Origin of the sequence: Nonomuraea sp. NPDC052265 (assembly GCF_044547985.1) — a bacterium.
Classification (GTDB): Bacteria; Actinomycetota; Actinomycetes; order Streptosporangiales; family Streptosporangiaceae; genus Nonomuraea.
In genome coordinates, this window is record NZ_JBIUBJ010000004.1 from 162908 (window position 1) to 610575 (window position 447668).

The following is a 447668-nucleotide window of genomic DNA, read 5'->3' on the forward strand; positions in this document are numbered from 1 at the left end:
CCTTCCTGGACGATGCGCGCGGCGGAGGCGCGGGCGATGAGCGGGGCGCGGTCGCTGGCCGGGTCGAGGTCGAGGTCGACGACGAGCCCGGCGGCGGCCATGCGTTCGGCGGACTCGCGGACCACGTCGGCGGGGTTGGCCAGCAGGTCGGGGCCGCGGTCGGGGTCGCGCAGCAGGTCGAGCAGGTCGCGCAGGTCCTGCAGCACCTGGTGGCCGGTCTCGCGGATGTCGGACAGCGCGTCGGCGACCGGCCCGTCGGGCGCGGTGTAGCGGGCGGCGCCGGCGCGCAGCACCATGGCGCCGACGTGGTGGGCCACGATGTCGTGCACGTCGCGGGCGATGCGCTCGCGCTCGGCGAGCTGGTCGGCGCGCACCTGGGCGACCGCGAGCCGGGCCGACTCCTCGGCGCGCAGGCGTTCGGCGGCGGCGGCGTCCTGCCGCATGCCGAGGTAGCGGCCGATCGCGATGGGCGTGGCCACCAGCATCATCAGCACGCCGACGCGGAACGGGGTGATCTCGGTGCCGTCGCCGACGACGGCGATGGCGGCCAGCAGGCAGCCGGTGAGGTACGCGGCCGCCGTCCAGGCCCAGGAGGCGACGCGCATGGAGAACACGCCGATGGCGATGAGCGTGAGGATCAGGCAGGTGTTGACGACGTCGTTGAGATAGGTGTCGGCGGCGACCAGCAGCACGCCCTGCAGCAGGAGGACCAGGCCGGGCAGGCGCCTGGCGACGCCCAGCGACAACCCGCCGACCACGGCGAGCAGGCCGATCACCCACGCGGGCAAGGCGCCGCTGTGCCAGGAGGTCCAGGTGCTGAGCACGGTGATCGCCACGCCGCCGGCGGCCAGCAGCGCGTCGGGCGTGACGTCGCGCTCCTCCAGCCGCTCGGCCGAGCTGCGCAGGTAGGCGCCGAGCACGGTGGGGAAGACGGGCAGCAGCACCGAGTACATCCAGGTGTTGCCGGTCATCGCGATGCCGGGGTCGGCGATGTTGACCGCGGTGGCCATGACGGTCGCGCCCACGCCGAGCAGGGCGGGCTTCCAGGGGACGCGGAAGCCGACCACGCCGAGCGCGACGCAGATGAGGATCTGCGCGGTGTTGGAGGTGTAGGAGCCGAGCTGGTCGCTGAGGACGAGGAAGGCGGCCAGGTAGAGGGTGACGGGCAGCGGCCATCGGCGTACGAGTCCCATGGGCAGGCCCACCAGGAAGGCCATGGGGATGTTCATCGCCGCCGGCAGGTACGCGGTGTCGCCCGCGTGGGCCGTCGTCAACAGATCCAGGCCCACGCCCGACACCGCGAGCAGGACATCGAGCGGCACACCACGCCAACGCATGGCCTCACGCTATCCACCCTCGACCGATACCTGATCCTCCGCACGGAGGACCCCGTCTCCTCCTAGTGGCCGCAGGTTCGTCCAGAGGAGGGAGCGCAGAGGGTGATCTTCCCGATACGTTCGGGGCCATGTCCAACGACACCGCAATGTTCCTCGGCCAGTTCCTGCGCGCCCCCGCCGTGATCGGCGCCGTCGCCCCGAGTTCACGCCGCCTGGCCGCGGCCGTCTGCGCGCCGGTGCCGGAACGTGGCGAGCCGACCGTGGTGGAGCTCGGGCCGGGCACCGGCCCGTTCACGGCGGAGATCCAGCAGCGCCTCGGCGGGCGCGGCCACCACCTGGCCGTCGAGGTGAACGGGCGGCTCGCGGCGCTGCTCGCCGAGCGGTTCCCCGGCGTGGACGTGGCCCACGCCGACGCGGCGCGCCTGGGCGAACTGCTGAGCGGGCGCGGGCTGAGCCACGCCGACGTCGTGGTGAGCGGCCTGCCGTGGGCGGCCTTCCCCACGGGGTTGCAGCACGAGCTGCTAGACGCGGTGACGTCGGTGATGAGCCCCGGCGCGGCCTTCACCACCTTCTCCTACATCCACGCCATCCCGCTCAGCTCGGCCCGGCGGTTCCGGGCGCTGCTGGCCGAGCGGTTCGAGGAGGTCGTGCCCGGACGTACGGTGTGGCGCAACACCCCTCCGGCCTTCGTGTTCCACGCCCGCAGACCTCGACCCTGAACAGAACGAACTTCTACGATGGCGTGATGGATTTCACCCTTCCCGAGAGCGCCCAGGCCGTCCAGCGCGGTGTCGCCGAGATCTGCGCCCGCTACGACCTCGACTACTGGCAGCGGTGCGAGAGCGACAAGCGCTGGCCGGAGGAGGTCTGGGCCGACCTGGCCAAGGGCGGCTGGCTGGGCCTGGCCGTACCGGAGGAGTACGGCGGGGGCGGGCAGGGGCTGCTGGAGCTGGCGGTGGCCACCGAGACGCTGGCGAGCTCGGGCGCGGCGGGCGGCTCGGCCTTCACGTACGTGCTGACCCCCGGTTTCGGCGCGCTCACCCTGGCCCGGCACGGCACCGCCGAGCAGCGGGCCGAGCTGCTGCCCCGGCTGGCCACGGGCGAGATCGAGACGTGCTTCGCCCTGACCGAGCCGGACGCCGGCTCCAACTCCCTGGCGATCACCACCTCGGCCCGCCGCGACGGCGGCGACTACGTGCTCAACGGCCAGAAGATCTGGATCACCGGCGTGCAGCGGGCCACCTGGATGCTGCTGGTGACCAGGACGGTCCCGGCGTCGGAGGCCAGGCCGCGCGCCCACGGGCTGACCGTGTTCCTGGTGAACGTGCCCGAGGCGGTCGCCGCCGGGCAGCTCTCCTATCGGCCGATCCCCAAGATGGGCGCCAACACCACGCCGTCCAACATGGTGTTCGTCGACGACCTGCGGGTGCCCGCCACGAGCGTGGTCGGCGAGGTGGACGGCGGCGCGGCCGTGCTGTGGGACATCCTCAACCCCGAGCGGGTGCTGCTGGCCGCCTCCGCGCTCGGCGGTGCCGAGGTGGCGCTGCGGGTGGCGGTCGGCTACGCCAAGGAGCGCGAGGTGTTCGGCCGCCCGATCGGCGCCAACCAGGCCATCGCGTTCCCGCTGGCGCAGGTCAAGGCCAAGATCGAGCTGGCGCGGCTGATGCTGTACAAGGCGGCCTGGTCCTTCGACCGGCGGCTGCCGTGCGGCACCGAGGCCAACATCGCCAAGCTGACCGCCTCCCAGGCCGCGTGGGAGGCGGCCGACGCCGCGTTCCAGACGCACGGCGGCATGGCGTACTCGCTGGAGTACCCGGTGGCCAGGCTGCTGGCCGACGCCCGTATCGGAAGGGTGGCACCCGTGACCGAGGAGCTTCTGCTCAACTACCTCGCGACACAGGTGCTCGGGTTGCCCCGGAGTTTCTGACGGCCCTCAGGCCCTGCCCGTCGCCTTGCGGATCACGTCACGGGCCCTGTCCATGATCGCGGCGGGCGGGCCCGTCAGCAGGTTCTTCGGCGCGGTCTCGACGCCGGCGTGCGGATGCGTGGGCGCGATCGCCTCGGCGGCCTTGACCCCGATCGCCATCGCGTGCAGCTCCTTCTCGCCGGCGGCCTGCCTCAGCGCGGGGAACTCCTCGCGTTCCTCGGCCTCGGCGTGCTCGACGACGGCCTTGCGCAGCGTGGCCAGGTTGGCCGCGAACTGCGGGTCGTCGACGCCCGCCCGCTCCATCAGGGTGAGCATGTCCTTGGCCGCGTTCTCCTCGGCCAGTCGCTCGTCCACCAGGTCGTCGCCGCCGTCGACATGGCGGCGCGCGTACGGGTGGACGATCTCCTCCTCTGCTGTCTCGTGGACGGCCAGCAGGCGCACCAGCCTCTGGAAAGCCGCTGCTTTGTCCTCGGGGCCAGCGTTCTCGACCTCCGTGAACTGGCTCTTGATCTGCTCGTGCTGGCGCACCAGCAGGTCGACCACATCGTCGTCCGTCATGAGGGTGCGCCTACCCGAGGCTCGGACAAGCACACGCGCCCGGCTCAGCCGAACGACGGCGGCCGCTTCTCGCGCACCGCGCGCACGCCCTCGACCACGTCGGGGCCGGTGAAGCCGAGGAACTCCATCGCCAGCGAGGCGTCGAAGGACGGGCCCGCCAGGCGCAGCCAGTTGTTGAGCGAGTACTTGGTCAGCCGGATCGCCTCCTGGGAGCCCTGGGCGAGCCGGACCGCGATCTCCATCGCCTTGTCGTGCACCTGGTCGTCGTCGACGCACAGGCTGACCAGGCCCATGCGCTCGGCCTGCTCGCCGGTGACGGGCTCGCACAGCAGCAGGTGGTACTTGGCCTTGGCCATGCCGCACAGCAGCGGCCAGATGATCGCGGCGTGGTCGCCGGCGGCGACGCCGAGCCGGGTGTGGCCGTCGATGATGCGGGCGGTGCGGCCAGCGACCGAGACGTCGGCCAGCAGCGCCACCGCGAGCCCGGCGCCCACCGCCGGGCCCTGGACGGCCGAGACGATCGGTTTGGAGCAGTTGAGCACGTTGTAGACGATGTCGCGGGCCTCGGCGAACACGCGCATCCGGGTGGCGTGGTCGCGGGTCATCTCCTCGATCATCGACAGGTCGCCGCCGGCCGAGAACGCGGTGCCCTCGCCCCGGACGACGATCGCCCTGACGGAGTCGTCGCGGTCGGCCTCGCGCCAGATCTCGCTCAGCTCGCGGTGGCCGGTCATGTCGACGGCGTTGAGCCGGCCGGGCTCGCTGATCGTGACGCGCAGCACGCCCTCGGCCGGGGTGTCGAGCTTGAGCTTGTCGAAGGTCACAGGTGCTCCCGCAGCCGGTCGGCGATGTACTGCCTGGCCTCGATCGCCTGGTCGAACAGGCCGGGCAGGCCGAAGAAACCGTGGACGGCGCCGTCGAACCTGCGGGCCTCCACCGGCACGCCCGCGTCGGCCAGGCGGCGGGCGTAGTGTTCGCCCTCGTCCCTGAGCACGTCGCACTCGGCGGTCAGGACGGTGGCGGGCGGCAGGCCGGTCAGGTCGGCGATGCGCAGCGGGCTCAGCAGCGGGTCGGCCGGGTCGGCGCCGGAGGCGTACCGCTCGGCGAACCAGGCCATCTCGGCGGCGTCGAGCCCGAAGCCCTTGGCGTAGGCGTGGTAGCTGGGGGTGTCCATGGCGGTGTCGAGCACCGGGTAGACCAGCGCCTGGTGGGCCAGCCGGATGCCGGTCCCGGCGGCCCGCCAGGCGGCGACGGCGGCCAGGTTGCCGCCCGCGCTGTCGCCGACGACGGCCACGCTGCCGTTGCTCTGGTAGAAGGCGGGTCTGGCGAAGACGTCGCGCACGACGGTCCAGGCGTCGTCGGCGGCGGCCGGGAAGGGGTGCTCGGGGGCCAGCCGGTAGTCGGCCGAGACGACCACGGCGCCGGTGCGCAGGGCCAGGTCGCGGCCGAGGGCGTCGTTGCGCTTGACGCTGCCGAAGACCCAGCCGCCGCCGTGGAAGTAGACCACGACGGGCAGCAGGCCGTCGCCGGGGTCGGCGCGGTAGATGCGGATCGGCACGTCGCCGGCGAGCTCGTCGCGGACGAACGGGAGGGTGGTCAGCGGGCCCCGCTGGGCCGCGAAGCCGTCGTGCGCGCGCATCTCCTGGATGGTGGCCAGGTCGAGCGTGGCCAGGTCGGCGTTGAGATCCGACGGGTAGAGGGCGACGTAGTCCCGCGCCTGGGGGTGCAGCGGCATGAGCGCAGCCTAGCGGGCCGCCTCGACGAACGCATCGAAGAGCCGATTGTCCCAGCGGCGGCAGCACCACCGGCGCGCCGCCGGCCCGCTCGATCGCCTTGGCGTAGGAGGGCGGTGACAGCACGGCCTCGCGCACCCGGTCGCCCCAGCGGGCGGCCTCCAGGTAGGCGGTGATGCCGATCAGCGGTCGGGGCATGCGGATCTCCGGGGGCGGGGTCGGGGCAGGCGGGAGGCCGTCCCGGCGTGCGCGGCGTCGGTGGCGGCCCGCAGGCGCAGCCGGGTCTCGCGGAGCCGGGGCCGGCAGGTGTTCCCGAGGTGGTGGCCGAGCGCGGCGCCGAGCCACCGGCAGGCGTCCGTGGTCGCGGCCGACACGAAGGTGCGCGCGCCTTCCCAGGCCACCCGCCCGGGGTGGAGGACTGCCCTGGCGGGATGCTGCGCCTCGGCCGTCCGGCGGGAAACACCGGAAACAAAAAGACGAAAATCTCTTTTATTCGTTTTCTTCACCGGAAAATGCCAAATCGCAATTCGGGTGAATCGGTTGCGACGCATCAGAGGTGGTGTAAGGCTCATTTTCGAGCGCGAGGGATGTGCCGGGGCACGCCGCGCGTTCACGACCCGGAGCCGTCAGGAGGTGGACGACACGGCCGGAATCGAATGTCCGGCCCAGTGGGGTGGGGTTGAGTGCATGTCGTTGAATCCGCGACTGGTGAAGGAGAGCTTCTCACTCGTCGAGCCCGTGGCCGACAAGGCGACCGCGTACTTCTACGGACGGCTGTTCGCCGCGAGCCCGCACCTGCGAGGGATGTTCCCGCCCGCGATGGACGTCCAGCGCGACCGGCTGTTCGGCGCGCTGACCCGGATCGTGTGGAGCCTGGACAGCCCGGACGGCCTGGCCGTTTATCTCGGGCAGCTCGGCAGGGACCACCGCAAGTACGGCGTGCTCACCGAGCACTACACGGCCGTCGGCAACGCCCTGCTGGCCACGATCCGGCGCTTCGCCGCAGAGGTGTGGAACGACGAGATCGAGGCGGCGTGGGTGTCGGCGTACACGGCGGCGGCCGACCTGATGATCGAGTCGGCCGGCTCCGAGGCGGGGGTCTCGCCGGCCTGGTGGCCGGCCGAGGTCGTCGACCACGAGCTGCGCCGTCCCGACATCGCGGTGGTCACGCTGCGGCCCGCGCGGCCGCTGCCGTACACGGCGGGCCAGTACGTCACCGTGCAGACCGCGCGGTGGCCGCGGGTGTGGCGCACGTTCTCGATCGCCAACGCGCCGCGCGAGGACAACACGGTCAGGCTGCACGTGCGCTCGGTGCCGGGCGGCTGGGTGTCCACGGCGCTGACCCGGCGCACCAGGATCGGCGACACGGTCATGCTCGGGCCGCCGATGGGCACGATGACGCCGCGCGAGGACGGCGCCCGCGACCTGCTGTGCGTGGCCGGCGGCACCGGCCTGGCCCCGCTGAAGGCGATCGTCGAGCACGTCATCGCCTCGGGCCGCCGGCAGCGGATCCACCTGCTGCACGGCGCGCACACCGCGGCCGAGCTGTACGACCTGCCCGACCTGCTGGCGATGCAGGCGTCCTTCCCGTGGCTGCGGGTGCTGCCGGTGGTCTCCGGCGACCCCTCCTACGACGGGATGCGCGGCCACCTGCCCGAGGTGACCGGGCGCTTCCACTCCTGGTCCGAGCACGAGGTGTACGTCTGCGGCCCGACCGGCATGGTGGACGGCACCGTGCGCCGCCTCCAGGCCGACGGCGTGCCGCTGTCGCGCATCCACCGCGACGTCGTCGCCGGTGAACGCTAGGACGTCGTCCCCGGTGGTCGTCAGGAGGCCGCCGGGGCGCGGCGGAAGGCGGCGGCGGTCTCCTCGTCGGCCGGCCAGAACGTCTCGATGGCCAGCTCCGAGACCGTCACGTCCATGGGCGTGCCGAAGGTGGCGATGGTGGTGAACATGGACAGCACGCGGTCGCCGTCCGCGATGCGCAGCGGCAGCAGGATGTCGCCGGGGCCGGGGACGTGGGCCACGTTGAGGTTGACGCCGGGGTAGGTGTAGGCGGCCAGCTCGTCGTGCAGCTCGGCCAGGCGGCCTTCGGCCGACACCTCGGCCTGCCTGCGCAGCTGGTGCAGCAGGTAGGCGCGGACCTCGGCCAGGTTCAGCAGCCGGCCGCCCATCGCGTCGGGGTGCAGCGACAGCCGCATCACGTTGACCGGCTCGGCCAGCAGCTCGGCGGGCACGCCCGCCATGAACATGGCGGCCGCGGAGTTGGCCGCCACCAGGTTCCACGCCGCGTCCACGACCAGCGCCGGGTACGGCTCGTGCCCGGCCAGGATCTTGTCCAGCGCCTGCCGTACGACGGCCATCTCCGGGGCGCCCACCTCGCGCTCGGGGAAGACCGGCGCGAACCCGGCCGCGATCAACAGCCTGTTGCGGTGGCGCAGCGGCACGTCCAGCTCCTCGGCCAGTCTCATCACCATCTCGCGGCTCGGCCGGGCGCGCCCGGTCTCCAGGAAGCTGACGTGCCGGGAGGAGACGTCCGCCTCGATGGCCAGGTCGAGCTGGCTCACCCGCCGCCGCTGCCGCCACGAACGCAACAAATCACCAAACGTCTCATCTTGTACCGCTAGTGCTCCCATGTCGGAAAACCTACCGGGCGCAGGGAAGCATCACGATTACCTCCCGGGTAATGTCCGTCCCGTTCCGGCCGTCCGCCGGTGGCCGTCCGGCCGGCGTGCGGCAAATCTCCCAGTCCTCGGCACCGCCGCCGCCCGCGTGGCACGATGGCGGGAAGCGAACATGGGAGCGATGCTATGACTGACGCAGTCCTCGCGATCGGCACCCGCAAGGGCCTGTTCCTCGCCCGCTCGGCGGGCGGCGGCCCGTTCGAGATCGAGCCGATCCGGTTCTCCACGGTGGCGGTGCCCTCGGTGGCCGTCGACACCCGGGGCGCCGAACCCCGGCTGCTGGCCGGCATCGAGTACGGCCATTTCGGTCCGTCCGTGATGTACTCCGATGATCTCGGCGCGTCCTGGGGCGAGGCGCCTCAGCCGCCCATCGCCTTCCCCGACAAGACCGACACGACGCTGGCCCGGGTGTGGCAGCTCACGCCCTCGCCGTCGGAGCCCGGCGTGGTGTGGGCCGGCGTCGAGCCGGCCGCGCTGTTCCGCTCGGAGGACCACGGCGTCACCTACCGCCTGGTCGAGGGCCTGTGGGACCATCCGCACCGGCCGCGGTGGCAACCGGGCGGCGGCGGGCTGTGCCTGCACACGATCGTCCCCCACGCCACCGACCCCGAGGTCATGGGCATCGCGGTCTCGGCGGCCGGCTTCTACCGCACCCGCGACGGCGGCATGTCGTGGGAGGCGGCCAACCAGGGCATCCGCGCGCCGTTCCTGCCGGAGGGGCAGCAGTACCCCGAGTTCGGGCAGTGCGTGCACAAGGTCTGCGTCGACCCCGCCCGGCCCGACCGGCTCTACCTGCAGCACCACTTCGGCGTCTACCGCAGCGACGACTTCGGCGGGAGCTGGCACGACATCGGCTCCGCCCTGCCCTCCGACTTCGGCTTCCCCATCGTGGTCCACCCCACCCGCCCCGACACGATCTTCGTGCTGCCGCTGACGGCCGACGTCGACCGCACCCCGGTCGGCCACCGCTACCGGGTCTGCCGCAGCCAGGACGCCGGCGCGACCTGGCAGGAGCTGGGCGAGGGCCTGCCCGAGGGCCCGGTCCACGCCACCGTGCTGCGCGACGCGATGACCGCCTCCCCCGCCGGGCTGTTCTTCGGCACCCGCGACGGCGAGGTCTACTGCTCGCGCGACGACGGCGAGAGCTGGTCGCAGGTCGCCCGCCACCTGCCCGACGTGCTGAGCGTGCGCGCGGCGGTGCTCTGACCGATGGCCAGATCACTCACCAAGCCCGTGACGATGGTCGTGTTCGTGCTGCCCAGCTCGCTGCGGCGGTGGGTGAGCGGGCGCACCGAGGTCAAGGTGTTCGCGGTCGGCGCCGACCGCGACTCACCGCCCACGCTCGGCTCGGCGCTCGACATGCTGCGGCGCACCCATCCGCTGCTGGAGGAGCGGCTGCGCGACGACTACGGCCGCATCCGCCGGCACATCAGCATGATCGTGTGCGGGGAGAACACCCGCGGGCTCGGCGGCCTGGACTGCGCCCTGCCGCCGGGCGCCGAGGTCTACGTGCTGCCCGCCCTCGCCTGACGCCTCAGACCTTGCGCCAGCCCGGCACCCAGGCCCCGTCCTCGACGACGTAGTCGCCGAACAGGGCGGGGGCCTCCTTGCGCATCAGCTCGCCGATGCGCTGGAACAGCAGGCGGATCTCCTCCTCCGCGCCGACGGCGGTGCGGGCCTCGATCGTGTGCCGCAGCGTGCGCACGTTGGCCGTCCAGACCAGGCCGGTGGCCAGCCCCTCGGGCGCGAACCTGCGCATGAACGAGGTGCGGTGCTTCTTCTCCGAGAACGGCACGCCCTCCTCGTCGAGCCCGAAGTGCCCGGCCATCCAGAGCTGGAACTGCTCCAGCTGCTCCAGCACGGCCGTGGCCCGCTTCATCAGCTCGGTGTCCTGCTGGGCCCACTCGGGGAACCAGAACGGCAGCTCGTCGAGCCGGACGAAGCGCAGCGACTCCTGGGAGATGGCCACGCCGGGCCGGTGGCGCACCAGCTCGTGCGTCAGGACACGGCTGACGTTGTGCAGGACGAAGCTGAAGCTGATGTGTTCCAGGACCGAGCCGTGCGCGCTGGCCAGGATGTTGCGCAGGTAGTCGTCCTGGTTCTCCCTGATGCGCACCACGTTGGGGTTGAGGCCGGGCTCGAAGGACCGGTAGCAGAGCCGGCCGGCGAACTCGGCCAGGTTCTGGGCGTCGAGGTCGCCGCGGTCGAGCCGCTCCAGCCAGCTCTCGCCGCCGACCTCGCCCAGGTAACGGGCGAGCTCGTCGTAGTCAAGCTCGGGACGGGCGACGATGAAGACCTCGGGTTCGACACTGCGCATATGGGAGCCCCCCGCTCGGGTTCTGTGGTTCGTGACGGGCTCAAGCAAACCAGCTCGCGGGGCTGCGCGCGACTCGGCGCCCGCCGTCCCCCTCCGGAGGCACGGCGGGCGCCGAGGGGACGCCCGTGGCAGGTCAGCAGCGGTGTGCGGGCCTGTCGCGCGTCACGAGGTCGGTGTCGCCGGCGGTCCCGTCCACCCACAGGACGCGTCCCCCCGCGCCGGCGGCGAACAGCGACTGCTCTCCCCGGTTGCAGGAGTAGCGCTCCAGGGCTCCGCCGGTGACCGCGACCTGGTAGATCTTGGGCAGGTTCACGTTCTCCAGCGTGGTCCCGTCCGGCTGCACGCCGACGGTCACCCGCGACTCGCTCGCGTCGAGCCAGTTGGGGTGCGGCGCCTGCGGCCCGTCCGCCACGACCGGCGTGCTGCCGGTGCCGTCCAGGGCGGCGCGCATGATGCCCATGCGACCGTCGCGGTCGGCGTCGTAGAGCCAGACGACGTGCTTGGCGGTCACCGCCGGGTAGATCGACATCGACGGGATCGCGCCTGCCGGCGGCACCTCGGGCACCACGACCTCCTTGCCGGTCGACAGGTCGTGCACGACGGGCGTGCTGTGCGTGCCGCCGGTGCCGAAGCTCACCCGGACGTAGACGAGCCTGCCGCCGCTCACGGACGGCATGTACCCGGCCACGCCCGCGGCCGCGGTCAGGTTGACCGGGGCGGCGTTCCCGCGCTTGAGCCACAGCTCGGTCTCGCCGGTCGCCGGGTCCTCGCCGGACCAGGCCACGGCGTCACCGGAGACGACGACGGCGTAGACGTAGCCGGTGCTCTCGTGCAGGACGGTGGAGGGGGCCGAGGCGTCCAGCGGGCGGCTGCGGATCTGCATGACGCCCGTCTCGGGGTCGAGGGAGACCCAGACCGCGCGGCGGCCGTCGGTGGCGGGCGTCCAGTCCCAGCGGCCGTCGTCGGACACGGTGGTGGCGGGGCCGCCGCCGAGGCGTCCGGTCCGGATGGCGGTGGGGCCGCTCGCGTCGGGGGTGTTGTCGGTGACGGCGTACCGGTCGCCGGCCAGGGCGGGCGGGTCGATGGCGTCGGTGAGCCCGTCCAGGACGACGCGGCTGTCGGTGCGGATCAGCCGCTCCCAGCCGGGCCTGATGCCGTGCCGCTCGAAGGCCAGCGCGATCGCGAGCCGGTCACGCGGCGGCAGCCCGGCGGCGCGGGCGGCCGACTCGACGGCGCGGCGGCCGTCGGCGAAGTCGTCGAGCGGGGTCATGTACTCCGTCAGCGCCTTGTAGACGACCTTGTCGAAGCCCGCGCCGAGCTTCTCCCTGGCGTCCCACAGGGCGCCGGAGAAGATCGTGGAGTTGAGGTGCACGCCGCCGCCGTCGGCGGCGACGGTGACGCCCAGGTAGTCCTTGGCGGCGTTCCTGTCGTCGTCGAGGTCGCGGGTGGCGCACTGGACGGGCGGGAGGCTCTTGCACAGGTCCTCGCCGAGCAGGCTGGCGTCCGGGTCGCTCATGGGGATGCCGAGCGCGCTGGTCTGGATGGCGTTGCCGAAGTAGTCGGCCAGTCCCTCGTTCATCGCGCCCGACTGGCCCTGGTAGACCAGGTCGGCGCTGTGGGTGATGACGCCGTGGGTCATCTCGTGGCCGACGACGTCGAGGCTGGCGGCGAAGGAGTGCAGGTCGGCGCCGCCGCCGCCGTAGACCATCTTGGTGCCGTCCCAGAAGGCGTTCTCGAACGGGCCGCCGAAGTAGGTGACGTTGACCACCGAGTACATGGTGCCGCCCTTGCCGTCGAGCCCGTCGCGGCCGAGCGACTTGTAGAACTCGTAGACCTTGCCCGCCCCCCACTGGGCGTCCACGGCGCCGCTCTCGGTGTGCTCGGGGCCGAAGGCGGGCGTGGGCGACTTGGCGAGCTCGGTGCCCGCCGGCACGCCGGGGTCGAGGAAGTCCTGGACGTCGGCGCCGGCGGCGTCGTAGGTGAGGATCTCGCCGGTGCTGCCGTTCCACATCGGGCGGGCGCGGTCGCGCAGCTCGTACGCGCCGTCGGCCCGCTGGTAGGCGTTGAGCGGGACGGTCCTGCCGTGCGCGGTCTGCCCGCCGCCGGTCGCCGGGCCTTCCATGCGCAGCCGGTCCAGGGCGAACAGCGGCTGCCCGGAGTGGGCGTCCACGTACGCGTCCAGCAGGAGGGGCCGCTTCCTGACCGCGTCGGCGCCGCTGAGCGTGACGTGCCAGGCCAGCACGCCCTTGCCGCGCGGGACGACGAGCAGCTCGCCGGGCGTGGCCTTGACCGTGCCGCGGACCTGGTCGTCGCGGATGAGCCGGGCGCGGGCCAGCCGGGCGGCCAGCGCGGGGGTGACCGTGGGCGTGGGGTTCACGTCGAGCTCGGTGAGGAAGCGTCCGCCGGCGCCGGTCACCTCGCGGCGGGCGCCGTCCTTGCGGAAGCGCACCAGGTACTGGGCGCCGAGGACGGGCAGGTTCCGGTACCGCTGGGCGAACCGGACGGTCTCGTCCTGGCCGTTCACGACCGTGCGCAGCGGCACCAGGTCGGCGGGGTCGAGGTGGTAGCGCGGGTCGGCCAGGTGGGCCTTGGCCGCGGCGACGGGGTCCGCGGCGGCGGCGGGCTCGGCCAGCCCGCTCACCTCGGCGGGCGCCCGGGTACCGGCCCGGGACTCCACCTGCGGTTGCGGCGGGTCGTCGGCCGCCGCGACACCGGGGACGGCCAGCGCGAGCGACAGAGCCGCGGCCGTGAGAACGAAGGGACGCCAGGACACGACACCTCCAGGTGTGGCGTAGGGGGTCTGGCGTCCACGATCATCACAGCAATATTGACAAACCGACAAATCACAATTTGATTACCGGAAATGCAAATTTCCGATTAGTGAAGGAAATATCGCGAATTAAATGGCTTTTCGGGCAGGCGGTGGCGGGCCCGCCCGTCCGTCCGTGCCGCGCGAGGTCAGAGCCGGTACACCCGGCGGGCGTTGCCCGAGCCGATCATGTGGGCGACCCTGGCCGCGTCGGCCGGGCTCCACTCCCCCGCCTCCAGCCTGGACAGCAGCGCCGCGCCCAGCGCCTGCCGGTAGTACAGGGCGCCGAGGTAGCCGGTCTCGGCCACGCCGTGGCAGCCGGAGCTGAACACCTGCTTGTGGAACGGCGCCAGCTCCAGCAGCTCGTCCATGACGCGGGCCGCGGCGGCGGCCGTGGGCGGCAGGGCCGGGCCGACGTCGACGTAGACGTGCGGGTAGACGCCCGCCAGGTAGGCGGCGGCGCGGTGGTAGGGGTAGCAGTGGAGCAGGATGACCGGCACGCCGAGGGGTTGCAGCGCGTCCATGAGGGCGCTGAGCCTGGCCGGGTCCGTAGCGTCCAGGCCGGGGCCGCGCCCGCCGAACCCGGCCTGGAACTGCACCGGCAGCCCCCGCTCGCGGGCCACGTCGATCGCGCTCCACAGCAGGTGGCGCAGCAGCACCGGGTCGGTCAGCGTCCGCTTGGGGTCCGACAGGCGGCGGTTGGCGGCGGCGATGACCGAGCCGGTGCTCGGCCTGGCCGGGTCGAAGTCGAGCCCGCACCGCCCGGCGATGACCGTCTTGAGCCCGACCGCCCTGGCGGCCCTGGCCGACAGCTCGTCGGCCAGGCCGTCGAGGTAGTCCACGGCGATCTGCGCCGACTCGGCGACGTCCTGCTCGATCTGCTCGATCCGGACGATCTCGTCGGCGGCGGCGCCGCCGTGGCGGCCCATCTCGGCCGCCGACAGCAGGTCGATGTCCTCGTCGCCGGTGTCCACCAGGAACGCCACCACCCCCGCCCCGGCCAGCAGGCGCCGGTTGACCTCCCCGGCGCCCAGCTCGGCCCGCCGGGCGAGGTAGACGGCCGGGGGCGCGTGCGGTTCGAGGTCGAGCAGCGGCGCGCACCAGCGGCGCAGGCCCATGCCGAACGGCGAGTCGAAATGCGTGGTGCCGGGCGGGGCCGGGGCGCCGCCGGCGTTGATGAGGGGCTCGAACCGGGCCCGGGTCAGGTCGTCCCGGCGCACCCCGTGGCAGTGGTGGTCGACGAGCGGGGCGAGCAGCGCGTCACGCACCGTGTCGGGCAGGGCTACGGGGAGCATGCGGAGACTCTAGGGGAGCCCCGCACGCGCCCGTGGACGTTTTAACCTACGACAGGAACACCCTGCCCGTTCCCAGACGAACCGGCCGGGTCAGCGCTGGGTGAGGCGCAGCACGTTCGCGATGATCTTCGCGCCCGCGCCGCCCTCCTGGGTGAGGATCGACTCCGGGTGGAACTGCACGGCGAAGCGCCGCCGCTCGACGTCCTCGATGGCCATGACGTTGCCGTCGGGCGTGAGCGCGGTCGGGGTGAAGCCGACCACGCCGGGCCGCTTGGCGTGCAGCGAGTGGTAGCGGGCCGCGGTGAACTCGTCGGGCAGCCCGTCCAGCAGCGCGCTGTCGCCGAGGCGGGTGACCTGGCCGCGCTTGCCGTGCTCGGGGTAGTCGAGCAGCTCCAGCGCGCCGCCGGCGTGCTCGACCATGGCCTGCAGCCCCAGGCACACGCCGAAGACGGGCAGGTCGCGGGCGTAGATCTCGTCGATGAGCGCCGCCATGCCGAAGTCGGACGGCCAGCCGGGGCCGGGCGAGAGCACGACCAGGTCGGGCGCGACGTCGTCGATGGTCCGGGCCGGGAAGCCGTGGCGCAGCGTCACCACGTCGGCCCCCTCCTGGCGGAAGTAGTCGGCCAGCGTGTTGACGAAGGAGTCCTCGTGGTCGACGAGCAGCACCTTCATGCCCGCGCCCGGCTGCTCCCTGACCACGGCGGGCGGGACGGCGTCGGGCTGGTTGACCGTGGCCAGGGCGCCGAGCAGGGCGCTGGCCTTGAGCTCGGTCTCGCGCTCCTCGGCCTCAGGGTCGGAGTCGAACAGCAGGGTCGCCCCGGCCCTGACGGTGGCCACGCCGTTCTTGATCTGGGCGGTGCGCAGGGTCAGGCCGGTGTTCATGGAGCCGTCGAAGCCGATGAAGCCGATCGCGCCGCCGTACCAGCGGCGGGTGGTGGCCTCGTGGTCCTCGATGAACTGCATGGCCCACGACTTGGGGGCGCCGGTGACGGTGACGGCCCACATGTGGGTGAGGAAGGCGTCGAGGGCGTCGAACTCGGGGCGCAGGCGGCCCTCGATGTGGTCGACGGTGTGGATCAGGCGGGAGTAGAGCTCGATCTGGCGGCGGCCGATGACCTTGACCGTGCCGGGGACGCAGATGCGCGACTTGTCGTTGCGGTCGACGTCGGTGCACATGGTCAGCTCCGACTCCTCCTTGACGCTGCTCAGGAGGGTGCGGATGGCCTCGGCGTCCTCGACCGGGTTGCTGCCGCGGGCGATCGTGCCGGAGATGGGACAGGTCTCGACGCGGTCGCCGTTGACCCGGACGTACATCTCGGGCGAGGCGCCCACCAGGTGCTCGCCGTCGCCGAGGCTGATGATGAACTCGTACGGCGCCGGGTTGCTGTGGCGCAGGCCGCGGTAGAAGGCCGACGGGTCGGTGCAGACGGCGTGGAAGACCTGGCCGGGCACGACCTCGAACAGGTCGCCGCGCTTGAACCGCTCCTTGGCGGCGGCCACGACCTGGGCGTACTCGCCCCGCTCGGGGTCCTTCGGCAGCTCGCCGGGGATGACCTGCGGGACGGAGGAGCCGGTGCGCTCCAGGCCGCGGGTGGTGGCGCCGTCGACGGTGAACTCGTAGCGGTATTCGACGCTGGTCTCGCGCTGGCGGTCGATGACGATGATCCGGTCGGGCAGGTGGAGCACCAGGTCGCGCTGGTCGTCGGGGCGGGCCAGTTCCTGCCGGATGGGCTCGAACTGGAAGGCCAGGTCGTAGCCGAAGGAGCCGTACAGGCCGAGGTGGGGGTCGTCGCCGGCGAAGGCGGCGACGACCTCGCGGATCGCGGTGAAGACGGTGGGCCGGCGGCTGCGCATCTCCTCCGGCAGCAGGTCCTCGGACTCCGGGACGTGCACCTCGACGCGGTCGGGCGTCGGCTCGCTGACCGGCTTGCCCGCGGCGAGCAGGCAGGAGGCCACGGCGGGCAGCACGACCCTGCCGCGCTCGTTGAGCGCGGTCGCCGAGATGACCCGCCCCTTGGCGACCAGTTCCAGGCAGGGGTCGACGTAGCCGAAGGCCCATCGGCTGTAGCGGCCCGGGTAGTCCATGCCCGACGAGAAGGCGCCGCCGCGCCGCTCGCCGAGTGCGGTCACGATCTCTTCCAGCGCCTCCTCGGAGACATCGCGTGCCTCACGCTCGACGCCGACGCCCCCGGCGGTGGTATATCCGCTGCTCTCCACTTGCTGCCCCTTACCACGTCACATCATGAGGCCCCGGGGGCGGACACGAGAAAGGCCGCCGTCCGGGGCGGCCGTCCTTTGAGAGGAATGCGAAAACGCGCCGCCTAGGAGCGGCGCCACCACTGGATCCGAGGGCGATTTCGCATGCCCCCAGGTTAACCGCCGGACCAAGATCGCGCAACGCGACATCCCGCTCCGACGGTGACAAACAGTGGGAGAAGGATCTAGCCTCAGCGTTCATGGAGCGGCCCTGGGCGTGGCGTTCGGTGACGGTGACCGCGGTTCTGACCGCCGGGGCGGCGCTCGCGCTGAGCCCCTGGTACGGCTACCACCGCGACGAGCTCTACTTCCGCATCCTGGCCGGCCATCCGGCCTGGGGGTACGTCGACCAGCCGCCGCTGACGCCGATGCTGGCCAAGGCCGCGCTCGGGCTGTTCGGCGACACGGTGACGGCTCTGCGGGTGTTCCCCGCGCTGGCCGCGGCGGTCGTGGTCGTGCTGGTGGCGCTGGTGGCGCGGGAGCTGGGCGGCGACCGGCTCGCCCAGACGATGGCCGCCGTGGGCGCGGCGACCGGGGCGTACACGCTGATCGCGGCGCACACGCTGCTGACGGTCAGCTTCGACCTGCCGCTGTGGACGGCGGCGATCCTGTTCGCGCTCAGGGCGCTGCTGCGCGAGCAGCCGCGCTGGTGGCTCGCGGCGGGCGCGGTGATCGGGCTGGCCACCTACAACAAGCACCTCATCGTGCTGCTGGTGCTGGGCCTGGCGGCGGGCCTGCTGATCGCCGGGCCGCGGCGGGCGCTGCGGAGCCCGTGGTTGTGGGCCGGGGCGCTGGTGGCCGCGGTGCTGGCCGCGCCGAACCTGCTCTACCAGGCCACGCACGGCTGGCCGCAGCTCACGATGGCCGCCGCGCTCAGCGCGGACAAGGGCGCCGAGATGCGGGTGATGTTCGTGCCGATGCAGCTCACGCTGTTCGGGCCGGTGGTGTCGGTGATCGCGGCGCTGGGGTTCGTCCGGCTGTGGCGCGACCGGCGGGTGCGGGCGCTGGCGGTGGCCTATCCGGTGACGGCGGTGCTGACGCTGGTCAGCGGCGGCCGGTTCGACTACACCGCGGGGCTGATCGTGGCGCTGTTCGCGGCCGGGTGCGTGAGCGTGTCGCGGGCGCGGGCCGGGCGGGTGCGCGCGGCGTGGGCGTTCCTCGCGGTCAACGCGCTGACCTCGGCGGTGCTCGCGCTGCCGCTCGTGCCGGTCGGCGCGCTGGCCGGCACGCCGGTGCCGGCGATCAACGAGGTGGCCCGCGAGTCGGTCGGCTGGCCGCGCTTCACCGCCGCCGTCGGCGGCGTGCTGGGGGCGCTGCCGCCGGACGAGCGGGCCCGCGCGGTGGTCGTGACGGGCAACTACGGCGAGTACGGCGCCCTCGACCGGGCGGGCCTGACCCGCGTGTACTCCGGCCAGAACCAGCTCTGGGAGTACGGCCCGCCGCCGGACGACGCCACCGTGGCGATCCTGGTGAACGCGGGCGGCCGGGCCCGCGCGCTGTTCGGCTCCTGCGAGGAGAGGGCCCGCGTGGACAACGGCGTGGACGTCGACAACGAGGAGCAGGGCATGCCGGTGTGGCTCTGCCGCGACCCCCGGCAGCCGTGGTCCATCACCTGGCCGATGTGGCGACACTTCAGCTGACCACATTACATTTCGGGATTTATCCGAGCTTGTTAGGATAAGCGCCCTTGCTTTCCCGACAGGATCTCTTCACCCTTCTCGACAGAGGCGGAAAGATCACCTCTTCCTCACCGTCGTGAACGTCGTGAAGGAGAGCACGTGCGCAACACCCTCACCTGGCGTGCGATCCTGACCGGGATCGTCACCGCCGCCGCCCTGGTCGTCCCCCAGGCCCCGGCGCACGCGGCGCCCGATCCCGGCAAGATCTCCCAGGCCGTCCGGGCCGACCTGGACCAGGACGGCAAGGCCACCTTCTGGGTCCGGATGAAGGGCAGCGCCGACCTGGGCGCCGCCCGCCGGACCGCCACCAAGCGGGCCAAGGCCGAGCTGGTCTACGAGGCCAAGACCGAGCGGGCCAGGACCTCGCAGGCCGGGCTGGTCAAGCTGCTGGACTCCCAGAAGGCCGACTACACCTCGTACTGGATCGTCGACGCCGTACGGGTGACCGCGGACGCCAAGCTGGCCGCGGCGATCAGCGAACTGCCCGAGGTGGACCGGATCGACCCGGTCACCGTCGTCGCGCTGCCCAAGCCCGCGGCCGGCCGGGCCGAGGCCAAGGCCGGCGCGGTCGAGTGGAACATCGACCGGATCGGCGCCCCGCGCGTGTGGAGCGAGCTGGGCGACCGGGGCGAGGGCATCGTGGTCGCCTCGATCGACTCCGGCGTCCAGTACGACCACCCGGACCTGGCCGCGAGCTACCGGGGCAGGAACCCCGACGGCTCCTACACCCACGACTACAACTGGTTCGACCCGGCGCGCATCTGCCCGTCGGCGGCGCCGTGCGACAACAACGGCCACGGCACGCACGTCATGGGCACGATGGCGGGCGCGAACGGCATCGGCGTGGCGCCCGGCGTGCGCTGGATCGCCGCCAAGGGCTGCGAGGTCAACACCTGCACGGACGCCTCGCTGCTGGCCGCGGGCCAGTGGGTGCTGGCCCCGACCGACCTGGCCGGCGGCAACCCGCGTCCCGACCTCGCGCCGGACATCGTCAACAACTCCTGGGGCGGCAACGGGTTCGACCCCTGGTACGTCGAGACCGTCCAGGCATGGGTGGCCGCCGGCATCTTCCCCGCCTTCGCCAACGGCAACGAGGGCCCGGCCTGCCGGACCAGCGGCTCGCCCGGCCAGTACCCGATCAGCTACAGCGCGGGCGGCTTCGACGTCAACAACGCGCTGTACGGCAGGTCGAGCAAGGGCGAGGGCCAGGACGGCGAGATCAAGCCGAACATCGCGGCCCCGGCCGTGAACGTGCGCTCCTCGGTCCCGGGCGGCGGCTACGACTCCTACACCGGCACCTCGATGGCCTCGCCGCACGTGGCGGCCACGGTGGCGCTGATCTGGTCGGCCGCGCCCCGGCTGCAGGGCGACGTGGCCGCGACCCGGCCGCTGCTGGACCGCACGGCGATCGACGTGGCCGACACGAGCTGCGGCGGCACCGCGGCCGACAACAACGTCTGGGGCGAGGGCCGGCTGGACGCCTACGCCGCCGTCCAGGCCGCTCCGGAGGAGGGGCTGGGCGAGCTGCGCGGCACGGTCACGGCGGCCGGCGAGCCGGTGGCGGGCGTGACGGTCAAGGTGAGCGGGCCGCTCGCGCGCACGGTCGTCACCGGCCAGGACGGCACGTACACGATCCCGCGCCTGCTGCCCGGCGAGTACGCGCTGACGGCCGAGAAGTTCGGCTACGACCGCGGGAGCGCCACGGCGGCGGTGACCGCCGAACAGGTCACGACCGGCGACGTGACGCTCACCCGGCAGCCGGCCGGCACACTGTCGGGCACGGTCACCACGGCCGGCGTCCCCGAGCCCGGCGCGGCCGTGGCCGCCACGGGCACGCCGGTGAGCGCGGTCACCGACGCCTCCGGCCGGTACACGATGACGCTGCCGCGCGGGACGTACACGCTGACGGTCACGCCGGTCTCGCGCTGCTCCAGCGGGGCGAGCGCGCAGGTGGCCGTGGACGGTGACGTGGTCAGGGACGTCGAGCTGCCGCTGCGCGGCGACGGCTTCGGCTACACCTGCCTGGCGGCGGCGCAGCCGTACGTGGCCGGGACCGAGAAGCTGGCGCTGACCGGCGACGACGAGGCCGTGCAGGTGACGCTGCCGTTCGCGATCCCGTTCTACGGCACCGGGCAGGCCAGGGCGTGGATCAGCACGAACGGGTTCGTCACCTTCGCCGCCGACCGGGTCGCCACGGGCAGCAACAGCCGCCTGCCGGGCACGGGCACGCCGAACCACGCGGTCTACCCGTACTGGGACGACCTGAAGGTGGACGCCGAGGCGGGCGTCTACACCGGCGTGGTGGGCACGGCCCCGCACCGCCAGTACGTCGTGGAGTGGCGCAACGTCACCTTCTACAGCGAGGCCGGCGAGCGGGTGTCGTTCGCGGCGCTGCTGGGCGAGGACGGGTCGGTCTCCTTCCGCTACAAGGACATCGAGAGCGAGCGCGACCAGGGCTCCAGCGCCACGGTCGGCATCGAGAACGCCGCCGGCACCGACGCGCTGCTGTACTCCTACGAGGAGGCCGCGCTGGCCACCGGCCGGGGCGTGACCTTCACCGCGAGCCGGCACGGCCTGGTGACCGGCGTGGTCACCGACGCCAACGACGGCGAGCCGCTGGCCGGGGCGTCGGTGAAGCTGGGCGACGCGGCGTCGTTCACGACCGGCGCGGACGGGTCGTTCTTCGGGCAGGTCCCGGCGGGCGACTACGACGTGGTGGTGGCCAAGGAGAACTACGGGACCTTCACCAAGCCCGTCACGGTCGCGCCGGGCACGCTGACCAGGATCGACACCGCCCTGGTCACCGGACGGGTGAGCGCGTCGGCCGCCGAGGTGACCGCGGTCATGCCGGCCGGGGCGACCCGGACGCGGACGCTGGAGCTGACGAACCTGGGCTCGCCCACCGCCTACACGGTCACCGGTGACGTGGACTGGGCGTCGGTCACGCCGCAGGCGGGCGAGCTGGCCAAGGGCCAGAAGGCGACGCTGAAGGTGACGGTCTCCAGCGCCGGGGTGACGCCGGGCGGGACGCGTACCGGCAAGCTGGTCGTCAAGTCCGCCAGCGGGCGGCAGCCGGCCATCGAGATCAAGGTGACCGTGGTGGTGCCCAAGCTCCAGGTGGCCGTCGACGCCGGCGGCTCGAAGGCGCTGACCGACGCCGACGGCGACACCTGGACGCCCGACCGCCGCTACACCCAGGGCGGGTACGGCTACGTGGCGACCTCGACCAAGACGGCGAGCACGTCCAGGACCATCGCGGGCACCGCCGACCAGGCGCTGTTCAGGACGGCCAGGGAGGGCATGCTGGAGTACCGGTTCGACGGCGTGCCCGCCGGGACGTACACGGTGGAGCTGGACTTCGCCGAGGTGAAGAGCACGCAGATGGGCAAGCGGGTCTTCGACGTGCTCGTCGAGGGGCAGCTCGCGATCCCGGCGCTGGACCTGGCGCTGGAGGCGGGCACGTACACGGCGGTGGCCAGGCAGTACACGGTGAAGGTGACCGACGGTCAGCTCAACGTGCGCTTCGCCGCCCGGCAGGGGGCCACGCTGGTCAGCGGTGTGCGCGTCTCCGAGCGCCCGGACAAGGCGCTGCCATGATCGCCCGGGGTCCCGCCGTCCCTGGTGCGGCGGGGCCCCGGGGCTCGCTCTCCGGCAGCGACGCCGGGCGCCGGGCGCCGCGGGTCAGCGGTCGGCGGTCGGCGGTCGTCAGCGGGGCGAGGTCGGGGCCGAGCTCGACCGCCTTCGGCACCTGCTCCGGCACGACCTGCCGGATGGTTTGCCAAGGAGCATCGCCTTACGCGACGTAACCCCCGGTTACCACCCATCCGGGCACATCTGTTACTGGTTAGGACATGAGACGCGTGCGGCTCCGGCGGGACATCCCCGTCCCGATGCCCGACGGTGTGACGCTGCTGGCCGACCACTACGCCCCGGCTCACGGCCGGCCGGCCCCGGCGGTGCTGATCCGCTCGCCCTACGGCCGGCGCGGCCTGTTCGGCTGGATGTACGGCCGCGGCTTCGCCAGGAACGGCTTCCACGTGCTGATCCAGAGCTGCCGGGGCGGCTTCGGCTCCGGCGGCAGCCTCGACCCGCTCGGCGACGAGCACGACGACGGCCTGGCCACGATCGCCTGGCTGCGCAAGCAGCCCTGGTACGGCGGCTCGTTCGCCATGTTCGGCCCCTCCTACCTCGGCTACGCCCAGTGGGCCGTCGCCGCCGAGGCCGGGCCCGAGCTCAAGGCCATGGCCACGCAGATCACCGCCTCCCAGTTCAGGGACGCCGCGTACGTGGGCGGCGCGTTCGCGCTGGAGTCGACGCTGAGCTGGACCACGCTGACCGACACCATGACCCGCCGCTTCGTCGGCGGGGCCGCGATGCTGACCGCCCCCAGGGTGACCCGCCGGGCCGTGTTGTCGGGGCGGCCGGTGGCCGAGCTGGACGTGGCCTCGGCGGGCCGGCCCCTGCGGTTCTTCCGCGACCTGCTGGCCCACCACGCCGATCCGGCCGTGCCGTACTGGCACAAGCGGGACTTCTCCCCCAAGGTCGGCCAGGTCGCGGCGGCGGTCACCATGCTCGGCGGCTGGTACGACGTCTTCCTGCCCTGGCAGCTCAAGGACTACGCGGCGATGCGGGCGGCGGGGCGGCGGCCGTACCTGACGATCGGGCCCTGGTACCACGTCGACTCCCGGCACGGGCGGCCCTCGAAGACCGAGGCGCTGGCCTGGTTCCGCGCGCACCTGATGAACGATCCGTCCGGCCTGCGGACGGACCCGGTGCGGCTCTTCGTCACCGGGGCCGGCGAGTGGCGCGACTACCCCGACTGGCCGGTGCCGGGCATGCGGGAGCAGCGCTGGCACCTGCGGTCCGGCGCCGGGCTGGCCACACGGGAGCCGGAGGAGGCCGAGCCCGACCGCTTCCGCTACCATCCCGCCCACCCGACGCCGGCGATCGGCGGGCCCGTGCTGCTGGCCGACTCCAGGCCGCGCGACCAGCGGCGCCTGGAGGCCCGGCGCGACGTGCTGGTCTACAGCTCCGCGGCCCTGGAGTCGGACGTGGAGATGATCGGCCCGGTGCACGCCGACCTCTACGTCCGCTCCAGCACGCCGCACGTGGACGTGGTCGTCCGGGTGTGCGACGTGCACCCCGACGGGCGCTCGCTCAACCTGTGCGAGGGGGTCAGGCGGCTGGGCCCGCGCACCGACGGCGACGGCGACGGGGTGCGCCGCGTACGGGTGGAGCTGTGGCCGATCGGGCACCGGTTCCGCCGCGACCACCGGATCCGGGTGCACGTGGCGGCCGGCGCGTACCCGACGATCGCCCGCAACCCGGGCACCGGCGAGCCGGTGGGCGGGGCGGACGGCCCGATGGTGCCCGCCGACGTCGAGGTGTTCCACTCCCCCGCCCGTCCCTCGGCCGTGGTGCTGCCGCTGTGCGCGCCGCGCGGCTGATGTCGCTGGTCCTGCTGTTGCAGGCCAGGGGCGGGATGACGGCGGCCGAGCTGGCCAAGGAGCTGGAGGTCTCCGAGCGCACGGTGCACCGCGACGTGCTGGCGCTGTCGGAGGCGGGCGTGCCGGTCTACGCCGACCGGGGGCGCGGCGGCGGCTACCGGCTGCTGGACGGCTACCGCACCCGGCTGACCGGGCTGGACCGGGCCGAGGCCGAGGCGCTGTTCCTGTCGGGGGTGCCCGCGGCGCTGCGCGAGATGGGGCTGGAGGAGGTGGCCGCGACGGCCCGGATCAAGGCCGCCGCGGCGCTGTCCCCCTCGCTGCGCGACGCGCCCGCCACGGCCGCGCAGCGTTTCCACCTGGACGCGCCCGGCTGGTACGCCGGCGACGTGCCGCCGCCCCCTGCCCTGGCGCCGCTGGCCAGGGCGGTGTGGAACGACCTGCCGGTCACGGTGGTCTACAAGGAGCGCACGCGGGAGCTGGAGCCGTACGGGCTGGTGCTGAAGGCGGGCGCCTGGTACCTGGTGGCCCGCCTGGGCGAGCGGTTCCTGATCTTCCGGGTGGACCGGATGGGGGACGTCCGGGTGCGCGAGCCGCGCTTCGAGCGGGACGCGGACTTCGACCTGGCCGCGTTCTGGGCCGGGCAGGCGGCCGAGTTCAGCCGTTCCCTGCTCAGGGACGTGATCACGTTGCGGCTCACCGCGGCGGGCCGGCGCATCCTGCGGTACGTCGCCGACCCCGCGGCCCTGGACGACGCGCTGGCCTCGCTCCAGCCCGACGGGACCGTGCGGCTGGCCGTGGAGTCGGTGGAGGTGGCCTACACGCAGGTGCTGCGGTTCGGCCCGGAGGCCGAGGTGCTGGCGCCCGCCGAGCTGCGCGACCTGGTCGCCGACGCCGCCGCCCGCACGGCCGCGCTCTACGGACGCTGAGCCAGGGGCGCCGGGCTACAGCGCCGCCGGACCACGGACCCGGGCTGCGGGCGCCGGCCGGGTCAGCGGTAGTCCTCCCAGGTGCCCTCGCCGCCCTTCTCGTGGACCTCGGCGAGGTAGCGCCACACCTGGGGCCGGCTGCCGTCCACGTCGGTGATCCCGTACGCCTCGGCCAGCTCGCCGCTGGTGACCGACGATCCCGACCACCGCCGCCTGTCGGGGTCCCGGGCGAGGGCGGCCACGCCGCGGCCGGCGTAGGCGGGGGTCTCGGAGACCATCCACGCGCCGTCCGCCTTCGCCTCGCGCCAGTTCTCCTCGGTGACGCCGAAGCCCTCCAGCATCGCCTCCGAGCGCAGGAAGCCCGGGGTGACGGCCACCGCCGTCCCGCCGTACGGGCGCAGCTCGCAGGACCAGGCGAAGGCCAGCCGGTTGACCGACAGCTTGGCCAGGTCGTAGTAGACGTTCTCGCGGTAGCGGGTCCGGTTGAACTCCCAGGTGCCGTCGGTGACCTCCACGACCAGGCCGCCCTCGTTCCTGATCAGCAGCGGCAGCAGGTGGTGTGCGCTGATGAGGTGGGTGTCGACGGCCAGCCTGAGCAGGCGCAGCCCGTCGTCCAGGTCCTGCTTCCAGACGGGGGTCTCCCACGTCCACAGGTGGTCGCCGCCCCACACGTCGTTGACCAGCACGTCCAGCCGGCCCTGCTCGCGCTCGACGCGGGCGGCCAGCTCCGCCACCTGCGCCGGGTCCAGGAAGTCGGCGGGGACCGCGATGCCCGTCCCGCCCGCCGCGCTCACCAGCTCCGCGGTCTCCTCGATCGTCTCCGGACGGTTCATCTCCGACCGGCGCTCGCGCGTGCTCCGTCCGGCGCAGTAGACCGTCGCCCCGGCCGCCCCCAGGGCGACCGCCATTCCTCGTCCCGTTCCGCGGGTCGCGCCCGCCACCACAACAATCACACCGACGATCGTGACCCGAATACCCGCCATCTCCTGTCATGTTTTACGCGAGAACGCTGTGATAAGTAGTTGATTACCATGAACAGCGAATTCGAGCTCCGCGGGGTCAACCACATCGCCCTGGTCTGCTCGGACATGAAGCAGACCGTCGACTTCTACTCCGGCGTGCTGGGCATGCCGCTGATCAAGACGATCGAGCTGCCCCTGGGCTGGGGCCAGCACTTCTTCTTCGACTGCGGCGGCGGCGACGCGCTGGCCTTCTTCTGGTTCCCCGACGCGCCCGAGGGCGTGCCGGGGGTCTCGGCGCCGAAGAACCTGCCCGACCGGGGCGAGCTGCTGTCGGCGGTCGGCTCGATGAACCACATCGCCTTCGACGTGCCGCCCGAGCGCATCGAGGAGTACCGCGACCGGCTGGTGGCCAAGGGCATCGACGTGGGCGTGCTGCTCAACCACGACGACAGCGAGTTCGGCGTGGCGGCCGAGATGCACGAGGGCGTGTTCGTCCGGTCCATCTACTTCAAGGACCCCGACGGGATCCTGGTGGAGTTCGCCGCCTGGACGCGGCCCGTCGGGCGGCCGGGCGACGTCCGGCACGAGCCCAAGACGGCCGCCGACAGGACCCTCTGATGCCGCGCCTGCGCCGGGTGCCGCCCGAGGAGGTGACCGACCCGGTCGTCCGGTTCTTCCACGACCGGCTGCTGTCCCCCGACGGCACGGGGACCGCGACCGGCTCGCCGGGCGACTGGTGGACGGTCTTCGCCCTCGACCCCAAGATCTTCCGCCACTGCGTCAAGGGCTTCCAGATCTACCGGGAGTCACAGCTGGACCCGGTGCTGCGCGAGCTGGGGCAGACCAGGGCGGGCTGGGCGCGGCAGAGCCGGTTCGTCTACTCCCAGCACTGCAAGCAGCTCAGGGCGCTCGGGGTGCCCGAGGAGAAGGTACGGGCGGTCGCCTCCTGGCAGGTCAGCGACCGGTTCGGCGAGCTGGAGCGGGCGGTGCTGGCCTACACCGACGGCCTGGTGCTCGACGGCGGCCGGGTGCACGACGAGGTGTTCGCCGTGCTGCGCGCCCACCTGCCCGACGAGCAGATCCTGGAGCTGACCTACATCGTCTGCCTGTACGAGATGCACGCCACCATGGCACGGGCGCTGCGGCTGGAGTTCGACGACCGCCCCGACCCGATCACCGAGGTGCCCGCCCCCGAGGGGTACGGGACGCGCGACATCGCCGACGAGGTGACCGTTCGTCGCGAGTAGCCGACCATTCGCCGATCGCCCGGTTCCGCGCGGCGCGGAGGCGACTTAACGTGCCGGTGGCGAGGGGTGGCTTTGGTCTCACATGTTGAGAATTCATCTCGACATTTAGGCCAAACCGTAATGTTCCGGACATTGGGTTTAATACCGCCGGAAAGCTAGCCTCCCTCCATTGACGACATTGTCAGGAGCCGGTCAACACGCCGCTCCTGATCCCCCAATCGGAGGGTCGATGACTACCGGGGAATCCGGGCAGCCGCCGCGTACCGACCGCAGCCCGTGGAACTGGCTGCTGGTCGTGCCGATCGTGCTCCCGCTGCTGACGTTCCTGTTCAACTCCGACGAGCCGCGCCTGCTCGGCTTCCCGCTGTTCTACTGGCTGCAGCTCGCCTTCATCGTGGTCGGCGTCGGCTGCACCACCATCGTCTACAGGATGACCAAATGAGCGGGCACGTGACCGAGCTGGTCGTCTTCTCGCTGCTGTTCATCCTGGTCAGCGGCATGGGCTTCGTGGCGGCCCGCTGGCGGCGGCCCACCGACCTGGCCAGCCTCAACGAGTGGGGCCTCGGCGGCCGCAGCTTCGGCTCCTGGGTCACCTGGTTCCTGGTCGGCGGCGACCTCTACACCGCCTACACGTTCGTGGCCGTGCCCGCGCTGGTGTTCAGCTCCGGCGCGCTCGGCTTCTACGCGCTGCCCTACACCGTGGTGGTCTACCCGCTGGTGTTCCTGGTGCTGGCGCGGATGTGGTCGGTCTCGCACGTGCACGGGTTCGTCACGCCCGCCGACTTCGTCCGGGCGCGCTTCGGGTCGCCGACGCTGGCGCTGCTGATCGCCATCACCGGGCTGGTGGCCACGATGCCGTACATCGCGCTGCAGCTCGTCGGCATCGAGGCGGTGCTGAAGTCGATGGGCATCACCGGGCACCTGCCGATCATCATCGCGTTCGCGATCCTGGCGGCCTACACCTACCAGTCGGGCCTGCGCGCCCCGGCGCTGATCGCCTTCGTCAAGGACGCGCTGATCTACATCGTGATCCTGGCCGCGGTCATCTACATCCCGGCCAAGCTGGGCGGCTGGGGCAACATCTTCGACATGGCCCAGGCCAAGTTCGACAAGACCCCCGCCCCGGGCGACGGCATCCTGCTCAACGGCGCCAACCAGCTCCAGTACATCACGCTGGCCTTCGGCTCGGCCCTGGCGCTGTTCCTCTACCCGCACAGCCTCACCGGCGTGCTGGCCTCAAAGAACCGCAACGTCATCAAGCGCAACATGTCGGCGCTGCCGGCCTACAGCTTCGTGCTCGGCCTGATCGCGCTGCTGGGCTTCATGGCCATCGCGGCCGGCACCAAGCCGGTCGACGGCGACCCGAACACGGTCGTGCCGAACCTGTTCGACCAGCTCTTCCCCGACTGGTTCGCCGGCGTGGCCTTCGCGGCCATCGGCATCGGCGCGCTGGTTCCCGCGGCGATCATGTCGATCGCGGCGGCGAACCTGTTCACCCGCAACATCTACCGCGAGTACATCAACAAGCAGGCCACCGACGCCCAGGAGGCCAAGGTCTCCAAGGTCGTCTCGCTCGTGGTCAAGGTGGGCGCGGTGCTGTGCATCCTGCTGCTGGACCCGCAGTTCTCGATCGACCTGCAGCTCATCGGCGGCGTGATCATCCTGCAGACGCTGCCGTCGGTGGCGCTCGGCCTGTACACGCGCTGGTTCCACAAGGGCGGCCTGATGGCGGGCTGGGCCCTGGGCCTGGCGGCGGGCATGTGGATGCTCTACCTCATCCCCAACCCGGCCAAGGGCAAGGAGCACTTCGGCGGCTCGGCCTTCAGCCTGGCGAACCTGGGCCTGGACACCAAGATGACGATCTACGCGGGCTTCCTCGCGCTCATCGTCAACCTGGTCGTGGCCGCGCTCGCCACGCTGATCTTCCGGGCGGCCAAGGTGGCCGACGGCGCGGACGCGACGCAGCGCGGCGACTACTTCGCCGACGAGGGCGACCCGGACGTCAAGGACCTGGACCTGGCCGGTTCGCACTGACGCTCACGGCCGCTGGAGGTAGCCGGGATCGGCCACCTCCAGCTTGGCCCGTACGGCCTGGACCAGGGCGGCGGTGAGCGCGTCGTCGCCGTCGAAGCGGCCCGCGCGGACGGCGGCGGCCAGCTCGGCGTCGTCGGCGACGCCCAGGGCCGCCAGCCGCGCGGCGTGCTCGGCGGCCTGGTCCGGACCCAGCCCGATCTCCCGCTCCACCATGGCCAGCACGTTGATCGCCACCCGCGTGTGGAAGCGCACCCGCCCCTCGACCTCGGGCAGCACGTCGTCCCGCAGGAACGCGCGCACGGCCGCGACGAGCTGCGCGGCGGTGGGCACGTCATGGGGCTGCGCCATCGGCGGCACTCCCGTCACTTCTCGCTCCCGAGCCGTACGCCCGCGCACGGCCTGTCGTGAGCCCAGGCATAGGATCACCGCCCTTCCCTGTCAAGCCCCCGGCGCTCGGATGACCTTTCTCCACCCCCGGGACGACAGACCTCCGCCCGCGATCGGCGTGTCTCTACCGGACCGCCGACACCCCGCTGGCGGGCCCGCACGCGACGATGGCACGCTTCCCGAGCGGCCCGGCCCTCCGGGGTCACGCGGACGGCCCGGACGGCTGGGAAAGTCGCCCGGCGCAGCTCCCAGGCCCCCGGACCCCCGGGCCGCTCAGCCGCAGTCAACCCGAGGGAGCGCAGCATGAACGACGACGTACGCGTCAAGGCCTGCCGCATCAACGACCACGTGGAGCTGATCCACGGCTCCTCCCCCGACGTGGTCCTGGAGATCCCGCGCCGCGACTGGCAGCACTTCCTGGAGGCGGTCCGCTCGGGCGCGTTCGAGCTGGAGGTCCTGCCCCGCAAGGCCGAGGAGAACGCGGCCTGACCCCGTCCCCTCCCAGGGCCCGGCGGCGGCCGCCGCCGGGCCCTTTCCCGTCCCGCGGCGGGTCTGCGCGGACCGGACGGCCGAAGGCGGCACGATGGGGAGCCGGTTCTGTCGGTGGGCACGCGTACGGTCGTCCCAACCGGACGGTGGGTGATATGTCGGTGACCAAGGAGCAGGCCGCGGTGCTCGCCCTGACCAGGGCCACCGCCGGGCCGTGGCATCACACCGCGCGGGTCGTGGAGGCCAGGGGCAGCGCGCTGCGGCCGGCCGACGGCGACTTCGCCGGGCTGGGCGGGCACGACCGGGCGCACGCGGCGGAGGTGGTCGCGCGGCTGCGGCCGGGCGACCTCGACCGGGCCGAGGCGGTCATCGCGTCCTGTCCGGCCGCGTTGGTGACCGTGCTCGACGACGACTATCCGGGCAACCTGGCCTACGTCCACAACCTCCAGCCGTTCCTGTGGGTGCGCCGACGCGCCGACCGTTGACCGCGCAACGGATTTCGGTTGAGATCACCCCATGAGCTTCGCCGTACCCGAGCATGTCCGGCCGATCCGCGACGCCGTGCGAGCGTTCATGACCGAACGCGTCGAACCGGCCGAGGAGGTGCTGCACGAGGGCGGCCCGCGGGCCGCCGCCACCCTGGCCGGGCTGCGGGACGAGGCCAGGAAGGAGGGCCTGTGGGCCCTCGGCCACCCGCGCGAGCTGGGCGGCGGCGGGCTGCCGTTCCTCGACTACGTCTACGTCAACGAGGTCCAGGGCCGCAGCGAGTACGGGCAGCTCGCCCTCGGCACGTTCACGCTCCAGGACTCGCTCATGCTGCACGAGCACGCCTCCCCCGAGCAGCGCGAACGCTACCTGGAGCCGCTGGTGCGCGGCGACATATCGCCCAGCTTCGCGATGACCGAGCCGCAGGTCGCCAGCAGCGACCCCACCCAGATCACCACCTCCGCCGTGCTCGACGGCGACACATGGGTGATCAACGGGCACAAGTGGTTCACCACGGGCGCGTCGGTGGCGGCGTACACGACCGTGATGTGCCGGACCGAGCCGGACGCGCCGGCCCACCGGGCCTTCTCCATGATCCTCGTGCCGACGGACACGCCCGGCTACACGATCGTGCGCGAGACCCCGGTGCTCGGGCTCGGCGGCGCCCACTGCGAGGTGCGCTACGAGGACGTGCGGGTGCCCGCCGCGAACCTGCTGGGCGAGCGCGGGCGCGGCTTCGTCATCGCCCAGCGGCGCCTCGGGCCCGGCCGGATCTTCCACTGCATGCGCTGGCTCGGGCAGGCGCAGCGGGCCTTCGACCTGATGTGCCGCCGGCTGCACGCGCGCACCGCCTTCGGCGAGCCGCTGGCGGCCAAGCAGCTCATGCGGCAGCACGTGTTCGACTCCTACACCGAGATCCAGGCCGCCCGCCTGCTCACGCTCCAGGCCGCCGAGGCCGTGGACGCCGGCTCGCAGGCCCGCGTCGAGATCGGCGCGATCAAGGTGGTGGGGGCGCGCATGCTGCACAACGTCATCGACCGGGCCGTCCAGGTGTACGGCGCGGCCGGGCTGACCCCCGACACCCCGCTGGAGCGCATGTACCGGCACGCCCGCGCCGCGCGCGTCTACGACGGCCCCGACGAGGTGCACATCGACGCCGTCGGCCGCCGCCTGCTGGGCGAGTACGCCGCGGGCGGCAACTGGGAGTTCGGCCTGCGATGAACCGCGTCGAGACGATCGCCCGCCAGGTGTACGGCCCCGGCGCGGCCGTCCCGTACGCGGTCAGGCTGCCCGGCGGGGCCTCCAGGGAGACCTGGGCGCTGGACGTGGTCGCCACCGGCGGCGACCGGCACGAGCTGGTGCTCCGGCTCGACGGGCCGGGGGCCGTCCTGGAGGCGGGCGCCGGTCTGGCCGCCGAGGCGCGGCTGATGCGGGCGGCGGCCGAGGCCGGGGTGCCCGTGCCGCACGTCGTGGCCGCCGCCGACGCACCCACCGACCCACCCGCCGGGCCCTACGTCCTGATGACGCGGATCCCCGGTGAGACGATCCCGCGCAGGATCCTGCGCGACGAGGCGTACCGGGAGGCCAGGCCCAGGCTGGCCGCACAGTGCGGGCGGGCGCTGGCGGCGGTCCACCGCATGCCGCTGTCGTGCCTGCCCGACACCGAGCCCGCCGACCCGCTGCGCCGCTGGCGCGACGTGCTGGACCTGACCGGCGAGCCGCACCCGGTGTTCGAGCTGGCCCTGCGCAGGCTCGAAGCCGACCGGCCGCCCGCAGCCCCGGCGAGCGTCGTGCACGGCGACTTCCGCAACGGCAACCTGATCGTCGGCCCGGAGGGCATCAGGGCCGTGCTCGACTGGGAGCTGGCCCACGCCGGCGACCCGCTGGAGGACCTGGGCTGGCTGTGCGTCAAGGCGTGGCGGTTCGGCTCGCCGCTGCCCGTGGGCGGGTTCGGCGGCTACGCCGAGCTGGCCGCCGCCTACGAGGAGGCCGGCGGGCGGCGCGTCGACCTGGACGTGCTGCGCTGGTGGGAGACGTTCGGGGTGCTGAAGTGGGGGATCATCTGCGTCATGCAGACCATGCGGCACCTGCGCGGCGGCGCGTCCTCGGTGGAGCTGGCCGCCCTCGGCCGCCGCGTCTGCCAGACCGAGTGGGACCTGCTCGGCCTGCTGACCTGACCGCGACGCTCAGCCGCCCCGGCGTCCGGGGGCCACAGCCGCCGCGATCACGTCGACCAGCCCCTCCACCACCTGCGAGCGGTCGACCTCGGGATGCTCCAGCCACCAGTCGCCCGTCGTCTGCACCATGCCGACGAACGCGTGGCCGAGCACCTGCGCCCGCACCGGGTCGGGCACCACCCGCTCGGCGGCCAGCACCCCGCCCAGCTCCTCGCCCAGGCCGCGCACGAGCGAGGTCATGTGGGAGCGGATGCGGGTGTCCTCGGCGCCGGCCCGGTGGAACAGGAAGCGGTAGAGGTCGAGGTTGGCCGAGATCAGGTCGAGGTAGACGCCGATGGCGGCCCGGGCGCGGACCCGCAGGTCGGTGCCGGGCCCGGCGAACTGGGGGCGGAGCTGGGCGATCACCGTGCGCACGTGGCGGTCGGCCAGCGCCTGGTAGAGGCCGCTCTTGTCGCCGAAGTGGCGGTAGAGGATGGGCTTGGTGACGCCGGCCTCGGCGGCGATGGCCGCCATCGACACCTCGGGGCCCTCGGCCAGGATGGCCCGGTCGGCGGCGTCGAGCAGCGCCCTGCGCCGGTCGGGGTCCCGTCTGCTCATCTGCTCAGGATAGATCGCAGGCGACGGGGCAGCAGCGCCGAGAAGATCAGTAACGCGCCGGTGCAGGCGTACAGGCCGGTCGCCCCGGCGAGGGTGCCGGGCGGCTCGGCCCACGGCGGCTCCCACAGCCCGGGGAGCACGCCCGCCAGGCCGATCGCGGCCCGCAGGTCGAGGGCGAACAGCACGCCCGCCACGGCCAGCGGCAGCCCGCAGGCCAGCGCCGCCGCGGGCCAGGCGGCCAGCACGGCGACGATCAGCGCCGCCGCCGCCAGGAAACCCAGCCCGGCGGGGGCCGGGGCGAAGGCCGCCTGGCCGGTCCGCAGGGCTCTGGCGCCCGCCTCGGTCAGGTAGTAGACGGGGGGAACGGCGGCCAGGCCCACGCCGACGCCGATCAGAACTCGTACCTCACCGGTCACAGAGCCCATCGTCCCCCGCTCACGCACGGCTCACGCGGCGGTTAGGTTTTTCGTCATGAGAAACAGCGGTACAGGCCCAGGCGCCATCACCCCCGACGGATCCCCTGTCGACTTCTACACCCTCCTCCAGCCCGGCCGGGACGCCGACCTCGTGATCCAGGAGACCCCGCCCGGCGGGTCCGTCCTGGAACTCGGGGCCGGCGTCGGTCGGGTCACCCACGCCCTCGTCGAGGCCGGATTACAGGTCGTGGCCGTGGACGAGTCCACCGAGATGCTCGCGCACGTGCACGGGGCCGAGACCGTGCACGCGCGGCTCCAGGAGCTGCGGCTCGACCGCCGCTTCGACACCGTCACGCTGGCCTCCCAGCTCGTCAACGTCGTCGACGGGGAGGTCAGGCGCGCCTTCCTGGCCGCGTGCGCGCGGCACGTCAAGCCGGGCGGGGCGGTGCTCGTCCAGTGGATGACGGCCGAGCGGCACGACTCCTGGCGGCCCGGGTCCGGCAGGATCGACGGCGACGTCACGATCACCCTGGCGGAGGTCGAGGAGATCTCCCCCGGCGTGTTCGCGGCGACCATGCGCTACGAGCACGGCGACCGGGTCTGGACGCAGTCGTTCACCTCGCGGCGGTTGACGGACGACGACCTGGCCGCCGACCTCGCCGCCGAGGGGTTGCGGCTGGAGCGGTTCCTCACCGAGGACCGCATGTGGTTCCTGGCCCGGCCCTTTACAACGTAGATTTCAGTGCAAATACTGGGAAATACTGGAACTGTTGATACCCTCGCGCCATGAGTGACCGGCTGGACGAGCTGGAGCGGCGGATCGACGGGCTCCGGGCCGGCGTGCGCAAGGCCATGCGCGTCAAGGACGGCGCCACGGCCCGCGTCCTGCGCGCCGAGCTGCGCGCCGCCGAGCGCGCCTGGGACGCCCTAGTGAGCGGCGAGCAGCCGCGCGCCACGGCGGAAGGGCCCCGGCTGGTCACGGTGCGCGAGCAGGTGCACCAGGCGCTCGCGCTGCTCGGGGCCGCCGCGCAGCCGCGCCTGGTGGTGGCGGTCAGCGGCGCGTTCTTCGCCGGCACCATCCGCAGCGCCCAGCTCACCAGCCTGCGCCGCGACGAGGAGCGCTCGTTCCGCTCCACGCCGCACGGCCGGCCGTACTACCTGTGCGCGGCGCTGACCGACCGCCTCTCCCCCGCCCGCGGCCTGCTGACGCTCAGCACCTGGCCGCTGGAGCGGCGCGTCGTCGGCCCGCTCAGCCCCCGCGTCGACTTCCTGACCTGCGCCATCGCCGTGGCCTCGCACGCCTGCGAGGACGAGCGGGCCGCGCGCTTACTGGCGCGCATGGCCAGGAACGTCCCCGGCGCCACGACCGCCGACCTCGGCCCGCCCGACCCCCGGCGGATCGCCGAGGCGGCCGGGGCCGAGCTGGCCGTGCACGCGGAACGCGACACGCGCGACCGTGCCGAGCTGGCACGACGCGCCACATCCCAGCTCGGTGACGTGGCCAGGCTGTTCGGCGCCGCTACGCTGGGCACGATCAAGGAGGAGACAGCGACGTGAGCGGCTTGAGACGCGAGGACGGCCCGGCCCACCGGCTCGACGCGCTGCGCGGCACGACGCCGCCCAAGCCGCACGACGCCAGAGCGATCGCGGCCCTGGCCGCCAACCCCGGCTGCACCCGCCGGGCCCTCATGGACGGCGCGGGCGTCGACAAGGACGCCGCCGCCCGCCACCTGGGCTTCCCCGCGCCGTTCGGCCAGTCGCCGTTCGCGATCACCCGCGGGAACGCGTTCGAGGCGCTGGTCAAGGCCGACGGCTGCGCCGAGCTGCTGCGCCTGCTGCGCGAGGTGCTCGGCCTGCCGGTCGCCGAGGTGGCCTACCACGACGTGGAGAACGTCGGCGCCCACCTGCGCCACACCCACACCCGCGCCCTGTTCGACCGGGCGGCCCGCGGCGACCAGGACGCCGGCACGCTGTTCGACCACCCGCTGCTCAGCCTGGAGATCGCCGGCCACACCGCCTTCCTCGAACCCGACGTGGTGGCCTTCCAGCTCGGCGGCCGCTTCCACGTGGTGGAGATCAAGTCGTTCGCGGTGGTCGACGGGCAGGCCGAGCCGGCCGCGGTGGCCGCCGCCGCCCGCCAGGCCGCGGTCTACGTGCTGGCGCTGCGCACGATGCTGGAGGAGCTGGGGCACGACCCGCGCACCGTCTCCCACGACGTGGTGCTGGTGTGCCCGGAGAACTTCGCCAACCGGCCCGTGGCGACCCTGGTCGACGTGCGCAGGCAGCTCGCCGTGCTGCGCCGCCAGCTCACCCGGATGACCGGCCTCGACCGGCTGCTCGCGGCGCTGCCCGACGACCTCACCTTCGACCTGCGGCCCGGCGAGGACGGCCGGCCCACCCGCCCGGTCGCCGAGCTGGCCGACGCGCTGCACCGGGCCACCGCCCGCTACGCGCCCGACTGCCTGTCCACGTGCGACCTGTGCTTCTTCTGCCGCGACGAGGCCCGCCAGGAGGGCGCCTCCGACCTGCTCGGCCGCCAGGTGCGCGACGAGCTGGGCGGGGTCGCCTCCGTGGCCGAGGCGCTGGGCCTGGCCGACGGCCTGCGCGACCCGGCCGACGGCCAGGAGGAGATCGCCGGTTTGCTCCGCAACGCCGAACGCCTGCGCAGGGAGTGCCTCAGTTGAGCCTGCTCACCTCGCTCGCCCGGTTGCGCGCCCTGCGGGAGGGCATCGCCCAGCCCGTCGCCACGGTCCGCCACTGCCACGTGGGCGCGCGGCCGATGGTGTTCGTCCCGCTCAAGCTGTCGGGCGAGGCCGCCGCGCCGCTGGCCGCCATGCTCGGCACCGACCGCGACCGGCCGCGCCTGCTCGTCGTCACCCAGCCGCGCAACCGCGACCTGCGCTTCGCCTGGGCCGCCGAGCTGGCCGGGGTGCTGCTGCCGTACGTCGAGGGGTTCGCCTGCGACACCGAGACGGTGGAGCGCAAGAACGCCGACCCCTACGAGCGGGCTCTCGACGCGCCGCAGCTCGTCGTGCCGAACCGGGCGGGCGTCGCCTTCGCCAGGCTGCTCGGCCGCTCCACGCGCTTCCGCAGGCCCGACGGGCCCTACCCGGTGCCGGCGGAGGTGCCGCTGCTGGGGCGGTGGCTGACGTACTTCGGTGAGCGGGCCGCCTTCCCTGGCTCGTCGCTGACGCTCGCCGCGACCGAGGAGCTGGGCCGCCACTGGGCCAGCGGGCAGAGCGCGCTGGAGGACGCCAACCTGGCCGCGCTGCTGTCCTGGATCACCCAGGGGCCCTGCGACGACGCCGAGGACCCGCTGATCTGGCCGCCCGCCGGGCCCGCGACCGATCCCGGCTTCGACGCCGAGGTGCTCGCGCCGGCCATCGAGAGCGAGTCGCCCGAACGGGTCGCCGAGGCGCTGCGCACCCAGCTCGAACCCACCTGGCGGCTGATGTGGCAGGCGATCGACCTGCTGGCCGGGCTGGAGCCGGGCGCGAGCGTGACCCAGCGCTGGGAGCAGGACCGCGGCTCCTTCAGCGCCATGGCCGCCCACATCGCCGAGGGCGCGCCGCCGCAGGCCAGGCGCGACGGCGCGGTGGCCGCCGCGGCCAAGCTGGCCCGCATGGAACGTGCCCAGGCCGCCTACGACGTGCAGCGCGCCTACGACGACCCGCTGGTGATGGCCGAGTACCGGCTGACCGGCGAGGCGTTCGCCGGCGAGGTGGTCGAGACCGTCCCCGACAACGTCGAGGGCGAGGGCCGCTCGCGCAAGCTGCGTCCCCTGGTGGTGCTCAAGACCGACGACCCGGTGCGCCTGCCGCCCGGCGCCTCGCTCGGCACCCCGGAGCGCCGCGGCCAGGGCGCCGAGCTGGTGGAGGCCCGCGACGGCCTGGTCACCCTGAAGATCACCAAGGGCATGGGCCGGGGGAAGACGCCCGTCCCCGGCGCCGTGCCGGAGGTCGGCGAGCGGGTCTGCTACACCTCGCTGACCGACGACTTCCAGGGCTCGCCGGCGCTGCCCGAGGCCGAGGCCACGCCGTGGACGCACGGCGGGCCGCCGAAGGAGTACTTCCCCGACGACGAGGACGCCCAGGAGGAATGGTCGTGAGCGAGAGCCCGGAGCAGGTGATCGCGAACGTCCTGGCCGACCTGCCCAGGAACCGCGGCGTCGTGGTCGACTCCCCGCCGGGCGCGGGTAAGTCCACCCTGGTCGTACGCGCCGCCGCGCACATCGCCGCCACCGGCGAGCCGCTGATGATCGTCGCCCAGACCAACGAGCAGGTCGACGACCTGGTGGCCCGCATCTCCGACAAGCACCCGCACCTGAAGGTCGGGCGGCTGTCGGCCGGCGGGTACGTGCCCCACCCGCGCATGCTGGAGCTGCCCGGCGTCACGATCGGCACCAGGATCCAGGACCTCGGCGACCCCGACATCGTCATCGCCACGGCCGACAAGTGGGCGTGGATCTCCGGCCGGGTGTGGCCGTGGGCGATCGTGGACGAGGCGTACCAGATGCGCTCGGACAAGCTGCTGCGCATCGCCGGGCTGTTCGAACGGGCGCTGTTCGTGGGCGACCCGGGGCAGCTCGACCCCTTCTCGATCGTCGACGGCGACCGCTGGTCGGGGCTGTCGTGGGATCCGCTGCAGAGCGCGGTGGCGGTGCTGCTGCGGCACAACCCGGACCTGCCGGTCCACCGGCTGCCGGTGTCCTGGCGGTTGCCGGCCTCGGCCGCGCCGGTGGTGTCGAAGGCGTTCTACCCGTTCACCGGGTTCCGGTCGGGCACCTCGGAGGGCGACCGGCGGCTGGAGCTGACCGCCGGCGGCATGGGCACCGTGCACGACCGCGCGCTGGAGGAGGCCGCCCGGTCGGGCTGGGCGCTGCTGGAGCTGCCCAACCGGCACACCGTGCGCACCGACGGCGAGGCCGTGCAGGCCGTGGCGCTGCTGGCGGCGCGGCTGCTCCAGCGCGGGGCCGTGGCCACGTCCGAGCAGGGCGAGCGGCCGGTGACCGCCGACCGGATCGCGGTCGGCGCGGCCCACCGCGACCAGGTCGCGGCCATCAGGAACGCCGGGCTGCCGCCGGAGATCACCGTGGACACCGCCAACCGCCTCCAGGGCCGCGAGTACGACGTGACGTTCGTGCTGCACCCGCTGTCGGGCCGCCGCGACGCCACGGCCTTCCACCTGGAGTCGGGGCGGCTGTGCGTGCTGGCCTCGCGTCACCGGCACGCCTGCGTGATGGTGGCGCGGGCGGGCATCGCCGAGCTGCTGGACGCCCACCCGTCGGCCGAGCCGGTGCAGCTCGGGGTGCCGGTGAAGTTCCCCGACGGCTGGGAGGCCAACCAGTCGGTGCTGGAGCACCTGGCCCGCCACCGGGTCTAGCCCCGCGGCGGGACGGGTCAGAGGCGGCGCCGCCAGACGTCGATGGCCAGCACCCGGCGCATGCCCGCCGACTCGTACAGGCCCAGCGCTGGGGTGGTGTTGTTGCTGTCCACGTGCAGGATCGTGCCCTTGCGGCCTCTGGCGGCGTCGGCGGCGAAGGCGCGACGGAGCAGGAAGCGGCCCAGGCCCCGGCCGCGGAAGCCCGGGTGCACGGCGAGCGTGGCGACGTAGCCGCAGTTCTCGTCGGAGACGAACTGGTTGCTGCCGATCAGCACGCCGGCGGGCTCACCGTCGATCCTGGCCAGGGTGAGCTGGCTCCAGTCGGTGACGCTCTGGGCCTGGCGGCGCTCGTACCAGTGGTCGTAGTCGACCGGGACGAAGCCGAAGTGCTCGGCGAAGCCGAGCTGGTGCACCTGGTGCGCGGCGCGGCGCGTCTCCTCGTCCTCGCCCGTGTGCAGGGTGAGGCCGGGCGGCGGGGCGGGCGGCTCGACCGGGGCGGCGCGGTCGACGTGGTCGGCGTGGTCGGCGCGCATGCGGTGGAAGCTGGTGCCGGGCTCGAAGCCCTGCTCCTTGGCGTAGGACTGCTTGTCCTGGTCGTCGCGGTAGATGCCGATGTCGATGGTGACGCCGTCGTGGCCGCGCTCGCCGGCCAGCTCGCGGGCGCGGGCGGTGACCGTACGCCACAACTCCTCACGCAGGCCCGCCAGGCCGGAGCGGGTGATGACCTCGATGTTGACCAGGTCGCTGTCGCCCACCCGGCACGCCCAGGCCCACCCGGTCAGGCGGCCGGTCTCGTCGCGGGCCAGCCAGCCGTCCCTGTCGAGGTCGAAGCCCGGCTCGACCAGCTCGTCGGCGACGTCGTCGAGCGTCATGTCGGGCGACCCGATGACCTCGGTGTCGTAGGCCGCGACCAGCTCGTGGATGGCCGCGGCGTCGTCCACCCGGGGGCGGCTGAAGGTGTGCATGGGGAGGATTGTGCACACTACGCCCACCCCCGCGCCTCCTATTTTCCGCACGGTGGCTAAGCTGGGCGGGTGGTCGACAGAAAGCCGCTGCACATCGAGGTCGCCACCTCCGACGCGACGACCGTCACGCTCGCGCTCAGCGGCGACCTCGATTACGAGTCCGTCGGCCGGCTGGCCGACCTCCCCATCCCCGCGGGCCCCACCACGATCGACGTCGACCTGTCCCGGCTGACCTTCGTCGACTCCTCCGGCCTGGCCGGGCTCGTCCGCCTCCAGTTGCGGGCCGCGGACGCCGGCGCCACCGTACGGGTGGTGGCGCTGACGCCCTATCTGCGCAGCCTGTTCCTGCTGACGGCGATCGACCGGCTGTTCACCCTGCCGCCGGACTGACCGCCTCCTGCTGGGCCGCCTGCGCGGGAGCGCCCCCGCGCAGCGGGATCTCCTTGATGAAGGAACCGGCCATGCCGCACAGCGCGGAGCCGATCATGAAGATGACGACCGAGATGATGAAGATGGTCTTGCGGCCGTACAGGTCGCCGATCTTGCCCCAGATCGGGGTCGAGACGGTCGTGCCCAGGACGTAGGCGGTCACCACCCACGACAGATGGGTCAGGCCGCCTGACTCCCCCACGATGCGCGGCATGGCCAGGACCATGGCCGGCATAAGGACCGGCAGGACGACCATGACCTCGCAGCGCCGTCCGACTGCCTCCGCCACTGCACAGCCATTTTTGCGATCTTGCTTACTTGCCGACCGGCAAGTCTAGAATAAGCTAGATACTTACTTGCCGACCGTCAAGTCGAAACAGGTGCGAAGTGCGGGAAGACACGCGGGCGCGGATCCAGGAGATCGCGCTGAGGCTCTTCACGGAGCAGGGTTACGAGGCGACCTCGCTGCGCGAGATCGCGGAAGAGCTGGGCGTGACCAAGGCCGCGCTGTACTACCACTTCAAGACCAAGGAGGACATCATCGGCAGCCTGGTCGACCTCCGGGTGGCCGAGCTGCAGGAGCTGCTCGACTGGGCCAGGAGCATGCCCAAGACCCCCGAGACCCGCCATGAGCTGCTGGCGCGCTACGCCGAACGCCTCCGCCAGCCCCGCTACCTGGCCGTCGCCCGCTTCATGGAGAGCAACCAGACGGCGATGCGCAACCATCCCAAGCTCGCCAAGATGCGCGACACGATGATGGAGCTCACCGCCGAGATGAACGACGCCGGCGCCACGCCCACCGAGCGCATCAGCCGGTCGCTGGCGCTGTTCGCGCTGCACGCGGGCAAGTGGCTGACCCTGGCCGGCGAGGGGCTGACCGACGAGGAGATCGACAAGGCGTGCATGGAGGTGGCGCTGCGGCTGCTGGAGCAGTAGCCGCCCTCGCGGGCTGCTGACACCGGGAAGGACGATTGGCGCCCGGGATCCGGGGCAGAAGGCTCGCACGCATCCAGACGGGAGGAGACGCAGTGGAGGCGACGATAGCGCTCCGACTGCCCAGGGATGCGGCGAGCGTCCCGCTGATCAGGAAGATGCTGGACGGCACGCTGCGGTCGCTCGGCGTCGAGGCCCAGGTACGCGACGACATCGAGCTGATGCTGACCGAGGCGTGCGCCAACGTGGTCAAGCACGCGGCTCCCAGTGACGACTACACCGTCAGCGCCTGCGTGCGCGACGACATGTGCGTCATCAAGGTCGTCGACACCGGGGGCGGTTTCGACCCGCACAAGGTGCTCGAACCCGGCCCCGGGGCCGAGCACGGCAGAGGGCTGCAGATCATGCGCGCGCTCGCCGACGACATCCGGTTCACCAACGTCCGCGAGAACGGAGCGATGGTCTGCCTGGAGAAGAGGCTGCGCTTCGCCCCCGGGGCGGCGGGGCAGCATCTCATCGCCAGGTGACCCGCACGACGAAGGGGCCGGGGCCGCCGCTCTCGGCGGCGGCCCCGCCCCCTTCGTCACTGCGCGTCGCCGGGAACGGCGGTCATCGTGAGGTGAGGCCGGAGGCCCCGCGAACGCGGGCACCGCGGCCGGGACGGCTCACGTCGGGACGCCGGTCGCCGCCGGCCACGGGGGCGAGCCGGATACGGCGGCTCACCAGGGGCGTGCCGCCGCTCAGCCTCGCCCGAAGCCGCGCGGGCATCTCGGGGGCGCTGAACTTCAGCGGCAACCGTGCCCCGCGGCCGGTCAGCCGCCGCCACAACGTGTGCCAGTCCACCATCGTTCCGGCCAGCGCCGCCAGCGCCAGCATCGCGACCACCGCGATGACCAGGACGGCCAGGACGATGAGGACGAAGACGATCACCAGGGAGCCGATCGTACCGAGGACTGTCAACATTGGGCAAAAAGTGCCCGCTCACCAGCGAACTATGCCAATTCTTTGGGATATATCGGCCTTACTCCGCAATTCCGGTGGACTGGTCCAGCCGTCCCGGCAGGACGTCGAGCCGGCGCAGTATCACGCCCTCGCGCAGCGCCCACGGGCACACCTCCAGCCGGTCCACCTCGAACAGGTCCATGGCCGCGTCGGCCACCAGCGCCCCGGCGGCCAGCTGCGCCGCCCGGCCCTCGGACACCCCGGACAACGCGGCCCGCTCGGCGGACGTCATGCCGGTCAGCCGGGCCGCCCAGCCGGCCATGTCCGCGCGTGAGAGCGCGCGTGAGACGTACGGGCCCTCGCTGGTGGGCGCCGCCCCGGAGATCCTGGCGAGCTGCTTGAAGGTCTTGGAGGTGGCCACGGCGCGGTCGGGCTCGCCGTACCTGGCGACGTCGCCGACCGTGCGGGCGATCTCCGTACGGACGTGCCTGCGCAGCCTGCGCACCTCCTCGGCCGACGGCGGGTCGCCGAGGAACCAGTCGCGCGTCAGGCGCCCGGCGCCCAGCGGCAGCGACACGGCGACGTCGGGCTCCTCGTCCACCCCCGCGGCGATCTCCAGCGAGCCGCCGCCGATGTCGAAGGCCAGCAGCCGCCCGGACGACCAGCCGAACCACCGGCGCACCGCGAGGAACGTCAGCCGGGCCTCGTCACGCCCGGACAGCACCGCGATGTGCACGCCGCAGCGCTTGTCTATCTCGGCCAGCACCTGCTCGCCGTTGGCCGAGTCGCGCACGGCCGAGGTGGCGAAGGCCAGCAGGTCCTCCACCCCCTTGTCCTCGGCCAGGCGCACGGCCTCCGCCACGAACGCGCCGAGCCGCTCGATGCCTTCGGGCGCGAGCCTGTTGTCCGTCCCCAGGTACTGCGTGAGGCGCAGCTCCTCCTTGTGGGAGTAGGCGGGCATGGGCCGCGCGCCCCGATGGGCGTCGACGACGAGTAAATGGACGGTGTTCGAGCCGATGTCCAGCACGCCTAGTCGCATGGGAAAACGCTACCGGTCTGCGGCTTTTCGGGCGAAGCCGGCTCTAACCCGGCCGAGCGGCGCGGAGCCGGCCGGCCACGCGGCCCCGACCCGGGACGGCCGCGTAATCGTACGCATGTGCAGGGGACTACCCTTCCCATGGTGACATGACACGTTTGGGGGGTCCGTGAGCGCGTGCTGTGGTCCGAGCAGAGGGGCCGCCGCCCTGCCGCACCAGGTCGAGGTGATCACGCGGCGGACGGCGCCGCGCGGCATGGTGCGGATCCCCGGCGGCGCCTTCCTCATGGGCGGGGACGACCCCGACGGCCGCCCGGAGGACGGCGAGGGCCCGGTGCGCGAGGTACGCCTCGACCCGTTCATGATCGACCCGGCCTGTGTGACGAACGCCCAGTTCGCCACCTTCGTCAAGGAGACCGGGTACGTCACCGAGGCCGAGCGCATCGGCTGGTCGTTCGTGTTCGCGCAGTTCGCCACGGCCGGGGTGATGGACGCGAGCGTGCCGCAGGCCCCCTGGTGGGCGGGCGTGCAGGGCGCGACGTGGCGCTCCCCCGAGGGCCCCGGATCGACGGTCGGCGACCGGCAGAACCACCCGGTCGTGCACGTGTCGTGGAACGACGCCAACGCCTACGCCGCCTGGGCGGGCAAGCGCCTGCCCACCGAGGCCGAGTGGGAGATGGCCGCCCGCGGCGGGCTCGAACGCGCCCGCTACCCCTGGGGCGACGAGCTGACCCCCAAGGGACGGCAGCGGTGCAACATCTGGCAGGGCCACTTCCCGACCGCGCCGAGCAAGGGCACGATGCCGGTCAAGTCGTTCCAGCCCAACGGCTACGGGCTCTACAACGTCTCGGGCAACGTCTGGGAGTGGACGGCCGACTGGTGGGGCACGGCGTGGGAGCCGTACGCCGACAACCCGGCCGGTCCCGCGGACGGGACGGCCAAGGTGATCCGCGGCGGGTCGTACATGTGCCACGATTCCTACTGCAACCGCTACCGGGTGGCCGCGCGCACGTCGAACACGCCCGACAGCTCGACCGGGCACACGGGCTTCCGCTGCGCGGCCATAGTCTGATCGCATGTCACGAACCCTGCGACTGTTGATCACCGGCGGCGGCACCGGCGGTCACACCTATCCGGCCCTGACGACCCTGTCGGCCGTCCAGCGACGTCAGGTGCCGCACGACGTGCTGTGGGTGGGCACCGAGAACGGCCTGGAGGCCCGGATCACGGCCGAGCACGGCATCCCGTTCAAGGCGATCACCACGGGCAAGCTGCGCCGCCGGCCGAACATCAAGGAACTGGGCACCAACATCGCCGACGTGTTCCGCATCCCCGTCGGGGTGTTCCAGGCGGTGGGGCACGCCGCCCGCTACCTGCCCGACGTGGTGCTGTCCACCGGCGGGTACGTGGCGGTGCCGATCGGCGTGGCCGCCAAGCTGATCCGCCGTCCGCTGGTCATGCACGAGCAGACCACCGTGGTGGGCCTGGCCAACCGCATCCTGGCCAGGCTGGCGACGCGGATCGCGCTGTCGCACGAGTCCTCGCTGGAACACCTGCCCCCCTCGGCGCGGGCCAAGGCCGTGGTCACGGGCAACCCGGTGCGGCCGGAGCTGCTGCAGGGCAACCGGGCGGCGGCCTACGACCTGTTCGGGCTGACGTTCGAGGTGCCGCTGATCTACGTGACCGGCGGGGCGCAGGGCAGCAAGCAGATCAACACGCTGATCGCCGAGATCCTGCCGCGGCTGCTGCCGCACGCGCAGGTCGTCCACCAGTGCGGGCCGGCCTGGATCGACCAGATGCGGGCGGTCGAGGTGCCGCCCGGCCTGGCCGACCGTTACCATCCGGTGCCGTACGTGGGGGCCGAGCTGCCCGACCTGTTCGCCGCGGCCGACGTGGTGATCTCGCGCAGCGGCGCGGGCACGGTGTCGGAGCTGACCGCGATCGGCAAGCCGTCGCTGCTGATCCCGCTGATCCCGACCGGCGGCGACGAGCAGCGCAAGAACGCCGGCTACCTGGTCTCGGCGGGGGCCGCGCGGGCGCTGCTGGAGCCGCGTCCGACGGCGGAGGACCTGCTGGCCGAGCTGATGCCGATGCTGGCCGATCCGGGGCTGCGCGCGGCGATGGGACAGGCGGCGGGCAGGCTGGGGCGCCTCGACGCCGCCGACGCCCTGTGCGACCTGCTCCTGGAGGCCGCCCACGGCGGTCAGGGCTTCGGGGGTCACGACGCGGGCGGCCCCGGCTTCAGTGGGCAGGGCTTCGGGGTTCAGGGGTCCGGGGGGCCCGGCTCCAGGTAGCGGAAGGCCTCGTGGGCGGAGCTGACGCTCCGCCTCAGCGCCTGGTCCAGGCGGTCGGCGTCCTCGCTCAGCCGGGCCAGCTCGTCCGTCGCACCGTCGTCGGCGCCGGTCTCGGCGACGAGTTCCTCGTACTCGTGCAGCCGCGCGCGCAGCTCGGCGATCTGCTGCCGGGCCCGGTAGGCGCGTTCGGCCTCGGCCACGTTGGCGGCGTACCGCTCCAGCGCCTCCACCCGGCCCAGGACGGCCCGCTCGCTGCCGTCCAGCGCCCTGGTGAGAGGCTCGGCCACGGCCTCCACCTCGGGCGTGCTCTCCCCGGACAGGGTCTGCCGGTGCCGGGCACGCAGCCCGGACAGCTTGGCCAGCAGGCGGGCGATCTCCCACTCCTGGGCGGGCAGCATGACCGCGTTGCGCACGTCGTCCAGCAGCCCTTCGGCGTTGACCCGCGACTGCGACACCGAGGCGACCGCCCGCTGGGCCCGGCGCAGCAGCTTGCGCGAGGGCTCGTCGAGGTCGTCGACGAGCACGTACCGGCCCTCGTGCCGGACCGCCTGGGCGTGGACCCGCCGCTCGTGCTCGGCCTCCTCGCCCTCCGGCGTCTCGGTGCGGACGAACGTCACGATCATCAGCGGGACGGCGAGGAGCAGAAGTAACAGCGGCCCCAGGGAGCGGCCGAGCCCGCCGGCGCCCAGGAGCAGGCCGAGGCAGACGGTCGCCCCGCAGACCGCGCCGAGCCGCCAGTACGGCCCGGTGGCCACGCCCGGGCCTGAACGGTCCGGGACCCACCCCCTGCGCGTCCTGAGGAGCAGCCGCCGGTTGTCCCTGAGCAGGCGCGCGTCGGCCGGCGGCAGGCCGGGGTCGACGATCACGTCCGCCATGATGTCGGATCGGATGGGGATTCACCTCCTGCGCCGAACCGGCCCCGGATCCCGCGCGGGGTGCGGCGCGAGGCCCCGGGAGCGGTCCGTCGTGGCGGGACGGTCCGGCGCTCAAGCCACATCCGGGCCCGTTCCTGGTCATATGTGGCGTATTGTCCGATGTCAGCTCTCCAGGTACCGGAACGCCTCGTGCGCCGACCGCACGCTGCGCCGAAGCACCTGCTCCAGGTGGTCGGCGTCCTCGGCGAGCCGGTCGATCTCCGGGACGGCCAGCGCGTCGGCGCCGGTCTCGGCCAGCAGTTCCTCGTAGCGCGGCAGGCGGGCGCGCAGCTCCTCGATCTGGCCGCGGGCATGGTAGGCGCGTTCGGCCTCGGCGACGTGCCCGGCGTAACGTTCCAGGGCCTCGACACGGGCGATCATGGCGGCCTCGCTGGTGGCCAGGGCTCTGTCCAGGGGCTCGATCACCGCGGCCACCTCGGGGGCGATGCCCCTGGACACCAGGGCCTCGTGCTCGGCGCGTAAGGCCGACAGCTTGGCCAGCAGGCGGGCGATCTCCCACTCCTGGGCGGGCAGCATGAGCGCGTTGCGGGCGCCGTCGAGCAGGCCCTCGGCGTTGACGTGCGAGCGCAGCACCGAGCCGATGGCCCGCTGCGCCCTGGCCAGCACGTCCGCGGCGTCCCGGTCGAAGTCCTCGGGCAGCAGGTAGCGGCCCCGGTACGGGCGGACCCGCTCGTACACGTCGCGGTCGCGCGACAGGTCCTGCTCGGGCAGCTCGCTCATCGAGGCGATCTTGACCAGGACGACGAAGACGAACGCCCCCAGCAACGTGAACCCGGCGGCCGGATGAGACCAGGCCAGCAGCACGGTCATGAGCGCGACCACCGCGGGCGTGGCGGCCAGCAGCGCGACGCTGGAGACGCTCTTGAACCGGTCCGGCCGCGCCTCGGCCGGGGGCACCCAGCCCGACCGCATCCTGGACAGCAGCGGAGCGTTGGCCCGCAACAACCCCGCGACCTCCGGGGGCACCCCCGGATCGACGACCACACCCACGCTCTGTCCCGGCACCTTGGCGCCCCCAACGCTCGCGATGCAGTGGATATTACGTATTTTTTCGCAAAGATGTCAGCCTCCGAAAGGCCACCCCGGGAAACCACCAGCTCCGGCCCCCCGCCACGGCCAGCGCGGCGGACACGCAGGCGAAGGGGATGGCGGGCAGGACGTAGCGGTGGTCGAAGTCGAGGGCGGCCACCGGGGCGACGAGCAGGAACGCCCCCATCGCCCACGGCAGCAGGGCGGCGCGGCGGCGTCCGGCCGAGCCCAGGCCGCCGATCAGGAGCAGTACGCCGAAGGCCGTGCCGTGCAGGAACCACGGGTAGGGGTAGGCGGCCAGGATCGAGGCGTACGGCTCGGTGGAGGTCATGCCGCGGATGGCGGGGTCGTACTCGGAGCGGACCTTCGCGATGAGGGCGTGCTGTTCGGGCAGCGTCCACGAGCCGCGGGGGAAGGTCGTGGACGGGCTCATCCGCCGCGGGTGGGCGACCGGCCGCCAGGTGAAGGCCAGGGAGGTGTCGCGGGCCACCTCCCGCAGGTAGTCCAGCGGCTGGGCGGCGATGGCGCGCAGGGCGAAGGACCTGGCCAGGTCGTTGTATGCGAACCGGTCGCCGGGGAGCCGGTTGAGCGAGGCGCCGGGCGCCCAGACGTACTCGGAGGCGGCGTCGGCGACGGTGCCGTTCGGGCAGAGGGGGGCCTCGGCGGGCGGGGGTTGGATGACCGAGCAGTCGGCGAAGGTCATGGTGCGGGCCCACAGGGCGACGCCGTCGGAGCCGCTGAGGGCGAAGCGGCCGTGGTGCTGGGCGTACCAGCCGGCATAGGCCGCCAGCGGGAGGGCGCCGGCCAGCAGCAGCGCGGCCACCCGCCGCCAGGGCGCGCGGCGCAGCACCAGCCAGCCGGCGGCCAGGGCCAGCAGCGGCACGGCGGCGGTCCTGGTCAGCCCGGCGAGCGCGAGCAGCAACCCCGCCACCGCCGCGGCCCATGCCGACGGCACCCCGGGCCAGAGGCCCCGCGGCGGGCCGGAGGGGGCGTGGCGCCACATCAGGACGACCAGCGCGGCGGTGATCAGGAAGATGACCTGGAGGTCCGACAGCACGGCGTGCTCCAGCCGGACGAAGGCCGGGTCGAACAGCACCGGCACGGTCGCCAGGGCGGCCCCCCAGCCCGGCAGCGAACGGCGGCGCAGCAGCGCGTAGATCATCACGCCGACCCCGAGCCCCATCGCGTGCTGCACCCCGGCGACCAGCTCCACGCTGTGGAAGGGCCGCAGGGCCCACAGGAACCACGAGTACCCGGCGGGGTGGAAGGCCGCCTGGGGCCGCAGGTGCACGGCGGTGTCCAGGTACGTGAAGGAGTCGTACCAGTAGAGCTGCGCCGTGTCGTACCCGAGCATGACCAGCACGCGCAGTGCGGCGGCGAGCGCCAGCACGCAGGCGAACAGCCCGTGGCCGCGCGGGCGGCGCGCGGCGGGCGCGAGCGGACGCGTCCCGGCCAGGGTGGCTGCCATAACCTTCTCCCCCGTAGCCGACCGGGCCGGTCCCGGTCGTAGGGGAGGCAGTCCAGCGGGACGCCGATAACCTGGGCGTCACCGGAACTGGTTACGCCCGCGTTATGCGGTCTGGTCCAGACTTGCGGCATTCATGATCTTTCTTGGGGGCTACAGGTGCGGGTTTTGATCGCCGAGGACGAGCGCATGCTCGCCGACTCGATCGCCGAGGGGTTACGGGGCGAGGCGCTCGCCGTCGACGTCGCCTACGACGGGGAGGCGGCGCTGGAACGGCTCGGCGTGCACGACTACGACGTGCTGATCCTCGACAGGGACCTGCCGGGAGTGCACGGCGACGAGGTGTGCCGGACGGTGGTGGAGCAGGATCGGCTGGTCAGGGTGCTCATGCTGACCGCGTCGGGGGACGTGCGGTCGCGGGTGGCGGGGCTGTCGCTGGGGGCCGACGACTACCTGACGAAGCCGTTCGCGTTCGAGGAGCTGGTGGCGCGGGTGCACGCGCTCGGGCGGCGCGCCCGCCGGGCCGACCCGCCGATGCTGGAGCGGGCGGGCGTGCGGCTGGACTGGGCGCACCGGCAGGTGTTCCGCGACGGCGTGTACGTCCCGCTGGCCCGCAAGGAGTTCGGCGTGCTGGCCGAGCTGCTGCGCGCCCAGGGCGCGGTGGTCTCGGCCGAGGACCTGCTGGAGAAGGTCTGGGACGAGCACATCGACCCGTTCACCAACACCGTGCGGACCACGATGATGAAGCTGCGCAAGAAGCTCGGCGAGCCCCAGGTGATCGAGACCGTCCCGGGATCGGGGTACCGCGTCCCATGACCGTACGCATGCGTTTCGCCCTGGCCTGCGCCGGGGTGTTCTTCTTCCTGGGCGCCCTGACGGTGACCGGGGTGTACTTCGTCGTCCGGTCGGAGCTGGAGTACCGGGCCGACCTGATCACCCCCGACTACATCCAGAACTACTACCGCTACGAGCGGCCGTACGAGGTCGCCCGCCGCAACGCGATGCGGGTGCGCTCGGCCTACCAGCGCGAGACGCTGGCCGGGGTGCGCACCCTGGGCGGGCTCATCGTGCTGGCCGCCACGGCCGCGGCGTTCGGGGCCGGCTGGCGGGCGGCGGGCTGGGTGCTGCGGCCGGTCAAGACGGTGACCGAGACCGCCCGCCGGGTCGCCCAGAGCCACGACCTGACCGAGCGCATCGGCTACGAGGGCCCGCGCGACGAGGTCAAGGAGCTGACCGAGATCTACGACACCATGCTGGGCCGGCTGGCGCGCTCGTTCGACGGACAGCGCCGGTTCGTCGCCAACGCCTCCCACGAGCTGCGCACCCCGCTGACGATCAACCGCACGCTGGTGGACGTGGCGGTGCGCCGTCCCGACGCCACCGACGACGTCAAGCGGCTCGGCGAGTCGCTGCTGCTGGTCAACACCCGGCACGAACGCCTCATCGACGGCCTGCTGGCCCTGGCCGAGGGCGAGCAGTCGGTGCTGGACCGGCGGCCCTTCGACCTGACCGACGTCGCCGAGCACGTGCTCGACCAGGCCGGCGAGGAGGCCGGCGAGCGGGAGGTGACGATCCACCGGCTGCTGGACTCGGCGCCGACGACGGGCGAGGCGGTGCTGGTCGAGCGGCTGGTGCAGAACCTGGTGGAGAACGCGATCCGGCACAACCACCCCAAGGGCGAGGTGTGGGTGACGACGCGGCGGCGGGCCGAGCAGGTCGAGCTGGTGGTGGCCAACACGGGGCTGCACGTCCCGCCGTACGAGATCGAGACGATCTTCCAGCCGTTCCGGCGGCTGCACGGCGACCGGCTGCGCTCGGAGCGGGGCAGCGGGCTCGGCCTGTCGATCGTCCGGGTCATCGCCGAGGCCCATCACGGCACGGTCACCGCCAGGCCGCGCGACGAGGGCGGCCTGACGATCACCGTGGAGCTGCCGGTGGATCAGTCGGCGCCCTGACGGATCTGCCAGAGCTCCTCCTCCGGCACGCCCGCCTTGACCAGTTGCTCCCAGGTGGCGACCCGCTCGGTCGGGTCGGCCAGCACCAGGCCCAGCAGCGGGCGCAGCTCGGCGTGGTCGGCGCCGTCCTCGCGCCACAGCGCGCCCAGCGCCCGGTGCACCGCCGGGGACCGCACGGCCGCGGTCTCCAGCAGCTCCCGCAGGACGGCCACCCGGTCGCGGAAGCGCAGGGCGCGCCCCTCCCCCACGGCGAGCATCAGCAGGTCGAGCAGCCTGCGGTGGCGGGGCGCGTGGCCGGTGGCGGCGGCGACGATCACGTCGCCCATGGCGGTGCCCTCGGTGCCGCCGAGAATCACCTCCTCCCGGCCCTGCCCGGCGACGCGGTGCGCCGACAGGGCGTTGACCAGGCCCGTCCAGCCCTCGTGCCCGAGCTGGCCCTTCCACAGGTGGCTGAAGGAGGCCCAGCGGCCCAGTGGGTCGGGGCCGCCCAGGATGTGGGAGACGGGGACGGGCTCCTGCGAGGCGGCCACGATGAGCAGCGCCAGGTTGGCCGAGTAGGCGGCCAGGCGGCGGGTGACGGGATGGCGTACGGGCTCGAAGCCGGTGAAGCAGCGGCGGCGGTGCTCGTGCAGGGACCGGCGCAGCAGCCCGGCCAGGTGGGCCACGCACCGGGCGCGTACGGCCGGCGGCACCTCGTCCAGCAGCTCCAGGATGAACCCGACCGTCGGCCCGCGCTCGGCCAGGCAGGAGAACGACGTGACCGCGTACAGCAGGTCGTCGTCCACGCTCTGGGCCAGGGCCGGCGGCTCGTCCCCGGCCAGGTGGCGGCGCCGGTCGAGGTCGCGCAGCGCGTACACGGTCAGCCAGGCCGTCAGGAACTCGCCGAAGGTGGAGTGGAGGAAGGAGTGGCCGTCCCGGCGGATGAAGAAGAAGCGATCGGTGGCCCGGCGGGCCCAGTCGACGGGCGGGCGCGGCTCGTCGGGCTCGTCGGGCTCGTCCTCGCCGCCTTCGCACAGGGCGGGCAGGTCGCGGCCCAGGTCCTCCTCGGTGATGACCTGGCGACCGCGGGCGAGCATGGACAGGGCGACCGTGCCGAGCAGGACGAGCTCGCTGTCGATCAGCACCCGTTGCGGGGTGGCGGTCTCGCGTTCGGTGAAGTCGCGCAGCAGCACCTCGTACAGGCGGGCGCGGCCGATCGGGCGGTGCTCGCGCTGCAGGGCGTTGCCGCCGGCGTCGTAGAGGGCGAGCAGCAGCAGGAGCAGCGGCTGCCTGGCCATCTCGCCCTGGGCCAGCGCGGTCGCCGCGGGCAGGGGTTTCAGGTCGCGCCGGGCCAGCAGGGCGCGGTTGGCCTGGTCCCAGATGTCCAGCCACTGGCGCACCTGGTCGTCCTCGAACGGCTGGAGCTGCAGCGCCAGCAGCCCGTCGGGGAACCTGATGCGGTCGGCCACCACGGTCCGGCTGGTCACGATCACCACGACGGGCCGCCCGAGCGCGGCCTCACGGCGCTGGAACTCCTGGACGTGCCCGAGGTAGTCGTAGCGGTTGACGCCGCCCTGCAGCAGCTCGTCGAAGCCGTCGAGCAGGATCATCGGCAGCGCGCCGTCGCCCGCGGCGACCAGGTCGGCGTAGGCGACCTCGTCCTCCAGCACGGCGGCGACGGCCTGCTCGATCTGCTCGGTGACCGGCGCGCGCGGCGAGACGCGCGGCAGCTCGACCCTGATCGGCAGGAACTCCGACCTGGCCAGGCGGGCGCCCAGCACCTCGGTCAGCTTGGACTTGCCCGAGCCCGGCTCGCCGAGGACCAGCAGGGGCGCCTGGGTGGCGCGCAGCGAGGTGAGGTGGCCGACGAGGAACGCCTCGGCGTCGGGCAGCAGGCGCTGGTCCCGCCACCAGCCCACGGAGGAGGGGTCGGACTCGCGGGTCAGCTCGGCGACCCGGCAGCGCGGGCTGAGATAACCCTCGCCGAGCAGCGGGAGCGAGACGTCCTCGGGGAGCTTGCCCGCGGCCAGCAGGGGCCGGTCGAGCGCGTTCGCGGCCATCCTGGCCCGGTGAATCATGGGACGGTCGCCGACCCGCGGCGGGGCCAGCTCGGCCAGCAGCCAGGCCACCCGCGACAGGCCGGTGCCCGGCGGCTGGCGGTCGGTGACCAGGCTGCGCACGCCGAACTCGTGGCTGTCCAGGGACAGCGAGCGGAAGTCCTCGTCGTAGATGCGCAGGGCGTGCGCGGGCGGCCCCTCGGCCAGCATGCGAGGTAACAGGAGCTGGTCGTCGACGGGCAGCTCGTCCCACACGCTGAGGCCGCCGACGAACCCGGCCATCGCCTCCGACATGCGCAGGTGGGCCCGCTCGACGGCCTGACGGGTCTCGGCCAAGGGCACGTGCGGTTCGGGGGTGGGCAGGCGTTCCATGAGGAGACCGGCCACCAGGCGGGCGAAACGCTCGGGGGTGGGCACGCCGTGGGAGATCTTGTCGGCCCGGTCGAGCTGCTCCAGGGTGAAGGGCAGCTTGGCCTCCCCGAGCGCCTCGAACCAGGCCGAGACGACGATCACGGCGTGCGCGGCGGCCAGGCGCTGGGTGCGGGTGTAACGGTCCACGCCGCCCTTCAGCTCGGGCATCCTGCGGATGACCTCCTCGCCGTAGCGCACGACGTCGGAACGCAGGTCGGCCAGGCCCATGGTGAGCAGCCCGCCCCCGGCCAGCGCCCATCCCGTACGGGCGGCGGCCGCGGCGAAGCCGACCACCTTGACGAGCCTGCCCTCCTTGCAGCCGAGCACCCGCAGGGCGTCGGCGTAACTCGGGGTCTCGATCATCAGCCTTCTCTCCGGGACGGGATGTCCCATCATGCGCCGGGCCGCGCCCCCGCGCCGCCCTGATGCACGCTCCGCTATGGGCCTTTCACGGCGTCGGCGATCTCCGGCAGCACGCCGGGGTCCTCGATGGTGGACGGCGTGGCGTACGGCCGCCCGTCGGCGATGTCGCGCATCGTGGCGCGCAGGATCTTGCCCGAGCGCGTCTTGGGCAGCCGGGCGACCACCACGGCCCGGCGGAAGGCGGCGACCGGCCCGACGTGCTCGCGCACCAGGGCGGTCAGCTCGCGCTCGACGTCGGCCGGGTCGCGGTCGGAGCCGGACTTGAGCACCACGAACCCGACCGGGAGCTGGCCCTTGAGCGCGTCGGCCACCCCGATCACGGCGCACTCGGCGACGTCGGGATGAGCGGCGATCACCTCTTCCATCGCGCCGGTGGACAGGCGGTGGCCGGCCACGTTGATCACGTCGTCGATGCGGCCCATGACGAAGAGGTAGCCGTCGGCGTCGATGTGGCCGCCGTCACCGGTCAGGTAGTGGCCGGGGTAGCGGGACAGGTAGGAGGCCGTGAAGCGCTCCTCGTCGCGGTAGAGGGTGGGCAGGCAGCCGGGCGGCAGCGGCAGCCGGACGGTGACCGCGCCGTCCACGCCGGGCGGGCACTCGCGGCCCTCGGGGTCGAGGACGCGCACGTCGTAGCCGGGGACGGGTTTCGTCGGCGAGCCCGGCTTGATCGGCAGGGTCTCGATGCCGACGCAGTTGGCCGCGACGGGCCAGCCGGTCTCGGTCTGCCACCAGTGGTCGATGACGGGGACGCCGAGCAGGTCGCTCGCCCAGTGGTAGGTGTCGGGGTCGAGTCGCTCGCCGGCGAGGAAGAGGTACCGCAGCCCGGACAGGTCCCACTTGTTGGCGAAGTTCCCGGTGGGGTCCTCCTTCTTGATGGCCCTGATCGCGGTGGGCGCGGTGAACAGCGTGCGCACGCCGTGCTGGGCGGTCACCCGCCAGAACGCGCCGGGGTCGGGCGTGCCGACCGGCTTGCCCTCGTACAGGACGGTCGTGCAGCCGGTCAGCAGCGGCGCGTACACGATGTAGGAGTGGCCGACGACCCAGCCGACGTCGGAGGCCGCCCAGAAGACCTCGCCGGGGGCGGCGCCGTAGACGTTGGTCATGCTCCAGCGCAGGGCGACCGCGTGGCCGCCGTTGTCGCGCACCACGCCCTTGGGCAGGCCGGTGGTGCCGGAGGTGTAGAGCACGTAGAGCGGGTCGGTGGCGGCCACGCTGACGCACCCGGCGGGCTCGGCGGCGCGTACGGACGCGTGCCAGTCGAGGTCGCGGCCCGGCGTGAGCTCGGCCGGGCACTGCGGGCGCTGCAGGATCACGCAGTGGGCGGGCCGGTGGGCCGCCTGGTCGAGGGCGGCGTCGAGCAGCGGCTTGTAGGCCACGATCCGGGCCGGCTCGATGCCGCAGGAGGCCGAGAGCACCACCTTGGGCTCGGCGTGCTCGACGCGCAGGGCCAGCTCCCTGGCCGCGAAGCCGCCGAACACCACCGAGTGCACCGCGCCGAGCCGCGCGCAGGCCAGCATCGCGACGACCGCCTCGGGCACCATCGGCATGTAGATCACGACGGTGTCGCCGGCCGTCACGCCGAGCGCCTTCAGCATGCCGGCCGTCCGCGCCACCTCGTCGAGCAGCTCGGCGTACGTGATCGAGCGGACCGTGCCGGTGACCGGGCTGTCGTGGATCAGCGCCGCCTGCCCGCCGCGTCCGGCCGCGACGTGCCGGTCGACCGCGTTGTGGCAGGTGTTGAGCCGTCCGTCGGGGAACCATCGGCTCCCGTCGGTGACCACGGCGGGCGCGACGTCCCAGTCGATGTCGCGTGCCGCCTCGGCCCAGAACTCCTCCGGGCGCCGGATGCTGCGCCGGTAAGCCTCGTCATAGCCGCCCACTTTTCGATCAGACCAGCCGTCGGCCCCCGAACGCAAGCCCCGTGGGAGGGTGTCCGGATGAATGACGATCTCATCCTGTCCGTCGTGACGGGCTCTCGGGCGTACGGGCTGGAGACCGAGGAGTCCGACACCGACCGGCGCGGCGTGTTCGTGGCCCCCACCGCGGACTTCTGGCGGCTGTCCAAGCCGCCCACCCACCGTGACGGGCCGCTGCCCGAGCAGTTCTCGTGGGAGGTGGAGCGCTTCTGCGGGCTGGCGCTGGAGGCCAACCCGACGGTGCTGGAGTGCCTGTGGTCGCCGATCGTGGAGGTCGAGACCCCGGCCGGGCGGCGGCTGCGCGAGCTGCGCGAGGCGTTCGTGTCGGGGCGGGCGCGGCAGACGTTCGCCGGGTACGCCGGTGACCAGTTCCGGCGTCTCGACCCGGGCGCGCCCAAGTGGAAGCAGGCCATGCACATGCTGCGGCTGCTGCTCAGCGGCCTGCACCTGGTCCGGCACGGCGAGCCGCTGGTGGAGGTCGGCCCGCACCGGGAGCGGCTGCTGGCGGTCAGGAGCGGCCGGGTGCCGTGGGCCGAGGTGGACGCCTGGCGGGCCGCGCTGGCGGCGGAGCTGGCCGCCACCCCCTGCGTCCTGCCGGAGCGGCCGGACCGCGAACGCGTGGAGGACTTCCTGGTGGGCGTGCGGAAGGAGCACCTGTGAACGCGCTGCCGTCCTGGCTGCCGGAGATCCCCGGCGAGCAGCCGTACCCGGTGGCGTTCGCCACGGTGAGCGGCGCCCACCTGTACGGCTTCCCGTCCGTGGACTCCGACGTGGACCTGCGCGGCGTGCACGTGCTGCCGGCCGAGGAGGTGGTCGGGCTGCGCGCCGGCCCGCAGACGCTCGACCGGACGTGGACGCGCGACGGCGTCGAGGTGGACCTGGTCACGCACGACCTGGCCAACCTTCCGGGTGCTGGCGACGGGCACCCACCTGATGCGCAGCGGGGAGCTGGAGGCCGACCTGACGCGGCTGCTGCCCTACGGGCCGCCGTACCTGCCGGAGCTGGTGGCGGCCAAGCGGGAGGCCGAGCACGGCGCGGCGCCGCGGGTGGCGGGCGTGGCCGACGACGTGGCGCGGATGACGGCCGCGCTGGAGGCGGCGCGCGAGGGCTCGGCGCTGCCCGAGCGGGCCGCCGCGGCCGACGCCCTGCACGACCTGGTCGTCCGGACGCGCCTGGCGGCCCGCCCCTGACGAGGTACGTCGTCAGGGACGGGCCGGAGGGTCAGGCGGCTCCTGGATCGGCCGACAGGACCAGCCGGATCGAGACGTTCTCGTACCCCGCGCGTTCGAACGCCCGCGCCATCGGGACGTTGCCCGCGTCGGTGTCGGCCATGATCCCCGGCACGCCGCGCTCGGCGTGGAAGCGGGTGATCTCGCCGAGCAGCTCGTCGACGAAGCCGCGGCCCCGGTGCGCGGGCACCACGCCGAGGTAGCCGACCACGGGCCCGGCGTCGTTGGCGGAGGGCAGGGCGACGCCGACCAGGTCGCCGCTCTCGTCGTAGGCCAGGCGCCACCAGGACCGCTCGCCCCGCATCGAGCGGTTGTCGCGCACGTCCTCGCGGGCCTGCTCCACCGGGTCCATGGTCATCAGGGCCTGGCGGGTGTGGAAGTCGAGGGTGCCCTCGGCGACCTGGCGGAAGGCCTCCACGAACACCTCGTCGTCGTCATCGCCGCGGAAGACCAGCCGGCCGGACGGCTCGGGCACGGGCGAGCCGGACGTCCAGGCGTAGCGCAGGCGTTCCAGCTCCTCGGTCAGCCCGGCGTGGCCGGCGGCCTCCCAGCGCCAGGCGACGGCCGCGGAGGTCTTCGGGTTCTCGCGCCAGCCGTTGGAGACGAAGACGTGGTACGCCGGCGCCTGGCCGAACGCGGCGTGCGCGTGACGCAGCAGCTCGGCGGCCAGGCTCACACGGTCCTCGACCGAGGGATGGACGTAGACGCAGTCGAGGGCAAGGGGCCGGTCGTCGCCTGCGAAGCCCCACCAGACGGCGCGGGCCAGGATCTCGCCGTTCTCCTCGGCGAGCCAGATGCGGTCGTACCGGTAGTTGCGGCTCTCCAGGAAGGAGAGCAGTCGTTCGGGATGGGCCCAGCTGATGGATTCGTCGACGACGCAGCTGAGCAGGCGGTCGAGGTCAGCCTCGGCCGCAGGGCGGAAATGCACGGTTCCTCCGAGAAATAGAAAGCGCCCTTACTTTGCCAAACATCTCAGCGCCTCCTTTCTCCCGACATTTCGCAGCACTCTAGCCCATGTCGTCCTTCGGCCGCCTCCCCTTTTCCGGACGCGATCTTCCCCTCGTGGCCGGAGGACGACGTGAGTACGCTGGACCGCGTCCAGTTTCCGGCGTTTTCCGATCCGGCGGGACGATTCCGATCCAGCGGACGATGAGGACAGGATGGGCTCCGTGAGGTCCTACGACGACGACACGCTGCCGCTGCAACCGCCGATCCGGCTTCCGGACGCCGCCACCCTGGCCTCCGCGGTCCGCGCCGCGCCGCTCTCGCACGAACTGAAGGCGCTGCTCGACAGGGACGACGAGCGCCGGGGCGGGCACGAGGACGGGCACGAGGACGGCGTCGGCGACGACGCCCGGGTGCTGGAGGCGTGGGCGCGGCTGTGCCGGGCGCGGCTGGCCGCCGACCAGCGGCTGCTGCTGGAGCTCATCCGCATGTTCCTGTCCAGGGAGCCGGTCGCCGGCCGGGTGCCCCGGACGCTGACCGATCTGGGGCTGGTGCGGCAGGCGGAGCCGTACACGCTGAGCTGGCTCGGGTTGTGGGTGGCGCGGCTGATCATCGCCGAGACCGCCGGGCAGGAGATCCCCGTCATGGGGACGCTCGCCGGCGCCGACGCCGCCACGCTGCTGCACGGCCTGCGCTCCTACCCCGAGGCCGAGCGGAGCGAGGAGCTGGCGGGCTGGCTGGACGGCCGCGACCGCGAGCGGGCCGCCGCCGAGATCGCCGGGGCGCTGGCCGGCGTGAGCCCGCTGAGCAGGGCGGTCGGCGTGGAGCTGCTGTCGTCGGGCCTCGGCGAGGAGGGCCGCCGGGCGCTGGGCGGGCTGCTGGAGGAGCCGCGGCTGGGCGCGGTGGTCGCGGCCAGGACGGGCCGTGAGGAACGCCGGCCCTCGCCCGACGAGATCGCCTGGGTGCTGGTGGACATGGCGGCGGCGCTGCTGGAGTTCGGCGGCGGCGAGGCGGGCGAGGTGATCGAGTCGATCGCCATGGGGATGGACGCGGAGGAGCAGGCGGGCACGATCGCGATCCTGGCCTTCGGCGACCACCCGTGGACGGGCCGGGTGCTGCGGGTCATCATCGACCACCACCCGGACGAACGCGTCACGGCGGCCGCCCGCAAGGCCCTTCGCCGCCTGCACGGCCTCGCCGACGCCCGCGGCTGACGGGACGCGGGCCCGCGGAGGGGACGGCCGGGGCCGGTAGAGTCGGCTCGATGACGAAGCATACGATCTCGCCGCAGAGCGGCATCCTGGGTGACGGCTTCGGCTGCGACTGCGGCGCGGTGCTGGCCGGCCGGATGACGGCCGAGCTGCACGCCGCCGAGAACGGCCGGTGCTCGGCCTGTCTCGGCTCGGCGGTGGAGCAGGTGGCCCCCGACCTGACGCGGGGCTGCACGGTGTGCGCGGCGACCGGGGGCCGTAAGGAGCAGATCACCTGGCAGCTCGCCCGCACCGAGGCCGAGGAGCTGATCACGATGACCGTGGTGCGCGGCATCGTGGCGGGGCTCGACGGGCCGTTCCACCTGTCGGAGATCGCCGACACGGTGCGGGCCGGGTTCGGGCTGCCCGCCGGGCGGCTGCCGGTGGGGCCGCGGGTGCGCGACCTGCTGCTGCAGCTCCAGGCCGCGGGCGAGATCGCCATGTTGTCGGCCCCCGACGAGCTGGTGGGCACCGACCAGGTGCTCTACCGCGACCCCCAGTGGCAGCGCACCCGCACCCTCGGCCTCTGACCTGACGCCCCCGCCCGTCGGGTGAGGGGCGGGCCGTTCGGCGGGTCAGGGACGGCAGAGGATCTCGCCGTGCAGGACCGAGAGCCAGGCGTCGTCGGCGGCGGCCCACTCCAGCCAGCCGTCGGCCATGCGCCGCAGGTCCGACTCGGTGGCCGCGCCCGTGGCGAGCGCCTGCCGGGCCATGGCCGACCGCCGGACGCGATCGGCCCACATGCCGCCCCACCACGCGCGGTCGTCGGGGGTGGCGAAGCACCAGGTGGAGGAGGTGGCGGTGACGTCCTGGAAGCCGGCGGCGCGGGCCCAGGACAGCAGGCGCCGTCCGGCGTCCGGCTCGCCGCCGTTCTCGCGGGCGAGCCGCTGGTAGAGGGCCATCCAGTCGTCCAGGGCGGGCAGGCGCGGGTACCAGGCGAAGGCCGCGTAGTCGCTGTCCCTGACCGCGACGTACCCTCCCGGCTTGGTCACCCGGCGCATCTCGCGCAGCGCCCGCACCGGGTCGCCCACGTGCTGGAGCACCTGGTGGGCGTGGACCACGCAGAAGGTGTCGTCGGGGAAGTCGAGGGCGTGCGCGTCGGCGACGGCGAAGTCCACGTTGTCCAGCCCTCGCGCGGCGATCTCGGCCCTGGCCAGCGCCAGCGCCTCCTCGGTCACCTCCGACGCGGTCACGTGGGCCACCCGCGCGGCCAGGTCCGCGGTGATCGTGCCGGGGCCGCTGCCCACGTCGAGGACCTTCATCACGGGCTTGAGGTGCGGCAGCAGGTACGCGGCCGAGTTCTCCGCGGTGCGCCACCGGTGCGAGCGCAGGACGGACTCGTGATGCCCATGGGTGTAGACGGCGTCCATCGAAAGACTCCTTCACGACGATGTGTACTCCGCACCCTAGCGGGCGTCTCATTTTTTGAGAGGATATGTCTTGCCACATGAGACGGAATCGATCGTCCGGCGCCGCTCATAGACTGGTCACGGCAAAGTGCGGTCAAAAGGAAGGCGTGGTCGTGGGAGAGGTCCAGCCGATCGTGCACGTGGGCGATCCGGTGCTGCATCATCCGTGCGAGCCGGTCACCCGGTTCGACGGCGAGCTGGCGGCGCTGGTCGACGACATGTTCGCGAGCATGTACGCGGCCGAGGGCGTGGGCCTGGCCGCCAACCAGATCGGCGTGCCGCTGCGCGTGTTCGTCTACGACTGCCCCGACGCCGAGGGCGTCCAGCACAAGGGCGTCGTGGTCAACCCCACCCTGGAGCTGCCCGGCCTCGGCGAGCGCCGCCTCGACCCCGACGAGGAGGGCTGCCTGTCGGTCCCCGGCCAGTTCGCCCCGCTCCCCCGCCCCGACCACGCCGCCGTCCACGGCTTCGACGCCGAGGGGAGGCCCGTCACGGTCGAGGGCACCGGCCTGCTGGCCCGCTGCCTCCAGCACGAGACCGACCACCTCGACGGCTACCTGTACATCGACCGCCTGCCGGCCAAACGCCGCAAGCAGGTGCTGGCAGGCTACGAGCAGACCAAGGCCGCTAAAGAGGATATTTCTCCGCTATAGTGGAGATATGCAAGGTGAAGGCGTCCTGTCCAGCGGCCTGTCCCTGGCCGAGCTGGGCGGGCGCATCCGCGCCGAGCGGCGCGGGCGCGGGCTGTCCGTCGAGCGCCTGGCCGAGCTGAGCGGCATCAGCCGGAGCATGGTCTCCGACGTCGAGCGCGGCGCCAAGTCGCCGACCGTGCTGGTGCTCGACCGCCTGGCCACGGCCCTCGGCACGTCGATCTCCCGGCTCCTCGACGAACCGGCGCACGAGGCCGTGCGCGTGCTGCGGCACGACCGGCAGCGGGTGCTGCGCGACCCGTCGGGCTGGGAGCGGCGGGTGTTGTCGCCGGTGCTGGCCGACGTGGAGTTCGAGTTCATGCGGACCACGATCGGCCCCGGCGTGGACGCGGGCGAGTTCGCGCCGCACGCCCGGGGCTCGCGCGAGTACCTGGCCGTCGAGCGCGGCACGCTGCGCCTGACGATCGACGACCGCCCGTACGAGCTGGAGGCCGGCGACTCGGCCTCCTACCCCGGCGACCACAGGCACGCCTACGCCAACGACGGGACCGCCGACTGTGTCTTCTACCTGGCCATGGAGCTGGGCGGCGGCCACCACGAGACCTGGTACCACGAGACCCGGAGGGAATCCCCGCATGGATGAGCTGCGCCGCGCCGGCGTCAGGGCGGCCGAGATCGCGGCCGGCCACCTGGAGGGCGTCCCGGCCGGGCCGGTCTGGCGTCCGGTGCCCGCCGCCGAGCGCGCCTGGCTGGCCGAGCTGCCGCTGCCCGCCGCCGGGCGCCCCCTGGACGCGCTGCTCGACGACGTGCGCGCCCACGTGCTGCCGTACCCGATGGGCAACGGGCACCCGCGCTTCTTCGGCTGGGTCAACTCGCCGCCTTCCCCCGCGGGCGTGGTGGTCGAGCCGCTGGCCGCCGCGCTCAACCCGAGCTGCGCGGGCGGCGACCACGCGGGCCCCCTGCTGGAGCGTACGGTGGTGCGCTGGCTGGCCGAGCTGGTCGGCTTCCCCCATCCGCCCGGCGGCGGCCTGCTGACCAGCGGCGCGTCGATGGCCACGATCGTCTGCCTGGCCACGGCCCGGCAGCGGACCGCGCTCGCCGACGGCTGGGACGCCCGCGAGGAGGGCCTGTACGGCCGCCCGCCCATGGTCCTGTACGTCACCGAGGAGGGGCACAGCTGCCTGCACAAGGCGGCCCAGCTCCTCGGCCTCGGCGCCCGCAACGTCCGCAAAGTGCCGGTGGACGCCTCCTTCCGCATGGACGTCGCCGCGCTGCGCACGATGATCGCCGACGACCTGGCGGCAGGGCTGCGGCCGTTCTGCGTTGCGGGCAGCGCGGGCACCGTCAACTCCGGCGCGGTCGACCCGCTCGACGCCATCGCCGACGTGGCCGCCGAGCACGGGCTCTGGTTCCACGTGGACGGCGCCTACGGCGCGCTCGGCGTGCTCGACGCGCGTTCTGCGCCCGCCTACGCGGGGCTGGACCGGGCCGACTCGCTGGCCCTCGACCCGCACAAGTGGCTCGGCGTGCCGGTCGGCTGCGGCTGCGCGCTGCTGCGCGACCCGGCCGCCGCGCGGGCCGCCTTCAGCCTGGTGCCGTCGTACCTGGTCGACGACAGCGCCGACGACCTGGGCTGGTTCGCCGAGTACGGGCCCGAGCAGACCCGGCCGTTCCGGGCGCTGAAGACCTGGGCGACGATGTCGTACCTGGGCAGGGAGGGGGTCACGCGCCTGGTCGAGCACACCAGCGGGCTGGCGCGCACGCTCGCCGCCATGGTCGGGCAGGCTCCGGACTTCGAGCTGCTCGCGCCGGTCGCCACCTCCATCACGGCCTTCCGCCACACGCCCGCGACAGACGCACCCGGCGGACCCGGCGGGCTCGACGCGCTCAACCGGGCCCTGCCGGGCGCGGTCCAGGCACGCGGCAACGCCTTCCTCACCGGCACCCGCCTCGGCGGCCGGGACGCGCTGCGGGCCTGCTTCCTGCACCCGGACACCACCGAGGACGACCTCGCGATCCTGCTGGAGGAGATCCGCCTGGCGGCGAAGACGCTCTGAGGCCCGGTAAAGGTGTCCTCCACGGACGTACCGGACACGCATGGGATCCGACAAAGCCCTGTGAGTGATTCACCGGCCCGGGTAGGCAGCCGGGACGTGAGCAATCAGGAGGACCCATGGCAGAAACCGTGGCAGACGTGATGACTTCCCACCCGGCGACGGTCGAGTGCGACCAGCCGGTGTCGGCCGCCGCGGCGCTCATGCGCGACAACGACGCGGGAGCGGTGATCGTCAACGAGAACGGGCGCATGAAGGGCATCGTCACCGACCGGGACATCACGATCCGCGTGGTGGCCGACGAGCGGGGGCCGGACACTCCGGTCAGGGAGGCGTGCAGCCCGTGGGTCGAGGCGGTCGGGCCCGACACGAGCATCGACCAGGCCGTGCAGATCATGCGCTCGCACGCCGTACGCCGCCTCCCGGTCGTCGAGGACGGGCGTCCCGTCGGCATCGTGAGCCTGGGCGACCTGGCGGTGGAGCGGGACCCGGACTCCGCGCTCGCCGACATCTCGGCCGCGGAGGGCAACCGCTAACGTGGCCGTGTGGTCACAGTCGAGGACGTCCGGCGCTTCGCGCACACCCTCCCGCGCTCGTCCGAGCACCTGATCCGGGACCGGGTCAAGTTCCGCGTGGGAAAGATCGTCTACGTGGCGTTCTCGCGGGACGAGACGCTGATGGGCTTCGGGTTCCCCAAGGAGGAACGCGAGGCCCTGGTGGCGGCCGAGCCCGGCACGTTCCTGATGCCCGGCGAGTCCGACCTGCGCTTCAACTGGGTGGTCGCCCGCATGGACGCCCTCGACGCGGCGGAGATGCGGGAGCTGGTGCTGGAGGCGTGGCGCATGTGCGTGCCCAAGAAGGTCCGCCTGGAACAGCAACTCCAGACCGGTCCCTGAGCGCCGGCTACGACACCGAGCGGTAGAGCGCGGCGGTCAGGTCGGTGACGCGCTTGACCGAACCGCTCCACCCGCTGCCCGCCGGGTGGGCGGTGAGCACCGCCATGACCAGGCGGTCGCCGGTGCCGGCCAGGCCCGTCGTGTGCAGCACGGGCCGCCCGTAGTCGGGCACGCCCGAGCCGGTTGCGCGCCGCGCGATCCACGAGACGGGCGCGGCCAGGGCCTTGGGGTCGCACTTGCCGGGCGGCGTCGTGCCGAACCCCGACCAGCCCTGCTTGACCGCCCACGGCCGCGGCACCGCGCGCGGGATGCCGAAGGTCTGGTCGAAGCCGTCGCTGCCGCACGGCGTGGAGGCGCGCAGGTGGCCGAGGACGAGGTCGCGCACCCGGGCGTCGGCGGTGTCGAGCAGGTAGCGGTAGGTCCTGACGACGTCGTACGCGCTGAGCGAGGTGTAGCCCCAGAAGCCGGGCTTGGCGGCGGGCGGCGGGGTGGTGTCGGACAGGCCGAGCCTGCGCGCCGTCCGGACGATGATCTGTCCCTTGCCGCCGCGGTCCCAGAACGCCGAGGCCGCGTCGTCGTCGCTGGAGCGCAGCATGATCTGCAGCAGCCGGGCGTCGGCCGCCGGCACGCTCTTGCGCCGTTCCAGGTAGTCGATCGCGATGAGGATCTTGACGACCGACGCCGAGCGGAACTTGCGGTGGGCGTTCCGGAGGGCGACGATCTTGCCCGCCTTCCTGTCGAACACCACCCAGGCCGCCGTGGTGCCCGCGGGCACGCGGATCGGCCGGGCGACGGCGGCGTGGGCGGGCGTGGCCAGGGCGACGACGGGGACGACCGCCGCCGCGGCGGCCAGGGGCTTCATTCGCACCCGCCTATAACTACCAGATTGCGCCGTCCACCTCTTGACCGTCCTACGAAAGCGGGTATAAACACAGAGGAAACCAAACAGAAACGGCGGTGAACCAACATCATGTACGCCGAGGAGCGGCAGCAGGAGATCCTCCGCAGGGCGCGGGCCGCGGGCCGCGTCGACGTGGTGACGCTGGCCGCCGAGCTCGACGTGACCACCGAGACGATCCGCCGCGACCTGACCGCGCTGGAGCGGGCGGGCGTGCTGCGCCGGGTGCACGGCGGCGCGATCCCCGTGGAACGGCTGGGCTTCGAGCCCGCGCTCGCCGCCCGCGACGAGGTGATGACCGCGGAGAAGGAGCGCATCGCCAAGGCGGCCCTGGCCGAGCTGCCGGAGGACGGCTCGGTCATCATCGACGCCGGCACCACCACGGGCCGCCTGGTCCAGGCGCTGCCCGCTGACCGCGAGCTCACCGTGATCGTGAACTCGCCGCCGCTGGCCACCGTCCTGGCCTCGCGGTCCAATCTGCAGGTGATCGTGCTGGGCGGCCGGCTGCGCGGCAAGACGCTGGCCACGGTCGACGACTGGGCGCTGCGCCCGCTGGCGCACCTCAACGTCGACGTCGCCTTCATGGGCACCAACGGCTGCTCGCCCGACCGGGGCCTGACCACGCCCGACCCGGCCGAGGCGGCGATCAAGCGGGCCATGGTCCGGGCCGCGCAGCGCAGCGTGCTGCTGGCCGACCACACCAAGTTCGGCAACACCTACCTGGCCACGTTCGCCGAGCTGGGCGAGATCGACGTGGTGATCACCGACGCCGGGCTCGACCCCGCCCTGGCCGCCGACGTCGCCGCCGCCGGGCCGGAGGTGATCCGCGCGTGATCCTCACGCTGACGCTCAACCCGAGCCTCGACCGCACGATCGAGATCGCCGCCCTGGCCAGGGGCGCGGTGATCCGCGCCGCGCGGGCCCGGCTCGATCCGGGCGGCAAGGGCGTCAACGTCTCCCGGGCGCTGCTGGCCAACGGCGTCGCCGCCCGCGCCGTGGTGCCCTTCGCCGGGGACGAGGGCGCGCAGCTCGTCCGCCTGCTGGCCGCCGAGGGTCTGGACATGGTCACCGTCCCCGTGGCGGGCACGACCCGGTCCAACGTCACGCTCGCCGAGCCCGACGGCACGGTCACCAAGATCAACGAGCCGGGCCCGGCGCTGTCGGCGGCCGAGCTGGACACGATCGCCGAGACCGTGCTGGCCGCGGCGCACGAGGCGGACTGGGTGGTGGCCTCGGGCAGCCTGCCGCCCGGGGTGCCCGCCGACGTCTACGCCCGGCTGTGCCGCCGCTTCGCCGCCGCGGGGCTCCACGTCGCCGTGGACACCAGCGGCCCGGCCCTGGCCCGCGCGCTCGGGGCCGGTCCGGCCCTGGTCAAGCCCAACCTCGACGAGCTGGCCGCGGTGACCGGCGTGCCGCTCGTCCGGGTCGGCGACGTGGTCGAGGCGGCGGCCGAGCTGCGCGCCGCGGGCGCCCGTACGGTGCTGGCCAGCCTCGGCGCCGACGGCGCCGTCCTGGTCGAGGACGGCGGCGTCTGGTACGGCGAGGCCGCGGTCACCGGGCCGCGCAGCTCCGTCGGCGCCGGAGACGCCATGCTGGCCGGGTTCCTGGCCGCGGGCGGGCACGGCGTCCCCGCCCTGGCCGAGGCGCTGGCCTGGGGCGCGGCGGCGGTACGGCTGCCCGGCAGCAGGATGCCCGGCCCCGCCGACATCGACCGCGCCGGGGTGCGGACGGGTATCCCCGACCCGGCCCGGCCCCTCACCCTCCCGCACGCGCCGCCCGTCCCGGAGCCGGTCGCCCCCGCATCGCACGGCTGATCCACTGCTCATCCCCCCGAAGGAGCACGTCCATGGCCGACAGCTACACCCCTCCGGTCCACGGCACCGGAGTCAAGGCCACCATCCAGCGCTTAGGCGGCCACCTGGCCGGGATGATCATGCCGAACATCGGCGCGTTCATCGCCTGGGGCCTGATCACCGCGCTGTTCATCCCCACCGGCTGGCTGCCGAACAAGGAACTGGCCGCGCTGGTCGATCCGGTCATCAAGTCCCTGCTGCCGATCCTCATCGCCTACACCGGCGGCCGTATGGTCCACGGGCAGCGCGGCGCGGTCGTCGGCGCGGTGGCGGCGATGGGCGTGGTCGTGGGCTCGGACATCCCGATGTTCCTCGGCGCGATGATCGTCGGCCCGCTCGCCGCCGTAATCCTGCAATATGTGGACAAGTTCACCGAGCAGCGGACCAGGGCCGGGTTCGAGATGCTCGTGGACAACTTCACCGCCGGCATCGTGGGCGCCGCGATGGCCGTGGCCGGGGTGCTGGGCATCGGGCCGGTCGTCCGCGTCGTCACCGACGCGGCGGGCGGCGCGGTCGAGTGGCTGATCACCAACAACCTGCTGCCGGTGGCCTCGGTGCTGATCGAGCCGGCCAAGGTGCTGTTCCTGAACAACGCGGTCAACCACGGCGTGCTGGGGCCGCTGGGGGTGGCCGAGGCGGTGCGGCAGGGCAAGTCGATCCTGTTCATGCTGGAGTCGAACCCGGGGCCTGGGCTCGGGCTGCTGGTGGCGTACCTGCTGTTCGGGCCGCGTCCGCTGCGGCCGAGCACGCCCGCCGCGATGATCATCCACTTCTTCGGCGGCATCCACGAGATCTACTTCCCGTACGTGCTGATGAAGCCGCGGCTCATCCTGGCCGTCATCGCGGGCGGGGCGGCCGGCGTGTTCACCTTCATGATCACCGGCGCGGGCCTGGTCGCCACGCCCTCGCCGGGCAGCATCTTCGCCTACCTCGCGGTGACGCCGCGCGGCGGCTGGCTCGGCTCGCTCGCCGGGATCGCGGTGGCCACGGCCGTGTCGTTCGCCGTCGCCGCCGTGCTGCTGGGCTTCGGCCGGGGCGAGAAGGACGAGGAGCCGGACGCCCCGGGCCCGCAGGACGCCGTCGCGGACCCGGCGACCCCTGAGCCCGCGAGCACCGAGCCTGTCAGGACCGAACCTGTCAGGACCGAACCCGTCAGCAAGGAGGCGTGAGCCGTGGCCGGCATCGACAGCAAGGACATCCACAAGATCGTCGTGGCCTGCGACGCGGGCATGGGCAGCAGCGTCATGCTCGCCTCCCAGCTCCGCAAGCAGCTCAAGGAGAGCGGCGTCACCGTCGAGCACACCCCGGTGAACTCCATCCCCGGCGACGCCGACGTCGTCGTGTGCCACTCCGGGCTGGCCGCCAGGGCCAGGGCCGCCGCGCCGGGCAAGGCGCTGGTGTCCTTCCAGGTCTTCCTCGGCGACCCGGCGGTGACCAGGCTGGTGAACACCATCAGGAACGGCGGCACCGTCGATGCGTGAGGGCCTGCTCGACCCGCGGGCGATCCTGCTGCACGAGAGCGCGGCCTCGCGGGAGGAGGCCGTCCGCAGGTGCGGGCGGGTGCTGGTGGACGTGGGGGCGGTCGCGGCGCCGTACGTCGAGGCGATGCTCGAACGCGAGCGCACGATCTCCACCTACGTCGGCGAGGAGGTGGCCATCCCGCACGGCACGGCCGCCTCCAAGCAGGACGTCGCGCGCGACGCGATCTGCGTCGTGCGCTTCCCCGGCGGGATCGACTGGGACGGCGAGCGGGTCACGCTGTGCGTGGGCATCGCCGCCGCCGGAGACGGGCACGTGCCGCTGCTGGCGGCGCTGGCCGAGATCCTGCTCGACCCCGACCGGGCACGGGCGTTGCGCGAGGCGGCGGAGCCGGCCCAGGTGCTGAAGGAGCTCACGTGAAGGTGGCCAGGTTCCACGCCCCGGGCGACATCAGGATCGAGGACGCGCCGGAGCCGGAGGCCGGGCCGGGCGAGCTGAAGATCCGGGTGCGCAACTGCTCGACCTGCGGCACCGACGCCAAGATCTTCCGGTACGGCCACCACCACATCAGGCCGCCGCGCGTGATGGGCCACGAGATCGCCGGCGAGGTCGTGGGCACCGGGGCGCGGGTGCAGGTGATCGCCGCCATCCCGTGCGGGACGTGCGCGGAGTGCCGCCGGGGCCGCCTGACCGTCTGCGCGGACCAGGAGTCGATGGGCTACCACTACGACGGCGGTTTCGCCGAGTACCTGGTCGTCCCGGCCAAGGTGCCGGCCGTGAAGGGGGTCAACACGATTCCCGACGGTGTCGGGTTCGCCGAGGCGTCGGTGGCCGAGCCGCTGGCCTGCGTGCTCAACGGCCAGTCGCTGGCCGGGGTGGGCGCGGGCGACGACGTGGTGGTGATGGGCGCGGGCCCGATCGGCTGCCTGCACGTACGGCTGGCGCGGGCGCGCGGCGCGTCGCGGGTCTTCCTCGTGGACGTCAACGCCGAGCGGCTGGCGATGGCGGCCGACCTGGTGCGTCCCGACGCAGTGATCGACTCCGACGCCGTCGGGCAGGTGCTCAAGCTGACCGGCGGCCGCGGCGCCGACGTCGTGATCACGGCGGCGGCCTCCGGCGCGGCCCAGGAGCAGGCGGTCCGGATGGCCGCCCGGCAGGGGCGCGTGAGCTTCTTCGGCGGGCTGCCGAAGGACGACCCGGTCATCGCGCTCGACTCCAACCTGGTCCACTACCGGGAGCTGACCATCGTGGGCGCGAACGGCTCCAGCCCCGCGCACAACGCCGAGGCCCTGCGCCTGGTGGCCGAGGGCGCCGTCGTGGTGTCCGACCTGATCACGCACCGGCTGCCGCTGCCCCGGGTGCTCGACGGGATCGACCTCGTCAGCACGGGCAAGGCCATCAAGGTGACGATAGAACCCTGAGGAGGTTCGGGATGGCGAGTCGAACAGTGGCCGTGGCCTCCGCCAGCGGCCTGCACGCGCGTCCGGCGAAGGTGTTCGTGCGGGAGGCGGCCCGGCTCGGGGTGCCGGTGCGGGTGCGGCTCGGGGAGAAGTCGGTGCCGGCCGGCAGCATGCTGGGGGTGCTGTCACTGGGCGCGGTACGCGGCACGGTGGTGACGCTGGAGGCCGACGGCGCGGGGGCCGAGGAGGCGCTGGACACGCTGGCCGCCCTCCTGGCGCGCGACCTCGACGCTCCTGACGTCCCCGGCGCGACGGGCGTGACCGGCGCGACCGGAGGCCCTGAGGCCGGTGCGGCCGCGGCGGAGGCCGGTGGGGCGCTCGATGCCTGAGGCGACGCTGAAGGGGCTGGGGGTCAGCCGGGGCCGGGCCGCCGGGCCCGTGGTGCGGATGGCGGCCCCGCCCGTGCTGCCCGCCCCCCGCCGGGTGACCGACCCGGGCGCCGAGACGGCCGCCGCCGCCGAGGCCCTGGACGCCCTCGCCGCCGACCTCGGACGCCGCGCCGCCCACGCCACCGCCGAAGGGGCCGAGATCCTGGAGGCGCTGGCCATGATGGCCGCCGACCCGGTGCTGCGCGAGCAGGCCGAGGCGCACGTGCGCGACGACGGCCTGGACGCCGCCCACGCCCTGGACGCCGCCTTCACCGCGCACCGGGAGGCCCTGGCCGCGCTGGGCGGCTACCTCGCCGAACGGGCCGCCGACCTCGACGACCTCAGGTCCCGCGCGGTGGCCGCCGCCCTGGGCGTGCCCATGCCGGGCGTCCCCGACCCCGGGCACCCGTTCGTGCTGGTGGCCGAGGATTTGTCCCCCGCCGACACCGCCGGACTGGGCCCGCGGGTGCTGGCGCTGGTCACCGAGCGCGGCGGGCCCACCAGCCACACCGCGATCCTGGCCCGCGGCCGCGGCCTGCCCGCCGTCGTGGCCTGCGCGGGCGTCCTGGACGTCCCCGACGGGACGGTGATCGGCGTGGACGGCTTCACCGGCGAGGTCACGGTCGGCCTCACCGGCGAGGAGTCCGACCGGGTGCAGGAGTCCGACCGGCGCGAGCGGGCCAGGCTGGCGGCGAGCACCGGCCCCGGCAGGACCGCCGACGGCCACCCGGTGAGGCTGCTGCACAACATCGGCTCGGCCGCGGACCTGCGTCCGGGCGCGGAGGGCGTGGGCCTGTTCCGCACCGAGTTCCTGTTCCTCGACCGCAGGCAACCGCCCTCCCACGAGGAACAGGTGGCCGCCTACGCGGAGGTGTTCGCCGGGGCGGGGCCGGTGACCGTCCGCACCCTCGACGCCGGCACCGACAAGCCGCTGCCCTTCCTCGGCCTGCCGCCCGAGCCCAACCCGGCGCTGGGCGTGCGCGGCCTGCGCGTCGACCGCGTGCTGCCCGGCGTCCTGGACGCCCAGCTCGACGCCATCGCCGAGGCCGCCCGCGCCACGGGCGCCGACGTGCGGGTGATGGCCCCGATGGTGACCACCGTGCGCGAGGCGGCCGACTTCGCCCGCCGCGTCCGCGAGCGCGGCCTGGCCCGCGCGGGCGTGATGGTCGAGGTGCCCGCCGCCGCCCTCCAGGCCGACGAGCTGCTGGCCGAGGTGGACTTCCTCAGCGTCGGCACCAACGACCTGGCCCAGTACACCTTCGCCGCCGACCGGCAGCATCCCGGCCTGTCCGACCTGCTCGACCCGGCCCAGCCCGCCCTGCTGCGGCTGGTCGGCATGTGCGCCGAGGCCGGGCTGCGGGCGGGCAAGCCGGTCGGGGTGTGCGGCGAGGCCGCCGGGGATCCGGCGGTCGCGCCGCTGCTGGTGGGGCTCGGGGTGTCGAGCCTGTCGATGGCCCCGGTGTGCGTGCCCGTCGTCCGCGAGGCGCTGGCGGCCCTCACCCTGGAGGAGTGCCGCGAACGCGCCCGCGTGCTCAGCCGACCGGCTCCGGGTTGTGGGCCCTGAGCCGGAGCTCGTCGCCCTCGACGTCCACGGTGACCTTGCCGCCCTCGCCCACCTCGCCGGTCAGCAGCATCGTGGACAGGCGGTTGTCCAGTTCCCGCTGCACGGTGCGGCGCAGCGGGCGGGCGCCGAACTCGGGCTGGTAGCCGCGCCGGACCAGCCAGTCCTTGGCCTCGTCGCTGACCTCCAGGGTGACGTCCTGGCCGCGCAGCCGCCCGCGGGTGCGCTCCAGCAGCAGGTCCACGATCTGGCGAAGCTGCTCGCGTTCCAGCCGCTTGAAGACGATCACCTCGTCGATGCGGTTGAGCAGCTCGGGGCGCAGGGAGTGGCGCAGCAGGTCCATGAGCTGGTCCTGGAGCCGCGGGGAGTCGCCTTCGGCGTCCAGGATGAGCTGGGCGCCGATGTTGCTGGTCATGATGACGATGGTGTTGGTGAAGTCGACCGTGCGGCCCTGGCCGTCGGTCAGGCGGCCGTCGTCGAGCATCTGGAGCAGGATGTTCATGACGTCGGGGTGGGCCTTCTCGATCTCGTCGAGCAGGATGACGCCGTGCGGGCGGCGGCGTACGGCCTCGGTGAGCTGACCGGCCTCCTCGTAGCCGACGTACCCGGGGGGCGCGCCGATCAGGCGCGAGACGGTGTGCCGCTCCTGGAACTCGCTCATGTCGATGCGCACCATGTGGTCCTCGCCGCCGAACAGCGCGGCGGCCAGGGCCCTGGCCAGCTCGGTCTTGCCGACGCCGGTCGGGCCGAGGAACAGGAAGCTGCCGATGGGCCGGTTCGGGTCCGACAGGCCCGCCCTGGCCCTGCGGACCGCCTCGGCGATGGCGACGACGGCCTCGTCCTGGCCGATCACCCGCTCGTGCAGGTGCTCCTCCAGCCGCATCAGGCGCTCGCGCTCCTGCTCGGTGAGCTGGGTGACGGGGATGCCGGTACGCCGGGAGACGACCTCGGCGATGTCCTCCACCATGACCTGCGGGACGGCGTCGTGGCCCCGCCGGGCGCGGTCCAGCTCGGGGCGGAGCTTGTCGATCTGGACCGTGAGCTCCTTGGCCCGGTCGAAGTCGTCGGAGGTGACCGCCTGGTCCTTGTCGCGGCGCAGCGCGTCGAGGCGTTCCTCCAGCTCGCGCACGTCGCTGCCGGGGGTGCGCGAGCGCAGCCGGACCCGGGCCGAGGCCTGGTCCATCAGGTCGATGGCCTTGTCGGGCAGGAAGCGGTCGGAGATGTAGCGGGCCGAGAGGTTGGCGGCGGCGTCCAGGGCCTCGTCGGTGATGCGCACCTGGTGGTGGGCCTCGTACGCGTCGCGCAGCCCGGCCAGGATCTCGACCGTCTGCTCGACGGTGGGCTCGCTGACCAGGATGGGCTGGAAGCGGCGTTCGAGGGCGGCGTCCTTCTCGATGTTCTTGCGGTACTCGTCGATGGTGGTGGCGGCGATGACGTGCAGCTCGCCGCGGGCCAGGGCGGGCTTGAGGATGTTGGCCGCGTCCATGCCGCCCTCGGCCGAGCCGGCGCCGACCAGGGTGTGCACCTCGTCGATGAAGACGATGGTCTCGTCGGCGTGCGCGCGCACCTCGTCGATGACCTTCTTGATGCGCTCCTCGAACTCGCCCCGGTACTTCGACCCGGCGACCATGCCGGTCAGGTCGAGCGCGACGACGCGGCGGTCCTTGAGCGTGTCGGGCACGCTGCCGTTGACGATGCGCTGGGCGATGCCCTCGACGATGGCGGTCTTGCCGACGCCGGGCTCGCCGATCAGGCACGGGTTGTTCTTGGTGCGGCGCGAGAGCACCTCGATGGCCTGCTCGATCTCGTCCTCGCGGCCGACGACCGGGTCGATCCTGCCCTGCCTGGCCTCCTCGGTCAGGTCGCGGCCGTACTCGTCGAGCGCGGGGGTGTCGGTGGGCTGCCGCCCGTCGCCGTGCTGCTGGCGGGTCGCGCCGGACATGATGGCCTGCTGCAGCTCGTTGGCCGAGACGCCCTGCTCCTGGAGCAGGCGGGCGGCGCCGGAGTCGGGGTTGGCGGCCACGGCGAGCAGCAGGTGCTCGGGGCCGATGTAGGACGACTGGAGGGCGCGCGAGATGCGCTGGGCGTCCAGGATGGCGCGTTTGGCCGCCGGGGTGAGCGTGGTCGGCGGCTCGGCGGCCGTGCCGGGCCCGGTCAGGGCGTCGATGCGGTCGCGCAGCCGGCCGAGGTCGATGCCCGCCGACTGCATCAGCGGGCGGGTGGCGTCGGACTCGGTCAGCGCGTCGAGGAGGTCGAGGACGTCCATGTCCGGCGCGCCGCGCTGCCCGGCCACCTCCAGCGCCCGGCTGAGCACCTCCCTGGCCGAGGCGCTGAGCAGCTTGCCCACGTCGACCCGCTGCACGCTGGGACGCGACGGCGGCCAGCCTTCCATCCCGCCGAACACCCGCCCGGTGAGCTCCTCGAACCCCCTGAACGGATCTCCCCCGAAGAACGACCTGAACGGCATGTCGGACATTTGATCTCCCCCTAGTGCATCAGGGGGACATCTAGCCGAAGAAGCCGCAAGTCATAGCCAGCAATCGGCAAAGGGGACGCATTACTCAGTGGCGATTCACTCAGTGGCGATGAGATCGATGACGGGGGTGTCGCCCGAGACGAGCTCCAGCGTGCGATGGGCGGTGCCCGGGTTCTCCAGCAGCGCGAGGACGACGGCGGCCACGTCGTCGCGGGGCACCGAGCCGGGCGGCACCTCGGGGGCCAGCCGGACCAGGCCCGTGCCGGGCTCGTCGGTCAGGCGGCCGGGGCGCAGGATCGTCCAGGCCAGGCCGTCGCGGGCGCGCAGGTCGTCCTCGGCGGCGGTCTTGGCCTCGATGTAGGCGGCCCAGACGTCGTCGCTGCCCGGCGCGGGCGGACGGCCGGCGCCCATGGAGGAGATCTGGATGAAGCGCCGCACGCCCGCGCGCTCGGCGGCGTCGGCCATCAGGACGGACGCGGCGCGGTCGACGGTGTCCTTGCGGGCCGCGCCGCTGCCGGGGCCCGCGCCGGCCGCGAAGATCACGGCGTCGCCGCCGCGCAGGATCTCCGTCACCTCGTCGGCCGTGGCCTTCTCCAGGTCGCACAGCACGGCCTCGGCCCCCGTGGCCGCGACGTCGGCCACGTGCGCGGGGTTGCGCACCAGGCCGACCGCGCCGGACCCGAGCCGTTCGGCCAGCCTCGACGCGATCTTCCCGTGCCCACCCGCGATGATGATCCGCATGCCTCCCATGGTGTCATGGACGTCATGACCGACTTCCCGCAGGCCCCTACGCCCGCGTTCCTGTTCGACCTGGACGGCACCCTGATCGACAGCGTCTACCAGCACGTCATCGCCTGGCGGCAGGCGCTGTCCGGGATGGGGATCGACCTGTCGGTGTGGCGCATCCACCGGCGCATCGGGATGAGCGGCGGCCTGTTCGTCAGCGCGCTGCTGCGCGAGACCGGGCTGAAGCTGACCCAGGAGCAGATCGACGAGCTGCAGGTCACCCACGCCGAGGCGTACGAGCAGCAGGTGGAGTCGGTCCGGCCGCTGCCGGGGGCCGCCGAGCTGCTCGGCGAGCTGAGCGCGCGCGGCGTCCCGTGGGCCATCGCGACCAGCGGCTACGCCCGAACCGCGCGGCTCGCGCTGGGCATGCTCGGCCTGCCGGAGGACACCCCGATGGTCACCCGCGACCTGGTGCGGCGGGCCAAGCCGGACCCGGATCTGTTCCTGGCCGGTGCGGCGCTCGTCCAGGTGGACCCGCTGCATGCGATGGTGGTGGGCGACAGCGTCTGGGACCTGCTCGCCGCCCGCCGGGCGGGCGCGCTCGGCATCGGGCTGCTGTCCGGTGGATATGGCCGGGACGAGCTCGAACGCGCCGGAGCCTTCCGCGTGTACGCCGATCCGGCGGACATGCTCGACCGGCTGGACGAGCTCGGCGTGCGCTCCCCCTCCTGAGCGAAGGGGGAATATCTCGCCGAACCTCCCAGCTTGATCGTGCGTATCCCCCACAGAGGAGCATTGACATGGACTTGGCAGACATCGGCGTCACCGGCCTGGCCACCATGGGGCGCAACCTGGCCAGGAACCTGGCCCGGCACGGATACGCCGTCGCCGTGCACAACCGCACGACGGCCCGTACCCAGCAGTTGGTCAGGGAGTTCGGCGGGGAGGGCACGTTCGTGCCGGCCGAGGAGCTGGCCGCGTTCGTGGCGTCGTTGAAGCGGCCCCGGCGGGCGATCATCATGGTGAAGGCCGGTCCCGGCACCGACGCGGTGATCGACCAGCTCGCCGAGCTGATGGAGCCGGGCGACATGATCGTCGACGGCGGCAACGCGCATTTCCAGGACACCCGGCGGCGTGAGGCGGCGCTGCGCGAGCGCGGCATCCACTTCGTCGGCACCGGCATCTCCGGCGGCGAGGAGGGCGCGCTGCTCGGCCCGAGCATCATGCCGGGCGGCTCGAAGGAGTCGTGGGAGGCGCTGGGCCCGATCCTTCAGGACATCTCGGCCAAGGTGGACGGGGTGCCGTGTGCGGTGCACGTCGGCCCCGACGGCGCCGGGCACTTCGTGAAGATGGTCCACAACGGCATCGAGTACTCGGACATGCAGCTCATCGCCGAGTCCTACGACCTGCTGCGCCAGGCCCTGGGGGCGACGCCGGCCGAGCTGGCCGAGGTGTTCAGGGAGTGGAACCGGGGCGACCTGGACTCGTACCTGATCGAGATCACCGCCGAGGTGCTGGAGCAGGTGGACGCGGCCACGGGCAGGCCGTTCGTGGACGTCGTGGTGGACCAGGCCGAGCAGAAGGGCACCGGCCGCTGGACCGTGCAGAGCGCGCTCGACCTGGGCGTCCCGGTGACCGGCATCGCCGAGGCGGTCTTCGCCCGCGCGCTGTCGGGCCACCCGGAGCAGCGCGCCGCCGCCGCGTCCCTGGAGGGCCCGGAGCTGTCCGGCGTCGGCGGGCGCGAGCTGATCGAGGACGTCCGCCAGGCCCTGTACGCCTCCAAGATCGTCGCCTACGCGCAGGGCTTCGACCAGATCGCCGCCGCCTCCAAGGAGTACGGCTGGGACGTCGACCCGGGCGCCATGGCCACCATCTGGCGCGGCGGCTGCATCATCAGGGCCAAGTTCCTCGACCGCATCCGCGCCGCCTACGACGCCGACCGGCGGCTCCCGACGCTGCTGGCCGACCCCACCTTCGCCGCCGCGCTGAACGCCGCGCAGGACGCGTGGCGGCGCGTGGTCACCACGGCCGTGCGGATCGGCGTGCCGACGCCGGGCTTCTCCTCCGCGCTGGCCTACTACGACGGGTTGCGCCGCGACCGCCTGCCGGCCGCGCTGGTGCAGGGGCTGCGCGACTACTTCGGCGCGCACACCTACCACCGGGTAGACCGGGAGGGCGCCTTCCACACCGACTGGTCGGGCGACCGCACCGAGCGCCCCGCCTGACCCTCCCGCTCGCCGCGAGGTCAGCGGCCGGTCAGGGCCACCGGGTTGGCGACCGCCGTGACCAGGCAGAACCCGATCGGGCCGGCCGTGTCGTGCAGGGTGACCTGGCCGGTCGCGACGCCGCCCGCGCTGAGGTGGCCGGTGGCCTCGACGCCGATCAGCTCGCCCTCGGGCAGTCGGGCCAGCGTCAGCGTGTAGTCGGCGTTGATGAAGCTGACGCCCGCCGAGCCGACGTTGGCCAGCGGGCTGGCGAAGTCGGCGGCCAGGGCGGCGCGGGTGAGCGGCGTCAGCGGCTCGTCGTCCACCAGCGGGTGCGTCTCCCGCAGCCACACCCGGTCGCGACCGCCCTGGCCCCAGTCGGTCAGCCGCCACAGGTCGAACGGCGGCTTCCAGCCCTGCCCCTCGGCCGGGGCGCCGGCGGGCGGCGGCTCGTCCCAGGCGGGCGTGTGCGGCAACCTGCCGCCGGGCTGCTCGCCCTGCCGGAGCAGCACGGCCGAGGCCCGGCCGATCACGCCCTGCTCGGTGGAGAGCACGGCGTCGGCGACCCGGATCCGCCGCCCGTCCCTGACCAGGGTGGTCTCCACCGTGACCGGCAGCATGGGGCTGTTGCGGAACAGGTCGACGGTCAGCCGGGCGAAGTGCAGGCCGGGCTCGGCGTGCCGCTCCTCCAGGGCGCCGGCGGCCAGGCCGCCGAGCAGGCGGCCGTGGAGCATGTCGGGGGACCAGGGGCTGCGCGCGTGCGGGGCGGGCACGAACTCGCCCTCCTTGCGCGTGAAGAACGCTGACGTCGCCATCACCGAATCATATTCTAGAAGAGAGCAGCCGCCGTCCCAGCGCGCGCAGGCGTTCCTTGAGCTCGGCCGGTTCGAGCACCTCGAAGTCGACGTCGAGGAAGGCCACGGCCACAGCCATCAGGTGCAGGTCGTCGCCGCGCATGGTGAGCACGCAGGTGGCCTCGTCCACGGGCTCGACCTGGCCGCTGACGCGGCCGGCCAGGCGGGCGGCGGGCGCGTGGAGCAGGAAGCGGGCCTCGACGGGCCACATCTGGTGGCCGAGCCGGTGGCGCACCCAGGCGGCGACGTCGGCCTCCGGCGGCTCGCGCGGGGGGAAACGCGGGCCGTTCGGCGTGCGCACCTCGATCCTGTCGGCCCGGTACGTGCGCCAGTCCTGGCGGTCGACGTCCCAGCCGACCAGGTACCAGCGGTTGCCCTTGCTGACCAGGCTGTTCGGCTCGGTCCTGCGCAGCTTGGTGGCGCCCTGGTGGTCGGTGTAGTCGAAGCGCAGCTGCTCGCGGTCGCGGCAGGCGGCGGTGATGCGGATCAGCAGCTCCGGATCGACCGTCGGGCCCTGCCCGCCGATCCGCACGGTGTGCGTCTGCAGGGCGTTCACGCGCTGCCGCAGGCGGGCGGGCAGCACCTGTTCGAGCTTGGCCAGGGCGCGCAGCGAGGTCTCCTCGATGCCGGTCACCGTGCCTCCGGCGGCCGTGCGCAGGCCGACCGCGACGGCCACCGCCTCCTCGTCGTCGAGCAGCAGCGGCGGCAGCTCCGCGCCCGGACCGAGCCGGTAGCCGCCGGCCACCCCCGGCGTGGAGCCCACCGGGTAGCCGAGGCTGCGCAGCCGGTCGATGTCGCGGCGCAGCGTGCGCGGGGCCACGCCGAGCCGTTGCGACAACTCCGCGCCGGCCCACTCGCGCCGGGTCTGCAGGAGGGAGAGCAGGCGCAGCAGCCGCGCCGAGGTGTCGAGCACGCTGTCCATTGTGGCCCGATCCTGGCCGCAATCCTGCCTAGCGTGGGGGGCATGAACCGATTCGTCATCGACATTCCGCAGTCCGCGCTCGACGACCTGCGGGCGCGGCTGGACCGTACGCGCTGGCCGGACGCCCTGGACGGGGTCGGCTGGTCGTACGGCGTGCCGCCCGAGGCCGTGCGCGAGCTGGCCGCGTACTGGCTGGACGGCTACGACTGGCGGGCGCACGAGGCGCGGCTCAACGAGCTGCCGCAGCACACGACCGAGATCGACGGCCAGCGCGTGCACTTCGCCCACGTACGCTCGCCGCGCCCGGACGCGCTGCCGCTGCTGCTGACGCACGGCTGGCCCAGCACGTTCGCCGATTTCTCCCGCGTGGCCGAGCCGCTCAGCCGGGACTTCCACCTCGTCATCCCGTCCGTGCCCGGGTTCGCCTTCTCCGGCCCCACCACCGAGACCGGCTGGGGCGCCCGCCGTGTCGCCGCCGCCTGGATCGAGCTCATGGACCGCCTCGGCTACGACCGGTACGGCCTTCAGGGTGGCGACTTCGGCTCGCTCGTCTCGCCCGCCCTGGCGCGGATGGCCCCCGACCGGGTGGTGGGCGTGCACCTGAACGCGCTCACGGCCTTCGTCTCCGACGACCTGTCCGGCCTGACCGAGGCCGAGACCGAGCGCGCGCGGCGGATCGAGCGCTGGCACCGCGAGTTCTCCGGCTACGCCGCCGTCCAGGGCACCAGGCCGCAGACCCTCGCCTACGCCCTGGCCGACTCGCCCGCCGGCCAGCTCGCCTGGCACCTGGACGCGTTCGCGGGCTGGGGCCAGGACGTCGGCGGGGTCGCCCCCGACGACATCCTGACCGACGTCACCATCACCTGGCTGACCGGCACCGCCGGCTCCTCCGCACGCCTGTACCGCGAGAGCGGCGGCGACTGGGCGCCACCCGCCGAGCCCGGCAAGACCCCGACGGCCGTGGCCGTGTTCCCGGGCGACAGCACCGTCCGCCGCTACGCCGAGCGCTCCCACAACGTGGTGCGCTGGTCGGAGCCGGCGCGCGGCGGTCACTACGCCGCCCTCCAGGCCCCCGACCTGCTGGCCGAGGACGTCAGGGCGTTCTTCGCCGGGCTCTAGCCGGGCATCACGCAGAACGGGTGGCCCTCGGGGTCGAGCACCACCGTCCACTCCTCACCGCCCGGCTGCTGGGCAGGCAGGGTGGCGCCCAGGGCGACCAGCGCCCGCTTCGTCTCCTCGACGTCGGGGACGGTGAGGTCGAGGTGCAGGTGCTTGCCGTCGTTCGGCCAGCCCGGGCCCCGGTAGCCGTCGATCCGCTGGAAGGCCAGCGGCACGGGGCCGCCGGTGACGGTGGCGTACTCGGGGTCGGAACCGGCGACCTGCCAGCCGGTCGCCTTGGCGTAGAAGCCCGCCAGGGCGACGGGGTCGGCGCAGTCGATGACTATGGAGGAGATCACTGTTGTCATGCCGCCACCTTGCCGGTGCGGGCATCACCAGGTCTTGAACATCCTTGCGCCTCGCCCTCCCCCGGGCCCCTTGAGGGCGGCGCGTCGCGCGCCGGGCGCGGGAGTCGGGGGATTGTCGGAGGCGGGGCGTAACGTTCGGCGGGTGCGATCCTCCAAGCCGCTGGCCCGTGGGAAGGGCTTCACCCTCGACCTGGTGACCTGCGTCGACGACCACCGCGGATGGTCACGGCCCGAGGTCGGCCGGGCCCACCGCATGGTCCTGGTCCACCGCGGCGCCTTCCGCCGCATGGCCGACGGCCGCCCGTCCGCCGTCGACCCGACGATGGCCTACCTCGGCGCACCCGGCGAGGAGGAACGCTTCGCCCACCCGGCGGGCGGCGACGTCTGCACCTCCCTCTCCCTGTCCCCCGCGCTCTGGCGCACCCTGGCGGGCGACGGCACCCGGCTCGCCCGCCCGACCGTCTACGTCGACGCCCGCTTCGAGCTCGCCCACCGGCGCCTGCTGGCCGCCGCCCGCGCGGGAGACCCCGACTTCGCCCTGGTCGAGTCCCTCCTGTCGCTGACCAGCGCCACCCTCACCCAGCTGGCCGGGCCCGCCACCCCTGCCGCCGCCCCCTCGCCCGCCCCGGCCCCCGCCGGTTCCACCGCCGCCCTCGCCGACGCCGCCCGCGAGGCGATCTCGGCCGACCATCCGGCGGCGGCCGGGCTGTTGCCGCTGGCGGAGCTCCTGGCCGTCTCCCCCTACCGGCTCAGCCGGGCCTTCACCCGCGAGCTGGGCGTCTCGCTGACCCACTACCGCAACCGGGTGCGCGTGAGCCGGGCGCTCGACCGGCTGGAGAGCGGCGAGACGGGCCTCGCCGCGCTCGCCGCCGACCTCGGGTTCGCCGACCAGGCCCACCTGACCCGTACGATCCGCCGCCACGTCGGCCACACCCCGACGGCCTTACGCCGCCTGCTGGCCTCCCCCGTCCTCTGAAGACGGGTGGATTTCAGGTGGCCCGCCGCCATAGGCTCCCCCAATGCGTGATCTAGGTGAGGACCCCCGGCCCGCCCGGGGCGTCGTACGCGAGGTCCACTCGCTCAACGGGCCCGTCACTCTGGCCTACTCCCCCGACCTCGACGGCCTGGCCGATCCGGGGGAGATCGTATGGGCGTGGGTGCCGTACGAGGAGGATCCGTCGCGGGGCAAGGACCGGCCGCTGCTGGTCGTGGGCCGTACCGGGCGCAGGCTGCTCGGCATGATGTTGTCCAGCAAGGGCGACGACGGCCCCGACTGGCTGGAGGTCGGCGCGTGGGGCCGCGACGCGCGGGTGTCGTACCTGCGGCTCGACCGGGTCTTCGCGCTCGACGAGGACGACATCCGCCGCGAGGGCGCGGTGCTCGACGGCGACCGGTTCGCGCGGGTGGCATCCGTCCTCATGCAGAGGCACGGGTGGGGCGTGGGCTGACCCGGACGAGGCCCGCGCCGCCACCGGCGGGTGGGCCCGTAACCCCCATGGATGGGCGTGAGGGAGTATCCGGATGGTAAGCGCACGATCCGGTCATCGCCCGAGGTCACCCGCGCCTGCGATCATGGGGGCATGCGTGTTGTGGTGATCGGCGGCGGGATCGTCGGAGCGAGCGCGGCCTACTACCTGAGCGGCCGTGGCGTGGCCGTGACCGTGGTGGACCGCGGTTCCCAGGGGCAGGCGACCCGGGCGGGCGCGGGCATCGTGTGCCCGTGGGTGGACCATCCGGAGGACGACGCCTGGTACCGGCTGACCAGGGAAGGCGCCCGCCACTACCCGGCGCTGGTCGAGGCCCTGGGCGAGGACATCGGCTACGCCAAGGTCGGGGCCCTGCTCGTGGCGGAGGACCCGGTCGACCTCGAACCGGTGCGGGCCCTGCTGCGCCGCCGCCACGACGACGCGCCGGAGATGGGCGAGGTCATCGACGTGCTCACGCCGTCCGACCTGTTCCCGCCGCTGTCCGACGACCTCAGCGCGCTCCTCGTGCCCGGCGCCGCCCGGGTGGACGGCGGCGCCGTGCGTGACGCGCTGCTGCGCGCCGCCGTCACCCAGGGCGCCCAGGTGCTGATGGGCAGCGCCGTCCTGACCCCCGACGGGCAGGTACGCCTGCACGACGCCGACGAGGAGACCCCGGCGGGGAACGGGCGGCCGGGGGGCGAGGCGGTGAGCGGCGAGACCGCTTCCTGGCGCCAGGCCGCCCCTCTCGCGCCGTTCTCCACGGGTGACCTGACCGAGAGCCCCCTTGAGGCGTCCGCCGAGGGACCGGTCGGGGCGGCGGGCGACGCCCCCTTCGGCGGCCCTCCCGACGGCTCCCCGGAAGGCCCCGCCCTGACCCCCGCGACCGCGCCCGCCGAACCGGTCCGGCCTGCGGCACCCGTCCGGCCGGCCGAGCCCGTCCGGGCCGCCCGGCCGGCCGGACCCGCGGGCCGTCCCACGGCCGGGCGGGCGCCCGCCGACGAGGGCGTCCCGCTGGAGGCGGACGTCGTGATCGTGGCGGCCGGGGCGTGGACGGGCGAGGTGTGCCGTCCGCTCGGGGTTGAGCTGCCGGTGTTCCCCCGGAGAGGGCAGATCCTGCACGCCACCCTCGACGGCGTGGACACCGCGTTCTGGCCCATCGTGCTGCCCAGGAGCGGGCCGTACCTGCTGGGGCTCCCCGGCTCGCGGGTCGTCATCGGCGCGACCGTGGAGGACGTCGGGTTCGCGCCACGGGTCACGATGGGCGGGCTCGACGAGGTGATCGCGGCGGGGTTGCGGGTGGCGCCCGGCCTGTTCGGGGCGACGGTGTCGGAGACGAGGGTCGGCCTGCGCCCGGTCAACGCCCCCGGCCCCGCCCTCATCGGCCGGCTCACGCCCGGGGTGATCGTGGCGACGGGGTTGAGCGCGTACGGCCTGACGGCGGGCCCGTTCACCGGCGAGCTCGTGGCCGAACTGGCTCTCGGCGAGCAGCCCCCCATCGATCTCACCCCCTACGCACCTCCCGCCGTCTGACCGGCGAAGGGCGTCCCGACCAGGCATGGCCCCCTCCATGAGAAGGACGGGGCTGCGTCCGGGAGGGGAGCGTAGGGGTCAGGTCGTCATTAGTCGGACCCCGGCATGATTCATGTGGCACTGCGCGGTTATGGTGGATTTCTCCCCACCGTGATCTCGTGGGGAGGCCGCGTTGCCGCTGCTCGCGCTGCTGATCGTGCTGCTGCTGGCCGCCGGATGCGCCTCCGCCCCGGAGCGACCGGAAGGGCACGAGGGCTCCGGGGCCCGGACCACCCCCGCGCCCTCCGTCACCCCCTCCCCTCGCCCCTCGGCCCCCACGCCGACCTCTCTTCCCGCGGAGCATGTCAAGATCCCGTACGCCGCCTCGGGCTCGTACGCCGTGGTGCCCGGCGGCGCGGCCGCCCGGCCCGGCGAGGGTGAGGTGGTGCGGTACCTGGTGGAGGTCGAACGCGGCCTGCCGATCGACGGGCCCGTGTTCGCGGCGGCCGTGCACCGGACCCTCAACGATCGGCGCGGATGGGCCCGCTTCCAGCGCGTCGACCACGGTCCGGTACGGGTCCGGGTGGCGCTGTCCAGCCCGGGGCTGACCCTCAGCCAGTGCCTGCCGTTGCACACCGGCGGTACGCTGTCGTGCTGGAACGGGACCCGCTCGGTCATCAACGCACTCCGCTGGGCGGACGGCGTCCCGCAGTACGAGGGTGACCTGGCCGCCTACCGCGACTACCTCATCAGCCACGAGGTCGGCCACAGCCTGGGACACGGCCACCGCGCCTGCCCCGGCCCGGGCCGGCCCGCTCCGGTGATGGTCCAGCAGTCCAAGTCACTGGGCCGGTGCCGTCCGAACCCGTGGCCCCACCCGGAACGCGGATCAGAAGAACGCCGCGACGCCCTGGCCCGCAACCCCTGAGCGGCGCGAGGGCTGCGACGCGGGGGAGCTAGAGAACGCCCGGCCCCGCAGGAGAGCCCACGACAGGAGGCGAGCGCGGGGCAGGGGGCGGGGTTGCGGCTGGGGGCGGGGGCGGGGCCGGGGATGGGGCGGTGGGGAGGCCGGGGCCCGCGCCTGCCGGAACAGCCTGTCGCACCTCGCCTCGACCTCGGCGTGCACCCGGGCCACCTCCGCCCCCGCGGCCCCGGCCACCGACGCGCGGCTCATCGCGAACCCCCAGTCGATCTTCACCCGCAGCACGTTCGCCGTCGCCTGGTAGAGCGCGACCAGCGGCGGCGCCTGCTCGGGCTGGGCGGCCTCCACAGCGGCGGCGAACTGCCGGGTCGCCCACGCCGCCATCGCCTCCACCAGCGCGTCCCTGGAGGCGAAGCGCCGGTGGACGGTCGTCCGCGCCACCCCGCCCGCCTCGGCGATCTGCTCCATGCCGGCCGCCGGGTTCTTGCTGAGCACCCGTTCGGCGGCCTCCAGGATCGTCCTGACCGTCCGCTCCGCGTCGGACCGCAGGGCCCGTGTCGTCCCACTCACACCTCAGAGGGTACAGGACCGTCTCCCTTAAGGCCGTAGTTGCGTCATGGGTGTTGCAAGTTCTAGAGTGATCGCATCACCAATGACGCAAGAAGGGTGTTTCCCATGGACATGCGACTTACCGGCAAGACCGCCGTCGTCACCGGGGCGAGCAGGGGGCTGGGGCTGGCGATCGTCGAGGCGCTGACCGCCGAGGGCATGCGGGTCGTGGCCGCGGCCCGGACGATCTCCCCCGAGCTGGAGCGCACCGGCGCGACCACCGTGACCGCCGACCTGTCCACCGCGGCGGGCCCGGCCGAGCTGGTCGAACGGGCGCTGGCCGAGCTGGACGAGATCGACCTCCTGGTCAACAACGTGGGCGGCGGCGACAGCGGTCAGGGACAGCTCGGCGGCTTCCTCGGCTTCGACGACGACGCATGGCGCCAGGCGTACGACCTGAACTTCCTCAGCGCCGTACGGGCCACCAGGGCCGCGATGCCCAGCCTGCTGCGGCGGCGCGGCACCGTGATCAGCATCTCCTCCAACAGCGCCCGCGTGCCGCACATGGGACCGATGGCCTACACCATCGCCAAGGCCGCGCTGACGGCGTTCGGCAAGGCCCTGGCCGAGGAGTTCGGCCCGCAAGGGGTGCGCGTCGCCACCGTCTCCCCCGGCGCCTCGCGCACGTCCATGTGGGAGGCCCCCGACGGGTACGGCGCCGCCCTGGCGGCCTCGCTCGGCATGGAGCACGAGCAGTTGCTCGCGGGGCTGCCGTCGGTCGCCGGAATGACGACCGGTAGGTTCGTCGAACCGGAAGAAGTCGCCTCCTTGGTGACGTACCTGGCCTCGCCGCACGCCGGAAGCGTGAACGGCGCCGACTACGTCATCGACGGCGGAGCGATCAAGACGGTATGAACTATCGCGATATATCGTAGAACGGGAACACCGGGGAATCCCGCCCGGTTGGGCGGGATGGACATCATCTCCAGGGGAGTGTGGGCAATGGCAGGAATGCGGACCGCACGGCGGATCCTCGCGGGCGGCGCGGTGGCCGCCGCGGCCGGTTGGGCGTTGCGCGGGATACCGGCCGAGCTGGGCGTGCGGCCTTTGGCGTCAGGGCCGGACCGGGTGAGCAGGATGCGGCGCTCGCCGCAGTTCAGGGGCGACACGTTCGTCAACCCCATGCCCGAGCCGACCACCTTGATGACCACGCCGCCCGCGGGGCTGCTCGCCGAGCTGGCCAGGAACAAGGAACAGCGGCACCCGGCCGGGCCCATCCCGCTGCGCCTGCCACCGTCCGGGCCGCCGCCCGCCGACGGCCTGCGCGCGGTCTGGTACGGCCACGCCTCCACGCTGGTGGAGATCGAGGGCAAGCGGGTGCTGTTCGACCCGGTGTGGAGCAACCGCGTCTCGCCCTCCCAGCTCATCGGCCCCAAGCGGCACCACCGGCTGCCGGTGGACCTCGGCGACCTGCCACAGGTGGACGCGATCGCGATCTCGCACGACCACTACGACCACCTGGACATGGCCACCGTGCGCTCGCTCACGCGCACCCAGAAGGCGCCGTTCCTGGTCCCGCTGGGCATCGGGGCGCACCTGGAGCGGTGGGGCGTGCCGCTGTACCGGATCATCGAGCTCGACTGGGACGAGGAGGCCGAGGTGGCGGGCCTGCGCTTCGTCGCCACCGCCGCCCGGCACTTCTCGGGACGGGCCTTCACCAGGAACGACACCCTGTGGGGCTCGTGGGTGGTGGCCGGGGCGAGCAAGCGGGTGTTCTACGCCGGCGACTCCGGATACTTCCAGGGCTACCGGGGCATCGGGGCCGCCCACGGGCCGTTCGACCTGACGCTGATGCCGATCGGCGCCTACAGCCCGGCCTGGCCCGACATCCACATGAACCCCGAGGAGGCCGTCAACGCCCACCTCGACCTGGGCGGCTCGCTGCTGCTGCCGGTCCACTGGGCGACGTTCACGCTGGCGCTGCACCCGTGGGCCGAGCCGGTCGACCGGCTGTGGCGGGAGGCCAAGGCGCGGGACGTCGAGATCGTGGTGCCCCGGCCCGGCGAAGGCGTGGACGTGACCGCCGTCCAGGCCGTGGACGGCTGGTGGGAGACCCTGGGGTAGCGGTCCGGGCCGCGTAGGGGGTCGTACGGCCCCCTACAGTCGTGGGGTGAGCAACATGGAACGTGACCCCCGCGAACTGCTCTGCGCCCCCGACGCCGACGGCCGCGGCGAAGTGCTGACCGGACGCGAGGTGCCCCTGGGCGGCCCCCGCGCGATGCGGGTGAGCAGGACGCTGCCCGGCGTGCACCGCCGGATGATCGGCGCCTGGTGCTTCGTCGACGCCTACGGCCCCGAACCGGCGCTGATGCGCGTGCCGCCCCACCCGCACACCGGCCTGCAGACGGTGACCTGGCTGGTCGCGGGCGAGGTGCTCCACCGCGACAGCCTGGGCAGCCTGCGCCGGGTGCGCCCCGGCCGGCTCAACCTGATGACGGCCGGGCGCGGCATCTCGCACTCGGAGGAGTCGCCGGGCACGACCCTGCACGGCGTGCAGCTCTGGGTGGCGCTGCCGGACGCCCACCGGCGCACCGCCCCCGCCTTCGAGCACCACGCCACGCTGCCCGTGCTGTCCGGCCCCGGCTTCGAGGCCACCGTGATCATGGGCGAGCTCGGCGGCGTGACCTCGCCCGCCACCACCCACAGCCCTCTGGTGGGCGCCGAGGTGGCGGTGGACGGCACCGGCGAGGTGCCGCTCGACCCCGCCTTCGAGCACGGGCTGCTGCTGCTCGACGGCGAGGTCGAGCAGGCCGTGCCGGGCGCGCTGCGCTACCTGCCGCCTGGCCCCGGCACGCTGCGGCTGTCCGGGCGCGGACGGGTGCTGCTGATCGGCGGCGAGCCGTTCGGCGAGGAGATCGTCATGTGGTGGAACTTCGTGGGGCGCTCCCACGAGGAGATCGCCGCCTTCCGCGAGGAGTGGACGCGAGGCGACGGCTTCGGCACGGTCGAGGGCTTCGACGGCGAGCCGCTGCCCGCCCCGGTGCTCCCCTCCATCCGGCTGAAGCCACGCGGGCGGGTACGCGCCGATCGTCCGGCCGCCCCCGCGGTGGCCGAGGACTAGTAGACCGAGATGTGCGGATGATCGAAGTGGTTGGCCGTCGTGCCGCCGCGGTTGGACATCGTCCGCCAGGTGCCGGTCCTGGCGTGCCAGATGCGCTGCCGGTAGATGATGTACATGATGCCCAGGCGCCGGGAGTTCTTGATCGCCCAGTTCGCGATCTCGTAGCCGCGCTTGACCTCGGCCGCCGAGGGCATCGCGCCGCCGTGGCTGAGCATGAAGTCGCAGGCCCGGCCGAGCGGGTGCTCGCCGCCGTCCTGGATCGTCCGGTAGCAGCCGATCCCGTACGGCACCGCGAACCGTTCCTTGATCAACGTCTTGACCAGGCGCATGCGCGGCGTGATGTTCTCGGAGCCGTCCGGGAGCTGCGGCACCCACGTCCCGTCCGGACGCCGCACACCCGGCGCCGTGTACAGCTTGTCGATCCGGTCCCTGATCCGCTCGATCAGCTTCTCGGCCTTGCCCTTGCGCCGCTCAAGGTCGGCCACCGCCGTGCCGAGCTCCTCGGCGCGGGCGGCGGCCTCCTCCTCGGCCTTGCGGCGCTCGTCCCTGACCTTGGCGTAGCCGCGCAGGCGGGCGTCCTGGAGGTCGATGAGATGGCGGCTGAGCGCCAGGCGGTTCAGCAGCCCGTCCGGGTCCTGGCTGCCGGTGAACAGGGCGATCTGGTTGGGTTCGCCGCCGACGTACTGGGCCACGGCCAGCGTTCTGAGCTGGAGGGACTCCCGGTCGTAGACCTCCTGGGCGGCGGCCAGCCGCTCGCGCGCGGTCTTCTCCGTCTTGTCGGCCTGCTGCTGGGCGCGGCGGCTGTTGTAGTACTCCTCGATCAGCCGGTCCGACTCCTTGCCCAGCGCGGCCAGCTCCTTCTTGAGCTGCTTCACCGAGGGCTTGGGGGCCGCGAGCCCGGCCGAGGCGTTGCCCGCCGTCAGGAGCAGCCCGGCCAGTACGGCGACCACGGCCCGCGCCACGTGGCCCACGGCGGAGGAGGCGACCGCCACTGTCCTCCTTAGCCTGAGCCGCAGGGCAGGTTCCGGTCAGGAGCTAATCAGAGTCCGGGACGCCCTCTATCCGACGCTGATAGTAAGGGATCAAGCAACCTTCCACGCAACTTATGACTTTTCCTGACTACGGGCCTTTCGTGTGTGTCTGACCGCGATGCGCCCGCCGACCAGCGCCGATCCCGGCACCACCAGCATGCCGAGCAGGCTGGACCCGAGCCCGACGTCGAGGTCGGCGTCCAGCAGCCCGCCCCCGCCGCCGAGCAGGGAGCCGCCGAGCGACAACCCGACCGAGACGGACAGGAGCGGCTTGTGGGTCTTGGTGGGCGGCGGGGTGGGCGGCGGCTCGGGAGCGGGGGCGCTCGTGGCGGGCGGCGAGACCGTCCCGGACCCGCTGGGCACGGGCGTCACCGGTGTCACCGGCTCCGGCGAGGGGGGCGCCGTCGTGAACGAGGTCCCCGTGGACACCGGCGGCAGCGCGGTGCCGCTGTCGGTCGAGGGCGAGCCGCTCCAGATCACGAACGTCGACGCCACCGCCGCCGCCGTCGCCAGCACCAGCCCGCCGGTCACCGCGAGCTTGGCGGGCGGGCCGACCGAAGTGCGCACCACGCTGGTGGCCGTCGTGGCCCCGCTCCCCGCACCGCTCTCCACGGCGCCGCCCGCGCCCGTCCCGGCCGACGGGAGCAGCGCGGCGAACGGCACCGCCAGCGCGGCCAGCCCCGACCGGCCGCGCAGCTCCCACCCCGCGCCGTACGTCCCGCGCGCCACCTCCTCCAGCTCGGCCAGGAACGCCTCGGCCGAGACCGGCCGGTCGGCGGGGTCCTTGGCCAGGCCGTGCTCGACCAGCCCGCGCAGCCGTCCGTCCACGTTCTCCAGCGGGGGCGGCATGTGCTGGTGCTGGAAGGCCAGGGCGGCCAGGTTCCCGGCGGTGAACGGGCGGCGGCCGGTGAGGCACTCGTAGAAGACCAGGGTGGCGGCGTACACGTCGGAGGCCGGGCCGGCCGGGGCGTCGTCCCACTGCTCGGGGGCCATGTAAGCGGGGGTGCCGGCCAGGGCGCCGGTCTCGCCGAAGCGGGCCGCCACGCCGAAGTCGACCAGCTTGCTGTCGCCGTTCGTGGTGATGATGACGTTCTCGGGCTTGAAGTCGCGGTGCACCACCCCGCGCCGGTGCGCCTCGGCGAGGCCGAGCAGCGCCCCCTTCAGCAGGGTGAGCGCGGCCTCCACGCCGGTGCCGCCCTCGCCGGCGATCAGGCGGCGCAGCGTGACGCCGTCGACCAGCTCCATCACGATGGCGGACGCGCCCCCGGCCTCGACGTAGTCCAGCAGGCGGGCGGTGTGGGGGCTGTCGATCTCGCCGATGACCCCGGCCTCGGCGCGGAAGCGGGCGGCGAACTCGCCGTCCGCGCGCAGGGCCTCGGACAGGTGCTTGATCGCGACCGGTAAGCCGTCGGAGTCGCGGACGGCGAGCACGACGCGGCCGGTTCCTCCGTGACCGAGTTCCCGGATCTCCGTGTAACCGGGAACAGCCATGTCGGGCCCTCCTGACCGGATAAAGATCCTTATGTCAGGACGCTAGCCGAAGGTTACACGCCGTGTCGAGCCCCTTCGCAGGAGTAACCAGACCCCTGTCTCAATCGGTATTTTTCCTACTTCCTATAGTAGGTTCGTGGCTCTCACCGATCATCTGCGCGAATGGCTCGGGGCCTGGCCGCCCACGGGAAACCTCGACGTCACAGGCTCGCCGCTGCGTACGCTGCCCGCCTGGGACGGCCGCGTGCACCCGGCCCTCGGGGTCGGTACCCCGGAGGGGGCAATGTTGTCGGTGCCGCCCGAGCACGTCGCCCGCGTGAGCGCCGCGCGGACGCTCCGGGAGATCCCCGCGCTGATCGGATATGGGGATCGCGGCTGGTTCGACGCCGTCTTCCGGTGGACCACCGAGCCCGCTCCCCTGCCCGACGCCGGGGAGTGGATCCCCGCGACGGACGAGGCCGTCCCCGGATGGCTGCGCGTGTTCGGCGGCGAGGTGCTGGTGGCCGTGGACCCCGGGACCGGTGAGCACCTGGCCGGGGTGGGCGTCAAGCGGCACGACCGCTTCGGGCGGGAACTGTCGGTGGTCACCGCCCCCGAGGCCCGCGGGCGCGGCCTGGCCAGACGGCTGGTGGCGCAGGCGGCGCGGCGGGTGCTGGACGAGGGGGCGGTGCCGACGTACATGCACGCGGTCGGCAACACCGCCTCGGCCGCCGTCGCCAAGGCGGCGGGCTTCCCCGACCTCGGCTGGACCGCGTTCGGCGTCACCGAGAACTGACCCGCCACGCGCCACGCGCCTGGTTCGGGCCGCCGGGCCGCCGGGTTCAGGCCGCCGGGAGGGCCGGGCGGGAGGCCAGGAGGGCGCGGACGTTGCGGGCGGCGGTGCGACCGGCGCGGTTGGCGCCGACCGTGCTGGCCGAGGGCCCGTAGCCGACGAGTTGCAGCCGCGGCTCCCTGACGACCCGCGTCCCGTCCACCTTGACCCCGCCGCCCGGCTCCCGCAGGCGCAGCGGCGCGAGGTGGTCGAGCGCCGACCGGAAACCGGTGGCCCACACGACGACGTCCGCGGCCTGCCGCCGCCCGTCCGCCCACTGCACGCCGTACGGGGTGAGGCGGCCGAACATCGGCCGCCGCTCCAGCGCCCCCTTGGCCAGCGCCTGCCGCACGACGACGCTGTAACCGAGGCCGGTGACGCCGACCACGCTCTGCGGCGGCAGCCCGGCCCGTACCCGCGCCTCCACCAGGGCGACGGCCTCCCGCCGGGCGTCCTCGCCGAAGTCGTCGCCCCTGAAGACGGGCGGACGGCGGGTCACCCAGACGGTCTCCGCGGCGACCCCCGCCACCTCCGACAACACGTGCATCGCCGAGGCCCCGCCCCCGACCACGACCACCCGCCGGCCCGCGAACGCCTCCGGCCCGCGATAGCCCGCGTAGTGCAGCTGCTCGCCCAGGAAGTCCGCGGCCCCCGGGTAGTACGGCCAGTACGGCCGGGTCCAGGGGCCGGTCGCGTTGACCACGGCCCTGGCCGCCCACTCCCCCGCGTCCGCCGCCACGACCAGCCGCCCGCCCTCGCCCTCCCGTACGGCCGCCACCTTGACCGGCCGCAGGACCTCCAGCCCCACCCGCCGCTCGAAGTCGCCGTAGTACTCCGGGACGACCTCCGCCGCGGGCCGGTCACCGGCCGCCTCCAGGCCGCCCGGCACGCCGGGCAGGTCGAAGACGCCGTGCACCTTGTCCATGGTCAGCGACGGCGACCGATGCCGCCACGCGCCCCCGGGCCCCTGCGCCGCGTCGAGCACCACCGTCCCGATCCCGAACCGCCGCAGGAAGTACGCGCTGGACAGCCCCGCCTGCCCGGCCCCGATCACCACAACCTCGGTCGTCTCCACGATCGACTGCAACCCCGCGCGACGGCCCGCTCTTCCCACCCGGCCGGTCCGAGCGGCGACGCCCGCCCGCGTCAGACGGGCGGCGGCTCCGTCAGTGCCTCGGCGAACAGGGCGCGGTGGCGCAGGATGTGCTCGCGGTCCACGCCGTACAGGACGTCGTCGCCGCGGGCGAGGTGCGCGGCGAAGGCCCTGTCGCCCGCCGCCGCCCGTTCGCGCATGTGCCGTACGAGGTGGTCCAGCCGTTCGGCGGCGGTGGCGGGCAGCGCCGGACGGTCGTCTTCGGCCAGGCCGTAGGCGTCGGCGAACAGCCGCAGCCTGCGCGCCTGCGCCGCCACCGGACCGGCCCCTTCGTGCCGCGGATCGCCCAGCGGGACGAACCGGTAGGCGGCGTAGGCCACGTCCCACAGGCGCGGCCCCGGATGGGCGGTGTCGAAGTCGATCAGGGCCACCGGCCGCCCGTCGCGGAACACGCAGTTGTACGGCGCGACGTCCCCGTGGCAGATGACCTCGGCGGGTTCGCGCGGCGGGAAGTACCAGGTCGCCCCGCCGGCGAGCGGGAAGCCCTCGGTGGCGTCGTGGTAGCCGCGCAGCAGCCGGGCGACGGCGCCGAGGGTCTCCTCCGAACGGGCGTAGCCCGGCAGCGGATGATCGGGCACCTCGCCCGGGACGAAGTCGAGCACCTCCCGGCCCTGGGCGTCGATCCCGTGCCCGGCCGGCGCGCCCGCGAAGCCACGGGCGGCCAGGTGGCCGAGCAGCGCGTGCACGGCCGGTGTCCAGGGGCCGGTCGGGCGGCGTACGGTGGCGCCGGCCCGCACCACCAGGTTGACGCCGCCGCCGGTCAGCAACTCCTCGTCACGCTCGCACACGTCCGTCATTCTCCCACTCCGGCGGACGGCGCGCGGGGGCGCCGATCACCGTCAGCGGGCCCTGAACGCCACCGCGGTCGTGGAGGCGATCGCCGTCACCAGGACCACCATGATCAGGACCGTGCCGAGCGGGTTCTTGCGCCGTGGCAGCGCCTGGATCTGCTTGATCCGCCTGCGCGCCGCGACCGTCGGGGTGGGCGTGGGCGTCGGCGTCACCTCCGGGACGGGCACCGGCACCGGAGCCGCGCGCACCGGCCGAGGGGTGTGGCGGGGCACCGGCCGCGGAGTGGGCGGCGGCACCGGCCGCGGCGACGACCGGGGCGGCGGCGGGGGCGGCGGTGGCGGGGGCGGCGACGGCCGGACGTGGCAGTCGCCCACCTCCACACCGCCGCCCGGACCGTACACGCACACCGAGTCGGGTCCGATCGACACGTGCGGCACGGGGGCGCCGGTCCGGGGCGACCGCCCGCCGGGCCGCGTCGGCATCGACGCCCGCGGCCTCGGGCCGTCCCAGATCCGCGCGCCCGGCACCGACACCACCGGCCTCGGATCGTCCCAGATCGCCACGCCCGGCACCGACACCACCGGCCCGGAACGGCCGTCGCTCACCGGCTCCCCGTGGATCGTGATCCCCGGCTCCGGCACGTGCGGCGGACGTGCGTGCCCGGTGCCGGGCGCCGGGGGTTGCAGGTCGGCCGCCGCCGGGCCGACCGCGCTCGCGGCGAGCAGAGCGGCGGCCAGCAGCAGCGGCGCGCGCCTGACGCCCACGGTCACATTCCCCCGGCGATGCGGGAGAACTCCTGCAGCGCGCCCTGGAACGCCTGCGGCCCGACCGCCAGCGGCCCGGCGAAGGCGTGGGCGATGTCCCAGGTCAGGTAGGTGCCGAAGCCGAGCATCGCGGCCATCGCCAGCAGCGGCAGGACCGCCAGGCCGCGTGGCCGCGCGCCGGCCAGGTAGGGGAAGACCATGACCAGCAGGCCGGTGAGCACGGTCAGGAACAGCAGCCCTTGTGGCGGGGTGGCGACGGCGTCCATCGAGCGCTGGGATCGGGCGGCGGCGATCGCGGCGACGCGTTCGAGCACGGCGTCGCGGGCGTCCTTGTCGTCGTCGGTCTTGACGGCGACGGCGCCGACCCGGCTGCGCATGGCGTCGAGCCGGGCGGCGCCGACCGGGTCCATCCGGCCCTCGGCCATCAGCGGCCACTCGTCCCTGACCACGAAGGTGACGTAGTCGCGCAGTGCGGTGCGGACCGTCTGGGGGGCCGTGCCGGGCAGGTCGGCCGCGGCCCAGTAGGCGTCGATCGCGGCCTGGCTCTCGGCCTGGGCGTTCTGGCGGGCGGCGTCGGCGGTGGTCCAGGGCACGATGATCGCGATCGCGAACACCAGCAGGAACAGCGCCGACAACATGGACCCCGCATGACCGGCCGAGACCCCGTCGGGCTCGGCGTCCTCGCTGCCCTTCTTCGTGAGCCGGAACACCAGCGCGGTGAGCGCCACCACGCCCACGGCCGCCACGATCGAGAGCGTGTACGCCAGCATGAAGATCTCCCAAACCTTCTCGAATACACAGTGTTACATGACTATCACACTATGCAACGCTGGTGTCAGCTACCGGTAGGTAAAGTCGCGGGCGAGCGCGTACGGCCGCCGCCGTACGCCGCCGGGGGTCGAGAACCTGCTCGTACGGCGGCCCCGGGCAGGGACGGCGCTGGACGGATCGTTGATCATGACCGGCTGTTCTGACCAAACGTCCAGCCGGTCGGTGATGATCCAGAAAAATGGTGACTATGGACGGCGTGAATCTCAACGGCCGTAAATTCGTGATGGTGAGCTCGACGGCGAGCGCGGTGGACCCCGGCAGCCCGACGGAGTTCCTGTACCGGGAGGCCGACGGCGTGGTGTGGGGCAGCTACACGGGCGACACCGTGACCCACGGCCGCTTCGTCGGGACGCGCGACGGCGCCGACGTCTCCATCTCCTACGCGCACGCGCTCAAGGCCGGCGGCAAGGCCGGCGGCCAGAGCAGCAGCCGCGTCGAGCAGGGCGAGGACGGGCTGCTGCGCCTGGTGGAGGAGTTCCGGTTCGACGGCGACGACACGTTGCACGTCAGCGTGTGCGCCGAGGTCCCCACCTCCTGACGGCCTCCTGGCGAGGGGCCGGCTGCTAATCGTCCTTGCGCAGGGCGGCGCGTCCCTCGGCGGCGCCGACGAACCGCATCTTGCCGAGCGGCACGTCTCCCTGTGTCTCCTGCGGCGTCCGCCGGACGGGACGGGAGGCGTCCCGGTCGGACGGCAGCACGTACGGCCGCCTGAGCACTTCGTCCAGGATGAACACGGTCTCGGTGGCCTTGACCGCCGGGATGTTGGCCAGGCGGTCGGTCACCATGGTGTGCACGGCGGCCACGTCGGAGACCCGTACCTGGATCATGGCGTCGTGCTGACCGGTGGTGATCGCGCAGTACTCGACCTCGGGCATCCGGGCCAGCTCGGCCCTGAACTGCTTCCACATCTGCTGGCGCACGGTCACGAAGATCAGCGCAGTGATGCCGAGCCCGGCCCGCACGTGGTCGATCTCCGCGGTGAAGCGCTTGATCGCGCCGTCGGCGCGCAACGCCTCGAAGCGCGTGTAGGCGTTCGCGCGGGAGATGCCCACCCGTTCGGCCAGCGCGGCGACCGAGATCCTGCCGTTCTCGCGCAGGACCTCAAGGATCTTCATATGGACGTCGTCCAGTTCGAGACCGATGCCGATCCGTCCAGGTTGACCGCTGCCGCTGGCACCATTTCTGGAAATATCACTCATCATTACACCTCGACCATTTATATCCGTCTCGCGGACCGCACATGACCTGGACGTTCTGCCGGACAATCCTCGACATCCTTCTCCCGAACGTCCAATTTGGAGGACCCCATGGCGACACGCTCGCAGACGGCGGCAGTGCTGCTCGCCGGTGCGCTCGCCCTTGCCGCCTGCGGAAGCGGCGGCACCTCGCAGACCCCGGCGGCCTCCGGTGGCGGTGGGAAGACGCTCGTCATCGACACGTCCTTCGACCTCAAGACGGCCGACCCGGGCCGCACCTACGAGCCGACCGGGCTCATCGTCGGCAAGGCCGTCTACGAGACGCTGCTGACCTTCGACGGTTCCGACGTGACCAAGCCGGTCCCGGCGCTGGCCGAGTCCTACGAGCTGAGCGAGGACGGCAAGACGCTGACGCTCAAGCTCAAGAAGGGCCCCACCTTCGCCGACGGCTCGCCGATCACCGCCGACGACGTGGTGTTCTCGCTCAACCGCGTGCGTGACATGAAGGGCACCCCGTCGTTCCTGCTGGACGGCGTCGAGGTGGCCAAGACCGACGACTCGACGATCACGCTGACGTCGAAGGCGCCGAACCCGGCGCTGCCCTACATCCTGCCGAACCCGGCGCTGGGCATCCTCAACAGCAAGGTCGCCAAGGAGCACGGCGCGACGGCCGACGCCCAGGACAAGGCCGAGCAGTACCTGAACTCGTCCTCGGCGGGGTCGGGGCCGTACACGATCGAGGCGTTCAACGTGAGCAGCCAGGTCACGCTCAAGGCGAACCCGAAGTACTACGGCACCAAGCCGGCCTACGACAAGGTCGTGATCCGCAACGTCGAGGCCGCCACGCAGAAGCTCAACGTGCAGCGCGGCGACAGCCAGGTGGCGCTGAACCTGTCCGGTGACCAGGTCACCAACATGCCCTCCACCCTCCAGGTCAAGAAGACCGCCTCGGCGAACGTCATCTTCCTGCTGGCCAACCAGGACTCGGGCGTCAGCAAGACCACGCCGAACGCCAAGTTCGTCGAGGCCGTGCGTAAGGGCGTGGACTACACGGGCCTGCTGGAGCTGGCCGGCGAGGGCTCGACGCAGGCGCCGGGCATCATCCCGTCGCAGCTGCTCGGCGCGCTGCCGCCCGAGCAGGCCCCCAAGCGGGACGTCGAGGGCGCCAAGGCGGCCCTGGCGGCCAGCGGCGTGTCGAACCCGACCGTCAAGCTGGAGTTCCCGAGCGAGCTGACCGTCAACGGCCTGTCGTTCCAGCCGCTGGCCGAGCGGATCCAGGCCAACCTCAAGGACGTCGGCATCACGGTGGACCTCCAGCCCGCGCCGGTGACGACCGCGCTGGACAACTACCGCAACGGCAAGGAGGAGATGGGCCTGTGGTACTGGGGTCCGGACTACCCCGACCCGAGCGACTACCTGGCCTTCGCGCCCGGCAAGACCGTGGGCCTGCGGGCCGGCTGGAAGGAAGGCACGGCCAAGGAGATCGAGGCCGCCGCTGACAAGGCCGCGACCGCGATCGGCGACGAGGCGCGCAAGACGGCCTACGCCGACCTGCAGACCAGGCTCAACGCCTCCGGCCCGTTCGTGCCGCTGATCCAGCCGAGCCAGAACATCGTGTCGGCCGCGTCCGTGACGGGCGTGGAGTACCACCCGGTCTGGACCGTGGACGTCGCCGACCTCGGCGCGAAGTAAGGAGACCGGCAGGTGTCCGACAACCAGGGCGCGGCGGGCTCGCCGCCGCGCCCCGGCGCCGGTCCCCCGGCCGGGGCCTCCGCCGCGGTGACGCGGCGGCGAGGGGTGCATCCGCTGGCGCGCTTCCTCATCCGGCGCATCCTCATCGCCGTGTTGCTGGCCTGGGGCATCACGCTCGTCACGTTCCTGCTGACCAACCTGGTGCCCGGCGACCCCGTGGCCGCCAACCTGGGCCAGCGGGCGCTGGGCGACCCGGCCATCGTGGCGCAGTGGCGGTCCGAGCACGGCCTGGACAAGCCGCTGTGGCAGCAGTACGCGATCTATCTGCAGGGCCTGGTCCAGGGAGACCTGGGCACCAGCCAGCAGAGCCACCGCCCGGTCAGCCAGGACCTGGCCGAGTTCGTCCCGGCGACGCTGGAGCTGGCGGGCGCGGCGATCCTGATCTCGCTGGTGCTGGGCGTGGCCTTCGGCGTGGTCGCCGCGCTGCGCAGGGACCGGCTCTCCGACCACGTGCTGCGGCTGGTCAGCCTGATCGGCATCTCGGTGCCGACGTTCTGGCTGGCGCTGGTGGCGTTCTACGTGTTCTTCTTCCGGCTGCAGATCACGCCGGGCAGCGGGCGCGTGGACGCCGCGCTCGGCTCGGCGCCGGCGGTGACCGGGCTGCAGACGGTCGACGCGCTGCTGGCGGGCCGGTGGGACATCTTCACCTCCGCCGTCGGCCATCTGATCACGCCCGCGCTGGTGCTGGCGTTGTACACGATCGGCCTGCTGACCCGCTTCACCCGTTCGGCGGTGCTGGAGGTGCTGGGGCAGGACTACGTCCGCGCGGCCCGCGCCAAGGGGCTGCCGGGCCGGGTGATCCTGTTCCGGTACGTGCTGCGTTCGGCGCTGGTGCCGATCATCACCGTGGCCGGTCTGGCCTTCGGCAGCCTGCTGTCGGGCACCGTCCTGGTCGAGGCGATCTTCGCCTGGCCCGGTGTCGGCCAGTACGCCTACAAGAGCGCCACCAGCCTCGACCTGCCCGCCGTGATGGGCGTCGGCCTGGTCGTTGGCGTGGTCTACCTGGTCATCAACCTGATCGTGGACGTGCTGTACGGCGTCATCGATCCCCGAGTGAGGCTGCAATGAGAGGCAAGGGGCTGCTGGGCAGGCTGCCCGAGGCGTGGCGGCAGCCGCTGGCCGTCGCGGGCGCCGTCCTGGCCGTGGCCTGGCTGGTGATCGCGCTGGCCGCGCCGTGGCTGGCGCCGCACGACCCGCTGGCCCAGGACCTGCCGCGGCTGGCTCCTCCGGGGCCCGGCCACTGGTTCGGCACCGACCAGCTCGGGCGCGACATCCTGAGCCGCGTCATGTACGGCGCGCGGGTGTCGATCCCGCTGACGTTGCTGCTGGTCGTGCTGTCGGTGCTGGTCGGCGGCCTGCTGGGGGCGTGCGCCGGGTACTTCGGCAAGTGGGTCGGCGAGACGATCATGCGGATCGCGGACCTGGTGTTCGCCTTCCCGACCGTGATCCTGGCCATGGTGGTGGCCGCGGCGCTGGGCGCGAGCCTGGGCAACGCGGTGCTGGCCGTGCTGGTGGTGGCCTGGCCCGCCTACGCCCGCGTCACCCGCGGCCTGGTGCTGGGCGTCCGCGAGCGGGAGTTCGTGCTGAGCGGGCGGCTGCTGGGCTTCTCGGTGTGGCGTTCGCTGCGGGTGGACGTGCTGCCGAACGTGACCGGCCCGATCCTGGTGCTGGCCACGCTCGACATCGGCACGGCGCTGCTGCTGCTGTCCGGCCTGTCGTTCCTGGGCCTGGGGGCCAAGCCGCCCTCGCCCGAGTGGGGCGCGATGGTGGCCTCCGGCGTCGAGGTCTTCGACAGCTGGTGGGTGGCGACGTTCCCGGGCCTGGCGATCCTGACCGTGGTGCTGGCGTTCAACTTCCTCGGCGACACGCTGCGGGACGCGCTCGACCCGCGGACGGCCCGCGCGATCAAGGAGCGTGCGTTGTGACGCTGGACATCACCGACCTGAAGGTGTCGATCCGCGGCAAGGAGATCCTGCGCGGCGTCGACCTGAAGCTGGCCGCCGGGCGCGTGCACGGCCTGGCCGGCGAGAGCGGGTCGGGCAAGACGATGACGGGCCTGGCCGTCCTGGGGCTGCTGCCGCACGGCGCGCGTGTCTCGGGCCGGATCGGGCTCGGCGAGCGGGACCTGCTGACGCTGCCGCCCAAGGAGCTCAACCGGGTGCGCGGCGGCGAGGTCGCCATGGTGTTCCAGGACCCGGCGACCAGCCTGCACCCGATGCTCACGATCGGCCGGCAGCTCACCGAGCACATGCGGCACCACCTGGGCCTGGGCAAGGCCGAGGCGAAGGCGCGGGCGGTCGAGCTGCTGGGCAAGGTGCGCATCCCGGGCGCCGAGGAGGCGTACGGGCGGTTCCCGCACCAGTTCTCCGGCGGCATGCGGCAGCGCATCGCGATCGCGATCGCGCTGGCCTGCTCGCCGAAGGTGCTGATCGCCGACGAGCCGACGACGGCGCTGGACGTGACCGTGCAGGCGGGCGTGCTGCGGCTGCTGCGCGGGCTCTGCGACGAGCTGGGCCTGGCGGTGCTGCTGGTCACGCACGACCTGGGCGTGATGTCGGCGGTCGCGGACGAGGTGAGCGTGATGAAGGACGGCCTGGTCGTGGAGACCGGGCCGCGCGGGCGGGTGCTGCGCGACCCCGAGCACCCCTACACCCGCGCGCTGCTGGACTCGCTGCCTGATTCTGTGCCTGATTCTGTGCCTGATTCTGCTTCGGACGTGGAGGGCTGATGCTGGACATCGAGGACCTGGTCGTCGAGCACCGCTCCCCCGGGCGTCCGGTGGTGCGGGCGGTGGCGGGGGCGAGCCTGACCGTACGGGCGGGCGAGGTCGTGGGCCTGGTCGGCGAGTCGGGGTGCGGCAAGTCCACCCTGGCGCGGGCGGTCTGCGGGCTGAACCCGGTCACGCACGGGTCGATCGCGTTCGAGGGGCGGCAGGTCACGCCGCTCGGCCTGCGGCGCAGGAAGCTGACGGGGATCCAGATGGTGTTCCAGGACCCGTACGCGTCGCTGAACCCGCGGCGCCGGGTGGGCGACCAGATCGCCGACGGCCTGCGCACCGCGGACGACACCGGCACCGACCCGGCCGACCTGCTGGAACGGGTGGGCCTGCCGCGCGCGTTCGCGGCGCGGCACCCGCACGAGTTCTCCGGCGGCCAGCGGCAGCGCATCGCGATCGCCAGGGCCCTGGCGGCCCGGCCGCGGCTGCTCATCGGCGACGAGCCGATCTCGGCGCTGGACGCCTCCGCGCAGGCGCAGGTGGCCCGGCTGATGCGCGACCTCGCGGTGGACTCCGGGGCCGGGCTGCTGTTCATCAGCCACGACCTGTCGGTGGTGCGGCTGATCGCCGACCGGATCGCCGTCATGTACCTCGGCAAGATCGTCGAGGTGGGCGATACCGCCGAGGTATGGGACGACCCGAAACATCCGTACACCAAGGCGTTGCTGGGGGCCATCCCCAAGCCGGACGGGCTGGGCGTGCTGCCCGCCGAGCTGGCCGGAGACGTGCCGGATCCGGCGAACCCGCCGGGCGGGTGCCGGTTCAACCCGCGTTGCCCGCTGGTGATGGAGGTGTGCCGCGAGAAGGAGCCGGACTTCGGGCCGGTCGCCTGCTGGCTGCACGAGCCGGCGTGAGCCGGCGCCACGCCGCGCGGGTGGCGGCCGTGCGGCGGGCGATGGCCGAGGAGGGCATCGACGTTCTGGTGCTGCGGCCGTCGCCGGACTTCCGCTTCCTCAGCGCCGCCCGTGCCTCGCCGGACGGCGGTGCCGGGGAGGGCGTGTTCCTCGTGGTGACGGCCGACACGGTCGTCCAGACCCGCGATCCGGCGGGGCTGGTGCCCGCCTCCGCCCGCCGGGTGGGCGTGGACCCGGAGATGCGGGCGGGCGAGCTGTTCCGGCTGGCGATCGCCGCCGAGCTGGTGCCCGCCTCGGCGGTGCTGGCGCCGCTGCGGCTGCGCAAGGACCCCGCCGAGCTGGCGGCGCTCGGCCGGGCGGTCGCGGCGGCGGAGGCGGTGCTGGCGCAGGCGGGCGAGCTGGCCTGGTTCGGCGCGACCGAGCGGGCGATGGCGCGCCGGCTGCGGCTGCTGGCGCTGGAGTCGGGCTGCGAGGAGGTGATCTCGCTGCGCGTGTCGGCGGGCGAGCACACCGCGCGGCCCGGACACGTCCCGGGCGGGCGGGTGATCAATCCGGGTGACGCACTGCTGGTGTCGGTGTGCGGCCGCTGGGACGGCTACTGCGCCGAGGTGGGCCGGGTGTTCGCCGTGGCCGAGCCGCCGGAGGACTACGAGGCGATGTACTCGGTGGTGCTGGCCGCCCACCGCGCGGCCCTGTCGGCGCTGCGCCCCTCGGTCCCGTTCGCGGAGCTGGCCAGGACGGTGAACGAGGTGATCGACGCCAGCGGGTACGGCCGCTTCGCCTCCCTGCACGTGGGCCGCGGGGTGGGCCTCGGTCACGACGAGGGGCCGCGGGCGGGCGAGGAGGCGGTGTTCGCCCCGGGGATGACGTTCTGCCTGGAACCGGCCATCTACGTGCCCGATCTGTTCGGCGCGCGGGTGGCCGACGTGGTGGCCTGCACGGCCGCCGAGCCGGTGCCGCTGGGCACGAGCCCGCACACCCTGCACGTCCTCGACCGCTGAGGCGCCCCCGCATACGCTGGGTGACGACGATCACCGGGGGGCGTCGTGGACCAGTTCGTGCTGCTCATGCTGGTGCTGCTGGGCGCGCTGGTCACGGTTCCGCTGGGTGAGCGGCTGGGGCTGCCCGCGCCGGTGCTGATGACGTTGCTGGGCATCCTGCTGGCGGTGCTGCCGTTCGTGCCGAACGTGGACATCCCGCCGGGCATCGTGCTGCCGCTGCTGCTGCCGCCGTTGTTGTACGCGGCGGTGCGGCGGACGTCGTGGCGGCAGTTCGCGGCGAACTGGCAGCCGATCTTCCTGCTCGCCGTGGCGCTGGTGTTCGTGACGACGGCGGCCGTGGCGGCCACGGCGCACGCGCTCGTCCCCGGCCTGCCGCTGGCGGCGGCGGTGGCGCTGGGCGCGCTGGTCGCGCCGCCCGATCCGGTGGCGGCCACGGCGGTGGCCGGGCGGCTGGGCCTGCCGCGGCGCATGGTGTCGCTGCTGGAGGGCGAGGGCCTGTTCAGCGACGTGACGGCGATCGTGCTCTACCACGTGGCGGTGGCGGCGGTCGTCACCGGCGTGTTCTCCTGGCCGGGCGCGCTGGGCGAGTTCGTGTTGTCGGCGGTGGTGGCCGTGGCGGCGGGGTTCGCGCTGGGCTGGGCGGCCGGGCGGCTGATGGCGCTGCTGGGCGACGCGACGTTGCAGGTGGGGTTGTCGCTGGTGGTGCCGTTCGTGAGCTACGCGGTGGCCGACGAGCTGCGCGGGTCGGGCGTGCTGGCCGTGCTGACGACCGCCTTCTACCTCAGCGACCGCATGTCGGACGCCGACGACGTGTTCGGCCGCTTCGCCTCGGCGACGTTCTGGCAGGTGGTGGACACGCTGGTGACGGGCATCGCGTTCGGGCTGATCGGGCTGGAGCTGCACAGCGTGTTCGGCACGGTCCACGGGCGGCTGGGCGCGGTGCTGTGGTGGAGCACCGCCGTGGTGGTCGTCGTCGTGGGCGTACGGCTGCTGTGGCTGCTGCCGGCGGCGTGGCTGGCCAAGAAGGGGCGGCGCGAGGACACCGAGGTGCCGATGACCTGGCGCGAGACCGTCGTGATGTGGTGGGCGGGCATGCGCGGCGTGGCGTCCGTGGCGCTGGCGCTGGCCATCCCGCTGCGGATCCACGACGGGCGGCCGTTCCCGCAGCGGCCGGTGATCGTGTTCATCGCGTTCGGGGTCATCCTGGTGACGCTGGTGGTGCAGGGGCTGACGCTGCCGTGGCTGGTGACGCGGCTGGGCGTCAAGGCCGACACGGCGGCCGAGCGCGACCTGGAGAAGCGCCTGGCGATCCGGGCCGCCCACGCGGCCAAGCGGCGGCTGCGGGAGATCGACGAGGCCGAGGACCTGCCCGAGGAGGTGGTCGAGCTGCTGGGCCGGCGCATGATGGACCTCGGGCTGCGGATCAGCCCCGAGGCCGCCGACGACGAGCGGCGCGAGGCGTTCGAGCAGCGGGCGCAGCGGGCGCGGCTGGTCCGGCGGGTGCAGGAGGAGATGATGTCGGCGGCCCGGCAGGCCGTGCTGGACGCCCGCCGCGACCCGCGGGCCGACCCGCAGGTGGTCTCCCGGGTGCTGCGCGCCCTCGACGCCAGGAGCCTGCGCTGACCAGCACGGATCGGTCCCGAACGGTGTTGACGGTGTGTGATCGGGGGCCGCGCAGGGTAGTCATTTCCTTATGCTGCGGATCGGCACGCTGGGCTCCGCCCCGTCGGTCGGCGTCGTCGCCTGTGGATGGCACGACAGCGATCCGGGTCCTTTCACCACCGGCATCAAGCTGATCTACACCCTCGGTGGCCCGCTGCCGGAGCTGCCCGGGCTGCTGATCGCGCCCGGGGCCCTGCGGGGCGCCGAGCAGATCGCCGCCGCCCTGCTCCAGGGGCTCGACGTGGTGATCACCGAGCCCGCCTGCCCGGCCGCGCCCGTGGTGGCGGCCGGCATGTGGCACTACGGCTGGACCAGGCGCGACGTCTCGGCCCTGGCCGGGGCGACGGTCGCCGGCCTGGCGCTGGCCACGCAGCCGGGCGCGTGTGTGGCGGAGCTCGGGCGTGACGGCACCAGTTCGATCGACGGCCAGATGCCGGCCGCGTGCGTGCGCGCCCGCCTGGTGGCGGCGTTCTCCGGCGGCCGGTACCGCACGCCGGAGGTCACGGTGCCGCTGGAGGCGGTGCGGCTCAGCGAGGACACGCCGTGCCGGATCCGGATCGCCCGTACACCGGGGATCGTCGTCTGAGGGTGCGGTGGGGCTCCAGGACGGCTCTGGGGCTTCGGGACGAAGAACCGCCCGCCTTTGGTGGCCCGGCACGAATCCCGGCGACGCCGCATGTCGTACGGTCGCCAGGGAGCACCTGTGCGCCGACCGAGTTGGAGAGAGTGTGAAGATCACCGGAGTAGAGCTGCGCCGGATCGCGATGCCGCTGGTGTCGCCGTTCCGCACGTCGTTCGGCACCGAGACCGCCCGCGACGTCCTGCTGGTCAGGGTGGTGACCCCCGACGCCGAGGGGTGGGGCGAGTGCGTGGCCATGTCCGAGCCGCTCTACTCCTCCGAGTACGTCGACGGCGCCGCCGAGGTGATCCGCCGGTTCCTGCTGCCCGCCCTGCCGAAGAACGTGGACGCGTACGGGGTCGGCCGCGCCCTCGAACCGATCAAGGGCCACCGCATGGCCAAGGCCGCGCTGGAGACCGCCGTGCTGGACGCGCAGCTCAGGGCGTCCGGCGAGTCGTTCGGCCACTTCCTGGGCGCGGCCCGCGACCGGGTGCCGTGCGGGGTGTCGGTGGGCATCATGGACTCGATCCCGCGGCTCCTCGACGCCGTGGCGGGCTACGTCGAGGAGGGGTACGTCCGCATCAAGCTGAAGATCGAGCCCGGCTGGGACGTCGAGCCGGTGCGTGCGGTGCGCGAGCGTTTCGGCGACGACCTGCTGCTCCAGGTGGACGCGAACGCGGCGTACTCGCTGTCCGACGCCCGCCGGCTGGCCCGGCTCGACGCCTTCGACCTGCTGCTGATCGAACAGCCGCTGGCCAACGACGACCTCGTCCAGCACGCCGCCCTGGCCCGCCGGCTGCGGACGCCGATCTGCCTGGACGAGTCCATCGAGTCGGCCGAGCACGCGGCGGCCGCCATCGCGCTCGGCTCGTGCTCGATCATCAACATCAAGCCGGGCCGGATCGGCGGCTACCTGGAGGCCCGGCGCATCCACGACCTGTGCCGGGCGAACGGCGTGGCGGTGTGGTGCGGCGGCATGCTGGAGACCGGTCTCGGGCGGGCGGCGAACGTGGCGCTGGCGGCGCTGCCGGGGTTCACGCTGCCCGGCGACACCTCGGGCTCGCGCCGATACTTCGCGACCGACGTGACCGAGCCGTTCGAGCTGGTGGACGGCCATCTTCAGGTGCCGACGGGGCCGGGGCTCGGCGTCGAGCCGATCCCGTCCGTGCTGGAGGAGGTCACGACGTCCACGGAGTGGATCCCGCTGTAGGGCGTCCGGCCCGGGCGGAATGATCCGTTGCGCGGGCGTGCTGAGGGCCGGACGAGGGAGCGGGGCGAGGCCGGGGTCCCGAGGGCCCCGGCCTCTCGCGTGTGGGGTCAGGACGGGGTGAAGCGGAGGCGGAGGGTGGCCGGGGCGGCGCGCAGGTCGTACCGGGGCAGGGTGCCGGGGCCGCAGGTGGCGGTGCCGATGCCCTGCTGGGCGAGGTCCAGGTGGAGGTGCACCCGGTCCCCGGCCACCAGGTCGGGGCGGTGGCGGGCGGCCTCCAGCTCGGCGGTGCTCCACCGGCGCGCGGTCAGCCCGAACACCGGGTCGCCCGCGACCCGGAACCCGGGCGTGCCCGCCGGGCCGCCGAACTCGGCCCACCGCACGTCGGCGCGGTGCCCGTTCTCCTGCGGGTAGACGTAGGGCGTCTGGAGGTCGTCGATCGTGGCGCTCCAGCGGCCCACGCGGGCGGCCATGCCGGTGTCGGGGTAGGCCTCCCCCGGCCCCCGGCCGAACCAGGTGACGTGCGCGATCTCGCCGGGCAGCGCCAGGTGGACGCCCAGGCGCGGGATCGGGCCGGGCCACTCGCCCTCGGGCTCGACGTCCACGGTCAAATCCAGGGTGTCGCCGGACGTCGCGGTCCAGGTCCAGGTGACGCGCATGCCGAGGTCGGTGGCCGCGGGCGCGACCCTGGTCCGGACGGTGAGGCCGGCGCCGATCTCCACACCGTCCACGCGGTGGGTGAGGCGGTGCAGGCCGAGTCGCCGCCAGGTGCGGCCCAGGCCGCCGTGGCGGTCGTTGTCGGTGGGGGCGCGGTAGAGGTCGAGGCGCGGGCCTTCGACGTCGAGGCCGAACAGGCGTGCCGGCCGGCCGGTACGCGCGTCGAACTCGCCGCCGCCCAGCACCAGCCGCCCCTCGGCCGCCCCTTCGCGGGAGGCGGAGGTGGGCCTGCGGACAGGCCCGCGCCGGGTGGCCGGGGCGGGGGCCCGCAGGAGGGTCTGGGACCAGGCGAGTTCGTGGCCCGCGGAGGCCCAGGGCTGGTCGGCGGCCAGGGTCGCGCGGATCGTGAGCCAGTGTTCCCCCGTGCCTTCCGCGGGCGGGGGCGGGACGGGCAGCTTCACCTCGCCGCCGGACGGGGGCACCTCCAGCGGGAACCGCGCGACCGGGTTCCCGTCCTCCTCGACGACGGCCGAGAAGGCGAGGTGGGCCAGGTCGCGGAAGTCGTGCCGGTTGTCCACCCGCACCACGCCGTCGCCGAACGCGAACCGTACCGGCTCGAACACCTTCTTCAGGTCCAGCAGGCCCGGGGAGGGCGTGCGGTCGGGGAACACGAGCCCGTCGATGACGAAGTTGCCGTCGTGCACGGGCTCCCCGTAGTCGCCGCCGTAGGCGTACTCGTGGCGGGGGTGGGTCAGGCCGTGGTCGATCCACTCCCACACGAACCCGCCCGCCAGCCTCGGGAAGCGCTCGAACAGCTCCTGGTACTCGGCCAGGCCGCCGGGCCCGTTGCCCATGGCGTGGGCGTACTCGCACTGCAGGAACGGCATCGCGCGCCGCCGCGCGTCCAGGACGGGGTCGTCGAGCGGCTCCTCCTCGCCGCGGCCGATGGCCTCGACCTCGGCGTGGGTGGCGTACATGCGGGAGTAGACGTCGGTGTGGGCGCACGACCGGTCGCCCTCGTAGTGCAGGGGCCTGGACGGGTCGCGCTCGCGCGTCCAGCCGGCCATGACGGCCAGGTTGCGGCCGACGCCCGCCTCGTTGCCGAGCGACCACATGATGACGCTGGGGTGGTTCTTGTCCCGTTCGACCATGCGGCGCATGCGGTCGAGCAGGGCGTCGGCCCAGCGCGGGTCGTCGGTGGGGTTGCGGCGCCAGCCGACCTGGCCGAAGCCGTGCGTCTCCAGGTCGCATTCGTCGATGACCCACAGGCCCAGTTCGTCGCACAGGTCCAGGAAGTCGGGGTGCGGCGGGTAGTGGCTGGTCCTGACGGCGTTGACGTTGTGCCGCTTCATCAGCAGCACGTCCTCGCGCATGGTCTCGTACGGGACCGCGCGGCCGTGGTCGGGGTGGAACTCGTGCCGGTTGACGCCCTTGAGCAGCAGCGGGCGGCCGTTGGCCAGGAGCACGCCGTCCTCGACGGAGACGGTGCGGAAGCCGACGCGCAGCCGTACGGTCTCGTGCGGGGTGGTGAGGACGGCCTCGTACAGGCGGGGCGTCTCGGCGGTCCACGGCTCGGCCGCGACGGTGATCTCGACGCCGGGTTCCAGGTCCCGTACGCCGAGCTCGGGGACGCTCAGCCGGCCCTCGGCGGCCTCGAAGCTCAGCCGGCCGTCGTGGGAGGCGTGCACGAACACGTCGGCGGCCGACCGGGTGAGGGTGACGTCCCGGAAGATGCCGGGCAGCCACCACATGTCCTGGTCCTCCAGGTAGCTCGCGGCCGACCACTGGTGCACGCGCACGGCCAGCACGTTGCGTCCCGGACGCAGCCACGGCCCCGCGTCGAACTCGACGGGCAGCCTGCTGCCGGTGGAGAAGCCAAGCTCGTGGCCGTTCAGCCAGACCCTGGCGAAGGAGTCGACGCCCTCGAACCGCAGCCTGCCGCCGCTCCAGCCGTGGGGCAGGTCGAAGGCACGCCGGTAGTCGCCGGTCGGGTTCTCGCCGGGGAGGTGCGGCGGGTCCACGGGGAAGGGGTAGGAGACGTTGGTGTAGGCGGGGGCGCCGTGGCCGTGCAGGGGCCAGTGGGCGGGCACCGGCAGCTCGTCCCACGCGGAGTCGTCGAAGCCGGGCCGGGCGAAGTCGTCGGGGACGTCGGCCACGGGTGAGAGGCGGAAGCGCCACAGGCCGTCGAGGTCGAGGGCGGGGGCGTCGGAGCGGAGTGCCGCGCGGGGTTCGAGACGGCCCGAACCGGGGGCGAAGGTTTCGAGATCCATCCCTTCCGACACTAGAGGCCGGCGATGGTCCCGTCAGCGGCCCGCCGTCCGGTGGTGCTTGGACTTCCCTGCCGCCGTTGTTGGAGGAACGGAGGCGGCAGGGGCCGGGTTCAGGCGTTCCTGGAGAACAGCATCCCGTTCACGCCGGCGGGGCCGGGCAGCGCTGAGGCGGCCGCGAGGTAGCCGGCCAGCAGGCTCTCGGCCACCGCGCCCACGGCGGCGTCGCCGGGCAGGAACTCGGGGCTGTGCAGGCCGGCGGCGGTGTCCACGCCGACGAACATCATCAGCGACGGCGCCACCGCGGCGTAGTGGGAGAAGTCGTCGGCCCCGCACGAGCGCAGGCCGCCGTCCACCGTCCAGCCCTGCTCGCGCAGCAGCCCTGCGGCGCGTACGGCCAGCCCGGCGTCGTTGACCAGCACCGGCTCCCCCGGCAGGATCGTCACCTCGGCCACGCAGCCGCACGCCCTGGCGACGTCCTCGACCACCTGGGTGAAGCGTTCGTGCAGCTGCTGGCGCCAGCTCTCGGACATGGCCCGCAGCGTCCCCCTGGCCACGGCCTCGCCCGGCACGGCGTTGGGCGCGGTGCCGGCGTTGACCGTGCCGAAGGTGACCACGGTGGGCATCATGGGGTCGGCGGACCGGCTGACGACCTGCTGGGCGGTCACGATGACCTGCGCCATGGCCACGACCGGGTCCCGGGTGAGGTGGGGGTAGGCGGCGTGGCCCTCCGCTCCCCTGACGACCACCCTGAACTCGTCGGAGGAGGCGTTGACCGCCCCCGGCACGGAGGCGACCGCGCCCTCGGCCAGCAGGGGCTGCACGTGCGCGCCGATCATGGCGCCGACCTGGTGGCGGTGCAGCACGCCCGACCCCACGACGTCGGAGGCGCCGGAGGGGAAGCCCTCCTCGCGCGGTTGCAGCACGACCAGCAGGGGCGGGTCGGCGCCGAGCCGGTCGAGGGTCCTGGCCAGGGCGACGACGGCCGCCATGTGGACGTCGTGCCCGCAGGCGTGCATCGCGCCACCGGTGGCGGCCCAGTCGACGCCGGTGCGCTCGACCAGCGGCAGGGCGTCCAGCTCGCCGCGTACGCCCACGGCCGGGCCCGGACCGCCGACGCGCAGGACCGCGCCCGTGCCGGCCACGTGCTCGACCGCCCCGGCGGGCAGCGCGTCGAGCAGCCGCGCCCGCGTCGGGCCCTCCTCGCCCGACAGGCGGGGCGCCGCGTGCAGCTCGCGGCGCAGGGCCTGCGCGGCGGGCAGCTCCCGCCGCAGGCCCTCCCGCAGCACCGCGTAGGCGGTGCCGCGCGCCGTGCCGTTCCCGATGACGGCTCCGTCGACGGGCCCGTTGATCGTATGGCCCCCGAAGTCGTTCACCCCGTGCTCTCCTCCCGTGTTCCCAGTCCGTAGACGCGTCGCGCGTTGTCCGCCCCGATCATCGCCGCCACCCGCATCGCCTGCTCGGCCGACCATTCGCCGTCCATCACGAGCCGGCCGAGCACCCGCGCCGTCGCCCGCCGCCACAGCACCGCGCCCAGGTGGTGCAGCTCGGCCGGACCCCACCCGTCGGACGAGAACAGGATCTTGGCGAACGGCGCCACCTCCAGGCTCTCGGCCACCAGCGCCACGCTGCGGGCCCGGGTGCAGGTCACACCGAGCCCCACGTCGAAGAAGACGTTGGGGTAGGCCTGCGCGAGGAACCCCGCGTGCCGCTGGAAGGGGTAGCAGTGCAGCAGCACCAGCGGCACCCCGGACGGCTCGGCGCGTTCGACGAGGCCGCGCAGCAGCAGCGGGTCGGCCCGGCGAAGGTCGAGGTCGGGGTCGCCGAGGCCGGTGTGGAACTGGATCGGCAACCCACGCTCGATCCCGGTCCAGATCACGTGTCGCAACAGCACCGGGTCCGTCAGTTTACCGCCGCCGGAGCCGAGCCAGCGCCCGGCCGCCTCGGTGACCTCGGCCCGGCTCGGCGGCTCGGGGTCGAGGTCGAGGCCGTGACGGTAGGCGGCGACGCTCTTGAGCCCGCGCGCGCCGCCGGCGCGCTCCCACAGCTCGCGCGCGAACGCGTCGGCGAAGGAGGCCGCCGTGCAGCCGCCGGCCGCGACCTGCTCGGCCACCGTCTCCAGCCGCACCACCTCGTCGGCGGGCACGCCGGTGAGCTCCGCCATGCCGGACGGCCCCACCAGCTCCTCGCCCCGGTAGCCGGTCTCCACCAGGTAGTGGGCCACGCCCGAGGCGCCCAGCAGCAGCCGGTTCACCTCATCGGCCCCCAGCCGGGCCCTCCTGGCCAGGTACTCCTCCGGCGTGCAGTGCGGTTCGAGGCCGAGGACGGGCGCGCAGTGGCGCAGGATGGCGTACCCGGTCTGGGAGTCGAACTGCGTCATCCACTCCGGCACCGGCCGGTCGGACTCGGTGATCAGCTCCTCGAACGCGGTGCGCGACAGGTCGCGGGGCGTCACCCCGTGGGTGTGATGGTCGACCAGCGGCAGCTCCTCGATGGCCCGGACGAACCCGGCCGGGGCGAGGTCGAGGTCGGCGGCGGTGGCGTACACGTCGGTCACGGAGAGGTCTTCTCCCCCGTGGGCGCCAGGATGAACCACCCCGGCCCGATCGGGCCCTCGCCTATGGGGCCGTGGCGGGCTCGGCGAGCTGCTGGAGCAGCCACGGCAGCGCCTGCGGCAGCTCGCGGTTCCAGGTGTTGAAGTTGTGGCCGCCGCTGGGCAGGATCAGCGACGAGGCCCTCATGGGCGGTCTGACGGCGTTCAGGAACCGCTCGGTCGGCAGGTAGTCGGCCTCGCCCTTCCTGCTGCTCGTGACGAGCACGTCCACGGGCGGCGCGGGCAGCCGGGCCAGGCGCCACATCAGGTCGTTGCGGTCGGCCAGCGCCTTGTCGCCGTGGAACAGGTCGCCGGTGGTGCCGTCCACGATCGTCTTGTAGTAGCCCGACAGGGAGACCGCGGCGGAGAACGCGTCAGGACGGCTCATCGCCAGATTCAGGGCGCAGTAGCCGCCGGTCGAGCCGCCCAGGACGCCCCAGGAGTCGCGGCCGGGCGCCGCCCGGTAGTGCGCGGTCACGACCTGCCGGACGTCGGTGGCGAAGTACGTCAGCGCCTGCGGGCCGCCCGGCACGTCCACGCACTCGGTGTCGCGCGGCAGCACCACGCTCGGCCGCATCATGACCAGGACGGCCGGGTTGACCTGGTGCAGGGCGATGGCGTGCGCCAGCCGTCCGGGCAGGTCCATGCGGGTCATGAGGTTGCGCGGGTCGCCCGGGTAGCCGGTGAGGGCGAGGATCGCGGGGAATCTGCGCCGCGGGTCCTTGAAGTAGGCCGAGGGCAGGAAGACGTACGCCTCCTCGCTCAGGTGCGTGGTCGCGCCCGGCAGGACGACCTCCTCGATCCGCCCGCCGGGGACCGCCCGGCTGTCCAGCACCCGCAGCCCGGCCGCGGCCCCGGCGGCGGTGATCTGGGCGGTGCCGGTGTCGGCGCCGAGCAGGTCGTCCCAGGAGCCGTAGAAGCCGAAGTAGTAGTTGACCAGCAGCGCGAGCGCCGCCACGGTGAACGTCTGGCAGGCGGCCAGCAGGCCCGTCCGGCCCAGCACCGGCGGCAGGCCCCGCCCGGCCAGCCGCGGCCACACCCAGACGGTCCCCGCGAGCGCGGCCACCGCGAGCACCGCGGCCGCCGCCAGCAGCGCGATCGAGGTCAGTCCCATGAACAGCAGGAATATCCCGGACGGCGTAAGCGCGTGGTTAACGGCGAGATTAACCGGCAGGAGTTTCAATCAGTATTTGTGAAGCGTCCTTGGATCCCCGCGCTGGCGGGTTACGCGTCGCTGGTGATCGGCCTGCTGGACATCCTCAAGGCCGTGGCGCCGCGGCTGGAGCACACGCGGATGGGCCAGTGGTCGGACCTGCTGCCCGGGACGGTGACGACCGTGGCGCGGGCGACGTCGCTGGTGGTCGGCATCATGCTGGTGATGATCGCGCACGCGCTGCGCCGCGGGAAGGTGCGGGCCTGGCGGGCGGTGGTGGTGCTGCTGCCGCTGAGCGCCGTCATGGGCGTGCTGCACCTGCGTCCGGTGACCGCGGCGATCAGCATTGTGCTGATGGCCGTGCTGGTGGCGGGCAGGCGGGAGTTCACGGCGCTGTCCGACCCGCGCTCGCGCTGGCGGGCGCTGTGGAACCTGCTGGTGCTCGGCGCGATCGACATGGGGCTCGGCTACGTGATCGTGAGCGCCCGGCCGGGGGCGCTGGTGGGCCGTCCAAGCGTGGCCGACCGGCTGGAGCACGTGGCGCTGGGGCTGGCGGGCATCGAGGGGCCGGTCACGTTCACCGTGGAACGCGTCTCCGACCTGGTCTACTTCTCCCTCGTCGCGCTGGGCGCGCTCACCGCCGTGACGACGCTCTACCTGGCGCTGCGCCCCGAGCGGCCGGTCGCCGAGCTGACCGCCGACGACGAAGGCCGCCTGCGCGCCCTGCTGGCCGCCCACGGCGAGCGTGACTCGCTCGGCTACTTCGCGCTGCGCAGGGACAAGAGCGTGATCTTCTCGCCGTCGGGCAAGGCGGCCGTGGCCTACCGCGTCGTGTCCGGCGTGATGCTGGCCAGCGGCGACCCGATCGGCGACCGCGAGGCGTGGCCGGCGGCGATCGGCGCGTTCATGGCCGAGGCGCGGCGGCACGCCTGGGTGCCCGCCGTCATCGGGTGCGGCGAGACGGGCGGCGAGGTCTGGACGCGGGTGGCGGGGTTGTCGGCGCTGGAGATCGGCGACGAGGCCATCGTCGAGGTCGCCGACTTCACGCTGGAGGGCCGCGCGATGCGCAACGTCCGGCAGATGGTCAACCGCACCCGCCGCGCCGGGTACGTCTGCCGGGTGCGCCGCGCCCGGGACGTGCCGGAGGAGGAGAAGGAGCAGATCCGCCACGCCGCCGGCCTGTGGCGCGGCACCCAGACCGAACGCGGCTACTCGATGGCGCTCGGCCGCTTCGGCGACCCGGCCGACGCCGAGTGCCTGGTGGCCACCGCCTGCAAGGACGGCGACCTCAAGGCCGTGCTGCACTTCGTGCCGTGGGGGACGCGGGGTGTCTCCCTGGACCTGATGCGCCGCGACCGCGACGCCGACCCGGGGCTCAACGAGCTGCTGATCGCCGAGACGCTGCGCGCCGCGCCGTCGCTGGGGATCACGCAGGTGTCGCTCAACTTCGCGATGTTCCGCGCGGCGCTGGCCCGCGGCGACCGGCTCGGCGCGGGGCCCGTGCTGCGGGCCTGGCGGTCGGTGCTGCTCTTCCTGTCGCACTGGTTCCAGATCGAGTCGCTGTACCGGTTCAACGCCAAGTTCCGCCCGATCTGGGAGCCGCGCTTCGTCGTCTACCCGAACGCCCGCGACCTGCCCAGGATCGGCGTGGCGGCGCTCCAGGCCGAGGCGTTCATCCCCTCGGGCCTCCCGCTGCGCGCCCGCCTCCGCCTCCCCCGCCCCTTCCACCACGACCCCGCCACCGCCGCCCCCCAGACCCCGTGAACCGCCCGGTTCAGGGAGGGGTGGCGGTGCCGGGGGCGGGCCACATGGTGTTGAGGCGGCCGGCGGTGGCCTGGTAGGCGCGTTCGGCCTCCGGCGTGAGGACGACGTCGGCGCCCGGACCGGCGGCGGCCAGGCGTTCGCGCAGGACGATGGAGTCGGCGGTGTCGGCCAGGTCGAGCAGGCCGGTGAAGCGGGCGGCCGACGACACCAGCTCGGTGGCGGGCAGGTCGGTGGCGACCGCGTCGAGGGCCTGGCGGACCACGCCCTTGCCGACCGCGCCGAGGCCGAGCGCCACGGCGGCGGCCGACAGGGTGGCCACGTCGAGCGGGTCGACGTCGACCAGGCGCAGCGGCACGTGCTCGACCTGGCCGCCGGGGGCGTACAGGCGGCCGGCCAGGCGGGAGGCGGCGGCGCGCCTGCCCTGCGTGGGGCCGATCGCGCGCCAGAGCCGGCGCAGCGCGGTCAGCGCGATCCCGCCGGCGAGCGGGGCGGGCAGCGGCGAGCCCACGGACTCGGCGGCGCGCAGCACCAGCAGCAGCCTCTCCAGCTCGCCCACCACGTGAGCCAGCTCTTCGCCCAGGTCGGGGACGAGGACCGCGCGCGGGCCGAGGCCGGTCATGTGCGGCTCCTCACGGAGCCCTCGTCGTCGAGCGGTCGTCGGGCGGCGGAGGAGTCAACCGGAGGGTCACATTCGGAGCGTACGCCCGCCTGTCGCCGCCGCACACCCCAGTGGGAAGCCCGCCTCCCCCGCCTCGTGCACGCGGCGCACCCCCGTGAGACGCGGGCGGCCCCGGCGTGTGGGAGGATCTGGCCTCGATGGGTCCATGGTCGGTGGTGCGGTGGCTGCGTGCGGCGAGCTTCGCCGGCACGTGCGCCGCCCTGGCCGCGCTCGCCCACCTGGCGGGCGGCGGCTGCTTCGACCCCGGGGCGCTGGTGGCGGGGTTCCTGCTGGTCCTGGCTCCGGCCCTGGCGCTGACCGGGCGTGAGCGCACGCTGGCCGCCATCGTGCCCGCGACGGGCGCCTCGCAGGTCGTCCTGCACGTGCTGCTCTCCATGAGCTGCGACCATCCCGTCCCCGCCCCCGGCGCCGCGAGCCTGGGGCACGTGCACGACACGGGCGCCCCGGGGTTCGGGATGCTGCTCGTGCACGGGGCGAGCGTGCTGCTGACGTCGGTCTGGCTGCGCTGGGTGGAGTCGGGGCTGTGCGCCCTGGTCCGCGAGCTGGCCGGACGGGTGCTGCGCCCGCTGCTGGTGCTGTTCCTCGCCGTGGCCGGGTGGGCCGCGCCGGCGCGTACGCCGGTGGACGGGCGCGACGACGTCACCGCGCGGGTCCGGCTGTTCCTGCGGCACGTGCTGGTGCTGCGGGGGCCTCCCGCCGGAGGACCGGAGCCGTGGTGGCCGGTCCGTCCGACGGTCGTGGGCCCGCCCGCCTGAGCGCGCCCGCGGTCCTTCGCGCGCCCGTCCCTCGCGGTTCCTCCGACGACAATCCCGGCTCGCCGCCTTGTCCGCCCCCGCCGTGGGGCCGGTGCGGCGTGCGCGCCTCCGGACTCGACTCTGAGGACATCACCCATGAGACCTTCCCGTATCCGCCGGGCCTCGGCGGTCGCGCTGGTGCTTCTGGCCGCGGCCTGCGGCGCGCCCGCGGCGACCGGCGGCGAGGCGGCCACCGGCGCGCCGGCGCCCGCCGGCCGGACCGTCTATCCCCTCACCTTCGACAACTGCGGCACGCGGGTCACCTTCCGCCGCCCGCCGCAGCGCGTCCTGATCCTGAACGGCACCAGCGTGGGCGAGGTGGAGAGCTTCCTGCTGCTCGGGCTGGACCGCAGCATCCTGGCCAACGCCCAGAGCTACGGCGTGTCCGACGACCCGTCCATGACGGCCCGCATCAAGGCGCTGCCGACCGGCGGGCTGACGATGAACAAGAACTTCGACGTGCCCGCCGAGCAGGTGCTCAAGCTCAAGCCGGACCTGGTGGTGTCCACCTGGTCGGGCGGGTTCGACCCCACCCGGGGCTTCGCCACCCGTGAGCAGCTCGCCGCGGCCGGCATCACCTCGCTGGTCAACCCGGTCAACTGCGCGATGGGCAAGCCGGACGCGACCGAGCAGGAGAAGCGCGCCTACCGCAACCAGTCGATCAACTCCTCGCTGGAGTTCCTCAGCCTGCTCGGGCGGGTGTTCGACGTGCAGCGCAAGGCGTTCGACCTGATCGGCGGGCTGCGGGCGCGGGTGGAGTCCGTACGGGCCCGCGTCGCGGGGCTGCCGCCCAAGAAGGTGCTGATCGCCTATCCCGGCATGGCCATGATGAACGCCAACGGCCTGCCCGCCGTGATGACCGGCGGCATCTACGACGACGTCATCAGGGCGGCCGGCGGGGTCAACGCCTTCGCCGGCCAGACCGCCGACATGACCCGCACCCTCAACCGCGAACAGCTCGCCACCGCCCAGGTGGACGTGCTGGTCGTCGGGCTGTTCACGCCCGAGGAGAAGGGCGAGGAGGCGGCGGCGAAGTTGTTCGCCGCCTACCCCCACTGGGCCGCGTCCAGGTCCAGGACCTTCACGGTCGTCTCCGACGGCGTCTACCTCGGGCCGCTGAACGCCTGGGCCGTGGAGAAGATCTCCAAGGTGGTGCATCCCGTTGGCTGACACGCTGACCGCGCCGCCGCGCCGCGCCGCGTCCGTCCCGCCGCGGCGGCCGCACGCGGTGTCCGGGCGGGCGACCGGGCTCCTGCTGGCCGGTCTCGGGGCCGCGCTGGTCGGGGCCCTGGTGATCGGGATCTCCGCCGGGTCGGTGAACCTGCCCCTGGACCAGGTGTGGGGGGTGGTGTGGGCGTACCTGACCGGGCGGGGCGAGCAGGCCGATCCGCTGCTCGCGCAGGTCGTGTGGGAGATCCGCACGCCCCGGGCGCTGCTGGCCGCGCTGGCCGGGGCCGCGTTGTCGGTGGCCGGGGTGGCGTTGCAGGCGCTGGTCCGCAACCCGCTCGCCGACCCGTACGTGCTGGGGGTGTCGTCGGCGGCCTCGCTCGGGGCCGTGCTGGTGCCCGCGCTCGGGGGCGGCGCGCTGGCCGGGCTGACCGGCGCGCTCGGCGTCACCGGGGCCGCGTTCGCCGCCGCGCTGCTGTCGGCGCTGGTGGTGTACGTCCTGTCCCAGCGTTCCGGGCGGCTGCTGGACTCGTGGCTGGTGCTGACCGGCGTGGCCGTCGGCTACCTGTGCTCGGCGGCCACCACGTTCGTGCAGCTCCAGCTCAACCCGACCGAGCTGCAGGGCATGATGTTCTGGCTGATGGGCAGCGTCGCCGGGGCGTCCTGGGCGGATCTGGGCGTGCCCGCGTTGCTGGTCGTGTGCTGCGTGGCCTGGCTGTCGTCGCAGGCGCGGGCGCTCAACGCGCTGCTGGCCGGCGAGGAGGCCGCCGTCGCGATCGGCGTGCCGGTCGCCGCGCTGCGGATCGGGCTGCTGGCGGCCGGGTCGCTGCTGACGGCGACGGTGGTCAGCGTGGTCGGCGGCATCGGGTTCATCGGGCTGATGGTCCCGCACATGGTCCGGTTCGTGGTCGGGGCCGACCACCGCCGGGTGCTGCCGGTCTCGCTGCTGGCGGGCGCGGTGTTCCTGGTGCTGGTCGACCTGGCGGCGCGGGTGGCCGACCGGCCGAACGAGCTGCCGGTGGGGATCTTCACCACGGGGCTCGGCGTGCCGTTCTTCCTGTGGCTGCTGCGCCGGCGACGGACGGGCGGAGGCGGCGATGCGGCTTGACCTCGCGGGCGTCAGCGCGAGCATCGACGCGCGGCCCATCGTCACCGACGTCACGCTGAGCGCCGGGCCGGGCGAGTTCGTGGCGCTGGTCGGGCCCAACGGCAGCGGCAAGTCCACGCTGCTGCGCACCGTCTACCGGTCGCTGCGGCCGTCGGGCGGCGTCGTCCGGCTGGACGGCGACGACCTGTGGCGCATGCGTCCCCGGCACGCCGCGCGGCGGCGGGCGGTCCTGCCGCAGCACAACCCGGCCGGGGACGGGTTCTCCGTGGCCGAGGTCGTCGCGGCCGGGCGGCACAGCCACAAGCGGGCGCTGGACCGGGAGAGCGCGGGCGACCGGACGGTGGTCGCCGCGGCCCTGGAACGGGTCGGCATGGACTGGGCGGCCGACCGGCTGATGACCACACTGTCCGGCGGCGAGCGGCAGCGCGTGCTGCTGGCCCGCGCGCTGGCCCAGGAGGCGCCGCTGCTGATCCTGGACGAGCCGGGCAACCACCTGGACGTGGGCTCCCAGCTCCTCCTGCTGGACCTGATCCGCTCGCTCGGCCTGACGCTGCTGGCCGCGCTGCACGACCTGGACCAGGCCGCCGCCTACGCCGACCGGATCGTCGTCCTGCGCGAGGGCCGGGTCGCCGGGCAGGGGCCGCCTCTGGAGGTGCTGACCCCGGCCTTCATCGAGGAGGTCTTCGGCGTCCTGGCCCACGTGGGGCCGCATCCGATCACCGGGCGGCCGCACATCGCGGTGGCGTCCAAGGCGGGAGGTAAGCGCCTGCCATAGGGCCGGTCAGCACTCGTCCCCCGGTGCGGAGCCGTACCCGGCGCCGTCCGTCCGCCCGGCTATAAACGGAGCGGAGTGGATCTTCGTCGTGAAGGGGCCGGGAGACCGTGTCGATCAGCAAAGTAGGACGAATGGCCGCCGGTGTCGGCCTGCTCGCGGCGGTGTGCGTGCCGCAGCGGGCCGTCGCCGTCCCGGAGGCGCCCCCGGCCCCGGCCCCGGCGGCGGTGCCGGTGCTGAACCTGGTGCTGGACGGCGGCCGGTTCGCGCTCCGCGACGCCTTCGCGATCCTGGCGGGCCGTCCCGTGCTCGCGCGGGTGTCGGACGCCGCGCGGGCCCGCATGGCCCGGTCGCGGGCGGGGGCACTGGCGGCCCTGAGCGGCCAGCGGGTGTACGGCTGGAACCAGGCGCTCGGCCCGCTGAAGGACCGGCCGCTCTCGCCGGAGCAGGCCGAGCAGTTCCAGCGCAACGTGCTGCGCTCGCACGCGGCGGGCGTCGGCCCGGCCTTCCCGGACGACGTGGTCCGGCTGGCCCTGGTCCTCAAGGCCAACCAGATGGCCAGGGGGCGGACGGGCGTACGGCCGGAGGTGCCGCAGCGGCTGCTGTCGCTGGTGAACGCGGGGGTCGTGCCGGTGATGCCGCAGATCGGCTCGCTCGGCACCGGCGACCTGCAGCCGCAGGCGGCGGCCGGGCTGGCCGCGCTGGGCGAGGACGCGCCGGTGCACTACCGGGGCGAGGTGGGGCCCGCCTCGGAGATGCTGCCGCGCGCCGGGCTGCCCGCGAGCTTCGCCTTCGAGGCCGGGGAGGCGCTGCCAATCGTCAGCGGCAGCACGGTGGTGGCGGCCACGCTGCTGCACGCGGTGCACCGGGCCACGGTGCTCGCCGACCAGGCCGAGGGGGCCTTCGCCCTGTTCATGGAGGCGACCAGGGCCGAGCGCGGCTCGCTGGACGCGCGTACGCACCGCGAGCGGCACATCCCGGAGGAGGATGCGGTCGCGGCACGGCTGCGGGCCATGGTGGCGGGCTCGGGCTGGATGACCGAGGAGGGACGCAGGCGGCTCGACCCGGCCGGCTACACCCCGCGCGTGCAGGACGCGGTGTCCGTACGCGCCGCCCCGCACATCATGGCCGGGCTGCGGCAGGTGCTCGCCGCCACCCGCCGGACGCTGGCGCGCGAGGCCAACTCCTCGACCTCCAACCCGCTGGTCTTCCGGCGGGAGCGCGGCCCCGGCTACGAGTTCGTGATGGGCGGCAACTGGGACGGCTCAATCATGGGCCACCTCGCCGACAGCCTGAACGCCGAGATCACCGACCTCGGCGTCCTGTCGCAGGAGTTGTCGGGACGCCTGCTGTCGCCACGCTGGAGCTACGGCCTGCCGGCGAACCTGGCCGGCGGGAGCGTGGGCCTGAACTCCGGGATGGTCCAGGCGCAGTCGGTGGCCGCGGCGGTGGTCCCCGAGATGCAGGTCAGGGCCCATCCGGCGGGCACGTTGTCGCGTCCGGTCAAGGACGGCCAGGAGGACCACAACACGATGGCGATGGCCTCGGTCCGCGACCTGCACGAGAACCTCGACCGTCTGGAGATCGTGCTGGCGGTGCAGTACCTGATGGCGGCGCAGGGCATCGACCTGATCGCGGCGCGGATGGCCGGCCTGCCGCTCGGGACGGTGACGCGCGGCCTGCGCGACGAGCTCAGGCGGTACGTCGCGCCGCTGGGCGACGACCGCTACCTGACCCCCGACCTGGAGCGGACGGTCTCGCTGGTGCACGAGGGCGGGCTCACGCCGTACCCCGCCCGGTGACGCCGCCGAGCGCGCCACCGATCCAGGCGGCGACCTCGACGGCGACCTCGGCGGCGTCCGGCACGGGCGGGGGGCGGGAGCGCGGCGCGGCTGGTGCCTAAGGCCGCCCGGATGTGGACGGGCGGCCCGCCGGGACGGGCTTGCGGACCGTGGTGTACGTGCCCCGGTTGATCGCGTCCCGGGCCGTCGTGCCGCGGTTGATCACGTCACGGGCGGCCGTGTCGCGGGCCGTCATGTCCTGGGCCGTCATGTCCTGGGCCGCCGTCATGTCCCGGGCCGTCGTGTCCTGGGCGCTGGTGTCCTGGATGGTGGTGTCCTGGGCCGTCGTGTCGTCGGTCCTGACGGTCACCAGGACCGGCTCGATCTCCTCCAGGTATCCGTTCGCCAGCAGCCAGCTCACCGGAACCTCCTCGCTGGTCTGCGGAGCCTCAGGGATGTACCTGCTGAGCACGTGGTACTGCGTGCCGCCGCCCGGCTGCTCGAACGCGGGCGCCGCCGGTCCCACCTCGACGCGGAACGACTTGAGCACCCGGAACGCGTGGTAATTGCACAGGTGCTGCGGATCCTGCGGGTTGGTGTTCAGGTTGCGCGGCGGCAGTGCGCGCTGGGTGAACTGGTCGCCCAACGGCGACAGGAACGCGCCCGTGTAACCGCCGAAACGGTCGAGCCTCATGCCGATCTGCAGAAACGTCGTCTTGAGCAGCAGCCTTCCGTTCGGGTAATTACCGGAACGACCGAACCCGGAGTCGGGCGGGAAACGGTAATTGTTCGCGGCGTAGTCCCAGTAACGCGAGAGGAAGTGCTGCGGGGTGAGACCGCCCAGCGGCACGTAGTCACGCAGAAGGGTGCCGAGATAGCCGGTCCGGGGCAGGATGGTCGGCCCCAGATCCGGGTCGCCGGTCACGTACGGAGGCCCGCAGACCAGGCCGCCGGCTTCCGGGCGTCCCTTCTCGGGCTCGCCCTTGCCGGGCGGGGGCGTCGGCGCGAGGGGGATCGGCCGGATGAGCGGGGCGGTTTGCCGCAGTGTGCTGTCGGCGTGCGCGGGCGCGCCCCCCATGGCGTCGGCCACCAGGCATGCCGCGGCGACCAGGACGACGCTACGTCGGTGATTTCGCATGACTTTCCCATTGATCGTACAGAAGAAGCGAATGAAGAGAGATCGTGAGCGATTCAGCGACACCCGCGACGGCGGCCTGGACGTAATGTCCGGATATTCATCAAACAATGCCCGCGCGTGCGTAAGTCAGGTGTCGAATGCGCTGATCGACAGCTACATTCCCCATCGTCTCCCATATCGCATCTTCGGCATGACAAGAGAAGAGCAAAGAGTGCGGCCTCGAAAGAGGCCATTCTCGCTATAGGGCGAAATATCCGTGAATGCGGTGCTTTTCGGGCCTCGCGGCGCACGGCCGCGGCGTGCCTGGCCGGGCTGGTGCTCGGCGCGGTCGCCCTGGTGGTCCGGCACACCGGGCTCGGCCTGGTGATGCGGGCCGTGGCCGCGGACCCGCGCTCGGCCGGGCTGTCGGGCGTGCGCGTGGGGCGGGTGCTGGCCCTGGGCTGGGGCGCCGCCTCCGCCGTCGGCGCGCTGTCCGGCGTGCTGCTGGCCCCATGCTGTTCCTGGAGCCGTCCATGATGACCGGAGTCCTGGTGTACTCCTTCGCGGTCGCGGTCGTGCTGCCGCCGCTGCTCAAGCGTTTCCCCTCGGTGACCGGCGGGGCGATGGGGCTGCCGGTGCCCGAGCCGTGGGCGCCGCTGCTGGAGGCCGACCAGTGGCTGTACTTCCTGGTGCTGGCGGTGGCGGGAGCGGCGTACGCGATGGCCCGCAACCTGGCCGGGTCGCGCGGCGGGCGGGCGCTGACCGCGGTCAGGGAGCATCCGGCGGCGGCCGAGACGCTCGGCATGCGGCCGGCCGCCCACATGACGCACGCCTTCGCCTGGAGCGCCATGTACGCGGGCGCGGCCGGCGCCCTCTACACCTGGACGACCGGTTTCGTCTCCCCCGACTCCTTTCCGGTGTCCCTGTCGATCACGCTGCTGGCCGGGGTGGTCATCGGCGGCCTCTACCCGCTGTCGGGGCCCGCCTCGGCCTACGCGGCGGTCGCCCAGGGCGCGCGGGCCTACTTCGAGCACGTCAACGACAGCGGCGGCGTGGACGGGCGGCGCGTGGAGTTCGTCGTCCGCGACGACGCCTACCAGCCGGGCCGCGCCGTGGAGCAGGCCCGCCGCCTGGTGCTGCGCGACCGGGTGTTCGCGCTGTTCCAGACGCTCGGCACGCCCTCGACCGCGGCCGTGCGCGAGTTCGCCGCCCGCCGGGGCGTGCCGCAGCCGTTCGTGGCCACCGGCGCCACCGAGTGGGGCACCGACACCGCCCACCCCTGGACGATCGGCCTGCAGCCCAGCTACGCCGCCGAGGCCCGCGTCTACGCCCGCTACCTGGCCGAGTCCGCGCCCAGGGCCCGCGTCGCCGTGCTGTACCAGAACGACGACTTCGGCCACGACCTGCTCGACGGCTTCCGCCAGGCGATCGAGGGCACCGAGGTGCGGATCGTGGCCGTCCAGAGCTACGAGGTGACCGATCCCGGCGTGCAGGGCCAGCTCGCCAACCTGGCCGCCTCGGGGGCGGACGTGCTGCTCGACGTCAGCACGCCGAAGTTCGCCGCCCAGGCGCTGGCCGCCGACGCGGCGATGACCGGCTGGAACCCGCTGCACATCCTCAACGGCGTGGCCGCCTCCCCGGCCGTGCTCGGGCCGGTCGGCCACGACAAGGTGCAGGGCGTCGTCACGGCCGGGTTCCAGAAGGATCCGGCCGCGCCGGAGTGGGCGGACGACCCCGCCGTGCGCGCCTACGTGGCCGCGGTGCGGCGCCACGTCCCCGGCGCCGACCCCGGCGGCCAGCAGGTCGTCTACGGCTGGACGGCCGCGCAGGCGTTCGTCAGGACGCTCGAACGCATGCGCTGCCCGTCCAGGGAGGGGCTGCGCGCGGCCATGCGGAGCCTGTCCGGCGTCAAGCTGGACCTGCTGCTGCCCGGGATCACCCTGTCCACCGGGCCCGGCGACGGGTTCCCGATCGAGTCGATGCAGCTCGCCCGGTTCGAGCGGGACCGCTGGGTGCGGTTCGGGCGGGTCATCGACACCCGGGCGGAGTTCGGTCCGGTCCCGGCTCCTCGGTGAGCCGTACCGGGCGCGGGGCGGCCAGCAGGCGGTGGTAGACCGCCTCGTAGGCCGCGGCCATCGCGCCGACGCCGAAGTGCCGCTCGACGTGGTCGCGGCAGGCTCGCGGATCGAGCCGCCCGGCCGCCTCGATCGCCGCGGGCAGCTCCGCCGCCTCCCGCAGCACGAACCCCGTCACGCCGTCCACGACGATCTCCGGCACCGCTCCCCTGCCGATGGCGACGACGGGCGTGCCGCAGGCCATGGCCTCGATCACCACCATCCCGAACGGCTCCTCCCACTGGATGGGGAAGACCATGCAGTGGGCGGCGGCCAGCAGCTCGCGCTTGCGCCCTGCGTCGGCCTCGCCCACGTAGGAGACGCCGGGGCCCAGCCGGGGCCGTACGTGCTCCTCGAAGTAGTCCCGCTCGCACGGCTCGGTGAGCTTGCCGGCCAGCACGATGCGGCGGCCCGCCGCGCGGGCGGCGTCGATGGCCAGGTCCGGCCCCTTGCTGTGGCTGAACCGGCCCAGCCACAACACCCAGTCCTCCTTGTGCTCCCGGAAGGGGAAGGAGGCGGCGTCGAGCGCGTTGTGCACGGTGGCGACCCAGTTGAGGTCGGGCGCGTCGGCGCGCTGGGCGTCGGAGACGGCGATCAGGTTGACGCGTTCGCCGAGCGCCCGGTACACCTCGCCCAGCTCGCCGCCGGCCGGGCCGTGGCAGGTGACCACGGTCGGGGTCGCCCGGCCGAGCGCGGTGAGCGGCCCGGCCAGCGAGTGGTCGTGCACGATGTCGGCGGGCATCCCTTCGAGCGCCCGCCAGGCCTGGGCGGCGTGCAGCACCTCGGGCAGCGACTCGCCGATCCGCTCCGAGGGCGCCTCGGGGTAGGTGACCAGGAACTTGGCCGGGACCCCCGTGCTGCCCGAGCCGATCAGCGTCACCTCGTGGCCACGTCCGGACAGGCCCGTGATCAGGTCGGCGAGCATCTGCTCGATCCCGCCGTAAGCTCGCGGCGGCACCTCCTCCCAGGGCGGAGCGACCATCGCGATGCGCAGCGCGCCTTCCCAGTCGTCCTCGGAATCCGTCATCCCGGCACCTCCCCATGTCGTCAGTCCGGTCGTCATAGCGCCTCGTGGCCTCGTCACAGCGCCGACAGTCCGTGCGCCCTGCGGGCCGGGCCCGGGCGGCAGGCTCCGCTGATCGGGCAGCGCGGCTCGGTGACCAGGTCGACGCCCTCGGGCAGCCCGGACACCATCGGCGTGCCGTCGTCGCCCCTGACGCGGATGCCGAGCCTGGAGTCCCCCACCGGCATGCCCTTGATCGTCACGTCCCCGAACCCCTCGGGCAGCGCCGGGGCCAGCCACACCTTCCCGTACGGCACCCAGGGGTCCAGCCGCAGCAACGTGCGCAGGAGCTGGATGGGCGCGGCGGCGGCCCACGCCTGCGGCGAGCACGACGTCGGGTACGGCACCGGCCGCCCGTACTCCTGCTTGCCGAACCCGCAGAACAGCTCCGGCAGCCGCCCGCCGAAGGCGTGCGCGGCCTCCAGCAGCCCGACGGCGATGCGCTGGGCCTCCTCGACGTGGCCGTAACGCATCAGCCCGGCGGCGATGATCGCGCTGTCGTGCGGCCACACCGAGCCGTTGTGGTAGCTCATCGGGTTGTAGGCCCCCATGGACGAGGCCAGCGTGCGCACCCCGAACCCGGTGAACATCTCGGGCGAGAGCAGGTGGCGGGCCACCTCGCGGGCCTTGTCCTCGTCGGCGATGCCGGCCCACAGGCAGTGGCCCATGTTGGAGCCCAGCCCGTCGATGGGCCGGCCGCGCCCGTCCAGGCCCATGGCGTAGTAGCCGGGGCCGGGCAGCCAGAAACGTTCGTTGAACGCCTCCCTGATCGCCCGCGCCCGCTGCACGTAGCGCCGCTCGGCGGCCGCGTCGCCCTGCTGGCAGGCGAAGTGGGCGCGGGCCAGGTAGGCGGCGTAGACGTAGCCCTGCACCTCGGCCAGGGCGATCGGCGGGCGGGCGATGGTGCCGTCGGCGAAGTTGACGCCGTCGAAGGAGTCCTTCCAGCCCTGGTTGACCAGGCCGCGGTCGGTCTTGCGCTGGTACCAGACGAAGCCGTCGCGGCTGCCGTACTCCTCGATCCAGGCGAGCGCGGCGTCGGCGTGCGGCAGCAGCTCCTCGACCGCGTCGCGGTGGACGCCCCAGCGGCGCAGCTCGCCGAGCAGCATGACGAACAGCGGGGTGGCGTCCACCGAGCCGTAGTAGGCCCGTCCCCCGTACGGCGAGGAGCCGTCCTGGACGCCGAAGCGCAGCTCGTGCATGATCTTGCCGGGCTCCTCCTCCGACAGCGGGTCGACCCTGGCGCCCTGGAGCCGGGCCAGCCTGCGCAGCGTGCCGAGCGCGAGCGTCTGGTCCAGCGGCAGCGCCATCCAGGAGGTCAGCAGCGAGTCACGGCCGAACAGCGTCATGAACCAGGGCGCCCCGGCGGCGATCGCGGGCGGCTCGTCGGGATGGTCGCGGTCGAACAGGCGCAGGCTGCCCAGGTCCGCTCGGGACCGGGTCAGGGCCTCGACGAGGCCGGCGTTCGTGCTCTCCACGGCGGGGGTGCTGGCGGTCCACTCGGCCAGGCGGCGGGCCGGCCCGGCGTGGTGGGTGGGATGGGCGACCGGGAACCAGGCCGCGGTCTCCTCGCCCTCGCGGACCGGCGTCACGAGCACGGTGGCGCGCCATTCGCCGCGCGCGGGCACCACGACGTCGAACGTGAGCAGCCCCGGCGCGGTGACGACCGGCGTGCCGGCCGGCTCGACGGCGATCCTGGCGCCGCGGGCCCGGCTCGGCGAGTAGACCTCGATGCCGCTCTCGCCGGGGTGGATCTCGACGTCGTCGGCGGGCCGGACCCGTTCGGACTTCACCTCGAACAGGTCGGCCAGGTCCGCGCCGGCCTGCACGCACACGACGCAGCCCGCGGCCTCCTCGGACATGTTGCGCAGCGTGAGGTCCTCGCGCAGCCCGCCGCCGACGAAGCGGTCGCGCACGACGAGCAGCGTGCTCTCCGCCCATCCGGGACGCGGCCTGGCCTTGCCGAGGAACGTGGCGTGGTACGGCTCGCCCATGATCGCTTGCAGCGGTTCGACGGGATGGTCGTCCACGCGCAGCATCCAGCGGGACAGCAGGCGGGTGTCGGCGTGGTAGACGCCCTGCGCGCCGCCGGGGACGATGTCGCCGCCGTGCTGGCACACGCAGAACGAGCCGCCCTCCACGAGCGTGACCGTGTCGCCCAGCGCGCCGGGTTGTCCCTCGAAGGTCCATGCGTTCACCGACGAACCCCCTAGTCCTTCCCCCGGTCCCGCGGCCTGCGGGGCGGGTCCCCGCACGTCAGGGGTGCTATCCGGGGGAAGACTGGGGAATCCCATGGCTGTCTAGATTCTTACCATGGGGGAGTGTTCCGGCCGGGGAGGGGCGGTCCCTCCCCGGCCGGGGGCCTCAGGCGGCGGCCTTGGCGGTGACCGCCACGCTCGCCTGGCGGGTGACCCCGCTGACGGTGACGGCGACCGTCACCTGCCCGGCCCGCAGGGCCGTGATCGTGCCCGTGCCCGGGTCGAGCACCGCCACGTGCCACGGCTTGGCCGTCTGACGGGTGCCGACGTGCAGGTTGGGCGAGCCGGACCAGGACACCGAGACCGGGTAGGCGGCCGGCACGGTCCGGTCGTCCTGGCGGAGCGCCGCCGTGACCGGCGCGGGCGCGCCGACCGCGACGGTCGCGGGCGCGGTGAGCGTCAGCTCGTCCACGTGCGGCCGCACCTGCGTGCCGATCCAGCCGGGCGCGTCGACGAACCAGTTGCGCCGTACGTGCTCGGCCTCGGCGGGCGTCACGGGGTCCACGCCCCACAGCGACCAGCCGGTGAAGCCGCCGTCGTCGGGGGCGGTGGCCGGGTTCTTGCCGGAGTTGCCGTTGATGAAGTACGGCACCGCGTCCACGCGCGAGGCGTTGAACGTGCCCACGTGCCCCCCGATGTAGGCCGCGCCCTTGCCGGTGTCGCGCTGGAAGTCGGCCAGCCAGCCCTCGACCAGCGCGGCCTCCTTCCGGTCGCCGAGCTGGCTGCCCTTGCCCGGCGTGGGGTCGCGCGGCGGCACGTGGAACAGCACGGCGACCGACCCGACGGAGGCGTCCTTCGCCGCCTTGTCGAGCTCGGAGCGGAGCATCGCCACCTGGTCGTAGCCGCCGCCGCGCAGGTTCAGGCGGGAGGTGTCCAGGGTGATGAAGCGGGTGCCCTTGTGGTCGAACGTGCCGTACGTGTCGCCGAAGACGGCCTTGAAGTTGTCGATCTTGCCGCCCATGACCTCATGGTTGCCGGGGATGTAGTGATATTTCAGCTCTCCCCCCAGCTCCTCGTCGAGGATCTTCTTCGCCAGCGCGAAGTCCTCCGGCGACGCCTCGTCCACCAGGTCGCCGTTGATCAGCAGGAAGTCGGGCTTGGCGGCCTTGATCTCCTTGAGCGTGCGGCGGGCGTTCCTGACGATGTCGCTGTCGGGGTTCTTGGCCACGAACTGGGCGTCCGACATGACCGCGAACCGCCAGGGCGCCTTGGCCACGTCCGCCTTGACGACGGGGTCGGCGACCTTGGGCACGGCGGGCGCGGTGACCGACGGCGGCACCTTGGCCACCAGGCCGTCGATCAGGATGTCGTTGGTGTACTTGGCGTCGGCCCTGGTCTCGGCCACGTAGAAGCGCCGGAGCCTGAGCGGGTAGTTGACCCCCGCGGGCACCGGGAACTCGACGTACTGCCAGCCGGTCCACGTCATGTACGGCCCGCGCAGGATCTGCGACTGGCCGAGCGCGTCGTAGAACTCCAGGCTGGGCCACTCCCCCTTGCCGGTGGAGTTGATCCACAGCCCGAACGCCTGCGGCTGCCCGTCCACCACGATCTGCTGCGGCGGGCTGGCGTACGCGGCCCGGGTGGCGGTCGAGGTGGTGAAGTCGTAGGACAGCTTCAGCCCGCCGCCGCTCTGGCCCGGCGCGGCCGACAGCGAGCCGGTGGCGCGGGCGGCGGCGAAGGACCACTTGGCCGCGTCCTCGAAGTCGGCGACCGGCTTGGACTCGAAGCCGACCGTCACCGGCACGGCCGTGGTGATCTTCCCGACCTTGGCGGTGATCAGCCCGGAGCCGGTGGCCTGCCGGGCCTTGACGGTGAAGTACCCGTGCTCGGCCGGGGTGACCTCGAACAGGTTCCGGTCGTAGTCGAGGGTGAGGTCGTCCGGCTCGATGGGCGCGGAGTTGCCGTTGTGGTCGTAGCCGACGACGCCGAAGGCGGCGCTGCCGTCCGCGCCCGCGATGCCGAGCCGGTCGGCCGTGGCGCCGAGCCGCTGCAACGGCTGGAGCACGGTCAGGCCGATCGTGCCCTTCGCGCCGCCGCGCGAGGCGGTGACGGTCGTCTGGCCGGGCACCAGGGCGTGGAACCTGCCGTTCCTGATCACGCCGTGCACGGCCGGGTTGGCCCGCCACGACGGCGTGCCCGCGGCGGGGCCGTACGTCTCGTCGTAGCCCGCGGCGGTCAGCCGCCTGGTGAGGCCGGGGAAGACGCGGTCGGGCCGGCCGCCGGCGACCGGGCCGACGCCGGGCGCCTTGGCCGGGTCGCTCGCGGTCTCCAGCCAGAAGCCCTTGAGCCTGCCGCTGCCCTCGGGCGCGTACAGCGCCAGGCCGTTGGGCACGTGGCGCTCGCCGCCGTCGGAGGGGCTGTTCTCCACCTGCACCTCGGCCGAGCCGGGCTCGCGGGCCAGCAGGGTGGAGGAGCCGCCGCCGTCGAGGTTGAGGGCGTTGGCCGCGCCCAGGTCCACCATCATGGCGGCCAGTTCGTTGAGCGTGACGCCGCGGCTGTCGGCCTGGCGGCCGTCCACGGTCAGCAGGTACATCTTCCTGCCGTCGGCGGAGAAGCCCACGGCGGTGCGCGGGTGCGCGGCCGGGTCGGTGCTGTTCTGCACGGCGCCGTCCTTGACCAGGACGTAGTTGCCGCCGACGGCCGTCTTGACGGCGGAGCCGTCCGACGCCTTCGGCTGGTACTTGACGTCCACGCGGTCGCCGGCCTTCAGGGCCGACAGGGCGGCGGCGCCGGCGTCCCGGCCGAGCAGGATCGTGGTCCCGGCGGGGATCGGCCCGGTGCCGGCGGCGTTGCGCACCTCGGTGACCACGCCGTCCACCAGCACGACCTCGGCGACCGAGGCGGCGCCCTCGACGGCGCGGGCCCGGTTGAAGGAGCCCCACAGCGGCGTGAACAGGCCCACGCCGCCGTTCTGCACCATCTGGTTGAACTGGGTGAGCGCGATCGGCGCGCCGCCGGAGGGCGTGGCGGTGCCCTCGAAGTACATCTTGAGCACCCGGCCGACGCCGTCGCCGGTGACGGCGACCGCGTTGTCGTGCCCGGCGGCCGGTGACTGGACCAGCGTGCCGTCCTGCACGCCGATGCCCTGGGCGGCGCCGGAGTTGTTGATGTCGAAGAAGTCGCCGTTGACCGCCGCCACCGCGCGGGAGCGCCCGGCGGGGCCGGACAGCGGCTCGGTCCTGGTCACCTCACCGGAGAAGACGTAGTCGGCCCTGGGCCCGCCCTTGCCGCCGCCGAGGTCGGCGGTCAGCGCGTCGGCGCGCAGCCAGCCCAGCGCGTCGTAGGTGTCGAACGAGGTCAGCGAGAGGCCCGGCGCGACCGGCCGGGTCCTCTTGGCCGTCTCCAGCCGCGGTTGCCCGGCGGTGGCCTGGCTGATCAGCGTGGAGGGCGGCGGGTAGGAGGACGCCTTCAGCGCGTCCTCGGCGGGCGGTGTGGGGTCGGCCTGCGCGGGTGCGCTCAGGGCCACCGGCCCTAAGACGAGCGCGGCGGCGGCCAGGAAACGGAGGGTCTGCACGACCGAACTCAATCGCTCGTGGATATAAGTTTCAAGACTTGGGAGTGAACTAAAAGAAAATTTCAGATCTTGTGGCGTCCCCGCCCACACCGGACGATGGGACGCGTGGATCGACGGGCGCTCTACCGCGACCCGTACCCGCTCTACGCCCGCGCCCGCGCCGCCCCCGGGCTCACCTTCGTCGAGGAGCTGGACGCCTGGCTGGTGGCCCGGCACGACGACGTGCGCGAGGTGCTGTCCAGGCCGGACGACTTCTCCTCCAAGGGCGCACTGCGGCCGGACGTGATCCCGAGCCCGCGGGCGTTCGCCGAGCTGGCCGGGGTGCCGGGCGGCGCGCCCGTGGTGCTGAGCACGGACGGCGAGGCGCACCAGCGCTACCGCAGGCCGCTCACCCGCGGCCTGGCGCCCGGCCCCGGGGAGCCGACGGCCGTCCAGCGCGACGAGATCGCCTCCAACGTCGAGAACGTCATGCTCGCCGGGCACCTCACCACGACCGCGCTGCTCGGCTCGGCCGTGCCTCCTTCGCCTCGGCGGGCCGCGACGAGGCGGTGCACGAGCGGCCCGACGTCTTCGACATCACCCGTCCGCGCGCCCGTCACCTGGCGTTCGACCACGGCGTGCACGGCTGCCCCGGCGCGTTCCTGGCCCGCGAGCAGCTGCGGGTGACACTGGAGCTGCTGATGGCGGAGCTGCCCGGCCTCCGGCTGGCCCGCGAGGACGTGGTGATGGCCGTCACGCTCATCCACCGCGCGCCCGAGGAACTCCATCTGACCTGGTGAGCCGGGCCAGGGTCTCCTCGTAGGCGGGGTCGAGCCAGTAGTCGGAGTGCCAGCGCGCCTCGGGCAGCGGCTCGCCCGGCCCCGGCTGGAGCGGGTCCCAGCAGAACCGGTCGACGGTCTCCTCCCCCTCGCCCGCCGGACGGGGGCCGAACGGGTCGACCCGGCGGAAAACGGGCCCGCCGATGGGGTCGCTCAGCCGGTACAGGTTCGTCCAGCGGACGGCGTCGCGCATGGCCGACAGGCCCGGGGTGCCGAAGTAGGCGGGGAAGAAGGCGGCGTACAGGCGGCGCAGCGGCGAGCCGTGGGTGAGCAGCCGGACGCGGGGCCGCAGCTCGGGCCGCACCTGGAGCACGAGCGCGGCGGTGAGCACGCTGCCCTGGCTGTGCCCGGACAGCACCACCTCGTCGTCGGCGGTCCTGGTCAGGGTCTTGACCCGGGCCAGCAGCTCGGGGATCACCCGCTCGGTGTAGCACGGCGGCGCCAGCGGGTGGATGGCCCTGGGCCAGAAGGTCGAGACGTCCCACAGGATGCCGACCGTGCGCCGCAGCCGCGTGTCGCTGTACGTGCGGCGGCCCAGCAGGACCAGGCCCACGACGATCGCCGTCATGGCCCAGCTCCCGACGGAGGCCAGCAGCCCGGCCAGCCCGCCCACCGGGGCGAACAGGTGGAACCGGTAGATCACGGTCACCGCGGCGGAGCCGGCCACGCCGAGGCCGGTGAGCACGGCCAGCACGAGCCCGGCGCGGTCGGTGAGCGAGGCCAGCGCCCATTTGCCGGCCACGTCCCGGTCGTAGGCGCCGTAGTAGGGGGTCAGCTTCGGCGTGAGCGCGGCGGCGGCGGACCCGCGGACCAGCCACAGCTCGGCCGCCACGGCGACGAACCCGATCACCAGCAGCGGCACCAGCGCGGCCGTCCACCAGACCGGGTCGTCGAGGTAGAGCCTGCGGTCGACCGGCCCCGGCTCGGCGAGGGAGGCGGGCACGCCGAAGAAGGTGGCGGTCCAGAACAGCAGGCCGAGGGCGAGCACGTTGGCGCTGCCGGCCGCCACCATCAGCGTGAACCAGGCCGCCATGCCGCACAGCGCCCGCCGCTCGATCGGGTCGCCGCTCGCGGCCGGCCGGTCCATGCGGGCCAGGACGGCGGTCGCCACCAGGATGAACAGCCCGAGCCCGAGCGTCAGCCCGAACTGGAACGCTCCGACGCCGATGCCGGGAAGCTGCCGCCCCGGCAGCGCGGGCGACATCCCGGTCAGGGCGGCGGCGACCGTGGCCGTGAAGGCCAGCGGCCCGGCCACCCGCAGCGCCCGGCACGCGCCGGTGAGCCAGGGCGGGACCGCCTCGCCGGGGGCCAGCCGCCTGGCGATCCCGGGCAGCGCCGCCAGCACGGCGGCGGCGACCTGGACGGCGACGTTGGCCGCCGTCAGCGCCAGCCCCCGCGGGTCGCCCACGAACGGCGCCGACACCGCCAGGCCGATCGAGCCCAGCGCGAAGGCGACGTGCACGGCCCGCAGCCGCCACACGGGCGCGCCGCCGTGCCACAGCCGCGGCCGGGCCAGCAGCGGCCCCGGACGCGAGCCGCCGTCGGGCGGGAACCCGGTCTGCTCGTCGCGTTCCCAGGTGCGCCGCGCCAGCCACCACAGCAGCACGACCACCGCGAACGGCGCCAGCGCGGCGACGGCCAGCCGCCGCGACGGCTCGGCGCCCCACAGCTCGCTCATCCAGTGGACCCAGGCCGGCGCGTTCTCCCGGGCGCAGGCCCGGCCGGCCGCGGTGCACTGCCAGCCGATGAGGTCGACGCTCGCCCGGGTGACGGCGCCGACGAGGGTGCCGGTGAGCAGCAGCGCGAACAGCCGCTGCGCCGCCTCGGCCACGTGCCGCAGGCGGGCGCCGGCCGCCGGCCTCGGAAGCATGAAGTAGGACAGGTTGGCCAGGGAGAAGGGCAGCAGGAGCAGCCAGAGGGCGATGGTCCGGCCGCCCGAGGTGAGGCCGCCCCAGGCGTAGGCCTCGCGGTGGCGGATGCCGGGCAGGTCGTCCTGCTCGCCGTCGGGCCGGCCGCCCGGCCACCAGCGGCGGTAGAAGCCGGTGGTGGCGTCGCCGGCGATCTGGCGGGGGTGGGGGTGGTTGAGGATGCTCGGCGGCGGGGTGCCGGAGACGCCGTGCACGCGTAGTTCGGTCATGCCTCCGCAGGTGGGGTCCAGGAATCCGTCCATGAGATCAGGATCACGCAAAGTTACCGATTACGCAAAGTAATGACATGGTCACTGGGATGCGATACCGCTGCGATCCTCTCTTTCTGGCCAGAGCCCGGTAGGGAAAGCCGCATTTCCGCACGAGAAGGCGTCGCCGGGCGTACATCTGAAGCCAGGGCACTGTGCGTGGGCCGGTTCACCGTGTACGCGGCGGCGCTGGCGGCGGTGCTGACCCTCGTGGGCACGATCGCCTATCAGGAGGCCGCCAAGGAGCGGCAGGGGTGCGCCGCGACCCCGAACCGCGAGAACTGCGACAAGAAGGACGCGGGCGCAGCCGCAGAACGACGTCTTCTACCTCCAGCCCTGGATAGAGCCCGACAGGAAGGACGCCACCCGCTTCTTCGCCGCGGGCGAGCGCACCCGGGGATGGCTGGAGTCACCCATGGCCTTCGTCCCGGGAGGGAACGTCGCCGCCAAGGCGTGCTCGTTCGCGGGCCGTGGCCGGGCGGACGCCGAATTCGCGTGCACGGCCATGCTGATGCCGGACGGCACCGACGTCTCCGAGAGCTGAAACTCCCGCCTCACCCGGCCGATGTTCCGCCGCCCGGCGCGGCGCCCTCGCTTGGGCCCCCGCCGGACTGGGCACCATGATCTACGTGACCGCGATCGGCGACGGCGAGGCGCGGGCCCACTGGATCGACAGGGAGACGGTCGCCTGGACGGTGGATCCGTCGCTGACGCACGCGCTGGCCTGCGCCCCCGACGGCGGCATCGCCTGCCGGGACGGCCGCCTGACCGGCCATGCCCTGACCATCCCCCTCACACCGGGCACACTGGACGACGACCGGCGGCGGGCCTGGCCGCACCTGGCCGCCTGCACCGCGCTCAAGCTGTCCCCCGAGGACGCCCGGCCGGCGAAGGAGGCCCTGCGCGGCCAGGTCGTGGCCGTCGCCCACGACGACTCCGGCGCGGTGGCCGCGGCGACCGGCGTGCAGATCCCGGGCGTGCTCGACGACGTCTACGCCGGGGCCGCCCGCGCCCGGCTCGGGCCGTCGGGACGGCTGCTGCCCCGGCTGGCGCTCTGGGCGCCCACCGCGCGCCGGGTGGAGCTGGCGCTCGGCGGCCGGCGTCACACGATGCGACTGGACGAGGAGACCGGCGTGTGGTCGATCCGCGGCCTGCCCACCTGGTACGGCAAGGACTACACCTACCTCGTCACCGTCTACTCCCCCGCCGCGGGCCGCGTGGTCACCGCCGAGGTCACCGATCCCTACAGCCTGGCCACCGCGCCCGATGGGGTGCGCAGCAGGCTGGTGAGCCTGGACGACCCCGCGCTCAAGCCGCCCGGCTGGGACCGGCTGGCCAAGCCCGCCCCGGTCCCGCTGGACCGCGCGGTCATCTACGAGCTGCACGTACGCGACTTCTCCGCCTCCGACGCGACCGTGCCGGAGGAGCTGCGCGGCACGTACGCGGCCTTCCGCCATGACGGCGACGGCATGCGCGAGCTGCGCGCGCTGGCCGCGGACGGGCTCACCCACGTGCACCTGCTGCCGGTGTTCGACCTGGCCACGATCCCCGAGCGCCGCTCGGACCGGACCGAGCCGGACTGCGACCTCGCCGCCCTGCCGCCCGACTCCGAACGGCAGCAGGAGGTCGTGGCGCTCACCGCGGACCGCGACTCCTTCAACTGGGGCTACGACCCGCTGCACTACACCGTCCCGGAGGGCTCGTACGCGACCGACCCGGACGAGCGGATCAGGGAGTTCCGCGCCATGGTCGCCGCGCTCAACGAGGCCGGCCTGCGCGTGGTCATGGACGTGGTCTACAACCACACCCACTCGGCGGACGTGCTGGACCCGATCGTGCCCGGCTACTACCACCGCCTGCTGGAGGACGGTTCCCTGGCCACCTCCACCTGCTGCGCCAACACCGCGCCCGAGCACGCCATGATGGGCCGGCTCGTGGTCGACTCGGTGCGCACGTGGGCCAGGCAGTACAAGGTGGACGGCTTCCGCTTCGACCTCATGGGCCACCACCCGAAGGCCAACATCCTGGCCGTGCGCGCCGCCCTCGACGCGCTCACCCCCGAGCGCGACGGCGTGGACGGCCGCTCGATCATCCTGTACGGCGAGGGCTGGAGCTTCGGCGAGGTGGCCGGCGACGCCAGGTTCGAGCAGGCCACGCAGGCCAACATGGCCGGCACCGGTATCGGCACGTTCGACGACAGGCTGCGGGACGCGGTGCGCGGCGGCAGCCCGTTCGACGCCGACCCGCGGGTGCAGGGGTTCGGCTCCGGCCTGGCCGGCGCGCCCAACGGCGCCGCGGCCAACGGCTCGGAGGAGCAGCAGCGCGAGCGCCTGCGCCACTGCACCGACCTGGTCATGCTCGGCCTGACCGGCGGCCTGCGCGACTACGTGCTGCCCTCGGGCCGCAAGGGCTCGGAGGTCGGCCACAACGGCGCCCCCGCCGGTTACGCCGCCCGGCCGGACGACGTCGTGACGTACGTGGACGCGCACGACAACGAGACGCTGTTCGACGCGCTGGCCTACAAGCTGCCCGCCGGCACGCCGATGGCCGACCGGGTGCGCATGCAGGTGCTGTCGCTGGCCACGGTACTGCTGGGGCAGGGGGCGGCGTTCGTGCACGCGGGCAGCGAGCGGTTGCGCTCGAAGTCGCTCGACCGCAACTCCTACGACTCCGGCGACTGGTTCAACCGGCTGCTGTGGGACTGCTCGGCGGGCAACGGGTTCGGCGCGGGCCTGCCGCCGAGGGCGGACAACGAGGCCGCCTGGCCGTACGCCCGGCCCTTGCTGGCCGATCCGGAGCTGCGTCCCGGCTGCGCGGCGATCGGGGCGACGCGGGCGGCGTTCGGGGAGCTGCTGCGGATCAGGGCCTCGACCCCGGCGTTCGCGCTCGGGACGGCCGAGGAGGTGCGGCGGCGGTTGTCGTTCCCGGCCTGTGGCGAGGGCGTGATCGTGATGCGCGTGGACACCACGGGGCTGGACGCGCGCTGGGACGCGGTCGTCGTGGTGCTGAACGCCACCCCGTCCCCCGGTACGCGGGCGGTGGCGGTGCCGCCCGGCCGCGAGGTGGCGCTCCACCCGGTTCAGGCCGCCTCGGCGGACGAGGTGGTCAGGCGGTCGTTCCACGACCCGGCGGCCGGCACGCTGACGGTTCCGGCCCGAACGGCAGCCGTTTTCGTAATAAGTGCCGAAAATTCCTCATAAATCGAATTCTTTGGTGCCATAACTGTGAATAGCGGTTGAGGAATGATCGCATCGCCTGGGGGAACCATTGCCTGTGGAAGATGCCCGATCACTGGCTTTGACGCGCATGACAGCGCAAACTGGATAGACGGCGATCGCGTGGAGCATGGAGCACCCGTGGACAATCACCTTGATCACATGCCGGTCCTGTCCCGCGGCAGGCATCGCAACCCGAAGCGCGGCGCCTGTTTCATGGAACTGGCGTCCTATCTGGCCGGAGAGCGGTGGAGCGACCACCCGGCCTGCACCCATCCGCTGCTGGCCGCACTCGCCCGCCTGGTCAACGACAACACCGGCGACGAGAGCCGCGCCAAGCTGGTCGGGCTCGTGCCGTCCATCATCGGGCTGGCGAGCGACGACCTGCGGATCGACGCGCACATCGCGCTGCGCTGCGCGACCACGGCCCTGCCGGTCGCGGCGGCCGAACGCCAGCTCGCGCTCGCGGTGTCGGTGCTCGCGGCCGAGGAGATGCTGGCCAGGCTCGACGGCGCGCCGTCCGGGCGGCTGAGCGAGGCGAGCCTCAGGGCGATGGAGGAGGTGCCGCACGCGGCCGAGCAGGCCAGGCGCTTCAGCCGGGCCGCGAAGATCACCGAGAAGGGCTTCCGCCGGTACGCGGCGCCCAACGCGGTGCAGCTCGCCGTGGTGGGCATCGTCCAGGCGTGCATCAAGGACCCGGACGCGCTGCTGCGCAGGCTGCTGGAGGACGCGATCGCCGACTGCGAGGCGCTCATCCGCGGCCCGAAGGCCACCCGGCCGGCTTCCGAGGTGCGGGGCTCCACCGCGCCGGCTCCCGGCGCCCCGGCGCACGCCTGACCCGGCGACGTCCTCCCGGCGCCCGCGCGACGGGCTCCGGGGGGACGTTCGCGTTCCCGTTCCCAGGCCGGTGATCGCGCGTGCGCGGCCGGTGACGCAGGGGGAAAACCGCAGATCAGGCTAGCCTCTCCTTCGTTGCGGATCATGCCGGAAGGGCCTAGATTCCGTGACGAATTGCCTTTAAGGGGAGGATTGTCATGACTGTCGAGCTTGCCAGGCCCTACTCTCCTGAGAAGCACCACAGCCACCGTGACGTCACCGGCGGCTGGTTGCGTCCGGCGGTGTTCGGCGCGATGGACGGGCTGGTCTCCAACGTGGCGCTCATCGCCGGAGTCGTCGGGGCCGCGGGCGCCGGGCGCGGCGCGGTGCTCGCCGGGTTCGCGGGCCTGGTCGCGGGGGCGTGCTCGATGGCGGCGGGCGAGTACACCTCGGTGCGGTCCCAGACCGAGCTGATGCGGGCCGAGATCGCCGTGGAGCGGCGCGAGCTGGCCCGCAACCCCGACGGCGAGCGGGCCGAGCTGGCCGCCCTCTACCGGTCGCGCGGCCTGGACGCCGACCTCGCGCGCCGCGTCGCCGAGGGCCTGTCGGCCGATCCGGAGCAGGCGTTGCGCGTGCACGTGCGCGAGGAGCTGGGCGTGGACCCGGACGACCTGCCCTCGCCCTACCTGGCGGCGGGCTCGTCGTTCCTCGCCTTCGCGGCGGGGGCGCTGGTGCCGCTGGCGCCGTTCCTGTTCGGGGCGTCGGGGTTGTTCCTGGCGCTGGCGCTGAGCATGGTGGCGCTGTTCGGGTTCGGCGCGGCGGTGGCCGTGATGACCGCGCGGCCGTGGTGGCTGGGCGGCCTGCGCCAGCTCGGGCTGGGGGCGGTCGCCGCCGCCGTCACCTTCGGCCTCGGACACCTGCTCGGCGTCGCCGTCTCCTGACGCCGGCACGCCCCCCGGCCGGTGGCCCCTCCGGGGGCCGCTCGATCAAGGGCGGCCGGCGACGGCCAGGTTGACGCCGAGGCCGATGAGCGCGGCGCCGGTCAGCCCGTCCACGGCCTTGCGCACGCCGGGCCGGGCGAACACCTGGCGCAGCGTGCTCACCACGTTCGCCACCATGAGGAACCAGACCATCGTGCCGGCCAGCGCGACCGCCGACAGCAGCAGCGTGTCGCCGAACGCGGCCCCCTCGCTCACGAACTGCGGCACCAGGGCCACGAAGAACAGCGCGGCCTTGGGGTTGAGCACGTTGGTCAGCAGCCCTTCGGCGAAGGCCGTCCACGGGCCGCGGTTCGCGGGGGCGGGCAGGCCGAGGTCGAGCGCGCCGCCCTTGCGCAGGGCCGCGCGCAGCGCCTTGACCCCCAGGTAGAGCAGGTAGGCGGCGCCGACGATCTTGACCACGGTGAAGGCCGTCGCCGAGGCCGCCAGCAGCGCGGCCACGCCGGTGCCGGCGGCCACCACCCAGACGGCCACGCCCACGGCGATCCCGGCCGCCGCGGCCATGCCGTGCCCGCGGCCGGACAGCGCCGAGCGTCGGACCACGACCGCGAAGTCGGGGCCGGGCGACATCGCCCCGAGCATCACCAGAGCGCCGAATCCCACGAACTGCGTCACAGAGGTCATCACGGCGTCCACCTTACGAGGACGCGGCCCTCCGGGATCAAGGTGGACACCTCCCACGTCCAGCTCGGCACCGTGATCATCTCGGCGGGCTGGTCGAGCGTGACGGGCGTGTCCAGCAGGACGGAGTGAGGCGTGAGCGGCAGCCCGCCCTCGGGGATGACGACGCCGCCCAGCGGGGTGCGCAGGCTGGGCCCGTCGGGCTCGTCCAGGTCGCTGGACACCCAGGTGGGCTGGCCGTCGAAGAACGTGCACACCAGCGCCCCCGCCGGCGCCGCGCAGGAGTGGCGCAGGGCGCCGGCGGGCAGCCAGGCGTGCTCCCCCGCCAGATACGTCACCCCCGACACCCGCAGCTCGCCCTCCAGCAGCACGAACTCCTCCCCCGCCAGGTAGTGGCCGCGACCGGGACGGCTCCACCGGGGCGGGAAGCGGACCAGCGAGGTGGTCCCGCCGAGCGGGGTGACGCGCACCGGCAGGTTGGAACCGGGCACCAGCGCGTCGTGGCCGGGCCGCCCCGCGTCGAGCAGATCGATCAGCACGTCAGAGGATGTGCCCGTTACCTCCTGCGATGCCACTTCTTGAAGATGGTCCGGATTGTCAGCACCAGGGCGAGCCCGACGAGCTGGCCGCCGAGCACGATCCGGTTGACGTCGACGGCCGGACGCCACCGCACCTCGCCGTCCTTGATCACGAACACCCCGGCGGGGGTGGCGCTGTAACCGAAGCCGCCACCGCCGCCGCTGCCGATCTCCTCACCCTTGCCGTCCCGGCCCTGCCCGTGGCCGGCCCCGCCGCCCTGGGCGACCCGGGCGACGGGGACGACCAGGACGTCACCGTGGCGGATCGGCTCGCCGAAGACCCGCCTGACCGTGACGGCGTCCTTCGACTGCTCCAACAGCTCCTTGATGTCCATGGCCCCCATCGTTCACCCGGACCGGCCGCTAGTCGAACGTGGTGGAGATCTCGTGCCAGCCGCCCGGCGCGATCTTCTCCGCCGGCTCCGGCCCCCAGGTGCCCTTCTCGTACGGCATGGGCCGGTCGGGCAGGTCGAGCAGCCGGCCCACGATCCGCCACGACTCCTCCACCAGGTCGAACCTGGCGAACCGCCGCGGGTCGCCGCTGACGGCGTCGGTCAGGATGCGCTCGTAGGCGGCCTCCATCGGGCCGAGCACCTTGGTGAAGTCGACGCTCACCGGCACCGGGATCGTCCGCTGCCTGCCCGGCTCCTTGGCCAGCACGTCGAAGGTCACCCCGGCATCGGGCTGGAGCCGGAACCTGATGAGGTTCGGGCCCGGCGGCACGTCGCCGCCCCGGAACATCGTCACCGGCGGCCTGCGCAGCTCGGCCACGATCTCCAGGTCGGTGGTGGGCAGCGCCTTGCCCGAGCGGATGCACCACGGCACGCCCGCCCACCGCCAGCTGTCGATGTAGAGCCGCATGGCGACGAACGTCTCGGTGGTGGAGCCGGGCCGGACGCCGGGGGTGTCGAGGTAGCCGTCGTACTGGCCGCGTACGACGTGGGCCGGGTCGATGGCCTGGACCGCGCGCAGCACCCGCCACTTCTCGTCGAGCTGGGCGCGGGCGTCCATGGACGGCGGCGGGTCCATCGCCAGGATGGCCAGCAGTTGCAGCAGGTGGTTCTGGACGACGTCGCGGACCGTGCCGTTGGCGTCGTAGAAGCCGCCGCGGTCGGCGACGTCGAAGTCCTCGGCCATGGTGATCTGCACGCTGCGCACGTAGTTCCGGTTCCACAGGGGTTCCAGCAGCATGTTGGCGAACCGGAACACCATGAGGTCCTCGACCGGCTCCTTGCCCAGGAAGTGGTCGACCCGCCGCAGGTGGTCCTCGTCGAAGTACTTCAGCAGCTCGTCGTTGAGCCTGCGGGCCGAGTCCAGGTCGTGCCCGAACGGCTTCTCCACCACGAGCCTGGCGTCGTGGTTGAGCCCGGCCCCGGCCAGCCCCTCGGCGACGACGGAGAACAGCGCGGGCGGCACGGCCAGGTAGTGGACGAGGAACCCCTTGCCCTCCACCTCCGCCTTCAGCTTCGCGAACGTCTCGGGGTCGCGGTAGTCGCCCGCCACCAGCCGCAGGTTGCCCGCCAGCTTCTCGAACGCGGCGTCCTGGACGCCGCCGCAGGCCTCGCGGGCGTGCTCGCGCAGCCCGTCGAGGTCCATGTCGGTCTTGGCGACGCCGATGATCGGCAGGTCGAGCCGGCCGTCGGCGCTCAGGTGGTAGAGCGCGGGAAGCAGCATCTTGCGCGCGAGGTCACCGGTGACGCCGAACAGGACGAGCGCGCCCGCCTTCCCCTCCCCCATCTCAGGCCCGCCTTCCGCGCAGCTCGCGGTACCGGCGCACGAGCTGTTCGGTCGAGGAGTCGGGGAAGGTCTGCGGCGGCTCGTCGGAGGTGAGCGCGGGCGCCACGTCGAGCGCCATCTTCTTGCCCAGCTCGACGCCCCACTGGTCGAAGGAGTCGATGCCCCAGATCGTGCCCTCGACGAACACGATGTGCTCGTAGAGCGCGACGAGCTGGCCCAGCGTGGACGGCGTGAGCTTGGTGACCAGGATCGTCGAGGTCGGCCGGTTGCCCGGCATCACCTTGTGCGGCACGATCTCCGGCGGCGTGCCCTCGCCCGCGATCTCCTCGGCGGTCTTGCCGAAGGCCAGCGCGCTGGTCTGGGCGAGGAGGTTGGCGGTGAGCTGGTCGTGCATGCCCTCGCGGTCCTCGAACGGCTCGGCGAAGCCGATGAAGTCGGCCGGGACGAGCCGGGTGCCCTGGTGCAGGAGCTGGTAGAAGGCGTGCTGGCCGTTGGTGCCCGGCTCGCCCCAGAAGATCTCGCCGGTCGGGACGGTGACCGGGGTGCCGTCGGCGCGTACCGACTTGCCGTTGGACTCCATGGTGAGCTGCTGGAGGTAGGCGGGGAAGCGGTGCAGCCGCTGGCTGTAGGGCAGCACGGCGCGGGTCTCGGCGCCGAAGAAGTCGGTGTACCAGATGCCGAGCAGGGCCATCAGGACCGGCATGTTGGCGTTGAACGGCGCGGTGCGGAAGTGCTGGTCCATGCTGTGGAAGCCGGACAACATCTCGCGGAACCGCTCGGGGCCGACCGCGATCATCAGGGACAGGCCGATGGCGCCGTCGTAGGAGTAGCGGCCGCCCACCCAGTCCCAGAAGCCGAACATGTTGTCGGTGTCGATGCCGAACTCGGCGACCTTCTCGGCGTTGGTGGAGACGGCCACGAAGTGCTTGGAGACCGCGTCCTCGCCCAGCGCGCCGACCAGCCAGGAGCGGGCGACCCTGGCGTTGGTCAGCGTCTCCAGCGTGGTGAAGGTCTTGGAGGCGACCACGAACAGCGTGGTGGCGGGGTCGAGGTCGCGCAGATTGCCCAGGATGTCGGCGGGGTCGATGTTGGAGACGAACCTGGCCTCGACGCCGGCGTCCACGTAGTCGCGCAGCGCCTCGTACGCCATGGCCGGGCCGAGGTCGGAGCCGCCGATGCCGATGTTGACCACGGTCGTGATCGGCCGGCCGGTGGCGCCCTTCCACTCCTTGGACCTGACGCGCTCGGCGAACGCGCTCATCCTGTCCAGCACCGCGTGCACGTCGGCCACGACGTCCTGGCCGTCCACGACCAGCTCGGCGTTCTCCCGCATGCGCAGCGCGACGTGCAGGACGGCGCGGTCCTCGCTCACGTTGATGTGCTCGCCGCCGAACATCGCGGCGACGCGCTCGCGCAGGCCGGCCCGCTCTGCCAGGGCCACCAGCAGGTCGATCGTCTCCTGGGTGGCGCGGTGCTTGGCGTAGTCGAGGTAGAGGTCCCCGGCGCTCACCGTCATCCGCCCGGCCCTGCCCGGGTCCTCCGCGAACAGCTCACGAAGCTGCTTTCCCGCCAGCTCCTCGTGATGCTTGCCCAGAGCCGCCCACTCCTGGCTCTGGCTGATGTCGCCGTTCACCGCTTCCTCCTCATGTGTCGCCAAACCTGATCACATCGTCCCGTACTCGCGGGAGATCCGCTGAGCCGGGCTCTCGACAGGAACCCCGTACCCCACGGGGATGATTCCGCGCACGGCGGCAGGCACTCTTTTGCCTTCAGTGGGACTCCCGGCCGACGGCGTCGCCGGACGAGCCCGTCAGGAAGTCGAGGTCGGCGCCCTGGTGGGCCTGGGTGACGTGGTCGACGTACAGGCGTTCCCAGCCGCGGGCCGGGCGGGCGTGGCCGGTCATGACCGGCTGCCTGGCGGCCAGCTCGGCGTCGGGGACGTCCACGTCGAGCCTCCTGGCGGCCACGTCCAGCACGATCGGGTCGCCGGTGCGCACCCGGGCCAGCGGGCCGCCGGCCGCCGCCTCGGGCGAGGCGTGCAGGACGACCGTCCCGTACGCGGTGCCGCTCATCCGGGCGTCGCTGACCCGCACCATGTCGCGTACGCCCCTGGCCAGCAGCTTGCGCGGCAGCGGCAGGTTGCCGACCTCCGGCATGCCCGGGTAGCCCTTGGGGCCGCAGCCGCGCAGCACCAGCACCGAGGTCTCGTCCACGTCGAGGTCGGGCGAGTCGAGCCGGGCGCGGGCGTCCTCGACGCCGTCGAAGACGATCGCCCGGCCGCGGTGCCGCAGCAGCTCCGGCGAGGCGGCCGCGGGCTTGATCACGGCGCCGTCGGGGGCCAGGTTGCCGCGCAGCACGGCGATGCCGGCGTCGGGCAGCAGCGGGTCGGAGCGCCGCCTGATCACGGTGTCGTCCCAGATCTCGGCGCCGGCCAGGTGCTCGACCAGCGGCCTGCCGGTGACGGTGATCGCCGCCGGGTCGAGCAGGTCCTCGACCTCGCGCAGCAGGGCGGTCAGCCCGCCGGCCCTGAACAGGTCGTCCATCAGGTGGCGTCCGGCCGGCTGGAGGTCGGCCAGCAGCGGCACGCCCGAGCCGGCGCGGTCGAAGTCGTCGAGGCTCAGCTCGACGCCGAGCCGCCCGGCGACGGCCAGCAGGTGCACGACCGCGTTGGTCGAGCCGCCGATCGCGGCCAGCGTCACGATGGCGTTGAGGAAGGAGGCCCTGGTCATCACGTGGCTGGGCCGGCGGCCCGCGCGGACCAGCTCGACGGCGAGCCTGCCGCTCTCGTGCGAGCGCTCCAGCAGGCGGCTGTCGGGGGCGGGGGTGCCGGCCGTGCCGGGCAGCGTCATGCCCAGCGCCTCGGCCATGCAGGCCATGGTGGAGGCGGTGCCCATCGTGTTGCAGTGGCCGCGGCTGCGGATCATGGACGACTCCGAGGCGAGGAACGCCTCGCGCGAGAGCGTCCCGGCCCGCACCTCCTCGCTGAGCCGCCACACGTCGGTGCCGCAGCCGAGCGGGACGCCGCGGAAGTGCCCGGTCAGCATGGGCCCGCCGGGCACCACGAGCGCCGGCAGGTCGACCGAGGCGGCGGCCATGAGCAGCGCGGGGATGGTCTTGTCGCAGCCGCCGAGCAGCACCACGCCGTCGATCGGGTTGGCCCGCAGCAGCTCCTCGGCGGCCATCGCGGCCAGGTTGCGCCAGAGCATGGCGGTCGGGCGCACGTTCGTCTCGCCCAGGGACAGGACGGGCAGGTCGAGCGGCACGCCGCCGGCCTCCCACACGCCGTTCATGACGCTGCGGGCGACCTCGTCGAGGTGGGAGTTGCACGGCGCGAGGTCGGAGGCGCTGTTGGCGATCGCGATGTGCGGCCGCTCACCCTCGAACGCCTCACGCGGCAGGCCTCGACGCATCCAGGCCCGGTGGATGTAGGAGTTACGGTCGTCACCCGAATACCAGAGGGAACTGCGCAGCGCCATGTGACGGCACATTATCGGCAGTCCGGGGGATTCAGCATCGCCTGGAGAGGAATGGGCAAGGCATGGACCACATAGACGCGTACTGGCGGGCGGCCAACTACCTGTCCGTCGGGCAGATCTACCTGCTGGACAATCCGCTGCTGGCCGAGCCGCTGCGCCCCGAGCACATCAAGCCGCGCCTGCTCGGCCACTGGGGCACCACGCCGGGGCTGAACTTCTGCTTCGCCCACCTCAACCGGGTGATCTCCGAGCGCGACCAGGACATGATCTACATCGCCGGTCCCGGGCACGGCGGACCGGCCGCCGTGGCGCACGCCTGGCTGGAGGGCTCCTACACCGAGCGTTATCCGGACGTCTCGCAGGACGTCGAGGGCATGCGGCGGCTGTTCCGCCAGTTCTCCTTCCCCGGCGGCGTGCCGAGCCACGTCGCGCCCGAGACCCCCGGCTCCATCCACGAGGGCGGCGAGCTGGGCTACTCCCTGGCCCACGCCTACGGCGCCGCGTTCGACAACCCCCACCTGGTGGTGGCCTGCGTCATCGGCGACGGCGAGGCCGAGACGGGCCCGCTGGCCGCGAGCTGGCACTCCAACAAGTTCCTCGACCCCCGGCGCGACGGCGTCGTGCTCCCCATCCTGCACCTGAACGGCTACAAGATCGCCAACCCCACCGTGCTCGCCCGCATCCCCGAGCAGGAACTGTTCAAGCTCATGGAGGGGTACGGCTACCGCCCCCACCTCGTCGGCCCCTCGCACGAGGAGATGGCCGCCACCCTCGACACCGTCTTCGACGAGCTGGCCGAGTACAAGGGCGGCCAGGACCGGCGGCTGCCGATGATCGTCCTGCGCACCCCGAAAGGCTGGACCGGCCCGCGCGAGGTGGACGGCAAGCCGGTCGAGGGCACCTGGCGGGCCCACCAGGTGCCGCTGGCCGCGGTCCGGGAGAACCCGGCGCACCTGGCCATGCTGGAGGAGTGGATGCGCTCGTACCGGCCGGAGGAGCTGTTCGGCTCCGATGGGAAGCCGGTCGAGGAGGTGCTGCGGACGGTCCCGCGGGGGCCGCTGCGGATGAGCGCCAACCCGCACACCAACGGCGGCGAGCTGCTGGAGCCGCTGCGGCTGCCGGACTTCCGCAGGCACGCCGTCGAGGTCAAGTCCCCGGCCGCGCAGATGACCGAGCCGACGCGGGTGCTCGGCGGGTTCCTGCGGGACGTGATCGCCGGCAACCCGCGCAACTTCCGGCTGATGGGCCCCGACGAGACCGCCTCCAACCGGCTGCAGGACGTGTTCGAGGTCACCGACCGGGCGTGGGAGGCCGAGCTGCTGCCCACGGACGAGAACCTGGCCCCCGGCGGCCGGGTGATGGAGGTGCTGAGCGAGCACCTGTGCCAGGGCTGGCTGGAGGGCTACCTGCTGACCGGCCGGCACGGGCTGTTCAACTGCTACGAGGCGTTCATCCACATCATCGACGCCATGTTCAACCAGCACGCCAAGTGGCTGGAGTCGTCGCAGAAGATCCCGTGGCGGCGGCCGGTGGCGTCGCTGACGTACCTGCTGTCGTCGCACGTGTGGCGGCAGGACCACAACGGCTTCAGCCACCAGGACCCGGGCTTCCTCGACGTGGTCGTCAACAAGAAGGCGTCGGTGGTGCGCGTCTACCTGCCGCCGGACGCCAACACCCTGCTGTCGGTGGCCGACCACTGCCTGCGCTCGCGCGACTACGTCAACGTGATCGTGGCGGGCAAGCAGCCGGTGCTGGACCTGTTCACGATGGAGGAGGCGATCGCGCACAACACGCGCGGGCTGGGCATCCTGCCGTGGGCCTCGACCGACCAGGGCAGCGAGCCGGACGTGGTGCTGGCCTGCGCGGGCGACGTGCCGACCCAGGAGACGCTGGCCGCGACGGCGCTGCTGCGCGAACACCTGCCCGAGCTGAAGGTGCGCGTCGTCAACGTGGTGGACCTGATGCGGCTGCAGCCGCGGTCGGAGCATCCGCACGGCATGCCGGACGCCGAGTTCGACACGCTGTTCACCGTGGACCGGCCGGTCATCTTCAACTTCCACGGCTACCCCTCCCTCATCCACCAGCTCGCCTACCGCCGGCGCGGCCACGCCAACATGCACGTGCGCGGCTACAAGGAGGAGGGCACCACGACCACGCCGTTCGACATGGCCATGCTCAACGACATCGACCGCTACCACCTGGTCATCGACGTCATCGACCGGGTGCCCGGGCTGGGTTCCAGGGCGGCGCACCTGCGGCAGCGGATGAGCGACGCGCGGTTGCGGGCCCGCGCGTACACCAGGGAGCACGGCGAGGACCCGGCGGAGATCAGGTCGTGGACATGGCCGGCCGAATACTCGTCCTGAACACCGGTTCCTCCTCCATCAAGTACGAGCTGGTGGACGTACGCACCCGCGAGCGCCCGGCGCGGGGGCTGGTGGAGCGCATCGGCGAGGAGGGCGGGCGGCTGACGCACCACGCGGGCGGCGGGCCGCCGTACGTGCGGGAGGAGCGCTTCCCCGGGCACGCCGAGGGGCTGCAGGCGATGCTGAAGGCGTTCGCGGAGGCCGGGCCCGAGCTGGATCCGGTCGCGGTCGGGCACCGGGTCGTGCACGGCGGCACCCGCTTCACCGGCCCGGCGCTCGTCGACGACGACGTGATCGCCGCGATCGAGGACCTGGCGCCGCTCGCGCCGCTGCACAACCCGGTGAACCTGGCCGGGATCCGGGTGGCGCGGGCGGCGTTCCCGGGGGTGCCGCAGGTGGCGGTGTTCGACACGGCGTTCCAGCTCACGCTGCCGCCGCAGGCGTACACGTACGCGGTGCCGCGGGCCTGGCGGGAGCTCGGCGTGCGCCGGTACGGCTTCCACGGCACGTCCTGCGCCTACGTCTCCCGCCGCGCCGCCGCCTTCCTCGGCCGTGACCTCGACGGGCTCGACCTCGTCGTGCTGCACCTGGGCAACGGCGCGAGCGCGACGGCGATGTCCGGCGGGCGCAGCGTGGACACCTCCATGGGGCTGACCCCGCTGGAGGGGCTGGTGATGGGCACCCGGTCCGGCGACGTGGACCCCGCGATCGCCGGCTACCTGGCGCGGGTGCGCGGCTTGGGCGGCGAGGAGGTGGAGCGCGCGCTCAGCCACGAGGGCGGCCTGCGCGCCCTGGCCGGGACGCTCGACATGCGGGAGGTACGGGCGCGCGACGACGAGGAGGCCCGGCTGGCCCTGGAGGTCTACACCCGGCGCATCCGCAAGTACGTCGGCGCGTACCACGCGCTGCTCGGCCGCCTGGACGCGATCGTGTTCACCGGCGGGGTCGGCGAGCACGACGCGGCCACCCGCGCGGAGTCCCTGGCCGGGCTCGACCGGCTCGGCATCACCGTGGACCCCGCGCTGAACGCGGCGGGCTCCGGCGAGGAGCGGGCGGTGTCGCCGCCGGGGGCGGAGGTGGCGGTGCTGGTCATTCCCACCGACGAGGAATGGGAGATCGCCCGCCAGTCCCTGGAGGTCCTCCCCCACCCCTGACCCCACTCCCGGCTCGGGTCGGGCCGGGTCCGGTCGGGGGACGGTGAGGGGCGATCAGGTCGGGGCGGGGACGGGATCGGGTCAGGGGTGGTGGGGGACGGCCGGGACCCAGAAGTCCACTGTGGTCCCGGCTCCGGGGTGGCCGGTCAGGCTCCACCAGCCGCCCGCGATCTCGGCCCGCTCCCGCATCTCGATCAGCCCGAAGTGCCGCAGCGGCTGCTCCGCCCGCGGCGGCAGCCCGGCGCCGTCGTCGGCCACCCGTACGTGCACACCGCGGTCGAGCGAGACCAGCGACAGCCGGATCGAGGTGGCGCGGGCGTGCTTGCGCACGTTCGTGATCGCCTCCTGGCAGATCCGGAAGATGGTGACGGCGGCCTCGACGGCCTCGCCGACCCCCCGGACCTCGGCGGCCAGCTCGCGGCCGAGGCCGCCCTCCATCGCGCGCAGGCGCATGCCGACGGCGACCATGAACTGGATCGTGTCGTCGTGCACGTCGTAGGCGATGCGCCGGCGTTCCATCTCCTGGGCCCGTACCAGGTGGGCCAGCTGCATGCCGCGCTCGTCGAGGGCGCGGGCCACGTTGCGGCGTTCGGTCAGGTCGCGGGTGACCTTGCCGAACCCGCGCAGCTCGCCGCGGTCGTCGTAGAGGGCGGTGATGACCACGCTGGCCCAGAACCGGGTGCCGTCCTTGCGGACGCGCCAGCCCTCCTCCTCCCACCGGCCGTCGGCGACGGCGACCTCCAGCTCCATGGCGGGCTTGCCGGCCGCGAGGTCCTCGGGCGGGTAGAAGACCGAGAAGTGGCTCCCGATGATCTCCTCGGCCCGGTAGCCCTTGATGCGCTCGGCGCCGGCGTTCCAGCTGGTCACATGGCCGGAGGGGTCGAGAAGGCAGATCGAGTAGTCGACGACGCTTCGGACGAGCAGCTGGATGTCCTCTGACTGCCTGTCTTGACCGGGCACACTGCAGCTTTGCGCGGCCCGGCCGAGCGCCAGGCCGATGGCCTCGGCCACCATCGCGTGGTCCTCCACGAGCAGCAGCCGGATGGAGGAGGTGGTCGGCATCGCTTCGTCTCGCTTCTCCCGCGGCAACATCCCCAGCAGTCTCCCAGCAGTCTCCCACCCGTGTCCCGCCCTCGCCGCCCGTTCCCGCAGGCCGGACGGGGGATGCGACGCCGGGCGCGCAGCCGTACGGCGGGGGCGGGCGGGGTGGGAGGACGGGATTCGAGGAGGTCGGAGGGGCGGCGAGCATTGGTAGTGTTGTCCGAAAATATGCGTATTTTTTGGATGGGTGGGATAGGTGGAGGTTGAGCAGACAGCGTTGCCGGGCATCGGGCTGCGGCACGATTTCACCACTCGCGCCGGCCAGCGGGTAGGCATCGTCTCGCACCGCACCGGCCGCCGGGACCTGGTGATCTACGACAAGGACGACCCCGACCGCGCCTGTCAGACGGTCAGGCTGAACGACGAGGAGGCCGACGCCCTGGCCGAGCTCCTCGGCGCCCCCCGGATCGTGCAGCGGCTCAACCAGCTGCACCAGCAGGTCGAGGGCCTGGTCAGCGTCCAGCTCCCCATCCCGTCCGGCTCCCCCTACGCCGGGCGCACCATGGGCGAGGCGCGGGTCAGGACCCGTACCAGCGCGTCCATCGTCGCCGTGGTGCGCGCCGGCCAGGTGTTCGCCAGCCCCGGCCCCGACTTCGTCTTCGGCGAGGGCGACGTCGTGGTCGTGGTGGGAAGCGCGGACAGCACCGCGGAAGTCGCCGGCATCCTGGCTGACGGGTAACCGCGGGTGCACGAAACCGCGGTCATCTTTCTGGAATTCGGTGCTGTTCTTCTGGGTCTGGGGGTTCTGGGCGCGCTTGCGCTGCGCGTCGGCATCTCTCCGATCCCGCTCTACCTGATCGCCGGGCTGGCGTTCGGCACGGGCGGCGTGCTGCCGCTGGCCACCAGCGAGGAGTTCATCTCGGTCGGCGCGGAACTGGGCGTCGTCCTGCTGCTGCTGACGCTCGGCCTGGAGTACAACGCCGACGAGCTGGTCACCAGCCTGACGAGCAACGCGCGGGCCGGGATCGTCGATCTCGTGCTCAACGCCGCCCCCGGCGCGATCTGCGCGCTCCTGCTGGGCTGGGGGCCGGTCGCGGCGGTGGCCATGGCGGGCGTCACGTACGCCACCTCCTCCGGCATCACCGCCAAGGTGCTGTCCGATCTCGGGTGGATCGGTAACAGGGAGACGCCGACGGTGCTGTCCCTGCTGGTGTTCGAGGACCTGACCATGGCGGTCTACCTGCCGGTCCTCACCACCTTGCTGGCGGGCCTGAGCCTGGTCAGCGGGGCGATCTCGGTCGGCATCGCGCTGGGCACGGTGAGCGTCGTGCTCATCGTGGCGCTGCGGTTCGGGCGCTTCATCGAGGCGTTCGTGTCGAGCCCCAACTCCGAGGTGCTGCTGCTCAAGGTGGTCGGGCTGGCGCTGCTGGTCGCCGGGCTCGCGCAGCAGCTGCAGGTGTCGGCGGCGGTCGGCGCGTTCCTGGTCGGGATCGCGCTGTCGGGGCAGCTCGCGCACGACGCGCAGGCGCTGCTCGCGCCGCTGCGCGACCTGTTCGCGGCGGTGTTCTTCGTGTTCTTCGGGTTCCAGACCGACCCGGCGAAGATCCTGCCGGTGGCGGGGCTGGCCGCGCTGCTGGCGCTGGTCAGCATGGTGACCAAGCTCCTGACAGGCACGTACGCGGCCAGACGGGCGGGCATCGGCAAGGCCGGTCAGGCGCGGGCGGGCATCGCCCTCATCCCGCGCGGCGAGTTCAACATCGTCATCGCGGGCCTGGCGGTGGGCGCCGGCGCCCATCCCGACCTCGGGGCCCTGGCGGCGGCGTACGTGCTGATCCTGGCGGCGTTCGGGCCGCTGGCGGCCAAGCTCGTCCAGCCGCTCATCACGGCCATCGCGAACAAGGCGTGACCCGCTAGTTTGTTCGCATGGCCGACCGCAAGCACGGGGTGCCCGCGCCCCCGATCGAGACGACGATCCACGCCGACGACTGGGACAGGACGGAGATCACCGGTGAGACCTTTCACCGCGTCCTGTTCCAGGGCGTCGATCTGACCGAGCTGGTCGACCAGGGGTCGTCGTTCGAGGAGTGCACGTTCAGGAACGTGCGGCTCAACGTCTCCACGCACGAGGACGCGCGCTTCCTCAACTGCCTCTTCAGCCGGTGCTCGCTGTTCGACGCCACGTTCAGGGGGTGCAAGCTGACCGGCAGCATGTTCGACGGCTGCACCTACGGGCTGCTGAAGGTCGAGGGCGGCGACTGGTCCTACACCGGGCTGCCCGGCGCCGACCTGCGCGGCAGCGCCTTCCACGGCGTCCGGCTGCGCGAGGCCGACCTGACCGGGGCCCGGCTCGAAGGGGCCGAGCTGCGCCGGGCCGACCTGTCGGGCGCCTGGCTGCACGGCGCCGACCTCACCGGGTGCGACCTGCGCGGCAGCGACCTGAGCACGCTCGACCCGCACACGTTCACGCTCAAGAAGGCGGTCATCGACCCGTTCCAGGCCACGGTCATCGCCGAGGCCCTGGGCCTGGAGGTCCGGTCCTGACCTGAGGGTCGACGGCGGGGCATTCAGGGGGGACGTCCGGTCCTTGACCTGACGGTCGGCGGCGGGGCTTTCGGGTGGGAGGTCCGGTCCCGGGGTGGGGTCGGGGATGATGGCGGTGTGCCGATCGCCGATCTCAACGACGCCGAGCGGGCCGTGGCCGCCGCGCTCGCGCACGGCCGCGCGGTCGACCTGCGCGCCGGCGACCCCGACGCCGACGACCCCGCCGGCGCCGCGTCCTGGGACGCCGGGCGTACGGTCCGGGGCGAGGTGCTGGCCGGGCTGCTGCTGGGCGGGTTCGACGAGCCCGCCGCCCAACCACGGCTGATCCTGGCGGGGGCGAGGATCACGGGCGTCCTCCACCTGGCGTTCGCCGAGCTCGCCTTCCCCGTCACCTTCCAGGGCTGCGCCTTCGACGCCGCCCCCGACCTCTACCACGCCCGCACCCGCTTCCTCAGCCTCAGCGGCTCGCTGCTGCCCGGCCTGACCGCCTCGAACGTCCAGGTCGAGGGCAACCTGCGACTGGCCGGCACCCGCGTCACCGGCGAGTTACGGCTGCCCGGCGGCCGGATCAGCGGCAACCTCGTGCTCAACGGCGCCCGCCTGAGCCACCCGTCCGGCACGGCGCTCAACGGCGAGCACCTCGACGTGGCCGGCCACCTGCGCGCCCAGGACGGCTTCGCCTGCGACGGCACGCTCGTCCTGGCCTCCGCCCGCATCGGCGGCGCGGTCGAGCTGGACGGGGCCCGCCTGAACGCGCCGGGCGGCACGGCCCTGGAGGCGTCCAACCTGATCGTCCAGGTCGGGCTGTTCGCGCGGGACGTGGAGGCCGACGGCGAGGTCAGCGTGCGCTTCGCCCGCGTGTCCGGCCCGCTGACGCTGCGCGGCTCGCGCATCCGGCGGCCGGGCGGGCTCGCGCTGCGCGCCACCGGGCTCAACGCCGAGGCGGGGCTCTTCCTGGCCGGGGTGACGGCCGAGGGCCAGGTGCGCCTCAACCGCTCGGTCATCGGCGGCACCCTCGGCCTGGAGGGCGCGCGGCTGAGCGCCCCCGGCGGCCTGGTGGTCGCCGCCGACGGCATCACCGTGAACGGCTCGCTGCTGGCCTGGCGGGGGCTGCGCGCCGAGGGCGAGTTCAGCATGCTCGACGCCACGGTCACCGGCCCGGTCCACTTCGAGGGCGCGACCCTGGTCAACCCCGGCGGGGCGGCCCTGTCGGCCAACGGCCTGTCGGTGGGCAAGGTGCTCAACCTCTGCGACGGCTTCTCCGCCCGCGGCCGGATCAGGCTGACCAGCGCCCAGATCGGCAGCCGCCTGTGCCTCGACGACGCAACCCTGGCGGCGCCGGACGAGGTGGCGCTGAAGTGCTGGCGGCTGGAGGTCCGCGAGCTGGCGCTGCGCCCGGCCGCGCCGGTCGAGGGGATGGTGGACTTACGTTACGCGCGGATCGGCGTCCTGCGTGACGACCCGGGCGGCTGGCCGCGGGCGATGCGCATGGACGGTCTGTCGTACGAGGTGCTCGACCCCATGTTGCCGGCCGCGCGGCGGCTGCGCTGGCTGCGTACCGACCCCGACGGCTACCTGCCGGGCGCCTACGAGCAGCTGGCCGCCATGTACCGGCGACTCGGCGGCGACGCCGACGCCCGCGAGACCCTGCTGGCCGGCCAGCGGCAGCGCCGCGCGGCCCTGCCCTGGTACGCCCGCTTCTGGGGCCACCTCCAGGACGTCACCGTCGGCTACGGCTTCCGTCCCCTGCGCGCGGCGGCCTGGCTGCTCGCGCTGCTGGCCGCGGGCACGGCCGTGTTCGGGCTCGACGTGCCGCCGCCGCTGAAGGCCGGTGAGGCGCCGCCGTTCCACGCGCTGGTCTACACCCTCGACCTGCTGCTGCCGATCATCGACCTCGGCCAGGAGAAGGCCTACAACCCGCAGGGCGGCGCGCAGTGGCTGGCCTGGGGGCTGATCATGGCCGGCTGGGTGCTGGCCACGACGATCGCCGCCGGTCTGACCCGGTCGCTGCGCCGGACCTGAGGCGCGCGGACCGGCCAGGACCGCGCCCTGGTGCCGTCAGCACAGCGCCGTTGTGCCGTAGCACAGCGCCATGGTGCCGTCAGCACAGCGCCATGGCCGTCTGCCACAGGCTGGGCAGGGTGGCCAGCACGTGGTCGCCGCGGCGGCGCCGGTCGGCGAACGTCTCGGCGCCGAGGTCGGCCAGCAGCTCCTGGAACCCCTCCTCGTACCCGCCCGGCGCGCCGGCGGCGGCGCGTTTGTCCAGGCAGCGGGCGTACGTGGCGACCAGCCAGAAGACCGCCTCCCGGTGGAGACCGGCGGCGACCAGCTCACGGCTGCCGTCGATGGCCACCGGACGCGCCTGCGGCGTGATGTCGGAGGTGAAGCGGTAGGAGGGCGCCTCCAGCCCGGCCGTCGCGTCGAAGACCTCCTCCAGCGCCGCCAGGTGCCGCTCCACCCGCTGGGCGGTCATCCGCGCGCAGCCCAGCAGGTCGAGCAGGTGCTCGTGCCAGTCCAGCCGGCCGTGCCCGGCCAGCAGGTCGCGCACGGCGGCGTACCGGCGGCGCACGGTCGGGTTGCGCAGCCCGGCCACCAGCAGGACGTGCGTGGTCACGCCGGTGCCGAACAACCACGCCGCCACCTGCTCGGGGACGGGCGCGTTCTCGTCCATGGAGTTGATCCAGCCGCGCACGCGGTCCATCGCCTGCGTGCAGCGGGCGATGATCCAGGGCCGCTCGGCGAAGTCGCGGGCCACCAGGCGCTGGATCTCGCCCAGCCGCCCGGTCGGGTCGGCCAGCACGCTGGGCAGGTGGAAGCTGCCGGCCAGGTGGTAGTCGCTCAGCACCTCGTGGGTGGAGCCGACGCGAGGGATGCCGGAGACCTCCAGCAGGACGCCCTCGTAGCGGAACTTGCCGATCGCGGGCGGCGGGTCGGCGACCACCATCACGTCCACGTCGGAGGTGGGGCCCAGCTCGGTGCCGGGCGCCGCCCACAGCGCGGACCCGGTCAGGAACGCCCCCTCGAACCCCGGCAGTCCGGCGCCCTCGTCGAGCACCCACTGCCGCGCGAGCTGCCTGGCCCGCTCAACCAGCATCCACGTCCTCCCGGTCAGGGCCGCGGCGCGCGCCCCTGTTCAGGAGGAACGCGCCCAGCACGACGAGCACCGCCAGCCCGCCCCAGATCCAGCCGGGGACGCCCGTCGCGGCGGGCGCTTCCTCGACGGGCGAGGGCGCCGCTGCCGGTTGAGAAACTGATCCTTTCATGACGAACGGGATTTCGCCTTCGATCGGGTGTCCGTCCGAGGACACGACACGCCAGGCGATCACGTACGAACCGGGCGCGGGCCCGCGGGGCACGTCGGCGAACACCTTGGGCCCGTCGAGCCGGGGCTTGCCGACCTCGACGGCCCTGCCCGCCGCGTCGTGCAGCACGACGAACGGGAACTGGACGTGGGCGTTGAACTCCAGCTCTATCTGCTCCAGCGTGGAGAGCTGGGCGTTCTTGGCCGGCGAGCTGCTCTTCAGCGCGTCGTGGGCGAGCGCCGCGGTGGACGGCAGCACCGCCAGCAGGGCCGCGCAGGCGAGCGCGGCCAGGCGGAAGGGCCAGGAGGACTTCATGCGGACTCCGATGCGGACGGCCGGAGCGGCGCCGGGGCGCCGTCCGGGCACGGACGGGCGAGGGACGCGTCCTGACCGGACGCGGGACTTCAGCGGAGGCGCAGCCGCCGGGGTGGTCCTCGCCGGGTGACCGCGCGGCAGGCGGTCCTGCCCATCGGAGTGGGGACGTCGGCGTGCGCCGGAGGGCGCCGCGGCGGGATCGTCACCTCGACCGGCGTGAGGAGCAGCGGGCCGGTGATCGGGGGCGGCGCGGCGTACAGGCGGATCATGAGCCACAGCGCGCGCTCGCCGCGGTGCAGCCACCACGCCGTCAGCGCCGCCACGGTGAGGTGGACCAGCGCCATGGCGGGCGCGGGATGGCCGTGCCCGGCGGCGACGCCGGCGGCGGGCGCTAGGCGTTCGAAGAGCTGGTGCAGCACGAGCTGGGTGACCGTGGTGGCGGCCAGGATCGCCGCGGGGCCGCGCTCGCGCCCGTCGATCAGGACGGCGGCGGCGAGGGCGGCCAGCACCCCGAGCGCGCCGCCCCAGAGCGGGACGGCCCCGCCACCGGCCAGCAGGTGCCCCGCCGCGGACACGAAACCGCAGACCGTCGCGAACACGACGGCCCGCGACAGGCGCAGCCAGACTGACGCGGCGGTCACAGCCGCCATCCTTACACAGGGCTCACCGTCTGGCTCGATCCGTCCCGGGGCGTGGTGGTCGTCTGGGGTCCGGCCGGCACCGAGACGGCCGCCCGTCTGGTGAAGTACGCGACCATCCGCACCGCGGTCCTGCTCGCGCTGCGAATGGTGCCGGCCGGGGCCGGCCATGCGATCCGGGAGGATCAGGAGGGCCTGGAGCTGGTGGTCACCTCCTGAGGCGCGCGCAGCGGCGCCCCGACGGCGTGCAGGTGGCGCATGGCCTGGGCCCACGACTCGACGAGCCCGCACTCGACGTACTCGACGCCGAGCTCACGGCAGTACTCGCGGACGAGGGGCCGGGCGCGGCGCAGGTTGGCCGAGGGCATGCCGGGGAACAGGTGGTGCTCGATCTGGTAGTTGAGCCCGCCGAGCGCGACGTTCATCAGCCGGCCGCCGCGCACGTTCCTGGAGGTCAGCACCTGGCGGCGGAGGAAGTCCAGGGAGTCCTCGGCGGTGAGCACCGGCATGCCCTTGTGGTTGGGGGCGAACGTGCAGCCCAGGTAGACGCCGTAGCAGGCCTGGTGCACGGCGAGGAAGACGAGCGCCTTGCCGGGCGGCAGCACCGCGAACACCCCGGCCAGGTAGGCCAGGTTGTGCAGGACCAGCAGCAGCCCCTCGGTACGGCCCCCCTTCACCCTGGACAGCGCGCGGAAGCCGGCCACCTTCAGGTTCAGCCCCTCAAGGGTGAGCAGGGGGAAGAACAGGAACGCCTGCCGGCGGCCGATGAAGCGGGGCAGCCCCCGGCTGGCCTCGGCCTGCCGCCGCGACCAGATGAGGATGTCGGGCGCGACGTCGGGGTCGTGGTCCTCGTGGTTGGGGTTGGCGTGGTGGCGGGTGTGCTTGTCCATCCACCAGCCGTAGCTGAGCCCGACGGTCAGGTTGCCGACCACCAGCCCGGCGATCCTGCTCCGGCGCCGCGACCGGAACACCTGGCCGTGCGCCAGGTCGTGGGCCAGCAGCGTGACCTGGGCGAAGGCGACGGCCAGCAGCGCGGCGACGCCGAGCTGCCACCAGGAGTCGCCGACCGTGGCGAACAGCGTCCACCCTCCGGCGAACAGGGCGGCCACCAGGCCGATCCTGATCACGTAGTAGGCGGGCCGCCGCTCCATCAGCCCCGCCTGGGCGATGCGGCGCGACAGCCGCGCGAAGTCGCTCCCCCGGGACGCTGCGCGAGGGGTTTCCACCACGGTCAAGGTTCTCTCCGATGCTGGTGAGGCCGGTCTGATCACTTCCAGCATCGCGGCGACGGCGCTCCGGCGGACCCCCGCTGTCACCCGTCCTGGCGGTGGGGCAGACCCTACCATCGGCGGCCCCGGCCGGGCCGTACGGGTCAGCGGTAGTAGCCCTCCAGCAGCGCGGCGGCCTCGGCGTACAGGGCCGGGCCCTCCTGTGGCACGTGCGGCCAGCCGGGGCCGGGCTTGAGGCGGGCGAGCTGCTCGTTCGACAGCGCGTACACCACGCGGCCGAGGCCGGAGCGTTCGATGGCGCCCGCGCACATGCCGCACGGCTGGCAGCTCGTGTACATGGTGGTGGCCGCCGCGGTGTCGGGGTCGAGCTCGCGGGCGGCCCAGCGGGCGAGCTTCAGCTCGGGGTGGGCGGAGATGTCGCGGTCGCCGAGGACCGTGTTGTGCTCCTCGGCCAGCACGTCGCCGCCGGGGCCGGCCAGCAGCGAGCCGAAGGGGGCCTCGCCGCTCGCGCGGGCGCGGGCGGCGAGCTCGATGGCCCGGCGCAGGAAGGTCTCGTCATCGGGTGTCATGTTCGTCCTCCTCGGACGGGTCGCGGGTGTCGAGGTCCCAGTGGTCGGCCACGGTGGCGAGGGCGTGCCAGGCCGCCTGGGGGTGCAGCGTCTCGGCGGGGTCACCGGCGAACGGGTCGAGCACAACGGTGTCGGCGCCGAGCAGCCGCAGCTCGTCGAGGTCGGCCAGGACCTGGTCGAGGGTGCCCTCCCCGGCGCGGCGGTCAGGGCCGGTGACGGGCTCGGCGGTCAGGCGCAGCAGGATGCGGGGCGCGAACGCGGGCGCCGGGCGGCCGAGTTCGGCGGCGGTGTCCGCCAGTCGCCGGGCGCCCTCCCGCAACCATGGCAGGGTGTTGCGCAGGGGGTGCCACGCCTGGCCGAGCCGTACGGCGCGGCGCAGGCCGGCCTCGCCGTTGCCGCCGACCCAGAAGGGGATCGGCCCGGCGCGGTAGTCGTCCTCGGCCGACCAGGCGGCGCGCATGGCCAGGAGGTGGTCGTCGGTCAGCCGCCCGCGCCGCTCGAACGGCACCCCGAGCGCCTCGAACTCCTGCCGCGCCCAGCCGACGCCCACGCCGAGCACCAGCCGCCCGCCGCTGAACCGGTCGAGGTTGGCCGCCATCCGGGCCATGAGCAGCGGATGCCGGTACGGCACGATGAGCACCGAGGTGCCGAGCCTGACCCGCGTGGTGATCCCGGCCAGCCAGGTGAGCGTGGTGAACGGCTCGTAGAAGGGGGCCGGGTACTGCTCGGCGACGTCGGGCGTGACCGCGACGTGGTCGGAGATCATCAGCAGGTCGTAGCCGAGGGCCTCGACGGTCTGCGCCCATCGTCGCAGCGTGGCCGGGTCGGTGCCGGGCCCGAAGTTCGGTACGTTCACGCCGATTCTCATGACACCGAAGGCTATCCAGGCCGTCCCGTACGGCTGAAGGCCCTGCTCACGGCGTACGGCGGGGATCGCCGTGGATCTGCCGGTATATTCGCAGGATGGCCGAGGATCTCGACGAGACCGACTGGGCGATCCTGGTGGAGCTCCAGCGGGAGGGCCGGCTGCCCCTGACCGAGCTGGGCCGCCGGGTCAACCTCAGCGCCTCGGCGACGACCGAGCGGGTCAGGCGGCTGGAGGCGCTGGGCGTCATCGCGGGCTACCGGGCCGAGGTCGATCTGGGCAAGGTCGGGTTCGGCGTGCTGGCCGTCGTGCGCCTGAAGTATCCCGGCAGCCGGCACGAGCCGCTGCGCCGCCTGCTCGGCGAGCGCCCGGAGATCCTCGAATGCCTGCGCACCACGGGCGAGGACTGCTACACGCTGAAGGTCGCCGCGGGCTCGATGCCGCACCTCGAACGCGTCATCGACGAGCTGGCCGGGTTCGGCGGCACCACGACCAACATCGTCTACAGCCAGACCCTGCCCTACCGGGGTCCGGCCGCCCCGCCCGCCGGGCTCTGACCCGGCGGGGGCGCGGCCACCTCCTCCGGAGGGCGGAGAGGGTCAGATCGGCTGCAGCGCGGGCGTCGTGCGCGGGGCGGCCTCGTCGCCGTAGATGTGCAGGTCGGCGCGGAAGGCCCGCAGGTACGCCCGCCGGTCGTGGAACGTGGTGGCCAGGGCGTCGCCGTAGTCGATGAGCTGGCGGTGCGCCTGCCGGCGCGGCTCGTAGCGGGCCTGGAGCAGCTTGTCCAGCAGCGGCAGGTCGCCGCCGGCCGCGGAGATGACGTCGGCCAGGATCTCGGCGTCGTACAGCGTGTAGCTCATGCCCATGCCGGTCATGGGGTGGCAGGCGAAGGCGGCCGAGCCGAGCAGCGCGGCGTTGCCCCTGTGGTAGGCCCCCACCCGCAGCGACGAGACCTTGATCGGCTGCCAGGCGGCGGCGTGGAGGGAGGCGAAGGCGTCGGTGCTGTCGGTGACGAAGCCCTTCAGCATGTCGGGCAGGCTGGTGGTGCCCCGGCCGAAGACCTCGTGGTCCTGCTCGGGGGGCAGGCCGACGAACACCCGGGCCTGGTCCCTGTCGAGCGGGTAGAGGTAGGCGAGCCAGCCGCCGGAGCTGAAGTAGAGCCGGTTGAGCTGGGCGACGCTGGCGCTCAGCGGCACGGTGGCCACCCGCATCAGCAGCCGGTCGTACGGCATGGCGACCTGGTCGATGTCGAGCGCCCGGCGCACGGCCGACTTCGTGCCGTCGGCGCCCACGACCACGTCGGCGCGCAGCCGGCTGCCGTCGGACAGCGTCAGCAGCTCGATGCGGTCGCCGTCGCGCTCGACGTGCTCGATGGCGGCGTCGAAGCAGAACTCGACGCCCTCCATCGCGCAGCAGGCGTAGATGAGCTCGACCAGCTCGCGGTAGGGGCGGATGAGGAAGCCGCCGTCGGGGAAGCGGCACTCCCTGATCGGCTCGCCGTCGTGGTAGTAGCGGATGAGGTCGCGCCGCAGGCCGTGGCGCTCGACGAGCTCGGCCAGCCCGTGGCGGGCCAGCACCCGCAGGCCGGGGGGCTTGAGGAAGTCGGCGCCCGCGCTCGGGATCGAGGGTCCCTGCTCGATGACGACGACGCGCTGTCCGCGGCGGCGCAGCAGCAGTGCGAGGAAGCAGCCGCCGAGCCCGGCGCCGACGATGGCCACGTCGCACGATGTGGTTGCCATGACGAGAGCCCTTCTTGAGGTTGAACTAGACGTGCGTGGTTCCGTAGGTCTCCGAGCTCTCGGCCGCCCGGGGCCTCGGGATGTGATCCCTGGGGGTCGTGCGGGTCTCGGCAGGCAGCAGCGCGTCGGCCTCCGCCGCGACGGTGGCGAGGGTCATGCGCAACTCCAGCAGCAGCCGGCGCGGCACCTTGATCATGTCGTCGCCCGGGTCGGTCCGCAGCCGGGTGATCTTGGTGAGTGCGATGGCCCCGATGAACACCGAGATGGCCACGCACATGGCGAGCGCGCCGGCCAGCCCGGCCAGCGGGCCGGTGAGGATGAACGGGTGGTCGATGACGAGGGACACCACGGCGATGCCGACGGCCCCGCCGACCATGCGGGCCATGGTGGCGGCGCCGACGGCGGAGGCGTACTGGCTGGGGTGGGCGGCCAGGGTGGTGGCCACGGAGGTGCCCGGCGCCAGCGCGCCGACGCCCATGCCGACCACGACGCTGGCGATCAGGCCCCACACGGTGGGCCCGGACTGGGTCAGCACGAGCACGCAGGCGCCGCCGCACAGCAGCGAGCCGGCGTAGATGAGGCCGTACGCGCCGATGTGCTTGAGCAGCTTGCCGGCCAGGTAGCTGGTCACGACGACGGCCACCGAGGTGGGCGTCAGCCACATGGCCACCTCCAGCATCGGGTAGCCCAGGTGGAGCAGGTACAGCGGCTGCACGGTGAGCAGCCCGTACGACAGGGCGCCGAAGAACCAGGTGGCCAGCCAGCCCCAGACGAACTTGCGCTGCCGCCACAGCGCCAGGTCGATGGCGGGCAGGCGGTGGTGCCTGGCCTGGGCCAGCGCGCCGCCGAGCAGCGCGAGGGCCGCGACGGCCAGCCACACGACGTCCAGGCCCCAGGCCATGGCCTTGGAGATGGCCAGCACGATCACCGCGATCCCGGCGGCCAGCAGCCACGCTCCGAGCACGTCCGGCACGCCCTTGGCCCCGGTGCGCCGGCCGGACGGGAGCGCGGCGCAGGCGATCAGGAGCGCGATGCCGATGACGACGTCGGGCACGAACAGGGCGCGCCAGTCGACGGTGGCGGCCAGCCAGCCGCCGCCGGCCTGCATGAGCAGGCAGCCGAGCCCGGAGGCCGAGCTCCACAGGGCGATCGCGCCCCGGCGCTGCGACTCGGGCAGCTCGCCGAGCAGCAGCCCCAGGCTGGCCGGGATCATCGCCGCCGCGCCCGCGCCCTGCACCGCCCGTGCGGCCAGCACGAACGACCAGGACGACGCGGCCACGGTGGCGACCCCGCCGGCCACGAACACCACCAGCCCGAACGCCAGCACCCGGCGACGGCCGAACAGGTCGGCCCAGCGCCCGGCCGTGGCCAGCAACGCGGCGATCGGGATGAAGGCGGCGCTGGTCAGCCAGACCAGGTCGCCGAGCGGCATGCGGGCGCCCGCGGGGGTGTAACGCAGCACGCCGACGGCCAGGGTGGTGGCCGTGGTGTCGGCCATCACGGTCAGCATCACGCCCGCGCCGACCAGCCGCAGCATGACGGCGTGACGGCGGGTCACCCCGGCTCCTCTGACGGCCACTGGTGTCTCACGCACTCGGTCCTCCTCGCAGGAAAGCCTCGGGTTCCACGCCGGCCGGCACACTCCGGTGGTGCGACCGGCGTGGGGGTGGTTCGGGGTCAGGCGCCGTAACGGCCGGGAGAGAGCAGGCCGTCCGGGTCGAGAGCGGTCTTGAGCCGGTGGAGCATGCCGAGGCTGGCGGTGCTGGTCTCGGACCAGACGTCGGCGGCGGCGTGGTCGATGTCGGAGCGGTAGATGGCGCAGCCGTGCCCGCGCAGCAGGCAGCCCGCGTCGTTGCGGAGCTGGTGGGCGCGGTGGGCGGCGTCGGGGTCGGCCGCGTCGAAGAAGATCTGGATGACGGCGTTGGCCATGTGCGAGCTGACCAGGTTCCACTCCACCATCAGGGCGATGCCGTGGGTGTCGACCGCGGTCTGCAGGGCTTCGATGATGCGCTCGGTCTTCGTGGCGTGCAGCGGCATCAGCGGCAGCAGCACGAGGAAGCCCATGCGGCCGGCGTCGATCTGCTCGCACGAGGTGACGCCGAGCGCGTTGCGCACGCCCTGGCAGGTCGGGATGCCCTGGGCGGTGAGCGCCCTGGTGTAGAGCGGGTCGTCGGGGCCGACCGCGGCGGCGTCGAGGACGCGCAGCGTCTCGCCGCCCTCGACCTCGATGAGCGCCTTGCGCAGCATCTCCTCGGCCAGCTCGACGGCGGCGTCGGTGCCGAGCAGCGGCCCGAGGACGGTGAACTTGCCGGTGTCCACGCCCTGCGGCAGCAGCCAGCCGTTGTCGCGGGCGGGCGCGAGGGCGAGCTCGCGGATCCGCATGAGCCCGTCGGCGGGGTTGCCGCGGCGCAGGAACCCGGTCATCGCGCCGATCGCGGCGCCGATCTGGTCGCGCCGGATGCGCGCGTGCACGAGCCCGACCGTCTCCGGGCGAGGCACCAGCGCGACGGCCATGGCGGTGACGACGCCCAGGTTGTGCTGGACGAACGCGGCCGTCAGGTCCGGCCCGGCCACCCGGCCGTGGTAGACGCCGGTGGGGTCGAGCCCGCCGGTGGTGATCACGCTGCCGTCGGCCAGCACGGCCTCGATGCCGGCCACGTCGTGGACGCGCGAGCGGAAGCAGCCGTCGCCGCGTTCGAGGGCGTTGCCGATGACGGAGGTGTCGGCGCAGGAGGCCGTGACGTTGAGCATCCAGGGCGTGTCCCGGAGCGCCTCGGCGAGCTGGGCCTGGGTCACACCGGGTTCGATGACGGCGTGGCCGGTCTCCAGGTCGAGGCCGCGGATGCGGTTCATCTGGCTGAGGTCGACGACGACGTTGTCCTCGGTGACCGGCAGCGCGGAGCCCATGCCCCAGTTCCTGCCGGTGCTGACCGGGTAGAGGCGGCTCTTGCTCACCATGGCCCGGCGGACGAGGGCGCGTACCTCGTCCAGGGTGTGCGGGGTCTCGGTGCCCGCCAGCGAACGCGGTCGGTGGGCGCCCACGTCACGCGGCCGCAGTTCCACTCGCGATAGTCCCTGCATGGCTCTCCTCGGGGGATGCGAAATCACGTCAGGCGGTGTGCTGGAGGAGGTCGTCGATGGAGCCGATGGCCTGGGTGGACATCTCCCTGATCTCACGCAGCCGCTGCTCCGTGAACGCCTCGAAGGGCGCGGACGGGACGGCCGCGGGGGCGGGGAAGTCGAGTGAGCCGCGCGGCGCGGCCTGCACGGGCACCTCGTGCGGGCCGTACGGGTGGCGGCGGGCGCGGGTGCGTTCGGTGTCGGGTGACTCGTGCCGGACGAGCGCGGGCAGATGCGGTGGGGTTCGCATGACGGGAGCTCTCCTACAGGGTTCGTACGGGTTGTGCGTGCTGCCGCCCGCCGTGGAGCGGCACCTGGGTCGTCACGTGCCCTCCTGGTGGCCGGAGCGGGGGATGACGGCCGTGGGGGTCGCCCTCGGCACGCCGTGGTTGATGACGCTGGCGGCGATCCGGCGTTCGGTCAGCCCCATGTGCGGACGGGGCACGCCGGCCGGCCGTACGGTGGCCGTGCCGCGGATGATCGAGCTGGCGTGCACCCACCGGCGGGTCTCGGCCAGCACCTCGCGCTGCGCCCTGGGCAGGTCGCCGTGGGCGGAGTAGTGCTCGCAGACGGCCCACGCGAGGGCGCGGGCCATGATCAGGTGCTCTTCGCAGGCCGCGGCCACCTTCGACTCCAGCCCGACCACCTGGGCCAGGAGCAGTTGCAGGTGGGCCAGGCCCGAGCTGCGGTCGAACCCGTCGAGCTCGGCCAGCCGGGCCGGCCAGCGCAGCCGGCGCTCGACGGCGGCGCGGGTCGCGGCGGCGACCTCGGCCGCGGCGCGGCCGCGCGGGTCCTCGCCCTCCAGTTGCACGGCCCGCTGCGCGGTGTGCTCGAAGTCGGACAGTCGCTTCAGGCCGCTCTGCAGCAGCCGGATGCGGTTGTGCAGACAGGCGGCGCTCCAGCCGAGCACCAACAGCCGGTCGCTGTCGGCCTCGCAGTGCCAGCCGACCAGGCTGACCTCGCGGGCCATGCGGTGGTGGAGCACCCATGACTCGCGCGGGTCGACGTGGACGGGGGCGTCGATCCACACCTGCAGGCCGCCGGGCGGCAGCTCGCCGACGCCGACCTCGACCCCTTCGGGGGCCACCCTGGCGCAGATGCGCTGGACGACCTTCTGCTGCGCCGCCGTCTCCGGCGCCACCGGCACCGGGTCCGCCTCCCAGACCGGCGGCACGCGCTGCGGGGCGACTCGCGCCCTGGGCTCGATGCTCATCTGAGGCCACCTCCAGACCCGAGGGTCCCTCCTGCGTAAATTGCCACTTAATCCTGCAGCTCCGATACTCGGTTCCTGCCCCGTCGCTGTCAACTGACACTTAACGAATATCTATGGGATCCACGGTTGGCAACCCTGGGACGAAAGCGAACGAAGGGACTCGGCGAAATGAACGGAGCCTGACGGGGGCAGAGATAAGGCAGAGCCCTCGCCCGTCGCGAGGCGGCCGCCGCGAGCGGCCACGAGAGGAAGGAGTGCCCGGTGGCGATACCCAGAGCCGCGCTAGCGGCGGTGTTCCTGGCCGCCGGCCTGCCCGCGGCCCACGGGGTGGCGCACGACCCGGAGACGTTCTGCCGTCTGCCGGAGTTCACCGGCAAGTCGGTCCCGGAGGGGCCTTACCTGACCGACACTGATGTCTCACCGCGGTGGATTTATCCGTATCCGACGCCGGCCGAGCGCGAGCCGTCGTCGGAGCAGCGGCTCGACTTCGCCGGGTTCCCGAGCGTGGCGGCCCTCGACACGGTGGGCCGTGGCGGCGTGCCGGTGCGCAAGCTCCTCGTCACCTACGCCACCAACGTGGACAAGGTCGTCACCCTCTCCAGCGAGTCGGCGACCTCCGACGACGGCGGCGTCACGTTCGGCGCGAGCAACCGGACCCCGCTGCGGGAGGCGCCGATCGAGCTGCGCGACGGCACGCTGCTCGCCCTGGAGTACTACCTGCGGCGCTCCGGGCCGGGCACCGCCAAGCTCGGCGTGCTCTCCTCCCGCTCCCTCGACGGCGAGAGCTGGGTGCGCTGGGAGGCGACGGTCTCCTCACCGGACGCCGAGGCCGCCGGCGGCGCCGCGCACGGCCTGCCGATCCAGCTCGCCGACGGCACGATCCTGTTCACGGCCTACATCCGCCAGGGCGACACCGAGACGTACCAGCCGGAGGTGTTCGCCAGCGACGACGGCGGCCGCACGTTCGCCCGGCGCGGCGTGATCGCCCCTCCCCAGGCGCCCTTCGTCTACAACGAGACCGCCCTCGCCCAGACGCTCGACGGCTCCCTGCTGGCGGTGCTGCGCAGGGACGGCGAGCCGCCCTCCACCCTGCACCAGAGCCGCTCGTCCGACGGCGGCCGCACCTGGTCGCCGGTCCGTCCGCTGCGCATCGACGGCCAGGACTGCCTGGTGCGCGGCGTGGCGCCGCGGCTGCTGCTGATGCCGGACGGCGTGCTCGTGCTCAGCGCCGGGCGTCCGCACAACTGGCTGGCGGTCGCCCCCGACGGGATCGGCGAGGAGTGGCGGCAGCAGACGGTGACGTACCGCAACAGCGACGGCCTGCGGGACGTGCACGGCTCCTCCGGCTACACCGCCGTGGCCGCGGTCGGCCCGCACCGGCTGATCCAGGTGTTCGACAACTGCAAGCTGCCCGGCGTGCGTCCCGACGGGCTGCTCAACGAGTCGGCCTGCCCGGCTCACGGCAGGTTCGAGAACGGCGGCTGGTACGCCATCAAGCGCCGCCTGTTCACCGTCACCGCCCCCGGCCCCGACCTGCTGGACCTGGCCGGCCTCTACCACCGGGGCGCGCTCAAGGTGGAGACCGACATGCGGTGGACCCGCCCCGGCCGGCCGCGCACCGGCCCGGCGGGCGCCTTCGACGGCAGCACCGACTACTGGTCCGGCGCCGTGGCCGCCGGCCCCGGCCGGTACGTCCTGCATCTCGACCGCCCGTACGCGATCAACCGCGTCGGCATCAGCCTGCGCCCCGGGCATCCGGCCGGCGCCCGCGTGTACGTCTCCGCCGACGGCCACACCTGGGGCGAGCCCGTCGTGACCGTCGAGGACCGGACCGACTACGCCATGCGCTACCACACAGTGGCCCGCACCGGCGCGCACGTCATGATCGTCACCGAGCCGACCGACGACTGCGACGCCGAGATCGGCGACTCCTGCAGCATGCTGAACGAACTCGAAATCTACGGACGGTGAGCGGGCGGAGAATTCGTCTTCCACTCACGCACTCGGTGGGCGTGGGCCGGTGGCGGGCGTGGTGAGGCGGGGGCGCGTGGGCGCCCCCGCGCGGGACCGGGAACGACCTCCTGCCGCCTCCCGCCGGCAACGGCCTCCTACCGCTTCGGCGGAAGGTCGTCCCCGCGGTTGCGGGTGTGCTCGCGGGCGTTGCCGTCCTCGTCGACCTCCAGGCGTTCCCTCCTGACCTGGCCCTCGACGGTCTCCTCGTGCTGGACGGTCTCCTTGTGCACGCGGATGTGCTCGACCGGCCTGGTCTCCTTGCCGATCACCGGCCGCTCCTCGTGCAGGGTGATCTGCTGCTCGTCCTCGCCGATCTCGTACGTGCCGGGCTCGCCGTCCCTGATGGGCTCGCGCTCGATCACGACCTCCTCGTGCGAGAGCGGCACCCTCTCCTGGACGTTCTCGGTCTCGACGTACTTGCGCAGCCGGACGTGCCCGGTCTCGCGGCTCTCCTTGCCGACGTGGAGCTGCTCCTCGGACGTGGTCATGTCGATGTCACGGTCGCCCACGTCCCGGCCGTGCAGCTTGCCGGGCTGTCCGGTCCGACCGGTCGGGGCCGCCTGGCCCGCCTGGCCCGCCTGGCCCGTCTGTCCGGTCATGCCGGTACGCCGGCCGGGCTCCTCGGTCGTCCGCGGCTCCCCAATGGGCCGCTGGGCCTGCCGCTCCCCCGCGGCGGGCGAGCGCTGCGACGGGATGGTGGACGGCTGCATCCCGTAGTACCGGTAGAGCTCGGCCTCCTCCTCCAGCGACAGGCGGCCGTCCACGTCGATGTTGGGCGCGCCCTTGATCATCTCCTTGTCGAAGGGGACCCTGATCTCGTCCCCGGAACGGCGGGCGTTGGCCAGAGGCACGAAGGTCTGCTTCATGCCGAAGAACCCCGTGCGAACCGTCACCCACTCCGGCTCACCGGTGCGGTCACTGAGGTAGACCTGGCCCACCTTGCCGATCGAATGTCCGTCCGACCCGATCACATGGCACTCGAGCAGGCTTCGGATCTCTGTTTGCATAGCCACGACGATCCCCCCGATTGTTCGTCCTGGTTCAAAAAGGACAAATACCCCAGGATGTCGCATTTGCACACATGATTCGGCCAGTCTTTGTCATGGATCGGTCCAGGGCGGAGGCGCGCCGCGGCCCTCACGGGAGCCCTCGTAGGCGGCCCGCCGCAACCGGGCCGTCCATCCGGCCGGGCGCAGGCAGGGACGGCTGTTGAGCACCGGATCGAACGTCAGGTCCTCGCCGGGCAGCGCGGTGTGCACGCGCAGGCGGGCCAGGTAGCGCCCGCCCGCCCACAGGTGGAACAGCAGCGGGCCGCGGGCCAGCGCGCCGGGCAGCAGCTCGGGATCGGCGGGCACCCGCTCGCCCTCGGGACGGGCGACCAGCCGGTACAGTCCGGTTCCGTACACGTAGGGCGTCAGACTGGAGTACGGCCCCGACATGAAGGTGCGGCGCGGCACCGGCAGGCCGCCCGCGCCGGTGGACAACAGCAGGTCGACCCCGTTGGGCAGGCGCACGGCCAGCCCCAGCACGTCGGGCAGCCGCCCCGGCAGGGACAGCCCCTTGGACAGCCGGGCCCGCACCTCGTGCTCGCCCGGCTCCCCCAGGGGCGCCGCCTCGACCGTCAGCGTGCCCGCCACGAGCAGGCCGCGCCGGTGCAGCGCGCGGCCGTGCCGGAGCCTGGCCGCCTCGCGCGCGGCGGCGCGGGCGAAGGAGGCGAGCGCGGCCGGCACGCCTCCGCCGTCGGGCATCGCGGACGTCCCCGTCAGTCGCCCTGCGCCTTCTTCAGCGCCTTCAGGTGCTCCTGGAGCGTCGGGGACGCGGACTTGGCCAGGGCCACCACCGCCGGCGACGAGCCCTTGGAGATCTCCTCCTTGGTGGCCTCGATCGCCTCCTTGTGGGCCTTGATCATGCCCGTGACGAACTCCTGGTCGAACTCCTTGCCCTTGGCGTCCTGCAGACGCTTGGCCATGGCGGCCTGCTCGGAGGTCGGCGCGGCGGGAAGCTGGATGGCCAGCTGGCTCGCGGTCTCGGTCACCTTCTTGTCGAACTGGGTGTGGTCGTCGACGAGCATCCGCCCGACCGACTTGACCTGGTCGGTGGCGCCCTTCTTCTCGGCCAGGCGGCCCGCCTCGATCTCGGCCAGGTTCCCCTGGTGGATGGCCACCATCCAGGTCCTGTCCTGCTCGGACGGCTGGGCGTCGGTCCGCGGCGCCAGCCCCGCGGTATTGGTTGTGGCGTTGTCGCCGCACCCCGAGAGGGCGACGACGGCCGCGGCGGCCAGCAACATGGTCAGACGAGTACGCATGAGTTTTCCTTGACATGGTGATACTTCTCCGATACAGAGAGTAACCATGCGGTCGTGACTTCCCCCTCAGGCGCGCCGCGTCGGATCCCGGCTCAGGCGGGGGCGCCACCTCGACGGCGGCGAGCCCGGTGGGGCGGTCGCGAGGTCGATCCCGGTGATCCCGCCGTCCGCGACGGCCAGTCGAGGCGATGCTGGGCCGTATGTCGCGTTCCTCCGTCGAGAGCCGTCATCATGTTGACGGATGCGACGCGGTCGACGTGACCGATGAGAGTGCGAGGAGAAGGATGACGCCACCGGCCCGTTCACCGGAGCAGCGCAAGCGGGACACGCTCGACCGGCTCGAACACGACGTCGACGCCTGGGTGGCCACGGCGGGCGAGGGCGGCCCGTACATGACGCCGCTGTCGTTCCTGTGGGACGGGCACACGCTGCTGCTGTCCACCGCCGACGCCACGCCCACCGCCCGGAACCTGCTCGCCGGCGGCACCGTCCGTCTCGGCCTGGGCCTGACCAGGGACGTCGTCCTCATCGAAGGCACCGTGACGGCGCAACCGGCCGGCACGATCCCGGACGACCTCGGCGACGCGTTCGCGGTGAAGACCGGGTTCGACCCGCGCGAGTCGCGCGGCCCGTACAGCTACTTCCGGGTCACGCCGGTGCTGGTGCAGGCGTGGCGCGAGGTCAACGAGCTGGCGGGCCGCGATCTCATGCTCGACGGGAAGTGGACCGTCTGACACTCACCCCACGAACGGACCGCACCCCCTCACGGTAAAGAAAACGCCAAGAAGGGTTGGGTCCCGGCATCGGGGGAAGGTCAGGCAACTTCTGTACGTCGACCGTGAGGAGGAGCCGTAGTGCTCACCCTGACAGCCAACGCAGCCCAGGCGATTCGCGACCTGACCGCGTCCGCGCCGGAACCCGCGCAGAGCGGGATCCGCATCTCGTCGCAGGGCGAGGACGCGAATTCGCTCACCCTTTCCCTGGCCCCGGCCCCGGAGCCGGCGGACGAGGTCGTCGAGACCGAGGGGGCGCGGGTCTACCTCGATCCCGTGGCCGCGACCGTGCTGGACGACAAGGCCCTGGACGCCGGGGCCGACGCGCAGGGAAGCGTGTCGTTCATGGTGACCGCCCAGGCGGTCTGACAGGAGCCGCCGTACCGGCGACCACGCCGGTACGGCGGCCCCCCGCCGGGTCAGCCGGCCAGGAGCTTGTGCAGGTAGCGGATCTGCTCCTCGGTCTGGTAACCGGACCCGCCCTCGTGCCCGTTCCAGGGCCAGACGTTGATCTCCTTCGGTCCCTGCCAGTGGTTGTAGGCGGCGAAGACCGTGGAGGGCGGGCAGACGAAGTCCATGAGCGCGACCGAGTACAGCACGGGCACCCGGCCGCGCGCGGCGAAATTGAGGCCGTCGAAGTACGACAGCGTGCGGAACACCTGGTCGGCGCCGTCCCTGCGGGAGGCGAGGAAGCGCACCAGTTCCTGGTACGGATCCCTGTCGGTGATCTCGACCGCCCGCCGGAAGTGCGTCAGGAACGGCACGTCCACCAGCGCCGCCCGCACCGACGGGCGCAACGCCGCCGTGGCCTGCGCGATCGCGCCGCCCTGGCTGCCGCCCGAGACCACGATGCGCTCGGCGTCCACCGCCGGGTGGGCCGCGGCCACGTCGACCGCCCTGGCCGCGTCGGTGAACACGCGCCGGTAGTAGTAGTCCTCGGGGTCGAGGATGCCGCGCGTCATCATGCCGGGCGCCTGCACGTTGGCGCTGCCGTGCGGGTCGCCGGTCACGCCGGGGCTGCCCGGGCTCGCGCCGCCGTGCCCCCGGGTCTCCATCACGAACACCGCGTACCCGGCCGCGGGCCACAGCAGGTGGTCCTTGGGGAACCCGCGTCCGCCGCTGTAACCGATGTAGTGCATCACGCACGGCACCGGCTCCCGGACGCCGCGCGGCAGGATGAACCAGCCGCTGATCCGGTGGCCGCCCCACCCGGCGAAGGACACGTCGTAGACGTCCACCCCGCTCAGCGGCAGGTCGTAGGGCACGAACTCGGCGGCCGGGTCGAACCCACCGGCCTCGGCCAGCGTACGGGACCAGAAGTCGTCGAAGTCGGCGGGCTCGTCGCGGTCGGGGAGGTAGCCGCGCAACTGCTCGATCGGCAGGTCGAACAAGGACATGGGGGAACTCCAACCTGTAGGGAACCCTGATATTCCACCTCATCAGCCCCGGTAAGCGCTATCCTTCGCCGGCGGAAGCTGAAAGCGCGCGAGCGGGGTAGTGGCGAGCGCGAGACCCTGCGCACCGGCGACCGCCTGCGCATCCGTCTCGGGCGCTCGATCCCCTCCCCGGTCGGGGGCTAGCGTCCCCTTGTGAGGTCTTTCGCCGGGATCGTGGCGGGCGCCGCCGTGCTCAGCGGTCGCGGCCCCGGGCATCTCGCCGGTGGGGGCGGGCGCAGGAGCCCGCCGTGGCCGCCGCCACCTTCCAGTCCGCGTCCGGGAACGGCGACATGAAGGAAGTCAGCAGGTCCACCGCGTAGTCCGGGGTCTGCCCGCCGGGGTCGAGGAAGGCAACCATCTGGGGGCCGTCGGCGCCGCGCAGGGTGATCGACCCGCCCCTGCCGCCGGAGGCGAAGCCGGGCTTGGCGTCCACCGTGAGGCAGGCCAGCCCGATCCCGGCGGCGGCGATCTCCTGGCGGGCGCCGACGCGGCGCATGCGCTGGTCGTAGCGGCGCAGGGCGAGCGAGGTGGCCGGGGTGAGCCGGAGGGAGCCGGTGAAGACGTCCTCGCCGATCTTCCTGCTCAGCCTGACCCGCAGGGAGACGTCGGGCCGCAGGTCCACGCCCTTGGCGGCCAGGTCGAGCCGGTCGTAGGCGCCTTCGAAGCCGGGTGCGAGGAACCCGGCCGCCGCCGGAGCCTTGAGCCCGAACGGGATCCGTCCCGGCCGTACCCGCAGCCAGGACACCCGCCGGACCGTCAGCGACACCTCCCGCACCGCGCTCGCGCCCAGCGCGAAGTCCCCGCCGACCTCGTAGGTGAGGAACCCCGTGGTGTACGGCACCTCCTTGGACACGGCGATCCGCTGCCTCGGGACCGGGCCCACGCGCAGCCCGGCGCCCACCGCGATCCGGCCCGTGGGCCCGGGTTTCGAGGCCAGGTCGAGCGACTGGTCGGGGTTGAGCCTGATCGTGGTGTCGGCGGCCAGGTCCTCGACCGTGAGCGAGACGCCGCCGAGCCGCCCGGAGGGGTCCACCAGGCCGCCGTCCACGCCCAGGTGGCCGTCGAGGGTGCTCGCGCCGCCCCGGTAGGTGACCGTGGGGACGCTCAGCCCGGCGGCCGAGGCGTCGGCGTCCAGGCCGAGCACCGCCGGCACGTCGGTCAGCCGCAGCCCGCCGGTGCCCCGGCCGGGCAGGGTGACCTCGGCGGTCAGGCGCTCGACCGGCGCGGAGTTCCGTACCCGCACCCGGGTCCTGGCCCCGTACGCGGCCCGCACGTCCACGGCGGCGGGCACCGGGTCGAGGGCGACGTGGCCGCGCAGCCCGTCCGCCTCGGCCCGTACGTCGAGCGCGCCCAGGGTAGCGGACGGCTCGACCCGGTAGGCGACGTGCCCGGCGTCGAACGGCCCCAGCGACAGGCGGGTGATTCTCGACGGCAGCCCGGTCAGCGTTGCCCGCGCCTTGACCGGGACCGGCGCGAGCACGCTGCTGGCCAGGTAGAGGGCGAGGGTCCGGCGCCTGGGCGCGAACCCCGCGAAGGCGAACGTGCCGCCCGCGGGGTCGATCGTCACCTGGCTGGGCAGGCCGGTGACGTCGAGGTAGCCCTGGAGGCCGTAGCAGCCGTTCCGTGTCGTGCAGAACGGCCCCGGCCCGCAGCCCCGGGCTCCGGCCGGGCAGCCGCCGTCCACCAGCGAGAGGCCGCCCTTCAGTGCGGGGGCGGGCCGCATGCGGGCCAGCGCGGCGGTCCTGCCGAGCCAGGCGCGGGCGGTCACGCCGAGCCTGGAGCCGGAGTAGGTGAGCCTGCCCTCGGGCGTGGCGGCGACCGTCAGGTCGCCCGGCACCGGCCCCACCCTGCCGAGGACGCCGAAGCGCACATCGCCCAGGACGATGTCGGCGTCCACGGCGAGCCGCTGCCGGGCGGCGCGGAACCCGGCTCGGAAGCCCTGCCCGGACGGGCTGAGCTCGACCCGCGACAGGCCCTTGACCAGCACGCTCGCGTCCAGGTCGCCGGTGGCCCGGTCGTAGTGGGCGGCCAGGTGCGGGCCGTCGGGGGACGTGGCGCCGTCGTGGTTGGCGACGGCCAGGGCCGCCGACCCCACCGGGCCGGACAGTCCGCGGAAGCGGTAGTCGCCCTCCTTCCAGGCGGCCTCGAAGCGGGCCGGTACGCCGGTCACGTCGGCGGCGGCCCTGAGCACCCGGCCGCCCGTCCTGATCCTGGCCAGCGCCGACACCCTGGCCACGGGGGCGCTCGCGTTCCAGGCGAGGGTCCCGGCCGCGGTGTCGGCGACCAGTTCGGCCCGCTTGCGTACCCCTTCCACCGCCACCCGCACGTCGTCCCCGCCCGCGGCGCGTCCGGCGTTCCCGAGGGTGGTGACGTACGGCCTGGCCGCGTACAGGCGGAGGTCGCGCAGGCGGCCGGACGTGGTGACCTCGACCGACGAGCGCTCGCCCAGCTTCCACGCGGTCCGTACGTCCTCACGCACCCCGCGGACCGTGCCGTCGATCGTCGGCCCGCTCCGGACGTCGGCATAGGCGGCCCTGACCCGGTCGATCACGCCACTGGCCCGGTAGACGGCCTTCCCGGCGGCGGGGTCGAGGGCGAGGTCGACCTCGGCGGGCGTGTTGGAGATCTCCAGGCGTGCCAGGCGCGTGCCGTCGACGCTGGCCGCGCCCACGAAGGACCGGCCGCTCGCCCGCGCCTCCAGGTGCGCGTGCGGCGCGCCGCCGTACGTGACGTCGAAGCCCGACACCCCGCTCAGCAGCGCCGAGATCCCGACCGCGTCGCCGTTCTTGATCATGGTGACGTGGCCGCCGCCGGGGCTGGAGACCGCGCCGCCGCCACGTTGCAGGACGGCGGCGAAGCGGCCGATCGGGGAGCTGGCCGTCTGCGTGACGCGGTGGACGGCCGGGTCGTTCTCCATGCGGACCCGGGCGGGCAGGCCGCTCAGCTCGGCCCGCAGCACGGTCCTGGACGCGGCCCGGTCGTAGTGGAGCACCTCGGCCGAGCCCGTCCGCGCGGGCCGGGACGACTCGACGGTCAGGCTCTGCCCGCCGCCGCCGGTCGAGGCGTAGGCGGCGGTGAAGGAGCGGGGCACCTCGCGCAGCTCGGCGCCGGTCACCGTGGCCAGGCGGCCGTCGCGGTAGAGGTGGCTGTGCAGCTCGGCGCGGGCGATCGGGGCGGGGGCGGTGAAGCGGATCCGCCCGCCGGACAGGCGCACCCGGGCGCGGGTGGGCATGCGGTCCAGTACGGCCTGCGTGTAGCGGCCACGGGAGACGGCGATCGCGTCGAGCCTGGCGGGCCGGGAGGCGGTGACGTCCAGTTCGACGGCCCCTGAGGCGGTGGGGCCGGGCTTGGAGGTGGTGGCGCCGGGCTCGGCGGCGGCCGGGCCGAGCGTGGCCTCGACGGTGAGCCGTTCGGTGGCGGGGGTCTGGCGCAGGCTCACCGCGGTGCGCCCGGTCAGCCCCGCCAGGGTGACGGCGGAGGCTCCCGGGTCCTTCCGGGTGACGCTCGCCCTGACCGTCCCGCCTTCCGGGTCGACGGTGAACGTCCCGCGGTCGAGCGCCGAGAGCGACGCGCCCGCGCGCAGGCCGTCGAACCCGACGGTCACCTTGTCGTCGTACTCGGCCCAGACCAGCGCCCTGACCCTCTGCCCGGACAGGCTCCTGACGGTGAACCCGAGCCCGACGTCGCCGTCGCCGGGGTTCGCGGCGGGCACCAGGTCGGCCGCCAGGTCGGGGAGGCCGTCGCCGGTGACGTCCGCGGCGACCGGCACGGCGACGGGCCTGCGCGCCGAACACGCCACCGCCCGCGCCACCCCCACCACACACAACCGATACGTCAGCGCCTGTCCCCTGGACGAACCACGCCCCGCCATCCGCCCCTGGGGGAGGTGGGCGGCCAGGCGCAGGGCGTCCAGGGCCCTGGTCACGGCGGGGGGCGGGCGCAGGAGGGTCAGCGGGGTGGCGCCGGTCGTGTCGGGCAGGAGGGCGGCGGGGTCGGGGGCCTGCCGCCCGAGCCCCTGCCGTTCCTGCCGCCGCTCGGCGAGCGCGACGATCCCGTCGGAGAGGGCCGTTCCGGCGGGCGTGGTGATCTCCGGCCGTTCCGGCCCCACCGGCCCCTCCCCCATGGGACGCACGGCGGGCGACGGCCCCGAAGGGACCGTCGCCACGGCGGGCGGCGGCTCCGGCACCGCGGGCACCGCCACCTGCCCGGACGGCTCCCGCACCGCGGGCACCGCCACCTGACCAGGCGCCACCTGACCAGGCGGCGCCTGGACGACGGGCGCCGCCTGGGCGGGACTGGAGGCGGCGAGCGGCGGACCCGCCAGCGCGGTGGCTGCGATGGACGTCGAAGCGAGCACGCGCAGGAGGGCGTGCGGCATGAAGCGTTCCCCCGGACCGGTCTAACTCATCCCATCAGAAACAATGGTCACGAGATGACCATATTTCCTCACTAATCGTCAAACTCACCCCGACATGGGGCTCCAGTTTCCACCTACACCGCCTCACGCCCCTCGCAGGCAACCGCGGGGTGACCTCTACGCCGCCCGGCGGGCCCCCGTACGGCTCACCGCCGTGACCACGGTGGCCGCCACGGCGAGCACCAGCAGGACGGCCACCGCCAGCCGGTAGCCGTCCTGCAGCACGCCGGCCACGCCGGACAGCCGGGCGGGGTCGGCGGCGTAGACCAGGTGCCGCTCGGCGGCCGGCACGGACGCGGCGACGATGGCCAGCGACATGGCGGTGCTGATCACGGTCGAGACGTTGACCAGCATGAGCCGTACGCCGTTGACCACGCCGAGCCGGTTCTGCGGCGCGTCCATCATGATCGCGGTGGTGTTGGCCGTGATGAACAGCCCGCTGCCCGCGCCCACCAGCCCGAGCGCCGTCCCGAGCCAGGCGTAGGGCACGGACGGGTCGAGCGCGGCCAGCATGACCGCCATGCCCGCCGCGCTCACCGCCGATCCGGCCACCGCCACCGTGCGCGGATGGAAGCGGCCGGTCAGCGCCCCGGCCACCAGCGAGGTCAGGGCCGAGGCTGCCGAGACGGGCAGCACGGCGAGCCCGGCCTGCGCGGACTCGAACTGCCGGGTGGACTGCAGGAACAGCGAGATGAGCAGCACGATCGAGAACTGCCCGAGCGAGTTGAGCACCGCCGCCAGGTTGGCCAGCGCGAAGCCGCGGTCGCCGAACAGCCGCAGGTCCAGCAGCGGAGTCCGGCTGCGCCACTCGACCAGCGCGAACACCGGGGCCGCCGCCGCGAACGCCACCCCGCCCGCCACCACCCACGGGCTCAGCCAGCCCAGCGAGCTGCCCTGGGACAGCGCCAGCAGCAGCCCGCTCAGCCAGGTGAACAGCAGGACGATCCCCGGCAGGTCCAGCCGCTCGCGCGGGCCCCTCGGCACCGGACGGAGGGTGACGGCGCCCCAGACGATGGCCGCGACCCCGACGGGCACGTTGAACCAGAAGACCCACCGCCAGCCCGCCGCGCCCGCCAGGAACCCGCCGAACGACGGCCCGACCAGCCCCGCCACGGAGATGATGGCCATGTAGACGGCCATGCCGCGGCCCAGCCGGGCCGGGGGGAAGGCGCTGGCCAGGATGGCGGAGCTGTTGGCGAGGATCATGGCCGAGCCGCACGCCTGGGCGACGCGGGCCGCCAGCAGCAGCTCGATCGAGGGCGAGAACCCGGCCGCCAGGCTCGCCGCGGTGAACACCACGAACCCCAGCAGGTACGTGCCGCGCCTGCCGAACAGGTCGGCCACCCGCCCGAACACCACCAGCCCGACCGAGCTGACCAGCATGTAGGCGAGCAGCACCCAGCTCGCCAGGAAGGCGTCGGCGTGGAAGTGCGCGACGACGGCGGGCAGGGCGACGTTGAGCGAGCTGGAGTTGAGCCCGGTCAGGAACATGCCGAGGCTGGTGACCGAGACGGCTCGCCAGGCGTACCGCAGCCGGGCGGCCTCGTCCTCCTGTGCCGTGCCCGCGACCGGCTCCGCCACGACGGCCTTGGACGGGCACTCAGTCACACCGGACCGCCTGAAGGTTCATGCGCCACTCTTTCTAGAATCCCCCTCTAGGAAAGAGGTCGGCCCGGCGATTGTCAAGATCCCGGCCGCACGCAGGCGCGACGGCGACCCACCTGTCAAGATCCCAGCCGGACACAGGCACGACGGCGACCCACCTGCCGAGATCCCGGCCGCGCGCAGGCGGGACGGCGGCCCACCTCGGCCGCGCTCCAGCGCGGGCTGCCCGCCCAGCATCCGGCGCGGGGCACGCGGCCCAGGGCGCTCAAGCGGGCCTCCGAGCGCGAAGGCGCTCAGCCCAGGGCGCGCAGGGCCTGTTCCGCGTTGTCGCCGGTGCCCACGGCCACCTCGCCACCGTCGCGGTCGCGGGCGACGGCGATCACGCCGGACCCGGTCGGATGGCGGCTCAGGGTGACCGTGCAGCCGTCGCGCAGCAGCGCCTCGACGCCGCCCGCCCCCGGCGGCGCGACCTGCTCACCCGTCCGGGGCCCGAGCAGGCGGGTGGCCGCGATCAGCGCGGCGACCGGGGTCCGGTGCCGGGCCAGCAGCACGGGGCTGTCGTCGTACGGCTCGGCGACCTGCCGGACGAGATCCCCGAGCTTGGCCTTGGCCGTGGACAACGACACCACCGGCAACCCGGTCAGCACCCCCGGGACCTTGGACAGCGGCACCAGCGCGGCCCACTCCCAGCGTTCCCGCGTGATCAGCGTGACCTGTCCCTCGCCCGCCGCGCCCACCAGCGCCCCCCATCGGGACCGCGCCTCCTCGACCCCGATCGGGACGCCCAGCCTGGCCTCCAGCTCGCTGTAATTGATCATGAGGAAACCGTAAGGCACCTTACGGTTTTCTCGCAAGCCTCCTCACGACCCGGCGCCGTGCGGGTCAGCCCCTCCGGCGGAGGCGCACTCTCCGGACGAGGTCCTCGGCGGCCTGCGGCCACTCGGGGTGCTCGAAGGCGAAGCCCGCCTCCGGGAGCCGGCCCGGGACGACCCGGCGACTCTTGAGCAGCAGCTCGGTGTCGGACCGCAGCGCGTACGCGCCGAGCTCGGCCATCCACCGCGTCGCCGGCAGGCCCACCGGCACACCGCAGGCGGACCGCAGCGCCCGCATGAACGCGGCCTGCGGCAGCGGCCCGGGGGCGGCCAGGTTGACCGGTCCGCTCAGGTCGTCCCGCCCGGCCAGGAACTCGACCGCGCGGACGAGGTCGCGGTCGTGGATCCAGGACATGTACTGGGCGCCGCCCGCGACCGCGCCGCCGAGGCCGAGCCGCGTCAGGCGCAGCAGCACGTCGAGCACACCGCCACGGTCGGGGCTCATCACCATGGCGGTGCGCAGGACGACCTTGCGCGTGTCCGGGGTCTCGGCCCGCTCCTGCTCCCGCTCCCACGCCCTGGCGATCTCGACGCTGTAGCGCCAGTAGCCCGGCACGCCGGGTTCGTCGCCGCCGATCAGGCCGGTCGCCTCGTCGTTGGGCGCGTCGAAGCGGTGGGCGTAGACGGTGGCGGTGCTCATCTGCAGCCAGACCCGGGGCGGGCGCCCGGCGGCGGCGATCGCCCGGCCGACGACCCGGGTGGAGCGCACCCGCGAGTCCATCATGGCCCGCAGGTTGCCGGGGGTGTAGCGGCAGTTCACGCTCCGCCCGGCCAGGTTGATCACGAGGTCGCTGCCGTCGATCTCCCGCGCCCACGCGCCCAGGGTCTCGCCGTCCCAGGCGACCTCGCCCTCCCGGGCCGGCCGCCGGGTCAGGACCACGACGTCGTGTCCGGCGGCGGTCAGGGCCCGGCGGAGGATCTCGCCGACCTGTCCGGTGCCTCCAGGAATCACCGTCTTCACCCGGCCGACACTACTCCTGGCTTTTGAACTCGTTCAGACAGGGGTCCCGTGTCGTTCGGCGTGCAGGTGGATCACTCCAGGGCGTGCATGTCCTCGGCGGTCAGGACGAGGCCGACGGCGTCCAGGTTCTCCTCCAGGTGGGCGGGCGAGCCGGTGCCGGGCGTGGGCAGGACGACCGGGGAGCGGTGCAGCAGCCAGGCCAGCGCCACCTGGCCGGAGGTCGCGCCGTGCCGGGCGGCCACCCGCTCGATCGCCGTGCCCGTGCCCGTGCCCGTGGTGAGGGAGCCGTTCCCGAGGGGGAACCAGGGCAGGAACGCGATGCCCTGTTCCGCGCACCGCTCCAGCACCGGCTCCGACTCCCGGTCCAGCACGTTGAACCGGTTCTGCACGGACGCCGGCCGCAGGACGGTCAGCGCCTCGTCGAGCTGGTCCAGGGTGACGGTGTCGAGCCCGATGTGCCGGATCTTGCCCTCTTCGCGCAGCTCGGCCAGCGTGCCGAGCTGGTCGGCGAGCGGCACCGCGGGGTCGATGCGGTGGAGCTGGTAGAGGTCGACGGTCTCGGTGCGCAGGCGGCGCAGGCTCGCCTCGCACATGGCGCGCAGGTTTTCGGGGCGTCCGGCGGCGTGCCACTTGTCCGGCCCTGTACGGATCACGCCGCCCTTGGTGGCCAGCACCAGGTCGCCGGGGTACGGATGGAGCGCCTGGGCGATCAGCTCCTCGGCGATGTCCGGGCCGTAGTTGTCGGCGGTGTCGAGGAGCGTGACGCCGCGCTCGACGGCCCGGCGCAGGAGCGCGACCGCCTCGCCGGGCGTCAGGCGTGGGCCCCAGTAGCCGGGGCCGGTGAGCTGGGCGGTGCCGTAGCCGAGGCGTCGTACCCGCAGCTCACCGGCGATCTCGAACGTCGTGCCCACCACCGTGCCTGTCCCCTTCCCGGCGAAGGGGCCCATCGTACGGCGGCCTCACCGCTGGGCTCCCCGCACCCCCTCTGATACGACGGCCGTGTGTTCTCAGAGCACGGCCACCACCGCGTAGCGCTCGTCGGTGATCTCCTTGCCCCACAGGGCCGGATCCGGGAGGGGGTGCACCTGGAGGCCGGCGACCAGAGGGCGCAGGGCGGCGGTCAGGTCGTCGGCGGTGACGCCGCCCATCCAGGGAAAGTGCTCGCCCGGCACGTAGTCGGATTGCCCGGAGGTCTGCCAGCGGCCCTCCACCAGCACCAGCCGGCCGCCGGGGCGCAGCAGTGAGACCCAGCGGGTCAGCGCCGCCCGCGGGTCGGGGATGGTCCACAGCAGGTGGCGGGCCAGCACGACGTCGAAGCGGCCATCGCCGACGGGCGGGTCGGCCGCGTCGCCGGTCAGCACCACGGCGTCGGTGGCGGCCAGCTTGACCCGGGCCCGCTCGACCATGCGCGGGGCGAGGTCGACGGCGGTCAGGCGATGGCCCTGGGCGGCCAGGAGCAGCGACAACGAGCCCGTGCCGCAGCCCAGGTCGAGCACGTCGAGGGGCCCCGCGGGCACCCACTCGGCCAGGCGTGCCGCCCAGGCGGCCCTGATCCCGGGGTCGCGGAGCCCGTGATCGGCTTCGTCGTCGAAGGAGTCGGCGGCGGCGTCCCAGAAGCCGGCGATGGTCGTCATGGCTCGCATCCTGGCAGGCGGCACCGACAGTTCCGCGCCTCCGCCCGTACGGCTCCACGCTCGGGTTTCCGAGCGGCGGGTGCGGTGGCGTGAGGCGGGCGGGTACACCTGGTGTACTGGTCTGACCAGTCGCTAGTGTTTCTCAGCATGACGGGATATGACGCGCTGTTCCGCCTCGACGGGCGGCGGGCCGTGGTGATCGGGGCCGGGAGCGGGATCGGCAGGGAGGCGGCGTCCGCCCTGGCCGCGCATGGGGCGTCCGTGGTGTGCGCGGACCGGGACCTGGCCGCCGCGCGGGAGACCGCCGCCGGGTGCGAGGGCACGGCGCGCCTGCTCGACGTGCTGGACGCCGACGCCGTACGAGCGGCCGCCGCCGAGGAGCCGGCCGACGTGCTGGTGCTCACGGCGGCGACGAACGTCCGCAAGCGGCTGCTCGACTACTCCGGCGAGGAGTTCGACCGGGTGGTGGGGCTGAACCTGCGGGCCTCGTTCGACGTGGTGCGGGCGTTCGGCGCCGGGATGGTGGAACGGGGGCGTGGGTCGATCATCGGGTTCGCGTCGATCCGGGCGTCTGTGACCGAGCCGGGGCAGGGCGTGTACTCGGCCACGAAGGCGGGGCTGGTGCAGTTGCTCCGGACGGCGGCGGCCGAGTTCGGCCCGCACGGCGTGCGCGTCAACGCGATCGCGCCCGGCGTCGTGGAAACCCCGCTGACCAGGCAGATCAAGGACAACCCCGACTGGTACGCCGCGTACGCCGCCAAGAGCGCCCTCGGACGGTGGGCGACCGCGCCCGAGATGGCGGGCGCGGTGGTCTACCTGGCGAGCGACGCGGCGAGCTTCGTGACGGGCTCGGTGTTGTACGTGGACGGCGGCTGGACCGCCGTGGACGGCCGTTTCGATCCGCCCAATTGAGGTGAATACTCCCGACCGAAGGGGGCAGCAGGCACGGGTCCCATTGAAGGGAGGGACTCATGAGAACAGCACGGAGCCACTTAGCACCCGCGGGAATCGCGGCCGTGCTGGCGTTGACCGTGTCCGCCACCGCCCCCGCCGCGGCCCAGGCCGTCACCGCCGTCCGGCCGGTGGCCGCGTCCGGCACCGCGACCGGCCTGTCCGTCCAGGCGTCCCACGCCTCGGCGCAGGACCGGGCGTACCTGCGGCAGGCGCACCGCGGCAATCTCGCCGAGATCGCGGCCGGCAGGGCCGCGCTCCGCAGGTCGCACGACAAGGACGTGCGCGAGATCGCCTGGCGGCTGATCCGTGACCACCGCGAGCTCGACGCCCGGCTGCGCGACGTGGCCCGGCGGCTGCGCGTCGGCCTGCCGGACGCGCCGGGCGCCGCCCAGCGCGACAGCCTGGACGCGGTGCTCGCCCGCCGTTCCGGTCACCGCTTCGACCGGGCGTGGCTGCGTCTCCAGGCAGAGGCGCACGAGCGGACGCTCACGCTGATCAAGCGCGAGCTGCGGCACGGTCACTCCGGCTGGGTACGGGACCTGGCGCGCGACGGCGCCCCCGTGGTCCGGCACCACCTGCACGAGGTCCGTGCGGAGCTCGACCGCCACGCCCACCGACCGGCGTGAACCGTCGCGCCCGTTGACCGGCGTGAACCGTCACGCTCACTGATCGGCGTGACCCATCGCGCCCACTGACCGGCGTGACCCCGTCCCGTGGCCGGGATGTGAACCGTTGCGGCCACGGGTGGTGAGCCCCCGGGCGGGGGCGGCCCCCCGCCTCCGCCCGGGTCAGGTCGCGGGCTTCAGCCGCACCTGCACCGGCTGCCCGTGCACGGTCTCGAACTCCAGGACCGTGCGCGGCCCGGTGATCCTGGCCCGGCACGGCCGGCCGGCGTCGGCCCGCCACCGCCCGTCCAGGGTGACCCGCATCAGGTGCGGGTGGCTGGGGCTCGCCAGCCAGGGTCGCGACCACGGGCTGTAGTGCCCGACGTAGCGGCCCTTCTCGTACTGGTCCTGGTCGATCCCGCCGTAAAGGCGCAGGTCCGGATCGCACACCGCGAGGACCAGCGTCTCGCCCTCCTCGCGGACGAGCAGCATCGAAGGCGTGTCGACCTCGCGTACCAGACCTTCCAGGCGGGTGCGCTCGAACACCGCGTACCCGGTGATGCCGGTGTCACGGTCCCGTACGACGTGGGCGGCCGTGTCGGCGCGCAGCACCTGGTACGGGGCTCGTGCGGCGTCCCCCATCGCGGCGGCGAAACCGGCCATGCGCTCGGCCGTGGCGTTCACGACCATCGCGTACTCGTACGTCCCGTTCCGTGGGGCGGTGCCGTGCCTGATCCAGGCCGTGGCGAAGTCTCCGCTGGTGGGCTCTTCCGTGGCGTTGTTGCGGGAGGTCTGGGTCGAGCGGGTCAGGGCCACTTTCTGCCCGGCGGGCAGGTAGTAGCCGAGGCCCTTGTCGTCGAGCAGCCAGCGCGGCCCGCCGTCGAGCGCCTGGTGGGGGAACGCGGTGACCGCCGTGCCGTCCACCACGGTGGGCGCGTTCCTGTTCGGCAGCCGGGTCTGGAAGAGCGTGGTCTCGGTCTCGTCCGCGGTGTCGTCGTTGGTGATGCCGGTGCCCAGGGCCACGACGCGGTCGTCGAACAGGAACACCGACTTGCGGGCCCGGTGCGTGCCGTCGTACTTGGGGTGTCCGTGCAGGTCCATGGCGAACAGGGCGTTGCGTCCGTCGATGGTGCAGGCTCCGGCGAAACGGGAGTCGGTGAGGAGCATCTCCTCGATGGCCCCGGTCAGGTCGCCCTTGAGCTGATCGAGCGGTTTGTGGATGACCGTGGTGCCGGGGCGGCGGTTCCAGTCCCAGCCGGGCTGGGCGTAGCCGCTGTCCTGGTTGGTGACGGGGTCGCCGCGGTGCAGGACCTGGATCTGGCCGTAGGTGTTGTAGCGGCCGTACCAGTTGGCGCCGACGTAGATCTCGGTGCTCCACAGGTAGCGGTTGTGCCCGCGTACCGTGATCTGCCATTCGTCGCGGCGGTGGACGGCGAGCGCCGCGTAGTTGAGCGCCCAGGCGCCGGTCGGAGCCGGTTCCGGGGCGATGCCGCGCGCGGCGAGCCGGGCCGCGAGCTCCTTCTGCCGCCCGGTCGGGCCGGCGGGCAGCAGGCGCAGGAAGGCGGCGGCGATCTCGTCGTCGATCGGGGCCAGCCACTCGAACGGGACGATCGACAGCGCGGTGGCGCCGCTGGGGTTGCGGCCGCTGACGGAGATCGGCCAGTGGTTCTTGTTGGCGTAGACGCGCTGCGTGAGCAGTGCCTTGCGCAGCCACCCGTACGCCTCCCGCGAGATCGCGAACGAGCCGCCGTGCAGCACGTAGACCAGCGGCGCGAGCCCGGTGAAGCCGTCGCGGACGTAGTCGGGGAAGAAGCCGACGTGGTGGAAGGCGGTGCCGTCCGGCTTGATGCCGTCCTGGATGCCGTCGGTGGGCAGGAGGGTGGCGTTCAGCCAGTCGCGCAGCGCCCGCAGGTACGCCACCTGCTCGGCCTCGCCGTCGCGCAGCAGCACGGCCGCCAGCATGCCGCGGACCGTGGTGTTGTACAGGTCCATCATGCTGCCCCGGGCCATCCGGAAGCCGAAACCGCGGAAGATCCGGCCGAGTCCGCTCAGCCATTCCAGATCCGCTCGTACCCGCTCCAGCTCCCCCGCCTCGCGCAGGGCGTCCCGCATGAGGTGGACGGAGTCGTAGAGGCCGCGGGTGTCGTAGCCGAGGTGGTGGATGGTGCCCTGGCAGCTTCCCTTGGTCCAGCCCTGTTCCCGCAGGTGGACGACCATGCGCAGGTAGAGCGCGGCCAGCGCGGGACGGTCGGCGGGGGCGGCCTGGTGGGCCTGGGCGATCGTCTTCATCAGGTCGGTGCAGGCGCGCAGCGTGACCGGGTTCACGAACGCCTTGAGCTCGGCGGCGATCTCGGCCGGGTAGATCTGCGCCTGGTAGGCGTGCGTGGGGCGGCCCTCCAGGGCGGCCACCTGGGCCGTCAGCCCGGGCAGGTCCGGCTTGACCTGGGCGATCAGGTATTCGTCGTGGTAGCGGGTGTGCAGGGCGCGCAGCGAGGCCAGCTCGTCGGCGGACGGCGGCGACCGGTCGGGCTCGACGGTGTCCAGGAGCCGGTCGAAGCGGTGGAGGGCCTGCCAGTGCTGGTTGTCGTACTCGTCGCCCTCGGGGGCGATGTCCGGGAGCTGGTGGTCGCGGCAGGGGGCGTCGGGGCGCAGCGGCACGTTCAGCATGAGCTGGTCGAGGTGCAGGGTCCCGGCCCTGCGCGGCGCGACGATCCGCAGGGTGTCCATGTCGGGGTGGGGCTTGCCGTGCATGTCGTACGCGTACCGCACCCACGCCGTACGCCAGCCGCTGAACCCGAGCCGGAACTCGAACCACAGGTCGGTGCGCTCACCCCGTCCGAACTCGAACCTGAGCACGTCGTCCACGGGCTCGGCGTTGTGCACCCACACGCAGAACGCGTCCACCAGCCCCTGCCACGCCTGGTCGTCGCCGAGCCGGTAGGGGTCGGGCGCCCACCGCAGCGGCGCCCGGACGGTGATCACGTCACGGCTCGCGTGCTCCCACCGCAGCGACCTCGTCCCGCACACGGCGACCCGGTCGCTGATCGACAACGTGGAGCCCTGGCCGACGGCGAAGTGCGGCGGGACCGCGCTCTCCAGCAGGAACACCGGCGGGTCCATCGCCATGGCCCGCTGCTCCAGCCCCTCGCCGGCCGGCCCGCCCACCGGCCCGCCCGCCGCGAGGGCCGCCGTCCCCGGGCCGCCGGCCGTGAGGAAAGCGCTTGCCGCACCTGCCTTGAACACCGTTCTGCGCGTGATCTCCACCATGCGCGCCATCCAACGCGACCGATGCCGGAAGGTAAAGACAACTCGTCGAACCGTTACCCTCACCGGAGGGCGCCCGGTCGGCGGCCACCTGCCGCAGGTCGTGGAGATCGGCTGCCGTCGGCCCCCGCCGGGAGGGCGGTCGCGCCACCCTCCAGTGATCGTCAGGGGCGGATGATCGCCATTCTGGTCACCGTCAGTTCCTCGATGGCGAACCTCGGGCCCTCGCGGCCGGTTCCCGAGTCCTTGACGCCGCCGTACGGCATGTTGTCGGCCCGGAAGCCGGGCACCTCGTTCACCACCACGCCGCCGGCCTCGATGCGGTCTATGGCGGTGAAGGCGGTGGCCAGCGAGCGGGTGTAGACGGAGGCGTGCAGGCCGTACCGGGAGCGGTTGACGGCCTCGAAAGCGGCGTCCAGGCCGGGCACCGCGCGTACGCACACCACCGGGCCGAAGATCTCCTCGTCCCACGCCGCGGCGCCGTCGGGCACGCCGGAGAGCACCGTCGGCGCGATCGCCCGGCCCTCCCGCGCCCCGCCGGCGACCACCTCGGCGCCCGAGGCGGTGATCCACTCCAGGACGCGGTCCGTGGCGGCGGGGTCGATCAGCGGGGCCACGCGGGTCCCGGGCAGGCGCGGGTCGCCGACGGTGACGTCCTTGACGCGGGCGGCCAGCAGCGCCAGGAACTCCTCCCGTACGGGCTCCTCCACCAGCACCCGCTGCACCGCGATGCACGCCTGGCCGGAGGCGTAGTAGCCGCCGCGCACGACGGCGTCGGCGGCGGCCTCAAGGTCGGCGTCGGCGGCGACCACGAGGGCGGCGTTGGAGCCGAGTTCGAGCAGCACCTTGGTGGGGGCGGCGGCGCGGGCGATGGCGTGCCCGGCGGCGGCCGAGCCGGTGAAGGAGACCGCGCCGATCCGCCGGTCCTCGACCAGCGTGCGGCCGACCTCGACGTCCCCGGTGACGAGCTGGACGCCGGCGGGCGGCAGGCCGCCCTCGCGGAGCAGGTGCACCAGGCGGAGCGTGGCCAGGGGCGTCGCCGGGGCGGGCTTGACGATCACCGGGCAGCCCGCCGCCACCGCCGGGGCGATCTTGTGGGCGGCCAGGAGCAGCGGGTAGTTGAAGCCGGTGATCCCGACGACGACGCCGATCGGCCGCCGCGTCCAGAACCCGACCAGCCCCTCCCCCGACGGCAGCAGGTCCAGCGGGACGGTCTCGCCGTGCAGCCGGGCGACCTCCTCGGCGGCCGTGGCGAGGGTGAGCAGCGTCCTGGCCACCTCGACCCGGCAGTCGACCAGCGGCTTGCCGGTCTCCAGGACCAGCAGCAGCTCGAACTCCTCGCGGCGGGCGGCGAGCGCGTCGTGCGCCGCCATGAGCGCGGCGCGGCGGGCGTGCGAGGGCAGCGCGGCCATGGCGGGCGCGACCGCCAGCGCCTCCTCCAGGGCCCGGACGGCGTGGGCGGGGGTGCCCAGCGGGGCGCGGGCCACCACCGAGCCGTCGTAGGGGAAGACCACGTCGGTGGTGTCCTCGGTGGTGACCCATCCGTCGCCGATGGGCAGGCCGTCCGGCCAGGTCATCTGTCTCCCCCTAGAACGCTCGGGAACACGTCGAGGTACGCGGGCGCGCCCTCGCGGCCGGTGGCGGCGAGCATGGCGTGGGCCACCGCCCGGCTGAACACGTCGGCCGCGGCGGCCAGGACGTCCTGGAGCCCGTCGGGGCCGGGGGCCGGGCGGGCGCAGGTGGCCAGGCCGAAGACGGTGTCGCCGTCGACCATGGTGTGGGCCGGCCGGATGGCTCTGGCCAGGCCGTCGTGGGCCACACCGGCCAGCTTGCCGCACTGGGCCTTGGTGAGGGTGAGGTCGGTGGCCACCACGCCGATGGTGGTGTTGAACGAGGTCACCTTGTCCGGGCGCCACGCCCCGGCCTCGACGGGGTCCGGGGGGCTGAGGTGGCCGAACTCGCCGGGCAGCCCGTAGCGGACGCCGGCCAGGGTGGCGCCCGTGGGGTCGAGGACGGATCCGGCGGCGTTGACGACGGCCAGGGCGGCCACGGTGACGCCGCCGGGCAGGACGGCGCTGGCGGTCCCGACGCCGCCGGCCAGTCCGCCCGCCATCGCTCCGGCACCGGCCCCGACGGACCCGCTGGCGGTGACGAGGAAGGGGGAGGCGGCGTCGTAGGCGGCGGCTCCCAGGGTGGCGTCGGGGGTGGCGCGGAAGTCGCCGCCGCGCCCGAGGTCGTAGATGACGGCCGCCGGGACGATGGGCACCACGCCGCCCGCCACCGGGAACCCGATCCCCGCGTCGGCCAGCCGTTCCATCACCCCGCACGCCGCGCTCAGCCCGTACGCGCTGCCGCCCGACAGCACGACGGCGTGCACGCGCTCGACCAGGTTGCGCGGGTCGAGCAGCTCGGTCTCGCGGGTGCCGGGAGCGGCGCCGCGCACGTCCACGCCGGCCACCACGCCGTCCGGGGGCGCCAGCACCACGGTCGTGCCCGTACGGAACCCGCCGCCCACCCGCTGCGCGTGCCCGACGCGCAACCCGGCCACGTCGACCAGCGAGTTCGTCGCCCCGGCACGCATCCCGGGTCCGGGCTCGGGAAGCTCGGCAAGCATCAGAAGTCCCGGTGCAGGAAGCGCCGCGCCGCCTCGGCGAACACCCGGGTGCACCGGACGATCTCCGCGACCTCGACGTACTCGTCCGCCTGGTGGGCGATCCACTTGCCGCCGGGGCCGTACACGACCGAGGGGATGCCGCCCCAGTGGGTGAGCACGGTCCCGTCGGTCGAGCCGGGCACGCCGCCGTAGACCGGCTCCTCCCCCGTCACCGTGCGGTGGGCCGCCGCCAGCGCGGCCACCACCGGGTCGGTCACCGGCACGTCCACCGGCGGCCGGTCCACCAGGACCGACACCGACGCCTCGATCCCGTCGGAGGCGGCGGCGAGGGCGGCCACCCGGTCGGCCACGACCTTGTGCTCCAGCCCGGGGACCGTCCGCACGTCGACGAAGACGGACGCGGTGGCGGGGATGACGTTGACCTGCTCGTCGCTGCCCGCGCGGACCACGGTCGGGGTCACGTACACCTCGCCGAGGTGCTCGTGGGCCGGATGCCGTTCCTGGAGCTCCTGCTGGAGGGAGCGCAGGGCGACCAGCAGCGTGCCGACCGCCTGGACGGGGTTGCGGCCGTGCTGCGGCATCGCGCCGTGGGCCATCTTGCCGGTGAGGTCGACGCGCAGCCGCAGGGCGCCCTTGGCCACCGCGCAGATCTCCCCGGCCTCGGGCTCGGCGACGATCGCGCCGTCCACGCCGGCGGCCAGCCCGGAGGCGACGAAGTGGTGGGCGCCGATCATCAGGCCCTCCTCGTCGGCCAGCGCGCACACCTTGATCCGGCCGGGGAACGGGCCCGCGAGCTGGAGGGCGCGGGTGGCGTAGAGGGTGGCGGCCAGGCCGGACTTCATGTCGGCGCTGCCCCGGCCCCACAGCCGCCCGTCGCGGATCTCGCCGCCGAACGGGTCGACGGTCCAGGTGGACAGGTCGCCCTCGGTGACGACGTCGGTGTGGCCCTCGAACATCAGTGTCGGCCCGTCACCGCCGCCGCCCTCGACCACCGCGACGACGTTGGCGCGTCCGGGGGCGGCCTCGCTGACGACGGGGTCCCAGCCCCACTCGCGCATCCTGGCCTCGACCAGGGCGGCGGCGGGCCGCTCCGTGCGCCCGCGTGCGGGGTCGTTGGTGCTGGGGATGCGCACCAGGGCCTGCGTGAACTCCACGACTCCCCGCTCGTCGACGTCGATCACAACAATCCCTCCAGGGTCGGTACGGCCTGCAGCAGGTCACGCGTGTAGGGGTGGCGCGGCGCGGCCCAGACGTCGTCCACCGGGCCCGTCTCGACGATCTGGCCGCCGCTCATGACGGCCACGGTCTCGCACACGTGCCGGACCACCGACAGGTCGTGCGAGACGAACACGAGCGTGAGGCCCAGCTCGTCCACCAGGTCGGCGAGCAGGTTGAGGATCTGGCCGCGTACGGACACGTCCAGGGCGCTGACGGGCTCGTCGGCGACCAGCACCTTCGGCCGGGGCGCGAGCGCCCGGGCGATGGCGATGCGCTGCCGCTGCCCGCCGGAGAACTGGTGGGGGTAGCGGTCGGCGGCCGAGGCGGGCAGGCCGACCTCCTCCAGCAGCTCCGGCACCCGCGTGCCGACCGGCAGGCCGAGCGCGACCAGCGGCTCGGCCACCAGGTCGCGCACGCGCATACGCGGGTCGAGCGAGCTCATCGGGTCCTGGAAGACGATCTGCAGGTTCTCCCGCAGGAAGCGCAGCCGCCGCTCCGGCAGGCGGGTGATCTCCCGTCCGTCGAAGGCGACGGACCCTGAGGTGGGCCGGTCGAGGCCGCACAGCAGGCGCAGCAGCGTGGACTTGCCGGAGCCGGACTCGCCGACGATGCCGAACCGCTCGCCGCGGCGGACCGTCAGCGACACGTCCCGCAGCGCGTGGACGGGCGCGCCCGGTCTGGTGAGCGAGGTGCGCGGGCGATGGTAGACGCGGCTGAGCCCGCGCGCCTCGATCAGCGGCCCGTGCGGTGGCTCATTCTGCGGCTCATCCTGTGGCTCATTCCGCGGGGTGCCAGCATGCGTGGGCATGGCCGTCTCCTGTCAGCGCCGGCGGGGTCTCGCACCGCGGGGTGGCGTGCGGGCAGCGGTTGCGGAACACGCAGCCCTCGGGGAAGGCGCCCGCGGGCGGCACGCTGCCCTTGATGGTGGGGAGCCTGGTGCCGCGCGGGGTGAGCCGGGAGGCGGCCAGCAGGCCCTCGGTGTAGCGGTGGCGGGGGCGGGTGAAGACCTCGCGGATGGGCCCGGTCTCGACGACGCGGCCGCCGTACATGACGATCACCCGCTCGCAGACGGAGGCCACGACCGCCAGGTCGTGGGTGATGAACAGCAGCGCGGGGGCGACATCGGCGATCAGCTCCAGCATCTGCCTCTGCACGGTGACGTCGAGCGCGGTGGTGGGCTCGTCGCAGATGAGCAGCCCCGGCTCGTTGGCCAGGGCGATGGCGAGCATGACGCGCTGCCGCTGGCCGCCGGAGAGCTGGTGGGGGTAGGCGCGGGCGATCTGTCCGGGTTCGGGGAGCCGGACGCGTTCCAGGAGGACGAGCGCGCGCCGCCCGGCCTCGGCGCGGGAGACGCCGTGCAGCGTCATCACCTCGGCGACCTGGGCGCCGACGCGCATGAGCGGGTTGAGCGCGGTCATCGGCTCCTGGAAGACCATCGACAGCTCGCGTCCGCGCAGGTCCTTCAGCCGCTTCTCGGGCACGCCGACCAGGTCGCGCCCACCGAGCCTGGCCACGCCGGAGGCGGTGACGCCCTCGGGCAGCAGGCCCATGAGCGACAAGGCGGTCAGCGACTTGCCGGACCCGGACTCGCCGATCAGCCCGACCCGCTCGCCCGGCCCGATCGCGAAGGACACGTCATGGACGAGCCCCACCCCGTCGGCCCGTACGCTCAGCCCCTCAACGCTCAGCACGGATCCTCCTGAGCTTGGGATCGAGGTGGTCGCGCAGCCCGTCGCCGAGCAGGTTGAACCCGAGGACGGCGAGCGCGATCGCCAGGCCAGGCCAGAGCGCGAGGCGCGGGGTGGAGAACAGCAGTTCCTGCGACTCCTGCAACATCCGCCCCCACGACGGCGTCGGCGGCCGGGTGCCGAACCCGAGGAACGACAGCGCCGCCTCGGCCAGGATCGCGATCGCGAACGACACCGAGGCCTGCACGATCAGCACGGACCCGATGTTCGGCAGCACGTGCCGTACGGCGATCCCGCCCCGGCGGCGGCCCGCGGCGCGGGCGGCCAGGACGTAGTCGGTCACCATGACCTGGAGCGTCGCGGCGCGGGCCACCCGCGCGAACGCGGGCACGGTGGCCACCCCGATCGCGATCATCGCGGTGAGCGTCCCGGCTCCGTAGACCGCGCCCAGCATGACGGCCAGCAGCAGCGCCGGGAAGGCGAACACCAGGTCGTTGACCCGCATGATCAGCTCCGACAGCCAGCCGCGCGGCGTCATCCCGGCGACCACGCCGAGCGGCACGCCGAGCACGGCGGCGATGCCGACGGCCACCACGCCGACGTAGAGGGTGGTGCGCGCGCCGACCATGAGCTGGCTGAGGGTGTCGCGGCCGAACTTGTCGGCGCCCAGCAGGTAGCCGCCGCCCGGGTCGCGCAGCTTGCGGGCGGCGTCGACGAGGGTCGGGTCGTGCGGCGTCCAGACGAACGAGACCAGCGCGGCCAGCGTCACCAGCCCGACCAGCACGCCGCCGGTCAGCAGCGCGGCGTTCACCCGGCCCCTCATCGCAGCCTCGGGTCGAGCAGGCGGTAGGCGACGTCCACCACGAAGTTGATCAGCAGGACCGCGGCCACCAGCACCATCACCACACCCTGGACGAGCAGCAGGTCGCGCCCGGCCACGCCGTTGAGCAGCAGGTCGCCGAGCCCGGGCAGGACGAAGACGCGCTCGACCACCACCGCCCCGATCAGCAGGGTGGCCAGTTGCAGGCCGAACACGGTGACCACGGGGATCGAGGCGTTGCGCAGGCCGTGCCGCCACAGGGCGCCGGTGCTGCCGCGGCCCTTGGCGCGGGCGGTGCGCAGGTAGTCCTCGCGCATGACGTCGAGCACGGCGCTGCGCACGTAACGGGTGAGCACGGCGCCCTGGACGAGCCCGAGCGACAACCACGGCAGCAGCAGCGAGCGCAGCCATTCCTGGGGGCTGTCGGCGAAAGGGACGTATCCGCCGGAGGGCAGCGCCTGCGCCTTCACCGCGAACACGAACACCAGCAGGATGCCCGCGAGGAAGGCGGGGACGGCGATGCCGAGCTGGCTGACCGCGCTGACCGCCGCGCCGAGCGGGTTGCGGTGGTGGACGGCGGCGAACGTGCCGAGCGGCACCGCGACGGCCAGCGCCAGCACCATGCCGCCGAGCACCAGCACGGCCGTCACGCCGAGCCGTTCGCCGATCTGCGGGCCGATCGGCGCGCTGGTGACGTAGGAGACGCCGAAGTCGCCGTGGGCCAGGCCGCCGATCCAGTCGAGGAACTGCGCGGCCGGCGGCCGGTCGGTGCCGAACTGCGCGCGCAGCGCGGCGACCGCGTCGGGGGTGGCGTTGACGCCGAGCGCGATCTCGGCCGGGTCGCCGGGCAGCAGCGCCATGAACGCGAACACCGCGACGGCGGCGACGGCGGCGCTCACGATCAGCACCGCCAGCCGTTTGAGCAGGTAGAGCGTCACTGCTTGGCGAGACCGGTGAAGTCGAAGGACTCCGCGATGGCGTTCTTCGGCAGCCCGGTGACGCCCTTCTTCGCCACGATCAGGTTGGGGAACAGGAACAGCCAGTCGGCGGCGGCGTCGTCGGACAGCAGCTTGGCGGCCTTCTTGAGGTCGTCGGTCTGCTGCTGCTCGGTGCCGGCGTCGGCGGAGGCGAGGAGCTTGCCGAACTCGGGGTTGTCGTAATGGAAGTAATACGATTTATCGGCAAAAATCCCCATGTCGCGGGGCTCGACATGGTTGATGATGGACAGGTCGTAGTCGCCCTGCTTGAACACCACGTCCAGCCAGCGGGCCGGGAACTCCAGCGGCTCGATGTCGGCCGTGATGCCCACCTGGGCGAGCTGCGACTTCACCACCTGCGCGCTCGCCACCGCGTACGGCAGGTTGGGGATGCGCATCTTGACGGTGAGCGTCTTGCCGCCCAGCAGTTCCTTGGCCTTGGCCGGGTCGTAGGGATAGTCGCCGGTGCGGTCCTCGTACCAGGGGTCGGTGGGCGGCACCATCGAGCCGATGAGCTGGCCGCGCCCGGCCCACGCGGTGTCCAGCAGCGCCTTGTGGTCGATCGCGTACCGGACCGCCTGGCGGGCCCTGACGTCGTCGAACGGCGGCCGGGCGTTGTTCATCGACAGCACGACCTCGCCGTTGGTGGAGCCCTCGACCGTCTGGAACCGGCCAGGATCGGCGAACTGCTGCAGCGACTCGGGCGCCTGCACGGCGGAGATGACGTCGATGCCGCCGGTCAGCAGCGCGTTGTTCATCGCCGTGGCGTCCTTGAAGTACTTGAGCGTGATCGCCGACAGCGCCGGCTTGGCCCCCCAGTAGGAGGGGCTGGCGGCGAGCTGGATCGACTCGCCGCGCTTCCACGCCCCCAGCGTGTACGGCCCGGTGCCGACGGGCTTGTTGGCCAGGTCGGCCACGCCGGTGCGGCTGAACATGGCGCCGAGCCGGGTGGCCAGGGCGTAGAGGAAGCCGTTGCTCGGCCGCTTGAGGGTGACGACCGCCGTGGTGTCGTCGGTCTTGGCCACCTTGTCGATGACGTCGAGCTGGGCCTTGATCTTGAGCTTCCAGTCGGTCCTGACCCGGTCGAGCGAGAACACCACGTCGTCGGCGGTGAACGGCGCGCCGCTGCTGAAGGTGACGCCCTTGCGCAGGGTGAAGGTGTAGGTCTTCCGGTCGTCGGAGACCGCCCACTTCTCGGCGAGCAGCGGCTTGATCGAGCCGTCCTGGTCGAGCTTGACCAGGCCCTCGTAGACGTTGACCAGCAACGCCTGCGGGATCGCCGCGCCCTCGGTGGCGGTGAAGTCGAGGTTGGCCGGCTCGGCCACGAATCCGACGGCCAGGGACTGTGCCTTGGGGGTGCCTCCGGTGCCGGAACCGCCCGAGCCGGAACCGCCGCCACAGGCGGCCGTGACCAGCAGGAGACCGCCCACGGCGATCCAGATCCCGATTCGCCTCATGTCTTACAGCCTCCTGGCTAGTGCACTGGTCTGACCAGTAGGCTACGCACATTGCCAGTCCGCGACGGCTCGGGTCAAGGGGGCTTCCATGGGTGCACGGTTCGAGCCGGTGCGAGCCGTACGCGCTTACGAACGGGTCGTGGAACAGGTCGAGGAGGCCATCGAGAGCGGGGCCCTTCGCCCGGGGGCGCGGCTGCCGAGCGAGCGCGAGCTGATGGTGCAGTTCTCGGTGGGCCGCTCCACGGTGCGGGAGGCGCTGCGCGTGCTCCAGGCGCGCGGCCTGGTGCGGTCCCGGCCCGGCGATCCCAACGGCGCCGAGGTGCTGCCGTTCTCCCCCGCCGCCTTGCACAAGTCGATGACCACGCTGGCGCGGGTGGCCGAGCTGTCGCTGGCCGAGCTGGTGCAGTTCAGGATGGTGCTCGACTCCTCGGCCGTGCTGCTGGCCGCGCGGCTGCGCACCGAGGAGCAGCTCGCCGAGATGGAGGCGGCCATCGCCGGCATGCGCGCCGCCGTGAGCTCCGACCACGACGCCTTCAGCGCCGCCGACGTGGCCTTCCACGACGTCATCGTGGCGGCCGGCGGCAACACGCTGATCCAGGTCTGCACCGACGTCGTCCGCTCGGTCGTGCTGGGGCTGGTCGCCGGGAAGCTCGCCGACGCGCCCGACCGCGGGTCGCTGATGCGGGAGAGCATCCGGCATCACGAGGAGGTGCTGGCCGCCGTCCGGGCCGGCGACGGGGCGTCGGCCGCGCGACTGCTCCGCAGGTCCATGTACGACTACTACGCCGTCCACCTGCCCGACGCCGAGCGCCCCGCCCTGCGCGCCCTCCTGGAGTGACGCCCGCCACAGGGTGTTATGTTGCACGCGTGTCACGCGAGGACGGGGACGGGGACGGGGTGGCGGAGGCGTTCCTGCGCGCGCCGCGCCGCTACACCAGCCACCAGGTGGCCCACATGGCCGGGGTCCCGGTCTACCGCGCGCGCCGGCTGTGGCGGGCGCTGGGGTTCGCCAACGTGGCCGACGACGCGGTCGAGTTCACCGACTCCGACGTCGAGGCGCTGCGCACCATGCTCTCGATGGTCAGCTCCGGCGCCTACGACGAGGAGCACATGCTGCTGATGGCCCGCTCGATCGGGCGGGCCACGGCCCGGCTCGCCGAGTCGCAGGCCGAGCTGGGCGCCGAGGCGCTCGACCAGGCGGGCGTGCCGCTGGCCGAGCGCCCGCGGGCCTGGCGGCGGCGGGCCGAGCGGGTGGTGCCCGACCTGGCGCGGCTGCTGGTCTACGCCTGGCAGCGCCAGCTCGCCGCCGCCGCCGGCCGCCTGGCCGACCAGGACATGAGCGCCGTGCGCATGGCGGTGGGGTTCGCCGACCTGGTGGCCTTCACCCGGCTCAGCAGGCAGATCACGGCGACCGAGCTGGCCAGGCTGGTCGACAGGTTCGAGGGCCGATCGGCCGACGTCGTGACGTCCTCGGGCGGGCGGGTGGTCAAGACGCTCGGCGACTCGGTGCTGTTCGTGGCCGACAAGGCGCACGTGGCGGCGGAGATCGCGCTGCGCCTGGTGGAGACCCACCGCGGCAGGGACATGCCCGAGCTGCGGGTGGGCCTGGCCGCCGGCCCGGTGATCTGGCGCATGGGCGACGTGTTCGGCACCACCGTCAATCTGGCCAGCCGGCTCACCGCGCTCTCCCTGCCTGGAACGATCCTGGCCGACCCCGAGATGGCCGAGGAGCTGGAGGGCGACCGGGCCTTCCTGCTGCGCGCGGTCGACCGGCTGTCGGTGCGCGGGCTGGGCGAACTGGCGCCGTTCACGATCATGCGCGCCGGGGCAACCTGACGTCGCCGACGATGCGTCAGTACCGGTGTGCCTGACAGAAAGCTCTTCCACGACTTCGTGGCCTCCCGGTCCGAGCGGTTGCTGCGGACCGCGTACCTGCTGACCCATGACTGGGGAACGGCCGAGGACCTGCTGCAGGAGTCCCTGGCCAAGGCGTGGTTCGCCTGGCCGCGCATCGACGAGCCCGAGCCGTACGTGCGGCGCGTGCTCGTGACGACGTACACGTCGTGGTGGCGGCGGCGCTGGCGTACGGAGCTGCCGAGCGACGCCCTGCCCGAGAAGAGCGCCAAGGCCGACCGGCACGGGCCCGATGAGCTGTGGGAGGCGGTGGGCAGGCTGCCCGCCAGGCAGCGCGCGGTGATCGTGCTGCGTTTCTACGAGGACCTGACGGTGCAGGAGGTGGCGCGGATCCTCGGGTGCCAGGACGGGACGGTCAAGAGCCAGACCGCCAAGGCGCTGGCCAAGCTGCGCGTCGACGAGTCGATCGTGAAGGAGTACCGATGAGCGTGCAGGACCTGCGTGACGTGTTGCGGGAGCGGGCCGAGGGTCCCACCCCGGCGAACCCGGCCCGCCACGAGCACATCCGCCGCCGCGTGCGCCGGACCCGGCGGCGCAGGGGCCTGACGGCCGCCGCGGCGGTGGTGGCGGCCGTGACCGTGTTCTCCCTGCTGCCGAGGTACGCCGCGCCCCCGCAGGAGGCGGCGACCCCGGCCGTCAAGGCGGCGCGCGAGCTGCCGGAACGGTTCACCGCCCACGACGGCACCGGCTACCGGCGGCTGGCCACGGCGACGGTCAGGACGGAGAAGACGACGAAGGCGTCGGTCACGATCCCGGTCTCGGGCAAGCCGCTGGACGTGGCCGCGCTGTGCGAGGGCGGCCCCGGGGCCAATCCGCCGGCGATCTCCGTGACCGGTGGCGACGTCGCGCCCTTCAAGTCCTTCTCCTCGTGCCCGAAGGACATGGAGCTGGTCCCGCTCGTCGTGCCCGGCGGGGCCGGCCAGGTCACGGTCACGTTCGACACGGCCACGAGGGGCTGGGGGTGCGTCCGCAAGGGCAAGGACGGGCCGTGCGTGACTCAGAGACCCGACCAGGCGGTCTGGAGCCTGGCCGTCTACGAATGGACCCCGCCCGTACGGCCGGTCGAGCCCGGGCCGCTGAAGCCGTTCCCCAAGCGGCTGGCGGGCTGGGGCCTGGCCGGCGCCACCCGGCAACTGGTGTGGCCTCAGGACAGGACGTTCACGGTCACGGCCCGGGGCGACGGCGGCCGGATCGGCATCGAGGCGCTCTGCGCCGGTGACCTGGCCCGGCGGATGTGGTTCACGTACCTGATCAAGGGCGGGAAGGGCGGCGAGGTGACCGCGACCTGCGGCCAGTGGGAGAGTGGCCCATATCCGATGGCGATGAACGAGTTCCCCGTCCCCGCGGGCAAGCCGGTGAAGGTCACCGTCAGGGCGGGCATCTGGGGCCCGGACACCAACCGCCCGGTCCGCTGGTCCGTGGCCGTCTACCGCAAGGGGTAACGTCGCTCCCGTGATCGTTCGAGCGGTGGTCGAGGGCAGGGCGGTCGACGCCGACGCGCGCTTCGCGCTGGAGGCCCGCTACGGGCACTTCACCGCCATGCAGGTCAGGGACCGGCGCACCCGCGGCCTGGCCCTGCACCTGGAACGGCTGGCGGCGGCCAACCTGGAGCTGTTCGGCGCCCGGCTCGACACCGCGGCGGTGCTCGCCTCGGTCAGGGCGGTGCTCGGCGACGACCTGCGCGACGCGGGTGTGCGCGTCTACGTCGTCGAGCACGACGGCCGCCCGCACGTGGTGGCCACCGCGGCCCCGCCCACCGAGGTCTCCACGCGCCCGCAGCGCGTCACGTCCGTCGCCTACCGGCGTTACCTGCCGCACATCAAGAAGGCGGCCGGGTTCGCCCAGGCGCACCTGCGGCGGACCGCAGCCCCCCTGGGCTTCGACGAGGCGCTGCTGACCACCGGCGACGGCCTGATCAGCGAGGGCGCGATCACGAACGTCGGCGGCTTCTCCGGCGGCCGCCTGCTGTGGCCGGACGCGCCCATGCTGCACGGCACGGCCATGGGCCTGCTGGAGGGCATGGACGTGCCCCAGGAGCGCCGCCCGCTGAAGGTCACCGACCTGCCGGGCTTCGACCTGGTGTTCCTGTGCAACTCCCACGGCGTGGTCCCGGTCGGCGAGGTCGACGGCGTCCCGCTGCGCCAGGACGCCGAGACGCTGGCCCGGCTGCTCGCCTTCTACGACGCCACCCCGTGGGACCCGCTGGATTGATCCCGGGCCGTCCGGCGTCGCACGCAGGCGCGACCCTGTACTCGATTCTCGACCGTTCGCTGCTCCGCCAGGCCTCCGACGCGGCCACCGCGCTGCGCGACACCGTCGCCTTCGCCCGGCAGGCCGAGGAGCTGGGCTACCACCGGTTCTGGGTGGCCGAGCACCACAGTGTGCCCGGCGTGGCGGGGACGGCGCCGACCGTGCGGCGGCCGGCCGTCCTGATCTGATCACCAATTCCGCCGTGTTTTGTTGGCAAATGCCCCTATTGCGCGCGTCAAACGGGGTCCGGTAATTACCGGATGTCACCCCTGTTCCATCCGGGCAACACCCATACCTAGGGGGTTCAATGGCGCGCACCCGAATCATCGGAATCGCTGCCGCACTTCTCTTACTGCCCGCGCTGACCGCGTTACCCGCGTCGGCCGAATCCAGGCAGGCGGCCACCACGGCCGCACCGCCGCCGAGCGACGTCAAGGAGCTCACCCGCAAGGACTTCACCCTCGACGGCAAGCCCGTCAAAGTCCCCGCGAAGTACGAGGCCCGTGCCACGGCCAAGGCCGCCGCCGAGACGCCGCCGGTCGGCACCGTACGGCAGTGGCTGGCCACGGACGACTACAACGGCCGCCTGTACCGCAAGGACTACACGCTGCGCGGCGTCGGCGACAACATCGAGGTCTGGGTCGCCAACGACCTGGCCTTCCCCGCCGGCGACTGCCGCATGCAGGTGCCCGGCACCACGGAGATCACCGACGCGCAGGTCACGAACCTGGTGCAGCAGTTCGACACGAACATGTACCCGAAGGAGACCGCGACCTTCAGCAGGCCGCCGGACCGGGACGGCAGCAACGCCACGCTCGGCCCCGACGCCAACGGCAACGGCGGCGTCTACACCGGCGCCGGCAATCGGACCGTGACGCTGATCGACAACGTCCGGGACGACAACTACTACACCTTCCCGGCCGCGACGACCTACATCGCGGGCTTCTTCTCCTCGCAGTACAACGAGCTGCTCGACCGCAACGTCATGACGATCGACGCGTTCGACTGGCTGCACAGGACCGGCGCGAACCCGCCCGACAACCCGACCTCCGACCTGTGCACCTCGCGCTCGGCCCGGCCCTACCAGTACGAGGGCGTCTTCGCCCACGAGTGGCAGCACCTGCTGCACTACTACACCGACCCCCTTGAGACCACCTGGATGAACGAGGGCCTGTCGGACTTCGCCATCTCGGTGACGGGTTACGGCAACCCCAAGGCGACGGTGTTCGAGAAGGGCTTCGACAACCACATCAACTGCTTCCAGGGCTTCGGCATCGTCCAGACGCCGTACAACCCGAACCCGCGCAACTGCGGCGGCCCGCAGAACTCGCTCAACCTGTGGGGCGACGGCGGCAACCCGGACGCGGTGCTGGCCGACTACGGCAACGCCTACTCGTTCATGCTGTTCCTGTACGACCGGTACGGCGCGGCGTTCCTGTCCAAGCTGCACCGTGACGGCGCCCTTCAGGGCCTGGCCAGCGTCAAGGCGGCGCTCGGCAGCACGAGCCTGTACCAGGTGATCCACGACTACCAGACGATGGTGCTGGTGGACAAGGTCGTGGGCAGCCGCGGCGTGGTGCTGGGCGTGCCGAAGAAGCGGGTGACGACCGCGAGCCTGAACTCGACGGTCAACCTCGCCAACCCGGCCTCGTACGACACCCCGGGCGCGGCCCCGAACGGCGCCGACTACGTGCAGATCCGCAAGCCCGGAGGGGCGGCGCCGACCTCGCTGTCGTTCCAGGGCGCCAAGACGCTGCCGCCGATCCCGCTGGCCTGGACCGTCGTCTCCGACGACCCCGACCGCGCGGGCAACCCGGTGCTGTGGTCGGGCAACGTCAGCAACCTCAACGTCGCCGCGGTCACCAAGGTGACGGTCCCCGCCGCCGACCCGGCGCTGCGCTTCCTCGCCAAGTACGGCGCGGAGTCCGGCTTCGACTACGGCTACGTGATCGTCTCCGCGGACGGCGGCAAGACCTACACCGCGATCCCCGGTGACAAGACGGTGGCCGGCCCGCTCGGCCCGGCCGTCAACGGCACCACCACCGGGTTCCAGCCGCACACCTACAGCCTGTCCGCCTACGCGGGCCAGGAGATCCTCGTCGGCTTCCAGTACGTGAGCGACGGCGGGGTCAACGAGGGCGGCTGGAAGATCGACGACGTCACGGTGGGTGCGACGGCGGTGAGCGACGGCGCGAGCCTGGAGCCGTTCGACTCCCCGACCGAGATCTCCCCGACGCCGGTCAGCAACTGGAACGTGCGCCTGGTCGGCCTGGACGAGCGGCACTCGGTGGTGCTGCAGGCCCAGTTCGACGGCAAGGGCACGATCAACCTCAACCGGCTGCAGCTCGCGCCGTTCGCGGTCTTCCCGTCGGTGGTCGCGATCGTGGCCTATGACGAGCCGACCGAGCAGGTGCAGCAGTACGCGCCGTACACGCTGAAGGTCAACGGCGTCACCCAGCCCGGGTGAGCCCGAGGAGGCGTCCGCCGGGGTCTCGGCGGGCGCCTCCTTCGTCGGGTACGATCACCGAACATCATTCGGCATGGGGGTGCCCAGCATGACCACGCGCCAGCACACGATCGGTGACCTCCTGCGGCGCTCGGCCGCCAGGTTCCCCGGCAAGACCGCCGTGATCTACGGCAACGTCCGCCAGAGCTACGCCGACCTCGACCTGGAGGTCAACCGCACGGCCAACGCGCTGGCGGCGCGGGGCGTGGCCAAGGGCGACCGGTTCGCCCTGTTCAGCCATAACAACCACGCGTTCGTGGTGGCCTACTTCGCGCTGGCCCGGCTGGGCGCGATCTCCGTGCCGATCAACTTCATGCTCGGGCCGCGCGAGGTGGCCTACATCCTGGAGCACTCCGGCGCGACCGGGATGCTGGCGGAGGAGGCGCTGCTGCCGGTGGCCGAGGCCGCGGCCGGGCCCGCCGTTCGGGTACGCGGCGTGATCGGCGCGGCCGAGGGCTGGGAGTCCTTCGCCACCTGGCGCGGCGACGACGCCGAGCCCCGGGTGGAGATCGCCGCCGACGACCCGATCCAGCTCATGTACACCAGCGGCACCGAGTCGCGTCCCAAGGGCGCCACGCTGTCCAGTGCGGGCCTGCTGGCCCAGTACGTGAGCTGCGTCGTCGACGGCGAGATGAGCTCCGACGACGTCGAGGTGCACGCGCTGCCCCTCTACCACTGCGCCCAGCTCCACTGCTTCCTGACGCCCGGCATCTACCTGGGCGCCACCAATCTCGTCCTGCCGGGCGCCGACCCGGCCTCGATCCTGGCCACCATCGAGGGCGAGCGCGCGACCAAGCTGTTCTGCCCGCCCACGGTGTGGATCGGCCTGCTGCGCCACCCCGACTTCGACCGCCGTGACCTGTCCTCGCTGCGCAAGGGCTACTACGGCGCCTCGATCATGCCGGTCGAGGTGCTGAAGGAGATCTCGACCCGGCTGCCGGACGTGCGCCTGTTCAACTTCTACGGCCAGACCGAGATGGCCCCGCTGGCCACCATCCTGCGGCCGGAGGAGCAGCTGACCCGGCTGGGCTCGGCCGGGCGGCCCGCGCTCAACGTCGAGACCAGGATCGTCGACGACGAGGACCGGCCGGTGGCGCCGGGCGTGGTCGGCGAGATCGTCCACCGCAGCCCGCACGCCATGCTCGGCTACTGGAACGACCCGGACAAGACCGCCGAGGTCTTCCGCGGCGGCTGGTTCCACAGCGGCGACCTGGGCGTCATGGACGCCGACGGCTACCTGTCGGTGGTCGACAGGAAGAAGGACATGATCAAGTCCGGCGGCGAGAACGTGGCCAGCCGCGAGGTGGAGGAGGTCATCTACCAGCATCCGGCGGTCGCCGAGGCGGCCGTGTTCGGCGTGCCGGACGAGCGGTGGATCGAGGCGGTGACGGCCGCCGTGGTGCTGCGCGAGGGCGCCGGGCTGACCGCCGCCGAGCTGAACGCGTTCCTGCGCGAGCGGCTGGCCCCCTTCAAGACGCCCAAGAACGTGGTGTTCGTGGACGCGCTGCCCAAGAACGCCTCCGGCAAGGTGCTCAAGCGGGAACTGCGCGACGCCTTCTGACCCCGGGGCCCGCGCCGAGGGGTCACTTGCCGAGCAGGTCGGCGGCCAGTCGCCGGAGCACCACGCGCTGGATCTTCCCCGTCGCCGTCTTCGGCAGCTCGTCCAGGACCAGCACCTCGCGCGGGCGTTCGAGGGCGGACGGTCCCTCGCCGCAGAACGCGATCAGCTCCTCGGCGTCGATCGGGCGGCCGGGCGCGGGCACCACGCAGGCGACCGGCTTCTCCAGCCCGTCGGCGCCGACGTGGGCGATCATCGCGCACTCGGCGACCGAGGCGTGCTCCAGCAGCCGGGACTCGGCCTCCATGGGCGACACCCGGACGCCGCCCGCCCTGATCAGGTCGTCGGCGCGGCCCAGGTACCGGTAGGAGCCGTCGGCGTCGCGGGCGCAGGTGTCGCCGGTGCGCAGCCACTCGCCCTGGAACGCCTGGCGGGTGGCGGAGGCGCGGCACCAGTAGCCAGTGGCGATCGAGTCGCCGCGCACGTACAGGTGGCCGGGCTCGCCGTCGGGGACGGGCGCGCCGGAGTCGTCCAGGAGGCGGACCTCGTAGCCGGGCACGACGGTGCCGGAGCCGGCGGGGCGGGCCCGACCCGGACGGTTGGAGACGAAGATGTGCAGCGACTCGGCGGAGCCCAGGCCGTCGATGACGTCCACGCCGAAGCGGTCGGTGAGGCGGCGGTGGAGCTCGGGGGGCAGGGCCTCGCCCGCGGAGACGGCCAGGCGTACCGAGGCGAAGGCGTCCGCGGGGGCCTGGGCGGCCAGCAGGGCGGCGTAGAAGGACGGCCCGGCGAAGAACAGGGTGGGACGCTCCTCCAGCACACGTTCGACGACGCCGCCCGGGGCAGGCCTGGCGGGGTCGAGGATCGTGGTGGCGCCCTCGGCGAGCGGGAAGATCATGGAGTTGCCGAGCCCGTAGGCGGAGGACAGCGGGGCCACCGAGAGGCACCGGTCCTCGGGGCGGATGCCGAGCACCTGCCGCCCGTACGCCTCGTGCACGTCGCGCAGCGCGCCGTGGCGGTGCATGACCGCCTTGGGCGCGCCGGTGGTGCCGGAGGTGTGCAGCCACAGCGCGGGCGAGTCCGGCCAGGTGTCGTACGGGCCGGTCGCGCCCCGGCCGGCCTCCAGCAGGTCCGACCACAGGCAGACCGGCACGCCGGTCTCGACCGCCGCCGACGGGCCCGCTCCCGTCGCGGTGACGGTGCGCGGGACGTGGCCGGGGCCGGGGCCCTGGCGGCTCGCGTCGGTGAGCACGAGCACCACGACCTCGGGCGCCGACAGCAGCGCCTCCTGGACGGCCGGCTCGAACTCGGGCGCGGAGACCACGACCCGCGCCCGGGAGTCCCGGATCAGGTCGCCCAGCTCGGCCCCGTCGTACAGGGTGGACACCGGGACGGCGACCGCGCCCATCCGCAGCACGGCCAGGATCGTGATCAGCGTCTCGGGCCGGTCGGGCAGGACGAGCAGCACGCGCTCCTCCGGCCGTACGCCCATCACCCGCAGCCCGCCGGCCAGTTCGGCGACGTGCGCGGCCAGTTGGGCGTACGTCATGGTGCCCATGGGGCCGGCGACGGCGATGCGGTCACCGTGCCCGGTCTCGACCAGGCGGTCCACGAGAAAGACGCTGGCGTTGAACGACTCGGCCGGCATGGTCGTCCCCATCCGCAGGAGGGCGTGCGTAGCTGAATCCTCCATACAGAATCGATGAGCCGTCAACTACTTCCGGCAGGACGGGTGTCAGCAGGGACGCAGCCCCGGCCCGACGTCGGCGGCGCCGGAGCGCACGTGGTCCAGGAAGGCGCGCACGGCGGGCGTGAGCCGGGTCCCGGCGGGCCAGCACGCCCCGATCGTCCGGAACACCGGGGGCGACAGCGGGATCTGCACCACGCCCTCGGCGGGCGTCAGGCGGGGCAGCACGGCCACGCCCAGCCCGGCCGCCACCAGGCCGCGCACGGTCTCCGACTCCTGCCCCTCGAAGGCGATCCTGGGCGTGAACCCGGCCGCCGCGCACAGGTCGTCGGTGATCTGGCGGACGCCGTAGCCGTGTTCGAGCGTCACCAGCTCCTCCCCCGCCAGCTCGGCGGGCCGCACCCGGGCGCGTCCGGCGAAGCGGTGGCCGGGCGGCACGGACAGCACCAGCTCCTGGTCGGCGAGCGGGTGCCCGGCCAGGCCCGGGTCGCCGTCGGGCAGGGGCGCGACGAACACCAGGTCGATCTCGCCCTCGCCCAGCGCGCGCAGCATGTCCTGGCGAGAGCCCTGCGCCAGGCTGAACCGCACGCCCGGATGGCGCTCGCGGAAGCCGCGGATGAGCGAGGGGACGAGCGTGCGGCCCAGCAGGTGCAGGAACCCGAGCACGATCCGGCCGCTGCCGGGGTCGATCTCCTCGCGCACCTCGCGGGCGGCCGACTCCATGGTGGCCAGCGCCCGGCCGGAGGCGGCGGCCAGGACGCGCCCGGCCCTGGTCAGGCGGATGCCCCGCCCGTACGGGACGACGAGGGGCGCCCCGACCAGGTCGGCGAGCGCGGCCAGGCGGCGGCTGGCGGTGGGCTGCGGCATGCCCAGCAGCTCGGCCGCCCGCGTGACGTGCCCGGTCTCCCCGACGGCGGCCAGCAGGGCGAGCGTGGGAGCCAGCCCGGCGGCCAGCCGCTCGTCCACGGACTCGAATTCATCCACCACAGCATGAATTATCGCCTATTTCCGCATTGGACGTATTTATTAGCCTTGCTTAGCGTTTCCTGGCGTGGCGGTCATCGAAGCTCAACGTGTCGGCACCCGGCGGGCCGGCCCGGCCGTGGCGGCGGCCGGCGTCTCCTCCTTCGCCCTGCTGTACGCGCCGCAGCCCGTCCTGCCGCAGCTCGCGGCCGACTTCCGGCTCGACCCCGGCGGCGCGTCGCTGGCCGTCGGCGTGGCCACGGCGGCGCTGGCGGTGGCCGTGCTGCCGCTGGCCGCGCTGGCGGAGGTCGTCGGCCGGCGGCGGATGATCGCGTGGTCCGTGCTGGCCTCGGCGCTGATCGGGCTGGCGCTGCCGCTGGCGCCGACGTTCCCCGTGCTGGTGGTGATGCGGGCGGCGCAGGGGGTGGCGGTCGCCGGGTTCGCGGGGGTCGGGGCGGCGTACCTGGCCGATCTGGTGGGGGCGACGAGGCTGGCCGGGGCGGTGGGCGTGATGATCGCCGGGAACTCGGTGGGCGGGATGCTGGGCCGCCTGGGCGCCGGGTTCGCCGCCGGGCCGTGGGGGTGGCGGGGCGCGCTGCTGGTGGTGGCGGGCCTGTCGCTGCTCTGCTCGGCGTACGCGGCCCGTACGCTGCCGGCCCCGCCGCCCGCCCCGCCGCCCGCCGTGCCGCCCGCAGTGCCGCCCGCAGTGCCGCCCGCCGCACGCGTCCGGATCGGGGCGGGCCTGCTGGCGCCGTACGCGGTGGGCGCGCTGGGCGTCGGCGCGTTCGTCGCCCTCTACAACGCCGCCGGCTTCCGCCTGTCCGCGCCGCCGCTGTCGCTCTCCCCCGCCGTGGCCTCCCTGGTGTTCCTCTCCTACGCCCTCGGCACCGCCTCCTCGGCCGCCGCCGGCCGCCTGGCGGACCGCCTGGGGCGCCGGACCGCCCTGGTCGCCGCCCTGGCCGTGACGGCCGCGGGCTCGGCGCTGACCGCGCTGGACCCCCTGGCCGCGGTCGTGGCCGGGTTCGCCGTACTGACCGCGGGGTTCTTCGCCGCGCACGCGGTGGCCAACGCCTGGGTCGCCGCGCAGGCCCCGCCCACCGCCCGCGGGCGCGCCGCCGGGCTCTACACCCTGTGCTACTACCTCGGCAGCGGCGCCGGCGGCACGGCCGGCAGCGCCGTGTACGGCCACTCCGGATGGACCTGGCTGATCGTCCTGACCTCGGCCTGGCTGCTGCTGGCGATCGTGGCCGTGCTCGTCGCGAGCCCGCGCCGGTGAGGGCTGTTGCCAGGCGGCCCCGGCGGAAGTACGCCTGACATCACAGGGGTGGGCTACCTCCAGGAGGGGAGGACGATGGCCGACCTCGCGCGGGACCCGTCGGTGGCCGCGGTCGCCCGGCCGATGCCGACCCCGTCCCGGGCACGCCCGGGACGTCGACGCGCCGCCGCCGGAGCCGGAGGCGGGCGCCCAGGTCACGTGGGGGGTGCGGGCGCTGGGCGCCGACGCCTCCACCCGTACGGGAGCGGGGACGGTGGTCGCCGTCCCGGACACCGGGATCGACGCCACGCACACCTGCGCGGGCGTCGCCTCCGGCCCGGCCGCTGCCCCGGCAGGCCGTGGACGCCCACGTCGAACAGGTTGACCCCGATCTCCACGGCGTGCCGCAGCAGCTCGACGGCCGCGCCGAAGTCCATCCGGTCGTAGGTGTGCCAGGACCCCAGCGACAGCACCGACGCCTCGGGGCCGTGCGCGCCGATCTGGCGCTGGGGGACCTTGACCGTCATACGTTCGCCTCCGAGTCCCAGACGTGATGGCGGCTGCGCCACCACAACAACGCCACCATGACCAGGAACGGCAGCACCCCCCGGTACTGCTGGACCGCCTCCATCGAGGCCGTCACCCCTTCCAGGCAGCCCAGCAGCAGCCCGCCCGCGAGCGTCAGCCACAGGCTGCTGAACGCCCCCACCATGGCCACCGCCAGCGCGGTCGTGACGAGGTTGCCCAGCGTGGAGAAGTCGCCGCCGAGCCGGGGCGCGACCAGGACGATGACCAGCGTGCTGATCGCGCCGATGGCCACCCACACGGCCAGGGCGAGCCGGGGGGCGGGGATGCCGACGACCTGCGCGGTGGCCGGGCGTTCCGACAGCGCCTGCAGCCGCAGCCCCACCCGGGTACGCCCGAGCAGCAGCCCCACGCCGACCGTGATGAGCACCGCGACCGACAGCGACACCAGCACTGCCTGCGGCACGACCACCTCGCCCACGGTGAAGGCGGGCGCGTCGAAGGGCTGCGGGAAGCGCCGCGCGCCGCTGGTGTTGTTGCCGAACAGGCGCAGCCCGACCGACATCAGCGCGACGAACACCGCCACGGTGACGGCCGCCTTCGTGCGCAGGTCGTGCTCGCCGAACCAGCGCACCAGGCCGAGGCCGAGCAGCGCCGAGACCAGCCCGCCGGCCAGCGCCCCGAGCGGGAGCGCGAGCCAGGCGTTCAGGCCGGCGTCGGTGAGGGTGACCATGACGAAGGCGCCCGTCGCGCCCACCGCCGCCATCGCGAAGTTGACCACGGCGACCAGCCGGTAGGTCAGGACCACGCAGAGCCCGAGCAGCGCGTACACGCCGCCGCTGGTCAGGCCCGCGACCACGGAGTCGAGCATCAGCCGTTCCGCTTCGGGACGATGAAGCCCTCGGGCAGCACCGTCCACTTGCCGTTCTCGGCCTTGACGAAGCGGCTGCCCTCGATGGGGTTGTGCGTCTGGCCGGGGCCGAACACCCAGGGCGTGCCGACCATGGGGTAGGTGATGGGCTGCATCGACTTGAAGGCCCGGGTCACCGTCTCCCGGGTGATGTCCCCCTTGATCGTCTTGAGGACCTGGACGAACACGTCGGCCGCCATCACCCCGCCCTGGCTGAACGCGGTCTTCTGGATCTTGTTGTCGTTGACGATCTTCGCCCACCGGTCGTTGCCCGGCAGGGTCTCGTCGGTGTACGGCTGCCACTCGGTGCCCGCCTGGGCGTTCATGCCGGCCGGGATGAGGGCGGCGTTGGCGTCGGTGTAGGCGTTGGCCATGAGGATGAAGTCGACGTCCCGCATGCCCTGGGTCTTGGCCTGGGCGAACCACGGCCCGACCTGGGCGTTGTAGACGACCGCCCGGCAGCCGCCCGTCTTGAGCTTGACCAGGTACGGCGTCGGGTCGCCCTGTCCGACCGAGGTGTCCTTGACCGCCAGCGTCTTGCCGGTGATGTCGCTCCACTCCTTGATGGCCGCGTCGATGCCGCCGCCGCTGCCCGGCAGCACGGTGAAGGCCAGGCACACCTTGTCGTGCTTGAGCGTCTCGGAGGCGTAGTACAGCATCGCGGTCAGCAGCTTGAACGGGCCGGGGTTGACCGGGGCGATGTCCGGGCTGGTGAAGCAGGCCGGGTCCACCCCGACGGCCGGGATGGAGACGATCTGCGACTTGCTGTAGGTGGCGCGGTTGAGCCCGCAGTCCACGGCGCTGGAGGAGCCGACCAGCGCGACGACCTCCTCGGAGTCGATCAGCTCGCGCGCCGCCTCCGTGGAGCGCTGCGGGTTCATCGCGTCGTCCTTGCTGATCAGCTCGATCTTGCGGCCGTTGATCCCGCCGGCCTTGTTGACCTCCTCGAAGACGGCCTTGACCGCCTGCGGCACCTCGGGGGTCTGGAACAGCCCGGTGACGCCGTTGATCGCGCCGACCCTGATGGGCCCGTCGGTGCCCGAACCGCCGGAACAGGCCGTCAGAGCGGTCAGCAGGCCGAGGACGGGCAGAGCCATGAGTACGCGTTTCACGATGTCTCCTCCAAGACGGTCCCGAGGTAGGCGGCCCTGACGGCCGGTGCGTCCAAGACGTCGAGCGTCGGCCCCGAGGCGATCACGTGCCCGAAGTCCAGCACGGTGACCTGGCCGCAGGCGGCTCGTACGAGATCCATGTCGTGCTCCACCAGCAGGATCGACACGCCGAAGCGGGCCGGGACCTGGGCCAGGCGGCGGCCGAGCCGCAGCGACTCGGCGGCGGACTGGCCGGCGGCCGGCTCGTCGAGCAGCGCGACCTTCGGCCTGGCGGCGATCGCGGCGGCCACGTCGAGCAGCCTCCTGGTGCCCGCGTCGAGGATCGACACCGGCACCTCGCCGGGCGGGCAGCCGAAGAAGCGCAGCACCTCCTCCGTCTCCTCGGCGGGCAGGCGCCGCCCGGCGACGATCGCCAGGTACTCCTCCTGCGTCAGCTCCGAGGCGATGGCGGTCGTCTGGAACGTGCGGCGCAGCCCGCGCCGGGCCCTGACGCTCGGGCTGAGCCGGTCGAGGGGCTGCCCGGCGAGCACGACCGAGCCCTCGTGGCGGGCGGCGAAGCCGGTGACCGCGGAGATCAGCGTGGACTTGCCGGCGCCGTTCGGGCCGATCAGGCCGCTGACGCCGAGCGCGGGCACGGTCAGGTCCACGCCGTCCAGGGCGACGACCTGGCCGAACCGCACGCTCAGCCCGCGTACCTCCAGCATGTTCCCCTCGCCGGTGGCCGGGGGGACGGGGGCGGGCTCCTCGGCGGGGGCGGCGGCCACGGCCTCCAGCAGCGGGCGCGCGGCCCTTTCGCGCCTGCGGGCCCGGGTGAAATCGGTCTGGCTCACCCCGCTGCGCAGGGCGAAGATCGCCATGACGCCGAACAGGATGCCGCCGAGGTCCTGCGGCAGGCGCAGCTTCTCCAGGATCGTGGCCATGACCGCGCCGAAGATGCCGCCCAGGACGGCGCCCTCGGTGTTGTGCGGCCCGATGAGCACGGCGACCGCGAACAACGCCAGCGACTGCATCATCGCGAAATTTCCGGATACGACGAGGCCGAGCTGCCCCGCCATCAGCCCGCCCCCGATACCGGCGATGAACGCGCTGATGGCGAAGGCCGTCAGCTTGCTGCGCGCCACGGAGATGCCGTGCGCCGCCGCCGCCCGCTCGGAGTGCCGCAGCTCCAGCCAGGACCGCCCGATCCTGGTCCGGTTGACCAGCGCGAGCCCGATCGCGATCAGCACGAACACGGTCATGGCCAGCACGAAGTACGCGGCGTCGGAGGAGAAGGGCCCCGGCCGCACGACGGTCTTCAGCTCGGTCGTGCCGGGGAACTGGTTGGCGTTGAGCACGATGTCGGTGGAGACGGCGAAGCCGAGCGTGACGACGGCCAGGTTGACGCCCCGGATGCGCAGCGCGGGCAGCCCGATCGCGACGCCCACCGGCACGGCCGCCAGGCCGCCGAGCACCAGCCACAGCAGGAAGCCGCCGGGCGCGTCGGCCAGGTTCAGCCGCAGCACCACCCAGGCCCCGATCGCCGCGAACGACATCTGGCACAGCGACATGACCCCGGCCCGCCCGACGATCACGCCGTAGCTCTGCATGAGCACGCCGCTGACCACGGCCGCGATCGCCAGGTAGATCCAGTACGGCGGCAGCGCCCAGGGCAGCACCGCGCACGCCGCCACGGCCAGCCCCAGCCCGGCACCCCAGGATTTCAGCAGCGTGTTCACCAGCTCCCGCCTTCCGTGCCGGCCGCCCGCGCGAGGCCGTCGTCGGTGACGGCGCCGAAGTAGAACTCGTGCAGCCGGTCCTCGGCCCCGCGCAGCTCCTCGCACGGGCCCTCGAAGACGACCCGGCCCTTGCGCAGCACGTACGCGCGGGTGCCGATCTCCAGCGCCAGGTTGGCGAACTGCTCCACGAGCAGCACCCCGATGCCCCGCTCGGCCAGGTCCCGCACCGAGCCCATCAGGCGGCGGACCACGACCGGCGCCAGCCCGAGCGACATCTCGTCGATGAGGACGACCTTGGGCCCGGCGATCAGCGCCCGGCCGATGACGAGCATCTGCTGCTCGCCGCCGGACAGGTTGGCGGCCGGCAGCGTGCGCCTGCGGTCCAGCTCGGGGAAGATGTCGTAGACCATGGCCGGGTCGCCGTCGCCGGAGACCAGCAGGTTCTGCTCCAGCGTGAGGGTGCGGAACACCGTGCGGGCCTGCTCGGCGTATCCGAGTCCGGCCTGGGCGCGGCGGTAGGTGGGCAGGCCGGTCAGCGGCGCGCCGGCCAGCGTGACCGTTCCGGCGGCGGCGGGGGCCAGGCCCGCGATGCCGTCGAGCAGGGTGGTCTTGCCCGCGCCGTTCGCGCCGAGCAGCACGGTGACCGTGCCGGGCGCGACGCCCAGGCTGACCTCGTGCACGACGGGGACCTCTCCCCTGGAGACGCTGATGCCCCGCACGTCGAGGACATCGTCCGCGGGAGCGCCCATCAGCGGCTCCGGCGACGGTCGTCGGCCGCGTCGGGCGACGGCGCGTACGCCGGTCCGCGAAGGGCCCGATCGATGATGCGCCGTGCCTCGAAAGATAGAGGCATCGTCACCTCCCGGCACGAAATCGTATCTGATTCCATGTACGTTATGCGGATGGAAATGAGAGTGTCCAGAGCGGAGCGGATATGAAATCTGCGGCTGACAACAGGTCGGCGGATCTGGTCATGACCGGCGGCGTCGTCCACACGATGAACCCGGCCGGCCATCTCGCGTCCGGCATCGCGATCAAGGACGGGCGCATCGTCAGGGTCGGCACTCCACTGCAGGTCCAGGCCATGGTCGGCCCGGGGACGCCTGGCCGGTGCGGGACGCGCTGGCCGCCGGCGTACGGCTCAGCCTCAGCTCCGACGCCCCCATGCTCACCCCCGACTGGCGGCACGGCGTGGCGGCGGCCGCGACCCGGTGGGCCGTCGAGGGCGCCCCCGACCAGCGGCTCGCGCTCGACCAGGCGCTGCGCGCCTACACGGTCACCCCGGCCTGGCAGGAGGGCGCGGAGTCGTGGAAGGGCTCGCCGGAGCCGGGCAAGGTCGCCGACCTGTGCGTGCTCGGCGGCAGCCTGCTCGACGCGCACCCGGCCGACCTGCCCGACGTGCCGGTCACGATGACGATGGTGGACGGCAGGATCGTCCACGAACGCTGACCCGGCTCGCTACAGCTCCACGTGGTGGTCGGGGTCGCCGCCGAGCCGGCTGCCCGCGCCGCCCAGGGCCGAGATCCGCGCCATCTCCTCGGGCGACAGCTCGAAGTCGAAGACCTCCAGGTTGTGGCGCATGCGCCCGGGATCGGCGGACTTGGGGATCGGCACGGCGCCGAGCTGAACGTGCCAGCGGAGCACGACCTGCGCGGGGGTGCGGTCGTGCGCGGCCGCGGCCTCGGTGACGGCCGGGTCGTCGAGCAGCTTGCCGCCGGCCCCGAGCGGGCTCCACGACTCGGTCGCCACGCCGTGCCCGGCGTGCCAGGCGAGCAGGCCGGGCTGGGGGAACCCGGGGTGCAGCTCGACCTGGTTGACCGCGGGCCACACGCCGGTGGCCTCGACCACCCGCTCGATCTGCCCGGGAGTGAAGTTGGAGACGCCGATCGAACGCGCCAGGCCCTCCTCGCGCAGCCGTACGAACGCCTTCCAGGTGTCGACGAACAGGCCGTGGCCGGGCAGCGGCCAGTGGATGAGGTAGAGGTCGACGTAGTCGAGGCCGAGGCGGGAGCGGCTCTCCTCGAACCCGCGCAGCGCCAGGTCGTAGCCGTGCTGGGCGCCGCGCAGCTTCGTGGTGACGAACAGCTCCTCGCGCGGCACGTCCGACCCGGCGACCGCCGCGCCCACACCCTGCTCGTTGCCGTAGCTGGCGGCGGTGTCGATCAGCCGGTAGCCGAGCGAGATCGCGTGGCCGACGGCCTGGCGGGCCTGGCGGTCGTCCATCGGCCAGGTGCCCAGGCCCAGGCGCGGCATGGGGCGGCCGTCGGAGAGCACGAGGGTCGGCGCGGTCGTCATGGCTGGTCCTCTTCCGGGTGCGGGCAGGTGGCGTACCTACCCGCCGGCGGCACGGTCTACCCGGAGGTCAGCGGCCCGCGTTGACCGCCTCGACGGCCTCGTGGACGCACCGCCTGCCCTCGGGATCGGCCAGCGCCCGGGCGAGGAGCGTGTCCGTCTCGTCGCGGTTCCCGCCGTCGCCGGGCACGTCCAGGTACGCCAGCAGCACCTCCTGGTGGTCGAGGTAGGGCAGCAGAGGCCACTCGTACGGGGACAGGCTCGTTCCCCGGGCCGAGCTCAGCAGCTCCTCGTCCTGGACGAGCCGCAGCGCCAGGTAGCTCTTGAGACAGCACCGCCCGGCCTGGTCGAGGATCTCCGCGGCCCTGCCGAGCGCGGGCACCTGCGGAGGCGGGGCGACGTCCTCCTCGTCGGGCGAGTCGGGCACGAGGCCCGCCCGCACGGTCTCGTACTCCTCCCGCAGGTCGTCCATGGCCTTGGCGGCCGTCTCCAGCCGCCGGAGGACGTCGGCGTGGCGGGTGGCCGTGTCCTCGTCCCTCGCGCCGGGCCGCAGGTAGGCCTTGGCCAGCTCCTGGCAGGCGGTGAGCGTCCGCCGCACCTCGGCGGCGAGCGCCGGGACCGAGGCGTCGGCCTTCCTGATCCGCTCGGGCACGCCGGGCGGGAACCCGTTCAGCGTGCCCAGGCATTCGAGGCTGTCGCGCAGATGGACCAGGGCCCAGGCCAGGGTGCCAATGTCGTCCGGAGCCGGTTGCGGGCCGCGTACGGCGGCGCGGCGGAAGGCGGTCTCCACGCCGCCGTCGCTCGCCAGCCACGCCTTGACCAGGTCGAGCTTGCCCTGGAGCCGTTCGCGTACGGCCCGCTGGACGACCGCCACGTCCGCGATCATGCCTCCCCCTCGCCGTCCGCCGGTGTCACCGACGTCCATTGGTTCTCCGGTTTGCGGCGCTCGGCGTCGCGGACCGCCTCGCGCTCGGCGTCGAGGTTCTTCCAGAACGTCTCCAGCTCCGTCACCAGGAGGTCGCCGTTGTCCTGGCCGTTGAGCACCGCGAGCTGCCTGATGGCCTTCCTGATGTCGGGCGCGGCCCGGAGCGGCGCGACGATGCGCCGGGAGCCGCCGTCCGGCGCAGGGGGTGTCCGGCCGCCGACGGCGGCCGACCTCCGCGTCAGCAGCGCCACCACCATCTGCTCCACGCGGTCGGTGTCGAGGAACATCATGTCGAGCCCCTGGCTGTAGAGCCTGCGCAGCGCCCACACGACCTGCTCCGGCCTCGCCCCCGGACGGATGCGCGCCACCTCCGTCAGCCAGAACAGGACCTCCTGGTCGAACTGGCCCCACGGCTGGCCGTCCGGGATGGCGGCCTCGGGCGGCGGGATCATCGACAGTCCGAGCCCGGACGCCGTGGTGTTCACCCTGCGCACGGCGTAGATGTCGATCGGGCTGAGGAAGGTCAGCACGTGGACGGCCATGTCCGGCACCTCCGTCAGCAGCCGCGCCAGGACCGACGGAGGCGGCGGCCTCTTGGTCTTGGTGACCATCGCGGTGTTCTTCCCGGGATCGGGCGAGTCGGAGCCGTCGTTGCCCTTAGGCCGTTTGGGCGTTTTCTGGCCGCCCTGCCTGCGTGATCGTTTCATCGTGTCTCCCCGTCGCCGGCCCCCCTTGTCGGCCGGTGACGCCCCATGCTGGTGGGGGACGCCCGCCGTGCCTACTAGCCGGACGGTCAGCATCATGGACCGCCCACGGCGGCGTACGATCCGAGACGTGATCATCGTTCCCCGTCTGCTCGCCGTCAGCGACCTGCACGTGCACCATCCCGACAACCGCAGGCTCGTCGAGGAGCTGCGCCCCGGGTCGGACGGCGACTGGCTGCTCGTGGCGGGTGACGTCGGCGAGCTGACGACGGACATCGCCTGGGCGCTGCGCCGGCTGGCCGGCCGGTTCGCGAAGGTGGTCTGGGCGCCGGGCAACCACGAGCTGTGGACGCCCGCCCGCGACCCGGTGCGGCTGCGCGGCGAGGAGCGCTACCGGTACCTGGTGGAGCTCTGCCGCGACCTCGGCGTCCTGACGCCGGAGGATCCGTACCCGGTGTGGGAGGGGGCGCGCGGCCCGGTCACGGTGGCGCCGCTGTTCGTCCTGTACGACTACACCTGGCGCCCGGAGGGTGCGACGACCAAGGAGGAGTCCCTGGCGACGGCCTACGACGCGGGGATCGTCTGCACCGACGAGGTCATGCTCCACCCCGACCCCCACCCCGGCCTGGACGCCTGGTGCGCGGCCAGGGTCGAGCTGACCGAGGCGCGGCTGGCCGCCCGGCCGCCGGGGCTGCCGACCGTGCTGGTCAACCACTATCCCCTGGTCCGCGAGCCGACCCGGATCCTCAGACATCCGGAGTTCGCCCAGTGGTGCGGCACCGAGCGCACCGCCCGCTGGCACCTCGACTACGACGCCGCCGCCGTCGTGTACGGCCACCTGCACATCCCGCGCCTGACCCACCACGACGGCGTGCCGTTCATGGAGGTCTCGCTCGGCTACCCGCGCGAGTGGCAACCACGGCCGAACCCTCCGGCCCTGCCCCGCGTGATCGAGGTGTGAGGGCCGCCGCCGGGCCGGGCGGCCGGGTCAGCCCTCCAGGTAGCGCAGGATCGCCAGCACGCGCCTGCTGTAGCCCGTGTCGCGCGGCAGGTCGAGCTTGTCCATGATGGCGTTGACGTGCTTCTCCACCGTGGACGCCGAGACGTGCAGGCGCTCGGCGATGGCCGCGTTGACCAGCCCCTGGGCCAGGTGCGCCAGCACCTCGGACTCGCGCGGGCTCAGCCGGCTCAGCGGGTCGGCGTGACTCGTGCGGGCGAGGAGCTGTCGCACGACCTCGGGGTCGAAGGCCGTGCCGCCGGCGCGTACGCGGTCGAGCGAGCCGAGGAAGTCGGCCACCTCCGAGACCCGGTCCTTCAGCAGGTAGCCGAGCCCCTCGGCGGGCCCGGACAGCAGGGTGGCGGCGTAGTGGGGCTCGACGTACTGGGACAGGACGAGCACGCCCACCTCGGGCCACCGCGCGCGGATCTCCAGGGCCGCCCGCAGGCCCTCGTCCTTGTGACCGGGCGGCATGCGCACGTCGACCACCGCCACGTCGGGCCGGTGGCCGGCGACGGCGGCCAGCAGCGCGGGCGCGTCGCCCACGGCCGCGACGACCTCGTGCCCGGCCTCGGCCAGCAGCCGGGTCAGGCCCTCGCGCAGCAGCACCGAGTCGTCGGCCAGGATCAGCCGCACGGCGGCTCCTTCGGCAGCGTGGCGACGATCTTCGTGGGCCCGCCGGGCGGGCTGTCCACGGTGAACGCGCCGTCGAGCGCCAGGACGCGGCGGGCCAGCCCGGACAGGCCGCCGCCCGCGGGGTCGGCGCCGCCGCCGCCGTCGTCGGAGATCGCCACGCTCACCGTCCGTTCGTCCTCGCTCACGACGACCAGGATGTCACGGGCGCGGGCGTGCTTGACCGCGTTGGTGATCGCCTCCCTGGTGACGAAGTACAGGGCGGTCTCGATCTCCGTGGCGGGCCGCGCCGACAGCCCGTAGTGGACGGTGACCGGCACGGCGGCGCGTTCGGCGACGCCGGCCAGGGCGGCCTTGAGCCCCAGCTCGTCCAGGGCGGTGGGGTAGATGCGCCAGGCGACGCTGCGCAGCTCGTCCAGCAGGCGGCGGGACTCGGCGTAGGCCTGGTCGACCAATTCGGCGTTCCTGGCGTGGTCCTGGCCGTGCCTGGCCCGGCCGAGCAGCATGGCCAGCGCCACGCCGCGCTGCTGGACGCCGTCGTGCAGGTCGCGTTCGATCCGGCGGCGCTCGTCGTCCACGGCCCGGACGATGCCCGAGCGGGTCGCGGTCAGCTCGGCGATGCGGCGGCGCATGAGCTCGCGGCCGCCGGGGCCGAGGAAGTGGGCGGCCAGGCGGCGTTCCAGGACCCCGGCGGCCAGGGCGAGCAGCACGGTCACCGCCAGCAGGGCCACGCCGCCGGTCAGGCCGAGCACGCCGCCGGTGGTGACGACCCTGACACCCGGCAGCTCGACGGGGACGGGGTCGGAACCGCCCCTGATCAGCTCCCACGCGCCGCCGCCCAGCAGCAGGCCGCCGACGAACAGGGCGGTGGCGCAGCCGTACCCGCCGAGCACGCCCAGGGCGGCCCGGGCGGCGAGGTAGGCGTAGCCGCCGTCGCGGGTGGGGGCGGGGTGGTCGAACCATCTGGTCAGCCGGGCGCGTTCGAGCGCCATGAGCCCGGCCACGCCGCGCCTGGCCAGGGGGCGCGCGGCCGGGACCAGCGACGCGGGCCAGGCCAGGCAGAGGAAGGCCAGCTCGACCACGCCGAGCGCCATGCCCGCCAGCACCCCGGCCAGCGCCTTGGCGGCCCGGCCGCCCCCGTTCCCCCGGTTGCCCGACACGGGCCCGAAGTCTAGGCGTCCCGGCGGTTTGTCCCACACGGGCCGGGAACTCACCCGTCCCGGCGGCTTGTCCCGCACGGGCCCGAGACCTACGCGTCCCGGCGGCGCAGTGCGGTGTAGCCCGCCGCCAGCGCCGCCGCCGCCCAGGCCAGCAGCCACGCCAGCCCCTCCCCCGCCGAGTACGGGACGGGCCCGCCGGTCATGTTGTCCACGCTCCCCATGAACGCCAGCCCGGCGAACGTCGGCATGCGCATCGAGGCGTCCAGCGCCGCCTGGCTCCCGGTCATCAGCAGCACCAGCGGCAGGCCCAGGAGCAGCATGAACACCACGGTCAGCGTGCCCGCCGCGCTGCGCATCGCGGCCCCGACGCCCAGCGTCATCACCGACACCAGGGCGAAGAACGCGCCCGCGCCCACCACGTCCCGCACGGCCTCCCCGAACGGCAGCACGACGAGCCCGCCGAACGCGTCGGCCTGCAGCAGAAGGTAGACCGCCGCCGTCGCCACCGCCCCCGACAGCACCCCGGCGGCGAACATCACCGGCGCCACCACCAGCGCCTTGGCGGCCAGCACGACCCCGCGCACCGGCGTGGCCAGCAGGGTGACCCTGATGCCGCCGGAGGAGTACTCGGCCGTGATCGCCAGCATGGCCAGGGCGACCAGCGCGAACTGCACGAACGACGTGGCCGACACCACGGACTCGCTCGCCGTCACCCGCGCGCCGGGAACCGCGTCGCGCACCGCGTCGGTGGCGGCGGCCGCGGCCAGGGTCACGGCGGTCAGCACCATGAGCGCCGCCGCGCAGGCCAGGCACCACCACGTGGACCGGACCGACCACAACTTCCCCCACTCGGCCCATGCCGCCTGCCACAACGTGCTCGTCACGCGCCCGCTCCCGTCGCCCCGTACTCCACACTGCTCTCCGTCAGCTCCTGGTAGGCCTGCTCCAGGGACGCCTCCCGGGCGCGCAGCCCGTGCAGCCTGATCCCGGCCTCGTGCGCCAGGTCGCCCACCCGCTCGACGGGCGCGCCGGTGGCGACGACCTCGTTCTCGGCGACGCGCTCGGCGGCGATCCCGGCGGCGCGCAGGCGTTCGGCCAGCTCCCCGGCGTGCGGGGTGCGCGCCAGCACGGCCGTCAGCGAGCTGCGCCCGATGACCTCGGCCAGGGGCGCGTCGGCGATCAGCCGGCCCTTGCCGATCACCACCAGGTGGTCGGCCGTGAGCTGCATCTCGCTCATCAGATGGCTGGAGACGAACACCGTGCGGCCCTCGGCGGCCAGCGACCGCATGAGCTGCCGCACCCACCGCACGCCGTCGGGGTCGAGCCCGTTGACGGGCTCGTCGAACAGCAGCACCTCCGGGTCGCCGAGCAGCGCGGCGGCGATGCCGAGCCGCTGGCTCATGCCGAGCGAGAGCGCCCCGGCCCGGCGGCCCGCCGCCCCGGCCATGCCGACGCTCTCCAGCACCTCGGCCACCCGCCGCACGGGGATCCCGTTGCTGCGGGCCAGCGCCGTCAGGTGCGCCCGTCCGCTGCGCCCGGGGTGCGGCGCCCGCGCGTCGAGCAGCGCGCCGACCGTCCGCAGCGGGTTCCTGATCCGGTGGTACGGCACGCCGCCGATGAGCGCCGTGCCCGCCGAGGGCCGGTCCAGCCCGAGGACGAGCCGCATGGTGGTGGACTTCCCCGCGCCGTTGGGCCCGAGGAACCCGGTCACCGCGCCCGGCCTCAGCTCCAGCGACAGGTCGTCCACCGCCGTCCGGTCGCCGTACCGCTTGGTCAAACCGTCGAGACTGATCACGAAGGTCAACGCTAGGCAGCCGGGAAGCGGGCCGCCATGGGGCTCGGCCGCCGACCTCGATGGCGGAAAACCGGAACAGACCGGGCGGCGGCGCCGCCCCGGCGGGGTGACCCCGCCCAAACAAGACGGTGACGTTGCCCCACGTTGACGTGCGGCTCACTACGGTTGCCGAGCATGACCGACGACAAGAGCCGGAACCGGCCGCGGATCAGCATCGACGAGGCGGGCCTGGAGAAGCGCAGGTCCGCGATCCAGGCGCTCATGGAGCAGCCGCCGCCACCGGCGTGCGAGCAGTCGGCCGTCTTCGCCGACGCGGCCGCGAACGCCCCGCAAGCCCCCCGGCCGGACTTCGGCTGAGCCGGCCCGGCGGGTGGGCGCCCGCGGTCCCGGGCCGCGTGGGCGGCCCGGGAGGCGGCCCGGGAGGCGGTCAGTCGGTGCCGAGCTCCATGGCGGCGCGGTCGAGCAGCTCGTCGTCCTCGGAGACCTCGCCGCGCGAGGCGATGGCCTCGGCGCCGCCCTGCGGCATCGCGCCGATGAGGCCGGTCGAGGCCGCCTGGGCGGCGCCGATCAGCGCGGGGTGGGTGGTGCCGACCATGCCGAGCGTGGCGTACTGCTCCAGCTTGGCGCGCGAGTCGGCGATGTCCAGGTTGCGCATGGTGAGCTGGCCGATGCGGTCGACCGGGCCGAACGCGGAGTCCTCGGTGCGCTCCATCGACAGCTTGTCGGGGTGGTAGCTGAAGGCCGGGCCGGCGGTGTCGAGGATCGAGTAGTCCTCGCCGCGCCGCAACCGCAGGGTGACCTCGCCGGTGACCGCCGTGCCGACCCAGCGCTGCAGCGACTCGCGCAGCATGAGCGCCTGCGGGTCGAGCCAGCGGCCCTCGTACATGAGCCGGCCGAGCCGCCGGCCCTCGTTGTGGTACGTGGCCAGGGTGTCCTCGTTGTGGATGGCGTTGACCAGGCGCTCGTAGGCGGCGTGCAGCAGCGCCATGCCGGGGGCCTCGTAGATGCCGCGGCTCTTGGCCTCGATGATGCGGTTCTCGATCTGGTCGGACATGCCCAGGCCGTGCCGGCCGCCGATCGCGTTGGCCTCCATGACCAGGTCGACCGGGGAGCCGAACTCCTTGCCGTTGATCGTGACCGGGCGGCCCTGGTCGAAGCCGATGGTGACGTCCTCGGGGAGGACCTCGACCTCGGGGTCCCAGAAGCGCACGCCCATGATCGGGTCGACGGTCTCGATGCCGGTGTCGAGGTGTTCGAGGGTCTTGGCCTCGTGGGTGGCGCCCCAGATGTTGGCGTCGGTGGAGTACGCCTTCTCGGTGCTGTCGCGGTAGGGCAGCCCGTGGGCGAGCAGCCACTCCGACATCTCCTTGCGCCCGCCGAGCTCGGTGACGAAGTCGGCGTCGAGCCAGGGCTTGTAGATGCGCAGGTGGGGGTTGGCCAGCAGGCCGTAGCGGTAGAAGCGCTCGATGTCGTTGCCCTTGAACGTCGAGCCGTCGCCCCAGATCTGCACCTCGTCCTCGAGCATGGCCCGCACCAGCAGGGTCCCGGTGACGGCACGGCCGAGCGGCGTGGTGTTGAAGTACGCCCGGCCGCCCGAGCGGATGTGGAACGCGCCACAGGTGAGCGCGGCCAGGCCCTCCTCGACCAGCGCGGCGCGGCAGTCGACCAGGCGCGCGAGCTCGGCCCCGTAGGCCAGCGCGCGGCTGGGCACCGAGGCGATGTCGGGCTCGTCGTACTGGCCGATGTCGGCGGTGTAGGTGCACGGGACGGCGCCCTTGTCGCGCATCCACGCGACGGCCACCGAGGTGTCGAGACCGCCGGAGAAGGCGATGCCGACCCGCTCGCCGGTGGGCAGGGAGGTGAGAACCTTGGACATAGAAGAAGATTATGCATTGCAACGCATGTTCATGCAAAGCCACCCCCTCGTCCAGGTGCGGACGGCACGCCGAGGACGGGGTAGCCGGCCGCCCGGATGAGGGCTCGCCGGGATGTCCGCCGTCCTGGGCCTGCGCGCCACGGGCAGCGTCGACTACGCCGTCGACGGCGCCTTCGTGCCGCAGTCGCGGACGCACCCGTTCGGGCGGAGGGAGCCGCTGCGCGGCGGCGCGATCTACCGGCTCGGCCTGCCGGACCAGGCGCTGATCTGCCACTCCGGCTGGGCGCTGGGCGTCGGCCGCCGCCTGCTGGACGAGCTGCTCCGGCACGTCACCACCCGCGCGGGACGGCCGGGCCGGCTCGCCGCCAGTGAGACCTTCCACGCCGGCTTCGCCCGCGCCGAGGCGGCCTTCCGGGCGGCGCGCGCCCTGGTCCACCAGACGTGGGACGACACCGGACGCACCCTGGACGCGGGCGGCCCGCGAGTGCGGGCGCGAGCCGGCGGGGCTCGCGCCGGGCGAGGAGTGGGCGGTCTTCAGCCTGGAGCCCCGAGCCCCGCCGCGGGACGTCAGGGCCGCCGGGAGATCAGTGCTGCCGGGAGACCTGGGCGGTGTGCAGGGCGTCCGCGGTGGCGATCTTGTGGTTGCGGGCCGCCCGCTCGATCACCTCGGCCTCGGCGTCGCCCTCGATCAGGCCCAGCAGCTGGTCGTGCTCCTCCACCGACTTGCGCGCCCGCCCCGGCACGTACGTGAAGCTGGAGCGGCGCATGTGGTCGAGCCGGGCCCACTCCGACTCCAGCAGGGCGTTGAGGTGCCCGTCGGGGCAGTGGCGGTAGAGCGAGAAGTGGAACTCGCGGTTGAGGGCGGTGAAGGAGGTTGGGTCGAACTCCTCCAGCGCCTCCTTCATCCGCTCGTTGATCTCGCGCGACTCCTGGATCTTGGCCGCGTCCATGTGGGGCGCGCAGATGGCCGTGGCGTAGCCCTCCAGCCGGGCCAGCACGTTGAGGGTGTGCTCGACCTGCACCGAGTCGAAGACGGCGACCCGGGCCCCGATGTTGCGCACGACCTCGACCAGCCCGTCGGACTGCAGCCTGCGCACGGCCTCGCGCAGCGGGATCGTGCTGACGCCGGTCTCCCTGGCGAGCTGGTCCATGACCAGGCGGTAGCCGGGGCCGTACGTGCCGTCGAGGATGCGGGCCCGCAGCAGGTCGTAGCTGATCTCGGCCTTGGAGCCCTTGGGCCGCTTGGCCTGGGCCGGTTTTCTCGTACTGCTCACCATCACCTCTGCAGGACCTTCACGATGGCGCCGCGCGGGCCCGCGCCCGCCGGCACTCCGACGTGACCGCCCGGAGCCCTCACCGGCCCCGCCCCCGGGGTCACCTCGACGATACGCTGGATGCCCGCTGTCATCCCATCATCTTGCCCGACGACGAGCACGGACGACGCCTTTCGCGCCCACGCGCGTGCCGGGAAAGCCGCCTCTGGCAGCCCTTCCCGGCACGGGCGACGCGCGGGCCCGCCGGGCCGGCCCGCGACGGTCGCGGCCGAAGGGTCGGATGGCTGCCGGCCCGCGCGGGCGGCCCGTCCGCGCCGCCCGCCGGGGTGACGGAGGCCGGGCCATCGGGAGAACAGCCTCGCCACAGAGCCTCCGTCTGTCCTATTTCACATATGATTTCAGATCTTATCGTACGCGGGAACGGGAAAGTCCACGACCACCTGGCCCGTTCCCGTCGAGCCGAAATACGGGCACAACTGCTCCCCCCGCCCCTTGTACGACCGCCACCCCAGCAGCCCGAACAACATCGCCGTGTCCGCCATCGCGCCCTCCCCCGCGCACCGCACGTTGTAGTCGGGCAACATGTCCAGGAACTCGCCGATGCGCCCTTCGGCCCACATGTCCAGCACGGCCATGTCGATCTTCCGGTTGAGTGGGCTGCTGACCTCGTTGAGCAGCGACTCGGCGGTCTCGTTGGAGGGGAAGGCGTGCGAGAGCGAGCCGCTGGCCAGGAACGCGACCCGGCGGTCACTCTGCTGGATGCCGCGCAGCAGCGCCTCGCCGATGCGCCGGTTCTCGTCGATCGAGGAGTAGATGTTGCAGCCGATCGGCAACACCCGCACGGCGGAGTCCTCGTTCATGAAGTGCATCGGGACCAGCGTCGCGTACTCCAGGCCCAGGTCGCGGTAGGTGTGCACGAGCGCCTTCTGGCCGCCCGCGACGATCTCGGCGCGGATCAGCTCGGCCAGTCCGGGGTCGCCCGGGTAGTCGTAGTCCAGGTCGTGGATGAAGTGCGGCAGCTCATGGCTGGCGTAGGAGCCGCGGTGGCGCTCCTTGCCGTTGAGGTGGAAGCCGATGCTGTTCATCCAGTGGGTGTCGGCGATCAGGAACGTGTCCACCCCCAGCTCGCGCGCCCGCCTGCCGACCTCGGTCAGGGCCAGCTCGGCGGGCCGGCGGATGCCGAAGTGCCTGCCCGGCTGGATCGACAGCCAGATCGACGGCACATGCGTGATCTTGGCTGCCAGGACGAGCTCTCCCATCACACCCTCCTCAGGTGCGTCCAGACGCCCTTGACCTCGGTGTAGGCGTCGATGGCGTACGGGCCCATCTCCCTGCCCCACCCGCTGGCCTTGTAGCCGCCCCACGTGGTGGCGGCGTCGGGCACGTGGATCATGTTGATGAACACGGCTCCCGCCCTGATCCGGGCGGCCAGGCGGTGGGCGGTGGACAGGTCGTCGGTCCAGACGGAGGCGGCCAGGCCGTACTCCAGTCCGTTGGCGCGGCCGACGATCTCCTCGGGGTCGTCGTAGGCCAGCACCGGGATGACGGGTCCGAACACCTCCTCGCGGGCCACGGCCATGGCGTCGGTCACCTCGGCGAACACGGTGGGCCGGTAGAAGTAGCCGGGGCCGTCGGCGCGCCTGCCACCGGTGACGAGTTGCGCGCCATCGTACAGCGCGCTGCGGACGTGGGCGTCCACGGCCATCAGGTGCTCCTCGCTGATCAGCGGGCCGAGGTCGGTGGCCGGGTCGAGGCCCGGTCCGACCTTGAGCGCGTCGGCCGCGGCGGCCATCTTCGAGGTGAACTCGTCGGCCCGCTTGCGGTCCACGTAGAAGCGCGAGTACGCGGCGCAGACCTGGCCGCTGTTGAACAGCGCGCCCTGGACGTTGCCCGCCACCGCGGCGTCGATGTCGGCGTCGGCGGCGATGATGCTCGGGGTCTTGCCGCCGAGCTCCAGCGTCAGGCGCTTGAGGTTGCCCGCACTGGCGTGCACGAGCGACCGGCCGACCGAGGTCGAGCCGGTGAAGGAGATCTTGTCCACGCCCGCGTGCCCGGCCAGGGCCGCCCCGGTCTCCGGGCCGCCGGTCAGCAGGTTCACCACGCCGGGCGGGAAGCCCGCGAGCGCCATCAGCTCCACCAGCCGGACGGTGGTCAGCGGGGTCTGCTCGGCGGGCTTGACGATCACCGTGTTGCCGCAGGCCAGGGCGGGGGCGAGCTTCCAGGCGGCGATCATCAGCGGGAAGTTCCACGGGGTGATGAGCGCGCACACGCCGACGGGCTCGCGCCGGGTGTAGTGCAGGGTGTCGGGGGACGAGACGGGCAGCACCGAGCCCTCGATCTTCGTACACCATCCTGCGAAATATCGGAAATGTTCGGCGGTGCCGGGCACGGTCACGTTCCGCGCCACCGCGAGCGGCTGGCCGTTGTCCCTGGTCTCCAGCTCGGCCAGCTCGTCGGCGTGCTCCTCCACCAGGTCGGCCACCTTCCACAGCAGCCGGGCTCGGGCGGCGGCGGGCATCTCGGCCCAGGCCGGGTCGTCCAGCGCGGCCCTGGCCGCCGCCACCGCGCGCTCCACGTCGGCCGGGCCCGCCTCGGCGCACTCGGTGATGACGGTGGCCTCGGCCGGGTCCAGCGTGGCGAACGTCGCGCCGTCCGCGGCCGGGCCCCAGGCGCCGCCGATGTACAGGCCGGTCATGAGCCGATCTCCTCTCGGACCATGTCCGCGCACCGCTCCCCGATCATTGTCACCACAGTCCTCTCTTTGTGCTCGGACAGTTCACGGTCACCGGGGTGGAGCTCCGGTCCCGCCCATTCCCGCAGCGCGCCGTCGTCGGCCGGCCGGCGGGCCACCGCGGCGCCCGCCGAGCCCGCACCGACCACGACGACGTCAAAGGTCTCCATCGCCCTCTCCCGGACAGGCCGAGCGCAGCCGGCCGCGCAGCTCGTCCGGCGCCGGCTGCGGCGAGCGCGGCCAGGGCGGGGACGAGCCTGGACACCACGGCGGGCTACCCGGTCAGGGGTCCTGCCCCGATGGACAAATCATGTACGACATCAGATATTTCTGTCCATAGGTTCCCCATGTATCATCGACGATGTCCTATACGATTTGACGGGTTCGAGGGGCCTCCCGCTGGGCCTTCCACCTGGGAGATCATCGTGGCGGGGTGGAGGAGTGCCAGGAGATGGCGGTCCGGCCGCACGTCCGAGAGGGGATCGATCGCACCCGTGGCCGGGGAGCCGCCGTCCCAGTGCAAGGAGATCACCCGTTGAACCTGGAGCACTACATCGACGGGGCCCACGTGCCCAGCGTGTCCGGCCAGACCTTCTCCTCGCTCGAACCCGCGACCAACCGCCCCGCGCTGACCGTCGCCTCGGGGGACGCCGAGGACGTCGGCCTCGCCGTGCGCGCCGCGCTCAAGGCGTTCACCGACGGGCCGTGGCCGCGGATGGCGGGCGAGCAGCGGGCGGCGGTGCTGCGCGGGATCGCGGCGGCCATCGAGGCGCGCGACGAGCGCATCGCCGAGCTGGAGTGCGGCGACACCGGGCTGCCCATCACCCAGGCCAGGGGCCAGGCCCGGCGCGCGGCGCACAACTTCCGCTTCTTCGCCGACGTCATCAGCAGCCTGGGCGAGGACGTCTACCGCGTCGGCTCGGCCCAGCTCAACTACGTCGTGCGCAAGCCGGGCGGCGTGGCCGGGCTGATCACGCGGCCGGGGCGGCGCTGGTGGCCCATCCCGACGTGCCGGTGATCTCCTTCACCGGCGAGACCGCCACCGGCCGGACGATCATGCGCGACGCCGCCACCGGCCTGAAGACGTTGTCGATGGAGCTGGGCGGCAAGTCGCCGCTGCTCGTCTTCGACGACGCCGACCTGGAACGGGCGCTCGACGCGGCCGTCTTCGGCGTCTTCTCGCTCAACGGCGAGCGCTGCACGGCCAGCTCGCGGGTGCTCGTCCAGGACACCGTCTACGAGGAGTTCGTGGACCGGCTCGCCTGGCGTGCGGCGCGGGTGCGCGTCGGCCCGCCGCACGACCTGGCGACCGAGCTGGGCGCGCTCATCCATCCCGAGCACTACGAGCGGGTCATGTCGTACGTGCGGGCCGGCGTCGAGGAGGGCGCCCGCCTGGTGACCGGCGGCGGCCGTCCGGACGGGCTGCCCGAGGGCAACTTCCTGGCCGCCACGGTCTTCGCCGACGTGACGCCCGAGATGCGGATCTTCCAGGAGGAGATCTTCGGCCCGGTCGTCCGCGTCACCCCCTTCTCCACCGAGAAGGAGGCCCTGAAGCTGGCCAACGCCACCCGGTACGGCCTGGCCGCCTACGTGTGGACCAGCGACCTGCGCCGCGCCCACCGCCTGGCCCAGTCCGTCGAGGCCGGCATGCTCTGGATCAACTCCCAGAACATCCGCGACCTGCGCACGCCCTTCGGCGGTGTGAAGGCCAGCGGGCTCGGCAGGGAGGGCGGCCGGTACAGCATCGACGTCTACACCGAGGCGCATATCGTGCACGTCGCCACCGAGGACCTGCCGATCCCCCGCTTCGGCCTCGGCTGAACCCCTCCGGCCGCCTGACCAGGGCGCGGACGCGCGTGAGCGGCGGGTCCCCGTCCGGGGCCCGCCGCTCAGGCGCGTGGCCGGGACGCCGTCAGGTGCGGCGCCAGCGGGACTCGCCGAAGCAGTAGCCCGCGAACAGCAGCAGCCCGAGCGCCACCACCGCGAGCAGCCACGGCCCCACCGGCGTGTCGGCGAAGCGCCGCAGGGTGGCGTCGATGCCGCCGGCCTTGTCGGGGTCGAAGGTGATCGCCGCGTAGCCGACGAAGACGCCGGCGCCGCCGGTGATCACGCCGCGGGCGATGTAGCCGGCCTGGCCGAGCCGTTCCATCACCTTGCGGGCCTTGGGCGACATGCGGCCGAGGTCGAGCTCGCGCTCGAACTTCTTGGTGGCGCCCTCGTAGATCCAGTAGATGCCGAGGGCGACGATGCCGAGGCCGACCAGGCCGACGATGACCTGGCCGCCGGGCAGGTCGAGCAGCTTGCCCGTCAGGTTCTGCGACTGCTTGTCGTCGGACTTGGCCTGGCCGGCCAGCAGCACGCTCAGCAAGGTCACGAAGATCAGGACGTACACGCCGGTGCGGAAGCCCGACTGGACCCGATCGGTGGCCTTGCGGTGGCTGAACAGCGCCTCCGACGCCTGCCACAGCGCCAGCCCGGCGAAGCCGACCGTCATGATCCACAGCAGCACCTGGCCGAAGGGCAGTCCGGCGATGGTGGTGATGGCTCCGGACTTGTCGGCCTGGCGCGAGCCGTCGCCGAAGGCGATCTGCAACGCCAGCACGCCGATCAGCGCGTACAGCACGCCGCGGCAGGCCAGCCCCACGCGGGCCAGCGTGGTCATCGCCGGGCTGTCGGCCGCTCTGCGGGCCGCGTCCTTGGCTTCACGGCCCGCGTCCATGGCTTCGCGGCCCGCGCTCTGTGCGGTGCTCACCGTTCCTCCTGGGGGTTTGCGGAAGAACTCCCCTTTGCCCCGGAAACGGCGTCCTAGGCGTCGATGATCAGTCGAAGGCGAGGGTGGGCAGGTCGACGGCGGTCGCGCCCCCGTCGGCCACGACCACGCTGCCGGTCATGACGGCGCTGTCGGGCGAGGCGAGAAACAGGCAGATCGCGGCGATCTCGTCGGCGGTGGCCGGGCGGCGCAGCGGCACGTGCTTGGTGACCAGCTCGTACGCCGCGTCGCGGGTGATGCCGTCCCGGCCGACCAGCACGTCCATCTCCTCGTCGGCCATCGGCGTGCGGACCCAGCCGGGGCACAGGCAGTTGGCCCGGACGCCCCGGGGCCCGTAGTCGCGGGCGATCGAGCGGGTCAGGCCGATGAGCGCGTGTTTCGTCGTGACGTATCCCGAGACGGCCGGGCCGGCGGCCAGGCCCGCGATCGACGACACGACGACGATCGCCCCCTTCGACCGCACCAGCGCCGGCAGCGCCTCCCGGCAGGTCACGAAGCAGGTGTTGAGGTTGGCGTCGAGGCTGAGCCGCCAGGAGGCGTCGTCGGTCTCGCCGACCGGCCCTCCCCCGTGGCCGCCCGCGTTGGCCACCACCACGTCGAGTCCGCCGAAGCGGCCCAGGCACGCCTCGACCGCCGCCCGCGCCTGGGCGGTGTCGGACATGTCCGCGCAGACCACGGCCGCCGCGTCGCCCAGGTCCGCGGCCACCTCGGCCAGCGGCCCGGGCCGGCGGCCGGTCAGCAGCACCGAGGCGCCCTCGGCGGCGAACCTGCGGGCGGTCGCCGCGCCGATGCCGGTGCCCGCCCCGGTGATCAGCGCGACCTTTCCCTTGAGCCTCATCGCCTACTCCTTCACAACGGGAAGCTATATGATTTCATAGACGAATTCGTGGAGGAAGGAGCGGCCATGACCGATCGCCCAGCCGGTTGGAAGAACATGGACGATTTCGCGCCCGGGATCGCCACGAACCGCCTTCCGGCCACGTACGCGCTCGCGGGCACCGAGGTGGACCTCACCTTCGACGACGGCAGCAAGACGTCCCTGGCCTTCGCGGGCCGTTACAAGGTGCACGCCGACGGCGGGCCCGCCGAGCCGTACGAGGCCGTGGCCATGCGCGAGGACCTGTTCTACGTCGGCCGCGCGCACACCGAGCGGCCCCGCGAGTACACGGTCACCGTGCTGCACACGGGCACGGGCCGGGCGCTGCGCGTCGTCTCGGTCATCGCGCCCGAGCCGGTCCCGGGGCAGCCGCGGGTCTCCCAGACGTTCACGCCCGGCGTGATCGAGGGCCGGGAGGTCACCGGCGAGCCGCCCGCGCCGACCCGCGAGCTGATCGGCCGGCGGGCCCTGTACCGCTACAGCCCCGAGCACCTCTACGAGCACGTCTACCTCAGTTCCGAGCGCTACGCCTGGCAGTGCCTGGCCGGCGCGCAGCGCGGCCACGGCGACGTCGACCTGGCCGCCGCCTGGAAGATCGCCGACGGCCTGTACGTGTTCACCTTCCGGGAGTTCCGCATCCCGGTGGCGGCCACCTGGCTCTACGACTGGACCGCCCTGCGCACCGTCGGCACCTTCTTCGGCCTGTCGGGCGAGGGCGAGATCCACCACTCCCCCGGCGGCGCGCACATCGAGCCGCTGGGTCAGGTCACCTATCCGGCCGGTGAGGAACCGGTCTGAGGAGAAACACAGATGAGCGACAATCTCGACGCCGTACGCGCCTCCTACGCGGCCTCGGCGGCCGGCGACGTGAACGGCATCGTGTCCCTGCTGGGCCCGCGGGCCCGGTGGACGGAGATGGCCGGCTTCCCGTACGCGGGCACGTACGTGGGGCCGGAGCAGGTGCTGTCGGAGGTGTTCGCCAAGCTGGGCAGCGAGTGGGACGGCTACCAGGCCGAGCCGGAGGAGTTCGTGGACGGCGGCGACGTGGTCGTGGTGATCGGCCACTACAGCGGCACCTACCGGGCCACCGGCAAGGCGATGAAGGTGCGCTTCACCCACGTCTGGCACCTGGAGGACGGCGTGGCCACCCGTTTCGAACAGTTCACCGACACGGCCCTGGTCCGGGAGGCGCTCGTCCCATGATCCCGTCGCGCGGCCGGATGAGGGCCGGCCGCGCGACGTCCTCACCCGGTCAGCTCGCCCACCCGCCGCATGACCTCGCGGCAGAACGCGCCCACGCCGTCCGGGTCGTCGATGAACTGCGACGGCTTGACGCAGAACGTGGTGTACCCCTCGGCCATCCGGGCCGGGATGTGCTCCAGGGCGGGGCCGAGCGGCGCGCAGGAGACGGCGTCGGGGAAGACCGCCCGCGTGCCGCCGGCCAGCTCCAGCTCGCCGATGTCACGACCGGCCGCCTTCATGCCGTCGGCCAGCGCCTTCATGTCCTCGGCGGGCGGGTAGCCGAGCGGGTTGAACCCGCTGCCCCAGCGGGCCATCCGGCGCAGCAGGTGGCCGCTCGTCCGCGCGCCGCCGAACCACAGCGCGGGCCCGCTCTCCCGGTACGCCTTCGGCTCGAAGTACACCTCGTCGAAGCGGTAGTGCCGCCCGTGGTAGGTGACCGGGGAGTCCCGCCAGAGCAGCTCCCAGATCTCCAGGTGCTCGTCGAGCAACTGCCCGCGCCGCTCGAAGGGCACGCCGAGCGCGGCGTACTCGTCGCGGCTCCAGCTCACGGTGGGCAGCACGATCAGCCGGCCCTCCGACAGCAGGTCCAGCGTGCCGAGCTCGCGGGCCAGCGCCAGCGGGTGGCGCAGCGGGGCGAGCACCGCGGCGGCGGCCAGGCGCAGCCGGGAGGTGACCGAGGCGACGGCCGCCAGCAGGCCCAGCGAGTACGGCCACGGCGTGAACGGGTCCTGGTTGCCGGGCAGCGCGTACTCGCGGGGGTTGGCCATGCGGCCCCGGGCGCCGGCGTCGGGGCCGAGCACCATGTGCTCGCTGATCATGACCGAGTCGAACCCGGCGTCCTCGGCCTCGCGTGCCCATCGGACCAGCACCGGCAGGTCGCGGGCCGAGGTCATCGTCCAGTTCTCGGACAGCACGAGTTGCATGCGCGGTTGCATCATCTTGCATTCATACCCGAACGATCTCCATCAAGATAGCTCTTGAACCAGTCGTTTGGCACCTTACGATCCCTCTAAAATCCGCAGAGAGGTCGCCCGTGATCCCCAAGAGGGCACTCGCCGTCCCGCTCGCCGTCCTGCTCCCGGCCGCCGGATGCGGCCTGTCCGACGAGCCGCCGACCGCCTCGTCCGGCGTCGACTGCGCCGTGAACGCCCCCTGCCCGCAGTCGCGGATCGTCTCCGTCCAGGGCACCGGCGTCGACCCGACCTGCTTCGAGTCCCCGGCGGTCTCCCCGGTGAACACCGGCCCGTACCTCAACATGGCGATCAACCTCTACTACGCCTCCGAGGTGCTCAAGCGGGACAAGGTCTGCATGTTCCCGGCGATCCTCGGCAACACCAACGACGCCTACGGCGGGGCCGTGAAGAGCTGGACCGCCCTGACCGGCAAGAAGCTCACCCCGGACGACCGCACGGTCGAGCCGGGCTCCGACCCGACGCCGTTCGTGCTGCGGGCCCGGCGGGAGGGCTGCCAGGCGGTCCTGTACAACGGCACCGAGCCGATGGCGATCGCCTGGATGAAGGTCGTCAGGCAGCAGGACGTCACCGGGATCGACTGGCTGATGACCACCGCGCCCTACACCGAGGCCGTCGCCGAGGCCCTCGGCCCCGACGGGGACGGCATGTACGCCAACGCCGAGTTCGAGCCGTTCACCGAGGCGGACTCGCCCGCGCTGAAGGACTGGCGGGCGCTGATGACCTCGAAGAACGTGCCGCTCACCTCCTTCAGGCAGGCCGCCCGGCACTTCTCCGACCGGGCCGGGAAGATCGTCCGGCTCAAGGACGGCGCCTGGCGCGTGGTCACGCCGGACTGGCGGGCGGGCGTGGCCGCGCTGGTCGACCGCGACGGCGAGGGCGTCTCGCTGGAGGAGGCCCTGGCCACCTATACGATCGCGGGAGCGCGGCAGGACTTCGCCGAAGGCTGGAAGGGCACGCTCACCCCGGGCAAGGTCGCCGACCTGTGCGTCAGCGCGGCGACGGCGGACGAGGACGTCGTGGCGGCCCCCGTGGACCTGACGGTGTTCGGCGGCCGGGTCGTTTGGTGCCGTTCGTGAGCCGTCATCGCGAAGATTGTTAGGTACCGAATATACTTGCCTGCCATGACGGGACACCACACGCTGCGCCAGACCGAGGAGGCCATCGGCCAGCGGCTGGGCGACCTCAACATCGACTTCGAGGCCATGTGGGCGGTCTCGAACGTCTACCGCGCCTCCTCGGCCATCCGCAACCACCTGGAGCAGACCGTTCTGCGCGACACGGGCCTGACCTGGACGGGGTTCGTGGTGATGTGGGTGGTGTGGATCTGGGGCGAGAGCGAGACCCGCCACGTCGCCGCCGAGGCGGGCATCTCCAAGGGCACGCTCACGGGCGTGGTCAAGACCCTGGAGTCCTACCGTCACCTGCGGCGCCACCCGCATCCCACGGACGGCCGCCGGGTCATGCTGGCGCTCACCGCGACCGGCGAGCGGCTGATGCGCGAGCTGTTCCCGGAGTTCAACCGGCAGGAGGCGTTCGTGGTCAAGGAGCTCGACAGCGATCAGCGGCGCGAGCTGGCCGGCTCGCTCAAGCGCGTCATGGAGCACCTGGAGAGCATCTGACCGGCAGCTCCTTGATGCCGTTGACGAAGTTCGAGCGGATCCTGCGCACCTGGCCGGCGAGCTCGATCGACGACAGGCGCGGCAGCAGCTCCTCGAACAGCACCCGGATCTCCAGCCTGGCCAGCGCGCCGCCGAGGCAGTAGTGCGGGCCTCCCCTGCCGAACGTCAGGTGCTCGTCGGCGTCCCTGCCCACGTCGAACCGGTACGGGGCGGGGAAGACCCGCTCGTCCCTGTTGCCCGAGGCGTACCACATGACGACCTTGTCGCCGGCGGCGACGCGGCGGCCGTGCAGGGTGACGTCGCGGGTGGCGGTACGGCGGAAGTGGTAGACGGGTGAGGCCCAGCGCAGGAACTCGTCCACGGCGCGCGGCATCAGCGCCGGGTCGGCGCGCAGCCGGTCGAGCTGGGCGGGGTGCTCCATGAGGGCGAGCATGGCGTGCGAGATGGCGTGCCGGGTGGTCTCGTTCCCGGCCACGACCAGCAGCAGGAAGTAGTTGTCGAAGTCGCGCCGCGACAGCGGCAGGCCGTCCGCGGGCGCCTGGTTGACGAGCCTGCTGACCAGGTCCGTGCCGTCGCCGCCGCGCCGGCGGGCGGCCAGCTCGCGGCCGTACTCGAAGACCTCCAGGGAGGCGGGGCTGCGGAAGGGCAGGTCCCTGAACGCCTCGCTCTCGCGCAGCCGGTCCGGGTCGGTGTTCTCGATGATCTGGTTGCCCCAGTCGATGAGCCGCTGGGTGTCGGGCACGTCGAGCATGCGGGCCAGCACGTTGATCGGGAAGTCGGCGGCGACCTCCTTGACGAAGTCGAACTCGCCCTTGGGCAGGGCGGCGTCCAGGGTCGTGGCGGTCAGGCCGCGCAGGAAGACCTCGTAGCCGGCCACCGCCCTGGCCGAGAAGTCGCGCAGCAGCAGCCGCCGCAGCGCGTGGTGGCGGGGGCCGTCGGTCTCCAGCATGGAGCGCCGGATCGCGGCCTGCCGCTCGTCCACCTCCTCCAGGTTGGTGAAGCCCTCGGAGGTGAACGTCTCCGGGTCGCGGCCGACGGCCACGATGTCGGCGTGCCTGGTGACCGCCCAGAAGCCCTTGCCGTGCCCGTGCTCGTCCTGCCAGTGGACGGGCGACCGCTCGCGCAGCACGTCGAACATCCGCCACGGGGTCACGCCGTCGGTGAACCTGCCGGGGTCGGCGAGGTCGACGTCGGCCAGGCGCATGGTCTCTCCTCATCAGCTCGTTCGGTGACAAACATTACGTATGCACGCTTTCGCCGACAAGTGTTCTCTTTATTCGTACGGTCCCTAACGAGCGCCCACGCGATGCGCGGCCGCCCTGACCGGGACCGGCGGCGCGGTTACAGTGATCGGGTGACCACCGACCAGCACGGCCTGGCCATGTCCGGCGCGAGCGCCGCCGCCGCCCGCCACTACGACCAGGCGATCCACGAGCTGCTGCACTTCCGGGCCGAGGTCGACGCCGAGGCGACCGCCGCGCTGGCCGACTCCCCCGCCTTCCCCATGGGCAACGTGCTGACCGCCTACCTCGACCTGCTGACCACCGAGGCGGCGGACGCCCGTACCGCGCGGGCCCGGTTCACCGCCTTCCGCCGCCAGGCCGACGAGCCGTCGCTGCTGCCGCGCGAGCGCGCGCACATGGCGGCCGTCCAGGCGCTGCTCGACGGCGACCTGACCGCCTGCGGCGCGCTGCTGGCCGAGATCACCCTCGCCCACCCGCGCGACGCGCTGGCCCTGGCCGCCGGGCACCAGATCGACTTCTTCACCGGCGACGCCCGCTCGCTGCGCGACAGGATCGGCGGCGCGCTCACCGCCTGGCACGACGACGACCGGCACTTCGGCAACCTGCTCGGCATGTACGCCTTCGGCCTGGAGGAGGCCGGCCACTACGACCGCTCCGAGGAGGTCGGCCTGCGGGCCGTCGAGCTGAACCGGCGCGACGTGTGGGGCATCCACGCGGTCGTGCACACCTACGAGATGCAGGGCCGCTTCGGCGACGGCGTGCGCTACCTCGACGCGCGCCTGGACGACTGGTCCACCGGCACGTTCTTCAACGTCCACACCTGGTGGCACTACGCCCTCTACGCCCTGGAGACCGGCGACGTGCGGCGGGCGCTCGGGGTGTACGACGCGGTGCTGGCCGGCGGGCGCACGTCCATGGAGCTGCTGGACGCCGCCGCGCTGCTCTGGCGGCTCCTGCTGGAGGGCTCCGACCAGCCCGAACGCTGGCAGGCCCTGGCCGACGCGTGGCCGCCGCTGGTGGCCGAGCCGTTCTACGCCTTCAACGACGTGCACGCGGTCATGTCGTACGTGGGGGCCGGGCGGATCGGGGAGGCGGAGAAGCTGGTCGCGTCGCGGCAGGCGTACGCGCTGGAGTCCCGTCCGGGGGTCACCAACGTCGCGATGACGTCGCGGGTGGGGTTGCCGGTGTGCCGGGCCCTGGTGGCGTACGGGCGGGGTGACTTCGGGGCGGTGGTGGACCTGCTGTACCCGATCCGGCACCGGGTCGACGAGTTCGGCGGCAGCCACGCCCAGCGGGACGCCGTGCAGAAGACGCTGCTGGAGGCGGCGCTGCGGGGCGGGCGGCACGAGGTGGCGCGGGTGCTGGTGAGCGAGCGGATCGGCGTACGGCCGTGCAGCCCGTTCAACTGGCTCAAGCAGGCCGCGCTGGCCGACGGCCTGGGCGACCGCGCCACGGCCGCCACCGCCCGTCGAAGGGCCACCACCTTGATCAGCACCGCCTGACGCCCCCGGTACCCCCTCACCTGCGTTTCCACTCCCCCGGCTTCCACTACCCACCTGCGTTTCCCCTCCCGGTGGCTCACCCGCCTGCCACTTTTTGAAGGAACGCGCCCGTCCCCCGGCGGCCGTCGTCGCGCAGGCGCGGGCCGAAGTGTCGGACGCGCCGAGTAGGGTTCCCTTCATGGATCGGGAACTCACCTTGATGGTCGTCCACGCCCACCCCGACGACGAGTGCCTGAGCACCGGCGGCGTCCTGGCCCGTTACACCGACGAGGGCATCCGCACCGTGCTGGTCACCTGCACCAACGGCGAGCAGGGTGACGACACGGGCGGCGTCAAACCCGGCGAGGAGGGGCACGACGCCGCCAGGGTGGCCGAGCGGCGCCTGGGCGAGCTGCGCGAGTCCGTCGCGCACCTGGGCATCGAACACCTGGAGCTGCTCGGCTACCGCGACTCCGGCATGGACGGCTGGGACACCAACCACCACCCCGACGCGTTCGCCAACGTCCCGGTCGAGGTGGCCGCCGCCAGGCTGGGCGAGCTGATGGAGCGCTACCGGCCGCAGGTGGTCATCACCTACGACGAGACCGGCGGCGGTGGTTACGGGCACCCCGACCACGTACAGGCCCACCGCGTCACGGTGGCCGCCGTCGAGTCGACCGGCATCCCCGACAAGTTCTACTACACGGCGATCCCCCGGGCCGCGATCAAGCGCATGTTCGAGCTGATGCGCGACAGCGGCGTCGACCTGGGCGGCTTCGAGCCGTCCGACGACTTCGGCACCCCCGACGAGCTGGTCACCGCCGTCGTCGACGTCACCCCCTACGTCGAACGCAAGCTCAAGGCCCTCAAGGCCCACGAGAGCCAGGGCGAGAACATCTTCCTCCTCCGCATGCCCGACGAGGCCCAGCACCAGGCGTTCTCCCACGAGGCGTTCGAGCGGAAGCTGAACAAGGTCGACGCCCCCGACCACGAGGAAGACCTCTTCACCGGCCTCCGCCCCTGACCATCCCCCTCCACCGACGTCACCGCCCCTGCCCTCCCCCATGGGCTACGACCCAACGGCGGTCATCCCACAGCCGGAGCACGTCAGGGCATTCGAGCGAGGTCCTGGCGGCGAGTCATGCACGACAGCCGCCGGACCTCCGCCCACTGCTCACGGCCTGACACCGGCAACAGGCACTCCCGGTTGGGGCCCCCAGGCCCTCGTCCCGTTTGCGCGCCCTGCTCCCGCCGCCTCCCCCGCCCCCTGCCCAGCCCTTTCCTTGGCTTCCGCCGGTGGCGGGTCTCTAGAGCCCCGCGACGTCGATCGCCGTGTCGAGGTACATCGCCGTACCTCCGGGCCAGAAGCGCTCACAGGCGAGGTATTCCAGCGGATCCCGCCGCTCGTCCGTCAGGAATTCGCGGGCCGCCCGGGGGTGGTTGGCCAGGGCGGCCATGACGGCCGCCATGGGGTCCCGTTCGTCCAGAGGAATGGCGCACATCGGCTGCGAGTCCGAACGAAGATTCCGCCAGTACGGAGACCCCGGAGGCTGGCTTCGTTCATAGTCGTAGATCTTGAAAGCGAGGTCACGCAGGAAAGTGTCGGCGAAACGCCCGTATCGCAACAACTGCCCGAGCGCGAAACCGGTTTCCGGGTCGTCGAGGTTTTCGAGCAGGCGGTGGGCGTAAGGGGTCGAGATCCGCGCCGCGCCGGGTGCGCGGGAGGCGGTGCCGAGGAGCGTGCTCAGCGCCCTGGCCAGCCTGTCGAGGCTGGTGGACTGGATCGCATGTGCCCGGCGCAGACCGGCCAGAAGGCTCTTGAGCTGGCGTGGCGGCATCACGGAGGCGAACGCCACGGCGAAGTCGGGATCGTTCCGGCGCTTTTCGAGTTCGGCCAGATCGTGGGAATCGATGGCGCCCCTCTTCCCCTCCGCTCCGCAGAACGACTGGACGAAGGAATCGTAACCACAAGGATGTTCGGGCAGCGCCTCCCCTAAATTTCCTGATAAAAACGATAATTCGGGCAGCAAATCTCCTCTGCACAACCCCTCTCCGTACAAATCGCCCGCCAACGACGCACATCACGAAGAGATAACATTAGCGAGCCCTCGGACGGACACGAAAAAAACACATGACCGACCGGAATCCCCCTCTCCCGCAACCGCCGAAGCGGGACCACCCGGAACGCCCCTCCGGCTCGTGACATGAACGGCGGCGGATGATCGAGCACAGGCGCACCGCGCAAGTAGCCGGCCATCGCGTCGTGTGACGCGGTGGCCGTTCACGGTGCAGCAGGACAAGTGTGGTCGAATCGGTCCTATGACGATCGAGTACATCCCCGTCTCCGGTGACGGCCGGTTGTGGGCCGAGAAGGCGGGCGGCGGAGCACCCGTGGTCCTGCTGCACGGCTCGGTGCATGACAGCCGCCTGTGGGACGGCGTTCTCCCTGAACTCGCGCGCCACCGCACCGTGATCCGGTACGACGCGCGAGGCCTGGGCCGTTCGACGCCGCCGACCGCGCCCTTCCGCTACGAGGACGACCTGCTCGCGGTCCTCGACCACTTCGGCATCGAGCGCGCCGCGCTGGTCGGGCTGAGCATGGGCGGCGAGGTCGCGCTCGACTTCACCTTGGAGCATCCGGAACGGGTGCGATCTCTGATCCTCGTCGCGGCGTCGGCCAGCGGCCACGACTGGCCGGATTCTCCCGAGATGGACGCCTACGCGGCTGCGGACCGCGAGAGCGACGCGGACCGTCTGGCCGAGATGGAGCTCGAACTATGGGCCTCGCTGGGCGACCGGGCGCCGGGATACGCGGCGATCGCGGGCATGGTGACCGAGAACGCCAAGGTGCGGGCGGCCGCCGAGAAGGGTCACGTTCGCTTCTCGGAGGTAGGCGCCGTTGAGGTCCTTGAGCGGGTCACGGTGCCCACCACCGTCGTCGTCGGCGATCACGATCATCCGGAGATCGGCGTGATCGCTCGCAGGCTCGCCGAGGGCATCCCCGGCGCGCGCCTGGAGATCGTTGCTGCGGCTGATCACTATCTGCCGCTGCGTGCGCCGGAACGGCTCATGGAGATCATCGTCCGCCACTGAAGCCGTCGCGCGAGTGCCTGTGGTGGCGGCGCTCCGTACGCGAGGCTTCATGGGACGGTGTTCCCCCTGGCCCGGCCACTGGTACTGGGTCCCCGGTAGGGGCGGCGGGCTCTGGGGTTTACCGGCAGGCGATGCCGACGATCCGCCGGTCTGCGGACGCTCCGAACCCGCGCGAGGCGATCGCCGCCGCCAAGAGGGCCCCGCATCAGCCCCTCGCGCTCACAGGCAGGCATCACGGACGGCCGGCTCCTCCACGAAAGCCGTGCCCCCCGATCGGACGCCGCACAAAGGTTGAGGCAGGTCACATTCCTTGACAGGTATATGTCCCGAGCGGAATATAGAGGCATGTCCGTCGACGCGTTCTCCGTGCTCTCCGAGCCGACCCGGCGTCGGATCCTCGATCGGCTCCGGGTGTCCGAGAGCAGCGTGAACGAGCTGGTCGAGGCGCTCGACGTCAGCCAGCCCACGGTGTCCAAGCAGCTGAAGGTGCTCAGGGAGGCCGGTTTCGTCACCTGCCGTACCGAGGCGCAGCGGCGGATCTACCGCATTCACGCCGGCCCCCTGCGGGCGCTGGACGACTGGCTTCAGCCGTACCGGGCCCTGTGGGACAAGCATCTCGACGCTCTTGAGCGCCATCTCGACAACCTGGAGTAGTCATGACCTCTGACGCATACCGCCCGAGCCCGCTGGCCCAGGTCGGCAGCGAGGCGACGGAAGATCGCTGGACCCTCGTCTTCGTCCGCGACCTGCGTCACCCGCCGGAGAAGGTGTGGCGGGCGCTGACCGAGCCGGGCCGGCTCTCCGCGTGGGCGCCGTACACCGCCGACCGGGATCTGTCCGAGGCGGGCGGCGTGACGCTCACGATGATCGACGACGAGAAGCCTCAGGACATGGTGGCCGAGGTCGTACGCGCCGATCCGCCGAGGTTGCTGGAGTACACGTTCGGCACCGACCTGCTGCGCTGGGAGCTGGCGGCGACCGGCGACGGCACCCGTCTCACGCTGCGGCACACCGTCCAGGACCGCGACATGCTGCCGAAGGTGGCGGCCGGCTGGCACATCTGCCTCGACGTGGCCGAGAAGCTGCTCGAAGGGCAGCCGATCCCGCCGATCCGGGGCGCCGCGGCGGTCGACTTCGGCTGGTCGGAACTCAACGACCAGTACGCGCAGAGGTTCGGCGTTCCGAACACCGGCCTGCCCGACCACCTGAAGGACGGAGACGAAACCTCCTGACCCAACCCCGTGAGACCCGCCACGTCACGAAGGTCCGCTCTCAACGGACGCAGCTTCCCAGGCGGCTGTCCCCCGGTGCACGTTCGGAAGGCGCCCCGGGCGAGTCCAACCCCAAGCGGGCGGGTCCAGAGGAGCGGCGGGCCCTGGAGGGTGGGGAGGGAAAGCGGGTGGGAGGGTGGGTGTGGGGGCAGGGGGCTGGGATGATGAGCTCCCGTTCGGAGACGTCGATGCCAGCCGGGGCGTACGGCATCGGCGGCGCGCGCCAGGGAGGCAGGCTCGATGATCGCTGTTCTGGGCGAGTGCGTCGCCGACGGTTTCACCGCCGCAGCGGAGGAAGCCGGGCAGGGCGAGCTCAGGTTGCGGGTGCTGCCGGGAGGCGGGCCGGCCAACACGGCGGTGGCGCTCGCCCGGCTCGGCACGCCGGCCCGTTTCCTCGGACGCATCTCCGGCGACGTGTTCGGGACGCTGTTCCGTGAGCATCTGGCGTCCTCGGGCGTGGACCTGTCGGCGGCCGTCGAGGCCGTCGAGCCGAGCACGCTCTCGGTCGCCGCGCTCGACGGCGGCGGCCAGGCCGCCTACACCTTCTACGCGGGCGGCACCGCCGACTGGCAGTGGAGCACGGACGAGCTGGCCCCGGCCAGGCTCGGCCCGGCCGCCTGCCTGCACACCGGGTCGCTCGCGCTGGTCAGGGAGCCGGGCCGGGCGGCCGTCGAGGAGTTCGCGCGCGAGGCCGCCGCGCGGGCCACGGTCTCGATCGACCCCAACGTACGCCCCACCCTCGCCGCTCGCGAGGACTACCAGGTCGAGCGCTGGTGCGGGTGGGCCGACCTGCTCAAGCTCAGCGACGACGACCTGCGCTTCCTGCTGCCCGGCGCGTCGGTGGACCGTGCCTGCGACACCTGGCACGCCGCCGGTGCCCGGCTCGTGGTGGTGACGCGGGGGGCGGCGGGCGCGCTGGTGTCCCTCGACGGGGAACGGGCGGAGGTGCGGGCGCCGGAGGCCGACGTCGTCGACACGGTCGGCGCCGGCGACTCCTTCACCGCCGGGCTCCTGCACGACCTGGGCGCGCGCGGCCTGCTCGGCGGGCGGCTCGACGGCCTCGACCTGGACACCGCCGTGGCCGCCGCGTCGTTCGCCGCCCGGGTGTCGGCGCTGACGTGCTCGGTGGCGGGCGCGAACCCACCCTGGGCGAGCGCGCTGGCCACCCCCTGATCGCAACCCCCGACCAGACGCGAGCGACCGCACCCTCCCTCAGGATCACGCGACCGTCGCCGCCGGGGGTTTTGAGGGCGGGCCCCGGCGGGCGGGCACAGGCGGTCAGATCAGTGGGGCCGTCGTGGTTGGGTTCGGTCAGGGGAGGGGGGTCGTGGTGGTGGGGACGTTGTAGCCGCGCACGCGGAGTGCTGGTGGATGGCCGTTCAGGTCGGCGGTGCGGTAGGTGGCGGTGATCGTCGTGGACTCCCCCGGCCACAGCGTGACGTAGTTGTCGGTGTAGGTGACCGGTACGACCTCGCGCCCGTCCGCGACCACCTCCGGGCGTACGAGGAAGGCCAGGCCGGAGGGGTTGGTCAGGGTGATCGTGACGGTCTCTGTCCCGGCGGAGACGGCGCGGACGGCGGTGGCGGCGACGTCGGCCGTGGGCAGGGCGTTCAGGCCGGTGAGGTCGGCGTACGTCTTCGGCGTGGTGCGGTACCAGTTGCTCTTGTTGCCGAGCGTGTCGGGCGAGGTGGAGTACCAGTAGACGTTGTCGCTGACCTTCGCGCCGGCGGCGTCCTTGAGCTGGAGCCTGATCAGGTACGTCCGCGACAGCCCGGTCAGCGCCGGGATGGTCAGAACCTGGACGCCGGCGTTGGCGGTCGCGGTGACCGGGGCCGAGGCGGTGTACTTCTGGGCCAGGTCCGGCAGGTTGTGCACGGAGACCGTGGCGGTCAGCCCGGACCGCGTGGTGAGGGTCGAGTTGACCACGTGGACGGCCCGGGTGAGGTAGTCGTAGGCGATGTGCACGGGTTCGGTGGCCTTCTTGGTCCCGAAGTAGCCGCCGCCGGGCTTGAGGTAGTAGTCGTAGAGGTTCCAGTGGACCGACGGCCAGGCGTTGTTCAGCATCCAGAAGATCGAGCCGAACGAGCGCACGTGCTGCCTGGCGCTCCACGCCTCGAAGAAGGCGCGGGCGTTCTCGTAGTTCTGCGCCTCGGACTTGCGTGACTGGTCGGCGGCGGAGGTCGGGGTGCCGTAACGCTTGGTCAGGCCGGTGGTGTAGGGGGCGATGGTGTCGAACACGCTGCCCGGCTTGCCGGCGTGGTAGTTGAACGCCGTGCCGATGGGCCAGATGTCGGCGGGGGCCAGGAACCGTTGCAGCGTCTCCAGCGGCGGCGGCGACTCGGTGCCCTCCTCCCCCGTGCTGCCGTACGCGCCGCCGCTCTTGCTCTCGTCCCACCACAGCACCGGCGGCTCCCACACGTACGGGCCGTCCATCTTCATGCCGGCGTCGGCGTTGGACCAGGTGGCGACGTTGTCCAGGGTCGGGTTCTGCCAGTGCAGGGCGGCGGCCACGCTCTTGTACGCGGCCAGGTGCGCGGCCGTCGGCGGCTGGTCGCTGCCGTAGGTCCACAGGAACGCCGAGGCGTGGTGGCGCAGCGAGCGGAGCTGGCTGTCCAGCGACGCGCGGGCGACCTGTTCCTGCTCGGCGGTCCAGGCGCTGTCGTCCTCCCAGGCGCTGCAGCAGACGAAGCCCGGCATGACCAGGATGCCCGCCTTGTCGGCCAGGTCGTACAGCTCCTCGTTGCCGAGGGTGCCCTCCAGCCTGATGGTGTTCAGGCCCATGTCCTTGACGTAGGCGACGTGGGCGGCGTTCGTCCTGGTGTCCCAGCGCTGCATCAGGTCCCACACGTACCCGCCGCCGCGCAGCAGGATCGGCCGGCCGTTGATCCTGTATCCGGCGAAGGAGGTGCCGTTGACGGTGGTGCGGTAGTCGGTGACCTGGCGGATGCCGAAGTCGATCGTCTTGCTGTCGGAGGCGCCCGCGCTGACCGTCAGCCGGTACAGCTCGGGGCTGCCGAACTGGTACGGCCACCACAGCACCGGATCGGTCACGTGCAGGGGCGCGAAGGCGACCTCCCTGCGCTCGCGGGCGCCCAGCGTGACGTTCTGGGAGAAGGTGAGGTCGGGCCGGCCCGCCTTGGTGATCGTGCCGCTGACCGTGGTGGTGACGGGGGCGTTCGTGGCGTTGACGGCGTCCACGTAGACGGTCAGGTCGGCGGCGGTGCCCGACAGGGTCGTCCGCACGTACGGGTCGCGCAGGGCCACCGGGCCCGTGGTGTCCAGCAGGGTCGTGTTCCAGATGCCCGCGTTCATGTCGGGGGCCTCGGGGTTCCAGTCGACCGTGCAGGTGGACAGGTCCTTGCAGTCGTGGCGCGGCGGGGTGACCCTGACGGCCAGCGCGTTGGCCGCGCCGGGCCTGATCGCGGCGGTCGCGTCGTACTCGTGGCCGACGAACGTGCCCACCGCCGCGGCGTCGAGCTGCACGCCGTTCAGCCAGATCTGGGCGCGGTAGCTGAGGCCCTTGAACCGCAGCCAGTACACCTGCCCGGGGGCCGTGGCGGGGGCGGTGAACTCGCCGCGGAACCACCAGTCCTGGGTGGTCAGGTCGGGCACGTTCTTGAGGTTCTGGCCGAAGTAGACGTCCTGGTAGACGCCGTTCGCGACCAGCCCGGCCAGGACGGTCGAGGGAAGGGTGACCGGGTTCCAGCCGGTGGTGGCGTACCCGGGCGTGGAGATCGCCGCGCCGGTGTCGGCGAGGCCGGTGGCCGGGCGCAGCGCCCAGCCCGAGGCCAGTTCGGTCGAACCGGCCGCCGCGACGGCGCTGCCGGTGCTCACCACCCCCGAGGCGAGCAGCAGGACGAGCACGGCGAGGACGCATCTGATCGATCGGGACATGCGCAGCTCCTGAGGGGGCTCCTAAGAACCGGAGGGCCAGGCGATCTGGGTGGAGCGGTAGTAGGCGATCCCCATGACGCGCCAGCGCGGGCCCTGCGCGCCCAGCCGCTGCCGGAACGCGGTCCAGTCGTGCGTGGCGTACGGGGACCAGGCCAGCTCGGCGAGCGCGGGCAGGCGGGGGAAGGCCATGTACTCGATGTCGGCGGACGTCCTGAGCGTCTCGGTCCACAGCGGCGCCTCGACGCCGAGCACCTGCTCGGGCGGCAGCCTCCTGAGGTAGGCGCCGGGGTTCCAGCCGTAGGCGTCCTTGACCTCGATCATGCCTGCCCAGGTCTGCCCGAGCGGGGTGCGCCGGTTGTACTTCATGTCCAGGTACGCACGGCTCGACGGGGACATGACGACCTTCCGGCCGGCCGTCGAGACCGCCGTCTCCGTGGGGTCGCTGCCCCAGTACTGGGCGACGGTGGAGGGCAGCGGGGTGGCGTTGACGACGTCGTGCCAGCCGATCACGGTCTTGCCGTGGGCGGCCACGATGTCCTGCGCCCGGTCGACGAACGCCTTGTAGTCGGCCGGCGTGGTGGAGGACGCCTCGTCCCCGCCGATGTGCAGGTACGGGCCGGGGGTGAGCGCGGCCAGCTCGCCGATCACCTGGTCGAGGAAGGTGTAGGTGATCTCCTTGGACGTGCACAGCGTGCTGAACCCGACGTCGGTGCCCGTGTAGAGCGGCGGGGCGACGCCGTCGCAGGTGAGTTCGCCGTAGGAGGCGAGGGCGGCGTTGGTGTGCCCCGGCATGTCGATTTCCGGAACGATGGTGATATTTCGGGCGGCGGCGTAGGCGACGATCTCCTGGTACTGGGCCTTGGAGTAGAAGCCGCCGGGATCGCCGCCGACCGCCGTGCTGCCGCCGTGGGAGGCCAGCCGGGGCCAGGAGTCGATCGCGATGCGCCAGCCCTGGTCGTCGGACAGGTGCAGGTGCAGATAGTTGATCTTGTAGAGCGCGATCTGGTCGAGGTACCGCTCGACCGCGTCCACCGGGAAGAAGTGCCTGGCCACGTCGAGCATCGCGCCCCGGTACGGGTAACGCGGCCGGTCCACGACCCGCCCGCCCGGCACCGGCCACGGCCCCGGCTGCACGGTATCGGCCTCGGCCGCGTACGGGAGCAGCTGCCGGAGCGTCTGCACCCCGTTGAACAGCCCGGCGGCCCGGTTGGCCTGCACGACGATCCCGGTGGCGGTCACGTCGAGCTGGTACGCCTCGTCCCCGCCGGCCACCGCGCCCAGCCGCAGCGTGATCCCGTCCGCCGGCGGGGCGGTCACGATCGGGACCGGGTAGCCGGTGGACCGGCGCAACCGCCGCGCGAGCTGCTCGCCGACCTCCGGCGCGTCGGAGTACAGGGCCGTCGCGGCGGTGATCGGGTACGTCACCCCCGCCGCCGGGACCGCGCTCACCGGAGCGGGCACGATCGCGCCGAAGGCGACGGCGGACGCCGCCATGGCGCCGGGCGAGACGGTCACCGACGCCGAGACCGACGTGGCGAGCAGGGTCGTCAGCACGACCGCAGCGGTGCGGATCTTCATGACCGCCTCCCGAGGGTTGCCCCCACCATACGGACGCGAACCCTGGTAGTAAAGAACCTTTCTAATCAAGGGGTCTAGGTGGGGACCGTCCGGTAGCCGTTCCACACGAAGCGGGCCGTGGTCACGGCGTCGTCGCCGTCGCCGGTGATGAGCTGGTGGATGGCGATGCCGTCCAGCTCGCGGTATTCGCACCACTCGTGGTCGGAGGTGAGCACGAGGTCGAGGCCGAGGTTCACCAGCAGGTCGAAGACCTGGCCGCGGTTGGTCCGGTCGACGCCCACGAACACCTCGTCCAGCAGGATGAACCGGGGGCAGCCGGGGTCGGTCCGGTAGTGGGCGGCCACGGCGGCGAACAGCGGCAGGTGCAGCGCGATGGCCTTCTCGCCGCCCGACAGGGCGCCGTGCAGCTTCCTGGTCAGGTCCTGCCAGCCCTGGCCGTCGCCGCGGTCGAGGCGCACCACGAACCGGTGCCAGGCCGTGTAGTCGAGCACCTTCATGAGCTGGTCCTCCCAGCCGGCCGAGGAGTCGTCGGCGCGGGCCTCCTCGACGCGGTCCCTGAAGAAGGCGTACAGGGCCTCGCGGTCGGCCTCGCTCAGCCCGGCCGGGTCGCGCAACAGCAGGTCGCGGGCCGCGCGGGTGGCCGGCGACTGCGTGGGATCGACCTGCCAGACCAGGCGCACCGCGACCCGCGAGGCCGTGCGGACGCGTTCGAGCCGCTGGTTCATGCCCTCCACCAGCGCGGCGGCCTGGCGGATGCGGTCGGCCAGGTGCCGCCGCGTGTCACCGGCCAGCGTGCGGTCGAACAGGTCGCGCTCGGCCTCGGTGATGTCGCTGCGCCGCTCGTCGCGCTCGTCGCGCAGCGCCCTGCCGAGCGCCGCCGCGCCCGCCCGCACGCCGCCCGCGGTGGCGGTCAGCACCTGCACGTCCTCGTCGGGGGCCAGGTCCAGCTCGGCCCGGCCGGCCAGGACCTCCCTGGCGCGGTGGAAGGCGTCCCGCAGGCGTGCCTCGGCCTCCCTGACGTTCCGCCGCCCGTACGGCACCGCGGCCAGCCGCCCGGCCACGTCGCCGGCCGCCTCCAGCACCGCCCGCACCCCGGCGTCGGGGGCGAGCCCGGCCGGCACCCCGGCGTCGGCGGGCAGGTGGCCGGCCATCAGGCGGCGGAGCCGCTCGCAGACCGCCTCGCGGACGCGTCCGGCCTCCGCGTGCTTCTCCTCCGCCTGGCCGAGCTCGCCCCTGAGCCGTCCGAGGCGGGCGTTGAGCCGGGCCGTGTCGTCGTGGACCGTCCGGATCAGGCGGCGGCAGCCCTGGTAGGCGGTCTGGACGTCCTGGAGCCGGCCGAGCACGTCGAGCTGCCCGTCGCCGACCGCGGACTCGACGACGGCCAGCTTCTCGGCCAGCACGACGGCCGCGTCGGCCGCCTCCTCGGCCCGTTCCATCGCGCGTACGGCGAGGTCCTGGTACTCGCGGGCGGTCTCGGCCGCCTGCCCGGCGCGTTCCCTGGCCGCGCGGGCGTCCCCGCGCCGGTCGTGCCAGACGCCGCCGGTGGCCTCGGATGCGCGCAGGGCGGTCTCCAACTGGTCGAGCGCGGGCCTGGCGGCGGGCAGGGCGTGCCGGGCGGCCAGCTCGGTCAGCCGGCGCAGCGACCTGCCCACCTCCTTCTCGCGCTCGTGCAGGCGCTGCTCGTGCGCGCGGAGCTGGTCCTCCAGCAGGGCGACCTTGCCCACGGCCTCGTCCAGCGCCCGCGCGGCCCCGGCGTACGGCCTGCGGTCCGGCCGCCGCCGCACCTCGGCCGTGAGCGTGTCGCGGTCGCCGGCCAGCACCCTGAACAGGTGGTCGCACTCGGCGATCGTGCCGGCCAGGTCGGAGAGCCGGTCGTCCAGCTCGGCGACGCGGCGGCGCAGGGCGCGCTCGCGGGCGGCGTCGCCGATGTAGGAGGGCTCCGGCTTGACCCAGCGCCCGGCGGCCGGGCCGAGCCGCCAGGTGCCGTCGGCGCCGACGGCAGCGGGGTGGTCGAGGCCGAGCGCCGTGGGGGCGAAGGCGACGCCCGCGAGCACCCGGTCGGCCGAGACGGGCGCGCCCGGCTCGGCCGTCAGCACGTCGGCCAGGCTCTGGCCGGACGCGGGCCGGGTCAGCGCGGAGGCGGCGAAGGCGTCGTGCTCGCCGGGGTCCATGCCGCCGTCGGGCAGCAGCCACACGTCGAGCAGGCCCGAGGCTTCGAGCGCCGCCTCGACGCCCGCCTGGGTGACGGGGTCGACGCCGGAGCGGAAGCCGAGCGCCCGCCACAGCGGCATGCCGGGCCGACCCGACCGGGAGGCGGGGCGGGCGGGCGAGGGGGCCGGCTCCAGCGCGGTCCGCTCGGCCAGGCGTTCGCGTTCGCGGGCCAGCTCGGCGCGTTCGGCGTGCAGCCGGTCGCGCAGGCCGGTCAGGTGGTGCTCGCGGGCGGCCAGCCGGACCGCGGCCGCCGTACGCGCCGCGCCGACCAGCTCGTCGGCCTGCTCCGACCGGTCGGCGAGGGCCGCCAGCTCCTCAGGGTCGAGCCGCAGGTGGACGCAGCCGCGGACCCACTCCTCCAGGGCGGCGGCCAGGTCGCGGGCGCGCTCGTCGCGGGCCGCGCCGGCCCGGTCGTGGGCGGCGCCCGCCGACGCCAGGTCGTCGCGGACGCGGTCGCGGTCGTGCTCGGCGGTGGTGCGGCGGCCGATCGCCTCCTCGTGCTCGACGGCCGCCGCCCTGACCTCGCGGATCTGGCCTGTACGGCTGGTGACGGCGGCGCGCAGCAGCTCACGGGCGCGGCGTACGGACTCCTCGCCGTCGTCGCCGCGTTCCCCCTCCTCCGGGACGCCGCCCGGCGCGCCCGCGGGCTCGGCGACCGGGCGCTCGCACTCCAGGTGGACCGCGAGCAGCCCGGCGCGTTCGGCGGCCCGGCGGGCCTCGGCGCGGGCGCGGTCGGCCAGGCCGGTGGCGGCGCGGGCGACGGCCGCCGCGCGCAGCGACAGCTCCTGCCTGCCCGAGGCGGCGCGCGCCGCCGCCCCGGCCTGGTCGCGCAGCCGGGCCGCCGACTCGTGCGCCTCCCGCGCCTGCGTGCGCAGCCGGTGCAGGTCGCGCCCCGACCGGTACGCCTCGCTCTCCTTGAGCCCGTCGATCTGCGCGGCCAGGGCCAGTTCCTGGGCCTCCTCCTCCGACAGCCGGACCGCCGCGGCGGCCAGCTCGTCGTCGGCCTGCTTCAGCGCCTCGCGTCCGGCCTTGACCTCGGCGGCGAGGGCGTCGACGGCCTGCCCGGCCGACAGGGCCGCGGCGGCGGCCGCGCGCAGCACCTTCTGGGCGTAACCGCGCTGGACGTCGGCGAGCCGGTCGGCCTCCGCCACGTCGCGGTCGAGCAGGCGCAGCTCCTCGCGGCGCCGGTCGAGCCGTTCGAACCCGTCGGCGATCTCGTGGATCTCGCCCTCGCCGAGCGGTGGCAGGGCGCTGGACAGCAGGTCGGACAGCAGGCCGGGGTCGAGGCGTTCGGAGAGCTTGGGGGTGCGGAGCTGGCGCAGCGCGGTGAGCAGGCAGTCGTAGCGCTGCTCGTTGAGCGCGGCGTACAGGGTGCGGCGCACGACGGCGCGGTAGGCGTCGGCGGACTCGTGGACCGTCCCCGCCTCGCCCAGCTCGTCGGCGAGCTGGGCCCTGGTCAGCGGCTGGCCTCCGTCGCCGGTGAGCCGGACGCCGCCGGGCGGTCCGACACGGGAGCCGGTGGTGAAGTAGGCGGCGGTGACGTTCTTGGTGTGGGCGGTGGCCTGGAGGCGCGCGCCGCAGGTGAACCAGCGGCCGTCGGCGTGCTGGAACTCCAGCCACACGTAGCCGACGCGGGTGACGCCGTTCGCGCCGTCGCCCATGAGGTTCCAGTGCATGGTCCGTTCGGTGCCGCCGAACGTGGACAGCCGGCTGGGCTTCAGGCTGGCGTCCAGCACGTACGGCAGCAGGAGTTCGAGCACCTTGGACTTGCCGCTGCCGTTGGGCCCGCGCAGCAGCAGCCTACCCCGGTGGAACTCGAACACCTCGTCGTAGTAGCGCCACACGTTGAGGATCCCGGCGCGTACGGGGATCCAGCGCCGGTCCAGGCCCGGGGCGGTGCGGGCGGGCGTGAGCTCGGTGAGGGTCATGCGTCCTCCGTGTCGGCCGGGCCGCGATCGACCCGGTAGCGGGCTCCGGCGGGCAGGGCGGCCACCCGGTCACCGGTACGGCGGGCCAGCCCGAACAGGGCGAGAACCTCCAGCGCGTCGGCCGCCAGCCGGGACGCGCCCCCGTCCGACTGGTACGCCTTGGCCCACTGGGGGAAGCGCCGCAGCAGCTCGGCGGCCTCCTCGTCGAGGCGGCCGGCGGCCAGCGGCCCGGCGGTGACCAGCAGGTCGAGCAGGAGCAGGGCGGCGACCTTGGCGTGGCTGCCGTCGTCGGGGAACCTGGTGTCGGTGGCGGTGGCCTCGGTGTCGACCAGCAGGAAACCCTCGGCGCGCTCCTCCAGCACGAACCCGGCCTCCTCGGCGGCCCTGCGGATCATCCGGCGTCCGGTGAGCGAGGCGGCGTAGGCGGCCTGGGCGGGGGTCAGCTCGTCGCGGTAGACGACGGGCTCGTCGAGCAGGCGGCGGACGAGGGAGTGGCGGGCCCACAGGGCGCGCTGGGTCTCCGTCGGCTCGTCGCCGCCGTAACGGGCCTCAACAGTGAGCGCCGTGGCCGGGTCCGCCGGGTCCGCCGGGTCCGCGGCGTCGGGCAGGCGGGAGGGCGGGACGGGGGCGGCCAGGAGCCTGATCACGCGGGTGGTGTCCACGCGGTAGAGGACCTTGGCCTCCTCGTCGCCGAGATAGGCGTCGGTGGCGCCGTCCGTGGGGGTGATCGCGCCGTGCTGTTCCAGCAGTTTGAGGGCGTCGACGAAGGCGGCCCGCTCGTCGGCGCCGACGGGGTCGAACGCCGGCACGCCCGCCTCGACCGCCGCCGCCCGCGCCACCCGCCGGGCCAGCATGCCGATCGTGGTCACCGGCGCGGCGAGCAGCTCGGCCGCGCACAGGCACAGCAGCGTGTAGCGGCGGCGGTCGAACGGCGCACCGCCGGCGCGGCGGCGGCGGGCCGGACGGGTGGCCGTCGGCCGCGACCCGACCTTGACCAGGCGGGCGTAGCCCTCGCGGGGCTCGACGACCAGCCGCCAGCCGCAGAAGTAGTCGAACCACCGCGTCAGCGGCTCCCGCCGTTTCCTGATCACGGCGAAGGCGGCGGGCTCGTCGTCGGCAGACAGGAACGGCCGGGCGAGGAGGGTCCTGATCGCACGGGCGATCTCCTCCTTCTCCGCCCTGACGAGCTGGTTGGCCAGGCGGCTCATGCCCCTTCCGCCCTCCCGGGGTCGGGCACGCCCGGGGAGCGCACGTCGAGCAGGTAGTCGGGGCCGCGGAACCAGCCCTCGGACGTGCGCAGCACCGCGACCGCGCCGTCGCCGGGGGCCCGCAGCACGACCTCGACCCGGCCGTCGGAGGTGACGGCCCGGCGCAGGCCGGTGGCGTCGGGGCGGGCGGCCAGGGCGCGGCCCAGCAGGTCGAGCAGCCTGCCCAGGGTGTCGTGGTCGAGCGCGCCGAGCTGGGACAGGCGTACCGGACCGGTGGTGGCCAGCGCCTGCCAGGCGGCCTCCAGGCCGGCGTGTTCCTTCTCGGCGCGGGCGCGGCGCTCGGCGCGCAGGGCGGCCACGTCCCGGACCCGCCCGGTACGGCCCATGCGCTCGGTCCTGCCCCGCGAGCGCAGCAGCGCCGAGACCGCGACCGGCCCGGCCTCGGCCCAGGGCGTGCCGGCCGGGACGAGCTCGGCGTCGGCGTGCCCGAGATGGGCGTGCCGGGCCGGGCCGAGACCGAAGGCGGCGTCCCAGAGGCGGTGGGCGTCGTCCTCGCCCGGCGCGGTGGCGAACCAGCGGGCCAGCGCGCGGAAGTCGGCGGCGGCGCCGGCGGAGGGGCGGCGGGCGGCGGTGACGCGGTCGAGCTGGCCGAGCAGGGTGAGGATGGCCTCGCGGGCCACCTCGTGCAGCCGCCGCAGCCGCGGCCCGACGCCACTCCCGTGGCCGCTCTCGATGCCGCTCCCGGTGCCGCTCCCGGTGCCGCTCCCGGTGCCGCTCCCGATGCCGCTCCCGATGCCGCTCCCGGCGTCGTTACCCGGGCCGCTGCCCGTGTTGCTCTCCGGGACGCCCGCGGCGCCCGGGTCGAACCACTGGCGCAGCTCGGCCCAGGCGGCGGCGCGGGCGGCCAGCCAGGGCGTGGCGAGGTCGGCGCCGGGGATCCGGGGCAGGTCGGCGCCGGCAAGGGCCCGGGTGTGCAGGACGCCGACGCCGCGCCCGGCCACGCCGCGCAGCGCCCGCGCCACGGTCTCGCCGCGCTGCTCCAGCCCGGTCACGAACTCCTGGAGGTAGGCCACCGTGGCCGCCTCGGCCTCGTGGAACGTGCCAACGTCGGCGCCGTCGGCGCGCAGCAGCCGGCGCAGCTCGCCGTTGAGCCGCACGGTGTCGCGGCGCAGCCCGTCGAGGTGGCACTCCAGCTCCCGCAGGCAGGTGAAGACCCGCCGGTCGCGGCCGGGGTCGGGGTCGGCCAGCAGCGCCTCCAGCTCCTCCAGCCGGTCGGCCACGGCGTCGAGGACGGCGGTGTGGAGCGCGCCGGCCGAGGCATGCGTCGCCGACGCCTGCCGCAGCCCGGCGTGGGCGGCCTCGCCCTGGGCGGTCAGCGCGTACCGCAGGTTGCGGCGTTCGTACTCCTCGGCGGTCGCGAAGCCGCCGGCGTGGTTGAAGATCACCTCGACCAGCCGCCAGCCGGCGAGCTGCCTGAGCGCGCCGGTGAGGTCGTGGTCGCCGACGGGGGCGTACCAGCCGGAGGAGCGCAGCCGGTCGCGGACCTCGTCGGCGGTCAGCGCGGGCTCCAGGCGCTCGGCGGCCGTGCCGAGGACGTCGAGCAGGGCCGTGTGCAGATCCGCCCGTTCCGTGGTGGCGAACCGGAACATCTCCGGCGGCACTCGTGGCAGCTCCGCCATCGCGCCGTTCTCCCCTCTCGCCGCGGTTTCACCCGAGCCACCGTAGCCGGAGAGACGGGCCCCGCGGGGGCCGGTTTGCGAGCAGGTGCCACGGGTATGGTCGCCGCGTTCGGCTGCCGGTGGCAGGCGGCGCGGTCCGCGCCCGGTACGGCGGCATTCGGGGGGAACGGGGGCCTGTGATGGCGGAGTTCGAGGCGACGCGCGGGATGCCTGCCGACAGCATGATCGTGTTCGGGGTGGCGTCCGACGTCGACCTGTTGGACCGGTGGCTGCCGCGGGGGTTGTGGGTCAACGACAGCGGGGCGGGCACCGTCGAGGCGGGCGGCGACCTGGTCCCCGGCAGCGGGCGGCACGAAGGGTTGTTCCGCGCCCGGGAGGAGCAGCTCCGGGTGGAGTGGGGCGGCCGTGACCACCCCGACTACGCGGGCTGGCTGCAGGTGTCCGATTCGGCGGGCGGCACGAGCGAGGTGACCGTCCATCTGTCGCTGCTCGACGAGCCCGGTTCGAGCGCGCGGTCCGACGAGGTGCGCGAGTTGCTCGTACGCTCGCTCGACCGGCTGGCCGACGAGGTGACCCGCCGCGTCTCCGAGGGCGGCTGACCAGCGGACTTCCTGAAGGCGGCCGAACAGCGGGCTTTCCCGACGGCGACGGGCGGGACGGGGGTGAGCCCGCCCGCCGGGGTCAGGCGTCCTCGCGGTCCGGGTTCTCCAGCCGGAAGAAGTTGCTCTGCTTGCCGTCCTTCTTGTGCTCCTGGTAGATGAAGTTCAGCTTCCGCTGGTCGAAGGTCTCGAACCACTCCTCCCAGGTGATCTCCGCCAGGTCGCCGCCGCCGTAGCCGGGGAAGTCGAAGCGCAGCACGCCCGCCCTCCCCTGGTGCTCGGTGCCGGGCACGGTCGCGGGCTTGGCGCCGCGCTCCTGCGCCCATTCGCGGATCACCTCGTGGTCGGCGGTGACGAGGCTGCGGCCGGGCCGCTCCTCGTGCTCGCCGGTCGAGGTGATGTGCTGCTCGTACTTGTGCTCGCCCTCGACGGGACGGTTCTGCTGCGACATGGCGGCCTGTTCCCCCTGGTAGTCGTGCGGATGACCTGCTCAATACCCAGCCCGGCGCGCTTCTTGCAAACGATCTGTGCCACCACGCTTAAAGGGGCTCGCAAGGTATCCCCTTCAACTTTTGATTATGCGATGTTTAATCACGATTCTCTCGCCCGTACTCGCAGGTCTGATCGCCGCCGCCGGCCTGGCCGGCACCGCGGACGCGGCCACGCCCGGCGGGGTCAACGCCTCTTACGGTCAGCGCCTGGCCTGGTCGGGGTGCGGCAGCGGGTTCCAGTGCGCGAAGTTAGCGGTCCCCCTGGACTACGCGAAGCCCGGCGGGAGGCAGATCAGGATCGCCATGGTCCGGCTGCCGGCGACCGGCCGGAGGATCGGCTCGATCGTGCTGAACTTCGGCGGGCCTGGCGGCGCCGGCACGACCATCTTGAAGGCCGACAAGACCGTCATGTCGGCCGCCGTCCGGCAACATTTCGACGTGGTCAGCTTCGACCCGCGCGGCGTGGGCGCCTCGTCCCCCGTGCGCTGCCTGTCCCCCCTCGGCCTGGACGCCTACTTCGCCGCCGACCCCACCCCCGACAACGCGGCCGAGGTCAAGCGGGCCAAGGCGTGGACGAAGATCTTCGCCCGGGGCTGCGCGGCCAACTCGGGCAAGCAGCTCCTCGCGCACGTCGGCACCGGCGAGGTCGCCCGCGACCTGGACGTGATGCGGGCCGCCCTCGGCGAGGCCCGCCTGACCTACTTCGGCTTCTCCTACGGCACCTACCTGGGCGCCCGCTACGCCGACCTGTTCCCCACCCGGATCCGCGCCATGGTGCTGGACGGCGCCGAGGACCCCGGCCAGACGCTCGCCGAGTTCGGCGCGGCGCAGGAGCACGGGTTCCAGGTGGCGCGCGATTCGTTCCTGCGCGACTGCTTCAGGGCCGCGGACTGCCCGTTCCCCCGGCACACCGTCGCCGCCGCGACCAAGCGGCTGGAGGCGCTCTACAAGCGGGCCGACCGGGCGCCGCTGCGCAACGACGGCGACAGCAGGCAGGTCAACGAGGCCATCCTGCGCGCCGGCGTCACCCAGGCCATGTACGCCAAGGACAGCTGGCCCTACCTGCGCCAGGCGCTCACCCTCGCCTTCAGGGGCGACGGCACGGCCATGCTCGCCCTGGCCGACGTCAACCACGGACGCCGTCCCGACGGCAGCTACGACAACAGCACCGAGGCGCTGGCGGCCGTCAACTGCCTGGACCATCCCGAGCAGCGCTGCGCGTACTGGCCGGTCAAGGGCACACGGTTCACCAGGAAGGTGCGCGCCCACGGGTCGCCGCCGATCGTGGTGGTGGGCACGACGCGTGACCCGGCCACGCCGTACGAGCTGGCCAGGCGGCTGGCCGGGCAGCTGGAGCACGGTGTGCTGCTGACCCACGACGGCGACGGGCACACGGCGTACAAGGGCGGCACGTCCTGCCTGGACCGGCAGATCGACCGGTACGTGATCACGGCTCGCGCGCCGCGTCCCGGCGCCTGCGCGAAGGTCTGACGGAGGAGCCCGGTCCCTCACCCGCTCATGGGCGGGTGAGGGACTGGTGACGTTCGGGTCAACCCTGGCCGCGCCTGTGCGGCGGGGCGCGGCCGGGCGGGAGAGATTGGGCGGACGTAGCCGGAAATTCCCGCCCGAGGAGCCCATGGAGTCGCTGCTGATCCTGCACGCGCTCGCGGCGGTCTGCGCTCCCTGGCTGGCCCGGCGCATGGGACGGGCCTCCTTCCTGCTGCTGGCCGCGGCGCCCGGCGCCGGATTCGCGTACACGGTGTGGCTGGGGGTGCGGGGGCTGCCGGCGCGGGAGGACACCCGCTGGGCGCCCGCGCTCGGGCTGGAGCTGTCCTTCCGGGCCGACACGCTGACCGTGCTGATGATGGCGCTGGTCACCGGGGTGGGCGTGCTGGTCCTGGTCTACAGCTCGCGCTACTTCCCGGCGGGCGAGGAGGGGCTGGGCCGCTACGGCGGCGCGATGACCGCCTTCGCCGGGTCGATGCTGGGGCTGGTCACGGCCGACAACCTGCTCCTGCTGTACGTGTTCTGGGAGCTGACCACCGTCTTCTCCTACCTGCTGATCGGCTACCACCCGGAGAGCCGGGCCGGCCGCCGGGCCGCGATGAAGGCCCTGACGGTGACCACGCTGGGCGGGCTGGCGATGCTGGCCGGGTTCGTGGTGGTCGGGCAGGCGGCGGGCACGTACGAGCTGTCGGGGGTGCTCGCCCGGCCGCCGCAGGCGGGCCCGCCGGCCGCCGGGCTGGTGCTGGTCCTGGCCGGGGCGCTGTCGAAGTCGGCGATCTTCCCGTTCAGCACGTGGCTGCCGGCCGCGATGGCGGCGCCGACGCCGGTGTCGGCATACCTGCACGCGGCGGCCATGGTCAAGGCCGGGGTGTACCTGGTGGCCAGGCTCGGGCCGGCGTTCGGGGACGTGCCGCTGTGGCGGGCGGTCGCGGTGCCGCTCGGGGTGCTGACCATGCTGCTGGGCGGCTGGCGGGCGCTGCGCGAGACGGACCTGAAGCGGCTGCTGGCCTTCGGCACGGTCAGCCAGCTCGGCTTCCTGATGACGCTGTTCGGCTCGGGCACCCGGGGCGCGGCGCTGGCCGGGGTGGGCATGCTCGCGGCGCACGCGCTGTTCAAGGCCGCGCTGTTCCTCGTCGTGGGCGTCGTGGACCATTCGACCGGCACCCGCGAGCTGCGGGAGCTGAGCGGCGTCGGCCGGTCGATGCCGTGGGTGCGCGCGGTCGCGGTGCTGGCGGGGGCGTCGATGGCGGGGCTGCCGCCGCTGGCGGGGTTCGCCGGCAAGGAGGCGGCGCTGGAGGCGCTGCTGGACCGGCCGCTCGTGCTGGCGGGGGTGGTGGCGGGGTCGGCGCTGACGGCGGCGTACACGCTGCGGTTCCTGTGGGGGGCCTTCGCCGCCAAGCCGGGCGTGCCGGCCACGCGGGTGCACCGGACGGCGGCGGCCATGTTCGGGCCCGCCGCGCTGCTGTCGGTGCTCGGCCTCGCGCTGGCGCCCTTCGCCCCCTGGTACGGCGGCGCGATGTCGGGCTACACCGGCACCTTCCGCGACCCCGGCCACGCCACGCACCTGGCGATGTGGGCCGGGTTCTCCCCGGCGCTGCTGCTGTCGGCCGTGGCGCTGGCGGGCGGCGTGCTGCTGTTCCTGGCCAGGGAGCCGGTGGCCAGGGCGGGGGCGGCGCTGCACGTGCTGGACTCGACGCAGATCTACTGGTCGATCGTGCGCCGCCTGGACCGCTTCGCCATCCAGGCCACCGGTTTCGTCCAGCGCGGCTCGCTGCCCGACTACCTGCTGCTCACGCTGGCCGCCACGACCGGCGTGGGCGTGTTCGCCATCGCGTACGGCGGCGTGCCGCACCTGGACGTGCCCGTCGTCGCCTGGGAACGCGTGGAGCAGCCGGTGCTCGCGGTCCTGATCACCGCGGCGGCGGCGCTGGCGCTGTTCGCCCGCGCCTACATCCTGCTGGCCGCGGTCGTCGGCGTCATCGGGTACGGCACCGCGCTGCTGTTCCTCGCGCACGGCTCGCCCGACCTGGCGCTCACCCAGTTCCTCGCCGAGACGCTGAGCCTGGTGGTGTTCGCCCTGGTGCTGCGGCGGCTGCCGGTGACCCCGGTCAGGGCCCGGCTGCCGCGCCTGTTCCGGTTCGGGCTCGGGCTGGCCGTGGGGGTGGTGGTGACCGGCGCGGGCCTGCTGGCCACGAGCGCCCGCGGCACCTGGGCCGTCGGGTCGCTGATGCCCGCCGCGGCGCGCGAGGCCGGGGCGCGCAACATCGTCAGCGCGATCATCCTGGACATCCGGGCCTGGGACACGCTGGGCGAGAGCACGGTGCTGGTCGTGCTGACGCTGGGCGTGACGAGCCTGGTGTTCCTGCGGCGCAGGACGTACGAGATCGAGCGGGACGACCGCGGCCGGGTGCCCGCCGAGCGCACGCGCTGGCTGTCCTCGACGCTGCCGCGCGGGCAGCGGGCCGTCGCCTTCGAGGTGGCGGCCCGGCTGACCTTCCACACGGTGCTCGTGCTCTCGGTGTTCCTGCTGTTCATCGGGCACAGCGGGGTCGGCGGCGGGTTCGCCGGCGGCATCGTGGCCGGGCTGGCGATCACCGTGCGCTACCTGGCGGGCGGCCGGTACGAACTGGCCGCGGCGGTCCCGGTGCACGCGGGCGTGCTGATGGGCGTCGGGCTGACCATGTCGACCGGCACGGCGCTGGCCGGGCTGCTGTTCGGACGGGCGGCGCTGGACATGCTGGCGACCGACGTGCACCTGCCGCTGGTCGGCAGCCTGCACGTGTCCACGGGCCTGCTGTTCGACCTCGGCGTGTACGTCTCGGTCACCGGCATGGTCCAGGACGTGCTGCGCGGCCTGGGCGCCGAGCTGGACCGGCAGATCGAGGCGGAGGAGAGCTCGTGACGATCTCCCTGGCGCCGCTCCTGTGCTGCTGCGTGCTGATCACGACGGGCGTGACGCTGCTGCTCGAACGGAGCCTGGTACGGGTGCTGGCCGGGGTCGTCGTGCTGGGCAACGGCGTGAACCTGCTGATCATCACCGCGGGCGGGAACGCGGGCGGGCCGCCCATCCTCGGCAGCACGCCGGTGGAGGCGATGGCCGACCCGCTGCCGCAGGCGATGGTGCTCACCGCCATCGTGATCACCCTGGGCGTGACGGCGTTCGTGCTGGCCATGGTGCACCGGTCGTGGCAGCTCACCGGCAGCGACGAGGTCCAGGACGACACCGAGGACCGGCGCGTACGGCTGCGGGCCAGGCGCGGCGAGCTGAGCCACGCCCTGCGCACCCGCCAGGACGACTACCGGCGGCTGGTCGTGGAGCAGCGGGCCGAGCTGGCCCGGCTGGAGGCCGAGCAGGCCGAGCGGGAGCGGTTGCAGGAGGCCGACCTGGAGCGGCGGATCGCCCGCGTGCACACCGAGCTGGAGGAGTGGATGCGCACCCGGATGGCCGAAGGGCTGTCGGAGGAGGAGCTTCAGCGCGGCTTCGAGGAGGCCGGGCTGCGCGAGGAGCCCTCGGACGAGGACAACGCCGAGCGCATCGAGGAGCTGCGCCGCGAGCACACCCGGCGGCGGGCCGAGCAGGCGGCCGGCGAGAAGGAGCTGCGGCAGCGGATCAAGGCCAGGCAGCGCGACGCCCGCAGGCAGATGCGCTCGGCGATGCGCGCGGAGCGGACCCGGCAGGCGCTCGCGAACGACCCCGAACTGGAGGGCGACGACTAGTGGCGGTCGGGGGCGGCGCCCATGGGTGACCTGGTCGAGCTGCGCGGGCTGGTGTGCGTGCCGGTGCTGCTGCCGCTGCTGGCGGCCGGGATCAAGCTGGCGATCGGCGGGCGGCTGCGGCGCCTGCAGTCGGCCATCAGCGTGACCACGCTGGGGATCTCGCTGGCGGTGTCGGTGTTGCTGCTGGCGCACGCCGACGCGCACGGCCCGCTGGTGACCCAGCTGGGCGGCTGGCCCTCGCCGGTCGGGATCTGCCTGGTGGCCGACCGGCTCTCGACGCTGGTGCTGGTGGTGTCGTCGGCGGTGACGCTCTGCGTGATGGTGTACTCGATCGCCAACGCCTACGACGAGGCCGAGCACGACGCGCCGATGGCGATCTTCCATCCGGCGTTCCTGGTGATGGTGGCGGGCGTGGCGGACGCGTTCCTGGCGGGTGACCTGTTCAACCTGTTCGTGGCGTTCGAGATGCTGCTGAGCGGCTCGTACGTGCTGCTGACCTTCGGCGGGACCGAGTCCAGGATGCGGGCGGGGGCCACGTACACGCTGATGGCGCTGGCCTCGTCGATGTTGTTCCTGATCGCGCTGGCGGTGGCCTACGGCGCGACGGGCACGCTGTCGCTGGCGCAGCTCGCCGAGCGTTTCGGCACGCTGCCCGAGCCGGTCAAGCTGCTGGTCGAGCTGACGCTGCTGCTGGCGTTCGCGATCAAGGCGGCGATCTTCCCGGTGTCGGCGTGGCTGCCGGACTCCTACCCGACCGCGCCCGCGCCGGCCACGGCCGTGTTCGCCGGGCTGCTCACGAAGGTCGGCGTGTACTCGATCATCCGGCTGGAGGCGCTGCTGTTCCCCGGCGGGCCGGTCTCCACGCTGCTGATGTGGGTGGCGCTGGCCACGATGCTGGCCGGGGTGCTGGGCGCGGTGGCGCAGACCGACATCAAGCGCATGTTGTCCTTCACGCTGGTCAGCCACATCGGGTACATGGTGTTCGGGGTGGCGCTGTCGACGGTGGCGGGCCTGGCGGGCGCGGTGTTCTACATCGTCCACCACATCACCGTGCAGACGAGCCTGTTCCTGGTGACCGGGCTGATCGAGCGGCGCACCGGCACCACCTCGGTCAACCGGCTGGGCGGGCTGATGAGGACGGCGCCGGTGCTGGGGGTGCTGTTCTTCGTGCCCGCGATGAACCTGTCGGGCATCCCGCCGATGTCGGGGTTCCTGGGCAAGCTGCTGCTGGTGCAGGCGGGCCTGGCCAAGGGCGGCCCGGCGGCGCTCGTGCTGGTGGCGGGCGGCCTGGTCACGAGCCTGCTGACGTTGTACGCGATCGCCAAGACGTGGGGCAAGGCGTTCTGGCGGGCGCCGCGCGAGGAGCGGCCGGGCCAGGTGATCGAGAGCGAGGAGGCGACGGGTGAGGAGCCGGTGGTGACGACGACCGCGCTGCCGCCGGTGCTGCTGGGCGCGACGGCGGCGCTGGTGGCGTTCGGGCTGTCGTTCACGGTGCTGGCCGGGCCGCTGGCGGCGCTGACGCAGCGGGTGGCCGCGGAGCTGAGCGAGCGGCAGACGTACATCGCCGCGGTGCTGGGGACGCAGCGGTGAGCGCGAACCCGCTCGCGCCGCGGCTGTTCGGCCGGCGGGTGCCGCTGCCGCTGGTGGCGTGGCTGACGCTGGTGTGGGTGACGTTGTGGGGCGAGCTGTCGGCGGGCAACGTGCTGGGCGGGCTGGCGACCGCGCTGGTGGTGACCTGGCTGCTGCCGCTGCCCGTCCTGGACCCGGGGATCAGGGTGCGCCCGGTGCCGCTGGTGCGGTTCCTGCTGTGGTTCGGGTGGGACATGTTGATCTCGACCGTGCGGGTGGTGCTGTGGGTGGTGCGTCCCGGCGATCCGCCCACGCGGCTGGTCCTGGTACGGCTGCGCACGTCGTCGGAGTCGATGACCGTGATGATCATGGTGGCGTTGTCCACGATGCCGGGGAGCCTGGTGGTGGAGGCGTACATGGACAGGAGAGAGCTGATGCTGCACGTGCTCGGGCTGGCCGGGGAGGGCGTCCCGGACGCGGTCCGCAGGGACGTGGCCGGGCTGGAGTCGCGCATCGTGGCCGCCTTCGGGACCCGCGCGGACCGGGAGGAGCTGCTGTGACGGCGGTGTACCTGGTGACGATGGCGTTGCTGGCCTGCGGGGCGGCGGCCGCGTTGTGGCGGGTGGGGCGCGGGCCGTCGATGCTGGACCGCGCGGTCGCCCTGGACGTGCTGACGTCGTTGTCGATGTGCGCGGTGGGGCTGTTCGCGGTGGTCAGGGACGACTATTCGGACCTGCCGGTGCTGCAGGTGTTGTCGTTGCTGGGGTTCGTGGGGTCGGTGTCGCTGGCCCGGTTCTTCCCGGGGCGCTCGCGGTGAGCGGGATGGACGTCGCGGCGGCGGTCTGCCTGGTGCTCGGGGCCGTGCTGGCGCTGTCGGCGGGCGCCGGGCTGGTGCGCTTCCGCACGACGCTCGACCGGATGCACGCCGGGACCAAGCCGCAGGTGCTCGGCGTGCTGCTGGTGCTGGCCGCGATGTGGCTGCACCGGCCCACCTGGTGGAACGCCGGGCCGCTGCTGATCGTGGGGGCCTCGCAGGTGATCACCGTGTCGGTGGCGGCGTACATGGTGGCGCGGGCGGCCTATTCGCGTCAGTCGTCGCGGGACGAGACCGAGATGCCGCCCTCGGAGGAGGACTGATCGCCCTTGCGGTCGAGGGCGGGCTGGCCGAACCAGGTCCAGGCGGCCAGCCCGGCCAGGATGCCGGCGGTGATCCAGGCCAGGGTGGAGTGGAACAGGTAGTCGATCACCAGCATGGTCGCCGTGGTCATCGACACGACCAGGGCGAGCGCCCCTAACAGGCCGTAGGTGTTGGACCGGCGTACCAGGGTCTCCTTGTGGCCCTGCCGGAACAGCACGCGGTGCTGGGCGGTCGGCGCGATGTAGCAGATCGACGCGATCGCGGCGCTGACCAGCGCGGCGAAGTAGAGCCAGCGGTCGGTCTGGTCCAGCTTGACGAAGCCGGGCGAGAAGGGAACGGTCAGCAGGAACGCGAACAGCACCTGGACGCCGGTCACCGCGACGCGGGCGCCCTGCAGCAGTTCGACGAAGTTGCGGTCGGCGCGCTCCTCGTGCGACTCGTTCTTCACTCGGCCTCCTCGTTGGATGTTCTCCTCTTCCTTGGCGGAGGCCGGTCGAAACATGGACGCCGGACCGAGCGCGCAGATCAGTCAGGCGAGGATCTTGGCGGGCGTGATGGGCAGGTCGCGCACCCGCCTGCCGGTGGCGTGGTGAACGGCGTTGCCGATCGCGGCGGCGGTGCCCACGATGCCGATCTCGCCGATGCCCTTGGAGCCCATCGGGTTGAGCAGGCCGTCCTGCTCGTCGATCCAGACCGCCTCGACGGCCGGCACGTCGGCGCAGGCCGGCACGTGGTACTGGGCCAGGTCGCGGCGCAGGAAGCCGCCGAACTCGTCGTCGGTCAGCGTCTCCTCCATCAGCGCCATCCCCATGCCCATGGTCATGCCGCCGACGAACTGCGACCGGGCCAGCTTGGCGTCCAGGATGCGCCCGGCGGCGAACACGCCGAGCAGCCGCGAGAGGCGGATCTCGCCGGTCACGGAGCTGACCCTGACCTCGGCGAACTGGGCGCCGAAGGCGTGCCGGGCCAGTTCCTCGTCGGCCTTGACCTCCTTGGCGGTGTCGGCGGAGCCCTCGCCGCCGTCGGCCCGCAGCGCCTCGCACGCCCGGACGACGGCCGAGCCCCACGACGCCGTGCCCATCGAGCCGCCCGCGACGGGGGCCTGGGGCAGGTCGCTGTCGCCCAGCTCGACGTGCACCCGGTCAGGGGCGACGCCGAGGCAGTCGGCCGCGATCCTGGTGAGCACGGTCCTGGCGCCGGTGCCGATGTCGGCGGCGGCCACGCGGATGACGAAGTCGCCGTCGCGCACGGTCGCGGTGGCCTGGGACGGCCCTCGCCTGGCCGGATAGGTGGAGGCGGCCACGCCGGTGCCGACCAGCCACTCCCCCTCGCGCCTGACGCCGGGCGCCGGGTCGCGGCGGTCCCAGCCGAAGCGGCGGGCGCCCTCGCGCAGGCAGGTCACCAGGCTGCGGGAGCTGAACGGCAGCCCGCTCTCCGGCTCGGCCGTGGGCTCGTTGACGATCCGCAGCTCGACGGGGTCGATCCCGGCCGCCTGCGCCAGCTCGTCCATCGCCGACTCCAGGGCGTACATGCCGGGGCACTCGCCGGGGGCGCGCATCCAGGACGGGGTGGCGACGTCGAGGCGGACGACCCGGTGGGCGGTGCGCAGCGCGGGCGTGGCGTACATGGCGCGGGCGGGGGCGGCGGCCTGCTCGGCGAACTCGACGAGCCTGCTGGTCTGCACGTACGCCGTGTGTTCGACCGCGGTGAGCCGGCCGCCGGCGTCCGCGCCGAGCCGCAGCCGCTGGACGGTGGGGGTGCGGTAGCCGGTGAGGTCGAACATCTGCTGCCGGGTGAAGGCGACCTTGACCGGGCGGCCGGCGGCCCTGGCGGCCAGGGCGGCGAGCACGGCGTTCGGCCGGGTGGTGCCCTTGGAGCCGAAGCCGCCGCCGACGTGCCTGGAGACCACGCGCACCTGGCCGGCGGGCAGGCCGAAGGTGGCGGCGATGGTGTCGCGGTCGCCGCTGGTGCCCTGGGTGGCGTCGTAGACCAGCAGCCGGCCGTCCTCGGCCCACAGGGCCACCGCGGCGTGCGGCTCCATCGGGTTGTTGTGCAGGGGCGGCGTCGTGTACGTCACGTCGACGGCGGCCGCGGCGGCGGCCAGCCCGGCGTCCACGTCGCCCTTCTCGGTGTCCGGCGGGAGGTTCGGGTTGACGACGTCCGGCCGGTACAGGTCCGGGTGGTCGGCGCGCAGCCGTACGTCGTGGGCCCGCGGCTCGTAGGCGACGCGTACGGCGTCGGCGGCGGCGCGGGCCTCGTCGTAGGTGCCGGCGACGACCGCGGCCACGAGCTGGCCCCGGTAGACGACGTCGCGCGCGCGAAACAGCGCCAGCTCGGGGTCGGCGTCCTCGGCCAGGTCGGGCGGGTCCTCGACGGACAGCACGGCGAGCACGCCCGGCATGGCCAGCGCCGCGTCCGCGTCCACCCGCGTCACCCGGCCCCTGGCGATCGTGGCCTGCACCGGGTAGCAGTGGGCGACGCCCTCGACCGGGTACTCGGCGGCGTACGTTGCCAGCCCCGTGACCTTGACGCGCCCCTCGATGCGGTTCACGGCGTCAGCTCCTCCAGCGTGCGGACGATCAGGTTGCGCGCCAGCGGCAGCTTGAACGCGTTGCGCGGCAGCGGGCGGGCCTGGTCGAGCTCGGCCTCGGCGGCCCGCAGGTACGCCTCGCCGGTGGCCGGGCCGCCGATGATCGCCCGTTCGGCGTGTTCGGCCCGCCAGGGAGCGTGGGCCACGCCGCCGAGCGCGATGCGGCACCCGGTGACCACGCCGTCCCAGCGCACGTCGAGCACGGCGGCGATGGACACCAGCGCGAACGCGAACGAGGCCCGCTCGCGGACCTTGCGGTAGAGGGAGGCGCCCGGCGGCGGCGCGGGCAGCTCGACGGCGGTGATCAGCATGCCGGGGTCGAGCACGGTGTCGCGCTCGGGCGCGTCGCCGGGCAGGCGGTGCAGGCCGGGCATGGGGATGATCCGGTCGCCTGCCGGGCCGGTGACGTGCACCTCGGCGTCGAGCGCGGCCAGCGCCACGGCCATGTCGGAGGGGTGGGTGGCCACGCAGGCGTCGGAGGCGCCGAGGACGGCCAGGTTGCTGTGGTCGCCCTCGATCGCGGGGCAGCCGGTGCCGGGCTCGCGCTTGTTGCACGGCCTGGTCACGTCCTGGAAGTAGGGGCAGCGGGTGCGTTGCAGCAGGTTGCCGGCCACCGTGGCCATGTTCCTGACCTGGCCGGACGCGCCGGTCAGCACGGCCCGGGAGAGCATCGGGTAGCGGGTGCGGACGAGCGGGTCGGCCGCCAGGTCGCTGTTGCGCACGGCCGCGCCGATCCGCAGCCGGTCGCGTACGGGCTCGATGGCGTCCAGCGGCAGGCGGCTGACGTCCACGAGGTGGTCGGGCGTGGCCACGCCGAGGCGCATGAGGTCGACCAGGTTGGTGCCGCCGCCCAGGTACATCGTGCCGGGGCCGTACCTGCTCACCGCGTCCGACGGGCTCTGGGCGCGGGCGTAGTCGAACGGCTTCACGGGGCCACCTCGCCGATCGCGGCCACGATGCCGGGGTAGGCGCCGCACCTGCACAGGTTGCCGCTCATGCGTTCCCTGATCTCCTCGGGTGTCAGGCCGGGATCGACGAGGAGGTCGGCGGTGACGGCGCTCGGCCCCGGCTCGCCCAGCATGCCGACCGCCGAGCAGAGCTGGCCCGGCGTGCAGTAGCCGCACTGGAAGGCGTCGTGCTCGATGAACGCGGCCTGCAGCGGGTGCAGCTCCTCGCCCGAGGCCAGCCCCTCGACGGTGGTGATCTCGCAGCCGTCCACCGCCACGGCCAGCGCCAGGCAGGAGTTGGCCCGGCGGCCGTCGATCAGCACCGTGCACGCGCCGCACTGGCCGTGGTCGCAGCCCTTCTTGGAGCCGGTCAGGCCGAGCCGCTCGCGCAGCAGGTCGAGCAGGGAGATCCTGGGGTCGACGGCCACGGTGTGCGGCACGCCGTTGACCTGCACGTCGACCTGCGCGGTGTTGTCCATAGGCGCTCGCCTACCCGGCCGCCTCCGGGGGCAATCCCGAGCTCGGACATCTGGGGGTAAAGGTGACGATGTCCAGGTGTCGGCCCGCGGGCGGCGGGTAGCCGGGAAGAGAATCGGGCCGCGGAGGGGTGCATGGGGCGAGCGTTCGACGAGCAGGTGGCGGAGTCCGAGGCGGTGCTCACCGTCAACGCGGGGTCGTCGAGCCTGCGTCTCGACCTGGTTCAGGGAGGCTGCGTGCTGGACAGCGCGCACGCCGAGCGGGCCGCCGACCCGGGCTCGGCGCGCGAGGAGCTGGCGGCGTTCCTGGGCGGCCACTTCGACCGCGACATCCGGGCGGTGGCGCACCGGCTGGTGCACGGCGGCGACGTCGTACGCACGCCGGCGCTGGCCGACGACGAGACCGTCGAGGCGCTGCGCGGTGTCGTGAGCCTGGCGCCGCTGCACCTGCCGCCCGCGCTGGCGCTGCTGGAGGCGGCCCGCGAGCAGCTTCCCGCCGTGCCGCACGTGCTCTGCCCCGACACCGCCTTCCACGCCGGCCTGCCCGACGCCGCCGCGGTCTACGCCCTGCCGCGCGAGTGGCGCGACCGGTACGGCCTGCGCCGCTACGGCTTCCACGGCCTGTCCTACGCCTGGACCGCCGACCGGGTCGCCGAGCTGCTCGGCCGGCCGCTCGCCGAGCTGGAGCTGGTGCTGGCCCACCTGGGCGGCGGCTCCTCGGTGTGCGCGGTGTCGGGCGGGCGCAGCCTGGACACCTCGATGGGGTTCACCCCGCTGGACGGCGTCCCCATGAGCAGGCGCTCGGGCGGCGTCGATCCCGGCATGCTGCTGTGGCTGCTGTCGCAGGGCCACCTGACGGCCGACGAGCTGAGCGAGGGCCTGCAACGCCGTTCCGGGCTGCTCGGGCTGTCCGGCGGACGCTCCGGCGACACCCGCGAGCTGGTCGAGGCCGAACGCGCCGGCGACGCCGACGCCGCCCTGGCCCTGGCGGTGTTCTGCCACCGGGTGAGCCGGGAGATCGCCGCCGCCGCCACGTCGCTGCCCAGGATCGACGCGCTGGTGTTCACCGGCGAGATCGGGTGGGACCAGCCCGAGGTGCGCGAGGCGGTCTGCCGCCGTCTCGGGCTGCTCGGCGTGCAGCCTCCCGAGCTCGGCAACCGGCACGACGACGGCCCGGTCAGCGGGCCGGGTGCCGCCGTGCCCGTTCTGGTCGTCCAGGTGCGCGAGGAGCTCCAGCTCGCCCGCGAATGCCTGGGCGTCTTCCGGCCGGCAGAGGAGGACGGCTATGGATGACGTCACCCGCTCGGCGCTGCGGCTGTCGGGCGAACAGGACCTCGACCCGCTGCTCGACCGCGTCGGCGAGGCCGGTCTCGTGCTGATCGGCGAGGCCAGTCACGGCACGCACGACTTCTACACCTGGCGGGCCGCGCTCACCCGCCGCCTGATCACCGAGAAGGGCTTCGGGTTCGTCGCCGTCGAGGGCGACTGGCCCGACTGCGAGCGCGTCCACCGCGCGGTCACCCACGACGGCGAGGACCCCTTCGACGCCCTGTACGCCTACCAGCGCTGGCCCGCGTTCATGTGGGCCAACGAGGAGGTCGCCGAGTTCTGCCGCTGGCTGCGCCGCTGGAACGCGGCCCTGCCGCCCGGGGAGCGCGTCGGCTTCCACGGCCTCGACGTCTACAGCCTGTGGGAGTCCCTGCGCGCCGTGCGCCGCTACGCCGCCGACCACCTGCCCGACCAGCTGGACACGGTGATGGAGGCGCTGTACTGCTTCGAGTCCTACGGCCACGACCCGCAGCGGTACGGCCTGGAGGCCCGCCTGGTCCCCGACTCCTGCGAGAACGAGGTCGTGGAGCTGCTCAGAGCGGTCGTGGAGGCCGCGCCCGCCGACGAGGACGGCTTCGAGGCCCGGCAGAACGCCGAGGTCGTGGCCGGGGCCGAGAGCTACTACCGCGCCATGGTCGGCGGCGGCCCCGACTCGTGGAACATCAGGGACGTGCACATGGCCGACACCCTGGACCGGCTGACCGCCTTCTACGGGGCCAAGGGCGTGGTGTGGGCGCACAACACGCACGTCGGCGACGCCCGGGCCACCGACATGGCCGCCGCGGGCATGACCAACCTCGGGCAGCTGGCCCGCGAGCGGCACGGCGAGGACGTCGTCCTGGTCGGCTTCGGCGGCTACCGGGGGACGGTCGTGGCCGGGGCGAGCTGGGGCACGCGGGCGCACGTCATGCCCGTCCCGCCGGCCAGGTCCGGGTCGCTGGAGGCGCTGCTGCACGACGCCCTGGGGGGCGAGCGCGCCCTGTTCGTGACACCCCGGCGGCCCCGCCCGCGCTGGTTCGACCAGCCGCTGGACCATCGCGCGATCGGCGTGGTCTACCGGCCCGAGCGCGAGAAGTGGGGCAACTACGTGCCCACCTCGCTCGGCGACCGCTACGACGCCTTCATCTGGCTGGACGTCACCGAGGCCCTGCACCCGCTGCACTCCGAGCCGTGGGACGACGTCGAGCCGGAGACCTATCCCAGCACCATGTGACGGACTGTCGGTGGCAGGTGGTTTGATCGCTGCTGTGGAGGCCTCGGTCGAGCAGCTCGTCTACGTCAGGGACGACGAATACACCGTCGCGCGCATGAGCGCCGAGGGCGTGCCCGACTTCGTGGCCACGGGCCGGGCGCTGTCGGGCGCGCAGCCGGGCGAGACGCTCCGGCTGACCGGCGACTGGAGCCACCACGCGCGCCACGGCCGGCGCTTCGCGGTGGCCGGGTGCGAGCGGGTGGTGCCGGCGACGGTCCGGGCGATCCGCGTCTACCTGGGGTCGGGGCTGATCCGGGGCATCGGGCCGCGGCTGGCGTACGCCATCGTCGACCACTTCGGCGAGGAGACGCTCAAGGTCATCGACGCCGAGCCCGGGCGGCTGACCGAGGTCGTCAACATCGGGCCGCTGCGGCAGGCGCAGATCGTCCAGGCGTGGCAGGAGCAGAAGGCCGTCGCCGCGCTCATGGTGACGTTGCAGGGGCTGGGCGTCAGCCCGCTGCTCGCGGCCAAGATCCACCAGGTGTTCGGCGGCGAGGCCGAGGAGGTCCTGGCCACCGATCCCTACCGGCTGATCGGCCGGGTCAGGGGCATCGCCTTCCGGGTCGCCGACCGCATCGCGCTCCAGCGGGGGGTGCCCGAGCGCAGCCCGCAGCGGATCAAGGCGGCGCTGCTCGACCGGCTGGAGTCGGCGGCGGTCCGCGACGGCCACTGCTTCGTGCCGGTGCCCCTTCTGGTGGCGCGGGCGGCCGAGCTGATCGAGCTCGATCCCGAGGCGGTCGGGCCGATGATCGACGCCCTGGTGGCCGAGCGGCGGGTGGTGGTCGAGGCCGACGAGGAGCAGCCGGGGCGGGCGGTGGCGTACGCCAAACACGTCCACGCCCGCGAGCGGCAGCTCACCGAGCAGCTCACCAGGCTCATGCGGGCCCCCTCCACGCTGCCGCTGCGCCCCTTCCGTGAGGACGAAAGCCTCCACGACGACCAGCGCGCGGCCGTCAACATGGCCCTGACCTGCACTGTCTCGATCATCACGGGCGGCCCCGGCTGCGGCAAGAGCCACACGGTCAAGGCCGTGGCCACCACGGTCAAGGCGTCGGGCGGCACGGTCACGCTCACGGCCCCCACCGGCAAGGCGGCCAAACGCCTGTCGGAGCTGACCGGCATGCCCGCGATGACCATCCACCGGATGCTCGCCCACCAGCCCGACCCCGACCCCTCCACGCTGTTCGAGGAGGCGCCCGCCCAGGCCGACCTGATCGTGGTCGACGAGGCGTCGATGCTCGACCTCCACCTGGCCACGCGGCTCACGGCGGCCGTCCCGCCGGGCAGCCACCTGCTGCTCATCGGCGACAGCGACCAGCTCCCCAGCATCGGCGCCGGCGACGTGCTGGCCGACCTGCTGCGCGTGGAGGCGATCCCCCGCGTGCGCCTCACCCACGTCTTCCGCCAGGCGGGCGGCAGCGGCATCGTCGAGGCCGCCCACCTGATCCGGGCCGGCCGGATGCCGGCGACGCCGGGGCGCGGCGGGTTCTGGTTCGAGGAGCTCGACGATCCGGCGCGGGTCGCCGAGCGGGTGGCCCACCTGGCCATGGAGGCGATCCCGCGCAAGCAGGGCGTCTCGCCCGACCAGGTGCAGGTGTTGTGCCCGATGCGCAAGGGCGAGACGGGCGCGGTGACGCTGGGCCGGCTGCTCCAGGACCGCCTCAACCCGGCGGCCGACGACAAACCGGAGCACTGGTCGGGGGCGTCGGTGTTCCGGGTGGGCGACCGGGTCATGCCCATCCGCAACAACTACGACAAGGGCGTCTTCAACGGGGAGACCGCCACGGTCACCGCCGTGCTGCCTCAGGACCGCGTGGTCGAGGTCCGCACCGACGACGGCGAGACCGTCCAGTACGGGTTCGGCGAGCTCGACGACCTCACCCACGCCTACGCGATCAGCGTGCACCGCTCGCAGGGCAGCGAGTACCCGTTCGTGGTGGCGCCGATCGTGGCCGAGGCCGGCGGGATCATGTTGCGGCGCAAGCTGCTGTACACGCTGGTGACCCGGGCCAAGGCGTGGGTGGTGCTGGTGGGGCAGCGCGAGGCGCTGGAGCTGGCCGTCCACCGCGTGGGCCGCCCCCGCGACACCGGCCTGCCCCGCCGCCTGGCCCGAAGCCTCGCGGATTGACGCCGTGTCAGTCCTGGCGGACGAGCGCCGTGGCCAGGAGTTCGGCCAGGTGGCGGCCCTGGCGTCCGGTGCCGGCGGCGGCGATCTGGGTGCGGCAGGAGAAGCCGTCGGCGAGCAGCTCGTCGCCCGGCCCCGCCGACCGTACGGCCGGCCAGAGCCCCTGCTCGGCGCACGCCTGCGACACCTCGTGATGCCCCCGCTCGAACCCGAAGTTCCCGGCCTGCCCGCAGCAGCCGGAGTCGAGCACGCTGGTCCGGATGCCGAAGCGGTCGAGCACGGCCCGGTCGGCGTCGTACCCGATGACGGCGCTCTGGTGGCAGTGCACCTGCGCGATCGCCTGCCCGCCGGCCGTGGCGGGCCGCCAGTCGGCCGCGCGCGTCTCCAGCAGCTCGGCCAGGGTGAGGAACCGCTCCGACAGCAGCCGGGTCTCGGCCGTGTTGAGCAGTTCGGGCCCGTCGGAGCGGAACACGGCGGCGCAGCTCGGCTCCAGGCCGACCACCGGCACCCCGGCCTCGGCCCACGGCGCGAGCGCCCCCACCGTACGCGCCAGCACCCGCCGGGCCACCCCGAGCTGCCCGGTGCTGATCCACGTCAGCCCGCAGCACAGCGTCACGGGCGGAACCACCACCTCGAACCCGGCCGCCTCCAGCACGTCCACGGCGGCCCGCCCGATGTGCGGGTCGAAGTGGTCGGTGAACGTGTCGGCCCACAACACCACCCGCCCCCGCGTGCCGGGCCCGCCCCGGGGACGCCGCCTGAACCAGTCGGTGAACCGCTGACGGGCGAACCTCGGCAGCTCGCGCTCCGGCGTGATCCCCGCGACGGCCTTGACCAGCCGCGACAGTCCGGGCGCGGAGCCGGCGGCGTTGACCAGGCCGGGCGCGGCCGAGGCGAGCGCGGCCCACACCGGCAGCCAGCCCATCGAGTAGTGGGCGCGCGGCCGGACGCGGTGCCGGTAGTGGTGAGCGAGGAACTCGGCCTTGTAGGTGGCCATGTCCACGTTCACCGGGCATTCGGAGCGGCAGCCCTTGCAGGACAGGCACAGGTCGAGCGCGTCGCGCACGGCGGTCGAGCGCCAGCCGTCGGTGATGACGTCGCCGCGCACCATCTCCTCCAGCAGGCGGGCGCGCCCGCGCGTGGAGTGCTCCTCCTCGCGGGTCACCCGGTAGCTGGGGCACATCACGCCGCCCTCGAAGGTGTGCTTGCGGCAGGTGCCGGTGCCGACGCAGCGGGTGGCGGCGTGCCCGAAACGTCCGTGGTCGTGGGGGTACTGGAAGAACGTCTGCCGTGGTTCCAGCGGGTAGAAACGGTGCTGGGCCAGGTTCTGGTCCAGGTGGCGGGGGTGGACGACCTTGCCCGGGTTCATCCGGTCGCGCGGGTCGAAGATGGCCTTGAAGCGGCCGAACACCTCCACGACCTCCTCGCCGAACATGACGGGCAGCAGCTCGGCCAGCGCCTGGCCGTCGCCGTGCTCGCCGGACAGCGAGCCGCCGTAGGAGGCGACCAGCTCGGCGGCCTCCCGGGCGAAGGCGCGGTACCTGGCGATGCCGTCGTCGGTGTGCAGGTCGAGCGGGAGCCTGCCGTGCACGCAGCCCTGGCCGAAGTGGCCGTACAGTGCGGAGTCCTGGTAGTCGTGCGCGCGCAGCAGCCGCTCGTAGTCGCGCAGGTAGGCGCCCAGCCGCTCGGGCGGCACGGCCGCGTCCGACCAGCCCTCGTACGTCTGCCGCCCGGTCGGCGGGTACGCCTCCACGCCGAGCCCCGACTCGCGCCACCGCCACAGCCGGTCCTCCCTGGCCGGGTCGCCGAGGAAGGCGTGCGTGGGCGTGGGCCCCTCGGCCCGCTCCCCCACGTCCCGCATCATCGTCTCGGCCCGCTCGCGCGCCTGCTCGGGCGTGTCCCCGCCGAACTGCACCAGCAGCCAGCCGCCGCCCTCGGGCAGCTCCTGGAGCGCCGGGTCGCCGGGGTGCTCCCGCTTGGCCAGCCGGTACATGGTCTCGTCCATGGCCTCCAGCGCGATCGGCGCGTGCCGGGCCACGGCGGGGACGGCGTCGGCGGCGGTGAAGACGTCCTCGAACCCGAGCACGGCCAGCGCCCTGGCGGGCGGGGACGGCACGACGCTCAGCTCGGCGCGCAGCACGGTCACCAGCGTGCCCTCGCTGCCGACCAGGGCGCGGGCCAGGTCGAACCCGTTCTCGGGCAGCAGCCGGTCGAGGTTGTAGCCGGAGATGCGGCGTTCCAGCCTGGGGTAGCGGGTGCGGACCAGTTCCATGGTCTCGTCGCGCAGGTCGCGCACCTGGCGGTAGATCTCGGCCAGGCGGCCGCCCTGGGCCTGGATCCGGTCGTACTCGGCGTCGCTGGTCGGCCCCACCCAGGCGCGTACCCCGTCGTAGGTGAGGATCTCCAGCCGGAGCACCGACTGCGACATCTTCCCGTACGCCTGCGCGGAGGCCCCGCACGAGTTGTTGCCGATCATGCCGCCGATCGTGCAGGCCCGATGGCTGGACGGCCTGGGCCCGACCATCAGCCCGTACGGCGCCAGCTCGTGGTCCACCTGGTCGAGCACGGCCCCCGCCTGGACGACGACCCGGCGGGCCGCCACGTCGACGGACTCGACCGCGCCGCAGTGCTTGGACCAGTCGATCACCACCGCCGCGTTGCAGCACTGCCCGGCCAGGCTGGTGCCGCCGCCGCGCGAGAGCACGGGGACGTCCCTGGACCGGCACACGGCCACCGCCGCCACCCCGGCGTCCAGGTGGCGCGGCACGACGACGCCGATCGGGACCTGCCGGTAGTTGGAGGCGTCACGCGCGTAGGCGGCGCGGCTGCCCGTGTCGAAGCGCACCTCGCCGTCCACGGCCTCGGCGAGGCGGCGGCTCAGGGTCTCGACGTCGATCTCGCGGGACGGCGGCGCGTGCGTGACGGGCGCGTTGACCAGGCTCTTCATGCCCGGCCCTTACCCTGGCCGGCTCACGGTCCGCCCAACGGCGGGCCAAGCCCGGTTCTAGACCCCGAGCAGGTCGGTGAGGTCGTCGGCGTGCTCCTCCTCCTCTTCCAGGATCGACTCCATGAGCCGGCGGGTGGTCGGGTCGCCCTCGCCGAGCCAGCGGATGATTTCCTGGTAGGTGGAGATGACGATGCGCTCGGCCCAGAGGTTGGCCTCCAGCAGCGCCTTCAGGTCGGTGTCGGCGGGCACCTGGTAGTCGGTGTGCGAGCGCTGGACGAGCTTGGCCGGGTCGAAGTCCGGCTCGCCGCCGAGCTGGCTGACGCGTTCGGCGGCGCGCAGCGCGTGGTCGAGCTCCTCCTTGGCGTGCTCGGTGAACTCCGCCGCCACCTGCGCGCGGTCGATGCCCTTGGCCGAGATGGCGTGCCTGGTGTACCTGAGCCAGCACACGACCTCGGTGGCGATCACGTCGTTGAGGACCTCGACGACCTTCTCCGGATCGCGGCCGAAGGTCTGCGTGATCGGCCCTTCGTCCATCTTCTGCCGCACCTGCTCGCGGATTCTGGTGACGTCGAGCACGAAGTCGTCCGTCTGCGTCATGATGTGTCCTTCCCCCGGCGATTTCCCCTGGTCAACGGTAACTTCGCCGGAGCTTCCGCAGAGGTTGCGACACGGGCGGACCGCAGCCGGGGCGCCAGCGCGAGGGTGACCGCCGCCGACGCCGCCGCCAGCACGGCCATGGCCGCGCCGGGCGAGGTGCGCTCGGCCAGGGCTCCGGCGAGCGCGGCGGCCAGCCCCTGCGTGGCGATCATGCCGGAGGAGTGCAGCCCGAGCGCGTGCCCGCTCAGCTCCGGGGGCGTGAGCGCCATGAGCCGGTCCTGGAGCAGCAGGGTGGCGGCGAACCCGGCCGAGGCGAGCGCGACCAGCACCGGCGACGGGTAGGCCACGAACACCAGGTACGGCAGCGCGAGCAGCAGGTACAGCGGCGTGACCAGCCGCGCCCGCCAGTGCCGCGGCACGTACCGGCCCGCCAGCACGTCACCGGCGAGCATCCCGGCGGCGGCGCAGGCGAACAGCAGCCCGGCCCGGTCGGGCGCGAGCGGGACGAACAGCGACTCGCAGCCGACGATCAGGCCGTTCGGCAGCCAGAGGGCGAGGTAGACGTTCCTGCGCGGGCGGGAGGACCACAGGCGGGCGTTGTCGCGCCAGGTCTCGGCGGGCGAGGGCCGTCCGGCCGCGCGTGGGCGCCGCCTGCCGAGCCCGAGCCCGGCCAGCGCGGCGGCCAGGTGGAGGGCCGCCGCGACGAGCAGCGTCCCGCGCGGCGACAGGACGGTCACCAGGATGCCGCCCGCGCCGAACCCGGCGATCTGCACGATCCCGGAGGACATGTTGAGCATCGACCGGCCGAGCAGGTATCCGTCCTCGTCGAGCAGCTCGTTGAGCAGCCCGTACCGGACGCCGCCGCCGAGCGCGGAGAGCGCGCCGAGTGCCAGGACGACGGCGAGCATCCCCCACACGGGCAGGCCGGGGAGGGCCGGCACGGCGGCGCCGAGCGCGGACACCAGCGCCAGCCCGGTCAGGGCGGCGCGCGGCGGCAGCCGGTCGGCCGCCGACAGCAGCGTCGCGGCCCCCGCCACCTGGGCCAGCGCCGGGCCGAACATGGCCAGCCCGGACAGCAGCGGCGATCCGGTGTCGGCGTAGACGAGGGTGCCGAGGGCGAGCCCGCTCACCGTCTGTCCCGCCACCTGTCCGGACGAGACCAGGAAGAGCGGGGTGAATCCGGACCTGCCGAACAGATCCCGGTACGTACGCATGGAACGGCAGTCTCCGCGACCGGCGGCGACGGGCGATACTGTTTCGCGCACCCGCGAAACAAACGCCAGGGCGGGCGGCGGGACGAGGGAGATCGCGTGGATTTCTGGCAGGTGGACGCCGACACCCTCGCGGGCGGCCGGTTCGTCCTGTCACCGCTGGCCGAGACGATCGCCGCGCTGAAGACGCTGGACCGCGGCGCCGCCGCCCATCCCGGCGAGGACGTCTGGCTGGCCGCCCACCTGCCCGCCTACCGCGCGGAGCAGGCCGCCGACCCGGTCACGGCGCTGCTCGTCCGCGCCGCGCTGGGCCGTACGTGGAACGCGACGTTCCTCACGCCCACGCCCGAAGGAGAGGGTGCCACCGACTTCGAGGAGGAGGTGGCGAGCGTCCGCGAGACGCCGCCCGAGCAGGCGCGCGAGGACCTCACCGAGTCGCTGGGCGGGCCCGTGCCCGCCGCGTTGCACCGCGACGACCTGCCCGAGCGCATGGCCGCCCGGCTGGAGTGGGTGTGGCGGGAGACGGTGCTGCCCACCTGGGCGCGGCGCCGCCGGATCATCGAGGCCGACGTCACGGCCCGCACCGCGCGGCTGGGCCGGGGCGGCTGGGCGGCGGCCCTGGACGGCATGCGTCCCGGCCTGCGCTGGCTCGGCGACGGCCGGTTGCGGATCAGCGTCCACGACAACCCGCCGCGGGACCTGCCGGGCGCCCGGCTGATGTTCGTGCCGGTCACGCCGCGCCAGGGCTGGGTGAGCTGGCACGGCTCCCGCCGCTGCGCGATCGTCTACCCGTGCTCGGGGCCGCTGGCCGACGTCGGGCCACCGCCCGCGCCGGAGGCATTGGGCAGGCTGCTGGGCGGGGCGCGGGCGGGCGTGCTGGTGCTGCTGGACGCCCCGAAGAGCACCACGCAGCTCGTCGCGCTCACCGGCCAGGGCCTGGGCTCGGTCGGCCGCCATCTCAAGGTGCTGCTCGACGCGGGGCTCGTCGGCCGCGTCCGGGCCGGCCGTTCGGTCCTGTACGGCCGTACGGAGGTCGGCGACGCGCTCGTACGGGCGCGGACCGGCTGACCCCGCGCGCCCGCCGCGACGAGCTGCGCCTTCGTTCCTGACCGGCGCCGCGCCTCTCGTGAGGGGCGGCTCGGGGCGAGCGGCGCCCTCGGGCGGGAGGAGGGTTGGCTAGGCTGTGGGCCGGAGGAATGATCACCTATGCGCGCACGCGATCTCGTCACGGACTTCCCGACGGTCACCCTCGACACGTCGGCCCTGGACGCCGCCCGGCTGCTGGCCGAGCGCGACCTGCCCGGCCTCATCGTGATCGACGACGACGGCCGCCCCCACAGCATCCTCCCCGGCACCCAGGTGCTCCGGCTGGCCGTGCCGCCCTACTGCCAGGACGACCCGGCGCTGGCCCGGGTGGTGGACGAGGCCCACGCCGACCGGTTCCTGCACCGGCTCGGGACGCGGACCGTCCGCGAGTGCCTTCCGGAGCGGCCGCGCGAGCTGCCGGTGGCCGACATGAAGGCGACGGTGCTCGAACTGTCGGCGCTCATGGCCCGCACCCGCAGCCCCCTGGTGGCGATCGTCGAGGGCGGCCGCGTGGCGGGAGCCGTCACCCTCCAGTCACTCCTGGACCACGCCCTCACGCTCTGACCACCTGGTCCGGGCCGGTGCCGCGCCGAGGGCCCCGGCGATCTCCGGCCACGGGCGTCGTAGGCTGGGGTCCATGGGGAAGACCGCCGCCCGACAGCCCGTCCCTGCCCGGCGCGCCGACGCCGAACGCAACATCGCCGCCATCCTGGAAGCCGGGACGCGGCTGCTCAGCGACGACCCGGGCGCGAGCGTGGCCGAGATCGCCAAGGCCGCCGGCGTCGGCCGGGTCACCCTGTACGGCCACTTCCCCTCCCGCGAGGCCCTGGTGGACGCCGTCCTCGATCACACCGTCGGGCTGGCGGACGCCGTCCTGGAGGACGAGTCCCTCGACACCGCCCCCGCCCCCGAGGCGATGGCCGGGCTGCTGCATTCGTCGTGGGAGATCCTCGACCGCCACCGCCGCCTCTTCGTGGCCGCCGACCGGGTGCTGCCCACCGAACGCATCCGCGAGCACCACGACCGCCCCCTGCGCCGGGTGGAGCGGCTGATCGCCCGCGGCCAGGACGACGGCGACTTCCGTACGGACCTGCCGCTGGAGTGGCTGGTGACGACGTTCTTCGCGATCATCCACAGCGCGGCCCAGGAGCGGGAGGCCGGCCGGCTGACCGCCGAGGAGGTCGAGCCGGTCCTGACCCGCACGATGCTCTCCCTCCTCGCCGCGCCCTCCCCGGCGTAACCTCCGCCTTCCAGACTCCCCCGCACGACCCCGGCCGCCGGGACACCCTACCGGCGTACCGTTTTGTTGTGCTTAACTTGAACATCAGTGTTCGAGTTAAGGAGTCACAGGATGAGTCATCACGTCGGGACGCGAGCTGCCGCGCCCGTGGGGAGCAAGGGCTGGGCGGTGCTGGCGCTGTTGTGCCTGGCGCAGTTCATGCTGATCGTCGACATCACCGTCGTCCAGGTGGCCCTGCCCGCCATCGGCGGCGATCTCGCGCTCGGACGCGAGGCGCTCACCTGGGTGGTGACCACGTACACGCTGTGCTTCGGCGGCCTGATGGTGCTCGGCGGGCGGCTCGCCGACGCGGTCGGACCCCGCCGCACGCTGCTGGCCGGGCTGGCGTTGTTCACCGCGGCCTCGCTCGTCTGCGGCCTGGCCGACGACGGCGGCACGCTCATCGCGGGGCGGGCCCTGCAGGGGGTCGGCGCGGCGCTGCTGTCCCCCGCGGCCCTGGCCGTCATCACCACCGTCTTCCAGGGCGAGCGCCGGGCCCGCGCACTCGCCGTCTGGGCGGCCATCGGCGGCTCCGGCGCTGCCGTCGGCGTGCTCCTCGGCGGCGTCCTCACCGACGGGCCCGGCTGGATGTGGGTGTTCTTCGTGAACGTGCCCATCGGCCTGCTGGTCCTGGCCGCCGTACCGGCCGTCGTACCGGCCGCCCCGGGGGCTCACGGCGGGGGCGGGCGCGTCGACGTCGTGGGCGCCCTGCTCGTCACCCTGGCGACCGCCCTGCTGATCTACGGCCTCGTCTCGGCCGGCGACGGCGGCTGGGGGGCCGTGGGAACCGTGCTGCCGCTGGCCGGGGCCGCCCTGTCCTATGTGGCGTTCGTGCTGGTCGAGCGGTCCGTACGGGCGCCGCTCATGCGGGTCGAGACCCTGGCCAGGCGCCCCGTCGTCTCGGGCGCGTTCGTCATGCTGGTCGCCACCGGCCTGATGCTGGGCCTGTTCTTCCTCAGCTCCCTCTACCTCCAGCACGTCCTGGGCTTCAGCCCGCTGCGGACGGGGCTCACATTCCTGCCCGTCGCCGTCGCCATCACGGTCGGCGCGCATCTCGGCGGGCGCCTCATCGGCAGGGTCGGCGGCCGGCCGGTGGCCGTGGCGTCGTTCGCGCTGACCGCCGTGGGGGCGGCGCTGATGACGCGGGTCTCCCCCGAGGCGGGGGCGTTCACCACTCTGGTGCCGGGGTTCGTGCTGGCCGCCGTGGGGATCGGGCCGGCGTTCGTGACCGCCACCACGACGACGATGGCCAACGTCCCGCCCGGCGAGAACGGCGTCGCCTCCGGGGTGATCAACACCTTCCACGAGCTGGGCGGCTCCATCGGGGTGGCGGTGGTGTCCACGGTCGCCGCCTCCAGCCTGGGGCGGGGCGCGGGCATCGGCGGGTTCACCTCGGGGCTCGTGCTGTGCGCGGTCGTGGCGGGGGTGGCGGCCGTGATCTCGCTCGGCCTCGTGCCGCCCGGCAGGCCAGCGGGCGCGTTCGTCGGCCACGGCCACGGTCACTGAGGGGGCCGTGGGAGCAGCCGCTGAAGGGTCCGCCGACGGGATGTCCCCGGCGACCCCGGGAGGCTATCCTGCTTGCGTGACTGCTCCGCCCCCCGCGGGACGCGGCTTCTCGACACCTCCGGCCCCCGCCGGGGCCGGTCATGGCCGGCCGCCGGGCGGCGTCCCTCCTCAGGTCGTGTCCCGTCCGGAGAGCGGTGGGCGACGGCGATGCCACCACTGACGCTCCTGCGCCGGGAGCGGCCGGGCGTGACCGTGATCGTGGTGTCCGGGGAGCTCGACGCCACCAACCGCGGCCAGTTCGAGAACTTCCTCAGGGAAAGTCGCGAGCCCGGCCACGTCGTGTTCGACCTGGCACGGGTGCCGTTCGTGGACAGCTCGGGCCTGCACGTCCTGCTGGCCTTCGCCACCGACCGGCTCAGGAGGTCCGGCGCGGTGCGCCTGGCCGCCGTGCAGCCCCTGCCCGCCCGGTTGCTGGACATCACCGGGGTGCTCGCGCACGTCCCGGTGCACGACACCGTCGAGGAGGCGGTGGCCGCCGCCAGGGCCGCCGCGGAACGTTCCGTGTGACCGGCGGGCGCGCGGGGGCGGAGGAGGCGGCGAGCCTGGCCAGGCTGGCCGCGACCGTCGAACGCCTGCGCGCCGAGCTGCACGAGGTCCGCCGCGCGGCCGACGACCGCGCGCTGGTCGAGCTGGCCAAGGGCATCCTGGTCGAACGCCTGCGCTGCGCCCCGGCGCAGGCCGCCGACCAGCTCGCCACGCTCGCGGCCCGGACCGGGCGGTCGCAGGCCGAGCTGGCGGCCGACATCGTGAACCGGGCCGCCGGCGACCCCATCGCCGACCTTTCCCTGACCGGCGCCGCCGAGCTCGACGGCGGTCCGGAGCCGCCCGCCGGGCACGCGGAGGCGGCGGTGCGGCTGCGGACGGCCGAGAGCGCCGCGCTCGGCGCCACGGACGTGCAGGCGGCGGCGCACGCCGTGCTGGAGACGGCCCTGCTGCCCATCGGCGCGACGGCGGTCGCGGTGTGGGCGGCCGGGCCGGACACCTCGCTCACGCTGGCCGGGCACGCCGGTTTCAGCGCCGAGGAGGCCGGGCTCTGGCGGCAGGTCCCGCCGGGCCTGATCACGCCGGCCACCAGCACGCTGATCGAGCGCCGCACGCTGTGGCACCCCGCGCCGGGTCCGGCGTCGATCGGCCGCCACCAGCTCACCGGAGGTCGCGTCACCGCCGTGGCCCGGCTGGGCGGACGGGTGCTCGGCGTCCTGGAGATCTGCTGGCCGGACGACCCTCCCCGGCCCACGCCCAGGATGGAACGCCAGATCGAGGCGCTGGCCGGCCTGTGCGCCCTCACCCTCAACTCCCCCGGCCCGCCGGTGCGCGCCGGCGCCGCCCTGGCCGAGCTGGCCGCCCTGGCCGACTCCATGCCCGACCCGGCGCTCGTCCTGCTGCCGCACCTCGACCCGCAGGGCCACGTCGCCGACTTCCGCGTCCATCACGCCAACGCGCGGTCGGCGGTGCGGGCGGGCGGGCTGCTGCTGGAGGCGTACCCGTTCGCGGCCGGGGAGCTGCTGGGCAGGATCGAGCACGTGCACGCCACCGGCGAGCCGTTCCGCGCCGCCGACATGCGCTTCACCGCGACCTGCACGGCCGAGGTGAGCATCACCCGCCACGGCGGGAGCGTGCTGCTCGTCCGGCGCGACCACGACCAGGCCCGCCTGCTGGAGCACGCCCAGCGCCTGGGCCGCATCGGCGGCTTCGAGGAGAACGCCCTCACCGGCGAGATCATGTGGAACGCCCAGATGTTCTCCCTGTACGGCCTGCCGCCGGACGCCCGGCCGGTCCCGCTGGAACGCCTGCGCGATCACGTGCACCGCGACGACGAGGTGGCCGTGGGCCTCTTCCTGCGCACGGTGCTGCATCACCGGCGTCCGGCCGCGACGGCGTTCCGGCTCGAACGCCCCGGCGGGGCGGCCCGGCATCTGCGCGTGGTGGCCGAGCCGGTGTTCGCCCCGGACGGCCGGTTGACGGCGCTGCGGGGGGCGTACCAGGACGTCTCGCCGCAACACTGGACGGAGGTCGCGCTGGCCGTCACCCGCGACCGGCTGGCCCGCACCGAACGGCAGTCCGCCGCCCGCAACCGCCTGGCCCTGCAGCTCCAGCACGCCATCATGCCGCCCTCGCACGGCCGCATGGACTCCTTCGGGCTGCGCATCGCGGTCCGCTACCGTCCGGCGCAGAAGGAGGACCTGGTCGGCGGCGACTGGTACGACGCGGTCGTCCTGCCGTCGGAGCGCGTCCTGCTGTCGGTGGGCGACGTGGCCGGGCACGGCGTCGAGGCCGCCACGGGCATGGTGGTGCTGCGCAACGCCCTGCGCGGCCTGGCCACCACCGGCGCGGGCCCGGCCCAGCTGCTGAGCTGGCTCAACCTGGTCGCCCGCCACCTCACCGACCGCATGACCGCGACCGCGATCTGCGGCGTGTACGACCCCGCCACCCGCGTCCTGCGCTGGGCCAGGGCCGGGCACCTGCCGCCGATCCTGCTGCGCGATTCGCGGGGCACCGAGTTGCCGATGGTCAAGGGCCCGCTGCTCGGCGCGTTCGCCGACGCCGGCTACGAGGAGGGTCGGATCCAGCTGGAGGCCGACGACACGCTGCTGCTCTACACCGACGGCCTGATCGAGCGTCGCGACCACAACCTGCGCCATGCCCAGGACCGGCTGCTGGCCGTCGCCTCGCGGACGGCCTCGACGCTCGAGCACCGGCTGGACGACCTGCTCACCCACTGCAACTCCGACACCGACGACGACACCTGCCTGATCGGCGTGCACGTGCGCTGAGCGGGGCTCTGAGGGAGATCAGGGGGCGGGCGCGAGGAGGCCGAGGCGGTCGAAGGCCGCGGCCACGCTCGGGGCCAGCGCCGCCGGGTCGTCGCCGGCGACCGCGCGGCCGGGGTCGGGGGTGGCCCTGGCGCACAGGGCGAAGGTGAGCCCGCGCACCTGGGCGAGCGCCTCGGGCAGGCCGGGCGGGCCGTCACCGCGCAGGTCGCAGTGGTGGGCGGCCAGGTCGTCGAGCGCCTTCACGGTGCCCGAGGACCTCGACGACGTCGCGGCGGTGGCCCTGCCGGCCCAGGGGCTGACCGTGTGGTGGCTGGTCCGCCGCACCGGCCGGGTCCAGGCCGGGGGGGGTGCGGCAGGTGCACGCGGAGCTGCGGGAGCGGCGTACGACCGGCAAGCTCGTCCTCGACCCGCGCCGGTAGCGGCCCCTACGAGGCGGTCAGGCGGCGGCCGAGCCGCTGCATCGGGCGTTCGAGGAAGCGGTAGGTCAGCCGGCTGCCCGGCAGCACGAGGGCCAGGAAGAGCACGCTGACGCCGATCTGCAGGGGAAGCGGTGACCAGCGCATCTCCCCCGCCACCTCCATCACCACGATGAGCACCGGCAGGTGCACCAGGTAGAGGGAGTAGCTCATGAGCCCGAGCCAGGTGAGCACGGCGGGCACCCGGCGGCCCCGCCAGGCCAGACCGGCCGCGAACGTGAGCCCCGCCAGGACGACGGTCGTGCCCCAGACGTCCGGCTGCACCCACCACCATCCGGCGCTGAGCGCCCAGACGGGGGCGACCGTCACCAGCGACGCGGCCAGGGCCACCGGCCACAGGGAGCCCTGGCCGCGTTCCCAGCGGCGGAGGGCCGTGCCGGTGAACATGACCGCCAGGATCGCCGCCCCGAACCAGGGGACGCGGCTGCTCAGCAGCAGCAGGGCCAGGGCCATGACGCCGAGCGCGCACGCCGCCGTGTTGCGCAGCCGTCCGGAGATGACGCAGGCCAGCCCGGCGGCGAACACCGCGAACGACACCCAGGCCAGCCAGCCGCCGGCCAGCGGCGCCGCGCTCAGCGCCAGGCCCGCCACGACCGCGGTCACGCCGAAGGCGACGGCGACCAGGCCGCGCCGGTCGCGTACGCCGGTCACGAACAGGGCGGTGACCATCAGGTAGAAGACCATCTCGTAGGAGAGGGTCCACATCGTGTTCATGACCCCGGCGACGCCGACGACGTCCAGCAGCATCGTGGCGTGCGCCGCGGCCGAGGAGGCGTCCCTGGGCACTTCCGGGCGTACCGGGATCCACCAGGACAGGGCCAGGACCACGGCGATCACGGCGAGGTAGAGCGGGTAGAGGCGGAACGCGCGGCCGACCCAGAAGGCGCGCACGTCGCCGTGCCGTTCCAGTGACGACGGGATGATGTAGCCGCTGACCAGGAAGAACACCAGGACGCCGTACACGCCCAGGTTGAAGAAGGTCGGGCGCAGCCAGGGCATGGCCCAGGTGGTCAGGTGCTCGCCGACGACGGCGAGGGCGCCGATGCCGCGGAGGGCGTCCAGCCAGGCGAGCCTGGACGTCTCCGAACGAACGACCTGGGGGGTGCCAAACGGAACAGTCGTCACGCACCCCAACGTATCGGCCCGACGAACACGACCCGGGCACCTCACCCTTGTTCGGACCGTCGCCGAGGGCGTGCGCCGGGTCAGGGACGGCGGGCGGCCCAGGCGGTCCGGGTGCCGCGTACGACGAGGTCGCGGTGGCGCAGGGCCTCCGGGGAGTCGCCGGAGAGCAGCCGGTCGAGGGCGGCGAGGTCGGCGGCGGCCAGCTGCCCGTCGAGCCGGGACCGGTAGCCGCTCAGCACGGCGTGCGCGTAGCGGACGCCGTCCGGCGACGCCGGGCGCACCTCGATCGGGAAGTCACGCCGCGCGGCCGTCTCGAACCCTGCCGCCTCCAGGAACGGCCCCCAGTCGGGGTACGGGTCCGGGCCCGTGGCCGCCACCGCCTCCCGGCAGCGCGCCTCCAGCGCCGCCCCGGCCTCGTCGGTCAGGAAACGCGGCATGCCGTCCATCTCGACGACCGCCAGCAGCCCGCCGGGGGGCAGCGCGGCGTGGACCTCGCCGAGCAGCCGTGCCGGGTCCTTGACGTGGTGCAGCGACAGGGCCGCCCACACGAGGTCGGCCCCGCCGGTCGGGGGCAGGGCCTCGTCCAGGTCGGCCTGGACGAGGCGCACCCGCTCCCCCAGCCCCTGGGCGAGCGCCGCCGAGCGCAGCCGGTCGAGCATCACCGGCGACTGGTCGACGGCGACGATCTCGGCGGCGGGGAACCGCCGGGCGAGGGCCAGCGTGCCGGTGCCGGTGCCGGCGCCCAGGTCGGCGACCGTCCGCGGGGGCCGTACGGCCTGCTCGCCGATCCAGGCTGTCAGCTCGTCCAGGTACGTCCCGAGCACGTCGGCGTCCAGGTCGAGCAGGTCCGCCAGCCGTGACTCGCCGCCGTGGTGGTGTCCGTGGTGAGAGTGTCCTTCCATGTCTTCACCGTAGGGCTCTCCTGCGCATGAGGCATACACTCTTGCCTATGACGCAAGAAGTCGACCTGGACGCGGTGGTCCGCCGGCGCATCCGCGGCCTGCGGCTGGCCCGCGGCTGGTCCCTCGACGCCCTGGCCGCGCGGTGCCGGCTGAGCCCGTCCAACCTGAGCCGCATCGAGACCGGCCACCGCCGGATCGCCCTCGACCAGCTCGTCCCCATCGCGCGGGCCCTCGGCACGACGCTCGACCAGCTCGTCGAGTCCACCGAGGACGAGGACGTGGTGATCCGGCCGCTCCCCTGCGACCATCCGGGGATGACCGTGTGGCTGCTGTCCCGGGAGCGTTCGCTGCACGGCGTCACGGTCGCCAAGATGCGCATCACCCCCGACCGGCCGCTCGAACCGCGGGTGCATCCGGGGCGCGAATGGTTCACCGTCCTGTCCGGGACGGCCCGCCTGCTGCTGGGCGAGCGAAACGTCCTGGTGCCGGCGGGCGAGGCGGCCGAGTTCTCGACCATGACCCCGCACGCCGTCGGCGCCCACGAAGGGCCGGTGGAGCTCCTCACCATCCTCGACCACGACGGCGAGCGCTCCCACCTGCACGCGGGCCAGGCGATCGCCGAGACCGCCCGCCGAACCGCGGCCGGGCCGGGCTGACCCGCCCGGGTGGGACGCGGGTCAGCCGCCGCCGGTTCTGGCCGGGCCCATGCGGCCCCCTGACCACGGGGTCTCCGGATGGGCCTGGCGCCAGGTCAGCAATTGGCGGTCCAGCCGCTCCCGGTCGGTGAGGCGCGGCCTGGCGGGGCGCACGCCCGTACGTTCGAGCAGCTCGTACGCGGCCTCCGCCAGCCGCAGCCGGGCGGGCGCGAACCGGCGCCGCAGCAGGTCGGCGGTCACCGCCGCGGTCAGCACCGAGGCCGGCCACAGCGCGGCCCTGCCCAGGCCGCCCCCGCTTCCCGTGATCTGCCCGTTCCCCTTGCGATGGTCGATGCCCGTGCTCTGGTCGCCGTCGCCATGCCGCATTCGTCAGCCTCCGGGTTCGTCTCGGGACCGTGGGCGTGCCGGAAGTTTCTGCACTTATGGCGCTACCCTGTCCTGCGTCCGTCATGCCGCCGATTGGCGAACGGCGGCGGTACACGTTTGAGTGGCCGCCGGCGGGAAAGCTGGAGACAGGCCCACCGCCCCACCCGACCCCGCACGCGAGACGATCATGACCCTTCAGTTCGAGCTACAGTGCCCCATCAGCACTGACCTTGCCCTCATCAGGGACCTGATCCGCGTGCACGGCCGCCACTGCGGACTGCCCGGCGACCGGCTGGAGGACCTGGTCGTGGCGGTCAACGAGGCGGTCACCAACGTGCTGGACCACGGCGGCAGGACGGGCATGGTGACCTCCCGCGGCGGCGCCGACGGCGTGGTCGTCGAGATCCTCGACGTCGCCGGCCGGCTCACCCACGAGCACCTGGCCGCGGCCCACCTCGACCCGACCGCCTCCCACGGGTACGGCCTGTGGGTCATCCAGCAGCTCTGCGACGAGGTCGTCCTGGAGCAGACCGGGCTCGGCTCGCTGCTGACCCTGGACCTGCGCAGCCGCCGCCGGACCGCCCGCCCGGACGCGCGCCGCGTCCTGTCGGCCTGACCCTCCTGCCGCCGCCCGGAAAGAAATTCCCGGGGCGTCGTCCGGTTCCGTCGGTCCCGTTCGTCACCATGGTGAGACGCCGTCCGACCGAGGAGCACGAGATGAAGTACATGATGTTCGTCTGCACCGACGCCGAGCCCGACACCGACCAGGACAACCTGCCCGACGTCGAGGCGTGGGTGGCCGAGAACGACGCCCGCGGGCGGCGGGTGCGCGGCGCGGTGCTGGCGCCGGAGTCGGCCGCGACCACCGTGCGCGTGCGGCGCGGCGAGCTGGTCCTGTCCGACGGGCCGTTCGCCGAGACCAAGGAGGTGATCGTGGGCTTCGACCTGCTCGAATGCGCCGACCTGGACGAGGCCGTCGAGGTCGCCCGCACCCACCCGATGGCCAGGCACGGACGGCTGGAGCTGCGGCCGTTCGCCGATTTCGAGCAGTGAGGCGACACCTGGAGGAGGCGGCGGCGGAGGCGTACCCGCGGATCGTCGCCGCCCTGATCCGGGTCACCGGTGACTGGACGCTGGCCGAGGACTGCGCCCAGGAGGCGCTGGCGCTGGCCGTGCGGCGGTGGCCGGAGGAGGGCGTGCCGTCCAACCCGGGCGGCTGGCTGATGACGGTGGCGCGCAACCGCGCGATCGACGCGCTGCGCCGCGTCACGGTGGAGCGCCGCAAGCTGGCCGAGCTGGCGGCGCTCGCCCTGACCGTCCAGGACGGGCCCGGCGACGGGCGGGAGGAGGAGGTCGTGGACGACCGGCTGCGGCTCGTCTTCACGTGCTGCCATCCGGCGCTGGCCCTGGAGTCGCGGGTGGCGCTGACCCTGCGGACCATCTGCGGGGTGCCGGCCGCCGACCTCGCCCGCGCCTTCCTGGTCACCGAGTCGGCGATGACCCGGCGGCTGACCAGGGCCAAGCGGAAGATCGCCGAGGCGGGCATCCCGTACCGGGTACCGCAGGGGCCGGCGCTGGCCGAGCGGCTGCCGGGGGTGCTGGCCGTGCTCTATGTGCTGTTCACGCAGGGATACGACGCCGGGGGCGAGCCCGCGTTCGCCGAGGAGGCGATCCGGCTGGCACGCCTGCTCCGGCGGCTCATGCCGGAGCAGGAGGAGGTGACGGCGCTGCTGGCGCTGTTCCTCCTGCAGCACTCCCGCCGGGACGCCCGCCGCGACGCCGCCGGCGACCTGGTCCCCCTCGACCGGCAGGACCGCTCCCGCTGGGACCGGGCCGCGATCGGCGAGGGGCTCGCCCTGCTGACCGCGATCGGGGGTGACGGCCCGTACGGGCTCCAGGCCCGCATCGCCGCCTGCCACGCCACCGCGTCCTCGCTGCCCGGCACGGACTGGTCACGGATCGCCCGCTGCTACGACGACCTGGCCCGGCTCCACCCCACGCCGGTGGTGGAGCTGAACCGGGCCGTCGCGCACGGGTACGCCCACGGGCCGCGGGCCGGGCTCGCGCTGCTGGAGCGCTCGCGCGCCGAGCTCGACGGCCACCCGCTGGCCATCGCCGCCGAGGCCGACCTCACCGCGCGCGACGGCGACCGGGTGCGGGCGGCGGCGCTGTTCCGCCAAGCCGCCGCCGTCGCCCACAGCGCCCCGGAACGCCGCGCCCTCCTCACCCGCGCCACCGAAACCGCTCTCGGAACCCCTGCCGGGGCCGCGGGCGGCGAACCCGACGGCGCCTGAGCGGGGTTCAGCCGGCGGAGTGGCGGGGCCCGCGGCGCCCGCCGTGGCAGGCCGCCCGCACCGCCGGCGGGTCCGCCGCATCCAGGTAGCGCATCAGTTCATTGTCACGCGCCCCGGCCCGTCCCGCCGCCGATAAATCGGCCGGAAATAAAGGGACAGAAGGCGGGCCCGGCCCGTCCCATTCGCGCGTGCACTTCTGCGGCTTGCCCGGAGTTGACGCCATAGGGCCCACCCGCCGCACGGCTCGCGTGGCGCCGGAAAACCGTGTGCCGATGCCGGGAAGCGCCGGTGGCGCGCACACGCGAGCCGCGCGCACACATTGCCGCACACCTTTGAATTCATCTTCGATAAGGTGCGCGCCGCCACAGCTCCCGCCTTCCCGCCCCTCCCCCGTCCGCGTGCGCGCGCCGGGCGACCCGGCGTCCGCGGCGACCGCCCGCCCGGCCCGCGACCAGGAACGTGACGTGGGCATTCCCAGGTGAGATACGCAAGGCGACCCCCGTGACACCGCCGGGCGCACGCGGTGCGGGCCGCGTTTGAAATGCCTTTGACAGTCGGTGCGCCCGGCGCGTTCTCCTCGTTCACCGGCGCCGGGCCGAGGTAGGTTGCCCGCACGCTACTGAAGAGCGCTACAGTACGCAACAACCGTATCGAGCATGGAGTGCCGCCATGGCTAAGCAGATTCAAGAGATTCTCATCGACGATGTAGACGGTGGGGAGGCTCATGAGACCGTCGTCTTTGCACTCGATGGCAGCAGCTACGAGATTGACCTTCATGAGGAGAAGGCGGACGCGCTGCGGAAAGCACTGGCGCCCTTCATCGTGAAGGCCCGTCCTGTTCGCGTGGATCGCGGTGGGCGTGGCCGCCGGGCGGCCGTCAGCGGCAGCCGCGCGTTGAGCCGGGAGAAGTCTTCGGAGATCCGGCAGTGGGCCAAGTCCAACGGCCTGCCCGTCAGCGAGCGCGGCCGGATCGCGGCCTCCGTGGTCGAGAAGTACGAGGCGGCCCACTAGGAGGTACGCGCGGCGCGCGCGGGCCGGCGGAGCAGTCCGGCGAGCCTGAGCGCCGCCATGACGGCCACCGCAAGGTGCGCCGATACCAGGGCGATCTGGTAGATCCGCTGCCCGGCCGTGAGCTCGGCGGCGTAACCGCCGTCGTAGAACCCCGACACGAAGGCCAGCACCCCCGCGACCGCCAGCAGGACGGCGGCCGGGACCGCGACGCCACGGCGGCTCCGGGTCGCCCCCACGACCAGCACGACCTGCGCGACCATCATCGGGATCGGCGCGGACAGCCGCGCCTGGGGGCCGAGGGCGTCCAGGAACGTCGGGTTCAGCCCGGCGGCGACCGCGATGAGAGCGCCGATCACGTCCATGGTGAGCAGGACGCCGACCCCGCCGAGCAGCGCCGAGCTGAGCGCCCGGCCGGCGGGGACCGCGGTGGTGGATGGCGACATGTCCGTCTCCTGTCTGAGTCGTCCGGGATCGGGTGACAGTTCCGATGCTCGGCGACCGCCCTTGGCGACGACATGAGAACGACTTGGCGCCGACCTGGACCAGCCGTCCCGCGGTGGCCGCGGGGGCGTACGCCACCCGCGGCCACCGGTGGATCACTGGACGGTGATCTTGTCCACTTCGACGGTGATGCCCTTCACCTGCGGGGTCGAGGTGGCGGTCGTGATCTTGCCGGCCCCCGCGCTGACCCCCTTGACCTTCATCGAGTACGTCAGGCTGCCGCCGGGCGCGCCCGGCGTGCTGCTGACGACCAGGTCCTGGGTGGGCGGCCCGGAGATCTGGGCGCCCGCGGTGCCCTCGGCGTTCTCGGCGCCGACCGTCAGGCCGTAGGCGGCGGGCGGCGAGCCGGGCAGGTTGCCCGGGTCGTAGGCGTAGCTGATGTCCTCCACGCCGTTGAGCCCGATCCACTGCTGGAACACCTTCAGGTCGGTGGTGCCGTAGAGGTTCAGCCGCCACTCCACCACCAGCCAGTCGCTGACCCCGTCGGTGAGGATCGTGGCCAGGACGCCCGGCGCGGCGGTGCCGTCGAGGTCGGTCCAGTAGGGGGCGAGCACGCCGTTGGGGCGCGCCGGGTCGGGCAGCGTCTGCGGCGTCGGTGAGACGTCGTCGCCGACGGCGCCGCCCGCGACGCTGTAGCCGTCGGAGGTCACGCCGAGCCTGGTGTAGGCGCGTCCGGCGAACTGGAAGGCGGGCACGGTGAAGTTGAGCGCCTGCTCGTCGCCGATCGGGGTGGGCGTGACGCCGAAGGCGTCCAGCGGGATGTAGCCGGCGGGCCCGGCGCCGGGCGCGATCCCCGGCTTGGCGGGCTGGGTGGCGGCCAGCGTCGCCTTGGTGGTGGCGATCTGGGTGCCGACCTTGGTCGCGCCCGTGACACTGTTCAGGCGCAGGCGGGCGTCGAGGGTGCTGAGCGCGGTGACCTCGGCGTCCTCGAACGTGGTGTTGCGTACGGTGACCGTGCAGGTGGACTCGCCGGTGTTCCTGGCGATCGTGTCCGGGGCGCAGGTCTGGTCGACCGGCACCGCGCCCTGCTTGCGGTAGAACGCCACCGGCAGGTGCAGCGCGCGCGAGCCGCCGGCCTGCTTGAGGTCGACCTGGCCGAAGTACTGGCCGTCGGGCAGTTCCGGCGCGGTGATGACGATGCTCAGCTTGACGCTCTTGCCGGGCGCGACGGTGAACACGGGCGGCAGCACGGTGACGGCGGCCCCGCTCACGGTCGTGCCGGAGGCGGTGAAGGTGAGCGACGAGCCGGTGGTGTTGGTGACGGTGCGCCTGACGGTGATGACGCCGGGCATGGTGGGCGCGTTCACCGAGGGCAGGTTGAGGTCGATCCGGTTGAGCGGGTCGGTGGCCGAGGCGACGAAGCCGGCGGCGTCCTGGTCCAGGGTCAGGCCGGGGTCACCGGCCTTGGTCAGGTCGATGCGCCCGCCGCCCATGTCGAACGGGTCGGCCTGGGTGGTCCTGTCCTGCTTGGTGACCGCGGTCTTGGCCGTGGTCTCCAGGGCCGACTTGACCTGGCCGGGCGTCCACGTGGGGTGCAGGGCGAAGACCAGCGCCGCCGAGCCCGTCACGTGCGGCGCCGACATCGAGGTGCCGGAGATGACCTGGTAGAGGTTGCCGGGAGGGCCTTCCAGCGGCGACTCGGGGGTCGGCGTCATGCCCGCCATGATGTGCTGGCCGGGCGCGGTGACGTCCGGCTTGAGGAAGTCGCCGCCGGGGCCGCGCGAGGAGAAGTGCGCCATCGCGTCGCCCTGCCAGGTGGACTTGGCGCCCTGCGTGAAGGAGGCGGTGGCGCCGGGGTGGGCGGCGAGGAAGGTCAGCAGGGTGTCGGCCCCGGGCTTGTCGACGTGCACGGACGGCAGCCAGTGGGCGTCGGTGAAGACGTCGAACGGGAAGGTGTTGTAGAGGATCATCCCGGCCGCGCCGCCCTGCCGGACGTTGAAGCTCTTCAGCACGCGGTTGGGGGTGCGCTCACAGGCGACGATCTTCCCGCTGAACAGTCCCGGAGGCGCCGGGACGTCGCACGCGGCGCGGGAGTACGGCGGCGCCGAGGCCAGGACGACGGGCAGCGGCGAGGCCAGGCCCGCGGTGATGGAGGCGCCCTTGATCGTCGCCGTGGCGCCGCCGCCGGACAGCGTGACCGTGGACTGGAAGGTCCGGGACTGCGAGGAGGCGGCCACCGTGGTCACCCAGGGCCCGCGGTGGTCGGTGGTGCCGGCGTCGGGCCCGGAGTTGCCCGCCGAGGCCGAGACCAGCACGCCGGCGGCGTAGGCGTCGAGGAAGGCCAGCTCGACCGGGTCGCTGTAGGGGTCGCTGCCGCCGGAGACCGAGAAGTTGATCACGCGTACGCCGTCCAGGACGGCCCGCGCCACGGCCTGCGCCGAGTCGGAGGGGAAGCAGCCCTGCGCGCCGCACACCTTGTAGACCGAGACCTCGGCGGCCGGGGCGATGCCGTGGATGGGGCCGCGGCTGATGCCCAGCGGGTTGGCGTCGGCGACCGGGCCGCCCGCCGAGGTGCTGGCGGTGTGGGTGCCGTGGCCGTTGGAGTCGCGGGCGCTGTCGGCGTAGACCTCGCCGCCGTAGACGGCGTTGTAGGTCTCCATGAACGGCTGTCCGCCGATCAGCTTGTTGTTGCAGGTGAACGGGTCGCTGGCCGGGGTCAGCGGGTTGTCGCCGAAGTTGCACACGCGGGGCGTGCCGTCCTTGGTGGGCCCGGGGGCGGGCAGGCCGGGAGCGGCGGCGAAGGAGGGGTGCTCGGGCCAGGCGCCGGAGTCCAGGACGCCGACGATCACCCCCTTGCCCGCGGAGGAGCTGCCGCCGAGCTTGCCGTAGATGGTGTCGGCGCCGATGAACTCGGGGCTGGAGTCGGTCAGCAACTGCTGGGGTCTGTCCTCCTGGACGGCGACCGCGCCGGGCAGCCGCAGCACGTCGGCCACCTTGCTGCCCGGGACGCGCAGGGCGATGCCGCCGTAGACGGTCCTGACGCGCTGGCCGGCGACGGCTCCGGGGATCTTCTTGGCCAGCTCGCCCAGGAAGGCGTCCTCGACGTCCTGGATGTGGGTGCCGTACTTCCTGGCCTCGGCGCTCCTGGTGTCGAGGGCCTTGCCGGTGACGGCGGGGCTGGTGGCCGGGAGCCCGGCCAGCCCGCCCTGGTAGGCGGCCAGCGAGTCGTAGTCCAGTTTGACCATGACGTTGACGGGCGCGGGCGAGGTGACCTTCAGCAGCGCCGCGTCGCTCTTGGCGAGCTTGCCGGTGGGGGACTTGGCGCCCTCGACCACCTCGGCGCCGGTGAGCGGCACGGACCGCCATTTCGCGGGCGGGGTGGGCGTGGCCCGCGCCACGGCCGGGCTCATGGCCATCACGACACCGAGCCCGACGGCTACCGATGTCAACCGGCGTAAACGGGATGAGAACGAACGGGACAACACAAAGACCTCCTGGCCGAGGAGCTGCACGAACCCGCCAGACCGGCCCAGGACGTCATGTCACCCCCACGCGCGCATGCCGGAGAGATCGATGACCCTCCCCGGTGGGTGACGAGCTGGACGCCTCCCCTCCCCGGTGGCGGGGTGGCTTGGCATCCGAACCGGAGTGTAGACAGCGATCAACTGACCGAGAACCCCGCCGCTTTGTCACAATCCGGCCAACTGCCCCCGCCGTACGGCCGCCCGCCCGGGCCACCACAAAGCTCATATTCCTCCCACCACTTCGCCAGAATCCGGCAACGGTCACCATCACCCCCAATACGGATATCTACAGTTGTCCTATGGGCGATCAACGGGACGCGGCGCCGACGTCAGCGCAGGACGGAACGAGGTAGTCCGTGGGGGGCCACGCCGACGAGGGGACCCTGCCGTACACCTCGGCGCTGGACGAGGCGCTCGCCCAGGCCGCCCGCGAGACCGGCGCGCACATCGGCGCGGTGTACCTCCTGACCGGCTCCCCGCAGGTCCTGGTGATGGAGGCGGAGATCGGGCTGCCCACGCAGCTCGTCGGGCCGTGGACCACCGTCAGGCTGGACGCCGGGGCGCCCGTGGCCGCCGCCGTGCGCCAGGGACGGCTGGTCTGGGTGCCGACCGCGCAGGAGATGGCCTGCCGCTTCCCGGGCACGGCCCTGGCCTTCCCGTACGCCTTCGCCTCGGTCTCCGTGCCCCTGCACAGCGACTCCCGCATGTGGGGCTCGTGGATCCTGCTCTGGCCGGACGGGCGGCCCGCCGAGCTGAGCGGGCCGGAGCTGGAGGTCATCGGCGGCACGAGCGAGCGCCTGGCCGCCGTCCTGGAGCAGGCCGCCGACAGCGGGTACCCGGTGTGCCCGGTGGGCGAGCCGCGCGTGCTGACCCCGGTGCCGCCGCCGATGCCCGACCCGTACGAGGCGGTGGCCGCGGCCGGCTACCTGGAACGGCTGCGTGACGGCTCGGTCGCGCTCGACCTGGACGGCGTCGTCACCTTCGCCAGCCCCGCCGCCGCCGACCTGCTCGGCACCGCCGTCTCCGAGCTGCTCGGCACGCCGCTGTGGGAGACGGCGACGTGGCTGAAGGACCCGGCGTTCCAGGACCGCTGCCGCGCGGCGGTGGTCGGCCAGCAGGTCGCCGCCTGCTCGGCGCGCCGGCCGGACGGCCACGAGCTGGAGTTCGTCCTGCATCCGGACCCGACCGGCCTGAGCCTGCGCATCACGCCCTCGGCGACCGACCTGCCCGCGCGACTGCCCGCGCGGTCCAGACCGGCGGGCAACTCGGAGCTGCCGCGGGCCGACGTCTTCTACAACTTCCTGCACATGGCCTCGGCGATGACCCGGGCGCTGAACGTCCGGGAGGTCGTCGATCTCATCGCCGACCATGTCATGCCGGTGTTCAAGGCGCGGGCGATGGCGATCATGCGGGCCGAGAGCGGCCGGATGAGGATCGTCGGCTCCTTCGGCTACGTCCCCGAGATCCTGGACCGGTTCGACGGCCAGACCCTGGCCGTGCCGAGCCCCGCCGAGCAGGTCGTCCGCACGGGCGAGCCGGCCTTCTTCGCCGACCGGGCCGAGCTGCGCCAGTCCTTCCCCGACACCGCCCAGGAGGACGGGATGGCCGCCTGGGCCTTCCTGCCGCTGACCGTCTCCGACGACACCTTCGGCGTCTGCCTGCTGGCCTTCGACCATCCGCGGCCGTTCACCGCCGAGCAGTGCTCCACCCTGACCACGCTGGCCGGGCTGATGGGCCAGGCCCTGGACCGCGCGCTCCTCTACGACACCAAGGACCGGCTGGCCCACAGCCTGCAGACCTCGTTGCTGCCCGGCAGCCTGCCCGACATGCCGGGCCTTGAGGTGGCCGCCCGGTACGTGCCCGCCACCCGCGGCGTCGGCATCGGCGGCGACTTCTACGACCTGATCCGCCTCAACGAGACCACCGCCGCCGCCGTCATCGGGGACGTCCAGGGCCACAACATGACGGCCGCCGCGCTCATGGGCCAGGTGCGCACCGCCATCCACGCCCACGCCGCCGTCGGCGCCAGCCCCGGGGACGTCCTCCAGCACACCAACCGGCTGCTCATGGACCTGGACACCGACCTGTTCACGAGCTGCCTGCTCATCTACTTCGACCTGCGCCTGCGCACGCTGCGCGCGGCCAACGCCGGTCATCCCCTGCCGCTGCTGCGCCCGCCCAACATGCCGGCCGAGATCATCGACATCCCCGCGGGCCTGCTGCTCGGCATCGACGCCGACGCCGATTACGCCACGGTGGAGGTGCCGTTCCCGCCGGGCGCCGTCCTGGCCCTCTACACCGACGGGCTGGTCGAGGCGCCGGGCGTGGACCTGGACGAGGCCATCGGGACGCTGGCGGCGTACCTGACCAGCGCCCCGCGCGAGCAGCTCCAGCAGATCGCCGGGACCCTGCTCGACCACGCCCCGCACACCGACGACATCGCGCTGCTCCTCCTGCGGCACCGCGAGAACTCGGGCTGACGGCCCCTCAGTGCGAGACGAACGTCGGGTGGTCGGCCAGGGCGAGCATCCGGACGAAGTCGAGGAGCTTCAGCAGCCCCCGCCCCGCGAGCCGGACCGGGGCGGGACGGCGGGAGCAATAGGCGGCCGACCACAAGACGGGTACGTGTTGTTCCATGCGGACCAGGATGTCCCCGCGCATACCGATCGATCCAACACATCATCTCGCTGGCTGCCATCGCTAATGTAGATGGATGGAATTGCGCCAGCTCCGCCACTTCGTCGCCGTCACCACGCACGGCAGCTTCACCGCCGCCGCCAGGGCCGAGCTGATCGTGCAGTCGGCGCTCAGCACGTCCATCCGCAAGCTCGAACGCGAGCTCGGCGCCGACCTGTTCGAGCGCACCGGACGGCGGCCGATCCTCACCCCGGCCGGCCACGCCTTCCTTCCGGCCGCGCGGGCGCTGCTGGCCGACGCCGCGGCGGCCGGCGACGCCGTGTCCGCCGTGTCCGGGCTGGCCACCGGCCGGGTGGCGATCGGCACCATCCAGACGCTCACCAGCGTCGACCTGCCGGCCGAGCTGGCCGCCTTCCACCGCCTGCGGCCCGGCATCCAGATCTCGGTCCGCGACGCCCCGGTGGCCGGGCTGCTCGACGCGCTGCTCGGCCGCGAGCTCGACCTGGCCTACCTGGCGCTCGACGGCGCCGACCTGCCGGCGGGCCTGGCCGTGTTCGACTCCTGGGAGGAGGAGCTGGTGCTGATGACCTCTCCCGACCACCGGCTGGCCGGCGCGGAGCGGGCGCTGCTGTCGGAGCTGACGGAGGAGCCGTTCGTGGACTTCAAGGCCGGCACCGGGCTGGAGACCGCGGTGCGCCGGCTGGCCGCCGGGTGCGGGCTGCACCGGCAGATCACCTGCGAGGTCACCCAGATCCGGCTGCTGGTCGATCTGGTGCGGGCCGGGATCGGCGTGGCGATCGTCCCCCGGCGGGTGGCCGAGCAGGAGGGGCTGCCCACCGTGCGGATCCGCCAGCCCGACCCGGCCAGGACGGTCGTGCTGGCCGGGCGCGCCCCCGTCCCCGCCAATCCGGCCGCCAACGCCCTGCTGTCGCACCTCACCAGGTGAGGGTCGCGGGGCGCCCGGCATGACCCGCGAGGTCCGCGACCTCGGGCACATCCCCGCCCACATCAAGGCCCTGGTCGGCTGGGAGGCGATCGCCTGGCACACGGCCGAGTGGTGGCGCTTCCCGTGGGAGATCACCGAGCTGGTCACGCTGACGTCCGCGCGCCTCCAGGACGGCGGATGGCACGACTGGCTGCTGTGGGCGCGCGCCAGGCGGGAGACGGCGACGATCGCCATGCTGGAGGCCGATCAGGGCGAGTACCTGTCCTTCGCTATGATCACCCCGCGCCGGGATCCGCCCGCGCCGTGACCGCGCGCCCGCGCCCGGGGGCGGCCTGGATCCTGGCGTATGGGCGGGAGAGTCTCGGCCATGGCCGCGCTCCCCCGCTCTCGCGTTGACTTGTCCTCGCGCGTCCGGGAGGCCGGGCGCGGGACGAGTAGGGGGAAACACTGATGTCGGTTCTGCGCACCGTCGTGCTCATCGCGGCGACCATGGCGACGGGGCTCGCGGCGGGCGTCTTCGGGCTCTACACGCACACCATCATGCGTGGGCTCGGCGCGACGGACGACCGCACGTTCGTCGGGGCGTTCCAGGCCATCGACCGGGCGATCCTCAATCCCTGGTTCATGCTCAGCTTCATCGGCGCGCTGTTCTTCACGGGCCTGGCGGCGGCCCTGCACCTCGGCCAGAACGTGCGCGCGGTGCTGCCCTGGATCCTCGTCGCGCTGGTGCTCTACCTGGTCGCCTTCGTGCTCACGGTGGCCGTGAACGTGCCGCTCAACGACGCCATCAAGGCGGCCGGCGACCCGGACCGGATCGCCGACCTGGCCGCCGTGCGCCGCGCGTTCGACGAGGCCCGGTGGTCGGCCTACAACCTGGTCCGCACGATCACCACCACCGGCGCGTTCGCCTCGCTGTGCTGGGCGCTGGTCAAGAGCGGCCGGGTGGGCTGACCCCCGCCCCGCGCTCGATCAGCGCGACCCGGTCGGCCAGCGGCGCGGCGGGGATCTCGACGAGGTCGAACCCGAGGTCGCGGTAGGTCCGCTCGTGCAGGCGCTCGAAGTCGAGCGAGTCCTCGTAGCTGATCCGCCTGGCGGAGGTGGCCCGGACGAATCCCTGGTTGCGGACGAAGAAGACCTTCCCGTCGTACGTCCCCCGCGCCACCACCCGCTCGACCTCGCCGGCGAGCAGGCGCGACGTGCGGAACCCGAGATAGCGGCTGAGCGCCAGCGTGCAGACCGGCGAGCGGTCGAAGAAGACGGTCGTACCGCCTGCGGGCACGGCCTCCTGGCGCCGCCGCTGGAGCGTGACGACCTCGTCGACGAAGGCGGGCTCGCGCCAGGGCTCCTCGCGGCCGAGCGCCTCGCCGAGGGCGATGACGTCCGTGGCCGCCTCCTCGACGACGGTGTGCCCGTTGACCTCCAGCAGGCGCAGGACGGCCGTCTTCCCGGCGCCGGGAGCGCCGGTGAGAACGTGTCGTGGCACGACTTCTCTCCGATTTCGTGGGGGTTGATGTCAGCCTACGGGCGTTGATACATGGCCCATACATGGCCGATACACGGCCGAGTGCCCGGTGATACCCGGCCAAGGCCGGGCGGCCGGATGAGCGCGGCGGTCGAGCGGTGGCTGCTCGACCGGCCCGCGACCGGCGGACAGGCGCGGGTCACGGACGGTCGAGGCTCGACAGGCCGTTGACGGCGACCTCGATCCCGCGCCGCCCGGCGGCCAGGACGTCGTCCTCGGAGCCGCCCTGCTGCTGGGCGACCAGCCCGGCCACGGCCAGCGCGCCCATGAAGCCGCCGACCGCCGCCCCGGCCGACACCGGATCCAGCTCGGGAAAGACCTCGCACAGCGCGCTCGCCAGCCGGGGCTGGGTCTCCATCATGAGCGTCAGCCCGCGGGCGCGCAGCGCGGGCTCGGCGACCACCAGCCGCGCCCGCAGCGGCGACAGCGCGAAGTCCAGCTCGTCGTCCGCGGCCAGGCCGCCCACCAGGGACTCGAACATCCGGCTCAGCAGCTCCCCCAGCGGCTCCCCCGGCCGGCGATCGGCGATCACCTCCAGCATGGCCCGCTCGCGGTCCGCGGCCTGGAGGAAGAGCACGTCCTCCTTGCTCGCGAAGTACGCGAAGAAGGTGCGGGGCGCCACGTCGGCCGCGGCGGCGATGTCGGCGACGGTGGTCCGCTCGTACCCCCGCTCGGCGAACAGCCGGACGGCGGCCTCCAGCAGCGCGCGGCGGGTGCGGGCCTTCTTGCGTTCGCGATGACCTTCCACGGCGCCACCCTACTGCATGGCCTGCTTTTATGCATAGGTTGCAATTTCGCAGTCTCTGCGGTTTTCTGGGGGCATGGACATCCTCCAGAACCTGCCGCTCGAACGCGAGGACCCGTTCGAGCCGCCCGCCGAAATGGCCCGGCTGCACGGACCGCTGCACCGCATGATCTACGCCGACGGCCGTCCCGGCTGGCTGGTCACCGGCCACGCCGAGGCCCGCGCGGTGCTCGACGACCCCCGCTTCAGCAACACCTCCCAGGGCGCCGCGCCGCCCATCAAGGAGCTGACGCCGCCCGAGGGCCTGGCCGACCTGGTGATCCCGCCGGGCTTCTTCATCGCCATGGACGACCCCGAGCACTCCCGCTACCGCAGGCTGCTCACCGGCCGCTTCAGCATGCGGAAGATGCGGCTCCTGGAGCCCAGGATCCAGGAGATCATCGACGGCCGGCTCGACGAGATGGAACGCGCGGGAGCCCCGGCGGACCTGGTGAGCGCCTTCGCGCTGCCGATCCCGTCGCTGGTGATCTGCGAGCTGCTCGGCGTGCCGTACGAGGAGCGCACGCGCTTCCAGGACACCACCGCGCGGGCGGTGAACCTGGACAACTCCCCCGAGGAGCGCGGCGCGGCGGGCGCCGAGCTGATGGGCTACCTGTCGGAGCTGGTCACCCGCAAGCGGGCCGAGCCCGGCCAGGACCTGCTCAGCGAGCTGGTCTCCGGCGGCGAGCTGAACCACGAGGAGCTGACCGGGGTGGCCACCCTGCTGCTGACCGCCGGCCACGAGACCACCGCGAACATGCTGGGCCTCGGCACGTTCCTGCTCCTGTGCCGCCCCGAGCAGGCGGAGCTGGTGCGCTCCGACCCCGGCGTCGCGGCGACCGCCGTCGAGGAGCTGATGCGCTACCTCAGCATCGTGCACCTCGGCCCGATCCGGGTCGCCAGGGCCGACGTGCCGCTCGCGGGGCAGACGATCAAGGACGGGGAGACCGTGACGCTCTCCCTGCCGGTCGTCAACCGCGACCCGGCCCGCTTCCCCGACCCCCACCGCTTCGACGTCACCCGCGAGGCCGACCGGCAGCTCGGCTTCGGCCACGGCATCCACCAGTGCCTGGGCCAGCAGCTCGCCCGGCTGGAGATGCGGCTGGCCTACCCGGCGCTGCTGCGCCGCTTCCCCGGTCTGCGGCTGGCCGTGCCCGCCGAGGAGGTGCCGATGCGGCCGCGCGCCACCATCTACGGCGTGGCCTCCCTGCCGGTCACCTGGTGAACCCGCCGCGTTTGAGCTGCCGCCCTCCCTCGCAGAGAGCATGACGGACGGGACGATCACGGGAGGCGCGCGTATGGCCGGTCAGGACGGCGAGGAGCCCCTGCGGGTCTACGCCGACCCCGCCGGTCATCCGTTCTGCGTGTTCGTCTCCCGGCGGGGATGACCGTCCGGCGGACGCGGTCAGCTCGCGGGTGAGAGGACCAGCGTGGCGTTGTGGCCGCCGAAGCCGAACGAGTTCGACATCACCGGCCCCCTCGCGATCGGGCGGGGCACGGGCGCCGCGTCGATGTCGCAGCGCGGGTCGAGCCGGTCCAGGTTGGCGGTCGGCGGGGCGGTGCACTCGGCGATCGCCAGCACGCACGCCACGGCCTCGATCGCCCCGGACGCGCCGAGCGCGTGGCCGGTCACCCCCTTGGTCGAGCTCACCGGCACGGCGGCGGGCCCGAAGACGCGGCCGATCGCCTGTGCCTCGGCCAGGTCGTTGAGCTCGGTCCCGGTGCCGTGGGCGTTGACGTGCACGATGTCCTCGGGTGCGAGGCCGGCGTCGGCGAGCGCGGCGTCCATGCACCTGCGGGCGCCCTCGCCGCCGGGCGCGGGGGCCGTCAGGTCGTGGGCGTCGCTGGTACGGCCGTAGCCGGACAGCTCGGCGTGGATCCTGGCCCCGCGGCGCACGGCGTCGTCGAGGCGTTCCAGGACGAGGAAGGCGGCCCCCTCGGCCAGCACGAACCCGTCGCGGTCGGCCTCGAAGGGGCGGCAGGCGGCCTCGGGGTCGTCGTTGCGGCCGGACAGGGCGCGGCACCGGCTGAAGCCGTGCAGCATGCCCGGGGTGACGTTGGCGTCCCCTGCGCCGGCCACGACCAGGTCGGCCGAGCCGTCGCGGATCAGCCGCACGCCCTCGCCGACGGCGTGCGCGCCGGAGGCGCAGGCGGTGACCACGGACATGCTCGGCCCGCGGATGTCGTACCGCATGCCGATGGCGGCGGCGCCGGCGTTGGGCATGATCTTCGGGATGAAGATCGGCGACAGGCGCAGCGCGCCGGGACCGGGCGTGTCCAGCAGCGCCGACTCGTACGTCTCGGTGCCGCAGAAGGAGCTGCCCGCCACCACCGCGCGCCGCTCGGGCGGGATCGGCGGATGGCCGGCGTCGGCCAGCGCGTCGCCCGCCGCGCACACCGCCAGCAGCGACGCCCGGTCCAGCCGCCGGGCCTGCCGGTCCGTCAGGTACGCCGAGACGTCCAGGTCCGGGACCTGGCAGGCGAAGCGCACCGCCAGCGTGGACGCGTCGAACGACGTGATGGCGCGTGCCGTGGAGCGCCCGGCGAGCAGCGCGTTCCACAGCTCCTTGGGACCGGCTCCGGCGGGCGTGCGCAGGCCGAGCCCGGTCACCGCGACCCGGGGTCGCATCAGCCGCCCACCGCTGTCAGGTGGCGCCGGATGACGGCGGCCATGTCGGCGACGGTCCGCACCCGCTGAAGGGTCTCGTCGGCGAAGGTGCCCCATTCGTCCTCGACGGCGGCGTACAGCTCGGCGAAGTCCAGGCTGTCGGCGTCCAGTTCCTCGCGCAGGTCGGTGTACGGGCTGATCTGGGTCGTGCTGACGCCCAGGACCCGGGCGCAGTGGCCGCGGAGCACGTCTGTTATCTGGTCGTCGGTCATGGTGCCGTCCGTTCTCTCGGCGGATGGGTGGCGTGTCCGAGTGTGCTGCAGGAGGGCGGGCAGGTCCGGCTATGACACCTCAAATGTCGATCAAGCCGGGTCGAGGGCGTCCCTGACCAGCGACTCGGTCACCGCGGCGAGCGTGGCCCGGTCCTCGCGCGGGCGTCCGGTGAGCTCGGGGCGTACGGGGGGCAGGAACGTCACCTCGGCCACCAGGTTCCGGGTCGCGACCACCCGCAGCAGCGAGACCGGCAGGGTGTCCTCCCCGATCCAGGCGGCGCGGGTGGAGGGCGCGCCGCCTTCGCGGTAGCGCAGCGCCACCGGCCGCACGGTCGCGCCCGCCTCGACGGCGGCCTGGAACAGGGCCGGGTGGAAGGCTCCCATGGCCCGCCCGCACCAGGTGGTGCCCTCGGGGTAGGCCAGCACGGCGTCCCCGTCGCGCAGGGCGCCGGCGACCGCCGTGATCGCGGCGGGCAGCGCGGCCGGCCGGTCCTTGTCGATGAACAGGGTGCGGTGGGCCGCGGCCAACGACCGCACGAGCGGCCACCGCCCGATGTCCCGCTTGGCGAGCTGACGGGCCGGCGTGACGGCCGCCATGATCAGCGGGTCGGCCCACGAGATGTGGTTGCTCACCAGCAGCGTGCCCTGGCCGGTCAGGACGGGGACGCCGTCCGGGATCCGTACCGTGATGCCGAGCGCGCGCACGATCAGTCTCATGGCTCCCCGCGCCAGGCGCCCGCGCAGGGGTCCGGGGCGGCGGCGGAGCATCGGCGACAGGGTCAGGGCCGCGCCCAGGGCCAGCGCGCAGCCCAGGAGGCGGGCGGCCCGGCGGACCGGCCCGGCGGCGGTGACCGGCGGCTCGACGCAGGTCTCCGGCGTGCACGGCGACAACCCCGGCCGGGACGGCGGCCGCCCGTGGCGGTGGTCCTGGGCGCGGGTGGTCATCATGGTGTGCCCGCCGGCGGTCCTGAGGGCTCGGTCCCGTCCGGGCCGCCCGCGCCCGCGCCGACGGGGACGCGCCGCCGGTCCCCCGCAGAGCCGTCGCCGCTCCCCCGCCTGCCGCGCGGGAGCCGGGGAGCCCACCAGTTGACGGGCCCCGCCAGGCGCATCACGGCGGGCACGAGGAGCGTGCGGATCAGCGTGCAGTCGACCAGGACGGCCACCGCGATCCCCACCCCGATCATCTTCAGCACCGCCAGGCCGGAGGTCGCCACGGCGGCCATGACGACGGCGAAGATGACGGCGGCGGAGGTGAACAGCCGCCCGGTGTGCTGGAGCCCGATGGCGACCGCGGTGACGGTGTCGCCGCGGCTCCGGTACTCCTCGGTGATGCGGGACAGCAGGAAGATCTCGTAGTCCATGGACAGGCCGAACGCGACGCAGAAGATCAGCGTGGGCATGAGGGCGTCGATGCTGCCGGTGGCGGTGAAGTCGCCGACCAGCCAGCGCAGGTGCCCGTCCTGGAAGACGTGGACCAGGGCGCCGAAGGTGGCGGTGAGGCTGAGCACGTTCATCACCAGGGCCTTGGCGGCCAGCACGACGCTGCGGGTCAGCAGCGTCACCATGGCCAGCGTGGTCAGCGCGATCAGCGCCAGGGCCAGGGGCAGCGTGCCGGCGATGCTCTGCCTGAGGTCGTCGAGCTCGGCGCCCGGCCCGGCGAAGAGCGCCTGGCCCGGGGCCGGGATCGCGCGCAGGGACCGGACGAGCTCGCTGTTGGCCACCGAGTACGGCTCGTGCGCGGTGGTGACGAGCAACCAGGTGCCCGCCTCGCCGGTGAACCGCCGGCCCGGCCCGGGGACGACGGCGGCCCCGCTGTAGGAGCCGCCGGCCGTGTCCACGCGGAGCACGCCGTCGGTGGCGGCCAGGCGCCTGGCGTAACCGTCCAGCGGGCCGGTGGTGTTCTGGCCGGTCAGGCGCAGGTCCGGCAGCAGGATCATGGTGCCGCCGACGACCTGCTGCCCGCCGAAGTCCGCGCGCAGCGACTGGGCCGCCAGCGCGGCGGGCGCCCCCGGAGGCAGGATGCGGTCGTCCAGGGTGCCGAAGCGGGCGCCCAGGAACGGCGCGCCCATGGCCAGCAGCAGCGCGGTGGTGGGCACGGCCACCGCCAGCGGTCGGCGCATGACGGCGATCGCCAGGCGGTACCAGGGCCCGCGCTCCACCGGCGGCGCGGAGCGGCGCGCGGCGTTCCACGGGCCGGGCACGGGGAGCCGGTTGATCCGGTCGCCGAGCAGGGTGAGCACGGCCGGGAGCACCACGAGGCTGGCCGCCGCCGCCATCAGGCTGATCGTCATCCCGCCCACGGCCAGCGAGCGCAGGATGGTGAACGGGAACAGCAGCAGCGCCGACATGGACAGCGCCACGGTGGCCGCCGAGCAGGCCATGGCCCGGCCGGTGGTGCGCATGGTGACGGCGATGGCCTGGGAGGCGTCCTGGCCCTGGGCGAGCTGCTCGCGGAAGCGGGTGACGACGAACAGGCTGAAGTCGACGGCCAGGGCGAAGCCCAGCGCGCTGGAGATGCTCAGGGCGAACACCGAGATCTCCATGACCTCGGTCAGCAGCCGCAGCACGGCCATCGTGACGACCACCGCCAGCGCGCCGATCAGCACCGGCAGCAGGGCGGCGACGAGGCTGCCGAACACCACGCACAGGATGGCCAGGGTCAGCGGCGCGGCGATCAGCTCGGCGGTGCGCAGGTCGGTCTCGCTGCGGTCCTGCGCCTCGACGCGTACCTGGGCCTCGCCCGTGGCGGTCAGCGTCAGGGGGCCGTAGCGGCCGTGCAGGGATTCCATGATCCGGCGGGCGGCGTTGTTGCGGGCGGCGTTGTCGCCGCTCAGGTGCGCCAGGACGACCGCCGCGCGCCCGTCGCCGCTGCGCAGCCTGGACTCGTGGCCGCGCCAGTACGAGGTGACCCGCCACACCCCGGGGTCGGCCGAGATGCGTTCGGTGAGCCGCGTCCCGGCGGTGTCGATCCCGGGGTCGTCGACCGGGCGGGCGGCGCGGGCGATCACGACCAGGTCGGCGTTGCCCGCGTGGAAGGCGTCCTGGAGGATGTCGTCCGCCCGCAGGGACTGTGACCCGAGCGGCACGATGTCGCCCAGCACGAGCCGATCGTGCACGTCCAGGCCGGCCAGGAGCGACACGGCGAACGTCACGGCCGCGCCCCAGAGCACAACCCGTCGCGGCCACCTCCGCCCACGGCCGGACGGCGGCGAATTGCCCCACATCGGTGATTCCTTACGTCGAGTAACGGTCAGTCGAGGCCGCCGCGCACACGCTCCTCCGCGGCGCGGGCCGGGATGGTCAGTCGAGGCCGGTGCGCACGCGTTCCTCCGCGGCGCGGGCCAGGGCGGCCCGTCCGCACGGCCCGCGGTCGGGCGCGGCCGGCCGCAGGAGCGCGGTGAGCCGGACCTCGGCCCGCAGCCGCCGCGTCCCGGCCACCCGGGCGACGGACCCGGTCACCGAGTCCTCACCCACCCAGCTCCCGCGGCTCGACGGGCTCTCGCCCTCGTAGTAGCGCAGGACGGCCGGGCACACCGCCGCCCCGGCGTCGATCGCCGCCTGGAAGACCGCGGGCCGGAACGTGCCGACCTCGCGCCCGCAGGACGTGGTGCCCTCGGGAAAGGCGGTCACCACCTCCCCGGCCAGCAGGGCGTCGCGGATCAGGCCCACCGCGGCGGGCAGCGTGGACAGGCGTTCCCGGTCGATGAACAGCGCCCCGCAGGCCGCGCCGAGCGCCCCGATGAGCGGCCACCGGCGCACCTCCCGCTTGGCCAGCAGGCGGCAGGGCAGCGCGGCGAGCATGACCACCGGGTCGAGCAGCGAGACGTGGTTGGCCACGACGAGCACCCCGGCCGCCTCCCGTACGGCCTCCACCGGGCCGACGACCTCGACCCGGACGCCCAGCGCGCGCAGCAGCAACCTGGCCGCCGCCTGGACGGTCCTGGCCCGCCAGAGGCGCGGCGCGGCGCCCATGACGAGGAAGGCCGGCAGGGCGGCCAGCAGGACCAGCAGGGTGGCGCACAGCCGGGCCGCGCGGCGGGCCCGCCCGGCGGCGACGGCCTCCTCCGGCAGGCACGCGCGCACCGAGCACGGCGCCCGCGGCAACCACGGGTTGATCTCCACGCGCCGGCCCGCGCCGGTGACGTGCCGCCACGGCGCGGACGACCGCGCAGGCATGACGGGCGACGCGACGGGCGGTATGCCGGACGACGTCACGGGCGGTACGGCGGGAGGCGTTGCGGGCGGAGTCGGATAGGACACGCGGGACTCCCAGACGGTGATCGGCGGGCCGGCCCGGGCAGCGCTAGCGGCAGCGCAGGACGACGGCGGGCGGCGGGTAGCGCCGGATCGGCCCCAGAACGTGGACCGTTCCCAACGTCTCGCGCATCCGGCGCGGCAAGGCCCGGCCCAGGGACGTGGGCCGGGCGGTGGGCGTGGTGGCACCGGTCACGTCCGGCCACGGACGGGTGCGCGTCAGGCGCCGCGTCGCGCGGAGCGGCGTACGGGCCTCCCGGTGCCGGGACGGGCGCGTATGGGGCGGATGTGAGCTTTCCGAGATTTCCTGCGATAGCACGATCATGAGCGTCCCGACTTCGGAGCGGGCTCGGCACCGGTGGGCCTGGCGGCGGGGTGACAAGCGGATGATGATCCTGTTAGTGCAGGTTAAGCGCTATGCGGCCGAGAGCGCCGAATTTGCGGCACGTGTCGCCCGACCTTGGCCGAACGCTCGACAACCCGTCCGAGCCCATAGTGTGGCGAGGTGATCTACGCCAAGACGCCCCTCACCCCCGAGATCCGTGCGGCCGCCTCCCGGGCCTGGGGCGCCGAGGGAGAGGGCGAGCGGTTGCACGGCGGGGAGGAGTCGGCCGCCTACCGCCTCGGCGGCCACGTCATCCGGGTCGGCCCGGCCGCGCGCGGGATGGCGGAGTCGGAGTGGTGCCACGCCGTCGCGCGGCACGCCGCGACCACGCTTCCCGAGGCCGTCGCGCCGCTGGCGACCGATGGCGGGGCGACCGTCGTCGTCGTGGACGGGCGGCCGATCTCCTGCTGGCCCTACGTCGAGGGCTCCTGGCCGGACTCCGACGTCCCGGCGCAGCGCGAGGCGGGCGCCCGGCTGCTGGCCCGGCTCCACCGCGCGCTGGCCGGGCTGCGTCCCGGCCCGCGTCCCGTGCCCGCCTTCCAGGAGTCCGGCCTGTACGGCGACCCGCCCCCGGACGCCGCCGGCCTGGACGACCCCGTCCTGGACCGCTGGCTGGCCGACTTCCACGCCGGCCATCCCGTACGCCACCCGCTGCACGGCGACTACTACACCGGCAACACCCTGGCCGGCGACGGCCGGATCGTCGCGGTGCTCGACTGGGACGAGACCTTCGTCGGCGCCCCCGAGCTGGAGCTGGCCGCCGCCGCGCTGGAGTGGGGCGACGACCTGACCGGGCCGAGCAAGGAGTTCGTGGCCGCCTACCACGAGGAGGGCGGCACGGCGGCCCCCCTCGACGAGGAGTCGCTCGCCCAGCTCGTCCGGCACAAGCTGCGCAGGGAGTACGCCTACTTCCACAAGGCCGCCGCCTCGGGCGTGCGGCACGACGAGGAGGACCTCGACTACCACCGGGCGCGGGTCGAGCTGTTCCACCGGCTGCGGCCCTGACGCCGGCGTCCCGGGGGTGGGACCGGCCCACCCCCGCAGCCGCGGGTCAGAAGTAGCGCAGCCACACGTACACCCAGGCCAGGGCCGTGCTGCCCAGGGCGACGACGATGCCGTACCGGGTGAACTGCCAGAACGAGATCGGGTTGCCCGTGCGGGCGGCGATCCCGAGGGCCACCACGTTGGCGCTGGCGGCGACCGCGGTGCCGTTGCCGCCGAAGTCGGCGCCGAAGGCGAAGGCCCACCACAGCGCCTGCCCGGTGGTCGCGTCCGGTGCGGCGGCGGCCAGTTCCTCCACCACCGGCGCCATCGTGGCCACGTACGGGATGTTGTCGAAGAACGCCCCCAGCACGCTGGAGCCGAACAGCAGCGAGGTGGCCGCGGCGAAGTAGTTGTCGCCGAACAGGTCGATGGTGGCCCGCCCGATGGTCTCCATGGTCCCGGTGTGCACCAGGCCCGCGACCATCACGAACAGCCCGGCGAAGAACACCAGCGTGGGCCATTCGACCTCGCGCAGCACGTCCCCGAGCTCGACCCGGCACACCAGCAGCATGACCCCCGCGCCGACCAGGGCGATGATCGAGGGCGCCAGGTGCAGGACGGAGTGCAGCGCGAACGCCGTCACCACCCCGGCCAGCACCGTCATCGACCGCGCCAGCAGCGCGGGGTCGGTGATGGCCCGCCGCTCCTGCAACGCCATGACCTTGGTCACGTGCTCGGCGTTGTAGTGGAACGACCGGCGGAACAGCGGGTAGGTGAGCAGCACGAACACCCCGAAGATCACCACGACCGCCGGGGCCATGTGGACGAGGAAGTCGTTGAACGTCAGCCCCGCCCGGCTGCCGATGATGATGTTCGGCGGGTCGCCGATCAGCGTCGCGGCCCCGCCGATGTTGGAGGCCAGCACCTCGGCGATCAGGTACGGCTGCGCCGGGATCCGCAGCCGCCCGCACACCATCACCGTCACCGGCGCGACCAGCATGATCGTCGTGACGTTGTCCAGGAAGGGCGAGGCCACGGCGGTGATGGCCATCAGCATCGCCATCAGCCGGTACGGCCGCCCCCGCGAGCGTTTGGCCGCCCAGATCGCCAGGTAGTCGAACAACCCGGTCTGCTTGATCACGCCCACGATGATCATCATGCCGAGCAGCAGGAAGATGACGTTCCAGTCGATGCCCGCGTGCCCCGAGGAGAACACCTCCTCCCCCGGCGTCAGCCCCAGCACGGTCATCAGCCCGGCCGCCACCAGGACGACCTTGACCTTGTCGGCCTTCTCGGTGGCGATGAAGAAGAACGCCACCACGAAGATGGCCATGGCCAGGATCGCGCTCATCCGGATCAGTCCGGAAGGCTCGTGATGGCCAGGCTGGTCAGCAGGCGTTCCAGTGTGATCGCCCCGGTGAGGGTGGCGTCCGGGCCGAGGACGGCGACGAGCGGGCTGCGCGTGCGGGCCATCAGCGCCGCCACCTCCAGCAGCGTCGCCTCCGGTGGCACGGTGACGGGCCGGGCCGGCGGCTTGGGCAGGCAGTCGCCGACCGTCAGGTGGGCGAGCTCCTGCCAGAACACCTCGGCGTCGCTCTCGTCGAGGGTGCGGGCCAGGGCCTGGTCCTCCTGGTACGTGCCGGGGATGGCCAGCCGCAACACCTGCGTGCCCGGCAGCACGGTCGCCGGCCTGCCCCGCTCGTCCACCACGATCAGTCCGGGAAGCCGGTTGACGACCATCAGGCGCACCGCGCGCACCACGGAGTCGCGGGCCGTCACGGTCGGCAGGGTGACGGCGATATCGTGTGCTCGCATGGCACCGTCCACGGTGGTCGGAGTGGTCTGGGAACGGCGGTCCGCGCCGGTTCGGGGCACGGCCGCATGGCGGATCTTGATGGGATACCTCCAGCGGGGGCGAAGGTCGGAGGGGCGGCCAGGGGAGCTCAGGCGCCCTGCCCCGGCCACGGGACGGCGGCCGGCCCCCGGTGCGGCCCGCTCGTCAGATGGCCCCGGGGGACGGACCGCGACCCGCGGGCGGGCAGGAGGAGAAGCGGTCCTGCCGCCGCGGCCCGGAGAAGGTCCGTGCCACGCATCGCCCACCTCCTTACGGTCCGTCCCTGTTTTCCGGGGAGACCCATGCCATCACCGGGCGGGGGCCCGCGCCCATCGGGTCCGGCCCCCATATCGGGTGGGGGCCGAGCCGTATCCGGGCGAGGTCAGTGGACAGCGCGGGCGGCGAACGCCCAGGCTGGAGGCATGACAGACGCCGTCGCCACCGCGCCGGAGCCGCCTGGCCGCACCCCGGCCCAGGCGTTGTTCCGCCGCCTGTTCGTCATCAACGCGCTGGTCTTCGCCGCGGGCACGTTCGTGCTGGCGCTGTCGCCGGCGACGGTCTCCTCACCGGTGCTGCTGACCGAGGTCCCGGTGCTGCTGATCGGCCTGGCGCTGATCCTGGCGGCGAACGCGTTCCTGGTGCGGGCCAGCCTCGCCCCGCTGACCTCGCTGACCGCCCTCATGCGGCGGGTGGACCTGCTGCACACCCACGACCGGCTGCCCGCCGGCGGCAACCGCGACCTCAGGAGCGTCACCGACACCTTCAACCAGATGCTCGACCGCCTGGAGCAGGAGCGCGGCGTGGCCAGCGCCCAGGCCCTGGCCGCCCAGGAGGCCGAACGCGGCCGCATCGCCCGCGAGCTGCACGACGAGATCGGCCAGAGCCTGACCGTCGCCCTGCTGGCCCTCAAGCGGGTGCGCGACCGGGCGCCCGCGGAGCTGGCGGAGGAGCTGGGACACGCCCAGGAGGCGATCAGGACCAGCCTGGACGAGGTGCGCCAGGTCGCCCACCGGCTGCGTCCCGGCGTCCTGGAGGACCTCGGGCTGACCAGCGCCCTCACCGCGCTGGCCACCGACCTGTCGCAGACCGGCACGGTCGAGGTCATCCGCGGGCTGGCTCCGGGGCTGCCGCCGCTCACCTCCGAGGTCGAGCTCGTCCTCTACCGCATCGCCCAGGAGAGCCTGACCAACGTCGCCCGCCACGCCCAGGCCAGCCGGGCGACGCTCACGCTGACGCCCGACGGCGGCGACCTGGTCCTGCGCGTCGCCGACAACGGCCGGGGCGGCATCGGCGAGCCCGGCGCCGGCATCCGCGGCATGCACGAGCGCGCCCTGCTCATCGGGGCCCGCCTGAGCGTGCACTCGCCGCCCGGCGGCGGCACCGAGATCGTCCTCACCGTCCCGGGTGCGGCCAAGGAGAACGCCCGATGACCCGCATCCTGCTCGCCGACGACCACGCGCTCGTGCGCCAGGGCGTCCGCCTCATCCTCGACGCCGAGCCCGACCTGACCGTGGTGGCCGAGGCCGCCGACGGGGCCGAGGCGGTCGAGGCGGTCCGCACCCATGACATCGACCTGGTCATCCTGGACATCGCCATGCCGCGCATGACCGGGTTGCAGGCCGCGCGCGAGATCGCCCGCCGCCGGCCGGGCGTACGCATGCTGATGTTGTCCATGTACGACAACGAGCAGTACTTCTTCGCCGCGCTGAAGGCCGGGGCCTGCGGCTACGTGCTGAAGTCGGTGGCCGACCGCGACCTCATCGAGGCGTGCCGGGCGGCGATGCGCGGCGAGCCGTTCCTCTACCCCGGGGCGGTCACCGCGCTGATCCGCGACTACCTCCACCGCCACCGGCACGGCGACCCGCTGCCCGACAGCCTGCTGACCGCCCGCGAGGAGGAGATCGTCAAGCTCATCGCCGAGGGCCATTCCACCAAGGCCATCGCCGACACCCTGGTCATCAGCCCCAAGACCGTCGACCGCCACCGCAGCAACATCCTGGCCAAGCTGGGCCTCAACGACCGCCTCGACCTGACCCGCTACGCCATCCGCGCCGGCCTGATCGAACCCTGACCTCGGCGGACGCCCCCGTCCCCGGGTCCGGCGAGCCCGGCGGCCCGTCCGGATGGAGCCCGCGGGCGCAGTTCCATGAGACGATCGAGATCATGATGGGTCCGTTGGGCGCGAGCAGTCACGTCCTCCCCGCCTCCCTTTCGTCCTGCCATGCCCCGGCACGGGCCGCCGACGGTCCCGTCGCCACGCCGGTCGCGTGCTGAGCATGTCCGAAGACACCGTCGCGTCCTGGGACGCGTTCACCGGTCAGGGGGCCCGCGGCCTCGTCGCCCGCATCGAGGGGTTGCGCCCGCGGCGCGGTCCCGGCGACGGGGGCGAGGTCGCCGCGGCCGACGTCGACATCGTCGAAGGGCTCGGTCCGGCGGCGGCCGGCGTGGCGGCGGCCTGGCTGCGCGAGAGGCCGTCCCCGGCCCTTCGGCGTACGCGGCTGCGGGTCCTGGCCTCCTACCTGCGATGGCTGCGGGGGCAGGATCTGGCCGCCGACGTGCTGGGGGGCGGGTCGCAGGTCGACGCCTACTGCCTGGCCGCCCTCACCACCGGGCTGGCGCCGTCCGGCCGGCCGCTGGCCAGGGCCACGGTGGTCCGCAGGCGGGCCGTCCTGGCCTCGTTCTACGCCTTCGCCGGCCGGCACGGGCGGGCCCTTGCCACGCCGGCCGTTCACCCGCCCACCCCGGCCGAGCGGCGGCTGCTGCGCAACGGGATCGCCCGGCTGGCCGAGGAGGGCCGCTTAGCCGAGGCCGTGGCGGTCGGGCTGCTGGAGTCCACCGGCGCGTCCGTCGACGCGCTGGCCCGGCTGACCCCGTGCGACGTGCACCTGGTCGGCGGCGGCGACCCCGTGCTGATCACCCTGCACGACGGCCGGGGCGACATCGTCGCCTTCCCGCTCGCCCCCTACCTGCGCCGCCCGCTGCGCCGCCTGTGCGGCGACCGGCCCGCCGACCACCCGCTGCTCACCGGTGACACGGGCCGGCGCGTCGACCTGGCGTGGACGCGGGCCGCGCTCACCGACGCCGCGCTCGCCGCCGGTCTGCCCCGCCCCCGGGCCGAGGGCCTGCACCCGCACCTGATGCGCGCCCTGACCGTGACCGAGCTCGGCGGGTCGCCCGTGGACGCCTGGGCGCGATGAGCTCCGGGTCCGCGGCGGGTCCGGGCCGGTTCAGGCGGCGCCGGTGAGGCGGCGGCGGAACACCCAGTACGTCCACGCCTGGTAGGCCAGCACCAGCGGCGTGAAGACGGCCGCGACCCAGGTCATCACCGTCAGCGTGTACGGGCTGGAGGCCGCGTTGGTCACGGTGAGGCTGTTGGCCGGGTCCAGGGCGGGCATGACGTTCGGCCACAGGCCGCTGAAGATCGCGCATACCAGCGCGACCACGGCGACCGCGCTGGCGGTGAAGGCCCACCCGTCACGGCCGCGCACGGTCGCGGCCACCGCGCCGATCAGGCCGAGCGCGACCAGCGCCACGGCGGCCCACCGCAGAGCCCCGCCGCCGCCGTCCGAGAGCAGCAGGAAGGCCATCACCACCAGGAACGCCGCCGGGGAGATGCTCTTGGCCATCCGGGCGGCGGCCAGGCGCAGGTCGCCGGTGGTGCGCAGGGCCAGGAAGACCGCGCCGTGCAGGGTGAACAGCAGCAGCGTGGCCAGCCCTCCGAGCAGCGCGAACGGGTTGAGCAGGGTCAGCAGCGTGCCGGTGTACTCGTGCTCGGCGTTCAGCGGGACACCGCGCACGATGTTGGCGAACGCGACCCCCCAAAGGAAGGCAGGAAGGAGGGAACCCCAGAACAGCGCCCGGTCCCAGCCGCGGGTGTTGTCGCTCTTGCCGCGGTACTCCAGGGCCACGCCGCGGGCGATGAGCGCCAGCAGGATGAGGAACAGCGGCAGGTAGAAGCCGCTGAACAGGGTGGCGTACCACTCGGGGAAGGCGGCGAACGTCGCGCCGCCGGCCACCAGGAGCCACACCTCGTTGCCGTCCCACACCGGGCCGATCGTCCTGAGGACGGCGCGCCGGTCGGCCTCCTCGCGGCTCAGGACGGGCATCAGGATGCCGACGCCGAAGTCGAAGCCCTCCAGCAGGAAGTAGCCGGTCCACAGCACGGCGATCAGTACGAACCAGACGTTTTCCATGATGTCCTCAGTAGCTCAGCGCGGGGACGGCGGTCTCGGGCTCGTCCTGCTCGTGCGGCCCGATCCGGATGAACTTGACCAGCAGCCGGATCTCGATGATCGCGAGCACGGCGTAGGCCAGGGTGAAGCCGACCAGCGTGATGGCCACCGAGGGGACGTCCGCCGTCGGCGAGACGGCGTAGGCGGTGCGCATCAGCCCGAAGACGGTCCACGGCTGGCGGCCCATCTCGGTGAAGATCCAGCCCATGCTGTTGGCCAGGAACGGCAGGCCGATCCCGGCGATGGCCAGCCGGTAGGCCCAGCGGCCCGCGGGCAGCCGGCCGCGCCTGGTCAGCCAGAGCCCGGCCAGGGCGAGCAGCGCCGACACCATGCCGAACCCGATCATCAGCCGGAAGGACCAGTAGGCCAGGCCGACGATCGGCCGGTAGTCGCCGGGGCCGTACAGGGCCTGGTAGCGGGCCTGGATGTCGTTGATGCCCTCGACCTCGCCGTCCAGGGTGTTGGTGGACAGCAGGCTCAGGCCGTACGGGATCTGCAGGTTGACGTGGTTGCGGCCGTTCTCGACGTCGCCGATGGCGAACAGGGAGAAGCCGGCGGAGGTCTCGTCCTCCCACAGGGCCTCGGCGGCGGCCATCTTCATCGGCTGCTGCTCGGTCATGATCTGGGCCTGCCAGTGGCCGGAGAACGACACCCCGACCGCCGAGACAAGGCTGACGGCCAGCGCCAGCCGGGCCGAGGTGCGGAAGAGGGAGACGTCCCGCTTGCGCAGCAGGAACCAGGCGCTGACGCCCAGCACGAACGCGGCCGCGGTCAGGAACGCCCCGAACAGGACGTGCGGGAAGGTGACCAGCGTCGTGGAGTTGGTCAGGACGGCCCAGATGTCGGTCAGCTCGGCGCGGCCGTTGTTGATCCGGTAGCCGACGGGGTGCTGCATCCAGGAGTTGGCCGCCAGGATGAAGTAGGCCGAGATGTTGGTGCCGATGGCGGCCACCCAGATCGTGGCCAGGTGCAGCCGGGGCGACAGCCGGTCCCAGCCGAAGATCCACAGGCCGAGGAACGTGGACTCCAGGAAGAAGGCCATCAGCCCTTCCATGGCCAGGGGCGCCCCGAACACGTCGCCGACGAAGCGGGAGTAGTCACTCCAGTTCATCCCGAACTGGAACTCCTGCACGATGCCCGTCACCACGCCCATGGCGAAGTTGATCAGGAACAGCCGGCCCCAGAACCGGGTCAGCCGCAGGTACTCCGGCTTCTTCGTCCGGTGCCACGCCGTCTGCAGGCCGGCCACGATGATCGACAGGCCGATCGTGAGCGGCACGAAGAGGAAGTGGTAGACGGTCGTGATGCCGAACTGCCACCGGGAGAGATCCAGGACATCCATGCAGGCCAGGCTCCTCCTCCCGGCAGCCGCGCCGTAGGGCCGTGCGTCCCCGGGGCGAGGGACGTTGGTCCCATGAAGGGGGCGAAAGACCCTGTCCGGGGTACGGGGTGCGTGGATACCTTCATCAGGCACGGCCAGGCACGGGCAGGAGGAGACAGTGACACGGACCGGCGACTTCGGCCACCGCATCCAGTACCACCGGCAGCGGCTGGGGCTCACCGTCGAGCAGGTGGCGAAACGGGCGGACATGTCCGCCGGCTACCTCCGGTACATGGAGGAGCACGTGGACATCCCGGACAGGGGCACCCTGAACCGCCTGGCCGACGCGCTGGGGACCACCGGCCAGGACCTGCTGGGCGGCGGGCGCGACCGTCCGCCGGGGGTTGGGCCCGCGATGGCCGAGCCCGTCCTCGAGGTCCTCGAACGCGAGGAATGCCTGCGCCTGATCGCGCCCGGCGGCATCGGCCGCATCGCGTTCAACGGCTCGCACGGGCCGACGGTGCTGCCCGTCAACTTCCGCGTGCGCGACGGCGCCATCGTCTTCCGCACCGCCGCGGGCGGCCCCATGGACCAGGACCTGCGGACCGGGCTGGAGGGCGTCGAGGTCATGGTGGGCTTCGAGGTGGACCGCATCGACGAGGCCCGGCGGCAGGGGTGGAGCGTGCTCGTCCAGGGGCCCGCCCACCACGTGACGCCGGACGAGCAGGCCGGGGACGACGTCACCCCGTGGGCGGGCGGCGACCGGCCGCTCCACATCCGGATCGTCCCGCACCACGTCACCGGCCGCCGCATCCACTCGATGTAGCAGGACCCGCCGGTCAGCGCGAGCGGACGGGCACCCGCCGCCGGTAGACGACGTAGGGCCGCCACAGGTACGCCACCGGCGCCGACCACACGTGCACCAGCCGGGTGAACGGCCAGATCGCGGCCAGCAGCCAGGCCGACATCGCGTGCAGCTGGAACAGCGGCGGCACGCCGTCCATCAGACGCGGGTCGGGACGGAAGGTCAGGACGCCCCGGAACCAGACCGCGATCGTGGCGCGGTAGTCGTAGCCGCCGCCGAGCAGGTTGCTGCCCACGGTCGCGGCCATGCCGAGCACGACCACCACGGCCAGCACGGTGAACAGCACCTTGTCCGCGCGGGTGGTGGTACGCCGCACCCGGGGGCTGGTGAGGCGGCGGGCCAGCAGCAGCGACAGGCCCGCGACGACCATGACCCCGGCCACGGTCCCGGCGCTCACCGACACCAGGTGGTAGAGGTGCTCGTCCACGCCCACCGCCTCGGGCCAGCTCTTGGGGACGAGCAGGCCCAGCACGTGACCGCCGATGGCCGCGAAGGCGCCGAGGTGGAACAGCGGCGAGCCGAGCCGCAGCAGCCGGCTCTCCAGCACCTGCGTGGTACGGGTGGTCCAGCCGAACTGGTCCACCCGCCAGCGCCACACGTGCCCGGCGACGAAGATCGTCAAAGCGACATAGGGGACGATCGCCCACAGCACGACGCTCACGGCCGTACCTCACTCTCGTTCAGCGGCGGGCCGTACGGGGCCAGGCCGACCTCCTCGGCGGGCGGGCCGGCCAGGGCGAGGTCGGCCACCGCGGCCCGTTCGGCCTCCGACATGCCGGGCAGCACCGCGCACAGGGCGTCCAGCACCAGCGCGTACGGCGAGCCGGTCTCGTGCAGGGCGGTGCGGATGAGCTCCAGCCCCTTGCGGTGCTGGCGCAGCGGCGCCTCCCCCACGTCCGGCCCGGCCAGGGCGGCGAACTCGCACACCACCGGCAGGAAGTCGGGCAGCTCCCCCTCGGGCGGGGTGAGCCCGGCCACGCGGTAGCGCTGCTTGAGCGTCAGCAGGGCCATGCCGCGGCGGCGGGTGTCGCCGTGCAGGTAGTAGGTGAGGTAGAGGCTGGACCGGCGGCGCAGGTCGAACGTCTCGACGTAGTGGCGGGCCAGCGGCATCGGCTGCCGGTCGCCGAACCACCACAGGAACTGCTCAAGCGCCTGACGCGGATGCCCGTCGGGCAGCGCGGCGACGGCACCGCGCAGCTCGGGGCGAGCGGCCAGCAGCCCGGCGTCCGGGTACTGCAGCAACAACGAGACCAGCCGGAGCAGCGCGGCGCGGTCCTGCGGCCGTTCGACGACGGTGTCGGGGGCGGGGGACAGTCTCATGACGCCGGTCCCTTCCCGGTGAACAGCTTCAGGCCCAGGCGTCCGTCGCCGCGGCGGCCGGTCACGCCGGTCGGGTGGAACTCGCTCATCCCGGGACCGCCGTCGCCGTCCAGGCTGCATCCGGCGGCCTGGGCCGACAGCGCGGCGGCGTCCTCGCGGTGGGCGGCGGGCACGACGTAGCGGTCGTCGTACTTGGCGACGGCCAGCAGGCGATACATCTCCTCCATGTCCCGTGCCGTCATCCCGGCCGACTCCAGCAGGTCCTCGGCCACGGTGCCGTCGAGGGTGCGGGCCCGCATGTAGCCGCGCATCGCCGACAACTTCATCAGCACCCCGGCCACCACCTCGGTGTCCCCGGCGCTGAACAGCCCGGCCAGGTACTCCAGCGGGATGCGCAGGTCGGTGATGGCGTGGAAGACGTTGTCGGGGTCGTCGGCGTCCGCGCCGGCCCCGGTCACGGCGTCGAGCACCGGCGACAGCGGCGGGATGTAGCAGACCATCGGCAGCGTGCGGTACTCCGGATGCAGCGGCAGCGCCACCCGGTAGCGCATGGCCAGCCGGTAGATCGGCGAGCGCCGCGCGGCCTCGATCCAGTCCTCGCTGATCCCGGACGCGCGCGCGGCGGCGGCCACCTCGGGGTCGTCGGGGTCGAGGAACACCTTGCGCTGGGCCTCCAGCAGGTCACGCGGGTCGGGTACGCGGGCGGCGGCCAGCACGGCGTCGGCGTCGTACAGGACGAGGCCGATGTAGCGCAGCCGGCCCACGCAGGTCTCGGCGCACACGGTCGGCTGTCCCGCCTCGATCCGGGGGAAGCAGAACGTGCACTTCTCGGCCTTGCCGGTCTTGTGGTTGACGTACACCTTCTTGTACGGGCACGACGAGACGCACATGCGCCAGCCCCGGCAGCGGTCCTGGTCCACCAGGACGATGCCGTCCTCCTCCCGCTTGTACATCGCGCCGGAGGGGCAGGCGGCCACGCACGCCGGGTTGAGGCAGTGCTCGCAGATGCGCGGCAGGTGGAACATGAAGGTCTGGTCGAACTCCATGCGCACCTTCTCGGCCATGGCCGCGAGGTTGGGGTCGCCGTGGGCGTGCTCGGGGGCGCCGCCGAGGTCGTCCTCCCAGTTCGCGCCCCACGTGATGGCCATGTCCTTGCCGGTGATGGCCGACTTGGGACGGATGACCGGCACGTGCGGCCCGGCGGGGGCGTTGAGCAGGGTGTCGTAGTCGTAGGTGGCCGGCTCGTAGTAGTCGTCCAGGTCCGGCAGGTCGGGGTTGGAGAACAGGTTGAGCAGCCGTCTGACCCGGCCGCCCGCGCGCAGCTTGAGCCGGCCGCGCCCGTCGAGCTGCCAGCCGCCGTGCCAGCGTTCCTGGTCCTCGTAGCGCTTGGGGTAGCCGACGCCGGGCTTGGTCTCGACGTTGTTGAACCAGACGTACTCGACGCCGTCCCGGTTGGTCCAGGTCTGCTTGCAGGTGACGGAGCAGGTGTGGCAGCCGATGCACTTGTCCAGGTTCATCACCATGGCGACCTGTGCCATGACGCGCATCAGTAGATCACCTCCTGGCCGCGGCGGCGGATCACCGTGATCTCGTCACGCTGGTTGCCGGTCGGCCCGTAGTAGTTGAAGGCGTAGGTGAACTGCGCGTACCCGCCGATGAGGTGGCTGGGCTTGAGCAGCAGCCGGGTGAGGGAGTTGTGCACGCCGCCGCGCCGGCCCGACCGCTCGGTGAGCGGGACGTTCACGTTGCGGTCCTTGGCGTGGTACATGTACACGGTCCCGGCCGGCATGCGGTGGGAGACCACCGCCCTGGCCACGACCACGCCGTTGCGGTTGTACGCCTCGATCCAGTCGTTGTCGGCGGCCCCGATCGAGGCGGCGTCCTCGACGCTCATCCAGATCGTGGGCCCGCCCCGCGACAGGGCCAGCATGTACGCGTTGTCCTGGTACTCGGAGTGGATCGACCACTTCGAGTGCGGCGTCAGGTACCGCACGGTGACCTCGGCCCCCTCCCCGTCGCCCTGGTCGCCGTGGTGGCGGCGCAGGTCGAGCGGCGGCCGGTAGGCGGGAAGCTGCTCGCCCAGCTCGATGATCCAGTCGTGGTCGAGGAAGAACTGCTGCCGCCCGGTCAGGGTGTGCCACGGTTTGTCGCGTTCGACGTTGATGACGAAGGCGGAGTAGCGCCGCCCGCCGGTCTCCGAGCCGGACCACTCGGGCGAGGTGATCACCGGTTGCGGCCTGGACCGCGTGTCGGCGAACGTGATGCGCTTGCCCTCGTGCTCGGCGGCCAGGTCGGCGAGCCTGGTCCCGGTGCGCTTCTCCATGGTCTCGAAGCCCTGGGTGGCCAGGCGGCCGTTGGTGGTGCCGGACAGCGTGAGGATGGCCTCGCACATCCGGTCGGCGGTGCTGAGGGAGATGTGGCCCTCGGGGGTCCGGCCGTTCTGCTCGCGCAGGTACTCCAGCTCGGGGCCCACCTGGTACGTGATCCCCTTGGTGGTCAGGCCCAGATCGGCGAACAGCGGCCCGATCCCGCGGACGCGCTCGGCGACCGCGCCGTAGTCGCGCTCGACCGTGACGATCCTGGGCATCGTCCGGCCCGGGACGGGCTCGCACTCGCCGTGCTTCCAGTCGCGCACCCGGCCGCCCGGCTGGGCCAGCTCGTCCGGGGTGTCGTGGGTGAGCGGGACGGCCAGCACGTCGGTGCGCCTGCCCAGGTGGCGGGCGGCCAGCTCGGAGAAGGCGTCGGCCAGCCCGAGGAAGGCGTCGTGGTCGGACCGGGTCTGCCAGGGCGGGGCGATGGCCGGGTTGAAGGCGTGCACGAACGGATGCATGTCGGTGCTGGACAGGTCGTGCTTCTCGTACCAGGTGGCGGCGGGCAGGACCACGTCGGAGAACAACGCCGTGGACGTCATCCTGAAGTCGATCGTCGTCAGCAGGTCGAGCTTGCCCTCGGCGGCGTTCTCCCGCCAGGTCACCTCGGCCGGGCGCAGCCCCTCGGGCGTCTCCTCGTTGCGGGCCTCGGCGTCGGCGCCGAGCAGGTGGCGCAGGAAGTACTCGTTGCCCTTGCCGGAGGAGCCCAGCAGGTTGGCCCGCCACACGGTCAGCACCCGCGGGAAGTTGGCCGGGTCGCCCGGGTCCTCGGCGGCGAAGCGCAGCCGGCCCGCCTCCAGCTCCTCCACCACGTGCTCGGCCACCGGAACGCCGCGCTCGGCGGCCTCGTCGGCGAGCTTGAGCGGGTTGCGGTCGAACGTCGGGTGCGAGGGCAGCCAGCCCAGCCGGGCCGCCTGGGCGTTGCAGTCGGCGAACGACCGGCCCGCGAACCTGCCCTCGCCCAGCGGGCTGGCCAGCTCGCCGGCCCCGAAGCTTTCGTAACGCCACTGGTCGGTGGCCAGGTACCAGAACGCGGTACCGGCCATGTGCCGGGTCGGGCGCTGCCAGTCGAAGCCGAAGGCCAGGTGCTGGAAGCCGGTGACCGGGCGGACCTTCTCCTGGCCCACGTAGTGCGCCCAGCCGCCGCCGTTGACGCCCTGGCAGCCGGTCAGCAGCACCAGTGTCAGGAACGAGCGGTAGATCTGGTCGGAGTGGAACCAGTGGTTGGTGCCGGCGCCCATCGCGATCATCGACCGGCCCTCGGTGCGCTCGGCGTTGCGGGCGAACTCGCGGGCGATCCTGGCGATCGTGGCGGCCGGGACCGAGGTGATCTCCTCCGCCCAGGCCGGGGTGTAGGGCCGGGAGGCGTCCTCGTAGCTCGCCGGCCACTCGCCGGGCAGGTCGCGGGCCACGCCGTACTGGGCCATGAGCAGGTCGAACACCGTCGTCACGAGCTTGCCGGCCATCTCGGTCACCGGGACGCCGCGGCGCATGACCGAGCCGCCCTCGGTGGCGCCCTCGTCGAAGCGCGGCAGGTCCACCTCGACCGCGCGTCCGGACCGGCCGAGCAGGGTCAGCGCGGGGACGGCGCCGTCCAGGTCGAGGTTCCAGCGGCCCTCTCCCTCCGCGCCCCAGCGGTGGCCGAGCGAGCCGTTCGGCACCTGCGCCGCGCCGGTCGTCTCGTCCAGGAAGACGGTCTTGAACTCGGCGTTCTCGCTGTCCTGGCCCAGGTCGGCGGCGGTCAGGAAGCGGCGCGGCACGTACGCGTCGCCGCGCGGCTCCAGCGTCACCAGGAACGGCAGGTCGGTGTACTTGCGCACGTAGTCGGTGAAGTACGGGACCTGGCGGTCGCGGAAGAACTCGGTCAGCGTCACGTGGCCCATCGCCATGGCCAGGGCGCCGTCGGTGCCCGGGTGCGGCGCGAGCCAGTCGTCGGCGAACTTGACGTTGTCGGCGTAGTCCGGGCTGACCGCGACGACCTTGGTGCCCTGGTAGCGGGCCTCGGTCATGAAGTGGGCGTCCGGGGTGCGGGTGACCGGGATGTTGGAGCCCCACATGATCAGGTAGCGGGAGTTCCACCAGTCGGCCGCCTCGGGCACGTCGGTCTGGTCGCCCCACACCTGCGGCGAGGCGATCGGCAGGTCGGCGTACCAGTCGTAGAACGACAGCAGCGTGCCGCCGATCATCGACAGGAAGCGGGTGCCGGCCGCGAAGGAGGCCATCGACATCGCCGGGATCGGCGAGAAACCCACCACCCGGTCCGGGCCGTGGTCCTTGATGGTGTGCACGTGGGCGGCGGCCATGAGCTCAAGGACCTCCTCCCAGCTCGACCGGACGAACCCGCCCTTGCCGCGGGCCCGCTTGTAGGCCCGCGCGCGCTCCGGGTCGCCGGTCAGCTCCGCCCACGCCAGCACGGGGTCGCCCAGCCTGGCCTTGGCCTCGCGCCACATCTCCAGCAGCACCCCGCGCACGTACGGGTAGCGCACCCGCGAGGGAGAGTAGGTGTACCAGGAGAAGGAGGCGCCACGGGGACAGCCGCGCGGCTCGTACTCGGGCGACTCCGGGCCGACCGACGGGTAGTCGGTGGCCTGGTGCTCCCAGGTGATCAGGCCGTCCTTGACGAACACCTGCCAGGAGCACGAGCCCGTGCAGTTCACGCCGTGCGTCGAGCGCACCACCTTGTCGTGCGCCCACCGGTCCCGGTAGAAGCGGTCCCAGGCGCCGGGATCGACCTGGTGCAAGGTGCGGCCGTCGGCCGACACCTCCGCCCTGGTGAAGAACTTCCTGGCGGCCAGCAACGGCCCCATGCCCGGGATCGCGTCTATGTCGCTCACAACTTTTCCCCTGCCACAACGGTCATGGCTCCAGGCTGGTGGGTGGGCGCCCGCTCCCGTCAGGGACCAAAGTCCCTCCGTAGGGGCCCGATGGGCCCACGACCGGCGCCTGGGACTTTGGTCCCTACTTCCGGGTGACGGCAGGCGGTAGCGTCGGAGGCATGATTCGTGTGTTCCTTCTCGACGATCACGAGGTCGTGCGGCGCGGCGTGGCCGCCCTGCTCGACTCCGAGGACGACATCGAGGTGATCGGCGAGGCCGGGACCGCCGAGTCGGCGATCGCCCGCATCCAGGCCCTGAAGCCGGACGTCGCGGTGCTCGACGTGCGCCTGCCCGACGGCAACGGCGTCGACGTGTGCCGCGAGGTGCGCTCGAAGCTGCCGGGGCTGGCCTGCCTCATGCTGACCTCGTTCGCCGACGACGACGCCCTGTTCGACGCGGTGATGGCCGGCGCCTCGGGCTACGTGCTCAAGCAGATCCACGGCTCGGACCTGGTCGGCGCGGTGCGCACGGTGGCCTCCGGGCAGTCGCTGCTCGACCCCCAGACCACCGCCGCCATGTTGCAGCGGCTGCGCGACCAGGCGGTCCGGCAGGACCCGCTGGCGGCGCTGTCGGAGCAGGAGCGGCACATCCTCGACCTGATCGGCGAGGGCCTGACCAACCGGCAGATCGGCGAGCGCATGTTCCTGGCCGAGAAGACGGTCAAGAACTACGTGTCCAACCTGCTGGCCAAGCTCAACATGCAGCGCCGCACGCAGGTGGCCGCGTTGTCGGCGCGGTTGCGGGCCGACCGGCGCGACTGAGCGGCCCCCTGTGATGGGACTTTCGCCTCTGACACCGGGAATGGTCCTGGTGGGAGGCTGAGAAGCATGCAACTCGATTCGTCCGGGCTCCAGGTGCTCTCCCGTGAGGAGTGCCTGCGCCTGTTGTCGTCCACGCCGATCGGGCGGATCGTCTTCACCGATCGCGCCCTGCCGGCCGTGCAGCCGGTCAACTTCTGCCTCGACGGCGAGAGCGTCGTCATCCGCACCTCGATCGGGTCGAAGCTGGCCGCGGCCACCCGGCACGCCGTGGTGGCGTTCGAGGCCGACGAGTTCGACCCGGCGATGCGCACCGGCTGGTCGGTGACGGCGGTCGGGCACGCGCGGGCGGTGACCGATCCCGCCGAGACGGCCCGGCTGGCCGCGCTGCCCCTGTTCCCATGGGCTCCGGGCAGCCGCGACCACTACATCGTGGTGGACGCCGAGCAGGTGTCCGGCCGCCGCATCGCGGAGGAACGTACCGTTTAGTCGCCTTCGTGCGGGGCCCGGCCGGTGGCCGGGCCCCGCCTTTTCCGCGGGTGGGGTCAGCGCGAGCCGACCGGCCCGGCCACCCGGCGGGCGGCCAGCGCGCGGACCGCGGTCACCGTCAGGGCCAGGGTGAGCACGGCGGTGGCCGCCAGCAGGGCCAGGCCGAGGCCGTACGAGCCGAGCCGGCCGTACAGGAACCCCATCACCAGCGGCGGGACGAACCCGCCGAGCCCGCCGGCGGCGCCGACCAGTCCGGTGACCGTGCCGACCTTGTCGGCAGGGGCGACCTGCGCGACGAGGGCGAAGGTGGCGCCGCTGCCGGCGCCGAGCGCGGCGGCCATGGTCAGGAACGCGACCGTGCCGACCGGCATGAGGCCGGGGGTGAGCGCCTGCACGCCCGCCGTGACGGCGGTGACGACGAACACGCCGGTCAGGACGGGCACCGGGCCGACGCGGTCCGACAACCAGCCGCCGATCGGCCGCGCCAGCACGGCCAGGACGACGAACCCGGCCATCCGGTTGGCGGCGTCGGCCTGCTCCAGCCTATAGCCGGTCTGCAGGTAGGCGGGCAGGTAGACCGAGAAGGCGACGTAACCGCCGAAGGCGACCGCGTACAGCACGCACGCCTGCCAGGTGATCGGCAGCCGGAGCGCGGCGGCCATGCGCGCCCGGACCGGCTGGGTGGCGACGGTGCGGCCGGGCGCGTCCCGCAGCACCAGCCACGCCACGACCGCGTACGCGGCCAGCACGACGGCGGTGATGAGGAACGGCACGGCGGCCCCTCCGGCGCGGACCAGGGGGACGGTGGTCAGCGCGCTGATCGCGGTGCCGCCCATCCCGGCGCCGAAGATCCCGACCGCCAGGCCACGCCGGTGCGGCGGGAACCAGGCGTTGACGAACGGCACCCCGACGGCGAACACGGTGCCGCCGATGCCCAGGAAGAACCCGCCGATCAGCAGCGAGACCATCGACGTCTGCCCGAACAGGCCGATGAACAGGACGGGCACGATGGTCGCCGCCGAGACCAGCGGGAACATCACCCGCCCGCCGAACCTGTCGGTGAGCGCGCCGACCGGGATGCGACCCAGCGACCCCACGATCACCGGGACGGCCACCAGCAGCGCCTGCTGCCCGGCCGACAGCCCGAGCAGTTCCTTGAAACGCGGACCGAGCGGGCTGAGCAGGGCCCAGGCCCAGAAGTTCACCGCGAAGCCCAGGGTCGCCAGGGTGAGCATCAACGCTGGGCTGCGGCCAGGGGTGGTGGCCGGTGCGTTCGTCATGTCTTCCTCACGTGGTTCATGCGGAGGTGGGGCGGCCGGAGGCGGCCGCGATCACCTGGCTGTGCCGTCCCATCACAGCTCAGCGGGCATGACGTGAGGTATGGACGAAGGTCCCGACCTGGCGGGACTTAGGACGCGCGAGGGGCTGGGGTGGCCGTCACAGCGGGACGTGCCAGCGCAGGCGGGTGCCGCCGTCCTGCGGCGTCTCCAGCTCGGCGGCCCCGCCGAGGTCGGCGGCCCGTTCCTCGATGTTGCGCAGGCCGCTGCGGCGCCCGCCCTCGCCCACGCCGACGCCGTTGTCGCCGACGACGAGGGTGAGCCGGCCGCCGGCCACCTCGACGGAGACCTCGGCCCGGGTGGCGTGGGAGTGGCGTACCACGTTGGACAGCGCCTCGCGCAGGACGGCCAGCAGGTGCCCGGCCACCGGGTCGGGGACCAGGGTGTCGATCTGGCCCTCCATGCGCAGGCCCGGCATGAACCCCAGGTGCGCGCCGGCCCCCTCCACCAGGTCGACGATCCGCGTGCGCAGGCTCGGCGCGGTGTCCTCGCGCGGCGCCTGGAGGGCGAAGATGGACGAGCGGATCTGCCGGATCGTCTCGTCCAGCTCGTCGATGGCGTGCTGGAGCCGCTTGCCCGCCTCCGGCCGCTCGACCAGCCGTACGGTGCTCATCAGCGTCATCGCCGTCGCGAACAGCCGCTGGATGACCACGTCGTGCAGGTCCTTGGCGATGCGGTCGCGGTCCTCCAGCAGGCCGAGCCGTTCGGCGTCGCGGCGGGCCTCGGCCAGCTCCAGCGCGATCGCGGCCTGCCCCGCGAACGACTCCAGCATCTGCTGGTCGGCCCCGCTGAACGGCAGCCGCCCGCCGCACTTGGCCAGCATGAGCACCCCCCGTACGCGGGGCGCGGCGCCCAGCGGGACCATCAGGCCCGGCCCGTAGCCCAGCCGCCGCAGCGGCGAGCCGGGGTAGGGCGCGCCCGGCAGGTCCCGCTCGGACCTGGGCTCGGCGTGCGTGAACACCTCCCCCGCCAGGGTGGCCGAGACGTCGAACGCCATCCCCAGCAGCTCGGCGGCGCCGTCGCCCTCGGCCACGTCGACGGTCAGCGTGTGGCCCGACGGGTCGGGCAGCAGCACCTGGACCAGGTCGGCGTCGCACATCTCGCGGGCCCGCGCCGCCATGGTGGTGAGCACCTCGCGGGAGCCGGCACCGGACAGCAGGCTGGTGGTGATCTCCGAGGACGCCTTCAGCCAGGTCTCGCGCCTGCGCGACTCCTCGTACAGCCGGGCGTTCTCCACGGCGACGCCGGCGGCGGTGGCCAGCGCGACGACGATGGCCTCGTCCTCCTCGTCGAAGTCGCCGCCGCCGCGTTTCTCGGTCAGGTAGAGATTGCCGAAGACCTCGTCGCGCACGCGTACCGGGACGCCGAGGAAGGTGCCCATGGGCGGGTGGCCGGGCGGGAAGCCGTACGACTCGGGGTGGTCGGAGATGCGGCCCAGCCGGAGCGGGCGGGCGTCCTTGATCAGCAGGCCGAGCAGGCCGAGCCCGTGGGGCCAGTGCTCGATCGCGGCGATCTCCTCCTCGCTCAGCCCCACCGGGATGAACTGGACGAGCGTCTGCTCCTCGCCGACCACGCCGAGCGCGCCGTAGCCAGCGTCCACCAGCTTGGTCGCCGTCTCCACGATCCGCCGCAGGACGGTCTCCAGGTCGAGGTCGCTGCCCACGGACACGACGGCTTCCAGCAGCGCGTGCACCCGGTCGCGGGTGGCGAGGACGGCGTTGAGCCTCGTCTGCAGTTCGGCCAGCAGCTCGTCGAGCCGCATCTGGGGCATCAGGCTACGCTGCTCACTTTCCGACATACCGTTCAGTGTCCCAGCATGTGCCCTCGCCGCCGGAATCAGCCCGCCGGGCCGCGGAACGCCGCCTCTACAGCAGCGGCGGGACGGTGAACAGGTCGTCCTGCTCGCAGTCGAGCTCGGTGACGACGTCGACGACGCCCTCCACCGCCCGGACCGCCTCCGCCAGCGCGGCCGCCCGCGACCTGGACGCCACCCGGCCGGCGATCGTGACCACGCCGGCGTCGATCCCGACCGAGAACGTCCCGTCCTGCGGGAGCACGGCCCAGACGTCCGCCTCCAGCTCGGTGGCCGGGCGCGTGAAGACGCGCAGCACGTCGCGCTGGTGCAGGGTGCCGACGACGCGGCCGGTGACCGGGTCGATCACCGGGAGCTGCCTGACCCGGCGGGCGTGCATGATCCTGGCCGCCTCGCGCACCGGCATGCCGGGGGTGACCGTGACCGCCGGCGACGTCATCAGCTCCGCGGCGATGACGGCGGCGGCCTTGCGGTGCTCCTGCCGCCGCGCGCGCGAGTCGAGGACGGAGACGGCGTGCCGGGCGTGGCCGGTCTCCTTGAGCAGCAGATCGTCCTCCGACACCACGCCCACCGGCCGCCGGTCGGCGTCGATCACGGTGACCGCGCCCACCGCGTACCGCTTCATCGCCGCCACGATGTCGGCGAACGACGCGTGCTCCAGCACCGCGATCGCCACGCGTCCCATGACGTCCTTGACCTCGATCGACATGATCGCCACCTCGCTTTCCCTGCCTCCACGGTCCCTTCCGCGGGGCCCGCGGCGGCAGCGGCGAACGTCCCGGAGGCGCAGGGGCTAAGGTCCTGGCCCGGTGGGGACGGTGGGGCGGGGGTCAGTGCAGCGGACCGGCGAAGACCACGATCTCGTCGATGTCGCCGGCGGCGGTGAGGTGGACCATGTCGGTGCCCGACAGGACGGTGGCGCCGTCGGGCCCCTCGAAGCGCCAGCCGAACCGGGCCCACTCGTGCGGCGCGTCGACGGACGTCGTGCGGACCATGCGGCACCCGCCGTCCCGGTAGCCCTGCACCACCTCGGTGACGAAGTCGGCCACCGCGCCCCGGCCGGACCCGCGGCCGAGCGGACCCCAGAACACCACGTCGGCGGTGAGGGCCCGGCTGAGCAGCGCCGAACGGTGGTCGGGGTCGTCGGAGTTGGCCGCGGCGATGAAGGCGTCGACCGCGTCGGCGTGGGCCCGGTGATGCTGCCGGGATGCCGCCGGTTCGCGCACCGTCATGTCGTCCTCCAGCCGTCGCCAGGGGCGTGCGGGGACGGGGGTCCCGGCGCACGCCGATCGCCATGAGCCAGTACATCACGAGCGGCCGCCCCACGAGCGGGTCACCACATGACCGGCCGCCCCGGCTTCCGGCTCACCCCACCGTACCCCGCGGCCCCGGCTCACCGCCGCCTCGCTCGGCACCGCCCGGCGGACCCCGCCGTCCTGATCTACGACTCCTCCGGCTGGTTCCCCACGAGCAGGTTGAACGCGCCGGTCAGCAGGTTGAGCGAGACCAGGCCGACGACCTCGGCGATCACCCGGTCGCTCCAGCCGAGGGCCCGCAACTCCGCCACCTCCTCGTCGGTGATGGACGACGGCTCCACCAGCACGCGTACCGCCACCGCGATCAGGGCGGCCTCACGCGCGTCGGCCGAGGTGCCCTGGCGGGCCAGCGCGACGTCGGCCTCGCTCAGCCCCGCGGCCAGCGCCCCCTCGGTGTGCGCGGCCAGGCACGTGCCGCAGCCGATCCACTCCTGCACGGCCAGGGAGATCTTCTCGCTGAGCGAGCGCGGGAGCTTCACCCGCTTCATCGCCCGGGAGAAGTCCAGGTAACCCTGGAGCAACGCGGGCGAGTGGGCCATCGTGGACACCATGTCCCCCACCCCGCCGTGCCTGGCGGCGAGGTCGTCCAGGATCTGACGGGACTTCTCAGGGGCCTTCTCCGGAGCAAGCGGCGCAAGACGTCTCATGAGTCGGCACTCTATACCCAGAGGGGGTATGTCGGAAATCCCGTCGATCGCTCTCCGATTCGTTGAACCGGACCCGGCGCCCCCGCGTACCTTCCAGCATGCAGAGGCTCTTGCGCGGTGAGATGTTCATGCTCGGCGGCTTCGTCGCGGCGGCCGCGGCGACGATCCTGCTGATCCTGCCCCCCTCGATCGACCCCGCGGACGCCCAACGGACCCGCACACCCTCGGGCCCCCTCTCGGCCGCCGACATCGACCTGCTGATCAAGGTGCGGCAGGCGGGCCTGTGGGAGATGCCCGCGGGCGAGTACGCCGCCACCCGCGCCCAGTCGCAGCGCGTCAAGCAGGTCGGCAAGCAGATCATGGGCGAGCACCAGAAGCTGGACCAGCTGACCCGCGACACCGCCGCCGAACTCGGCGTCGCCCTGCCCGACGAGCCCAACCCCGACCAGCAGCGCTGGCTGGCCCAGCTCGCGGCCGAGAGCGGCCCCGCCTTCGACCAGGACTACGCGAACCTGCTGCGCGCCGCCCACGGCAAGGTCTTCAGCACTCTGGCCCTCGTACGCGCCGGGACCCGGAACGACAAGATCCGCAAGTTCGCCCAGGAAGGCATCAACTTCGTCATGCGCCACATGACGTACCTGGAATCGACCGGCCTGGTCGACCACAACCAACTCCCCGAACCCCCGCCCCCCTCCCCCGTCCCCACCCCCTGACCCTCCGCGATCGACGCTCCGGAGACACACTGACCTCATGTCCACGCCCCCCGAAGCACCCGCCCATCCCTCGCGGCTGACGATCGTCGCGGCCCTGGGCCTGGCCCTGCTGGCAGGGTGCGCGACCGCACCCGTCCCCTTACGACAGGCGGCCCACCACCACGGCGCCGCTCCCGCCCCCGCCCCCGCCGTCGCGCCGAAGCTGTCCGGCGCCGGCATGGAACAGCTCACCACCCTGCTCGGCTGCCCCGGAGGCAAGCTGCAGACGGACGCCGACGAACTACGTCAGGCAGCCTGCGACACTCCCCAGGGCCGCCTGACGATCGTGACCTTCAGCACAGACAAGGGCAAACGAGACTGGCTCGACATCGCCCAGGCGTACGGCGGCGCCTACCTGGTCGGCGACCGCTGGGTGGTCGTGGCCGCGGCCGGCGTACTGGAACAGCTGCGCGGCCGTCTGGGCGGCGAGCTGGAAACCCCGCAGCACCACTGACAGTGACCGCATGTTGCGCAAGGACGCGGATGACGCCCCTGCCCGGCTCTGGCACGATGGCCGGATGCAGGTCGCCCGTCCCGTGGTCCGCGCGCTTCGCGCCGCGGTGTTCACGGCCGTGTGCGTCCTGGCCTCGGCGGCCCTGCACACGCTGGTCGGCGGCACGGCGATCGCGCCCGGCCCGCTCACCCTGGCCGTCGCGGCGACCTTCGCGGCCGCCTACGCCGCCGGTTCCCGCCCCCGGGGATGGCCGCCCCTGCTGGCCATGTGCGTGGCCGCCCAGTACGGCCTCCACGAGCTCTTCGACGCCTCCGAGTCCGCCCGGTACGGCCCGAGCCACCTGCTCGACGCCTCCTTGCCCCCGTCCGCCGGATCGTCCGCCGGATCGTCCGCCGGGGCCCTCGCCCACGGGCACGGCTCCTCGGGGATGGTGGTGATCCACCTGGCGGTGGCGGTCTCGTCGAGCTGGTGGCTGGCCCGCGGGGACGCGGCGCTGGCGGCGTTGCTGCGCTTGAGCACGGTCCGGCTGGCCCGGCTCTGGACCGCGCTGTGCGCCTGGTTGTCCGTCCCGGCTCCGCCGCCGGCCGGGCCCGCCCGCGCGTGCCCGCTCTGGCCCCCCGTGGCGGGGCATGGGGCGCTGCTGCTGGCTCCGGTGCTCTCCCGGCGCGGGCCACCCCGCGAGGCCCCGCACGCCTGACCTCCCAGCCGCCGACGTTCCCGTCGTGCGGCGGGTCCCGCGTGCCTTCCGGCAGGTAGACGACCCAGCCGGCGCCGTCGCGGTACGTCCTCCGTCCCGTCGCGCGCCGGACCGCATGTCCATCCGGCGGTCGAGCCGGATCCAGGATCCTCGGAGTTCGCAGTGACCCATTCCCTTCCTTCCGTACGCCGTCCGTTCCGGGCGGCCTGTCGTGCCGGTGTCGCCGTCGGCGGCGCCGTCCTGCTGCTGTTGGCCACCGCGCCCGCCGCGCTGGCCCATGACCGGCTGAAGAGCAGTTCCCCCGCCGACGGCGCCAAGGTCGCGCGGGTGGAGAGCATCGAGCTGGAGTTCACCTCCCGCATGACCATGCCGACCCTCGTGCTCGACGGCCCGGCGGGCGAGAACCTGCCTCTGGGCAAGCCGCGCGCCCAGGGGGTCACGGTGAAGGCCGAGCCTGACGCGCCGCTGGAGCCCGGCCGGTACCGGCTGGCCTGGCGGGTGGTCTCCTCCGACGGCCACCCGATCGCGGGCGAGCTGCGCTTCACCGTCACCGCCCCGGCCACCCCGGCCGAGGCACCGGCGGAAGCCACCCCGGCCCCGTCGGACAGCCCGTCCGAGACCCCGTCCGAGACCCCGTCCGAGACCCCGTCCGAGACCCCGTCCGAGAACCCGTCCGCGGCCACCACGCAGGCGGCCTCGTCGTCGCCGGTCGCCCAGGCCGAGGCCGGAACGGGTTCGGGCGGCGTGCCCGGCTGGTTGTGGGTGGCCGCGGCGGCGCTGGTGGCGGGCGGAGCCGCGACCGTCGTGGCCGGCCGCCGCAGGCGCGGCTCCGGGGACACCGGCCCCACGTCCTGACCGGGCTGAGGGCGCGTCTAGGTGGCCAGGGCCGCAGACACGCGCGGCCGGAGGGCCTGGCGGTGTTCCAGGCGTGCCACCGCCAGGGCCGAGGCCAGCCCCGCGAACGTCAGCGACAACCAGGGCAGGCCCGCCCAGCCCGCGTCGGCGGCGACGTCCAGCAGGGCGCCCGACAGCAGGTTCCCGGCGAGGATCCCGGCGCCTGAGGCCAGGTTGTACAGGCCGTAGTAGGTGCCGACCAGCTCCTCGCCCGCCATGTCTGCGATGGTGGCCATCTCGAACGGGAAGGCCACCAGCGTCCCCGCGCCGAGCAGCAGCGCGCACAGCACCGCGGCCGCCAGCGTCGCCGCCGGCGGCAGGCGGAGCTGCGCCGTCGCGACCATGGGCAGGAAGGCCGCCCCCATGAGGGCCAGCCCGCGGGTGATCGCCTGGCCGCGGCTCCACCGTTCGCCGCACCAGGCGGTCAGGCGTACCTGTCCGGCGATGCCGAGCAGCGCCGACACCGCGTACAGGGCGGTCACCGCCCACTGGCCGCCGCCGGCCCGCTGCACCGCCAGCGGCAGTGCGAGGTACAGCTGGTACGACAGCGCGTACGAAGCGATCATCGACACCGAGAACGAGACGAACGCCCGGTCCCCGAACGCCTGCCGCCAGGCCCGCAGCACCGGCTGCCGCACCTGACCCGGCTCCCGGGGCCGCGACGGCAGGTAGAACCCCTGCAGAACGGTCAGGACGGCGAAGATCCCCGCCGCCCCCAGGCACACCGCGGTGAACCCGCCCGCCAGCAGGAGCACCCCGAGCAGCGGCCCGAGCAGGATGCCGCCCTGGTAGAACACGTTGAACACGGCGAAGGCGGCCACCTTGCGCGGCCCGGCCGCGGCGGCCAGGTACGCGCGGGCTGCCGGGTTGAACAGCGCCCCCGCCAGCCCCGTGATCACCGCGGCCGCCACCAGCAGCGGCAGGGACGTGGTGAGCCCGAACAGCGCGAACCCCACGGTACGCAGGGCGCACCCCGCCATGATCATGGGTTTGTGCCCCAGCCGGTCGGCCAGCGTGCCGCCGATCAGGAACATGCCCTGCTGGCTGGCGTTGCGCAGGCCGAGGATGAGCCCGATCGTCCAGGCCGCGAGCCCCGCGCCGGCCGACAGGTGCTGGGCGAGGTAGGGCATCAGCATGTAGAAGCCGATGTTGATGCCCGCCTGGTTGATCTGCAGCAGCCGGATCGGCCGGTCGAAGGAGCGGAACTGCGCCAGCGTGGCCTTCACCGTGCGCCTGCCAGCGGGTCGCTGACGGCCGCGCAGCGGGTCCAGCGGCGCACCTCGCGCTCGGAGGGGCGCTCCAGCTCGTCGGGCTCGTCGGCCGGGGTCACGCCGAGCAGGTCGTGGGCGCGGCAGTAGCCGTCGTCGAAGACGGTGTTCCAGTAGCGCCAGGGCCCGTCGGGGAAGACGGCGACGACGCAGCCGCCCGGCCCGGCGCGTCCGGCCAGCCAGCGGGCCACCAGGCTGACGGCTCCCGTGCTCCAGCCGCCGGAGACGTAGTGCTGGGCGGCCAGGGTGCGGCAGGCCCACACCGCCTCGGCGGCGCTCACCCAGTGGACCTCGTCGAAGGCGTCGTAGGCGACGTTGCCGGGATGGATGCTGGAGCCCAGGCCGCGCATCAGGCGACGGCGGTCGGGCTGGCCGAAGATGGTCGAGCCGACGGTGTCCACGCCGACCAGCCGCAGCCGGGGCAGGTGGCGGCGGAGCTCGCGGCTGATGCCCGCGCTGTGCCCGCCGGTGCCGACGGAGCAGACCAGCGTGTCGATGTGCGGGAGCTGGGACAACAGCTCGCCGGCCAGCCCGGCGTAGGCGGCCACGTTGTCGGGGTTGTTGTACTGGTCGGGGCAGTAGGAGCCGGGCAGCTCGGCCAGCAGCTCCTCGACCCGGTCGCGGCGGGCCCGCTGCCAGCCGCCGGCGGGATGCGGCTCGGGCACGATCTCCAGCCGTACGCCGTAGGAGACCAGCAGCCGCTGCATGAGCGGTTCCATGCCGGGGTCGGCGACCAGGACGACCGGGTGGCCGAAGGTGATCCCGGCCAGGGCCAGCCCGAGGCCGAGGGTGCCGCTGGTGGACTCGACGATCGTCGCGCCGGGGGCCAGCTCGCCCCGGGCGCGGGCCTGGCGGACCATGTGCAGGGCGGGGCGGTCCTTGATGCCGCCCGGGTTGAAGCCCTCCAGCTTGGCCCAGAAGCCGCCGCCGTCCGCGACGAACGGCGCGGCGACGAACGCCAGTGGTGTGTTTCCGACGGTGACACAAATACCCGAATTTCCAATGGCGGGCAGAATGTCAGGGCGCGACAAAGTGTCGTACGACATTGGTTGATATCCCCGAGACGAACGGCGCACGCGCGGCACGAAAACCGCGTCGACGGCGCGATGGAAATGGACGGCGACGAAAGGCGCGCGTCCTATATGCGCATCACGCGGAGATATGCCGGACCCGACGCGGACTCCCGCGGAGCGGCCCGCGGCACCGCCCGTACGGGCACCGCCACGACGGCCGCGGGCACGGCGGCGAGCGAGGGGACGGCCGCCACGGCCGGCCCCGAGGCTGCGGTCGCCGAGCACTCCCGCTCGGTGCCGTGCAGGTGGCCCAGGGGCAGCTCGCCGTGGAGGCACCCGGCGTCCTGCACCGGCATCCGCCCGGACAGCCGTCTGACGTGCCGGTGCACGTCGAGGTGTGCGCCCTGGAGGGCCGGCGCGGGGCCGCCCTGGGCCCGCTCGGACAGCTCGACGGCCGCGCACGCGCCGCCGTGCGCGAACACGACGGTGATCAGCATGGCCAGGGCCAGCACCGCGGACGTCAGCCACCGGCCGGCCCCCGGGGCGGGCGGGCGGCGTGCGTGAGCTGACCTGATCGTGAGCATCACCGCAGATCATGCCCGCCACGCGGCGCGGCTCGCCGGGAAAAGGCCAAGGTTGACGTAAAGAAATCCCCGGCGCACGGGAATCGGCGCCGCGAATTACCTCCGGCACCCACGATCTTCCTTATCGGCATTTCCTTCGGATGACGGGCACAACGGCGAGCCGTCCCCGCCGCACGGCGACATCTCCGCGACACTGGCATTCGCCGGCGCGGCCCCGATTCCGCGCCGCCCGACCTTGGAGGGTGTGTCATGGCCCTGTCCAGACGCGCGGTCATCGCCGGGGTCGGCGCGCTGGCCGCGCTCCCGGCCGCCGCCGCCGACGCCTCGGGGCCGGCCCGCGACGAACGCTTCTGGGCGGGGGTGGCCGGGCAGTTCCGGGTCAGCGGCGACTTCGTCAACCTGGAGAACGGCTACTACGGGGTCATGCCCGAGCCGGTCCGGCGCGCCTACCACCGCAACGTCGACGAGCTCAACGCCCGCAACTCCCACCTGCTGCGCACGGCGTACAAGGCCAGGTCGGACGAGGTGCGCGACCGGATCGCCGAGCTGCTGGACGTCACCCGTGAGGAGATCGCGCTCACCCGGGGCGGCACCGAGGCGCTGCAGAACCTCATCTCCGGCTACCGGCGGCTGCGGCCGGGCGACGCCGTGCTCTACGCCGACCTGGACTATCCCGCCGCCCAGCACACCATGAACTGGCTGGCCGGGCGGCGTGAGGCCACGGTCGCCCGGTTCGTGCTGCCCGAGCCCGCCACCCGGCAGGCGGCGCTGGAGGCGTACGAGCGGGCGCTGCGCGCCAACCCCAGGGCCCGGCTGCTCCTGCTGTCGCACATGAACAACCGCACGGGCCTGGTCCTGCCGGTACGCGAGATCGTCGCCATGGCCCGCGAGCGCGGCGTGGACGTCGTCGTGGACGCCGCCCACTCCTGGGGGCAGCTCGACTTCACCCTGCCCGGCCTCGGCGCCGACTTCGCCGCGTTCTCGCTGCACAAGTGGATCGGCGCGCCGCTCGGCACCGGGTTCCTCTACATCCGCCGGGAACGGCTGGCCGACATCGAGCCCGTCTTCGCCGACGAGAGCTACCCGGCCGGCGACATCCGCTCGCGGGTGCACTCGGGCACCATGGACGTCGCGGCGCCGCTCACCGTCCCCGACGCCCTGGACTTCCACCAGCGGCTCGGCGCCCCCGCCAAGCAGGCCCGGCTGCGGCATCTGCGCGACCGCTGGGTGAGCCAGGTCCGCGACCTGCCCGGCATGCAGATCCTCACCCCGGACGAACCCGGCATGTACGGCGCGATCACCGCCTTCCGCATCGCCGGCCGCACCTCCACCGCCGACAACGAGGCCATCGCCGCCACCCTGCTGGACACCTACGGCCTCTACACGGTCGCCCGGACGGGCATGGCCGGCGGCGACGCCGTCCGCGTCACCCCGGCCCTGTACACCTCGTCGGCGCAGGTGGACCGGCTGGCGGCGGCGCTGAAGAAGCTGACCCCGCGACTGCGGGCCTGAGCCCGCTTGACAGATCACCGACATGTCCGGCTAAGTTTAGACATATGAACAGTTCTTCAGATGGCCACGTGTCGGCCGTGGACGGATGCGCGGTCAAGGTGGTCGACGCCGACCGCGTCGCGGCCGTGCACGAGCGCATGCCCGCCGCCGAGGACCTGGCCGACACCGCCGACGTCTTCGGGCTGCTGTCGGATCCGAACCGGCTGAAGCTGCTGGTCGCCCTGCTGGACGGCGAGTTGTGCGTGTGCGACCTGGCGGCGGTGACCGGGCAGAGCGAGTCGGCGGTCTCCCACGCGCTGCGCCTGCTGCGCGCGCACCGCATCGTGGCCGCCCGCCGTTCGGGCCGGATGGCGTACTACAGGCTGGAGGATCCGCACGTACGGATGCTGCTGGACCTGGCGCTGGCCCACACCGAGCACACCGAGGCCATCCACCCCGAACGCGACGGGACCTCGTGATGGGCGCCGGACAGGGGCACGGGCACGGGCACGGGCGGACCCAGGGGCACGCCGGGGCCCGGCACCGCTGGCGGCTGGCGGTCTCCTTCGTCCTGATCGGCGCGTTCTTCCTGGTCGAGCTGGGCTACGGCGTGTTCTCCGGGTCGCTGGCGCTGCTGTCGGACGCCGGCCACATGGCGGCCGACGTCGTCACCCTGGGCGCGGCGCTGGTCGCCACCCGGATCGCCGGCCGCCCCGACACCACCGGCCGGCGCAGCTACGGCTCCTACCGGGCCGAGGTGTTCGCCTCACTGCTGGCCGTCGTGCTGATGCTCGGCGTCGCCCTGTACGTCGTGATCGAGGCCGTCGGCCGCATCGGCGGGAGCGCCGAGGTCTCCTCCGGCCCGATGCTCGTCGTCGGCTCCGTCGGCCTCGTGGTGAACCTCGTCGCCCTGCTCCTGCTGCGCTCGGGCGCGAGCGAGAGCCTCAACGTCAAGGGCGCCTACCTGAAGGTCGTGGCCGACACCGCCGGCTCGGTGGGCGTCATCGTGGCCGGCTGGCTGGTGGCCACCACCGGGCAGGCGTTCTGGGACACCGTCGTCGCGCTGGCCATCGGCGTGTTCGTGGCCGTCCGCGCCGTCTCGCTGGGGCGCCAGGTCTTCGCCGTCCTGGGGCAGCACGTGCCCGAGGGCGTCGACGCCGCCGCCGTGGCCGCCGACCTGGCCGCCATCGAGGGCGTGCACAACGTGCACGACCTGCACCTGTGGACGCTCACCTCCGGCATGAACGTGGCCACCGCGCACCTGGTCACCGCCGAGCCCGGCGACAACCACGCCGTCCTGGACCGGGCCCGCGACGTGCTGCGGCAGCGCCACCACATCGCGCACGCCACGCTGCAGGTGGAGCCGGTCGACCACCAGGGCTGCGACGAGCTGGGCTGGTAGCGGGCGGCACCCCCGCCCGTTCCCACGACTCACCTGTCCAACATTGGACGACCCAGATTCTTCCCACGGGTGGATTTGTCGGCTTATGTATTCTCCTGGGCCGCTGAATCGGGGAAGACACCTGTTCATCTGAGTTCGAGGAGCTTGTATGCGCATCACCCTGCGCAGAGGCACCTTCCGCGTCCTCGCGACGGCCGCGGCACTGTCCCTGCCTCTGGCTCTCCTTCCGGCCGCGGCCCGGGCGGAACCCGCGCCTGGTCCGGCCGAGAAGAAGCTGATCGAATCGGTCACCGCTCCCGCGGTGAAGAAACACCTGCAAGCCTTACAGAACATCGCCGACGCCAACAACGGCAACCGCGCCGCCGGCACCAGCGGCCACCTCGCCTCGCGCGACTACGTCGCCGGCAAGCTCAAGAAGGCCGGTTACAACGTCACGCTCCAGCCGTTCGACATCGCGTACTTCGAGGAGAAGTCCACGGCGCTCATGGAGCGCGTCTCCCCCAGCCCGCGCGTCTTCACGCCGACCCCGCCCGACGGCTCCACCGTCGGCGAGTTCGCCACCATGACGTACTCCGGGACCGGCGAGGTCACGGCGCCCCTGCAGAACGTCGACCTCGTCCTTCCGCCCGGCCCGGCGCCCAGCACCTCCAACTCCGGGTGCGAGGCCGCCGACTTCGCCGGGTTCACGCCGGGCAACATCGCGCTGCTGCAGCGCGGCACCTGCGACTTCGTGGTCAAGGCGACCAACGCCCAGGCCGCCGGGGCGGTGGCGGTGATCGTCTTCAACGAGGGCCAGCCGGGCCGTACCGCGACCCTGCGCGGGAACCTCGGCTCGCCCGTCACCATCCCCGTGGTGGGCACCAGCTTCGACGTGGGCCAGGAACTGGCCTCGGCCGCCACCGTGGTGCACCTCAAGACCGACACGGTCAGCGAGCTGCGCACCACCTACAACGTCATCGCCGACTCCAAGTGGGGCGACCCGAACAAGGTCGTCATGTCCGGCGCCCACCTCGACTCCGTCCCGGCCGGGCCCGGCATCAACGACGACGGCTCCGGCACCGCCGCCACGCTCGCCGTCGCCGAGGCCCTGGGCAGGATCCCGACCCGCAACCGGCTGCGTTTCGCCTGGTGGAGCGCCGAGGAGCTGGGCCTGCTCGGCTCGATCCACTACGTGGAGACCCTGCCCGCGGCCGAACTGTCCAAGGTCAAGCTCTTCCTCGACTACGACATGCTCGGCTCCACCAACTACGCCTTCAAGATCTACGACGGCGACGACTCCGACGGCGTCGGCGCCCCCGCGGGCCCGCCCGGGTCGGACGAGATCGAGAAGCTCTACGAGAAGTACTTCGACCTCCTGCACCAGGGACACAACGGCACCGACTTCGACGGCCGCTCCGACTACGGCCCGTTCATCGAGGCCGGCATCCCCTCCGGCGGCGTGTTCACCGGCGCCGAGGGCATCAAGACGCCCGAGGAGGCCGCGATCTTCGGCGGCACTGCCGGACAGCCCTACGACCCCTGCTACCACCAGGCCTGCGACACCACCGCCAACATCAACGACAAGGCGCTCGCGCTGAACACGGGCGCGGTCGCCACGGCGGCCGTCGTCTACGCCTACAGCCGCGACCTGCCCGGCCCCGACACCGCCCGGCCGGCCGCCGGGGCCCGCACCGCGACGACCGCGCCCAAGGCGACCGTCGAGGGCAGGGAGACCCGCTGACCGCCCTTTCCGTGCGCCCGCGACGGGCGCACGGAAAGACCCTTAACCATTTAGATCCATTTGTCCAGCACCTTGATCAACGATCATTCTGCGAAGAAATTAGAGAAACGCCATATTTTCTTTCTCGCGTCCACCCGCTGAAATACCAGCAGAAGCAGGGATTCCCGGCTTCATCGGACGCCAGAAAGGCGGCGCAATGGAAGTACTCGCTCAAGTCTCCGGCAACATCACCGCCATCGGTTACGGTCTCGCCGCGATAGGCCCCGGCGTCGGGGTCGGCATCATCTTCGGCCAGGGCGTGCAGGCCATCGCCCGCCAGCCCGAGGCGTATCCGCTGATCCGCCAGAACATTCTTCTCGGTTTCGTCCTCACCGAGGCTCTGGCCCTGATCGGCCTGGTCGCGCCGTTCATCTTCCAGTTCCTCAAGTAGTCGCCGCGTTCAGCACGCGAATGGCGAACTCAGGCTGAAGATGGGTGGCGATGACCATTCCGGAGTCACGCCACCCCCCACGACACACGATCGTCCTCAGCGGACGGGCAGGCCGGTGACCGCGCGGCCGATGATGAGCCGCTGAATCTCGCTCGTCCCCTCGAAAATGGTGTAGATCTTGGCATCGCGGTGGAACCGTTCCACCGGGTGTTCCCGGGTGTAGCCGGCGCCGCCGAGGATCTGGATCGCCTGTTCGGTCACCCACACCGCGGTCTCCCCCGCCACCAGCTTCGACATCGACCCCTCGGCCTGCTCGAACGGCCTGCCGTTGCGGGCCATCCAGGCGGCTCGCCAGGTCAGCAGGCGGGCCACGTCGACGCGGGTCGCCATGTCGGCGAGCAGGAACGCGATCGCCTGGTTGTCGCCGATCCGGCGGCCGAACTGCTCGCGTTCGCGGGCGTAGTCCCTGGCGTACTCGAAGCCCGCGCGGGCGATGCCGACGGCCATCGCGGCCACCGACGGGCGGGTGGTCTCGAACGTGCGCATCGCGGCCTGCCCGCCGGCGCGCTCGCCGTTGCGGACCTTGACCAGGCGGGCGTCCAGCTTCTCCTTGCCGCCCAGCAGGCACGATCCCGGCACGCGTACGTCCTCCAGGATCACCTCGGCGGTGTGCGAGGCACGGATGCCGTGCTTGCGGAACTTCTGCCCCATCGACAGGCCGGGCGTGCCGGGCGGGATGACGAAGCTCGCCTGCCCCCGGGTGCCCAGGGACGGGTCCACCGAGGCGACGACCACGTGGACGTCGGCGATGCCGCCGTTCGTGGCCCAGGTCTTGACGCCGTTCAGCACCCAGTCGCCGTTGTCGTGGACGGCCCGGGTGCGGATGGCGCCGATGTCGGAGCCGGCGTCGGGCTCGGAGGCGCAGAAGGCCCCGAGCTTCACGTCGTTCTCCGTGCCGAACATCTGGGGCAGCCACTCCCCCATCTGCTCCGGGGTGCCGTTCGCGGACAGCGCGGCGGCGGCCAGGCCGGTGCCGACGATGGACAGGCCGATGCCGGCGTCCCCCCAGAAGATCTCCTCGAACGCCACCGGCAGCGCCAGGCCGCTCTGCTCGAACCATTGGGTGGCGAAGAAGTCCAGCGAGTACAGGCCGATCTTGGCGGCCTCCTGGATCACGGGCCAGGGGGTCTCCTCGCGTTCGTCCCATTCGGCGCCCGCGGGGCGGATCACGTCGCGGGCGAACGCGTGAACCCAGTCGCGCACCTCGATCACGTCGTCACTGAGCTCCGGACAGAACCCGGTCATCACGTCCACTCCCTGGCCGTTCCGTTGTTACCGTGGGTAACAACCTACCGGCCGGTAGGGCCCGGCCGGAAGGTGCGAGGGTTCGGCAACGCACGGTAATGTTTCAGTCACCGACCGCCCATCTCGATCGAGGAAGGCCGATGGATCGCCGGCTCGCCGCACTTGTCGCCGCCCTCGCGCTGGCGGCGGGGTATCTGCTGCTCAGGCCGGTCTCCGACGTCCGGGTCATCGCCTATTTCGACGCCGCCGTGGGGCTGTATCCGGGCTCCGACGTACGGGTGCTCGGGGTGCGGGTCGGCCGGGTCGGCTCGGTCACCCCGGCGGGCGCCAAGGTCCGGGTCGAGCTGGCCCTCGACGCCGGGCGCGAGGTCCCCGCCGACGCGCAGGCGGTCATCGTCGCGCGGTCGCTGATCGCCGACCGGTTCGTGCAGCTCACGCCGCCGTACCGGGGAGGTCCCGCGCTCCACGACGGCGGCACGCTGCGCGAGACCCGCTCACCGGTCGAGATCGACGAGGCGTTACGCGGCTACGACCAGCTCGCCGCGGCCCTCGCCCCGCCGGGTTCGCCGGGGCCCGGCGTGGCGGGCGGGCCCAGGGCGGGCGAACGCGGCGCGCTGGCGCGGTTGTTGCGGGTCTCGGCGGGCACGTTCGGCGGGCAGGGCGAGACGGTGGGGGCCACCGTGCGCGGCCTGTCCGACGCGGCCTCCGTGCTGGCTGGAGACGGTGACGACCTGGCCCGTACGGTGCGCGATCTCGCCACGATCACCGGCGCGATGGCCCGCGACGACGCGCGGATCCGGGCGTTCATGAAGGACCTGGCGGGCGTGTCGGCACAGCTCGACGGCGAGCGCGAGGAGCTGCGCGCGGTGCTGCGCGAGTTGTCCTCCACGCTCACGCAGGTCGCGGACTTCGTCGAGGACAACAGGGGTGAGATCGCCGCCAACACCCGCGATCTCGCCCACCTCACCACTCTGCTGGTACGCCAGCGCGCCTCCATCGGGACGTTCCTCGACACCGCGCCACTCGCCCTCAACAACGCGAACAACGCCTACGACCCCGTGAGCGCGACGTTCCGGGCCCGGTTCAACCTCAACGGCCAGACCGACGACGTCGCGATGTGGCTGTGCTCGCTGGCCCGCTCGATGGACGGCGGCTGCGAGTCGCTGCTCGGCGCGCTCAACCCCTTGGCGCGGGCGCTCGACGACGCGGTGGCGATCGACACGTCGTGGCTGCTGCCCGATGTGCATGTCGATCGCCCCGATCTGTCTCTCGGCGGGCTGGTCACGATCCCCTGACCGTGCCTGACCGTGCCTGACCGTGCCCGGCCGTGCCCGGCCGTGCCCGGCCGGAGCCGGGCGGCGGAGGCGGGTCAGCGTCGGGCCGGGGCCGGGCGGCGAGGGTCGGTCAGTGTCCGGCGGGGGCCGGGCGGCGGGCGGAGGCGAGGACGGCCAGGGCCGCGACGCCCATGCCGATCGCCAGGCCGTACACCAGCGGGGTGAACCCGCCGAAGGCGGCGGCGAGCTGCGGGCCGACGCTGCCGCCGACGGCGAGGGCGAAGGAGAACAGGGCGAGCGCCGTGCCGCGGGCCGGTCCGGCCTGGGCGGAGATGGCCTCGTTCATGCTGGGCAGGCCGCCGGTGATGGCAGCGACGTAGACGGCGAGCAGGAGCACCAGCCCGAGCGCGCCGGCTCCGGTGAACGCGACGGCCGCCAGAGCGAGCGCGCCCACGGCCAGGAACGCGCCGGCCCTGGCCGTGGCGGGGATCCGGGCCAGCCACGGCATGAGCACCGGCATCAACACGATCGAGGGCAGTCCGGAGGCGCGCAGCGTGAGCAGGTCGGCGGGTGACGTGCCGCCGTAGATCTGCAACCCGGTGTAGACGGCGACGAACCCGGCCATCAGCATCACCGTGGCCACGTACCGCAGCCCGAGCACCCGGTCGAACAGCAGGCCGGGCACCGCCCGGTAGGCCGACAGCAGCGAGCCGGCCGCCCCGCGCGGCAGGTCGGGCAGCATGACGGCGCGCAGGCCGAGCCCGGCGAGGGCGAACCCGGCGGCCGACAGCAGGAACAGCCCCCGCCAGCCGATCGTCTCGACCAGGACCTGCGCGGCGACCTGCAACGCCACGGCCGAGGCGAGGAAGGCGCCGGTCACCGCGGCGATGGCGATCACCCGGCGGCCCGGCTCAAGGCGTTCTGCCAGGTAGGCCATGCCCGCGGGCGGGAACATCGCCACGGCCACCCCCTGCAGGGCGCGCAACACGAGGGCCACCTCGGGGTTCGGGCTCAACGCCACCAGCGCGCTGGTCAGGGCGGCAAGGGGAAGGCCGGCCATCAGCAGGCGGCGGCGGCCGTACCGGTCGGACAGCGGGCCGAACACCAGGAAGCCGACGCCGTAGCCGGCGCCGAACGCCGTGACCAGCCAGGTCAGGCCGCCGGGTGAGGTGTGCCAGCCGGTCGCCATGTCGTGCAGCAGGGGGATCACGAGGTACAACTGCCCGCTGCACAGGACCGCGGTGAGGGTGAACGCCAACAGGGTGCGGCCGAAGCGGGCGTAATCGGTACGGACGGCCGGGGCGGCCTTCGTACGAGGGAGAGTCAGTGCCATGGCAGAGGACGGTAGCCAACCAACCAGTTGGACGTCAACTAGTTAGTTGGTTTTCAACCAACTAGTTGTTCGTGGCAGAATGGAGGCATGTCACCCAAGGTCTCGACCGCCGCCACCCGGGCCGCCCTGCTGGAGGCCGCCCGCGAGGAGTTCGCCGCGTACGGCGTGGCGGGGGCGCGCGTGGATCGCATCGCGGAGCGCGCCGGCGTCAACAAAGAGCGCATCTACGGGCATTTCGGCAACAAGGAGAAGTTGTTCGACGCCGTCATCAACGAGGCGCTCGACGACCTGACGTCGCAGATCGCCCTGCCCGGCGCCGACCCCGTCGACTACGTGGCCCGGCTGACCGACTACTACCGGCGCCACCCCGACCTGGTGCGGCTGCTGATGTGGGAGGCGCTCAACTACCGCGGCCAGGAGCTGCTGCCCGGCCAGGAGGCCAGGGTCGAGCGGTGCGCGCGCAAGGCGGCGTCGCTGGCCGAGGGGCGTGGCGAGGAGCCCTCGAAGGCGACGGCGCGCACGCTGTTCACGCTGACCGGGCTCGCCCTGTTCCCGGCGATGATGCCGCAGCTCGGGCGGATCATCCTGGGCGACGCCGCCGAGGACCACGACGCCATGCGCGACCAGATCAGCGCCTTCGTGACCGCGGCCCTCAAGTAGGACCTGCCGCCCGAACGCCCCCTCACGAACGAGGACCGATCACGGGCGGGGTGGGCGCGGCGGGTCGGGGACGGCGGGCAGGGTGAGCATCGGGGGGCGTTCGCCGATGCCGACCTGGCGGGTCAGCACGTCGTGCCCGCCCTCGCACCGGCGGAACTGGGCCAGCTCCACCGCCGGCACATGACGGCCCTCGATCTTCCCCTGGCGCCGCAGCCGCGACCAGGCGGCCAGCATGATCTGGGCCGCCATCCCGCCGAGCGCCTCCGTCGACTGCGGCGCGTGCTCGCGCGAGCCCAGGTCCACCTGGGCCAGGCCGTCGAGCCCGGCCAGATCCAGCAGGTCGATGAGCAGGCCCAGCTCCACCCCGTACCCGGTGAGGAACGGCACGCGTTCCAGGGCCGAGCGGCGGCCGGCGTACTCGCCGGCGAGCGGCTGCACGAACCCGGCCAGTTCGGGCCAGTGCAGGTTGATCAGCGGACGGGCGACCAGCTCGGTGACGCGGCCCCCGCCGGTGGGGGCGCCGTTCAGCGGACGGTCGTAGCAGCCCTTGGCGTAGGCGACCGTGGGATCGGTGAGCAGCGGGCCGAGCAGCCCGGCGACGAGCGAGGCGCGGAAGTTCCTGATGTCGGCGTCGGCGAAGGCCACCACGTCGCCGGAGGTGACCGCCAGCGACTTCCACAACGCCTCGCCCTTGCCCTCCAGCGGCGCGAGCTCGGGCAGGATGTCCCGTTGGGCGTGCACGGCGGCCCCGGCCCGCGCCGCGACGCGCGCGGTGTCGTCGACCGAGCACGAGTCGATGACGACGATCTCGTCCACGAGGCCGTCCAGCTCGCGCCGGATCACCTGGACGATCTCGCCCACGGTCTCCCGTTCGTCGCGGGCCGGGAGGACCACGCTCACCGTGGTGCCCCGCTTGGCCGCCACGAGGTCGGGCAGCGGCCAATCCGCTGCGCACGACGTTCGGCGATGCCACCATTTCCGCACATCAGGCAGCATGTGCGACACCTCCCCCCGTTCCCCCGCATGTCAGCTTATGCGAGGGTCGCGTGGCGCTCCAGGAAGGTATAGACGTCCGCCTCGTCCACGCCCGGGAACGACCCGGGCGGCAGGGCGGCCAGGATGTGGGAATTGGCCCGCGCGGAGGGCCAGGCGTACCCCTCCCAGCGTTCGGCCAGCTCAGTGGGCGGACGGCGGCAGCAGTCGCCGTTGGGACACCCGGACTTGGTGCGGTTGGTGGTCTCGCGGCCCCGGAACCACCGCGACTCCCGGTACGGCACCCCCAGCGTGATGGCGAAGTCCCGTTCCCGCGAGGGATCGACGTGGGCGACGCAGAAATAGGTACCGGTGGGCGAGTCGGAATACTGGTAGAACACCGAGAACCGGTCGGGGGAGGCGAACACCTGCCGCCCCGACCATTGCAGGCACATCCGCTGCCCCTCGATGGCCCCCTGCTCGTCGGCGGGGAAGACGATGCCGTCGTTCTCGTACGCCTTGTAGATGGTGCCGCCGGCGTCGTTGCGCACGAAGTGGCAGACGAGGCCCAGGTGGTGGGTGGCCAGGTTGGTGAAGCGGTGGGCGGCCATCTCGTACGACACCGCGAACACGTCGCGCAGGTCCTCCACCGACAGCGCCCGCGCCGCCTTGGCCTCCTGGAGGTAGAGGGCAGCGGCCCGCTCGGGCACGAGCACGGCGGCGGCGAAGTAGTTGGCCTCGGTGCGCTGGCGCAGGAAGTCGGCGAAGTCGCGCGGCTTGCCGTGGCCGAGCGCGAGGTGGCCGAGCGTCTGGAGCAGGATCGTACGCGGGGTGTGCATGCCGAGCTGCTCGTGCTTGACGTAGATGCGCCGGTTGCGTAGGTCGGTGATGGAACGCACCGAGCGCGGCAGGTCCTGGGCGGTGTGCACGGTGTAGCCGAAGTGCGTGACCAGGCCCTGGATCGTGCTCTGGGACAGGGCGCCGGTGCGGTAGCCGACGGCGTCGAGCGCCTCGGCGGCGGCCTTCTCGATGTCGGGGAAGTAGTTGCCCACCTCCCGCTGCCTGCGCCGCAGCTCGGCGTTGGCTGCCCTGGCCTCCTCGGGCGTGGCGGTGCCGCGGGCCTGCCGGGCGCGCAGCTCGCCATACAGGCCGAGCAGGTGTTCGAGCACGTCGTTGGGCACGCGCGCGGAGACCTTGAGCCGGGGCAGGCCGAGACCGGCGTAGATGGGGTCGCGCTGCGCCTCCTCCAGCGCTATTTCGAGCTGGGCACGCCGGTTGGGCGGCTGGCGGCGCAGCAGCTCCTCGACGGGGACGCCCAGCGCGGTCGCCAGGGACTTGAGCAGCGAGAGCTTGGGCTCGCGCTTGCCGTTCTCGAGCAGCGACAGCTGGCTGGGCGCCCTGCTGACGCGCGAGCCCAGGTCCGACAGGGTGAGGCCGCGCTGTTTGCGCAGGTGGCGCAGACGCTGGCCGAACGCGATCAGATCGAGCTCCTGCGTCAAAGACAGCGGTTCTTCGCCTAGCAGGGACGCCATACAGGCATCTTAGACAGAAATTCGGCCCATTTTCTAGCCTTTGGGCACTCAGGGCGTGCCGCAGGGGCACGCGAGAGCCGCGTGCGGTTCGGGAGAGCGATTGGTCTAGTCCAACAGGAAAACTTGCGATTTCTTCTCATCTGAATACCCACGAGTAATGCACATGCTGGAAACTTTGGACGTTCTTCTCTCTGGTGGGGCCTATTGACATCAGGTCTCAGGGCAGATGATCGACGTGAGCCCCAGGGGACGACAAAGGAGCGAACGATGAACGATCGCCTCAAGGGAGCTGCGGAGCAGCTGCAGGACAAGTGGGAGAACGACCCTCGCTGGGCGGGCGTCGAGCGCACCTACAGCGCGCAGGACGTGGTCCGGTTGCGGGGAAGCGTCCAGGAGGAGCACACGCTGGCCCGGCTCGGCGCCGAGCGGCTCTGGGACCTGCTGCACACCGAGGACTACGTCAACGCCCTCGGCGCGCTGACCGGCAACCAGGCCGTCCAGCAGGTGAAGGCCGGGCTGAAGGCGATCTACCTGTCCGGCTGGCAGGTGGCCGCGGACGCCAACCTCGGCGGCCAGACGTACCCGGACCAGAGCCTCTACCCGGCCAACTCCGTGCCCGCCGTCGTGCGCCGGATCAACAACGCGCTGCTGCGCGCCGACCAGATCACCTGGTCGGAGGGCGTGCCGGACGCGCCGCACTGGCTGGCGCCGATCGTGGCCGACGCCGAGGCCGGGTTCGGCGGCGTGCTGAACGCGTTCGAGCTGATGAAGGGCATGATCGCGGCCGGCGCCGCGGGCGTGCACTGGGAGGACCAGCTCGCCTCCGAAAAGAAGTGCGGCCACCTGGGCGGCAAGGTGCTGGTCCCGACCGGCCAGCACATCAAGACGCTCAACGCCGCGCGGCTGGCCGCCGACGTGTGCGGCGTCCCCTCACTGATCGTCGCGCGGACCGACGCACAGGCCGCGACGCTCCTGACCAGTGACGTGGACGCGCGCGACCAGGCGTTCACCACCGGCGAGCGCACCGCCGAGGGCTTCTACCGGGTGCGCAACGGCGTGGCCGCCTGCATCGCCCGCGGCCTGGCCTACGCGCCGTACTCCGACCTGCTGTGGATGGAGACCGGCACGCCGGACCTGGACGTGGCCCGCGAGTTCGCCGAGGCGATCAAGGCCCGCCACCCGGACCAGATGCTGGCCTACAACTGCTCGCCGTCGTTCAACTGGAAGAAGCACCTGGACGACTCCACGATCGCCAAGTTCCAGCGCGAGCTGGGGCACATGGGGTACAAGTTCCAGTTCATCACGCTGGCCGGGTTCCACTCGCTGAACTACTCGATGTTCGACCTCGCCCAGGGGTACGCCACCGACGGCATGACGTCGTACGTCGAGCTCCAGGAGGCCGAGTTCGCCGCCGAGGCCCGCGGCTACACCGCGACCAGGCACCAGCGCGAGGTCGGCACCGGCTACTTCGACCTGGTCAGCACGGCCGTCGCGCCCGACTCCTCGACGACCGCGCTCAAGGGCTCCACCGAGGAGGAGCAGTTCCACCACTGATCCCACGATCTCGCCGGCCACCTCCAGGGCATGGGATGGTTCCCCCGGCGAAGGGCCGCGCCGGCTCCCCCAGCCCGGCGCGGCCCCTTTTCATGCCCGCCGCTCCCACCCCGGCCCCGCCGCGCGGTCAGCCGCCCTCCCGGGCCCAGGACGGCAGGTCCTGCCGCTCGGTGATGTCGCGGACGAGCTGGGCGTGCGCGTCCTCGGCCTGCTGCCTGGTGGACCAGTGCAGGCTCAGCACCTCCTCGCCGCCCGTCCCCGGATCGGCGCCGGGCGGCGACAGGCGTACGGTCGACTCGAACAGCAGCGGCACCGTCCCGCCGTCGGCCTGGTCGAGCACCAGGTGCAGGGTGCGGACGCGGAACGTTCCCGCCGCGGTGCCGACGCGGTCGTCGCCGATCGTCCGCCCGGCGCGGTCGGCCAGCAGCTCCTGCGCCCGCGCCGGGCTGATGAGATTGCCCTCTATGTCGTAGTAGCTCATGTACGGCCTCGCTCTCGGGTGCGGGCGAGGGACCACACCTCACCCACTCACCTCGATCATGAGGCATGCGCGCTCAGGACGCTCCGGTGGCCGTCGGGGTGGCCGGGTCCGAGACGGTGGGGTCGGGCGACTCGCCGGGGCCGTCCTGGGGGATCGTGCTGATCGAGCCCGACGGGTGCGGGCAGTCGCGGTGGGCCCCGGCCCCGCGGCGGCGACCGGCCGGGGCGGCGCAGGGACCGGACTCCTCCCCGCCCGGATCGCCCGGTCCGGACGTGCCGGAGGGGCGGGAGTCCTCGCGCCGCCGGTGGGGCTCCGGGGTGAGGATCGTGAAGTGCCCGCCCGGCGTACGGGCACGCGTGACGGACACCACGGGCGTGGGCGCGCTCGCCGGAGGCGCCACGTGGACGGGCGGCCGGGCGGCCGCGGGGGTCGTCGTGGGCCGCTCGGTGGAGTGGGCGCTGACGTCCGGCTGCACGACCGCGGGATCGGGCAGCAGCGAGCCGCCGCCGAGGCTCTGGGCGTCCCCGCCCGAGGCGGCGATCACGGTGACCGCCGCGATGGAGACGGTGGCCAGCGCCGCGAAGCCGGCGTGCGACAGGTGCGCCCCGGCCTTCGCCCTGCTCCTGCGCCCGGCCTGCTCCCCCGCCGGGGTGGCGGGACGGTCCGCGCCGCCGCCCACCGGGTACGGCACCTCGGCCCAGCTTCCGTCCAGCACGTCGCGCACCGCCTGGCGCAGGTCCCACGGATCGCCCACGCCGCCGGCCGCCAGCAGCGCCCGCAGCAGGTCGGCCGACCGGGGACGGGAGCCGGGGGCCTTGGCCAGCGCCGCCTGCACGGCCGGGCGTAGCAGGGCGGGCACGCCGTCCAGGCGCGGCGGGTCGAACAGGATGCGCCGGGTGAGCACGTCCGTCTCGCCGCCGCCGAACGGGTGGTGGCCGCCGGCGGCGAAGGCCACCAGGCAGCCCCACGCGAACACGTCGGAGGCCGGCAGGGCCGGGCCGCCGGTCAGCCGCTCGGGCGCCACCCAGCCGGGGCTGCCCATGACCTGGCCGGCCTGGGTGTGGGCGGCGAGGGTGTCCACGTCGCGGGCGATGCCGAGGTCGATGACCCGCGGCCCCCTGGGCGACAGCAGCACGTTGCCGGGCTTGAGGTCGCGGTGCACCAGACCGGCCTCGTGCACCGCGACGAGCGCGGCGGCCACCCCGAGGGCCACGCCGTAGGCGAGGTCGGGTGTGAGCGCTCCGGCGGCCTTGACCACCTGCGACAGCGCGGGCCCCGGGATGTACTCGGTGACCAGGTACGGGCGCCCATTGCCGGTGCCGTTGCCGGTGCCGGTGCCGGTGCCGTTGCCGGTGCCGGTGCCGGTGCCGGTGCCGTTGCCGGTGCCGGTGCCGTTGCCGGTGCCGGTGCCGGTGCCGGTGCCGGTGCCGTCGTCGGTGCCGTCCTCGATGACGGCGGCGGTGCAGAAGGGCACCAGTCTCCGCGAGAAAGCCACTTCCTCGGCGAAACGCGCCCGCAACGTGGCATCGTGGAGATGTACCGGGTGCGGCGTCTTGAGCGCGACCAGGCCCCCTCGCGGGTGTTCGGCCAGGTACACCACTCCCATCCCGCCCGCCCCCAGGCGGCCGAGGAGAAGGTACCGGCCGATGACGACCGGGTCGCCCACCGTGAGCGGTCGTACGCCGGGAGGCATGTCGCTCGCACCACGCGCCATCCGGGTCTCGCCTCTCCTGTGTGGGACACGGCAAGGCACACTGTGGCGGGATCCGGGGGCCCTTTCCGCACGTCTTGCATAAGGGGTATCGGAGGTAAGACGTTCGTGCCCAGAGGGTGAGTAAGAGCTGGGATGGAACGTTCTGTAGTGGCTTTTTGTGGTGGGCGAGCTTTCGCCGGTGGAGGGGTCAGGAGGCCAGGGCGCGGGCCTCGTCGGCCTCGACCTCGCGGTTCCAGTCGTTCTTGACCGCCCGCCATGCCTCGTCGTCCACGCCGATGCGCCAGTAGCCGGAGATGGACAGCCGCTCCATCGGGACGCCCCGCTCCAGCCGCAGGTGACGGCGCAGCTCCTTGACGAAACCGGCCTCGCCGTGCACGAACGCGTGCACGTCCCCCTCGGGGAACTCCAGCGCGCGCACCGCCTCCACCAGCGCCCGGCCGACGGGCCGCTCGCCCCGGTACACCCAGGTGATCCGCGCGTCGGCCGCCGTGCCGAGCTTCAATTCGTCCTCCGGGCCGTCCACCTCCAGCAGGACGTGGGCCAGGGCGCCGTCGGGCAACGCCTCCAGGGAGGCGGCGATGGCCGGCAGCGCGCTCTCGTCGCCCGCCAGCAGGTGCCAGCCGGCCTCGGGGTCGGGCGCGTAGCCGCCGCCGGGGCCCAGCATGAGGACGACGTCGCCGGGCTGGGCCGCGGCGGCCCACGGCCCCGCCAGGCCCTTGGCGCCGTGATGGACGAAGTCGAGGGTCAGCTCAAGGGCGTCGGGGTCCCAGGCGCGCACGGTGTAGGTGCGCAGGCGCGGCCAGAACTCGCGCGGCATGGTCTCGCGCACGTGCTTGACGCTGAAGGGCTCGGGATAGTCCACGCCCTCGTGCGGGAAGACGAGCTTGACGTAATGGTCGGTGAGGCCGCGGCAGGCGAAGTCGCGCAGGCCGTCGCCGCCGACGACGACGCGGATCATGTGCGGGGAGAGCCGCTCGGTCCGCAGGACGACGCCCCGATGGTGGTCCGTGGGCTTGTCAGCCATCACTTCAGCCCCCATATGCTAGTTAGGTATACCTAACCTTACAGCGGGATTGGCGGGCAAGGCCACCGCAACGCCTGGACGCCTTCCTGAGCGCGCAACCCCAAGCTGCGACATATCAGGCCAAGCTACCCTGACGCGCCCGGCCCAGTCAGGCCGCCGCCGAATTCCCCCGGGCCGCCGCACGGGCCGCCACGGCCTCCAGGAACGCCGACATGTGCCGGAAGGCCAGCCGCGCCTCCGGCAGGACGTCGGCCAGGATCGGGAACGCGTGCGGCATCCGCCGCCACTCCTCGTACCTCACCGGCACCCCCGCCAGGCGCGCCCGCTCGGCCACCCGCCGCGCCTCGTCCCGCAGCACCTCCGTGGAGCCGGTGACGATCATCAGCGGCGGCAGGCCGGTGAAGTCGCCGTGCACCGGCGAGACGAGCGGGTCCCACGGATCGAGCCCGCAGGTCCAGTGGCGGGCCAGCCAGCGCACCCGGCCGGCCGGCAACATGGGGTCATGCCAGCGGTTGGCCCGGCGCGGGATGTCGGTCAGGTCCGCCCACGGCGACAGGCAGATCGCGGCGGCGGGCGACGGCAGGCCGCGATCGCGCAGCGCCAGCAGGGTGGCCAGCGTCAGGTGGCCGCCCGCCGAGTCCCCGGCGATGATGATGTCCTCAGGGGCGTGCCCGTTCCGCATCAGGCACTCGTAGGCGTCCAGGGCGTCGGCCAGGGAGTCGGCCAGGGGGTGGACCGGCCCCTGCCGGTAGTCCAGCGCGAGCACCGGCCGCCGGGCCACGACCGACAGCCGCCAGGTGATGGGCCGGTGGGTACGCGGCGAGCACGAGAAGTAGCCGCCGCCGTGGAAGTAGAGCAGCGCCTTGCGCTCGTCCACCCCCCGGCCCGCGCGGACCCACTCGCCGCCGCACTCGGGCCCGTCGGCGGGCACGACGACGGCGTGCTCGGGAAGGCGCAGCGGCATCAGCCGCGTCAGCTCGCCCAGGCGGGCCGCGCCGATCAGGGCCAGCGGATGGCGCATCAGGACCGTGGAGGCCGGCTTCAGGGTGCCCCACATGACCGAGGTCAGGGCCCGGGCCTGCCAGCTCAAGGGGTAGTCGGGTGCCACGTCCTTGTTGATGCGCATCACGGTCCTCCACCCCTTATGTTCCCGGAACGCCATCGGTCTACCGGCCAGTAGGGATCTCATCCTTTCTCCAGATATTCCGGCTTTGTACGACGTTGGGAGATATAGCGGGATATTCGGGGACGCCGCTCCCCCGCGAGCCCGGCATCAAGCCCGGACACCAGGTCCTGGCCCTCGGCGCCCCCACCGACCTCGACCTCGGCGAACCCGCCGCCGACGTGCACCGCGAGCAGCGCACGCCCGCCGCCGACGCCCGCTCCGAGCCCGGCGGCGGCCCGTACGACGTCATCTTGTTCTTCTGCCCCGACGTCGCCACCCTTCACCGCACGTTCCCCCCGGCCAAGGCCGCGCTGGCCAGGAACGGCGGCCTGTGGATCTGCCGGCTCGAACCCGCCTCGGGGATCCCCACCGACCTGTCGGAGCACGCCGTCCGCGCCTTTGGCCTGGCCGCCGGGCTGGTCGACAACAAGGTCGCGGCGATCGACGAGACGTGGTCCGGCCCGCGGTTCGTTTATCGCGTTGCGGACCGCTGACCCTCCGGCGGATAATTCCAGACTTCCGTCAGGCAGACCCGCGCGCGGGTCCGGACACGACTGGTCACCGTGTCCTCACTCTCCGGAGGTGCGCCACCATTCCCCTCTACGCCCGGCTCGTCCGGTACGGCTTTCGCAAACACGCCGTCTACGTCTGGTCCGCGCTCGCCGGCGCGTTCACCAACAGCGTGTTCGGCATCCTGCGCGCCTACATCCTCATCGCCCTGTGGCAGGCCCGCCCCGGCCTGGCCGGCTACGACGTCACCGACGCCGTCACCTACTGCTTCGTCACCCAGGCCCTCATCGGCCCGATGATGCTGTTCGGCGGCGGCCTGACCATCCCCGAACGCATCCGCAGCGGCGACATCGCGCTCGACCTCGTCCGTCCCGCCTCGCTCCTGCTCTGGTCGCTCGCCGAGGACCTGGGGCGGGCCGCGTACCTGCTTCTGGTGCGCGGCATCCCGCCGCTGCTGCTCGGCGCGGCCCTGTTCGGCGTCACCGCGCCCACCTCCCCCGCCCAGTGGGCGGGGGTCCTGACCGGCCTCCTCATCGGCGTGCTGATCAGCTTCGGCTGGCGCTACCTCGTCGCCCTGTCGGTCTGCTGGCTCGCCGACGACCGCGGCGTGGCCGTCGTGTCCCTGGTGCTGACCACGTTCTTCAGCGGCATGATGCTCCCCCTCCACCTGTTCCCCGGCCGGCTGGGCGAGCTGGCCAGGGCCCTGCCGTGGGCCTCCATGGTCCAGGCGCCCACCGACCTCTACCTCGGCAAGGCCCCCGTGGGGCAGACGCTCGCGCTCCAGGCGTTCTGGGCGGCGACGCTGTTCGCGCTCGGCCTGCTGGCCACCCGGCTCGTCCGCCACAAGGTGGTGATCCAGGGTGGTTAGGACGTACTTCCTGCTGGCCTGGACGTGGACCCGCGCCGCGGCCGCCTACCGCGCCTCCTTCGCCCTGATGGTCGTGTTCGGCCTGGTCACCGGCGCGATCGACGTCGCGGCCATCCTCGTCGTCTTCGCCAACACCACCACCCTGGCCGGCTTCACCCGCGAGGAGGTCCTGTTCCTGTACGGCGCCTCCAGCGTCTCCTTCACCGTCTGCGACATGTTCATCAGCAACCTCGATCGCATCAGCCAGCACATCAGGGCCGGCACGCTCGACACGTTCCTCATCCGCCCGGCCGCCGCCTGGATCCAGATCGCCGCCGACCGTTTCGTCCCCACCAGGATCGGCCGCGTCGTCCAGGCCGTGGCCGTGCTCGCCTACGCCCTGGCCGCGCTCGGCCTCGACTGGCGGCGGGCCTGGATGATCCCCGTCATGATCGTCACCGGCGTCGTCATCTTCGCCGCGCTCTGGACGCTCGCCGGCGCGCTGCAGTTCGTGCTGACCGACGCGCCGGAGGTGGCCAACGCCTTCACCTACGGCACCCACCAGCTCAGCCAGTACCCCCTCAGCATCTACGCCCGCGACCTGGTCCGCGGCGTCACGTACGCGCTGCCCCTGGCCTTCGTCAACTGGCAGCCCGGACTCTACGTCCTGGGCCGGGACGACCCGTTCGGCACGCCCGGGTTCATGCGGTTCCTCGGACCGGCCGCCGCGCTGGTCCTCGCCCTGGCCGCCGGGGCGGCCTGGCGGCAGGGCATCAGGCACTACCGATCCACGGGGAGTTAGGGATGATCGAGCTGCTACGGGCCGGACGCTCGTTCAAGGTCAAGCGTACTGTCGTGCACGCCGTACGCGACCTGTCCTTCAGCGTGCCGGCCGGCGAGTTCGTCGGCTACCTCGGGCCCAACGGCGCGGGCAAGTCCACCACGATCAAGATGTTGTGCGGCATCCTCACCCCCACCTCGGGCTCGGTGCGGGTGGCCGGGCTCGACCCCTCGCGGCGGCGCACCACGCTCGCCCGGCGGATCGGCGTGGTGTTCGGGCAGCGGACGACCCTGTGGTGGGACCTGCCGCTCCAGGACAGCTTCGAACTGATCCGGCACCTTTACAAAGTAGATCGCGGAACGTTCAGGGTCCGGCTGGCCGAGCTGACCGAGACCCTCGACCTCGGCGCCTTCCTGCGCACCCCGGTGCGTCAGCTCAGCCTGGGGCAGCGCATGCGCGGCGACCTGGCCGCCGCGCTGCTGCACGCCCCCGACGTGCTGGTGCTGGACGAGCCGACCATCGGCCTCGACGTGGTCAGCAAGGCCGCCATCCGCGACTTCCTCCGCCGGCAGAACACCGAGCGCGGCACGACCGTGCTCCTGACCACGCACGACCTCGGCGACATCGAGCGCCTGTGCCGCCGGATCATGCTGATCGACCACGGCCGGCTGACCTTCGACGGGACCCTGGCCGAACTCATGGCCACGGCCCCGGAGCAGGCCACCATCGAGGACGTGGTCACCAGGCTCTACACCGGCGGTCAGTAGTAGCTGCCCTCCGGCGTGGTCTCGTAGTCGTCGTCGTCGAGGTCGTCGTGCGGGCGTGACCAGCGCGAGGGCATCAGCACGGGGATGAACAGGACCACGCCGAGCAGGGCCAGCACGCCCGTGGTGAGCAGGATCTTGTCGCCCGCGCCGGCGTCCCTGACGATCTGGTCGACCGACGACTCGGCGGGGATGAGGGACAGCGCCCTGCCGGCGTCGAGGGCGTAGACGACCGTCCAGGCCAGCAGCACCATCGAGGGCACGAACGTGGCCAGCGGCGAGATCCGGCCGGCCACGACGAGGCCGACGACCAGCCCGACCGCGGCCATGGCCCCGAGGGCGATCCACATCTTCTGGTTGTCGGGCGGCGGCGGTGTCGTCGCCGCGGCGGCGAGGGCCTGCTGCACAGCCCATCCGCCACCCCCGAGGACGGCCGCCGTGACCACGACGCCGATGAGCAAACCTGCTAAGTGCCGCAACGTTCTCACCTCAAATGTCAACGCGAAGGTCAACGCGCTCGGCACGACCCTAGCGACAAATGCCATTTTTGGACCAGGCATTGGCCGGCTCGAAACTAGGGGTCTCATGCGACCGTGCCTCGTGAGACCATGTGGCACACATGCGTGCGCGACTTCCCCTCCGGCTCGCGCGGACGGCCGCCTTCGCCGCCGTCTGCGTGACCCTCGCTGCCCTGGCCCACGTGGTGGGCGGCGGCGGGCGTCCGGGGCCGTGGGCGGCGGTGCTGGGCCTGTTGGCGGTGTCCGGCCTGGGGCTGGCGCTGTCGGGCAGGGAACGCTCGGCCCCGACGATCAACATCGTGCTCGGGGTGGCGCAGTTCGGCCTGCACGAGCTGTTCGCGGGCGGCAGCCCGTCCTCCTACGTCTTCGAGCACGGGCACGGCCAGGGCCTGGCCGTCAACGCGGGCATGCTGCTCGCGCACCTCACGGCGACCCTGATGACCGGCTGGTGGCTGTCGCGCGGCGAGATCGCGCTGTGGTCCCTGCTGCGCCGTCTGGGGCTGCGGCTCGTGCCGCCGCTGCTCACGGTCGTGCCCGCCGTGCGGCCGGGCGTGCCGGTCGTGCACACCAGGGTGGTCCCCCCGCAGCCGGGGTTCCGGCACCGGGTGGCCAGGCGTGGTCCTCCACTTCCCGCCTGACCTGCTGACACCCCCAGACCCCCGTCATCCGAAGTGGAGTTCCGTCATGTCCTTCGTCCGTCGTGCGGCGACCGTGCTCGCCGCCGCCACCGCCCTCACCGCCGCTCTGGCCGTTCCCGCCCTGGCCCACGTGTCCATCAACCCGGGCACCGCCGAGCAGGGCGGGTTCACCAAGGTCGCCTTCCGGGTGCCCAACGAGCGCGACAACGCCTCGACGACCAAGGTCCAGGTCAGCTTCCCCACCGACCATCCGCTGGCGTTCGTGTCGGTCAAGCCCGTGCCCGGCTGGGACGTCAAGGTCACCGAGGGCAAGCTGCCCAAGCCGGTCAAGACCGAGTACGGCGACCTGGAGGAGGCCGTCACCACGGTCGTGTGGTCCGGCGGCAAGATCAACCCGGGCGAGTTCCAGGAGTTCGAGGTGTCCATGGGCCAGTTGCCCACGGACGTCGACTCGCTGACGTTCCCGACGAAGCAGACGTACTCGGGCGGTGAGGTGGTCGACTGGGCCGACGCGCCCAAGGCCGACGGCACCGAGGCCGAGCACCCCGCCCCCACGCTGAAGCTCGTCCCGGCCTCCGGCGACGACGACCACCACTCCGCCGCGAGCGCGTCGGCCTCGGCCACGCCGGCCGCCGCCGCCGCGGGCCCGTCGGTGGCGCCGGTGGCGGCCGCGTCCACGTCCGACGGCACGGCCCGCCTGCTGGGCGGCGCCGGGCTGGTCGTCGGGGTCATCGGCGTCGTCGTGGGCGCCCTGGGTCTGCGCCGCCGCGCGGCCTGACCCCGCGACGCGGCATCCCCGGCCGGGCGAGGAGCCCGGCCGGGGATGCGCCTCCCGGTCAGGACGTGATGTCCTTGCCGGAGAAGCGCGCCCACGCGATCGAGCAGAACAGCACGATGTAGGCGCCGAAGGTCAGCAGCCCGTCGCGCAGCGCCGACAGGTCCATCGGGCTGCGCAGCACCGCGTCGAAGGTCGTGAACCTGGTCGGCAGCAGGTACGGCGTCACCGCGCTCAGCTCGGGGAAGGCCCGCAGCACCTGGCAGACGATCACCAGCACGAGCGTGGCGGCCACGGCCCCGATGGACACCTCGGTGAACGTCGACAGCGCCAGCGCGACGGCCGCCAGGGCCGCCATGCCCGCCCCGACGTAACCGGCGGCGACCAGGATGCGCAGCAGCCCCTCGCCCATCGAGATCGTGGTGCCCGACAGCAGCGTCACCGGCCCGGCCGGGAACAGGATCAGCCCGGTGACCAGCGCCGACAGCGCCACCACCGCCGTGACGGCGTAGGCGAAGACGACCGCGTTGAGGTATTTGACGGCCAGCAGGCGGGTGCGTCCGGCGGGCGCGGCCAGCAGGTAGCGCAGGGTGCCGCCGCCCGCCTCCCCGGCCACCGAGTCGCCCGCGACCACGCTGACGGCGACCGGCATCAGCAGCAGCACGAGGAACGAGAACGCGACGAACGTCAGCATGAGGCTGTTGCCCGCGACGTTCTGGATGAACCCGCCCATCCCATCGCGATCGCCGCCGCCGAACGCGCGCAGGGCCAGGCCGAGGACGGCCGGCACGGAGGCGAGCACGGCCAGCATCATCAGGTTGCGCGGCCGGCGGAAGGTCAGGCCCAGCTCCGAGCCGAGCAGCCGCCAGAACGCCCACCTCGCCCGCCGCGGCCCGTCGCCGTCGTCCGGCCCGGAGCTTGGTTCCGTGCCCGCCACGGCCGCGGAAGCGGGGCTCGGGGTCAGGTGCGGGGCCAGGTCGGGGTCCGGGGTGCGCCGCTCGGCGGTGCGCAGCGTCTCGGTGACGGGCACCAGCCCCGGCATGCGCCCTCCGGCCCGGCCGTCCCGCGTATCGGTGGCCCGCGTCTCGGTGGCCCGCGTCTCGGTGGCTCGCGTATCAGCCGTCGACATCGAAGCCCTCCCCCGTCAGTCCGACGAACACGTCCTCCAGGCTCGGCCGCAGCACGGCCAGCCCCCGTACGGCGACCCCCTCGCCGACCAGCGCGGCGTTGATCCGCTCCGGCGCGTTGCCGCCCAGCTCGGCCGTCACGTCGGCGTCGCCGCGCCGCACGTCGGCCAGCCCCAGCCGGCCCAGCACCCGGGCGGCGTCGGCCACGTCGGGCGTCTCGATCCGGATGCGCGTGGCCAGGCCGCCGTTCAGCGAGGCGATCGTGCCCTGGGCGACCAGCTTGCCGGTCCGCATGATGGCGGCGTGCGTGCACATCTGCTCGACCTCGGCCAGCAGGTGCGAGGAGACGAAGACGGTGGTGCCGCCGGCGGCGATGTCCTTGACCAGCGCGCGCACCTCGCGGGTGCCCTGGGGGTCGAGGCCGTTGGTCGGCTCGTCCAGGACCAGCAGCTCGCGCGGGCCGAGCAGGGCGGCGGCGATGGCCAGCCGCTGGCGCATGCCGAGGGAGTAGTTGCGGTAGCGCTTGCCGGCCGCGGCCGACAGGCCCACCCGGTCGAGCGCGACGGCGATGCGCGCCCTGGCGGTACGGCGCACGGCGGTGGGGTCGGCGGCGTCGAAGCGCATCAGGTTGGCCTCGCCCGACAGGTACGGGTAGAACGCCGGCCCCTCCACCACCGCCCCCACCCGGGGCAGCGCCCGCGGCAGCGGCAGCCCGAGCAGGGAGTGCTCTCCCTCGGTGGGCGCGATCAGGCCCAGCAGCATGCGGATGGTCGTGGTCTTGCCCGAGCCGTTGGGCCCGAGGAAGCCGAAGACCGAGCCGCGCGGCACGGCCAGGTCGAGCGCGTCGACGGCCACCTGGCCGCCGCGGAAGCGCTTGGTCAGGCCGCGCGTGACGATGGCGTGCTCCCCGGAGGGCGGGGCCGCCCCGAAGGGCGCCCCCGCTTCCTGCGTGACGGCGGTGGTCACCTGACGCCCGCCGCCTGGGTGATCTCCTCCGGGGTGACCGCGCCGACCAGCAGGCGGCCGTCGTCGGTCAGCAGGACGGTGACGAGCTTGGTCCTGATCAACCGGCCCGAGCCCCACGTGCCGCTCACCGGGGTGGCCGACTTCAGGACGGTGTCGGCCAGCGCGGCCGGATCGGCCTGCGAGCCGTCGCCGGCCTTGAGGTCCTCCGGCTTGAACGGCAGGACGGCCACGGTCGTCCAGCCGCCGCCGACGACCCTGACCTCGCCCGCGACCTTCTCGGCCCGCTCGGCGTGCTGCTCGGCGCGCTTGACGTCGCCCAGCTCGCTGAGGTCCTTCTCCTCCACCTTGGCGCCCGCGGGCGGGGTGAAGACGAAGTTCTCCGGCGCCGGGGGCGTGAACGTCACCTGGGTGAAGCCGACCTGGAAGGCCGGTTCGGCCGAGCCCTTGGCGTAGACCTGGACCTGCAGCGGGACGTAGGTCTCGCCGTCGAGCGCCAGGCGCACCTCCTGCACCAGCGACCCCTGGTCCTTGGGGGCCAGGACGAGCTGGTAGACCGGGCGGCCGGCCACCTCCGCGGTGTTGATGACGCGGACCGCGGTGTGCTCGTCGGCCTTGGCCAGCAGCTGCTCGGCCATCTGCGGCGGCGTGAGCTGGGTCGGCGGCGGGCCGGGCCGCTTGTGCTCCTGGCCGGTGCCTGGCTTGACGGTCAACTTGGTGGCGGTGTTGGTGGCGCTCTCCCAGTACCAGCTCTGGTCGCCGTTGACGATCAGGTTGGTCTCGTTCAGCTGGGTCGGCATGGCCACGCGGAACCGGTCGGCGCCGCCGTACCAGACCTTGATCTCGTGCGAGCCGGACAGCAGGCTCAGCGGCGACTCGCCACCGGTCTGCGGCAGCGACGGCAGGCCGAGCGAGGCCGTCTGCTGCACGGTGCCGGACATCGGCGGCAGGCCGCCTCCCTTGCTCGTCGCCGCCACGGCGTCGGCCAGCAGTTGCTGGGCCGAACGCTCGGGCAGGACGGGCTCGCCGCTGACGGCCGCGATGACCGGGCCGGCTCCGATCGCGCCACCGATCAACGCCGCCGCCGCGATCGGGACTCCCCACCTCACGAACGTGCCTCTGCGCATCTCACTCCTTAACGGTATGTCGATGACCAGAGCCTGCGGCATGCATCCTGTGGCGGGCCTGAGACTGTCTGAGACGCCTCTCAGCCTTCTCAGCGGCGTCTCAGGTCAGGGACGGGAGAATCAGCACATGAGAGTACTGGTCGTCGAGGACGAACGGCGGATGGCGGCGGCCCTCCAGCGTGGGCTGCAGGCCGAGGGGTTCGCCGTGGACCTCGCCCACGACGGCGAGGAGGGCCTGCACGCGGCCCGGCAGGGCGACTACGACATCGTGGTGCTGGACATCATGCTGCCGAGGCTGTCGGGCTACAACGTGTGCAAGCAGTTGCGCGCGGAGGAGAACTGGGTGCCGATCCTCATGTTGTCGGCCAAGGACGGCGAGTACGACATGGCCGACGGCCTCGACCTCGGCGCCGACGACTACCTGACCAAGCCCTTCTCGTACGTGGTGCTGGTGGCCAGGCTCCGGGCACTGCTGCGGCGCGACGCCGGGCGGCGGCCGTCTGTGCTGGGGGCAGGCGACCTGACCCTCGACCCGGCCCGCCGGAAGGTGCAGCGGGGCGAGACGCCGGTGGAGCTGACGCCGCGGGAGTTCGCGCTGCTGGAGTTCCTGATGCGCCGCCGTGACGAGGTGGTGTCGAAGTCGGAGATCCTGGAACACGTGTGGGACACCTTCGACACCGACCCCAACGTGGTCGAGGTCTACGTCGGCTACCTGCGGCGCAAGGTCGACGCCCCGTTCGGCAGGAACGCGCTGCAGACCGTGCGCGGCGCGGGCTACCGGCTGGCGGGCGACGGTGGCTGACTCCCCCATGGCCTGGTGGCGGCGTCAGGGGCTGCGGTTCAGGCTGACGGTCGCGGCGGCCGCCGTGCTGGGGCTGGCGCTGGCGTTGTCGGCCTCGGTACTGCTGTCGGTGCTCGACCGGGCGCTGATCGACACCGTCGACGAGTCCACCAGGCAGCAGGCCCAGAGCGTGCGCGTGGCGGCCGACGGCGGCACGCTGACCAGCCCGATCACCACGCACGACGGCACGATCGTCCAGGTGCTCGACCGGAGCGGGCGGATCACGCACGTCACGTACGGCACCGACAGGCTGGTGCCGCTGCTGGACGCGGCGGCCAGGGCCAGGGTGCTGCGGGAGGGGCGGGCGACGTTCCTGGACGGGCGGCCGTACGCGATCCCGGGGCCGCTGCGGGTGGTCGTGCTCAGCGCCGACCACGGGCAGACGGTGCTGGCGGCCCGTCCGATCGGCGAGATCCAGACGAGCCTGGGCGTGGCCGGGCGGGTGTTGCTGGTCGGCACGCCCGCGCTGGTCGTGCTGCTGGCGGTGGCGAGCTGGCTGATGATCGGCAGGACGCTGCGTCCGATCTCGTCGCTGCGCCGGGTCGCGGCCGAGATCACGCACACGGCCCGGTCCCGGCGGCTGCCGGTGCCGCAGTCGCGCGACGAGGTCTACGCCCTGGCCACCACGCTCAACGGCATGCTGGCCCGGCTGGAGGAGGCCGAGCAGCGCCAGCGCGCGCTGGTCTCCGACGCCGCCCACGAGCTGCGCAGCCCGCTGGCCAGCATCCGGCTCCAGCTGGAGGTGGCGCTCGGCCATCCGGAGGGCCAGGACTGGCGGGAGACCGCCGAGGGCGTGCTGGAGGACGCCCTGAGGCTGTCCAGGCTGGCGGAGGACCTGCTCGCGCTGGCCCGCCTGGACGAGCGCGGCGGCCTGCCGGCCCGCGACGAGCCGGTCAACCTCGACGAGGTGGTGCGCCAGGTCGCCGAGCGGTACGGCGAGGCCCGGCTGACCGCCTGCGACCCCGTGGTGGTGCGCGGGGACGCACTGGACCTGAGCCGGGTGCTGACGAACCTGATGGACAACGCCGTCCGGCACACCTCCTCGAAGGTCGAGGTGGCGCTGACCGCCGACGGCGTGCTGACGGTGACCGACGACGGGCCCGGCATCCCGGAGCAGGACCGGGAGCGGGTGTTCAACCGGTTCACCCGGCTCGACTCCGGGCGGAGCAGGGACGAGGGCGGGGCCGGGCTGGGGCTGGCGATCGTCCGGGAGACCGTGCGCGCCCACGGGGGGACGGTGGTCCTGCAGGACGCGGCGCCGGGCCTGCGCGCCGTGGTCCGCCTTCCGGTGTCCCGCTAGGCGGGCCGCCGGGGGTGCTCGGCCCGCGCGACGCGTTGGGGGCGCCGGCGGGCTGCGGTCAGGGCGGGGGACGGTGTCAGGGACGGCGTCAGGGACGGTGGGGGATCATGGAACGTTCCTGGTCAGGCGGCTGTGCCCTTCTCCGCGGTGGACAGGAAGTCCTGGGCGATGAGGGGCAGGCGGCGGCGTGCGTGCACCACGGCGATGACGCGTCGCACGGCCGGTTCGAGTGAGCGCACCACCAGGCCCGCCCTGGCGGCCTGGTCGGCCATGCCGCGGTACCACAGCAGGGAGGCCTGGCCGGCGCGGACCGCGTTCAGCCAGCCGTTGCGCTCGTCGGTCTCCAGGACGACCACGGGGGTGACGGCGTACTTGCCGAACATGGCGTCGAGCTCTCTGCGCCGTGCGCTGCCCCGGGCGGGCAGCGCCAGGCGCATCCCGTGGAGCTTGCCCATGGGGACCGGATCGGGCAGGTCGAGCCCGGGCGGGGAGATCAGCACGATCTCCTGGCGTTCGAGCGGGTGGGTGATGAGGTCGGTGGGCACGGGCAGATCGGTGAGCCCGAGGTCGGCCCGCTGATCCCGGATGGCGCTGACGACGCCGTCACGGCCGTCGCAGCGCACGATGTGCACGCGCACCCCTGGGTGCTCGGCAACGTAGGCAGGGAGCAACCGCCCCGCGAGGCCGGGTTCGAGACTCGGGGTGGAGGCGATGCGCAGTTCGGCCTCCGTCACGCCGGCGTGGTTGGCCAGGCCCTCGATCTCGTGCACGGCGTCGAGCGCCTCCCTCGCCAGCTTGACCACGCGACGGCCCTGCGCGGTGACCACCACGCCGCGGCCGGAGCGGGCGAAGAGCGTCATGCCGAGCTCTCGCTCAAGATCGCGGATCGCGCGGGACAGCGCAGGCTGCGCGATGTAGAGCGACCTGGCCGCGTCGGTCATGGTGCGGTGCTCCGCAGTCGCGACCACATAGCGGAGCTGCTGGAGATTCATGCAAAGAAGCTAGGACACCGCCCTGCTCCGGGACCGGGAGATAGCGGAGATCACCTCGATTGATTTCGGAGCGTGACCGACTACTGCTACATCCGTGACGGGTGATAAATCAGTATGCTTTTGCCCCAAATTTGGCAAAGATCCTTTGGGGTCTGCTGCAAAGCCGTGCATTGCAGACAAGCGGGTTAACGGGGAGACACGGTGACAGCAAACGGGCAATTTCCACCTCCGCCACAAGGGCCCGGACAGCCCCAGCGGCCTCCTTCGCGGCCCTGGCCGCCGCCGGGCTACGGGCAGCCGCAGCCGCAGGGCGGTCACCCCTACCCGCAGGCTCCCCCGCGACCGCAGCAGCAGGGCCCGCCGCCCGGCTCCCATCCCTATCCGCAGCCGCCGCCCCCGCAGGGGCATCCGCAGCAGCCACCGTCCCCGCAGGGCTACCCGCAGCAGCAGCCGCCCCCGCAGGGGTATCAGCAGCAGCCACCGGCCCCGCAGGGGTATCCGCCGCGCGGCCCGCAGTATCCGCCGCCGCCGTACGGGCAGCAGTACCAGCCGCCGCCCCCGCCGCCCCCGCCGCCCCCGCCCATGCCCACGCGGCAGTGGCCGCAGCAGCCGCGGAAGAAGTCCGGCATGGGGGTCGCCGGCGTCCTCGGGGCCGTGTTCGGGTCGCTGGCCGCGCTGTTCGTGCTGATCGTCATCGGGGCGGCGATGCTGAAGTCGTCCTCGCGCACGGAGACGACCACGCCGGTGGCGATCCCGTCGTACGAGTCGTCGCACACCGACGAGCCCTTCCCCACACGGGAGCCGACGAGCGACGCCCCGACGCGGGAGCCGTCCGAGGAGCCGACGCGGCGGCCCACGGAGCAACCCACAGAGCAGCCCACCGAGCAACCCACGGAGCAGCCCACCGAGGACACGGTCGCGCCGCCCAAGCAGATCACGCTCAACACCAGCCTGAAGAACAACACCCTGTACAAGGCGGGCACCCTGCCCCGGGTGAACTGCCGGGCCGGCAACGCGAACGCCTTCAGCCACAGCCAGCTCAAGGCGCTGATCCTGAAGACCGGCCGGTGCATGGACCAGGCGTGGGGGCCGATCCTGAAGCGGCAGGGCATCGCGTTCAGCCCGCCGAGCTACGCCATCGCGGCCAAGCGCGGGCGGGGCGCGTGCGGCGACTATCCGTCGGCCGGGAGCATGGTGCCGTACTACTGCCCGCGCAACAACACGATCTACGCCTCCACCTCGGCGATGTCCAGGGGCAACAGCACCTCACGCGGCTACGGCCAGATCATCTCCTGGCACGGCGGCATCATCAGCATGATGGCCCACGAGTACGGCCACCACGTCCAGAACATCAGCGGCGTGATGGACTCCTGGTGGCAGACCACCCTGCAGTCCTCCAGCCAGAGCGGCAAGCTGGCGCTGAGCAGGAAGCTGGAGCTGCAGGCCACCTGCCTGGGCGGCATGTGGATGCGCTCGGTCGCCTCCTCCTACCCGGTCCCGTCCTCGATGCGCTCGCGGCTGTTCTGGTTCTACGCGCAGGTGGGCGACTACCCCGACTACCCGCGCGACCACGGCACGCCCGCCAACAACAACCGCTGGTTCCGGCAGGGGTGGGAGCGGGACAAGACGTACCAGTGCAACACGTGGATGGCGCCGTCCTCGACGACCTCCTGAGAGACACGTGGCGTTCATCTCATGTTGAAGAGTTGTCTCTGATGTCCAGGTATGGGGGCTAGAATCCTGGCAATCTTGTGCCCGACATGGGGCGAACGTCATTTTTTTGCCTGGTAGGCGTGTGAAGGAGCCGGTGTGAGCAAGCGCGATGGGGTGGACCCCGTGCCCGGAGGCGCCAAACGGCGCGCTTCCCGCCCGCGCAAGGGCTCCTCCCCCGCGCCGCGCTTCGCGAAACCCCTGACGACCGCCTCCATCATCGGCTGGACCGCTCTGTCCGCCCTCGTGCCCGGCGCCGCGCATCTGCGGGCCGGGCGCCGTCGTACCGGGCTGGTCATGGTCGGCGTGTACGCGGTGCTGCTGCTCGCGGCCCTGGCCTTCGGCCTGACGCGGGACCTGAGCAACCTGACGGGCCTGGCCCAGGACGGCGCCATGCTCACGGTGATCGTCATCGCGGCGGCGTGCGCGCTGGCCTGGTTCGCCGTGATCGCCGTCTCGTACGTGGCGCTGGGCCCCAACAAGCTGAACCAGCAGGGCCAGGTGGTCACCGGGATCGTCGTGGGCGTGCTGTGCGTGGCCGTCATGTCGCCGTTCGCGCTGACGGCCAACTACGTGCTGGCCGGGCGGGAGGCCGTCAACGCGATCTTCCCGTCCCACCCGGACCCGGAGAACCCCGTCCAGATCAAGAACCCCGAGGACCCCTGGGACGGCAAGACCCGGGTGAACTTCCTGCTGGTCGGCGGCGACGCCGCGGGCAACCGGATCGGCGTGCGCACCGACAGCATGACGGTGGCCAGCGTGGACACCAGGACCGGCAACACCGTCCTGTTCAGCCTGCCGCGCAACCTGCAGCACGTGCGCTTCCCGCCGTCCTCGCCGCTGCACAAGCACTTCCCCAACGGCTACATGGCCGAGCTGCCCAACGGCGGCCTGCTCAACGAGGTCTGGCAGTACGCCAACGACAACCCCCAGCTCATGGGCGGCAAGAACCGCGGCCCGCGAGCCCTCATGGACGCCATCGGCTACACCCTGAACCTCAAGATCGACTACTACGCCCTGATCAACATGTACGGCTTCGCCGCCCTCGTGGACGCCATCGGCGGCCTGAAGATCCGGGTCGAGGAGGACGTCAAGTGGGGCGGCCACTTCGGCACCGCGGGCACGATCAAGGCGGGCTACCGCAAGCTGTCGGGTGAGCAGGCCCTGTGGTACGGCCGCTCCCGCGTCAACAGCGACGACTTCTCCCGCATGGGCCGCCAGCGCTGCGTCATCGGCGCCTTCGCCCAGCAGGCCACGCCCGGCGTGATCCTGACGAACTTCACCAAGATCGCCGGGGCGGCCAAGCGGCTGGCCCAGACGAACATCCCGCGTCCCCTCGTCGCGCCGCTGGCGGACCTGGCGCTCAAGGTCAAGGACGCCAAGATCACCAGCCTCCAGTTCGTGCCGCCGGACTTCTACTCCGGCAGGCCCGACTGGGTCAAGATCCGGGCGGCCACGCGCAAGGCGATCGCCGACTCCGACCGTTCGGCCCACCAGGCCCAGACCGCCGGCGTGACCGCCTCCCCCGGCTCCCCGGGCACCCCGACGGCCTCGCCGTCGCGCACGCAGGCGCAGACGGGCACGCAGGCCGGGACGCCGACGGAGACCCCGACCCGCAACAGCCAGAAGAGCGGCGCGAAGTCCCTGGCGGAGTTGTGCGGCCTGTGACCGCCACGCCCTGCCGGATCCGCATCCCGGCGTTCCGGGGGTGCCCGGAAGACCGCCGGTACGCCACTTCCCGGTGTCACACGAGCGCGGTCTTTCGCGGCATCACCGCGAGGGCGCCCAGGTAGAGCAGGGCGGCCACGATGAGCAGGCCCTTGTAGCCGATCACCAGCGCCAGGTATTCCAGGCAGCCGCCGACCATCGCGCCGAGCAGGTTCGCGCCGAAGGACGTGGTCGCGTCGGCGGTGTCGGAGAAACGTTTGGCGAAGACCACGTTCGCGGCGAAGATCGGCAGGAACGCCACCGTCACGGCCGCCACGGCGCGCAGCGGCACCGGCAGCGACAGCAGCCACGTGTTCGGCACGAGCCAGGCCAGCAGCAGGCCGGCCAGCAGCACGGCGTACATGACGGGCAGCGGCGGGGTGCGGAAGCGGCGGGTCACCTCGACGGCGGCGAGCACGGCGACCAGGACCCCGGCGAAGACGATCGCGTTGACCACCCAGGTGGTGCCGAACAGCAGCGCGAAGCCCGTCACGCTCTTGGTCTCCAGCAGCAGGAACGCCACCCCGAGCAGGAACAGGTCGGCGTAGGGCTTCATGCGCCCGTACGGGCCCGCCACGACGCGGACGGCCAGCAGGCTGACGATGAGGATCAGGCCGAGGGTGATGATGTAGATCGGCGGGATCGTCCGGTCCTTGAGGTAGAGGAAGGGGCGGTCGTCGTTGGCCGGGGCCGGGGTGCCGGCGGCGGCGCCGGGCCACTCGCTCGCGCAGCGCTGGTCGGAGGCGGTCAGGCCGGCGGTGATGACGGCCTGCTGGCCGGCCGTGCTGACCACGTCGACGCAGGGCTTGTGGCCGAAGGCGGTCTGCATGGTCGAGGCCAGGCGGTCGACCAGCCAGCTCTCGCGGTAGTAGTTGTACATCGAGAAGGTGCCGCCGGGCCGCAGGTGGTCGCGGGCCGCCTGCATGGCCTCCTCGGTGAACAGGTAGCTCTCCAGTCGCAGCGAGCTGGCCCCCGACACGAGCGTGAGCGAGTCGGGCAGGGCGAACAGGATCAGGTCGTAGCGGTCGCCGCTGCGTTCCAGGAAGGCGCGGCCGTCGGTGATGTGGGTGGTGACGCGCGGGTCGTCGTAGGGCTTGTCGGGGTGCACGCTGCCGCCCAGCTCGCGCAGCTTGGGGTCGATCTCGACGGCGTCGACGTGCTGGGCGCCCTTGGACAGCGCGATGGCCACGTCGGTGCCGCTGCCCGCGCCGACGATCAGCACGTCCTTGGGCGGCCTGGTGGTGCGCTCGTAGGGCAGCCCGTACTGGCGCTCCCACTGCAGGCGGGCGTAGGCGGGCACGGCCTGCTGGTGGGGGATGCCGTTGACGGCGATGTCGGTGACCGGCACGCCGAGCACCTGCATCGCCTTGTAGGTCACCTTGTAGTACGGCGACCACAGCGCCCCGGCCGTCAGCGTCTCCGACAGCAGCAGGCCGACGACCACGAGCGAGGGCAGGACCACCAGGCCCAGGTAGAGCGAGCGGGGCCGGGGCACCAGCAGCAGGCCGTAGCACAGGGCGGCGACCGCCCCCCAGAACACCGGCGGCGCCGACAGGAACGACAGCGCCGTGAACGCGGCGATCCCGCTGAGGCTGCCGATCAGGTCGTAGCGGTAGGCCTCCAGGCGCGGCAGCTCGGGGAAGCAGCGCCCGACCAGCTCGGCGGGCCCCATGAGCACCGCCGCGGCGGCGACGAAGATCACCGGCAGGATCAGCCAGGCGGGCGGCCCGACGGTGCCGAGGCTGGTCCAGTACAGGACGCCCTCGGTGTTGCGGTCGACGGTCACCGGGAAGGCCAGCACGACGGCCACCAGGACGAGCAGGACGACCGGTGAGTAATAGGGCTGGCGGCGCGAACGCCCCACGCGCAGGAATCCGAGCCCGATTCCAAGAAAGGAACCCAGCAGGACAAAATTGGTGAAATAGCTCAGATGAACGATATTCGAGCCGGTCCACCGGATGAGCGCCAGTTCGAGGAAAAGCATGAAGGCACTGGCGAGAACGAGCCTCGGCCGGACCGGCAGCCAGTGGTGTCTTTCCCCGTCGGAAACCGGCGTCTGCGCCTGGAGCGTCATGATGCATCACCGTAGTGAACAGACCGACGACAAGGAAGTCTGACGCCCCGGAAACAATATCGGTCCGCTTCGCCACTTATGTAATGTTTTCGCAGGTCACAACCACCGTAAGGGGCTGGACGAGCCTTGACGGATGCAGGAATGTTGGGTCGTTCGTTTTCCCCCATACGTTCGGTGGTGACTCATGCGGGTCCTGATCCAGCTCCGCCCCTCCCCCGATCTGGTCGCGGCCGTCGCCGACCCCGGCCAGGCCGCCACCACGGCCGACGTCGCCGACGGTCTGCCCGGCGTCGAACTCGACACGGCCTTCACACCGGTCGCCGTGCCGAGGCCGGTCCCCGCGGCCGGCGGCGATCCCCTGTCCCTCCACCAGCCCCTCGACTTCTCGCTGGCCGCCGAGGACGCCTCCGTGCTCGTCCGCGGCACGATCTCCGACGACGAGCTGACCTCGCGGGTCACGCTGCTGCCCACGCTGCGTCCCGACGTCGTCGGCGTGTTCGCCGATCCGGTGATCGAGTCCAGCCTGACCTGCGGCGGCAATCCGCCGGTGGGCGACTGGCACGACGTCGAGCGCCTGCTCAACGTCGCGGGCCTGCACGCCGAGGGGCTCGACGGCGCCGGGGTGGCGCTGGCCGTGCTCGACACCGGCGTCAACGCCGCCCACGTCGCCAGACAGCTCGGCCGCGGCGTCACGCTCGACGCCGAACGCAGCTGGAACCCCTCCGGCGTCACCGGACGGGCCGGCCAGTTCGAGGTCGACCACGGCACGATGTGCGCCTTCGACGCGCTCATCGCCGCCCCGCAGGCGTCCGTGATCGACATCCCCGTGCTGCGGTCGGCCCGTCCGGGCGGCTCGGCGCTGGACGGGCTGCTGTCGGACGCGGTGGCCGCCTTCACGCATCTGCGCACGGTGCTGGAGGCCCAGCCCGCGGCGTCCAGGTCGCTGGTGGTGAGCAACTCGTGGGGGTCGTTCTCCCCCGAGTGGGACTTCCCCGTCGGGCATCCGGGCAACTACTCCGACAACGCGGCCCACCCGTTCAACCTGGTGGTGGCCAGTCTCGACCGGGCGGGCGCGGACGTGCTGTTCGCGGCGGGCAACTGCGGCAGGGAGTGCCCCGACGGCCGGTGCGCCTTCCCCAACCGGCCCATCGGGGGCGCCAACTCCCACCCCAAGGCCCTGTCGATCGGCGGGGTCGACGTCAACGGCGGGCGGGTGGGCTACTCCTCGCAGGGGCCGGGGCGGCTGACCGCGCGCAAGCCCGACGTGTGCGCGTACACGCACTTCTCGGGGTCGCGGGCCTTCGGCGACGGCGAGCCGGACACGGGCACCTCGGCGGCGACGCCGGTGGCCGCCGGGCTGGTGGCCGCGGTGCGCACCCGGTGGCCGGCCGCCAAGCTGTCGCCGGCGCAGCTGCGGGCGCTGCTGCGGCGTACCGCCGAGGACCGCAGCGAGGTGGGCTTCGACTACGACTACGGCTACGGGACGGTCGATCCGGCGGGCATCCTGGCCGCGCTGCACCGGCGGGCCAGGGCCGCGGCCTGATCGCGGGCGGGCGGGCCGTCCCGGAGCGGCCCGCTCACGCGGCCTCCCGGTTGAACACGCGGGTCCCGACGGTCAGGCCGACCCCGGCCAGGGCGACCGTGACGGCCACGCCGATCGCGACCGTGCCGGTGGCGTAGTGGCCGGCGAACAGGTCGCGCAGCGCCTCCAGCACGTACCTGAAGGGGCTGAGTCGGGACAGGGCGTCCAGCCAGCCGGGCGCCATCGACATCGGCAGGAAGGCGCCCGACAGCAGCACCAGCGGGATGACCGCGGTCGACATCACGGGCGCGAAGAGCTGCTCGCCGATGGTCAGCGCGACGGCGTACGACAGCGCGGCCAGGCTCGCCCCCAGCACCACGACCAGCACGAACCCGGCCACGAGCCCGGCGATCGGCACCCGCATCCCGAAAGCGAACCCGACGGCCAGCAGCATCAGCGTCTGGACGACCATCGTCACGGCGTTGTTGAGCACCCGCCCGAGCAGCAGGGCCGTCCGGCTGGCCGGGGTGACGCGCAGGCGCTCCAGCACGCCGAAGCGCTTGTCGAAGACCACCCCGAACCCGGCCAGCCCCATGCTCATCAGGCCGAGTTGCACGATCAGCCCCGGCACCAGCACCTCCCAGGTGCCGAACGTGGCGAAGATCGGCCCGAACAGCACCAGGAACAGCAGCGGCTGGACGGCGCCGAAGACGATGCCGAGCTTCTGGCTCAAGGTGGCGCGCAGGGAGTGGCGGAACAGCACCCAGGTCTCGCGCAGCATCAGACCCCCGCCTCCTCGCGCAGCGACCTGCCGGTGATGTCGAGGAACGCGTCGTCGAGCGTGCGGCCCGCCTTGAGCTCGGCCGGGGTGCCCTCGGCGGCGATCCGGCCGTCGTCGATGATCAGGAGGCGGTCGCAGAGCGCGTCGGCCTCGTCCAGGTAGTGGGTGGTCAGGAAGATCGTCACGCCGCGCTCCTCGCGCAGGGAGCGGACGTGCTCCCACAGGTTGGCGCGGCTCTGCGGGTCGAGGCCGGTGGTGGGCTCGTCCAGGAAGAGCAGCCGGGGGTCGTGCAGCAGGGCGAAGGCGATGTCGAAGCGGCGGCGCTGCCCGCCCGACAGCGCGCCGCCCACGCGCTCCTCCATGCCGGCCAGGTCGAGCCGGGCCAGGACCTCGCGGTACCTGGACCTGGCCTCGGCCCTGGTCAGGCCGTACAGCATGCCTTGGAGTTCCAGCTCGCCGGCGAGCGGGGCCATGAGGTTGACGCCGCCGCCCTGCGAGACGTAGCCGATGCGGCGGCGCACCTCGCGCGGGTCGCCCAGCAGGTCGTGGCCCGCCACCGTGGCGGTGCCCGAGGTCGGGCGGAGCAGGGTCGTCAGCATGCGCATGGTCGTGGTCTTGCCGGCGCCGTTGGGCCCGAGGAACCCGACGATCTCGCCGGCCTCCACCGAGATGTCGACGCCTTTGACTGCCTCCACGCCGCCTTCGAAGGTCTTGGTCAGACCTGTGGTTCTCAACATGTAGGATCGCCTCCAAAATTAGAGTAACCACAATTTTGGAGTCACTGCAAACTTGGTATCATGGCGGCATGGAAGAGGGGCTGCGGGAGCGCAAGAAGCGCGAGACCAGGCAGCGCATCGCGGACGTGGCGATGGGGCTGTTCATGACGCGCGGGTTCGACAACGTGACCGTGGCCGAGATCGCGCGGGCCGCGGACGTGTCGGTCAACACGGTCTTCAACTACTTCCCGACCAAGGAAGACCTGTTCGCCGACCGGCAGGACCTGGTGACCGAACTTCCGCAGCAGGTGGTGCGCGGGCGGCGGCCGGGCGAGAGCGTGGCGCGGGCCTTCCGCCGCGACTTCCTGGAGGCCCTCGACGCACGCCACTGGCGCTACGGGCTCAACGCGGGCGGCGACGTGTTCGCCCGGATCGTGAACGGGAGCCCGTCACTGGTGGCCAAGCTGCGCGAGCTGCACGTCGCGCGGGAACGGGCCTTGGCCGCGGCCCTGGCCGACGAGCTCGACGCCGATCCCGACGACCTGACCCCGGAGATGGTGGCCACGCAGATCCTCGGCACGACCAGGATCCTCACCGCCCACGCGGTGACCCGGATGCTGGCGGGCGAGAGCTGGGAGACGATCGCGCCCGACCTGCGGGCTCAGGCCGCGGCGGCCTTCGACCTGCTGGAGTCGGGCATCGGAGGCTACTGCGTGCGGCCCCTAGTGGTTGGAGAAGATGGCCGACAGGATGCCGGCCCCGAGCCCGAGGACCATGAACGCGGCCCCGAGGATTAGCAGGATCGTGGCGATCATGCCGCAGATGCGGCCGGCCTGCACCGCGCCCCGGTTGTCATAGGGGTAGCCGCTGCCGTCGATCTCCTTGAGCGCCTTGTTGCCCATCGACCAGGCGAAGGGGCCGAGGATGCCGCAGACCACCAGGCTCAGGATGCCGAGCACGAGGATGGTGGTGCCGTTGGGATGGCTCTGGGGCGGCGGCCCGTAGTAGGACGGACCGTAGTTCGGATATGACATGCCCCTTGCGCCCCCTTGCCCCTGTGACTTTCAGGTGCGATTTATACCACAGGCACCTCCTTGATCATGTTGCTGCATCATGGAACGGCACATGACCGATCTTTAGGAGCCTGCCCCCGTGCGTGAACGCGTCCATGTCCTCCTCGCCGACCGGCGTTTCCAGCGCTTCATCGTCGGCGTCATCCTGGTCAACGCGGCCACCCTCGGTCTGGAGACCGTTCCCGCCGTCGCCGGGGAGTTCGGCCACGTGCTGGTCGCGATCGACCACGTCGCCCTCTACATCTTCGTGGCCGAGCTGCTGGCCAAGATCTACGTCGAGCGGTCGGCGTTCGTGCGCGACCCGTGGAACCTGTTCGACACCGTGATCGTCGGCATCGCCCTGGTCCCGGCGTCCGGCGGGCTGTCGGTGCTGCGCTCGCTGCGCATCCTGCGGGCCCTGCGACTGCTGTCGGTGGTGCCGAGCCTGCGCCGGGTGGTCTCGGCGCTGCTGCGCGCCCTGCCCGGGATGAGCTCGATCGTGGTGCTGCTCTCCCTGGTCCTGTACGTGGCCGCCGTCATGGCCACCAAGCTGTACGGAGGCGACTCCCCCGAGCGCTTCGGCAGCCTGCCGACCTCGCTGTTCACCCTCTACCAGACGATGACCGGGGACGACTGGGGCAACATCGCCCGCGAGGTGATGGGCGCCCACCCCACGGCCTGGATCTTCTTCACCATCTTCATCCTGGTGTGCACGTTCGTCGTGCTGAACCTGTTCATGGCGGTCGTCGTCAGCGCCATGGACGAGGAGTCGGCCGAGGAGCGGGCCGCGCTGGAGCAGGACAACAGCGTGCACACCCAGCGCATCCTGGAGGAGCTGAGCGCCCTGCGCCGCGAGGTCGCCGAGCTACGCCGGCAGGACGTCGCCGGCTGAGTCCACCCGACCGGAGCCCACCTGGTCGGAGCCCGCCCGGCCGGGCCGGTCGACCAGCCGCCACAGGGCCACGGCCAGCAGCAGCGTCACCGAGACGTACCCCGGGACGGCCCCCGACAGCGCGGCGACCCCCAGCGGCGCGAGGGCGGTGGGCACCGCCCACCCCCAGATCCAGCGCCACCCGGCGCGCAGGGCCACGCCGAGCACGGCCGAGGCGGCGACGGCGAGCTCCGGCTCCCACGAGTGGCCCGAGGCCGAGACGACGACCTGCATGACCGCGTAGTAGAGCACCCCGAACAGGGCGACGTTCTCCCAGGTCGGGTGCTGGAGCCGATGGACGAGCTGGGCGACCGCCACGACGACGACGAGGTCGAAGAACAACTCCAGCCGGCTCGCGTGGCGCTCTCCCGCTTCAGTCAGGGCTAACGAGAATAGAACTCCACCACGAGCTGCTCGTCCACGGGGACCGCGATCTGCTCGCGCTCGGGCCGGTGGGTGAGGGTGAAGCGCAGGTCGGCGTGGTCGACCGACAGGTAGGGCGCGGTGCGCTCGTCGGCGTGCACGCCCTCGGCGGCGGCCACGAAGGGCTGCATGCGCCGCGAGCGCTCCCGTACGGTGATCACCTGGCCCGGCTTGACCAGGTAGCTGGGGATGTCCACCTTGCGGCCGTCCACGGCGATGTGGCCGTGGGTGACGTACTGGCGGGCGGCGTAGATCGACGGGGCCAGGCCGGCCCGCAGCACCAGGGAGGCCAGGCGGGTCTCCAGGATCGTGACCAGTTCGGCGCCCGAGGCCCCCGGCTTGCGGACCGCCAGGTCCCAGTAGCGGCGCAACTGCCGTTCGGACACGTCGTAGTACCAGCGCAGCTTCTGCTTCTCCAGCAGCCGCAGCCCGTAGTCGCCGGTGGTGCGGCGGTTGGTCTTGCGGCCGTGCTCGCCCGGCGGGTAGGGGCGCTGCTCGAAGTAGCGGACGGCTTTCCTGGTCAGCGGGACGCCCGCGCGACGCGACAGTCGCACCTTCGGGCCGGTGTAGCGCACGTTCACCTCGGTGTGATTAGGTAATCCTTACTTAGGTAAGGCTAACCTACCAGTGGATGTGATCTCAATGCTGCCCCTCGCCGAGCGGATCCGTACCCTCGCCTCGACCTCGACGCCGGCCAAGCTCACGGTGGACGGCGTCCACTCCCCCGCCCGGGGCGGCGTGGACGGGCGCGGGCGCCCGGTGCTGCTGGTCCGGCCCGGCGAGCCCCTGCACGGCCTGCGCGAGGACGCCGTGGTCGCGGTGCACCTGACGGCCATGCGGCAGCTCGGCGAGGTGACGCATCCGCGGGCGATGATCGAGGTGCACGGGTGGGCGGAGGCCGTGGTGGAGTCGCAGGCCCGCGACGCTGCGGTGGCGGTGGCCGCGCACAGCGCCGACGAGGGACTGTTCGACGCCCTGGAGCGGTACGGCCGCCCCGACGCCCCGCGCCTGCTGCGCCTGGACGTGGCCCAGGTCGTCTACCTGACCGGCCAGGAGTCCGGCCTGCTCGACGCCGACGACTACCTCGGCGCGGCGCCCGACCCGCTGACCGAGGCGGCCGAACGGATGATCGCGCACGTCAACGCGTCCCATCGGCCGCAGCTCACCGCGGGCGTGGCCAGGCAGCTCGGCGAGGAGCCCGGCGAGGTGTGGTTGTGGGAGCTCGACCGGTACGGCGCGACCGTGCGCGTGGACGAGTCGCTGGTGCGCTTCCCGTGGCCGGTCCCCGCCCGCTCCGGGCTGTGCCTGGAGACGGCGTTGCGCGGGCTGCTGTGCGCGTGTTGATCACGATTGACGCCGCATTTCGCGGGCGGACGTCCCCTCCTGGCCGACCCATGCCCGCACGTCACTACCATCGGGGTACGTGAGCGGAACCCATCGATCAGCGGCGCGAGCCGCCTCCTCCTCGCCCGAGGGGGGTGCGCGGCGCGGGCGGGCGCTGATGGCCGCCGGGGTGCTGCTGGGCACGCTCATGCTGGCCACCGCGGGGGCGCTCATGGGGGACGCGTTCAGCTCGCCGGGCCTCGACCCGGTGCACTGGCCGCACGACGCGAGCCGGACCTCCGGGAAGCCGGGGCCCGTCGCCGTCGACTCCTCTCGTCCCGTCGCGGTGCGGTCGGAACGCGCCGCCATCGCCTCCGGTCCCGTCGCCTCCGGTCCCGTCGCCACCCGGCCCGCCAAGGCCGCCACGGGGCCCACCGTGGCCGGCGCCGCGCCCACCGCGGGCCGTTCCGCCACCCCCGGTTCCCCGCCGCCGGCCGCCTATCCGGAGGGCGGTCGAGGGACGCGCCGCCCGCACTCGGCCACGCCCCGTCCCGTCGCGACCTCACCCACCCGGACCCCGGCCCCCTCGCACGGCTCCCGGCCCGGCCCCGCGCCGACGCCGTCCCGGAGCACGGACCCGGCGGCGAGCACCTCGCCGTCCCACCCGCACGGCACCCCGCCTGGCCACCACCCGTCCAGGACCCACGGCCCCAGGCGCTGACCCGGCGGGACTCCCCGGGCATGCGCCGCGGACCGCGGCCGGTTCACCCGTCGCCGGTCCCGGGCGTCATGCCGCGCAGGAGGTAGCCGAGGCCGGTGGTGAAGGTGGCGTCCCAGTCGTGGCCGAGGCCGTGCTCGGCCAGCGCCGGGTAGCTGGCGGCCCGCTCGCGCAGGAACGCGTCGGTGTCGAGCAGGTCGCGGCGCTGCCAGGTGACCTGCATGATGACCGAGCCCATGACGTAGTTGGACAGGCTGTAGGCGGCCTGCGGGCCGTCGAGGCCCGCCCCGGACAGCGTCCGGTAGAGGAAGTCGGTGCGCTCCAGGGCGTTGGGGCCCATGAGCGGGCGGTCGAGGATGGTGGCCGACCAGGGGTGGCGCAGCAGGGCGGCGCGCCAGCCGTCCATCAGGTCCCGCGCCGCCGTCCGCCAGTCGTCGCGGTCGCCGGGGAGGGGCACCTCGCCGAAGACGGCGTCGAGCGCCAGGTCCAGGACGTCCTCCTTGGTACGGACGTGCCAGTAGAGGGTGGTCGAGCCGGTGTCGAGGCGTTCGGCCAGCCGGCGCATGGTCAACCCGCCCACGCCCTCCTCGTCGAGCAGCGCGACGGCCTCGGCGACGATCCGGTCAAGCGTCAGCCTGGGCTTGGCGTCCTTGCGGGGGCGCACCCATACGTTGTCCACCCGACGGATAATACGTTGTACGCGAACCGGATCGATGGTCTAGTACTGGAACATGGGGCATATCGAGGTGAGCGGCGTGACGTACCTGCTTCCGGACGGGCGGCCGTTGCTGCTGGAGGCGTCGTTCAAGGTGGGCGAGGGCGCCAAGGCGGCGCTGGTCGGCCCCAACGGCGCCGGTAAGACGACGCTGCTCCGGCTGATCGCGGGCGACCTGCGGCCCGACTACGGGCGCGTCACCACCGGGGGCGGCGTCGGGGTGATGCGGCAGTTCCTGGGCACGGGCAGCGTGCGCGACCTGCTGCTGGGCGTCGCGCCCGCACGGGTGCGGGAGGCCGCGGCCGAGCTGGCGCGCGCCGAGTCGGCGATCGGGCGGTGCGACGACGAGCCCCGTCAGCTCGCCTACGCCCAGGCGGTCGCCGACTTCGCCGACGCGGGCGGCTACGAGCTGGAGGTGGTGTGGGACGCGTGCGCGACCGAGGCACTCGGGCTGCCGTACGAGCGGGTCGCCGGCCGGGGGCTGGCCACGCTGTCCGGCGGTGAGCAGAAACGGCTGATGCTGGAGGCGCTGCTGCGCGGCCCCGACGAGATCCTGCTGCTCGACGAGCCGGACAACTACCTGGACGTGCCGGCCAAGCAGTGGCTGGAGCGGGCGGTCAGGAGCTCGGCCAAGACCGTGCTGCTGGTCTCGCACGACCGGCGGCTGCTGGCCGAGGCGGCCGACCGCGTCGTCACGGTGGAGGGGCGCGAGGTGTGGGTGCACGGCGGCGGCCTCGCCGGTTACGCCGAGGCCCGCAGGCGGCGCGGCCAGCGCCTGGAGGAGCGGCGGCGGCGCTGGGAGGACGAGCGGGCCCGGCTGCGCCGGCTGGCGCACGTCCTGCGGCAGCGCTCGGCCAACAATGACGCGCTCGCGGGGGCCTACCGGTCGGCGGTCTCCCGGCTGGAGCGTTTCGAGCGGGCCGGGCCGCCGAGCCGGCCGCCCAAGGAGCAGAACGTACGGATGCGGCTGCGCGGCGGGCGTACCGGGAAACGGGCCGTGACGTGCGAGGACCTGGAGCTGACCGGGCTGGTGCGGCCCTTCTCCACCGAGGTCGCCTACGGCGAGCGGGTCGGCGTGCTCGGCCTGAACGGCACCGGCAAGAGCCACTTCCTGCGCCTGCTGGCGGGCGAGCCCGTCGCGCACACCGGCGTGACCCGTCTGGGCGCCCGCGTCGTCCCCGGCCACTTCGCCCAGACCCACCTGCGTCCCGACCTGCACGGACGGCCGGTCGCCGAGCTGGTCATGGAGACGTTCGCGCTGACCAGGAACGAGGCCATGACGGCGCTGGCCCGCTACGAGCTGGCACCGGCCGGCGGGCAGCGGTTCGAGACGCTGTCGGGCGGCCAGCAGGCGCGGCTGCAGATCCTGCTGCTGGAGCTGTCGGGGGCGACGCTGCTGCTGCTCGACGAGCCGACCGACAACCTCGACCTGGCAAGCGCGCAGGCGTTGCAGGAGGGCTTGGGCGGCTTCGAGGGAACGGTGCTGGCGGTCACGCACGACCGCTGGTTCGCCGACGACCTGGACCGCCACCTGATCTTCGGCGCGGACGGCGTGGTGCGGGAGAGCCCCGAACCTCGCTGGGACCTCTAGCTGGAGGCGGCCAGGCCGCGCTCGCGGCGCAGCGTGGAGACCGTCATCGTCTCGTCGACCGCCTCGGGCGAGAGCACGTGGTCGAGCACCATCACCGCGCATCCGCTGATGCCCGCCCCCGCGCCGAGCCGGCTCGGCTCGATGCGCAGCCGCCGGGTCGCCAGGGCGGTGGAGCGGCGGTAGACGACCTCGCGGATGCTCGACACCAGCGGGCCGAACGCCTCGGCCATGTCGCCACCGAGCACCACGACCGACGGGTTGAGGATGTTGACCGCCCCGGCCAGCACCTCGCCGATGCGGCGACCGGCCGTGCGGACGATGGCCATGGTCTCCGCGTCGCCCGCGCGCACCAGCGCGGTCACGTCGGCGATGGAGCCGACGTCCTTGCCCGCCTCGCGCAGGTCGCGCAGCAGCGCGGTGCCACTGGCGACCGAGTCGACGCAGTCGGTGTTGCCGCAGCGGCACAGCACGCCGCCGCCGTCGAGCACGGGGATGTGCCCGATCTCGCCGGCCGCGCCGAGCGCGCCGCGCAGGATCTCGCCGCCGGCGATCACGCCCGCGCCGATGCGGGTGGAGACCTTCACGAACATCAGGTCGTCGAGGTCGGGGTAGGCGCCGCGGTGCTCGCCGATGGCCAGCACGTTGACGTCGTTGTCCACGAGCACCGGGACGCGGAAGCGCTCGCGGATGATCGGCGGGATGACCACGCCGGTCCACGAGGCCATCACCCGGGCGCTCTCCGTACGGCCCTGGGCGAACTCGACGGTGGCGGGCACGCCCATGCCGACGCCCCTGACGCATGAGCGGGGGCGGTCGCCGAGCAGTTCGTCCCAGGTGTCCATGAGCAGCGGGAGCACGACGTCGGGGCCCTGCTCGACGTCGATGAAGAAGTCACGGCCGGCCAGCTCACGCCCGGCCAGGTCGCAGACCGCGACCCGGGTGCGGCTCGCGCCCAGCGCGGCGACCAGGACGACGCCGCCTCCGGAGTTGAACTCCAGCCGGACCGGCGGCCGCCCGCCCGTGGAGGGGGCGTCGGTGCGCTCGACGACCAGGCCGCGTTCGAGCAGCTCGCCGACGCGCAGTTGCACCGCCGGGCGCGACAGACCGGTCACCCGGCCGAGGTCGGCGCGCGTGACGGCCTCACCCGTGCGGATGAGGCGGAGCACCTCGCCACTCGTGGCGAGGGTCGCGGCGGTACGTCGAGGCATCGGCCCAGTGAATCACATGGGCTTCGGTAATGAAAGGTGAAGACTTTTTCATCTCAAATAGCAAAACCCTGCTTGTGTACGACCCGAACTCTCGTTAGTGTCCGTTCTGTCCTTCCTTGGTAGATCAACGGAGCTTCGCCTTGTCCCCCCTCTCGACCGCCAGCCCTGCCCATACCGCCGATCTCGTCGTCTTCGGCGGGACCGGCGACCTGTCCATGCGCAAGCTGATCCCGGCGCTCTACCACAGCGACAGGGACGGCCGGCTGTCCCCCGAGACCCGCGTCATCGCCATGTCCCGGGGCGGGCTGACCGACGCCGACTTCCGCGGCAAGGTGGACGCCGAGGTACGCGACCAGGTCCCCGTGGACGACCCGGCCGTCTGGCAGCGCTTCCTCGGCCGCCTGCACCACGTCTCGGTGGACGTCGGCGGCGATGACAAGTCGGGCTGGGGCGCGCTGACCAGGCTGCTGGCCGGTCACGAGCAGCGCGACCGGGTGTTCTACCTGGCCAGCCCGCCGATGACGTTCGGCCCCTTCTGCCGCGAGCTGGACGAGGCCGGCCTGGTCACCCCGCTCTCGCGGGTGGTGCTGGAGAAGCCGCTGGGCCGCGACCTGCCGAGCGCGCAGCGGATCAACGACGAGGTCGGCGCCATCTTCGACGAGCGCCAGATCTTCCGCATCGACCACTACCTGGGCAAGGAGACGGTGCAGAACCTGCTGGTCCTGCGCTTCGCCAACGCCTTCCTCGAACCGATCTGGAACTCGCTGTGGATCGACCACGTCCAGATCACCGCCGCCGAGACCGTCGGCACGCCGGGCCGGCGCGGCTACTACGACCAGGCGGGCGCGCTGCGCGACATGGTGCAGAACCACCTGCTCCAGCTGCTCACGCTGACCGCGATGGAGCCGCCGTCCCGCAACGACCGCGAGTCCATCCGCGACGAGAAGGTCAAGGTGCTGCAGTCGCTGCGGCCGATCGTCGGGAGCGAGGTGGACCGGTTCACCGTGCGCGGCCAGTACACCGAGGCCGGCGGCATGCCGTCCTACCTGGACGAACCCGCCTCCACGCCGACGACCGAGGCTTCTCGGCGGGTGGAGACGTTCACCGCGATCCGGGCCGAGATCAAGAACTGGCGATGGGCGGGCGTGCCCTTCTACCTGCGGACCGGCAAGCGCATGCCGTACCGGCGGTCGGAGATCGTGGTGCAGTTCAAGGACGTGCCGCACTCCATCTTCCCCGGCGGCACGCCGAACCGCCTGGTGCTGCGGCTGCAGCCCGAGGAGGGCATCGAGCTGCACATCATGGCCAAGGAGCCGGGCGCGGGCGAGGTGACGCTGAAGCCGGTGCCGCTGTCGCTCAGCTTCGGCAAGACGTTCACGGCCCGGGTGCCGGAGGCGTACGAGCGGCTGCTGACCGACGTGCTGGCGGGCAACCCGACGCTGTTCATGCGGCGTGACGAGGTGGAGGCGGCCTGGCGCTGGATCGATCCGATCCTGGTGGCCTGGGAGTCCTCAGCCGACCTGCCCGAACCCTACCCCGCAGGAACCACCGGCCCCGCCGGGGCCCACGAACTGCTCGGCCGCAGCGGTCGCGCCTGGCACGAGGAGGAAGACCTGTGAATTCCGTCATCCAGGAGATCACCGATCGCATCGCCGAGCGCAGCGCGGCCAGCCGTACCGCCTACCTGGCGCGCATCAGGCGCGACGGCGAGGCGGCGCGGGCCAAGGGACCGGCGCGCGCCCACCTGGGCTGCGCGAACCTGGCCCACGGCTTCGCCGCCGCGTCCGAGGAGGACAAGCCGTCGTTGCGCGGCACGGCCAAGCCCGGCGTGGCGATCGTGACCAGCTACAACGACATGCTCTCGGCCCACCAGCCGTACGAGACCTACCCGCCCGAGCTGAAGGCCGCGGTGCGCGGGGCGGGCGGCGTGGCGCAGGTCGCCGGCGGCGTGCCCGCCATGTGCGACGGCATCACGCAGGGCCGCGCGGGCATGGAGCTGTCCCTCTACAGCCGCGACGTGATCGCCATGGCGACCGCCATCGCGCTGTCGCACGACATGTTCGACGCGTCGCTGCTGCTGGGCGTCTGCGACAAGATCGTGCCGGGCCTGTTCATCGGGGCGCTGCACTTCGGGCACCTGCCGGCGATCTTCGTGCCGGCCGGGCCGATGACCTCCGGGCTGCCGAACAAGGTCAAGGCGCGCGCCCGCCAGCTCTTCGCCGAGGGCAAGGTCGGCCGCGCCGAGCTGCTGGACGCCGAGGCCAAGTCCTACCACTCCCCCGGCACGTGCACCTTCTACGGCACCGCCAACTCCAACCAGGCGCTGATGGAGGTCATGGGCCTGCACCTGCCCGGCTCGACGTTCGTCAACCCGCACACCGAGCTGCGCCACGCCCTCACCGAGGCGGCCGGCCGCCGCGCGGTGGAGATCACCGCGCACGGTCCGGAGTACACGCCGATCGGCGAGCTGGTGGACGAGAAGTCCCTCGTGAACGCCTGCGTGGCGCTGCTGGCCACCGGCGGCTCCACCAACCACACGCTGCACCTGGTCGCCATGGCCGCCGCCGCTGGCATCGTGCTGACCTGGGACGACCTGGCCTGCCTGTCGCGCGTCGTGCCGTCGCTGACCAAGATCTACCCCAACGGCCAGGCGGACGTGAACCACTTCCGCGACGCCGGCGGCATGCAGGTGCTCATCGGCGACCTGCTGGACGAGGGCCTGCTCCACGGCGACGTGCTGACCGTCGCCGGCCCCGGCCTCGACCGCTACCGCGAGGCGCCCTCGCTGGTGGACGGCGAGCTGGTCTGGGAGCCGGTCACGGGCGGCAGCAAGGACCGCGACGTGCTGCGTCCGGTCGCCGAGCCGTTCTCGGCCGACGGCGGGATCCACATGGTCGAGGGCAATCTCGGCCGGGCCGTCAGCAAGGTGTCGGCGGTCAAGCCCGAGCACCTGGTGATCGAGGCCCCGGCCAAGGTGTTCGACGACCAGCTCGACCTGCTGCGCGCCTTCGAGGCCGGCGAGCTGGACGGGCAGGACTTCGTGGCCGTCATCCGCTACCAGGGCCCCAGCGCCAACGGCATGCCCGAGCTGCACAAGCTCACGCCGCCGCTGGCCGTGCTGCTCGACCGCGGGCAGCGGGTGGCGATCGTCACCGACGGCCGCATGTCGGGCGCGTCGGGCAAGGTGCCCGCGGCCATCCACCTGTCGCCCGAGGCCGCCGACGGCGGGCCGATCGCGCTCGTCCGCGACGGCGACGTGGTCAGGCTCGACTCGGCCGCCGGAACCCTGGAGCTGCTGGTGCCCGCCGAGGAGCTGGCCCGGCGCACGCCCGAGGGCCGGCCGCTGAGCGACGCCGAGTGGGTCGGCACGGGCCGGGAGCTGTTCGCCACGTTCCGCCGCATGGCCGGGCACGCCGAGCAGGGCGCCGGGATCTTCGGGGTGAGCGGCGCCGAGTCCCCCCACCACGGCCCCGGGCTGGGCTTCCCCGCCGAGGCGGGCTCCTCCCACCTGGAGACGGGCGCGCCGGCGGGCACGCGGGCCGCCGGGCTGCAGCGGTGAGCGTTCGTGGCACCCTGCCGGTGACGGCGTGCGATCTTGGTCGCGCCCTGAGCATCGGAGGTGTGAGATGAGTGCCTTTGACCTTCCCTGGCTGGTCGCCGACATCGGGGGGACCAACGCCCGGTTCGGGCTGGTCACCTCGCCGCAGGCCCGGCCGTCGAACGTCGCGGTGCTGGCCGGCTCCGCCTACGCCACCCTGCCCGACGCCGTGGACGCCTACCTCGCCGAGCACGCGGGCGGGGCGCGGCCGGGCGCGGCGTGCCTGGCGCTGGCCGGGCCGATCGACGGCGACCGCTACCGGCTGACGAACTCGGCCTGGGCCGGGTCCGTACGCGACCTGGGCATCCCGTACGCGGTGCTGCTCAACGACTTCGAGGCGCTGGCCGTGTCGCTGCCCCACCTGGAGGGCCCCGACCTGGTGTCCCTGGGCGGGCCCGAGCCCTGCGACGGTGTCAAGGCCGTGCTGGGGCCGGGGACCGGGCTCGGCGTCGGCGGGCTCGTGCCCACCGACCGGGGCTGGACACCCGTCCCGGGCGAGGGCGGGCACGTCACGGTGCCGGTGATCGACCGGCGGGAGCTGGAGATCGTCCGGGTGCTGCAGGCCGAGGGGCTGCCGCACGTCGTGGCCGAGCACCTGCTGTCCGGCCCCGGCCTGGTACGCCTGCACCGGGCGCTGGCCAAGGTCAACGGCGTGACCGCGCCCGACCTGAACGCCTCCGACATCGTGGCCCGGCTCGACGACTCGCTCTGCGCGGAGACCGTCGAGGTGTTCTGCGAGATGCTGGGCAGCTTCGCCGGGAACGTGGCGCTCACCCTGGGCGCCAGGGGTGGGGTGTACCTGGGCGGCGGGGTGCTGCCCCGTATCGTGGAACGGGTGCGGGCCAGCGGCTTCCGTGCCCGGTTCGTCGGCAACCCTGACATGCCCGGATACCTGGAGGCGATCGCCACCACGCTGATCGTCGCGCCCCAGCCGGCGCTCACCGGCGCGGCCGCCCGGCTGCGCCAGCGGGCCAGCACCGAACTCGTGGGCTGAGGCCCATCCTGATCATCACTAGACGGCCGCGACCCCGGCCGATGAGGAGAAGACTCTCATGAGCTTGCTCGACCTCGCCCCCGTGATCCCCGTCGTGGTGATCGACGACGTGGCGACCGCCGTGCCGATGGCCGAGGCGCTCGTGGCGGGCGGGCTGCCCGTCATCGAGGTGACGCTGCGCACGCCGGCCGCGCTCGGAGCGATCGAGCGGATCGCCGAGGAGGTGCCGGGGGCCACGGTCGGCGCGGGCACGATCCGCACCACCGCCGACATCTCGGCGGCCGTGGCGGCCGGGTCCCGGTTCCTGGTCTCGCCGGGCACGACGTTGTCGCTGGTCGAGGCGCTGGAGGCGAGCGGTGTGCCGTACCTGCCGGGCGCGGCCACCGTCTCGGAGGTGATGGCGCTGGCCGAGCGCGGCATCAAGGAGCTGAAGTTCTTCCCGGCCGAGGCGGCGGGCGGCGTGCCGTACCTGAAGTCGCTGGCCGGCCCGCTGCCTGACGTGCGCTTCTGCCCGACCGGCGGGATCCGGGCCGAGAGCGCCGCCGACTACCTGCGGCTGCCGAACGTCGGCTGCGTGGGCGGGAGCTGGCTGACCCCGGCCGACGTGCTGGCCGCGGGCGACTGGGCCCGGGTGGAGAAGCTGGCCGCCGACGCGGCGGCCCTGCGCCGGTAGGTTCCCCGGCCTGCGTCAGGGGTTGTGGGCCTTGGCGTCCTCGTGCCGCGCCTTCTCGCACGCGGCGACGGGGGCGCGGGTGCGGCAGTCCTCGTAGACGGCCGTCGCGTGCCGGCAGATGTCGCCCTCGGCGGTGAGGCTCCAGCCGTACCGGCAGTAGGCGTACTCCTCGACGCCTTCGACGCAGATGTGGCGGGCGATCTCCGTGCCGCCGGCGGTCCGCGCCCGGCAGGCGTCGTAGCCGGGCGCGGCGTCGCGGCAGAGCATCCCGCCGCCCCGCCGGACGCAGGCGGTGTAGACCGCCGGGCGCTCGCACCGGCGGTCCGTCCCGCCGGCGAACCGGCAGGACAGGTACGCCCGCGCGGCGCTCTTCCCGGCTCGCGCGCAGGTGTCCGCGTCGCGTACGACGGCGTCGGCGCGACGGCAGTCCGCCAGGAACGCCTCCTGGTCGCGGTGGACGGCCGCGCTGCCCGCGCAACGACGGCCGGTGAACCCCGACTCCTCGCAGGCGTCGTGGACGGCCCGCCGCCTCTCGCACCGCCTGGCGTCGGCGGTGTCCGCGCAGGACTCCAGCAACTCCGGCGGCCGCTGCGTGGACCGCGGCACGGGCACCGGAGTGCGCGTGGCGGCCACCGGGTGAGCGGCTTCCGGGACGTCCCGGCCCGAGCCGTACGCCAGCCAGAGCAGGCCCCCGGCCAGCAGCGCCGCCGTCAGCGCGACGGCGTACGCCCGCAGCGTCATCCTGGTGCCCTCCTTCGCGTTGCCCCACCCTCTGGCCGCCGAGTGCAGATGCCACAATTCTGGACTTATACCGCAGAACCCCCGCTGAAGTGGCCGTTTCCGGGCACCCGGAGATCATCAGCCCGCGCCGAACCGGGTATTCGGACGCGCGGCGGCGGGGTAGGGCAAGGAATGCCAAGCCGTAGCCCCGGGAAGCCCCATCCGCTCCTCGGAGAGCGAAAGGGACTGCCATGCCGCTGCAAACGGCCCGTCAGGAAGACCTCACGCGTCCGGTGACGCCGATCGGGAGCCTGGAGCGGGGCATCGACATCCTCCTCGCGCTGAGCGCCGCACCCCGGCCGGTCAGCCTGGCCCAGCTCAGCCGGAGCACGGGCCTGCCCAAGTCCACGGCCCACCGGATCCTGGGCGTGTTGTGCGCGCGCGAGCTGGCCCGGCGGGTGGGCACCGGCTACCTGCCCGGCCGGCAGCTGGAGACGATGGCCGGCATCGCCCGGAGCCGGATCCCGGGGTCGCGGCGGGTGGTGCTGCCGTACCTGCTCTGCCTGCAGGAGACCACCCGGAAGACGGTCAACCTGGCCGTGCCGGCCGGCCTGGAGGCCCGCTACGTCGAGCGCCTGTACGGCCACGACCGCGTGCGATCCCGCTCCGACGGCACCGACCTCGCGCCGTTGCACTGCACGGCGACCGGCAAGGCGCTGCTGGCCTTCGACACCGGGCTGCGCGAGGAGGTGCTCGGACGCGGCGGCTTCGAGCGGCTGACCCGCCGCACGATCACCGGGGTGGCCACGCTGGAACGGGAGCTGGCCCAGGTCCGCCGGTACGGCGTGGCCTACGCCCAGGAGGAGTACACCGAGGGCGTGTCGTGCGTGGCCGCGCCGGTGTTCGGGCCCGGCGGCGGCGTGTGCATGTCGGTGGGGGTGGCGGCGCCTGCCCCGTCCGCGCCGCTGGCCCGGCTCGGCCTCACCGTACGCGGCGCGGCACAGGCCATCTCGGCCGCGCTGGTGGTGGCCTGAGGTGTTCCGGATCCTGGAACGCTCCACAGGGCGCGGCCCGAAAACGTTCCGCCCAGCGAGACTCCCGCTTGCGCGACCGGCGGACGGGCGATCGCATGAGCCCATGAACTTCCTTCCCGTTCCGGCCGCCGAGGAGGCGTCCGCGGCCCGGCGAGGCCAGCCCCCGGCGCCCCCGGGCACGCGGGCGCCGGCCGGCCCCCGGGAGGGCACGCGTGCCTAGAGGCCTGCACAGGGCCACCGTGCTGGAGAGCCTGCGCCTGGCCGCCGCCCTCCTGCCGCCGGGCACGCCGCACGCGACGGCCGGGCTCGACCTGCTGCGCTCCCGCTCCCTGCTGACCGGCCTGCACGTCCGGTACGGCGGCCGTCCCGTGCTCGTCCGCGGCCCGCGCCGCACGGCGCTGGTCGTGCTGTCCCGGCGGGACGCCGAGCGCGTGCTGTCGGAGCCCGCCTTCGTCCCCGCCGTGCGCACGCGGGCCGCCGGCCTGCCCTACGACGTGCTGCGGCCGGCGTTCGCCGAGGTCGCACGCGAGGAGGCGGCGGCGCTGACGGACGGCGTGGTCGACTACACCCGGCTGGAGGCGTGCTGGCAGCGGGTGGCGCGGCGCTGCGTCTACGGCGCGGGCGCGGCCGGCGACGAGGAGCTGAGCGCGCTGCTCGCCCAGGTCAGACGGGCGGGCAGAGGCCGGGCCAGACGCCGCCAGGAGATCCTGTCCGGCCGCTACGACGCCCGCATCCTCGACCACCTGCGCCGCGCCGAGCCCGGCACCCTCGCCGGCCTGCTCGCCGAGACCAGCGGACCGGAGGCGCGCGGCCTGCGGCAGGCGGCGTTCTGGCTGCTCGGCTTCAGCGTGACCGCCGCGAGCCTCATGCGCACCCTCGCCCTGCTGGCCACCTACCCCGCCCAGCGCAAGTGCGCCCGCGCCGACCCCGACTACCTGCGCGCCTGCCTGCGCGAGGGCCTGCGCCTGTGGCCGCCGGTCCCGGCCCTGTCCCGGGTCACCACCGAGGAGACCGACTGGTACGGCGTCCCGGTGCCCGCCGGCACCCACGTGATCCTGCCCTTCGCCCCCCACCAGCGCAGCCCCCGCCTCCACTACGCCGACTCCTTCGCCCCCGAGATCTGGCTCGACGGCACCGCCGCCGACGAATGGTGGGCCCTGCCGCGCTGCGACGGCGTGCACCTGATGCTCGGCGTCGGCACGGCCTTCCTGGGCGGGATCCTGGCCGCGGCACGCCCGAAGGCGTCCGGCCGGCCGCTGTCGCCGCACCGCCCGCTGCCCCCGACGCTCAACGCCGCGCGCCTGCGGGTGACGATGCGGCCGCTGAAGCGGCGTCCGGGCCAGAGCTGACCGGTCTTCGTCGCCACCGGGCCGCGGCTTCTCCGTTAGAGTCTGGGGGAGAAAAAGGCGTACCGGCGGGAGAAACGGTTCGGTTTGCGACGGGATGACGACGGCGAGAGGACAGCGACCGTGGGGCGCTCGGCAGGCACTCCGCTGAAGCCTGAGGATCCGCCGGCGATCGGCCCCTACGAGCTGGTGAGCCGTCTCGGCTCGGGTGGCATGGGCACCGTCTACCTCGCCAGGGGCGCCGACCGGGTCAAGGTCGCGCTCAAGGCCATCAGACGAGACTTCACGGCCGACCCGGTCTACCGGGCGCGCTTCCACGAAGAGGTGTCCAACGCGCGCAAGGTGGCCTCGTTCTGCACCGCGCGGGTGCTCGACCACGGCGAGGAGCACGGCGTCCTCTACCTGGTCACCGAGTACATCGACGGCATCTCGCTGGAGGACCAGCTGATCGAGCACGGCGCGCTGTCGCCGTCCGTGCTGCACTCGGCGGCCGTGGGCGTGGCGGCGGCGCTGACCGCCATCCACGCCGCCGGGCTGGTCCACCGCGACCTCAAGCCCGCCAACGTCATGCTGACGCTGGCCGGGCCGCGGGTGATCGACTTCGGCCTGGCGCGTTCCACCCACGTCGCATCCCGGCACACGAACGCCGGCATGGTGATGGGCACGCCCGGCTGGATCGCTCCCGAGCAGGTCTTCGAGGGGCACACGAGCCCGGCCGGTGACGTGTTCGCCTGGGGGTCGCTGATCGCGTACGCGGGGCTCGGCGGGCATCCGTTCGGGGAGGGGGACGCGTACGTGATGGCGGCGCGGGCCCGCACCGCGCCGCCGGACCTGCGCGGACTGCCCGCCCCCCTCGACCGGCTGGTCGCGGCGGCCATCCACCCCGACCCGGCGCGCCGGCCCGCGGCCAAGCAGCTCCTGCTGGAACTGGTGGGGGCGGCCGACGAGCCCGCGGCGCAGCTGGCGGCCACCGAACACCTCACCAACGCCTGGAACCCGTCGGACTTCCGCCCCCTCGGCCCCATGACCCCACCCGCCGAACGGACCGGCCCCCGCCCCCCGCTCCCCTCCCCGACGAGCGCCCGCCCCCCGATCCCCCCTCCATCCGAACGCACGGGCTCCCGCCCCCCGATGCCGCCCCCGGCCGAACGGCCGCCCCACATGCCGCCACCGGCCGAGAGCACCGGCCCGCGCCCGCCCATGCCCACCCCAGCGGACTACGCCGGGCCAGGCGCACCGCAGACGCCATCTCCCGCCGACCACGCGGGCCCCCAGGCTGCCCAGATGCCCTCCGCAGCCGAGCGCACAGGCCCGCGCCCGCCCGGGGCTTTCGGTGCAGAACACGCCGACCCACGCCCGCCCATGCCCTCCGGGTCAGAGCACATGGGACAGCGGTCCCCGATGCCTTCGGGCATGGAGCACCCCGGACAGCGGTCCCCCATGCCACCGCCCGCCGAACGCACCGGCCCCCGCCCGCCACAGACACCCTCCGCAGCCGAACGCACCGGCCCCCGCCCACCGCACATGCCCCCCGTGGCCGAACGCACCGGCCCGCGCCCGCCCATGCCCGCCCCGACGGAGCACCCCGGGCCTCGCGCGCCGCAGATGCCGCCTCCCGCGGACCGGACCGGCAACATCCCGCTCCCCCACCACCAGACCACCGGCCAGGGCCCCCTACCGCCGCACACCACAGGCCAGGGACCGCTCCCCGGGTACGTGCCACGGCGCCCCAAACGCGGCGTGTTCACCGGCTGCGTGACCGCACTGGTGATCGCGATCGTCCTGCTCGTGGTGGTGCTGGCCGCCCTGGCCTGGATCTTCCGCTCCCCCGCCATGGGCGAGGATGGCCCGGTCCAGGACGGGAAGCTGAAGTTCGCGGTAACCGGCACAAAGTGCCTCAAGCCCGCAAAGTCGGCCTCCCGTCGCACCTGTCAGATCACGGTGAAGGTGAACAACGTCGGCCCCGATGCCCACGTCCTCAACCCCGGCCAGCAGAAGCTGATCGACGCGGACGAGGCCCTGCACGGCGGGGGCAAACTCCTGGACGAGAGTGGCACCGAGGTCACCCCGGTCCGCATCGCCCCCGGCCAGTCCTTCACCGGCACCCTGGTGTTCGATCTGCCAAGAAGCGCCGAGCCTGCGGGCCTTGAGGTACACGACTCAGACCTGAGCGCCGGAGCCCGAGTAACCCTGGACTGACCGCTCACCCAAAGCGACTTACCCATTCGAATGAGTACCGGAGGCGTCCCTGAAGTGCGGGCGCCGTCCCCGGAAGGCGTAGCCCGTTCTCGGACGGAGCATGGACCGCCATCGGGGGTGAACTTTCTCAGGCGGAACACGGACCGCCGCTGGGGGCGTGGGCAATTCTCGGGCGGAGCTCGAACCGCCGCTAGGGGTGTGGGCCATCCTCAGGTGGAGCTTGCACCGCCGCTGGAGAGCGTCGGCCATCCTCAGGCGGAACACGAACGCCCGTTAGGAGCGCGAACCATCCTCAGGCCGACCTCGAACCGCCGCTTGAGGGGGTGGGCTCCTTGAAAGGGGGAGGGAGGCCGGCCAATTGGCGGCCGTGGAGTGGCATCGTGGGCTCGCTAAAAGACGAATTCTGGATCGGGCTGTCGCCCGGGCCGCGGGCCGCTGCCGAGGTGAGGGCGCGGGCCGTCATCGGGCGAGGTGCGGGCCGTTACCGGGCGGGGGTGCGGGCCGTTCGGGAGGGGCATGAAACGTTGTCAGGGCGTGTGGCGTTGTCGGGCTGACGTGGGCCTTTCTGGGGAACCAGGGCGATTGGCGGTGGGATGGAATGGCAGCGCGATTGAAGACATCAGGCCCTGGACAAGGGGGCTGAGCCGTTCTGGTGGTAGCCGGCCGCTGCCCCCTCTCAGAACCCCTGCTCCGCCGAAACCACACCTTCCAGCGGAGCGCCGTCGGCGAAGTGGCGCACGTTCGCGGCCACCCGTTCGGCCAGGCCCCGCCAGTACGACGATGGCGGGTTCGCAGTGTGCGGCGTGATCAGGACGTTCTCCATGTGCCACAACGGATGCCCGGACGGCAGCGGCTCCGGGTCGGTGACGTCCAGCGCAGCACCACCGATCCGCCCCTCCCGCAGCGCCGCCACCAGGTCGTAGGTCACGACGAGCGCGCCGCGTGCGATGTTGACCAGCCAGGCATCCGTACGCATCAGGTCAAGCTCGGGAGCACCGATCATGCCCCTGGTGCTCGGCGTGGTGGCCGCTGCGAGGACGACGTACGCGGCCCCCGGCAGCGCCTCCCGATAGCGGGCACGAGGCAGGATTCGGTGCGCACCGGGCGCCCGGCCACTGTCGGTGACCGCGATCACCGGGCAGCCGAACGGCTCCAGCATCCTGATGAGCGCCCGACCGATGCCCCCGCTCCCGATGATCGCGACCGTCGAGCCGGCGAACTCCTTCGACTCGTTGCTTCCCCACTCAGTGGCCCTGGCCAGCCGTGGTAGATTCCGGGCCGCGGCCAGCATGAGCGCCAGCGCGTGCTCGGCGACGGGCACGCCGTAGGAGCCGGTGGCGGCGGTGAAGACGGGTTCCTCCGTGATCACTCCGGCCTCGGCGTACCGCTCGACGCCCGCCGCGGGCAGTTGCACCCACCGGATGCCGTCATGGATCATGGACCGCAGCTCCTCGGGACCGCCGCGCCCGTAGTAGACGATCGCCTCGGCCTCCTCCAGCGGCACGACGCTGCCACCCGATCGCCGTACGGCGTCTACCAGCACGGGCACCGGCTCAGGGCCGACATGGATGGCGACGCTCATCGGGGACCCTCCGTGACGTGCACTCTGCTGTCTTCCAGGATCTGCTCGACCTCGGCGCGGGCTCGTCCGACGATATCCGCCGCGGCCTGCGCGGCCTCCGCGGGCCGCCCGGCCGCGACCGCCTCCGCGATCTCGTGGTGGAGTCCGAGGGCGGTCGTCTCCAGGCGTTCGGGGAGGAGCAGCAGCTCGCGCCTGGCTTCGAGCAGCACCTCGGTCACCTCGGCGAGCTGGGCGAACATGCCGTTGCCCGACGCGGTCAGCATCACCCGGTGGAAGGCCGCGTCAGCCGTGACGTAAGCCTGGCTGTCACCGTCGCGGGCGGCGGCGTCCATGGCATGGGCGTGGGCCGCCAGTTCGTCCCGCACGCCGGCGTCGGGCCTGGCGGCGGCCAGCGCGGCGGCGGCAGGCTCGATGGCGGCGCGCAGTTCGGCCAGCTCACGCAGCTGCGCCTCGCGCCCCGGCGAGGCCAGCCGCCAGCGGATCACCTGGGGATCGTAGAGGTTCCAGGCGCTCATCGGCCGTACGGTGACACCGACACGAGGACGGCTGGTGACCACGCGCTTCGACTCCAGCACGCGAACGGCCTCGCGCGCGACGGTCCGGGAGACCCCGTACCGCTCCTGGACGTCCTCCAGGCGCAGCACCTGCCCGGCGCGGATCTCCCCGCCCGCCAACGATCTGCCGACCGCGTCGAGCACCTGGCCGTGCAGGCCCCGTAGCGTCTCCACGCTCATCGGGCCCGTGCCAGCCCGGCCAGCAGAGCCGCCACCCGCTCGCCCGCGGCATCTGGGCCACCTGAGGTCAGCGCCGAGCCCATGCCACAGGCCACTGCACCGGCCGCGATCCATTCGGGCGCGTCGTCCACGGTCACGCCGCCGGTGGGGATCGCGGGTACCTGTGGCAGGGCCGCCCGCACGTCCCGCAGCCAGGACGGCGACATCCCCGACGCCGGGAAGATCTTGACCGCGTCCGCCCCCTCTTCCAGGGCACGGACCATCTCTGTCGGGGTGGCCGCGCCCGGGAAGACCGGCACGCCGTATCGGTGCCCGGCGCGGATCACGTCGGGGTGCAGGCCGGGCGAGACCAGGAAGCGGGCGCCGGCCTCCACGGCAGCCCTGGCTGCGGCCGCGTCGAGCACGGTCCCCGCCCCGACCAGCGCGTCAGGGCGCTGTTCGGTGAGCCTGGCCACGGCACTGAGGGCACGGGGGGTGGTGAGCGCGACCTCGACGGCACGAAGCCCGGCGTCCAGCACGGCTTCGGCCGCCGTCAGCGCCGCCTCGGGCGCGGCGGCCCGGACGATGCCGAACACACGTTGCTCCGTGACGGCCTGGACGATCTCCCAGCGATACATGACTTCCCTTCTCTGGTTTCCTCATCAATGAACGGCTACGGCAAGCCGCCCTCGGCGATGACGGACGACCCCCGGCTACCCGCCCCCGCCCGCCTTCGCACGAACCGCACTGGCCGAACTCGTCGCCCCACCGACGGCCCCTTCGGCGTGCCCTCCTTCAGGAGAGCCGCCTCCATGGCGCTCACCCTCCGTCGGGTGAACCACCTGTACGGCGCTCGCCTGCCTGCCAATGGCATGTCGTTCAGGTGCATGAAGCCTGGTACAGATCCCCTCGCCATAGGTTCGCGTCCTACGCTGGCTCGCTTCCCACGTACACGCCCTTCGGACCGACAGCCCCTCCACGGGTTCTGCCTTCGGATTGCCTACTCATCGAGGCGTGCATGGACCACCTCACGCATGCGGACAAACCGCCTCCAGCAGGCTCGCGATTCGCGTTCTTCGACAGGCCCTTGCGATACAGGTGGCCAGTTGCCGCAGGCTCCTCATCACCGCGCACACCATTTGCAGGCCGGCATCAGAGCTACGAGCCACCTGTGGCGGACCCGTGCTTCGTACTGGACCGCCTTCGACAGACCCACGTTCGTAGCGGACAATCTCGACACGTTCATGATCAGTAGCACCCCCTCATGGGCAGCGGGGACGCTCATCGCGGCGGAGCATCTCGGCTGGTTTGCGACTATCGATGGACCGTTTCGGCGTGTCCAGTGAAAGCGGCCAGGGCCCGGTCCAGCCCCTCCCTGTCCGGGAGACCGTCGGTGTCGGCGGCGCACTGGACGACGAGCGCCGCCACTGCCGCCGCCTCGCGCAGGCACACCTCGTACGGCTCGCCACGCAGCATCCCCGACAGGAATCCCGCGGCGAACCCGTCCCCCGCCCCCACGGGATCCGTCACCGGCACCGTGAACGCCTCCTGCCGCAACCCCGCGCACGTGGCGGACTTGTCGCGGTGCTTGACCACGGTCAATCCGGGCAGCGTCGCAGGGTCCACCTGGAGCAGGTCGAGCTCGTCCTCGCCGGCCAGCACCACGTCCGCCCTGGCCAGCAGCGGCGCCACCCGCTCGCGCCACACCGCGGGCTCGCCCAGCTTGTACCGGATGTTCGGGTCGATGGAGATCAGCGCCCCGGCCTGCCCGGCCAGCTCCAGCAGTCGCAGAGTCGCCAGGTGTGCGGAATCGGACAACATCGGAGTGATCCCCGTGATGTGAACGATCTTCGTACCACTCATCATCTCTGGCGTCAGCTCGTCGGGCGTCAGCCTGGATGCGGCGGCTCCCGCCCGGTAATACTGCACGTCGATGGCCCGGTAGGGATGGCTGTCGCGGACCAGCAGACCGGTCGGCGCACCCGGGTCGACGACAGCGTGCCGGGTGTCGACCCCCTCGGCCCGGAGCATGGACAGGACCGCCCGGCCCGCCGGATCCGCGCCGACCCGGCCGAGCCAGCGCACGTCGTGGCCGAGCCTGGCCAACCCGGCGGCCACGTTCGACTCCGCACCCGCGATCGAGCGGCGGAAGACCGTCGCACGCTCCAGCGGGACGCCGGGCTCGGCCAGCATCAGCAGCATCGCCTCACCGCACACCACGACGCTCATGACGCACTCATCCCCCGTCGCCCCGAATCCATCAATGGTGCTATCAAATCATGAAAAGCGCGAGAAGGGCCGCTCAGCTCGTCTTGTAGGCCGAAGGCTGGGAGATGTCGATCCTGGATCGATCGGGCAGAAGCAGCGTGGCGACGAACCCGACCACCGCCCCGACGATCATGAAGATCGCGATGGCCTGCCAGCCGTAGTCGTGCAGCAGCCACGTCGCGATCAACGGTGCCGGACCACCGGCGATGATCGAGGCGAGCTGATACCCGAGGCCCGCGCCGCCGTACCTGAGGCTGGTCGGGAAGCTCTCGGCGATGAGCGAAGCCTGCGGGCCGTACTCCATGGCGTGCTGGATCTGCGTGATCATGATCGTCAGGAACACCACCAGCACGATGCCGGTGTTGAGCAGCGCGAAGTACGGGAACGCCACCACCGCCAGCAGGACGGCGCCGACCGCGTACACGAGCCGGCGACCGACACGGTCGCTCAGATGCCCGAAGAACGGGATCGCGACGAGCTCCACCGCCGCCGCACACGTCACCGCCGACAGCGCGACCGTCCGGGACAGGCCGAGCTGCTGGGTGACGTACGTGATGGCGAACGTCGTGTAGAGGTAGAACGGCATCTGCTCCGACACGCGCAGCAACGCGCTGAACACCACCTCTTTGGGATGCCTGCGCAGCACCTCGACGACCGGCAGCCTGACCACCTGCCGCCGTTCCAGCACCCGCGCGAACATCGGGGTCTCCAGCACCCTCAGCCGTACCCACAGCCCGACCGCCACCAGCACCAAGCTGGCCAGGAACGGCACGCGCCATCCCCAGTCCTTGAACGTGTCGCCGGTCGTGGTGGCCAGCAGTGACATCGCGCCGGTGCCGAGGATCAGCCCGATGGGCACGCCCACTTGGGGCCAGCTCGCCATCAGCCCGCGCCTGCGCTGGTCGCCCCACTCCATCGACAGCAGCACCGACCCGCTCCACTCGCCGCCCACCGCGATGCCCTGCAGGACTCGCAGGACCACCAGGATGATCGGCGCGGCGACACCGATGCTGTCGGTGCCCGGCAGCACGCCGATGAGCGCGCTGGCCACGCCCATCATCGCAAGGGTGACGATGAGCGTCGCCTTCCTGCCGATGCGGTCGCCCCAGTGGCCGAAGATCGCTGCTCCCACGGGCCGGGCGGCGAAGCCCACCGCGTTGGTCGCGAAGGCTGCCAGCGTGCCCGCGTACGGCGTGGACTTGGGGAAGAAGACCTCGGCGAAGACCACGGCGGCGGCCGTGTTGTAGAGGAAGAAGTCGTACCACTCGATGGCGGTGCCGACCACACTTGCCGTGGCAGCCTTGCGCACCTGGGCGCTGTGTTCGGCGGTCGTTAATCCGCTGCTGCTCTCGGTCACGCTGCACCTCGAAGGCGTTTCTGGGCCGCGTCCGCGCCAACGGTGGCCTTACCCCGCGCCCGTGCCCCGAACCACCTTCGGCCTCCGCCCTCTGCGAGAAACCTCCAGTCATCGTTCATGCCTCCTCTCATCGGGACGCCCCCTTGGCTCCGCCCGGCTGGAAGCGGCGCCGGACAGAACTCTAACACTCGTTAACCCAGCACCGCGACCAGCCTCAGCTTGCGGTCACATCGGGCGGAGGCACGCGCGCAGGGCGTCAAGCAGCGGGTTCGCCCCCATGGTTCGGGTCGGGCAGTCCGGCGAGGACCGCGTCGAGCGCGAACCTGAAGTGTTCGACCTGGTCGGCCCGCCGCCGCGCGGCCTCGACCGCGCGATAGTGCGGATACTTGTCGGCGGGGAGCTCGGTCCAGTCCCTGGCGGCGGCCTCGTGCAGGACGAGATGCCCGACGCACACGCGCAGAACCGCCCCCTTCACGTGATCGGCCTGGTCAGGAGGGAAGCCCGCGTCCAGGAGGATCCCGAAGATGGCTTCGTGGAGGCTCATCACGGGCGCACGTCGGGCGTACGTGGTGATGGACCAGACCGAGGCCCTGGGGTGCTCCAGCGACTGCCTGACCATCGAATCCATGAGCCCGCGCAGCTGATCCTTCCATCCCCCCTCGCGCGGGGCCCGAGAGACGATGTTGCTGCACACCTCGTCCACGATGGCCTCGAGCAGCGACTCACGCCCGTCGAAGTAGTGATAGATCGCCGTCGCCGTCACATCGAGACGTTTGGCCAGCTTACGCATGCTTATGCCGTGGGCGCCGTCCGCCTCGAGGACCTCCAGGCCGGCTTCCAGGATCTTGTGACGGGTGAGCATCGGAATTGACCTCGCGCTTAACACATGTTAGAAATCTAACGGCCGTTAACTCCGGACAGCTTATCCGAGAGGAGAGGATCCTTGGCTGCCGTTCTCACGTGCCGTCCAGTCATCCATCAGCGATCAGCCGCTCACGGGGAGACAAGCCGGTGTCCACGACCTCCGAAGTGACAGCACCGGCGACGACCCCGCGCCGCCCACGACGCCGAATCCTGCTACGAGCTCTGCTCGTACTCCTCTTGCTCGTGCTCCTCGCAGTGGCCGGCGCCGCCTATGCGGTGAACCGGGGCGGAGCGCCGCAGACAGCCGCTCAGCTGGGTTCCGAGCCCGCGCTCGGGGAGCGCGAGACGTTCCCCATCCCCAAGGTCAACGCCCCCGACGTGGTCGGCTGGCCTTCCGGCAGAGCGCCGACGGCACCGGCCGGGTTCGCGGTCACCCGGTTCGCGGGCGAGTTGGAGCATCCCCGTTGGCTCTACGAGTTGCCCAACGGCGACGTGCTCGTGGCCGAGTCGGCCACCCTGCCCAAAGACCCGGAATCCCCGATCATGAGGCTCTTCTACTGGCTGCGCCGCAATGACGGCTCGACCACCGAACGTAGTGCCAACCGGATCACGCTGCTGCGCGACACCGACGGCGACGGCGTGGCGGACTTCCGCAGTGTGTTCCTGGAGAACCTCAACCAGCCGTTCGGGATGGCGCTGCTGGCCGCGTCCGCGCCGTACACGCTCGGCCCGGAGGCCCCGAACGGCACCCAGGCGGCCTTCTACGTCGCGGGCACGGACGGTGTTTGGCGCTTTCCGTACAAGCTGGGTGAGACCCGCGTCACCGACCCCGGCAAGAAGATCCTCGACCTGCCGGCCGGCGGCTACAACAACCACTGGACCCGTAACCTCTTCGCCGCCCCCGACGGCACCAAGCTCTACCTCACGGTCGGCTCGTCCAGCAACGCGGCGGAACACGGCCTGGAGGCCGAACGACGGCGCGCCGCCGTCCTGGAGATCAACCCTGACGGCAGCGGAGAGCGCATCCTGGCCTCCGGCCTCAGAAACCCCAACGGCCTGGACCTCGAACCCCACTCCAAGACACTCTGGACAGTCGTCAACGAACGCGATCTCTTGGGCGACGACGCCTCACCCGACTACCTCACACGCGTTCGCCCTGGCGACTTCTACGGCTGGCCCTGGAGTTATTGGGGTCGTCACGTAGACGACCGGGTCCAGCCGCAGCGTCCCGACATGGTGGCCCGCGCCCTCCGCCCCGACTACGCCCTCGGCGCCCATACAGCCTCGCTCGGCCTGGCCTTCTCCGGCAGCCCCACGTTCCCCGAGCGCTACCGCGGCGGCGCCTTCATCACCGAACACGGCTCATGGAACCGGGGCGATCCTGTGGGCTACAAAGTGGTGTACGTTCCCTTCAAGGACGGCATGCCCAGCGCCAAGCCCCTGGACTTCCTGACCGGCTTCAAGCCGGCACCTGGCGAGAGCACCACGTACGGCCGGCCGGTGGGCGTGATCATGGGCAAGAACGGCCGCTTAATGGTCGCCGACGACGCTGGAAACACAATCTGGCACGTCACGCCCCGCCCGTGACCTGGGCCTCCTCCTGTGCGGCATCCGCGCCATTCCGGTCCTCCCCTGGACGACCGCCGACGCCGGCCACACGCATCAGACCTGATGCGACCACATCGACGACGGCTTCGACAAACGGATCTTCTTCTGGTCCGACTGCACGTGGCCTACACCGCCTGCAACGTCCCTGCCCTGGAACTGACCTACGCCCCGGATACCCAGCGGCGGGCGAAGTCTGGGCAGGGTCCAGAGGCTGCGCGGCAAGCGCAGGCCGCGCGGCAGCCCCGAAGGGCGAGCGGAGGCCCGAAGGCTGGGCGGCAGGCGGAGGCCCGGCGGCGGACTGGAAACTGGAGACTGGGCGGCGAGCGGAGTCTGGGGGCGAGCGGAGGCTGGGCGGCGGCGCCCATCGCCCAGCCTCTGGCCGTTCGATCAGGCGGGGTCCTGCGCTGCGGACAGGCGTCCATCGCCGGGTGCGCCTGCGAGGGGGATGCCACGGAGGCTGAGCAGGAACAGAAGGGCGCACCCGCCGGTCAGGGCGATGTCGGCGACGTTGCCGACGAACAACCCGCCGTAGTCGATGAAGTCCACCACGTGACCCTGAGCGAACGCGGGCGGGCGGAAGAGGCGGTCGAGCAGGTGGGAAGTGGCCCCACCGAGCAGCGCGCCCAGCACGACGGCCCAGGCCGGCGAGCTCAACCGCCGGGCCGCGTACAGGATCCCGGCGACCGCCCCGGCGGCCGCCAGGGTGAACACCCAGGTCACGCCCTCACCCAGGGAGAACGCCGCTCCGGGGTTGAGCAGCAGCCGCAATGTAAGCAGCCGCGGGATCACCGTGATCTCCGCGCCGCCGGACAACGCCGACATCGCCCAGAACTTGGACGCCTGATCGATCAGGAGCACCACCACGGCCAGCACGATCATCCACGCACGAGGCCGCCTTCCTCGACTCGTCACCTGCGGGCCGCGTTCATCCGTCACTCTTGCCTCACAATCCCTGGCTTCTCGCCCCGAAATCTACCGAACCTTCGTCACAGTCACGCTCGCTCCGGCCGCATGGAACGGCTTGGAACGCCTTACAGATTGGCGCCGGCGACGTGCCGGTTCCGGTTCGGACGATGGAAGGAACGCGTATGTCAGAACGTCGACCAGGCCATGGACGGCACCGCGCTGCGGCCCTCGTGCTCGCAGCCGCCGGGGCGGTGGGGTTGCTCGCCGCGGGTCAGGCCGTGCCTGCTCAGGCCGCCGTCTCCGCTGCGGGGCTCAAGTGCGGGTTCGCCACTCACGACCTGTCGTACACGGCTGCCGCGCCCGCGCGGGTGGTCGCCCAAGGCGAGTGCGTCCCCGAGACTCTGGATCACGGGCTGTTCGTCAAGGTCTTCCGCAACGGCACGCCGGTCTTCAGCGGCGGCAACGGCGTGGGCATCGTCACCGCCGTCTACACCTGCCGCGGCAGCACGCCGGGCGACTTCCGGGCGGTGTGGAGCACCGGCCAGGTGGACGAGGCGACATTCCCCTGCGGCTGACGTCCGAAGCCGGTGGGCACCGCCAGGCGGGACGGCCAGGCGGGACAGCCAGGCGGGACAGCCAGGCGAGCCCGGCCGGAGACCACCGAGGATGCTCGCGGACGGTCGAGGACCGCGGGCCGGGTACTGCCCAGGAAACGGCCGGGAACCGTCGAGAACGGCCAGGCACCGCCGGCGCAGGAACCGCCGGGAACGACCAGGCACCGCCAGGCCTGGAACCGCCCGGCGGGACGGCCGGAGACCACCGAGGATGCTCGTGGACCGTCGGGGGTCGCCGGGGTGACGGCTGTAGACCACTGGGGATGGTCGGAAGACAGCCAGGGTGCCCGGGGGACGGTCCCAGCACTGCCGGGCCGGGCACCGCCCAGGTGACGGCCCGCTGACGGCCGGGTGACGGCCGGGTGACGGCCGGGTGACGGCCGGAGACCGCCAGCATGGCCAGGGACGGTGCACCGCCGGGCACCACCAAGACGGACGGCGGAGAACCGACGGGAACCGGCAGGAACCAGCGGGAAACGGTGGAAGCCCGGCGGGATGGACGAGGGACTAGAGGTTGGAGGCTCTGGCTAGGAGGAGTTTCTCGGTGATCGGGGATTCGTGGGTGCCCTCGGTCGTGCACCCGTGCGCCCCCGCCACAGCCCCCAGTGTGACGCATTCGGCTACCGACCGACCGTTCAGAGCCCCGTACAGGAAGCCGGAGACGAAGGCGTCGCCCGCGCCGTTGCTGTCGGCCACCGGGCCGGGCAGCGGCGCGGCGGGGAAGGCGCGTACGGAGGCCGAGTCGCGGGTCAGGACGAGGCAGCCGTCCGCGCCCCGCGTGCAGACGACCGTGTGGGCGCGCCCCCTGGCGAGGATGTCGTGCATCGTGGCGGCCGGGTCGGCGAGGGCGGTGGCCGAGAGGAACACCAGGTCGGAGTTGTAGGCGAAGTCCTTCTGGTAGTCGGCGACGCCGTCCCAGTCGTGTAGGTCGGTGGAGATGGGGATGCCGTCGAGGTCGGGGTAGACGTGGCGGCAGAAGTCCATGATCGAGACGTGCACGTGTCTGGGGCGCGAATCGGCGTACAGGTCGCGGGGCAGTCGCTCCCCCGGTGTGACCTTGGGGTCGTGCAGGGAGGTGCGCCGCCCGTCGGGGCCGACGAGCAGGACGCTGCGCCGGGTGCCCGCCTCGGCCGGGCCCCACCTGCAGTCGACGTCACGCAGGGCGTGCCGGATCAATGCGCCCTGCGGGTCGTCGCCGATGAGGTCGGCGAAGGCGACGTCGAGCCCCAGCGCGTGGCAGCCGAGGGCGACCCCCGCCCCGGTGTTGCCGATGCGGTCGACGACGGGCGGCACATGGTAGGTGTCCTTGTACGGCAGCGGCAGGGTGGGCACATAGACAGTGGTGTCCACCCCGGCGCCGCCGAGGACCAGCACGTCAGGCGTCAACGGTCGATCAACCTTTCAGAATGCGCTGTCAGCGGTTGACCAGCGGCCCGGAACCTGTGGAGCCGCGGACGACGAGCTCCGGCTGGAAGATCAGCTCGACGTGCTTGGCCGGCGCGCCGCTGATCTCTTCCAGGAGTGTCTGCACGGCGGCCGAGGCCATCGCCCCGATCGGCTTGCGCACGGTGGTCAGCGGCGGGTCGGTGAACGCGATCAGCGGCGAGTCGTCGAACCCGACCACCGACACGTCGCCCGGCACCGACAGCCCCATCTGCCGGCACGCCCGGATCGCCCCGAGCGCCATCAGGTCGCTCGCGCAGACGATCCCGGTGCACCCGCGGGCCAGGAGTTGCGCGGCGGCGGCCTGCCCGCCCTCGACCGAGAACAGCGAGTGGGAGATCAGGTCGTCGACGTCGGTGGCGCCGAGCAGGTGGGCCATGGCCTGCTTGTAGCCCTCGATCTTCCTGATCACCGGGACGAACCGGCGCGGCCCGAGGGCGAGCCCGACGCGTTCGTGGCCGAGGTCGACCAGGTGCTGGACGGCCAGCCGCGCCGCGAGGCGGTCGTCGGGCGAGATGAAGGGCGCGTCGATGTGCTCGCTGTAGCCGTCGACCAGCACGATCGGCAGGCCGCGGTCGATCAGGCGGGTGTAGCGGTCCATCCGGGCGGTGGTGTCGGCGTGCAGGCCGGAGACGAAGACGATGCCGCTGACACCGCGGTCGACCAGCAGCTCGGTGAACTCGTCCTCGGGGGCGCCGCCGGGGAGCTGGGTGCACAGCACGGGCGTGTAGCCGTGCTGGGTCAGCGCCTTCTCGATGGCCTGCGCGAACGCCGGGAAGATCGGGTTGTCCAGCTCGGGCGTCACGAGCCCGATGAGCCCGTTGCTGCGCTGCCTGAGCCGGGGCGGCCGCTCGTAGCCCATGAGGTCGAGGGCCGTCATCACCGCCTGGCGGGTGCCGGCCGAGACGCCGGGCTTGCCGTTGAGGACCCGGCTGACCGTGGCCTCACTCACCCCGGCCTGGGCGGCGATGTCGGCTAGGCGAGCGTGACCGTTCATGGAACACACTTTACTTTCCACCAGGCGGCCGAATCGGCTGCTCCCGGGACATCGGAGGCGAGCAGCGGCTCGCCCTCGACGCCGAAGTCGACGGGCGCGCCGGTCAGGTTGACGGTGCACAGCACGTCGCCGCGGGAGAAGACCAGTGTGCCCTCGGGCGAGTCGTGCCAGACCAGGTCGCCGTCCAGGGATCGGCGCAGGCGCAGCGCGGCGCGGTAGAGCTCCAGGGTGGAGCCCGTGGCGCCGTCCTGGGCCTGGACGCTGAGCTCGGACCAGTCGGCCGGGATCGGCAGCCACGGGTCGCGCCAGCCGAGCTCGCGGGTCCACGGCAGCGGCACGCGGCAGCCGTCGCGCCCGCTGTCGGGGTCGCGCAGCCGCTGCGGGTCCTGGCACACCTCCTCCGGCAGGTCGAGCACCTCGGGAAGGCCCAGCTCCTCGCCCTGGTAGACGTAGGCCGAGCCGGGCAGCGCGAGCGTCAGCAGCGCGGCGGCGCGGGCCCTGGCCAGGCTGCCGTAGCGGGTGACGTGCCGCTTGACGTCGTGGTTCGACAGCACCCAGGTGGTGGGCGCGCCCACGGAGCCGGCCGTGGCGAGCGAGGAGTCGATCACCGCGCGCAGCTCGGCGGCGTCCCACGGGGTGAACAGGTAGTGGAAGTTGAAGGCCTGGTGCAGCTCGTCGGGCCGGACGTACATGGCCAGGCGTTCGGCGGTGGGCGCCCACGCCTCGGCCACGCCGACGCGCTCGCCGGGGTAGGAGTCGAGCACGCGCCGCCACGCCCGGTGGATCTCGTGCACGCCGTCGTTGTCGAAGTACGGCACCGGTTCGCGGCCGATCATCCTGGTCTGGTGGGGATGGCCGATGTCGGGCAGGCCGCGCGGTTTGACCATGCCGTGCGCCACGTCCACGCGGAAGCCGTCCACGCCCAGGTCGAGCCAGAAGCGCAGGATCGACTCGAACTCGCCGCGCACCTCGTCGTCGTCCCAGTTGAGGTCCGGCTGGGCGGGGTCGAACAGGTGCAGGTACCACTGGCCGTCCTCGACCTGCGTCCAGGCCGGGCCGCCGAAGATCGACTCCCAGTCGTTGGGACGGTCGCGGAAGATGTAACGATCGCGTCGCTCGCCGCGCAGCGCGGCCTGGAACCAGGGGTGCGCCGACGAGGTGTGGTTCGGTACGACGTCCACGATGACGCGCAGGCCGTGGCCGTGGGCCTCGTCGATGAGCGCCTTGGCGTCGGCCAGGGAGCCGAACAGCGGGTCGACGTCCCGGTAGTCGGCCACGTCGTAGCCGAAGTCGGCCATCGGCGAGGTGTAGAAGGGCGTCAGCCAGACGGCGTCCACACCGAGCTCCACCAGGTACGGCAGGCGATCACGCACGCCGATCAGGTCGCCGACGCCGTCGCCGTTGCCGTCGGCGAAACTGCGCACGTAGACCTGGTAGATCACGGCGTCACGCCACCACATGCTCATGGATTTCCCCCCGGGTTCCCGCACCATGAAAGCCCTTGCGGCAAGTTTACGCAAGCCCTTCCATGCACCTCGTATCCGGATTTATGGGTATACGGGCAGCTAAAACCCCTGGCCGAAACCCCTGCGGATGAGATTCTTTATGTCAAGGGTGGACATGCAGCGTTAAGGCGCGATGTACTACCTCTTCAATCAGCCTCGTCACAGGTGACACGCGCGCAAGGTGTGAGCCCATGAGCTCGGTCGTTCTCGACAAAGTGACCAAGGTGTATCCGGGCGGCTACCTGGCAGTCGACCGGTTGAGCCTTCAGGCCGAGGATGGCGAGTTCCTCGTCCTCCTCGGTCCATCCGGTTGCGGCAAGTCCACGCTGTTGCGGATGATCGCCGGCCTGGAGGAGATCACTGAAGGTGATCTCTGGCTGGACGGCCAGCTCGCCAACCACCTGCCACCGCGCGACCGCGACGTGGCCATGGTGTTCCAGAACGGCGCCCTCTACCCCCACCGGACCGTACGCGGGAACATCGCCTTCCCCCTGGAGATCGCCAAGTCGGACCCGGCGATGGTGCGCGACCGCGTCACCGAGCTGTCGAAGGCGCTGCACATCGACGAGACGCTCGACCGCCGCCCCGGCACCCTGTCAGGCGGCCAGCGGCAGCGCGTGGCGATGGGCCGGGCGATCGTCCGGCAGCCGAAGCTGTTCCTCATGGACGAGCCGCTGTCGAACCTCGACGCGGGCATGCGCACCGAACTCCGCATGGAGATCTCCGCGCTGGTCAGGTCGCTCGGGGTCACCACGATCTACGTCACGCACGACCAGGTCGAGGCGCTCACCCTGGCCGACCGGATCGCGATCCTGAATCGCGGCGTCCTTCAGGACGTCGGCACTCCGGCCCAGATTTACAACGATCCAGCGACGGCGTTCGTGGCGGCCTTCCTCAACTCCCAGCAGTTGAACCTGTTGGCGGCCGGTGTCAGAACGCCGCAGAACCAGTACGTCATGCTGGACTTCGGCCCGCATCGGCTCACGATGCCCTGGAGCGATCCCAGGGCGTACGCCATCTCTCAGCACACGGGCGGGCAGGTGCTGGTCGGCATGCGTCCCGACGGCCTGGCGCCGGTGCCGGAGTCGTACGACGGGCCGTCCTTCTACGGGCGGGTGCGGGCGCTGGAGTACCACGGGCACGAGTGGCTGGCGTACCTGGAGTGCGGCATGCCGGCCGTGCCGGTGCCCGAGCCGCCGGACCCGCGCGCCCGCATGAACGGCGAGCGCAACGGCGCGGGCGGGCTGTCCGGGATGGTACGGCGGCTGTTCTCGCAGCGGACGCAGGAGCACGAGGAGCAGGAGCAGGTCGGCCAGAACGTGGGCAGCGGCTTCCACCGCCGCTCGGACCTGATCGTCCGGCTGGGCAACCGGCCGATGTGGCGGGCGGGGGACGCGGCGAAGGTCGCGGTGGACCTGTCCCGCCTCATGATCTTCACTCTGGACGGCACCCGCATCGACCCGCCCCGCCGCTGACCCGCTCGGAACCGCGTCACGCCTCAGGAGCTCGCCCGCCGGGAGGACCGGAAGGCGGGCCGGGGCTCCAGCGGGAGCCGGTCGGGGTGTCCTCCACGAGCACGCCGCCGCGCGCCATGGCCTCCCGCAGCGCGTCCGCCACCTCGTACCGTCCCGCCCGCCGCAGGTCCGCGCGCAGGTCGAGCAGGGGTTCGGCCAGCGTGCGCAGGTTGGCGGTCGCGGCGGCCGCGCCCAGGCGGGCGATCAGCAGCCGCAGCAGCTCCCGGGCCTGGTCGACGCCGCCGGAGTCCTCCTCGGTGTCGGCGGCCCACTTGACGATCTCCGCCTCCAGGTACAGCACGAGCTGCGCCGCCGCGACCATGTCCGGCTCGCCGACCGCGTCCTTGAACAGCTCCTCGCAGGACCGGATCGTCTCCTCCAGAGTGACGGCGGGTTCCACGACGGCGGGCTGTGGCGGCGCGACCGTCCCGGGCGTGGCCCCCTCCGCCAGGCCGCGGACGACGGCCAGGCTCGTACGGGTCCCCGCAGGCAGCACGGTCACCGCCCCCGGACGCCGTACGGTCAGGCCGCCGCGCCCCGCCACCTCCACCGCCTCGGACTCCAGGTCGATGATCAGCGCCGTGTGCTCGTCGAGCCCCAGGACGGCGGTCTGCGGCGGCAGCTCCCGTTCCATCCGCGACAACCGCCGCTCGCCCAGGTAGCAGTAGCGGGTGTCGTGGGTGCCGCCCTCGGCGTTGTCGAAGTGCGGGATCAGCACGGCCCGCAGGCCCAGCGTCTTCAGCAGGTCGACGCCCTCGCGCCAGTGGGGCTCGGCGCCCACCTTGTAGATCTCGTAGACGGGCACGGTGGCCAGGCCCGCGGTGCAGGCGGCGGCCGAGGCGAGCACGGTCACCCCCTGCCGGGAGCGTACGCGGGCCCGCAGATCGCCGGCCACGCCGGAGGCGGCCCACCGGTCGAGCGCGTACGTGGGGCTGCCCGGCCCGGAGAACACCCAGTCCGCCCCCGTGACGCCGGCGGCCACCTCGACCTCCAGCCCGACGCTGCGGGCGAAGTAGCGGCGGGCGCGGGCGGAGATGTCGGCGGCGTTCTCCTGGAAGGCGTAGGGGGTGTCGAGCAGCACGGCGCGGGCCCCCGTACGGAGTCCGCGCGCCACCGCCCGGTGGACCTCGACCATGGTCGGGCTCGTCTCCCCCGACCCCATGAGCACCAGCGAACCCGGCATGACCTCGGCCCCTCTCTCACCCGCCGGCGACCGCGGACGGCTCCCGGCACGCCGAGCATGCAAGGAGCCTGCACATCACTGGCAGGGTCCGCGCGGACGACCCGCACACCATCTTGCACTCCACGAGCCGGCGGCACGAGCCCGGCGACCGGATCGTGCTGACCTACGCGGTGTGCCCCGGCCCGTCGCCCTGGCTGCCCGCTCCCTGGAGGCCCATCCGCGCGTCGCGGCCCTCCTGGCGCCGGTCGGCGCCCGCGTCCGAGGCACCGGTCCGCCGGGACAGACGCCGGCCCAGCGCCTGCATGGGGCGTTCGACGTACCGGTAGGAGAGCGCGCTGGCGGCCAGGATCAGCGCCAGGGCCAGCCCGGCCATCGCGAGCTGGTACGGCAGCGGCGAGCGCCGCAGGTCGCCGCTGACCTCCACGAAGTACTTCAGCAGCGGATGGTGCACCAGGTAGAGGGAGTAGCTGATCAGCCCGAGCCAGGTGAGCACGGCGGGCAGCCGCCGCCCGCGCAGCGCCATCGCGCCCGCGAAGGTCGCCGCCGCCAGCGCGATCGTGGTCAGCCACACGTCGGCCTCGACCCACCACCAGCCGCTCTCGATCGCCCACACCGGAGCGACGGCCACCAGCGCCGCCGTCACCGCGACCGGCCACAACCCGCCGCGCCCGCGCTCCCACCGGTGGATCGCCGTGCCGGCGAACATGACCGCGACCACGGCCGCGCCCAGCCACGGCACCCGGCTGCTCAGCAGCAGCAGCGCCAGCGCCATCAGCCCCAGCACGCACGCCGCGGTCCTGCGGAACCAGCCGCCGACCACGCAGGCGAGCCCGGCGGCGAACACCGCGCACGACACGTACGCCGGCCATCCGCCCCGCAGCACCGCCCCCGACACCACCAGCCCGACCGCGACGGACGCGCCGGCGAACAGCACGGACACCAGCCCGCTGCGCTCGTGCGCCCTGATCAGGAACAGCGCCGTGACCAGCAGGTAGAACACCATCTCGTACGACAGCGTCCACATCGTGTCGGCCACGCCGCCCACGCTCACGACGTCGAGCAGCATGGTCGCGTGGGCCGCCACCGCGCTCCCGTCGCGCGGCACGCCCTCGCGCACCGGCACCCACCAGGACGCGGCCAGCACCAGCGCGATCACGGCCAGGTAGAGGGGGTAGAGGCGGAAGGCGCGGCTGGTCCAGAAGGCCCGCACGTCGCCGTGGCGTTCCAGCGAGGTCGGGATGATGTACCCGCTGACCAGGAAGAACACCAAGATGCCGTAGACGCCGAGGCTGAACCAGTAGGGCCGCAGCGCGGGCAGGAACCACGGCAGCAGGTGCTCGGCGACCACCGCGAGCGCGCCGATGCCGCGCAGGGCGTCGAGCCAGGCGAGCCTGGACGGCGCGCCGGGCATGGTCGTCTCGGGGGTCGCGGCGGTCGGCACCCGCCCCAACTTACCCGCAGCGGGCTAGGTGATGCGGTGGGTCGCCAGGGACGCGTGGTGGTCGGCGCCGTCGGGGCCGCAGGGGTCGGTGTGGACGGTGGCGGCGCGCAGGCGGGGCAGGTCGTGGATGAGGCGGTGCTCGGCCTCGACCGCCACGGCGTGGGCGTCGACGACCGACATGGCGTGGTTCACCAGGATCTCGACCTCGGCGTGCAGGGCGTGGCCGATCCAGCGCAGGCGCACCGAGCCGACGCGCTCGACGCCCGGGACGGCGGCGAGGATGCGTTCGGCCTCGTCCACCAGGGCGGGGTCGACGGCGTCCATGAGGCGGTGGTAGATCTCCCGGGCGGCGTCGCGCAGGACGAAGCAGATGGCGACGGTGATCAGCAGGCCGACGACCGGGTCGGCGATCGGGAACCCGAGGGCCGCGCCGCCCGCGCCGAGGAGCACGGCCAGGGAGGTGAAGCCGTCGGTCCTGGCGTGCAGGCCGTCGGCCACGAGCGCGGCCGAGCCGATCTGGCGGCCCACGGTGATGCGGTAGCGCGCGACCCACTCGTTGCCGACGAACCCGGCCAGCGCGGCGGCGGCCACCCAGCCGAGCGCCCGGACGTCCTGGGGCTCGACGAGCCGCCGGACGGCCTCGTACCCGGCCAGGGCCGCCGAGGCGGCGATGAGCACGACGATGACGATGCCCGCGAGGTCCTCGGCCCGGCCGTAGCCGTAGGTGAAGCGGCGGGTGGCGGCACGGCGGCCGAGCGAGAACGCGATGGCCAGCGGGACGGCGGTGAGCGCGTCGGCCAGGTTGTGCAGGGTGTCGCCGAGCAGTGCGACCGACCCCGACGCGACCACGATCACGGCCTGCACGACGGCCGTGAGCATGAGGACCGCGAAGGAGACGGCCAGCACGCGCATGCCCCGGCTGCTGGACTCTAAGGCGCTGTCGGTCTTGGCGGCGCTGTCGTGGCTGTGCGGCGTGAACGCGTGCGCGGCCCTGGCGGCCAGCGCCCTGACCCCCCGCCGTTCCCCCGGCCCATGACCATGACCATGACCGTGGCCGTGGCCGTGGCCGTGACCATGGCCATGTGAGTGGGTATCGGAGTCAGACATAGGCCCTCCTCTGCTTGCGCATCACGTCCGCTCCCACCAGGATATGTAGTCATGTACGCACGCGACAACGTCTCAGGTGCGGACCACTCGCAGGAGCAACCCACTCCCGCCCAGGTCAACGCCGCCGTGGACGCGTTCCGCATGCTCAGCGACGCCACCCGGCTCCGCCTCATGTGGGAGTTGTCCACCGGCGAGCTGGACGTGAACTCCCTGGCCCAGGCGGTCGGCGCGGCACGCCCGTCGGTCTCGCAACACCTGGCCAAGCTCCGGCTGGCGGGCCTGGTGGACACCCGCAGGGACGGCCGCCGGGTGCTCTACCGCGCCCGCGACGGGCACGTGCGGGCGCTCATCGCCGAGGCGCTGTCCCATGCCGACCACGAGGTCTCAGGGCTGCCCCGGCACGACTAGCTACCAGCCCACCCTGCCCTTGCCGGAGACGAGGGCGCGGGCGATCACCAGCCTCTGGATGTCGTTGGTGCCCTCGCCGATCGCCATCAGCGGCGCATCCCGGTAGAGCCGTTCGACGACGAACTCCTGGGAGTAGCCGTAGCCGCCGTGGATGCGCATCGCCTCCAGCGAGGCCTTCAGCGCCACCTCGGAGGCGAAGTACTTGGCCATGCCCGCCTCCATGTCCACCCGCTTGCCCCCGTCGGCCCGGGACGCGGCCCAGTACGTGAGCAGCCGGGCCGCCTGGATCTCGGTCGCCAGGTCGGCGAGCTTGAGCTGGACGGCCTGGAAGTCGGCGATGGGCTGCCCGAACGCGGTGCGCTCCCGGGCGTACTCCAGGGCGGCGTCGTAGGCGGCCTGGGCGACGCCGACGGCGCGGGCGGCGATGTTGACCCGGCCGATCTCCAGCCCGCCGAGCACCTGCTGCATGCCGCGCCCCTCGACGCCGCCGAGCAGCGCCGAGACCGGCACCCGCACCTCGTCGAGCACGACCTCGCACGTCTCGGTGCCCTTGTAGCCGAGCTTGGGCAGGTCGCGGCTGACGCCGAAGCCGGGCGAGGCCGGATCGACGAGCAGCACGGACATGCCCTTGTGGGCGGGCTCGGTGATCGAGGTCTTGACCAGGACGGGCAGCGGGTCGGCGTGCCGGGCGTTGGTGATCCACGTCTTGGTGCCGGTCACCACGTAGTGGTCGCCGTCGCGGACCGCGCGGGTCTGGATGCCCTGGAGGTCGGTGCCTGCGCCGGGCTCGGTGAGCGCGATCGCGGTACGGCGGGCGCCGCCGGCCAGGTCGGCGAGGTGGAGGCGTTTCTGCTCGTCGGTGCCGTGCTTGGCGATCATCCAGCAGGCCAGCGAGTGGGAGCCGATCGTGCCGGCCACGCCCATCCAGCCCCGCGCGATCTCCTCGAAGACCAGCGCGAAGGAGACCATGTCGGCGCCCAGCCCGCCGTACTCCTCGGGGACGGTCAGCCCGAACAGCCCCATCTGCTTCATCTTCTCGACGATCTCGGTGGGGTAGCGGCCCGAGTGCTCCCACTCGGTGGCCACGGGCAGGATCTCCTTCTCCACGAAGGCGCGCAGGGTCTCGCGGAAGGCCTTCTGCTCGTCGGTCAGCTCGAAATCCATGGCCTCAGGTCCTCTGCGCGGGAGGGACGGTAGAGGCTCACGTTATTCGTCTGATGTTTGGCCGGTCAATCGTCTAGGCGCGGGCGGCCAGCATGGCGACGACGTCCACGATGCGGACCGCGCGTTCCAGCTCGGCGCGGTGGAAGACCGGCCCGCCGGCGCGGGCGACCACGACGTGCATGCGCTGCGGAACCATGGGCAGCAGCATCAGCCGCAGGTCCGCCGAGTCCAGGGTGATCGCGCGCGGGGGCGGGTCGGGCAGGTTCACCACCTCCGGCGCCGCCATCGAGGCATGCCGTACGGCGCCGTCCTCGACCGCGACCGACCACTCGGCGCCGCACAGCGCGGGCAGGGCGTCCACCAGCGTGGCCAGCCCCCGTGCCGGTTCCGTGGCCACGTGCATGAGCAGGTCGTAGTCGGGGGCGGAGCCGGGCACGTCGCGGGTGGGCCAGACGCCCTCGACGCGTACGCCCGGCGTCGCCGACAGGCGTTCGCAGACCTCCGTCGCGCTGATCGGTCCCGGCCAGGACACGATGAAGTCGTCCACGGCCCGACCGGTCTCCCGTTCGAGCACGGTGACCTGCAGGATGTCGGCGCCGAGCGTCCCCAGCGCCTTCGCGACCTGGCCAAGGCCGCCCGGCCGGTCCGGCAGGGACACCCTCAGTCGCAGCAGCATTGCCCGCCCCCTTTCCCAGAGGCTCTCACAGCGCCGTGGACAGGTTTCGCGTATGTTCCACGGATATGTCGCGCATGCTGCGCTTCTATCCCAGAATCCAGCGCTAAGTCCGGATTGTCGAACCTGGGTGGCGGTTTGAGCAGGTGTTTTCCCAAAATCGACCAAGGATCGTTCAAGGATCAGGCGGACGTATCCCCGCACGTGGGGATCAGGCGAACACGTCCTGCTGGTAGCGGCCGTCCGCCTCCAGGGCGGCCAGCCAGGCCGCGCCGTCCGCGCCGTCCGCGCCGTCCGCGCCGGTGCGGCGCAGGTGCACGTCCAGCAGCGCCTGGCGCACCGCGGGGGCCATGCGCAGGCCGTCGCCGCAGACGTAGACGTACGCGCCCTGCTCCAGCAGCTCCCACACCTCCTCGGCGTGGCCGGCGACGGCGTCCTGGACGTAGCGGTACGGGTGCCCAGCCACGGCCGAGAACGCGGTGTGCACGTTGACCTCCTCGCGAGCGGCCCAGGCGGTCACCTCGTCCCGGTACAGCCAGTCGTGGTCGGGGTGGCGGCAGCCGGTGAAGACCTCGGCCCGGCCGCACGCCCCGCTCAGCGCCCGCTCCTCCAGGAAACCGCGCAGCGGCGCGAACCCCGTACCGGGACCGACCAGGACGACCGGCGTGGCCGGGTCGTCCGGCAGCCGGAACGGCGGCGCGGGCACGCGTACGTACCCGTAGAACACCTCCCCGGGCCGCAGCCCGGCCAGGTACGCCGAGCACATGCCCTGGTAGGTGCCGCTGCCGGACCAGGCGGGCCCCTCGACCAGCCCGACGGTGAGCCGCACGAGGCCGGGTCCGGCCAGCGGCGAGGAGGAGACCGAGTAGTAGCGCGGCCTGATCGGCCCGGCCATCTCCAGGAACACCGGCAGCGGCAGTTCGACGGCCGGGAAACGCTCCAGCAGGGTCAGCGGCGAGACCCGCTTGGCCAGGATCTCGTCGGCGTAGTTGGCGGTCAGCTCGGCGAGCCGGCCGCGCGTCCAGGGGCAGCCGGTGTGCGCGGTCAGGGCCTCCAGGTCGGACCTGGTGGCCACCTCCTGGAGCTCGGCGAACTCGGTCAGCAGCAGTCCGGCCGTCACCGGCGTGTCCACGGGCAGGTGGGTGGCGCCCGCGGCGCGCAGCCGCACCACCTGCTCGCGCGGGACGCGCAGGCAGCGCAGCGCCCACTCCACCAGCTCGGGGTCGTTCTTGGCGAAGACGGCGACGTGGTCGCCCGCCGTGTACGTGACGCCCTCGGGCAGGCGGGCCACGATGGAGCGCACGCCGGGCCGCGGGGCCTCGGCCGAGAAGTCCCACAGGCCGGTGGGGTCGCCGGTCAGCTCCTCGTTGGACACGACGGTCAGCGGCACGGCCCGCTCGGAGACGACGGCCGGCCTGACCTCGCTCTCGCCGAGCACCTCCATCTCGTAGCGCGGCCCGGCCGCGCCCGCCGGGGCGCTGTACTGCTCGGCCAGCGCCGCCCAGAGCCTGGCGGTCCACGCCGAGACGTCGCCGTCGAAGTCGCCGTCGGCGTCGGCCTCGCCGCGCTCGACGAGCGTCACCGCCCCGGCCGCGGTCAGCTTCTCGCCGGCGCGGCGCGGGAAGTCCTGGTACGTCGGCCACTGGGAGTTGCCGCAGCCGAGCACCGCCAGGCGCACGCCCGACAGGTCGGGCAGCTCCTCCAGGGCGTCGAAGCGCTGGGCGTTGTCGGGCGCCTTGCCGTTGTAGGAGGAGGCGACCACGACGAGCAGGCCCTCCGACGGCGGGGTGAGCTCGTCCAAAGTGGTCAGGGTGGTGGCGAAGCCGGACCGGCCGGCCCGCTCGGCCAGCCGCTCGGCGATGTCGGCGGCGGTGCCCAGGTTGGAGCCGTAGGCGACGGTGAGCGGCACGCCGGTGACCGCGAGGTCGTGCTGCCGCCCCTCCCCTGCGGGCCGGGTGACGTCGGCGGCGGTGGTGCGCTCGTGGGCGCGGCGCTCGCGTACCCGCAGGGTGAACCCGTCGGGCTTGATGGTCAGCGTCTGCTTGATCTTCATCCGGTAGGCGTCCGGGTCGGAGACGGCGAAGCGGCGCAGGATCATGGCCAGGGCGAGCCGGGCCTCGGTCAGCGCGAACTGGCGGCCGATGCAGGCGCGCTCGCCGTTGCCGAACGGCTTGTACGCCGCCGGGTGGTGGGCCTTCTTGTTCTCCGGCAGCCAGCGGTCGATGTCGAACTCCTCCGGCCGCTCCCACGCCTTGGGGTGGCGGTGCAGCGACGGCAGCAGCACGGCGATGCCCTGGCCGGCCTCGATCTCGTACCCGCCGATGGTGGTGGGCTCGACGGCGCTGACGGCGAAGGCGGGGATCGGCGACCAGACCCGCAGCGTCTCCTCCAGGATCCGGGGGATGACGTCGAGCTTCATGATCGTCTCGTAGCTGGGCGGCTCGTCGCCGGGCAGCAGGCGGTCGACCTCGTCGTAGGCCCTGGCCAGGGTGTGCGGGTCGCGCAGCAGGTTGTACAGGGCGAAGGAGAGCAGGCCGCTGGTGGTCTCGTGCCCGGCGATCAGGAAGGTGAGCACCTGGTTGCGGATGTTCTCGTCGGACAGGCGGCCGCCGGTCCGCGGGTCGGCGGCCTCCAGCATGAGGCCGAGCAGATCCTTGGCGTCGCCGGCGCCCTCGGCCCGGCGCCGCCTGATCACGTCGTCCACGAGGCCGCGCATGGTCTCGATGTCGCGCCGGTAGGCCTCCTCGTGGCCGCGCTTCAGCCTGGTGACGAACGGGAGCTGCTGGTTGCGCAGCATGGCCTCGGTCAGCGCGCCGCCCATGGCCTTCAGGAACGGGTGCAGCCCGGGCGAGGCGAAGGAGTCGAAGCGGAAGCCGAAGCCGGTCAGCGAGATCGTGTCCAGCGTCAGCCGGGTCATGTCGTCGGCGACGGGCAGGTCCTGCCCCTGGCGGCCGGCCCACGAGGCGACGAGCTGCTCGGCGACCTCCAGCATCTGCGGGTAGTACGCCTTCATCGAGCGCTGGCTGAAGGCGGGCAGCAGGATGCGGTGCGCCTGCCCCCACACCGGCTCGTGCGGCTCGGCGGTGAACAGGCCGTCGCCGCCGAAGTCGCGCACGATCGACAGCGGCGGCTTGATGCGCTTGACGAACCTGCTCTCGTCGCACACCTCCGCGACCAGGTCGGGGTCGTAGACCAGGACGATCGTGCGGCCGGCGACCTCGAGCCGGAAGATGCCCTCCTCGTACCGCTCGGCGACCTTGACGAAGTGCTCCACCGGCGAGTGGGCCGGGATCTGCAGCGTGTTGCCCAGGATCGGCAGGCCCTGCGGGGCGGGGATACGCCTCATGAGTGCTCCCTTCGGGTAGCCATACACCGTATGGCAGACGCTACCATACGCTGTATGGCAGTGAGTGCGCGCAGGGGAGCTCCCCTGAGTCTTGACGAGATCTGTTCCACCGCGCTGCGCCTGATCGACGAGGGCGGCGTCGAGGGGCTGTCGATGCGGAAACTGGCCGCCGAGCTGGACGTCAACCCCATGTCGGTCTACCACCACGTGGCGAGCAAGGAGGCGCTGCTGGCCCGCATCTGCGAGACGGTCAGCGTCCGGCTGCCGCTGCCGCCCGACGACGGCACCCCGTGGCAGGACCAGCTCCGGGCCCTGGCCCTGGCCTACCACCGGCATGCCCGGCAACATCCGGCGATGTGGACCTATCTGCACAACCACCCCGAGTTCATCGAGGACCGGCGACTGCCGCTCTGGCAGGCGCTCTACCGCATCCTGCGCGCGTCCGGGGTGCCCGAGGAGGAGCTGCGGCGGACGAGCGAGGTGCTGCACGCGTTCGTCTCGGGGTTCGTCTTCGCCGAGACGCGGGGGCACCTGACGGGCGAGCCCGAGGAGGTCGAGCGCAGCTTCGACGTCGCCCTGCACATGATCGTCAACGGCCTGGCCGCCCGGTGACCCCTGCGTTGGAAAGTCCGACCCACTCGCGTCAGGGTGAGTTGGAATTTCCAACGGACAGGAGGGCCGCGATGCGCGACGCCGTCATCGTGCCAGCCGTACGCACCCCGATCGGCAAGGGCAGACCCGTGCACTTCGCCGCGCAGGGCGTCATGTCCGGCGCGTACGACCTGGTGGTGGCCTGTGGCGTGGAGTCGATGAGCCGGGTGCCCATATGGACGCCTTCTCCGCCGGCTCCCACGCCAAGGCCGCCGCCGCCGACTTCGGCGCCGAGATCGCCCCGATCGCCGGCCTGGACCGGGACGAGTCGGTCCGGCCCGCCACCACGCCCGAGATCCTGGCCGGCCTGCGGCCCGCCTTCGCCGACCCCGGCTACGCCGAGCGCTTCCCGCAGATGCTCACCGGCGTGATCCCGGCGACGGAGAAGGTGCTGCGCCGCGCCGGGCTCGCGCTGTCCGACATCGAGCTGTTCCAGGTGAACGAGGCGTTCGCGAGTGTCGTGCTGGCCTGGCTGCGGGAGACGGGGGCCGACCCGGCGAAGGTCGACGTCAACGGCGCCGCCAACGCCCTCGTCCTGGAGCGCACGCCGTAGAACTCCCCGGCCTGGACCGGCGCGGTCAAGCGGCGTCCCAGACGGCCTCGAAGGCCGCCTGGGTGATCTCGGTCAGCTCCCAGATCTCCAGCGGCTGGTCGGTGAGGAAGCCGCGATCGTCCTGGAGCCGGCCCCACCAGTAGCGGTGGGCGACGCGCTCGGTGTCGACCTCGATCTGCCTGATCGCCCAGTGCTCGCCGTCGCCCTCGACGCTCTCGAACAGCCAGACGCGCCCGCCGGGGCCGGCGGTGTGCCAGAAACGGTGGGGCACGTCGGCCTCGGCGAGCTGCTTGACCAGCGGCAGGCGAAGATCCGGAACCATGCCCGGTAGGTTACACCGCTAGTGCTGGTAGGCCCCGGCGTCCGGCGCCCCGGACAGCGGCCTGCCGAGCATGTCCTTGCCGAACGCGGCGCCGCCGTACCACGTGGGCGACAGCGGCAGGCCGCGGCCCAGCGCCGGGGAGCCCGGACGCAGGCGCAGGTCGGTGCGGGAGACGAACAGCGGGTCGGCCTTGACCGACTTCGGCCCCAGCTTGAAGGTCATCTTGCGGCCGGAGTAGACGCTGCCGCCGTCGTCGACGCCCTTGCCGTCGGCCCAGCCCGCCTCGCCGCCGACCTGGATCACGTTGTTGCGCAGCCTGAGGATGGAGGGCGAGCAGCCGTCGTGGCAGGACCAGCCGATGGTGTCCTTGGCCGGCAGGTAGACCGAGTTGTGCACGGCGATCGTGCCCTTGACCGGCCCGACGACGTGGCCGGGGCCGCGGGTGATGAGGAAGGAGCCGCGGCTGCGGCTGGAGGTGACGACGTTGAAGGCGAAGACGTTGCCGGTGGCGGTCTTGCCCTTCTGGGCGCCGAGCTCGGTGAAGGTCTCGTTGTCGCGCGCGGTGTTGTGGGTGACGCGGTTGCGGTCGCCGTTGAAGATCTCGACGGCGGCGCCGTCGGTGCCGTAGTCGTGGCTCTTGGCGTAGCTGCCGGTGATGGTGTTGCGGGTCACCAGGTTGTCGTCGCCGTTGAGCAGCACGCCGAAGGCGCCGGAGTCGTTGTCGCCGCCCTCGTCGTCGACACTCATGCGGTTGTTGCCGGTGAGCGTGCTGTCGCGGACGGTGTTGTGCGAGCCGGACGGCGTGACCCACACACCCGCGACGTTGCCGTCGGCCGCGACGCCGGTCAGCTCGATGTGGTGGCCGCCGAGCTGGAACCCGGCGAACCGGCAGCCGGACGCGCGCAGGCCGCTGATCTGCCAGTAGGCGCCCTTGACGACCACGCAGTCGCTCTCCTCGCCGCTGATCCTGGGCAGGGCGCCGGTGCCGTGGGAGCGGACGACGACGGGCCGGGCGGCGGTGCCCTTGGCCGTGAGCCTGAGCGGGCCGGTGAAGCTGCCGCCCCGCTTGAAGCTGACGATGTCGCCCGGCTTGAGGTCGGCGGAGTTGACCCGCTCCACCGACTTCCACGGCTTGTCGGCGCTGGTGCCGGCGGCGGAGTCGTCGCCGGCCCTGGAGTCGACGTAGTAGGTGGTGGCCGCCCTGGCTTCCGCGGCGGTCGGTACGGCGGCCAGGAGACAGGCCGCGACGGCTACGGAGAGCAACCTCATGCGCGCACACCACTATCTCGTTGAAGACGGTCCGGGGCAGAGCCATACCGTAGCGTGATCAGCGTGTGATGCGCCACACACACAGCGCAGGACCGTCCCCCGGGATCACGTCGCCGTCCTGCGCGTTGTGGACGCCCTGGGCCTGCGCTCCGATGGGCAGCTCGGCGCCGGGCGCCCGGCGTACGGACACCAGCAGCGACTCCTCGAACGTCTCACGCGCGAAGACCAGGCAGTCGGCGTCGGCGTGCAGCCAGCGCAACCCTCCGTGACGCAACGCGGGCTCGGCGCGGCGCAGCCCGAGCAGCTCGCGGTAGGCCGACAGGGTCGCCAGGTCCTGGTCGTGCGGCCGGTTCCAGGGCATCGGGGTGCGCGAGTGCTCCCCGTTGATCCCGGTCAGGCCGAACTCGCTGCCGGCGAAGACCATGGGCGTGCCGGGCAGCGTGGCCTGCAGGCCGAGGGCGAGCAGGTGGCGTTCGCGCGAGCCGGTCACCGTCCGGATGCGCGGCGAGTCGTGGGAGTCCAGGAGCTGCCAGGAGTGCGTGAGCGAGCGCCAGGACATGTGCGAGGCGAACGCCCTGAACGTGGCCACGGTGGCGGCGCCGTCGCGCTCGGGCACGCCGCCCGGCACGCCGAGGAAGTGGGGCAGGTCCAGGTCGGGGCCGCGCAGCCAGGCCCAGACCGGGCGGGTGAAGCCGCCGTAGTTCATGGTGCCGTGCCAGCCGTCGCGGTCGAGGTCGAGCGAGGCGTCGTGGTTGTGCTCGGCGATGAAGGCGGCCTCGGCGCCGAGCCGGCGGCGCAGCATGGCGGCGACCTCGTGGTTGCGGTCGTCGCCGCCGAGCCTGGCGGTCATGTTGGCGACGTCCACGCGCCAGCCGTCCAGGGGGCCGAGCCACTTCTTCAGCACCGCGCGCATGCTGGAGCGCACCAGCTCGCTGCCCCAGTTGAGCTTGGGCAGCGACTTGACGCCCCACCACGACTCGTAGTCGCCGGTGTCGGGGTCGAAGTAGAACATCTCCCGTTCCAGGGCGTTCACGTCGGACACGGCGGCGGTGAACCATTCGTGGGCGTCGCCGCAGTGGTTGGTGGTGATGTCGCCGAGCAGGCGCATGCCGCGGGCGTGCAGCGCGCCCGACAGCCGGTGCAGGGCCTCGTCGCCGCCGAGCAGCGGATCGACGTGCTCGAAGCTCGCGGCGTCGTAGCGGTGGTTGGAGCGGGCCGGGAAGACCGGTGTCAGGTAGACGGTGTCGGCGCCGAGCCCCTGGATGTGGTCCAGGCGGCGGGTGATCCCGTCGAGGTCGCCGCCGTAGAACTGCTGGGCGGTGCCGGGGCCGCTGGGGATCACCGGGTCGCGGTCCCAGTCGCGCGGCAGCGCCCAGTCGGGCAGGTCCGGCATCGGCCCGGAGCGGTCGAACCGGTCGGGGAAGATCTGGTAGACGATCGCGTCCGACATCCACGAGGGCGGCGCCTGGTGGCAGACCAGGCGGAAGTCGCTCGCGTCGGTCAGGTCGTGGGCGACCGGGCCGGCCGCGGTCAGCCACAGCTGGCCGCGGCGGGTGTGCAGCAGGAAGCGGTACGGGGTGACCGGATTGACGGCGGTGATCTCCGCCTGCCACCACACGTCGTCCGCGCCGTATCCGGCGACCGGCGTGCCGGTCCTGGAGTCGTCGACGCGGGCCTCGGCGTAGCGGGGCTCGCCGTCGCAGACGGTACGCACGTGCACGCCGGTGATCCCGGCGGCCCGCGGGGCCCGCAGCCAGAGGGTCACCCGCGAGCCGAGCGCCGGTTCCCTGCTGGAGACGTAGAGAGCTGAGCCGTCGTGATGCGGCTCGCCGACATAGCGCAATGAACCTATCCCTTGACAGCCCCGGCGGTGAGGCCGGAGACGATGTACTTCTGCAGCCATAGGAACACGCTCACCGTGGGCACGGCGGTGAGCAACGTCGCCGCGGCGAACATGCCGAAGTTGGCGTTGCGGTGGTCGCCGGCGATCATGCCGTACATGCCGACGGCCAGGGTCTTGCTCTCGGGGTCGCGCAGGAACACATTGGCCATGAGGAACTCGCTCATGGTGCCGATGAAGGCCAGCAGCGCGGTGACCGCCAGGATCGGCGTGACCAGGGGCATGATGACCCGCCAGAAGATCTGGGCGTGGGTGGCGCCGTCCACGGTGGCGGCCTCGTCGAGCTCCTTGGGCACGGTGTCGAGGAAGCCCTTCATCAGCCAGGTGTTCACGCCGAGCGCGCCGCCCAGGTAGAGCAGCAGCAGGCCCCAGACGGTGTTGAAGCCGAACGCCGGATACAGCTCGGTCACCCTGGTGAAGATCATGAAGATCGTCACGATGGCCAGGAACTGCGGGAACATCTGGATGAGCAGCAGCGCCAGCAGCCCGACCCGGCGGCCGGCGAAGCGCATGCGGCTGAAGGCGTAGGCGGCCAGCATGGACAGCAGCAGGCTCGCGAACGACGAGGCCAGCGCGATGAACACCGAGTTGAAGAACCACCGGCCGAACGGATAGCTGTCGGAGGTGAGCAGGTTGACGAAGTTGGTCAGGCTCGCCCCCGACGGCAGCAGGTCGGTGGAGGCCAGCGTGCCCATCGGGTTGATCGCGGCCGAGACCACGAACAGGATCGGGAACAGCGCGAACGCGCACACCAGCAGCACGAACACGTGCCTGAGCGCGATCCTCATGCGTAGACCTCCTCCTGCTTGCGGGTACGGCGGAAGGCCACGGCCGAGATGACCGCCACGATCGCGAAGATGAACACCGAGATCGCCGCCGCGAACCCGAACTGCGCCCCGCCCGCGCCGAACGCCAGCCGGAAGGTGTAGGTGATCAGCAGGTCGGTGGCGCCCACCTGCGGGCTCTCGGCCGGGAACGGCCCGCCTTCGGTGGTGAGCGCGATGGCGTTGAAGTTGTTGAAGTTGAACGCGAACGACGAGATCAGCAGCGGCGTCAGCGCGACCAGCAGCAGCGGCAGCGTCACCCGGCGGAACGCCTTGAACGGCGTGGCGCCGTCGATGGAGGCCGCCTCGGTCAGCTCGCGCGGGATCGCCTGGAGCGCGCCGGTGGTGACCAGGAACATGTACGGGAAGCCGAGCCACAGGTTGACCAGGATGACCGCGAAGCGGGCGGTGAGGGGCTCGCCGAGCCAGTCGACGTTCAGCCCGAAGAACTGGTTGATCAGGCCGAAGTCGCGGTTGAACATGTCGCGCCAGACCAGCAGCATGGCGAAGGCCGGCATCGCGTACGGCAGGATCAGCGCGATCCGGTACGCCTTCGTGCCGCGCATGCGCGGATGGTGCAGTGCCAGCGCCACGGCCATGCCGAGCCCGAACGTGCCGGCCACCGAGACCAGCGCGAACACCAGGTTCCAGCCCAGCACGCCGACGAAGTAGCCGGAGATGGTGGGGTTGGTCAGGACACGGGCGAAGTTGTCCAGGCCGACGTTCGCCTGCCAGCCCTGGGCCAGGTGCTCGCCCTTGGCGTTGACGAAGTAGCCCTGGGCCTCGTCGGCCGTCCAGGTGTCGCCGTTGCCCTTGACGCAGTCGCAGGCGGCGTCGTGGACGAGCGCGGCCCTGCCCTCCACGGCCCGGCTCAGCCCGTTGGCCTTGATCGCGCCGCCCGGCGTCGGCACGGACATCGCCGAGATCTCCTGGCCGCGGGCGGCGGCCTCGGGCGCCTTCAGCACGGTCACGCCGGGGGCCGACACGACCTTGCCGGTGAGGCCGACCTGGGCGCCCTCCAGCGGGGTCAGCCCCTCGCCGGTGCCCAGCCGTACCTGCTTGGTCTTGGGGTCGACCAGCAGGAACACCAGCTCGTCGCCGCGCAGGGCGGCGGTCAGGCCGTACTCGGGCGAGCCGGGGGCCTGGCGGACCGAGCCGGTCTCGATGGCGGTGACGGCGTCGGACTTGTCGCCGCGGTGCCCGTCGCCGAAGTTCGTGAACGCCGTGGTCACCGTGTAGAGCACGGGAAGCACCTGGAAGGCGATCAGGAAGACGGTGCCGGGGACGAGATACTTGGCCGGGATGAAGCGGCGGGTCAGGTACAGGTAGGCGATGACCGCGGCGGCCAGTCCCAGCAGCGTGAGCGAGACCCACGACTCGGCGGCGACCAGCGGCGGCACGGCGTAGAGCAGGATCGCGGCGGCCACGGCGAGCACCGCGATCCTGCTCACCACGAACGCCGTGGTGAACTCCCGGCGAGGCCGCGGGGACACGATGGTCCCCACGGCCTCGTGCACGTCCTGGGCCATGTCAGTTCTTGAGCGCGCCGTCGATGGCCTTCTGCGCGGCCGCGGCGGCCTTGGCGGCGTCGCCGCCCTTGACCACGGCCGTCTCGGCGATGCCGAACGGCTCCCAGATGGCGGCCATCTCGGGGATGGCGGGCATCGGCATGCCGCTCTTGCCGGCGTCCATGAACTTGGCGGCATCGGGGTCGGCGGCCTGGACCTCCTGCAGCGCGGCGGTCAGCGCCGGGGGCCGGGGGTCGGCCTCGTACAGGGCCTTGGCGACGTCCTTGTTGGTCACGTAGTTGGCGACGAACTCCTGGGCAAGGGCCTTGCTCTTGCCCTTGGCGGCCACGAAGAACGACTGGACGCCGACGAACGGCGTGGCCGGCTTGCCGTCCTTGAACGCCGGGACGGGCGTGATGTCGTAGGAGATGCCGCCCTTCTTGACCTCGCTCATGGCCCACGGGCCGGAGACCAGGTAGGCGCACTTGCCGGCGGCGAAGTTGACGATGTAGTTCTCGTTGGTGACCGACGTCTTGAGCGCGCCGTCACCCTTCTCGCCGAGCTCCTTCAGCTTGCCGAACGCCTTGACCGAGCCCTCGGAGCCGAGCAGCACCTGCTTGGGGTCGGGGTCGCCGGAGGCGGTCTGGCCGAACAGCGCGCCGCCCGCGGAGGCGAACAGCGGGTAGGCGTGGAAGGCGTCGCCCTTGACGCCGACGGGCAGGCAGAGCACCTCCTTGACCTTGCCGGCCTTCTTCAGCTCCGCGCCCTTCTCGATCATCTCGTCGAGGGTGGCGGGGGCGTCGGGGGCGAGCTTGGTGTTGCGGATCAGGGCGATGTTCTCCACCGCGTACGGGGCGCCGTACACCTGGCCGTTGAAGGTGACCGCCTTGATGGCGATGTCCGAGAAGGCCGCCTTCTGCTCGTCGGTCAGCGTGACGGGGTCGATGGCGCCGTTCTGGACGAGGTTGCCGATCCAGTCGTGCGCGCCGATCATGATGTCCGGGCCGCTGCCCTGCTGGGAGGCGGTCAGGAAGGTCATCTGGTTGTCCTTGCTGATCTCCTTGACCTCGACGGTCACGCCGTTCTCGGCGCCGAACTGGTCGGCGAAGGGCTTGAGCGGCTTGACCCGGCTCGGGTCGGCCCAGATGACCAGCGTGCCGCCCGCCGCCGAGGCCGGAGCCGAGGCGGAGGCGGAGCCGCTGGGCTGCGCCGAGGAAGCGGGCGCGCCGGAGTCACCACAAGCCGTAGCGGCGAACGCGAGGGTGGAGAGGGCGGCCACTCCCAGGACCCGTACACGCATGAGACCTCCCGAGGTCATGGAGGAGCGGCGGCGCCTGCGTGCGCCGCCGCCGAAGATCGTTATCCGCCGCTTGCACGGCTGACGTTTCCGGGACGTTAGCGGCTCTTTGCAAGAATTGGAAGAACTTGCGAAAGAGCGTTACCGGAACCACATCCGACCCGTGACCCGCTGACCTCGCCCCCGCTCGCGAGAACGACCTGACACTGAATCTGCAACTTTCCGAAACTTGCACTTGACCTGTCGCAAGAACGCGCGACATCCTGCACCAGACATCACGGACATCGGGGGAAGGAAAGCCATGCTCGGCAACGACGACTGGTGGCGGGACGCCGTCGTGTACCAGGTCTACCCCCGGAGCTTCGCCGACGCCGACGGCGACGGCACCGGCGACCTGAAGGGCGTGCGGGATCGCCTGGACTACCTGGCCAGGCTGGGCGTGGACGCGATCTGGCTGAGCCCCTTCTACACCTCCCCCATGGCCGACGGCGGCTACGACGTGGCCGACTACCGGGACGTGGACCCGATGTTCGGCACGCTGGCCGACTTCGACGCCCTGGTCACCCAGGCCCACGAACGCGACATCCGGGTGATCGTGGACCTGGTCCCCAACCACTCCTCCGACCGCCACCCCTGGTTCCAGGCCGACCTGCGCGACCGTTACATCTTCCGCGACCGCCCCAACGACTGGGAGTCGATCTTCGGCGGCCCGGCCTGGACGCAGGTCGAGGACGGCCAGTGGTACCTGCACCTGTTCGCGCCCGAGCAGCCCGACCTCAACTGGGACAACCCCGAGGTGCGCGCCGAGTTCCGCGACGTCCTGCGCTTCTGGCTGGACCGGGGCGTGGACGGCTTCCGGGTGGACGTGGCCCACGGCATGGTCAAGGCCGAGGGGCTGCCCGACGTCGGCCCCAAGGAGGGCCGCCAGGCCGAGATGCTGGGCGACGAGCGGGTGCCCTACTTCGACCAGGACGGCGTGCACGACATCTACCGGGAGTGGCGGCCGATCCTCGACTCCTACCCCGGCGGGCGGATGGCCGTCGCCGAGGCGTGGGTGTCCTCGCCCGAGCGGCTGGCCCGGTACGTGGGCCCCGACGAGCTGCACCAGGCGTTCAACTTCGAGTTCATGATGGCCGACTTCAACGCCAAGTCGTTCCGTTCGGTGATCGAGAAGTCGCTGGCCGAGGCCGAGCTGGTCGGCGCGCCCACGACATGGGTGTTGTCCAACCACGACAAGCCCCGCCACGTCACCCGGCACGGCGGCCTGGCCCGCGCCCGCGCCGCGACGCTGCTCATGCTGGCCCTGCCCGGCTCGGCCTACCTCTACAACGGCGAGGAGCTGGGCCTGCCCGAGGTCCTCGACCTGCCCGACGAGCTGCGGCAGGACCCGGCCTTCCTGCGCACCGGCGAGAGCCGCGACGGCTGCCGGGTGCCGATCCCGTGGACGAGCGAGCCGGGCTGCGGCTGGAGCGACCCGTGGCTGCCGATCCCCGCGTCGTGGACGCTGCTGTCGGCGCAGGCCCAGGAGCACGACCCGGACTCCACGCTGCACCTCTACCGGGCCGCGCTCAGGCTGCGCAAGGAGCACCCGGCGCTCGGCGGCGGCACGCTGAGGTGGCTGGAGACCTCCGAGGACGTGCTGGCCGTCCAGCGCGACCCGGGCCTGGTCGTGATGCTGAACACCGGCGAGGAGCCGGTCGCCCCGGTCGTGCCCGGCACGGTGCTGCTGGCCAGCGGCCCGCCGGCGGCCGACGGCTCGGTCCCGCCGGACACGACGGTCTGGATCCAGCGCTGACGTTGGGGGAACCTTTCCCTTAACGCGGCATTTGGCGGCAATTACGGTTAGTAGTCTCGGGGAGTGCCACCCCTGTGGGCCCGCTCCCTGCGCGGACGCGTCACCCTCATCGCGACGGCCGTAGCCGCCCTCGTGCTGATCCCCGTGGGCATCGCCGGATGCATCGTCGCGCGGTCCGTGGTGACGGCCGGCGTCTACCGGGACACGCTGGACACCGCCGAGCGGGTGGCCTCCGAGATGCGCGCCGGCGGGTTGCCGCAGGGCGCCACGATCCCCGTGCCCAACCCGTCCATCGACCTGATCCAGATCGTCGGCACCGACGGCCGCATCCTGGCCAGCAGCGACGCGGCCAGGAACCTGCCGCCGCTCAGCGACGTGCGGCCCACCGCCGAGAGCCGGGTCGTCAACACCACCAACTGCCTGCCGACCGAGTGCGTGCACCTGTCGGCGGTAAAGGCCGGTACGTCGGAGGACTCCCCCATCGTCTACGCCGGCCGCAGCACCCCGGAGGTGCTGGCCTCGCAGACGCTGGAGGTGATCGTGTTCTCCCAGGTGGCGGCGCTGATCGCGCTCACCGCCTGGGCGACCTGGCTGGTCACCGGCCGCGCGCTGCGCCCGGTGGCGACCATGCGCGCCGAACTGGACGCGGTCAGCGCGGGCGACCTGAGCCACCGGGTCACCCAGCCGGGCGGCGAGGACGAGGTCGCCATGCTGGCCAAGGCCGTCAACAACAACCTGGCCCGGTTGGAACGTTCCGCGCTGCAGCAGCGCCAGTTCGCCTCCGACGCCTCCCACGAGCTGCGCACCCCGATCGCCGGGCTGCGCGCCCAGCTGGAGAGCGCCCAGCTCTACCCGGAGGACACCGACGTGGAGGCGCTGGTGGAGAGCGCCCTGCGCGACACCGACCGGCTGGAGGCCATCATCACCGACCTGCTCCTGCTGGCCAGGATCGGCTCCCGGGTGGACGTGGTCAGGGAGCCGGTGGACCTGGCCGGGCTGGTACGGCAGGAGCTGGCCGTGCGCAGCGACAAGCTGCCCACGCGGCTGGAGCTGACCGAGGGCGTGGTCGTCGAGGGCGTGCGCCTGCAACTGACCAGGGTGCTGACGAACCTGCTGGACAACGCCCAGCGGCACGCCGAGACCATGGTGTGGGTCGTGGTCGCCAGGGAGGCGGGCCCGTCCAGGGGCGGCACGGCCGTGCTGGCGGTGGAGAACGACGGCCAGGAGATCGCCGAGGCCGACCGGGAGCGCATCTTCGAGCGGTTCACCCGCCTGGACGCCGCCCGCAGCCGCGACTCCGGCGGCACCGGCCTCGGCCTGGCCATCGCCAGGGACGTGGCGATGGCCCACCGGGGCAGCGTGCGCGTGGAGGACCGGCCGGGCGGGGCGCGGTTCGTCCTGAGGCTTCCGGCCATCTGATGCCGAAAGCGTAGATTTCCGGCAGCCGGTTAGTGGATCATGCCCTCATGACGCAAGAAGTCCCCCAGGGCGTGGATCCTCACATCCCCAACACCGCGCGCATGTACGACTACTTCCTGGGCGGAAAGAACAATTTCCCGGCCGACCGGGAGCTGGCCGAGCTGGTGCTGAGCGCGATGCCGGAGGTCAGGGACGGCACGCGGGAGAACCGGCTGCTGATCGGCCGGGTGGTGAGGTACCTGTGCGACCAGGGCGTCACCCAGTTCCTCGACCTCGGCTCCGGCCTGCCGGCCGCCGAGAACGTGCACGAGGTGGCGCTGCGGCTCGCGCCGCAGGCCCGCGTGGTCTACGTGGACAGCGACCCGGTGGTGGCCGCGCACGGGCGGGCGCTGCTGGCCGGCCCCGAGCAGGTGGCCATGCTGCACGGCGACGTCCGGCGCCCGCGGGAGGTGCTCGACAGCCCCGAGGTGCGCGGACTGCTGGACTTCGGCAAGCCCGTCGCCGTCCTCATGATGTTCCTGCTGCACCTGATCCCCGACAAGGACGACCCGCAGGGCTTCGTGGCCGCCTACCGCGACGCGCTCGCGCCCGGCAGCTATCTGGCCCTCTCGCACGTGGGCACCGACCACGCGCCCGAGCGTGTGGCCCGCGTCAGCCAGTTCTACCGGCGGGCCAACGCGCCCTTCTGCCCGCGGCCGGGCAAGGAGATCGCCGCCTTCTTCGGCGACTTCGAGCTGATCCCGCCCGGTCTGGCCACCGGCAAGGGGCCGGAGCTCGGTTTCCCGTTCACCGACCCCCAGAGCCCGCCGTTCTACGACGAGGACTTCGCCCGCATGGGGTACGCGGGCATCGGCCGCAAACCGTAGAGGCGACACCCTAGACGCGCACGACCTCCCGTTCCGCCTCGGGGCCGGGACGGTCGTCCTCCTCGTCCAGCAGCGTGGACTCGTCGAACGGCGCCCGCCCGGCCAGCACCTCGGCGGCGCGTTCCCGGTCGAACTCCCCGGTCCAGGTGCCGACCACGACGGTGGCCACGGCGTTGCCCGCGAAGTTGGTCAGCGCCCTGGCCTCGGACATGAACCGGTCGATGCCGACGATGAGGCCGACGCCGTCCACCAGCTCGGGGCGGTGCGACTGCAGGCCGCCGGCGAGGGTGGCCAGGCCCGCCCCGGTCACGCCCGCGGCGCCCTTGGAGGCGACCATCATGAACAGCAGCAGCGAGATCTGCTCGCCGACCTGCAGCGGAGCGCCGGTGGCCGAGGCGATGAACAGCGTGGCCATGGTGAGGTAGATGGCGGTGCCGTCGAGGTTGAAGGAGTAGCCGGTCGGCACGGTGATGCCGGCCACCGTCCGGCTCACGCCGAAGTGCTCCATCTTCGCGATCAGCCGCGGCAGCGCCGTCTCCGACGACGACGTGGACAGGATCAGCAGGAACTCCCTGCCGAGGTAGCGCAGCAGCGACCACAGGTTGATCCGGGCCACCAGCCACAGCAGCGCGCCCAGCACCACGCCCACGAACAGCAGGCAGGTGACGTAGAAGGCGATCATGATGATGGCCAGGCTCTTGAGCGCCTCGATCCCGGTGGCGCCGACGACGGCCGCGATGGCGCCGAACGCGCCGACCGGCGCGGCCCACATGACCATGGCGAGGATGCGGAACACCAGCCGCTGGACGTGCTCGACGCCGCGCAGGATCGGCGCGCCCCGCTCCCCCATGGCCTGCAGCGCGAACCCGGCCAGCAGCGCCACCAGCAGCGTCTGCAGGACCGAGCCCTCGGTGAAGGCCGACACCAGGGTGAGGGGGATGATGCCGAGCAGGAAGTCGACCCCGCCGGTGGCCTCGCCCTTGGCCGCCTCGGCCTCGGCGGCCTGCTTGGCGGCGTCGGTCAGGTGCAGCCCGGAGCCGGGATCGATGACGTTGCCGACCAGCAGGCCGATGACCAGGGCCACGGTGGACATCACCATGAAGTAGCCGAGCGCGAGGCCGCCGACCTTGCCGACCTTGGCGGCCTGGCGTACCGAGCCGATGCCGAGCACGATCGTGCAGAAGATGATGGGGCTGATCAGCATCTTGATCAGGGCCACGAAGCCGGTGCCGAGGGGTTTGAGCTCCTTGCCCGCCTCCGGCCAGACGAATCCGACCAGGATGCCGAGCAGGACCGCCACGATGACGGCCAGATACAGGTAACGAGTTCGATCACGCATGGGGGTCTCTCCACCGCTTTGGAAAAAAGGGGCTGGCCATGCGACTATGCGCCTCACTGTGACCCACGTCACGATTGAGTAAGTTTCGTTCACGCAAGGGGAGGCTCATGCGCCGCTGGAGCCTGGCGGGCCAGATGCTGGTCCTGCAGTTGCTCGTGGTCGCGGTCGCCGTCACGGGCTGCGCGGTGCTCGCGCTGGTGCAGGCCCATCGCCTGCTCACCGAGGAGGCGGGCGACACGGCCAGGGCCGTGGCGGTCGGCGTGGCCGCCGCGCCGGGCGTGGCCGCCGCCCTGGACGGCCCGGAGCCGACCCTGGCGCTGCAGCCGTACGCCGAACGGGTGCGCGAGCGGACGGGCGTCGACTTCGTCACCATCATGAAGCCGGACGGCACCCGCTACACCCACCCGAACCCGGCCGAGATCGGCCGGCGCTTCCTCGGCCACACCGGGCGGGCGCTGGCCGGCGAGACCTTCGTGGAGACCTACACCGGCACGCTCGGCCCCTCCAAGCGGGCCGTGACGCCCGTGTGGTCCGGCGGCCGGGTGCGGGCCCTGGTCAGCGCGGGCATCACGATCGACCGGATCAGCGCCAGGCTGCGCGACCAGCTCGCCTGGAGCGGCTTGGTCGCCGCGCTCGCGCTCGGCCTGGGCGCGGCCGGGACGTGGCTGGTCACCGTACGGCTGCGCCGCCAGACCCACGGGCTCGGCCCGGTCGAGCTGGGCCGCATCCACGACCACCACGACGCCGTCCTGCACGCCGTGCGGGAGGGGCTGCTGCTGGTCGGCGGCGACGGCACGCTGACGCTGTGCAACGACGCCGCCAGGCAGCTCCTGGACCTGCCGCCGGACGCCGAGGGCCGGCACGTGGCCGAGCTGGGCCTGTCGGCGCTGCTGGAGGGCCACGAGGAACGCGTGCACCTGGCCGGTGACCGGGTGCTGGCCGTCAACAGCGCGGCCAGCAGGCTCGGCACGGTGGTGACCGTACGCGACCACACCGAGCTGCAGGCGCTGGCCGGGCAGCTCGACGCCGAGCGCGGCTTCGCCGACTCGCTGCGCTCGGCCGCGCACGAGGCCGCCAACCGGCTGCACACCGTGATCACGCTGGTCGAGCTGGGACGCACCGAGCAGGCGGTCGCGCTGGGCACGGCGGAGCTGCGCGCGGCGCAGGAGCTGACCGACCGGGTGGTCGGCGCGGTGCGCGAGCCGGTGCTGGCCGCGCTGCTGCTCGGCAAGAGCGCCGAGGCGGCCGAGCGCGGCGGCGAGCTGGTCCTGACGCCGGACAGCGACCTCGACGACCTGGGCCTGGACCCGCGCGACCTGGTCACGATCGTCGGCAACCTGGTCGACAACGCCCTCGACGCGGCCACCAGGGTCGAGGTGCGGCTGGGCGCGGACCGCGACGGGGTGATGATCAGAGTGGCCGACGACGGGCCGGGGCTGACCGCGCCGGAGGCGTTCGCGAAGGGCTGGACCACCAAGGGCGACGGCCACGGGCTCGGCCTGGCGCTGGTCGGGCAGGCGGTGCGGCGGCTCGGCGGCACGATCGACGTGGCCGGATCGGCGTTCACGGTGCGGCTGCCGGTCCCGGAGCGGGCGCGGTGAGCAGGTCGGGCGCGCCGGTCTCCGTGCTGATCGTGGAGGACGAGGAGATCACGGCCGAGGCCAACCGGGTCTACGTCGAGCGGGTGGCCGGCTTCGAGGTGGCCGGGGTGGCGCGCTCGGGCGGCGAGGCGCTGCGGTTCCTGCGCGGGCGGCCCGTCGACCTCATCCTGCTGGACCTGTACCTGCCCGACATGCACGGCCTGGAGGTGTGCCGCGCGGTGCGGGCCGGCGGGCTGCTGTGCGACGTCATCGCCGTCACCTCCGCGCGCGACCTGGCCATGGTCCGTTCGGCGGTGTCGCTGGGCGTCTCGCAGTACCTTCTCAAGCCGTTCACCTACGCGACCCTGGCCGAGAAGCTGACGCGTTACGCCCGGTTCAGGCAGGACACCGGCGTGATCGTCGCCCAGGGTGACGTGGACCGGGTGCTCGGCACCCTGCGCGGCACCTCCGAGCTGCCCAAAGGGCTGGCCCGCGACACCCTCGACGCCGTGTCGGCCCGGCTGCGCGAGCGGCCAGGCGGCAGCTCGGCGCAGAGCGTGGCGGAGGCGGTGGGGGTGTCGCGGGTGACCGCCCGTCGCTACCTGGAACACCTGGTCGAGCTGGGGATGGCGGTGCGCGTGCCGCAGTACGGCGGGGTGGGCCGGCCAGAGTTGTTCTACCGGATCCCCATGGAACGTTAATGGCGGTGACGCTGCCCGTTCAATCCCGGCCTCTAGCTTCTGGGTGCGATCCGATGCACTGAGGAGAAGACACTTGCGAGTCCTGGCCGTTGTTCCCGCCCGTGGAGGTTCGGCGGGCGTACCCCTGAAGAACCTCGCCCTGGTCGGCGGCGTCCCGCTGGTCACCCGCGCGATACGGGCGTGCCTGCGGGCCGAGCTCGTGGACCAGGTCGTGGTCAGCACCGACCACGCGCAGATCGCCGAGACCGCCCGCGCGGCGGGGGCGGTCGTGGTGGAGCGGCCCGCGGAGCTGAGCGGCGCGACCGCCTCCAGCGAGTCGGCCGTGCTGCACGCCCTGGACGCGCTGGGCGCCGACCCCGAGGTGGTCGTGCTGGTGCAGTGCACCAGCGCGTTCATCGACCCCGAGGACCTGTCGGCGGCCGTGCGCAGGGTCCTGGACGGCGAGGCCGACTCGGTCGTGTCCGGGCTGCCCACGCACGAGTTCCTGTGGACCGCCGCGGGCGCGGGCGTCAACCACGACCCGGCCGTACGGCAGCGCAGGCAGGACCGCGAGCCGCAGTTCCGCGAGAACGGCGCCTTCTACGTCATGCGCACCGCCGGCCTGCGCGAGCACGGCCACCGCTTCTTCGGCGAGGTCGCCGTGCAGCCGGTGCCGCCGCGGCACGCCGTCGAGGTCGACGACCCCGAGGACCTGGAGCTGGTGCGCGCCCTCGCGCCGTTCATCGACAAGCCCGAGCCGATCGACGTGGACGCGGTCATCACCGACTTCGACGGGGTGCACACCGACGACCGCGCCTACATCGACTCCGACGGCCGGGAGATGGTCCTGGTCAGCCGCTCGGACGGCATGGGCGTCTCGCTGCTGCGCCGCTCCGGGGTCAAGGTGCTGGTGATGTCCACCGAGCAGAACCCGGTCGTGGCCGCCCGCGCCCGCAAGCTGGGCGTGCCCGTGCTGCAGGGCCTGGCCGAGAAGCGCATCGTGCTGCGCGACTGGCTGGCCATCGAGGGCCTGGACCCGGCGCGCGTGGCCTACGTCGGCAACGACGTCAACGACCTGGGCCCGATGGCCGAGGTCGGCTGGCCGATCGCCACCCCCGACGCGCACCCGCGCGTGCGCGCCGCCGCCCGCGTGGTGCTGACCAGGCCCGGCGGCTCCGGCGCGGTGCGCGAGCTGTGCGACCTGGTGGTGGCCGCCCGGCCCGAGCCGCCCGTCGCCGAGGCCAAGGCCCGGCCGCGGCTCGGCCCGGTCGCGATCGGCGACGTGCTGGTCGGCGACGGCGAGCCGGTGTACATGATCGGCGAGATCGGCATCAACCACAACGGCGACCTCGACATCGCCCGCCGGCTCATCGACGTGGCGGCCGAGGCGGGCTGCCAGGCGGTCAAGTTCCAGAAGCGCACCCCCGCGATCTGCGTGCCCGAGGAGCAGAAGGGCCAGATCAGGCAGACGCCGTGGGGCGAGATGACGTACCTGGAGTACAAGGAGCGCACCGAGTTCGGCTACGACGAGTACCGGCAGATCGCGAAATACTGCGACGAGCGTGGCCTGCACTGGTTCGCCTCGCCGTGGGACGTGCCGTCCGTGGAGTTCCTGGAGAACATGGACGTGCTGACCCACAAGATCGCCTCGGCCAGCGTCGCCGACCACGAGCTGCTGCGCGCCCTGGCGGACACCGGCAAGCCGCTCATCCTGTCCACCGGCATGTCCACGCTGTCGGAGATCGACCAGGCCGTCGAGATCCTCGGCACCGACCGGCTGATCATGATGCACGCCACCTCCACGTACCCGCTGCCGCCGGAGGAGGCCAACCTGCGCACGATCACCACGCTGAAGGAGCGCTACGGCGTGCCGGTCGGCTACTCCGGGCACGAGCGCGGCCTGCAGATCTCCCTGGCCGCGGTCACCCTGGGCGCGGTCTGCGTCGAGCGGCACATCACGCTCGACCGCACCATGTGGGGCTCCGACCACGCCGCCTCGCTGGAGCCGTCCGGGCTGGAGCACCTCGTCCGCGACATCCGGATCATCGAGCAGGCCATGGGCGACGGCGTCAAGCGCGTCTTCCCCGGCGAGGAGGCGCCCAAGGCCCGGCTGCGCCGGGTGACCGTCTGAGTCATGACGCCGACCACTCTCTCCGTCGTCGTGCCGGTGCGGGACGGTGAGCGCTTCATCGCCGACGCGCTCACCTCGCTCGCCCGCAACACCCGGCACGACTTCGAGTTCATCGTCGTGGACGACGGCTCCGTGGACGCCACCCCGGACATCATCGCCGACTTCGCCCGCGACCTGCCCGGCCTGGCCGTGCTGCGCAACCCCGTCCCCGTGGGGCTGGCCGACGCCCGCAACACCGGGCTGTCGGCCGCCTCGGGGCGGTTCGTCACGTTCATGGACGGCGACGACTGGCTGGCGCCCGGCTACCTGGCCGGGCTGGTGGCGGCCATCGACGGGCTCGGCTGCGACTTCGTGCGCGTGGACCACGTGCAGGTGGAGGGGCGTAAACGGGTGGTGCACCGGGCCCCGCTGTCGCGCCGCGGCGTGGTGCTCGACCCCCGCGCGGCGATCCTGCCGGCGGGCGTGCGGACCATGGTGGACTACCCGTACGCGTGGGCCGGGGTCTACCGGCGTTCGCTGCGGGACCTGCTGCACTTCCCCGGCTCGCTGCACACCGCCGAGGACCGGCCGTGGATCTGGCGGCTGCACCGGGAGGCGGCCACGTTCGCGGTGGTGTCGATGGCCGGGGTGTTCTACCGGCGCCTGGTGTCCGGGTCGCTGACGCAGGTCGGCGACGAGCGGCAACTGCACTTCTTCGACGCCTTCGAGCTGGTCTTCAAGGACCTGGAGCCGGAGTTCCTGCCCAAGGCGGCGCGCAACTTCTGCGCGCTGCTGGCCCACCACCTGGAGCTCGCGGGCCGGTTCACGCCCGCGCTGCGCGCCCGCTTCGAGGAGCGCGGCGCGCAGATGGTCCGCGGGCTGCCGTCCGCGCTGGTGGCCGACGCGGTGTCGCGGATGGCCGTCGAGCGGGAGGCCCTGCTGCGCGCCCTGGTGCCCGACATTCCCCCCAGCCCCCACGTCCGGATCCGCCGGGATCGGGAGGACTCCTGATGAAGGTCTTCTACGCCTCGACGCTGTTCGGCGCCATGTCGCTGGCCGCGGCCATCGACGACGGCCGCTTCGGCGCGGGCCGGCGCGTGCTGATCGTGTCGAACAACGCGGCCGTCCCCGAGGTGTCGCTGCCGCTCGACGGCGCGCCCGGCTTCGCCGTCCTGCGCTCGCGCTTCGACGAGGTGCACTCCTGGAACGACCTGATCGCCCCGCTGCACCCCTCCGACTGGCGGGCGCGGGTCATCGAGGTGCCGATGTTCGAGCGGCTGATCCGCTCCCACCTGGCGCTGGACGACGTCGAGGAGCTGGTGCTGGAGTCGATCGCGGTGCCGCCCGCCCGGACGATCGCCGGGCTGGTGCGCGACTGCCGATCACCGTCTACTCCGACGGCCTGATGAGCTACGGGCCCACCCGCGACCCGCTGCCGGCCGAGATCTCCCGCCGCATCGAGCGGCTGCTCCACCTGGACCTGGTGCCCGGCCTGACCCCGCTGCTGCTCAGCGAGTACGGCGTGCCGCCCGTGGTGCTGCCCGAGGAGCGCTTCCTGGCGGTCGTGCGCGAGGTGGCCACCACCGCGCCGGACATGCTCGCCGGGCAGGCGATGATCCTCGGCCAGTACCTGTCGGCCCTGGAGATCGTCACCCCTGAGGAGGAGGCCGGGCTGCACACCTCGATGCTGCGCGCCCTGGTCGCCCGCGGCTGCACCAGCGTGGTGTTCAAGCCGCACCCGGCCGCCGGACGCCGGCACGCGCAACTGCTGCGCGCGGCGGCCGAGCCCCTGGGGGTGCGGCTGACGGTGGCCGGGGAGAGCGTGCCGGCCGAGGTGTGCTTCGCGGCGCTGCGGCCCGAGCTGGTCGTGGGCTGCTTCTCCACCGGCCTGGTGACCGCCATGCGCTACTTCGGCCTGCCGGTCGCCTCCTTCGGCACCGGCCTGGTGCTGGACCGGCTCACGCCGTACGAGAACAGCAACAGGATCCCGGCCACGATCGTGGACGCGCTGCTGCCCCGGCTGGGCGCCGACGGCGTGATCGACCAGCCGCCGCGCACGGACCTGCCCGCGCTGGTGCGCGCGGTCGGCTACTGCATGCAGGCCGACGCCTATCCCGAGCTGCGCCCGTCGGGTGTCGCGTTCGACAAGCGCTACTTCAAGCGCAAGCGCCTGGAGACGCTGGGGCTGGCCGAGCCGCCCTCGGCGCTCTCCAGGCTGCGCAGGAAGATCAGGTCAGCGATCTGAGGTAGCGGCGCACCCGCCGCTTGGCCCGGTAGCCCGCCCGCAACATCGTGGGCGGCACCTCCACCCGCAACCTGGCCCGGCGGCGGGCCGCGGCGTGCTCGGGGCCGTCCAGCAGCGAGCGGGCGGGCGGGCGCTCCCCGGCCACGGCCAGACCGGCCAGCAGGTCCGCCCAGTCGTCGCGCCCGGCGGGGTGGAAGTAGTTGGCCTCGCACCACCGCGGCTCGGCCGTACGGAAGTCGCCCAGGGCCAGGTCGCCGAGCGTGCCGAGCAGGCCGCTGCCCTCGAACACCAGGTTGATCATCTCGGCGCTGACGCCGAAGTCGCTCAGCACCAGCGACGGCACGCCCATGGCGACGGCCTCCAGCGCGGCCGTCGAGCTGACCGTGACGAACCCGGCCGCCCGCGAGAGCTGCTCGTGCATCGACCCGGCCGCGAACGTCAGCCGGCCCGGCTCGCCCATCTCGCGCCACAGCCGCTGGTAGTGGTGGCGTTCGTTGTGGGTCTGGCGCTCGTGCTCCAGGGCGCGCAGCTTGACCACGACCTCCAGGCCGGGCCGGCGTCCGGCCAGCTCGGCCAGCGCCAGCAGCACCCGCTCGCGGTCCTCCCGCGCCCGCGGCACCTTGGCCTGGGTGGCGAACACGACCCGGTCGCCGCCGCCGGCCGCCGCGCCGGGCCGCAGGAACGGCAGCCGGGCCAGCCCGACCGCCCCTCCTCCGCCGAGCCGGCCGGCGATCCCGGAGAACTCGGCCACCTCGCGCTCGCTGTGGACCACGAACAGGTCGCAGCCGCTGCGGAACAGCCACGCCTTCTCCGTGGCCGGGACCGAGATGCCGGGCAGCCCGCTGACGAACACCGGCCGTGACCGGCCTGCCGGCCGCAGCCCGGCCAGCACGTCGGCCACCAGCACGTCCACGACCGGGCCGGTGCAGCCGACCAGGATCGCGTCGGGCCTGGTGCGCTCGGCCAGGCGGCGCAGCGACCGCGCCGACAACACCGGGGGCGCCGCGCGCCCGCCCACCGCCGCCGCGATCTGCTCCGCCGAGGGCGCGATCGGGGTACGCACCACCACCAGCTCCGTGTCGCAGCCCGCGGGCAGGTCGTCGAGCAGGCAGGCCGCCCACTTCAGATACGAGTCGGAGTCGGCTACCGCCAGCACCCTCACCTGGAAGCTCCTGTCAGATGCGATCGCAGGCCGGGGGCCGCCCTGCTCGTCCACCAGTCGTCGGGAACGTCCACCGGCTCGACCTCGACACCGCGCGGGCCGAGCAGCACCCGCAGCGAGGTGATCGCGGTCGAGGGAAGGCTGAGCACCCGCTGCCCGGCGCCGAGGCCGCGCAGGGTCAGCTCGGCCGGCGCGCCCGCGTCGTGCACCGTGATGCCGGGACGCTCCCTGATCAGCGCGAGGTCGACGGGGTCCTCGCGGCGGTGCGGGTAGTAGGCCAGCGGCTCGCGGCCGGCCAGGTCGGTCAGCCAGCGCAGGTAGTGGTCGCGGTGCACCAGGCCGTTGCGGACCAGGGAGGTGCCGAGGACGACCGTCCGCTCGGCGGGCCCCTGGGCGCTCGGCGGCTGGGCGCGCAGCCAGGCGAAGTCGTGGCGTACGAGGTCGACGCCCACCTCGCGGACGGCGGCGGCCAGCTCGTCGGGGACGGGCAGGGCGGTGAAGACCGAGACCCGGCTCATCCGCAGCCGCAGCGCGGCGGCCAGGCCGAGCAGGGCGCGCGCCCGCGACGGCGTCGCCCGTGCCCGCAGCAGCGGCCGGTACGGCCCGGCGGCCAGCAGTTCGAGCAGCCTGAGCGTGGCCAGGCCGTCGTCCACGACGACGATGCGGCCGGGGTCGGAGGTCAGCCAGCGCACCTGGACCTTGCCGGAGAACGCGTCGCCCACGGCCTGGACGCGGCGCGGCATGCGCTCGCGCGGCTCGTCCAGCACCAGGCCGGCGGGCAGGTCGAGGCGGCGCAGCTCCTTGCGGGTGGCGCGCAGCGGGCGCAGGCCGGCGCGCGGCACGACCACGGTGTCCGGGCCGAGCAGCCCGGCGTGGTGGGCCTCGACGGCGCACAGCATCTGGAGCGGGGACTCCACCCAGGCCGACGCCTGTCTGACCACTCTGTTTCCCCCAGCCGGTGGATGGCCTTGCACGACCCGCTACAAGCTAGCCCGGCCTGCTTAAGCAGCAAGAAACGTCACGTGAACAATGGAGGGTATGAACTCGCTGATGCTCAACACCGACGGTGTGCAGATACCACAGCTCGGCTTCGGCGTCTGGCAGGTCTCTGCCGACGACGCCGAGCACGCCGTGACGACCGCGCTGCGCGCCGGATACCGTCACGTCGACACCGCCGCCGCCTACGAGAACGAGGAGGGCGTCGGCCGGGCCGTGCGCGCCGCCGGGGTGCCACGGGAGAAGGTGTTCGTCACCACCAAGCTGTGGAACGGCGACCACGAGCGGGCCGAGCAGGCCTTCGACGAGAGCCTGGCCCGCCTGGGCCTCGACTACGTAGATCTTTTCCTGATCCACTGGCCGGTCCCGCAGCAGGACAAGTACGTGCAGGCCTGGCGCGCGCTGGAGAAGATCTACCGTGACGGCCGGGCCAAGGCCATCGGCGTCTCCAACTTCACGGTCGCCACCCTGACCCGGCTGATGAACGAGACCGACATCACGCCCTCGATCAACCAGATCGAGCTGCACCCGTACTTCCAGCAGCGCGAGATGCGGGCCTTCCACGAGGCCAACGGCATCCTGACCGAGGCGTGGAGCCCGCTCGGGCAGGGCAAGGGGCTGCTGTCCGACCCGGCGCTGCGCGTGTTGTCGGAGAAGTACGGCAAGACGCCCGCGCAGATCGTGCTCCGCTGGCACCTTCAGCTCGGCAACGTGGTGATCCCCAAGTCGGTCACCCCGGCCCGGATCGAGGAGAACATCGACGTGTTCGACTTCATCCTCGACACCGAGGACCTGGTGGCCATCGGCGCGATGAACGCGGGACGGCGGATCGGGCCCGACCCCGACTCGTTCAACCTGACCTGAGCGCTCTACGATCTCGGGCGTGCGAGATTTCACCTGGGGGATAGCGGCGACCGGCGGCATCGCGCGTACCGTGGGGGCGGCCATCGCGGCCGAGCCCGGCATGCGGGTGGCCGCCGTCGGCTCGCGGAGCCCGCTCAGGGCGCGGGCCCTGGCCGACGAGCTGGGCGCGGAGTCGGCCTACGGCTCCTACGAGGCCCTGTGCGCCGATCCGGCCGTCGACGCGGTCTACGTCGCCACGCCGCACGCCCAGCACCTGGAGGTGGCCGAGGCGGCCATCGCGGCGGGCAAGTCCGTGTTGTGCGAGAAGCCGCTGGCGGCCACCGTGGCCGACGCCGAGCGGATGGTGGCGCTGGCCCGCGCGGCCGGGGTCTTCCTCATGGAGGCCATGTGGATGCGCTTCAACCCGCTCATCCAGCGGGTGGCGGCCGATCCGCGTTTCGGTGAGATCCGCTCGGTGCGGGCCTCGTTCGGGTTCGCGCTGCCCTACGACCCCGCCCATCGGCTGTGGGCGCCGGAGCTGGGCGGCGGGGCCCTGCTCGACCTGGGGATCTACCCGTTCGGGCTGGCTCAGCTCCTGCTCGGCATGCCGCGGGAGCTGCGGATGACCGGCTCGCTGGCGCCCAGCGGGGTCGACGCCGAGGCGGGCGGCGTGCTGCTGTACCCGGGCGGGCGGCGGGCGCTGGTGGAGGTGTCCCTGCTCGCGCATCACCCCAACGACGCGAGCGTGGTGGGCACGTCGATGCGGGCCGACATCCTGGCGCCGTTCTGGGCGCCGGAGCGGGTGCTGCTGTCGGGGCCGTCGATGGAGACGGAGGAGCTGGTGCTCGACCCGGCCGACAACGGGTACGCCGGGGAACTGCGCGAGGTGCGTACCGCCACGGCCGAGGGCCGGACCGAGAGCGCCGTCATGCCGCTTGACGAATCCCTTGCCATGATGGGGCTTCTGGCCGACGCGCGGGGCCAACTCTCCTAGCTGGACCTTTAGGCATTTGCCTTGCTCTTGCCCGATGTATTACCTTGTGGGGCATCTCGCGGCAGACGTCCGGTTTGTCCGCCGGCTTTGTCAAACCATCGCAAGACATTTCACAGGATCGTCCTGTGACCGCTGAATCCGCCTCCGGGCGGAACCGGGGACCCACGTCCTTTGGGGTGAATCGGCACTTCGGTGCCGTAGGGCAGCTTCCACGTCCGAACCCGTCAGCTAACCCGGTAAGCGGCATGGAAGCAAGGAGTAATGCCCTCGATGGCCAAACACCGTCCCATCCGTGCCCCGAAGATCAACTACGTCCGCGCCGCGCTCGGCGCGACCATCCTCGCCTCCGCGATCGGCGCCCACGCCACCGCGGCCACCGCGGCCACCGCCGACAGCGCCGACCCGGCCGCCGCCGCCGGACGCCCGGCGGTCGCGCCGCAGGCCGCCGCCCAGGTTCGCAAGGCGGAGGAGACCCGGGTCAACGTCACCGCCGCGCAGGTCCTGGCCCTGGCCAAGGCCCAGGTCGGCACCTCCGAGAACGCCTACGGCGGTGGCACCAAGTTCCAGAAGTGGTACGCCGACTCCCAACGCGCCGCCGAGACCATCGCCCGCGACGGCGGCACCCGCGCGATGTACCTCAACGCGCCCTGGTGCTCGATCTTCGTCTCCTGGGTCGGCGAGCAGACCGGCGCCCGCCCGCAGGTCGGCTGGGACGCCTGGACCGTGGCCCACGCCAAGTGGTTCGCCGCCAACGACCGCTGGGGCACCGAGGCCAGGCCCGGCGCCGTCGTCTTCTTCTCCTGGGGCGGCAGCAAGAGCCTGGACGCCATCCAGCACGTCGGCTTCGTCACCAGGGACAACGGCGACGGCACGATCTCCACGGTCGAGGGCAACACCGGCAACGGCAAGGTCGAGGAGCGCGTCCGTCCGACGTCGCAGGTCGTCGGCTACGGCTACCCGCAGTACGCGGGCTGACTCCCCCGGCTCCGAGCGCGCGTCCCGCACGGGGGACGCGCGCTCGCCGCGTCTCAGGACCGGACCGCCACCAGCGAGTACAGGACCGGCAGGTACGAGTCCCCGAACGGGAGCCGGTACCGGCCGTCCTCGCCCTCGGGCAGCAGCCCGCGCGGGTCCGTCTCGGCGGCGACGTGCTCGCCCAGCTCGGCGACCGTGAGCCCGGCGCGCGCCGCCGCCGTGACGATCTCGCCCAGCGAGTACGGGTACTGGACGGTCTCCTGTGCCTCGGTCACCACCCCGGCGTCGGCGTACGTGCCGGTCACCGTCTCGCGGTGGGCCTGGCCGCCGCCGTAGGGCCAGTCGACCACCAGCGGGTCGAGCGAGGCCACCGTCTCGTAGGCCGGATGCAGGTCGACCAGCACCAGCCGTCCGCCGGGCCGCAGCGCCATGGCCGCGCCGCGCATCCAGGCGGCGAGGTCGCCGATCCAGCACAACACGCCGTACGTGGCCACCGCCACGTCGAAGCCCCCGGCCAGCGACTCGGGCAGCCGCTGCGTGTCGGCCTCCACGAACGTGGCCGCCAGCCCCGCCTTGACCGCCAGCTCGCGGGCCCGGGCGACCGCCACCGGGGAGAAGTCGACGCCGGTCACCCGTGCCCCGAGCCGCGCCCAGCTCAGCGTGTCCATGCCGAAGTGGCACTGCAGGTGGAGCAGGTCCTTTCCGGCGACGTCGCCGGCCAGGCGGCGGTCGAGCTCGTAGAGGGTCTGCCGGCCGGCGAGGAAGGCGTCCACGTCGTAGAACCTGTCGGTGGGGGTCGAGCCGTGGACGCGGGCGCGCTCGTCCCAGAGGGCCCGGTTGGGGGCGAGGGCGTCGTCTGCGGGTTGGGGCATGGGGCGAGGATGGCACATCGGCCGCGCCGCCGCACGACCGGTACGGTGCCCTGAGAACGGACGGTCCGCGCCCGCGTGTCGATCCGGGCGGCGCCCGTTCGACGCATCGGCGAGACCGGCTCCGCCGCGGGGCCTCGGACGGAAGGGACGGCAGCGTGAAATTCATGATCGTCGGCAAGGCCGGTGCGGAGACCGAGGCGGGGGCGCTGCCCAGCCAGGAGGTCGTCGACAACATGCACGCCTACAACGAGGCGCTGGCCAGAGCGGGGGTGCTGCTGGCCGCCGAGGGACTCTACCCGAGCTCGCAGGGCGCGCAGATCGCCTACAGCGGCGGCCGGGCGACGGTGATCGACGGCCCGTTCGCCGAGGCCAAGGAGCTGATCGCGGGGTTCTGGCTGATCCAGGTGAAGTCCAGGGAGGAGGCCGTCGAGTGGGCCCTGCGCGTGCCCGTCCCCGAGGGCTGCGACGGGATCGCGCTGGACGTGTGGCGGGTGTACGACGCCTCCGACGCGCCGGACGCGGCCTCGTCCGACCCGGAGGAGGTCGAGCGGGAGCGGGCCATGCGCCGGCGCCTGGGCACGCGAGAGCTCTGACCTCGGCTTGCGGACCGCGGGCGGCGGCTGGTGTCATGAGCCGATGACGGCTTCCGGCCCCCACCGGGCGATCGAGGCGACGACGGCATCCGAGACGCACCGGGCGATCGAGGCGGTCTGGCGGATCGAGGCCGCCCGGCTCATCGCCGGCCTCGCCGGGCTGGTGCGCGACGTCGGCCTGGCCGAGGAGCTGGCCCAGGACGCGCTGGTCGCGGCCCTGGAGCAGTGGCCGGGGTCGGGCGTGCCACGCAACCCGGGCGCCTGGCTGATGACGGTGTCCAAGCGCCGCGCCGTCGACCTGATCCGCAGGAACGAGCGGATGTCCCGCAACCTGGCCGAGCTGGGCCACCGGCTGGAGAGCGCCGAGGAGCCGCCCGAGCCCGACGAGATCGAGGACGACCTGCTCCGGCTGGTCTTCACCGCCTGCCATCCGGCGCTGTCGATGGAGGCGCGGGTGGCCCTGACGCTGCGGGTGCTCGGCGGCCTGAGCACCGACGAGATCGCCCGCGCGTTCCTGGTGCCCGAGCCGACCGCCGCCCAGCGGATCGTGCGGGCCAAGCGCACCCTGGCCGACCGGAGGGTCCCGTTCGAGGTGCCGCAGGGCGCCGAGCTGGCGGGACGGCTGTCGTCCGTGCTGGAGGTCATCTACCTGATCTTCAACGAGGGGTACTCGGCGACGGCGGGCGACGACTGGATGCGGCCCGGCCTGTGCGAGGACGCGCTACGGCTGGGCCGGGTGCTGGCGGGGCTGATGCCCGCCGAGCCCGAGGTGCACGGGCTGGCCGCGCTCATGGAGATCCAGGCGTCCAGGGCGGCGGCCCGGGTGGGGCCGTCCGGCGAGCCGGTGCTGCTGCTGGAGCAGGACCGCGCGCGGTGGGACCGGCTGCTCATCGGGCGCGGGCTGGCGGCGCTGGCGCGGGCCGAGGAGCTGGGCGGCGGGTCCGGGCCGTACACGGTGCAGGCCGCCATCGCGGCCTGCCACGCCCGCGCGGTCGATCCCGGCGACACCGACTGGGTACGCATCGCGAGCCTGTACGAGTCGCTGGCCCGGCTGGCCCGCTCCCCCGTCGTCGAGCTCAACCGCGCGGTGGCGCTGTCGATGGCCTACGGCCCGGCCGTCGGCCTGGAACTGCTCGACCAGATCGTGGACGAGCCGTCGCTGAAGGGCTACCACCTGCTGCCGAGCGTCCGCGGCGACCTGCTGTTCAAGCTGGGCCGGCGCGGCGAGGCGCGGGCCGAGTTCGAGCGGGCGGCCTCGATGACCCGCAACTCCCGCGAGCGGGCGCTGCTGCGCGAGCGCGCCGCCGCCTGCTGAGAGCGGCCGTCCGAGAGCGGCCGTCCCCTCCTCCGGGGGGCTGGGCGTTGGAACGTTCCGGACGGCCGTCACGCACAGTGACAACCGGACCTGACCCGGAGCAAGCCCGGAGGGTGCGGGCGACATGCCCTTGATGCGGCACGAAAGATGTCTCTTGAGGTGGGAGCGCTCCCAAACGGCCCTTCACACCCTTCATCCCCATAAATCCTGATTCTTGGTTACAAAACACCCCATTGGTAACGGTTCCGTTTCGGTGGATTGACGTTCACAGCCGGTAAGTGCACCCTTTGTGGGAGCGCTCCCAAACACTCCCACCGCGGCGGAGCGCGTGCCGCGGTGCACCTCCCCACCATTCACCCGAGAAGGGGTCTCCCATGATGATCAGCAAGCGTCACGGTCTGGCCGCGGCCTCAGCCCTGGCCGCGGCGGCGCTGACCGTCGCGTCGTGCGGCAGCGGCGACACGCCGGCCGCCGGCAGCTCCCCCGCCTCCTCCGCGGCGGCGGCCGAACCCGTCACCATCCGGGTGCAGACCTTCGGCGGCGGCTCCAACTTCGGCTACAAGAACGCCATCGAGAAGTGGAACGCCGAGCACAAGGACATCCAGATCAAGGAAGAGCACCTGACCGACCAGTTCGAGCAGCAGTACTGGCCCCAGATGATCCAGTGGCTGCAGTCCGGCAACGGCGCCGGTGACGTCATCGGCATCGACGAGGGCGGCATGGGCCTCGCCAAGGCGCACCCGGAGTGGTGGGCCGACCTGAAGGAGTACGGCCTTGAGGGCCGCAAGGCCGACTACCCCGCCTGGAAGTGGGAGAACGGCGTCACCGCCGACGGCAAGATCTTCGGCCTGGGCACCGACATCGGCGGCATGAGCCTGTGCTACCGCGCGGACCTGTTCAAGAAGGCCGGGCTGCCCACGGACCGCGAGAAGGTCGCGGCCCTGTGGCCGACGTGGGACGACTTCATGAAGGTCGGCCAGCAGTTCCAGGCGAAGGTGAAGGACACCAAGTTCACCGACGGCACCAACACGCTCTACAACGTGGTGCTGTACCAGGAGGCGGCCAAGAACGGCAACGTCGCCTACTTCGACAAGGACAACAACCTCATCGTCGACAAGAACCCGGCGGTGAAGGCGGGCTTCGACTTCGCCTCGAAGCTCAGCCAGTCGGGCCTGACGGCCAAGCTGCGCAACTTCACCGACGAGTGGGCGGCGGGCACCCAGAAGGGCGCCTTCGCCACGGTCGGCTGCCCGTCCTGGATGCTCGGCGTGGTCTCGGGCAACGCCGGCGACGGCATGAAGGGCAAGTGGGACGTCGCCTCGGTGCCCGGCGGCGGCGGCAACTGGGGCGGCTCGTGGGTGGCCGTGCCCAAGCAGTCCAAGCACCCGAAGGAGGCCGCGCAGGTCGCCGACTACCTGACCAGCGCGCAGACCGAGGCGAGCATCTTCACCGACTTCGGCAACATGCCGAGCAACAGCAAGGCCCAGGCCGACACCGCCGTGCAGGGCGCGAAGAACGAGTTCTTCAGCGACGCCCCGATCGGTGAGATCTTCGCCAAGTCCGCGGAGAGCCTGCAGCCGGTCTTCCTCGGGGTGAAGCACGCGCAGGTCAAGAACGCGGTCGAGTCGGTCGTCCAGGGCATGGACGACGGCTCGGTGGCCTACGACAAGGCCTGGCAGCAGCTGGTCGACGACGCGGTGAAGGCCGCGGGCTGATCTTCCCCCGCCCGGCCCGCCGCTAGCGGGCCGGGCTTGCCGCTGAAAGGTCTGTTATGAGCCTCGACACCCTTCCGCGGGCGGCGCGGAACAACCATCGCCGCGACCGCCCGCCCGGCCGCCTCTGGCGTTCACGACTTGACGTCAAGGCCATGCCGTACGCCCTGGTGTCCCCGTACTTCCTGCTGTTCGCCGCCTTCGGGCTGTTCCCGCTGGCCTTCACGCTCTACTACTCGCTCTACGACTACGACCTGGCCGGTGACACCAAGTGGGCCGGGCTGGGCAACTACGCCGCGCTGCTGACCGACGAGGACTTCTGGAACGCCGTCACCAACACCGTCGGCATCTTCCTGCTGGCCACGATCCCGCAGATGCTGATGGCCCTGTTCCTGGCCAACGCGCTGAACAAGAAGTTCCGCTGGCGCCTGCCGGTCCGCATGAGCGTGCTGCTGCCGCTGGTCACCTCGGTGGTCGCGGTCGCGGTGGTGTTCACGCAGCTGTTCGCGCGCGACTGGGGCCTGGTGAACTGGGTCCTGGGCATGTTCGGCGGCGACAAGATCAACTGGCGGGCCGAGCGCTTCCCGTCCTGGCTGGCCATCGCCGCGATGGTCGACTGGCGCTGGACAGGCTACAACGCCATCATCTTCCTGGCCGGCATGCAGACGATCCCCAAGGACCTGTACGAGGCGGCCGCCATCGACGGCGCGTCCCGGCGGCGGCAGTTCTGGCAGATCACGCTGCCGATGCTGCGCCCGACGATGATCTTCGTGGTGCTCAACTCCACGATCGGCGGCCTGACGCTGTTCTCCGAGCCGACCACCTTCTACAACGGCAACGTGGACGGCGGCTCCCAGGGCCAGTTCCAGACGGTGGCGATGTTCGTCGTCAAGCAGGGCTTCCGCGAGTTCGACTACGGCTACGCCGCGGCCGCCGCCTGGCTGCTGTTCCTGCTGATCCTCATCGGCGCGGCCGTCAACTTCCTGTTCGTCCGGCGGATCGGAGGCGCCAAGTGACCGGCTGGAAACCGACCGTCATGACGCGGGTCATGCTGGGGGTGGCCATCTTCCTGTCGGCGTTCCCGCTGTACTGGATGCTGGTCATCGCCTCGCGTACGAACTCCGACGCCGTGGCGGTGCCGCCGAAGTTCCTGCCCGGGGGCAACCTGGGCGAGAACATCGTGGCGGTGCTCAACAACGAGGACGCGCACTTCCTGCTCGGCCTGACCAACTCCTTCATCAGCGCGGCGATCGTCACGGTCTCCGTGGTGATCATCTCGACCCTGGCCGGGTTCGCCTTCGCCAGCCTGCGGTTCAAGGGCCGCAACATCCTGCTGCTGCTCGTGCTGCTGACGATGGCGGTGCCGTTGCAGCAGATGGGCGTGGTCCCGCTCTACCGCATGATGGTGAGCCTGGAGTGGACCGGCACGCTCAAGGCGATCATCCTGCCCTACCTGCTCAACGGGTTCGGCGTGTTCCTGATGACCCAGTACACCCGCCAGGCCGTGCCGAACGAGCTGGTCGAGGCGGCCAGGGTCGACGGCGCGGCGACGCTGCGGATCTGGTGGAACGTCGTGCTGCCGGCCGTGCGTCCCGGCATGGCGGTGCTCGGCATCAACACCTTCATGCTCATGTGGAACGACTACATGTGGCCGCTGATCGTGCTCACCCCGGACAACCCGACCGTGCAGATCGCCATCAACTCGCTCAACGCGCGTTACTCGACCAGCTACTCGCTGATCTTCGCAGGTACCGCGCTGTCCATCATTCCGCTCATCGCGGTATTCGTCGCATTCGGCCGCCAGATCGTCGGCGGACTCATGGAAGGTGCGGTCAAGGCGTGACGACACAAGAGGAACAGATTCGTCCCGGGCTGCGCTTCCCCGCCGGCTTCGCGTTCGGCGCGGCGACCTCGGCGTACCAGATCGAGGGCGCGGTCACCGAGGACGGGCGCGGCCCCTCCATCTGGGACACCTTCACCAAGACGCCGGGCCGGGTGCTCAACGGGCACCACGGGGACGTGGCCATGGACCACTACCACCGCTACCGGCAGGACGTCGCCATCATGGCGGAGCTGGGCCTGACGGCCTACCGCTTCTCGGTGTCCTGGCCGCGGGTGCAGCCGACCGGCTCGGGCGCGGTCAACCAGAAGGGCCTGGACTTCTACAAGCGGCTCACGGACGAGCTCCGGCAGAACGGCATCGACCCCTGGCTGACCCTCTACCACTGGGACCTGCCCCAGGAGCTGGAGGACAAGGGGGGCTGGCCCAACCGCGACACGGCCTACCGCTTCGCCGAGTACGCCGCGATCGTCCACGAGGCGCTGAAGGACCACGTCCACACGTTCAGCACGGTCAACGAGCCGTGGTGCGCCGCGTTCCTCGGCTACGCCTCGGGCGAGCACGCCCCGGGCCGGCGTGAGCCGCGCAACGCGATCAGGGGCGCGCATCACCTCAACCTGGCCCACGGCCTGGCCGTCCAGGCGATGGACGCGCGCCGCGTCGGCGGCTGCGTCAACCTGTACGCGATCTCCCCCGAGACCGGCAGCGAGGCCGACCTGGACGCGGCCCGCCGCATCGACGGCCTGCAGAACAGGTTCTTCCTGGACGCGCTGCTCACCGGCCGCTACCCCGAGGACGTCCTGAACGACATCCCGATCGACGACGACCTCGTGCGGCCGGGTGACATGAAGACCATCAACGCGCCGATCGACGTGCTGCTGGTGAACTACTACAGCCGCTTCAC

Annotated in this window: 414 protein-coding genes, 3 pseudogenes and 1 riboswitch (2 of these 418 running past the window's edge); of the genes and pseudogenes, 214 read left to right on the forward strand and 203 right to left on the reverse strand. The window is 73.0% G+C overall.

The window, feature by feature from the left end; genetic code table 11:
• On the reverse strand, window positions 1–1337 hold the 5' portion of the coding sequence (locus ACIHAD_RS14340) for a sensor histidine kinase (protein WP_397354846.1). The gene continues 256 nt to the left of window position 1, outside the view; the window shows 1337 of its 1593 coding nt (coding positions 1–1337); its start codon is at window positions 1335–1337; its stop codon lies off the left edge, out of view.
• Between the two features lie 128 nt (window positions 1338–1465).
• Here ACIHAD_RS14340 and ACIHAD_RS14345 point away from each other — a divergent pair, with 128 nt between their 5' ends.
• A complete protein-coding gene (locus ACIHAD_RS14345; protein ID WP_397354847.1) occupies window positions 1466–2056 on the forward strand; it encodes a class I SAM-dependent methyltransferase in 591 nt (196 codons plus the stop codon).
• 26 nt (window positions 2057–2082) lie between these two features.
• Entirely contained in the window at window positions 2083–3264 is a 1182-nt protein-coding gene (locus tag ACIHAD_RS14350) for an acyl-CoA dehydrogenase family protein (RefSeq protein WP_397354848.1), read from the forward strand.
• Window positions 3265–3270: 6 nt separating this feature from the next.
• On the opposite strand, the gene ACIHAD_RS14355 is transcribed toward ACIHAD_RS14350, so the two are convergent.
• The 4 genes from ACIHAD_RS14355 to ACIHAD_RS14370 all read right to left on the reverse strand — a co-directional run bounded on the left by ACIHAD_RS14355 (window position 3271) and on the right by ACIHAD_RS14370 (window position 5956).
• Window positions 3271–3822: a hemerythrin domain-containing protein gene (locus ACIHAD_RS14355; protein WP_397354849.1), complete on the reverse strand. Its 552-nt coding sequence runs from the start codon at window positions 3820–3822 to the stop codon at window positions 3271–3273.
• A gap of 44 nt (window positions 3823–3866) precedes the next feature.
• Window positions 3867–4646, reverse strand: a complete 780-nt coding sequence (locus tag ACIHAD_RS14360) for an enoyl-CoA hydratase/isomerase family protein (protein ID WP_364088374.1) — start codon at window positions 4644–4646, stop codon at window positions 3867–3869.
• Window positions 4643–5557, reverse strand: a complete 915-nt coding sequence (locus tag ACIHAD_RS14365) for an alpha/beta hydrolase (protein WP_397354851.1) — start codon at window positions 5555–5557, stop codon at window positions 4643–4645. The genes ACIHAD_RS14360 and ACIHAD_RS14365 overlap by 4 nt, the downstream gene beginning before the upstream one ends.
• A 180-nt stretch (window positions 5558–5737) precedes the next feature.
• Window positions 5738–5956, reverse strand: a complete 219-nt coding sequence (locus ACIHAD_RS14370) for a hypothetical protein (RefSeq protein ID WP_397354852.1) — start codon at window positions 5954–5956, stop codon at window positions 5738–5740.
• A 286-nt stretch (window positions 5957–6242) separates the two neighbouring features.
• Between ACIHAD_RS14370 and ACIHAD_RS14375 the strand changes: the two genes are divergently transcribed.
• A complete protein-coding gene (locus ACIHAD_RS14375; RefSeq protein ID WP_397354853.1) occupies window positions 6243–7361 on the forward strand; it encodes a globin domain-containing protein in 1119 nt (372 codons plus the stop codon).
• A gap of 20 nt (window positions 7362–7381) precedes the next feature.
• On the opposite strand, the gene ACIHAD_RS14380 is transcribed toward ACIHAD_RS14375, so the two are convergent.
• Window positions 7382–8149, reverse strand: coding sequence for a helix-turn-helix domain-containing protein (locus ACIHAD_RS14380; protein WP_397354854.1), 768 nt, complete (start codon window positions 8147–8149; stop codon window positions 7382–7384).
• 216 nt (window positions 8150–8365) lie between these two features.
• On the opposite strand from ACIHAD_RS14380, the gene ACIHAD_RS14385 reads away from it, so the two are divergent.
• Window positions 8366–9445 (forward strand): WD40/YVTN/BNR-like repeat-containing protein, encoded by a 1080-nt coding sequence (locus tag ACIHAD_RS14385; RefSeq protein ID WP_397354855.1) that lies wholly within the window; start codon window positions 8366–8368, stop codon window positions 9443–9445.
• A gap of 3 nt (window positions 9446–9448) precedes the next feature.
• Window positions 9449–9769 (forward strand): hypothetical protein, encoded by a 321-nt coding sequence (locus tag ACIHAD_RS14390; protein ID WP_397354856.1) that lies wholly within the window; start codon window positions 9449–9451, stop codon window positions 9767–9769.
• 4 nt (window positions 9770–9773) lie between these two features.
• On the opposite strand, the gene thyX is transcribed toward ACIHAD_RS14390, so the two are convergent.
• From thyX to ACIHAD_RS14410, 4 genes are all read right to left on the reverse strand, one after another.
• The gene (thyX, locus tag ACIHAD_RS14395; RefSeq protein WP_397354857.1) at window positions 9774–10556 is read right to left on the reverse strand and encodes an FAD-dependent thymidylate synthase; all 783 of its coding nucleotides are present in this window, start codon (window positions 10554–10556) and stop codon (window positions 9774–9776) included.
• A 133-nt stretch (window positions 10557–10689) separates the two neighbouring features.
• Window positions 10690–13329, reverse strand: a complete 2640-nt coding sequence (locus ACIHAD_RS14400) for a M4 family metallopeptidase (RefSeq protein WP_397354859.1) — start codon at window positions 13327–13329, stop codon at window positions 10690–10692.
• A 185-nt stretch (window positions 13330–13514) separates the two neighbouring features.
• Complete coding sequence (locus ACIHAD_RS14405; RefSeq protein ID WP_397354860.1) at window positions 13515–14660, reverse strand: amidohydrolase family protein; 1146 nt, start codon at window positions 14658–14660, stop codon at window positions 13515–13517.
• 90 nt (window positions 14661–14750) lie between these two features.
• Complete coding sequence (locus ACIHAD_RS14410) at window positions 14751–16877, reverse strand: anthranilate synthase component I (protein ID WP_397354861.1); 2127 nt, start codon at window positions 16875–16877, stop codon at window positions 14751–14753.
• Window positions 16878–17116: 239 nt separating this feature from the next.
• On the opposite strand from ACIHAD_RS14410, the gene ACIHAD_RS14415 reads away from it, so the two are divergent.
• The 4 genes from ACIHAD_RS14415 to ACIHAD_RS14430 all read left to right on the forward strand — a co-directional run bounded on the left by ACIHAD_RS14415 (window position 17117) and on the right by ACIHAD_RS14430 (window position 24968).
• Window positions 17117–18556 carry a glycosyltransferase family 39 protein gene (locus ACIHAD_RS14415; protein WP_397354862.1) on the forward strand — a complete coding sequence of 480 codons (1440 nt, stop codon included), beginning with the start codon at window positions 17117–17119 and terminating at the stop codon, window positions 18554–18556.
• 138 nt (window positions 18557–18694) lie between these two features.
• Window positions 18695–22192, forward strand: coding sequence for a S8 family serine peptidase (locus ACIHAD_RS14420; protein WP_397354863.1), 3498 nt, complete (start codon window positions 18695–18697; stop codon window positions 22190–22192).
• Between the two features lie 254 nt (window positions 22193–22446).
• A complete protein-coding gene (locus ACIHAD_RS14425; protein ID WP_397354864.1) occupies window positions 22447–24042 on the forward strand; it encodes a CocE/NonD family hydrolase in 1596 nt (531 codons plus the stop codon).
• On the forward strand, window positions 24024–24968 hold the full coding sequence (locus ACIHAD_RS14430; RefSeq protein ID WP_397354865.1) for a helix-turn-helix transcriptional regulator: 945 nt from the start codon (window positions 24024–24026) through the stop codon (window positions 24966–24968). The genes ACIHAD_RS14425 and ACIHAD_RS14430 overlap by 19 nt, the downstream gene beginning before the upstream one ends.
• A 62-nt stretch (window positions 24969–25030) precedes the next feature.
• On the opposite strand, the gene ACIHAD_RS14435 is transcribed toward ACIHAD_RS14430, so the two are convergent.
• The gene (locus tag ACIHAD_RS14435; RefSeq protein ID WP_397354866.1) at window positions 25031–25951 is read right to left on the reverse strand and encodes an SDR family oxidoreductase; all 921 of its coding nucleotides are present in this window, start codon (window positions 25949–25951) and stop codon (window positions 25031–25033) included.
• Window positions 25952–25999: 48 nt separating this feature from the next.
• Here ACIHAD_RS14435 and ACIHAD_RS14440 point away from each other — a divergent pair, with 48 nt between their 5' ends.
• The 4 genes from ACIHAD_RS14440 to mctP all read left to right on the forward strand — a co-directional run bounded on the left by ACIHAD_RS14440 (window position 26000) and on the right by mctP (window position 29211).
• Window positions 26000–26548: a VOC family protein gene (locus ACIHAD_RS14440; RefSeq protein ID WP_397354867.1), complete on the forward strand. Its 549-nt coding sequence runs from the start codon at window positions 26000–26002 to the stop codon at window positions 26546–26548.
• Window positions 26548–27177 carry a carboxymuconolactone decarboxylase family protein gene (locus ACIHAD_RS14445; protein WP_397354868.1) on the forward strand — a complete coding sequence of 210 codons (630 nt, stop codon included), beginning with the start codon at window positions 26548–26550 and terminating at the stop codon, window positions 27175–27177. The genes ACIHAD_RS14440 and ACIHAD_RS14445 overlap by 1 nt, the downstream gene beginning before the upstream one ends.
• A gap of 229 nt (window positions 27178–27406) precedes the next feature.
• Window positions 27407–27619, forward strand: a complete 213-nt coding sequence (locus ACIHAD_RS14450) for a DUF3311 domain-containing protein (RefSeq protein ID WP_352329975.1) — start codon at window positions 27407–27409, stop codon at window positions 27617–27619.
• The gene (gene mctP / locus ACIHAD_RS14455) at window positions 27616–29211 is read left to right on the forward strand and encodes a monocarboxylate uptake permease MctP (protein ID WP_397354869.1); all 1596 of its coding nucleotides are present in this window, start codon (window positions 27616–27618) and stop codon (window positions 29209–29211) included. Before ACIHAD_RS14450 ends, mctP begins: the two co-directional genes overlap by 4 nt.
• Before the next feature lie 3 nt (window positions 29212–29214).
• Here the strand turns inward: mctP and ACIHAD_RS14460 are convergent, their stop codons facing one another.
• Window positions 29215–29559, reverse strand: a complete 345-nt coding sequence (locus ACIHAD_RS14460) for a DUF6285 domain-containing protein (protein WP_397354870.1) — start codon at window positions 29557–29559, stop codon at window positions 29215–29217.
• Between the two features lie 342 nt (window positions 29560–29901).
• On the opposite strand from ACIHAD_RS14460, the gene ACIHAD_RS14465 reads away from it, so the two are divergent.
• From ACIHAD_RS14465 to ACIHAD_RS14480, 4 genes are all read left to right on the forward strand, one after another.
• On the forward strand, window positions 29902–30087 hold the full coding sequence (locus ACIHAD_RS14465) for a hypothetical protein (protein WP_397354871.1): 186 nt from the start codon (window positions 29902–29904) through the stop codon (window positions 30085–30087).
• A 155-nt stretch (window positions 30088–30242) separates the two neighbouring features.
• Window positions 30243–30572 (forward strand): hypothetical protein, encoded by a 330-nt coding sequence (locus ACIHAD_RS14470; protein WP_397354872.1) that lies wholly within the window; start codon window positions 30243–30245, stop codon window positions 30570–30572.
• Window positions 30573–30603: 31 nt separating this feature from the next.
• A complete protein-coding gene (locus ACIHAD_RS14475) occupies window positions 30604–31794 on the forward strand; it encodes an acyl-CoA dehydrogenase family protein (RefSeq protein WP_397354873.1) in 1191 nt (396 codons plus the stop codon).
• Window positions 31791–32750 carry a phosphotransferase family protein gene (locus ACIHAD_RS14480; protein WP_397354874.1) on the forward strand — a complete coding sequence of 320 codons (960 nt, stop codon included), beginning with the start codon at window positions 31791–31793 and terminating at the stop codon, window positions 32748–32750. The genes ACIHAD_RS14475 and ACIHAD_RS14480 overlap by 4 nt, the downstream gene beginning before the upstream one ends.
• Window positions 32751–32759: 9 nt before the next feature.
• Here the strand turns inward: ACIHAD_RS14480 and ACIHAD_RS14485 are convergent, their stop codons facing one another.
• Together ACIHAD_RS14485 and ACIHAD_RS14490 are read right to left on the reverse strand one after the other, a co-directional pair.
• A complete protein-coding gene (locus ACIHAD_RS14485) occupies window positions 32760–33347 on the reverse strand; it encodes a TetR/AcrR family transcriptional regulator (RefSeq protein ID WP_397354875.1) in 588 nt (195 codons plus the stop codon).
• Window positions 33344–33763 carry a hypothetical protein gene (locus ACIHAD_RS14490; protein WP_397354876.1) on the reverse strand — a complete coding sequence of 140 codons (420 nt, stop codon included), beginning with the start codon at window positions 33761–33763 and terminating at the stop codon, window positions 33344–33346. Before ACIHAD_RS14490 ends, ACIHAD_RS14485 begins: the two co-directional genes overlap by 4 nt.
• A 55-nt stretch (window positions 33764–33818) precedes the next feature.
• Between ACIHAD_RS14490 and ACIHAD_RS14495 the strand changes: the two genes are divergently transcribed.
• Genes ACIHAD_RS14495 through ACIHAD_RS14515 form a run of 5 tightly spaced genes read left to right on the forward strand, consistent with a single transcriptional unit; the run spans window position 33819 to window position 39145 of the window.
• A complete protein-coding gene (locus tag ACIHAD_RS14495) occupies window positions 33819–34499 on the forward strand; it encodes a class I SAM-dependent methyltransferase (RefSeq protein WP_397354877.1) in 681 nt (226 codons plus the stop codon).
• A 50-nt stretch (window positions 34500–34549) separates the two neighbouring features.
• Window positions 34550–35320 carry a hypothetical protein gene (locus ACIHAD_RS14500; protein WP_397354878.1) on the forward strand — a complete coding sequence of 257 codons (771 nt, stop codon included), beginning with the start codon at window positions 34550–34552 and terminating at the stop codon, window positions 35318–35320.
• Window positions 35317–36447 (forward strand): hypothetical protein, encoded by a 1131-nt coding sequence (locus ACIHAD_RS14505; RefSeq protein WP_397354879.1) that lies wholly within the window; start codon window positions 35317–35319, stop codon window positions 36445–36447. The genes ACIHAD_RS14500 and ACIHAD_RS14505 overlap by 4 nt, the downstream gene beginning before the upstream one ends.
• The gene (locus ACIHAD_RS14510; RefSeq protein ID WP_397354880.1) at window positions 36435–37871 is read left to right on the forward strand and encodes a hypothetical protein; all 1437 of its coding nucleotides are present in this window, start codon (window positions 36435–36437) and stop codon (window positions 37869–37871) included. The genes ACIHAD_RS14505 and ACIHAD_RS14510 overlap by 13 nt, the downstream gene beginning before the upstream one ends.
• Window positions 37862–39145, forward strand: a complete 1284-nt coding sequence (locus ACIHAD_RS14515; RefSeq protein WP_397354881.1) for an AAA family ATPase — start codon at window positions 37862–37864, stop codon at window positions 39143–39145. Before ACIHAD_RS14510 ends, ACIHAD_RS14515 begins: the two co-directional genes overlap by 10 nt.
• 17 nt (window positions 39146–39162) lie before the next feature.
• On the opposite strand, the gene ACIHAD_RS14520 is transcribed toward ACIHAD_RS14515, so the two are convergent.
• Window positions 39163–40110, reverse strand: coding sequence for a GNAT family N-acetyltransferase (locus tag ACIHAD_RS14520; protein ID WP_397354882.1), 948 nt, complete (start codon window positions 40108–40110; stop codon window positions 39163–39165).
• A gap of 69 nt (window positions 40111–40179) precedes the next feature.
• Between ACIHAD_RS14520 and ACIHAD_RS14525 the strand changes: the two genes are divergently transcribed.
• Window positions 40180–40500, forward strand: coding sequence for an STAS domain-containing protein (locus ACIHAD_RS14525; RefSeq protein WP_397354883.1), 321 nt, complete (start codon window positions 40180–40182; stop codon window positions 40498–40500).
• Here the strand turns inward: ACIHAD_RS14525 and ACIHAD_RS14530 are convergent.
• Complete coding sequence (locus ACIHAD_RS14530) at window positions 40481–40828, reverse strand: MFS transporter (RefSeq protein WP_397354884.1); 348 nt, start codon at window positions 40826–40828, stop codon at window positions 40481–40483. The genes ACIHAD_RS14525 and ACIHAD_RS14530 overlap by 20 nt on opposite strands.
• A 98-nt stretch (window positions 40829–40926) precedes the next feature.
• Between ACIHAD_RS14530 and ACIHAD_RS14535 the strand changes: the two genes are divergently transcribed.
• Together ACIHAD_RS14535 and ACIHAD_RS14540 are read left to right on the forward strand one after the other, a co-directional pair.
• Window positions 40927–41475 (forward strand): TetR/AcrR family transcriptional regulator, encoded by a 549-nt coding sequence (locus ACIHAD_RS14535; RefSeq protein ID WP_397354885.1) that lies wholly within the window; start codon window positions 40927–40929, stop codon window positions 41473–41475.
• A gap of 92 nt (window positions 41476–41567) precedes the next feature.
• Window positions 41568–41999: an ATP-binding protein gene (locus tag ACIHAD_RS14540; RefSeq protein ID WP_397354886.1), complete on the forward strand. Its 432-nt coding sequence runs from the start codon at window positions 41568–41570 to the stop codon at window positions 41997–41999.
• An 82-nt stretch (window positions 42000–42081) separates the two neighbouring features.
• Here ACIHAD_RS14540 and ACIHAD_RS14545 read toward each other — a convergent pair whose 3' ends face one another.
• Window positions 42082–42435, reverse strand: coding sequence for a hypothetical protein (locus tag ACIHAD_RS14545; protein WP_397354887.1), 354 nt, complete (start codon window positions 42433–42435; stop codon window positions 42082–42084).
• Between the two features lie 58 nt (window positions 42436–42493).
• Window positions 42494–43453: a Ppx/GppA family phosphatase gene (locus ACIHAD_RS14550; RefSeq protein WP_397354888.1), complete on the reverse strand. Its 960-nt coding sequence runs from the start codon at window positions 43451–43453 to the stop codon at window positions 42494–42496.
• A 253-nt stretch (window positions 43454–43706) separates the two neighbouring features.
• Here ACIHAD_RS14550 and ACIHAD_RS14555 point away from each other — a divergent pair, with 253 nt between their 5' ends.
• Window positions 43707–44522, forward strand: coding sequence for a formylglycine-generating enzyme family protein (locus ACIHAD_RS14555; protein WP_397355373.1), 816 nt, complete (start codon window positions 43707–43709; stop codon window positions 44520–44522).
• A gap of 4 nt (window positions 44523–44526) precedes the next feature.
• Entirely contained in the window at window positions 44527–45744 is a 1218-nt protein-coding gene (locus ACIHAD_RS14560; RefSeq protein ID WP_397354889.1) for a UDP-N-acetylglucosamine--N-acetylmuramyl-(pentapeptide) pyrophosphoryl-undecaprenol N-acetylglucosamine transferase, read from the forward strand.
• Here ACIHAD_RS14560 and ACIHAD_RS14565 read toward each other — a convergent pair.
• The 3 genes from ACIHAD_RS14565 to ACIHAD_RS14575 form a co-directional block, all read right to left on the reverse strand.
• Complete coding sequence (locus tag ACIHAD_RS14565) at window positions 45714–46610, reverse strand: hypothetical protein (protein ID WP_397354892.1); 897 nt, start codon at window positions 46608–46610, stop codon at window positions 45714–45716. The genes ACIHAD_RS14560 and ACIHAD_RS14565 overlap by 31 nt on opposite strands.
• Window positions 46611–46781: 171 nt before the next feature.
• Window positions 46782–47669, reverse strand: coding sequence for a hypothetical protein (locus ACIHAD_RS14570; RefSeq protein WP_397354893.1), 888 nt, complete (start codon window positions 47667–47669; stop codon window positions 46782–46784).
• Window positions 47670–47718: 49 nt separating this feature from the next.
• Window positions 47719–49176: a hypothetical protein gene (locus ACIHAD_RS14575; protein ID WP_397354894.1), complete on the reverse strand. Its 1458-nt coding sequence runs from the start codon at window positions 49174–49176 to the stop codon at window positions 47719–47721.
• Between the two features lie 156 nt (window positions 49177–49332).
• On the opposite strand from ACIHAD_RS14575, the gene ACIHAD_RS14580 reads away from it, so the two are divergent.
• Both ACIHAD_RS14580 and ACIHAD_RS14585 read left to right on the forward strand, forming a co-directional pair.
• The gene (locus ACIHAD_RS14580; protein WP_397354895.1) at window positions 49333–49989 is read left to right on the forward strand and encodes a response regulator transcription factor; all 657 of its coding nucleotides are present in this window, start codon (window positions 49333–49335) and stop codon (window positions 49987–49989) included.
• Window positions 49986–51128 carry a sensor histidine kinase gene (locus tag ACIHAD_RS14585; protein WP_397354896.1) on the forward strand — a complete coding sequence of 381 codons (1143 nt, stop codon included), beginning with the start codon at window positions 49986–49988 and terminating at the stop codon, window positions 51126–51128. The genes ACIHAD_RS14580 and ACIHAD_RS14585 overlap by 4 nt, the downstream gene beginning before the upstream one ends.
• Here ACIHAD_RS14585 and ACIHAD_RS14590 read toward each other — a convergent pair.
• Window positions 51113–53938 carry an NACHT domain-containing protein gene (locus tag ACIHAD_RS14590; RefSeq protein WP_397354897.1) on the reverse strand — a complete coding sequence of 942 codons (2826 nt, stop codon included), beginning with the start codon at window positions 53936–53938 and terminating at the stop codon, window positions 51113–51115. The genes ACIHAD_RS14585 and ACIHAD_RS14590 overlap by 16 nt on opposite strands.
• Before the next feature lie 74 nt (window positions 53939–54012).
• Entirely contained in the window at window positions 54013–55878 is a 1866-nt protein-coding gene (locus ACIHAD_RS14595; protein WP_397354898.1) for a propionyl-CoA synthetase, read from the reverse strand.
• Window positions 55879–55935: 57 nt separating this feature from the next.
• Here ACIHAD_RS14595 and ACIHAD_RS14600 point away from each other — a divergent pair, with 57 nt between their 5' ends.
• The 3 genes and pseudogenes from ACIHAD_RS14600 (at window position 55936) to ACIHAD_RS14610 (ending at window position 57105) form a co-directional block, all read left to right on the forward strand.
• Window positions 55936–56574, forward strand: coding sequence for a DNA polymerase beta superfamily protein (locus tag ACIHAD_RS14600; protein ID WP_397354899.1), 639 nt, complete (start codon window positions 55936–55938; stop codon window positions 56572–56574).
• 65 nt (window positions 56575–56639) lie between these two features.
• Window positions 56640–56750 (forward strand): annotated as a pseudogene (locus ACIHAD_RS14605) (DNA polymerase beta superfamily protein); the annotation flags it as partial.
• Window positions 56751–56823: 73 nt separating this feature from the next.
• A complete protein-coding gene (locus tag ACIHAD_RS14610; protein ID WP_397355390.1) occupies window positions 56824–57105 on the forward strand; it encodes a hypothetical protein in 282 nt (93 codons plus the stop codon).
• A gap of 31 nt (window positions 57106–57136) precedes the next feature.
• On the opposite strand, the gene ACIHAD_RS14615 is transcribed toward ACIHAD_RS14610, so the two are convergent.
• Window positions 57137–58072 (reverse strand): GNAT family N-acetyltransferase, encoded by a 936-nt coding sequence (locus tag ACIHAD_RS14615; RefSeq protein ID WP_397354900.1) that lies wholly within the window; start codon window positions 58070–58072, stop codon window positions 57137–57139.
• 241 nt (window positions 58073–58313) lie between these two features.
• Here ACIHAD_RS14615 and ACIHAD_RS14620 point away from each other — a divergent pair, with 241 nt between their 5' ends.
• Both ACIHAD_RS14620 and ACIHAD_RS14625 read left to right on the forward strand, forming a co-directional pair.
• Window positions 58314–59303 carry a hypothetical protein gene (locus ACIHAD_RS14620; RefSeq protein ID WP_397354901.1) on the forward strand — a complete coding sequence of 330 codons (990 nt, stop codon included), beginning with the start codon at window positions 58314–58316 and terminating at the stop codon, window positions 59301–59303.
• Window positions 59304–59353: 50 nt separating this feature from the next.
• Entirely contained in the window at window positions 59354–59869 is a 516-nt protein-coding gene (locus tag ACIHAD_RS14625; RefSeq protein ID WP_397354903.1) for a hypothetical protein, read from the forward strand.
• Between the two features lie 45 nt (window positions 59870–59914).
• Here ACIHAD_RS14625 and ACIHAD_RS14630 read toward each other — a convergent pair whose 3' ends face one another.
• A complete protein-coding gene (locus tag ACIHAD_RS14630; RefSeq protein ID WP_397354904.1) occupies window positions 59915–60709 on the reverse strand; it encodes a class I SAM-dependent methyltransferase in 795 nt (264 codons plus the stop codon).
• Between the two features lie 152 nt (window positions 60710–60861).
• Between ACIHAD_RS14630 and def the strand changes: the two genes are divergently transcribed.
• The 5 genes from def to ACIHAD_RS14655 all read left to right on the forward strand — a co-directional run bounded on the left by def (window position 60862) and on the right by ACIHAD_RS14655 (window position 64348).
• Complete coding sequence (gene def / locus ACIHAD_RS14635; protein WP_397354905.1) at window positions 60862–61401, forward strand: peptide deformylase; 540 nt, start codon at window positions 60862–60864, stop codon at window positions 61399–61401.
• A gap of 7 nt (window positions 61402–61408) precedes the next feature.
• Window positions 61409–62041, forward strand: a complete 633-nt coding sequence (locus ACIHAD_RS14640; protein WP_397354906.1) for a helix-turn-helix domain-containing protein — start codon at window positions 61409–61411, stop codon at window positions 62039–62041.
• Window positions 62034–63455, forward strand: a complete 1422-nt coding sequence (locus ACIHAD_RS14645) for a pyridoxal phosphate-dependent decarboxylase family protein (protein WP_397354907.1) — start codon at window positions 62034–62036, stop codon at window positions 63453–63455. The genes ACIHAD_RS14640 and ACIHAD_RS14645 overlap by 8 nt, the downstream gene beginning before the upstream one ends.
• A gap of 116 nt (window positions 63456–63571) precedes the next feature.
• Window positions 63572–63988 carry a CBS domain-containing protein gene (locus ACIHAD_RS14650; RefSeq protein ID WP_397354908.1) on the forward strand — a complete coding sequence of 139 codons (417 nt, stop codon included), beginning with the start codon at window positions 63572–63574 and terminating at the stop codon, window positions 63986–63988.
• A 9-nt stretch (window positions 63989–63997) separates the two neighbouring features.
• Window positions 63998–64348, forward strand: a complete 351-nt coding sequence (locus ACIHAD_RS14655; protein WP_397354909.1) for an MmcQ/YjbR family DNA-binding protein — start codon at window positions 63998–64000, stop codon at window positions 64346–64348.
• A 7-nt stretch (window positions 64349–64355) separates the two neighbouring features.
• Here the strand turns inward: ACIHAD_RS14655 and ACIHAD_RS14660 are convergent, their stop codons facing one another.
• The gene (locus tag ACIHAD_RS14660) at window positions 64356–65210 is read right to left on the reverse strand and encodes a hypothetical protein (RefSeq protein ID WP_397354910.1); all 855 of its coding nucleotides are present in this window, start codon (window positions 65208–65210) and stop codon (window positions 64356–64358) included.
• Between the two features lie 108 nt (window positions 65211–65318).
• Here ACIHAD_RS14660 and ACIHAD_RS14665 point away from each other — a divergent pair, with 108 nt between their 5' ends.
• From ACIHAD_RS14665 to ptsP, 8 genes are read left to right on the forward strand one after another with little or no spacing between them, the layout of a single operon-like run.
• Window positions 65319–66080, forward strand: coding sequence for a DeoR/GlpR family DNA-binding transcription regulator (locus ACIHAD_RS14665; protein ID WP_397354911.1), 762 nt, complete (start codon window positions 65319–65321; stop codon window positions 66078–66080).
• Complete coding sequence (pfkB, locus tag ACIHAD_RS14670) at window positions 66077–67060, forward strand: 1-phosphofructokinase (protein WP_397354912.1); 984 nt, start codon at window positions 66077–66079, stop codon at window positions 67058–67060. Before ACIHAD_RS14665 ends, pfkB begins: the two co-directional genes overlap by 4 nt.
• Window positions 67061–67092: 32 nt before the next feature.
• Window positions 67093–68268 carry a mannitol-specific PTS transporter subunit IIC gene (gene mtlA / locus ACIHAD_RS14675; RefSeq protein WP_397354913.1) on the forward strand — a complete coding sequence of 392 codons (1176 nt, stop codon included), beginning with the start codon at window positions 67093–67095 and terminating at the stop codon, window positions 68266–68268.
• Window positions 68269–68271: 3 nt separating this feature from the next.
• On the forward strand, window positions 68272–68580 hold the full coding sequence (locus tag ACIHAD_RS14680) for a PTS lactose transporter subunit IIB (RefSeq protein WP_397354914.1): 309 nt from the start codon (window positions 68272–68274) through the stop codon (window positions 68578–68580).
• On the forward strand, window positions 68573–68998 hold the full coding sequence (locus tag ACIHAD_RS14685) for a PTS sugar transporter subunit IIA (protein WP_397354915.1): 426 nt from the start codon (window positions 68573–68575) through the stop codon (window positions 68996–68998). The genes ACIHAD_RS14680 and ACIHAD_RS14685 overlap by 8 nt, the downstream gene beginning before the upstream one ends.
• Window positions 68995–69999, forward strand: coding sequence for a zinc-dependent dehydrogenase (locus ACIHAD_RS14690; RefSeq protein ID WP_397354916.1), 1005 nt, complete (start codon window positions 68995–68997; stop codon window positions 69997–69999). Before ACIHAD_RS14685 ends, ACIHAD_RS14690 begins: the two co-directional genes overlap by 4 nt.
• 11 nt (window positions 70000–70010) lie before the next feature.
• Window positions 70011–70367, forward strand: coding sequence for an HPr family phosphocarrier protein (locus ACIHAD_RS14695; protein ID WP_397354917.1), 357 nt, complete (start codon window positions 70011–70013; stop codon window positions 70365–70367).
• Window positions 70360–71970: a phosphoenolpyruvate--protein phosphotransferase gene (ptsP, locus tag ACIHAD_RS14700; RefSeq protein ID WP_397354918.1), complete on the forward strand. Its 1611-nt coding sequence runs from the start codon at window positions 70360–70362 to the stop codon at window positions 71968–71970. The genes ACIHAD_RS14695 and ptsP overlap by 8 nt, the downstream gene beginning before the upstream one ends.
• Here ptsP and ACIHAD_RS14705 read toward each other — a convergent pair.
• On the reverse strand, window positions 71939–74443 hold the full coding sequence (locus ACIHAD_RS14705) for an ATP-dependent Clp protease ATP-binding subunit (RefSeq protein ID WP_397354919.1): 2505 nt from the start codon (window positions 74441–74443) through the stop codon (window positions 71939–71941). The two genes, ptsP and ACIHAD_RS14705, sit on opposite strands and share 32 nt — an antisense overlap.
• A gap of 96 nt (window positions 74444–74539) precedes the next feature.
• Window positions 74540–75184: an SDR family oxidoreductase gene (locus tag ACIHAD_RS14710; protein ID WP_397354921.1), complete on the reverse strand. Its 645-nt coding sequence runs from the start codon at window positions 75182–75184 to the stop codon at window positions 74540–74542.
• Window positions 75185–75208: 24 nt separating this feature from the next.
• Between ACIHAD_RS14710 and ACIHAD_RS14715 the strand changes: the two genes are divergently transcribed.
• Window positions 75209–75901, forward strand: a complete 693-nt coding sequence (locus ACIHAD_RS14715; protein ID WP_397355374.1) for an HAD family hydrolase — start codon at window positions 75209–75211, stop codon at window positions 75899–75901.
• A 68-nt stretch (window positions 75902–75969) separates the two neighbouring features.
• On the forward strand, window positions 75970–77394 hold the full coding sequence (gndA, locus tag ACIHAD_RS14720; RefSeq protein WP_397354922.1) for an NADP-dependent phosphogluconate dehydrogenase: 1425 nt from the start codon (window positions 75970–75972) through the stop codon (window positions 77392–77394).
• Between the two features lie 20 nt (window positions 77395–77414).
• Here gndA and ACIHAD_RS14725 read toward each other — a convergent pair whose 3' ends face one another.
• Together ACIHAD_RS14725 and ACIHAD_RS14730 are read right to left on the reverse strand one after the other, a co-directional pair.
• Window positions 77415–78188, reverse strand: coding sequence for an acyl-CoA thioesterase domain-containing protein (locus ACIHAD_RS14725; RefSeq protein WP_397354923.1), 774 nt, complete (start codon window positions 78186–78188; stop codon window positions 77415–77417).
• 7 nt (window positions 78189–78195) lie between these two features.
• Window positions 78196–79140, reverse strand: coding sequence for a helix-turn-helix transcriptional regulator (locus ACIHAD_RS14730; RefSeq protein WP_397354924.1), 945 nt, complete (start codon window positions 79138–79140; stop codon window positions 78196–78198).
• A 51-nt stretch (window positions 79141–79191) separates the two neighbouring features.
• Here ACIHAD_RS14730 and ACIHAD_RS14735 point away from each other — a divergent pair, with 51 nt between their 5' ends.
• Complete coding sequence (locus ACIHAD_RS14735; RefSeq protein WP_397354925.1) at window positions 79192–80268, forward strand: epoxide hydrolase family protein; 1077 nt, start codon at window positions 79192–79194, stop codon at window positions 80266–80268.
• On the opposite strand, the gene ACIHAD_RS14740 is transcribed toward ACIHAD_RS14735, so the two are convergent.
• On the reverse strand, window positions 80265–80615 hold the full coding sequence (locus ACIHAD_RS14740) for a VOC family protein (RefSeq protein ID WP_397354926.1): 351 nt from the start codon (window positions 80613–80615) through the stop codon (window positions 80265–80267). The genes ACIHAD_RS14735 and ACIHAD_RS14740 overlap by 4 nt on opposite strands.
• Window positions 80616–80757: 142 nt before the next feature.
• On the opposite strand from ACIHAD_RS14740, the gene ACIHAD_RS14745 reads away from it, so the two are divergent.
• The 4 genes from ACIHAD_RS14745 to ACIHAD_RS14760 all read left to right on the forward strand — a co-directional run bounded on the left by ACIHAD_RS14745 (window position 80758) and on the right by ACIHAD_RS14760 (window position 84518).
• Entirely contained in the window at window positions 80758–81591 is an 834-nt protein-coding gene (locus tag ACIHAD_RS14745; protein WP_397354927.1) for a helix-turn-helix transcriptional regulator, read from the forward strand.
• A 43-nt stretch (window positions 81592–81634) separates the two neighbouring features.
• Window positions 81635–82063 carry a type II toxin-antitoxin system PemK/MazF family toxin gene (locus ACIHAD_RS14750; protein WP_397354928.1) on the forward strand — a complete coding sequence of 143 codons (429 nt, stop codon included), beginning with the start codon at window positions 81635–81637 and terminating at the stop codon, window positions 82061–82063.
• A gap of 132 nt (window positions 82064–82195) precedes the next feature.
• A complete protein-coding gene (locus ACIHAD_RS14755) occupies window positions 82196–83611 on the forward strand; it encodes an FAD-dependent oxidoreductase (protein ID WP_397354929.1) in 1416 nt (471 codons plus the stop codon).
• 172 nt (window positions 83612–83783) lie between these two features.
• Window positions 83784–84518: a DUF3152 domain-containing protein gene (locus tag ACIHAD_RS14760; RefSeq protein WP_397354931.1), complete on the forward strand. Its 735-nt coding sequence runs from the start codon at window positions 83784–83786 to the stop codon at window positions 84516–84518.
• On the opposite strand, the gene ACIHAD_RS14765 is transcribed toward ACIHAD_RS14760, so the two are convergent.
• Window positions 84480–85082, reverse strand: coding sequence for a TetR/AcrR family transcriptional regulator (locus ACIHAD_RS14765; RefSeq protein ID WP_397354932.1), 603 nt, complete (start codon window positions 85080–85082; stop codon window positions 84480–84482). The genes ACIHAD_RS14760 and ACIHAD_RS14765 overlap by 39 nt on opposite strands.
• Window positions 85083–85187: 105 nt before the next feature.
• On the opposite strand from ACIHAD_RS14765, the gene ACIHAD_RS14770 reads away from it, so the two are divergent.
• The 3 genes from ACIHAD_RS14770 (at window position 85188) to ACIHAD_RS14780 (ending at window position 88182) form a co-directional block, all read left to right on the forward strand.
• The gene (locus ACIHAD_RS14770; RefSeq protein ID WP_397354934.1) at window positions 85188–85976 is read left to right on the forward strand and encodes an SDR family oxidoreductase; all 789 of its coding nucleotides are present in this window, start codon (window positions 85188–85190) and stop codon (window positions 85974–85976) included.
• 87 nt (window positions 85977–86063) lie between these two features.
• Window positions 86064–87185, forward strand: a complete 1122-nt coding sequence (locus tag ACIHAD_RS14775) for an MBL fold metallo-hydrolase (protein ID WP_397354935.1) — start codon at window positions 86064–86066, stop codon at window positions 87183–87185.
• A 46-nt stretch (window positions 87186–87231) separates the two neighbouring features.
• Window positions 87232–88182 (forward strand): pirin family protein, encoded by a 951-nt coding sequence (locus ACIHAD_RS14780; RefSeq protein ID WP_397354936.1) that lies wholly within the window; start codon window positions 87232–87234, stop codon window positions 88180–88182.
• Here ACIHAD_RS14780 and ACIHAD_RS14785 read toward each other — a convergent pair.
• Window positions 88179–89174, reverse strand: coding sequence for a coiled-coil domain-containing protein (locus tag ACIHAD_RS14785; RefSeq protein WP_397354937.1), 996 nt, complete (start codon window positions 89172–89174; stop codon window positions 88179–88181). The genes ACIHAD_RS14780 and ACIHAD_RS14785 overlap by 4 nt on opposite strands.
• 111 nt (window positions 89175–89285) lie before the next feature.
• A complete protein-coding gene (locus ACIHAD_RS14790; protein WP_397354938.1) occupies window positions 89286–90704 on the reverse strand; it encodes a serine/threonine-protein kinase in 1419 nt (472 codons plus the stop codon).
• 136 nt (window positions 90705–90840) lie between these two features.
• On the opposite strand from ACIHAD_RS14790, the gene ACIHAD_RS14795 reads away from it, so the two are divergent.
• Window positions 90841–91479, forward strand: coding sequence for a GNAT family N-acetyltransferase (locus tag ACIHAD_RS14795; RefSeq protein WP_397354939.1), 639 nt, complete (start codon window positions 90841–90843; stop codon window positions 91477–91479).
• A 46-nt stretch (window positions 91480–91525) separates the two neighbouring features.
• Here ACIHAD_RS14795 and ACIHAD_RS14800 read toward each other — a convergent pair whose 3' ends face one another.
• From ACIHAD_RS14800 to ACIHAD_RS14815, 4 genes are all read right to left on the reverse strand, one after another.
• Window positions 91526–92590 carry an NAD(P)-binding domain-containing protein gene (locus ACIHAD_RS14800; RefSeq protein WP_397354940.1) on the reverse strand — a complete coding sequence of 355 codons (1065 nt, stop codon included), beginning with the start codon at window positions 92588–92590 and terminating at the stop codon, window positions 91526–91528.
• A 71-nt stretch (window positions 92591–92661) separates the two neighbouring features.
• Complete coding sequence (locus ACIHAD_RS14805; RefSeq protein ID WP_397354941.1) at window positions 92662–93456, reverse strand: phosphotransferase enzyme family protein; 795 nt, start codon at window positions 93454–93456, stop codon at window positions 92662–92664.
• A 51-nt stretch (window positions 93457–93507) separates the two neighbouring features.
• Window positions 93508–94224, reverse strand: coding sequence for a hypothetical protein (locus ACIHAD_RS14810; protein WP_397354942.1), 717 nt, complete (start codon window positions 94222–94224; stop codon window positions 93508–93510).
• Between the two features lie 2 nt (window positions 94225–94226).
• Complete coding sequence (locus ACIHAD_RS14815; protein ID WP_397354943.1) at window positions 94227–94994, reverse strand: hypothetical protein; 768 nt, start codon at window positions 94992–94994, stop codon at window positions 94227–94229.
• 248 nt (window positions 94995–95242) lie between these two features.
• Here ACIHAD_RS14815 and ACIHAD_RS14820 point away from each other — a divergent pair, with 248 nt between their 5' ends.
• On the forward strand, window positions 95243–95593 hold the full coding sequence (locus tag ACIHAD_RS14820; RefSeq protein WP_397354944.1) for a hypothetical protein: 351 nt from the start codon (window positions 95243–95245) through the stop codon (window positions 95591–95593).
• A 25-nt stretch (window positions 95594–95618) separates the two neighbouring features.
• On the opposite strand, the gene ACIHAD_RS14825 is transcribed toward ACIHAD_RS14820, so the two are convergent.
• Entirely contained in the window at window positions 95619–96170 is a 552-nt protein-coding gene (locus tag ACIHAD_RS14825; RefSeq protein WP_397354945.1) for an Lrp/AsnC family transcriptional regulator, read from the reverse strand.
• On the opposite strand from ACIHAD_RS14825, the gene ACIHAD_RS14830 reads away from it, so the two are divergent.
• The 10 genes from ACIHAD_RS14830 (at window position 96171) to menC (ending at window position 106125) form a co-directional block, all read left to right on the forward strand.
• On the forward strand, window positions 96171–96299 hold the full coding sequence (locus ACIHAD_RS14830; protein ID WP_352351038.1) for a hypothetical protein: 129 nt from the start codon (window positions 96171–96173) through the stop codon (window positions 96297–96299).
• A gap of 63 nt (window positions 96300–96362) precedes the next feature.
• On the forward strand, window positions 96363–97943 hold the full coding sequence (locus ACIHAD_RS14835) for an ABC transporter substrate-binding protein (RefSeq protein WP_397354946.1): 1581 nt from the start codon (window positions 96363–96365) through the stop codon (window positions 97941–97943).
• A 12-nt stretch (window positions 97944–97955) separates the two neighbouring features.
• A complete protein-coding gene (locus ACIHAD_RS14840) occupies window positions 97956–99071 on the forward strand; it encodes an ABC transporter permease (protein ID WP_397354947.1) in 1116 nt (371 codons plus the stop codon).
• Window positions 99068–99928 (forward strand): ABC transporter permease, encoded by an 861-nt coding sequence (locus ACIHAD_RS14845; RefSeq protein WP_352328927.1) that lies wholly within the window; start codon window positions 99068–99070, stop codon window positions 99926–99928. Before ACIHAD_RS14840 ends, ACIHAD_RS14845 begins: the two co-directional genes overlap by 4 nt.
• Window positions 99925–100731 carry an ABC transporter ATP-binding protein gene (locus tag ACIHAD_RS14850; RefSeq protein WP_397354948.1) on the forward strand — a complete coding sequence of 269 codons (807 nt, stop codon included), beginning with the start codon at window positions 99925–99927 and terminating at the stop codon, window positions 100729–100731. The genes ACIHAD_RS14845 and ACIHAD_RS14850 overlap by 4 nt, the downstream gene beginning before the upstream one ends.
• Window positions 100731–101633, forward strand: a complete 903-nt coding sequence (locus tag ACIHAD_RS14855) for an ABC transporter ATP-binding protein (protein WP_397354949.1) — start codon at window positions 100731–100733, stop codon at window positions 101631–101633. The genes ACIHAD_RS14850 and ACIHAD_RS14855 overlap by 1 nt, the downstream gene beginning before the upstream one ends.
• A complete protein-coding gene (locus tag ACIHAD_RS14860) occupies window positions 101630–102634 on the forward strand; it encodes a M24 family metallopeptidase (protein WP_397354951.1) in 1005 nt (334 codons plus the stop codon). Before ACIHAD_RS14855 ends, ACIHAD_RS14860 begins: the two co-directional genes overlap by 4 nt.
• 45 nt (window positions 102635–102679) lie before the next feature.
• Window positions 102680–104257, forward strand: coding sequence for a Na+/H+ antiporter (locus ACIHAD_RS14865; RefSeq protein WP_397354952.1), 1578 nt, complete (start codon window positions 102680–102682; stop codon window positions 104255–104257).
• Window positions 104258–104327: 70 nt separating this feature from the next.
• Window positions 104328–104882, forward strand: coding sequence for an acyclic terpene utilization AtuA family protein (locus tag ACIHAD_RS14870; RefSeq protein WP_397354953.1), 555 nt, complete (start codon window positions 104328–104330; stop codon window positions 104880–104882).
• A gap of 142 nt (window positions 104883–105024) precedes the next feature.
• Window positions 105025–106125 (forward strand): o-succinylbenzoate synthase, encoded by a 1101-nt coding sequence (gene menC, locus ACIHAD_RS14875; protein ID WP_397354954.1) that lies wholly within the window; start codon window positions 105025–105027, stop codon window positions 106123–106125.
• 107 nt (window positions 106126–106232) lie between these two features.
• On the opposite strand, the gene ACIHAD_RS14880 is transcribed toward menC, so the two are convergent.
• The 4 genes from ACIHAD_RS14880 to ACIHAD_RS14895 form a co-directional block, all read right to left on the reverse strand.
• Window positions 106233–109049, reverse strand: a complete 2817-nt coding sequence (locus ACIHAD_RS14880; protein ID WP_397354955.1) for a glycoside hydrolase family 2 TIM barrel-domain containing protein — start codon at window positions 109047–109049, stop codon at window positions 106233–106235.
• A 110-nt stretch (window positions 109050–109159) separates the two neighbouring features.
• The gene (locus ACIHAD_RS14885; RefSeq protein WP_397354956.1) at window positions 109160–110422 is read right to left on the reverse strand and encodes a M20 family metallopeptidase; all 1263 of its coding nucleotides are present in this window, start codon (window positions 110420–110422) and stop codon (window positions 109160–109162) included.
• Window positions 110419–111603, reverse strand: a complete 1185-nt coding sequence (locus ACIHAD_RS14890; RefSeq protein ID WP_397354957.1) for an amidohydrolase family protein — start codon at window positions 111601–111603, stop codon at window positions 110419–110421. Before ACIHAD_RS14890 ends, ACIHAD_RS14885 begins: the two co-directional genes overlap by 4 nt.
• Before the next feature lie 61 nt (window positions 111604–111664).
• On the reverse strand, window positions 111665–112753 hold the full coding sequence (locus ACIHAD_RS14895; RefSeq protein WP_397354958.1) for an alpha/beta hydrolase: 1089 nt from the start codon (window positions 112751–112753) through the stop codon (window positions 111665–111667).
• Between the two features lie 78 nt (window positions 112754–112831).
• Between ACIHAD_RS14895 and ACIHAD_RS14900 the strand changes: the two genes are divergently transcribed.
• A complete protein-coding gene (locus ACIHAD_RS14900) occupies window positions 112832–114556 on the forward strand; it encodes a phosphatidylglycerol lysyltransferase domain-containing protein (RefSeq protein ID WP_397354959.1) in 1725 nt (574 codons plus the stop codon).
• Window positions 114557–114566: 10 nt separating this feature from the next.
• On the opposite strand, the gene ACIHAD_RS14905 is transcribed toward ACIHAD_RS14900, so the two are convergent.
• Window positions 114567–115175 (reverse strand): hypothetical protein, encoded by a 609-nt coding sequence (locus tag ACIHAD_RS14905; RefSeq protein WP_397354960.1) that lies wholly within the window; start codon window positions 115173–115175, stop codon window positions 114567–114569.
• Between the two features lie 197 nt (window positions 115176–115372).
• On the opposite strand from ACIHAD_RS14905, the gene ACIHAD_RS14910 reads away from it, so the two are divergent.
• The 5 genes from ACIHAD_RS14910 to hutH all read left to right on the forward strand — a co-directional run bounded on the left by ACIHAD_RS14910 (window position 115373) and on the right by hutH (window position 120878).
• Window positions 115373–115990: an MFS transporter gene (locus ACIHAD_RS14910; RefSeq protein WP_397354961.1), complete on the forward strand. Its 618-nt coding sequence runs from the start codon at window positions 115373–115375 to the stop codon at window positions 115988–115990.
• Between the two features lie 135 nt (window positions 115991–116125).
• Window positions 116126–117199: an ABC transporter substrate-binding protein gene (locus ACIHAD_RS14915; protein ID WP_397354962.1), complete on the forward strand. Its 1074-nt coding sequence runs from the start codon at window positions 116126–116128 to the stop codon at window positions 117197–117199.
• Window positions 117192–118304 carry a FecCD family ABC transporter permease gene (locus ACIHAD_RS14920; RefSeq protein ID WP_397354963.1) on the forward strand — a complete coding sequence of 371 codons (1113 nt, stop codon included), beginning with the start codon at window positions 117192–117194 and terminating at the stop codon, window positions 118302–118304. Before ACIHAD_RS14915 ends, ACIHAD_RS14920 begins: the two co-directional genes overlap by 8 nt.
• On the forward strand, window positions 118294–119079 hold the full coding sequence (locus tag ACIHAD_RS14925) for an ABC transporter ATP-binding protein (protein ID WP_397354964.1): 786 nt from the start codon (window positions 118294–118296) through the stop codon (window positions 119077–119079). The genes ACIHAD_RS14920 and ACIHAD_RS14925 overlap by 11 nt, the downstream gene beginning before the upstream one ends.
• Window positions 119080–119210: 131 nt before the next feature.
• Window positions 119211–120878: a histidine ammonia-lyase gene (gene hutH / locus ACIHAD_RS14930; protein ID WP_397354965.1), complete on the forward strand. Its 1668-nt coding sequence runs from the start codon at window positions 119211–119213 to the stop codon at window positions 120876–120878.
• A 97-nt stretch (window positions 120879–120975) separates the two neighbouring features.
• Here the strand turns inward: hutH and ACIHAD_RS14935 are convergent, their stop codons facing one another.
• On the reverse strand, window positions 120976–121995 hold the full coding sequence (locus tag ACIHAD_RS14935; protein WP_397354966.1) for a TNT domain-containing protein: 1020 nt from the start codon (window positions 121993–121995) through the stop codon (window positions 120976–120978).
• A gap of 315 nt (window positions 121996–122310) precedes the next feature.
• Between ACIHAD_RS14935 and ACIHAD_RS14940 the strand changes: the two genes are divergently transcribed.
• On the forward strand, window positions 122311–122511 hold the full coding sequence (locus ACIHAD_RS14940) for a hypothetical protein (RefSeq protein WP_397354967.1): 201 nt from the start codon (window positions 122311–122313) through the stop codon (window positions 122509–122511).
• The gene (locus tag ACIHAD_RS14945) at window positions 122508–124049 is read left to right on the forward strand and encodes an ABC transporter substrate-binding protein (protein WP_397354968.1); all 1542 of its coding nucleotides are present in this window, start codon (window positions 122508–122510) and stop codon (window positions 124047–124049) included. The genes ACIHAD_RS14940 and ACIHAD_RS14945 overlap by 4 nt, the downstream gene beginning before the upstream one ends.
• Here the strand turns inward: ACIHAD_RS14945 and ACIHAD_RS14950 are convergent.
• The 3 genes from ACIHAD_RS14950 to ACIHAD_RS14960 form a co-directional block, all read right to left on the reverse strand.
• On the reverse strand, window positions 124003–125115 hold the full coding sequence (locus tag ACIHAD_RS14950; protein ID WP_397354969.1) for a glycosyltransferase family 4 protein: 1113 nt from the start codon (window positions 125113–125115) through the stop codon (window positions 124003–124005). The genes ACIHAD_RS14945 and ACIHAD_RS14950 overlap by 47 nt on opposite strands.
• A gap of 53 nt (window positions 125116–125168) precedes the next feature.
• Window positions 125169–127346, reverse strand: a complete 2178-nt coding sequence (locus ACIHAD_RS14955; protein WP_397354970.1) for a glycogen debranching N-terminal domain-containing protein — start codon at window positions 127344–127346, stop codon at window positions 125169–125171.
• Window positions 127347–127512: 166 nt separating this feature from the next.
• Window positions 127513–130920: a phosphodiester glycosidase family protein gene (locus tag ACIHAD_RS14960; protein ID WP_397354971.1), complete on the reverse strand. Its 3408-nt coding sequence runs from the start codon at window positions 130918–130920 to the stop codon at window positions 127513–127515.
• A 105-nt stretch (window positions 130921–131025) separates the two neighbouring features.
• On the opposite strand from ACIHAD_RS14960, the gene ACIHAD_RS14965 reads away from it, so the two are divergent.
• Complete coding sequence (locus ACIHAD_RS14965; protein WP_397354972.1) at window positions 131026–131586, forward strand: hypothetical protein; 561 nt, start codon at window positions 131026–131028, stop codon at window positions 131584–131586.
• Window positions 131587–131658: 72 nt separating this feature from the next.
• On the opposite strand, the gene ACIHAD_RS14970 is transcribed toward ACIHAD_RS14965, so the two are convergent.
• Window positions 131659–133908 carry a hypothetical protein gene (locus ACIHAD_RS14970; RefSeq protein ID WP_397354973.1) on the reverse strand — a complete coding sequence of 750 codons (2250 nt, stop codon included), beginning with the start codon at window positions 133906–133908 and terminating at the stop codon, window positions 131659–131661.
• A gap of 421 nt (window positions 133909–134329) precedes the next feature.
• Between ACIHAD_RS14970 and ACIHAD_RS14975 the strand changes: the two genes are divergently transcribed.
• The 4 genes from ACIHAD_RS14975 to ACIHAD_RS14990 all read left to right on the forward strand — a co-directional run bounded on the left by ACIHAD_RS14975 (window position 134330) and on the right by ACIHAD_RS14990 (window position 138886).
• Window positions 134330–134458: a hypothetical protein gene (locus ACIHAD_RS14975; RefSeq protein WP_397354974.1), complete on the forward strand. Its 129-nt coding sequence runs from the start codon at window positions 134330–134332 to the stop codon at window positions 134456–134458.
• 76 nt (window positions 134459–134534) lie between these two features.
• A complete protein-coding gene (gene pulA, locus ACIHAD_RS14980; RefSeq protein ID WP_397354975.1) occupies window positions 134535–137114 on the forward strand; it encodes a pullulanase-type alpha-1,6-glucosidase in 2580 nt (859 codons plus the stop codon).
• A gap of 156 nt (window positions 137115–137270) precedes the next feature.
• Window positions 137271–137966 carry a hypothetical protein gene (locus tag ACIHAD_RS14985; protein WP_397354976.1) on the forward strand — a complete coding sequence of 232 codons (696 nt, stop codon included), beginning with the start codon at window positions 137271–137273 and terminating at the stop codon, window positions 137964–137966.
• Window positions 137967–138163: 197 nt separating this feature from the next.
• The gene (locus tag ACIHAD_RS14990) at window positions 138164–138886 is read left to right on the forward strand and encodes a VIT1/CCC1 transporter family protein (protein WP_397354977.1); all 723 of its coding nucleotides are present in this window, start codon (window positions 138164–138166) and stop codon (window positions 138884–138886) included.
• 45 nt (window positions 138887–138931) lie between these two features.
• Here ACIHAD_RS14990 and ACIHAD_RS14995 read toward each other — a convergent pair whose 3' ends face one another.
• From ACIHAD_RS14995 to ACIHAD_RS15020, 6 genes are all read right to left on the reverse strand, one after another.
• Window positions 138932–139567, reverse strand: a complete 636-nt coding sequence (locus ACIHAD_RS14995; protein WP_397355375.1) for a LysE family translocator — start codon at window positions 139565–139567, stop codon at window positions 138932–138934.
• Window positions 139567–140103 (reverse strand): hypothetical protein, encoded by a 537-nt coding sequence (locus ACIHAD_RS15000; protein WP_397354978.1) that lies wholly within the window; start codon window positions 140101–140103, stop codon window positions 139567–139569. Before ACIHAD_RS15000 ends, ACIHAD_RS14995 begins: the two co-directional genes overlap by 1 nt.
• Before the next feature lie 17 nt (window positions 140104–140120).
• Window positions 140121–140477, reverse strand: a complete 357-nt coding sequence (locus ACIHAD_RS15005; protein ID WP_397354979.1) for a spore germination protein GerW family protein — start codon at window positions 140475–140477, stop codon at window positions 140121–140123.
• Window positions 140478–140505: 28 nt separating this feature from the next.
• Window positions 140506–141879, reverse strand: coding sequence for a glucose-6-phosphate dehydrogenase (gene zwf / locus ACIHAD_RS15010; RefSeq protein ID WP_397354981.1), 1374 nt, complete (start codon window positions 141877–141879; stop codon window positions 140506–140508).
• A 1-nt stretch (window position 141880) separates the two neighbouring features.
• Window positions 141881–143512, reverse strand: coding sequence for a glucose-6-phosphate isomerase (gene pgi / locus ACIHAD_RS15015; protein ID WP_397354983.1), 1632 nt, complete (start codon window positions 143510–143512; stop codon window positions 141881–141883).
• 136 nt (window positions 143513–143648) lie between these two features.
• Window positions 143649–145355: an IlvD/Edd family dehydratase gene (locus ACIHAD_RS15020; RefSeq protein WP_397354984.1), complete on the reverse strand. Its 1707-nt coding sequence runs from the start codon at window positions 145353–145355 to the stop codon at window positions 143649–143651.
• 62 nt (window positions 145356–145417) lie between these two features.
• Here ACIHAD_RS15020 and ACIHAD_RS15025 point away from each other — a divergent pair, with 62 nt between their 5' ends.
• On the forward strand, window positions 145418–147721 hold the full coding sequence (locus ACIHAD_RS15025; RefSeq protein ID WP_397354985.1) for a phosphoketolase: 2304 nt from the start codon (window positions 145418–145420) through the stop codon (window positions 147719–147721).
• A complete protein-coding gene (locus ACIHAD_RS15030; RefSeq protein ID WP_397354987.1) occupies window positions 147697–148875 on the forward strand; it encodes an acetate/propionate family kinase in 1179 nt (392 codons plus the stop codon). Before ACIHAD_RS15025 ends, ACIHAD_RS15030 begins: the two co-directional genes overlap by 25 nt.
• A gap of 81 nt (window positions 148876–148956) precedes the next feature.
• On the opposite strand, the gene ACIHAD_RS15035 is transcribed toward ACIHAD_RS15030, so the two are convergent.
• Window positions 148957–149937, reverse strand: a complete 981-nt coding sequence (locus ACIHAD_RS15035; protein WP_397354988.1) for a PAS domain S-box protein — start codon at window positions 149935–149937, stop codon at window positions 148957–148959.
• Between the two features lie 235 nt (window positions 149938–150172).
• Here ACIHAD_RS15035 and ACIHAD_RS15040 point away from each other — a divergent pair, with 235 nt between their 5' ends.
• From ACIHAD_RS15040 to ACIHAD_RS15055, 4 genes are all read left to right on the forward strand, one after another.
• Window positions 150173–150655, forward strand: coding sequence for a cation:proton antiporter regulatory subunit (locus ACIHAD_RS15040; protein WP_397354990.1), 483 nt, complete (start codon window positions 150173–150175; stop codon window positions 150653–150655).
• A 6-nt stretch (window positions 150656–150661) separates the two neighbouring features.
• Window positions 150662–151822, forward strand: a complete 1161-nt coding sequence (locus tag ACIHAD_RS15045; protein WP_397354991.1) for a cation:proton antiporter — start codon at window positions 150662–150664, stop codon at window positions 151820–151822.
• A gap of 17 nt (window positions 151823–151839) precedes the next feature.
• A complete protein-coding gene (locus ACIHAD_RS15050; RefSeq protein WP_397354992.1) occupies window positions 151840–152457 on the forward strand; it encodes a pentapeptide repeat-containing protein in 618 nt (205 codons plus the stop codon).
• A gap of 117 nt (window positions 152458–152574) precedes the next feature.
• Window positions 152575–154479: a hypothetical protein gene (locus ACIHAD_RS15055; RefSeq protein ID WP_397354993.1), complete on the forward strand. Its 1905-nt coding sequence runs from the start codon at window positions 152575–152577 to the stop codon at window positions 154477–154479.
• A 79-nt stretch (window positions 154480–154558) separates the two neighbouring features.
• Here the strand turns inward: ACIHAD_RS15055 and ACIHAD_RS15060 are convergent, their stop codons facing one another.
• From ACIHAD_RS15060 to ACIHAD_RS15070, 3 genes are all read right to left on the reverse strand, one after another.
• Complete coding sequence (locus ACIHAD_RS15060; RefSeq protein WP_397354994.1) at window positions 154559–155551, reverse strand: hypothetical protein; 993 nt, start codon at window positions 155549–155551, stop codon at window positions 154559–154561.
• Window positions 155541–156074, reverse strand: coding sequence for a copper resistance protein CopC (locus ACIHAD_RS15065; RefSeq protein ID WP_397354995.1), 534 nt, complete (start codon window positions 156072–156074; stop codon window positions 155541–155543). The genes ACIHAD_RS15060 and ACIHAD_RS15065 overlap by 11 nt, the downstream gene beginning before the upstream one ends.
• Before the next feature lie 89 nt (window positions 156075–156163).
• A complete protein-coding gene (locus ACIHAD_RS15070; RefSeq protein WP_397354996.1) occupies window positions 156164–156715 on the reverse strand; it encodes a hypothetical protein in 552 nt (183 codons plus the stop codon).
• A 51-nt stretch (window positions 156716–156766) separates the two neighbouring features.
• Between ACIHAD_RS15070 and ACIHAD_RS15075 the strand changes: the two genes are divergently transcribed.
• Entirely contained in the window at window positions 156767–156931 is a 165-nt protein-coding gene (locus tag ACIHAD_RS15075; RefSeq protein ID WP_397354997.1) for a hypothetical protein, read from the forward strand.
• On the opposite strand, the gene ACIHAD_RS15080 is transcribed toward ACIHAD_RS15075, so the two are convergent.
• The 3 genes from ACIHAD_RS15080 to ACIHAD_RS15090 all read right to left on the reverse strand — a co-directional run bounded on the left by ACIHAD_RS15080 (window position 156898) and on the right by ACIHAD_RS15090 (window position 159378).
• A complete protein-coding gene (locus ACIHAD_RS15080) occupies window positions 156898–157863 on the reverse strand; it encodes a fatty acid desaturase family protein (RefSeq protein ID WP_397355376.1) in 966 nt (321 codons plus the stop codon). The two genes, ACIHAD_RS15075 and ACIHAD_RS15080, sit on opposite strands and share 34 nt — an antisense overlap.
• A gap of 221 nt (window positions 157864–158084) precedes the next feature.
• Window positions 158085–158510, reverse strand: coding sequence for a nucleoside deaminase (locus tag ACIHAD_RS15085; RefSeq protein WP_397354998.1), 426 nt, complete (start codon window positions 158508–158510; stop codon window positions 158085–158087).
• Window positions 158497–159378: an LLM class flavin-dependent oxidoreductase gene (locus tag ACIHAD_RS15090; RefSeq protein WP_397354999.1), complete on the reverse strand. Its 882-nt coding sequence runs from the start codon at window positions 159376–159378 to the stop codon at window positions 158497–158499. Before ACIHAD_RS15090 ends, ACIHAD_RS15085 begins: the two co-directional genes overlap by 14 nt.
• A gap of 95 nt (window positions 159379–159473) precedes the next feature.
• Between ACIHAD_RS15090 and ACIHAD_RS15095 the strand changes: the two genes are divergently transcribed.
• Window positions 159474–159932, forward strand: coding sequence for an Lrp/AsnC family transcriptional regulator (locus ACIHAD_RS15095; RefSeq protein WP_397355000.1), 459 nt, complete (start codon window positions 159474–159476; stop codon window positions 159930–159932).
• A 42-nt stretch (window positions 159933–159974) separates the two neighbouring features.
• Here the strand turns inward: ACIHAD_RS15095 and ACIHAD_RS15100 are convergent, their stop codons facing one another.
• From ACIHAD_RS15100 to ACIHAD_RS15120, 5 genes are all read right to left on the reverse strand, one after another.
• On the reverse strand, window positions 159975–161114 hold the full coding sequence (locus tag ACIHAD_RS15100; RefSeq protein ID WP_397355001.1) for an FAD-dependent oxidoreductase: 1140 nt from the start codon (window positions 161112–161114) through the stop codon (window positions 159975–159977).
• Window positions 161115–161139: 25 nt separating this feature from the next.
• Window positions 161140–162708, reverse strand: coding sequence for an MFS transporter (locus tag ACIHAD_RS15105; protein WP_397355002.1), 1569 nt, complete (start codon window positions 162706–162708; stop codon window positions 161140–161142).
• An 83-nt stretch (window positions 162709–162791) separates the two neighbouring features.
• On the reverse strand, window positions 162792–164177 hold the full coding sequence (locus ACIHAD_RS15110; protein ID WP_397355003.1) for an FAD-binding oxidoreductase: 1386 nt from the start codon (window positions 164175–164177) through the stop codon (window positions 162792–162794).
• Window positions 164178–164223: 46 nt separating this feature from the next.
• Window positions 164224–164484, reverse strand: coding sequence for a hypothetical protein (locus tag ACIHAD_RS15115; RefSeq protein WP_397355004.1), 261 nt, complete (start codon window positions 164482–164484; stop codon window positions 164224–164226).
• Between the two features lie 72 nt (window positions 164485–164556).
• Entirely contained in the window at window positions 164557–165447 is an 891-nt protein-coding gene (locus tag ACIHAD_RS15120; RefSeq protein WP_397355005.1) for a hypothetical protein, read from the reverse strand.
• 261 nt (window positions 165448–165708) lie between these two features.
• On the opposite strand from ACIHAD_RS15120, the gene ACIHAD_RS15125 reads away from it, so the two are divergent.
• Window positions 165709–167418 carry an exo-alpha-sialidase gene (locus ACIHAD_RS15125; protein ID WP_397355006.1) on the forward strand — a complete coding sequence of 570 codons (1710 nt, stop codon included), beginning with the start codon at window positions 165709–165711 and terminating at the stop codon, window positions 167416–167418.
• A gap of 137 nt (window positions 167419–167555) precedes the next feature.
• Here ACIHAD_RS15125 and ACIHAD_RS15130 read toward each other — a convergent pair whose 3' ends face one another.
• The 3 genes from ACIHAD_RS15130 to ACIHAD_RS15140 all read right to left on the reverse strand — a co-directional run bounded on the left by ACIHAD_RS15130 (window position 167556) and on the right by ACIHAD_RS15140 (window position 169765).
• Complete coding sequence (locus ACIHAD_RS15130; protein ID WP_397355007.1) at window positions 167556–168467, reverse strand: DUF2382 domain-containing protein; 912 nt, start codon at window positions 168465–168467, stop codon at window positions 167556–167558.
• A 93-nt stretch (window positions 168468–168560) separates the two neighbouring features.
• Entirely contained in the window at window positions 168561–169208 is a 648-nt protein-coding gene (locus ACIHAD_RS15135; RefSeq protein WP_397355008.1) for a hypothetical protein, read from the reverse strand.
• Window positions 169209–169222: 14 nt separating this feature from the next.
• A complete protein-coding gene (locus tag ACIHAD_RS15140; RefSeq protein WP_397355009.1) occupies window positions 169223–169765 on the reverse strand; it encodes a DUF4142 domain-containing protein in 543 nt (180 codons plus the stop codon).
• Window positions 169766–170049: 284 nt separating this feature from the next.
• Between ACIHAD_RS15140 and ACIHAD_RS15145 the strand changes: the two genes are divergently transcribed.
• Both ACIHAD_RS15145 and ACIHAD_RS15150 read left to right on the forward strand, forming a co-directional pair.
• Entirely contained in the window at window positions 170050–170499 is a 450-nt protein-coding gene (locus tag ACIHAD_RS15145) for a pyridoxamine 5'-phosphate oxidase family protein (RefSeq protein WP_397355010.1), read from the forward strand.
• Between the two features lie 120 nt (window positions 170500–170619).
• The gene (locus ACIHAD_RS15150; RefSeq protein ID WP_397355011.1) at window positions 170620–170907 is read left to right on the forward strand and encodes a Fe-S cluster assembly protein HesB; all 288 of its coding nucleotides are present in this window, start codon (window positions 170620–170622) and stop codon (window positions 170905–170907) included.
• Window positions 170908–170957: 50 nt separating this feature from the next.
• On the opposite strand, the gene ACIHAD_RS15155 is transcribed toward ACIHAD_RS15150, so the two are convergent.
• The 7 genes from ACIHAD_RS15155 to ACIHAD_RS15185 all read right to left on the reverse strand — a co-directional run bounded on the left by ACIHAD_RS15155 (window position 170958) and on the right by ACIHAD_RS15185 (window position 181463).
• Window positions 170958–171935, reverse strand: coding sequence for an acetylxylan esterase (locus ACIHAD_RS15155; protein ID WP_397355012.1), 978 nt, complete (start codon window positions 171933–171935; stop codon window positions 170958–170960).
• Between the two features lie 232 nt (window positions 171936–172167).
• The gene (locus ACIHAD_RS15160) at window positions 172168–176352 is read right to left on the reverse strand and encodes a hypothetical protein (RefSeq protein WP_397355013.1); all 4185 of its coding nucleotides are present in this window, start codon (window positions 176350–176352) and stop codon (window positions 172168–172170) included.
• A gap of 156 nt (window positions 176353–176508) precedes the next feature.
• Window positions 176509–177999: a DHA2 family efflux MFS transporter permease subunit gene (locus ACIHAD_RS15165; protein ID WP_397355014.1), complete on the reverse strand. Its 1491-nt coding sequence runs from the start codon at window positions 177997–177999 to the stop codon at window positions 176509–176511.
• A 290-nt stretch (window positions 178000–178289) separates the two neighbouring features.
• On the reverse strand, window positions 178290–178814 hold the full coding sequence (locus ACIHAD_RS15170; protein ID WP_397355015.1) for a hypothetical protein: 525 nt from the start codon (window positions 178812–178814) through the stop codon (window positions 178290–178292).
• A gap of 64 nt (window positions 178815–178878) precedes the next feature.
• Complete coding sequence (locus ACIHAD_RS15175; RefSeq protein WP_397355016.1) at window positions 178879–179829, reverse strand: TIGR01777 family oxidoreductase; 951 nt, start codon at window positions 179827–179829, stop codon at window positions 178879–178881.
• Window positions 179830–179900: 71 nt separating this feature from the next.
• A complete protein-coding gene (locus tag ACIHAD_RS15180) occupies window positions 179901–180776 on the reverse strand; it encodes an aldo/keto reductase (protein WP_397355017.1) in 876 nt (291 codons plus the stop codon).
• A gap of 60 nt (window positions 180777–180836) precedes the next feature.
• Window positions 180837–181463 (reverse strand): class I SAM-dependent methyltransferase, encoded by a 627-nt coding sequence (locus tag ACIHAD_RS15185; protein ID WP_397355018.1) that lies wholly within the window; start codon window positions 181461–181463, stop codon window positions 180837–180839.
• Between the two features lie 147 nt (window positions 181464–181610).
• On the opposite strand from ACIHAD_RS15185, the gene ACIHAD_RS15190 reads away from it, so the two are divergent.
• Window positions 181611–182375, forward strand: coding sequence for an SDR family NAD(P)-dependent oxidoreductase (locus ACIHAD_RS15190; RefSeq protein ID WP_397355019.1), 765 nt, complete (start codon window positions 181611–181613; stop codon window positions 182373–182375).
• A gap of 59 nt (window positions 182376–182434) precedes the next feature.
• A complete protein-coding gene (locus tag ACIHAD_RS15195) occupies window positions 182435–183043 on the forward strand; it encodes a DUF4142 domain-containing protein (RefSeq protein ID WP_397355020.1) in 609 nt (202 codons plus the stop codon).
• A 162-nt stretch (window positions 183044–183205) separates the two neighbouring features.
• On the opposite strand, the gene ACIHAD_RS15200 is transcribed toward ACIHAD_RS15195, so the two are convergent.
• From ACIHAD_RS15200 to ACIHAD_RS15240, 9 genes are all read right to left on the reverse strand, one after another.
• Window positions 183206–186289 (reverse strand): chondroitinase family polysaccharide lyase, encoded by a 3084-nt coding sequence (locus tag ACIHAD_RS15200; RefSeq protein WP_397355021.1) that lies wholly within the window; start codon window positions 186287–186289, stop codon window positions 183206–183208.
• 161 nt (window positions 186290–186450) lie between these two features.
• Window positions 186451–187863 carry an aldehyde dehydrogenase family protein gene (locus ACIHAD_RS15205; RefSeq protein ID WP_397355022.1) on the reverse strand — a complete coding sequence of 471 codons (1413 nt, stop codon included), beginning with the start codon at window positions 187861–187863 and terminating at the stop codon, window positions 186451–186453.
• Window positions 187860–188900 carry a P1 family peptidase gene (locus ACIHAD_RS15210; protein ID WP_397355023.1) on the reverse strand — a complete coding sequence of 347 codons (1041 nt, stop codon included), beginning with the start codon at window positions 188898–188900 and terminating at the stop codon, window positions 187860–187862. The genes ACIHAD_RS15205 and ACIHAD_RS15210 overlap by 4 nt, the downstream gene beginning before the upstream one ends.
• Entirely contained in the window at window positions 188900–190081 is a 1182-nt protein-coding gene (locus tag ACIHAD_RS15215) for a M20 family metallopeptidase (RefSeq protein ID WP_397355024.1), read from the reverse strand. The genes ACIHAD_RS15210 and ACIHAD_RS15215 overlap by 1 nt, the downstream gene beginning before the upstream one ends.
• On the reverse strand, window positions 190078–190926 hold the full coding sequence (locus ACIHAD_RS15220; protein WP_397355025.1) for an ATP-binding cassette domain-containing protein: 849 nt from the start codon (window positions 190924–190926) through the stop codon (window positions 190078–190080). Before ACIHAD_RS15220 ends, ACIHAD_RS15215 begins: the two co-directional genes overlap by 4 nt.
• A complete protein-coding gene (locus ACIHAD_RS15225) occupies window positions 190895–191809 on the reverse strand; it encodes an ABC transporter ATP-binding protein (protein WP_397355026.1) in 915 nt (304 codons plus the stop codon). Before ACIHAD_RS15225 ends, ACIHAD_RS15220 begins: the two co-directional genes overlap by 32 nt.
• Window positions 191796–192617: an ABC transporter permease gene (locus tag ACIHAD_RS15230; RefSeq protein ID WP_397355027.1), complete on the reverse strand. Its 822-nt coding sequence runs from the start codon at window positions 192615–192617 to the stop codon at window positions 191796–191798. The genes ACIHAD_RS15225 and ACIHAD_RS15230 overlap by 14 nt, the downstream gene beginning before the upstream one ends.
• Window positions 192618–192625: 8 nt before the next feature.
• Complete coding sequence (locus ACIHAD_RS15235) at window positions 192626–193564, reverse strand: ABC transporter permease (RefSeq protein ID WP_397355028.1); 939 nt, start codon at window positions 193562–193564, stop codon at window positions 192626–192628.
• Entirely contained in the window at window positions 193561–195060 is a 1500-nt protein-coding gene (locus tag ACIHAD_RS15240) for an ABC transporter substrate-binding protein (RefSeq protein ID WP_397355029.1), read from the reverse strand. The genes ACIHAD_RS15235 and ACIHAD_RS15240 overlap by 4 nt, the downstream gene beginning before the upstream one ends.
• Before the next feature lie 88 nt (window positions 195061–195148).
• On the opposite strand from ACIHAD_RS15240, the gene ACIHAD_RS15245 reads away from it, so the two are divergent.
• From ACIHAD_RS15245 to ACIHAD_RS15280, 8 genes are all read left to right on the forward strand, one after another.
• Window positions 195149–195898 (forward strand): FadR/GntR family transcriptional regulator, encoded by a 750-nt coding sequence (locus tag ACIHAD_RS15245; protein ID WP_397355030.1) that lies wholly within the window; start codon window positions 195149–195151, stop codon window positions 195896–195898.
• A 29-nt stretch (window positions 195899–195927) separates the two neighbouring features.
• On the forward strand, window positions 195928–196896 hold the full coding sequence (locus ACIHAD_RS15250) for an adenylate/guanylate cyclase domain-containing protein (protein ID WP_397355031.1): 969 nt from the start codon (window positions 195928–195930) through the stop codon (window positions 196894–196896).
• 27 nt (window positions 196897–196923) lie between these two features.
• Complete coding sequence (locus ACIHAD_RS15255; RefSeq protein WP_397355032.1) at window positions 196924–197400, forward strand: SigE family RNA polymerase sigma factor; 477 nt, start codon at window positions 196924–196926, stop codon at window positions 197398–197400.
• A complete protein-coding gene (locus ACIHAD_RS15260; protein WP_397355033.1) occupies window positions 197397–198416 on the forward strand; it encodes a hypothetical protein in 1020 nt (339 codons plus the stop codon). Before ACIHAD_RS15255 ends, ACIHAD_RS15260 begins: the two co-directional genes overlap by 4 nt.
• Before the next feature lie 10 nt (window positions 198417–198426).
• On the forward strand, window positions 198427–199185 hold the full coding sequence (locus tag ACIHAD_RS15265) for an aminotransferase class IV (RefSeq protein WP_397355035.1): 759 nt from the start codon (window positions 198427–198429) through the stop codon (window positions 199183–199185).
• Entirely contained in the window at window positions 199167–199412 is a 246-nt protein-coding gene (locus tag ACIHAD_RS15270; RefSeq protein ID WP_397355036.1) for an LLM class flavin-dependent oxidoreductase, read from the forward strand. Before ACIHAD_RS15265 ends, ACIHAD_RS15270 begins: the two co-directional genes overlap by 19 nt.
• Window positions 199413–199531: 119 nt before the next feature.
• Window positions 199532–201691 (forward strand): choice-of-anchor J domain-containing protein, encoded by a 2160-nt coding sequence (locus ACIHAD_RS15275; protein ID WP_397355037.1) that lies wholly within the window; start codon window positions 199532–199534, stop codon window positions 201689–201691.
• 88 nt (window positions 201692–201779) lie between these two features.
• Window positions 201780–203291: an acyl-CoA synthetase gene (locus ACIHAD_RS15280; protein ID WP_397355038.1), complete on the forward strand. Its 1512-nt coding sequence runs from the start codon at window positions 201780–201782 to the stop codon at window positions 203289–203291.
• A 22-nt stretch (window positions 203292–203313) separates the two neighbouring features.
• Here ACIHAD_RS15280 and ACIHAD_RS15285 read toward each other — a convergent pair whose 3' ends face one another.
• Both ACIHAD_RS15285 and ACIHAD_RS15290 read right to left on the reverse strand, forming a co-directional pair.
• Window positions 203314–204981 (reverse strand): benzoate-CoA ligase family protein, encoded by a 1668-nt coding sequence (locus ACIHAD_RS15285; protein WP_397355039.1) that lies wholly within the window; start codon window positions 204979–204981, stop codon window positions 203314–203316.
• Window positions 204982–205023: 42 nt separating this feature from the next.
• On the reverse strand, window positions 205024–205962 hold the full coding sequence (locus tag ACIHAD_RS15290) for a LysR substrate-binding domain-containing protein (protein WP_397355040.1): 939 nt from the start codon (window positions 205960–205962) through the stop codon (window positions 205024–205026).
• A 64-nt stretch (window positions 205963–206026) separates the two neighbouring features.
• Here ACIHAD_RS15290 and ACIHAD_RS15295 point away from each other — a divergent pair, with 64 nt between their 5' ends.
• Window positions 206027–207214 (forward strand): MFS transporter, encoded by a 1188-nt coding sequence (locus tag ACIHAD_RS15295; RefSeq protein ID WP_397355041.1) that lies wholly within the window; start codon window positions 206027–206029, stop codon window positions 207212–207214.
• Between the two features lie 194 nt (window positions 207215–207408).
• On the opposite strand, the gene ACIHAD_RS15300 is transcribed toward ACIHAD_RS15295, so the two are convergent.
• The 5 genes from ACIHAD_RS15300 to ACIHAD_RS15320 are packed head-to-tail and all read right to left on the reverse strand — an operon-like array spanning window position 207409 to window position 212204.
• Window positions 207409–207720 carry a hypothetical protein gene (locus ACIHAD_RS15300; protein ID WP_397355042.1) on the reverse strand — a complete coding sequence of 104 codons (312 nt, stop codon included), beginning with the start codon at window positions 207718–207720 and terminating at the stop codon, window positions 207409–207411.
• On the reverse strand, window positions 207717–208589 hold the full coding sequence (locus ACIHAD_RS15305; protein ID WP_397355043.1) for a branched-chain amino acid ABC transporter permease: 873 nt from the start codon (window positions 208587–208589) through the stop codon (window positions 207717–207719). The genes ACIHAD_RS15300 and ACIHAD_RS15305 overlap by 4 nt, the downstream gene beginning before the upstream one ends.
• The gene (locus ACIHAD_RS15310; RefSeq protein WP_397355044.1) at window positions 208589–209740 is read right to left on the reverse strand and encodes an ABC transporter substrate-binding protein; all 1152 of its coding nucleotides are present in this window, start codon (window positions 209738–209740) and stop codon (window positions 208589–208591) included. The genes ACIHAD_RS15305 and ACIHAD_RS15310 overlap by 1 nt, the downstream gene beginning before the upstream one ends.
• Window positions 209737–211455 (reverse strand): ATP-binding cassette domain-containing protein, encoded by a 1719-nt coding sequence (locus ACIHAD_RS15315; protein WP_397355046.1) that lies wholly within the window; start codon window positions 211453–211455, stop codon window positions 209737–209739. Before ACIHAD_RS15315 ends, ACIHAD_RS15310 begins: the two co-directional genes overlap by 4 nt.
• Window positions 211452–212204: an ABC transporter ATP-binding protein gene (locus tag ACIHAD_RS15320; protein ID WP_397355047.1), complete on the reverse strand. Its 753-nt coding sequence runs from the start codon at window positions 212202–212204 to the stop codon at window positions 211452–211454. The genes ACIHAD_RS15315 and ACIHAD_RS15320 overlap by 4 nt, the downstream gene beginning before the upstream one ends.
• 346 nt (window positions 212205–212550) lie before the next feature.
• Between ACIHAD_RS15320 and ACIHAD_RS15325 the strand changes: the two are divergent.
• Window positions 212551–212904: pseudogene (locus tag ACIHAD_RS15325) on the forward strand (amidohydrolase family protein); the annotation flags it as partial.
• Window positions 212905–212913: 9 nt separating this feature from the next.
• Here ACIHAD_RS15325 and ACIHAD_RS15330 read toward each other — a convergent pair.
• From ACIHAD_RS15330 to ACIHAD_RS15340, 3 genes are all read right to left on the reverse strand, one after another.
• The gene (locus ACIHAD_RS15330; protein ID WP_397355048.1) at window positions 212914–213750 is read right to left on the reverse strand and encodes an aldo/keto reductase; all 837 of its coding nucleotides are present in this window, start codon (window positions 213748–213750) and stop codon (window positions 212914–212916) included.
• Between the two features lie 67 nt (window positions 213751–213817).
• Window positions 213818–214633, reverse strand: a complete 816-nt coding sequence (locus tag ACIHAD_RS15335; protein WP_397355049.1) for a hypothetical protein — start codon at window positions 214631–214633, stop codon at window positions 213818–213820.
• Entirely contained in the window at window positions 214630–215379 is a 750-nt protein-coding gene (locus ACIHAD_RS15340) for a hypothetical protein (RefSeq protein ID WP_397355050.1), read from the reverse strand. Before ACIHAD_RS15340 ends, ACIHAD_RS15335 begins: the two co-directional genes overlap by 4 nt.
• A gap of 130 nt (window positions 215380–215509) precedes the next feature.
• Here ACIHAD_RS15340 and ACIHAD_RS15345 point away from each other — a divergent pair, with 130 nt between their 5' ends.
• Window positions 215510–216337, forward strand: a complete 828-nt coding sequence (locus tag ACIHAD_RS15345) for a metallophosphoesterase family protein (RefSeq protein WP_397355378.1) — start codon at window positions 215510–215512, stop codon at window positions 216335–216337.
• Window positions 216338–216364: 27 nt separating this feature from the next.
• Here the strand turns inward: ACIHAD_RS15345 and ACIHAD_RS15350 are convergent, their stop codons facing one another.
• From ACIHAD_RS15350 to ACIHAD_RS15365, 4 genes are all read right to left on the reverse strand, one after another.
• The gene (locus ACIHAD_RS15350; RefSeq protein WP_397355051.1) at window positions 216365–217009 is read right to left on the reverse strand and encodes a LuxR C-terminal-related transcriptional regulator; all 645 of its coding nucleotides are present in this window, start codon (window positions 217007–217009) and stop codon (window positions 216365–216367) included.
• On the reverse strand, window positions 217000–218166 hold the full coding sequence (locus ACIHAD_RS15355; RefSeq protein ID WP_397355052.1) for a sensor histidine kinase: 1167 nt from the start codon (window positions 218164–218166) through the stop codon (window positions 217000–217002). The genes ACIHAD_RS15350 and ACIHAD_RS15355 overlap by 10 nt, the downstream gene beginning before the upstream one ends.
• Window positions 218167–218255: 89 nt before the next feature.
• The gene (locus tag ACIHAD_RS15360; RefSeq protein WP_397355053.1) at window positions 218256–219050 is read right to left on the reverse strand and encodes an ABC transporter permease; all 795 of its coding nucleotides are present in this window, start codon (window positions 219048–219050) and stop codon (window positions 218256–218258) included.
• Window positions 219047–219961: an ABC transporter ATP-binding protein gene (locus tag ACIHAD_RS15365; RefSeq protein WP_397355054.1), complete on the reverse strand. Its 915-nt coding sequence runs from the start codon at window positions 219959–219961 to the stop codon at window positions 219047–219049. The genes ACIHAD_RS15360 and ACIHAD_RS15365 overlap by 4 nt, the downstream gene beginning before the upstream one ends.
• A 174-nt stretch (window positions 219962–220135) precedes the next feature.
• Between ACIHAD_RS15365 and ACIHAD_RS15370 the strand changes: the two genes are divergently transcribed.
• Window positions 220136–220318 (forward strand): hypothetical protein, encoded by a 183-nt coding sequence (locus ACIHAD_RS15370; protein WP_397355055.1) that lies wholly within the window; start codon window positions 220136–220138, stop codon window positions 220316–220318.
• Window positions 220319–220388: 70 nt separating this feature from the next.
• Here the strand turns inward: ACIHAD_RS15370 and argG are convergent, their stop codons facing one another.
• Window positions 220389–221837 carry an argininosuccinate synthase gene (gene argG, locus ACIHAD_RS15375; RefSeq protein ID WP_397355056.1) on the reverse strand — a complete coding sequence of 483 codons (1449 nt, stop codon included), beginning with the start codon at window positions 221835–221837 and terminating at the stop codon, window positions 220389–220391.
• A gap of 112 nt (window positions 221838–221949) precedes the next feature.
• On the opposite strand from argG, the pseudogene ACIHAD_RS15380 reads away from it, so the two are divergent.
• Window positions 221950–222282: pseudogene (locus ACIHAD_RS15380) on the forward strand (hypothetical protein); the annotation flags it as partial.
• Between the two features lie 139 nt (window positions 222283–222421).
• On the opposite strand, the gene ACIHAD_RS15385 reads toward ACIHAD_RS15380, so the two are convergent.
• The 4 genes from ACIHAD_RS15385 to ACIHAD_RS15400 form a co-directional block, all read right to left on the reverse strand.
• Window positions 222422–223114, reverse strand: coding sequence for a GntR family transcriptional regulator (locus ACIHAD_RS15385; protein ID WP_397355379.1), 693 nt, complete (start codon window positions 223112–223114; stop codon window positions 222422–222424).
• Window positions 223115–223509: 395 nt separating this feature from the next.
• Window positions 223510–224370 (reverse strand): 3,4-dihydroxyphenylacetate 2,3-dioxygenase, encoded by an 861-nt coding sequence (gene hpaD, locus ACIHAD_RS15390; protein WP_397355057.1) that lies wholly within the window; start codon window positions 224368–224370, stop codon window positions 223510–223512.
• Window positions 224370–225806 (reverse strand): aldehyde dehydrogenase family protein, encoded by a 1437-nt coding sequence (locus ACIHAD_RS15395; protein WP_397355058.1) that lies wholly within the window; start codon window positions 225804–225806, stop codon window positions 224370–224372. The genes hpaD and ACIHAD_RS15395 overlap by 1 nt, the downstream gene beginning before the upstream one ends.
• Window positions 225803–226012: a hypothetical protein gene (locus ACIHAD_RS15400; RefSeq protein WP_397355059.1), complete on the reverse strand. Its 210-nt coding sequence runs from the start codon at window positions 226010–226012 to the stop codon at window positions 225803–225805. The genes ACIHAD_RS15395 and ACIHAD_RS15400 overlap by 4 nt, the downstream gene beginning before the upstream one ends.
• A 365-nt stretch (window positions 226013–226377) precedes the next feature.
• On the opposite strand from ACIHAD_RS15400, the gene ACIHAD_RS15405 reads away from it, so the two are divergent.
• Together ACIHAD_RS15405 and ACIHAD_RS15410 are read left to right on the forward strand one after the other, a co-directional pair.
• A complete protein-coding gene (locus tag ACIHAD_RS15405) occupies window positions 226378–226860 on the forward strand; it encodes an aldehyde dehydrogenase family protein (protein WP_397355060.1) in 483 nt (160 codons plus the stop codon).
• Window positions 226836–227663 carry an aldehyde dehydrogenase family protein gene (locus ACIHAD_RS15410; protein ID WP_397355061.1) on the forward strand — a complete coding sequence of 276 codons (828 nt, stop codon included), beginning with the start codon at window positions 226836–226838 and terminating at the stop codon, window positions 227661–227663. Before ACIHAD_RS15405 ends, ACIHAD_RS15410 begins: the two co-directional genes overlap by 25 nt.
• Before the next feature lie 91 nt (window positions 227664–227754).
• Here the strand turns inward: ACIHAD_RS15410 and ACIHAD_RS15415 are convergent, their stop codons facing one another.
• Together ACIHAD_RS15415 and ACIHAD_RS15420 are read right to left on the reverse strand one after the other, a co-directional pair.
• Window positions 227755–228594, reverse strand: a complete 840-nt coding sequence (locus tag ACIHAD_RS15415) for a DUF1206 domain-containing protein (protein WP_397355062.1) — start codon at window positions 228592–228594, stop codon at window positions 227755–227757.
• Between the two features lie 67 nt (window positions 228595–228661).
• Window positions 228662–229450, reverse strand: a complete 789-nt coding sequence (locus ACIHAD_RS15420) for an SDR family NAD(P)-dependent oxidoreductase (protein ID WP_397355063.1) — start codon at window positions 229448–229450, stop codon at window positions 228662–228664.
• 66 nt (window positions 229451–229516) lie between these two features.
• On the opposite strand from ACIHAD_RS15420, the gene ACIHAD_RS15425 reads away from it, so the two are divergent.
• Both ACIHAD_RS15425 and ACIHAD_RS15430 read left to right on the forward strand, forming a co-directional pair.
• A complete protein-coding gene (locus ACIHAD_RS15425; protein WP_397355064.1) occupies window positions 229517–230287 on the forward strand; it encodes a MoaF C-terminal domain-containing protein in 771 nt (256 codons plus the stop codon).
• Between the two features lie 12 nt (window positions 230288–230299).
• Window positions 230300–230692 (forward strand): nuclear transport factor 2 family protein, encoded by a 393-nt coding sequence (locus ACIHAD_RS15430; RefSeq protein ID WP_397355065.1) that lies wholly within the window; start codon window positions 230300–230302, stop codon window positions 230690–230692.
• Between the two features lie 41 nt (window positions 230693–230733).
• On the opposite strand, the gene ACIHAD_RS15435 is transcribed toward ACIHAD_RS15430, so the two are convergent.
• Window positions 230734–231669 carry a TIGR03619 family F420-dependent LLM class oxidoreductase gene (locus ACIHAD_RS15435; protein ID WP_397355066.1) on the reverse strand — a complete coding sequence of 312 codons (936 nt, stop codon included), beginning with the start codon at window positions 231667–231669 and terminating at the stop codon, window positions 230734–230736.
• Between the two features lie 95 nt (window positions 231670–231764).
• Between ACIHAD_RS15435 and ACIHAD_RS15440 the strand changes: the two genes are divergently transcribed.
• Together ACIHAD_RS15440 and ACIHAD_RS15445 are read left to right on the forward strand one after the other, a co-directional pair.
• Window positions 231765–232781: an ABC transporter substrate-binding protein gene (locus ACIHAD_RS15440; protein ID WP_397355067.1), complete on the forward strand. Its 1017-nt coding sequence runs from the start codon at window positions 231765–231767 to the stop codon at window positions 232779–232781.
• Between the two features lie 45 nt (window positions 232782–232826).
• A complete protein-coding gene (locus ACIHAD_RS15445; protein ID WP_397355068.1) occupies window positions 232827–233324 on the forward strand; it encodes a MarR family winged helix-turn-helix transcriptional regulator in 498 nt (165 codons plus the stop codon).
• On the opposite strand, the gene ACIHAD_RS15450 is transcribed toward ACIHAD_RS15445, so the two are convergent.
• Window positions 233299–234528: a cytochrome P450 gene (locus ACIHAD_RS15450; protein ID WP_397355069.1), complete on the reverse strand. Its 1230-nt coding sequence runs from the start codon at window positions 234526–234528 to the stop codon at window positions 233299–233301. The genes ACIHAD_RS15445 and ACIHAD_RS15450 overlap by 26 nt on opposite strands.
• A gap of 150 nt (window positions 234529–234678) precedes the next feature.
• On the opposite strand from ACIHAD_RS15450, the gene ACIHAD_RS15455 reads away from it, so the two are divergent.
• Together ACIHAD_RS15455 and ACIHAD_RS15460 are read left to right on the forward strand one after the other, a co-directional pair.
• Window positions 234679–236070, forward strand: a complete 1392-nt coding sequence (locus tag ACIHAD_RS15455; RefSeq protein ID WP_397355070.1) for a tetratricopeptide repeat protein — start codon at window positions 234679–234681, stop codon at window positions 236068–236070.
• A 178-nt stretch (window positions 236071–236248) separates the two neighbouring features.
• The gene (locus ACIHAD_RS15460; protein WP_397355071.1) at window positions 236249–237073 is read left to right on the forward strand and encodes a PIG-L family deacetylase; all 825 of its coding nucleotides are present in this window, start codon (window positions 236249–236251) and stop codon (window positions 237071–237073) included.
• A 283-nt stretch (window positions 237074–237356) separates the two neighbouring features.
• Here ACIHAD_RS15460 and ACIHAD_RS15465 read toward each other — a convergent pair whose 3' ends face one another.
• Window positions 237357–238079, reverse strand: a complete 723-nt coding sequence (locus ACIHAD_RS15465; protein WP_397355072.1) for a hypothetical protein — start codon at window positions 238077–238079, stop codon at window positions 237357–237359.
• Between the two features lie 361 nt (window positions 238080–238440).
• On the opposite strand from ACIHAD_RS15465, the gene ACIHAD_RS15470 reads away from it, so the two are divergent.
• The 4 genes from ACIHAD_RS15470 to ACIHAD_RS15485 all read left to right on the forward strand — a co-directional run bounded on the left by ACIHAD_RS15470 (window position 238441) and on the right by ACIHAD_RS15485 (window position 241586).
• The gene (locus tag ACIHAD_RS15470; protein ID WP_397355073.1) at window positions 238441–239142 is read left to right on the forward strand and encodes an alpha/beta fold hydrolase; all 702 of its coding nucleotides are present in this window, start codon (window positions 238441–238443) and stop codon (window positions 239140–239142) included.
• A 345-nt stretch (window positions 239143–239487) separates the two neighbouring features.
• Entirely contained in the window at window positions 239488–239796 is a 309-nt protein-coding gene (locus tag ACIHAD_RS15475; protein ID WP_397355074.1) for an ArsR/SmtB family transcription factor, read from the forward strand.
• 2 nt (window positions 239797–239798) lie between these two features.
• Entirely contained in the window at window positions 239799–240374 is a 576-nt protein-coding gene (locus tag ACIHAD_RS15480) for an SRPBCC family protein (RefSeq protein WP_397355075.1), read from the forward strand.
• Window positions 240375–240653: 279 nt separating this feature from the next.
• Window positions 240654–241586, forward strand: coding sequence for a PfkB family carbohydrate kinase (locus ACIHAD_RS15485; protein ID WP_397355077.1), 933 nt, complete (start codon window positions 240654–240656; stop codon window positions 241584–241586).
• Between the two features lie 138 nt (window positions 241587–241724).
• Here ACIHAD_RS15485 and ACIHAD_RS15490 read toward each other — a convergent pair whose 3' ends face one another.
• The 5 genes from ACIHAD_RS15490 to ACIHAD_RS15510 form a co-directional block, all read right to left on the reverse strand.
• Entirely contained in the window at window positions 241725–244307 is a 2583-nt protein-coding gene (locus ACIHAD_RS15490; RefSeq protein ID WP_397355078.1) for a glycosyl hydrolase 2 galactose-binding domain-containing protein, read from the reverse strand.
• A gap of 21 nt (window positions 244308–244328) precedes the next feature.
• Window positions 244329–245885, reverse strand: coding sequence for a beta-N-acetylhexosaminidase (locus tag ACIHAD_RS15495; protein ID WP_397355079.1), 1557 nt, complete (start codon window positions 245883–245885; stop codon window positions 244329–244331).
• A gap of 74 nt (window positions 245886–245959) precedes the next feature.
• A complete protein-coding gene (locus ACIHAD_RS15500) occupies window positions 245960–250024 on the reverse strand; it encodes a TIGR02680 family protein (RefSeq protein WP_397355080.1) in 4065 nt (1354 codons plus the stop codon).
• Window positions 250021–251232 (reverse strand): TIGR02678 family protein, encoded by a 1212-nt coding sequence (locus ACIHAD_RS15505; protein WP_397355081.1) that lies wholly within the window; start codon window positions 251230–251232, stop codon window positions 250021–250023. Before ACIHAD_RS15505 ends, ACIHAD_RS15500 begins: the two co-directional genes overlap by 4 nt.
• Window positions 251229–252911, reverse strand: coding sequence for a TIGR02677 family protein (locus ACIHAD_RS15510; RefSeq protein ID WP_397355082.1), 1683 nt, complete (start codon window positions 252909–252911; stop codon window positions 251229–251231). The genes ACIHAD_RS15505 and ACIHAD_RS15510 overlap by 4 nt, the downstream gene beginning before the upstream one ends.
• A 179-nt stretch (window positions 252912–253090) precedes the next feature.
• Between ACIHAD_RS15510 and ACIHAD_RS15515 the strand changes: the two genes are divergently transcribed.
• Complete coding sequence (locus ACIHAD_RS15515; protein ID WP_397355083.1) at window positions 253091–253510, forward strand: SRPBCC family protein; 420 nt, start codon at window positions 253091–253093, stop codon at window positions 253508–253510.
• Between the two features lie 82 nt (window positions 253511–253592).
• On the opposite strand, the gene ACIHAD_RS15520 is transcribed toward ACIHAD_RS15515, so the two are convergent.
• Window positions 253593–253961, reverse strand: coding sequence for a hypothetical protein (locus ACIHAD_RS15520; protein ID WP_397355084.1), 369 nt, complete (start codon window positions 253959–253961; stop codon window positions 253593–253595).
• Between the two features lie 127 nt (window positions 253962–254088).
• On the opposite strand from ACIHAD_RS15520, the gene ACIHAD_RS15525 reads away from it, so the two are divergent.
• From ACIHAD_RS15525 to ACIHAD_RS15555, 7 genes are all read left to right on the forward strand, one after another.
• On the forward strand, window positions 254089–255492 hold the full coding sequence (locus ACIHAD_RS15525) for an alpha/beta hydrolase (RefSeq protein WP_397355085.1): 1404 nt from the start codon (window positions 254089–254091) through the stop codon (window positions 255490–255492).
• Window positions 255493–255637: 145 nt separating this feature from the next.
• Window positions 255638–258409 (forward strand): Na+/H+ antiporter subunit A, encoded by a 2772-nt coding sequence (locus ACIHAD_RS15530; RefSeq protein ID WP_397355086.1) that lies wholly within the window; start codon window positions 255638–255640, stop codon window positions 258407–258409.
• The gene (locus ACIHAD_RS15535; protein ID WP_397355087.1) at window positions 258406–259224 is read left to right on the forward strand and encodes a Na(+)/H(+) antiporter subunit C; all 819 of its coding nucleotides are present in this window, start codon (window positions 258406–258408) and stop codon (window positions 259222–259224) included. The genes ACIHAD_RS15530 and ACIHAD_RS15535 overlap by 4 nt, the downstream gene beginning before the upstream one ends.
• Before the next feature lie 21 nt (window positions 259225–259245).
• Complete coding sequence (locus tag ACIHAD_RS15540; protein ID WP_397355088.1) at window positions 259246–260814, forward strand: Na+/H+ antiporter subunit D; 1569 nt, start codon at window positions 259246–259248, stop codon at window positions 260812–260814.
• Window positions 260811–261353 (forward strand): Na+/H+ antiporter subunit E, encoded by a 543-nt coding sequence (locus ACIHAD_RS15545; RefSeq protein WP_397355089.1) that lies wholly within the window; start codon window positions 260811–260813, stop codon window positions 261351–261353. Before ACIHAD_RS15540 ends, ACIHAD_RS15545 begins: the two co-directional genes overlap by 4 nt.
• The gene (locus ACIHAD_RS15550) at window positions 261350–261610 is read left to right on the forward strand and encodes a monovalent cation/H+ antiporter complex subunit F (protein WP_357707514.1); all 261 of its coding nucleotides are present in this window, start codon (window positions 261350–261352) and stop codon (window positions 261608–261610) included. The genes ACIHAD_RS15545 and ACIHAD_RS15550 overlap by 4 nt, the downstream gene beginning before the upstream one ends.
• Before the next feature lie 5 nt (window positions 261611–261615).
• The gene (locus tag ACIHAD_RS15555; protein WP_397355380.1) at window positions 261616–261930 is read left to right on the forward strand and encodes a cation:proton antiporter; all 315 of its coding nucleotides are present in this window, start codon (window positions 261616–261618) and stop codon (window positions 261928–261930) included.
• Here the strand turns inward: ACIHAD_RS15555 and ACIHAD_RS15560 are convergent.
• The 4 genes from ACIHAD_RS15560 to ACIHAD_RS15575 form a co-directional block, all read right to left on the reverse strand.
• On the reverse strand, window positions 261882–262379 hold the full coding sequence (locus ACIHAD_RS15560) for a DUF6328 family protein (RefSeq protein WP_397355090.1): 498 nt from the start codon (window positions 262377–262379) through the stop codon (window positions 261882–261884). The two genes, ACIHAD_RS15555 and ACIHAD_RS15560, sit on opposite strands and share 49 nt — an antisense overlap.
• An 81-nt stretch (window positions 262380–262460) precedes the next feature.
• Window positions 262461–264482, reverse strand: a complete 2022-nt coding sequence (locus tag ACIHAD_RS15565; RefSeq protein ID WP_397355091.1) for a xanthine dehydrogenase family protein molybdopterin-binding subunit — start codon at window positions 264480–264482, stop codon at window positions 262461–262463.
• Complete coding sequence (locus tag ACIHAD_RS15570) at window positions 264479–265450, reverse strand: FAD binding domain-containing protein (protein ID WP_397355092.1); 972 nt, start codon at window positions 265448–265450, stop codon at window positions 264479–264481. Before ACIHAD_RS15570 ends, ACIHAD_RS15565 begins: the two co-directional genes overlap by 4 nt.
• Window positions 265447–265947, reverse strand: coding sequence for a (2Fe-2S)-binding protein (locus ACIHAD_RS15575; protein WP_397355093.1), 501 nt, complete (start codon window positions 265945–265947; stop codon window positions 265447–265449). Before ACIHAD_RS15575 ends, ACIHAD_RS15570 begins: the two co-directional genes overlap by 4 nt.
• 132 nt (window positions 265948–266079) lie before the next feature.
• Here ACIHAD_RS15575 and ACIHAD_RS15580 point away from each other — a divergent pair, with 132 nt between their 5' ends.
• From ACIHAD_RS15580 to ACIHAD_RS15590, 3 genes are read left to right on the forward strand one after another with little or no spacing between them, the layout of a single operon-like run.
• Window positions 266080–267237, forward strand: coding sequence for an acetate/propionate family kinase (locus tag ACIHAD_RS15580; protein WP_397355094.1), 1158 nt, complete (start codon window positions 266080–266082; stop codon window positions 267235–267237).
• Window positions 267230–268486 carry an erythromycin esterase family protein gene (locus ACIHAD_RS15585; RefSeq protein WP_397355095.1) on the forward strand — a complete coding sequence of 419 codons (1257 nt, stop codon included), beginning with the start codon at window positions 267230–267232 and terminating at the stop codon, window positions 268484–268486. The genes ACIHAD_RS15580 and ACIHAD_RS15585 overlap by 8 nt, the downstream gene beginning before the upstream one ends.
• 34 nt (window positions 268487–268520) lie before the next feature.
• The gene (locus ACIHAD_RS15590; protein ID WP_397355096.1) at window positions 268521–270653 is read left to right on the forward strand and encodes an ATP-dependent RecD-like DNA helicase; all 2133 of its coding nucleotides are present in this window, start codon (window positions 268521–268523) and stop codon (window positions 270651–270653) included.
• A 7-nt stretch (window positions 270654–270660) separates the two neighbouring features.
• Here the strand turns inward: ACIHAD_RS15590 and ACIHAD_RS15595 are convergent, their stop codons facing one another.
• The 3 genes from ACIHAD_RS15595 to ACIHAD_RS15605 are packed head-to-tail and all read right to left on the reverse strand — an operon-like array spanning window position 270661 to window position 275408.
• Entirely contained in the window at window positions 270661–273597 is a 2937-nt protein-coding gene (locus ACIHAD_RS15595; protein ID WP_397355098.1) for an FAD-binding and (Fe-S)-binding domain-containing protein, read from the reverse strand.
• Window positions 273598–273654: 57 nt separating this feature from the next.
• A complete protein-coding gene (locus ACIHAD_RS15600; protein WP_397355099.1) occupies window positions 273655–274194 on the reverse strand; it encodes a DUF892 family protein in 540 nt (179 codons plus the stop codon).
• Window positions 274191–275408, reverse strand: a complete 1218-nt coding sequence (locus ACIHAD_RS15605) for an MFS transporter (protein WP_397355100.1) — start codon at window positions 275406–275408, stop codon at window positions 274191–274193. The genes ACIHAD_RS15600 and ACIHAD_RS15605 overlap by 4 nt, the downstream gene beginning before the upstream one ends.
• A 96-nt stretch (window positions 275409–275504) precedes the next feature.
• On the opposite strand from ACIHAD_RS15605, the gene ACIHAD_RS15610 reads away from it, so the two are divergent.
• The 6 genes from ACIHAD_RS15610 (at window position 275505) to ACIHAD_RS15635 (ending at window position 282110) form a co-directional block, all read left to right on the forward strand.
• Window positions 275505–276473: a winged helix-turn-helix domain-containing protein gene (locus ACIHAD_RS15610; protein WP_397355101.1), complete on the forward strand. Its 969-nt coding sequence runs from the start codon at window positions 275505–275507 to the stop codon at window positions 276471–276473.
• 138 nt (window positions 276474–276611) lie between these two features.
• The gene (locus ACIHAD_RS15615) at window positions 276612–277055 is read left to right on the forward strand and encodes a CBS domain-containing protein (RefSeq protein WP_397355102.1); all 444 of its coding nucleotides are present in this window, start codon (window positions 276612–276614) and stop codon (window positions 277053–277055) included.
• A 73-nt stretch (window positions 277056–277128) separates the two neighbouring features.
• Entirely contained in the window at window positions 277129–277731 is a 603-nt protein-coding gene (locus tag ACIHAD_RS15620) for a TetR/AcrR family transcriptional regulator (protein WP_397355103.1), read from the forward strand.
• A gap of 111 nt (window positions 277732–277842) precedes the next feature.
• Window positions 277843–279276 (forward strand): MFS transporter, encoded by a 1434-nt coding sequence (locus ACIHAD_RS15625; RefSeq protein WP_397355104.1) that lies wholly within the window; start codon window positions 277843–277845, stop codon window positions 279274–279276.
• A gap of 207 nt (window positions 279277–279483) precedes the next feature.
• A complete protein-coding gene (locus ACIHAD_RS15630; RefSeq protein WP_397355105.1) occupies window positions 279484–279843 on the forward strand; it encodes an STAS domain-containing protein in 360 nt (119 codons plus the stop codon).
• Window positions 279840–282110 carry a SpoIIE family protein phosphatase gene (locus ACIHAD_RS15635; RefSeq protein WP_397355106.1) on the forward strand — a complete coding sequence of 757 codons (2271 nt, stop codon included), beginning with the start codon at window positions 279840–279842 and terminating at the stop codon, window positions 282108–282110. The genes ACIHAD_RS15630 and ACIHAD_RS15635 overlap by 4 nt, the downstream gene beginning before the upstream one ends.
• 18 nt (window positions 282111–282128) lie before the next feature.
• Here the strand turns inward: ACIHAD_RS15635 and ACIHAD_RS15640 are convergent, their stop codons facing one another.
• The 3 genes from ACIHAD_RS15640 to ACIHAD_RS15650 form a co-directional block, all read right to left on the reverse strand.
• Window positions 282129–282434 (reverse strand): hypothetical protein, encoded by a 306-nt coding sequence (locus ACIHAD_RS15640; protein ID WP_397355107.1) that lies wholly within the window; start codon window positions 282432–282434, stop codon window positions 282129–282131.
• Between the two features lie 101 nt (window positions 282435–282535).
• Entirely contained in the window at window positions 282536–283711 is a 1176-nt protein-coding gene (locus ACIHAD_RS15645; RefSeq protein ID WP_397355108.1) for an acyltransferase family protein, read from the reverse strand.
• Between the two features lie 80 nt (window positions 283712–283791).
• Window positions 283792–284613, reverse strand: a complete 822-nt coding sequence (locus ACIHAD_RS15650; RefSeq protein WP_397355109.1) for a class I SAM-dependent methyltransferase — start codon at window positions 284611–284613, stop codon at window positions 283792–283794.
• A gap of 47 nt (window positions 284614–284660) precedes the next feature.
• Here ACIHAD_RS15650 and ACIHAD_RS15655 point away from each other — a divergent pair, with 47 nt between their 5' ends.
• Window positions 284661–285269: a helix-turn-helix domain-containing protein gene (locus ACIHAD_RS15655; protein WP_397355110.1), complete on the forward strand. Its 609-nt coding sequence runs from the start codon at window positions 284661–284663 to the stop codon at window positions 285267–285269.
• A gap of 21 nt (window positions 285270–285290) precedes the next feature.
• On the opposite strand, the gene ACIHAD_RS15660 is transcribed toward ACIHAD_RS15655, so the two are convergent.
• Complete coding sequence (locus tag ACIHAD_RS15660) at window positions 285291–285635, reverse strand: hypothetical protein (protein ID WP_397355111.1); 345 nt, start codon at window positions 285633–285635, stop codon at window positions 285291–285293.
• 187 nt (window positions 285636–285822) lie between these two features.
• On the opposite strand from ACIHAD_RS15660, the gene ACIHAD_RS15665 reads away from it, so the two are divergent.
• From ACIHAD_RS15665 to ACIHAD_RS15680, 4 genes are all read left to right on the forward strand, one after another.
• Window positions 285823–286251, forward strand: a complete 429-nt coding sequence (locus ACIHAD_RS15665) for an ATP-binding protein (protein WP_397355112.1) — start codon at window positions 285823–285825, stop codon at window positions 286249–286251.
• A 101-nt stretch (window positions 286252–286352) separates the two neighbouring features.
• Window positions 286353–286688: a YciI family protein gene (locus ACIHAD_RS15670; protein WP_397355114.1), complete on the forward strand. Its 336-nt coding sequence runs from the start codon at window positions 286353–286355 to the stop codon at window positions 286686–286688.
• Window positions 286685–287929: an RNA polymerase sigma factor gene (locus ACIHAD_RS15675; protein WP_397355115.1), complete on the forward strand. Its 1245-nt coding sequence runs from the start codon at window positions 286685–286687 to the stop codon at window positions 287927–287929. The genes ACIHAD_RS15670 and ACIHAD_RS15675 overlap by 4 nt, the downstream gene beginning before the upstream one ends.
• Before the next feature lie 669 nt (window positions 287930–288598).
• Window positions 288599–288940, forward strand: a complete 342-nt coding sequence (locus ACIHAD_RS15680) for an Lsr2 family protein (protein ID WP_397355116.1) — start codon at window positions 288599–288601, stop codon at window positions 288938–288940.
• Here ACIHAD_RS15680 and ACIHAD_RS15685 read toward each other — a convergent pair.
• Window positions 288937–289383 (reverse strand): hypothetical protein, encoded by a 447-nt coding sequence (locus tag ACIHAD_RS15685; protein ID WP_397355117.1) that lies wholly within the window; start codon window positions 289381–289383, stop codon window positions 288937–288939. The two genes, ACIHAD_RS15680 and ACIHAD_RS15685, sit on opposite strands and share 4 nt — an antisense overlap.
• Before the next feature lie 153 nt (window positions 289384–289536).
• The gene (locus ACIHAD_RS15690) at window positions 289537–292791 is read right to left on the reverse strand and encodes a S8 family serine peptidase (RefSeq protein ID WP_397355118.1); all 3255 of its coding nucleotides are present in this window, start codon (window positions 292789–292791) and stop codon (window positions 289537–289539) included.
• Window positions 292792–293261: 470 nt separating this feature from the next.
• Here ACIHAD_RS15690 and ACIHAD_RS15695 point away from each other — a divergent pair, with 470 nt between their 5' ends.
• Window positions 293262–295385 carry a SpoIIE family protein phosphatase gene (locus tag ACIHAD_RS15695; RefSeq protein WP_397355119.1) on the forward strand — a complete coding sequence of 708 codons (2124 nt, stop codon included), beginning with the start codon at window positions 293262–293264 and terminating at the stop codon, window positions 295383–295385.
• Between the two features lie 7 nt (window positions 295386–295392).
• On the opposite strand, the gene ACIHAD_RS15700 is transcribed toward ACIHAD_RS15695, so the two are convergent.
• Window positions 295393–295542, reverse strand: a complete 150-nt coding sequence (locus ACIHAD_RS15700) for a hypothetical protein (protein WP_397355120.1) — start codon at window positions 295540–295542, stop codon at window positions 295393–295395.
• Between the two features lie 76 nt (window positions 295543–295618).
• On the opposite strand from ACIHAD_RS15700, the gene ACIHAD_RS15705 reads away from it, so the two are divergent.
• From ACIHAD_RS15705 to ACIHAD_RS15715, 3 genes are all read left to right on the forward strand, one after another.
• Window positions 295619–296488, forward strand: a complete 870-nt coding sequence (locus ACIHAD_RS15705; protein ID WP_397355121.1) for a LysR family transcriptional regulator — start codon at window positions 295619–295621, stop codon at window positions 296486–296488.
• A gap of 19 nt (window positions 296489–296507) precedes the next feature.
• Window positions 296508–296795 (forward strand): hypothetical protein, encoded by a 288-nt coding sequence (locus tag ACIHAD_RS15710; protein WP_397355122.1) that lies wholly within the window; start codon window positions 296508–296510, stop codon window positions 296793–296795.
• 143 nt (window positions 296796–296938) lie between these two features.
• Window positions 296939–297439 (forward strand): DUF1772 domain-containing protein, encoded by a 501-nt coding sequence (locus ACIHAD_RS15715; RefSeq protein ID WP_397355123.1) that lies wholly within the window; start codon window positions 296939–296941, stop codon window positions 297437–297439.
• Here the strand turns inward: ACIHAD_RS15715 and ACIHAD_RS15720 are convergent.
• Together ACIHAD_RS15720 and ACIHAD_RS15725 are read right to left on the reverse strand one after the other, a co-directional pair.
• A complete protein-coding gene (locus ACIHAD_RS15720; protein WP_397355124.1) occupies window positions 297417–297971 on the reverse strand; it encodes an AAA family ATPase in 555 nt (184 codons plus the stop codon). The two genes, ACIHAD_RS15715 and ACIHAD_RS15720, sit on opposite strands and share 23 nt — an antisense overlap.
• Before the next feature lie 178 nt (window positions 297972–298149).
• Window positions 298150–298758 (reverse strand): TetR/AcrR family transcriptional regulator, encoded by a 609-nt coding sequence (locus tag ACIHAD_RS15725; protein ID WP_397355126.1) that lies wholly within the window; start codon window positions 298756–298758, stop codon window positions 298150–298152.
• A gap of 73 nt (window positions 298759–298831) precedes the next feature.
• Between ACIHAD_RS15725 and ACIHAD_RS15730 the strand changes: the two genes are divergently transcribed.
• Window positions 298832–300019 (forward strand): cytochrome P450, encoded by a 1188-nt coding sequence (locus ACIHAD_RS15730; protein ID WP_397355127.1) that lies wholly within the window; start codon window positions 298832–298834, stop codon window positions 300017–300019.
• Between the two features lie 180 nt (window positions 300020–300199).
• On the opposite strand, the gene ACIHAD_RS15735 is transcribed toward ACIHAD_RS15730, so the two are convergent.
• The 6 genes from ACIHAD_RS15735 to ACIHAD_RS15760 form a co-directional block, all read right to left on the reverse strand.
• Complete coding sequence (locus ACIHAD_RS15735; RefSeq protein WP_397355128.1) at window positions 300200–301423, reverse strand: beta-ketoacyl-[acyl-carrier-protein] synthase family protein; 1224 nt, start codon at window positions 301421–301423, stop codon at window positions 300200–300202.
• The gene (locus tag ACIHAD_RS15740) at window positions 301423–301674 is read right to left on the reverse strand and encodes an acyl carrier protein (RefSeq protein WP_397355129.1); all 252 of its coding nucleotides are present in this window, start codon (window positions 301672–301674) and stop codon (window positions 301423–301425) included. The genes ACIHAD_RS15735 and ACIHAD_RS15740 overlap by 1 nt, the downstream gene beginning before the upstream one ends.
• 90 nt (window positions 301675–301764) lie before the next feature.
• Window positions 301765–302622 (reverse strand): lysophospholipid acyltransferase family protein, encoded by an 858-nt coding sequence (locus ACIHAD_RS15745; protein ID WP_397355130.1) that lies wholly within the window; start codon window positions 302620–302622, stop codon window positions 301765–301767.
• On the reverse strand, window positions 302619–304826 hold the full coding sequence (locus ACIHAD_RS15750) for an MMPL family transporter (protein ID WP_397355131.1): 2208 nt from the start codon (window positions 304824–304826) through the stop codon (window positions 302619–302621). The genes ACIHAD_RS15745 and ACIHAD_RS15750 overlap by 4 nt, the downstream gene beginning before the upstream one ends.
• Window positions 304827–304974: 148 nt before the next feature.
• Window positions 304975–305850, reverse strand: coding sequence for a lysophospholipid acyltransferase family protein (locus ACIHAD_RS15755; protein WP_397355132.1), 876 nt, complete (start codon window positions 305848–305850; stop codon window positions 304975–304977).
• A gap of 127 nt (window positions 305851–305977) precedes the next feature.
• On the reverse strand, window positions 305978–306124 hold the full coding sequence (locus tag ACIHAD_RS15760) for a hypothetical protein (RefSeq protein ID WP_397355133.1): 147 nt from the start codon (window positions 306122–306124) through the stop codon (window positions 305978–305980).
• Between the two features lie 309 nt (window positions 306125–306433).
• Between ACIHAD_RS15760 and ACIHAD_RS15765 the strand changes: the two genes are divergently transcribed.
• Entirely contained in the window at window positions 306434–307318 is an 885-nt protein-coding gene (locus tag ACIHAD_RS15765; protein ID WP_397355134.1) for a phosphotransferase enzyme family protein, read from the forward strand.
• Between the two features lie 46 nt (window positions 307319–307364).
• Here ACIHAD_RS15765 and ACIHAD_RS15770 read toward each other — a convergent pair whose 3' ends face one another.
• Both ACIHAD_RS15770 and ACIHAD_RS15775 read right to left on the reverse strand, forming a co-directional pair.
• Window positions 307365–308648, reverse strand: coding sequence for an SLC13 family permease (locus ACIHAD_RS15770; protein WP_397355135.1), 1284 nt, complete (start codon window positions 308646–308648; stop codon window positions 307365–307367).
• A gap of 5 nt (window positions 308649–308653) precedes the next feature.
• Window positions 308654–309112 (reverse strand): CBS domain-containing protein, encoded by a 459-nt coding sequence (locus ACIHAD_RS15775; RefSeq protein ID WP_397355136.1) that lies wholly within the window; start codon window positions 309110–309112, stop codon window positions 308654–308656.
• A gap of 441 nt (window positions 309113–309553) precedes the next feature.
• On the opposite strand from ACIHAD_RS15775, the gene ACIHAD_RS15780 reads away from it, so the two are divergent.
• From ACIHAD_RS15780 to ACIHAD_RS15790, 3 genes are all read left to right on the forward strand, one after another.
• The gene (locus ACIHAD_RS15780) at window positions 309554–310561 is read left to right on the forward strand and encodes a histidine kinase (RefSeq protein WP_397355137.1); all 1008 of its coding nucleotides are present in this window, start codon (window positions 309554–309556) and stop codon (window positions 310559–310561) included.
• On the forward strand, window positions 310558–311202 hold the full coding sequence (locus tag ACIHAD_RS15785) for a response regulator transcription factor (RefSeq protein WP_364102240.1): 645 nt from the start codon (window positions 310558–310560) through the stop codon (window positions 311200–311202). Before ACIHAD_RS15780 ends, ACIHAD_RS15785 begins: the two co-directional genes overlap by 4 nt.
• 205 nt (window positions 311203–311407) lie before the next feature.
• Window positions 311408–312328: a hypothetical protein gene (locus tag ACIHAD_RS15790; protein WP_397355138.1), complete on the forward strand. Its 921-nt coding sequence runs from the start codon at window positions 311408–311410 to the stop codon at window positions 312326–312328.
• Between the two features lie 30 nt (window positions 312329–312358).
• Here ACIHAD_RS15790 and cydB read toward each other — a convergent pair whose 3' ends face one another.
• Window positions 312359–313324, reverse strand: coding sequence for a cytochrome d ubiquinol oxidase subunit II (gene cydB, locus ACIHAD_RS15795; RefSeq protein WP_397355140.1), 966 nt, complete (start codon window positions 313322–313324; stop codon window positions 312359–312361).
• Window positions 313325–313331: 7 nt separating this feature from the next.
• Window positions 313332–314705 (reverse strand): cytochrome ubiquinol oxidase subunit I, encoded by a 1374-nt coding sequence (locus tag ACIHAD_RS15800; protein ID WP_397355141.1) that lies wholly within the window; start codon window positions 314703–314705, stop codon window positions 313332–313334.
• 157 nt (window positions 314706–314862) lie between these two features.
• Here ACIHAD_RS15800 and ACIHAD_RS15805 point away from each other — a divergent pair, with 157 nt between their 5' ends.
• Entirely contained in the window at window positions 314863–315510 is a 648-nt protein-coding gene (locus ACIHAD_RS15805) for a pyridoxamine 5'-phosphate oxidase family protein (RefSeq protein WP_397355142.1), read from the forward strand.
• Between the two features lie 13 nt (window positions 315511–315523).
• On the opposite strand, the gene narI is transcribed toward ACIHAD_RS15805, so the two are convergent.
• The 4 genes from narI to ACIHAD_RS15825 are packed head-to-tail and all read right to left on the reverse strand — an operon-like array spanning window position 315524 to window position 322045.
• The gene (gene narI, locus ACIHAD_RS15810; RefSeq protein WP_397355143.1) at window positions 315524–316210 is read right to left on the reverse strand and encodes a respiratory nitrate reductase subunit gamma; all 687 of its coding nucleotides are present in this window, start codon (window positions 316208–316210) and stop codon (window positions 315524–315526) included.
• Window positions 316207–316869, reverse strand: coding sequence for a nitrate reductase molybdenum cofactor assembly chaperone (gene narJ, locus ACIHAD_RS15815; protein WP_397355144.1), 663 nt, complete (start codon window positions 316867–316869; stop codon window positions 316207–316209). The genes narI and narJ overlap by 4 nt, the downstream gene beginning before the upstream one ends.
• Window positions 316866–318416, reverse strand: coding sequence for a nitrate reductase subunit beta (gene narH, locus ACIHAD_RS15820; protein ID WP_397355145.1), 1551 nt, complete (start codon window positions 318414–318416; stop codon window positions 316866–316868). The genes narJ and narH overlap by 4 nt, the downstream gene beginning before the upstream one ends.
• A complete protein-coding gene (locus tag ACIHAD_RS15825) occupies window positions 318416–322045 on the reverse strand; it encodes a nitrate reductase subunit alpha (RefSeq protein ID WP_397355381.1) in 3630 nt (1209 codons plus the stop codon). The genes narH and ACIHAD_RS15825 overlap by 1 nt, the downstream gene beginning before the upstream one ends.
• 188 nt (window positions 322046–322233) lie before the next feature.
• On the opposite strand from ACIHAD_RS15825, the gene ACIHAD_RS15830 reads away from it, so the two are divergent.
• A complete protein-coding gene (locus ACIHAD_RS15830; RefSeq protein WP_397355146.1) occupies window positions 322234–322875 on the forward strand; it encodes a response regulator in 642 nt (213 codons plus the stop codon).
• A 66-nt stretch (window positions 322876–322941) separates the two neighbouring features.
• Window positions 322942–323361 (forward strand): pyridoxamine 5'-phosphate oxidase family protein, encoded by a 420-nt coding sequence (locus tag ACIHAD_RS15835; RefSeq protein WP_397355147.1) that lies wholly within the window; start codon window positions 322942–322944, stop codon window positions 323359–323361.
• A 56-nt stretch (window positions 323362–323417) separates the two neighbouring features.
• Here the strand turns inward: ACIHAD_RS15835 and ACIHAD_RS15840 are convergent, their stop codons facing one another.
• The 5 genes from ACIHAD_RS15840 to ACIHAD_RS15860 form a co-directional block, all read right to left on the reverse strand.
• A complete protein-coding gene (locus ACIHAD_RS15840) occupies window positions 323418–324641 on the reverse strand; it encodes an MFS transporter (RefSeq protein ID WP_397355148.1) in 1224 nt (407 codons plus the stop codon).
• Window positions 324642–324798: 157 nt separating this feature from the next.
• Complete coding sequence (locus ACIHAD_RS15845; RefSeq protein WP_397355149.1) at window positions 324799–326469, reverse strand: GAF domain-containing protein; 1671 nt, start codon at window positions 326467–326469, stop codon at window positions 324799–324801.
• Between the two features lie 94 nt (window positions 326470–326563).
• Window positions 326564–327220 (reverse strand): CBS domain-containing protein, encoded by a 657-nt coding sequence (locus tag ACIHAD_RS15850; RefSeq protein ID WP_397355150.1) that lies wholly within the window; start codon window positions 327218–327220, stop codon window positions 326564–326566.
• A gap of 121 nt (window positions 327221–327341) precedes the next feature.
• Window positions 327342–327743: a nuclear transport factor 2 family protein gene (locus tag ACIHAD_RS15855; protein ID WP_397355151.1), complete on the reverse strand. Its 402-nt coding sequence runs from the start codon at window positions 327741–327743 to the stop codon at window positions 327342–327344.
• A 209-nt stretch (window positions 327744–327952) separates the two neighbouring features.
• Window positions 327953–328474: a carboxymuconolactone decarboxylase family protein gene (locus tag ACIHAD_RS15860; protein WP_397355152.1), complete on the reverse strand. Its 522-nt coding sequence runs from the start codon at window positions 328472–328474 to the stop codon at window positions 327953–327955.
• A gap of 98 nt (window positions 328475–328572) precedes the next feature.
• Here ACIHAD_RS15860 and ACIHAD_RS15865 point away from each other — a divergent pair, with 98 nt between their 5' ends.
• The 4 genes from ACIHAD_RS15865 (at window position 328573) to ACIHAD_RS15880 (ending at window position 331232) form a co-directional block, all read left to right on the forward strand.
• Window positions 328573–329187, forward strand: a complete 615-nt coding sequence (locus ACIHAD_RS15865) for a DUF4142 domain-containing protein (protein ID WP_397355153.1) — start codon at window positions 328573–328575, stop codon at window positions 329185–329187.
• A gap of 37 nt (window positions 329188–329224) precedes the next feature.
• Window positions 329225–329680, forward strand: a complete 456-nt coding sequence (locus ACIHAD_RS15870) for a hypothetical protein (protein WP_397355154.1) — start codon at window positions 329225–329227, stop codon at window positions 329678–329680.
• Between the two features lie 10 nt (window positions 329681–329690).
• On the forward strand, window positions 329691–330377 hold the full coding sequence (locus ACIHAD_RS15875) for a hypothetical protein (RefSeq protein WP_397355155.1): 687 nt from the start codon (window positions 329691–329693) through the stop codon (window positions 330375–330377).
• 162 nt (window positions 330378–330539) lie between these two features.
• A complete protein-coding gene (locus ACIHAD_RS15880; protein ID WP_397355156.1) occupies window positions 330540–331232 on the forward strand; it encodes a copper resistance protein CopC in 693 nt (230 codons plus the stop codon).
• A gap of 17 nt (window positions 331233–331249) precedes the next feature.
• Here the strand turns inward: ACIHAD_RS15880 and ACIHAD_RS15885 are convergent, their stop codons facing one another.
• The 3 genes from ACIHAD_RS15885 to ACIHAD_RS15895 all read right to left on the reverse strand — a co-directional run bounded on the left by ACIHAD_RS15885 (window position 331250) and on the right by ACIHAD_RS15895 (window position 334136).
• Window positions 331250–332497 (reverse strand): MFS transporter, encoded by a 1248-nt coding sequence (locus tag ACIHAD_RS15885; RefSeq protein WP_397355157.1) that lies wholly within the window; start codon window positions 332495–332497, stop codon window positions 331250–331252.
• Window positions 332494–333585, reverse strand: coding sequence for a PLP-dependent cysteine synthase family protein (locus tag ACIHAD_RS15890; protein WP_397355158.1), 1092 nt, complete (start codon window positions 333583–333585; stop codon window positions 332494–332496). The genes ACIHAD_RS15885 and ACIHAD_RS15890 overlap by 4 nt, the downstream gene beginning before the upstream one ends.
• A 92-nt stretch (window positions 333586–333677) precedes the next feature.
• Window positions 333678–334136, reverse strand: coding sequence for a hypothetical protein (locus ACIHAD_RS15895; RefSeq protein ID WP_397355159.1), 459 nt, complete (start codon window positions 334134–334136; stop codon window positions 333678–333680).
• A 249-nt stretch (window positions 334137–334385) separates the two neighbouring features.
• Here ACIHAD_RS15895 and ACIHAD_RS15900 point away from each other — a divergent pair, with 249 nt between their 5' ends.
• The 5 genes from ACIHAD_RS15900 to atpE all read left to right on the forward strand — a co-directional run bounded on the left by ACIHAD_RS15900 (window position 334386) and on the right by atpE (window position 339179).
• Window positions 334386–335648: an aminotransferase class V-fold PLP-dependent enzyme gene (locus tag ACIHAD_RS15900; RefSeq protein ID WP_397355160.1), complete on the forward strand. Its 1263-nt coding sequence runs from the start codon at window positions 334386–334388 to the stop codon at window positions 335646–335648.
• Window positions 335649–335692: 44 nt separating this feature from the next.
• Window positions 335693–336106, forward strand: coding sequence for an ArsR/SmtB family transcription factor (locus ACIHAD_RS15905; protein WP_397355161.1), 414 nt, complete (start codon window positions 335693–335695; stop codon window positions 336104–336106).
• Window positions 336106–337029 carry a cation diffusion facilitator family transporter gene (locus tag ACIHAD_RS15910; RefSeq protein WP_397355162.1) on the forward strand — a complete coding sequence of 308 codons (924 nt, stop codon included), beginning with the start codon at window positions 336106–336108 and terminating at the stop codon, window positions 337027–337029. The genes ACIHAD_RS15905 and ACIHAD_RS15910 overlap by 1 nt, the downstream gene beginning before the upstream one ends.
• A 148-nt stretch (window positions 337030–337177) precedes the next feature.
• A complete protein-coding gene (locus ACIHAD_RS15915) occupies window positions 337178–338749 on the forward strand; it encodes a M28 family metallopeptidase (protein ID WP_397355163.1) in 1572 nt (523 codons plus the stop codon).
• Window positions 338750–338945: 196 nt separating this feature from the next.
• Window positions 338946–339179 (forward strand): ATP synthase F0 subunit C, encoded by a 234-nt coding sequence (gene atpE, locus ACIHAD_RS15920; protein WP_397355164.1) that lies wholly within the window; start codon window positions 338946–338948, stop codon window positions 339177–339179.
• 96 nt (window positions 339180–339275) lie between these two features.
• Here atpE and ACIHAD_RS15925 read toward each other — a convergent pair whose 3' ends face one another.
• Window positions 339276–340484 (reverse strand): acyl-CoA dehydrogenase family protein, encoded by a 1209-nt coding sequence (locus ACIHAD_RS15925; RefSeq protein ID WP_397355382.1) that lies wholly within the window; start codon window positions 340482–340484, stop codon window positions 339276–339278.
• 140 nt (window positions 340485–340624) lie between these two features.
• Here ACIHAD_RS15925 and ACIHAD_RS15930 point away from each other — a divergent pair, with 140 nt between their 5' ends.
• Complete coding sequence (locus ACIHAD_RS15930; protein WP_397355165.1) at window positions 340625–341779, forward strand: MCE family protein; 1155 nt, start codon at window positions 340625–340627, stop codon at window positions 341777–341779.
• Window positions 341780–341888: 109 nt separating this feature from the next.
• On the opposite strand, the gene ACIHAD_RS15935 is transcribed toward ACIHAD_RS15930, so the two are convergent.
• Window positions 341889–343091 (reverse strand): MFS transporter, encoded by a 1203-nt coding sequence (locus ACIHAD_RS15935; protein ID WP_397355166.1) that lies wholly within the window; start codon window positions 343089–343091, stop codon window positions 341889–341891.
• 87 nt (window positions 343092–343178) lie between these two features.
• On the opposite strand from ACIHAD_RS15935, the gene ACIHAD_RS15940 reads away from it, so the two are divergent.
• Window positions 343179–343751, forward strand: a complete 573-nt coding sequence (locus ACIHAD_RS15940) for a TetR/AcrR family transcriptional regulator (protein ID WP_397355167.1) — start codon at window positions 343179–343181, stop codon at window positions 343749–343751.
• Between the two features lie 39 nt (window positions 343752–343790).
• Here the strand turns inward: ACIHAD_RS15940 and ACIHAD_RS15945 are convergent, their stop codons facing one another.
• Window positions 343791–344747 carry a glucosyl-3-phosphoglycerate synthase gene (locus ACIHAD_RS15945; protein WP_397355168.1) on the reverse strand — a complete coding sequence of 319 codons (957 nt, stop codon included), beginning with the start codon at window positions 344745–344747 and terminating at the stop codon, window positions 343791–343793.
• Between the two features lie 35 nt (window positions 344748–344782).
• Window positions 344783–346222, reverse strand: coding sequence for a helix-turn-helix domain-containing protein (locus tag ACIHAD_RS15950; protein WP_397355169.1), 1440 nt, complete (start codon window positions 346220–346222; stop codon window positions 344783–344785).
• A gap of 300 nt (window positions 346223–346522) precedes the next feature.
• On the opposite strand from ACIHAD_RS15950, the gene aceA reads away from it, so the two are divergent.
• Window positions 346523–347809: an isocitrate lyase gene (gene aceA, locus ACIHAD_RS15955; RefSeq protein ID WP_397355170.1), complete on the forward strand. Its 1287-nt coding sequence runs from the start codon at window positions 346523–346525 to the stop codon at window positions 347807–347809.
• Between the two features lie 127 nt (window positions 347810–347936).
• Here aceA and ACIHAD_RS15960 read toward each other — a convergent pair whose 3' ends face one another.
• The 4 genes from ACIHAD_RS15960 to ACIHAD_RS15975 form a co-directional block, all read right to left on the reverse strand.
• Window positions 347937–348290 (reverse strand): hypothetical protein, encoded by a 354-nt coding sequence (locus tag ACIHAD_RS15960; protein ID WP_397355171.1) that lies wholly within the window; start codon window positions 348288–348290, stop codon window positions 347937–347939.
• A 73-nt stretch (window positions 348291–348363) separates the two neighbouring features.
• The gene (locus ACIHAD_RS15965; protein ID WP_397355172.1) at window positions 348364–349983 is read right to left on the reverse strand and encodes a protein kinase; all 1620 of its coding nucleotides are present in this window, start codon (window positions 349981–349983) and stop codon (window positions 348364–348366) included.
• Between the two features lie 208 nt (window positions 349984–350191).
• Window positions 350192–351028, reverse strand: a complete 837-nt coding sequence (locus tag ACIHAD_RS15970; RefSeq protein ID WP_397355173.1) for a siderophore-interacting protein — start codon at window positions 351026–351028, stop codon at window positions 350192–350194.
• Window positions 351029–351176: 148 nt separating this feature from the next.
• On the reverse strand, window positions 351177–352154 hold the full coding sequence (locus ACIHAD_RS15975; RefSeq protein ID WP_397355174.1) for an alpha/beta hydrolase: 978 nt from the start codon (window positions 352152–352154) through the stop codon (window positions 351177–351179).
• Window positions 352155–352249: 95 nt separating this feature from the next.
• Here ACIHAD_RS15975 and ACIHAD_RS15980 point away from each other — a divergent pair, with 95 nt between their 5' ends.
• The 4 genes from ACIHAD_RS15980 (at window position 352250) to ACIHAD_RS15995 (ending at window position 355098) form a co-directional block, all read left to right on the forward strand.
• Window positions 352250–352687, forward strand: a complete 438-nt coding sequence (locus tag ACIHAD_RS15980; protein ID WP_397355176.1) for a hypothetical protein — start codon at window positions 352250–352252, stop codon at window positions 352685–352687.
• A 188-nt stretch (window positions 352688–352875) separates the two neighbouring features.
• The gene (locus ACIHAD_RS15985; protein WP_397355177.1) at window positions 352876–353571 is read left to right on the forward strand and encodes an ABC transporter permease; all 696 of its coding nucleotides are present in this window, start codon (window positions 352876–352878) and stop codon (window positions 353569–353571) included.
• Window positions 353564–354352, forward strand: coding sequence for an ABC transporter permease (locus ACIHAD_RS15990; RefSeq protein ID WP_397355178.1), 789 nt, complete (start codon window positions 353564–353566; stop codon window positions 354350–354352). Before ACIHAD_RS15985 ends, ACIHAD_RS15990 begins: the two co-directional genes overlap by 8 nt.
• A gap of 2 nt (window positions 354353–354354) precedes the next feature.
• Window positions 354355–355098, forward strand: a complete 744-nt coding sequence (locus ACIHAD_RS15995) for an ATP-binding cassette domain-containing protein (RefSeq protein ID WP_397355179.1) — start codon at window positions 354355–354357, stop codon at window positions 355096–355098.
• Here the strand turns inward: ACIHAD_RS15995 and ACIHAD_RS16000 are convergent.
• Window positions 355092–355574, reverse strand: coding sequence for a hypothetical protein (locus tag ACIHAD_RS16000; RefSeq protein ID WP_397355180.1), 483 nt, complete (start codon window positions 355572–355574; stop codon window positions 355092–355094). The genes ACIHAD_RS15995 and ACIHAD_RS16000 overlap by 7 nt on opposite strands.
• Before the next feature lie 140 nt (window positions 355575–355714).
• On the opposite strand from ACIHAD_RS16000, the gene ACIHAD_RS16005 reads away from it, so the two are divergent.
• Together ACIHAD_RS16005 and ACIHAD_RS16010 are read left to right on the forward strand one after the other, a co-directional pair.
• A complete protein-coding gene (locus ACIHAD_RS16005; protein ID WP_397355181.1) occupies window positions 355715–356251 on the forward strand; it encodes an MFS transporter in 537 nt (178 codons plus the stop codon).
• A 46-nt stretch (window positions 356252–356297) separates the two neighbouring features.
• A complete protein-coding gene (locus tag ACIHAD_RS16010; protein WP_397355182.1) occupies window positions 356298–357029 on the forward strand; it encodes a YcnI family protein in 732 nt (243 codons plus the stop codon).
• Window positions 357030–357087: 58 nt separating this feature from the next.
• Here the strand turns inward: ACIHAD_RS16010 and ACIHAD_RS16015 are convergent, their stop codons facing one another.
• From ACIHAD_RS16015 to ACIHAD_RS16025, 3 genes are read right to left on the reverse strand one after another with little or no spacing between them, the layout of a single operon-like run.
• Complete coding sequence (locus ACIHAD_RS16015) at window positions 357088–358155, reverse strand: ABC transporter permease (protein WP_397355183.1); 1068 nt, start codon at window positions 358153–358155, stop codon at window positions 357088–357090.
• On the reverse strand, window positions 358142–359119 hold the full coding sequence (locus ACIHAD_RS16020) for an ATP-binding cassette domain-containing protein (protein WP_397355184.1): 978 nt from the start codon (window positions 359117–359119) through the stop codon (window positions 358142–358144). The genes ACIHAD_RS16015 and ACIHAD_RS16020 overlap by 14 nt, the downstream gene beginning before the upstream one ends.
• Window positions 359116–360243 (reverse strand): outer membrane lipoprotein carrier protein LolA, encoded by a 1128-nt coding sequence (locus ACIHAD_RS16025; protein WP_397355185.1) that lies wholly within the window; start codon window positions 360241–360243, stop codon window positions 359116–359118. Before ACIHAD_RS16025 ends, ACIHAD_RS16020 begins: the two co-directional genes overlap by 4 nt.
• 127 nt (window positions 360244–360370) lie before the next feature.
• Between ACIHAD_RS16025 and ACIHAD_RS16030 the strand changes: the two genes are divergently transcribed.
• Together ACIHAD_RS16030 and ACIHAD_RS16035 are read left to right on the forward strand one after the other, a co-directional pair.
• A complete protein-coding gene (locus ACIHAD_RS16030; RefSeq protein WP_397355186.1) occupies window positions 360371–361045 on the forward strand; it encodes a response regulator transcription factor in 675 nt (224 codons plus the stop codon).
• Window positions 361038–362384: a sensor histidine kinase gene (locus ACIHAD_RS16035; protein ID WP_397355187.1), complete on the forward strand. Its 1347-nt coding sequence runs from the start codon at window positions 361038–361040 to the stop codon at window positions 362382–362384. Before ACIHAD_RS16030 ends, ACIHAD_RS16035 begins: the two co-directional genes overlap by 8 nt.
• A 122-nt stretch (window positions 362385–362506) precedes the next feature.
• Here the strand turns inward: ACIHAD_RS16035 and ACIHAD_RS16040 are convergent, their stop codons facing one another.
• Both ACIHAD_RS16040 and ACIHAD_RS16045 read right to left on the reverse strand, forming a co-directional pair.
• A complete protein-coding gene (locus ACIHAD_RS16040; RefSeq protein ID WP_397355188.1) occupies window positions 362507–363376 on the reverse strand; it encodes a LysR family transcriptional regulator in 870 nt (289 codons plus the stop codon).
• Window positions 363377–363843: 467 nt separating this feature from the next.
• The gene (locus tag ACIHAD_RS16045) at window positions 363844–364005 is read right to left on the reverse strand and encodes a hypothetical protein (protein WP_397355189.1); all 162 of its coding nucleotides are present in this window, start codon (window positions 364003–364005) and stop codon (window positions 363844–363846) included.
• On the opposite strand from ACIHAD_RS16045, the gene ACIHAD_RS16050 reads away from it, so the two are divergent.
• The gene (locus tag ACIHAD_RS16050; protein WP_397355190.1) at window positions 364004–365050 is read left to right on the forward strand and encodes a neutral zinc metallopeptidase; all 1047 of its coding nucleotides are present in this window, start codon (window positions 364004–364006) and stop codon (window positions 365048–365050) included. The two genes, ACIHAD_RS16045 and ACIHAD_RS16050, sit on opposite strands and share 2 nt — an antisense overlap.
• Before the next feature lie 135 nt (window positions 365051–365185).
• Entirely contained in the window at window positions 365186–366754 is a 1569-nt protein-coding gene (locus ACIHAD_RS16055) for an LCP family protein (protein ID WP_397355191.1), read from the forward strand.
• Window positions 366755–366830: 76 nt separating this feature from the next.
• Here the strand turns inward: ACIHAD_RS16055 and ACIHAD_RS16060 are convergent, their stop codons facing one another.
• Window positions 366831–368777 carry a spermidine synthase gene (locus ACIHAD_RS16060; protein ID WP_397355192.1) on the reverse strand — a complete coding sequence of 649 codons (1947 nt, stop codon included), beginning with the start codon at window positions 368775–368777 and terminating at the stop codon, window positions 366831–366833.
• Here ACIHAD_RS16060 and ACIHAD_RS16065 point away from each other — a divergent pair.
• Together ACIHAD_RS16065 and ACIHAD_RS16070 are read left to right on the forward strand one after the other, a co-directional pair.
• Window positions 368776–368910 carry a hypothetical protein gene (locus tag ACIHAD_RS16065; protein WP_397355193.1) on the forward strand — a complete coding sequence of 45 codons (135 nt, stop codon included), beginning with the start codon at window positions 368776–368778 and terminating at the stop codon, window positions 368908–368910. The genes ACIHAD_RS16060 and ACIHAD_RS16065 overlap by 2 nt on opposite strands.
• A gap of 141 nt (window positions 368911–369051) precedes the next feature.
• Complete coding sequence (locus ACIHAD_RS16070) at window positions 369052–370410, forward strand: S8 family serine peptidase (RefSeq protein WP_397355195.1); 1359 nt, start codon at window positions 369052–369054, stop codon at window positions 370408–370410.
• Between the two features lie 34 nt (window positions 370411–370444).
• On the opposite strand, the gene ACIHAD_RS16075 is transcribed toward ACIHAD_RS16070, so the two are convergent.
• On the reverse strand, window positions 370445–371170 hold the full coding sequence (locus ACIHAD_RS16075; RefSeq protein ID WP_397355196.1) for an ABC transporter permease: 726 nt from the start codon (window positions 371168–371170) through the stop codon (window positions 370445–370447).
• On the reverse strand, window positions 371170–371907 hold the full coding sequence (locus tag ACIHAD_RS16080) for an ABC transporter ATP-binding protein (protein WP_397355197.1): 738 nt from the start codon (window positions 371905–371907) through the stop codon (window positions 371170–371172). The genes ACIHAD_RS16075 and ACIHAD_RS16080 overlap by 1 nt, the downstream gene beginning before the upstream one ends.
• A gap of 68 nt (window positions 371908–371975) precedes the next feature.
• Here ACIHAD_RS16080 and ACIHAD_RS16085 point away from each other — a divergent pair, with 68 nt between their 5' ends.
• Complete coding sequence (locus ACIHAD_RS16085) at window positions 371976–372683, forward strand: TetR/AcrR family transcriptional regulator (protein WP_397355198.1); 708 nt, start codon at window positions 371976–371978, stop codon at window positions 372681–372683.
• Here ACIHAD_RS16085 and ACIHAD_RS16090 read toward each other — a convergent pair.
• Window positions 372609–372920, reverse strand: coding sequence for a DUF4190 domain-containing protein (locus tag ACIHAD_RS16090; protein WP_397355199.1), 312 nt, complete (start codon window positions 372918–372920; stop codon window positions 372609–372611). The genes ACIHAD_RS16085 and ACIHAD_RS16090 overlap by 75 nt on opposite strands.
• A gap of 118 nt (window positions 372921–373038) precedes the next feature.
• Here ACIHAD_RS16090 and ACIHAD_RS16095 point away from each other — a divergent pair, with 118 nt between their 5' ends.
• A complete protein-coding gene (locus ACIHAD_RS16095; RefSeq protein WP_397355200.1) occupies window positions 373039–373830 on the forward strand; it encodes an ion transporter in 792 nt (263 codons plus the stop codon).
• On the opposite strand, the gene ACIHAD_RS16100 is transcribed toward ACIHAD_RS16095, so the two are convergent.
• Complete coding sequence (locus ACIHAD_RS16100; RefSeq protein ID WP_397355201.1) at window positions 373804–374211, reverse strand: hypothetical protein; 408 nt, start codon at window positions 374209–374211, stop codon at window positions 373804–373806. The two genes, ACIHAD_RS16095 and ACIHAD_RS16100, sit on opposite strands and share 27 nt — an antisense overlap.
• A 41-nt stretch (window positions 374212–374252) precedes the next feature.
• The gene (gene rpsD, locus ACIHAD_RS16105; protein ID WP_397355383.1) at window positions 374253–374867 is read right to left on the reverse strand and encodes a 30S ribosomal protein S4; all 615 of its coding nucleotides are present in this window, start codon (window positions 374865–374867) and stop codon (window positions 374253–374255) included.
• A 67-nt stretch (window positions 374868–374934) separates the two neighbouring features.
• Here rpsD and ACIHAD_RS16110 point away from each other — a divergent pair, with 67 nt between their 5' ends.
• Window positions 374935–375636: a DUF2470 domain-containing protein gene (locus tag ACIHAD_RS16110; RefSeq protein ID WP_397355384.1), complete on the forward strand. Its 702-nt coding sequence runs from the start codon at window positions 374935–374937 to the stop codon at window positions 375634–375636.
• Between the two features lie 79 nt (window positions 375637–375715).
• On the forward strand, window positions 375716–376336 hold the full coding sequence (locus ACIHAD_RS16115; RefSeq protein ID WP_397355203.1) for a hypothetical protein: 621 nt from the start codon (window positions 375716–375718) through the stop codon (window positions 376334–376336).
• A 43-nt stretch (window positions 376337–376379) separates the two neighbouring features.
• On the opposite strand, the gene ACIHAD_RS16120 is transcribed toward ACIHAD_RS16115, so the two are convergent.
• Window positions 376380–377012, reverse strand: coding sequence for a TetR/AcrR family transcriptional regulator C-terminal domain-containing protein (locus tag ACIHAD_RS16120; protein ID WP_397355204.1), 633 nt, complete (start codon window positions 377010–377012; stop codon window positions 376380–376382).
• Between the two features lie 52 nt (window positions 377013–377064).
• On the opposite strand from ACIHAD_RS16120, the gene ACIHAD_RS16125 reads away from it, so the two are divergent.
• Window positions 377065–378639 carry an ATP-binding cassette domain-containing protein gene (locus ACIHAD_RS16125; RefSeq protein WP_397355205.1) on the forward strand — a complete coding sequence of 525 codons (1575 nt, stop codon included), beginning with the start codon at window positions 377065–377067 and terminating at the stop codon, window positions 378637–378639.
• On the opposite strand, the gene ACIHAD_RS16130 is transcribed toward ACIHAD_RS16125, so the two are convergent.
• On the reverse strand, window positions 378636–379847 hold the full coding sequence (locus ACIHAD_RS16130) for an ROK family protein (RefSeq protein ID WP_397355207.1): 1212 nt from the start codon (window positions 379845–379847) through the stop codon (window positions 378636–378638). The two genes, ACIHAD_RS16125 and ACIHAD_RS16130, sit on opposite strands and share 4 nt — an antisense overlap.
• Before the next feature lie 215 nt (window positions 379848–380062).
• Here ACIHAD_RS16130 and zwf (ACIHAD_RS16135) point away from each other — a divergent pair, with 215 nt between their 5' ends.
• The 4 genes from zwf (ACIHAD_RS16135) to eda all read left to right on the forward strand — a co-directional run bounded on the left by zwf (ACIHAD_RS16135) (window position 380063) and on the right by eda (window position 385112).
• On the forward strand, window positions 380063–381466 hold the full coding sequence (gene zwf, locus ACIHAD_RS16135; RefSeq protein ID WP_397355385.1) for a glucose-6-phosphate dehydrogenase: 1404 nt from the start codon (window positions 380063–380065) through the stop codon (window positions 381464–381466).
• A complete protein-coding gene (gene edd / locus ACIHAD_RS16140; protein ID WP_397355208.1) occupies window positions 381463–383406 on the forward strand; it encodes a phosphogluconate dehydratase in 1944 nt (647 codons plus the stop codon). Before zwf (ACIHAD_RS16135) ends, edd begins: the two co-directional genes overlap by 4 nt.
• 67 nt (window positions 383407–383473) lie before the next feature.
• Window positions 383474–384439 (forward strand): glucokinase, encoded by a 966-nt coding sequence (glk, locus tag ACIHAD_RS16145; RefSeq protein WP_397355209.1) that lies wholly within the window; start codon window positions 383474–383476, stop codon window positions 384437–384439.
• Between the two features lie 58 nt (window positions 384440–384497).
• On the forward strand, window positions 384498–385112 hold the full coding sequence (gene eda / locus ACIHAD_RS16150) for a bifunctional 4-hydroxy-2-oxoglutarate aldolase/2-dehydro-3-deoxy-phosphogluconate aldolase (RefSeq protein ID WP_397355210.1): 615 nt from the start codon (window positions 384498–384500) through the stop codon (window positions 385110–385112).
• 15 nt (window positions 385113–385127) lie between these two features.
• On the opposite strand, the gene ACIHAD_RS16155 is transcribed toward eda, so the two are convergent.
• The gene (locus tag ACIHAD_RS16155) at window positions 385128–385910 is read right to left on the reverse strand and encodes a hypothetical protein (protein ID WP_397355211.1); all 783 of its coding nucleotides are present in this window, start codon (window positions 385908–385910) and stop codon (window positions 385128–385130) included.
• Window positions 385911–386083: 173 nt separating this feature from the next.
• Between ACIHAD_RS16155 and ACIHAD_RS16160 the strand changes: the two genes are divergently transcribed.
• From ACIHAD_RS16160 to ACIHAD_RS16170, 3 genes are all read left to right on the forward strand, one after another.
• Entirely contained in the window at window positions 386084–386866 is a 783-nt protein-coding gene (locus tag ACIHAD_RS16160; RefSeq protein WP_397355212.1) for an IclR family transcriptional regulator, read from the forward strand.
• A gap of 212 nt (window positions 386867–387078) precedes the next feature.
• On the forward strand, window positions 387079–388215 hold the full coding sequence (locus ACIHAD_RS16165) for a cytochrome P450 (protein ID WP_397355213.1): 1137 nt from the start codon (window positions 387079–387081) through the stop codon (window positions 388213–388215).
• Between the two features lie 120 nt (window positions 388216–388335).
• Complete coding sequence (locus tag ACIHAD_RS16170) at window positions 388336–390411, forward strand: protein kinase (protein ID WP_397355214.1); 2076 nt, start codon at window positions 388336–388338, stop codon at window positions 390409–390411.
• 676 nt (window positions 390412–391087) lie between these two features.
• Here ACIHAD_RS16170 and ACIHAD_RS16175 read toward each other — a convergent pair.
• The 6 genes from ACIHAD_RS16175 to ACIHAD_RS16200 form a co-directional block, all read right to left on the reverse strand.
• Complete coding sequence (locus ACIHAD_RS16175) at window positions 391088–391993, reverse strand: D-isomer specific 2-hydroxyacid dehydrogenase family protein (RefSeq protein ID WP_397355215.1); 906 nt, start codon at window positions 391991–391993, stop codon at window positions 391088–391090.
• Entirely contained in the window at window positions 391990–392727 is a 738-nt protein-coding gene (locus ACIHAD_RS16180) for a FadR/GntR family transcriptional regulator (protein WP_397355216.1), read from the reverse strand. Before ACIHAD_RS16180 ends, ACIHAD_RS16175 begins: the two co-directional genes overlap by 4 nt.
• Window positions 392724–393344, reverse strand: coding sequence for a bifunctional 4-hydroxy-2-oxoglutarate aldolase/2-dehydro-3-deoxy-phosphogluconate aldolase (locus ACIHAD_RS16185; RefSeq protein WP_397355217.1), 621 nt, complete (start codon window positions 393342–393344; stop codon window positions 392724–392726). Before ACIHAD_RS16185 ends, ACIHAD_RS16180 begins: the two co-directional genes overlap by 4 nt.
• Window positions 393345–394020: 676 nt before the next feature.
• The gene (locus ACIHAD_RS16190) at window positions 394021–394935 is read right to left on the reverse strand and encodes a sugar kinase (protein ID WP_397355218.1); all 915 of its coding nucleotides are present in this window, start codon (window positions 394933–394935) and stop codon (window positions 394021–394023) included.
• 73 nt (window positions 394936–395008) lie between these two features.
• A complete protein-coding gene (locus ACIHAD_RS16195; protein ID WP_397355219.1) occupies window positions 395009–396331 on the reverse strand; it encodes an MFS transporter in 1323 nt (440 codons plus the stop codon).
• A 256-nt stretch (window positions 396332–396587) separates the two neighbouring features.
• Window positions 396588–397193, reverse strand: a complete 606-nt coding sequence (locus ACIHAD_RS16200; RefSeq protein ID WP_397355220.1) for a TetR/AcrR family transcriptional regulator — start codon at window positions 397191–397193, stop codon at window positions 396588–396590.
• A gap of 245 nt (window positions 397194–397438) precedes the next feature.
• Here ACIHAD_RS16200 and ACIHAD_RS16205 point away from each other — a divergent pair, with 245 nt between their 5' ends.
• On the forward strand, window positions 397439–398782 hold the full coding sequence (locus tag ACIHAD_RS16205; RefSeq protein WP_397355221.1) for a PQQ-dependent sugar dehydrogenase: 1344 nt from the start codon (window positions 397439–397441) through the stop codon (window positions 398780–398782).
• A 408-nt stretch (window positions 398783–399190) separates the two neighbouring features.
• On the opposite strand, the gene ACIHAD_RS16210 is transcribed toward ACIHAD_RS16205, so the two are convergent.
• Window positions 399191–399682, reverse strand: coding sequence for a signal peptidase II (locus tag ACIHAD_RS16210; RefSeq protein ID WP_397355222.1), 492 nt, complete (start codon window positions 399680–399682; stop codon window positions 399191–399193).
• A gap of 209 nt (window positions 399683–399891) precedes the next feature.
• On the opposite strand from ACIHAD_RS16210, the gene ACIHAD_RS16215 reads away from it, so the two are divergent.
• On the forward strand, window positions 399892–400284 hold the full coding sequence (locus ACIHAD_RS16215; RefSeq protein ID WP_397355223.1) for a hypothetical protein: 393 nt from the start codon (window positions 399892–399894) through the stop codon (window positions 400282–400284).
• A 546-nt stretch (window positions 400285–400830) separates the two neighbouring features.
• On the opposite strand, the gene ACIHAD_RS16220 is transcribed toward ACIHAD_RS16215, so the two are convergent.
• From ACIHAD_RS16220 to ACIHAD_RS16230, 3 genes are read right to left on the reverse strand one after another with little or no spacing between them, the layout of a single operon-like run.
• Complete coding sequence (locus ACIHAD_RS16220) at window positions 400831–401709, reverse strand: carbohydrate kinase family protein (RefSeq protein WP_397355224.1); 879 nt, start codon at window positions 401707–401709, stop codon at window positions 400831–400833.
• A 28-nt stretch (window positions 401710–401737) separates the two neighbouring features.
• Window positions 401738–402763, reverse strand: a complete 1026-nt coding sequence (locus tag ACIHAD_RS16225; protein WP_397355225.1) for a LacI family DNA-binding transcriptional regulator — start codon at window positions 402761–402763, stop codon at window positions 401738–401740.
• On the reverse strand, window positions 402760–404229 hold the full coding sequence (locus ACIHAD_RS16230) for a glycoside hydrolase family 13 protein (protein ID WP_397355226.1): 1470 nt from the start codon (window positions 404227–404229) through the stop codon (window positions 402760–402762). Before ACIHAD_RS16230 ends, ACIHAD_RS16225 begins: the two co-directional genes overlap by 4 nt.
• Window positions 404230–404459: 230 nt before the next feature.
• Between ACIHAD_RS16230 and ACIHAD_RS16235 the strand changes: the two genes are divergently transcribed.
• Complete coding sequence (locus tag ACIHAD_RS16235) at window positions 404460–405743, forward strand: ABC transporter ATP-binding protein (protein ID WP_397355227.1); 1284 nt, start codon at window positions 404460–404462, stop codon at window positions 405741–405743.
• A 16-nt stretch (window positions 405744–405759) separates the two neighbouring features.
• Here the strand turns inward: ACIHAD_RS16235 and ACIHAD_RS16240 are convergent, their stop codons facing one another.
• The 3 genes from ACIHAD_RS16240 to ACIHAD_RS16250 all read right to left on the reverse strand — a co-directional run bounded on the left by ACIHAD_RS16240 (window position 405760) and on the right by ACIHAD_RS16250 (window position 409513).
• Complete coding sequence (locus ACIHAD_RS16240) at window positions 405760–406965, reverse strand: hypothetical protein (protein ID WP_397355229.1); 1206 nt, start codon at window positions 406963–406965, stop codon at window positions 405760–405762.
• A 163-nt stretch (window positions 406966–407128) separates the two neighbouring features.
• Window positions 407129–408406, reverse strand: a complete 1278-nt coding sequence (locus ACIHAD_RS16245) for an acyltransferase family protein (protein WP_397355231.1) — start codon at window positions 408404–408406, stop codon at window positions 407129–407131.
• A 24-nt stretch (window positions 408407–408430) separates the two neighbouring features.
• Window positions 408431–409513, reverse strand: coding sequence for a cation diffusion facilitator family transporter (locus ACIHAD_RS16250; protein ID WP_397355232.1), 1083 nt, complete (start codon window positions 409511–409513; stop codon window positions 408431–408433).
• A gap of 51 nt (window positions 409514–409564) precedes the next feature.
• Here ACIHAD_RS16250 and ACIHAD_RS16255 point away from each other — a divergent pair, with 51 nt between their 5' ends.
• Window positions 409565–409921 (forward strand): ArsR/SmtB family transcription factor, encoded by a 357-nt coding sequence (locus tag ACIHAD_RS16255; protein WP_397355233.1) that lies wholly within the window; start codon window positions 409565–409567, stop codon window positions 409919–409921.
• Here ACIHAD_RS16255 and ACIHAD_RS16260 read toward each other — a convergent pair whose 3' ends face one another.
• The 3 genes from ACIHAD_RS16260 to ACIHAD_RS16270 form a co-directional block, all read right to left on the reverse strand.
• Window positions 409922–411085: an acyl-CoA dehydrogenase family protein gene (locus ACIHAD_RS16260; RefSeq protein WP_397355235.1), complete on the reverse strand. Its 1164-nt coding sequence runs from the start codon at window positions 411083–411085 to the stop codon at window positions 409922–409924. It abuts the gene before it with no gap.
• Between the two features lie 73 nt (window positions 411086–411158).
• The gene (locus ACIHAD_RS16265; protein ID WP_397355237.1) at window positions 411159–411761 is read right to left on the reverse strand and encodes an amino acid-binding protein; all 603 of its coding nucleotides are present in this window, start codon (window positions 411759–411761) and stop codon (window positions 411159–411161) included.
• Window positions 411762–411969: 208 nt separating this feature from the next.
• A complete protein-coding gene (locus ACIHAD_RS16270) occupies window positions 411970–415104 on the reverse strand; it encodes a bifunctional cytochrome P450/NADPH--P450 reductase (RefSeq protein WP_397355238.1) in 3135 nt (1044 codons plus the stop codon).
• Between the two features lie 54 nt (window positions 415105–415158).
• On the opposite strand from ACIHAD_RS16270, the gene ACIHAD_RS16275 reads away from it, so the two are divergent.
• Window positions 415159–415716, forward strand: coding sequence for a TetR/AcrR family transcriptional regulator (locus ACIHAD_RS16275; RefSeq protein ID WP_397355239.1), 558 nt, complete (start codon window positions 415159–415161; stop codon window positions 415714–415716).
• A gap of 214 nt (window positions 415717–415930) precedes the next feature.
• A complete protein-coding gene (locus tag ACIHAD_RS16280; RefSeq protein WP_397355240.1) occupies window positions 415931–416308 on the forward strand; it encodes a hypothetical protein in 378 nt (125 codons plus the stop codon).
• 25 nt (window positions 416309–416333) lie between these two features.
• Here ACIHAD_RS16280 and ACIHAD_RS16285 read toward each other — a convergent pair whose 3' ends face one another.
• Genes ACIHAD_RS16285 through ACIHAD_RS16310 form a run of 6 tightly spaced genes read right to left on the reverse strand, consistent with a single transcriptional unit; the run spans window position 416334 to window position 423431 of the window.
• The gene (locus tag ACIHAD_RS16285) at window positions 416334–416630 is read right to left on the reverse strand and encodes a hypothetical protein (RefSeq protein WP_397355241.1); all 297 of its coding nucleotides are present in this window, start codon (window positions 416628–416630) and stop codon (window positions 416334–416336) included.
• An 18-nt stretch (window positions 416631–416648) separates the two neighbouring features.
• Entirely contained in the window at window positions 416649–417899 is a 1251-nt protein-coding gene (locus ACIHAD_RS16290) for a right-handed parallel beta-helix repeat-containing protein (protein ID WP_397355243.1), read from the reverse strand.
• Window positions 417900–417957: 58 nt separating this feature from the next.
• Entirely contained in the window at window positions 417958–419742 is a 1785-nt protein-coding gene (locus ACIHAD_RS16295) for a glycoside hydrolase family 13 protein (protein ID WP_397355244.1), read from the reverse strand.
• Between the two features lie 5 nt (window positions 419743–419747).
• Window positions 419748–420587, reverse strand: a complete 840-nt coding sequence (locus ACIHAD_RS16300; RefSeq protein WP_397355245.1) for a sugar ABC transporter permease — start codon at window positions 420585–420587, stop codon at window positions 419748–419750.
• Window positions 420584–422152 (reverse strand): ABC transporter permease subunit, encoded by a 1569-nt coding sequence (locus ACIHAD_RS16305; protein WP_397355246.1) that lies wholly within the window; start codon window positions 422150–422152, stop codon window positions 420584–420586. The genes ACIHAD_RS16300 and ACIHAD_RS16305 overlap by 4 nt, the downstream gene beginning before the upstream one ends.
• Before the next feature lies 1 nt (window position 422153).
• A complete protein-coding gene (locus ACIHAD_RS16310; protein ID WP_397355247.1) occupies window positions 422154–423431 on the reverse strand; it encodes an extracellular solute-binding protein in 1278 nt (425 codons plus the stop codon).
• Window positions 423432–423729: 298 nt separating this feature from the next.
• Here ACIHAD_RS16310 and ACIHAD_RS16315 point away from each other — a divergent pair, with 298 nt between their 5' ends.
• From ACIHAD_RS16315 to ACIHAD_RS16325, 3 genes are all read left to right on the forward strand, one after another.
• Window positions 423730–425223 (forward strand): glycoside hydrolase family 13 protein, encoded by a 1494-nt coding sequence (locus ACIHAD_RS16315; protein WP_397355248.1) that lies wholly within the window; start codon window positions 423730–423732, stop codon window positions 425221–425223.
• 63 nt (window positions 425224–425286) lie between these two features.
• The gene (locus tag ACIHAD_RS16320; RefSeq protein ID WP_397355249.1) at window positions 425287–426642 is read left to right on the forward strand and encodes a sensor histidine kinase; all 1356 of its coding nucleotides are present in this window, start codon (window positions 425287–425289) and stop codon (window positions 426640–426642) included.
• A 47-nt stretch (window positions 426643–426689) separates the two neighbouring features.
• On the forward strand, window positions 426690–427508 hold the full coding sequence (locus ACIHAD_RS16325; protein ID WP_397355250.1) for an SAM-dependent methyltransferase: 819 nt from the start codon (window positions 426690–426692) through the stop codon (window positions 427506–427508).
• A 10-nt stretch (window positions 427509–427518) separates the two neighbouring features.
• On the opposite strand, the gene ACIHAD_RS16330 is transcribed toward ACIHAD_RS16325, so the two are convergent.
• A complete protein-coding gene (locus ACIHAD_RS16330) occupies window positions 427519–428847 on the reverse strand; it encodes a cation:dicarboxylate symporter family transporter (protein WP_397355251.1) in 1329 nt (442 codons plus the stop codon).
• Window positions 428848–428954: 107 nt separating this feature from the next.
• Between ACIHAD_RS16330 and ACIHAD_RS16335 the strand changes: the two genes are divergently transcribed.
• From ACIHAD_RS16335 to ACIHAD_RS16360, 6 genes are all read left to right on the forward strand, one after another.
• Window positions 428955–430448, forward strand: a complete 1494-nt coding sequence (locus ACIHAD_RS16335; protein WP_397355252.1) for an ATP-binding protein — start codon at window positions 428955–428957, stop codon at window positions 430446–430448.
• Entirely contained in the window at window positions 430445–431128 is a 684-nt protein-coding gene (locus ACIHAD_RS16340) for a response regulator (protein ID WP_397355253.1), read from the forward strand. Before ACIHAD_RS16335 ends, ACIHAD_RS16340 begins: the two co-directional genes overlap by 4 nt.
• 73 nt (window positions 431129–431201) lie before the next feature.
• The gene (locus tag ACIHAD_RS16345; protein WP_397355254.1) at window positions 431202–433238 is read left to right on the forward strand and encodes an N-acetylneuraminate synthase family protein; all 2037 of its coding nucleotides are present in this window, start codon (window positions 431202–431204) and stop codon (window positions 433236–433238) included.
• 3 nt (window positions 433239–433241) lie between these two features.
• Entirely contained in the window at window positions 433242–434228 is a 987-nt protein-coding gene (locus ACIHAD_RS16350) for a glycosyltransferase family 2 protein (protein ID WP_397355255.1), read from the forward strand.
• Complete coding sequence (locus tag ACIHAD_RS16355; protein WP_397355256.1) at window positions 434228–434623, forward strand: hypothetical protein; 396 nt, start codon at window positions 434228–434230, stop codon at window positions 434621–434623. The genes ACIHAD_RS16350 and ACIHAD_RS16355 overlap by 1 nt, the downstream gene beginning before the upstream one ends.
• Window positions 434623–435462, forward strand: a complete 840-nt coding sequence (locus ACIHAD_RS16360) for a polysialyltransferase family glycosyltransferase (RefSeq protein ID WP_397355257.1) — start codon at window positions 434623–434625, stop codon at window positions 435460–435462. The genes ACIHAD_RS16355 and ACIHAD_RS16360 overlap by 1 nt, the downstream gene beginning before the upstream one ends.
• Here the strand turns inward: ACIHAD_RS16360 and ACIHAD_RS16365 are convergent.
• Together ACIHAD_RS16365 and ACIHAD_RS16370 are read right to left on the reverse strand one after the other, a co-directional pair.
• The gene (locus tag ACIHAD_RS16365; protein ID WP_397355258.1) at window positions 435446–436624 is read right to left on the reverse strand and encodes a DUF6716 putative glycosyltransferase; all 1179 of its coding nucleotides are present in this window, start codon (window positions 436622–436624) and stop codon (window positions 435446–435448) included. The two genes, ACIHAD_RS16360 and ACIHAD_RS16365, sit on opposite strands and share 17 nt — an antisense overlap.
• Window positions 436621–437565, reverse strand: coding sequence for a hypothetical protein (locus ACIHAD_RS16370; RefSeq protein WP_397355259.1), 945 nt, complete (start codon window positions 437563–437565; stop codon window positions 436621–436623). Before ACIHAD_RS16370 ends, ACIHAD_RS16365 begins: the two co-directional genes overlap by 4 nt.
• A gap of 97 nt (window positions 437566–437662) precedes the next feature.
• Here ACIHAD_RS16370 and ACIHAD_RS16375 point away from each other — a divergent pair, with 97 nt between their 5' ends.
• From ACIHAD_RS16375 to ACIHAD_RS16385, 3 genes are all read left to right on the forward strand, one after another.
• Entirely contained in the window at window positions 437663–438484 is an 822-nt protein-coding gene (locus ACIHAD_RS16375; RefSeq protein WP_397355260.1) for an aldo/keto reductase, read from the forward strand.
• A gap of 19 nt (window positions 438485–438503) precedes the next feature.
• Window positions 438504–439457, forward strand: coding sequence for a Gfo/Idh/MocA family protein (locus ACIHAD_RS16380; RefSeq protein WP_397355261.1), 954 nt, complete (start codon window positions 438504–438506; stop codon window positions 439455–439457).
• Between the two features lie 120 nt (window positions 439458–439577).
• Window positions 439578–439715: riboswitch (cyclic di-AMP (ydaO/yuaA leader) on the forward strand.
• A 12-nt stretch (window positions 439716–439727) separates the two neighbouring features.
• A complete protein-coding gene (locus ACIHAD_RS16385) occupies window positions 439728–440432 on the forward strand; it encodes a CHAP domain-containing protein (protein WP_397355263.1) in 705 nt (234 codons plus the stop codon).
• Window positions 440433–440485: 53 nt separating this feature from the next.
• On the opposite strand, the gene ACIHAD_RS16390 is transcribed toward ACIHAD_RS16385, so the two are convergent.
• Window positions 440486–441304, reverse strand: a complete 819-nt coding sequence (locus ACIHAD_RS16390; protein ID WP_397355265.1) for a class I SAM-dependent methyltransferase — start codon at window positions 441302–441304, stop codon at window positions 440486–440488.
• Window positions 441305–441468: 164 nt separating this feature from the next.
• Here ACIHAD_RS16390 and ACIHAD_RS16395 point away from each other — a divergent pair, with 164 nt between their 5' ends.
• From ACIHAD_RS16395 to ACIHAD_RS16420, 6 genes are all read left to right on the forward strand, one after another.
• Window positions 441469–441897 (forward strand): YciI family protein, encoded by a 429-nt coding sequence (locus ACIHAD_RS16395; protein WP_397355387.1) that lies wholly within the window; start codon window positions 441469–441471, stop codon window positions 441895–441897.
• A gap of 43 nt (window positions 441898–441940) precedes the next feature.
• On the forward strand, window positions 441941–443212 hold the full coding sequence (locus ACIHAD_RS16400) for an RNA polymerase sigma factor (protein ID WP_397355266.1): 1272 nt from the start codon (window positions 441941–441943) through the stop codon (window positions 443210–443212).
• A 374-nt stretch (window positions 443213–443586) separates the two neighbouring features.
• Window positions 443587–444927 carry an extracellular solute-binding protein gene (locus tag ACIHAD_RS16405; RefSeq protein WP_397355267.1) on the forward strand — a complete coding sequence of 447 codons (1341 nt, stop codon included), beginning with the start codon at window positions 443587–443589 and terminating at the stop codon, window positions 444925–444927.
• Window positions 444928–444983: 56 nt separating this feature from the next.
• Window positions 444984–445940 carry a carbohydrate ABC transporter permease gene (locus ACIHAD_RS16410; RefSeq protein WP_397355268.1) on the forward strand — a complete coding sequence of 319 codons (957 nt, stop codon included), beginning with the start codon at window positions 444984–444986 and terminating at the stop codon, window positions 445938–445940.
• Window positions 445937–446767: a carbohydrate ABC transporter permease gene (locus ACIHAD_RS16415; RefSeq protein ID WP_397355269.1), complete on the forward strand. Its 831-nt coding sequence runs from the start codon at window positions 445937–445939 to the stop codon at window positions 446765–446767. The genes ACIHAD_RS16410 and ACIHAD_RS16415 overlap by 4 nt, the downstream gene beginning before the upstream one ends.
• Window positions 446764–447668, forward strand: the 5' portion of a protein-coding gene (locus ACIHAD_RS16420) for a GH1 family beta-glucosidase (protein ID WP_397355270.1). 505 nt of this gene lie beyond the right edge of the window; the window shows 905 of its 1410 coding nt (coding positions 1–905); its start codon is at window positions 446764–446766; its stop codon lies off the right edge, out of view. The genes ACIHAD_RS16415 and ACIHAD_RS16420 overlap by 4 nt, the downstream gene beginning before the upstream one ends.

Bases quoted from the DNA above. Each gene is read 5' to 3' on its own strand.
- ACIHAD_RS14345 (WP_397354847.1), top strand. From the start codon at position 1,466: ATGTCCAACGACACCGCAATGTTCCTCGGCCAGTTCCTGCGCGCCCCC.
- ACIHAD_RS14350 (WP_397354848.1), top strand. From the start codon at position 2,083: ATGGATTTCACCCTTCCCGAGAGCGCCCAGGCCGTCCAGCGCGGTGTC.
- ACIHAD_RS14355 (WP_397354849.1), bottom strand. From the start codon at position 3,822: ATGACGGACGACGATGTGGTCGACCTGCTGGTGCGCCAGCACGAGCAG.
- ACIHAD_RS14365 (WP_397354851.1), bottom strand. From the start codon at position 5,557: ATGCCGCTGCACCCCCAGGCGCGGGACTACGTCGCCCTCTACCCGTCG.
- ACIHAD_RS14375 (WP_397354853.1), top strand. From the start codon at position 6,243: ATGTCGTTGAATCCGCGACTGGTGAAGGAGAGCTTCTCACTCGTCGAG.
- ACIHAD_RS14385 (WP_397354855.1), top strand. From the start codon at position 8,366: ATGACTGACGCAGTCCTCGCGATCGGCACCCGCAAGGGCCTGTTCCTC.
- ACIHAD_RS14390 (WP_397354856.1), top strand. From the start codon at position 9,449: ATGGCCAGATCACTCACCAAGCCCGTGACGATGGTCGTGTTCGTGCTG.
- thyX (WP_397354857.1), bottom strand. From the start codon at position 10,556: ATGCGCAGTGTCGAACCCGAGGTCTTCATCGTCGCCCGTCCCGAGCTT.
- ACIHAD_RS14405 (WP_397354860.1), bottom strand. From the start codon at position 14,660: ATGCTCCCCGTAGCCCTGCCCGACACGGTGCGTGACGCGCTGCTCGCC.
- ACIHAD_RS14415 (WP_397354862.1), top strand. From the start codon at position 17,117: ATGGAGCGGCCCTGGGCGTGGCGTTCGGTGACGGTGACCGCGGTTCTG.
- ACIHAD_RS14425 (WP_397354864.1), top strand. From the start codon at position 22,447: ATGAGACGCGTGCGGCTCCGGCGGGACATCCCCGTCCCGATGCCCGAC.
- ACIHAD_RS14435 (WP_397354866.1), bottom strand. From the start codon at position 25,951: ATGGCGGGTATTCGGGTCACGATCGTCGGTGTGATTGTTGTGGTGGCG.
- ACIHAD_RS14440 (WP_397354867.1), top strand. From the start codon at position 26,000: ATGAACAGCGAATTCGAGCTCCGCGGGGTCAACCACATCGCCCTGGTC.
- ACIHAD_RS14445 (WP_397354868.1), top strand. From the start codon at position 26,548: ATGCCGCGCCTGCGCCGGGTGCCGCCCGAGGAGGTGACCGACCCGGTC.
- ACIHAD_RS14450 (WP_352329975.1), top strand. From the start codon at position 27,407: ATGACTACCGGGGAATCCGGGCAGCCGCCGCGTACCGACCGCAGCCCG.
- mctP (WP_397354869.1), top strand. From the start codon at position 27,616: ATGAGCGGGCACGTGACCGAGCTGGTCGTCTTCTCGCTGCTGTTCATC.
- ACIHAD_RS14460 (WP_397354870.1), bottom strand. From the start codon at position 29,559: ATGGCGCAGCCCCATGACGTGCCCACCGCCGCGCAGCTCGTCGCGGCC.
- ACIHAD_RS14465 (WP_397354871.1), top strand. From the start codon at position 29,902: ATGAACGACGACGTACGCGTCAAGGCCTGCCGCATCAACGACCACGTG.
- ACIHAD_RS14470 (WP_397354872.1), top strand. From the start codon at position 30,243: ATGTCGGTGACCAAGGAGCAGGCCGCGGTGCTCGCCCTGACCAGGGCC.
- ACIHAD_RS14475 (WP_397354873.1), top strand. From the start codon at position 30,604: ATGAGCTTCGCCGTACCCGAGCATGTCCGGCCGATCCGCGACGCCGTG.
- ACIHAD_RS14480 (WP_397354874.1), top strand. From the start codon at position 31,791: ATGAACCGCGTCGAGACGATCGCCCGCCAGGTGTACGGCCCCGGCGCG.
- ACIHAD_RS14485 (WP_397354875.1), bottom strand. From the start codon at position 33,347: ATGAGCAGACGGGACCCCGACCGGCGCAGGGCGCTGCTCGACGCCGCC.
- ACIHAD_RS14495 (WP_397354877.1), top strand. From the start codon at position 33,819: ATGAGAAACAGCGGTACAGGCCCAGGCGCCATCACCCCCGACGGATCC.
- ACIHAD_RS14500 (WP_397354878.1), top strand. From the start codon at position 34,550: ATGAGTGACCGGCTGGACGAGCTGGAGCGGCGGATCGACGGGCTCCGG.
- ACIHAD_RS14515 (WP_397354881.1), top strand. From the start codon at position 37,862: ATGGTCGTGAGCGAGAGCCCGGAGCAGGTGATCGCGAACGTCCTGGCC.
- ACIHAD_RS14520 (WP_397354882.1), bottom strand. From the start codon at position 40,110: ATGCACACCTTCAGCCGCCCCCGGGTGGACGACGCCGCGGCCATCCAC.
- ACIHAD_RS14545 (WP_397354887.1), bottom strand. From the start codon at position 42,435: ATGTTGACAGTCCTCGGTACGATCGGCTCCCTGGTGATCGTCTTCGTC.
- ACIHAD_RS14550 (WP_397354888.1), bottom strand. From the start codon at position 43,453: ATGCGACTAGGCGTGCTGGACATCGGCTCGAACACCGTCCATTTACTC.
- ACIHAD_RS14555 (WP_397355373.1), top strand. From the start codon at position 43,707: ATGGTGCGGATCCCCGGCGGCGCCTTCCTCATGGGCGGGGACGACCCC.
- ACIHAD_RS14560 (WP_397354889.1), top strand. From the start codon at position 44,527: ATGTCACGAACCCTGCGACTGTTGATCACCGGCGGCGGCACCGGCGGT.
- ACIHAD_RS14575 (WP_397354894.1), bottom strand. From the start codon at position 49,176: ATGGCAGCCACCCTGGCCGGGACGCGTCCGCTCGCGCCCGCCGCGCGC.
- ACIHAD_RS14585 (WP_397354896.1), top strand. From the start codon at position 49,986: ATGACCGTACGCATGCGTTTCGCCCTGGCCTGCGCCGGGGTGTTCTTC.
- ACIHAD_RS14590 (WP_397354897.1), bottom strand. From the start codon at position 53,938: ATGATCGAGACCCCGAGTTACGCCGACGCCCTGCGGGTGCTCGGCTGC.
- ACIHAD_RS14600 (WP_397354899.1), top strand. From the start codon at position 55,936: ATGAATGACGATCTCATCCTGTCCGTCGTGACGGGCTCTCGGGCGTAC.
- ACIHAD_RS14625 (WP_397354903.1), top strand. From the start codon at position 59,354: ATGACGAAGCATACGATCTCGCCGCAGAGCGGCATCCTGGGTGACGGC.
- ACIHAD_RS14630 (WP_397354904.1), bottom strand. From the start codon at position 60,709: ATGGACGCCGTCTACACCCATGGGCATCACGAGTCCGTCCTGCGCTCG.
- ACIHAD_RS14640 (WP_397354906.1), top strand. From the start codon at position 61,409: ATGCAAGGTGAAGGCGTCCTGTCCAGCGGCCTGTCCCTGGCCGAGCTG.
- ACIHAD_RS14645 (WP_397354907.1), top strand. From the start codon at position 62,034: ATGGATGAGCTGCGCCGCGCCGGCGTCAGGGCGGCCGAGATCGCGGCC.
- ACIHAD_RS14650 (WP_397354908.1), top strand. From the start codon at position 63,572: ATGGCAGAAACCGTGGCAGACGTGATGACTTCCCACCCGGCGACGGTC.
- ACIHAD_RS14660 (WP_397354910.1), bottom strand. From the start codon at position 65,210: ATGAAGCCCCTGGCCGCCGCGGCGGCGGTCGTCCCCGTCGTCGCCCTG.
- ACIHAD_RS14665 (WP_397354911.1), top strand. From the start codon at position 65,319: ATGTACGCCGAGGAGCGGCAGCAGGAGATCCTCCGCAGGGCGCGGGCC.
- mtlA (WP_397354913.1), top strand. From the start codon at position 67,093: ATGGCCGACAGCTACACCCCTCCGGTCCACGGCACCGGAGTCAAGGCC.
- ACIHAD_RS14685 (WP_397354915.1), top strand. From the start codon at position 68,573: ATGCGTGAGGGCCTGCTCGACCCGCGGGCGATCCTGCTGCACGAGAGC.
- ACIHAD_RS14695 (WP_397354917.1), top strand. From the start codon at position 70,011: ATGGCGAGTCGAACAGTGGCCGTGGCCTCCGCCAGCGGCCTGCACGCG.
- ptsP (WP_397354918.1), top strand. From the start codon at position 70,360: ATGCCTGAGGCGACGCTGAAGGGGCTGGGGGTCAGCCGGGGCCGGGCC.
- ACIHAD_RS14705 (WP_397354919.1), bottom strand. From the start codon at position 74,443: ATGTCCGACATGCCGTTCAGGTCGTTCTTCGGGGGAGATCCGTTCAGG.
- ACIHAD_RS14710 (WP_397354921.1), bottom strand. From the start codon at position 75,184: ATGCGGATCATCATCGCGGGTGGGCACGGGAAGATCGCGTCGAGGCTG.
- ACIHAD_RS14715 (WP_397355374.1), top strand. From the start codon at position 75,209: ATGACCGACTTCCCGCAGGCCCCTACGCCCGCGTTCCTGTTCGACCTG.
- gndA (WP_397354922.1), top strand. From the start codon at position 75,970: ATGGACTTGGCAGACATCGGCGTCACCGGCCTGGCCACCATGGGGCGC.
- ACIHAD_RS14725 (WP_397354923.1), bottom strand. From the start codon at position 78,188: ATGGCGACGTCAGCGTTCTTCACGCGCAAGGAGGGCGAGTTCGTGCCC.
- ACIHAD_RS14735 (WP_397354925.1), top strand. From the start codon at position 79,192: ATGAACCGATTCGTCATCGACATTCCGCAGTCCGCGCTCGACGACCTG.
- ACIHAD_RS14740 (WP_397354926.1), bottom strand. From the start codon at position 80,615: ATGACAACAGTGATCTCCTCCATAGTCATCGACTGCGCCGACCCCGTC.
- ACIHAD_RS14750 (WP_397354928.1), top strand. From the start codon at position 81,635: ATGCGTGATCTAGGTGAGGACCCCCGGCCCGCCCGGGGCGTCGTACGC.
- ACIHAD_RS14755 (WP_397354929.1), top strand. From the start codon at position 82,196: ATGCGTGTTGTGGTGATCGGCGGCGGGATCGTCGGAGCGAGCGCGGCC.
- ACIHAD_RS14770 (WP_397354934.1), top strand. From the start codon at position 85,188: ATGGACATGCGACTTACCGGCAAGACCGCCGTCGTCACCGGGGCGAGC.
- ACIHAD_RS14775 (WP_397354935.1), top strand. From the start codon at position 86,064: ATGGCAGGAATGCGGACCGCACGGCGGATCCTCGCGGGCGGCGCGGTG.
- ACIHAD_RS14790 (WP_397354938.1), bottom strand. From the start codon at position 90,704: ATGGCTGTTCCCGGTTACACGGAGATCCGGGAACTCGGTCACGGAGGA.
- ACIHAD_RS14815 (WP_397354943.1), bottom strand. From the start codon at position 94,994: ATGCTGGCGTACACGCTCTCGATCGTGGCGGCCGTGGGCGTGGTGGCG.
- ACIHAD_RS14820 (WP_397354944.1), top strand. From the start codon at position 95,243: ATGGACGGCGTGAATCTCAACGGCCGTAAATTCGTGATGGTGAGCTCG.
- ACIHAD_RS14825 (WP_397354945.1), bottom strand. From the start codon at position 96,170: ATGAAGATCCTTGAGGTCCTGCGCGAGAACGGCAGGATCTCGGTCGCC.
- ACIHAD_RS14830 (WP_352351038.1), top strand. From the start codon at position 96,171: ATGGACGTCGTCCAGTTCGAGACCGATGCCGATCCGTCCAGGTTGACC.
- ACIHAD_RS14835 (WP_397354946.1), top strand. From the start codon at position 96,363: ATGGCGACACGCTCGCAGACGGCGGCAGTGCTGCTCGCCGGTGCGCTC.
- ACIHAD_RS14845 (WP_352328927.1), top strand. From the start codon at position 99,068: ATGAGAGGCAAGGGGCTGCTGGGCAGGCTGCCCGAGGCGTGGCGGCAG.
- ACIHAD_RS14855 (WP_397354949.1), top strand. From the start codon at position 100,731: ATGCTGGACATCGAGGACCTGGTCGTCGAGCACCGCTCCCCCGGGCGT.
- ACIHAD_RS14870 (WP_397354953.1), top strand. From the start codon at position 104,328: ATGCTGCGGATCGGCACGCTGGGCTCCGCCCCGTCGGTCGGCGTCGTC.
- ACIHAD_RS14880 (WP_397354955.1), bottom strand. From the start codon at position 109,049: ATGGATCTCGAAACCTTCGCCCCCGGTTCGGGCCGTCTCGAACCCCGC.
- ACIHAD_RS14895 (WP_397354958.1), bottom strand. From the start codon at position 112,753: ATGGGACTGACCTCGATCGCGCTGCTGGCGGCGGCCGCGGTGCTCGCG.
- ACIHAD_RS14905 (WP_397354960.1), bottom strand. From the start codon at position 115,175: ATGACCGGCCTCGGCCCGCGCGCGGTCCTCGTCCCCGACCTGGGCGAA.
- ACIHAD_RS14910 (WP_397354961.1), top strand. From the start codon at position 115,373: ATGGGTCCATGGTCGGTGGTGCGGTGGCTGCGTGCGGCGAGCTTCGCC.
- ACIHAD_RS14915 (WP_397354962.1), top strand. From the start codon at position 116,126: ATGAGACCTTCCCGTATCCGCCGGGCCTCGGCGGTCGCGCTGGTGCTT.
- ACIHAD_RS14925 (WP_397354964.1), top strand. From the start codon at position 118,294: ATGCGGCTTGACCTCGCGGGCGTCAGCGCGAGCATCGACGCGCGGCCC.
- hutH (WP_397354965.1), top strand. From the start codon at position 119,211: ATGGCCGCCGGTGTCGGCCTGCTCGCGGCGGTGTGCGTGCCGCAGCGG.
- ACIHAD_RS14935 (WP_397354966.1), bottom strand. From the start codon at position 121,995: ATGCGAAATCACCGACGTAGCGTCGTCCTGGTCGCCGCGGCATGCCTG.
- ACIHAD_RS14945 (WP_397354968.1), top strand. From the start codon at position 122,508: ATGATGACCGGAGTCCTGGTGTACTCCTTCGCGGTCGCGGTCGTGCTG.
- ACIHAD_RS14950 (WP_397354969.1), bottom strand. From the start codon at position 125,115: ATGACGGATTCCGAGGACGACTGGGAAGGCGCGCTGCGCATCGCGATG.
- ACIHAD_RS14970 (WP_397354973.1), bottom strand. From the start codon at position 133,908: ATGGACGGATTCCTGGACCCCACCTGCGGAGGCATGACCGAACTACGC.
- ACIHAD_RS14975 (WP_397354974.1), top strand. From the start codon at position 134,330: ATGGCCTTCGTCCCGGGAGGGAACGTCGCCGCCAAGGCGTGCTCGTTC.
- pulA (WP_397354975.1), top strand. From the start codon at position 134,535: ATGATCTACGTGACCGCGATCGGCGACGGCGAGGCGCGGGCCCACTGG.
- ACIHAD_RS14990 (WP_397354977.1), top strand. From the start codon at position 138,164: ATGACTGTCGAGCTTGCCAGGCCCTACTCTCCTGAGAAGCACCACAGC.
- ACIHAD_RS14995 (WP_397355375.1), bottom strand. From the start codon at position 139,567: ATGACCTCTGTGACGCAGTTCGTGGGATTCGGCGCTCTGGTGATGCTC.
- ACIHAD_RS15005 (WP_397354979.1), bottom strand. From the start codon at position 140,477: ATGGACATCAAGGAGCTGTTGGAGCAGTCGAAGGACGCCGTCACGGTC.
- zwf (WP_397354981.1), bottom strand. From the start codon at position 141,879: ATGGGGGAGGGGAAGGCGGGCGCGCTCGTCCTGTTCGGCGTCACCGGT.
- ACIHAD_RS15020 (WP_397354984.1), bottom strand. From the start codon at position 145,355: ATGGCGCTGCGCAGTTCCCTCTGGTATTCGGGTGACGACCGTAACTCC.
- ACIHAD_RS15025 (WP_397354985.1), top strand. From the start codon at position 145,418: ATGGACCACATAGACGCGTACTGGCGGGCGGCCAACTACCTGTCCGTC.
- ACIHAD_RS15030 (WP_397354987.1), top strand. From the start codon at position 147,697: ATGGCCGGCCGAATACTCGTCCTGAACACCGGTTCCTCCTCCATCAAG.
- ACIHAD_RS15035 (WP_397354988.1), bottom strand. From the start codon at position 149,937: ATGCCGACCACCTCCTCCATCCGGCTGCTGCTCGTGGAGGACCACGCG.
- ACIHAD_RS15050 (WP_397354992.1), top strand. From the start codon at position 151,840: ATGGCCGACCGCAAGCACGGGGTGCCCGCGCCCCCGATCGAGACGACG.
- ACIHAD_RS15060 (WP_397354994.1), bottom strand. From the start codon at position 155,551: ATGCTGGTTGAGCGGGCCAGGCAGCTCGCGCGGCAGTGGGTGCTCGAC.
- ACIHAD_RS15065 (WP_397354995.1), bottom strand. From the start codon at position 156,074: ATGAAGTCCTCCTGGCCCTTCCGCCTGGCCGCGCTCGCCTGCGCGGCC.
- ACIHAD_RS15080 (WP_397355376.1), bottom strand. From the start codon at position 157,863: ATGGAGCGGCGGCCCGCCTACTACGTGATCAGGATCGGCCTGGTGGCC.
- ACIHAD_RS15085 (WP_397354998.1), bottom strand. From the start codon at position 158,510: ATGACACCCGATGACGAGACCTTCCTGCGCCGGGCCATCGAGCTCGCC.
- ACIHAD_RS15090 (WP_397354999.1), bottom strand. From the start codon at position 159,378: ATGAGAATCGGCGTGAACGTACCGAACTTCGGGCCCGGCACCGACCCG.
- ACIHAD_RS15095 (WP_397355000.1), top strand. From the start codon at position 159,474: ATGGCCGAGGATCTCGACGAGACCGACTGGGCGATCCTGGTGGAGCTC.
- ACIHAD_RS15100 (WP_397355001.1), bottom strand. From the start codon at position 161,114: ATGGCAACCACATCGTGCGACGTGGCCATCGTCGGCGCCGGGCTCGGC.
- ACIHAD_RS15115 (WP_397355004.1), bottom strand. From the start codon at position 164,484: ATGCGAACCCCACCGCATCTGCCCGCGCTCGTCCGGCACGAGTCACCC.
- ACIHAD_RS15120 (WP_397355005.1), bottom strand. From the start codon at position 165,447: ATGAGCATCGAGCCCAGGGCGCGAGTCGCCCCGCAGCGCGTGCCGCCG.
- ACIHAD_RS15130 (WP_397355007.1), bottom strand. From the start codon at position 168,467: ATGCAAACAGAGATCCGAAGCCTGCTCGAGTGCCATGTGATCGGGTCG.
- ACIHAD_RS15135 (WP_397355008.1), bottom strand. From the start codon at position 169,208: ATGCCCGACGGCGGAGGCGTGCCGGCCGCGCTCGCCTCCTTCGCCCGC.
- ACIHAD_RS15140 (WP_397355009.1), bottom strand. From the start codon at position 169,765: ATGCGTACTCGTCTGACCATGTTGCTGGCCGCCGCGGCCGTCGTCGCC.
- ACIHAD_RS15145 (WP_397355010.1), top strand. From the start codon at position 170,050: ATGACGCCACCGGCCCGTTCACCGGAGCAGCGCAAGCGGGACACGCTC.
- ACIHAD_RS15155 (WP_397355012.1), bottom strand. From the start codon at position 171,935: ATGTCCTTGTTCGACCTGCCGATCGAGCAGTTGCGCGGCTACCTCCCC.
- ACIHAD_RS15160 (WP_397355013.1), bottom strand. From the start codon at position 176,352: ATGCCGCACGCCCTCCTGCGCGTGCTCGCTTCGACGTCCATCGCAGCC.
- ACIHAD_RS15170 (WP_397355015.1), bottom strand. From the start codon at position 178,814: ATGATCAATTACAGCGAGCTGGAGGCCAGGCTGGGCGTCCCGATCGGG.
- ACIHAD_RS15180 (WP_397355017.1), bottom strand. From the start codon at position 180,776: ATGGGCCCCTTCGCCGGGAAGGGGACAGGCACGGTGGTGGGCACGACG.
- ACIHAD_RS15185 (WP_397355018.1), bottom strand. From the start codon at position 181,463: ATGACGACCATCGCCGGCTTCTGGGACGCCGCCGCCGACTCCTTCGAC.
- ACIHAD_RS15190 (WP_397355019.1), top strand. From the start codon at position 181,611: ATGACGGGATATGACGCGCTGTTCCGCCTCGACGGGCGGCGGGCCGTG.
- ACIHAD_RS15195 (WP_397355020.1), top strand. From the start codon at position 182,435: ATGAGAACAGCACGGAGCCACTTAGCACCCGCGGGAATCGCGGCCGTG.
- ACIHAD_RS15200 (WP_397355021.1), bottom strand. From the start codon at position 186,289: ATGGTGGAGATCACGCGCAGAACGGTGTTCAAGGCAGGTGCGGCAAGC.
- ACIHAD_RS15205 (WP_397355022.1), bottom strand. From the start codon at position 187,863: ATGACCTGGCCGGACGGCCTGCCCATCGGCGACGGATGGGTCACCACC.
- ACIHAD_RS15210 (WP_397355023.1), bottom strand. From the start codon at position 188,900: ATGCTTGCCGAGCTTCCCGAGCCCGGACCCGGGATGCGTGCCGGGGCG.
- ACIHAD_RS15220 (WP_397355025.1), bottom strand. From the start codon at position 190,926: ATGCCCACGCATGCTGGCACCCCGCGGAATGAGCCACAGGATGAGCCG.
- ACIHAD_RS15240 (WP_397355029.1), bottom strand. From the start codon at position 195,060: ATGAGGCGAATCGGGATCTGGATCGCCGTGGGCGGTCTCCTGCTGGTC.
- ACIHAD_RS15245 (WP_397355030.1), top strand. From the start codon at position 195,149: ATGGGTGCACGGTTCGAGCCGGTGCGAGCCGTACGCGCTTACGAACGG.
- ACIHAD_RS15260 (WP_397355033.1), top strand. From the start codon at position 197,397: ATGAGCGTGCAGGACCTGCGTGACGTGTTGCGGGAGCGGGCCGAGGGT.
- ACIHAD_RS15275 (WP_397355037.1), top strand. From the start codon at position 199,532: ATGGCGCGCACCCGAATCATCGGAATCGCTGCCGCACTTCTCTTACTG.
- ACIHAD_RS15280 (WP_397355038.1), top strand. From the start codon at position 201,780: ATGACCACGCGCCAGCACACGATCGGTGACCTCCTGCGGCGCTCGGCC.
- ACIHAD_RS15285 (WP_397355039.1), bottom strand. From the start codon at position 204,981: ATGGAGGATTCAGCTACGCACGCCCTCCTGCGGATGGGGACGACCATG.
- ACIHAD_RS15300 (WP_397355042.1), bottom strand. From the start codon at position 207,720: ATGACGGTCAAGGTCCCCCAGCGCCAGATCGGCGCGCACGGCCCCGAG.
- ACIHAD_RS15305 (WP_397355043.1), bottom strand. From the start codon at position 208,589: ATGCTCGACTCCGTGGTCGCGGGCCTGACCAGCGGCGGCGTGTACGCG.
- ACIHAD_RS15320 (WP_397355047.1), bottom strand. From the start codon at position 212,204: ATGGGCGCTCCCGCGGACGATGTCCTCGACGTGCGGGGCATCAGCGTC.
- ACIHAD_RS15330 (WP_397355048.1), bottom strand. From the start codon at position 213,750: ATGACGACCGCGCCGACCCTCGTGCTCTCCGACGGCCGCCCCATGCCG.
- ACIHAD_RS15335 (WP_397355049.1), bottom strand. From the start codon at position 214,633: ATGATCGCGGACGTGGCGGTCGTCCAGCGGGCCGTACGCGAACGGCTC.
- ACIHAD_RS15340 (WP_397355050.1), bottom strand. From the start codon at position 215,379: ATGAAACGATCACGCAGGCAGGGCGGCCAGAAAACGCCCAAACGGCCT.
- ACIHAD_RS15370 (WP_397355055.1), top strand. From the start codon at position 220,136: ATGACCGACGACAAGAGCCGGAACCGGCCGCGGATCAGCATCGACGAG.
- argG (WP_397355056.1), bottom strand. From the start codon at position 221,837: ATGTCCAAGGTTCTCACCTCCCTGCCCACCGGCGAGCGGGTCGGCATC.
- ACIHAD_RS15385 (WP_397355379.1), bottom strand. From the start codon at position 223,114: ATGGTGAGCAGTACGAGAAAACCGGCCCAGGCCAAGCGGCCCAAGGGC.
- hpaD (WP_397355057.1), bottom strand. From the start codon at position 224,370: ATGGGAGAGCTCGTCCTGGCAGCCAAGATCACGCATGTGCCGTCGATC.
- ACIHAD_RS15395 (WP_397355058.1), bottom strand. From the start codon at position 225,806: ATGACCGGCCTGTACATCGGCGGCGCCTGGGGCCCGGCCGCGGACGGC.
- ACIHAD_RS15400 (WP_397355059.1), bottom strand. From the start codon at position 226,012: ATGGAGACCTTTGACGTCGTCGTGGTCGGTGCGGGCTCGGCGGGCGCC.
- ACIHAD_RS15420 (WP_397355063.1), bottom strand. From the start codon at position 229,450: ATGAGGCTCAAGGGAAAGGTCGCGCTGATCACCGGGGCGGGCACCGGC.
- ACIHAD_RS15425 (WP_397355064.1), top strand. From the start codon at position 229,517: ATGACCGATCGCCCAGCCGGTTGGAAGAACATGGACGATTTCGCGCCC.
- ACIHAD_RS15430 (WP_397355065.1), top strand. From the start codon at position 230,300: ATGAGCGACAATCTCGACGCCGTACGCGCCTCCTACGCGGCCTCGGCG.
- ACIHAD_RS15435 (WP_397355066.1), bottom strand. From the start codon at position 231,669: ATGATGCAACCGCGCATGCAACTCGTGCTGTCCGAGAACTGGACGATG.
- ACIHAD_RS15445 (WP_397355068.1), top strand. From the start codon at position 232,827: ATGACGGGACACCACACGCTGCGCCAGACCGAGGAGGCCATCGGCCAG.
- ACIHAD_RS15450 (WP_397355069.1), bottom strand. From the start codon at position 234,528: ATGCGCCTGGCCGACGTCGACCTCGCCGACCCCGGCAGGTTCACCGAC.
- ACIHAD_RS15460 (WP_397355071.1), top strand. From the start codon at position 236,249: ATGGATCGGGAACTCACCTTGATGGTCGTCCACGCCCACCCCGACGAC.
- ACIHAD_RS15475 (WP_397355074.1), top strand. From the start codon at position 239,488: ATGTCCGTCGACGCGTTCTCCGTGCTCTCCGAGCCGACCCGGCGTCGG.
- ACIHAD_RS15480 (WP_397355075.1), top strand. From the start codon at position 239,799: ATGACCTCTGACGCATACCGCCCGAGCCCGCTGGCCCAGGTCGGCAGC.
- ACIHAD_RS15485 (WP_397355077.1), top strand. From the start codon at position 240,654: ATGATCGCTGTTCTGGGCGAGTGCGTCGCCGACGGTTTCACCGCCGCA.
- ACIHAD_RS15490 (WP_397355078.1), bottom strand. From the start codon at position 244,307: ATGTCCCGATCGATCAGATGCGTCCTCGCCGTGCTCGTCCTGCTGCTC.
- ACIHAD_RS15495 (WP_397355079.1), bottom strand. From the start codon at position 245,885: ATGAAGATCCGCACCGCTGCGGTCGTGCTGACGACCCTGCTCGCCACG.
- ACIHAD_RS15500 (WP_397355080.1), bottom strand. From the start codon at position 250,024: ATGACCCTCACCGAGCTCACGCCCGCCCGCACCGCCCCGGGCCTGGAC.
- ACIHAD_RS15505 (WP_397355081.1), bottom strand. From the start codon at position 251,232: ATGAGCCGCCTGGCCAACCAGCTCGTCAGGGCGGAGAAGGAGGAGATC.
- ACIHAD_RS15510 (WP_397355082.1), bottom strand. From the start codon at position 252,911: ATGGCGGAGCTGCCACGAGTGCCGCCGGAGATGTTCCGGTTCGCCACC.
- ACIHAD_RS15515 (WP_397355083.1), top strand. From the start codon at position 253,091: ATGGCGGAGTTCGAGGCGACGCGCGGGATGCCTGCCGACAGCATGATC.
- ACIHAD_RS15520 (WP_397355084.1), bottom strand. From the start codon at position 253,961: ATGTCGCAGCAGAACCGTCCCGTCGAGGGCGAGCACAAGTACGAGCAG.
- ACIHAD_RS15525 (WP_397355085.1), top strand. From the start codon at position 254,089: ATGCGATGTTTAATCACGATTCTCTCGCCCGTACTCGCAGGTCTGATC.
- ACIHAD_RS15530 (WP_397355086.1), top strand. From the start codon at position 255,638: ATGGAGTCGCTGCTGATCCTGCACGCGCTCGCGGCGGTCTGCGCTCCC.
- ACIHAD_RS15540 (WP_397355088.1), top strand. From the start codon at position 259,246: ATGGGTGACCTGGTCGAGCTGCGCGGGCTGGTGTGCGTGCCGGTGCTG.
- ACIHAD_RS15555 (WP_397355380.1), top strand. From the start codon at position 261,616: ATGGACGTCGCGGCGGCGGTCTGCCTGGTGCTCGGGGCCGTGCTGGCG.
- ACIHAD_RS15575 (WP_397355093.1), bottom strand. From the start codon at position 265,947: ATGGACAACACCGCGCAGGTCGACGTGCAGGTCAACGGCGTGCCGCAC.
- ACIHAD_RS15580 (WP_397355094.1), top strand. From the start codon at position 266,080: ATGGGGCGAGCGTTCGACGAGCAGGTGGCGGAGTCCGAGGCGGTGCTC.
- ACIHAD_RS15585 (WP_397355095.1), top strand. From the start codon at position 267,230: ATGGATGACGTCACCCGCTCGGCGCTGCGGCTGTCGGGCGAACAGGAC.
- ACIHAD_RS15595 (WP_397355098.1), bottom strand. From the start codon at position 273,597: ATGAAGAGCCTGGTCAACGCGCCCGTCACGCACGCGCCGCCGTCCCGC.
- ACIHAD_RS15600 (WP_397355099.1), bottom strand. From the start codon at position 274,194: ATGACGCAGACGGACGACTTCGTGCTCGACGTCACCAGAATCCGCGAG.
- ACIHAD_RS15605 (WP_397355100.1), bottom strand. From the start codon at position 275,408: ATGCGTACGTACCGGGATCTGTTCGGCAGGTCCGGATTCACCCCGCTC.
- ACIHAD_RS15615 (WP_397355102.1), top strand. From the start codon at position 276,612: ATGCGCGCACGCGATCTCGTCACGGACTTCCCGACGGTCACCCTCGAC.
- ACIHAD_RS15620 (WP_397355103.1), top strand. From the start codon at position 277,129: ATGGGGAAGACCGCCGCCCGACAGCCCGTCCCTGCCCGGCGCGCCGAC.
- ACIHAD_RS15625 (WP_397355104.1), top strand. From the start codon at position 277,843: ATGAGTCATCACGTCGGGACGCGAGCTGCCGCGCCCGTGGGGAGCAAG.
- ACIHAD_RS15630 (WP_397355105.1), top strand. From the start codon at position 279,484: ATGCCACCACTGACGCTCCTGCGCCGGGAGCGGCCGGGCGTGACCGTG.
- ACIHAD_RS15650 (WP_397355109.1), bottom strand. From the start codon at position 284,613: ATGGAAGGACACTCTCACCACGGACACCACCACGGCGGCGAGTCACGG.
- ACIHAD_RS15655 (WP_397355110.1), top strand. From the start codon at position 284,661: ATGACGCAAGAAGTCGACCTGGACGCGGTGGTCCGCCGGCGCATCCGC.
- ACIHAD_RS15660 (WP_397355111.1), bottom strand. From the start codon at position 285,635: ATGCGGCATGGCGACGGCGACCAGAGCACGGGCATCGACCATCGCAAG.
- ACIHAD_RS15665 (WP_397355112.1), top strand. From the start codon at position 285,823: ATGACCCTTCAGTTCGAGCTACAGTGCCCCATCAGCACTGACCTTGCC.
- ACIHAD_RS15670 (WP_397355114.1), top strand. From the start codon at position 286,353: ATGAAGTACATGATGTTCGTCTGCACCGACGCCGAGCCCGACACCGAC.
- ACIHAD_RS15680 (WP_397355116.1), top strand. From the start codon at position 288,599: ATGGCTAAGCAGATTCAAGAGATTCTCATCGACGATGTAGACGGTGGG.
- ACIHAD_RS15685 (WP_397355117.1), bottom strand. From the start codon at position 289,383: ATGTCGCCATCCACCACCGCGGTCCCCGCCGGCCGGGCGCTCAGCTCG.
- ACIHAD_RS15690 (WP_397355118.1), bottom strand. From the start codon at position 292,791: ATGAGCCCGGCCGTGGCGCGGGCCACGCCCACCCCGCCCGCGAAATGG.
- ACIHAD_RS15700 (WP_397355120.1), bottom strand. From the start codon at position 295,542: ATGGAACAACACGTACCCGTCTTGTGGTCGGCCGCCTATTGCTCCCGC.
- ACIHAD_RS15705 (WP_397355121.1), top strand. From the start codon at position 295,619: ATGGAATTGCGCCAGCTCCGCCACTTCGTCGCCGTCACCACGCACGGC.
- ACIHAD_RS15710 (WP_397355122.1), top strand. From the start codon at position 296,508: ATGACCCGCGAGGTCCGCGACCTCGGGCACATCCCCGCCCACATCAAG.
- ACIHAD_RS15715 (WP_397355123.1), top strand. From the start codon at position 296,939: ATGTCGGTTCTGCGCACCGTCGTGCTCATCGCGGCGACCATGGCGACG.
- ACIHAD_RS15730 (WP_397355127.1), top strand. From the start codon at position 298,832: ATGGACATCCTCCAGAACCTGCCGCTCGAACGCGAGGACCCGTTCGAG.
- ACIHAD_RS15735 (WP_397355128.1), bottom strand. From the start codon at position 301,423: ATGCGACCCCGGGTCGCGGTGACCGGGCTCGGCCTGCGCACGCCCGCC.
- ACIHAD_RS15740 (WP_397355129.1), bottom strand. From the start codon at position 301,674: ATGACCGACGACCAGATAACAGACGTGCTCCGCGGCCACTGCGCCCGG.
- ACIHAD_RS15745 (WP_397355130.1), bottom strand. From the start codon at position 302,622: ATGATGACCACCCGCGCCCAGGACCACCGCCACGGGCGGCCGCCGTCC.
- ACIHAD_RS15755 (WP_397355132.1), bottom strand. From the start codon at position 305,850: ATGCCTGCGCGGTCGTCCGCGCCGTGGCGGCACGTCACCGGCGCGGGC.
- ACIHAD_RS15770 (WP_397355135.1), bottom strand. From the start codon at position 308,648: ATGAGCGCGATCCTGGCCATGGCCATCTTCGTGGTGGCGTTCTTCTTC.
- ACIHAD_RS15775 (WP_397355136.1), bottom strand. From the start codon at position 309,112: ATGCGAGCACACGATATCGCCGTCACCCTGCCGACCGTGACGGCCCGC.
- ACIHAD_RS15780 (WP_397355137.1), top strand. From the start codon at position 309,554: ATGACAGACGCCGTCGCCACCGCGCCGGAGCCGCCTGGCCGCACCCCG.
- ACIHAD_RS15785 (WP_364102240.1), top strand. From the start codon at position 310,558: ATGACCCGCATCCTGCTCGCCGACGACCACGCGCTCGTGCGCCAGGGC.
- ACIHAD_RS15790 (WP_397355138.1), top strand. From the start codon at position 311,408: ATGTCCGAAGACACCGTCGCGTCCTGGGACGCGTTCACCGGTCAGGGG.
- cydB (WP_397355140.1), bottom strand. From the start codon at position 313,324: ATGGAAAACGTCTGGTTCGTACTGATCGCCGTGCTGTGGACCGGCTAC.
- ACIHAD_RS15800 (WP_397355141.1), bottom strand. From the start codon at position 314,705: ATGGATGTCCTGGATCTCTCCCGGTGGCAGTTCGGCATCACGACCGTC.
- narJ (WP_397355144.1), bottom strand. From the start codon at position 316,869: ATGAGACTGTCCCCCGCCCCCGACACCGTCGTCGAACGGCCGCAGGAC.
- narH (WP_397355145.1), bottom strand. From the start codon at position 318,416: ATGCGCGTCATGGCACAGGTCGCCATGGTGATGAACCTGGACAAGTGC.
- ACIHAD_RS15825 (WP_397355381.1), bottom strand. From the start codon at position 322,045: ATGGGGCCGTTGCTGGCCGCCAGGAAGTTCTTCACCAGGGCGGAGGTG.
- ACIHAD_RS15830 (WP_397355146.1), top strand. From the start codon at position 322,234: ATGATTCGTGTGTTCCTTCTCGACGATCACGAGGTCGTGCGGCGCGGC.
- ACIHAD_RS15835 (WP_397355147.1), top strand. From the start codon at position 322,942: ATGCAACTCGATTCGTCCGGGCTCCAGGTGCTCTCCCGTGAGGAGTGC.
- ACIHAD_RS15840 (WP_397355148.1), bottom strand. From the start codon at position 324,641: ATGACGAACGCACCGGCCACCACCCCTGGCCGCAGCCCAGCGTTGATG.
- ACIHAD_RS15845 (WP_397355149.1), bottom strand. From the start codon at position 326,469: ATGCCCCAGATGCGGCTCGACGAGCTGCTGGCCGAACTGCAGACGAGG.
- ACIHAD_RS15850 (WP_397355150.1), bottom strand. From the start codon at position 327,220: ATGTCGATCGAGGTCAAGGACGTCATGGGACGCGTGGCGATCGCGGTG.
- ACIHAD_RS15855 (WP_397355151.1), bottom strand. From the start codon at position 327,743: ATGACGGTGCGCGAACCGGCGGCATCCCGGCAGCATCACCGGGCCCAC.
- ACIHAD_RS15860 (WP_397355152.1), bottom strand. From the start codon at position 328,474: ATGAGACGTCTTGCGCCGCTTGCTCCGGAGAAGGCCCCTGAGAAGTCC.
- ACIHAD_RS15865 (WP_397355153.1), top strand. From the start codon at position 328,573: ATGCAGAGGCTCTTGCGCGGTGAGATGTTCATGCTCGGCGGCTTCGTC.
- ACIHAD_RS15870 (WP_397355154.1), top strand. From the start codon at position 329,225: ATGTCCACGCCCCCCGAAGCACCCGCCCATCCCTCGCGGCTGACGATC.
- ACIHAD_RS15875 (WP_397355155.1), top strand. From the start codon at position 329,691: ATGTTGCGCAAGGACGCGGATGACGCCCCTGCCCGGCTCTGGCACGAT.
- ACIHAD_RS15890 (WP_397355158.1), bottom strand. From the start codon at position 333,585: ATGTCGTACGACACTTTGTCGCGCCCTGACATTCTGCCCGCCATTGGA.
- ACIHAD_RS15895 (WP_397355159.1), bottom strand. From the start codon at position 334,136: ATGCTCACGATCAGGTCAGCTCACGCACGCCGCCCGCCCGCCCCGGGG.
- ACIHAD_RS15900 (WP_397355160.1), top strand. From the start codon at position 334,386: ATGGCCCTGTCCAGACGCGCGGTCATCGCCGGGGTCGGCGCGCTGGCC.
- ACIHAD_RS15905 (WP_397355161.1), top strand. From the start codon at position 335,693: ATGAACAGTTCTTCAGATGGCCACGTGTCGGCCGTGGACGGATGCGCG.
- ACIHAD_RS15910 (WP_397355162.1), top strand. From the start codon at position 336,106: ATGGGCGCCGGACAGGGGCACGGGCACGGGCACGGGCGGACCCAGGGG.
- ACIHAD_RS15915 (WP_397355163.1), top strand. From the start codon at position 337,178: ATGCGCATCACCCTGCGCAGAGGCACCTTCCGCGTCCTCGCGACGGCC.
- atpE (WP_397355164.1), top strand. From the start codon at position 338,946: ATGGAAGTACTCGCTCAAGTCTCCGGCAACATCACCGCCATCGGTTAC.
- ACIHAD_RS15925 (WP_397355382.1), bottom strand. From the start codon at position 340,484: ATGACCGGGTTCTGTCCGGAGCTCAGTGACGACGTGATCGAGGTGCGC.
- ACIHAD_RS15930 (WP_397355165.1), top strand. From the start codon at position 340,625: ATGGATCGCCGGCTCGCCGCACTTGTCGCCGCCCTCGCGCTGGCGGCG.
- ACIHAD_RS15935 (WP_397355166.1), bottom strand. From the start codon at position 343,091: ATGGCACTGACTCTCCCTCGTACGAAGGCCGCCCCGGCCGTCCGTACC.
- ACIHAD_RS15940 (WP_397355167.1), top strand. From the start codon at position 343,179: ATGTCACCCAAGGTCTCGACCGCCGCCACCCGGGCCGCCCTGCTGGAG.
- ACIHAD_RS15945 (WP_397355168.1), bottom strand. From the start codon at position 344,747: ATGCTGCCTGATGTGCGGAAATGGTGGCATCGCCGAACGTCGTGCGCA.
- aceA (WP_397355170.1), top strand. From the start codon at position 346,523: ATGAACGATCGCCTCAAGGGAGCTGCGGAGCAGCTGCAGGACAAGTGG.
- ACIHAD_RS15960 (WP_397355171.1), bottom strand. From the start codon at position 348,290: ATGAGCTACTACGACATAGAGGGCAATCTCATCAGCCCGGCGCGGGCG.
- ACIHAD_RS15965 (WP_397355172.1), bottom strand. From the start codon at position 349,983: ATGCCTCCCGGCGTACGACCGCTCACGGTGGGCGACCCGGTCGTCATC.
- ACIHAD_RS15970 (WP_397355173.1), bottom strand. From the start codon at position 351,028: ATGGCTGACAAGCCCACGGACCACCATCGGGGCGTCGTCCTGCGGACC.
- ACIHAD_RS15975 (WP_397355174.1), bottom strand. From the start codon at position 352,154: ATGCGCATCAACAAGGACGTGGCACCCGACTACCCCTTGAGCTGGCAG.
- ACIHAD_RS15995 (WP_397355179.1), top strand. From the start codon at position 354,355: ATGATCGAGCTGCTACGGGCCGGACGCTCGTTCAAGGTCAAGCGTACT.
- ACIHAD_RS16005 (WP_397355181.1), top strand. From the start codon at position 355,715: ATGCGTGCGCGACTTCCCCTCCGGCTCGCGCGGACGGCCGCCTTCGCC.
- ACIHAD_RS16010 (WP_397355182.1), top strand. From the start codon at position 356,298: ATGTCCTTCGTCCGTCGTGCGGCGACCGTGCTCGCCGCCGCCACCGCC.
- ACIHAD_RS16015 (WP_397355183.1), bottom strand. From the start codon at position 358,155: ATGTCGACGGCTGATACGCGAGCCACCGAGACGCGGGCCACCGAGACG.
- ACIHAD_RS16025 (WP_397355185.1), bottom strand. From the start codon at position 360,243: ATGCGCAGAGGCACGTTCGTGAGGTGGGGAGTCCCGATCGCGGCGGCG.
- ACIHAD_RS16030 (WP_397355186.1), top strand. From the start codon at position 360,371: ATGAGAGTACTGGTCGTCGAGGACGAACGGCGGATGGCGGCGGCCCTC.
- ACIHAD_RS16040 (WP_397355188.1), bottom strand. From the start codon at position 363,376: ATGAATCTCCAGCAGCTCCGCTATGTGGTCGCGACTGCGGAGCACCGC.
- ACIHAD_RS16050 (WP_397355190.1), top strand. From the start codon at position 364,004: ATGGGGGTCGCCGGCGTCCTCGGGGCCGTGTTCGGGTCGCTGGCCGCG.
- ACIHAD_RS16045 (WP_397355189.1), bottom strand. From the start codon at position 364,005: ATGCCGGACTTCTTCCGCGGCTGCTGCGGCCACTGCCGCGTGGGCATG.
- ACIHAD_RS16065 (WP_397355193.1), top strand. From the start codon at position 368,776: ATGAAGGCACTGGCGAGAACGAGCCTCGGCCGGACCGGCAGCCAGTGG.
- ACIHAD_RS16060 (WP_397355192.1), bottom strand. From the start codon at position 368,777: ATGCTTTTCCTCGAACTGGCGCTCATCCGGTGGACCGGCTCGAATATC.
- ACIHAD_RS16070 (WP_397355195.1), top strand. From the start codon at position 369,052: ATGCGGGTCCTGATCCAGCTCCGCCCCTCCCCCGATCTGGTCGCGGCC.
- ACIHAD_RS16075 (WP_397355196.1), bottom strand. From the start codon at position 371,170: ATGCTGCGCGAGACCTGGGTGCTGTTCCGCCACTCCCTGCGCGCCACC.
- ACIHAD_RS16080 (WP_397355197.1), bottom strand. From the start codon at position 371,907: ATGTTGAGAACCACAGGTCTGACCAAGACCTTCGAAGGCGGCGTGGAG.
- ACIHAD_RS16085 (WP_397355198.1), top strand. From the start codon at position 371,976: ATGGAAGAGGGGCTGCGGGAGCGCAAGAAGCGCGAGACCAGGCAGCGC.
- ACIHAD_RS16090 (WP_397355199.1), bottom strand. From the start codon at position 372,920: ATGTCATATCCGAACTACGGTCCGTCCTACTACGGGCCGCCGCCCCAG.
- ACIHAD_RS16110 (WP_397355384.1), top strand. From the start codon at position 374,935: ATGCTGCCCCTCGCCGAGCGGATCCGTACCCTCGCCTCGACCTCGACG.
- ACIHAD_RS16125 (WP_397355205.1), top strand. From the start codon at position 377,065: ATGGGGCATATCGAGGTGAGCGGCGTGACGTACCTGCTTCCGGACGGG.
- ACIHAD_RS16130 (WP_397355207.1), bottom strand. From the start codon at position 379,847: ATGCCTCGACGTACCGCCGCGACCCTCGCCACGAGTGGCGAGGTGCTC.
- zwf (WP_397355385.1), top strand. From the start codon at position 380,063: ATGCGCAAGCTGATCCCGGCGCTCTACCACAGCGACAGGGACGGCCGG.
- glk (WP_397355209.1), top strand. From the start codon at position 383,474: ATGAGTGCCTTTGACCTTCCCTGGCTGGTCGCCGACATCGGGGGGACC.
- eda (WP_397355210.1), top strand. From the start codon at position 384,498: ATGAGCTTGCTCGACCTCGCCCCCGTGATCCCCGTCGTGGTGATCGAC.
- ACIHAD_RS16160 (WP_397355212.1), top strand. From the start codon at position 386,084: ATGCCGCTGCAAACGGCCCGTCAGGAAGACCTCACGCGTCCGGTGACG.
- ACIHAD_RS16175 (WP_397355215.1), bottom strand. From the start codon at position 391,993: ATGAGCGTCGCCATCCATGTCGGCCCTGAGCCGGTGCCCGTGCTGGTA.
- ACIHAD_RS16180 (WP_397355216.1), bottom strand. From the start codon at position 392,727: ATGAGCGTGGAGACGCTACGGGGCCTGCACGGCCAGGTGCTCGACGCG.
- ACIHAD_RS16185 (WP_397355217.1), bottom strand. From the start codon at position 393,344: ATGTATCGCTGGGAGATCGTCCAGGCCGTCACGGAGCAACGTGTGTTC.
- ACIHAD_RS16190 (WP_397355218.1), bottom strand. From the start codon at position 394,935: ATGAGCGTCGTGGTGTGCGGTGAGGCGATGCTGCTGATGCTGGCCGAG.
- ACIHAD_RS16200 (WP_397355220.1), bottom strand. From the start codon at position 397,193: ATGCTCACCCGTCACAAGATCCTGGAAGCCGGCCTGGAGGTCCTCGAG.
- ACIHAD_RS16210 (WP_397355222.1), bottom strand. From the start codon at position 399,682: ATGATCGTGCTGGCCGTGGTGGTGCTCCTGATCGATCAGGCGTCCAAG.
- ACIHAD_RS16215 (WP_397355223.1), top strand. From the start codon at position 399,892: ATGTCAGAACGTCGACCAGGCCATGGACGGCACCGCGCTGCGGCCCTC.
- ACIHAD_RS16225 (WP_397355225.1), bottom strand. From the start codon at position 402,763: ATGAACGGTCACGCTCGCCTAGCCGACATCGCCGCCCAGGCCGGGGTG.
- ACIHAD_RS16230 (WP_397355226.1), bottom strand. From the start codon at position 404,229: ATGAGCATGTGGTGGCGTGACGCCGTGATCTACCAGGTCTACGTGCGC.
- ACIHAD_RS16235 (WP_397355227.1), top strand. From the start codon at position 404,460: ATGAGCTCGGTCGTTCTCGACAAAGTGACCAAGGTGTATCCGGGCGGC.
- ACIHAD_RS16240 (WP_397355229.1), bottom strand. From the start codon at position 406,965: ATGCCGGGTTCGCTGGTGCTCATGGGGTCGGGGGAGACGAGCCCGACC.
- ACIHAD_RS16250 (WP_397355232.1), bottom strand. From the start codon at position 409,513: ATGTCTGACTCCGATACCCACTCACATGGCCATGGTCACGGCCACGGC.
- ACIHAD_RS16255 (WP_397355233.1), top strand. From the start codon at position 409,565: ATGTACGCACGCGACAACGTCTCAGGTGCGGACCACTCGCAGGAGCAA.
- ACIHAD_RS16260 (WP_397355235.1), bottom strand. From the start codon at position 411,085: ATGGATTTCGAGCTGACCGACGAGCAGAAGGCCTTCCGCGAGACCCTG.
- ACIHAD_RS16265 (WP_397355237.1), bottom strand. From the start codon at position 411,761: ATGCTGCTGCGACTGAGGGTGTCCCTGCCGGACCGGCCGGGCGGCCTT.
- ACIHAD_RS16270 (WP_397355238.1), bottom strand. From the start codon at position 415,104: ATGAGGCGTATCCCCGCCCCGCAGGGCCTGCCGATCCTGGGCAACACG.
- ACIHAD_RS16275 (WP_397355239.1), top strand. From the start codon at position 415,159: ATGGCAGTGAGTGCGCGCAGGGGAGCTCCCCTGAGTCTTGACGAGATC.
- ACIHAD_RS16280 (WP_397355240.1), top strand. From the start codon at position 415,931: ATGGACGCCTTCTCCGCCGGCTCCCACGCCAAGGCCGCCGCCGCCGAC.
- ACIHAD_RS16285 (WP_397355241.1), bottom strand. From the start codon at position 416,630: ATGGTTCCGGATCTTCGCCTGCCGCTGGTCAAGCAGCTCGCCGAGGCC.
- ACIHAD_RS16290 (WP_397355243.1), bottom strand. From the start codon at position 417,899: ATGAGGTTGCTCTCCGTAGCCGTCGCGGCCTGTCTCCTGGCCGCCGTA.
- ACIHAD_RS16300 (WP_397355245.1), bottom strand. From the start codon at position 420,587: ATGAGGATCGCGCTCAGGCACGTGTTCGTGCTGCTGGTGTGCGCGTTC.
- ACIHAD_RS16305 (WP_397355246.1), bottom strand. From the start codon at position 422,152: ATGGCCCAGGACGTGCACGAGGCCGTGGGGACCATCGTGTCCCCGCGG.
- ACIHAD_RS16310 (WP_397355247.1), bottom strand. From the start codon at position 423,431: ATGCGTGTACGGGTCCTGGGAGTGGCCGCCCTCTCCACCCTCGCGTTC.
- ACIHAD_RS16315 (WP_397355248.1), top strand. From the start codon at position 423,730: ATGCTCGGCAACGACGACTGGTGGCGGGACGCCGTCGTGTACCAGGTC.
- ACIHAD_RS16325 (WP_397355250.1), top strand. From the start codon at position 426,690: ATGACGCAAGAAGTCCCCCAGGGCGTGGATCCTCACATCCCCAACACC.
- ACIHAD_RS16330 (WP_397355251.1), bottom strand. From the start codon at position 428,847: ATGCGTGATCGAACTCGTTACCTGTATCTGGCCGTCATCGTGGCGGTC.
- ACIHAD_RS16335 (WP_397355252.1), top strand. From the start codon at position 428,955: ATGCGCCGCTGGAGCCTGGCGGGCCAGATGCTGGTCCTGCAGTTGCTC.
- ACIHAD_RS16350 (WP_397355255.1), top strand. From the start codon at position 433,242: ATGACGCCGACCACTCTCTCCGTCGTCGTGCCGGTGCGGGACGGTGAG.
- ACIHAD_RS16355 (WP_397355256.1), top strand. From the start codon at position 434,228: ATGAAGGTCTTCTACGCCTCGACGCTGTTCGGCGCCATGTCGCTGGCC.
- ACIHAD_RS16360 (WP_397355257.1), top strand. From the start codon at position 434,623: ATGAGCTACGGGCCCACCCGCGACCCGCTGCCGGCCGAGATCTCCCGC.
- ACIHAD_RS16375 (WP_397355260.1), top strand. From the start codon at position 437,663: ATGAACTCGCTGATGCTCAACACCGACGGTGTGCAGATACCACAGCTC.
- ACIHAD_RS16385 (WP_397355263.1), top strand. From the start codon at position 439,728: ATGGCCAAACACCGTCCCATCCGTGCCCCGAAGATCAACTACGTCCGC.
- ACIHAD_RS16390 (WP_397355265.1), bottom strand. From the start codon at position 441,304: ATGCCCCAACCCGCAGACGACGCCCTCGCCCCCAACCGGGCCCTCTGG.
- ACIHAD_RS16395 (WP_397355387.1), top strand. From the start codon at position 441,469: ATGATCGTCGGCAAGGCCGGTGCGGAGACCGAGGCGGGGGCGCTGCCC.
- ACIHAD_RS16400 (WP_397355266.1), top strand. From the start codon at position 441,941: ATGACGGCTTCCGGCCCCCACCGGGCGATCGAGGCGACGACGGCATCC.
- ACIHAD_RS16405 (WP_397355267.1), top strand. From the start codon at position 443,587: ATGATGATCAGCAAGCGTCACGGTCTGGCCGCGGCCTCAGCCCTGGCC.
- ACIHAD_RS16410 (WP_397355268.1), top strand. From the start codon at position 444,984: ATGAGCCTCGACACCCTTCCGCGGGCGGCGCGGAACAACCATCGCCGC.